The sequence below is a fragment of the Ktedonobacter robiniae genome (assembly GCF_016587375.1).
Classification (GTDB): domain Bacteria; phylum Chloroflexota; class Ktedonobacteria; order Ktedonobacterales; family Ktedonobacteraceae; genus Ktedonobacter; species Ktedonobacter robiniae.
In genome coordinates, this window is the sequence record NZ_BNJG01000001.1 from 4,422,501 (window position 1) to 4,883,873 (window position 461,373).

General features: G+C 53.7%; 412 protein-coding genes, 3 tRNA genes, 3 rRNA genes, 11 pseudogenes and 1 riboswitch (2 of these 430 running past the window's edge). Of the genes and pseudogenes, 219 read left to right on the forward strand and 210 right to left on the reverse strand.

Going from position 1 to position 461,373, the window contains the following annotated elements; genetic code table 11:
- A 23S ribosomal RNA gene (locus JMJ04_RS18380) occupies nt 1-1,465 on the forward strand; it begins 1,502 nt to the left of the window's first position.
- 279 nt (nt 1,466-1,744) lie between these two features.
- Nucleotides 1,745-2,932 carry a M24 family metallopeptidase gene (locus JMJ04_RS18385; protein WP_201371890.1) on the forward strand — a complete coding sequence of 396 codons (1,188 nt, stop codon included), beginning with the start codon at nt 1,745-1,747 and terminating at the stop codon, nt 2,930-2,932.
- Nucleotides 2,933-3,014: 82 nt separating this feature from the next.
- On the opposite strand, the gene JMJ04_RS18390 is transcribed toward JMJ04_RS18385, so the two are convergent.
- The 6 genes from JMJ04_RS18390 to JMJ04_RS18415 all read right to left on the reverse strand — a co-directional run bounded on the left by JMJ04_RS18390 (nt 3,015) and on the right by JMJ04_RS18415 (nt 10,876).
- Nucleotides 3,015-4,586, reverse strand: a complete 1,572-nt coding sequence (locus JMJ04_RS18390; protein WP_201371891.1) for a (Fe-S)-binding protein — start codon at nt 4,584-4,586, stop codon at nt 3,015-3,017.
- A 39-nt stretch (nt 4,587-4,625) separates the two neighbouring features.
- The gene (locus JMJ04_RS18395) at nt 4,626-5,717 is read right to left on the reverse strand and encodes an SAM-dependent methyltransferase (RefSeq protein WP_201371892.1); all 1,092 of its coding nucleotides are present in this window, start codon (nt 5,715-5,717) and stop codon (nt 4,626-4,628) included.
- Nucleotides 5,714-7,048: an FAD-binding oxidoreductase gene (locus tag JMJ04_RS18400; RefSeq protein WP_201371893.1), complete on the reverse strand. Its 1,335-nt coding sequence runs from the start codon at nt 7,046-7,048 to the stop codon at nt 5,714-5,716. The genes JMJ04_RS18395 and JMJ04_RS18400 overlap by 4 nt, the downstream gene beginning before the upstream one ends.
- 99 nt (nt 7,049-7,147) lie before the next feature.
- Nucleotides 7,148-8,617: an FAD-binding oxidoreductase gene (locus tag JMJ04_RS18405; protein WP_201371894.1), complete on the reverse strand. Its 1,470-nt coding sequence runs from the start codon at nt 8,615-8,617 to the stop codon at nt 7,148-7,150.
- Between the two features lie 281 nt (nt 8,618-8,898).
- Nucleotides 8,899-9,723, reverse strand: coding sequence for a hypothetical protein (locus JMJ04_RS18410; RefSeq protein ID WP_201371895.1), 825 nt, complete (start codon nt 9,721-9,723; stop codon nt 8,899-8,901).
- Between the two features lie 439 nt (nt 9,724-10,162).
- On the reverse strand, nt 10,163-10,876 hold the full coding sequence (locus JMJ04_RS18415) for a hypothetical protein (protein WP_201371896.1): 714 nt from the start codon (nt 10,874-10,876) through the stop codon (nt 10,163-10,165).
- A 114-nt stretch (nt 10,877-10,990) separates the two neighbouring features.
- On the opposite strand from JMJ04_RS18415, the pseudogene JMJ04_RS18420 reads away from it, so the two are divergent.
- From JMJ04_RS18420 to JMJ04_RS18430, 3 genes and pseudogenes are all read left to right on the forward strand, one after another.
- Nucleotides 10,991-12,144, forward strand: a pseudogene (locus JMJ04_RS18420) (IS3 family transposase).
- A 318-nt stretch (nt 12,145-12,462) separates the two neighbouring features.
- Nucleotides 12,463-13,059 carry a Uma2 family endonuclease gene (locus JMJ04_RS18425; RefSeq protein WP_201371897.1) on the forward strand — a complete coding sequence of 199 codons (597 nt, stop codon included), beginning with the start codon at nt 12,463-12,465 and terminating at the stop codon, nt 13,057-13,059.
- A gap of 155 nt (nt 13,060-13,214) precedes the next feature.
- Nucleotides 13,215-13,865: a hypothetical protein gene (locus JMJ04_RS18430; protein WP_201371898.1), complete on the forward strand. Its 651-nt coding sequence runs from the start codon at nt 13,215-13,217 to the stop codon at nt 13,863-13,865.
- Here JMJ04_RS18430 and JMJ04_RS18435 read toward each other — a convergent pair.
- The gene (locus JMJ04_RS18435; protein ID WP_236038177.1) at nt 13,835-14,587 is read right to left on the reverse strand and encodes an IS630 family transposase; all 753 of its coding nucleotides are present in this window, start codon (nt 14,585-14,587) and stop codon (nt 13,835-13,837) included. The two genes, JMJ04_RS18430 and JMJ04_RS18435, sit on opposite strands and share 31 nt — an antisense overlap.
- On the reverse strand, nt 14,491-14,958 hold the full coding sequence (locus JMJ04_RS49470) for a helix-turn-helix domain-containing protein (protein ID WP_201371899.1): 468 nt from the start codon (nt 14,956-14,958) through the stop codon (nt 14,491-14,493). Before JMJ04_RS49470 ends, JMJ04_RS18435 begins: the two co-directional genes overlap by 97 nt.
- A gap of 42 nt (nt 14,959-15,000) precedes the next feature.
- Between JMJ04_RS49470 and JMJ04_RS18445 the strand changes: the two genes are divergently transcribed.
- From JMJ04_RS18445 to JMJ04_RS18455, 3 genes are read left to right on the forward strand one after another with little or no spacing between them, the layout of a single operon-like run.
- Complete coding sequence (locus JMJ04_RS18445; RefSeq protein WP_268887341.1) at nt 15,001-15,417, forward strand: SLATT domain-containing protein; 417 nt, start codon at nt 15,001-15,003, stop codon at nt 15,415-15,417.
- An 8-nt stretch (nt 15,418-15,425) separates the two neighbouring features.
- Nucleotides 15,426-17,192, forward strand: a complete 1,767-nt coding sequence (locus JMJ04_RS18450; RefSeq protein ID WP_201371901.1) for an NACHT domain-containing protein — start codon at nt 15,426-15,428, stop codon at nt 17,190-17,192.
- Between the two features lie 15 nt (nt 17,193-17,207).
- A complete protein-coding gene (locus JMJ04_RS18455) occupies nt 17,208-19,040 on the forward strand; it encodes a HEAT repeat domain-containing protein (RefSeq protein ID WP_201371902.1) in 1,833 nt (610 codons plus the stop codon).
- Between the two features lie 87 nt (nt 19,041-19,127).
- Here the strand turns inward: JMJ04_RS18455 and JMJ04_RS18460 are convergent, their stop codons facing one another.
- Entirely contained in the window at nt 19,128-20,075 is a 948-nt protein-coding gene (locus tag JMJ04_RS18460) for an NAD(P)/FAD-dependent oxidoreductase (protein WP_201372391.1), read from the reverse strand.
- Between the two features lie 273 nt (nt 20,076-20,348).
- Complete coding sequence (locus JMJ04_RS18465; RefSeq protein ID WP_201371903.1) at nt 20,349-20,567, reverse strand: helix-turn-helix domain-containing protein; 219 nt, start codon at nt 20,565-20,567, stop codon at nt 20,349-20,351.
- Nucleotides 20,568-20,904: 337 nt separating this feature from the next.
- Here JMJ04_RS18465 and JMJ04_RS18470 point away from each other — a divergent pair, with 337 nt between their 5' ends.
- The 6 genes from JMJ04_RS18470 (at nt 20,905) to JMJ04_RS18495 (ending at nt 25,888) form a co-directional block, all read left to right on the forward strand.
- Nucleotides 20,905-21,399: a hypothetical protein gene (locus tag JMJ04_RS18470; protein ID WP_236038067.1), complete on the forward strand. Its 495-nt coding sequence runs from the start codon at nt 20,905-20,907 to the stop codon at nt 21,397-21,399.
- 65 nt (nt 21,400-21,464) lie between these two features.
- Nucleotides 21,465-21,884: a hypothetical protein gene (locus JMJ04_RS18475; RefSeq protein WP_201371904.1), complete on the forward strand. Its 420-nt coding sequence runs from the start codon at nt 21,465-21,467 to the stop codon at nt 21,882-21,884.
- On the forward strand, nt 21,884-22,621 hold the full coding sequence (locus tag JMJ04_RS18480; RefSeq protein WP_201371905.1) for an FG-GAP repeat domain-containing protein: 738 nt from the start codon (nt 21,884-21,886) through the stop codon (nt 22,619-22,621). The genes JMJ04_RS18475 and JMJ04_RS18480 overlap by 1 nt, the downstream gene beginning before the upstream one ends.
- Nucleotides 22,618-23,046: a hypothetical protein gene (locus JMJ04_RS18485; RefSeq protein ID WP_201371906.1), complete on the forward strand. Its 429-nt coding sequence runs from the start codon at nt 22,618-22,620 to the stop codon at nt 23,044-23,046. The genes JMJ04_RS18480 and JMJ04_RS18485 overlap by 4 nt, the downstream gene beginning before the upstream one ends.
- Nucleotides 23,047-23,108: 62 nt before the next feature.
- Nucleotides 23,109-24,521 (forward strand): baseplate J/gp47 family protein, encoded by a 1,413-nt coding sequence (locus JMJ04_RS18490; protein ID WP_201371907.1) that lies wholly within the window; start codon nt 23,109-23,111, stop codon nt 24,519-24,521.
- Between the two features lie 17 nt (nt 24,522-24,538).
- Nucleotides 24,539-25,888: an RNA-guided endonuclease InsQ/TnpB family protein gene (locus JMJ04_RS18495; RefSeq protein ID WP_201371908.1), complete on the forward strand. Its 1,350-nt coding sequence runs from the start codon at nt 24,539-24,541 to the stop codon at nt 25,886-25,888.
- 265 nt (nt 25,889-26,153) lie between these two features.
- Here JMJ04_RS18495 and JMJ04_RS18500 read toward each other — a convergent pair whose 3' ends face one another.
- The 10 genes from JMJ04_RS18500 to JMJ04_RS18545 all read right to left on the reverse strand — a co-directional run bounded on the left by JMJ04_RS18500 (nt 26,154) and on the right by JMJ04_RS18545 (nt 33,181).
- The gene (locus JMJ04_RS18500; protein ID WP_201371909.1) at nt 26,154-26,336 is read right to left on the reverse strand and encodes a hypothetical protein; all 183 of its coding nucleotides are present in this window, start codon (nt 26,334-26,336) and stop codon (nt 26,154-26,156) included.
- 21 nt (nt 26,337-26,357) lie between these two features.
- Nucleotides 26,358-26,765 carry a ribosome silencing factor gene (rsfS, locus tag JMJ04_RS18505; RefSeq protein WP_007904958.1) on the reverse strand — a complete coding sequence of 136 codons (408 nt, stop codon included), beginning with the start codon at nt 26,763-26,765 and terminating at the stop codon, nt 26,358-26,360.
- Between the two features lie 204 nt (nt 26,766-26,969).
- Nucleotides 26,970-27,533, reverse strand: coding sequence for a 2-amino-4-hydroxy-6-hydroxymethyldihydropteridine diphosphokinase (folK, locus tag JMJ04_RS18510; protein ID WP_201371910.1), 564 nt, complete (start codon nt 27,531-27,533; stop codon nt 26,970-26,972).
- A gap of 58 nt (nt 27,534-27,591) precedes the next feature.
- A complete protein-coding gene (locus JMJ04_RS18515) occupies nt 27,592-28,695 on the reverse strand; it encodes a serine/threonine-protein kinase (protein WP_201371911.1) in 1,104 nt (367 codons plus the stop codon).
- A gap of 71 nt (nt 28,696-28,766) precedes the next feature.
- A complete protein-coding gene (locus tag JMJ04_RS18520) occupies nt 28,767-29,420 on the reverse strand; it encodes a serine/threonine-protein kinase (RefSeq protein ID WP_201371912.1) in 654 nt (217 codons plus the stop codon).
- Between the two features lie 207 nt (nt 29,421-29,627).
- The gene (locus JMJ04_RS18525) at nt 29,628-30,443 is read right to left on the reverse strand and encodes a PIG-L deacetylase family protein (RefSeq protein ID WP_201371913.1); all 816 of its coding nucleotides are present in this window, start codon (nt 30,441-30,443) and stop codon (nt 29,628-29,630) included.
- Between the two features lie 131 nt (nt 30,444-30,574).
- Nucleotides 30,575-31,558 carry an A/G-specific adenine glycosylase gene (locus tag JMJ04_RS18530; RefSeq protein ID WP_201371914.1) on the reverse strand — a complete coding sequence of 328 codons (984 nt, stop codon included), beginning with the start codon at nt 31,556-31,558 and terminating at the stop codon, nt 30,575-30,577.
- Between the two features lie 6 nt (nt 31,559-31,564).
- Nucleotides 31,565-31,837 (reverse strand): hypothetical protein, encoded by a 273-nt coding sequence (locus tag JMJ04_RS18535; protein ID WP_201371915.1) that lies wholly within the window; start codon nt 31,835-31,837, stop codon nt 31,565-31,567.
- A gap of 126 nt (nt 31,838-31,963) precedes the next feature.
- The gene (locus JMJ04_RS18540; protein WP_201371916.1) at nt 31,964-32,725 is read right to left on the reverse strand and encodes a class I SAM-dependent methyltransferase; all 762 of its coding nucleotides are present in this window, start codon (nt 32,723-32,725) and stop codon (nt 31,964-31,966) included.
- A gap of 162 nt (nt 32,726-32,887) precedes the next feature.
- Nucleotides 32,888-33,181 carry a hypothetical protein gene (locus JMJ04_RS18545; RefSeq protein WP_201371917.1) on the reverse strand — a complete coding sequence of 98 codons (294 nt, stop codon included), beginning with the start codon at nt 33,179-33,181 and terminating at the stop codon, nt 32,888-32,890.
- A 140-nt stretch (nt 33,182-33,321) separates the two neighbouring features.
- Between JMJ04_RS18545 and JMJ04_RS18550 the strand changes: the two genes are divergently transcribed.
- The 4 genes from JMJ04_RS18550 to JMJ04_RS18565 all read left to right on the forward strand — a co-directional run bounded on the left by JMJ04_RS18550 (nt 33,322) and on the right by JMJ04_RS18565 (nt 37,169).
- On the forward strand, nt 33,322-33,879 hold the full coding sequence (locus tag JMJ04_RS18550) for a hypothetical protein (RefSeq protein WP_201371918.1): 558 nt from the start codon (nt 33,322-33,324) through the stop codon (nt 33,877-33,879).
- A gap of 136 nt (nt 33,880-34,015) precedes the next feature.
- Nucleotides 34,016-34,924: a galactose-1-phosphate uridylyltransferase gene (gene galT, locus JMJ04_RS18555; protein ID WP_201371919.1), complete on the forward strand. Its 909-nt coding sequence runs from the start codon at nt 34,016-34,018 to the stop codon at nt 34,922-34,924.
- Nucleotides 34,925-34,928: 4 nt separating this feature from the next.
- A complete protein-coding gene (galK, locus tag JMJ04_RS18560) occupies nt 34,929-36,224 on the forward strand; it encodes a galactokinase (RefSeq protein ID WP_201371920.1) in 1,296 nt (431 codons plus the stop codon).
- Nucleotides 36,225-36,341: 117 nt separating this feature from the next.
- A complete protein-coding gene (locus JMJ04_RS18565) occupies nt 36,342-37,169 on the forward strand; it encodes a M55 family metallopeptidase (RefSeq protein WP_201371921.1) in 828 nt (275 codons plus the stop codon).
- A gap of 48 nt (nt 37,170-37,217) precedes the next feature.
- Here the strand turns inward: JMJ04_RS18565 and JMJ04_RS18570 are convergent, their stop codons facing one another.
- Together JMJ04_RS18570 and JMJ04_RS18575 are read right to left on the reverse strand one after the other, a co-directional pair.
- Nucleotides 37,218-38,177 (reverse strand): FHA domain-containing protein, encoded by a 960-nt coding sequence (locus JMJ04_RS18570; protein ID WP_201371922.1) that lies wholly within the window; start codon nt 38,175-38,177, stop codon nt 37,218-37,220.
- 53 nt (nt 38,178-38,230) lie between these two features.
- Nucleotides 38,231-39,232, reverse strand: a complete 1,002-nt coding sequence (locus JMJ04_RS18575) for a protein kinase domain-containing protein (protein ID WP_201371923.1) — start codon at nt 39,230-39,232, stop codon at nt 38,231-38,233.
- Between the two features lie 304 nt (nt 39,233-39,536).
- Here JMJ04_RS18575 and JMJ04_RS18580 point away from each other — a divergent pair, with 304 nt between their 5' ends.
- On the forward strand, nt 39,537-41,204 hold the full coding sequence (locus JMJ04_RS18580; protein ID WP_201371924.1) for a hypothetical protein: 1,668 nt from the start codon (nt 39,537-39,539) through the stop codon (nt 41,202-41,204).
- Nucleotides 41,205-41,290: 86 nt separating this feature from the next.
- On the opposite strand, the gene JMJ04_RS18585 is transcribed toward JMJ04_RS18580, so the two are convergent.
- The 4 genes from JMJ04_RS18585 to JMJ04_RS18600 form a co-directional block, all read right to left on the reverse strand.
- Nucleotides 41,291-43,012 (reverse strand): MptA/MptB family glycosyltransferase, encoded by a 1,722-nt coding sequence (locus JMJ04_RS18585; protein WP_201371925.1) that lies wholly within the window; start codon nt 43,010-43,012, stop codon nt 41,291-41,293.
- A gap of 76 nt (nt 43,013-43,088) precedes the next feature.
- Nucleotides 43,089-44,831, reverse strand: coding sequence for an ArnT family glycosyltransferase (locus JMJ04_RS18590; RefSeq protein WP_201371926.1), 1,743 nt, complete (start codon nt 44,829-44,831; stop codon nt 43,089-43,091).
- 208 nt (nt 44,832-45,039) lie between these two features.
- Nucleotides 45,040-46,134, reverse strand: coding sequence for a sigma-70 family RNA polymerase sigma factor (locus JMJ04_RS18595; RefSeq protein ID WP_201371927.1), 1,095 nt, complete (start codon nt 46,132-46,134; stop codon nt 45,040-45,042).
- Nucleotides 46,135-46,591: 457 nt separating this feature from the next.
- The gene (locus JMJ04_RS18600) at nt 46,592-46,912 is read right to left on the reverse strand and encodes a DUF2171 domain-containing protein (protein ID WP_201371928.1); all 321 of its coding nucleotides are present in this window, start codon (nt 46,910-46,912) and stop codon (nt 46,592-46,594) included.
- Between the two features lie 473 nt (nt 46,913-47,385).
- Between JMJ04_RS18600 and JMJ04_RS18605 the strand changes: the two genes are divergently transcribed.
- From JMJ04_RS18605 to JMJ04_RS18615, 3 genes are all read left to right on the forward strand, one after another.
- Nucleotides 47,386-49,842 carry a valine--tRNA ligase gene (locus JMJ04_RS18605; protein ID WP_201371929.1) on the forward strand — a complete coding sequence of 819 codons (2,457 nt, stop codon included), beginning with the start codon at nt 47,386-47,388 and terminating at the stop codon, nt 49,840-49,842.
- Between the two features lie 594 nt (nt 49,843-50,436).
- A complete protein-coding gene (locus JMJ04_RS18610) occupies nt 50,437-50,946 on the forward strand; it encodes a class I SAM-dependent methyltransferase (protein ID WP_268887342.1) in 510 nt (169 codons plus the stop codon).
- 608 nt (nt 50,947-51,554) lie between these two features.
- Nucleotides 51,555-52,994, forward strand: coding sequence for a dihydrolipoyl dehydrogenase family protein (locus JMJ04_RS18615; protein WP_201371931.1), 1,440 nt, complete (start codon nt 51,555-51,557; stop codon nt 52,992-52,994).
- A gap of 142 nt (nt 52,995-53,136) precedes the next feature.
- Here JMJ04_RS18615 and JMJ04_RS18620 read toward each other — a convergent pair whose 3' ends face one another.
- Together JMJ04_RS18620 and JMJ04_RS18625 are read right to left on the reverse strand one after the other, a co-directional pair.
- A complete protein-coding gene (locus tag JMJ04_RS18620) occupies nt 53,137-53,898 on the reverse strand; it encodes an anti-sigma factor family protein (RefSeq protein ID WP_201371932.1) in 762 nt (253 codons plus the stop codon).
- Nucleotide 53,899: 1 nt separating this feature from the next.
- Nucleotides 53,900-54,427 carry a sigma-70 family RNA polymerase sigma factor gene (locus JMJ04_RS18625; RefSeq protein ID WP_201371933.1) on the reverse strand — a complete coding sequence of 176 codons (528 nt, stop codon included), beginning with the start codon at nt 54,425-54,427 and terminating at the stop codon, nt 53,900-53,902.
- Between the two features lie 586 nt (nt 54,428-55,013).
- Between JMJ04_RS18625 and JMJ04_RS18630 the strand changes: the two genes are divergently transcribed.
- The 5 genes from JMJ04_RS18630 to JMJ04_RS18650 all read left to right on the forward strand — a co-directional run bounded on the left by JMJ04_RS18630 (nt 55,014) and on the right by JMJ04_RS18650 (nt 62,640).
- Complete coding sequence (locus JMJ04_RS18630) at nt 55,014-56,147, forward strand: hypothetical protein (protein ID WP_201371934.1); 1,134 nt, start codon at nt 55,014-55,016, stop codon at nt 56,145-56,147.
- A gap of 52 nt (nt 56,148-56,199) precedes the next feature.
- Nucleotides 56,200-58,182, forward strand: coding sequence for a glycoside hydrolase family 15 protein (locus tag JMJ04_RS18635; RefSeq protein WP_201371935.1), 1,983 nt, complete (start codon nt 56,200-56,202; stop codon nt 58,180-58,182).
- A 277-nt stretch (nt 58,183-58,459) separates the two neighbouring features.
- Nucleotides 58,460-59,764, forward strand: coding sequence for a vanadium-dependent haloperoxidase (locus JMJ04_RS18640; protein WP_201371936.1), 1,305 nt, complete (start codon nt 58,460-58,462; stop codon nt 59,762-59,764).
- 442 nt (nt 59,765-60,206) lie between these two features.
- Nucleotides 60,207-61,835: a radical SAM protein gene (locus JMJ04_RS18645; protein ID WP_201371937.1), complete on the forward strand. Its 1,629-nt coding sequence runs from the start codon at nt 60,207-60,209 to the stop codon at nt 61,833-61,835.
- Nucleotides 61,819-62,640 carry a class I SAM-dependent methyltransferase gene (locus tag JMJ04_RS18650; protein ID WP_201371938.1) on the forward strand — a complete coding sequence of 274 codons (822 nt, stop codon included), beginning with the start codon at nt 61,819-61,821 and terminating at the stop codon, nt 62,638-62,640. Before JMJ04_RS18645 ends, JMJ04_RS18650 begins: the two co-directional genes overlap by 17 nt.
- 173 nt (nt 62,641-62,813) lie before the next feature.
- Here JMJ04_RS18650 and JMJ04_RS18655 read toward each other — a convergent pair whose 3' ends face one another.
- The gene (locus tag JMJ04_RS18655) at nt 62,814-63,677 is read right to left on the reverse strand and encodes a phosphate ABC transporter ATP-binding protein (protein WP_201371939.1); all 864 of its coding nucleotides are present in this window, start codon (nt 63,675-63,677) and stop codon (nt 62,814-62,816) included.
- 174 nt (nt 63,678-63,851) lie between these two features.
- Between JMJ04_RS18655 and JMJ04_RS18660 the strand changes: the two are divergent.
- The 4 genes and pseudogenes from JMJ04_RS18660 to JMJ04_RS18675 all read left to right on the forward strand — a co-directional run bounded on the left by JMJ04_RS18660 (nt 63,852) and on the right by JMJ04_RS18675 (nt 67,613).
- Nucleotides 63,852-64,452 (forward strand): annotated as a pseudogene (locus JMJ04_RS18660) (IS6 family transposase).
- A gap of 234 nt (nt 64,453-64,686) precedes the next feature.
- Nucleotides 64,687-65,274: an IS607 family transposase gene (locus tag JMJ04_RS18665; RefSeq protein ID WP_201369098.1), complete on the forward strand. Its 588-nt coding sequence runs from the start codon at nt 64,687-64,689 to the stop codon at nt 65,272-65,274.
- Nucleotides 65,261-66,559: an RNA-guided endonuclease InsQ/TnpB family protein gene (locus tag JMJ04_RS18670; RefSeq protein WP_201371940.1), complete on the forward strand. Its 1,299-nt coding sequence runs from the start codon at nt 65,261-65,263 to the stop codon at nt 66,557-66,559. The genes JMJ04_RS18665 and JMJ04_RS18670 overlap by 14 nt, the downstream gene beginning before the upstream one ends.
- 157 nt (nt 66,560-66,716) lie before the next feature.
- Entirely contained in the window at nt 66,717-67,613 is an 897-nt protein-coding gene (locus tag JMJ04_RS18675; protein WP_201371941.1) for a class I tRNA ligase family protein, read from the forward strand.
- A gap of 142 nt (nt 67,614-67,755) precedes the next feature.
- Here the strand turns inward: JMJ04_RS18675 and JMJ04_RS18680 are convergent, their stop codons facing one another.
- Nucleotides 67,756-68,460, reverse strand: a complete 705-nt coding sequence (locus tag JMJ04_RS18680; RefSeq protein ID WP_201371942.1) for a zinc ribbon domain-containing protein — start codon at nt 68,458-68,460, stop codon at nt 67,756-67,758.
- 263 nt (nt 68,461-68,723) lie between these two features.
- On the opposite strand from JMJ04_RS18680, the gene JMJ04_RS18685 reads away from it, so the two are divergent.
- Nucleotides 68,724-69,659 (forward strand): LysR family transcriptional regulator, encoded by a 936-nt coding sequence (locus tag JMJ04_RS18685; protein ID WP_201371943.1) that lies wholly within the window; start codon nt 68,724-68,726, stop codon nt 69,657-69,659.
- Between the two features lie 70 nt (nt 69,660-69,729).
- Here the strand turns inward: JMJ04_RS18685 and JMJ04_RS18690 are convergent, their stop codons facing one another.
- Complete coding sequence (locus JMJ04_RS18690; protein ID WP_201371944.1) at nt 69,730-72,012, reverse strand: ATP-dependent helicase; 2,283 nt, start codon at nt 72,010-72,012, stop codon at nt 69,730-69,732.
- A 361-nt stretch (nt 72,013-72,373) separates the two neighbouring features.
- Between JMJ04_RS18690 and JMJ04_RS18695 the strand changes: the two genes are divergently transcribed.
- From JMJ04_RS18695 to JMJ04_RS18710, 4 genes are read left to right on the forward strand one after another with little or no spacing between them, the layout of a single operon-like run.
- Nucleotides 72,374-73,147 carry a YybS family protein gene (locus tag JMJ04_RS18695; RefSeq protein ID WP_201371945.1) on the forward strand — a complete coding sequence of 258 codons (774 nt, stop codon included), beginning with the start codon at nt 72,374-72,376 and terminating at the stop codon, nt 73,145-73,147.
- A complete protein-coding gene (locus JMJ04_RS18700; protein WP_201371946.1) occupies nt 73,144-73,998 on the forward strand; it encodes an energy-coupling factor transporter ATPase in 855 nt (284 codons plus the stop codon). The genes JMJ04_RS18695 and JMJ04_RS18700 overlap by 4 nt, the downstream gene beginning before the upstream one ends.
- On the forward strand, nt 73,991-74,863 hold the full coding sequence (locus tag JMJ04_RS18705; RefSeq protein WP_201371947.1) for an energy-coupling factor transporter ATPase: 873 nt from the start codon (nt 73,991-73,993) through the stop codon (nt 74,861-74,863). Before JMJ04_RS18700 ends, JMJ04_RS18705 begins: the two co-directional genes overlap by 8 nt.
- Nucleotides 74,864-74,900: 37 nt before the next feature.
- On the forward strand, nt 74,901-75,941 hold the full coding sequence (locus JMJ04_RS18710) for an energy-coupling factor transporter transmembrane component T family protein (RefSeq protein WP_201371948.1): 1,041 nt from the start codon (nt 74,901-74,903) through the stop codon (nt 75,939-75,941).
- A gap of 534 nt (nt 75,942-76,475) precedes the next feature.
- Here the strand turns inward: JMJ04_RS18710 and JMJ04_RS18715 are convergent.
- From JMJ04_RS18715 to JMJ04_RS18725, 3 genes are read right to left on the reverse strand one after another with little or no spacing between them, the layout of a single operon-like run.
- Nucleotides 76,476-77,186, reverse strand: a complete 711-nt coding sequence (locus JMJ04_RS18715; RefSeq protein WP_201371949.1) for a response regulator — start codon at nt 77,184-77,186, stop codon at nt 76,476-76,478.
- Nucleotides 77,137-78,267, reverse strand: coding sequence for a HAMP domain-containing sensor histidine kinase (locus tag JMJ04_RS18720; protein ID WP_201371950.1), 1,131 nt, complete (start codon nt 78,265-78,267; stop codon nt 77,137-77,139). Before JMJ04_RS18720 ends, JMJ04_RS18715 begins: the two co-directional genes overlap by 50 nt.
- 56 nt (nt 78,268-78,323) lie before the next feature.
- A complete protein-coding gene (locus JMJ04_RS18725; RefSeq protein WP_201371951.1) occupies nt 78,324-78,791 on the reverse strand; it encodes a FixH family protein in 468 nt (155 codons plus the stop codon).
- A gap of 787 nt (nt 78,792-79,578) precedes the next feature.
- Between JMJ04_RS18725 and JMJ04_RS18730 the strand changes: the two genes are divergently transcribed.
- The gene (locus tag JMJ04_RS18730; protein WP_236038069.1) at nt 79,579-80,871 is read left to right on the forward strand and encodes a glycosyltransferase family 4 protein; all 1,293 of its coding nucleotides are present in this window, start codon (nt 79,579-79,581) and stop codon (nt 80,869-80,871) included.
- Here JMJ04_RS18730 and JMJ04_RS18735 read toward each other — a convergent pair.
- Nucleotides 80,783-81,658 (reverse strand): DUF72 domain-containing protein, encoded by an 876-nt coding sequence (locus tag JMJ04_RS18735; RefSeq protein WP_201371952.1) that lies wholly within the window; start codon nt 81,656-81,658, stop codon nt 80,783-80,785. The two genes, JMJ04_RS18730 and JMJ04_RS18735, sit on opposite strands and share 89 nt — an antisense overlap.
- A 244-nt stretch (nt 81,659-81,902) precedes the next feature.
- Here JMJ04_RS18735 and JMJ04_RS18740 point away from each other — a divergent pair, with 244 nt between their 5' ends.
- Nucleotides 81,903-82,253, forward strand: a complete 351-nt coding sequence (locus tag JMJ04_RS18740) for a hypothetical protein (RefSeq protein ID WP_201371953.1) — start codon at nt 81,903-81,905, stop codon at nt 82,251-82,253.
- Between the two features lie 317 nt (nt 82,254-82,570).
- On the forward strand, nt 82,571-83,497 hold the full coding sequence (locus tag JMJ04_RS18745) for a C39 family peptidase (RefSeq protein WP_201371954.1): 927 nt from the start codon (nt 82,571-82,573) through the stop codon (nt 83,495-83,497).
- A 104-nt stretch (nt 83,498-83,601) separates the two neighbouring features.
- Here JMJ04_RS18745 and JMJ04_RS18750 read toward each other — a convergent pair whose 3' ends face one another.
- The 3 genes from JMJ04_RS18750 to JMJ04_RS18760 all read right to left on the reverse strand — a co-directional run bounded on the left by JMJ04_RS18750 (nt 83,602) and on the right by JMJ04_RS18760 (nt 86,855).
- Nucleotides 83,602-84,714 (reverse strand): L,D-transpeptidase, encoded by a 1,113-nt coding sequence (locus JMJ04_RS18750; protein WP_201371955.1) that lies wholly within the window; start codon nt 84,712-84,714, stop codon nt 83,602-83,604.
- A gap of 147 nt (nt 84,715-84,861) precedes the next feature.
- Nucleotides 84,862-85,662: an inositol monophosphatase family protein gene (locus JMJ04_RS18755; RefSeq protein ID WP_007904804.1), complete on the reverse strand. Its 801-nt coding sequence runs from the start codon at nt 85,660-85,662 to the stop codon at nt 84,862-84,864.
- Nucleotides 85,663-85,778: 116 nt separating this feature from the next.
- Entirely contained in the window at nt 85,779-86,855 is a 1,077-nt protein-coding gene (locus JMJ04_RS18760) for a DNA methyltransferase (RefSeq protein ID WP_201371956.1), read from the reverse strand.
- Between the two features lie 186 nt (nt 86,856-87,041).
- Between JMJ04_RS18760 and JMJ04_RS18765 the strand changes: the two genes are divergently transcribed.
- Both JMJ04_RS18765 and JMJ04_RS18770 read left to right on the forward strand, forming a co-directional pair.
- Nucleotides 87,042-88,367 (forward strand): hypothetical protein, encoded by a 1,326-nt coding sequence (locus JMJ04_RS18765; RefSeq protein ID WP_201371957.1) that lies wholly within the window; start codon nt 87,042-87,044, stop codon nt 88,365-88,367.
- A 39-nt stretch (nt 88,368-88,406) separates the two neighbouring features.
- Nucleotides 88,407-88,805 (forward strand): hypothetical protein, encoded by a 399-nt coding sequence (locus JMJ04_RS18770; protein WP_201371958.1) that lies wholly within the window; start codon nt 88,407-88,409, stop codon nt 88,803-88,805.
- 73 nt (nt 88,806-88,878) lie between these two features.
- Here the strand turns inward: JMJ04_RS18770 and JMJ04_RS18775 are convergent, their stop codons facing one another.
- Together JMJ04_RS18775 and JMJ04_RS18780 are read right to left on the reverse strand one after the other, a co-directional pair.
- On the reverse strand, nt 88,879-89,508 hold the full coding sequence (locus JMJ04_RS18775; protein WP_201372393.1) for a prolyl oligopeptidase family serine peptidase: 630 nt from the start codon (nt 89,506-89,508) through the stop codon (nt 88,879-88,881).
- Nucleotides 89,498-91,300 (reverse strand): DPP IV N-terminal domain-containing protein, encoded by a 1,803-nt coding sequence (locus JMJ04_RS18780; protein WP_201371959.1) that lies wholly within the window; start codon nt 91,298-91,300, stop codon nt 89,498-89,500. Before JMJ04_RS18780 ends, JMJ04_RS18775 begins: the two co-directional genes overlap by 11 nt.
- A 287-nt stretch (nt 91,301-91,587) precedes the next feature.
- Here JMJ04_RS18780 and JMJ04_RS18785 point away from each other — a divergent pair, with 287 nt between their 5' ends.
- The 5 genes from JMJ04_RS18785 (at nt 91,588) to JMJ04_RS18805 (ending at nt 95,905) form a co-directional block, all read left to right on the forward strand.
- Entirely contained in the window at nt 91,588-92,334 is a 747-nt protein-coding gene (locus JMJ04_RS18785; RefSeq protein ID WP_201371960.1) for a CBS domain-containing protein, read from the forward strand.
- Nucleotides 92,324-93,913: an acetoin utilization protein AcuC gene (locus JMJ04_RS18790; protein ID WP_201371961.1), complete on the forward strand. Its 1,590-nt coding sequence runs from the start codon at nt 92,324-92,326 to the stop codon at nt 93,911-93,913. The genes JMJ04_RS18785 and JMJ04_RS18790 overlap by 11 nt, the downstream gene beginning before the upstream one ends.
- Complete coding sequence (locus tag JMJ04_RS18795) at nt 93,903-94,349, forward strand: hypothetical protein (RefSeq protein WP_201371962.1); 447 nt, start codon at nt 93,903-93,905, stop codon at nt 94,347-94,349. Before JMJ04_RS18790 ends, JMJ04_RS18795 begins: the two co-directional genes overlap by 11 nt.
- Before the next feature lie 490 nt (nt 94,350-94,839).
- Nucleotides 94,840-95,475 carry an RNA polymerase sigma factor gene (locus tag JMJ04_RS18800; protein ID WP_201371963.1) on the forward strand — a complete coding sequence of 212 codons (636 nt, stop codon included), beginning with the start codon at nt 94,840-94,842 and terminating at the stop codon, nt 95,473-95,475.
- A gap of 115 nt (nt 95,476-95,590) precedes the next feature.
- Nucleotides 95,591-95,905 carry a hypothetical protein gene (locus tag JMJ04_RS18805; RefSeq protein ID WP_201371964.1) on the forward strand — a complete coding sequence of 105 codons (315 nt, stop codon included), beginning with the start codon at nt 95,591-95,593 and terminating at the stop codon, nt 95,903-95,905.
- A 262-nt stretch (nt 95,906-96,167) separates the two neighbouring features.
- On the opposite strand, the gene JMJ04_RS18810 is transcribed toward JMJ04_RS18805, so the two are convergent.
- The 4 genes from JMJ04_RS18810 to JMJ04_RS18825 form a co-directional block, all read right to left on the reverse strand.
- Entirely contained in the window at nt 96,168-96,356 is a 189-nt protein-coding gene (locus JMJ04_RS18810; RefSeq protein WP_007904785.1) for a hypothetical protein, read from the reverse strand.
- Between the two features lie 28 nt (nt 96,357-96,384).
- Entirely contained in the window at nt 96,385-96,894 is a 510-nt protein-coding gene (locus JMJ04_RS18815; RefSeq protein ID WP_201371965.1) for a response regulator transcription factor, read from the reverse strand.
- A gap of 196 nt (nt 96,895-97,090) precedes the next feature.
- Nucleotides 97,091-97,876 (reverse strand): response regulator, encoded by a 786-nt coding sequence (locus JMJ04_RS18820; RefSeq protein ID WP_201371966.1) that lies wholly within the window; start codon nt 97,874-97,876, stop codon nt 97,091-97,093.
- Nucleotides 97,877-98,173: 297 nt separating this feature from the next.
- Nucleotides 98,174-100,897, reverse strand: a complete 2,724-nt coding sequence (locus tag JMJ04_RS18825; protein ID WP_201371967.1) for a sensor histidine kinase — start codon at nt 100,895-100,897, stop codon at nt 98,174-98,176.
- Between the two features lie 765 nt (nt 100,898-101,662).
- On the opposite strand from JMJ04_RS18825, the gene JMJ04_RS18830 reads away from it, so the two are divergent.
- The 10 genes from JMJ04_RS18830 to JMJ04_RS18875 all read left to right on the forward strand — a co-directional run bounded on the left by JMJ04_RS18830 (nt 101,663) and on the right by JMJ04_RS18875 (nt 117,775).
- Nucleotides 101,663-102,085, forward strand: coding sequence for a hypothetical protein (locus JMJ04_RS18830; RefSeq protein ID WP_201371968.1), 423 nt, complete (start codon nt 101,663-101,665; stop codon nt 102,083-102,085).
- A gap of 150 nt (nt 102,086-102,235) precedes the next feature.
- Entirely contained in the window at nt 102,236-104,377 is a 2,142-nt protein-coding gene (locus tag JMJ04_RS18835; RefSeq protein WP_201371969.1) for a TOMM precursor leader peptide-binding protein, read from the forward strand.
- A 4-nt stretch (nt 104,378-104,381) separates the two neighbouring features.
- Nucleotides 104,382-106,394 carry a TOMM precursor leader peptide-binding protein gene (locus JMJ04_RS18840; RefSeq protein ID WP_201371970.1) on the forward strand — a complete coding sequence of 671 codons (2,013 nt, stop codon included), beginning with the start codon at nt 104,382-104,384 and terminating at the stop codon, nt 106,392-106,394.
- 143 nt (nt 106,395-106,537) lie between these two features.
- A complete protein-coding gene (locus tag JMJ04_RS18845) occupies nt 106,538-108,556 on the forward strand; it encodes a hydantoinase/oxoprolinase family protein (protein WP_201371971.1) in 2,019 nt (672 codons plus the stop codon).
- Nucleotides 108,553-110,214 (forward strand): hydantoinase B/oxoprolinase family protein, encoded by a 1,662-nt coding sequence (locus JMJ04_RS18850; protein ID WP_236038070.1) that lies wholly within the window; start codon nt 108,553-108,555, stop codon nt 110,212-110,214. Before JMJ04_RS18845 ends, JMJ04_RS18850 begins: the two co-directional genes overlap by 4 nt.
- A gap of 118 nt (nt 110,215-110,332) precedes the next feature.
- Complete coding sequence (locus JMJ04_RS18855; protein ID WP_201371972.1) at nt 110,333-111,127, forward strand: sugar phosphate isomerase/epimerase family protein; 795 nt, start codon at nt 110,333-110,335, stop codon at nt 111,125-111,127.
- A gap of 109 nt (nt 111,128-111,236) precedes the next feature.
- On the forward strand, nt 111,237-111,821 hold the full coding sequence (locus JMJ04_RS18860) for a hypothetical protein (RefSeq protein WP_201371973.1): 585 nt from the start codon (nt 111,237-111,239) through the stop codon (nt 111,819-111,821).
- A 420-nt stretch (nt 111,822-112,241) separates the two neighbouring features.
- Entirely contained in the window at nt 112,242-115,013 is a 2,772-nt protein-coding gene (locus JMJ04_RS18865) for a WD40/YVTN/BNR-like repeat-containing protein (protein ID WP_201371974.1), read from the forward strand.
- A gap of 315 nt (nt 115,014-115,328) precedes the next feature.
- Nucleotides 115,329-116,000: a YczE/YyaS/YitT family protein gene (locus tag JMJ04_RS18870; protein ID WP_201371975.1), complete on the forward strand. Its 672-nt coding sequence runs from the start codon at nt 115,329-115,331 to the stop codon at nt 115,998-116,000.
- Nucleotides 116,001-116,152: 152 nt separating this feature from the next.
- The gene (locus JMJ04_RS18875) at nt 116,153-117,775 is read left to right on the forward strand and encodes a hypothetical protein (RefSeq protein WP_201371976.1); all 1,623 of its coding nucleotides are present in this window, start codon (nt 116,153-116,155) and stop codon (nt 117,773-117,775) included.
- Nucleotides 117,776-118,300: 525 nt separating this feature from the next.
- On the opposite strand, the gene JMJ04_RS18880 is transcribed toward JMJ04_RS18875, so the two are convergent.
- Nucleotides 118,301-118,738 carry a hypothetical protein gene (locus JMJ04_RS18880; RefSeq protein WP_201371977.1) on the reverse strand — a complete coding sequence of 146 codons (438 nt, stop codon included), beginning with the start codon at nt 118,736-118,738 and terminating at the stop codon, nt 118,301-118,303.
- A gap of 170 nt (nt 118,739-118,908) precedes the next feature.
- Here JMJ04_RS18880 and JMJ04_RS18885 point away from each other — a divergent pair, with 170 nt between their 5' ends.
- Entirely contained in the window at nt 118,909-119,721 is an 813-nt protein-coding gene (locus JMJ04_RS18885) for an LLM class flavin-dependent oxidoreductase (protein ID WP_201371978.1), read from the forward strand.
- Between the two features lie 118 nt (nt 119,722-119,839).
- Here the strand turns inward: JMJ04_RS18885 and JMJ04_RS18890 are convergent, their stop codons facing one another.
- The 7 genes from JMJ04_RS18890 to JMJ04_RS18920 form a co-directional block, all read right to left on the reverse strand.
- Nucleotides 119,840-121,390 (reverse strand): ammonium transporter, encoded by a 1,551-nt coding sequence (locus JMJ04_RS18890; protein ID WP_201371979.1) that lies wholly within the window; start codon nt 121,388-121,390, stop codon nt 119,840-119,842.
- A gap of 606 nt (nt 121,391-121,996) precedes the next feature.
- Nucleotides 121,997-122,227 (reverse strand): hypothetical protein, encoded by a 231-nt coding sequence (locus tag JMJ04_RS18895; protein ID WP_201371980.1) that lies wholly within the window; start codon nt 122,225-122,227, stop codon nt 121,997-121,999.
- A gap of 64 nt (nt 122,228-122,291) precedes the next feature.
- Nucleotides 122,292-123,119, reverse strand: a complete 828-nt coding sequence (locus JMJ04_RS18900; protein ID WP_201371981.1) for an ACT domain-containing protein — start codon at nt 123,117-123,119, stop codon at nt 122,292-122,294.
- A gap of 113 nt (nt 123,120-123,232) precedes the next feature.
- On the reverse strand, nt 123,233-124,813 hold the full coding sequence (locus tag JMJ04_RS18905) for an APC family permease (RefSeq protein ID WP_201371982.1): 1,581 nt from the start codon (nt 124,811-124,813) through the stop codon (nt 123,233-123,235).
- A 376-nt stretch (nt 124,814-125,189) separates the two neighbouring features.
- Nucleotides 125,190-125,975, reverse strand: a complete 786-nt coding sequence (locus JMJ04_RS18910) for a metallophosphoesterase (RefSeq protein WP_201371983.1) — start codon at nt 125,973-125,975, stop codon at nt 125,190-125,192.
- A 134-nt stretch (nt 125,976-126,109) separates the two neighbouring features.
- Nucleotides 126,110-127,105, reverse strand: a complete 996-nt coding sequence (locus JMJ04_RS18915; protein WP_201371984.1) for a serine/threonine protein kinase — start codon at nt 127,103-127,105, stop codon at nt 126,110-126,112.
- 120 nt (nt 127,106-127,225) lie between these two features.
- Nucleotides 127,226-128,152, reverse strand: coding sequence for a LysR family transcriptional regulator (locus tag JMJ04_RS18920; protein WP_201371985.1), 927 nt, complete (start codon nt 128,150-128,152; stop codon nt 127,226-127,228).
- A 114-nt stretch (nt 128,153-128,266) separates the two neighbouring features.
- On the opposite strand from JMJ04_RS18920, the gene JMJ04_RS18925 reads away from it, so the two are divergent.
- The gene (locus JMJ04_RS18925) at nt 128,267-128,437 is read left to right on the forward strand and encodes a hypothetical protein (protein WP_201371986.1); all 171 of its coding nucleotides are present in this window, start codon (nt 128,267-128,269) and stop codon (nt 128,435-128,437) included.
- A 149-nt stretch (nt 128,438-128,586) separates the two neighbouring features.
- Here JMJ04_RS18925 and JMJ04_RS18930 read toward each other — a convergent pair whose 3' ends face one another.
- Nucleotides 128,587-129,249, reverse strand: a complete 663-nt coding sequence (locus JMJ04_RS18930) for a TMEM175 family protein (RefSeq protein ID WP_201371987.1) — start codon at nt 129,247-129,249, stop codon at nt 128,587-128,589.
- Between the two features lie 229 nt (nt 129,250-129,478).
- On the opposite strand from JMJ04_RS18930, the gene JMJ04_RS18935 reads away from it, so the two are divergent.
- Both JMJ04_RS18935 and JMJ04_RS18940 read left to right on the forward strand, forming a co-directional pair.
- Complete coding sequence (locus JMJ04_RS18935) at nt 129,479-130,321, forward strand: polyphosphate kinase 2 family protein (RefSeq protein ID WP_201371988.1); 843 nt, start codon at nt 129,479-129,481, stop codon at nt 130,319-130,321.
- A 42-nt stretch (nt 130,322-130,363) separates the two neighbouring features.
- Nucleotides 130,364-130,996 carry a DUF1684 domain-containing protein gene (locus tag JMJ04_RS18940; protein ID WP_201371989.1) on the forward strand — a complete coding sequence of 211 codons (633 nt, stop codon included), beginning with the start codon at nt 130,364-130,366 and terminating at the stop codon, nt 130,994-130,996.
- A 21-nt stretch (nt 130,997-131,017) separates the two neighbouring features.
- Here JMJ04_RS18940 and JMJ04_RS18945 read toward each other — a convergent pair whose 3' ends face one another.
- The 3 genes from JMJ04_RS18945 to JMJ04_RS18955 form a co-directional block, all read right to left on the reverse strand.
- Nucleotides 131,018-131,290, reverse strand: coding sequence for a hypothetical protein (locus tag JMJ04_RS18945; RefSeq protein WP_201371990.1), 273 nt, complete (start codon nt 131,288-131,290; stop codon nt 131,018-131,020).
- Between the two features lie 82 nt (nt 131,291-131,372).
- Complete coding sequence (locus JMJ04_RS18950; protein WP_201371991.1) at nt 131,373-132,023, reverse strand: CYTH domain-containing protein; 651 nt, start codon at nt 132,021-132,023, stop codon at nt 131,373-131,375.
- Entirely contained in the window at nt 132,020-132,841 is an 822-nt protein-coding gene (locus JMJ04_RS18955; RefSeq protein ID WP_201371992.1) for a radical SAM protein, read from the reverse strand. The genes JMJ04_RS18950 and JMJ04_RS18955 overlap by 4 nt, the downstream gene beginning before the upstream one ends.
- A 683-nt stretch (nt 132,842-133,524) precedes the next feature.
- Here JMJ04_RS18955 and JMJ04_RS18960 point away from each other — a divergent pair.
- From JMJ04_RS18960 to JMJ04_RS18970, 3 genes are all read left to right on the forward strand, one after another.
- Nucleotides 133,525-134,589: a sugar-binding transcriptional regulator gene (locus JMJ04_RS18960; protein WP_201371993.1), complete on the forward strand. Its 1,065-nt coding sequence runs from the start codon at nt 133,525-133,527 to the stop codon at nt 134,587-134,589.
- Between the two features lie 63 nt (nt 134,590-134,652).
- Nucleotides 134,653-135,630, forward strand: coding sequence for a terpene synthase family protein (locus JMJ04_RS18965; protein ID WP_201371994.1), 978 nt, complete (start codon nt 134,653-134,655; stop codon nt 135,628-135,630).
- Between the two features lie 241 nt (nt 135,631-135,871).
- The gene (locus JMJ04_RS18970; RefSeq protein ID WP_201371995.1) at nt 135,872-136,384 is read left to right on the forward strand and encodes a YggT family protein; all 513 of its coding nucleotides are present in this window, start codon (nt 135,872-135,874) and stop codon (nt 136,382-136,384) included.
- A 118-nt stretch (nt 136,385-136,502) separates the two neighbouring features.
- On the opposite strand, the gene JMJ04_RS18975 is transcribed toward JMJ04_RS18970, so the two are convergent.
- Nucleotides 136,503-138,011, reverse strand: coding sequence for an amidase (locus tag JMJ04_RS18975; protein ID WP_201371996.1), 1,509 nt, complete (start codon nt 138,009-138,011; stop codon nt 136,503-136,505).
- 328 nt (nt 138,012-138,339) lie between these two features.
- Between JMJ04_RS18975 and JMJ04_RS18980 the strand changes: the two genes are divergently transcribed.
- From JMJ04_RS18980 to JMJ04_RS18990, 3 genes are all read left to right on the forward strand, one after another.
- Nucleotides 138,340-140,022: an ATP-binding protein gene (locus tag JMJ04_RS18980; RefSeq protein ID WP_201371997.1), complete on the forward strand. Its 1,683-nt coding sequence runs from the start codon at nt 138,340-138,342 to the stop codon at nt 140,020-140,022.
- Nucleotides 140,023-140,084: 62 nt separating this feature from the next.
- On the forward strand, nt 140,085-140,711 hold the full coding sequence (locus JMJ04_RS18985; RefSeq protein ID WP_201371998.1) for a bifunctional 4-hydroxy-2-oxoglutarate aldolase/2-dehydro-3-deoxy-phosphogluconate aldolase: 627 nt from the start codon (nt 140,085-140,087) through the stop codon (nt 140,709-140,711).
- Nucleotides 140,712-140,747: 36 nt separating this feature from the next.
- Complete coding sequence (locus JMJ04_RS18990; protein WP_201371999.1) at nt 140,748-141,656, forward strand: sugar kinase; 909 nt, start codon at nt 140,748-140,750, stop codon at nt 141,654-141,656.
- Nucleotides 141,657-141,736: 80 nt separating this feature from the next.
- Here the strand turns inward: JMJ04_RS18990 and JMJ04_RS18995 are convergent, their stop codons facing one another.
- The 8 genes and pseudogenes from JMJ04_RS18995 to JMJ04_RS19035 form a co-directional block, all read right to left on the reverse strand.
- Nucleotides 141,737-144,970, reverse strand: a complete 3,234-nt coding sequence (locus JMJ04_RS18995) for an efflux RND transporter permease subunit (RefSeq protein WP_201372000.1) — start codon at nt 144,968-144,970, stop codon at nt 141,737-141,739.
- 175 nt (nt 144,971-145,145) lie between these two features.
- Nucleotides 145,146-145,748, reverse strand: coding sequence for a TetR/AcrR family transcriptional regulator (locus JMJ04_RS19000; protein WP_201372001.1), 603 nt, complete (start codon nt 145,746-145,748; stop codon nt 145,146-145,148).
- 211 nt (nt 145,749-145,959) lie between these two features.
- Entirely contained in the window at nt 145,960-147,561 is a 1,602-nt protein-coding gene (locus JMJ04_RS19005; protein ID WP_201372002.1) for an aldehyde dehydrogenase (NADP(+)), read from the reverse strand.
- An 84-nt stretch (nt 147,562-147,645) separates the two neighbouring features.
- On the reverse strand, nt 147,646-148,563 hold the full coding sequence (locus tag JMJ04_RS19010; RefSeq protein WP_201372003.1) for a dihydrodipicolinate synthase family protein: 918 nt from the start codon (nt 148,561-148,563) through the stop codon (nt 147,646-147,648).
- Nucleotides 148,560-149,840: an FAD/NAD(P)-dependent oxidoreductase gene (locus JMJ04_RS19015; protein ID WP_201372004.1), complete on the reverse strand. Its 1,281-nt coding sequence runs from the start codon at nt 149,838-149,840 to the stop codon at nt 148,560-148,562. The genes JMJ04_RS19010 and JMJ04_RS19015 overlap by 4 nt, the downstream gene beginning before the upstream one ends.
- Complete coding sequence (locus JMJ04_RS19020) at nt 149,837-150,100, reverse strand: (2Fe-2S)-binding protein (RefSeq protein WP_201372005.1); 264 nt, start codon at nt 150,098-150,100, stop codon at nt 149,837-149,839. The genes JMJ04_RS19015 and JMJ04_RS19020 overlap by 4 nt, the downstream gene beginning before the upstream one ends.
- On the reverse strand, nt 150,093-151,217 hold the full coding sequence (locus tag JMJ04_RS19025) for an NAD(P)/FAD-dependent oxidoreductase (protein ID WP_201372006.1): 1,125 nt from the start codon (nt 151,215-151,217) through the stop codon (nt 150,093-150,095). The genes JMJ04_RS19020 and JMJ04_RS19025 overlap by 8 nt, the downstream gene beginning before the upstream one ends.
- A pseudogene (locus tag JMJ04_RS19035) lies at nt 151,201-152,075 on the reverse strand (proline racemase family protein). The gene JMJ04_RS19025 and the pseudogene JMJ04_RS19035 overlap by 17 nt, the downstream one beginning before the upstream one ends.
- Nucleotides 152,076-152,291: 216 nt before the next feature.
- On the opposite strand from JMJ04_RS19035, the gene JMJ04_RS19040 reads away from it, so the two are divergent.
- Both JMJ04_RS19040 and JMJ04_RS19045 read left to right on the forward strand, forming a co-directional pair.
- Complete coding sequence (locus JMJ04_RS19040) at nt 152,292-153,083, forward strand: AraC family transcriptional regulator (RefSeq protein ID WP_201372009.1); 792 nt, start codon at nt 152,292-152,294, stop codon at nt 153,081-153,083.
- Between the two features lie 128 nt (nt 153,084-153,211).
- On the forward strand, nt 153,212-154,795 hold the full coding sequence (locus JMJ04_RS19045; protein ID WP_201372010.1) for a diacylglycerol/lipid kinase family protein: 1,584 nt from the start codon (nt 153,212-153,214) through the stop codon (nt 154,793-154,795).
- Between the two features lie 69 nt (nt 154,796-154,864).
- On the opposite strand, the gene JMJ04_RS19050 is transcribed toward JMJ04_RS19045, so the two are convergent.
- The 23 genes from JMJ04_RS19050 to JMJ04_RS19155 all read right to left on the reverse strand — a co-directional run bounded on the left by JMJ04_RS19050 (nt 154,865) and on the right by JMJ04_RS19155 (nt 173,125).
- A complete protein-coding gene (locus JMJ04_RS19050; protein ID WP_201372011.1) occupies nt 154,865-155,395 on the reverse strand; it encodes a cupin domain-containing protein in 531 nt (176 codons plus the stop codon).
- A gap of 152 nt (nt 155,396-155,547) precedes the next feature.
- Nucleotides 155,548-155,958, reverse strand: a complete 411-nt coding sequence (locus JMJ04_RS19055; RefSeq protein WP_201372012.1) for a DUF2000 family protein — start codon at nt 155,956-155,958, stop codon at nt 155,548-155,550.
- An 87-nt stretch (nt 155,959-156,045) separates the two neighbouring features.
- Entirely contained in the window at nt 156,046-156,489 is a 444-nt protein-coding gene (locus JMJ04_RS19060; RefSeq protein ID WP_201372013.1) for a MarR family winged helix-turn-helix transcriptional regulator, read from the reverse strand.
- Between the two features lie 153 nt (nt 156,490-156,642).
- A complete protein-coding gene (locus JMJ04_RS19065) occupies nt 156,643-157,389 on the reverse strand; it encodes a hypothetical protein (RefSeq protein WP_201372014.1) in 747 nt (248 codons plus the stop codon).
- A gap of 81 nt (nt 157,390-157,470) precedes the next feature.
- The gene (locus JMJ04_RS19070; RefSeq protein WP_201372015.1) at nt 157,471-157,785 is read right to left on the reverse strand and encodes a DUF5808 domain-containing protein; all 315 of its coding nucleotides are present in this window, start codon (nt 157,783-157,785) and stop codon (nt 157,471-157,473) included.
- Nucleotides 157,786-157,989: 204 nt separating this feature from the next.
- Entirely contained in the window at nt 157,990-159,102 is a 1,113-nt protein-coding gene (gene hypE / locus JMJ04_RS19075) for a hydrogenase expression/formation protein HypE (RefSeq protein WP_236038072.1), read from the reverse strand.
- A 15-nt stretch (nt 159,103-159,117) separates the two neighbouring features.
- Nucleotides 159,118-160,272: a hydrogenase formation protein HypD gene (gene hypD, locus JMJ04_RS19080; protein WP_236038075.1), complete on the reverse strand. Its 1,155-nt coding sequence runs from the start codon at nt 160,270-160,272 to the stop codon at nt 159,118-159,120.
- Nucleotides 160,256-160,966 carry a D-sedoheptulose-7-phosphate isomerase gene (locus tag JMJ04_RS19085; RefSeq protein WP_201372017.1) on the reverse strand — a complete coding sequence of 237 codons (711 nt, stop codon included), beginning with the start codon at nt 160,964-160,966 and terminating at the stop codon, nt 160,256-160,258. The genes hypD and JMJ04_RS19085 overlap by 17 nt, the downstream gene beginning before the upstream one ends.
- A gap of 65 nt (nt 160,967-161,031) precedes the next feature.
- The gene (locus tag JMJ04_RS19090; protein WP_201372018.1) at nt 161,032-161,316 is read right to left on the reverse strand and encodes a HypC/HybG/HupF family hydrogenase formation chaperone; all 285 of its coding nucleotides are present in this window, start codon (nt 161,314-161,316) and stop codon (nt 161,032-161,034) included.
- Nucleotides 161,313-161,936 (reverse strand): D-sedoheptulose-7-phosphate isomerase, encoded by a 624-nt coding sequence (locus tag JMJ04_RS19095; protein ID WP_201372019.1) that lies wholly within the window; start codon nt 161,934-161,936, stop codon nt 161,313-161,315. The genes JMJ04_RS19090 and JMJ04_RS19095 overlap by 4 nt, the downstream gene beginning before the upstream one ends.
- Nucleotides 161,937-161,982: 46 nt before the next feature.
- Nucleotides 161,983-162,255, reverse strand: coding sequence for a HypC/HybG/HupF family hydrogenase formation chaperone (locus JMJ04_RS19100; RefSeq protein ID WP_201372020.1), 273 nt, complete (start codon nt 162,253-162,255; stop codon nt 161,983-161,985).
- Nucleotides 162,256-162,273: 18 nt separating this feature from the next.
- Nucleotides 162,274-164,631, reverse strand: coding sequence for a carbamoyltransferase HypF (gene hypF / locus JMJ04_RS19105; RefSeq protein ID WP_201372021.1), 2,358 nt, complete (start codon nt 164,629-164,631; stop codon nt 162,274-162,276).
- A 295-nt stretch (nt 164,632-164,926) separates the two neighbouring features.
- Nucleotides 164,927-165,577 (reverse strand): hydrogenase nickel incorporation protein HypB, encoded by a 651-nt coding sequence (hypB, locus tag JMJ04_RS19110; RefSeq protein ID WP_201372022.1) that lies wholly within the window; start codon nt 165,575-165,577, stop codon nt 164,927-164,929.
- 5 nt (nt 165,578-165,582) lie between these two features.
- Nucleotides 165,583-165,948: a hydrogenase maturation nickel metallochaperone HypA gene (gene hypA, locus JMJ04_RS19115; protein WP_201372023.1), complete on the reverse strand. Its 366-nt coding sequence runs from the start codon at nt 165,946-165,948 to the stop codon at nt 165,583-165,585.
- A gap of 12 nt (nt 165,949-165,960) precedes the next feature.
- Nucleotides 165,961-166,062, reverse strand: coding sequence for a DUF6893 family small protein (locus tag JMJ04_RS48725; protein WP_007904663.1), 102 nt, complete (start codon nt 166,060-166,062; stop codon nt 165,961-165,963).
- Nucleotides 166,063-166,085: 23 nt separating this feature from the next.
- Nucleotides 166,086-166,679, reverse strand: coding sequence for a hydrogenase maturation protease (locus JMJ04_RS19120; protein WP_201372024.1), 594 nt, complete (start codon nt 166,677-166,679; stop codon nt 166,086-166,088).
- Nucleotides 166,676-167,983, reverse strand: a complete 1,308-nt coding sequence (locus JMJ04_RS19125; RefSeq protein ID WP_201372025.1) for a hypothetical protein — start codon at nt 167,981-167,983, stop codon at nt 166,676-166,678. The genes JMJ04_RS19120 and JMJ04_RS19125 overlap by 4 nt, the downstream gene beginning before the upstream one ends.
- The gene (locus tag JMJ04_RS19130; RefSeq protein WP_201372026.1) at nt 167,980-168,630 is read right to left on the reverse strand and encodes a DUF6084 family protein; all 651 of its coding nucleotides are present in this window, start codon (nt 168,628-168,630) and stop codon (nt 167,980-167,982) included. The genes JMJ04_RS19125 and JMJ04_RS19130 overlap by 4 nt, the downstream gene beginning before the upstream one ends.
- The gene (locus tag JMJ04_RS19135) at nt 168,618-169,313 is read right to left on the reverse strand and encodes a DUF5947 family protein (RefSeq protein WP_201372027.1); all 696 of its coding nucleotides are present in this window, start codon (nt 169,311-169,313) and stop codon (nt 168,618-168,620) included. Before JMJ04_RS19135 ends, JMJ04_RS19130 begins: the two co-directional genes overlap by 13 nt.
- Nucleotides 169,310-169,876: a NifU family protein gene (locus JMJ04_RS19140; RefSeq protein ID WP_201372028.1), complete on the reverse strand. Its 567-nt coding sequence runs from the start codon at nt 169,874-169,876 to the stop codon at nt 169,310-169,312. The genes JMJ04_RS19135 and JMJ04_RS19140 overlap by 4 nt, the downstream gene beginning before the upstream one ends.
- A 113-nt stretch (nt 169,877-169,989) precedes the next feature.
- Nucleotides 169,990-170,214 carry a hypothetical protein gene (locus JMJ04_RS19145; RefSeq protein WP_201372029.1) on the reverse strand — a complete coding sequence of 75 codons (225 nt, stop codon included), beginning with the start codon at nt 170,212-170,214 and terminating at the stop codon, nt 169,990-169,992.
- 30 nt (nt 170,215-170,244) lie between these two features.
- Nucleotides 170,245-172,041, reverse strand: coding sequence for a nickel-dependent hydrogenase large subunit (locus JMJ04_RS19150; protein ID WP_201372030.1), 1,797 nt, complete (start codon nt 172,039-172,041; stop codon nt 170,245-170,247).
- 55 nt (nt 172,042-172,096) lie between these two features.
- Nucleotides 172,097-173,125, reverse strand: a complete 1,029-nt coding sequence (locus tag JMJ04_RS19155) for an NADH-quinone oxidoreductase subunit B family protein (protein ID WP_201372031.1) — start codon at nt 173,123-173,125, stop codon at nt 172,097-172,099.
- 851 nt (nt 173,126-173,976) lie between these two features.
- On the opposite strand from JMJ04_RS19155, the gene JMJ04_RS19160 reads away from it, so the two are divergent.
- The 11 genes from JMJ04_RS19160 (at nt 173,977) to JMJ04_RS19210 (ending at nt 186,831) form a co-directional block, all read left to right on the forward strand.
- The gene (locus tag JMJ04_RS19160; protein WP_201372032.1) at nt 173,977-174,645 is read left to right on the forward strand and encodes a LysM peptidoglycan-binding domain-containing protein; all 669 of its coding nucleotides are present in this window, start codon (nt 173,977-173,979) and stop codon (nt 174,643-174,645) included.
- Nucleotides 174,646-175,007: 362 nt separating this feature from the next.
- Entirely contained in the window at nt 175,008-175,622 is a 615-nt protein-coding gene (locus JMJ04_RS19165; RefSeq protein ID WP_201372033.1) for a TetR/AcrR family transcriptional regulator, read from the forward strand.
- 218 nt (nt 175,623-175,840) lie between these two features.
- Entirely contained in the window at nt 175,841-177,478 is a 1,638-nt protein-coding gene (locus JMJ04_RS19170; protein WP_201372034.1) for a DHA2 family efflux MFS transporter permease subunit, read from the forward strand.
- 163 nt (nt 177,479-177,641) lie between these two features.
- Entirely contained in the window at nt 177,642-178,295 is a 654-nt protein-coding gene (locus JMJ04_RS19175; protein ID WP_201372035.1) for an HlyD family secretion protein, read from the forward strand.
- Between the two features lie 43 nt (nt 178,296-178,338).
- A complete protein-coding gene (locus JMJ04_RS19180) occupies nt 178,339-178,806 on the forward strand; it encodes a hypothetical protein (RefSeq protein WP_201372036.1) in 468 nt (155 codons plus the stop codon).
- Between the two features lie 91 nt (nt 178,807-178,897).
- Nucleotides 178,898-180,328 (forward strand): UDP-N-acetylmuramoyl-L-alanine--D-glutamate ligase, encoded by a 1,431-nt coding sequence (gene murD / locus JMJ04_RS19185; protein WP_201372037.1) that lies wholly within the window; start codon nt 178,898-178,900, stop codon nt 180,326-180,328.
- A 281-nt stretch (nt 180,329-180,609) separates the two neighbouring features.
- On the forward strand, nt 180,610-181,215 hold the full coding sequence (locus JMJ04_RS19190) for a hypothetical protein (RefSeq protein ID WP_201372038.1): 606 nt from the start codon (nt 180,610-180,612) through the stop codon (nt 181,213-181,215).
- 415 nt (nt 181,216-181,630) lie between these two features.
- Nucleotides 181,631-183,214 carry a phosphoenolpyruvate carboxykinase (ATP) gene (pckA, locus tag JMJ04_RS19195; protein ID WP_201372039.1) on the forward strand — a complete coding sequence of 528 codons (1,584 nt, stop codon included), beginning with the start codon at nt 181,631-181,633 and terminating at the stop codon, nt 183,212-183,214.
- Nucleotides 183,215-183,431: 217 nt separating this feature from the next.
- Nucleotides 183,432-184,178 carry a TetR/AcrR family transcriptional regulator gene (locus tag JMJ04_RS19200; protein WP_236038077.1) on the forward strand — a complete coding sequence of 249 codons (747 nt, stop codon included), beginning with the start codon at nt 183,432-183,434 and terminating at the stop codon, nt 184,176-184,178.
- A gap of 87 nt (nt 184,179-184,265) precedes the next feature.
- Nucleotides 184,266-185,195: an ABC transporter ATP-binding protein gene (locus JMJ04_RS19205; RefSeq protein ID WP_201372040.1), complete on the forward strand. Its 930-nt coding sequence runs from the start codon at nt 184,266-184,268 to the stop codon at nt 185,193-185,195.
- Nucleotides 185,182-186,831 carry an ABC transporter permease subunit gene (locus tag JMJ04_RS19210; RefSeq protein ID WP_201372041.1) on the forward strand — a complete coding sequence of 550 codons (1,650 nt, stop codon included), beginning with the start codon at nt 185,182-185,184 and terminating at the stop codon, nt 186,829-186,831. Before JMJ04_RS19205 ends, JMJ04_RS19210 begins: the two co-directional genes overlap by 14 nt.
- Nucleotides 186,832-186,914: 83 nt before the next feature.
- On the opposite strand, the gene JMJ04_RS19215 is transcribed toward JMJ04_RS19210, so the two are convergent.
- The 3 genes from JMJ04_RS19215 to JMJ04_RS19225 all read right to left on the reverse strand — a co-directional run bounded on the left by JMJ04_RS19215 (nt 186,915) and on the right by JMJ04_RS19225 (nt 189,749).
- Nucleotides 186,915-187,265, reverse strand: a complete 351-nt coding sequence (locus JMJ04_RS19215) for a hypothetical protein (protein ID WP_201372042.1) — start codon at nt 187,263-187,265, stop codon at nt 186,915-186,917.
- Nucleotides 187,266-187,405: 140 nt separating this feature from the next.
- Nucleotides 187,406-189,001, reverse strand: coding sequence for an alpha-amylase family glycosyl hydrolase (locus JMJ04_RS19220; RefSeq protein ID WP_201372043.1), 1,596 nt, complete (start codon nt 188,999-189,001; stop codon nt 187,406-187,408).
- A 454-nt stretch (nt 189,002-189,455) separates the two neighbouring features.
- Complete coding sequence (locus tag JMJ04_RS19225) at nt 189,456-189,749, reverse strand: antibiotic biosynthesis monooxygenase family protein (protein ID WP_201372044.1); 294 nt, start codon at nt 189,747-189,749, stop codon at nt 189,456-189,458.
- A gap of 314 nt (nt 189,750-190,063) precedes the next feature.
- Here JMJ04_RS19225 and JMJ04_RS19230 point away from each other — a divergent pair, with 314 nt between their 5' ends.
- Complete coding sequence (locus JMJ04_RS19230) at nt 190,064-191,089, forward strand: hypothetical protein (protein WP_201372045.1); 1,026 nt, start codon at nt 190,064-190,066, stop codon at nt 191,087-191,089.
- A gap of 71 nt (nt 191,090-191,160) precedes the next feature.
- On the opposite strand, the gene JMJ04_RS19235 is transcribed toward JMJ04_RS19230, so the two are convergent.
- The 14 genes and pseudogenes from JMJ04_RS19235 to JMJ04_RS19300 all read right to left on the reverse strand — a co-directional run bounded on the left by JMJ04_RS19235 (nt 191,161) and on the right by JMJ04_RS19300 (nt 209,216).
- The gene (locus JMJ04_RS19235; protein WP_201372046.1) at nt 191,161-193,611 is read right to left on the reverse strand and encodes a serine/threonine-protein kinase; all 2,451 of its coding nucleotides are present in this window, start codon (nt 193,609-193,611) and stop codon (nt 191,161-191,163) included.
- On the reverse strand, nt 193,574-196,561 hold the full coding sequence (locus tag JMJ04_RS19240; RefSeq protein WP_201372047.1) for a hypothetical protein: 2,988 nt from the start codon (nt 196,559-196,561) through the stop codon (nt 193,574-193,576). Before JMJ04_RS19240 ends, JMJ04_RS19235 begins: the two co-directional genes overlap by 38 nt.
- Nucleotides 196,562-196,783: 222 nt before the next feature.
- Nucleotides 196,784-197,245: pseudogene (locus tag JMJ04_RS19245) on the reverse strand (RNA-guided endonuclease IscB); the annotation flags it as partial.
- A 76-nt stretch (nt 197,246-197,321) separates the two neighbouring features.
- A complete protein-coding gene (gene ltrA / locus JMJ04_RS19250; protein WP_236038079.1) occupies nt 197,322-199,058 on the reverse strand; it encodes a group II intron reverse transcriptase/maturase in 1,737 nt (578 codons plus the stop codon).
- Between the two features lie 597 nt (nt 199,059-199,655).
- Nucleotides 199,656-200,480, reverse strand: a pseudogene (gene iscB / locus JMJ04_RS19255) (RNA-guided endonuclease IscB); the annotation flags it as partial.
- Nucleotides 200,481-201,061: 581 nt separating this feature from the next.
- Nucleotides 201,062-202,288 (reverse strand): baseplate J/gp47 family protein, encoded by a 1,227-nt coding sequence (locus JMJ04_RS19260; protein WP_201372048.1) that lies wholly within the window; start codon nt 202,286-202,288, stop codon nt 201,062-201,064.
- On the reverse strand, nt 202,285-203,616 hold the full coding sequence (locus JMJ04_RS19265) for a serine/threonine-protein kinase (RefSeq protein WP_201372049.1): 1,332 nt from the start codon (nt 203,614-203,616) through the stop codon (nt 202,285-202,287). The genes JMJ04_RS19260 and JMJ04_RS19265 overlap by 4 nt, the downstream gene beginning before the upstream one ends.
- Before the next feature lie 274 nt (nt 203,617-203,890).
- Entirely contained in the window at nt 203,891-204,436 is a 546-nt protein-coding gene (locus JMJ04_RS19270) for a hypothetical protein (protein WP_201372050.1), read from the reverse strand.
- Nucleotides 204,437-204,808: 372 nt separating this feature from the next.
- The gene (locus JMJ04_RS19275) at nt 204,809-205,063 is read right to left on the reverse strand and encodes a hypothetical protein (protein ID WP_201372051.1); all 255 of its coding nucleotides are present in this window, start codon (nt 205,061-205,063) and stop codon (nt 204,809-204,811) included.
- Between the two features lie 320 nt (nt 205,064-205,383).
- Nucleotides 205,384-205,860, reverse strand: a complete 477-nt coding sequence (locus tag JMJ04_RS19280) for a hypothetical protein (protein WP_201372052.1) — start codon at nt 205,858-205,860, stop codon at nt 205,384-205,386.
- Nucleotides 205,861-206,311: 451 nt separating this feature from the next.
- On the reverse strand, nt 206,312-206,746 hold the full coding sequence (locus JMJ04_RS19285) for a hypothetical protein (protein ID WP_201372053.1): 435 nt from the start codon (nt 206,744-206,746) through the stop codon (nt 206,312-206,314).
- A 335-nt stretch (nt 206,747-207,081) separates the two neighbouring features.
- Complete coding sequence (locus tag JMJ04_RS19290) at nt 207,082-207,618, reverse strand: hypothetical protein (RefSeq protein WP_201372054.1); 537 nt, start codon at nt 207,616-207,618, stop codon at nt 207,082-207,084.
- 205 nt (nt 207,619-207,823) lie between these two features.
- On the reverse strand, nt 207,824-208,612 hold the full coding sequence (map, locus tag JMJ04_RS19295) for a type I methionyl aminopeptidase (RefSeq protein WP_201372055.1): 789 nt from the start codon (nt 208,610-208,612) through the stop codon (nt 207,824-207,826).
- A gap of 241 nt (nt 208,613-208,853) precedes the next feature.
- Entirely contained in the window at nt 208,854-209,216 is a 363-nt protein-coding gene (locus JMJ04_RS19300) for a helix-turn-helix domain-containing protein (protein WP_236038080.1), read from the reverse strand.
- Nucleotides 209,217-209,491: 275 nt separating this feature from the next.
- Here JMJ04_RS19300 and JMJ04_RS19305 point away from each other — a divergent pair, with 275 nt between their 5' ends.
- From JMJ04_RS19305 to JMJ04_RS19315, 3 genes and pseudogenes are all read left to right on the forward strand, one after another.
- Nucleotides 209,492-209,977: a hypothetical protein gene (locus JMJ04_RS19305; RefSeq protein ID WP_201372056.1), complete on the forward strand. Its 486-nt coding sequence runs from the start codon at nt 209,492-209,494 to the stop codon at nt 209,975-209,977.
- A 199-nt stretch (nt 209,978-210,176) separates the two neighbouring features.
- Nucleotides 210,177-210,536, forward strand: coding sequence for a hypothetical protein (locus JMJ04_RS19310; protein ID WP_201372057.1), 360 nt, complete (start codon nt 210,177-210,179; stop codon nt 210,534-210,536).
- A gap of 303 nt (nt 210,537-210,839) precedes the next feature.
- Nucleotides 210,840-211,784, forward strand: a pseudogene (locus tag JMJ04_RS19315) (PLP-dependent cysteine synthase family protein); the annotation flags it as partial.
- On the opposite strand, the gene JMJ04_RS48730 reads toward JMJ04_RS19315, so the two are convergent.
- From JMJ04_RS48730 to JMJ04_RS19365, 10 genes are all read right to left on the reverse strand, one after another.
- Entirely contained in the window at nt 211,753-213,711 is a 1,959-nt protein-coding gene (locus JMJ04_RS48730) for a recombinase family protein (protein ID WP_201372058.1), read from the reverse strand. The pseudogene JMJ04_RS19315 and the gene JMJ04_RS48730 sit on opposite strands and share 32 nt — an antisense overlap.
- A 299-nt stretch (nt 213,712-214,010) precedes the next feature.
- Nucleotides 214,011-214,211, reverse strand: a complete 201-nt coding sequence (locus JMJ04_RS19325) for a hypothetical protein (protein WP_201372059.1) — start codon at nt 214,209-214,211, stop codon at nt 214,011-214,013.
- A gap of 280 nt (nt 214,212-214,491) precedes the next feature.
- Nucleotides 214,492-214,653, reverse strand: coding sequence for a hypothetical protein (locus JMJ04_RS19330; protein ID WP_201372060.1), 162 nt, complete (start codon nt 214,651-214,653; stop codon nt 214,492-214,494).
- Nucleotides 214,654-215,553 carry a PD-(D/E)XK nuclease family protein gene (locus JMJ04_RS19335; protein WP_201372061.1) on the reverse strand — a complete coding sequence of 300 codons (900 nt, stop codon included), beginning with the start codon at nt 215,551-215,553 and terminating at the stop codon, nt 214,654-214,656.
- 153 nt (nt 215,554-215,706) lie between these two features.
- Nucleotides 215,707-216,900 (reverse strand): toprim domain-containing protein, encoded by a 1,194-nt coding sequence (locus JMJ04_RS19340; protein WP_201372062.1) that lies wholly within the window; start codon nt 216,898-216,900, stop codon nt 215,707-215,709.
- Nucleotides 216,901-217,188: 288 nt separating this feature from the next.
- Nucleotides 217,189-217,518 carry a hypothetical protein gene (locus JMJ04_RS19345; protein WP_201372063.1) on the reverse strand — a complete coding sequence of 110 codons (330 nt, stop codon included), beginning with the start codon at nt 217,516-217,518 and terminating at the stop codon, nt 217,189-217,191.
- A complete protein-coding gene (locus JMJ04_RS19350; protein ID WP_201372064.1) occupies nt 217,515-217,652 on the reverse strand; it encodes a helix-turn-helix domain-containing protein in 138 nt (45 codons plus the stop codon). Before JMJ04_RS19350 ends, JMJ04_RS19345 begins: the two co-directional genes overlap by 4 nt.
- 1 nt (nt 217,653) lies before the next feature.
- Nucleotides 217,654-219,903 (reverse strand): DNA polymerase, encoded by a 2,250-nt coding sequence (locus JMJ04_RS19355; RefSeq protein WP_201372065.1) that lies wholly within the window; start codon nt 219,901-219,903, stop codon nt 217,654-217,656.
- 162 nt (nt 219,904-220,065) lie between these two features.
- Nucleotides 220,066-220,893: a metallophosphoesterase family protein gene (locus JMJ04_RS19360; protein WP_201372066.1), complete on the reverse strand. Its 828-nt coding sequence runs from the start codon at nt 220,891-220,893 to the stop codon at nt 220,066-220,068.
- Between the two features lie 238 nt (nt 220,894-221,131).
- Nucleotides 221,132-221,527, reverse strand: coding sequence for a hypothetical protein (locus tag JMJ04_RS19365; protein ID WP_201372067.1), 396 nt, complete (start codon nt 221,525-221,527; stop codon nt 221,132-221,134).
- Nucleotides 221,528-221,676: 149 nt separating this feature from the next.
- On the opposite strand from JMJ04_RS19365, the gene JMJ04_RS19370 reads away from it, so the two are divergent.
- Nucleotides 221,677-221,865 carry a hypothetical protein gene (locus tag JMJ04_RS19370; protein WP_201372068.1) on the forward strand — a complete coding sequence of 63 codons (189 nt, stop codon included), beginning with the start codon at nt 221,677-221,679 and terminating at the stop codon, nt 221,863-221,865.
- Nucleotides 221,866-221,941: 76 nt separating this feature from the next.
- Here JMJ04_RS19370 and JMJ04_RS19375 read toward each other — a convergent pair whose 3' ends face one another.
- From JMJ04_RS19375 to JMJ04_RS19400, 6 genes are all read right to left on the reverse strand, one after another.
- Nucleotides 221,942-222,337 carry a hypothetical protein gene (locus JMJ04_RS19375; RefSeq protein ID WP_201372069.1) on the reverse strand — a complete coding sequence of 132 codons (396 nt, stop codon included), beginning with the start codon at nt 222,335-222,337 and terminating at the stop codon, nt 221,942-221,944.
- Nucleotides 222,264-222,656, reverse strand: coding sequence for a hypothetical protein (locus JMJ04_RS19380; RefSeq protein WP_201372070.1), 393 nt, complete (start codon nt 222,654-222,656; stop codon nt 222,264-222,266). The genes JMJ04_RS19375 and JMJ04_RS19380 overlap by 74 nt, the downstream gene beginning before the upstream one ends.
- Nucleotides 222,649-223,593, reverse strand: a complete 945-nt coding sequence (locus tag JMJ04_RS19385) for a DnaB-like helicase C-terminal domain-containing protein (RefSeq protein ID WP_201372071.1) — start codon at nt 223,591-223,593, stop codon at nt 222,649-222,651. The genes JMJ04_RS19380 and JMJ04_RS19385 overlap by 8 nt, the downstream gene beginning before the upstream one ends.
- Nucleotides 223,593-224,393, reverse strand: coding sequence for a hypothetical protein (locus JMJ04_RS19390; RefSeq protein ID WP_201372072.1), 801 nt, complete (start codon nt 224,391-224,393; stop codon nt 223,593-223,595). The genes JMJ04_RS19385 and JMJ04_RS19390 overlap by 1 nt, the downstream gene beginning before the upstream one ends.
- 48 nt (nt 224,394-224,441) lie before the next feature.
- Complete coding sequence (locus JMJ04_RS19395; protein ID WP_201372073.1) at nt 224,442-225,269, reverse strand: RAD52 family DNA repair protein; 828 nt, start codon at nt 225,267-225,269, stop codon at nt 224,442-224,444.
- A 166-nt stretch (nt 225,270-225,435) separates the two neighbouring features.
- The gene (locus JMJ04_RS19400; RefSeq protein WP_201372074.1) at nt 225,436-225,810 is read right to left on the reverse strand and encodes a hypothetical protein; all 375 of its coding nucleotides are present in this window, start codon (nt 225,808-225,810) and stop codon (nt 225,436-225,438) included.
- An 83-nt stretch (nt 225,811-225,893) separates the two neighbouring features.
- Here JMJ04_RS19400 and JMJ04_RS19405 point away from each other — a divergent pair, with 83 nt between their 5' ends.
- Nucleotides 225,894-226,343 (forward strand): hypothetical protein, encoded by a 450-nt coding sequence (locus tag JMJ04_RS19405; RefSeq protein ID WP_201372075.1) that lies wholly within the window; start codon nt 225,894-225,896, stop codon nt 226,341-226,343.
- Here JMJ04_RS19405 and JMJ04_RS19410 read toward each other — a convergent pair.
- The 12 genes from JMJ04_RS19410 to JMJ04_RS19465 all read right to left on the reverse strand — a co-directional run bounded on the left by JMJ04_RS19410 (nt 226,336) and on the right by JMJ04_RS19465 (nt 231,587).
- Nucleotides 226,336-227,025, reverse strand: a complete 690-nt coding sequence (locus JMJ04_RS19410; RefSeq protein ID WP_201372076.1) for a DUF2786 domain-containing protein — start codon at nt 227,023-227,025, stop codon at nt 226,336-226,338. The two genes, JMJ04_RS19405 and JMJ04_RS19410, sit on opposite strands and share 8 nt — an antisense overlap.
- Nucleotides 227,026-227,446: 421 nt before the next feature.
- Nucleotides 227,447-227,740 carry a hypothetical protein gene (locus JMJ04_RS19415; protein WP_201372077.1) on the reverse strand — a complete coding sequence of 98 codons (294 nt, stop codon included), beginning with the start codon at nt 227,738-227,740 and terminating at the stop codon, nt 227,447-227,449.
- Between the two features lie 21 nt (nt 227,741-227,761).
- Nucleotides 227,762-228,136 carry a hypothetical protein gene (locus JMJ04_RS19420; RefSeq protein ID WP_201372078.1) on the reverse strand — a complete coding sequence of 125 codons (375 nt, stop codon included), beginning with the start codon at nt 228,134-228,136 and terminating at the stop codon, nt 227,762-227,764.
- A 49-nt stretch (nt 228,137-228,185) separates the two neighbouring features.
- The gene (locus JMJ04_RS19425; protein WP_201372079.1) at nt 228,186-228,398 is read right to left on the reverse strand and encodes a hypothetical protein; all 213 of its coding nucleotides are present in this window, start codon (nt 228,396-228,398) and stop codon (nt 228,186-228,188) included.
- Nucleotides 228,399-228,455: 57 nt separating this feature from the next.
- The gene (locus tag JMJ04_RS19430; RefSeq protein ID WP_201372080.1) at nt 228,456-228,758 is read right to left on the reverse strand and encodes a hypothetical protein; all 303 of its coding nucleotides are present in this window, start codon (nt 228,756-228,758) and stop codon (nt 228,456-228,458) included.
- Entirely contained in the window at nt 228,755-228,976 is a 222-nt protein-coding gene (locus tag JMJ04_RS19435) for a hypothetical protein (RefSeq protein ID WP_201372081.1), read from the reverse strand. The genes JMJ04_RS19430 and JMJ04_RS19435 overlap by 4 nt, the downstream gene beginning before the upstream one ends.
- A gap of 2 nt (nt 228,977-228,978) precedes the next feature.
- Complete coding sequence (locus JMJ04_RS19440) at nt 228,979-229,176, reverse strand: hypothetical protein (protein ID WP_201372082.1); 198 nt, start codon at nt 229,174-229,176, stop codon at nt 228,979-228,981.
- Nucleotides 229,177-229,179: 3 nt separating this feature from the next.
- Nucleotides 229,180-229,407 carry a hypothetical protein gene (locus tag JMJ04_RS19445; RefSeq protein ID WP_201372083.1) on the reverse strand — a complete coding sequence of 76 codons (228 nt, stop codon included), beginning with the start codon at nt 229,405-229,407 and terminating at the stop codon, nt 229,180-229,182.
- A 102-nt stretch (nt 229,408-229,509) separates the two neighbouring features.
- Nucleotides 229,510-229,779, reverse strand: coding sequence for a hypothetical protein (locus JMJ04_RS19450; protein WP_201372084.1), 270 nt, complete (start codon nt 229,777-229,779; stop codon nt 229,510-229,512).
- Nucleotides 229,780-229,832: 53 nt separating this feature from the next.
- Nucleotides 229,833-230,348, reverse strand: a complete 516-nt coding sequence (locus JMJ04_RS19455) for a hypothetical protein (protein ID WP_201372085.1) — start codon at nt 230,346-230,348, stop codon at nt 229,833-229,835.
- 128 nt (nt 230,349-230,476) lie between these two features.
- Nucleotides 230,477-230,764, reverse strand: a complete 288-nt coding sequence (locus tag JMJ04_RS19460; RefSeq protein ID WP_201372086.1) for a hypothetical protein — start codon at nt 230,762-230,764, stop codon at nt 230,477-230,479.
- 100 nt (nt 230,765-230,864) lie between these two features.
- Nucleotides 230,865-231,587 carry a hypothetical protein gene (locus JMJ04_RS19465; RefSeq protein ID WP_201372087.1) on the reverse strand — a complete coding sequence of 241 codons (723 nt, stop codon included), beginning with the start codon at nt 231,585-231,587 and terminating at the stop codon, nt 230,865-230,867.
- A gap of 1,841 nt (nt 231,588-233,428) precedes the next feature.
- On the opposite strand from JMJ04_RS19465, the gene JMJ04_RS19470 reads away from it, so the two are divergent.
- From JMJ04_RS19470 to JMJ04_RS19515, 10 genes and pseudogenes are all read left to right on the forward strand, one after another.
- A complete protein-coding gene (locus tag JMJ04_RS19470) occupies nt 233,429-234,343 on the forward strand; it encodes a hypothetical protein (RefSeq protein ID WP_201372088.1) in 915 nt (304 codons plus the stop codon).
- Entirely contained in the window at nt 234,289-234,558 is a 270-nt protein-coding gene (locus JMJ04_RS19475; RefSeq protein WP_201372089.1) for a hypothetical protein, read from the forward strand. Before JMJ04_RS19470 ends, JMJ04_RS19475 begins: the two co-directional genes overlap by 55 nt.
- Nucleotides 234,555-234,767: a hypothetical protein gene (locus JMJ04_RS19480; RefSeq protein ID WP_201372090.1), complete on the forward strand. Its 213-nt coding sequence runs from the start codon at nt 234,555-234,557 to the stop codon at nt 234,765-234,767. The genes JMJ04_RS19475 and JMJ04_RS19480 overlap by 4 nt, the downstream gene beginning before the upstream one ends.
- Before the next feature lie 134 nt (nt 234,768-234,901).
- Nucleotides 234,902-235,144, forward strand: coding sequence for a hypothetical protein (locus JMJ04_RS19485; RefSeq protein WP_201372091.1), 243 nt, complete (start codon nt 234,902-234,904; stop codon nt 235,142-235,144).
- Nucleotides 235,145-235,219: 75 nt separating this feature from the next.
- Nucleotides 235,220-235,288 (forward strand) — tRNA-Val (locus tag JMJ04_RS19490).
- A gap of 82 nt (nt 235,289-235,370) precedes the next feature.
- Nucleotides 235,371-235,442, forward strand: a tRNA-Met gene (locus JMJ04_RS19495).
- 224 nt (nt 235,443-235,666) lie between these two features.
- Nucleotides 235,667-235,740: pseudogene (locus JMJ04_RS19500) on the forward strand.
- A gap of 37 nt (nt 235,741-235,777) precedes the next feature.
- Nucleotides 235,778-235,854 (forward strand) — tRNA-Asn (locus JMJ04_RS19505).
- Between the two features lie 479 nt (nt 235,855-236,333).
- Complete coding sequence (locus JMJ04_RS19510; protein WP_201372092.1) at nt 236,334-236,492, forward strand: hypothetical protein; 159 nt, start codon at nt 236,334-236,336, stop codon at nt 236,490-236,492.
- A 161-nt stretch (nt 236,493-236,653) separates the two neighbouring features.
- Nucleotides 236,654-238,246 (forward strand): DNA methyltransferase, encoded by a 1,593-nt coding sequence (locus tag JMJ04_RS19515; protein ID WP_201372093.1) that lies wholly within the window; start codon nt 236,654-236,656, stop codon nt 238,244-238,246.
- Nucleotides 238,247-238,287: 41 nt separating this feature from the next.
- Here the strand turns inward: JMJ04_RS19515 and JMJ04_RS19520 are convergent, their stop codons facing one another.
- A complete protein-coding gene (locus JMJ04_RS19520) occupies nt 238,288-238,731 on the reverse strand; it encodes a response regulator (protein WP_201372094.1) in 444 nt (147 codons plus the stop codon).
- 53 nt (nt 238,732-238,784) lie between these two features.
- On the opposite strand from JMJ04_RS19520, the gene JMJ04_RS19525 reads away from it, so the two are divergent.
- The 19 genes from JMJ04_RS19525 (at nt 238,785) to JMJ04_RS19615 (ending at nt 256,798) form a co-directional block, all read left to right on the forward strand.
- A complete protein-coding gene (locus tag JMJ04_RS19525; RefSeq protein ID WP_201372095.1) occupies nt 238,785-240,221 on the forward strand; it encodes a terminase large subunit domain-containing protein in 1,437 nt (478 codons plus the stop codon).
- An 11-nt stretch (nt 240,222-240,232) separates the two neighbouring features.
- Nucleotides 240,233-241,738, forward strand: a complete 1,506-nt coding sequence (locus JMJ04_RS19530; protein WP_201372096.1) for a phage portal protein — start codon at nt 240,233-240,235, stop codon at nt 241,736-241,738.
- Entirely contained in the window at nt 241,735-242,460 is a 726-nt protein-coding gene (locus JMJ04_RS19535; protein WP_201372097.1) for a hypothetical protein, read from the forward strand. The genes JMJ04_RS19530 and JMJ04_RS19535 overlap by 4 nt, the downstream gene beginning before the upstream one ends.
- Nucleotides 242,457-242,837 (forward strand): hypothetical protein, encoded by a 381-nt coding sequence (locus JMJ04_RS19540; RefSeq protein WP_201372098.1) that lies wholly within the window; start codon nt 242,457-242,459, stop codon nt 242,835-242,837. The genes JMJ04_RS19535 and JMJ04_RS19540 overlap by 4 nt, the downstream gene beginning before the upstream one ends.
- A gap of 25 nt (nt 242,838-242,862) precedes the next feature.
- Nucleotides 242,863-243,816 (forward strand): phage major capsid protein, encoded by a 954-nt coding sequence (locus JMJ04_RS19545; RefSeq protein WP_201372099.1) that lies wholly within the window; start codon nt 242,863-242,865, stop codon nt 243,814-243,816.
- 11 nt (nt 243,817-243,827) lie between these two features.
- A complete protein-coding gene (locus JMJ04_RS19550; protein ID WP_201372100.1) occupies nt 243,828-244,448 on the forward strand; it encodes a hypothetical protein in 621 nt (206 codons plus the stop codon).
- A complete protein-coding gene (locus JMJ04_RS19555; RefSeq protein ID WP_201372101.1) occupies nt 244,445-244,930 on the forward strand; it encodes a hypothetical protein in 486 nt (161 codons plus the stop codon). The genes JMJ04_RS19550 and JMJ04_RS19555 overlap by 4 nt, the downstream gene beginning before the upstream one ends.
- Nucleotides 244,927-245,373 carry a hypothetical protein gene (locus JMJ04_RS19560; RefSeq protein WP_201372102.1) on the forward strand — a complete coding sequence of 149 codons (447 nt, stop codon included), beginning with the start codon at nt 244,927-244,929 and terminating at the stop codon, nt 245,371-245,373. Before JMJ04_RS19555 ends, JMJ04_RS19560 begins: the two co-directional genes overlap by 4 nt.
- 10 nt (nt 245,374-245,383) lie before the next feature.
- On the forward strand, nt 245,384-246,379 hold the full coding sequence (locus JMJ04_RS19565; protein ID WP_201372103.1) for a phage tail tube protein: 996 nt from the start codon (nt 245,384-245,386) through the stop codon (nt 246,377-246,379).
- Between the two features lie 12 nt (nt 246,380-246,391).
- A complete protein-coding gene (locus JMJ04_RS19570; RefSeq protein ID WP_201372104.1) occupies nt 246,392-246,808 on the forward strand; it encodes a hypothetical protein in 417 nt (138 codons plus the stop codon).
- A gap of 279 nt (nt 246,809-247,087) precedes the next feature.
- The gene (locus JMJ04_RS19575) at nt 247,088-250,096 is read left to right on the forward strand and encodes a phage tail tape measure protein (RefSeq protein ID WP_201372105.1); all 3,009 of its coding nucleotides are present in this window, start codon (nt 247,088-247,090) and stop codon (nt 250,094-250,096) included.
- 4 nt (nt 250,097-250,100) lie between these two features.
- Nucleotides 250,101-252,368: a LamG domain-containing protein gene (locus JMJ04_RS19580; RefSeq protein ID WP_201372106.1), complete on the forward strand. Its 2,268-nt coding sequence runs from the start codon at nt 250,101-250,103 to the stop codon at nt 252,366-252,368.
- Entirely contained in the window at nt 252,361-253,068 is a 708-nt protein-coding gene (locus JMJ04_RS19585; RefSeq protein WP_201372107.1) for a hypothetical protein, read from the forward strand. Before JMJ04_RS19580 ends, JMJ04_RS19585 begins: the two co-directional genes overlap by 8 nt.
- 8 nt (nt 253,069-253,076) lie before the next feature.
- On the forward strand, nt 253,077-254,456 hold the full coding sequence (locus JMJ04_RS19590) for a hypothetical protein (RefSeq protein ID WP_201372108.1): 1,380 nt from the start codon (nt 253,077-253,079) through the stop codon (nt 254,454-254,456).
- Nucleotides 254,457-254,471: 15 nt separating this feature from the next.
- Nucleotides 254,472-254,765 (forward strand): hypothetical protein, encoded by a 294-nt coding sequence (locus JMJ04_RS19595; RefSeq protein WP_201372109.1) that lies wholly within the window; start codon nt 254,472-254,474, stop codon nt 254,763-254,765.
- Between the two features lie 27 nt (nt 254,766-254,792).
- On the forward strand, nt 254,793-254,993 hold the full coding sequence (locus tag JMJ04_RS19600) for a hypothetical protein (RefSeq protein WP_201372110.1): 201 nt from the start codon (nt 254,793-254,795) through the stop codon (nt 254,991-254,993).
- The gene (locus tag JMJ04_RS19605) at nt 254,977-255,252 is read left to right on the forward strand and encodes a YtxH domain-containing protein (RefSeq protein ID WP_201372111.1); all 276 of its coding nucleotides are present in this window, start codon (nt 254,977-254,979) and stop codon (nt 255,250-255,252) included. The genes JMJ04_RS19600 and JMJ04_RS19605 overlap by 17 nt, the downstream gene beginning before the upstream one ends.
- Before the next feature lie 8 nt (nt 255,253-255,260).
- On the forward strand, nt 255,261-256,436 hold the full coding sequence (locus tag JMJ04_RS19610; protein WP_201372112.1) for an N-acetylmuramoyl-L-alanine amidase: 1,176 nt from the start codon (nt 255,261-255,263) through the stop codon (nt 256,434-256,436).
- A gap of 11 nt (nt 256,437-256,447) precedes the next feature.
- Entirely contained in the window at nt 256,448-256,798 is a 351-nt protein-coding gene (locus JMJ04_RS19615) for a phage holin (RefSeq protein ID WP_201372113.1), read from the forward strand.
- Nucleotides 256,799-256,840: 42 nt separating this feature from the next.
- Here JMJ04_RS19615 and JMJ04_RS19620 read toward each other — a convergent pair whose 3' ends face one another.
- Both JMJ04_RS19620 and JMJ04_RS19625 read right to left on the reverse strand, forming a co-directional pair.
- Nucleotides 256,841-257,053: a hypothetical protein gene (locus JMJ04_RS19620; protein ID WP_201372114.1), complete on the reverse strand. Its 213-nt coding sequence runs from the start codon at nt 257,051-257,053 to the stop codon at nt 256,841-256,843.
- A gap of 8 nt (nt 257,054-257,061) precedes the next feature.
- Nucleotides 257,062-257,478: a hypothetical protein gene (locus tag JMJ04_RS19625; RefSeq protein ID WP_201372115.1), complete on the reverse strand. Its 417-nt coding sequence runs from the start codon at nt 257,476-257,478 to the stop codon at nt 257,062-257,064.
- Between the two features lie 134 nt (nt 257,479-257,612).
- Between JMJ04_RS19625 and JMJ04_RS19630 the strand changes: the two genes are divergently transcribed.
- The 6 genes from JMJ04_RS19630 (at nt 257,613) to JMJ04_RS19655 (ending at nt 263,443) form a co-directional block, all read left to right on the forward strand.
- Nucleotides 257,613-258,101 carry a CBS domain-containing protein gene (locus tag JMJ04_RS19630; RefSeq protein WP_236038082.1) on the forward strand — a complete coding sequence of 163 codons (489 nt, stop codon included), beginning with the start codon at nt 257,613-257,615 and terminating at the stop codon, nt 258,099-258,101.
- A 325-nt stretch (nt 258,102-258,426) separates the two neighbouring features.
- Nucleotides 258,427-258,861 carry an archease gene (locus tag JMJ04_RS19635; protein ID WP_201372116.1) on the forward strand — a complete coding sequence of 145 codons (435 nt, stop codon included), beginning with the start codon at nt 258,427-258,429 and terminating at the stop codon, nt 258,859-258,861.
- Between the two features lie 466 nt (nt 258,862-259,327).
- Entirely contained in the window at nt 259,328-259,537 is a 210-nt protein-coding gene (locus JMJ04_RS19640; RefSeq protein WP_007904593.1) for a hypothetical protein, read from the forward strand.
- 141 nt (nt 259,538-259,678) lie between these two features.
- Nucleotides 259,679-260,698 (forward strand): RNA ligase (ATP), encoded by a 1,020-nt coding sequence (locus tag JMJ04_RS19645; RefSeq protein ID WP_201372117.1) that lies wholly within the window; start codon nt 259,679-259,681, stop codon nt 260,696-260,698.
- A 201-nt stretch (nt 260,699-260,899) separates the two neighbouring features.
- A complete protein-coding gene (locus JMJ04_RS19650; protein WP_201372118.1) occupies nt 260,900-262,357 on the forward strand; it encodes an RtcB family protein in 1,458 nt (485 codons plus the stop codon).
- Between the two features lie 180 nt (nt 262,358-262,537).
- Complete coding sequence (locus JMJ04_RS19655) at nt 262,538-263,443, forward strand: ATP-grasp domain-containing protein (protein ID WP_201372119.1); 906 nt, start codon at nt 262,538-262,540, stop codon at nt 263,441-263,443.
- Between the two features lie 96 nt (nt 263,444-263,539).
- On the opposite strand, the gene JMJ04_RS19660 is transcribed toward JMJ04_RS19655, so the two are convergent.
- Nucleotides 263,540-264,346 (reverse strand): AraC family transcriptional regulator, encoded by an 807-nt coding sequence (locus JMJ04_RS19660; RefSeq protein ID WP_201372120.1) that lies wholly within the window; start codon nt 264,344-264,346, stop codon nt 263,540-263,542.
- A gap of 135 nt (nt 264,347-264,481) precedes the next feature.
- On the opposite strand from JMJ04_RS19660, the gene JMJ04_RS19665 reads away from it, so the two are divergent.
- The gene (locus tag JMJ04_RS19665) at nt 264,482-265,498 is read left to right on the forward strand and encodes a phytanoyl-CoA dioxygenase family protein (RefSeq protein ID WP_201372121.1); all 1,017 of its coding nucleotides are present in this window, start codon (nt 264,482-264,484) and stop codon (nt 265,496-265,498) included.
- Between the two features lie 57 nt (nt 265,499-265,555).
- On the opposite strand, the gene JMJ04_RS19670 is transcribed toward JMJ04_RS19665, so the two are convergent.
- Nucleotides 265,556-266,860: an MFS transporter gene (locus tag JMJ04_RS19670; protein WP_201372122.1), complete on the reverse strand. Its 1,305-nt coding sequence runs from the start codon at nt 266,858-266,860 to the stop codon at nt 265,556-265,558.
- A 411-nt stretch (nt 266,861-267,271) separates the two neighbouring features.
- A complete protein-coding gene (locus JMJ04_RS19675) occupies nt 267,272-267,724 on the reverse strand; it encodes an ArsR/SmtB family transcription factor (protein WP_201372123.1) in 453 nt (150 codons plus the stop codon).
- A gap of 277 nt (nt 267,725-268,001) precedes the next feature.
- Between JMJ04_RS19675 and JMJ04_RS19680 the strand changes: the two genes are divergently transcribed.
- From JMJ04_RS19680 to JMJ04_RS19705, 6 genes are all read left to right on the forward strand, one after another.
- Nucleotides 268,002-270,443, forward strand: coding sequence for a heavy metal translocating P-type ATPase (locus JMJ04_RS19680; protein WP_201372124.1), 2,442 nt, complete (start codon nt 268,002-268,004; stop codon nt 270,441-270,443).
- Nucleotides 270,444-270,474: 31 nt separating this feature from the next.
- On the forward strand, nt 270,475-272,856 hold the full coding sequence (locus tag JMJ04_RS19685) for a DUF2298 domain-containing protein (RefSeq protein WP_201372125.1): 2,382 nt from the start codon (nt 270,475-270,477) through the stop codon (nt 272,854-272,856).
- Nucleotides 272,857-272,871: 15 nt separating this feature from the next.
- Nucleotides 272,872-274,080 (forward strand): PQQ-like beta-propeller repeat protein, encoded by a 1,209-nt coding sequence (locus JMJ04_RS19690; RefSeq protein ID WP_201372126.1) that lies wholly within the window; start codon nt 272,872-272,874, stop codon nt 274,078-274,080.
- Nucleotides 274,081-274,286: 206 nt separating this feature from the next.
- On the forward strand, nt 274,287-275,348 hold the full coding sequence (locus JMJ04_RS19695; protein ID WP_201372127.1) for a hypothetical protein: 1,062 nt from the start codon (nt 274,287-274,289) through the stop codon (nt 275,346-275,348).
- Nucleotides 275,349-275,501: 153 nt separating this feature from the next.
- Nucleotides 275,502-276,470 (forward strand): universal stress protein, encoded by a 969-nt coding sequence (locus tag JMJ04_RS19700; RefSeq protein WP_201372128.1) that lies wholly within the window; start codon nt 275,502-275,504, stop codon nt 276,468-276,470.
- A 70-nt stretch (nt 276,471-276,540) separates the two neighbouring features.
- Entirely contained in the window at nt 276,541-277,134 is a 594-nt protein-coding gene (locus JMJ04_RS19705) for an HdeD family acid-resistance protein (RefSeq protein WP_201372129.1), read from the forward strand.
- Here JMJ04_RS19705 and JMJ04_RS19710 read toward each other — a convergent pair.
- Nucleotides 277,131-278,876 (reverse strand): aldehyde dehydrogenase family protein, encoded by a 1,746-nt coding sequence (locus JMJ04_RS19710; protein ID WP_201372130.1) that lies wholly within the window; start codon nt 278,874-278,876, stop codon nt 277,131-277,133. The two genes, JMJ04_RS19705 and JMJ04_RS19710, sit on opposite strands and share 4 nt — an antisense overlap.
- Nucleotides 278,877-279,097: 221 nt before the next feature.
- Here JMJ04_RS19710 and JMJ04_RS19715 point away from each other — a divergent pair, with 221 nt between their 5' ends.
- Nucleotides 279,098-280,123, forward strand: a complete 1,026-nt coding sequence (locus JMJ04_RS19715; protein ID WP_201372131.1) for an NAD-dependent epimerase/dehydratase family protein — start codon at nt 279,098-279,100, stop codon at nt 280,121-280,123.
- Here JMJ04_RS19715 and JMJ04_RS19720 read toward each other — a convergent pair.
- On the reverse strand, nt 280,118-281,515 hold the full coding sequence (locus JMJ04_RS19720; protein ID WP_201372132.1) for a glycosyltransferase 87 family protein: 1,398 nt from the start codon (nt 281,513-281,515) through the stop codon (nt 280,118-280,120). The two genes, JMJ04_RS19715 and JMJ04_RS19720, sit on opposite strands and share 6 nt — an antisense overlap.
- Before the next feature lie 427 nt (nt 281,516-281,942).
- Between JMJ04_RS19720 and JMJ04_RS19725 the strand changes: the two genes are divergently transcribed.
- The 5 genes from JMJ04_RS19725 (at nt 281,943) to JMJ04_RS19745 (ending at nt 285,611) form a co-directional block, all read left to right on the forward strand.
- Complete coding sequence (locus tag JMJ04_RS19725) at nt 281,943-282,428, forward strand: redoxin domain-containing protein (RefSeq protein ID WP_201372133.1); 486 nt, start codon at nt 281,943-281,945, stop codon at nt 282,426-282,428.
- 199 nt (nt 282,429-282,627) lie between these two features.
- A riboswitch (FMN riboswitch) is annotated at nt 282,628-282,793 on the forward strand.
- 279 nt (nt 282,794-283,072) lie between these two features.
- Nucleotides 283,073-283,222 (forward strand): hypothetical protein, encoded by a 150-nt coding sequence (locus JMJ04_RS19730; RefSeq protein ID WP_201372134.1) that lies wholly within the window; start codon nt 283,073-283,075, stop codon nt 283,220-283,222.
- 8 nt (nt 283,223-283,230) lie between these two features.
- Nucleotides 283,231-283,941 carry an ABC transporter permease gene (locus JMJ04_RS19735; RefSeq protein ID WP_201372135.1) on the forward strand — a complete coding sequence of 237 codons (711 nt, stop codon included), beginning with the start codon at nt 283,231-283,233 and terminating at the stop codon, nt 283,939-283,941.
- A 53-nt stretch (nt 283,942-283,994) separates the two neighbouring features.
- Complete coding sequence (locus JMJ04_RS19740; RefSeq protein WP_201372136.1) at nt 283,995-285,014, forward strand: ABC transporter substrate-binding protein; 1,020 nt, start codon at nt 283,995-283,997, stop codon at nt 285,012-285,014.
- Between the two features lie 243 nt (nt 285,015-285,257).
- Nucleotides 285,258-285,611, forward strand: a complete 354-nt coding sequence (locus tag JMJ04_RS19745; RefSeq protein WP_201372137.1) for a hypothetical protein — start codon at nt 285,258-285,260, stop codon at nt 285,609-285,611.
- 105 nt (nt 285,612-285,716) lie between these two features.
- On the opposite strand, the gene JMJ04_RS19750 is transcribed toward JMJ04_RS19745, so the two are convergent.
- A complete protein-coding gene (locus JMJ04_RS19750; protein ID WP_201372138.1) occupies nt 285,717-287,777 on the reverse strand; it encodes a serine/threonine-protein kinase in 2,061 nt (686 codons plus the stop codon).
- A 489-nt stretch (nt 287,778-288,266) separates the two neighbouring features.
- Nucleotides 288,267-290,216 carry a serine/threonine protein kinase gene (locus tag JMJ04_RS19755; protein ID WP_201372139.1) on the reverse strand — a complete coding sequence of 650 codons (1,950 nt, stop codon included), beginning with the start codon at nt 290,214-290,216 and terminating at the stop codon, nt 288,267-288,269.
- Between the two features lie 668 nt (nt 290,217-290,884).
- Here JMJ04_RS19755 and argC point away from each other — a divergent pair.
- From argC to hisF, 8 genes are all read left to right on the forward strand, one after another.
- Nucleotides 290,885-291,952, forward strand: a complete 1,068-nt coding sequence (argC, locus tag JMJ04_RS19760; protein ID WP_201372140.1) for an N-acetyl-gamma-glutamyl-phosphate reductase — start codon at nt 290,885-290,887, stop codon at nt 291,950-291,952.
- 95 nt (nt 291,953-292,047) lie between these two features.
- Complete coding sequence (gene argB, locus JMJ04_RS19765) at nt 292,048-292,917, forward strand: acetylglutamate kinase (RefSeq protein WP_201372141.1); 870 nt, start codon at nt 292,048-292,050, stop codon at nt 292,915-292,917.
- Nucleotides 292,918-293,204: 287 nt separating this feature from the next.
- Nucleotides 293,205-294,737: a histidine--tRNA ligase gene (locus tag JMJ04_RS19770; protein WP_201372142.1), complete on the forward strand. Its 1,533-nt coding sequence runs from the start codon at nt 293,205-293,207 to the stop codon at nt 294,735-294,737.
- Nucleotides 294,734-295,813: an ATP phosphoribosyltransferase gene (gene hisG / locus JMJ04_RS19775; RefSeq protein WP_201372143.1), complete on the forward strand. Its 1,080-nt coding sequence runs from the start codon at nt 294,734-294,736 to the stop codon at nt 295,811-295,813. Before JMJ04_RS19770 ends, hisG begins: the two co-directional genes overlap by 4 nt.
- Nucleotides 295,810-298,158: an HAD family hydrolase gene (locus JMJ04_RS19780; protein WP_201372144.1), complete on the forward strand. Its 2,349-nt coding sequence runs from the start codon at nt 295,810-295,812 to the stop codon at nt 298,156-298,158. Before hisG ends, JMJ04_RS19780 begins: the two co-directional genes overlap by 4 nt.
- Nucleotides 298,159-298,176: 18 nt before the next feature.
- On the forward strand, nt 298,177-298,788 hold the full coding sequence (gene hisH, locus JMJ04_RS19785; protein WP_201372145.1) for an imidazole glycerol phosphate synthase subunit HisH: 612 nt from the start codon (nt 298,177-298,179) through the stop codon (nt 298,786-298,788).
- Nucleotides 298,785-299,507 carry a 1-(5-phosphoribosyl)-5-[(5-phosphoribosylamino)methylideneamino]imidazole-4-carboxamide isomerase gene (gene hisA / locus JMJ04_RS19790; protein ID WP_201372146.1) on the forward strand — a complete coding sequence of 241 codons (723 nt, stop codon included), beginning with the start codon at nt 298,785-298,787 and terminating at the stop codon, nt 299,505-299,507. The genes hisH and hisA overlap by 4 nt, the downstream gene beginning before the upstream one ends.
- 9 nt (nt 299,508-299,516) lie before the next feature.
- On the forward strand, nt 299,517-300,284 hold the full coding sequence (gene hisF, locus JMJ04_RS19795; RefSeq protein WP_201372147.1) for an imidazole glycerol phosphate synthase subunit HisF: 768 nt from the start codon (nt 299,517-299,519) through the stop codon (nt 300,282-300,284).
- A gap of 70 nt (nt 300,285-300,354) precedes the next feature.
- On the opposite strand, the gene JMJ04_RS19800 is transcribed toward hisF, so the two are convergent.
- Nucleotides 300,355-300,762, reverse strand: a complete 408-nt coding sequence (locus tag JMJ04_RS19800; RefSeq protein WP_201372148.1) for an NUDIX hydrolase — start codon at nt 300,760-300,762, stop codon at nt 300,355-300,357.
- 156 nt (nt 300,763-300,918) lie between these two features.
- Nucleotides 300,919-301,869 carry a tetratricopeptide repeat protein gene (locus JMJ04_RS19805; protein WP_201372149.1) on the reverse strand — a complete coding sequence of 317 codons (951 nt, stop codon included), beginning with the start codon at nt 301,867-301,869 and terminating at the stop codon, nt 300,919-300,921.
- Between the two features lie 810 nt (nt 301,870-302,679).
- On the opposite strand from JMJ04_RS19805, the gene JMJ04_RS19810 reads away from it, so the two are divergent.
- The 4 genes from JMJ04_RS19810 to JMJ04_RS19825 all read left to right on the forward strand — a co-directional run bounded on the left by JMJ04_RS19810 (nt 302,680) and on the right by JMJ04_RS19825 (nt 307,734).
- Nucleotides 302,680-304,410 carry a cellulase family glycosylhydrolase gene (locus tag JMJ04_RS19810; protein WP_201372150.1) on the forward strand — a complete coding sequence of 577 codons (1,731 nt, stop codon included), beginning with the start codon at nt 302,680-302,682 and terminating at the stop codon, nt 304,408-304,410.
- Nucleotides 304,411-304,669: 259 nt separating this feature from the next.
- Nucleotides 304,670-305,536, forward strand: coding sequence for a TrmB family transcriptional regulator (locus tag JMJ04_RS19815; RefSeq protein ID WP_236038184.1), 867 nt, complete (start codon nt 304,670-304,672; stop codon nt 305,534-305,536).
- Nucleotides 305,537-305,559: 23 nt separating this feature from the next.
- Nucleotides 305,560-306,834 (forward strand): adenylosuccinate synthase, encoded by a 1,275-nt coding sequence (locus tag JMJ04_RS19820; protein ID WP_201372152.1) that lies wholly within the window; start codon nt 305,560-305,562, stop codon nt 306,832-306,834.
- Nucleotides 306,835-306,999: 165 nt separating this feature from the next.
- Nucleotides 307,000-307,734, forward strand: a complete 735-nt coding sequence (locus JMJ04_RS19825; protein ID WP_201372153.1) for a PIG-L deacetylase family protein — start codon at nt 307,000-307,002, stop codon at nt 307,732-307,734.
- Nucleotides 307,735-307,882: 148 nt separating this feature from the next.
- On the opposite strand, the gene JMJ04_RS19830 is transcribed toward JMJ04_RS19825, so the two are convergent.
- The gene (locus tag JMJ04_RS19830) at nt 307,883-311,080 is read right to left on the reverse strand and encodes a bifunctional cytochrome P450/NADPH--P450 reductase (RefSeq protein WP_201372154.1); all 3,198 of its coding nucleotides are present in this window, start codon (nt 311,078-311,080) and stop codon (nt 307,883-307,885) included.
- A 247-nt stretch (nt 311,081-311,327) separates the two neighbouring features.
- Between JMJ04_RS19830 and JMJ04_RS19835 the strand changes: the two genes are divergently transcribed.
- Nucleotides 311,328-312,563, forward strand: a complete 1,236-nt coding sequence (locus JMJ04_RS19835; RefSeq protein WP_201372155.1) for a cytochrome P450 — start codon at nt 311,328-311,330, stop codon at nt 312,561-312,563.
- Nucleotides 312,564-312,696: 133 nt separating this feature from the next.
- On the opposite strand, the gene JMJ04_RS19840 is transcribed toward JMJ04_RS19835, so the two are convergent.
- Nucleotides 312,697-313,752, reverse strand: a complete 1,056-nt coding sequence (locus JMJ04_RS19840; RefSeq protein WP_201372156.1) for an aldose 1-epimerase — start codon at nt 313,750-313,752, stop codon at nt 312,697-312,699.
- 364 nt (nt 313,753-314,116) lie between these two features.
- Between JMJ04_RS19840 and JMJ04_RS19845 the strand changes: the two genes are divergently transcribed.
- Nucleotides 314,117-316,096, forward strand: a complete 1,980-nt coding sequence (locus JMJ04_RS19845) for an APC family permease (protein ID WP_201372157.1) — start codon at nt 314,117-314,119, stop codon at nt 316,094-316,096.
- A 269-nt stretch (nt 316,097-316,365) separates the two neighbouring features.
- Here the strand turns inward: JMJ04_RS19845 and JMJ04_RS19850 are convergent, their stop codons facing one another.
- Nucleotides 316,366-317,514 (reverse strand): RNA-guided endonuclease InsQ/TnpB family protein, encoded by a 1,149-nt coding sequence (locus JMJ04_RS19850; protein ID WP_201372158.1) that lies wholly within the window; start codon nt 317,512-317,514, stop codon nt 316,366-316,368.
- A gap of 125 nt (nt 317,515-317,639) precedes the next feature.
- On the opposite strand from JMJ04_RS19850, the gene JMJ04_RS19855 reads away from it, so the two are divergent.
- A complete protein-coding gene (locus JMJ04_RS19855; protein WP_201372159.1) occupies nt 317,640-318,590 on the forward strand; it encodes a D-alanyl-D-alanine carboxypeptidase family protein in 951 nt (316 codons plus the stop codon).
- A gap of 75 nt (nt 318,591-318,665) precedes the next feature.
- On the opposite strand, the gene JMJ04_RS19860 is transcribed toward JMJ04_RS19855, so the two are convergent.
- Both JMJ04_RS19860 and JMJ04_RS19865 read right to left on the reverse strand, forming a co-directional pair.
- Nucleotides 318,666-319,097 carry an OsmC family peroxiredoxin gene (locus tag JMJ04_RS19860; RefSeq protein ID WP_201372160.1) on the reverse strand — a complete coding sequence of 144 codons (432 nt, stop codon included), beginning with the start codon at nt 319,095-319,097 and terminating at the stop codon, nt 318,666-318,668.
- Nucleotides 319,098-319,167: 70 nt separating this feature from the next.
- On the reverse strand, nt 319,168-319,743 hold the full coding sequence (locus tag JMJ04_RS19865) for a TetR/AcrR family transcriptional regulator (protein WP_201372161.1): 576 nt from the start codon (nt 319,741-319,743) through the stop codon (nt 319,168-319,170).
- Nucleotides 319,744-319,944: 201 nt separating this feature from the next.
- On the opposite strand from JMJ04_RS19865, the gene fabF reads away from it, so the two are divergent.
- Nucleotides 319,945-321,180: a beta-ketoacyl-ACP synthase II gene (gene fabF / locus JMJ04_RS19870; RefSeq protein WP_201372162.1), complete on the forward strand. Its 1,236-nt coding sequence runs from the start codon at nt 319,945-319,947 to the stop codon at nt 321,178-321,180.
- A gap of 38 nt (nt 321,181-321,218) precedes the next feature.
- Here fabF and JMJ04_RS19875 read toward each other — a convergent pair whose 3' ends face one another.
- Complete coding sequence (locus JMJ04_RS19875) at nt 321,219-322,001, reverse strand: alpha/beta fold hydrolase (protein WP_201372163.1); 783 nt, start codon at nt 321,999-322,001, stop codon at nt 321,219-321,221.
- Nucleotides 322,002-322,278: 277 nt separating this feature from the next.
- Here JMJ04_RS19875 and JMJ04_RS19880 point away from each other — a divergent pair, with 277 nt between their 5' ends.
- Genes JMJ04_RS19880 through JMJ04_RS19890 form a run of 3 tightly spaced genes read left to right on the forward strand, consistent with a single transcriptional unit; the run spans nt 322,279 to nt 324,370 of the window.
- Nucleotides 322,279-322,689 carry an EVE domain-containing protein gene (locus tag JMJ04_RS19880; protein ID WP_201372164.1) on the forward strand — a complete coding sequence of 137 codons (411 nt, stop codon included), beginning with the start codon at nt 322,279-322,281 and terminating at the stop codon, nt 322,687-322,689.
- A gap of 16 nt (nt 322,690-322,705) precedes the next feature.
- Complete coding sequence (locus JMJ04_RS19885) at nt 322,706-323,548, forward strand: aminotransferase class IV (protein ID WP_201372165.1); 843 nt, start codon at nt 322,706-322,708, stop codon at nt 323,546-323,548.
- Nucleotides 323,549-323,587: 39 nt separating this feature from the next.
- The gene (locus JMJ04_RS19890) at nt 323,588-324,370 is read left to right on the forward strand and encodes an HAD family hydrolase (protein WP_201372166.1); all 783 of its coding nucleotides are present in this window, start codon (nt 323,588-323,590) and stop codon (nt 324,368-324,370) included.
- 143 nt (nt 324,371-324,513) lie between these two features.
- On the opposite strand, the gene JMJ04_RS19895 is transcribed toward JMJ04_RS19890, so the two are convergent.
- Nucleotides 324,514-325,131 (reverse strand): helix-hairpin-helix domain-containing protein, encoded by a 618-nt coding sequence (locus tag JMJ04_RS19895; RefSeq protein ID WP_201372167.1) that lies wholly within the window; start codon nt 325,129-325,131, stop codon nt 324,514-324,516.
- 301 nt (nt 325,132-325,432) lie between these two features.
- Complete coding sequence (locus tag JMJ04_RS19900; RefSeq protein ID WP_201372168.1) at nt 325,433-326,695, reverse strand: general stress protein; 1,263 nt, start codon at nt 326,693-326,695, stop codon at nt 325,433-325,435.
- A 310-nt stretch (nt 326,696-327,005) separates the two neighbouring features.
- Here JMJ04_RS19900 and JMJ04_RS19905 point away from each other — a divergent pair, with 310 nt between their 5' ends.
- The 6 genes from JMJ04_RS19905 to JMJ04_RS19930 all read left to right on the forward strand — a co-directional run bounded on the left by JMJ04_RS19905 (nt 327,006) and on the right by JMJ04_RS19930 (nt 335,519).
- Entirely contained in the window at nt 327,006-327,758 is a 753-nt protein-coding gene (locus JMJ04_RS19905; RefSeq protein WP_201372169.1) for a hypothetical protein, read from the forward strand.
- A gap of 275 nt (nt 327,759-328,033) precedes the next feature.
- A complete protein-coding gene (locus JMJ04_RS19910; RefSeq protein ID WP_201372170.1) occupies nt 328,034-329,278 on the forward strand; it encodes an NAD(P)/FAD-dependent oxidoreductase in 1,245 nt (414 codons plus the stop codon).
- A gap of 422 nt (nt 329,279-329,700) precedes the next feature.
- Nucleotides 329,701-329,961, forward strand: a complete 261-nt coding sequence (locus JMJ04_RS19915) for a hypothetical protein (protein WP_201372171.1) — start codon at nt 329,701-329,703, stop codon at nt 329,959-329,961.
- Between the two features lie 83 nt (nt 329,962-330,044).
- A 16S ribosomal RNA gene (locus tag JMJ04_RS19920) occupies nt 330,045-331,523 on the forward strand.
- 292 nt (nt 331,524-331,815) lie between these two features.
- Nucleotides 331,816-334,784: ribosomal RNA gene (locus JMJ04_RS19925) — 23S ribosomal RNA — on the forward strand.
- Together the 16S and 23S rRNA genes form the textbook arrangement of a ribosomal RNA operon.
- 510 nt (nt 334,785-335,294) lie before the next feature.
- Nucleotides 335,295-335,519 carry a mycoredoxin gene (locus JMJ04_RS19930; RefSeq protein ID WP_374226796.1) on the forward strand — a complete coding sequence of 75 codons (225 nt, stop codon included), beginning with the start codon at nt 335,295-335,297 and terminating at the stop codon, nt 335,517-335,519.
- 245 nt (nt 335,520-335,764) lie between these two features.
- Here JMJ04_RS19930 and JMJ04_RS19935 read toward each other — a convergent pair whose 3' ends face one another.
- Nucleotides 335,765-336,388 carry an HdeD family acid-resistance protein gene (locus JMJ04_RS19935; protein WP_201372173.1) on the reverse strand — a complete coding sequence of 208 codons (624 nt, stop codon included), beginning with the start codon at nt 336,386-336,388 and terminating at the stop codon, nt 335,765-335,767.
- On the opposite strand from JMJ04_RS19935, the gene JMJ04_RS19940 reads away from it, so the two are divergent.
- Together JMJ04_RS19940 and JMJ04_RS19945 are read left to right on the forward strand one after the other, a co-directional pair.
- Nucleotides 336,383-336,781, forward strand: a complete 399-nt coding sequence (locus tag JMJ04_RS19940; RefSeq protein ID WP_201372174.1) for an ATP-binding cassette domain-containing protein — start codon at nt 336,383-336,385, stop codon at nt 336,779-336,781. The two genes, JMJ04_RS19935 and JMJ04_RS19940, sit on opposite strands and share 6 nt — an antisense overlap.
- A 1-nt stretch (nt 336,782) precedes the next feature.
- Entirely contained in the window at nt 336,783-337,709 is a 927-nt protein-coding gene (locus JMJ04_RS19945) for an ABC transporter permease subunit (RefSeq protein WP_201372175.1), read from the forward strand.
- Nucleotides 337,710-337,770: 61 nt separating this feature from the next.
- Here the strand turns inward: JMJ04_RS19945 and JMJ04_RS19950 are convergent, their stop codons facing one another.
- Nucleotides 337,771-338,658, reverse strand: a complete 888-nt coding sequence (locus JMJ04_RS19950; RefSeq protein WP_201372176.1) for an alpha/beta fold hydrolase — start codon at nt 338,656-338,658, stop codon at nt 337,771-337,773.
- Nucleotides 338,659-338,730: 72 nt separating this feature from the next.
- Here JMJ04_RS19950 and JMJ04_RS19955 point away from each other — a divergent pair, with 72 nt between their 5' ends.
- The 3 genes from JMJ04_RS19955 (at nt 338,731) to JMJ04_RS19965 (ending at nt 340,355) form a co-directional block, all read left to right on the forward strand.
- On the forward strand, nt 338,731-339,411 hold the full coding sequence (locus JMJ04_RS19955) for a TetR/AcrR family transcriptional regulator C-terminal domain-containing protein (protein ID WP_201372177.1): 681 nt from the start codon (nt 338,731-338,733) through the stop codon (nt 339,409-339,411).
- A 68-nt stretch (nt 339,412-339,479) separates the two neighbouring features.
- Entirely contained in the window at nt 339,480-339,851 is a 372-nt protein-coding gene (locus tag JMJ04_RS19960; protein ID WP_201372178.1) for a toll/interleukin-1 receptor domain-containing protein, read from the forward strand.
- 207 nt (nt 339,852-340,058) lie between these two features.
- Nucleotides 340,059-340,355, forward strand: a complete 297-nt coding sequence (locus JMJ04_RS19965; protein WP_201372179.1) for a transposase — start codon at nt 340,059-340,061, stop codon at nt 340,353-340,355.
- Nucleotides 340,356-340,415: 60 nt separating this feature from the next.
- Here the strand turns inward: JMJ04_RS19965 and JMJ04_RS48735 are convergent.
- Nucleotides 340,416-340,830, reverse strand: a pseudogene (locus tag JMJ04_RS48735) (VOC family protein).
- A 334-nt stretch (nt 340,831-341,164) separates the two neighbouring features.
- Between JMJ04_RS48735 and JMJ04_RS19980 the strand changes: the two are divergent.
- Together JMJ04_RS19980 and JMJ04_RS19985 are read left to right on the forward strand one after the other, a co-directional pair.
- Nucleotides 341,165-341,653, forward strand: coding sequence for a DinB family protein (locus tag JMJ04_RS19980; protein WP_201372182.1), 489 nt, complete (start codon nt 341,165-341,167; stop codon nt 341,651-341,653).
- 653 nt (nt 341,654-342,306) lie between these two features.
- Nucleotides 342,307-342,774, forward strand: coding sequence for a hypothetical protein (locus JMJ04_RS19985; protein ID WP_201372183.1), 468 nt, complete (start codon nt 342,307-342,309; stop codon nt 342,772-342,774).
- 270 nt (nt 342,775-343,044) lie between these two features.
- On the opposite strand, the gene JMJ04_RS19990 is transcribed toward JMJ04_RS19985, so the two are convergent.
- From JMJ04_RS19990 to JMJ04_RS20010, 4 genes and pseudogenes are all read right to left on the reverse strand, one after another.
- Nucleotides 343,045-343,578, reverse strand: coding sequence for a PAS domain-containing protein (locus tag JMJ04_RS19990; protein WP_201372184.1), 534 nt, complete (start codon nt 343,576-343,578; stop codon nt 343,045-343,047).
- The gene (locus JMJ04_RS19995; protein ID WP_201372185.1) at nt 343,571-343,960 is read right to left on the reverse strand and encodes a hypothetical protein; all 390 of its coding nucleotides are present in this window, start codon (nt 343,958-343,960) and stop codon (nt 343,571-343,573) included. The genes JMJ04_RS19990 and JMJ04_RS19995 overlap by 8 nt, the downstream gene beginning before the upstream one ends.
- A 46-nt stretch (nt 343,961-344,006) precedes the next feature.
- Nucleotides 344,007-345,379 (reverse strand): annotated as a pseudogene (locus tag JMJ04_RS20005) (aldehyde dehydrogenase family protein).
- Nucleotides 345,380-345,387: 8 nt separating this feature from the next.
- On the reverse strand, nt 345,388-346,485 hold the full coding sequence (locus tag JMJ04_RS20010) for an AMP-binding protein (protein WP_201372188.1): 1,098 nt from the start codon (nt 346,483-346,485) through the stop codon (nt 345,388-345,390).
- 208 nt (nt 346,486-346,693) lie between these two features.
- Here JMJ04_RS20010 and JMJ04_RS20015 point away from each other — a divergent pair, with 208 nt between their 5' ends.
- Complete coding sequence (locus tag JMJ04_RS20015; RefSeq protein WP_201372189.1) at nt 346,694-347,608, forward strand: LysR family transcriptional regulator; 915 nt, start codon at nt 346,694-346,696, stop codon at nt 347,606-347,608.
- 253 nt (nt 347,609-347,861) lie between these two features.
- Nucleotides 347,862-348,653 (forward strand): DUF899 family protein, encoded by a 792-nt coding sequence (locus tag JMJ04_RS20020; protein ID WP_201372190.1) that lies wholly within the window; start codon nt 347,862-347,864, stop codon nt 348,651-348,653.
- A 281-nt stretch (nt 348,654-348,934) separates the two neighbouring features.
- Here the strand turns inward: JMJ04_RS20020 and JMJ04_RS20025 are convergent, their stop codons facing one another.
- A complete protein-coding gene (locus JMJ04_RS20025; RefSeq protein ID WP_201372191.1) occupies nt 348,935-349,435 on the reverse strand; it encodes a GNAT family N-acetyltransferase in 501 nt (166 codons plus the stop codon).
- Between the two features lie 1,082 nt (nt 349,436-350,517).
- On the opposite strand from JMJ04_RS20025, the gene JMJ04_RS48740 reads away from it, so the two are divergent.
- Together JMJ04_RS48740 and JMJ04_RS20035 are read left to right on the forward strand one after the other, a co-directional pair.
- Nucleotides 350,518-350,679: an ATP-binding protein gene (locus tag JMJ04_RS48740; RefSeq protein ID WP_420799487.1), complete on the forward strand. Its 162-nt coding sequence runs from the start codon at nt 350,518-350,520 to the stop codon at nt 350,677-350,679.
- Entirely contained in the window at nt 350,672-351,031 is a 360-nt protein-coding gene (locus tag JMJ04_RS20035) for a response regulator (RefSeq protein ID WP_201372193.1), read from the forward strand. Before JMJ04_RS48740 ends, JMJ04_RS20035 begins: the two co-directional genes overlap by 8 nt.
- Nucleotides 351,032-351,145: 114 nt before the next feature.
- Here the strand turns inward: JMJ04_RS20035 and JMJ04_RS20040 are convergent, their stop codons facing one another.
- Together JMJ04_RS20040 and JMJ04_RS20045 are read right to left on the reverse strand one after the other, a co-directional pair.
- On the reverse strand, nt 351,146-351,667 hold the full coding sequence (locus JMJ04_RS20040) for a hypothetical protein (RefSeq protein WP_201372194.1): 522 nt from the start codon (nt 351,665-351,667) through the stop codon (nt 351,146-351,148).
- A 51-nt stretch (nt 351,668-351,718) separates the two neighbouring features.
- On the reverse strand, nt 351,719-352,810 hold the full coding sequence (locus JMJ04_RS20045; RefSeq protein WP_201372195.1) for a ParM/StbA family protein: 1,092 nt from the start codon (nt 352,808-352,810) through the stop codon (nt 351,719-351,721).
- Nucleotides 352,811-353,201: 391 nt separating this feature from the next.
- Between JMJ04_RS20045 and JMJ04_RS20050 the strand changes: the two are divergent.
- The 3 genes and pseudogenes from JMJ04_RS20050 (at nt 353,202) to JMJ04_RS20060 (ending at nt 357,420) form a co-directional block, all read left to right on the forward strand.
- A pseudogene (locus tag JMJ04_RS20050) lies at nt 353,202-355,096 on the forward strand (glycoside hydrolase family 15 protein).
- A gap of 573 nt (nt 355,097-355,669) precedes the next feature.
- Nucleotides 355,670-355,966 carry a hypothetical protein gene (locus tag JMJ04_RS20055; protein ID WP_201372196.1) on the forward strand — a complete coding sequence of 99 codons (297 nt, stop codon included), beginning with the start codon at nt 355,670-355,672 and terminating at the stop codon, nt 355,964-355,966.
- A 239-nt stretch (nt 355,967-356,205) separates the two neighbouring features.
- Entirely contained in the window at nt 356,206-357,420 is a 1,215-nt protein-coding gene (locus JMJ04_RS20060) for a WD40/YVTN/BNR-like repeat-containing protein (RefSeq protein ID WP_201372197.1), read from the forward strand.
- 48 nt (nt 357,421-357,468) lie between these two features.
- Here the strand turns inward: JMJ04_RS20060 and JMJ04_RS20065 are convergent, their stop codons facing one another.
- Nucleotides 357,469-357,927, reverse strand: coding sequence for a hypothetical protein (locus JMJ04_RS20065; protein WP_201372198.1), 459 nt, complete (start codon nt 357,925-357,927; stop codon nt 357,469-357,471).
- Nucleotides 357,928-358,252: 325 nt separating this feature from the next.
- Between JMJ04_RS20065 and JMJ04_RS20070 the strand changes: the two genes are divergently transcribed.
- Nucleotides 358,253-358,672 (forward strand): response regulator, encoded by a 420-nt coding sequence (locus JMJ04_RS20070; RefSeq protein WP_201372199.1) that lies wholly within the window; start codon nt 358,253-358,255, stop codon nt 358,670-358,672.
- Between the two features lie 141 nt (nt 358,673-358,813).
- On the opposite strand, the gene ptsP is transcribed toward JMJ04_RS20070, so the two are convergent.
- The 8 genes from ptsP to JMJ04_RS20110 form a co-directional block, all read right to left on the reverse strand.
- Nucleotides 358,814-360,526 (reverse strand): phosphoenolpyruvate--protein phosphotransferase, encoded by a 1,713-nt coding sequence (ptsP, locus tag JMJ04_RS20075; RefSeq protein WP_201372200.1) that lies wholly within the window; start codon nt 360,524-360,526, stop codon nt 358,814-358,816.
- Nucleotides 360,527-360,532: 6 nt separating this feature from the next.
- Nucleotides 360,533-360,814 (reverse strand): HPr family phosphocarrier protein, encoded by a 282-nt coding sequence (locus tag JMJ04_RS20080; RefSeq protein ID WP_201372201.1) that lies wholly within the window; start codon nt 360,812-360,814, stop codon nt 360,533-360,535.
- 97 nt (nt 360,815-360,911) lie between these two features.
- A complete protein-coding gene (locus tag JMJ04_RS20085; RefSeq protein ID WP_201372202.1) occupies nt 360,912-361,316 on the reverse strand; it encodes a PTS sugar transporter subunit IIA in 405 nt (134 codons plus the stop codon).
- Nucleotides 361,317-361,509: 193 nt separating this feature from the next.
- The gene (locus JMJ04_RS20090) at nt 361,510-361,962 is read right to left on the reverse strand and encodes a PTS sugar transporter subunit IIA (protein ID WP_201372203.1); all 453 of its coding nucleotides are present in this window, start codon (nt 361,960-361,962) and stop codon (nt 361,510-361,512) included.
- A gap of 98 nt (nt 361,963-362,060) precedes the next feature.
- A complete protein-coding gene (nagE, locus tag JMJ04_RS20095; protein WP_201372204.1) occupies nt 362,061-363,638 on the reverse strand; it encodes an N-acetylglucosamine-specific PTS transporter subunit IIBC in 1,578 nt (525 codons plus the stop codon).
- A gap of 379 nt (nt 363,639-364,017) precedes the next feature.
- A complete protein-coding gene (locus JMJ04_RS20100; RefSeq protein WP_201372205.1) occupies nt 364,018-364,926 on the reverse strand; it encodes a MerR family transcriptional regulator in 909 nt (302 codons plus the stop codon).
- 365 nt (nt 364,927-365,291) lie between these two features.
- Entirely contained in the window at nt 365,292-365,495 is a 204-nt protein-coding gene (locus tag JMJ04_RS20105; RefSeq protein WP_201372206.1) for a hypothetical protein, read from the reverse strand.
- Nucleotides 365,496-365,572: 77 nt separating this feature from the next.
- Nucleotides 365,573-366,421 carry a hypothetical protein gene (locus tag JMJ04_RS20110; protein WP_201372207.1) on the reverse strand — a complete coding sequence of 283 codons (849 nt, stop codon included), beginning with the start codon at nt 366,419-366,421 and terminating at the stop codon, nt 365,573-365,575.
- Between the two features lie 277 nt (nt 366,422-366,698).
- On the opposite strand from JMJ04_RS20110, the gene JMJ04_RS20115 reads away from it, so the two are divergent.
- From JMJ04_RS20115 to JMJ04_RS20135, 5 genes are all read left to right on the forward strand, one after another.
- On the forward strand, nt 366,699-366,935 hold the full coding sequence (locus JMJ04_RS20115; RefSeq protein WP_007904316.1) for a hypothetical protein: 237 nt from the start codon (nt 366,699-366,701) through the stop codon (nt 366,933-366,935).
- Nucleotides 366,936-367,220: 285 nt separating this feature from the next.
- Nucleotides 367,221-369,977, forward strand: coding sequence for an alpha-L-rhamnosidase (locus tag JMJ04_RS20120; RefSeq protein WP_201372208.1), 2,757 nt, complete (start codon nt 367,221-367,223; stop codon nt 369,975-369,977).
- A 199-nt stretch (nt 369,978-370,176) separates the two neighbouring features.
- On the forward strand, nt 370,177-370,998 hold the full coding sequence (locus JMJ04_RS20125) for a sugar phosphate isomerase/epimerase family protein (RefSeq protein WP_201372209.1): 822 nt from the start codon (nt 370,177-370,179) through the stop codon (nt 370,996-370,998).
- A gap of 76 nt (nt 370,999-371,074) precedes the next feature.
- Nucleotides 371,075-372,148, forward strand: a complete 1,074-nt coding sequence (locus tag JMJ04_RS20130; protein ID WP_201372210.1) for a Gfo/Idh/MocA family protein — start codon at nt 371,075-371,077, stop codon at nt 372,146-372,148.
- Between the two features lie 29 nt (nt 372,149-372,177).
- Nucleotides 372,178-372,897: a glycine/sarcosine/betaine reductase selenoprotein B family protein gene (locus tag JMJ04_RS20135; RefSeq protein WP_201372211.1), complete on the forward strand. Its 720-nt coding sequence runs from the start codon at nt 372,178-372,180 to the stop codon at nt 372,895-372,897.
- 83 nt (nt 372,898-372,980) lie between these two features.
- Here the strand turns inward: JMJ04_RS20135 and JMJ04_RS20140 are convergent, their stop codons facing one another.
- Nucleotides 372,981-374,597: a peptide ABC transporter substrate-binding protein gene (locus JMJ04_RS20140; protein WP_201372212.1), complete on the reverse strand. Its 1,617-nt coding sequence runs from the start codon at nt 374,595-374,597 to the stop codon at nt 372,981-372,983.
- A gap of 611 nt (nt 374,598-375,208) precedes the next feature.
- Between JMJ04_RS20140 and JMJ04_RS20145 the strand changes: the two genes are divergently transcribed.
- Nucleotides 375,209-375,859 carry a CAP domain-containing protein gene (locus JMJ04_RS20145; RefSeq protein WP_201372213.1) on the forward strand — a complete coding sequence of 217 codons (651 nt, stop codon included), beginning with the start codon at nt 375,209-375,211 and terminating at the stop codon, nt 375,857-375,859.
- A 41-nt stretch (nt 375,860-375,900) separates the two neighbouring features.
- The gene (locus JMJ04_RS20150; protein WP_201372214.1) at nt 375,901-376,482 is read left to right on the forward strand and encodes a CGNR zinc finger domain-containing protein; all 582 of its coding nucleotides are present in this window, start codon (nt 375,901-375,903) and stop codon (nt 376,480-376,482) included.
- Between the two features lie 41 nt (nt 376,483-376,523).
- Here JMJ04_RS20150 and JMJ04_RS20155 read toward each other — a convergent pair whose 3' ends face one another.
- Nucleotides 376,524-377,576 carry a hypothetical protein gene (locus JMJ04_RS20155; protein ID WP_201372215.1) on the reverse strand — a complete coding sequence of 351 codons (1,053 nt, stop codon included), beginning with the start codon at nt 377,574-377,576 and terminating at the stop codon, nt 376,524-376,526.
- A 292-nt stretch (nt 377,577-377,868) separates the two neighbouring features.
- Nucleotides 377,869-378,711 (reverse strand): MBL fold metallo-hydrolase, encoded by an 843-nt coding sequence (locus JMJ04_RS20160; protein ID WP_201372216.1) that lies wholly within the window; start codon nt 378,709-378,711, stop codon nt 377,869-377,871.
- Nucleotides 378,712-379,062: 351 nt separating this feature from the next.
- On the opposite strand from JMJ04_RS20160, the gene JMJ04_RS20165 reads away from it, so the two are divergent.
- From JMJ04_RS20165 to JMJ04_RS20175, 3 genes are all read left to right on the forward strand, one after another.
- Nucleotides 379,063-379,737, forward strand: coding sequence for an HAD family hydrolase (locus tag JMJ04_RS20165; protein ID WP_201372217.1), 675 nt, complete (start codon nt 379,063-379,065; stop codon nt 379,735-379,737).
- 448 nt (nt 379,738-380,185) lie between these two features.
- Nucleotides 380,186-381,583 carry an NfeD family protein gene (locus JMJ04_RS20170; protein ID WP_201372218.1) on the forward strand — a complete coding sequence of 466 codons (1,398 nt, stop codon included), beginning with the start codon at nt 380,186-380,188 and terminating at the stop codon, nt 381,581-381,583.
- A 107-nt stretch (nt 381,584-381,690) separates the two neighbouring features.
- Nucleotides 381,691-382,572, forward strand: coding sequence for a slipin family protein (locus JMJ04_RS20175; RefSeq protein WP_201372219.1), 882 nt, complete (start codon nt 381,691-381,693; stop codon nt 382,570-382,572).
- 88 nt (nt 382,573-382,660) lie between these two features.
- On the opposite strand, the gene JMJ04_RS20180 is transcribed toward JMJ04_RS20175, so the two are convergent.
- On the reverse strand, nt 382,661-383,311 hold the full coding sequence (locus tag JMJ04_RS20180; protein ID WP_236038093.1) for an orotate phosphoribosyltransferase: 651 nt from the start codon (nt 383,309-383,311) through the stop codon (nt 382,661-382,663).
- Nucleotides 383,312-383,878: 567 nt separating this feature from the next.
- On the opposite strand from JMJ04_RS20180, the gene JMJ04_RS20185 reads away from it, so the two are divergent.
- Entirely contained in the window at nt 383,879-385,843 is a 1,965-nt protein-coding gene (locus JMJ04_RS20185; protein WP_201372221.1) for an ABC-F family ATP-binding cassette domain-containing protein, read from the forward strand.
- Nucleotides 385,844-385,910: 67 nt separating this feature from the next.
- Here JMJ04_RS20185 and JMJ04_RS20190 read toward each other — a convergent pair whose 3' ends face one another.
- Both JMJ04_RS20190 and JMJ04_RS20195 read right to left on the reverse strand, forming a co-directional pair.
- On the reverse strand, nt 385,911-386,177 hold the full coding sequence (locus tag JMJ04_RS20190) for a hypothetical protein (protein WP_201372222.1): 267 nt from the start codon (nt 386,175-386,177) through the stop codon (nt 385,911-385,913).
- Nucleotides 386,178-386,188: 11 nt separating this feature from the next.
- Nucleotides 386,189-387,649: a tetratricopeptide repeat protein gene (locus JMJ04_RS20195; protein WP_201372223.1), complete on the reverse strand. Its 1,461-nt coding sequence runs from the start codon at nt 387,647-387,649 to the stop codon at nt 386,189-386,191.
- 243 nt (nt 387,650-387,892) lie between these two features.
- On the opposite strand from JMJ04_RS20195, the gene coaE reads away from it, so the two are divergent.
- The 9 genes from coaE (at nt 387,893) to ppsA (ending at nt 400,388) form a co-directional block, all read left to right on the forward strand.
- Nucleotides 387,893-388,498, forward strand: a complete 606-nt coding sequence (gene coaE / locus JMJ04_RS20200; protein ID WP_201372224.1) for a dephospho-CoA kinase — start codon at nt 387,893-387,895, stop codon at nt 388,496-388,498.
- A gap of 480 nt (nt 388,499-388,978) precedes the next feature.
- Nucleotides 388,979-390,298 carry a branched-chain amino acid ABC transporter substrate-binding protein gene (locus JMJ04_RS20205; RefSeq protein WP_201372225.1) on the forward strand — a complete coding sequence of 440 codons (1,320 nt, stop codon included), beginning with the start codon at nt 388,979-388,981 and terminating at the stop codon, nt 390,296-390,298.
- A 223-nt stretch (nt 390,299-390,521) separates the two neighbouring features.
- On the forward strand, nt 390,522-391,535 hold the full coding sequence (locus tag JMJ04_RS20210; RefSeq protein WP_201372226.1) for a branched-chain amino acid ABC transporter permease: 1,014 nt from the start codon (nt 390,522-390,524) through the stop codon (nt 391,533-391,535).
- 53 nt (nt 391,536-391,588) lie between these two features.
- Entirely contained in the window at nt 391,589-393,574 is a 1,986-nt protein-coding gene (locus JMJ04_RS20215; protein ID WP_201372227.1) for a branched-chain amino acid ABC transporter permease, read from the forward strand.
- Nucleotides 393,575-393,595: 21 nt separating this feature from the next.
- Nucleotides 393,596-394,459 (forward strand): ABC transporter ATP-binding protein, encoded by an 864-nt coding sequence (locus tag JMJ04_RS20220; protein ID WP_201372228.1) that lies wholly within the window; start codon nt 393,596-393,598, stop codon nt 394,457-394,459.
- A gap of 1 nt (nt 394,460) precedes the next feature.
- Nucleotides 394,461-395,168, forward strand: a complete 708-nt coding sequence (locus JMJ04_RS20225) for an ABC transporter ATP-binding protein (RefSeq protein WP_201372229.1) — start codon at nt 394,461-394,463, stop codon at nt 395,166-395,168.
- A 277-nt stretch (nt 395,169-395,445) separates the two neighbouring features.
- On the forward strand, nt 395,446-396,033 hold the full coding sequence (locus tag JMJ04_RS20230; protein WP_201370004.1) for an IS607 family transposase: 588 nt from the start codon (nt 395,446-395,448) through the stop codon (nt 396,031-396,033).
- Complete coding sequence (locus JMJ04_RS20235; protein WP_201369097.1) at nt 396,020-397,318, forward strand: RNA-guided endonuclease InsQ/TnpB family protein; 1,299 nt, start codon at nt 396,020-396,022, stop codon at nt 397,316-397,318. The genes JMJ04_RS20230 and JMJ04_RS20235 overlap by 14 nt, the downstream gene beginning before the upstream one ends.
- 454 nt (nt 397,319-397,772) lie before the next feature.
- The gene (ppsA, locus tag JMJ04_RS20240) at nt 397,773-400,388 is read left to right on the forward strand and encodes a phosphoenolpyruvate synthase (RefSeq protein ID WP_201372230.1); all 2,616 of its coding nucleotides are present in this window, start codon (nt 397,773-397,775) and stop codon (nt 400,386-400,388) included.
- A gap of 261 nt (nt 400,389-400,649) precedes the next feature.
- On the opposite strand, the gene JMJ04_RS20245 is transcribed toward ppsA, so the two are convergent.
- Both JMJ04_RS20245 and JMJ04_RS20250 read right to left on the reverse strand, forming a co-directional pair.
- Nucleotides 400,650-400,832 carry a hypothetical protein gene (locus tag JMJ04_RS20245; RefSeq protein WP_201372231.1) on the reverse strand — a complete coding sequence of 61 codons (183 nt, stop codon included), beginning with the start codon at nt 400,830-400,832 and terminating at the stop codon, nt 400,650-400,652.
- Between the two features lie 41 nt (nt 400,833-400,873).
- Nucleotides 400,874-402,217, reverse strand: coding sequence for a PD40 domain-containing protein (locus JMJ04_RS20250; RefSeq protein WP_201372232.1), 1,344 nt, complete (start codon nt 402,215-402,217; stop codon nt 400,874-400,876).
- Between the two features lie 157 nt (nt 402,218-402,374).
- Between JMJ04_RS20250 and JMJ04_RS20255 the strand changes: the two genes are divergently transcribed.
- Nucleotides 402,375-404,066, forward strand: a complete 1,692-nt coding sequence (locus JMJ04_RS20255) for an ATP-binding protein (protein WP_201372233.1) — start codon at nt 402,375-402,377, stop codon at nt 404,064-404,066.
- Entirely contained in the window at nt 404,059-404,763 is a 705-nt protein-coding gene (locus JMJ04_RS20260) for a response regulator transcription factor (protein WP_201372234.1), read from the forward strand. Before JMJ04_RS20255 ends, JMJ04_RS20260 begins: the two co-directional genes overlap by 8 nt.
- A 35-nt stretch (nt 404,764-404,798) precedes the next feature.
- Here the strand turns inward: JMJ04_RS20260 and JMJ04_RS20265 are convergent, their stop codons facing one another.
- Complete coding sequence (locus JMJ04_RS20265; protein WP_201372235.1) at nt 404,799-406,832, reverse strand: APC family permease; 2,034 nt, start codon at nt 406,830-406,832, stop codon at nt 404,799-404,801.
- A gap of 742 nt (nt 406,833-407,574) precedes the next feature.
- On the opposite strand from JMJ04_RS20265, the gene JMJ04_RS20270 reads away from it, so the two are divergent.
- Nucleotides 407,575-407,799 carry a hypothetical protein gene (locus tag JMJ04_RS20270; RefSeq protein ID WP_201372236.1) on the forward strand — a complete coding sequence of 75 codons (225 nt, stop codon included), beginning with the start codon at nt 407,575-407,577 and terminating at the stop codon, nt 407,797-407,799.
- Nucleotides 407,800-407,908: 109 nt separating this feature from the next.
- Here the strand turns inward: JMJ04_RS20270 and JMJ04_RS20275 are convergent, their stop codons facing one another.
- From JMJ04_RS20275 to JMJ04_RS20285, 3 genes are all read right to left on the reverse strand, one after another.
- Nucleotides 407,909-408,442 carry a PadR family transcriptional regulator gene (locus JMJ04_RS20275; RefSeq protein WP_201372237.1) on the reverse strand — a complete coding sequence of 178 codons (534 nt, stop codon included), beginning with the start codon at nt 408,440-408,442 and terminating at the stop codon, nt 407,909-407,911.
- A 241-nt stretch (nt 408,443-408,683) separates the two neighbouring features.
- Entirely contained in the window at nt 408,684-409,940 is a 1,257-nt protein-coding gene (locus JMJ04_RS20280; RefSeq protein WP_201372238.1) for a cytochrome P450, read from the reverse strand.
- Between the two features lie 114 nt (nt 409,941-410,054).
- Nucleotides 410,055-410,297, reverse strand: coding sequence for a ferredoxin (locus JMJ04_RS20285; RefSeq protein ID WP_201372239.1), 243 nt, complete (start codon nt 410,295-410,297; stop codon nt 410,055-410,057).
- 412 nt (nt 410,298-410,709) lie between these two features.
- Here JMJ04_RS20285 and JMJ04_RS20290 point away from each other — a divergent pair, with 412 nt between their 5' ends.
- Together JMJ04_RS20290 and JMJ04_RS20295 are read left to right on the forward strand one after the other, a co-directional pair.
- The gene (locus JMJ04_RS20290) at nt 410,710-411,300 is read left to right on the forward strand and encodes a Clp protease N-terminal domain-containing protein (RefSeq protein WP_201372240.1); all 591 of its coding nucleotides are present in this window, start codon (nt 410,710-410,712) and stop codon (nt 411,298-411,300) included.
- A 36-nt stretch (nt 411,301-411,336) separates the two neighbouring features.
- Entirely contained in the window at nt 411,337-412,131 is a 795-nt protein-coding gene (locus JMJ04_RS20295) for a class I SAM-dependent methyltransferase (RefSeq protein WP_201372241.1), read from the forward strand.
- A 155-nt stretch (nt 412,132-412,286) separates the two neighbouring features.
- On the opposite strand, the gene JMJ04_RS20300 is transcribed toward JMJ04_RS20295, so the two are convergent.
- Both JMJ04_RS20300 and JMJ04_RS20305 read right to left on the reverse strand, forming a co-directional pair.
- Nucleotides 412,287-413,300 carry a hypothetical protein gene (locus tag JMJ04_RS20300; protein WP_420799488.1) on the reverse strand — a complete coding sequence of 338 codons (1,014 nt, stop codon included), beginning with the start codon at nt 413,298-413,300 and terminating at the stop codon, nt 412,287-412,289.
- 166 nt (nt 413,301-413,466) lie between these two features.
- On the reverse strand, nt 413,467-414,102 hold the full coding sequence (locus JMJ04_RS20305; protein ID WP_201372243.1) for a TetR/AcrR family transcriptional regulator: 636 nt from the start codon (nt 414,100-414,102) through the stop codon (nt 413,467-413,469).
- A 596-nt stretch (nt 414,103-414,698) separates the two neighbouring features.
- Between JMJ04_RS20305 and JMJ04_RS20310 the strand changes: the two genes are divergently transcribed.
- From JMJ04_RS20310 to JMJ04_RS20335, 6 genes are all read left to right on the forward strand, one after another.
- A complete protein-coding gene (locus tag JMJ04_RS20310; RefSeq protein ID WP_201372244.1) occupies nt 414,699-415,787 on the forward strand; it encodes an RRXRR domain-containing protein in 1,089 nt (362 codons plus the stop codon).
- Between the two features lie 8 nt (nt 415,788-415,795).
- Complete coding sequence (locus JMJ04_RS20315; RefSeq protein WP_201372245.1) at nt 415,796-416,617, forward strand: alpha/beta fold hydrolase; 822 nt, start codon at nt 415,796-415,798, stop codon at nt 416,615-416,617.
- 572 nt (nt 416,618-417,189) lie between these two features.
- A complete protein-coding gene (locus JMJ04_RS20320; protein ID WP_201372246.1) occupies nt 417,190-417,492 on the forward strand; it encodes a hypothetical protein in 303 nt (100 codons plus the stop codon).
- 108 nt (nt 417,493-417,600) lie between these two features.
- Entirely contained in the window at nt 417,601-418,554 is a 954-nt protein-coding gene (locus JMJ04_RS20325) for a WD40 repeat domain-containing protein (protein ID WP_201372247.1), read from the forward strand.
- 9 nt (nt 418,555-418,563) lie between these two features.
- Nucleotides 418,564-418,845 carry a WD40 repeat domain-containing protein gene (locus JMJ04_RS20330; RefSeq protein WP_201372248.1) on the forward strand — a complete coding sequence of 94 codons (282 nt, stop codon included), beginning with the start codon at nt 418,564-418,566 and terminating at the stop codon, nt 418,843-418,845.
- Between the two features lie 110 nt (nt 418,846-418,955).
- A complete protein-coding gene (locus JMJ04_RS20335) occupies nt 418,956-419,720 on the forward strand; it encodes a class I SAM-dependent methyltransferase (protein WP_201372249.1) in 765 nt (254 codons plus the stop codon).
- A gap of 184 nt (nt 419,721-419,904) precedes the next feature.
- On the opposite strand, the gene JMJ04_RS20340 is transcribed toward JMJ04_RS20335, so the two are convergent.
- Nucleotides 419,905-420,714, reverse strand: coding sequence for a carboxymuconolactone decarboxylase family protein (locus JMJ04_RS20340; RefSeq protein ID WP_201372250.1), 810 nt, complete (start codon nt 420,712-420,714; stop codon nt 419,905-419,907).
- Nucleotides 420,715-420,948: 234 nt separating this feature from the next.
- Here JMJ04_RS20340 and JMJ04_RS20345 point away from each other — a divergent pair, with 234 nt between their 5' ends.
- A complete protein-coding gene (locus JMJ04_RS20345; RefSeq protein WP_201372251.1) occupies nt 420,949-422,166 on the forward strand; it encodes an MDR family MFS transporter in 1,218 nt (405 codons plus the stop codon).
- Between the two features lie 32 nt (nt 422,167-422,198).
- Here JMJ04_RS20345 and JMJ04_RS20350 read toward each other — a convergent pair whose 3' ends face one another.
- Nucleotides 422,199-422,846, reverse strand: a complete 648-nt coding sequence (locus tag JMJ04_RS20350; RefSeq protein ID WP_201372252.1) for a DUF7002 family protein — start codon at nt 422,844-422,846, stop codon at nt 422,199-422,201.
- Between the two features lie 9 nt (nt 422,847-422,855).
- Entirely contained in the window at nt 422,856-423,404 is a 549-nt protein-coding gene (locus tag JMJ04_RS20355; protein ID WP_201372253.1) for a cysteine hydrolase family protein, read from the reverse strand.
- A 541-nt stretch (nt 423,405-423,945) separates the two neighbouring features.
- Between JMJ04_RS20355 and JMJ04_RS20360 the strand changes: the two genes are divergently transcribed.
- The 3 genes from JMJ04_RS20360 to JMJ04_RS20370 all read left to right on the forward strand — a co-directional run bounded on the left by JMJ04_RS20360 (nt 423,946) and on the right by JMJ04_RS20370 (nt 426,307).
- Nucleotides 423,946-424,188, forward strand: a complete 243-nt coding sequence (locus tag JMJ04_RS20360; RefSeq protein ID WP_201372254.1) for a hypothetical protein — start codon at nt 423,946-423,948, stop codon at nt 424,186-424,188.
- Nucleotides 424,189-424,422: 234 nt separating this feature from the next.
- Nucleotides 424,423-425,580 (forward strand): glycoside hydrolase family 76 protein, encoded by a 1,158-nt coding sequence (locus JMJ04_RS20365; RefSeq protein WP_201372255.1) that lies wholly within the window; start codon nt 424,423-424,425, stop codon nt 425,578-425,580.
- Between the two features lie 190 nt (nt 425,581-425,770).
- The gene (locus JMJ04_RS20370; protein ID WP_201372256.1) at nt 425,771-426,307 is read left to right on the forward strand and encodes a GNAT family N-acetyltransferase; all 537 of its coding nucleotides are present in this window, start codon (nt 425,771-425,773) and stop codon (nt 426,305-426,307) included.
- 67 nt (nt 426,308-426,374) lie between these two features.
- Here JMJ04_RS20370 and thyX read toward each other — a convergent pair whose 3' ends face one another.
- The 4 genes from thyX to glnA form a co-directional block, all read right to left on the reverse strand.
- A complete protein-coding gene (thyX, locus tag JMJ04_RS20375) occupies nt 426,375-427,295 on the reverse strand; it encodes an FAD-dependent thymidylate synthase (protein WP_201372257.1) in 921 nt (306 codons plus the stop codon).
- A 151-nt stretch (nt 427,296-427,446) separates the two neighbouring features.
- Nucleotides 427,447-427,653: a helix-turn-helix domain-containing protein gene (locus tag JMJ04_RS20380; RefSeq protein ID WP_007922981.1), complete on the reverse strand. Its 207-nt coding sequence runs from the start codon at nt 427,651-427,653 to the stop codon at nt 427,447-427,449.
- Between the two features lie 202 nt (nt 427,654-427,855).
- Nucleotides 427,856-428,851, reverse strand: coding sequence for a GTP 3',8-cyclase MoaA (gene moaA, locus JMJ04_RS20385; RefSeq protein WP_201372258.1), 996 nt, complete (start codon nt 428,849-428,851; stop codon nt 427,856-427,858).
- A 255-nt stretch (nt 428,852-429,106) separates the two neighbouring features.
- Nucleotides 429,107-430,540, reverse strand: a complete 1,434-nt coding sequence (gene glnA / locus JMJ04_RS20390) for a type I glutamate--ammonia ligase (RefSeq protein ID WP_201372259.1) — start codon at nt 430,538-430,540, stop codon at nt 429,107-429,109.
- Nucleotides 430,541-431,132: 592 nt separating this feature from the next.
- Here glnA and JMJ04_RS20395 point away from each other — a divergent pair.
- Nucleotides 431,133-432,233, forward strand: a complete 1,101-nt coding sequence (locus tag JMJ04_RS20395; RefSeq protein ID WP_201372260.1) for a DUF3626 domain-containing protein — start codon at nt 431,133-431,135, stop codon at nt 432,231-432,233.
- A gap of 155 nt (nt 432,234-432,388) precedes the next feature.
- Here JMJ04_RS20395 and JMJ04_RS20400 read toward each other — a convergent pair whose 3' ends face one another.
- Together JMJ04_RS20400 and JMJ04_RS20405 are read right to left on the reverse strand one after the other, a co-directional pair.
- A complete protein-coding gene (locus tag JMJ04_RS20400) occupies nt 432,389-433,234 on the reverse strand; it encodes a transposase (RefSeq protein ID WP_201372261.1) in 846 nt (281 codons plus the stop codon).
- The gene (locus tag JMJ04_RS20405) at nt 433,182-433,751 is read right to left on the reverse strand and encodes an IS110 family transposase (RefSeq protein WP_201372262.1); all 570 of its coding nucleotides are present in this window, start codon (nt 433,749-433,751) and stop codon (nt 433,182-433,184) included. The genes JMJ04_RS20400 and JMJ04_RS20405 overlap by 53 nt, the downstream gene beginning before the upstream one ends.
- Nucleotides 433,752-434,206: 455 nt before the next feature.
- Here JMJ04_RS20405 and JMJ04_RS20410 point away from each other — a divergent pair, with 455 nt between their 5' ends.
- From JMJ04_RS20410 to JMJ04_RS20420, 3 genes are all read left to right on the forward strand, one after another.
- Entirely contained in the window at nt 434,207-436,018 is a 1,812-nt protein-coding gene (locus JMJ04_RS20410; protein ID WP_201372263.1) for an ABC transporter substrate-binding protein, read from the forward strand.
- Entirely contained in the window at nt 435,993-437,321 is a 1,329-nt protein-coding gene (locus tag JMJ04_RS20415) for an extracellular solute-binding protein (RefSeq protein WP_201372264.1), read from the forward strand. The genes JMJ04_RS20410 and JMJ04_RS20415 overlap by 26 nt, the downstream gene beginning before the upstream one ends.
- Before the next feature lie 226 nt (nt 437,322-437,547).
- Nucleotides 437,548-438,189 (forward strand): hypothetical protein, encoded by a 642-nt coding sequence (locus JMJ04_RS20420; RefSeq protein ID WP_201372265.1) that lies wholly within the window; start codon nt 437,548-437,550, stop codon nt 438,187-438,189.
- 65 nt (nt 438,190-438,254) lie between these two features.
- Here JMJ04_RS20420 and JMJ04_RS20425 read toward each other — a convergent pair whose 3' ends face one another.
- The 5 genes from JMJ04_RS20425 to cofE are packed head-to-tail and all read right to left on the reverse strand — an operon-like array spanning nt 438,255 to nt 441,760.
- A complete protein-coding gene (locus JMJ04_RS20425; protein ID WP_201372266.1) occupies nt 438,255-438,662 on the reverse strand; it encodes a PPOX class F420-dependent oxidoreductase in 408 nt (135 codons plus the stop codon).
- Nucleotides 438,663-438,716: 54 nt separating this feature from the next.
- Nucleotides 438,717-439,331: a 2-phospho-L-lactate guanylyltransferase gene (gene cofC / locus JMJ04_RS20430; RefSeq protein ID WP_201372267.1), complete on the reverse strand. Its 615-nt coding sequence runs from the start codon at nt 439,329-439,331 to the stop codon at nt 438,717-438,719.
- Nucleotides 439,332-439,367: 36 nt separating this feature from the next.
- A complete protein-coding gene (gene cofD, locus JMJ04_RS20435; RefSeq protein WP_201372268.1) occupies nt 439,368-440,300 on the reverse strand; it encodes a 2-phospho-L-lactate transferase in 933 nt (310 codons plus the stop codon).
- Nucleotides 440,301-440,317: 17 nt separating this feature from the next.
- The gene (locus JMJ04_RS20440) at nt 440,318-440,971 is read right to left on the reverse strand and encodes a nitroreductase family protein (RefSeq protein ID WP_201372269.1); all 654 of its coding nucleotides are present in this window, start codon (nt 440,969-440,971) and stop codon (nt 440,318-440,320) included.
- 21 nt (nt 440,972-440,992) lie between these two features.
- Nucleotides 440,993-441,760 carry a coenzyme F420-0:L-glutamate ligase gene (gene cofE, locus JMJ04_RS20445; protein WP_201372270.1) on the reverse strand — a complete coding sequence of 256 codons (768 nt, stop codon included), beginning with the start codon at nt 441,758-441,760 and terminating at the stop codon, nt 440,993-440,995.
- A 264-nt stretch (nt 441,761-442,024) separates the two neighbouring features.
- On the opposite strand from cofE, the gene JMJ04_RS20450 reads away from it, so the two are divergent.
- Nucleotides 442,025-442,396, forward strand: coding sequence for a DoxX family membrane protein (locus JMJ04_RS20450; protein WP_201372271.1), 372 nt, complete (start codon nt 442,025-442,027; stop codon nt 442,394-442,396).
- Nucleotides 442,397-442,609: 213 nt separating this feature from the next.
- A complete protein-coding gene (locus JMJ04_RS20455; protein ID WP_201372272.1) occupies nt 442,610-443,554 on the forward strand; it encodes a class I SAM-dependent methyltransferase in 945 nt (314 codons plus the stop codon).
- 81 nt (nt 443,555-443,635) lie between these two features.
- Here the strand turns inward: JMJ04_RS20455 and JMJ04_RS20460 are convergent, their stop codons facing one another.
- Nucleotides 443,636-444,667, reverse strand: coding sequence for an LLM class flavin-dependent oxidoreductase (locus tag JMJ04_RS20460; protein ID WP_201372273.1), 1,032 nt, complete (start codon nt 444,665-444,667; stop codon nt 443,636-443,638).
- Nucleotides 444,668-444,682: 15 nt separating this feature from the next.
- A pseudogene (locus JMJ04_RS48420) lies at nt 444,683-445,560 on the reverse strand (SDR family oxidoreductase).
- Nucleotides 445,561-445,724: 164 nt separating this feature from the next.
- Between JMJ04_RS48420 and JMJ04_RS20470 the strand changes: the two are divergent.
- The gene (locus JMJ04_RS20470) at nt 445,725-446,135 is read left to right on the forward strand and encodes a MerR family transcriptional regulator (RefSeq protein ID WP_201372274.1); all 411 of its coding nucleotides are present in this window, start codon (nt 445,725-445,727) and stop codon (nt 446,133-446,135) included.
- A 21-nt stretch (nt 446,136-446,156) separates the two neighbouring features.
- Here JMJ04_RS20470 and JMJ04_RS20475 read toward each other — a convergent pair whose 3' ends face one another.
- Nucleotides 446,157-446,954 (reverse strand): SDR family oxidoreductase, encoded by a 798-nt coding sequence (locus tag JMJ04_RS20475; RefSeq protein ID WP_236038095.1) that lies wholly within the window; start codon nt 446,952-446,954, stop codon nt 446,157-446,159.
- A gap of 237 nt (nt 446,955-447,191) precedes the next feature.
- Here JMJ04_RS20475 and JMJ04_RS20480 point away from each other — a divergent pair, with 237 nt between their 5' ends.
- Nucleotides 447,192-447,602, forward strand: a complete 411-nt coding sequence (locus JMJ04_RS20480) for a MerR family transcriptional regulator (protein ID WP_201372275.1) — start codon at nt 447,192-447,194, stop codon at nt 447,600-447,602.
- Between the two features lie 103 nt (nt 447,603-447,705).
- On the opposite strand, the gene JMJ04_RS20485 is transcribed toward JMJ04_RS20480, so the two are convergent.
- From JMJ04_RS20485 to JMJ04_RS20505, 5 genes are all read right to left on the reverse strand, one after another.
- Entirely contained in the window at nt 447,706-449,523 is a 1,818-nt protein-coding gene (locus tag JMJ04_RS20485) for a cellulase family glycosylhydrolase (RefSeq protein WP_201372276.1), read from the reverse strand.
- Between the two features lie 49 nt (nt 449,524-449,572).
- On the reverse strand, nt 449,573-451,465 hold the full coding sequence (locus tag JMJ04_RS20490) for a phospholipid carrier-dependent glycosyltransferase (RefSeq protein ID WP_201372277.1): 1,893 nt from the start codon (nt 451,463-451,465) through the stop codon (nt 449,573-449,575).
- 54 nt (nt 451,466-451,519) lie between these two features.
- Nucleotides 451,520-452,803 carry a glycosyltransferase gene (locus JMJ04_RS20495; protein ID WP_201372278.1) on the reverse strand — a complete coding sequence of 428 codons (1,284 nt, stop codon included), beginning with the start codon at nt 452,801-452,803 and terminating at the stop codon, nt 451,520-451,522.
- 90 nt (nt 452,804-452,893) lie between these two features.
- The gene (locus tag JMJ04_RS20500) at nt 452,894-454,666 is read right to left on the reverse strand and encodes a hypothetical protein (protein WP_201372279.1); all 1,773 of its coding nucleotides are present in this window, start codon (nt 454,664-454,666) and stop codon (nt 452,894-452,896) included.
- Nucleotides 454,667-454,708: 42 nt separating this feature from the next.
- Entirely contained in the window at nt 454,709-456,943 is a 2,235-nt protein-coding gene (locus JMJ04_RS20505; protein WP_201372280.1) for a serine/threonine-protein kinase, read from the reverse strand.
- Between the two features lie 372 nt (nt 456,944-457,315).
- Between JMJ04_RS20505 and hisI the strand changes: the two genes are divergently transcribed.
- The 3 genes from hisI to JMJ04_RS20520 all read left to right on the forward strand — a co-directional run bounded on the left by hisI (nt 457,316) and on the right by JMJ04_RS20520 (nt 459,950).
- Complete coding sequence (hisI, locus tag JMJ04_RS20510) at nt 457,316-458,272, forward strand: phosphoribosyl-AMP cyclohydrolase (RefSeq protein ID WP_201372281.1); 957 nt, start codon at nt 457,316-457,318, stop codon at nt 458,270-458,272.
- Nucleotide 458,273: 1 nt separating this feature from the next.
- Entirely contained in the window at nt 458,274-459,011 is a 738-nt protein-coding gene (locus JMJ04_RS20515) for an HAD family hydrolase (protein WP_201372282.1), read from the forward strand.
- A 105-nt stretch (nt 459,012-459,116) separates the two neighbouring features.
- Entirely contained in the window at nt 459,117-459,950 is an 834-nt protein-coding gene (locus JMJ04_RS20520; protein WP_201372283.1) for an HAD family hydrolase, read from the forward strand.
- Nucleotides 459,951-460,115: 165 nt separating this feature from the next.
- Here JMJ04_RS20520 and JMJ04_RS20525 read toward each other — a convergent pair whose 3' ends face one another.
- Nucleotides 460,116-460,622, reverse strand: a complete 507-nt coding sequence (locus tag JMJ04_RS20525) for a DinB family protein (RefSeq protein ID WP_201372284.1) — start codon at nt 460,620-460,622, stop codon at nt 460,116-460,118.
- 455 nt (nt 460,623-461,077) lie between these two features.
- Nucleotides 461,078-461,373 carry the 3' end of an isoleucine--tRNA ligase gene (ileS, locus tag JMJ04_RS20530; RefSeq protein WP_201372285.1) on the reverse strand. The gene runs 3,001 nt beyond the window's last position, so only the last 296 of its 3,297 coding nucleotides appear in the window; its start codon lies beyond the right edge, outside the window — the gene reads right to left on this strand; its stop codon occupies nt 461,078-461,080.

Consider the following 461,373-nt stretch of genomic DNA (forward strand, 5'->3'; position numbering starts at 1 on the left):
GGGAAGGTGAGCCGATCGAATGGACAGGATCGGTGCCTCTGTTGAAGCGCGTGACCGAGGAAAATCCCGGACACATTATGCGTGACACTGAGGCCGAGCGCCCGCGAGGGTGCGGAAGTCATTGGTCCCCAGGCCGTCAAGAAAAGCCTCTCGCCAGAAATTGTTCCGCCCGTACCGCAAACCGACACTGGTAGGCAGGGGGAAATCTCCCCAGGTGATCGAGCGACCCTCTGTTAAGGAACTCGGCAAATTAACCCCGTACCTTTGGAAGAAGGGGTGCCTGCGTAGCTGTGTGTGCTTGCACACATGGTGAGAAGGTTGCAAGAAATCGGCTCAAGCGACTGTTTACCAAAAACACAGGTCTCTGCGAACGCGAAAGCGGAAGTATAGGGGCTGACTCCTGCCCAGTGCCGGAAGGTTACGAGGAGTGGTGTGCGTAGCCACGAATCTAAGCCCCGGTGAACGGCGGCCGTAACTATAACGGTCCTAAGGTAGCGAAATTCCTTGTCGGGTAAGTTCCGACCCGCACGAAAGGAGTAACGACTTGAGCGCTGTCTCGACAGAGGACTCGGCGAAATTGAAGTACCCGTGAAGATACGGGTTACCCACGACAGGACAAAAAGACCCCGTGGAGCTTTACTACAGTTTGGCCTGGAAACGAAGTATGGTGTGCGTAGCATAGGTGGGAGCCGAAGAACTCATCCTTGTGGGGGTGAGGGAGGCAGCAGTGAAATACCACTCTCACCATGGTTTGTGTCTCACACGTCACCGTGATCCGGGACGTGAACAGGGCCAGATGGGTAGTTTGACTGGGGCGGTCGCCTCCCAAAGAGTAACGGAGGCGCCCAAAGGTTCCCTCAGGGTGGATGGACATCACCCTCTGTAGAGTGTAAAGGCACAAGGGAGCTTGACTGTAAGGCGTACAGGCCGAGCAGGGACGAAAGTCGGGCTTAGTGATCCCACATTCCCGTGTGGAAGGAGTGTGGCTCAACGGATAAAAGCTACCCCGGGGATAACAGGCTTATCTTGCCCAAGAGTTCACATCGACGGCAAGGTTTGGCACCTCGATGTCGGCTCGTCGCATCCTGGGGCTGGAGTAGGTCCCAAGGGTTGGGCTGTTCGCCCATGAAAGCGGCACGCGAGCTGGGTTCAGAACGTCGCGAGACAGTTCGGTCTCTATCCGTCGTGGGCGTCGGAAAAGTGAGGGGAGTCATCTTCAGTACGAGAGGACCGAGATGGCTTGACCGCTAGTGCGCCAGTTGGGGGGCCTCCTCCAGAGCTGGGTAGCTACGTCAAGAAGGGATAAGCGCTGAAAGCATCTAAGCGCGAAGCCGACCCGAAGATAACTTTTCCCACTCTCAAGAAGAGTCAAGATCCCAGGAAGAAGACCTGGTGGATAGGCTGCGCGTGGACGCCTGGTAACAGGTGGAGCGGAGCAGTACTAATGATCGTACGGCTTGTTTCCCATTCTGTTTCTTCGCGTGTGTGGTGAGTCCTTGTGGTGTGAGTGAGAGCGGTCTGAGATCGGATCTGAGCACGAGTGAGAGGACATCGCGGCACGGGGAGCGTGAGCAGGCCAGCGTGGCTCAGCAAAATTGAGGGAATACTTCTTTGGACAGGTATCGACAAGAGCGTGATTTCATCAGCAGACACTTGATGGAGTCACGCTCTTTCTATTTTTTGATCTTGATTTCTCCGTGATATACTGGAGCTACCATCTTACATCCCCAAAGGAGAGCTCTCCATGACTGATGTGGCTTTGCAACGTGAGAAGATAAATCAGGCAATACAAATTCTTGATGAGCTTCAGCTTGATTGCTGGCTGACTTTTGTACGTGAGACAGGTGAGCAGCCTGATCCTGCGCTCAAACTTATTTTTGACCAGGAGCTGACTTGGCATTGCGCTTTTATTTTGACGCGCACTGGTGAAAAGATCGCGATAGTTGCGCGCTATGACGATGATCTGGTTAAGCAGGGAAAACTGTACGATACCGTGATTACCTATACCGATAGCTTTGCCTCTGTCCTGGTTGAAACATTGACGCGGCTCAATCCTTCCTCCATTGCATTGAACTATTCTATCGATGATGTGGCGGCCGATGGCTTGACGCATGGCATGTACCTACAATTAGTGGAAGCATTGAAAGCCACTCCTTTCCCAGAGCGTTTTACCTCCTCTTCTCCCCTTATCTCTCGCCTGCGTAGCCGTAAGACTTCCCAGGAATTGGTGCGTATGCGCCAGGCCATCGAGGAAACGTATGGCCTCTTTGACTTGATTACACGCTCCCTTAAAGCTGGAGTGACTGAGCGGGAGATTAGCGATCTTGTCCATACTGAGATGGCGAGTCGCTCTCTGGGAAGCGCCTGGTCTTATGATAGCTGTCCAGGCGTTAAATTTGGCCCCAATACGCTCTTTGGGCATGGAGCACCTGGAGGAATCGAAATTGAGCCAGGATTCGTGGCTAGTGTCGATTTAGGGGTATCATATGCGGACTACTGCTCTGATCTCCAACGTATGTGGTATCTGCGCAAACCTGGAGAGCAGAATGTGCCTGAGGTTGTCTCCCAAGCCTTTGCCGCTGTTAAGGGGGCTATCGAGGCTGGCAAGGCCATACTTAAACCAGGCGTTCAGGGTTGGCAGGTAGATGCCGCGGCACGCGAGTATCTCGTGCAGGCTGGTTATCCTGAGTACCAGCATGCGTTGGGACACGGTGTTGGTCGCTATGCTCATGATGGTGGACCCATTCTAGGGCCGCCTTGGGCCCGTTATGGCGAAACACCTTATTATACGATTGAAGAGGGACTTATATTTACTCTAGAACTGGGTGTTATGACCGAGTGTGGATATGTGAGCCAGGAAGACGAGGTTATTGTCACAGCACAGGGCTGTGAGTGGTTCTCTCAACCTCAAGATGCAATTTACGTGGTTTAAGCGCTTGTTATAAAAGGGTGCGGCTCTGAGCGGGAAGGCTTAGAGTCGCACCCTTTGGCGTTTGAATAGGTCATGTGGCGGTTTATTTCTTACGCCTCCCTAGCAGGAATAACCCCAGCAGGAAACCTAGCCCAATGCCTATGAGCAACGTCTGTCGCTGTTTCTGGCGCTGCCTCCCTGATGAGCGATGCTCCAAATTCGCTTGCTGGACTTGGTCGTAGAGACCACCTTGTTGATATGCCTCGTCGAGAAGCTGAATAGGATGGACAACTTTCATGGCGAGACCGCGCTGGCGTACTCCCATGTCGATCTGCATCATACATCCCGGGTTGCCTGTGGCGATGATCTCCGCGTCAGTCGCAGCAACATTATTCATCTTTCGCTCGAGCAGTTCATTGCCCATCTCCTGATTGACGATATTGTAGATGCCGGCGCTGCCGCAGCACCAATCGGCCTCTTTGAGTTCTGTCAGTCGTAAGCCGGGAATGGATTTGAGCAGCTGGCGTGGTTGCTGCCTGATTTTTTGTCCGTGTGCCAGGTGGCAGGCATCATGATAGGCGACGGTCCGTGAAATCTCGCCCATTTGTGGATTGAGCGTGAGTCCAGCTAGAAACTCGCTGATGTCTTTTACCTTGTGGCTAAAGGTCTTTGCTCGCTCTGCATAGGCGGGATCATCGCGTAGCATGTGATCGTACTCTTTGAGGGTTGAGCCACAGCCAGCAGAATTGATGATAATGAAATCACAATTATACTGCTCAAAGGTGTCGATGTTGCGCCTGGCCAATTCGCGTCCGCGTGCAGCCTCGCCTCCATGTACATGCAACGCTCCGCAGCAATTCTGTTGAGGTGGCGTAATCACCTCGCAGCCATTGGCGGCCAGTACACGGATGCTTGCTTCATTGATATCGCGAAAAACCTGGTCCATGATACAGCCGCTGACGAAACCAACGCGATAACGCCTTACTCCGATTGCGGATGTTATCTCGGGGAGGAGATCAGGAAATAGGTCTCCAGAGGCCGAGTTCATGAGCTGTTCAGGAAGTTTCAGCTTGCCTTGAAATGGTGTGGGAAGTCCATTGGCCACATCGATGAGGCCTGTGCTGCGCGCAAGCTTCTGTAGCCCACTCCGTTGGTAGATCTTTAGCCCTGAGAAGACAAGCGTCGTTATCGGACGTGAAGGGAGCATGTAGTCAAAGAAGAAGCGATGAAGCAGTTTGCCAGCCACTGATCCCTGTGCATTGGGGCGCTCCTCTTCTTGCTCGGACGCTGGAACAGTCTGGGTACGCGCCTCGGGCTGCTTGTCGGCTAGCTGAATCTGCTCGCGAGCCGCTTCAATCAGCTTGCCAAATTGCACGCCTGATGGACAAGCGGTTTCACAGGCGCGGCATCCCACGCAGCAATTCATATGCTCGATGAAATCATCAGAGATGTCCAGGCGCCCTTCCGCCACTGCCTGCATCTGATAGATGCGCCCACGAGGCGAGTCCATCTCTACGCCCAATACTGCGTAGGTAGGGCAGGTAGGCAGGCAGAAGCCACAATGGATGCATTGACGCATCAGGTCATACGTGTGCGTATCGCGGCGCAACGGCCCCTCTGTGGGGGGAGTGATCTCTGGATATGTCTCATGCCTAATGATCGGCTCTGATGCCATGAGGGGACCTCCATATGATGAAAAAAGGCGTGCATGCCTTTATCTACGCGTAGGAAGCGGTTGCGCCGCCGCAACGGTGATCTCTTGCCTGTTATGAAACAACTGGTGTGCTCGCACTATGTTGAAGTGTTTACGCATCGTTTTCAAGGCTTCGTTCACTGTTTTGAGTGGGTTAATGGTCTCGGTTGCGTGAGGCAACTTAAACACACTGATAATAAAACCCTCTGGTCGTAACTGCGCCGAGGCTCGCACCAGGAGTCTCGCAGCTTCCCGTGCATCCATTTTCATATCATTGACGATCAGGTCAAAGCGGGTGAAGTGCTTCAATTGGGCCTGGGCATCGAGATAGCGTTCGGTATATCCTTGATAATGTTCGAGTCCTCTATAGGCACGTAAGCGTGGATCCAGATTTGCTGGGTCGACAGCGACGACATCCAGTCCTGCGTTGAGCAGCAGACGTGTCCAGCCACCTGGGGCGGCCCCCAGGTCTAGCGCCTTGCCTTGCTCGGGAAGCGTAATATGAAACACCTCCAGCGCTTCAAGCAGCTTAAACTCGGCCCGGCTGATTTGCTCTTCTGTCTGGGCGTAGTGGCGCGCTCCTCCAGGCCAACTACTCAGGTTATCTTCGACGTTTGAGATGCCGACGTAGCACTGGTGGGAAGCGCAGAGCAGAGAGACCACCACTTCGGGTTTTTTTATATCTTCGATGGCGCCCGTCTCTTCCGCGAATGCCATGGCTAATTCACGATTGAGCATGCCACTACTGTAGGGGCGTTTGCCCTGTTGTTTGTCCGTCTGAATAAAGCGTGTTTGTACGGCGAAATGAATCCCACGCTCGATGCGTACAAAGCCTGGTAGCTCTGCTATCGCGGTGGCAATGTTGCCTAGATCCTGTTCACTATTGTGTAGCGCAACTATGTCCTGTACAGGTGCCAGGTGGCGTACAAAGATAAGCTGGGCCTGGCTGGCGCGTCGCATAAGTACTGCGCTATCAGGCACGCTACAGTGCAGGATGCCTGGCACAAGCTCTTCCAGAACTTCGATCTGTTTCTCTAATATGCGCAACTCATCTATGGCAGCCTGGGTAAATTCAGGCTGAGTTGTAATAAGCAAAGTATTCTGACTACTCACAATCCTCCCAAAAACCGTCCTTTAATAAATGTTTCCTGTGGATCAAACTGACTTTTGAGGCGCTGCATCATCGTGAAGGCGGCTCCAGGCTCGCCCCAGACATCAATATGTTGTTTCAACTGAGTTGGACAGTGCTCTATTACTAGACTACCACGTAGGGCTTGAACAGCGCTACGTAGCGCTGTCAGGGTGCCAACCAGGCGCGGTGTAGCATCGACAGGTTGGAGTTCTGTATAAACGATGCCGTTGCCAGCGTGCGCAATGTTGGTGGCCTCAAGATCATATTGGTGACAGGTTGAGGACAGTATACGCAGATAATGGGGTATTTGTGAAGGGAGGAGATTTATTTTGCAGGTAAGCGTTCCCTGTGTTTGTTGACGAATAGTCTGCCAGAAGTGCTCTTGCGCGTGATTAGTAAGATCTTCTCCCAGCAGGGCATGTTGTCTACGCGCCAGGAGACGCGTCTCATTGATCTGCCGTTCTATGGTCGAGAGACTGCCCTCAAAATTTACGGCCAGAGTATAGCCATTCACAGGCAGGTTGATGCCGTGAAAGTCGCTCATGACGCTGGCTGCACCGCTGTCAATTAACTCAAGGGCTGTAGGTGTGATTACTGAGCCGAGTAGCTGGGTAACAGTCTGCATAGCATCTTCTACATTGGTATAGGTCAACAGGAGTGTATGCTCCGCTGGTGGCAGGGGTTGGAGCTTAAAGTTCGCCTCAACAATAATTCCCAGTGTGCTTAGGGAGCCGATGAAGAGTTTATTCAGGTCATAGCCCGCGACATTCTTCACGACCCGTCCGCCGCTCCTGGCGATCTCTCCATTGGCTTGAATGACGCGTAAGCCAATGGAGAGATCACGGGGCGTTCCATAAAGAAGGCGTTTAGGCCCGCTGGCATTGGCCGCGAGAAGCCCTCCAATGGTTGCCTGCTCAGCATGGGGTGGGTCAAGGGGTAATCTCTGCCCCTTACGTGCCAGCAATGCCTGGAGGGTTGCTAGTGGCATGCCAGCCTCAACCCGGCAAGTCAAATCGCCCGCCTCATGCTCAAGGAGATGATTAAGCCTGGTTGTAAGCAAGACGGTATCAAAGGGGCTGGGAATGCCGCCGAGATGTATGTAAGTGCCGTTTCCACGTGCCTGTAAGGTTCCCCCATATTGGTGAATAAGTGCGACCGCCTGGGCTGCCTCTTCAATCGTATCTGGTATGAGGATGAATTTTGGCGCAACGTCATCGACTACATAGGTGTGTCGCTGCTCGACCTCTTGTAATAGCGTTAAGCTGGGTAGATGTGTTTGCAGGCTCTGCGCAAGCAAGATGCTCTCTCCCATCAGTTTTTCAGCTCCTCATCAGATAAATATGTGCAGGGTGTAGTGTCTGGTATGTGAGAATGAGGCATACCAGAGTAGTTGTGGCTGGCGCGAGTGCTGTTAGAGTTGTTTCATGTCAGCGCAACGTCCTGGTAGGGGAAAGAGTTTTCCTGGATTGAAGAGCTGATCGGGATTGCAGGCCTGGCGAACCTGTTGCATGACGCGTAAGTCTGTGTCATTGAAGATAAGCGCCATTTCGGCCTGCTTTTCAATCCCTACCCCATGCTCACCGGTAATGGACCCACCAACGTCAGCGCATACCTGGAGAATCTCGTGTCCGGCCTGGCGCACGCGTTCAACCTCGCCAGGGATATGGGAGTCGAAGAGGATGAGTGGATGCAGGTTTCCATCGCCAGCGTGAAAGACGTTTCCGACTCGTAAGCCATAGTGTTGACAGATCTCATTCACGCGCCGTAGGACATAGGGGAGCTGCGTTCGAGGTACCACGCCATCCTGCACATAAAACTCCGGGCTAATGCGTCCCACCGCGCCGAAGGCATTTTTTCGCCCAGCCCAGAAGCGCTGGCGTTCTATTTCGTCGGCAGCAATGCGTACCTGGCGGGCGCGATGCTTTTCACAGATGGCGACGATCTGTTGCTGCTGCTCCTCAACATTTTCGTATAGTCCTTCTGTTTCTATCAGGAGGACAGCCGCGGCGTCCAGGGGATAGCCTGCGGGAGTATCGGCTTCAACTGCCTGCAAAATCACCTGATCCATCATTTCAATAGCGGCTGGAATCACTCCGTGCGCAATGATCTCTGTGACCGTATTAGATGCATCCTGCATGGAGTCGAAGATCGCAACCATCGTCTTCACAGCCTCGGGCAGGTGAACGATGCGTACAATAATTTTGGTAATGATGCAGAGCGTGCCCTCAGAGCCGATGAGTAGGCCAGTCAGATCATAACCAGGGGCATCATATGTCCAGCCGCCAACCTCGACGATTTCGCCCTCGGCAGTGACCAATTCAACGCCCAGGACATGATTTGTGGTGACGCCGTAGAGGAGGGTGTGTGGCCCACCTGCATTCTCGCCCACGTTCCCACCAATCGTGCAGGAGCGCTGGCTACTCGGATCAGGGACATAGTAGAAGCCATGTGGATTAAGAGCATGGCTCAAATGCAGATTGACCAGCCCGGGTTGCACGACTGCGCACAGGTTTTCGTAATCGACCTCTAGGATCTGATTCATACGCGTGAAAACTATTACGATTCCTCCATAGCGTGGAATAGCCCCACCGCTCAGGCCCGTCCCTGCACCGCGTGGCACAACGGGTATATGATAACGGCGCGCACATTTGACGATAGCAGCTACGTCTTCGGTGCTGGCTGGAAAGACAACAACATCTGGCCGACCTCGTTCGATGGAGGCGTCATACTCATAGAGCGCGAGATCATAGGGGGAGTGGAGAACATGTCGCACACCAAGAAGCTGGGTAAGCTCTCTTACCAGCGCTTCTTTGGTTTTCGGAGTCACCCGTTCATAGACTGAAGCGGTGGTCCCGGCTGTTGGTCGTTCTGCGATACTCATAATCCCCTCCTTGCGGTGATGCTGCATTGCAGGCAATAGAGGCGCTACACATGCACTCTCCTGCCATTTTCTAGCGTTACCCTGCTACTGTTTGTCTTCTTAGACTACATCCCTTGGATAGATGATACCATGCGCTCTCTAGCTTGTGAAGCTGAACAGTTGTAAGACAAGAAAATGGTAGTAGAGATGTGCTATCGCTTATGAAGCGTGAACATGCAATGTTTGTTGTGTGATGCCGATAGCTGCTTCTTTCTTTTTTTGCGTTGGTTAAATCATCATGCTTATGGTTGGTTTTTTTGTTGGGGATCAGATGTAGGTTGCTTCGCTGGACGTAGTAGCCAGCGGCGTGCACCCCAATATATGCCAGCCGCCAGGATAACGGTTAGCCCGCTAAGGAGAAGTTTGCGCGGCGTTGTATCAGGTGTCGTGGATGACAATAACGCAGGTATAGTCGGCAGAGATGAGGAGGCTGGTTGTTGCTGGTCAGATGTGGTAGCTGGCTGCTTGAGCGCCTGCCACGAGGGCTGATTGCCATCGTTTGGTGGTGAAGGATTTCCCGCACTTCCCGTAGTATGAGTTGTGCCAGCAGTATGCTTCTGTTGGGGAGTGGATGAGGGAGTACTACCAGCGCGGTGGGTTGCCGTGGGAGTGACTCCGCTAGTTAGTGTTGCTGTCGTGTTTACTTGAGATGGCAAATTTTGCGTGCCGATAGTTGGTTGATTTGTTATCTCCCAAGTAAAGTCAGTGCCTGAGGTGCCAGGAAAACGCGCATAAGATATATCTTTGTCAAGTGTTGGGAAGTCTTGCGTACTGATAAGGGTATCGTTGACACGTAAACGAAACTGTGTCATTGTCCCAGTGGGAATGTTTTCTTGCTGATTTCCTGCGAAGGGGAAGAAGACAAAGTAGTTATGTGGGAGGATAACGGATTGCGGCGGAAAGGAGAGTGCAGGCGTCCCCAGGCCTTGATCGAGAGTGACTGCTGCATCACTAAGATTGTACGTATTATCAGTAGGATTGAATAACTCTATCCAGATGTTGTCTGTTTTTATGGCACTATTGCAGTTCCACTGGATGGTATCTGGATTGCTGAGTATCTCATTCATGTAGATGATATTCGTCTGTTCTGGTAAAGGAAGAACAGTTGTGCCGCCTGGCGTCAGGGGTGGTACATCCGAGACACAGGCTGGCTGGTTGGCAGCGTAAAGCGATGTAGGGGATAGAAAGAGACAAGTGATACTGAGAATGACAACGCAGGAGAGAAAAAGAGCAAAGTCGGCTCAGTTTGTTTGTGGACGCCCTCTGGACGCTTAAAATCTAGATTTTTTATTTACTGATGCAGGCGAAGGATCTGTAAAGAGCCCTTGCTGACTCTCAAAAGAAGATTCAGGCGTTGCTCAAATCCCTTGCTGTTTATTTCTTAAGTCAGGGGATTTTAAGTCCCTCTTATAGTCACGTTGGCTTCTAGAGCGGCTTTATCAGCTCTGTGTTGTTGCTATTGTAGGGGATAGAAAAAGTGGTTTTTGACGATTGATTTTGTGTTGCTTAGTCTTTTTCTCTGTCAGATTTGTTCTTGGCTTCTACTTTACCTACAGTTTGCCCGAAAAAATAACCTAGTATGACTAGAAAAGCATTATTAATGATCTCAGGAGATGTTACATGATTAAACATTGCAATGATTAAGGCTGCAACGATGATAAGCAGTAGCAGTGCTCCTATAATTGTTGATACAGACTCTCTTTCTATGAAAGAACGCCATAACTTCCATTCTAATTCTCGTACTTCTGCGGTACGTTGACGAAGAGTTAGCCTCCATTCTTCCTCTGCTTGCTTAGATTCTTGTTGCTTTATGGCTTCTTGTGCCTGTGCTCTTTGATTCTGTGTTTGCCTTTGCAAATCATCTAATTGATCTTCTAATTTTAATCTGACCGTTTCATCCTGCACTTTCTTAATTACATCTTTGATATCTTGTATTTTTGCCTCTTCTTCTAACAGACCAATGTGATCAATTAGCTGTCTTTTTATATCCAGAAGCAAAGGAACAGCTCTAAATACCCAATAATGCAGAAGATTTTCATGAGGTTCAGGGCGACCTTCAGTCACATCAAAAGTGACTTTATCGTACAAAGTATCGTATCCTGCTAAAACATAAAAGCTACGTGAAAAAATCCTTTTGTCTATAATTTCGTTAATCTCTTCCAAGTTTGTTTTGGCTGTAGTTAAATCTAAATTTCCAATTTTTTTGATATCAATATTCATATTTAGAAGTTTTTGCTCGATATGTTTTGGACTGCACCCATTTTCCCGGACAGTGATCGAAGTCAACTTCGCGAAAATATCGTACACTGAGAAAGACGCGAAGGAGAAGAAACGATGCACAAGCGACAACACAGCCGAGAATTTAAACTGGATGTCGTCCGTCAGGTGAGTACCGGCCAGAAGCGACCAGCCCAAGTCTGCCGCGAATATGGACTGGCTGCAAGTGTTCTCTCGCGGTGGCGCAAGGAGTATCAGGAGCGCGGAGAGTTGGCCTTTTTGTCCACCGAGTCAGGACCGGCCACTGAAGCCTCACGGGTAGCCGAATTAGAGCGTTTTTGTGGACAATTGGCGTTGGAGAATCAGGTGTTAAAAAAAGCCTTGCAGAGCAGAGGGTTGGGGAGCGTCACGCCATGATCCAACAGGCTCATCAAGACCACCCGGAACTCTCGGTGCTACGGCTGTGTGAATGGTTCTCCGTGAGTCGCAGTTGGTACTATGAAGCCAAGCTCGAACAGGGAGATGAGAGAGAAACGGAGCTGCGCGATCACATTGAGCGAATCATTTTGGAGTTTCCCGGCTATGGCTATCGTCGCGTCACTCGTGCTCTGGCACGAGCAGGTTGGAAGGTCAATCATAAACGCGTCTTGCGGATCATGCGGGAAGAATCCTTGTTGTGTCATCTGAAAAAACGATTTGTGGTTGCGACGACCGACTCGCGGCATAGGTTCCCGGTCTATCCCAATGTGTTAGCCGATCGGGTACTGACGGCACCCGATCAGGCGTGGGTGGCTGATCTCACGTACATCCGCCTGCGGGGAGCTTTTGTGTACCTGGCTTGTATCCTGGATGCGTTCTCACGCCGGTGCGTGGGGTGGTTCCTCTCACGGGAGATGACGACTCAGTTGACCCTGGCCGCCTTGAACCAGGCCATTGCCGAACGCCACCCAGCTCCCGGCTTGATCCATCACAGCGATCGTGGCGTCCAATATGCGAGTCACGACTATGTGGAGCAGTTACAGGCGATTGGCGCGCACATCAGTATGTCGGCCGTGGGGAATCCGTACGACAATGCCAAAGCCGAAAGTTTCTTTAAGACGTTAAAAATGGAGGAAGTGTATCTCAAAGAGTACGAGTCATTTGCCGATGCAGAAGCCAATTTACAGGAATTCATCGAGCAGGTGTACAATACCAAGCGCTTGCATTCGAGCTTGGGGTATCTTCCGCCTGCTGAGTTTGAGGAAGCCTATGCCTCTGTGGCCAGAAGTTGACTTCCTCGTGTGTCCGGCAAAAGGGGTTCACTCCACTTTTTCAATATATCGTAGGCCAAACTTTCTTCAAAAACAGGGTACTTTGCTTTGAGAGCATTCCTATCTTTAGACATTTTAAGCATCCTTTCTATTTTCATATATTGAACGGTTTGTATTTGAATAATTTATCATTGAATTTTGATTAGACTCACTAATAAGAATAGTAGGTCTAAATTGATTTGTTACAAATAACTGCGATTAGCTGATGCAATGCCAGTTTCTCACGTTTATGGTATTCTTTGAGAAGGAAACCATTTGTTATTGAGAGGCAGGGTAACCATGACAACAAGATCGAGATTGTTTGCAGTGACTCCTGCTGATTGGGTGCCAGGTCCAGGCCAGGGACAGTGGACATATGAGGAGTATGCAGCGATACCAGAGGATGGGCATCGTTATGAAGTGGTGAATGGAGTCTTGTATATGACACCTTCTCCTAGCGTGTGGCATCAGAAAGTGGCGAAGAGGCTTGTGAATCTGTTCTGTAACTATGTAGAGGGTTTAGGGCTAGGAGAGGTGTTTATGGCTCCTCTCGATGTCGAACTAGGGTATGGATATGTCGTTCAGCCTGATGTGTTTGTACTTTTCAATGAGCATCTGGATCAGGTCGCTGACTCACGCATTCTCGGTGCTCCTGATCTGGTGATTGAGGTTGCCTCACCGAGTACAGCAGGCCATGATCGACGCGAGAAGCAAGATGCATACGCCGGAGCTGGTGTCCCTGAGTACTGGATTGTAACCCCTGATGCTCATATCGTAGAAGTGCTGTTTCTCGATAGTGGCATCTATCGTTCTCAAGGGCTTTTTATTGCTGATGATGTGCTACCTTCTCAAGTATTGCCCGGTTTGCCTATCACCGTCGAGCAAATATTCATTTAAGGTTTTCTGATAGGAATTAGAGAGACACCCTCACTTATAGTAGTGAGGGTGCTTTTTATGATTTGTTGTGGGATGTCTGTGTTGTGGTGGAAGGTTTTTGACATCTGATCTTGACACCTTAATGTGTTTTGTGTACGTTTTTACTCAGGAAAGTTATGCATAATTACTTTGATTTCTTAATCAACATAGATGCCTATTCTGGCGTAGTGATAGTTCTGGATTTCAGACTACAAAAAGCTATTTCTTATTTATATCGGCTTCGGAGGGATCGTGGTTCCTATGCAGAGTATAGAAGAAGAGAACGAGAAGAGATATTTCGAGTTGCAAATGAGATTGGAAGAAAAAAATATGAATATAGGATGGCATGTCGCCCTCTTATTTGGTTTCGCAATTTCATTGTTATCAACTTTCTGATCTTCATCACAGCAATTATTATATGGGGAATAGCAGGAGAAAACACATATATTTCTGGTTGGTGTCAGGCCGCTATATGGATATCTGGATTATTTATTGTGATACTCGTTTTTCATTTCTTCAACGTACGTTACCATATAATGTCTGGTACTATAGGCTATGATGGAGAAAAGTTTGGTTTCAAAGGAATTGAAAAGATTCAAAAAGTTAACTCATTAAAAGATGAGATGGAAGCTCTAGAAATACAATCTAGAATGCTAAAAGCTTACCAAACAAGTATACTTTCAATCAGCGAGCAACTCGAGCTTTATAAAGAGGAACTTTTGCAAGCTATTCAAAAGTATCAACGCCAAGCTAGTAGTCAGTCCAGTTTGTTATTGATAACAGGATAGAGATCATGAAGCTTGTCACGAGCATCGTTGCAGGTAAAGCGCCAGGAAATGGTACAACGCTGAGCATTTCGCTCGGACTCCAAAGTCGCAATGCGTTGACGTAGCTCAGACAGACTTTGCACCCGACGCGAAAGACAGCCACGGGTAAAAATCCCAATCTCAATTTCAGCCATGTTAAGCCAGCTAGCATGTTTGGGCGTGTAATGGAATTCGATCCGTTGCAAGAGGCGTCTGGCCTCAGCGGGCTCAAACGTCTCATAGAGAGCCGCAGCGGTATGTGTGTTGAGATTATCCTGCACCAGACGAATGTACTCAGCGTGCGGATAGGCCTCATCAACGAGCCAGCGGATGCAATGAGCATAATCCCGTTTGGTCCTCTGTTGGGTCATCTCAACGTGACGCCAGCCTGCAAGCGGCTCCACAAAGAAAAACAGGTTGGCTGTGCCCAAGCGTTCGTATTCATAATCGATGCGTTCCACTTGCCCTGGTTTGGCTGGCACAGAAGGTCGCACATCGGCCTCTGGAGCCACCAACTTCTCATCGAAGCAGACAGTGGGAGAGTGTGGATCGTCCTCGACCTCTATGAGGTCGAGGACATCTTCCATCGTCGCGACAAACTCGGCTCCTACTGTTGGGATGCACCAGTGCTCGTGTTGCCAAGGTTTAAGTTCGTTTTTTTCAGGAGCTGGCGAATGGTTTCTGGCGAGATGGATTCGGCAAATCCCAGCTCGACAACCTTGCCAGCCAACAATCGCAACGTCCAATGGTCATGCCCATCAGGAGTGGGACTGCATGCAATGGCAATCAGATGAGCCGCTTGGCTTCCTGTGAGAGCCTGACGACGGCGCTGCTGCCGCTTGTCCTGCAAGACCGCTTCGAGTCCGCCTTGCAGATACAATTGCCGAACTCGAATGGAGGTATTGCGGCTGATCTGGAAGGTCTCGCAAATCTGCTGATCGGTCCAGCCATCGGCCGCTTTGAGCAAGGCGTGGGCTCGGGTAAACGTTCTGGCATTGGCTTTGCCTGCATGGATGAACGTTTGCAGCGAGGCACGATCTGTCTCAGTCAACGTGACAGGGATGGGATGTTTCATGGCAAGCTCCTGGGTTTTTCATGAGTATCTCACCCTTGTCAATTGCTAAATGGATTTACTTCTAGCCATAACAGAAGGATGTATTTTGCTTTGCAAATGATCATTATTGCTAGTTCTCTCTTTGTAGGTAGCCTTACCAGTGGCCTTACGAGCCAAATTAGTATATTAGGGAATCATTGGATTGCTCCTGCTTTTAGCTTGATAGTTAGCTTCTTAACTGCTATGGTTACATTGTTAAAGCCTCGTGAAAAAGGCTATAACTTGCAACAGACGGCAGATGCGATAGAGTACGAAATATCTTGTGCTAATAAGCGTATCTATAGTTATGAGGGGTTAAGTGATAGACAAGTGTATACAAAATTAGCTCAAGAAGTAGAAAAGCTAAGAAACGAGCAGCGGAAACGACAGCAGCAATTGGAACAATCATCCGAAGATAAACAAACGCCACATGAAAATTAATCTGGCATTTGCTACTGCTTGATGAAGTCTTAAAAGTATTGGGGGATGCAGGCGACATGACAAATTTGTTTCCGATAAGTTTGAAAATATTTTTTGCTGAAAATAGCATTGTGTCCCCGTCTTTTGGTAAATTCGCTTATGTTATAAGCGTGTTTACCAAGACTCCTCCTTCCCCAACTAATGCTATAGATCCCGTAGTAATTGCTGCAATTATTGGATTTCTTGGTGTAGTTATAGGTGCTGTTATTGCAGGGATATTTGCTTTCTTTCATCTTCGATATCAAATTCGACGTAATGCTCAAATTGAAAAACAACGGTTAGAGGATCAATTTATCCATGAAGAAAGAATGAAGCGTTTGGAACAAACGCTTGAAGCAGAGCAAGAGCGTGCTAAACGTGAACAGGAACGCCAAGAATCAGCTTTTGAAGATGCCCATATTGCTATGCAGCGTGCAAAGACACTTGCTGAGCGTCTGGAAGCATATAAAAAAGCTCTTTGTGCTGATCCACATGTTACAAGGTTACAAATACTTGATATGACTAGCCCGCTTGAGATAAGGGATATTTATATTCGTTTGCAATTACACCAAGAAATTAAATTAGATTATGAAGTTGATCCAGTGTTACGAGATGCAGAAAGTCAACATGATCCTAATATATTATTAAAGGCTACTCAAAAGTATTTGGAAGATCGTGTTGATATTGCCCTTGCACCTGAAGAGGCAATTCGTAAATATAAACATTGCGTCATTGTTGGTGATCCTGGAGCAGGTAAATCAACCTTACTTAAGTATTTAGCTTTGCAATCGATTGATCAGCAATTGGTAAATTTACCTAATTTACCAATTCATGTGGAGCTAAATGCTTTTGTGAATTCCGGCTATCGTAATCTTATCGAGTTTGCTGCCACTGTTTGGGAAGATCGTTATGGTTTTCCAAAAATTGAAGCGGTTGAATATATTCATCAGCAGTTACGAGAGGGAAAAGCATTATTGCTATTGGATGCACTTGATGAAACTGTTACTGGAGCGACGAAGGAAGAAGCAGAAGAAGTATACGTCCAAGTATCTAAAGCTATTATTGATATCAGTACCCGTTATCATCAAGCACCAATCGTAGTAACTGTGCGTAAAGCAGGGTATCATCAGCGTGCGCGACTTATTGGTTTTACTGAACTAGAGGTTCTAGATTTTCGCCCGGGAGAGATAAAACGCTTTGTAGAGCATTGGTTTGCTAACCATTCTGATCCTCAGAAAAGAAATAATGCTTCAGAGCTCAATCTAAAACTTGAGCAAAATTCGCGTATGCAAACATTGGCAGCTAATCCACTTTTGCTGTCATTAATTGTGATTGTTTATGAGGATCGTCTTGATCTTCCTGAGCGTCGTTCCCTGCTCTATAAGCAATGTGTTGATACACTGTTAACTAAATGGGATGCTAGTCGAAATATTCGCCGGCTTCGTGCCTTTAAGCCAGAGCATAAAAGGCAACTTTTAGAAGAAGTTGCTTGGCATTTTCACTTACATGGACAGCGTTACTTTCCGGAACGAGATCTACTTGATATCATTACCAATTTTTTACCGGCTATTGGACTAGAACCAGAACAAAATGGGCAAGTATTAGATGAGATACTTTCAGAGAATGGTCTTCTCAAAGAACAAGCTCGGGGATGGTATGGCTTTTTACACTTAACGATTCAGGAATACTTGGCTGCACAGTATGCAGTTGATTATCTGCAGCTTGATGCATTATTGATGCGATGTGCTGATCCTTGATGGGAGGAAGTGATTTTGCTTTATGCAGGGCAAGTGCCAGATGCAAGTAATCTTTTGCAGAGTTTACTTGAATTTAAATTTGCAAATACAAATCAATATGACCTATTTCATACAAATTTATTATTAGCCAGTCGTTGTCTGGCTGCATATCCTACTGTTCGTCAACGTACTCTGCGTAAAGAGATAATTTTACGTTTATTTGATATCTTAGATAAGACGGAATACTCATTAATGGAGCAAAAAATTATAGAAACATTGATAGAAATAGGAGGAAAAGATGTAAATCTGTCTTTAATAGAGATTGTTTCGAATGAAAAGGCAAGAATGTCATTACGTCAGACAATTATTTCTGAATTAGGGCAGGTTAGAGAACGGTCAATAGTACCTCATTTGGTTTCTCTTCTTCTTAAATTTCCAAATAATTATTTAAATATTTCAGAAAAAGATGTGTTTTTGAATTTAGCTCAGGCTTTAGCCGATTTAAAGGATAGATTAGCGGCTCCCCAATTGATGGATCTTCTTTTAGATACATTCTCATATACCTTCTTAAATAATTTTGCACGTGAAGCGATTGTAGAAGCCTTAGGGAAACTAGGAGATAAATCAGTGGCCTTGCAATTGGTTCCGCTCCTTGTAGATCACTCCTTAGACTTAAGTATTCGCGAAAAGATAGTGAATACATTAGGTCAGATAGGAGATGGATCAGTGGCCCTGCAATTGGTTCCGCTCCTCATAGATCACTCCTTAGACTTAAATATTCGTGAAAATATAGTAGGCACATTAGGTCGGATAGGAGATGGAGCGGTGGCCCTGCAATTGGTTCCGCTCCTTGTGGATTCCTCCCTCGACGAAAAAATAACCATTACCATGACCAGTACTGACGATTTCGTAGGTTATGGACTAGATGACTTAAATTTACGCGCAGCTATTGCATATATTTTGGGTCGTATAGGAGATACATCGATAGTTTCTCAATTGGTTCCTCTTTTTCTGAATGAATCTTTAGACTTAAATGTTCGTGGTGGAATTGCTCATACCTTAATTTCTCTTAAAGAGAGATCATTGGCAAAGGACTTTGTTAAGTTTCTTTCAGAGAAAAAAGTTGAAACAGCATTCCTTGGGTTAATAGCATATGATCTCTATTTGTTAGAAGATAAATCAGTAATACCCCAACTTGTCTCTCTTCTCTTGGATGAATCAAATCATCACATGAATAACTATATTATGCATACAATAGAGGAAATAGGAGATAAATCAGTAGTACCTCAGCTTATATCTCTCTTTTCAGCTAAATATTTGAATAGTTTTGATTTTGATTCTCTTGTTTATGCGTTAGATAAGTTAGGAGATAGATCGGTAGCGTCTCAGCTATTTTTCCTCCTAGCAGATAACTCTCTAAGTAAGATGGCACGCAGCTATGTTGCTATTGCATTAGCTGGATTTGGCTACACATCAGTGATTCCTCAATTAGTTTCTTTCCTTCTGGATGAATCTTTAGATGCGGATGAACGTGGCAAAATTGCTTATGCGTTGGGAAGATTAGGAGATAAATCGGTTACTCCTCAGCTGATTTCTTGCATCTCAAATACAAAGTTTTTTCATTATAGTCCTTTTTGTTCTGCCATTTTTAATGTACTTCCATCATTGGCTAATGACGATGAAACGGTCAAATCTCTTATTGAAATGTTATTTAATGCGGATCAGCCAGGCATGAGAAATGTTATTTTCAGATCTGTTTGGGTAATATGTCGGCAGGCGGGTATTAGGGTACTTATAGAAAATGGAAATGAAGGTAAGAAAGCTATATTAACTAGGACGTTAAATTACCCAGATAAAGTAGATGAGTAAAATCTAAGAAATTGCAGTTAAATACATAAAGTGTTTGAATATTTTTACTCATTATTTTTATGAGGTTAAACAGTTCTAAGTCTGATGTTAGCTACTTTTTTCGTTAAACCGCTGCAATGTAAATGGCTTGATAATTTGCGACATGTGATTTTTGACAATTATTTCTGTGGTTATTTTTCCTGTAATGGCGCTGAGGATTATACCCACGCTATTGTGACCCGTGGCTAGGATGACATTCTTCCATTGAGGAGCTGGGCCGAGGATGGGACGTGTATCTGGTGTTTTGGGGCGTAGTCCAGCCCATGAAGATGTGAATGTACTTTGTGCCAGGCTTGGAATGAGTTTGGCTGTGGCGTTTTGCAGCCAGGCGATGCCTTTCTCTGTGACCTGGGTATCGAAGCCTGTATCTGCTTTTGTTGCTCCAACGATAATGCTTTCTCCTTTGGGGGCGAGATATGCTCCTTCCCCAAAGATGATATGCCGGAGCTGGTGAGTGGGTTGGCAGTAGGAAATAATTTCTCCTTTGAGGGGTGTAACAGGGATATTGAGATTGAGCCACTCTCCACACTGAGCTGCCCATGATCCTGCTGTGATGATGAGATATTTGCACGAGATCGACTGGCTGGCTGTGACTACCTCTGTAACCTGGCTGTCGTGATGCTGAAAGCCTATAACTTCTTCATGGGGATAGAAGATAGCTCCGAGTCTTTTTGCAGCCTGATAGTAAGCCTGGACGACTTGGGGCGCTTTGACTTGTGATTCTTCTGGAGTATGAATAGCTGCTTGAATATGAGGGTCAAGCAGTGGCTCTTGTTCCCTGGCTTCGTCGCCGGTAAGCCAGTACATTTTAGTCCTAACGGTTGCCATGTTTCCATACGCTGTTGAAGGTGGCTTACGCGTTTGGGGTTGCGCACGGTTCGTAGTGCGCTGGTTTGTTCGTAGCCGATATGTACGTTGCTGGTCTCTTCTAGTTCTGATTTTGGTGTCTTGACATTCTCTGGGCCAGCTTAAGCGAGAATCCCTTGCTTTTTTAATTCTCTACTCTCTCATTGGCTTGTGAGATCCCACTTACAAGTTCTTTTTCTTCTCATTTTAGATGAATTGCAACTTTGCGTTAATATTATGTTTGATATTTATATTCATGAAGCTTATCCTCTTTATTTATAAGAACTCCTAGCAGGATAAAAGATGGTTCCATTTTAGATAAGTATATGTGGATGCATGCGGCGTTTTAGAGGCATGTAAGTTACCCATAATGGAACCTCTTATAAATTTGAATAAGACCAGTTGGCTTCAGATTCTTAAAGTTTAAGAACTGGCATCAGAAGTGTCATCGTCTGATGCTGGATAAATACCTTTGTACCTATTCAAATCGGATTGACGAAAATAATCACGCTTTAATGCTCCATGTTTGTAGGGGCGTAGGTTATCTTTGACATTCCGATAGAAGGTATCTCTGGAAATACCAAGGTAGCGTGCTGCTTCTGCTGCCGTATAGTATTTCTCCCCGTCAATTTCTAAAGGCAATCTGCTCACCTCCTAAGCAATTATGGGGAAACTATAATACCCTCCTACACTTTCTGTCAATCCTTAACAAATACAGCATATTCAGACACTTTGCGATAATGTTGGACATAAGTATTGACTTTGCGGATGTTTCAGGCTATTATCTACATATTATTACACATTCTGCACTTCAAGACGTTGATTTTTAGGAGGTGATAGCAGACAAGAAAAAAACTGACTCTCGTCTGCCAACGAAAGCCAGTGAGTGAGAACACACAAAAACCTTCCAAAGTCCCGGAGTTCTCTGTGCATAGCATAGCGCATCGAGGCTCCCCGGTCAAGAAAGAGATGATAACATATGTCAAAACAAGCCTCAATGGAATTACGCCCAGGCCATATGATGGATGCACCAGTCACTGTTTCCAATCTTACCTTCTTTCGTGGTATCCAGGCAGGATATCAGGCCTATCAGAACGAACCAGCTCCGCTGAATGAGCATGACCTTTACGAACACTTTGTGCATCGCCTGCTCGCCTTTCCTGATTCTACCTGTGAGAATACCGGCTGGGTTATTGGTTGGGTGAAGGGTTTGCTAGAAGTTTTTTCTCCTCAACAGTCATCCCCTGCTTCACCTGGCAGGCATTGTAAGGAGCCTGCTCCTTACGGGGATAACTTTCTTCCTGTGATCCCCAATGACAACCAACTTCATAGCATAGCTAACCCGTTTTGTTATGCTCCTCCATGCCCCTGTCACGAAGACCAGGAGAACATTGCTGAGGTTGCTCAATATGTAAGCGACGGTCTTCTGACTCCACAAGAAGCAACTTATTATGTAGCCGGGAGGCATATCTAGCTGAGAGCAGACTCCCTCTCGTTGTTTATCAGCAGCAACGAGAGGGAGCCACAGGAGAAAACCGCATGAAGCACAACACAACACATACGATCTCCCGCCTCTCTGGCGAGCAGCAGCAAGAAGCGTCACGTCAGTGCGTCGGCACATGGTGCGGCATTCACCCAGAAGACACCCCCAGTCTCATCTGTGAGACGAAACACACAGGTATTGATACCATCCTGATCTGCGCTAATCCAGTCTTTCATAATGGTGTGCAATCGGGACGAAGTGAATTTCTCGCCCTGGCTTTTGAGAAGCGCGAGATCGTGGCCCAGGATGTTGAGAACGCCTTTCAATGGGCGATGTATGATACGTTCCGCTCGGCACTTTGGCGCTATGGCTATCTCTGCGGCTGGAACGAAGAGTTTTACCAGTACGCGATGCGCAAGCGAGAGGAACAAGCCAATACCTCAAAGCCAGCACGCGATGAGAGAGGGGAACGATAATGCGCCCTTCTCGTTATCGTCCAAACTTGGAAACCGAGCAGCCACCGAAACAGGCAAAGTGCGTTACCAGAGCTCCGCGAGTGGGCATAGACGCGCAAGACCAGATCAATGAAGACGCCTTATATGACATACGCACCCATACCAGTGTGGTCCGTCAAAACCTCTACCAGCCAGCCCAGACGAACGGGCAGGCAACACGCCGCGTCAGTATCCATGTACACAACCAACCCAGGCAGCAGAGGCTGCACCAGCAGCAGCCTCTTTTGTCCGTTGGGACACCCTGGCCGTTTCAAATTCCCCGCTGGCCTCTCTATGGAGGACTCCTGGGCCTCGTGATGGTTGGGGGATGGCTTGGCATTGGCATAGGACAACAGGCGTTGCAGGGGTGGCAAGATGACCTGCATTATGGACGCCCCCGGACGTACCAGGCTGACGCCGTGGTGGGCCACAACCATGATACGAGCACAAACCCATCACACTTCATGGTGCTCAATCTGCATGGTCAGATTCTGGTCATTGAATTGCCAGCAGGAGACCCGAGCAAAACACACATTTACAAAACAGGGTTGAACTTGTTAGGAAGTGGGCAAGACGTGACCCCGGCCCAGGCCGCATTCAAAGACCTGGATGGAGATGGCAAGCCAGACATGATTGTTTCTGTTGGAGGGCAAAGCGTGGCCTTTAAGAACGAGAACGACACGTTTAGTGCTATACCTATGAAAGAGGTCAAAGAGTGATTGTCACACCAGCGTACCCCATCCAGGCTGAGCAACCGCAACGCTCCCAGGAGAACGCCCCTAGGGGAACATACAGAACCATACGCATGCTGACTCAACGGGTACACGACCTGATGGGCGTGACCTTTAGCGGAGAGGATGAATATGTGGTTATCGCATGTTCCGAGAACATCACAGCCACTCTTGCCCTGAACTTTCAGACTACATTCCAGATGGAGCGCCCCATACAAGCGGTTCTTGTCTCGTATGGCAAAGCCAACCCGTCAGGAGATGGCTATATCGTCATCCGTTGGCGTGGAACTGTCCCAGAGAGCTTCTTTGACCAGCTCGACGAGCATACCAAAGAAATCGCCTACTACATGACCTTTATCGCAGGCCCGCTCGATACCTGCCGAGCACCGTGGGATGGTACTACACACGCCTAATGTTTCTGGGAAGAGTCATATCACAGTGTGCTCTTCCCTCTCCTGCCGTTTGGAGGGAACCCATGCAAGACAATATGTACAACGACCTGGAGCATATGCTCCGTGAGCTTGACCAAGAAGGCCACCAGCAGGCGCACACGACAAACGACATCCCCCACATCGAAGCCAACCAGGAGTACGACCGTGAATGCCGTATGTATGATATTGAGATCCACATTTACCCCAAAGAGGAGCCAGAGGCGGAGGAGCCAGCCAATATTGTTGAAAGTGCCCCACCTATCGACCAGGAGCCAGAACCAGGAGAGAGAGGGCCGTTGCAATGGGTAAGAGAGCACACGCACCCTCTAGTGGCTCTCAGCTTCATTATATGCACCTGTGCGCTTGTTGTGGGCTGCCTGCTGTATGTGTTGCCTTTCTGGACGACAACGACAACCGTGACGCTTGTGCCAGTCGCACGCACGATAGAAACCCGTTTGACTGCGACCATTGGAGGAGACACTGACAAGACTCATAGCCAGATCCCAGGAAGGGTGCTTCCCACGGTGACCATGAGTCAGGCACGCGCCGTTGCCACCACCGGGAAGGCGCACCAGGACGCCCAGGCAGCACACGGGTACATCACGTTTTACAATAGCGCGACCTATGCACAGACTATACCAGCAGGAACCCTTGTCACTTCAGCCCATGGGGTACAGGTGATTACCGATCAAGACGTGACCATTGGCGCGGCAAGCTATCCCACCTTTGGACAGGCTAGTGTGAGTGCTCATGCAACCCAGGCAGGACCAGTAGGCAATATGAAGGCAGGCGCGATCTATGGTCCCTGTTGTCGTGTCAATATCTCAGCCGTGAACGGAGCTTTTAGCGGAGGGCAAGAGGCACGTGACTATCAGACCGCGACGCAGCACGACATCGCAACCGCAGGAGCAAGCTTGAAAGCCAGCCTTGACCAGAGCATCACCGCAGCCCTACAAACCCAGGTTCAAAGTACAGAAACGCTTGTGACCCCCTTGCACTGCCAGCCGAAAACGAGCGCTGACCGCCAGCCAGGAGAGGAAGCGGCAAGCGTGAATGTGACCCTCGACGAGACATGTATAGGTATGGTGTACCAGACACAAGTCCTACAAACACTTATCACGCAGGTACTTACCACCCAAGCAAAGCAGCAGCTAGGAGCTGGATACACATCGAGCGGAGACATTCACATCACTACTACCACACAGGGAACGACCACTATACAGGCGACTGGTACAAGCATATGGGTGTATCAGTTCTCCCAGGCCGAGCAAGAGAGCATGAAGAGCAGTATTGCAGGCAAGAGCCAAGCTCAGGCCAAGAACCTGTTATTAGCACGCATAAGCGTACAGTCTGTTTCCTTCTCCAATAATGCGACGCTTCCAGACGTTCAGCATCTTCGCCTGGTCTTCATGAGTGTGCCACCGGAGACCCTTCTCTTTCACGTCAGCAGAGGATGACGAGGGACAGAAACAGCATGCAACAGATTATCACCGCCAAACTCAAGTTAATTCCCACTCCTGAACAGTTTCAGGCATTACGCCAGGCACAACTTGCCTATCGTGATGCCCTCAATGCGGTGAGTTGCTATGCCTTCGAGCATGGCAAAACCAGTAGCGTGAAGACACTACATCGAGGGATGTATGCTGATCTGCGCGCTTCCTATCATCTACCCTCGCAATTGGCATGTAGAGTTGTGCGGCAGGTCGCCGCAACCTACAAAGGACTATGGACCAAGCTGAAAAAGAATGCGGAGCATCGCCGTGCGAAAATCACCAAGAAACGCTTCAAGGGATTGGACAAGCCACCGCACTACAGCTCGCCCACTGTGCAGTACACCTATGAGCGTGATTACACCTTTCAGCGTGACAGTCGGGTGAGCGTTGGGACCCTCAATGGACGGATCAGCATTCCCTATCAGGGCTATGATAAGCACATCGCACTTATCAGACAGGGGGCGAGCATCGGGGATGCCAAGCTCTGTTATGACATGAGGAAGAAAACATTCTATTTCTTGGTTGCTTTGGACATTGACGTTCCTGAGCCGAGCATTGAACACCTAGGTGAAGTCGTTGGCGTCGATGTCGGGATTCGCTATTTAGCGGTTACCTCAACTTCGACGGGCAATGCCACCTTTCATCCTGGAAAACGGGTCCGACACCGAGCCAACCATTATGCACGATTGCGAAAACGCTTGCAACAAAAAGGCACTCGCGGCGCGAAACGTCGGTTGAGGCGCATCGAGCGACGAGAGAGACGGTTCAAGTTGCAAGCCAATCATAGCATCGCCAAACAGATTGTTAAGCAGCACCCACACACGCTTATTGGACTGGAACACTTAACGGATATTCGAGAGGGAACCAAACGCAGAAAGCATAGACGCAAGAAAAACGGCAAGAGCTTTGAGGCTGTTTCTCTCAAGGTGCGCAAAGCCAATCGAGTCTACTCACAATGGTCTTTTGCCGAATTACAAGCCCTCATCAGTTACAAAGCCATACTTTTAGGTTCACTGGCGATCAAAGTGGATGCCGATTACACCTCGAAGGCGTGTCCTGTGTGTGGACACACGACTGGTAAGAATCGCCCGCGCAAAGGGTTGCTCTTTGTGTGCCAGCAGTGTCACTACACGCTGCATGCCGATCTGATTGGCGCAAGAAATGTGACGTTGAGAACGCTCCTGGTCCGGCATGACTGGTCCAGGACGGGGTGTTTGTCAATCATCCCTGATGCTTCGGACAGAGAAGCCAAAGCTGCACGCCTGCAAAGGTATGCAGAGTTGAGGTGGAGTCCAGAGGCAAGCCAAAGGCTTATCGCTAGAGGTCATTGACTAACCATCTTTAGTTTGTGATACATGTATATACTATACTGTTATATGAGAATAACATGAGTAAGTATGGCAAAAATGCGTAAAATATACAAAATTCTATGTGGTGCGTAGGAGTTGAGTAGGAGAAATAGGTGTGGGAAAAGAAAAATCCATTAGTTATGTCTAATGCCATAACTAATGGATTTAAGTTCTGCTTATCGCTGGAGGGTTCCTCGGACCAGGGTAGACGCTTGAGAAACCCCAAAAATTGAGAAAGAGCAGAGAACTATTGGGAGAGGTATTTAAACGGCACCTTGTTTCTGTTGGGGAGGCGCGTATCAATGGCGCGGCGAAGTGCCCCTACGCTGCTTTCACCAAGCGTGAAGGCAATGATAGAGCCGATGATAAGCCCACAAATGCCGCCGAGGGCAATTCCTTCAAGAAACATGCGGTTGCGAAAAAATGTCATCGTCGTCACCTTTTCTAATTTTTATTGGAGATACACAACTGTTTTGGCATCGCTCCAAAGTCGCTCCAATCGGTAATATTCGCGTTCTTTAGGTGCGAAGATGTGTACAACGACGTCGCCAAAGTCCAGGAGAATCCACCCTGTGTCTGCTGTCCCTTCGCGGTGCAGCAACCTGGCTCCTTGTTTTCCCAACTCCTCGTCAATTGTGCTGGCGATTGTCTGGATCAACCTGGGGTTGCTACCGCTACAGATGACAAAGTAGTCGGCAAAGACAGTAACCTCTCGAATATCGAGGAGTAAAATGTCTGATGCTTTTTTATCAGACGCAATATCGACTGCGGCTTTCGCTAACTGTGCTGGATCTAGCAGAACTCCCTCCACAAGTACTCCCTTGCTTACTTCTAAATGACCCGACACGACGTAGGTCACACATAGTTTTCGCCTAATATAATTTCTATACGTATCTACCAGCCCTTGAGTTCACAACCAGGAAAAATAGGCGGTTCCTTTGGGTTATGGTAAAGACCAGTGACACTGTATTCGCGTATGGGTCCTTAAAGACCTACATGCCCTGGTACGAGTATATTCACATTGTATTTTGTATCCGCATTATAGCATGCTGGGCAAGGCTTGTTAAGTAGTGGGAGATCCTGGTGAGATCGAGACTGGTTGGTCGATGCGAAGAATGCCCTGCTGTGAAACCACCTCAAGTAATTCACGCATGTTCTTGCCAAGAGCAGGGTGCTTGAGGTCTGGGGCGATCTCGGCCAGGGGAGCCAGGACGAAGGCTCGCTCAGCGAGTCGCGGATGTGGAAGCGTCAGCCCTTCTTGCTGCCACTGCTCCTGGTCATAGAGGAGAATATCGATGTCAATGAGTCGTGGCCCGTTGCGAAACGTAGCCTGGCGACCTAGTGTCTGCTCTATGCCCTGGGTGGCCTGTAGGAGCTCTGGTGCGCTTAATATAGTCGTTCCGCTACAGGCCATGTTCAGGAATTTCGGCTGGTTGGCGTAGCCTACTGGCTCGGTTTCATAAACTGAGGAGATACGCTCTAGTTGGAGGTATTCGCGCAGGAGGCGCAAGGCATACTCCAGGTTGTGGATGCGCTCGCCCAGATTCGTGCCAAGCGCCAGGTAGACGCGATGCCTGGCAGGGAGAGCTGTACTTGCTGGTTGCTCTGAAAAATGTGAATGGGGCATGCCTGAAGAAACCTCGCGAACTCTTTCTATCTCCAATGTCGCATGTGTGGAGAACATGCTACTTCTCAAATATCCATAGATTGCGGAAGACGGCTTCGCTATCACTCTCCTGGTCGCTGCCGGTCAGGAAGCCAACCATCCCCGAGGTATAGGCGTTATCCACAACATTGGAAAAAATAAGCTGCTTATTGATGTATAACGTAAACCGCGTCCCCTGCATAATTGCGAGCAGGGTATTAAGTTGCCCATACCCGTTTATAATAGCACCTGAATGCGTCCAGTCAATAAGAGGTAGCCAGGTGGCCGGGTCGCTGCCCTGGGCGCGGACAAAGCGGTATGAGCCTGTATTATTGAGTTCGAGCACATAAAATGACTGGCTCTCTGGTTGCAGGCGGAAGATAAGCCCATAGATGGTGCCGCGTGATAGGCGAGCCTGGACCGTAATAGCCATGTTCGTAAAGGAGGGGGCATTCGTATAGCACCAGGCCAGGGCCCGACTGGCAGCATAGACATGATATCCTTGAGGCGTGAAATAGCACTGTTGACCATCATTGAGCCAGCCACCGCCTGGCGAGGTAAGGTCATGCGTATAGAGGATGGGACCAGCCCCAATCTCTGAGGTAATACCGGCTGTCGCCTGGACACGTGCGCGTGCTGCCAGCGTTGCCTGAGCTGGATTGCCGCCTTGCAGGAATCCCTGCGAGGATTGGCTGGCGAGAGAGAACAGGGAGTTTGGTGCTGCCTGCCAGCGGATACTGTACCAGAACATAAGCAGGGGCAAGGCCAGGAGCAGGAGCAAGAGGCTAATGAGTGTGAAGAGGAGGGGGCGGCTAGGGCGGTGTGCCTGGCGTAATTGGTTTGGTGAAGGCCAGCTAGCCATCGGCATCTGCAGGGGGAAGAGTGGTGTTGGGACCTCTGAGAGCACGAAATCTGGGTCCACTGGTGGCTGGAGCTTCGTTGTCTTCTTGATTAGTGGCGAGGCGTCCTCAGCAGGCTCTGTTGGCTCGGAAATAGTGAGCATGAGATCGGTTTGAGTGAGTGCCAGGGCGTTCTCAAGCGAGCAGGTGGGTATCGCTTTTTGCAGGGCTTGCAGATAGGCGTTGGAAAAGGCTCGTGCGCTCTGGTAGCGTTGCTCGGGATCCTTGGCGAGAGCCTGGAGCATGACGCTTTCGACGATGGTGGGGATGGCATCATTGAACTGGCTTGGAGGGGGAGGCGGGACCTGGATATGTTTTAAGGTGATGCCGACTGGTGTCTCTGCGCTAAAGGAACGCGGCCGGTAAGCATTTGATAGAGAATGATACCCAGGGCGTAAATATCGCTGCGATAGTCGCTGATGCCATTAGACTGTTCGGGTGCCATATATTCAGGCGTGCCAACTGTCGCGCTGGAGTGGTTATAGGCGTCCGCCTCAATTTTGGCTTTCGCCAGGCCGAAATCGGCGAGATACGCGTACCCATCGGGACGCAGGAGAATATTGGATGGTTTGACATCACGATGTAGGATATCATGATCATGCGCATATTGCAGCGCGGATGCGATCTGATAGAGATAGCTGCCAGCTTCGTCAAGAGGGAGACGTTCACGATGATAGAGATAGTCGCGTAATGTGCCGCCTTCGATGAAAGGCATCACGAGATAATACCAGGGGCTTTGCTCGCCGAAGTCGTATAGAGGGAGAATATGGTTATGGGAGAGTGCGCCAATTGCCAGGGCTTCGCGTTCGAAGCGACGGACGAATGGTTCATTACTCCCGTAGAGGACCTTGATGGCGACGCGCCGTTTGACGCGACGATCAAAGCCTAAGTAGACCTCAGAGGTTGATCCTTGTGCTACACGCCGATGTAGCTCATATCTGCCGAGGGTTGTTCCTTCTATGCCCTTCATCTATCCACACTCCTGCTGTTCCCTCTTGTTCAAGTTGCGCTGCGCGGTGCCAGATCGAGCATTTGGTATTCGCCGTTGTGAGGAAATTTTGCTGGCGATTGGCGGTGAACACGCCCGACTGGACGTTTTTCCTGTCACTCTTCAGGATACCACGCAAGGCCATGACAGGCGTTAGAAAACGCCTGTCAATAGCACAGATGAGTAAGTTTAGCGGCGGTAGGTCCAGTAGCGCTCCAGGTAAATGGTTTCTACGGGACGAATATTGTGCGTGTAGTGTGTCATAGCCTGGCTCATCTGCTCGGAGCCGCCAAAGTTCTGCTGGGTCTGTGTCGCGTATGCCTCAGCCGCCTCAATGCGCAGCTCAAGCATTTCTGACATCTCAACCAGGGTGGGCTCAAGCGGGAGGTCCAGTTCTTTCAAACGCGCGTCCAGGGCGCCGCTCTGGGTCACATAGGGGAAATCCTCGTAGAAGTAGACCTTTGCCCCGTGCTGTGCCAGGCCATCGGCTACGGATGCCACAATCTGGTGATCGACATGGCGCCCAACGCCAAGTGGCGCGTACCACACTGTATCGGGAAGGCGATTGTGCAGTGTGAGTAGGCCATTGAGCAACTGGCGCTCGATCTCGGCGTCGGCGGGATGTACATCACCACCCATCAATTGCGAATCGCTGTTGTAATAGGTTGGGGTGCCGCGATAGATGGCATCCTGGTAGTCGAGCCAGAGATAGTCGGTTGGGAAGAGATCAAGCGCCTTGGCATCCTCTTTACGGCGTATCTCAATAATGTCCTGGACCGTGGTTGTGCCACCAAAGCCGCGCTGGCGATGCACCTGTTGGGCGAAGGGGCTGAGGGTACCTGTGGTTGGGGCGCCCCCAAAAACAGTGATGACCAGGGGACGCAATCCGCTGCTCAACTGTACACCCAGTGTGCCTCCGCAGGAGTAGACCACGTCATCATAGTGTGGCGAGAGAAAGATGTGGCGATGATGCGTTTGTATATCGTTCAAGCTTGTTAGTCGCAACTGCTCGTTCCTCCAAGTAAAATATAGTGCCTCTCAGAAAACCTGAGCGCGCGAGCGGCGTTAGTTTTCGTATAAGGAGACCGGCTCCAGGTAATGAATAAAACAGGTTTCTTTGGTCACCTACAGGTGGGTTAGGGTAAGCGGACTCCATCCTCTGCATAGTCGACCAGGCCGTCTTTTGCCAGACCGCTCACCAGACGTTGTAGCCAGGGTTGGTCCGCATCGCTATACTCAGGCTTGATTTTTGGTCCGAGAAGAGTGAGCGTGATGCGCTCCCCAGCTGGCAACGAACGAAGCAGATCAACGATCCGCCCACGAAAGTAGCGATTGGTGCTTGTGAAGGGTTGGCTCTGATAGCTGGTTTTCTTTTCTGCCACCTTGCGCATCTGTCGTAGAACCACGCCGGACGGGAAGAGGCTATGCTGGCTCATCTCCTGATAAGCTTTGCAGGGCTCTTGTAGTGGGCATGCCATACAGCGCGGATTGTTACTTGTACAGATCGTTGCCCCCATATCCATCAGGGCCTGATTCCAGTTGTAGGCCTCGCCAGGTGGCAAGACCTGTTCCGCAAGTGCCAGCATAGCCGCGTCGTTCAATGCTGTCTCTGGCTGCTCAACACCAATGAAAATGCGATGGAGCACGCGGCGAATGTTGGTATCAACGGTGGCTACTTGCTTATGATAAGCGAAACAGGCAATGGCACCAGCCGTATAGCGGCCAATCCCTTTGAGAGAGAGCAATCCCTCGACAGTATCAGGAATACGCCCATCATACTGAGCCATAACCTGTTGCGCAATGGCTTGTAGGCGCACCGCACGCATGTTGTATCCCAGGGGAACCCACACGTTGATGACATCGGCGGTAGGAGCCACGGCCAGGTCTGCAAGCGTCGGGAACGCGCTCAGAAATTGTTGATATTTGGGCAACACGCGATCAACCTGGGTCTGTTGGAGCATTATCTCTGACACCAGAATCGCATAGGGATCGCTGGTGCGACGCCAGGGTAGATCACGTTGCTCTGCTGCATACCAACGCAGTAAGTCACTCTGAGCGCGTGTAATATGGTCAGGCGCGAGCTGAGAAGAAATAGATGAGGGCTGTGAATCCATGCTCATGCAGATCTAAACTTTGCTCTTCTGCGCGCTTGCTTCTGGTGACGATGCCTGGTCAGCACTGCGCTTGCGAGGCGTAATGTTGAAGAGCGTTTCGCCGCCCTCTTTCCAGCATTGTGCGTCGGGAGCAGGCAGATTTTCGCACAAAACCCAGTCCCTGGCATCTTTGAGAACATGGCCCTTAACGCACTTGGCATACATAATGTGCTCGTTCAGGTCGGGGTCGCCCGGCTTGATGTTTGCTGAGGCAATTTTAGGAATAAAAAATCTACACCACGGCACGGCTAGGTACCTTCCTTAATTTTGATTGATAAAGACACTTGAAACACCACCGCTCTATTCCTTCATTTGACTATGGTGGCACTGCCAATTATAACGCATTATGTTTGATAGCGTCTAGAGCACTCGTTATTGTGATGGTGTAGGTTTCTGGCTGACGATGACGAGCCGGCTATCGAGTGTCAGGGCGTTACCATCCAGGTCGCCATAATAGCCTGTGACCTGTAACCCTACTTGATTGATCAGGCTGATGAGTTCGGTAAGTGTATAGATGCGTATGGATTGGCGATGTTCGATGCGCTCGCCATTGGGATGAAGCAGGGTGATGCGGACGTTATTGCGGCTCTTGAGCAGATCGATCTCACGCTCTTCCATGACGATTAAGCCATTGTCGTAGCGAATCATACTTTGAGGGGTAAAGGCACGTACGACTCGTGGTTGGTAGACGGTTTCTAGCAGAAAGATGCCTCCGGGCGCGAGTGCTTTGTGAATCTCTTTGAGTACCAGAAGATCATCTTCTTCCTGCTCAAAATAGCCAAAGGAGGTAAAGATATTGATAGCAGCGTCAAAGGTGTCTTCATAGGGGATGGAGCGCATATCTTGCTGTAACCAGTCGATGTTGAGGTGTAGCCTGGCGGTCTCCTGGCGTGCTCGATCAAGGAGGGCCGCGCTAAGGTCTAGCCCGGTAACAGCATATCCGCGTTGCGCTAACGGGAGGGCATGGCGTCCATCTCCACAACACACATCTAAGATCCGCATGCCTGGCGTGAGGTGAAGTAGCGCTTCAATGGCACTGACCTCATGTTGGGTGCGAGATGCAGGTAGGAATGGAGAGTAGATCTGTAGATAGTCTTCGCCAAAAAACGTTTGGTACCAGGGCTGGCTACTCATGCTCAACTCCTTTGACCTGTGCTGGGTATGTCTGTTTGAAGGTGTCTTATACTAAATCTTCTACTAAGAATAAACGATCTTATATCCTCTTTTTGTGGGAACCACGTATCTACCTCTTTACAAGATGTCCTCAGCGTCTGCGATGCTTAGCAGGGGTAGCGCTTACGGCAAAAGTGTCAGGCGGACCCACCAGGTGCAGGCTTTGAAGGCAAGGAGGCCGTAGAGTACTCCCCACACTTCGTGCAGCAAGGCGTAGCTGGTGGCCATCGTGAGGAGGAAGAGTAGGGCCAGGCCAGCGGTTTGTTTCATGTATAGGGCGCGCTGGTAGCGGCGAAAGCCGCTCGGTGGCGAGTCGCGGAAGTGCCAGGTAATAATCCATATTCGGGAAAGTAGTACTATAATCCCAGTCGGCCCTATAATATGCAGGCAGAGCGAGAGCACTGAAAGATAGGACATCTGCGTCTCCTGGTTAGACCATGTGACGACTAATAGTATAGTAGAACGCGCAAACACGGCTGGAATGTATTATAATTGAGACGGCCTGAGAACCGGAAATGGGCCTGATTGATCTCTTATTTCGAAAGGCAGTTGTACGTGTGTTTGCAGAAGAATTAGTGGTGATAGATACTGACTCGGCATTATGGGAGGCGGTCAGGCCTTTGGTAGCCGCTGCGCTACGACTTGATCAACAGCAGGAGCCATCCTGGCATGGGTGGAATAAGGAGCAGATAATCACGTTCTTATGCACGCTCCCAGAGCACTGTACCCTTGTCTGCGGGGTATGGGATACGCTGACTGATGAAGAGGGCAATGAGCGCGAGGTGCTGGTGTTGGGATGCGTATGCGAAGCGCAAAGGGGAGAGGTGCTGACGGTGAGGACGTTTGAGGCGTTGCAGGACGAAAAGCTTCCCCCACTACAGGAGTTGGAGCCGGGTTTTGAGCATGCACGCGAAATTATGCGCACCATAAAAGCCCAGATTGCTCCCGTGGCCTGGGCTTTGTTTACCGATAAGACGACTTGGGATGAATGGTTGCTGGCTGAGGGCAATGAGGGGGGCGTAGCCGATAAAAAGGCGTTACTTTCGCTCTTTGCCCAGCAGGGGCGTTGTGTGCTGATGGGGAGCCAGGCTGCGCATCACTCACATCATCCATAAATAGAGACCTGCTCTTCTGATAAGTGGCATGGTGGGTCATGGCGGCCTGTGGCTGTTACGATCCACCATACTCCCCATTCAGAGATATGTTGCACACAAGATTCATAGAATATAAAGCAAAGAATTTGGGAATAATATGGAACAGAAGACGCCTTTAATTTGGAATCCAATTCTACGGCAATATTTGGTGAATGCACCTCATCGTATGAGCCGCCGCGAAGGAACGACGAAATGCCCGTTTTGTGCTGACATTACCGAAGGGCGTGTAAGTGAGGATACGCAGGTATGGCTCCATCCAAATGATTTCCCTCCCTTGCAACCTCCAGTTGGTGAGGCGGTTGTAGTTATTTATAATCGCGACCACGAGAAGACCTTCACCCAGCTGACCGTAGATGAAGTGTTCGCGGTGACGAAGCTCTGGCGCGAACTATATAATGATTTCTCTTCGCGCTACCCGGCGGTAATGATCTTTGAGAATAGCGGTGAAGCTATCGGCCAGACGCAGCACCACCCTCATGGACAGGCCTATGGCGTCTCTGTCTTACCTCCTGTTCTGGAGCGTAAGTTGGAGACAACGGTACTCGAACACAAGGCTGGCCGCGGGTGCCCTTTCTGCCGCGTGCGCGATGAATTGACGGACACCGATTTTGAGGTGGCCCACAATGAGACCTGGCAGGCGTTTTTGCCCCCCTATGTGCGCTATCCCTATGAGACGCATCTCTATTTGAAGCGGCATGTGCCTAGCTTGGCACAAGCAACCGATGAGGAATTGCGCGACCTCGCTGCCATGCTCCTGAAGGTCATTCGTGGCTATAACAATCTCTTTGATAGCGCGATGGCTCCGATGCCCTACCTGCTAGGTCTGCATCAATTGCAGGATGAGCGGTTCCACTTCCACGTTGAGATTCTTGCCATTGGACGTGCGCCGGGTAAGCTTAAATTCGCCGCCTCCTCAGAGTCTATCTGGGGCATGTGGACCAACGACTCCGCTCCGCAGCAGAAGGCGCTGGAGCTGCGGCAGGCTATTGAGAAAGAGATGGAGTAGTAGCATGGAGAGAAAGCAGTATCCACAACCCGCCCTTGAGGCGGCCCAGAAGTTCGCTACGGTTTTTCAGGACGATGGCGTGTACGCGGGTCCGCTCAGTGCAGCCTGGGCGCCGGGTCGTGTCAATATTATTGGTGAGCATACCGACTATAATGACGGCTTTGTCTTGCCATTGGCGGTCGACCGTGTCTCAGCCTTTGCAGGCCGCACGCGCCAGGACCAGGAGGTGCGCCTCTGGTCAGCGCATTTTGAGGAGTATGCGCAGTTTTCGCTTGAGCAACTGCCTGGCTCATTTGAGCAGCAGTGCCAGGGACTTCCCGGCTGGGCGCGCTACGTCCTGGGTGTGGTGGCCGAACTGGTACGCGCGGGCTTTGCGCTCAAGGGCTTTGATGCGGTTGTGGCTGGCGATGTACCCCTGGGTGGTGGCATGAGTTCTTCAGCGGCCCTTGAGGTGGCGACGGTCTATGCCTGTGCCCAGTTCTCGGGTGGGCAGCTCAAGATTGGCGATGGCGAGGAGAGCCAGCCGCGCCCCCAGCGGGGGTTACAGAAGATGGAGGTCGCGGCGCTCTGCCAGCGTGCTGAACACATTGCCTCTGGCCTGCGCTCGGGTATTCTGGACCAGGCGGCCTCATGCCTGGGGCAGCCCGGACAGGCGGTCTTGCTGGATTGCCGCTCGTTTGCGTACCAGTATTTCCCCTTCTCTGACCCAGAGGTCGCAATTGTAGTCATTGATACCAGTGTGCGTCGTGAACTGGCGAGTACGGCCTATAACGAGCGTCGCCAGCAGTGCGAGGAGGCGGCGAGCCTGTTGCGCGAGGCGGTCTTGCGCGATGAGCCGGAGAACGCCCAGGCGCGCGAGATCAAGGCTCTCCGCGATATCACGCCTGAGCAGTTCGCGCGCTACAAAGATCAGCTTCCTGAACTGCTACGTAAGCGCGCGGGCTATGTTATCGCCGAGGACAAGCGTGTGATGCAGGTTGTAGAGCTGTTAAAGCGCAATGATTTTGAAGCTGTTGGCCAGGTGCTCTGGCAGGGCCACGCGGGTTTGCGTGATGAGTACGAAGTAAGCTGTTCAGAACTGGATGCTCTGGTGGACATCGCACATAGCGTTCCCGGTGTGCTCGGAGCGCGTATGCTGGGCGGTGGCTTTGGTGGCTGCACAATTAATCTGGTGCGCCAGGAGGCGGTCACCGCGCTGACACAGGCCGTCGAAGAGCAGTATCCCGAGCGCACAGGACGCCAGGCCAGCATCGACATCTGTCGCGCGGCAGGCGGTCCCGGCATGGCGGTCCTGGAGTAAGCTACCTGCCTGGCTGTATCCTGTCGAACGACGTCTACAGGTGCTCCGTGTTCCTCATGTTGCACGATGCGTGTAGAGAGGTGGCGCGGAGCACCTGGCTTTAGTAAGGGAGTTGCTATGAAGCTTTTTCTTTCGACCGATTTTGAGGGAACAAGTGGGATCGTGGCCTGGGAGCAGATCATCGAGGGCAATCCTGAGTATGCCCAGGGACGAAAATTGCTGACCAACGAAGTCAACGCTGTAATTGCTGGCGCTCAGGAGGCTGGCGCGCACGAGTTTGTCGTCAATGATGCCCATCATGCGATGCGCAACCTCCATCCCCAGGACTTGCTGGGGCGTGCGACCCTCATCACTGGTCGACATAAGCCATTGTATATGATGCAGGGATTGGATGCCTCCTTTGATGGCGTCTGTTTCGTCAGCTATCACGGTTCGATTGGGGCCGAGCGCGCGATTCTCTCGCATACCTATAATCCTGGGGCGATCTGGGAGGTGCGCATCAATGGCGAGGTCGTGGGCGAGTCTGGTTTGAATGCCCTGGTCGCGGCGCATTATGGTATACCTATTATTCTGGTGAGCGGGGATGCGGCAACCGCCCAGGAGGTGCAAACCTTTGCTCCCCAGGCTGAAACGGTCGTGGTGAAAGACTCCATTGGACGTTTTGCCGCGGTCAACCTGCATCCAGAGGTAGCCTGTGAGATGCTGCATGCAGGGGCAAAACGAGCTGTTGAGCAGCTCGCACAGACACAACCTCCCCATTTCAAACTGCCCGTCACGCTGGAGATAACCTTTCTGGTGGCGGACATGGCGGATATGGCGCTCTGGATTCGTGGGGTGGAGCGCGTCGGCCCCCGCACCGTGAAGGTTGTGAGCGAGCAACTGTTAGACCTCTACTGCACCTTTGTGACGATTGTCACTCTAACGCGCTCGCTAGTGGATCGCTAACGTTGAATTGTAGGGCTCAAGCTAGCTTGGGCCCTACAATTCAACTCTCTAGGCGTGTTCGATTTCGACAAGAGGAGCTGTCTGGGGTGTGGTGACGCCAGCTTGCTGGAAGAGCAGGCTGTATCGGCCAATCTGGATATTATCTCCGTGATGCAGGGGATAGCCAATGCCGCTGGTAAGCTTGCGTCCATTGATAAACACCCCTTTGGCGCTGCGTTGATCGAAGAGCACAAACTGGCCATTGACACATTTGAGTAGCGCGTGGTGGCGCGAGGTAAGGTTATCTTGTTCCAAAAGAATGTCGCTGGAGCCAGCGCGTCCCAGGGTGATGGTTTCGGCTGGCTCTAGCTCGATCTCTATGGGGGTAGCAGTGTAGGGTGAGGTGATGGTAAAGCGTGCTTGCGTTATTGTAACCTCTTCTTGTACATCTAATTCAGTGATAGGCTCTTGCTGGGCCTCGGGTTGAGGCTCATCCACTGGCTGGATGCCGGGTGGTGGCGTGAGCGGTGGCGTAGGAAGCGGCTGTGGGATATCTGGTTCCGGCTGTGGTAGCGTTACTGGTTCCTCGGGAGCAAGTGGCTCTGTGCGTGGCTCCTTTTGTTCAGGTACCTCGGTTGGCTCTGTGGGCAGTGATGGCTGCTGCGGTTGGGGATGCGTTGGCACCGGCTCGATAGGCGTTGGCTGCTCCGGCTGTGGTTGAGGACGAACGGGTTCTATCGGCTTCTCAGGTGCGGGCTGTGTAGGTTGAGGTTCAGCGGGAATAGATGGCTCCTGTGGCTGAGGGCGAGTGGGTTCAGGCTCAACTGGTTTGGGTTCAGTTGGCGGCTCAACTGGTGGCTGGACTGGCTCTGGCGCGGCAGGAGGGATGGGCTGTGCGATATCTGGCTCGATGCGTGGCTGTGGTTCAGGCTGCTGCTGTTGCTCTATTACCGGAGTAGCGCCTGGAGTGTGAGAAGATGCCAGCATCTCCAGGAGCGAAAGCGTATTTGATGTCTCAGCCTGTCTCATTGGTTCCAGTGGGGTGGTATGACTGGTTGGTGTGGTCTCCGATGTAGGTGTAGCTAGGGGGAAGGGATGAGCAGCGAGGCCAGCAATCGCTCAAATTGAGAGGGTTCTGGCGCCGCAGGAACGATCTCTTCAGGTTGCTGTTCCTTGTCTTGCTGAGCGGCCTGTGCCTTAGCCTTCTCTGACGCTGAAGCCGCGAAGATCTCTTTGAGCAGGTCGAGAGAAAGCACGGTTGTCTCAGGCATTTCAGCAGCGCCTTGCTCTGCATTGCCGAATTCGTTTGGTAAGAAAAGGGTGCCTTCTAGAGCCTGGACGAAGGCTAGCACAGTGGAATAGCGTCGCTCGGGGTTAGGATCGAGGGCGCGGTGGAGAATCGTCTCTTGCTGTCTCGTAACGTGGGGATTGAGAGGGCGGAGCGAAGGTGGAATTTCAAACTGTTTCTGGCGCAGGACCTCCTGGGGGCGACCAATAAATGGGAGGCGGCCAGCTAGCCAGAAATAGAGCAGAATAGCTAAGGCATACTGATCGCAAGCGGGGCTATAGTGACGGTGCCACTGTTCTGGTGCCGCGGTTGCGGGTAGTAGAAGAGGCTGTAGACCTCCCACATGCTGCGCGAAGTAGGTAAAGCCTGCATCCGCGACTAGGAGCGATGTGGTTTCCGTAGGGTTGGAGATTTCTTCATTGAGAAGGACATTGGAGAAGGTGAGGGCACCATGGATATACCCATGCGTATGCAGATTATGGAGGGCCTGAGCCAGTGGCACAAGCTGCTTGATCGCGATCTGTGGCAGCATTGGCGCTTGAAAGTATGCTCGCCCGGTATCACCAAGCAGGGAGCCAGCCGCAAAGTAAGTGCGTGTGACATACAGGCGCCCCTCGAAGTCGCCATAGTCGAGGAGGGCTGTGAGTTGTGGGTGAACAATCAAGCTGATATCTTGCATCTCGTGGAAGAATTGATAGCGAGCAGAATTGGGGAGCGCAGGCCATGGGTGCATGACTTTAAGCGTCACTATACATCCGAGATGGGAATCTTCTGCGGCATAGCTCTGGCTGATCAAGCTACCCCCAGGGCGCGCACAATACGATAGCGCGCAAACATCTGACCTTCTGCCAATTCTTGCATACTTTCACCTCACAATGCGTATTCCAGTGCTATGAAGCATGGGGATATCGGTGCTCGGACTTATGCTTCGCGTCGTTATTGTAGCATACCATGCTTCCCAAGAATAGAGAGAGATCTGGAATATCCAGGATAGCCCAATGGTGGGAGTGCCTTGTCTTCAGGAATGGACACTACTATGCTTCCAGTGTGACCCGTCGATGATTGGAACGTCGTAGAAAGAAAAGATAGAGAAATATTCGATGGATACTGATATCTCACAAGAGAACGATGCTCAGCATGACTCTTCAAGCATACAGACTTCTTCTAATGCTCGGCGGGGACGCTTGCTTGCTGATCCATGCGTTATTGCCCTGGGTGTAGCTGTAATCTTTTATGCTGCCTCGCTTACGCATCTTTTGCCGGGCGTGGGTATCTGGCATGCCGTGCTGGATATGGGCCTACTCATCTGTATAGGGACCTTGCTGCTCTATAAAGCCTACCAAGTTGGGCGTGCGTACGTATGGCCTGCCGGGAGGCGCCAACGCATGGTACTGGATGCCTGCCTCTTACTCTTGATGGGTTCTCTTCTCTTCTACGGCGCCTCCTGGCAGATGTTCAAGGCCTATACCGATGCCGCGAAATACAACTGCTATGCTCTAGCTTTCTGGCAGGGTCTGGACGCGGTCAAGACCTTACCTCCAGCGCAATGTGAGTTTATCTTTCGCCCGGTTACTTTTGACCAAGTAGCCGCGCCTCAGACACAGCAGCATGTGCAGCAACCTCCATCTCTGTTAGACCAGGCGGAGCAGTATGGCGTTCCTGCCTCCTGGGTGCATCAACTGCGTGCCTGGCAGCCTACCTCGCTGCCCCTGCATACGCTGCCGAATGAGTATCCATTGCCCGTATTGCTGCCATTCTCGCTGGGCCTTTTAGCACCACAGGGATGGTACCAGGTCAGTTTCGCCATCTGGATGGTGTTGCTAGCGGGCCTGCTGTGTTATCTGCTGGCGCGCTATCGCTCACGGGAGGCGGCCCTCTCATGTGCCTTTTATCTCATTACCGGTTGCTGGGCGACGGCGGTGGGCCGTTTTGACCTGTTGCCAGCGCTGTTTACGTTGCTGGCGGCCGTCTACGCGGCCCGCTCGCGTTGGGGCTGGGCATTTGCCTACCTGGCCCTGGCCACGCTCTGTAAATTTTACCCGGTATTGCTCTTGCTTCCCTTCCTGCTCCAGCAGCAGCGCCTGGTGCAGGGGAACTGGCGTGCCTGGCAACGCTGGCTTCCCCTGGTGGTCTTTGGGCTTGTGTGCGCGGGCATTGTTGTGGTTTCACTGCTCTTCAGTGTGGAGGGAACCTTGAAGCCCCTGACCTACTTTGGTGACCGCCCAATCCAGGTAGAGTCGCTGCCCGCCTCGCTAATGTGGCTCACGAGCCTGGTCACGGGATTGCCCTTGATCTTCAAGTTTACGTATGGTTCCTTGAACATGTTTGGTGCGCCCGCGCAAATCATTGGTAGTCTGAGTACGCCCCTGTTGTTGGTAGGCCTGGCGTACACCTACTGGCTGCAATGGCGAGGCAAGATCGATCTGGCGACCAGCTCACTCTTGACGCTCCTCCTGGTGATTGGTACCAGCAAAGTGTTCAGTCCCCAATACTTGATCTGGGTGGCGCCGCTGGTGGCCTACGTTGGCCAGGCAAACTGGCGCTGGATGGTGTCCTGGGGAATTTTGGGTGTGCTGACAACCTTGATCTATCCCTACATCTATATCTCCGTCTCGTTGCAAGCGGTTCCCCAGCAGCCAATCTTCTTTCCCATTGTCACCATACGCAATTTTATTCTGGCCGGTTTTATTATTGCGCTCCTGATAGCAGGTCAACGCGGGCAGCTCTCTGCGCGTTCGCAGGAGCATTCACAAGCCGCGCTTTCATGATGTGGTGAGGTTGGATAGGTAGCAAGAAGGCCCGCGTCACATGCGACGCGGGCCTTCTTGTCTCTCAGGTGGAGAATAGTGCTTTACTAGGCCTGGTGTGTGTGCTCTTCCTGCGTGAACATTGCTGCCTGGAAGTGGCGGGGCCGCCAGTAGTAGAGAACCAGGAAGGTAGCTATAGGGGGGAGCAGGGTCGTCAAGAAGTCCCAGCCATTCCAGCGCCCAAAAGGCGAGATAGGAAAGAAGAAGAGGTAGAGGAAATGGATGGTCAGCGTAAATTGCAGGGCTGTACCCACCAGGGCGCGCGGCAGGCGACCACGCGCGGGTAGGCAGATGCAGGCCAGACCTATGACCCAGGTAATATACCAGGGGAAGAGCCAGGTGATGACGAGGTAGAGCAGCGATAGGAAGGCGATACAGGCCAGTGCCCATACTTGAATACTGGGTTTACGCCAGAGCGCCACCAGGCCTGCTAGCATCGAGGCGCCTATGACAATCACATTGATGATCCGCCAGACAACAGGGGTTGCCAACACGGTAAAGATTGTGTAATTGACGCCCTCCTGCTGACTCTTGTTCCAGTCGAGCCAGCGGCCAGCGGCTTGCTGAATGGAGTTGTAAGATAGGTAGGAGGATGGTGGGGACGAGAAGCTCTTGATAATATCGGGAATGCTATGTCCCAGGCAGAAAGGCAGGTAGAAACCGATCACCAGCACCGAGCAGAAGGAGCCGCCAATCAGGATATCCCTGCCTGCCTCTAAGAGCTGACCCCGAAGCGCTTTCCCTTGTTGAGCCGCGGCCAGCATAGCACGCCGCCCCATGAGCACGAAGAAGAGCAAGACCAGGGGGGCGCAGGAATACTTGATCAGGATCGCGATAGAGAAGCAGGCCAGCGCGGGCAGGTAGTCGCGTACCCTCAAGCGCTCTGTGAAGGCGCGTAGTTCGTGCTGTAGCCAGCAGTAGGCCCCCAGAAGGAGGAAGGTGACCATAACTGTATCGTTATGGCCGCCCAGGCCATTCTCTTGTAGCATCAAGGGATTCCAGGCATAGAGAAGCATACCCAGGGTGGCTGTGCGCTCGGAGCGTCCCAGTTTGCGGAGAATCAAACCCACCAGGAGAATATTACAGAGATTGGAAGCCAGTGCCAGGAGGCGATAGGTCAGCAGGTAAGACAAGATATTTGTGCCTGCCAGGGTTGAGACCAGTGTACAGATGAGTACCCAGAAGGGTCCATAGGCGCATGTGGCACCCCGCCAATCGTCATACAGATTGAGTTTATCAGGGTAGTTTGTGAGTAGATCAAAGTAGGGACTGGCATGATAGGCTGAGACTAGTCGTCCGTAGCCAGCGTACACAAAGACATCATTGGAGAGCATGGCCGGCGTGAAGACGAAGCAGAGGCCAGCCAGGAGCGCAATTGCCATAATCCAGCTTTGAGTGATACGGTAATTTGCCTGTGCGGGCTGGCGTGCAAGCCACCAGGTGCTTATGCCATAGACAAGAAACGCGAGAAGGGTCGCGCCGATAAAGAACACCAGGCTGGTATTTTTCACTGATCTGGCAGGAGTGCCCACGAGATGGACATCTGTTGGGAGCCAGGCACTCAAACTGAGAAGTGCATTGATGAAGGGCGCGATCCCATTCATATGCTGTACCCCAACCAATCGTGTGAGGGGAGAAAGCATCAATACTGTGCAGAGCAGGAGCGCCAGAGCACAGAGGCCGAGTCCTCTCAGGGAGGGACTCGGCGCCTTTGCTTCTATACTGGTATTCGCTGTGGCCGGGAAACGTTCTGATATGGTTGAATGCATACGGTAAACAAACTCCTGGCTACATGCTCAAACGCAGATCGCTTTCTGAGTCGCTAGAGAGGCGACCTGGGGACGGTTAGCGCGAGAGAATGTAGCAGTAAATGGTATTGCCACCGGTGACGGTATGTACAATATGCGAGCGCCAGGGTTTGGGTATCGTATACCCGCGCTGTTGCAGGTGCATTGGCCAGACAAGGTAGTCGCTTTTGTAGGAACTGTCCATAGGCGTTACCGCCGAGAGACTGACCTGTTGGGGCAGATCCCGATTATAATAGAACCAGCTCTGCTCGTCCTGGGGACCACCTCCCAGGGTACCTGGAAGCGCCACAAGGCCTACGCTGGTGGGTCCCTTTGTGTGATCTGCTAGCCAGAGGATGGCATCGCGATAGCCCGGATAAGCTACTTGCAGCGAGGTGTTCTCGCTAGAGAAAAGTTCACTGGTGTAGCCCTCCGCATCCTGAACAGTGAGCGTGCCTACCAGGTGTGGAACAATGAGAATGAGTGCCATCAAAGCGATTGTGATACCCGCACGTATATTTAAGGGCGTATAAGGGCGTACAAGTGAAATTTTCTGCTGATCGAGCGGTGTCCCATCTGCCGCGACTGCCTGACTGCTTTTCTGGGTCCTGGGCAGACGGCGGCGGTAGCGTAACAGGACTGCCAGGCCAAAGGCTCCACTTAGAGCGATAGGTGGCACCACTGGCAGATAGTAGTGTGTCCCTACAACAATATTTAGCAGACCATACATCGCTACGGCGCTAACGAGCCAGATCGAGAGGAAGACCACGCTAGCTGCCTCCATCGGGGCAACGGTGTTTGGCGCGCGGTGATAGCGAACGAGTTTGGCTACAGCATACACGATAAAGCCGAGCGCCGGCAGCGTCAGAAATACACTGAGCTTGGCTCCCAACATGTAGAAAATGGTCCAGCGTGGCATATGCTCGTAGGCGGCTCCGGCCATAAAGGTGAGATGCCCATTTGAGGAGTGATTCCACTCAAAGAAGAAGCTTTGAAAGAGCTTCACAGGTGGATTGGTCCAGATGGCGGGATCAACGAGCAGGAAGGCGAGTAGCGAGAGCAGCATGGCGCGAAGCCACCATTTCCATGGTGGTTTGCTGGCTTCGCCCAGGCGAGGGCGGATGAAGAAGGTATAGTAGAGTGCATAGAGTACCATACCTGGCACCAGGAGGACGGCAGGATACTTACTAGCAGCCGCCAACCCCAGGAAGACGCCCACCAGCAGGTACATCCAGGGACGCTGGACCGCGTACCACAGCAGCAGGAAGGCAATGGTCGCGAGCGTGGTCATGGTCATATCCAGATAGATCAGGGCGCTAAAATAGGCCAACCAGGGGCTGACCGCCAGGCAAAGCGCCGCCAGCGTTGCCACGGTACGCCCGAAGGGGCGGCGACCAAACCAGTAGATAGCCCCGATCAGGAGCACACCCATGACGATACTGGGAACGCGCCCGGCTTGTAGCTCTGTGAGAGGATGCCCCAAGTGGGAGTTACACGCCAGCGCGAAGCCAATTAAAAGCTTTACCAGCGGAGGATGCTCGTAGTTATAGTGCCAGGCTGGCGAGGTAAATTGTAGATGCGTGAGGAGGGGAAAATAGACTTTTCCACCCCAAATATAGACAATCTCGTCGGTAACCATGTCAAGCTGGTTCGCAAGCTGGATGCGTGGAATAAGCGCCACGATGAGCAGAACGAGGACCACACAAATATCGATAATAGTAGGGCGTGTAAGCCTGAAACGCGAGGTGGTGTCGCTTTGGATCGTGCTCTCTTCCTGGCGTTCGGTGAGTTGTTTGATCATGCTTGGAAAGCCCCTCCGCCAAGATGTTATGTGTCAAACGAAGCGTGTTGATGTGTCAGTGAGCTATAAGAAGCTGTAGCCGTAGTATATATAGCATACTCTGGTAGAGTTGTCGAGCAAATAGCACGAAATGCATACCACTATAGCATGCGCAAGAGGGCGTCTGCATGTGCAGACGCCCTCCTATCCTGTTTTATACTATGCTGGGTTAAACGCAGTCGTGAAGTGCTTGCGCGTTGGTGACACTGCGGAGCTTCATGAGCGCCACAACTTCGAGCTGGCGTACACGTTCTCTGGAGATACCGAGCTCTTTGCCCACCTCCAGCAATGTACGGCTGCGACCATCACCTATGCCATAGCGCAGCATCACGACTGAGCGCTCTCGCGGCGTGAGCACGGCCAGGGCGCGGTGGAGTTCTTCTCCAAGCAGGTGGCGTGAGGCTGTCTCGGCTGGCGCGGGAGTGGTATCGTCTTCGAGTGTATCGCCCAGCGAGTAGCGTGTCTCATCGTCAACGGGCGTATCGAGGGAGACTGGCTGTTCAATAACTCCGAGCAAATTTTTGACCTCGTCGACCTCAAAATGACAGGCCTCCGCGATCTGCTCAGGCATAGGATCAAGCCCGTTTTCCTGGGAGAGCTGAGCGGAGATGCGGCGAACCTTGCGCAGGCGTGTTGAGACGTGTTCAGGGAGATGGATCATGCGCGATTGCTCGCCAGCGGCGCGGCTGACGGCCTGGCGAATCCACCAGGTGGCATACGTGCCGAAATGGCAGCCACGCTGGTAGTCAAACTTCTCAGCGGCGCGCATTAAGCCTAGGTTACCCTCCTGGATAAGATCGATCAGGGGGACACCTGTGCTGGTGTAGCGGCGTGCAATGGAGATGACCAGGCGCAGATTGGATTCGACGAGTTTACGGCGAGCTATGATGTCGCCTGCCGCCGCTCTTTGTGCCAGGTCGATCTCTTCCGCGTGTGTGAGGAGTCCATACCCGCGAATGTCACGCAGGTAGCTCTGGAAGGCATCTTCAGAACCATTGGCCTTGGTACTGGTTACCCCACCGCGATGGGTATGTGCTGATGAAGTGTTATCCTCATCGCCCTCTTCGTCGTCGTCATCATCACTCAGCAGGGCTGCGATCTCGTCTTCCAGCACCCCAAAATGGGGAAGAGATTCGGTTGTACGTTGCTCTGTAAGCGCCTCGTCAATCTCAATGCCCAGGGAAGTGGTGAATTCTGCTAGCACGTCCTCGTGGCTAGTAAGCCTGGATCGGCGCTCATCACTAATAGGATTGGCAATTGCCATGCTTCCACGCTCCCTTCTGGAAATCTACCGACAAATCAGCGTCGGCTCCATGGCCTGGTCTACAAAATAAGCATTCAGCTTATTGTGGCAATCTTTGGCTTCTGTCTGTTTATCTATACGTCCTAAGTGTAGTCAATGCCGCTTGTTATTACATCAGGTAATTACCTTAAATCGAGTAAGGTTCTAACCGTATCTTGTAGGGAGATAACAGTAGGCAGTTTTGTGCCAGGTCCAGGAACCCATGGTTGCCTCCGTCGATGCTACAGCATAGCCGGAAAAACGAGATTTTGAGGTTCTATGCCTTAAGGTGGTTTTCCTGAAAGCAGGTTGCCTGATTATGGTAGAGCGGGTAAAGATATACGCCTCCTTTCGGGAAAGTGCAAAAAAACACCGGTCTGGCTGCTTGCTACACCGGACCGATGCTCTTACTGCATGTAGTATGCGGAATTCAAAGAAATTATGCGCGATGGGTATTTAACGGATTATCGAGGTCAGTGCCGTGATCGTAGAACGTTTGCAGGGTGTCACCTGTATGCTCACTGGGGCGCTGATCCCAGCGCATCTCCCTGGCCTCAGCCTTACTGACCATAAGATGGACGTTTTCCGCATCAATCGTTGAGATCACACTATAGGGAATATAGCGATCCTTGTGGAAGAGGAGCCCTTTCTGCACCAGGAAGGAATCATCATAGACATCTTCGACATGCCCCAGATCCTCATTCTCTGCGGAGTATACTTCCATGCCTTTATGTATATTGTTTGATGTCCACTGTGTCATGTGGCTTTACCTTCCTTTCTACTGTATGTGAATGTCACAATGCAAAAGTTGACCTTATTATCTGGCTATCTTGCCATATTCACGCGTTACGCACCAGAAAAGTTTCATTTCTCTTCGCTCCTGCTACTTGACTCAACCATGTAAGAGCGGTATGATAACCCTTGTAAACAAAATCTATAAAGTGACTGCGAACGAGCGGAGTAAGGGAAACGCGGATTGCCAGAGAAGAGAGGCCACCGGGTGAGAGCCTCTTTCAATTTAGTCCCCTGAACGTGGCTCGGAAGTCGAAGAACTGAGATGCACAAAACGTATAGTAAGTTCTTCCGGGTGTGGCCCGTTATTGCTGCGCATAAGGATAGTCTGACCCTTGTCATGGTTGGGCGGGTCGACTATCGAATCAAGGTGGTACCGCGAGCGCTGCCCTCGTCCTTGTTTGACGGCAGCGGAATGTCTTTACCTGAAGGAGTACCACGATGAGCTTGCCCGACCGCTACAATTTTCGCTCCGCTGAGCCGCGCCTGGCGCAGTTTTGGCATGATGCCCAGACCTACGCTTTTCAGCCTGATGGCTCTGCGCCTGTCTACACTATTGATACCCCACCCCCTACCGTCTCTGGTGAACTCCATATTGGACACTGCTATTCCTATACACAGGCCGATGTTATCGCGCGCTTTCACCGTATGCTTGGTGAACGCGTTCTCTATCCTATGGGCTTCGATGACAATGGTTTGCCTACGGAGCGCTTTGTTGAGAAGACCATCAAGCGCAAGGCTCTGGAGATGGAACTGCCCGAGTTCCTGGAGCAGTGTCATACCCTGATACACCAGGCCGAGGAGCGCTTCGAAACGTTCTGGCGGCGCTTAAGCCTGAGCATCGACTGGTGCTATCGCTATTCCACCATTTCGCCGCAGGCGCAACGTACCTCGCAGTGGTCGTTTATTCAGCTCTACCAGGCGAAGCGTGTCTACGCGCTCCCAGCCCCCACCCTCTGGTGTCCCGAGTGCCAGACCGCAATAGCCCAGGCGGAAGTTGATGATACGACACTGTCAACTCGCTTCTCTACCCTGGCTTTTACGCTGGAGAATGGCACGACACTTCCTATTGCGACCACGCGCCCAGAACTGCTGTCAGCCTGTGCCGCCATCTTTGTTCACCCTTCGGATGCGCGCTATGCTGGCTTGATTGGGACACATGCCTCACTCGCGAGCGCGTCCTTTGCCTCCAGAGAGTGTATTGAAGTTCCTATCCTGGCGGATGAGGCGGTTGATCCGATCAAGGGAAGCGGCGCGGTCATGTGCTGTACCTTTGGCGATTCTACCGATGTTCGCTGGTGGCGCACCCATCAACTGCCGCTGCTAGCAGCTATTGGTCGCGATGGACGCATGACGGAACTGGCGGGACCGCTGGCTGGCCTCTCGGTTCCACAGGCACGAAAGCGTATCCTGGAGATCCTGGCGGAGCAGGGATTGATCTTGCAGCAAGAGACGATTGAGCATAACGTCGGCGTTCATGAACGCTGTGGTACGCCCGTCGAATACCTGCACACGCGCCAGTGGTTTATTCGTGTCCTGGATCAGAAGGAGCGTTTCCTTGAGGCCGGGCGCCAGATTCGCTGGACGCCTGCCTTTATGCAGGCGCGTTATGAGCACTGGGTCGAGAATCTGCAATGGGACTGGTGTATCTCGCGCCAACGCTTCCTGGGTGTTCCCATTCCTGCCTGGACGTGCCGAGCCTGTGGCCAATTGTTGCTGGCCTCGCGGGAGCAGTTGCCAATTGACCCGCGTACGACCGCACCCGAGCAGCCATGCTCCTGTGGCTCGATGGAGTTTGAGCCTGAGCGCGATGTTATGGATACCTGGGCGACCTCGTCGTGCTCGCCTCTGATCATCGCGAACTGGGTCGATGATCCAGAGCGCTTTGCGCGTCACTTCCCGGCCAGCTTGCGTCCTCAGGCGCATGACATCATTCGGACCTGGGCCTTCTATACCATCGTCAAAGGTTTATACCACACTGGCGAGATACCTTGGCGCGAAGTTCTGGTTTCGGGACATGCCCTCTCGGCGGAGCGCTCAAAGATCTCGAAGTCCAAGGGGAATAGCCACGCGGGCGGACCACTTGAACTGGTCGAGCGCGAGTCGGCGGACGCGCTGCGCTACTGGGCAACCTCGATCAAGCCCGGCCTGGATACGCCCTTTCATCCTGAGTTGATCGCCAATGGTCGTCGCCTGGTTACCAAGCTCTGGAACGCATCCCGCTTTGCCGCGCGTCACTTGCAGGAACTCTCGCCCGAGGAGATAGCTTCTACGCAAGAGCCGGCTGGACTCCTGCCAACGGATCGCTGGCTGCTGGCTCGCCTGGCGCATACCATTGAGCACGCCACCAGGGAACTTAGGGAGAGCGACTATGCCGCTGCGCGTGCGGAGGTCGAGCGCTTCTTCTGGTCGGATCTCTGTGATAACTACCTGGAACTGGTCAAGGCGCGGTTGTACAACGGTATGGGTGAGCACACACAGGCGGCCCGGTGGACGCTCTACCAGGCCCTGCTGGCAGTCATCAAGCTGCTGGCCCCATATATGCCCTTTGTCACTGAGGAGATCTACCAGGGTCTCTTTCAAGAGCGAGAAGGTGCCTCTTCGTTACATCTCGCATCCTGGCCCCAGGCACCAGCGTGGTGGCAGAGTGCGAGAGCCGAGGCCGATGGGCAGGCGTTGCTGGACTTGCTAAAACAGGTTCGGCGCTATAAAGCGGAGCAGGGACTCTCGGTCGGGGCAGAGCTGGAGAGGCTGGAACTGAGCATTCGCCCAGACCTCAAGGATATGCTCGAGACCGCCCTGGTCGATCTCAAAAGCGCCACGCGTGCGCGTGAACTGCTCTTCACGCCGCAGGAGATGGAGGCAGGAGTGAGCCTTACCAGGCAAGAGGCGTCGTAGACTGAACGTTTAAAAGTTGTATGCAGTGCGCTACTGACGTCCTCGCCTACGCGTAGGCGAGGACGTCAGTAGCGCATAGTCCTTCTCTACAACACAGAAGCGTCGACCAAGGCTATCAAATTATCACCTTTTAGGCAAAGCATGTGAGTATTACCTCTCGTAAGGAGAGATAGAATAACTATAGACAACAAGCGTACTCCTCTTTTTTAGCCTGATAGCTATGGCAACTGTTCCCGACAGCACGAGAGGACATCAGGGTGTAGGATATCGAGCGCATGCTCCTTAGGCTAGACATCCCAGAAGCTGCATCTTGACCAGGAGGTGGCTTCTGATTCTTCTGTTGAATCCTTTTTTCATGGAGAGCTTCGATATAATGCCATGAGAAGAGTATAGGGAGAGCGAAAATGAGCATGAGAAACGGAATGAGAGTGTTATGAGCACATATTACAAGGGGAAGCAGGCAGCTTCTTACGATCGGGCGTGGAAACGCTTTTCTGAGAGGACACATTTGGTGACGTGTTCTATGTTTGATTTCAAGCTACTCCAGAAACCTGCCGGAGAAACGGGTTACCCACGACGTATTTTAGATGTGGCATGTGGAACAGGACTATTGCTCCACGACCTCTCCGTTCGTCTTCCCATGCCGAACTCTACGGAGTGGATGAGAGTCAAGAGATGCTTGCGCAGGCACGTCGATGTCTCTCCGACCACGCTCATGTTCATTTCACCCAGGCCTCCCTCACTGACGGGAAAGGGGCTGGTCTCCCCTATGAGCTGGGTTCCTTCGATCTGATCACCTGCACCAATGCCCTCCATTATTTTTCAGATCCTGTAGCAACACTGCGCGGCTTGAGTGAATTACTCCTTCCCCAAGGCCAGCTCCTCATCGAGGATTACGCTCGTCGAACATTTCCATTTCCCTGGCCTCTGTTCGAATGGTTGATCAAATGTGTTGATCTGCAACACAGGCACGCTTTTACACTGGAAGAAGCACAAGAGCTCTGCCGGCAAGCGGGACTGGAGGTGAGCACAGCAACCCATTTTTCTATTGATATGTTGTGGAAGGGATGGGCTCTTCTCGCACGGAGCAGAAGCGTCCATTGAAGGAGTCTTGTTCCTGTGGACATTGGCCTGTGAAGGAGTCTTGTTCCTGTGGACATTGGCCTGTCTGTTTTAGTTTCCCGCGTAATATAGGCTAACGGGATCAGCTTCAGAGAAAAAGCAGAGGTATGCTGGCTACCTGGGATATCTATTCGGGAAATTGGCATCTTGCACGCGATAGAAGAAGACGCCTCCTTGCCTAAGCTCGTGAGCTGCGAGTACAATCAACGACGTCCATTCTGCTTGTACTCTCTGGCTAGATGCCTGTATTTTCACGACAGATTGGTTGTGTCAGGGTGAGAGAGCCCTTTGGCGTTTCCTTCCACAGTCGAAGAGAATATGCTCTCTCTGTCTGGTTGATATGTAGGTGCATGGATGGTCTTTGAGCATGAACTTGTTTGTTCTTGCGTTTCCTGATAGAGGCATATTTTCGTTAAAGCAAGATGGGCGATGAGGACCATTGTATTGGCACAGCCCTTCGCTTTTGTAGACAGATGTCCCGGGTAGCTCGCACAGGGAATACAACCACGGAAAAATCAGTCTCTTGTGGTAGAAGAGAAACGATCCTTTTCATTCGTGTGATCCACGAGAAAAAATATCGGGAGGAGCGTATGCTACGAACACACTATGACTTGACTATTATCGGCGGCGGCTCAGCTGGCCTCACCGCCGCCCATCTCGCGCAGTCTCTCGGTGCCAACGTTTTACTGATCGACAAGGAACAGTTGGGGGGAGATTGTTTGCATTACGGTTGTGTGCCGAGCAAGAGTCTGATTCATGTGGCACGTGTCGTGCAACAGGCCAGGCAAGCGGCACATTTTGGATCGAGCGCGACGTACCAGAGTGTTGATATGGCAAAGGTCAGCGCTTCTATTCAGGGGGTGATTCAACGTGTGAGCGATGCGGAAAAGACGTACACTGAAGGCGTGACCGTTGCATTTGGACACGCCTCATTTACATCATCGACAACGCTCCTCCTCAATAATGAGGAGATCACCAGCCGGAGGATACTCATCGCCACTGGATCGCATCCCGCAGTGCCACCGATAGAGGGATTGCAAGCAACGGGCTACTTGACAAATGAAGATGTGTTTGACTTGACAGCCCTGCCAGAATCCCTCGTTATCGCTGGAGGGGGTCCTGTTGGTGTAGAACTGGCACAGGCACTGGGCCGGTTGGGCACAAAGATTACTCTGATTCAGGGGCCAGAACGTCTCCTGCCACGCGAAGATCCTGAAGTTTCGGAGACGATTGCTGGCATCCTCAAGTCAGAAAATATTGATATAGTCACGAATGCACGCGTCGTGAAAGCACACCACCATGAGACCAAGAAAGTGATTGCAGTTCAGCAAGGGATGCAGATGTTGCAGTTCGAGGCTGACGAACTCCTCCTGGCCCTTGGCCGTCAGCCCAATATAGCAGAAGAGCACTTGAACCTGGAAGCGGCTGGAGTTCAATATAATGAGAAAGGGATTCTCGTAGATGAGCATCTGCAAACATCGGCTCCTAACATCTTTGCCCTCGGCGATGTGATCGGAGGCTACCTTTTTACGCATGTCGCCTCATATCATGCCGGGATAGCCGTGCGTAATGCCCTGGTACCACTGGCAAAGAAGAAAGTGGATTACCGTGTCGTGCCATGGTGTACCTTTACCGAGCCAGAAGTGGCCAGAGTCGGACTCCTACCCGTTGAGGCAGAGCGACAACATAAGCATGTGCGCATCCTGAAATTCCCCTGGTCTCAGATCGACCGTGCTCAAACGGCGAATGAAACAGCAGGTTTTATCAAATTGGTTCTGGCTGGGAAAAAAGAGCAGATTGTAGGTGCACATCTGGTCGGAACAGGTGCCGGCGAACTGCTGGGGGAAATAGCCCTGGCCATGCAGCATCACCTTAGCATCAAAGACATCTTCAATACCATTCATCCTTACCCCACCATGAGCACTGGGCTACAGCAGGCCACCTTTGAGGCATTTCTTACCGGTCCAGAAGCTGCCAGCAATCGTAAGTTCATCCATCTATTATGGGGGAAAGCCCATGCGCTACATTAGAAACGCTTTCCTATACGAGCCTGTGGGCTTGCCCCACAGAAAAGAGACATGCACTCATCATATCGCGGACGAGAGATATGATGAGTGCACGAGCCAGAGGTGTTAAAACTGTAACACGCCGAACTGCGTACCATGTATTCTATCAGGGCGAGGCTTGCATCAGTCGGACAAATTGCTGCAACTCATTCAGATTTAGATCTGAGACGGCCCAATAGGTCATCCCTGATTTTGTCCAGTGAATCAGGTGATAGCCCTGGAGAGTGGTCGTATGCGTTTCGCTTCCCATGTTTTGCGTGGATGGCCAGATGAAGAGATTAATAATGTGTTTTTTATGCTTGTATACGACTGCTGCTACTGGTCTGTTATCGAGATAATCTAGGCGTCCACCAAGCAAGGGAAATCCTTGGGGCGCCAGATCGACCACTGAAGGTGAGAAGTCAAGTTTTCCATCAAACCATGGTTTGACGGTGTGTTGGTCAGAAGATGGTACGTCGACCAGATGATTTGCCATTAATGAGCGTATATGACTGGCGAGCACCTCCTGTGGCACAGTATTTCCTTCAGAAGATGTGGGCCAGAAACGAGTGATCGCCCAGAGCGAAAGAAGGATGGCAAAGATCAGCACCGCCGCAACGCTCAGCCCGCGCCAGGACGTCACATGAGAAATAAATGCGGCTTTATTGGCTTTTAGCACCGATGATCTAATACGCTTTTGGAGCTTCTCAGGAGCTTGAAAGTACAGAGAGCTTGTTTTTATGGCTGTTCGGAGCTCCTGATAATTGTTGTAGGTTTGTGAACAAGCTGTACATGTCTGGAGATGCTGCTCGACCTCTAAGGTGTCAGCCATGTCCAATTCAGCATCTAGATATGCGTGGAGAAGACGCTGCGCCTCTGTACAATTCATATTATCCCTCTTCATTCATGTGAGCAGCGAGATAGCGCTGAAGCCATTTACGTCCGCGTGCCAGACGGGACATCACTGTCCCCAGAGGCACATGAGCAATGACACTAATCTCCCTGTATGATAATTCTTCCAGTTCGCGTAGGATGATGACTTCACGAAACTCTATAGGTAACGTTTCCAGGGCCTCTCTGAGCCTCTGCTGATCGACGCGATGCAAATGCAGCGCTTCTGGATTCAAGGCCTCGCATTCCACATCGTGGAGTTCTTCCTGAAAAGGTATGGTCAACTCACCTACGCGTTGCCGTTGCAGCCAAGTGTAACAGGTATTGCGTACAATGGTCAGCAGCCAGGCGCGACTATCTCCACCACGAAAACCATCAAAAAAGCGAAAGGCTCGCAAGCATGCTTCTTGCACCATATCTTGCGCATCCTGATCATTATGCGTTAGCCAGCGAGCCAGGTTGTATGCCGCATCCAGATGTGGCAAGATGAGTTGTTCAAAACGTAAGCGCTTGTCATGCTCTTGCACTGCCTCTCCTTTTTACCCTCCACTAAAAGAGACTGATTTCTTCATGATTCTATTCCTACCCCATGCACGACGAGGCGAAGGCTTCGGCAGCGACGGCATAAGGCCATTGACTCTAACGAATGCGCTCGAAAACGCCGCATTACCTTCATCTGAACGAACAAACAGGTCGCTTCGCGATTTATTTGGAGTCAGTAGTATAGGACCGTCGTCTACACATCGGCCTATCAGCATTGCTCACAAGACGTCGAGACTCCAATGTGTAGACGATGGTAGGAGCGCCCCTTGCGGGCGCTGGTCACCACACATGTGCTCGTTCGCAAATGAACGAGCACTGTTCCATATCCCTCTTATGTATTCATTATGGAAATACTACTATGAAATTTCCAGTTTGGATTCTTCTTTAATAATGTAGAGTTTTATTTTTGCGATTGCAGAGGGAATATTTCTCTCGAAAAACAGTCTGGGTAGGTGAAAGAAAAACATACAGGGAGATGTGCTTAGACAACCGGCCATAAGGTCATCAGGTTACACCTCTCCCGGCAACACAGTGGACACTATCTGTCCAATGAGGAGAAGGAGAATTTCGATGAATAAGGCACTCGCACTTGAGGCGACAGACCATGCATCTGTTGCTTCCCCACCCAATAGCCTTGTAAAGGGGTATAGCCTTGTAAGCGCGTCTGCGTTCACCATTCTCGGCATCGTCATGCTGGTCCTGGCCCTCTTGACTCCGACGAGCATTGTCTTCAAAGGGAGCAATATTGTCGTCAGCCTGAGCACAATCTTCAAGGTGGCCGAGATTGTTTTCAGCCTTGGCATGCTCCACGCCGCTATTATGCTATGGCGTGCGAACTTGGACAAAAAACACATGTCTCGTGGTATAGGGATACTTCCCGGTGACGCCGCTCTTGCAAACGCATTTTTCTACCTTGGTTTCTCCATGACAGCTTTTCACCTGGGCTACTCTCCTCCAGCAATTGCCCTCGCTCAGTTCATCACTGTCCTGGTGGGCTTGTTCTTCGGGGCTGGTGGGCTGGCCTTATCCGGGGTCTCCAAGCCTGCACGCCCACTAGGGCACATCACGTTTCCTCTCATGCTCCGTGACGGTGTCATTCTGATTGTTGGAACCATCCTGATGGCGATTGCGTTTGGGCAACTGTCGGGAGCGGCCCTCAAACCTCCTCAGTGGAATTGGTTCAGCTTTTTAGGGATTACAACTCCCGGCATGTTGCTTCTCATGGGTCGTGAAGGCGTCAAAGCGCGGTTGGAGACCTGGCAGGGCCTTGCCAGATTCCCTCGCCTGCTGCTCACAGACACCCTCCTCGTCCTTGGTTTAGCGATCATGTTGTACGGGAGCTACTCCAACTTGACGCTGGGCGTAAACGGCTATCAGGTAGGGCCAAAGGGGAACACGGCTGGACTTATCCTCTGGATAGCGGCTGTCCTCTTGCTCCTGGTGATCCGGGGAGCCTTCAAGATAGCTGTTTCCCAAAGATACAACCACGTCGGCTATCGGATGGTGAGCAAACTCCTCTACGTGATGGCGATCGTATTCTTCATCTACGGTGAGCGCTCTTTCCTCTCAGGTCACGCTCCGCTTTTCTCTATTGGGGGGGCTGCTCCGGCAGTTGCACTGATTCTGCTCAGTGCATTTCTGGTACTTGTTGTAGGAAGAGCTGCTGCTCAAAAGGTGAGTTCGTCATATTCCAGTGCTAGATGAAAAGGCACGCAGCGGCGGAACTTACCGTTGTCCAGGAAAGAAGTGGTGCATCATGGCGAGCGTGAACGAAATTCACCAAAAATATCCACCGATCAATTCGTATGGCGTCATCGGTGATTGCCATTCGGTGGTCCTGGCATCACCGGAAGGGTCTGTAGACTGGGGGTGCCTCCCGGACTTCGACAGCCCGGCCATCTTTTGTCGCATGCTCGACGTAGAGCGCGGCGGCTACTTCCAGATTGCGCCGACAGATGGCTCGCTTGTCGGATCACAGCGCTACCTGCACAGGAGTAATGTTCTGCAAACCCACTTCGCCAGCATTGCTGGCGAAGTGGTGCTCACCGATTTTATGCCGGTAGAAACATTGAGCGCCTGGCCGTATACAGGAATGGATAATAACATCTGTGCGAAGGAGGATGGCTCCTGCCACAGCCTGGTGCGTATTGTTGAATGTACGCATGGTGAAATGTCGGTCACGATGAAGCTCAAGGTGAGCCCACATTATGCCGCTGCACCCAGCGAGGTATCCCTTGCGCCCAATCATCTGGGGGCGCTCATTTCCGGTGGAGAGCAACATGTGGTCCTGGCTATTGTTGGTGCTCATCTGTTGCCATCATTTGCGATGAAGGTAGTACAGGAGCCAGAAGAGTGGCACCCCACCATTCAGGCACAGTTTCTCTTGCGTGAGGGCGAGCGCTTGTGCTTTGTCATTGGAATAGGGCGTACCGCCCAGGCTGCTCGTCGGCTGCTGGAGAATGAACTGCCCCGACGCAACTTTGATGCGGAGCTAGCACATACCCTGCGCTGCTGGCGCACATGGCTTGCGGGTTGCGCCAAATGCATCTATATGGGGCCCTATGCGCACTGGGTTGAGCGTAGCGCTCTCGCTCTCAAGTTGATGACCTATGCTCCTACGGGAGCAATCGTGGCGGCACCGACGACATCACTGCCTGAGGATGTGGGTGGTGTGCGCAACTGGGACTATCGGTTTACCTGGTTGCGTGATGCTACGTTTACGCTCTATGCGTTCAACATCCTGGGCTTTACAGAAGAGGCTCACGCTTTTATTCACTGGTTGTGTGGTCTCTCATTTGCCGATGGCGAGGAGTTGCAAATTATGTACGGCATCCGTGGCGAGCGTGAGCTGACCGAGCAAGAACTGCCTCATCTGAGCGGCTATGGTGGCTCCACTCCTGTGCGCATTGGCAATGGTGCGGCGAAGCAGAAACAACTGGATGTGTTTGGTGAGGTGCTGGACTGTATTCATCTGTATCGTCGTCAGGATGGCTTTGAACGCTATGGCGAAGCATTGGAAGGTCCACTGTGGGCGATGATGCGCTCGCTTGTTGACTACGTCTGCACCCACTGGCAGCAGCCTGATTATGGCATCTGGGAGGTGCGCGGCGGCCCACGGCATTTTGTCTATTCGAAAGCGATGTGCTGGGTTGCTCTGGATCGTGGGATTCGCACTGCCGAACGACTCAACCTGGAGGCTGATCTGCCCCGGTGGATGGCTGTGCGAGACCAGATTCGGATCGATATCCTGGCACGGGGCTACAATACAAGCATTGGCGCTTTCACTCAGTCATACGACGACATGGCGCTCGATGCCGCGAATCTCTTGCTGCCGCTGGTTGGCTTTATTCCTCCTGACGATCCACGCATGCTCTCAACCGTTGATCGCATTATGGAGAAGTTAACAGACAAGCATGGCTTTGTCTATCGGTATCTTTCCGATGATGGCCTGCCGGGTGATGAGAGCACCTTTACCATCTGCACCTTCTGGTTGGTCGACAACCTGGCGATGCAGGGCCGTGTTGACGAGGCTCGTGCGCTTTTCGAATGTCTGCTCAAGTCTGCCAGTCGCCTGGGCCTCTTCTCAGAGGAGATCGATGCTCAGAGCGGCATGGCTCTGGGCAATTATCCGCAAGCCTTTACGCACATTGCCCTGATCAATAGTGCCAATAATCTGCGGAAAGCTGAGATTCGTCGATCTGAGTACCATATCGATCCGGTTATCGCAGCCTTTTACTGATGCAAGCAGCAATAGACTTCGGTATTCGCATATCCGGGAGATTGTCACGTTCTAGGCAGTCTCATAACCACGCTGAATGGCAGGGTTGCCAAAAAGGGCAATGGGGAGTAAGAACGCATACGCCCAGGATGAGCCGGGCTGTCATAGGGAGCAACAGAGCACTTCTGTCATTCCACTTGATGCTACTCAGTTGGCTACTCAGGGGCGTTTTCGGCAGACCACGCGTAGCCAGAACATGCGTTCGGTTACGAGTTGGACAGTCAAGGAGAACTGAAACATGAAGAAGTTGATCCTGATCTTGGCCCCCTTCATGGGCATTTTCTTGGGGATCGGTTCATCAGGCATCGCCCTGGCCGATTCATCCGCAAGAGTGACCGCTACGGGCGGGGGAGGTACGAGTGAACCTGGTGCTATCGTCATTGCTTGGAACCAGGAGCTGTTACACATCTTACAAAAGCCCGGGGCTCAGCCAGCCACCGTTCACCCGACTCGCAGCTTCGCCATGTTGCATGCAGCGATCTATGACTCCGTCGTCTCCATTACCCGGGACGCCCCTGCAGCTGTCTTCTTGCAGAACGCTCCGCCCAGTGCGCAGCCAGACGCCGCAGCGGCCACAGCTGGCCATGACACCTTGGCGGCGCTCTACCCCAAGATGAAGGCAGCGCTCGATCAACTGCTCGCCGGCGAACTCTCCAAGATCCCAGATGGAGCTGGCAAGCAGGAGGGAATCCAGGTTGGTCACGTCATTACCGAGCGCCTGCTGGCCATCCGCGCTCATGACGGTTCTGCTGCTACACCGCCACCCTTCGTGCCAGGCAACCAGCAGGGAAACTACCGACCCACACCGCCAAACTTCGCAGCACCTGTTTTCACCCACTGGGCGAAAGTGACCCCTTTTGTGCTGCATACGGCAGCACAGTTTCGCCCGGGACCACCTCCGGCACTGACCAGCCGTGCTTACGCGCAAGCTCTGAACGAGGTGAAGAGCTTGGGGCAAAACAGCAGCAAGACACGGACAGTCGACCAGACCGTGGCCGCAAAGTTCTGGGCGGGGCCAATCTGGAACACGTGGAATGAGGTGGCCGAGAAGGCCGCTCTCTTTCACCGGACGAACCTGGAGCGCACTGCACGCCTGTTCGCGGCTCTCAACTTATCCCTCGCCGACAGCACAATCGCCTTCTATGACGCTAAATACCACTATCATCTGTGGAGACCTATCACAGCAATCCGCGAGGCCAACACGGTTGGGAATCCACTAACAATCGGCGACCCGACCTGGACGCCGCTCGCCATCACCGCACCCGATCCCTCTTATTCGGGTGCTCACAGCACGATAAGCGCGGCTGCAGCGACCGTACTGTCTGGTTTCTTCGGGAACCAGGATCACGTCAGAGTAACCTCTGACGTGCTACCAGGCACCGTTCGAACCTTTGCCAGCTACACGGACGTTGCGAAGGAAGCGGGCCTGAGCCGGACCTTCGCAGGACAGCACACTCGGCTCGATCACGAGTCGGGCAGAGTGCTCGGGCACAACATTGCGCAATTTGTGCTCTCCCACTTCTCGGTACGTGTGCCTAAATGATGGAGTTTTCAACAACAATAGCCCTGGTCGGTCTCTCCCTCCGTGGGTCAGTTGGTAATGGATCCTTCGCTAAGGGTAAAACATTGGGGATACGCATTGGGGCTTGAGCTATCCTCTCTATAACTCACCCCTTAGCGATAGGTCCATTACCGTTAAAGTAGCATAAATGCTACCGTTTCGAGTCATGAAGCACTGAAGCGGCTCTTTATTCCCATCCCTCTCGTGCCATTGTCGCCTAAGAGAAGTCCTCATCAACAACTAATTATTTCTCGCCTACTTACAGGGATTCTCTGCGCCATTGACTTGCACTTTTGTTTATGTTATCTATTAAACTATACTATTTAATATAATTTGCAGTTGTGCTTGTATTAATACAAAGATCGCAAAGTATATACTCTTCCTTTCGTGTGCCACAAGAAGTGACAAAGAAAAAGGCGTTCCGATGAATACACAATCGCACTCCATATCGAATCCCAGTGGCGAGGCAAGCCCAGATGCGCAAGTAGCAGGAGGGCTTGCCCAGCATGTTGCGCCGCGCAAGAAAAAAGATGTAGACTACATCTTTTATGAGTTGACACGCAGCATTTGTCCGGAATGTCGCCGAGTTATTGATGCGCATATACTTTTGCGTGACAATAAGGTGTACATGCGCAAGCGCTGCCCTGAACATGGTACATTCGAAGGGCTGGTTTATAGTGATGCCAAAGCGTACATGGCGAACGCTCGCTTCAACAAACCCGGTACTCTCCCGCTTGCGTTTTCTACCGAGATCCAGCATGGCTGTCCACACGACTGTGGTCTCTGCCCCGATCACCAACAACATGCCTGCCTTGGCATCATTGAGGTCAACAGTGCGTGTAATATGGACTGCCCACTCTGTTTCGCCGATGCTGGTGCAGGTTTCAATCTGACCTTAGAAGAGGTCGAGGGCATTCTGGATCACCTTGTGGAAACGGAGGGCAATCCAGAAGTGGTCCAGTTCTCTGGAGGCGAGCCATCCATTCATCCGCAGATCATCGAGATGATGAAAGCTGCAAAGCAGCGTCAGATCAAGTATGTGATGCTCAACACCAATGGGAAACGGATTGCCGATGATGACGCCTTCCTGGAACAGTTGAACGAGGTGCGGCCCTCGATTTATTTTCAATTCGATGGTTTGGCCAGCGAAACGTATCGCATCCTGCGTGGTGAAGCAGGCATATTGCCACAAAAGCTGCGCGCTCTCGACCGCCTTGCACAAATAGGCTTGGGCGTGGTCCTGGTCCCTGCTATTGACCGCTTTGTCAATTTGCATGAAGTGGGCGACATTGTGCAATTCGCGATGAAACACCCGGCAGTACGGGGAATCAATTTCCAACCAGCGTTCCAATCTGGCCGCCATGGTGAGCATGATCCCATGGAGCGCTTAACTATTCCTGATATTCTCAAAGCTCTTGAAGTACAAACAAAAGGCACCTTTGCCGTGTCCGATTTTGTTCCTGTCCCCTGCTGTTTCCCCACCTGCAACTCGGTGACCTATGCGTTGATCGATGGAGAAACTGTGCTGCCACTACCACGCGTGCTCAACGTGGAGGACTACCTGGACTATATAACCAACCGCGTGGTTCCAGACTTGGGGAAAGATATTCAAACAGCGCTCGAAGGATTGTGGTCTTCCTCGGCGGTACCTGGATCAGAGAAAGCTGCACAGCAATTCGCGATCTCATGCACCGCATGTGGTCTCCCTGATGGGCTCGACCTGGGAGCATTTACCCAGAATATCTTCATGATTATGCTTCAGGATTTTATGGATCCATGGACGTTTAATCAAAAAAACCTGATGAAATGCTGTAAAGAGATTCTGCTGCCCGATGGCAAACAAATCCCGTTTTGTGCCTATAACAATGTTGGCTATCGAGAGCAGGCACGTCTCCAGCTTCAGGCACGCGAACGTGAGCGCAACAAGGCCAGGCGTGCAGGCATTCCCTATGCACCAGCCCCCTTGACCTTCACTTTTGAGCAGAAGCAGCAAAACGACGTCATCCAGGTGACGCCACCTGGAAAAGGACTGGCGCATGAACCCAGAGCATGAGACCCATGATACTATCGATAGCGCAGAGCTGAAAACGTGTTGCGCGAATGCCTACCAGAGCGACCTGGCGCGCGTCCTGCTGGGCGACTCGTTTCACCCTGGTGGAGTCAAACTGACGGAACATCTTGGCCGGCTACTCGGCTTGAGTCCCCAGCAGCGTATCCTCGATATCGCATCGGGGCAGGGCATGAGTGCGATCACGCTCGCGCAGCGCTTTGGCTGCCAGGTACTCGGGATCGATTATGGCGAAGAAGCTGTCCAAAAGGCAATGCAGGCAGCGGAAGCAGCAGGAGTTGCTCATCTGGTGTCTTTCCAGCAGGGTGACGCCGAACGTCTTCCGGTCCCGGAGTGTACCTTTGACGCTGTGATATGTGAATGTGCCTTTTGCACGTTCCCAGACAAGCCGACCGCAGCCGCAGAGTTTATGCGTGTGTTAAAATCTGGTGGACGTGTGGGATTAAGTGATCTGACACGTACTGGGAGGGTTCCCGATGATCTGCAAGGACTGCTCGCCTGGATAGCCTGTATTGCAGATGCGCAACCGGTTGAGGAATATACACGTTACCTCACCAATGCAGGGCTGAGCATCGACCTGGTGGAAACACATGACAGCGCCCTCGTTGAAATGGTGCAGCAGATTCAAGGGAAATTGTTGGGTGTAGAATTGCTCGCACGAATCAAGAAAATTGAGCTTCCACCTGCCATTGATTTTGAGCAAGCAAAAGCGCTAGCGAAATCGGCTTCCACAGCAATTCGGGCACGCCAGTTCGGATATGTGGTGATAACGGCAGGCAAGCCAGCCTGAAGGGAGGACATTGGCTTGCCTGGAGTGTGCTATCTACCAGTTTGAACGACGCGGCCAACTGTGCCTGGAGATAGCCAGCAACAATGGGGGCGCTTCAAGCAAGTGTAATGCCTGTTCCCATGCTCTGCGGTGACAAGATCGTACCCCTCTTTCCGTAAGAAGCTGGCAATCTCCTATTGCATCCGCTCTTCACCAATAGCGACCAGAACTGGTACTTGTGTTTTTCCGAACAGTTCTGTCATGGCTGCGCTCTTCCTCTCTGCGCCATATAGGTTGGTGCCAAGAACCATCACCGTCCTTACATCTTGTGACTCAAGAAAGAGGCAGTATGTTGGCGCATACTCCACTAGTTGTCCATCAAAGAGGACACCTGTTGTGTCAGCCATACGGCGTGCCTGGTAGGGATTGGACGTTGTCAGGATAATGGTCATCTCCTGTCCTAGTGTTTGGAGCAATGTCTCGATCTGATAGGTTGCGGCTGGATCAAGGAGGCTACAAGGCTCATCCAGCATGAGGACATCAGGTTCTAGAGCAAGAGCGCGTGCCAGACAAAGTAATTGCTGCTGTCCCGCCGCCAGATGGAGTGCATGCTGTGTGAGCCTCTCTTTGACGTTGTGCCACAAGCCAACACGCTGCAGGGTCTGTTCAACACGCTCATCGAGTTGGCGCTTGCGATACCCATATCGAAGACGGAGGCCATAGGCCACATTTTCATAAATTGAGCGTGGAAACGGGTTCGGGCATTGGCAGACCATACCCACTCGCTGACGCAGAAGCATGATCTCAGTACTATTGCGCCCATAGAGGGAAAGATCTTCACCATCGAGAAGGACATTTCCCTCGATACGTACATCAGAGAACAGGTCGTAGGTGTGATTGAGAACGCGTAACAAGCTGGATTTTCCGCTCCCTGACGAGCCAAGAAAGGCCGTAATCCCATAGCGCTCAATATCCACGCTGACATGAAATACCCGTTGTGTTCGCCCGTAGAAGACGTTGAGATCACGAATTTCAAACTGGGGTGTTGTGCGTGACATCTCCGGGTCCCTTTCCTGCACTTGCGGTACCAACTAGAATGCGCGTCATTGCGCATTCTGGTTTCTGCTTCTCCTATGGCCTCTGATATTATAAACGCCTTTACTTGACGGCTGTGTTGCGAAAAGAAAGCTGATCTGTTAGAGTGGGCAAAAAAGAGCAGAAAAGGACTCGTTATGACAGAGCAGCAGCCGTTCAAATGGCATCATTCTCCTTTGCGTGAGATGGTATCTGCGTTATGCGCTCAGTTATCGTGATCTCGAAGAACTTATGCAGGAACGAGTCCTATTCCTGGCGTGTGGACGAGGCCTATGTAAAGATTAAAGGGGCATGGATGTACCTCTACCGCGCAGTAGACACTCGAGGAAACACCTTAGAATTTTTGCTGAGTGCGACCCGTGATGCACAAGCAGCCAAGCGTTTTTTGCGAAAGCGCTCATGCCCTCCCACACGGTGACTTCCCGCGTCATCACGGTCGATAAAAACGCGGCCTATCCTAAAGCCTTCAAGGAGTTGAAGGCAGCAGGGGGTTTGGCAGCTTCTTGTGAATTACGACAGCGCAAATATCTGAACAATCTGGTCGAACAAGATCACCGCTTCATCAAACGGCTGGTGAAGCCAGGAATGGGATTCTTTCCGTTCAAGACCGTGTGGAATACGTTACAAGGATACGAGAGTATGAATATGCTTCGGAAAGGACAGGTGCATGGAGTGGAAAAGGGGAACATCACTGAGCAGGTCACGTTCATCGCCAGTTTGTTTGGATTGGTCGCCTAAGCTCAACTGACAACGAGACTTCATATCCATCGTACCCCCTCGTAAATCTTTGCAACACAGCCCGAAAAGGCAACAATGCCGTATGTAGAGGTGCAACTATCGTCGCGTTTGCCGCATATCCGCTTAAAAGTTGACGCTCACAAAAAAGAAACCAGGGAGAACAAGTATTGAAACCGATCTTTGAAAGTATAGCGAATTCTTGACAATCATTGAGTAGCATAGTATGATTTGAGCATGAAACTCAGTGATTACGCGAAACAACAAGGGGTCCGCTATGAGACAGCCTGGCGTTGGTTCCGGGACGGGAAAATCCAGGGGCGGCGCGTAGGGGCTCACACGATTCTCATCGACGAGCCAATCAGGGTGTCAGTCCCCTCATCGAAGCCTCAAACCGTGGTCTACACGCGGGTGTCTTCCGCAGAAAACAAGACCAACCTGGACAGTCAAGCTGAGCGGTTGGTTGCCTACTGCGCTGCTCGTGGCTATCAAGTGGGCAAAGTTGTCAAGGAAATTGGCTCTGGCGTCAATGACAATCGGCCGAAGTTTCTGGCTCTCTTGGCCGATCCAAGTGTGGGCCGTATCGTCATTGAACACAAGGACCGGGGTACCCGCTTCGGGTTCCGTTACATCGAGACCCTGCTTCAAACCTATGGGCGTGAGATCGAGGTCGTCAATCAGGCCGACAATGGCACAGAAGACCTGCTCTCAGACCTCACCAGCATCGTGTACTCGTTCTGCGCCCGGCTCTATGGGCAACGGCGTGCCAAACGCAAAACAGAGCGTCTTGTGCAGGAATTGGAGGCCGACCGTGCACCTGGTTGAAAAGCACATCATTCTTCGGAGTGATCCACGCTATGCCACGCTTGACGCGGCCTGTTTTGCTTCCAAAAATCTCTACAATACGGCGCTGTATGAGATCCGTCAGGCCTTCATCTTTGAGGAAAAACACCTCAACTACAATGAAATGGATCGGCGGATGCAGTCGCATGAAGCGTACAAAGCACTGCCTGCGAAAGTGGCCCAACAGGTATTGCTGCTGCTCGAACGCAACTGGAAATCCTTCTTTGAAGCGCTCGATGCCTACAAGCGCGATCCCTCAAAATTTCGCCGACGCCCCCAATTCCCCAAATACAAGCACAAAACGACAGGCCGCAACGTACTCATCTACATGATGCAGGCCGTAAGCCGCAGCAAACGGACCCTTGGACGACACCTCATTCAGCCTTCGGGACTGGGCATTCAGATCAAAACCCAACAAGATCCCAAGGCGATCACTCAGGTCCGTGTGGTTCCCAAACACGGTTTTGTCGTCGTTGAGATCATTTATGAACAGGAGCCGAGCCGCTCCGCCGTCGATCCCGCGCTCATCGCTGGCATCGATCCTGGTCTGGAAAATCTGATCGCACTAACTTCAAATAAACCGGGTTTTGTCCCGGTCGTCGTTAACGGGCGCGGTCTGAAAAGTACGAATCAGTTCTACAACAAGCGGCGAGCAGAACTCCAACAAGCTCTTGGTCGTCCTGGAAACACGCGGCGCATGGAGCGCTTGACTCTCTGGCGCAATCGGCGGATTGAGCATGATCTGCACACCATCTCGCGTTTTGTGATTGATGTGCTGGTGGCTGAGGGGATCGGAACGCTCGTGATTGGTCGCAACGTGGGCTGGAAACAGGAGATCAACCTGGGGAAACGGACAAATCAGAACTTTGTTCAGGTGCCTCATGCCCAGTTCATCCAGATGCTCACCTACAAAGCTGAGCAAAAAGGCATCCAGGTGATCCTCACCGAAGAAAGCTACACCAGCAAGGCCAGTTTCCTGGATCGCGATCCTTTGCCGATCTACCAGCAAAGCCAGGAGCATGCGCCTGTTTTCAGCGGCAAACGGATCACACGGAGGCTCTATCGGGCATCCAATGGCCAACTCATTCACGCCGATTGCAACGGGTCCTATAACATCATCAGAAAAGCAGCTCCTGATGCCTTCGGGTCGGAGGGAGTAGAGGATGGGGAGCGCAGGGTTCATCTGCCGGTAGTCCATCCCGTGAGGCTGTCATTCCCTCACAAACCCGCTCGCGAGAAAATCCTGGCCTCTGTCAGGATTCGCTAGTCACGACGGAACTATTGCTTCCTGGTCTGTGTGAGTTCTACCCCTGGTTACTCTCAGCTCACTCGTAGATACTTGGAAGAAAGGCGGTTTAATCGCTCTTCCAGTGAGCTTATAAACTGCTCGAAGCCACTCAACCGATATTCGTACTTTTCGTAAGATGGGTAAAGGTCTGTACCTCACTGGCGAGATACCCTGGCGCGAAGTTCTCGTTTCGGGACATGCCCTCTCGGCGGAGCGCTCAAAGATCTCGAAGTCTAAGGGGAATAGCCACGCGGGCGGACCACTTGAACTGGTCGAGCGCGAGTCGGCGGACGCGCTACGCTACTGGGCAACCTCGATCAAGCCCGGCCTGGATACGCCCTTTCATCCTGAGTTGATCGCCAATGGTCGTCGCCTGGTCACAAAACTGTGGAACGCGGCCCGCTTTGCCGCGCGTCACTTGCAGGAACTCTCGCCCGAGGAGATGACTTCTACACAAGAGCTGGCTGGGCTCCTGCCAACGGATCGCTGGTTGCTGGCCCGCCTGGCGCATACCATTGAGCACGCCACCCTGGAGCTCAGGGAGAACGACTATGCCGCTGCGCGTGCGGAGGTCGAGCGCTTCTTCTGGTCGGATCTCTGTGATAACTACCTGGAACTGGTCAAGGCGCGGCTGTATAACGGTATGGGTGAGCACACACAGGCGGCCCGGTGGACGCTCTACCAGGCCCTGCTGGCAGTCATCAAGCTGCTGGCCCCATATATGCCCTTTATCACTGAGGAGATCTACCAGGGTCTCTTTCAAGAGCGAGAAGGTGTCACTTCGTTACATCTCGCATCCTGGCCCCAGGCACCAGCGTGGTGGCAGAGTGCGAGAGCCGAGGCCGATGGGCAGGCGTTGCTGGATTTGCTAAAACAGGTTCGGCGCTATAAAGCGGAGCAAGGACTCTCGGTCGGGGCAGAGCTGGAGCGATTGGAGTTGAGTGTTCGTTCAGATCTCAAGGATATGCTTGAGGCCGCCCTGGTCGACCTCAAAAGCGCCACGCGTGCGCGAGAATTGATCTTCACCTGGTAAGAGGTATAGTGGCATACCGTGCGCTACGTACGTACGTGCCTACGCTCTTCGAGATCGCGAAGGAAGGGCAGGCATTTCGTAGGGTAACGTCGACCCGGCATAAGTTGTGTCGGCGCGTACGTACGTAGCGCACGGTTCCTTCCTACAGGACAGAAGCGATCATGGCTAGTATGCCAAAGACCACTAATGTCCCTCCCAGGTAGATATCTTCAACCTGACCAGGGTTTGCTGCTGGCACTACAGTGCTCAAGCCTTCAGCAATAATGAGAACGATAAAACCAATGATCGTGATACCTAGAAAGACCAGTAAACGTACCCACCACTTTAAACGTGGTTTTTTGTGCTTGATCATAATAAAGGCAAGCGTCACTATAGCAACCAGGAAGAAAACTAAAAGAGCAACAATAGATATATCATTGCTAGTGAAGCCGGTTAGAAAGCCAAATACTCCCAGACTAGCCCAACATGAATTGAAGAGATAGAGCATAATACTCAAAATAATTCCACCAGTGGAACGTCCCTGTTCGATTGGAACTTGAGGATATAGCGGGGTTGCATAGTAAGGCGTTTGCATTCCCGCAGATTGTTGTGTGTAGGGGGAAGGTGCATAGGCTTCCCCTGAGCCATAAGGACTGTAGGCGGCTGGAGTTGTATAGACAGGAGTTTCATGGTAATTAGGGGTCGTTGATATCGCATCTTGCGATCGTCTAGTGACCCCATACATCTCTTCTCGCTGATTGACCGTGTAGAGATCGCTATTGGCGGGTTTCTCAATAATTTGCCCACAGGCCTCACAATAAAAGGCGCTGAGATCGTTGGCTTTACCACAATGAGGACAGTTTTTCATATAGTGCGGCATATTTCCACGCGCTAACGTGGAAGGGGAGCCATCCTCCTGTTTACGTGTTTTTATGTATCAAAACATCTTCAGATGATATTTCTTATGTGCCTAGTTGGTGCTAGAAATACTGAGTTATAAAAGCGTTCCCGGCATAATGATACACTGTTTAGTTCTTAATGTACAGCGAGAAACTGGTAATGGTTGCTTTTGAGGTATGATAAACAGGAACCGTTATCTTTGCAGTGAACTAATTTGCATTTATCACAACCATGAATTTACAGAATCTACGTATCTTTTTGAAAGTCGCGGAGCTTGAACATGTGACGCGTGCGGCGGAGGAGCTTCACCTGAGCCAGCCTGCTGTAACCAAGATGATTCATAGTCTAGAGCAGGAGGTGCATCTGAAGCTCATTGAGCGTCAGGGGCGGCGCATTGCCTTGACTAATGCCGGGCGTGTGCTCAAGGAATACGCACAACAACTCTTCTCGCTGGAGCGCGAAATGGAGGATGCCCTAAAGGAGTTGCGCGATGTCGAGGGCGGTGAGGTGCGCCTGGCCTTCAATCGCACGGCAGGTGTCTATCTGTTGCCGCTCGTTGTCTCGCGCTTTCGTGCCCGCTATCCGCAGGTGACGCTGCATATTTCTATCCTAAATTCACCTGAGATTGTGCAGGCCCTGCTCAACTGGCAGCTGGATTTTGGTCTTGCCGAGAGCGATACCTCGATCTGCCCGCCAGAGTTGCAGGTCGAGATGTCGACGAGTGATGAGCTGATCCTGGTAGTAGCACCCACTCATAAATGGAGTAAACTCCAGGTCTTGCCGGTTACGGCGCTAAATCAGGGCGAATTGATCCTACGCGAGGAGGAGAGCGTCATTCGGGGGATGATCGAGCAAGAGCTGGAGCGCCACGGAGTTCAAATTCACTCCCTTTTTACCCTGACCGACAACGAGGCGGTAAAACAGATGGTCATGAGTGGCGTGGGCGCGGCGATTATCTCTGCCTTCTCGGTGCAGCGTGAGCTTATGCGTGGAGAACTGGTGCACGTTCCTATGAGCAACCTTAATCTGCGTCCACTGCTCTGCCTGATGCGGCGTGCGGATCGACGGCTCTCGCCCGCGGCCCAGGCCTTCTGCGCCGTGCTCTCGCCCATTCTGGAGCATGGCCTGGAGGCCATACGCGCCTCAACCTTCGAGGGTGGCAGGTAATATCGTATATGTAGTGTTGATGGGGCAATGCCACAGGCATTGCCCCATCAACACTACATACACTTTTTGCTTAGAATAAAGTTGGCATACTTACGGCAGGTGGAGCTTTGGGTGGTTGCTCGCGTGGATCACCATCGCGTGTCATCAGGTAGGGATTGAGGATGCCGTCTTCGTCGGTGGGCTTGAGTCCAGCCTCATAGATGAAGCGGGAGGCTTGGGCATCGCTACCGCGATAGCGCAAGAGAGAGGTCAGGAAGAGCAACTGTTGTGCGCGTGTGTAGGCAACGTAGGCCAGGCGGCGCTCCTCGGCGATGCCCGAGGTTTCAATCGGGCCATCCTCCGTCATGGTAAAAGAGCGCTTGTGTGGGAAGATGCTCTCCGTCATGCCCACGACAAAGACTACCGGCGCCTCCAGTCCCTTAGATTTATGCACCGTCATCAGGCTGACGCAGTCGCGCTTGTTCTTGCTGCTGTCCTCGGCCTGTTCTTTAAGCTGGGCCATGGCCTGTAAGAAGTGACGAATGGTATGGTGGCGCTGGGCGATCTCGGTGAGCTCTTCCAGCTCGTCGTAGCGCCCCTCAAGCTTGACCTCTTCGCGTGGCTTTGGTGTCTCCTCGTCTTCGTCCGCGTTCTCTTTGTGGCGGCTATCATAGTGCAGCAGATGGGTGTCGTAGGCGTATTCGCGCAGGAGCTTGATAGCCTCAGCTGGTCGATTGCGACACTTATGACTGATCCGCTGAATCAAGCCAACGAAGTCTTTGACGCCCAGCTGGAACTCAGAGGCGATGGTATAGGCCTGCTCTTCACAGAACTGTAACAGTGGCTGTCCCCCGGCAAATGAGGAGAGTGTGCCATAGAAGGTAGGCGTAAAGCGATGCGAGATCTTTCCTGTGCGTGTAAAGTACTCCCGAGAGGGGATATTTGCCACCACGCGGAAGGCCGCGTTCTGCTCGCCGCAGTGTACGGGCGTCAAAACGTCTTCGCGTCTGTGCGGATTGGGTGTCTGACGCGAGGCGAGAAAATCCTGGTAGATGCGCGTGCCATCGACCAGGGTCAGGAAGGCCAGAACGTCACGCGTGGTTTTGCGCTTAAAGAACGAGGAGCCACCTACCGTGCGGTAGGGGACGCGGTGCCGGGCCAGGGCGATCTCCAGGTTGGCCAGGTGATGATTGGTACGCGCCAGCACGAAGATATCGCGGTAGCTGAGTTTATCCTGCTGGGTACGCCAGGTGCGTGCCAGCTCCTCAATGCGTGTCGCGACCCCGTCAGCCTCGCTCTCCTGGTCCGGGTAGGTTGTGACCAGTACCGGTGCACCACTGGGCAGCGTTGGGCGCAAGACCTTTTCGAAGCCGGGAGTAATATCATTTTTGCTGATCAGGGTGTTTGCGGCTTCGAGGATCTGTGGCGTCGAGCGATAGTTGTGCTCGATGCGATAGATCTGCCCCTTGGGATACATGCTTTTAAACGAGAGGATCGAGGCCTCGGGGCTGGCGCCACGGAATTGATAAATGGCCTGGTCCGGGTCACCAACGACGACCACGTTATGCCTGGGCGCGGCCAAGTACTGAATCAGCTTATACTGTGAGGGGCTGGTATCCTGTGTCTCGTCGATCTGGAGATACTGATAGCGATTCTGCCAGGTCTTGCGGAATTTGGGGCTGCTCTCAAGCAGCAACAGCGGAATATAGATCAGGTCTGAGAGGTCGTAGAGCTTCTCCTTCTGCTTGCTCTGCTCATAGCGCTCAAAAAACTCCTGATAGCGGGCCGCCAGTTCGGGCATGAGTCCCAGGTGGCGGCGGAAGAAGTCCTGTGATTGATCGGGCTGGATAAGCTCTTCCTTGGCCCGGTCGACTGCTGCCAGCACGTCGGTAATATTGACTTCCCAGTTCATGCCGCGTGAGCGATCGCTACGCCAGGGGCGTACAATATCTTCGGCCAGCCATTGGCGTGGATCGCCGCTGATGAGGCGCTGGTTGAGCTCCTGTGGTTTAAGCTGGAGCTTCTCGCGTAGCATGACGTGTCCCAGACCGTGAAAGGTCACGACGCGGAGGGCCTTGAGATCTTTGATGAGTAGGCCCCTGGCTTTCAGGCTTTTGAGGGCGCGCTTCTCCATCTCCTCTGCGGCGGCGCGGGTAAAGGTGACACAGAGAATGGCCTCGGGGGCAACCCCGACATCGGCGATCAAGCGCACAAGGCGTTGCACGAGGATCGCGGTTTTGCCTGTGCCTGCCGCCGCGATAAAGGCCGCGGGACCATCTGTATGGGCGATGGCGGCCGCCTGTTGCGGATTGGCGACAAACTCTATCTTTGAAGCTGTTGTTTTCGCTCTGGATTGTGCTCGCTGCGTTGCCATCCTACAAATTTCTCTTCCTATACTTACTATCCAAGTTATCTCTGTCACGGTTTTGTACTATAGCATGCCCCGCCAGTGATGGCAACGACGCATAGTACCGGGGGTCCCAGCAGGAAGCAGGCTCTCCGGGCCGTTTTTCAGACCCTTTTTGTAGCCCTCCGGTACGCTAACAAAAAGAGTATCGCTTGAGAAAGCGTGTTTTTGGCGGGGATGTGAGCTTTATCACTGCCCTCTTCTCTGCCTTTGACATATACTGGCTTCTAATGTCGCGTGTGCGTACTGCGTTGGTCGTACGGCCTTGTGTTCTGGCAAAAAAAGGCTACAATCAGAGAAAAGCAGTTTAATTAGGTATGTAAATTCTATGTTTCGAAATTTAAAAGCTATTGAAATCGCTGAGGGCGCCCTGCTGGCTGATGTCGCGGTTATCGCGCAACTGGCTGTGACTTATCTACCCCTGGTGGGGGAGGTCTTTCGCAGCCTCATCTTTCTGGTCTTCGCCGTTCTGGTCTTGCGCCGTGGACTCTATACGGCCTGTTTTGGCCTGGGGGTCGCACTCTTCCTGATTCTGGTGTTGATGGGACCAGCGGCAATGCCGCTCATCTTCCTGGAATGTGTGGGCGGGCTTTTTTTGGGTTTTACCATGCGCCTGCGTCTCCCACACTGGCTCCTCCTCTTCATTGGCATTACTTGTGGGGCTATGGCGTTTTACGGGTTGGTCCTGCTGGTATTTGTGCTCTCGGGTCGTCCGTTGGGGACGATTACCCAGACCATTGACCAGCTTAACACTAGCATGAGCCAGCTTGTCACGCTCTTCACAAAGCGATTGGGATGGTATGCCTGGTGGCAGCATACCTGGGCTACGCGTGCACAGGCGCTTGGACTCTGGTTAAAGTCGTACTGGTGGCTGACACTCTATCTTGTAATGTGCGCGATCATGCTCCCATTTGTGACGATTGTCTATACCTCTATCAACTTGTTTGTACGCCTGCTTGGCTATGATGTGCGTCCGTTCCCTGGACCACGGATTGAGCGTTTTGTGCGCAGGCTCCTTATGGGGACCTTTAAGCTTGTGCGTGAGATGCTCTTACGTTTGCACAGCTGGAGAAGGCAGGAAAAGAGAGGAGAGGCCGCGTGAGAGAACAGGTACCATTTATTGACTTGCAGGGTATTTGTTATGCTTATCCAGTTTCTGGTGAGGCAGAAACTACAGCCTCCCTCGCGCTCAATGAGGTCTCGTTGCAGATTGACCGTGGCGAATACGTCGTGCTCCTGGGCCATAATGGGAGCGGCAAGTCAACCCTGGCACGCCATTGTAACGCCCTGCTCTTGCCTGATGCCGGGCGTGTACTGGTGAATGGTATTGATACGCGTGATGAGGGGAAGCGGCGCTATGTGCGTGATAGCGTGGGCATGATCTTTCAGCATCCCGATAATCAGATCATCGCCACCATTGTGGAGGATGATGTGGCCTGGTCTCTCTCTGTGCGTGGTTTCTCGCGCCAGGAGATTCGAGAGCGCGTCTCTCAGGCACTTGAGGCCGTTGGCATCGCGCATTTGCGCCATTCACCTCCGCATAAGCTCTCCGGAGGGCAGCGTCAGCGCCTGGCAATCGCTGGAGTGCTGGCGCTTCGCCCACAGTGTATCATTGCCGACGAGGCGACATCCATGCTTGATCCGCTCTCCCGCCGCGAGATTACCCGCCTGTTGCATCAGCTTCAGCAAGCGTATGGTCTCGCTGTGATCCAGGTGACACACCTGCTGGAGGAGGCTGTACTGGCTGAGCGCGTGGTGGTAATGGAACAGGGCCGTATCGTGCATGAGGGGCAGCCCGTTGAGATCTTTCGTGACCTGGAGCATTTGCGGCGTTTGAAGCTGGCTATTCCTGAGCCGCTAGAACTGGCGCAGCGCCTGCGGTTGAGCGGTTTCTCTATCGCGCCCGAGGCCTTGACGCTGGAGACCATTGCGCGGGAGGTGGCACGTGCCTGAGCCGATTATTCGCGTACGTCAGTTGAAGCATATCTATCAAGCTGGCTCCCAGCCAAAGGTGGCGCTTGACGAGGTGAGCCTGGAGATTGCTCGTGGGAGCTGTACCGCCATCATTGGCGTCACGGGCTCTGGGAAGAGCACGCTTATCCAGCACTTTAATGGTCTGCTCTTTCCCTCTGCGGGCGAGGTCATCGTGGATGGCGTGAAGGTGATTGCGCGGGGCGTCGACCTGCGTTTACTGCGACAGCGGGTGGGGATGCTCTTTCAGTTTCCGGAGATGCAGCTTTTTGAGAAAACCCTCTTCGACGATGTAGCCTTTGGCCCAAGGCGGATGAAATTGCCATCCGCTGAGATAGAGGTGCGGGTGAACACGGCGCTTGAGAGCGTCGGACTCGCGCCCCAACGCTACGCGAAACGTTCGCCTTTTGAGCTGAGTGGTGGTCAGCGGCGGCGTGCTGCCCTGGCTGGCGTCCTCGCGATGCAGCCCACAGTCTTGATTCTGGATGAGCCAACAGTAGGCCTGGATGCCGAAGCTCGTACCGAGTTCTATACCTATCTGCGCGAGGCTTCGTTGGAGCGAGGCATAACCATTATTCTGGTTTCACATGATATGACTGAGGTCGCGGCCCTGGCGGATAATCTGTTGGTCCTCCACCAGGGGAGACTGGTCGCCCAGGGAACTCCGCGTACAATCTTTGCCCAGGCGGATCAACTTATAGGTTGGGGGCTGGCACCACCGCCGCTACACGAGCTCTTTGTCTTGCTGCGGCAGCAGGGGGTTCCGCTTCCCGTTGATGTTTATTCGCTCGAAGAGGCTTTTGCCTGGCTCGCTACACATAGCAAGCTCTCCCGCTCATCGTCGTAGTCGCCTCCAGGCGGGAGGCCCATGAGAGAAGAAAGAGATGATGCTACAAAATTTGCCGATTGGCGTCTATTATCCTGGTCAAAGCTTCCTCCATCATTTGCGAGGGCGTACCAAGCTAGTGCTGCTCTTCTGGTGTGCGATCTGGCTGTATATCGCGGAGACGCGTACATGGCATTTTGCGCCTTATATCGTGGGTATCATCCTGCTAGCTGCGACCATTTCCGCTTCAGGCATCGTGCCGCGCGTGCTCTGGTTGCGCATGCGCTTTCTCCTGCTGTTGTCCTTGCTCGGCTCGCTTACGCTGCCCTTTGCCACCGTTGTGCCCAAGGATGATCAAGCGCTCTCCATATTGGGTCCCTGGCCTGTTTCTTATAGTATTGCCCTGAACGGACTACTGGCCATCCTTGGCGTTTCTCTAGTCGTGGTGGCCTCTCAGTTTCTCCGCCTGTCTGCGGTACAGGCCTTCTGGCGGCGTCCATGGGTGAGGCGACTCCGTTTTCTTGCCTGGGTTCTGTTGCTTGGCTCTTTTGTGGGTATCTGGCTGCTTACTGGTAGCGCCGGAACCCAGATGTTGGCGCTTGGGCCTGTGTTTGTGACGCGTCTGGGCGTCTGGTATGTCTTTGAGGTGGAGGGGCTATTGTTGCTCTATGCCTTTTCGCTGCTAATTATGCTCACGACCTCGCCGGTCATACTCGTTGAGAGCGTTACTAGCTTGATGGCCCCCTTGCGCCTGGTACGCTTCCCCGTTGATGATTTTGCCTTGATGCTGCTGATCGCGTTGCGTTTTATCCCGACACTCTTGGAGGAGATTGAGCAACTTAGTAAGGCACAGCAGGCTCGTGGAGCATCACTGGCTGATGGAACCCTGGCCGAGCGCTTTCAGGGCTTTATCATGCTGGTCATTCCCCTGATGCGAGGGATATTTCAGCGCGCCAATGATCTCTCTACAGCGCTTGAGGCACGAGGATATGCCGTCGATGGCAAGCCGACCATGTTACACGAGACTGGACTGCGAGGAATGGATTATGTGACGCTTGTCGTTGTCCTGGCCCTGACCATTAGCTCGCTGCTGTTGTAGGTAGAGCGTGCAGAGTAAGAGGTATGCTCTCTGTTCGTTCAAGACAGCCACTGCCTACAGTTCTCCTGCCGGATTTGTGCATGTCGTTTTCTCAACCTGGAGCATTATATTTCAATGAATCTCAATCGTATCTTAACAAGTCGATAACCCGTTCTTCTACTCTATCGGCTACTATATGCCCTGGGGAACGAAATCGACTACATGCTCTATATATGCGTTATATGTAGTGCTTGTAGAAACGAAAGATTGTCCGAGTTAAGTACCGCTTATCTGTGCATCCTGCGTATAGGACCATCCATAAGCGATTGCTCCTCACTTTCATATGCCGGGATGAAAACGTCAAATAGGGTTGTAATTCTATTTGCGTTTGAGTGAATGGTACTGGTGAGCTGTCTTGGGGGAGAAAGCTCACCAATGACTCGGCATCTGGGTCCCTGTTGGGGGCAATAGGAGAGAGTTGCGAAATGACTCTCTCCTATTGTGTTTTTGGAGAAAAATTTCCTATAGCATTCGCTTGAGAGCCTGCTTCTCTCGCTAGATTTGAGGCGAGATCAGACCATAGTGTAGGGCAAAGCGCACCAGTTGGGTAATATCGTGCAACCCCAGTTTCTCCATCATATTTGAGCGATGGGCCTGCACTGTTTTGATGCTAATGACCAGCTTATCCGCGATCTCTTGATTGGTAGAGCCCTCGGCAACCAGCTTCAAGACCTCCATCTCACGCGCGGTGAGCGTTTGTAAGGCTTTGTCTAGCTTGGCCCTTTGGGGAGGGAGTGAGCCAGGTTGCTCAGGCGGATTCTGTGGCGCGACATAGGCGCGAATCAAGGCTTTGGCCAGGCCAGGGTAGAGGAAGGCCCCACCTTGCGCAATAGTACGTACCGCGTTGCACAGTTCCGTGGGCACCGCTTTCTTGACAATGTAGCCTGCGGCCCCTTTTTTGAGCGATTGGAGAAAATATTCTTCACTCTCGTGCATAGTGAGCATAAGCACCTGCGTGCCAGGGGCCAGGGCGCGAATACGCTCGCAGGCCTCCAGTCCGTCGAGCTGTGCCATACTAATATCCATGACGACGATATCGGGCCGTTGCTCCTGAACGAGTTTGATTGCCTCCAGTCCATTACGGGCCTCGCCCACGACTCGCATATCAGCCTGGGCTTGTAGGAGGAGCGTTAAGCCCTGGCGTAAGATGTCGTGGTCATCGGCCAGGACAATACGCGTGATTCGTGCTGGATTGCTCTGGGTCATAGCTTTTTCCTTTCTCCAGAATCTGTGGGGATGTCGCCTGTGCTGGCAGGGGGAGGCAGACATCGATATGGGTGCCCTGTTCTGGCTGTGAGCGCAGGGTCAGCGTTCCCTGGAGTAACGAGGCCCGTTCACGCATGCCAACGACTCCCGAACCTGCATGTGCTCTGGCGGGATCATAGCCGCAGCCTTGATCGCTAATCTGGAGCAAGAGATGTTGCTCGGTCTGGCGCAGTGTAATCCTGGCCTTCTGTACCTGGGCATGGCGTGCCACATTGGTCAGGCTCTCCTGGGCGATGCGAAAGAGCGTCGTCTCGTAAAGTGGTGGCAGCGCATGAACCTCTTCGCTTATGCCCTCAAGTGTCAACCCAACCTCCAATTGGAGCCGTTGCGTGCTATCTTCAACTAGCCAGCGAAAGGCGGCTGCCAGCCCCAGGTCGTCCAGGACGCTGGGGCGGAGCTGTTGTGCCAGGACGCGTACTCCCTCAAGGGTCTGTTGTGTGAGCTGGTTTAGGTGTTGTAGACCTTGCTCAAGCTGCTGCCGGGTCGCGGAGCGCATCTCCTGTTCGGGTAGGAGCTGAAGCTGCTGGCGCAGTAGCTCATTATGAATAAGGAGCGCGGTAAGATTCTGCCCCGCCTCATCGTGCAGCTCCAGGGCGATGCGCCGGCGCTCATTCTCCTGAGTCTGGAGAATAAGGCGCGTTTGCTCTTGCCGTGTATGTTCCAGGCGATCAAGCATGGTATTAAAAGAGCGCGCTAGCTCGCCAATTTCGGTGTCTACATGCCTATCGAGAGGCGCGCGTAGCTGAGTCTCTCCTGTACTGATCTGGCGTATGGTCGCGAGCAGGCTAAAGAGGGGGCGGAAACTGAGGCGGAGGAGGATGAAGTTGATCACCACAGTTGTCAGGGTCGCCACGACGATAAAAGCAGTGTCTAGCAGGTAATGCGCGGATTCAAGGTTATGGCTGGTAACCCAGAAGCCGACTTGGGCCTCGCCCAGGAGCATGAGGGTGTTGGCGAGAATGACTTTCTCGAAAAGTGAGAGTCGCCAACGTCGAACCTGCCGCACGAGAAAATGAATCACTGTCTGCTCGCTTCACATAGTATACTTTGGTGTTTGATGCTACATTTTGCCATAGTCTAGCATAGATTGATAGACTCGACTATGTTCTGACCTGTTGAGGAGGGGGATAGAGAGCTTATTGATGAGGTCTGCGTGTCTTTTGCGACTTTGACATGCAGTACATAGGTAAGGGGGGCGAACCCATCGGCCTGTGTCTGAAAGGTGATCTCCCAGGTCCCCGCCATCGTCAGGTACATATGTATCGTATACTGGCCCGAACCCAATGGCGCGACGTGTGAACTGACGGGTTCCATCTGCATATCGGGCATCTGGGCGCTGGGTGTTACCTGCGCCTGGTTAATTGGCAGCCCCTGAGTATCTGTGAGATGAAGATGAATAAGTGCCGCATGGTTAGCGACCAGGCTCTCCTCACTAATCTGTACCTGGAGTTTGGCTGGAATAATCGCGGGTCGAAGTAGCGCCACACTCAAGACGCCTACACAGGCGAGAGCCAGGCAAAGCCAGAAGAATGGTCGTACACACATTTGCTAGAGATCCTTATCACTGTAGAGAAAATGAACGTTTGCCGTCTTTACTATCTATAACATAGAGATCTGTCCCTGTCTATTGGAGCAAGTCCCTATTTTTGCCCTGTTCTGCCCTACATTAGGCTGGAAGTGTGGTATGTGTTGGTAGCCGCAGGCTACCAACACATACCACACTTCCAGCCTAAAGAGAGCGCCGCAGGCACGAGGTTGTGAGTTCCCAATGAGCGCAAGACTAGACTATTGCAGCTAATATACAGTGCAATAGTCTAGCCTTTATCCACCTAACGCTCGATTGGTGAAACGGAAATAGAAGAGTGGTAGGGGCAGAAGTCGAGGATGGGCGAGAAAATTGCCCCTTGTGCAGCATCTACATCTTAGAAAAATAGATGAGGTAAGATTTGCCCAATACTGGCTGTTTGTTGAGATCACCCTGCCCAAGGGTGTTCAATCAAGTTTCCGCTTTTATGCATCTATATCTTTCTCTGGCCTTAGGATTAAACTATAAATAGACGATATAACTAAATATTATATCGTTTAGCGGTGTTTTTAATGCAGCAATAAGTTTTTGCTTATTTTTCATTTTTGTTATATAATAAAAATAAATATGCACGCATCCTTTTATAAGTGTGTAACAGTTCTGCGTGACGCACCGTGTTAGAGATGTTAAAGAGAGATCAATGGTTCTCTCCTGTCCTCTTACTACCGGTGCTTGAGGAGGCAAGCATATTGTGTATACCTCGTCTGCCGGTTTCACCCGCTCCTGTTCATGGATGTTCTGAGGTGGTTGGCTCAGCTTTGTAGTGCGTTGAACTGCCTGGAGAAATTATCATATGAACATCGTACATATTGCTCCCGCCTGGATTTCTATTCCACCCAAAAATTACGGGGGACTGAAGTTGTCATTTATAACTTAATCGAGGAGCAGGTCGCTCGGGGACATTCTGTCACCCTTCTTGCTCCTGGTGATGCTAAAACATCGGCACACCTGATCTCATTTTTGCCTAAAGCGCTTGGGGAGGATGGCGTTCCCTGGTACGCCCATCTGAAGGCGTTCTATCATTTGCAAAGGTCCGTTGAGTATATTCGCGAGCATACCTTCGATATTGTGCATATGCATCTCTCTTCTGCCTCTGATATGTACCTCCTGCCGCTCACTGCGAGCCTCTCGGTTCCCAGGGTCATGACGCTCCATAGCTGCTTTCCCTTTGACCGGGCGGGTTCCTATATTGGTGACGCGGACAGCTATTATATGGACTGGCTTGCTGACGTGCCACTGGTCGCCATTAGCGAGCAGGCGCGTAAAGAGGTTCCTTATGATCTCAAGTTTCTGGATGTGATTCATCATGGTCTGCCTATGCAGGTGTTTACGCCGACGACCAGCGAGCCAGAGCCATACCTGGCTTGGTTAGGACGTTTCGTTCCTGAGAAGGGGGCGCACCTGGCAGTCGCTGCGGCGAAGGAGGTGGGGGTGCCACTGGTGCTGGCGGGCATTGTGGATCGTCACCTACCAGAGGCTGTTCGTTACTTTGAGGAAGAGATTGAGCCTGAGCTTGATGGAGAAAGGATTAAATATATTGGTCCTGTCAATATGGAGCAGAAGCTCGACTTCCTCAGTCGCGCGAAGGCGCTGCTCAATCCCATTACCTGGGAGGAGCCTTTTGGTATGGTCATGCTTGAGGCAATGGCGCTAGGTTGTCCTGTCATCTCCTTTAGGCGAGGGGCCGCTCCTGAGGTGGTGCATCACGCCAGGAGTGGTTTCCTGGTCTCCAATCTTGAGGAGATGGTGCAATCTATAGCACATATTGAGGAGCTTGACCGTGTCCAGGTGCGCGCTCATGTGGGGCAGCATTTCTCGGTCAAGGTCATGGCTGAGCGCTATACGCAAGTCTATCGCCGTGCCATCGCGACCCATGTGCGCAACCATTGGACGCGTCCAGCCCTTGTGACACCCCCCATTGTTCACCTGCCTGTCTCTCCTACCTTAATGGCTAAAAGAGACGACCTTGCGTCGGCTGGGTTTCCGTCGCTGACGGCTCAGTTTCCCATGGCAGAGACGGAAGCGGGACGTATGTCTTAATGCGGGTATAGAGCTCACGACAGATCGCCGGTGAATGTTCTTCAAATGGGCAGTGGCAGAAAGCATAGACCGTTGTTCCTTGCTTGAGCCATGCGCCCATTTGTTGTGCCCACTCATCGAGGAAGGGGGTGTTGACCTCCATGCGTGGATGCCCGATATAACGCACAAAGACAAAGTCTGTAGTGTGAGCTAGATGCACTGGTAGATTGGGTTTACGTTCGCGGGCTTGGAGCATCTGCTGTTCGCTGCTCGACCCTATGCGTATCGGGCGTGTATCCATAATCACGCGAGCTACTGCATAGCGCTGGAGCAACTCGTCCAGGGGCTGGGCATGGGGTGCTTTAAAGAAGTCGGGATGGCGCACCTCGACGGCGAGGCGCGCGTCTTGCGGCCAGAAGTCAAGGAAGTGTTCGAGTTGGGTCAGTTGCCCTGGGCCAAAGGAAGGGGGCAGCTGTAAGAAGATGGGTCCCAGGCGCTCGCCCAGTCCGCGTATGCGCTCAAGGAAGTGGAGCGCGGCGCTCTTTTGCGCGTCGAGTGGCGCGCTATGGCTGATATCACGTGAGACTTTTGGGCAGAAGCGGAAGGTGGCCGGGGTTTCCTGGTGCCAGCGCGCTACAGTCTCCTCGGAGGGCAAAGCGTAAAAAGTCGTGTTTCCCTCGACACAGGTCAGTCTTCTACTGTAGAGGTGTAGAAAATCGCTCGCGGGTGTCTTTGCCGGAAAAAAATCTGTTCCCACCCATGCTTTATAGCCCCACATGGGACAGCCCAGGTAGAAGTGTGGTTCCATTGTGTGGTCCTCCTCCCTTGCTTATGCTCAGCGTGTGTATGCTCTGGATGCTTGCGCATGCTTTGTCGGGTCAGTATAGCATATTTGCTTTATATTCTCTCGTTGGGTTGTGTAAAAATGTCGGATTATTGTCGATTTCGCCTTGTACTTTTACATCCTGGCTGGTAATGTTGTATTTTGGTATTATTCGAGTATTTTGCTCTTTAACACACTTGCTTTTGCGAAAGGTCCGGGTGCGCTTCCGATGAAATTGCAGACAATTCTTGATCCCGTTGAGGCCTCTCCTCCTGAGACCCAGACACAACCTCTGCGCCGCTCTGGCGGTTGGACTCCTTTTGCTCTTCCTCGTATTGGCCTCCATCTCCATAGCGACGGCGAACAGTTGCTCCTGGCGAACCGGACTGCCATCTCCTGGGTGATCTACCACAAATTCCACCAGCTTGGCGTTATCGATGCCGATGAGACGCTCTTGTTCTCCCTCCCCAAATATGGCTCCTTGAGTGTACGCCCCATGGGACCAATGATAACGCGGAGTTTCTGGTCCTGCCCTTGCACCATACCATTCAGCAGGTGGTCATTTACAGACACACGATAGGCGCAAATATAGAGATCTATGATATGAAGGGCATGGTAATCTAAGGCGTATTCCTCCACCGACAATACGAAAAGTTGCTACCGTTGCGTTCTCTTCTCAAGAGAAGGACTTGCTGTTTCTCTGAATATGGGAAAGACTCCCATCATATGGCCGTTTTGGGGGATGGGTTAGTTGTGTGGCGAGTACCTGGGCTATACTTATGGATGGCTAATTATGAATGTAAAGATTCAGGGAAAGCGTAACGGCGCATCTTTCCATGCGCAAGCAAGGATTCTTGCGCCCCAGAGATTCTTACAATATTAATGGGGTTTTTGTATATGTCGGCTGCTGCCATCACATCATTTCTGACTGTCGTGATGCTGTCTATTGTTGCTTTTGTTGCCGTGAGTGCCTGGCGTGACCATCAACGTAATAAGCAGATGTTTGCCGCGCAAAATCGTCTCCCGGCTCACCCCCTGGATCGCCACGTGACCGCTATTTTACACCTGCATGATGGGCAGATTGTCTCCGTTGAGAAGCCTACAGGCGCGCTCATGCCTGTTTCGAGGCCGTCGTCCTGGTATCAGCATCGTCGCTCGCTGGTTTCGCTGGGTGTGCTTGTGCTTTTTGTTTTGGCACTCTTCGTGCAGACGGGGATCGCTGGCGGTAGCGTCAAGAGCTTCTCGCAGGGTCTGAGCCTGGGCCTGTTTAATACCTCCGCCAATGGCGATAAAGCGTATGAACCCACGAGCCATGGTATGCCTACTAGTGCTAGCTCGCTCCTGGTGCGAGTCGATTCGGCTGACCCTCATCAGTATGCCAACCTGTATCAACTCCAGGTCTGGAGCTACTCTTCCTGTTCAGGGATTGCCTTAGAGATGGTGATGAATGCCTATGGGCGTCATCTTATCGCCTCTGATGTGTTGACGCAGGAGCTAAAACTGGGGGTGTGGGACGTCAATCTTGGCCTTTTGCGCGAAGAGGGAATCGCGATGACTGCTGATAGCTATGGCTTCAATGCCAGCGCCGGTCGGACGCGCACCCTGCAACAGGTCATTGAAAGCGCAAATAGCGGCGCTCCGGTCATTGTCAGCGTGCGCGATTCCTTCTATTTTCCAGGTGGTCACTTTTTTGTCATTCGCGGTGGCGATAGTCAGAATGTCTATATTGCTGATTCTGCCCCCTCAAACTTCACACATATGCCCCGTGCGATGTTTGTCGGAATGTGGCAGACCTTTAGCGCCGTGCTCACTCCACGCGAGTAGATATGCGCAGTGTATATCCCTTGCAGGGAATGCCTCTTATGAGAGAAGCGCCCTGGCAACCTTCAGGCTGCCAGGGCGCTTCTCTTTACTTGTATATTGGTAGGTTAGTAGATGAAGACGCCGGTATATAACTGGACGAAGTCATAGACCTGGCTGGCGTTCTCCTTGGAGAGGTTGACGCAGCCGTGGGAGCCTTGCGAGGAGAAGGAGTCACCACTATCGTCAGCGTGGGGGAAGTTCGTTCCCGGGCCATAGTTGACACGCCACCAGCTATCGTGGATGAAGTAGCCTTCGCTATGGTACTGCATTGCGTAGTTGATGGGTGTGTCAGGGTAGTAGTCGGGATTTCCTGGTTTTACCCCCGATTTAAAAACGGTCGGCGCTTTTTTGCCCTCTACCCACCAGGTTCCTGGTGGGGTTGGCTTATTGGGACGTCCAGTCGTGACCAGGAAGGCCTTGACCAGCTTCCCATGGTCGTAGAGGCGCATAGCCTCTTCACTCAGTGAGACAACTACGACTTTGCTGTCCATCTTGTTATAATGTTTGAGCATGTCCATGTCGCTCTGGTGGACCTGATTGTAGGGTGTTTTGTCGGCGCTGGCTTTTTTCATTTCCTGAAAATTGTACAGGTACATCTGCTCATTCTCGATGGCCTGCTGGTAGTCAGCAACGTTCTTCGCGGCGTCCAGGTCATCTTGAATCCACCCACCAATACCCTTGGAGCCATATTCAAAGCCCAGTGGGTAGTTTGTGTTGTCGTAGGTGTCATGATAGCTATGCCCGTTGCCCCAGTCACTGACTTGTTTGGCCAGGTTCTGTTGCAGATTCTTACTCTCGGCTTTGAGCGCGTTGAGCTGAATGGAGGCAATCTGGCTGTTAAGGGTATTCAGGGCAGTCTGGTAAGCAGACGCCGATTTGGCACTGTCGAGTGCCTGCTTTGATGCACTAAATTGTTGGTCATATGTGGTGGTATCGCCACCCGATTGCTTCATCAGGGTGATCCATTGTTGAAAGGTTTGCAGCTTGGTATCGCCTTGATTCTTGAGCGAGGTATCAACCGTTGGCGTGGAAACGCTCGTCCCCGTGGTCTGATTCGCGGAGTTGGGCAGGCTGCTACACGCGCTCAAAAAGAGCAGACCAAGAACGATCACACCTGGAAGTAGCCTGGTGAGCCGTCTGTATCTCTTGTCTTGATGATGGCGTTCTCTATTGTGCATGGCCCCCTCTATCTCTCTAGCCAGCCTATCTGGCTCTCACATAGAAACATATGTATATATATGAATATTCGTCAATGGGAGCGTATCTGACACATCTCTATATATACAAGCGTACCTTTATCCTGCGGGGAAGAACAATGAACCACTTCACAATAATTTTGTGAGAATGGCCTCATGTAACTCTTTGGTTCCGGCAACGACCAGTGAATAGCCCTCGGTCAGATTCTGGATTGGACGCAAAGGGTTTCCCTGGTGATCGCTGACAACTCCCCCTGCCTCTAACACGATGCTGGCGGAGGCAAGGAATGATTCCCCCGTGACGACATCTCCCACATCTATATAGGCGTCGTATGTGCCGCTGGCGACATAGACGCAATCAATGGCTGTGCTTCCCGTACGGCGAATCTGACTGGTCGTAGGCGGCTTTGTCAGAAGATTGCGTACCACGCGTTCATCGCGCTTATCCAGGTTTAAACCCACCAGGCTATGTTTAAGACTGGTAGCATGACTGGTCTGGCAGCGCAGGCCATTGCGGAACGCTCCCTTTCCACGCTCAGCCTGGTAGACGCTCCCATTAAAGAGATCTCCCACAAGTGCCCATTGGACGTGCTCGGGCACAACCGGGGCGTCAATAGGGAGGACTGCCATGGCCACGGCTGCGATCATAATGCCGCGCGCCACGTTGGTAGAGCCGTCAATGGGATCAATAATGATCCGATACTGGACGTTGTCGCTGGTGGAAAGGGTTTCGCGTTCTTCCGTGACGATTTCAAAGCCATGCCCACTCTGGATCAGACCTTCGATAATAATATCTTCCGCGTCCCGATCGAATTGCATGGTCGTGTGCTTTGAGGATTGGTGATAGACTCTGGCTCTATCCCGGTCAAAGCGTTCGGTTTGCGAGTAGTGTCGCACCTGGCGAAAAAGTTGCTCTAGCAATTCAAGCATGGCTATTTTTGTTATTCCAATTTCTGACTACGTACATAGAAACTGCCTATGTATGCTCATTATAGCATACGACCAGGATTAGCCTCTCTCTATGTAGTATCAAGCCATTGAAGATTTTAGCCGAAGTTGCTCTCTTTTGCTTGTAGCGTATATAGCCTTTTATAGGGGTAGTGCAGCGTGTGTTGCTGGAGTCGCTGGCTGGTGGTGGTAATGGCCAGCTCACTCTTGTCGCAGGCAATCCATCTCCGTTTCAGGTGCTCTGCCACGATTGGCGTGACCCCACTGCCACAGAAGCAGTCCATGACCAGGTCGTCCTCCTCGGATGAAGCCAGGAGGATGCGTTCCAGGAGCGCGGTGGGCTTCTGCGTGGCGTAGCCTGTACGCTCGGGATCGCGCTGGTGCAGATGGCTGATATCGCTCCAGACATCGCTGGGAGGAATGAGCGTATCTTCGCTATATGTATAGAGCTTTCCCGCTGACTTGATTGTCCAGCTAATCTGTCCATTTGGCCCCACGACCTGGCGCATATGGTTGCGTTTCTGCGCTCCACGTCGTTCACCGATGCGCTCTTTATGGAAGCAATAGTCCCCGGACTTGGTGTAGAACAGGATGGTGTCATGTTTGCGCGTATAGTAGCGCCTGGTCTGTCCCCCGCTCTGGTAGTGCCAGATGATCTCATTTTTAAAGCCTCCCCCATTGCCCTGAACGTTGAAGCCAAAAATTTCATCCAGCATTACTTTAACGTAATGGCTGGTGCGCCAGTCGAGATGAAGGTACATGCTGCCAGTCGGGGCAAGGAGTTGATGGAGGGTCTGGAGAATGGGATAGAGCCATTGCAAGTAGGCATCGATATCATTGTTCCAGGTGTCGCTATAGGCCAGTTGCTCTTTGCGGCCAAAGGTGCGCCCGGTCATAAAGGGTGGGTCAATGTAGATGAGGTTGACCTGGTCATGAAAGAGTGGGAGGAGAGCTGGCAAGATATCCTGGTTATCACCCCAGATGAGCCGGTTAGACCATCCAGGCTCATTATTGACTTCTGATGTTTCGTCCATGGTAATCAACTCAATGGGCGGGCGCGAGGTCGCTAAATTGCTCCCCTCCGTGTCACCAGTTTGCTGCTGTTTCTTTTTCCATACCAGTTCGGCCATCTGCTCTTGCTCCTGCTCGCTATGCTGTTCTTTTTTTGCCTTCAAACTGTACCATATGTCACCTGACTTGAAAAGGATGAGAGAGGGCTGCCTATAGCCTCTTTGGGCTATGCCTCTGCATAGATAGGCTGCAATGTAGTGACATGCTCTGATATAGTTTGTATCGATGTGTTTATTGTTATGAGCTCCAACCGCTGAACTCTCTAAATGTAGATGTTGAGGTTATTTGCTATGCGGCGATCTCTCTCTCTGACGATGCTTATTTTGGCTGTGGGTCTGGTGTTGCTTCTAGCCGCCTGTAGCCCAAAGAGTGGCTCTGTGCCTTCTGGTATCCCTGATACTGGCAATGGCACTCCGGCTGTGCTTGTTTCGCCCACCCCTACGCTACAGGCGGCTTCTGCTGGCTCAAAGGTTGGCTTCTATACCTTTGTGCGTCAGAATCAGCTCTGGATGGCGCTCAATAGCGAAAATGCGACTCAGGTAACTCATTTCGACTTCTCGCAGGCGCCGGAGGTGTTCTGGCAGTCTCCTGCCTGGTCGCCTGACCATAAACACCTTTCTTATCTCTTTAATGCTCTACCCGCGGGTGTTGGTGGTGGTGGCTGCCCCGAGCCAGACTATACCGCTACCAGTAGCCTGTATGTGCTTGATACCAGTACCCAGCAATTGACGTCCATCACCCTGCCCCAGGTTGCGACAGATGCCAGAGCGGAGGGAAAACCTCGTAGCGATTCCTGGCAGTACGCCTTCTGGGAGGATGCGCAACATCTCCTGGCATGGTACAATGGCGTTACAGGAAAAACAAGCAATGCTGCGGGCCTCTACCGCTATGATTTGCAGACGCATAGCCTGATTAAGGTCGTTTCGAGCGAGCAGCTTGGCGCAACCTCGCCTATCAATGCTCAGCAGGGGCAGTCGATGCTGCTCTCATTGCGCTATCGCCAGGGACAGCTCTATTATGAGACGGTAGAACAGCCTGGGCAGCAAGATAGCCGCCTGGCGATTTATCGTCTGTCGGTCAATGACCCAGGTGCGCCGCGCCAGCAGGTCGTGGAATTAGGCAAGGAGACCTGGTGTGCTGGAGGACAAAGCAGTGCGCTAACTCAGCCTGGTTGGGATATCTCGCCCGATGGGACGAAGCTCGTTGTGCAGAAGATTGAGAACGGAACGCCGGGTCAGGAGGCCAGCTCGCTCGATATTGTGCCGGTTGATGGAAGCGCCACGCAAAAGGTATTTTCGCAAGCGCCTGCGACTTTTCTGGCCCAGAATGCGTTGCTGCGTTGGAGTCCTCAAGGGAACGCTGTTGTGGCCTCCGAGCGGCATCATATTACTGGTCAGGGGCCTTACCTGGTATCCCTCAATCACCCACAAGAGACCCAGGCGTATGCGCCTTTCGTCTCAGGAGCTGTCTCCTGGCGCAGCGATGGGCAGGCCTTCGCGCTACAGAGCAGTGAGGCCGCCGAAGGTATGGCGCCCTCTGACGTCTACTTGTTTGCTCCTGGCGAAAAGAACGCGCGTCTCTTAGAGAAAGATGCCCGCGTGTTCTCCTGGGGATAAAAAATTTCTTGGGATAAAAAATTTCGGGGATACGTTCGCATGCAATTAGTAATTCTGTCTTTGCTCAGTATTATTGCATATATTGGTGGTTTAGTACTCATCTTGCGCATCTCTCCCAGGCTATTGGGCGCGGCCTTTGATGAGCCGCGCTTTATGGGGCTGGCCATTCTTGAAATCCTGGGTGCTATTCTGATGTTTGGCGCGGTGGTGATCACCTTTGCGGTCTTTAATGGCGCTTTTCCTATACGCGTCCTGGATTTTGTCTTCCTGGTAGGTATTTTTATTGTCTCGGCCAGGGTGGCTCTGTATAGTTTTCAGCCACCGGCCCATATATTGCGTCGCACGCACCGGGTCTCGCGCATTATTACAGCCGCCTTTGGTATCTTCCTGGCGCTAGCGGCCATCTTCTACGTCGTCCAACTCTTTACCGCCAGTTAATTAGTAGTAGAGAAGCATAAAACGCCCGGCAGCCTCTGGCTGCCGGGCGTTTTATGCTTCTCCTACTTTTACCCTACAAAAAATGCTCGAACCAGGCAATGGTGCGGCGCAGGCGATCTAGTCGTTGCCTGGGTGTACCCACGGCTGGCCAATCCATCAGATGACTGGTGTTGGGATAGCACACCAGTTGCACCATCTGCTTGCGCTTGCGCAACTGCACAAACAGCTGGATCGATTCGCTGGTGGGACAACGCAGGTCGTTCTCGGCATGCAAGAGCAAGAGCGGTGTCGTGATGCGCTCGACATAGGTCAGTGGCGAGCGCTCGTGCTGTAGCTCTGGGCTTGTGAGCGAGAGGTTGAACCAGAGTGTCTGATCCGAGAGCATGCCGGCATGCGTAATATCGCTGATACCGTTGCGGCTGACGGCAGCCTTAAAACGCCCAGTTTGCGTAATGGCCCAGTTTGTCATATAGCCACCATAGCTGATGCCGCCAATGCCCAGGCGTTCACCATCAATAGGTTCGTTCGCAATCATGGCATTGGCACCAGCCATGAGGTCCGCGAAGTCGGCGCCTCCCCAATCGTTGAGGACCGCGCGGCAAAACTCCTCGCCATAGCCAGCACTACCCCGTGGATTGGGGGCCAGGACGGCATAGCCTCGCCCCGCCAGGACCTGAAATTCATGGACATAGCTATCCCCCAGGCCAGGGAGGGACCACCATGTGGTGCCAGGATGAGTGGCGCACGTCTCCCCTGTTCAAGCGTTGGTAGGTAGAGCCAGCCCTCGATCTCCGTCGTGCCATCGCCCCCTTCCAGGTCACCTTTTTCGGACGAAGTAACTGGCGCTGGCGTAGCAGTGCGTCGTTGACGCTGGTGAGCTTGCGTAAATTTTCGCCATTCCCGTCCATGCCCCAGACATCGCCGGGGGTAAACCAGTCCGCACGCACCAGGGCGATGGTCTGCCCGTCGCGTGAGAGTTGGGGCGAGAGGTATCGTCCATTACCGCGCGTGAGCTGTTCAATCGTATTCTTTGCGAGGTTGATGCGGTTGAGGTGAATCTGTCCATGGGTCTGTCCTGGAACCAGGAGCGCTTGCCCATCCGGGAACCACTGAGGTGCTACGAGGTAGTCGGTGCGTAGCTCATCGATAATCCACATCTGGGAGTTGATGTCTTCGGCTCCCGTGACGGCAGGACGTGGCGCCTCTTGCCCGTTGGCCGCGACGATCCAGGGGGAGATATTGCTCGCCTCTGTCTGGTCGGGTGAGCGCAAGTAGGCAATAGACCCGCCATCAGGCGACCAGGAAGGCATCTGGGCTAGCTCTTCCTCTGGCGTCAAACGGCGCAGTTGCCCCGTAGCCAGGGTCAGCACCCAGAGGGCCGCGCTCACGCTCAGGTCGGGATCGGCCCGGCGATTGGCGCTAAAGACGATCTCGCTGCCATCTGGTGACCAGCAGGCCTGGGTGAGATCGACTGGCTCGGAGGTGAGGCGGGTCGCCGTGCCGTCCAGCCCCAGCAGCCAGAGCTGTTCATGTCGACCATGCTTATAGCCTGAACTATCCCAATGACTGGCCAGGCGCATTACGACATAGGAGGTCTCTTCTCCCTGTCCCGATCCTTGCTCGTCAGCAGCCTTCCAGGCGCTGTGGGCGAGAAGTATCGCGCCATCGGGTCGCCAACTATACTCGGAGACACCGAGGGGGAGATTGCTTAGCTGGTGGGCCTCGCCGCCCCGCAAGGGAAGGAGATAGATCTGTGGTGTGCCCTCTCTATCGCTTAAGAAGGAGAGATAGCGTCCATCGGGTGACCAGCGAGGCGCATAATCATGCTGTGTGCCACTACTGACTTGCCAAGGAGACTGGGTCTTGCCACCCCTGCTCTCTACGATCCAGATGGCGCTGCTCGTGCTATTGGTCTCCGTATCGCATTGGAGCACACTAAACGCGATGCGTTTGCCATCGGGCGAGATCTGTGGCTCCCCTACTACACGTAATTGTGTCAGATCCTCAATACTCATAAAGGGAAGGGCTGGCGTCGTGGTGGCTGGCTGCTCTTTGGGGGCAGGTGTAAAGGCTTCAACGGGAACGCTCACCGTTGCCGGGGTCTCTTCGGAAGCGCGCAGTGTGGGTGACACGGTCACCGCGCCCTCGCGATCCTCCTCCGGGGGGATCGTAGGTGAAATGATGCCTGCCCCTGGCTGAGTTTGTTTCTCCTCTCGTTCTAGTGGCAGATCGACATTGGTTGTGGGTTCTGCCGGATTCTCTATCGTGCTTGCTGCTGCTGCCTCATCGTCCCTGGTGGAAGATGCTGCGTTCTCGTTTGCTGGGCGTTCGGGGACGGTGCTATCGCCTATGGGATGGATAGTAGCCTCATCGATGTTTGGCTCGCCTGAAATGGAGTGCTCTTGTTCCACGGTGCGTGTTTGCCCTCCTGGAATTGTTGGATCATCGGGTATTTGTATAGGACGTGGCGTTGTATGTTCAGTATTTTCGGCCATTGGCTATTCCTCATCTCTTTAAAAATTTGCATCTCTATCTTCAGGATAGACGCGTGTAGATGGCTGCGTATGTAGCCTGGCGTGATAAAGTGTGATGTTCTTTCTCTACGCATATTTACGGTGGGTACACGAAGAAGTTGTGAAGAGTGGCTGGTTAATATGCTATGATACAAACTGTTGCCACCAGAGGTCGCTTTTCTCTATTTGGTTGCGTCTCTGTATTGTTGCCTCTCTCCGACTAAGGGGAGACTGCGTCGCCTCCGCTCTGGCGCGTAGGGAGGGAATAAATGATCGTTCGCGATATTATGTCTACCAATCTAACGACAGTCGCCCCAGATGCTACGCTTGCCCACGCTGTCAATTTGTTGCGCCAACATGGCTTCCATCATCTGCCCGTGGCGCGTGTGCGTCATATGGCCGACCCAGAGTCAAAGAGCAAGAAGAAGCATAAGACGCTGCTCTTGCTTGAAGGCATGCTGACCTCTCACGATATCGATATGCAGGCGGCCCTCGCGCGCCAGGAAGCCTCCAGTAGAGCGCTGCAACGCTCCTGGCTTGAGCGCCGCGTCGTGGAGGTCATGCATCGCGCCTTGATTCGCGTGACGCCAACCACGAGCGCCCCCTCTGCCGCGCAGATCCTGGTCGAGCGAAACTTGAACTATCTGCCCGTGGTCTCCTATGAGCAGCTGGATGGTGAGAGTAAGGCGGTCCTGGTAGGCCTGGTAACGCGTAGCGATCTCCTGGTGGCTCTCTCTCGTGCCATGGGAGCCTTTGAGCCGGGAATGCAACTGACTTTGACGCTGCCCTTGGGAGACATTACGCCCCTGGCGCGCTTCCTGGATATTGCCTCGCAGATGCATGTGCATATCCGCAGCGTGCTCGCGGCCCCTGCCGAAGGTGGAGTGCCCTCCCTTGCCGTTGTGCGCCTAGGTACAATTAATCCAGCTCCCCTGCTGATGCGCTTGCAACAGGAGAGTATTCAATATGCATTTGGTGCTTCGCCAGCAGAAGGGGATACGATTCATGCCGAATGAGATCACGCCATCGACCAGCACGCAGGCAGACAACAACTCCACCTTGGCTCGCTTACTCTTCGATACAGAGGAGTTACATTACAATTTTGGCCCTCAGCATCCCTTGCAGCCAGCACGCTTAAGAGCCCTGATGGATCTGCTGGAGTGCTCTGGTCTCTGGGATTCCAAGGACGAGCATACCCGTTTGCCCCTGCGCCAGGCTACTTATGAAGAATTGAGCCTGGTGCATGAGCCTGAGTATATCCAGGCCGTGCAACGCCTGAGCCAGCCGCTGGAGAACGAGAGCAACGCGAGCCAGCGTGAGGAGCGTCAGCGCCTGGAGTTACGCTTTGGCTTTGGCGGCGATGACACACCTGCTTTGCCAGGAATGCACGAGGTTGCTGCGCGCATTGCTGGGGGAACGCTGGTTGCGCTATCGACGGTGATGGGCCTGCCAGAAGGAGAGAGCTTGCCGGAGCAGGAGCGCCCCCTACGCGTCTTTCATCCCTCGGGAGGTCTGCATCACGCCTGGCAGGACCGGGCCTCAGGCTTTTGTGTCTATAATGACGTGGCCATTGCCATCGCACACGTCCTGCAGGCCAGCGAGGCCAAGGTGCTCTACATCGATTTTGACGCCCATCATGGCGATGGTGTACAGCGTGCCTTCTATGATGACCCTCGCGTGATGACGATTTCGCTGCATGAGACGGGGCGCTATCTCTTTCCAGGGACTGGGGATGTCCTGGAGACCGGGAGTGGCAGTGGGCGCGGCTTCGCGGTCAATGTGCCGCTGGAACCCTTCACCGAAGACGACTCCTATATTGAGATGATGGAATCTCTACTCTTGCCGCTGGTGGCGTCGTTTTCGCCTGATGTAATTGTGACGCAACATGGTTGTGATACCCATGCCTGGGACCCGCTGACACACCTGAGCCTGACGATGCGTGGCATTCGCGCCCAGGTCAAGATGGCTCGCCGCCTGGCGGATGTATATAGCCAGGGGCGCTGGGTAGCCGTCGGTGGTGGTGGCTATGCGCTCTATCGCGTGGTTCCACGTGCCTGGAGCATGGTTTGGGCCGAGATGACGGGGCAGGAGCTGCCAGAGATGTTGCCTGAGTCGTGGGTTGAGCATTGGCGTCCTATCTGGCTCGCGGTCAGGGAGGATGATGAGGCGGCGCAGTCGGTGATGGGGAAATCCTCCACGCCACATGATTTTCCACTCACCTTTATGGACAGAGTGGAGCATTTTCCCGCTCAGCCACGACGGATGTCGATCAGCAGCACCAATCGTCACACGGCGGCCCTGGTGCGCCACCTGGTGATTCCCCCCTCGGTGCGCCAGGCCTTCCCTGCTGGACGCCATCGCTCCCCCTGGCGGGCCTCTTCGACCTCCTCCATCTCAAGCGAGATTCCACGACCTCGCCCTCGCGTAGTCGCTCGTTGGAGACCCCCAGAGGCCTTTTACTCTTGCGTGACTTCTGCCCGGTCTCGCTGGTGGAGCGTTTGCGGCCCGACCCCGGCTTGCGCACCTTTGCGCGTCTGCCCGAGCGCGAGCATCAATTACTGCTCGATATTGCGCGTAGCCCTGATTGCGCGCTAACCCTGGCTCATACTCCCCTTGGAGCCATTGTAGGCCAGGTCACCATTGCCCCGCCGATGAATGGTGGGAGGGCATTGAGAATCTCTATGAGGTCGCGATTGAGGTCAGCTCCGATTGGCGCGGTGCGGGTATTGCGCGCAATATGCTGGCTTTTGCCCTGGAACTGGACGCCCTTGAAGATATGATTCTCTTCGCCATTGGCCTCTCCTGGCACTGGGATACGGAGAGCCTGGGCATTTCTGTCTATCGCTATCGCGAGCTGATCTCGCGCCTCTTCGGCTCGCAAGGCTTTATCGAGTATCCCACCACCGAACCCAATGTCAGCATGGAGCCAAGCAACGTCCTGCTAGCTCGCATCGGCAAGCGCGTGGACAAGCGCACCGCGAACCAGTTCCTGAGCCGTTTACTAAGCTCTCCCAACCTCGCACGCATTTAAGTTTTTTCAGAAAACACAGCACAAAGCTTAAGCTCAGCTAGCAAAACTTAAAAATTGCTTGGGCAAAGGCCTCTTCACACCGCTGAAGGGGCCTTTTTCTATCCTTCCTGCTTGCGCGTAAATGCCTCTATGTAACGGTGTAGCTAAATGTTCCAAGATGTGTTATTTGGCTGTCTTAGCACATCCGAAGTCTCGCAATAGTTAACGATCTGTATCTCTTTGGGATTGGCGCTTCGTACTATATGTAGTTATCTTGCAGTTCCAACCTCATCCCGCCCCTGGGGAAGCTTAGAGATCGCTTAAAGAACGATTAGAGGAAGATTAGGAATCGATTAAAATCTCTCTAAGCTTAAGCTTATGTGGTCTTAATGTTGTTAGTTTACGCTTAAAGTCGTTTATAGCAGAGTTTATAAAACCCAAAAATACTTGAATTCCCAACCTGAAGAGGCTACTCTATAGGGGACAAAGAGAAAGCGAGGTTGGAACAAGAATGCAAGTACGTGAACGCTCTAAATCCCAGGCGAAGAATGAAGCCGCTCAAATTACCGATGGTATGCTCGTCCAGCGCACAATGGCTGGCGATCAGACTGGTTTTGAAATGCTGGTCAGCCGCTATAACGTGGCGCTGTTTAACTTTATCTGCCACTGCCTTGGCGACTATGACCTGGCAAGCGATATTCTTCAACAGGTTTTCTTGCAGCTGTATATTTCCATGCCAAAGCTGCGCACCGGCGAGCCTTTGAAGGCATGGTTATTCCAGGTCGCGCGTAATCGCTGTCTCGACGAGCTACGCCGCAAGCGTGCGATTCACTTCTCCGAGTTGGAGTCTTCCAGCGACGATGATGATCTTTCTCCGCTGGATATCATGCCCGACAATAGCCCACTACCTGATGAGACTGCTGAGCATAATGATTTGCAGCGCGCCCTGCGTCAGGCTATCGACAATCTCCCTCCCAAGTTTCGTTCGGTTGTCTTACTGCGTTATGCTGGTCAGTTGAGCTTCTCAGAGATTGGCCGTACCCTGAAAATGCCTGAGGCGACCGCGAAGACCTACTTCCAGCGTGCACGCCCATTGCTGCGCCAGGCACTTGCGCTCCAGTGGCAGACATTGAAGGCTACTATCTAAGCTAATAAAGGAATTTTTAAAAATTAGATAAGAATGCTTGGAAATCTGAAACTCCTTTCTTATGTTGTTCGTGATATGCTTAGAAGCAATACATACGAACAAAGAGGGAGCAGATATGGACAAGCAGTCATTTGATAAAGATTTCTTCAATGCAGATATTGTAAATAATGTCGAGAACGTTGATGATTTCATGGCGGATGATGAGTTTGACAGGCTCTTTAGCCAGCTTGAGCAGATGGAGCCGCCAGCGGGGGTTATTGAGAATATTCTAAATACTGTCTCGCGTTTGCCTCTGCCTCAGTATCTCTCGGATGAGGACATTGAAGAGGCGATGAAGGCGCTACGTTCGTCGGAGCAGGAGCCTGAGGACTCGATCCTGGTTTCGCTCAACGGCCTGGTGGCGCCTACTCCTCACCTGCAGCACTCATAGGTGCTGGCTAAAAGGGGGTGGGGTATGAGAAAAAGACCCAGACTCGTGCTGATTCGTTCAGGACCATGGATGCTGCCACATGCAGAAATTTCTTGCGGCATCCATGGTTTCTTTCTTATGTTTTTGTGGTGTTTTTTTATAAATAACCAAAACAGCCGGTTTCTAAGCCATTTCTAAGCTTTTTGCTCAAAGCTTGTCTATCTGGCTTTCTAGAAACCGGTTGTGTATCTGTTCCAGGCGAAAGCGCTGGTATATTTCCTCATCAAGCGATTTGGTCGCTCAACTTCCCAGTGACGACGAGCCAGCGAATAAACTCCAGACGACGCTTCGTAGCTGCGGCCTGTTGCTTCTCTTTCTCCGCGTGGAAGGCACGCAGTTTACTCAACTCTACTACTTCATTCTCAGCGAAACCACCCTTGCGCAGGATATCTCGATCTTCCTTGCGATCCATATGAACCTCCTTAGTGAGAATCAATGGCTTACGAATTGGGTGCGACCATCAGCATGCGCTGCACCTGTTTGAGGAGTGAGGGCATGGTGTACGGCTTTGCCAGGTGGTCGAGCGTCGCTCGGCTTTCTGCATGGTCTCGTAACTGTTTGCGTACCCCCACAATCGCGCTTGTCGTCAGCAAAACCGGGATGTTGGCGCGGTGTCGCAGGAAGTGTAACACCTGCCAGCCGTCTAAGCTGCCAGCCAGTTCGATGTCGAGTACGACCATATCAGGGAGACTGCTCTGCAAGAAAGCTATGGCATCCTCTCCATTGTGTACGGTGATAACAGTAAAGCCATGAGTTGCCAGGAAATTCGCTTCGAGGCTCGCAAGATCAAGATCGTCCTCAACCACTAAGAGATGCTTGAGAGGCTTTTGCATTGCCAATACTTCTTTTGTCGGTTGGGCCAATACTTGTTGCAGTGCCTGTGCTCCTTTTGACAAGCTCACATGGTCGTCACGACCAGTTTGGTCACTCGCCGCTTGTTTGTTGTGCATATCACTTGCATCCCGCTGAGGTGATGATGTACCGCTAGGCGGTGCGTCGACTGGTGCGACGCGGAGGCGCGAGTTCTTCTGCCTCCGTTTTTATAGTGTACCCGAAAAGGGGTGAGAAAGACGTAAAGATCAGACCCGTTCTGTGAAAATGGTGTGAAAAAATATTGAAATGTATGTGACTGCGCCTGATCTTGGTTTAGGGCTGTGAGGGGGTACCCTGGGCCTCTGCTTCCAGGTTGCTTTCGGCATCGGGAGCAGGCACATAGTAGCCTACCCCCAGTTCATTGTGCAGGAAGCGTGGATTGGCTGGATCTGGCTCCAACTTTCGGCGCAGGTGACGGATGAAGGTACGCAGGTAGGTGTTCTCCCCGCTATAGTCTGGTCCCCACACGCGCTGTAGCAGTTCGCGGTGGGTGAGTACCTTACCAGGATGGCGTGTAAGCTCGCAGAGCAGGTCATACTCAGTTGGGGTGAGATGTACCTCCTGCCCATTGGCAATGACCTGCCTGCGGGCAAAGTTGACCTGGAGTCCATTCTGTCCACCATAGCTATACCCTGGACGCTGCTGCTCTGCCACCGCATTGTTGCGCAGTCGGTCCGTCTCCTCGCTCCGCCTGAGCGCGACGCGTATGCGCGCCAGTAGCTCGTTTAAGCTAAAGGGCTTGGTGAGATAGTCGTCGGCACCCATGTCCAGCGCCTTGATCTTGATTGGCTCCTCATCATGGGCCGAGAGGACGATCACGGGCGCCTTGCTCCATTCGCGCAATCGTCGCAGAAAGGTCAGGCCATCCAGGGAGGGTAGCGACAGATCGAGCAACACGAGCTGGGGCTGGAAGATGGCGGCTACATCGATGGCTTGCGCTCCATCGCGTACGGCTTGCGTTTGAAAACCACGTGCCTTGAGCTGCGCAGTCAGAAAGGTACGCATCTGGGCATCATCTTCAATACAGAGTATACGCGTCTTTTTTTCGCTGGCTGCCATGTTGTGCTTTCCCTTCCCAGACCGGTATAACCTTGGTAGGGACCAGCTTTAGCGCGTCCGAATGCCATGTATGGCAGTGCGGCGCAAGCCATTCTTTGTCTGGGAAACGCGTCCACCCCGATGGCGAAACAGAAGCGTTTTTGGCTAGCGCCGAAGTGCGATTAATCGCCTTCGGACGCGCTAAAGCTGGTCTCTACCGAAAAAAAACACCTATCGCTTGCATTGCAGATCGATTGAATTTACTAGGGTTCTTTCCACATTATTTTGTCAAACTCCATGAGCAGCGCCGGGCCACCTCTAATGTTTCCCTGCTGGCTGTGTCACGTAGAGCGGAAGCGTGAACGCGAAGCTGGCTCCCTGACCCGGGCTGGTGCGGAGTGTCAGCTTGCTGCCATGGGCCTCGATGATGCCCCGGCTGATGTAGAGCCCTAAGCCTGTGCCAGGGCTCCAGCGCGCGGCGCCACGTTTGCGTGTAGGGGTAGGCTGCCCCTGGGAACGATTGCGCATTGCAGCGAAGGTGTTAAAACGCTTGAAAATGGCTCTCTGTAGCTCCTCGCTCATACCCGGACCGTGATCGGTGACGCGTAGGGTGACCCCTGTCGCGCTTCGCCGCTTCCCACCCCTGACAATTTCCGCCTCTAGCTGAATTATATCGCCATCCGGGGCGTAATTAAAGGCATTACTCAACAGGTTTGTGAGCACACTCATAATCAACTCATAATCGCCTTCTACTGCTGGTACCTCTGGGGGGACCGTAATCTGTAACTGGCGGCTGGAACCCAGGATCAGGGCCTCCAGGCGTTCTTGCAGGTCTTCAAAAAGCTCTGGGATGATGATTGGCTCCTGGTCAAGCCGTAGCGCTCCCGCTTCCACCCGCGAGGCATCCAGAAAATGGTTGACCATACCTACCAGGCGCTCTACTTGCTCATCTGCGGTTTGCAGATAGCCTGATTGTTCTTCCTGGGTGAGCTTGAGATCGGGCGTCAGGAGTGCGCTCAGGTGGGCGCGAATATTTGCCAGGGGTGTCTTCAATTCATGGGCCATAGTATTGAAGAGGTCTTCGCGTGCGCGCTCCAGGGCCTTGGTTCGGCTGATATCATGCATTACAACAACCGCGCTGGTGATGGCCCCCTCTGGTGAGAGCATTGGCGCCGCATTGACGAGCATACACGTGATTGAGCCATCTTCATGCGTCATATTCAACTCGGCCTCGCTGGCTCGCCCTTTGTGTAGCGCCAGGTACATAGGCTGTTCTTCATACGGCACCACTTGCCCGGTTGAGTTATACATGGTGACGCTACGTAGCAAGGTGTCGTAGCAGAGCCCAATGGCGTTCTGAGCTGCCTGGTCTGGATCATCAAGAGGCTCTAGGGGCAGGCCCATCTTTTGTAAGAGCTGGATGCCGCGCTGATTGATGAGATTGATGTGCGCGTCCGGGGCATTGACGAGGAGCACGCCTGAGGGCATGCGGGTGAGCAGGAGTTGCAGGCGAGCATTGGTTAGCTCCTGGTGAGCCTTGGTTTGCTGAAGGGCTGTGTTGCGTTGGGCCAGTTCAGCGGTCCGTTTAATGACCTCGGCCTCGATGCGCTCCATGGCTGCAGCCTCTTCGCTGATGTCGTGGTAGACAATGATAAAGGCGAAGATATCGCCCGAGTCATCACGAATAGGCGTATAGGAGCAACGCAGGGTGTAGCTCTCTCCACCAGGACTGATGAGTTTCATCTCATCGATGATGCGGTTGCGCGCGCGCTCCTCCAGGACGGTAATAAAGTCCGGACTGGCCGTGACTTCGTGTGGCAGCAGTGGCACGCTGCGTGCTACCAGTTCCTGGATAGAGAGGCCCTGGATCTCCTCGCCCCAGCCAAAGAGTTGACAGGCCGCAGGATTGGCATCGGCTACACGCCAGCGGGGGTCAAAGATGACGATACCATCGGGAATCGCGCGCATCATATTCTGCTGCTGGTGTGCCTGGCGGTTCGCGGTCCTGGCCCAGTTCTCGATACCACGGAAGAGGCGCGCGTTATGAATGGCCAGCCCGGCCTGTTGCGCGAAGCGCTCCAGGAGCTGGACCTCCTCAGCGGGGAAGCCCCGCGCTCGCTTATGGTAGACCTCAATGGTGCCCAGGATGCTGCGGGTATTTATATTTATATCGGGTGTTGTCGCAGGCTGAGCTGGTGCGACGGTATCTCCTTCGTAGGGAACATGAATGGGCACACACAGGGCGGAGCCAGGGCGGCAGGGTGTGCCATGATCATCGATCAACGGCAGCTCCAGCTCGGGTCGGGTACTGGTATTGGGAATGATTAGGGCGTGACGGCTCGCGGTTACCTGGGCTAGCAGGGTGTGCTGACTCTCCTCGGGCACCCACTCATAGGACATGGAGTGGATGCCCTTGCGGGCGGCGATGCGTATAAAGCGTAAAGGTCGTGCTTGCGCTTCAGGCGTTTGGGCCTGGCTGCGCTCTTCCTCTGTCGTGGCCTGCTCGGTGAGCAGAATCGCGCAGCGCTTGGCGCCGATCATCTCGTTCAAGGCTTGCAGGATGCCATCAAGCACCTGGGGGAGGCCCGTGGGGCCAGCGATGACCGCCGAGATGTTATGAATCGCGTTCAAATGCAGGCGAGAGCGTACCTGCTCCGTCACATCCTCGAGCGTGATCAGGAGCATTGGCCGCGCCTCCTGCCCATCATAGGACACGCGCACATACTCTAAACCCACCTGCCAGTAGGTCCGTCCACGCGTCTCTAGCAGGCCCTCATAAGGGACCTCGGTGTAGCGCAGAGCGTGATGGGTATTGGCGACCTCTTGCAGACGTGGTAGGGCCGCCGCAAAGACTTCTGTGGGGAGAATCTCGCGTATATGTCGTCCACGCACCTCCTGATAGCTGCTCCATGGCTCGCTCATCAGCGTGCGCAGGTAGGAATTGGCATAGCGAATATCCAGGGTATGGGCATCAAGCAGTGCGACCCCACTGGAGAGATGCTCCAGGATCGGCTCTAGTTGCATAGTTGGTACTAGTTCCATCGATTGGTGCTTCCCTGCTGCTTGTTCTCCAGAGGCATACAATTGACTGTTGGTTTTCGGCTCCACACGCACCCTACCTTCCTCATCCACAACATGCTTGCTAAGAAGTTATACGAGCGTTCTACGAAATGTATAGGAAACAACAGTACAAAAGATGTCGCTATTTTCCCTTTCGTTGCCACCTAAAAAATGGTATAAGCTAACCTGGGACTGTCGCATCTTCTATTGTACCATGAATACTCATGCCTTTGCATGGCACACTATGTACCTCTTGCCGCCGGCGAGCCATTCAACTTCTCCTCTCCCAGCATCTGCTGCCTGACTGGATCGCCAGGGAGGCGCGTTACGACAGCAATTTCGCGATTCGAGAGCTGATTTTGAAGTATTAGAACACGTTTGCTGGCGTAACCCCCCTTTGTGAATCCAAAAATAAATGCGAATCAATCGATTTGGTAGGTATAACCATACTTTTCTTGTAAGCGACTTATGGATGCCTAGTCGCGGAAGTTAGCGCAGGGAACCTTTGAGCGAACTAACAGGTACTTACAAACTCCAAGTAGGAAGGAAAACAAACTATGAAACCAACTAATAACGATAGTTAGGCGCGAGAGAGAAAGCTTTCCGCAGGGAACCTTTGAGCGAACTAACGGGCACTTACAAGCTCCAAGCAGGAAGGAAAACAAACTATGAAACCGACTAATAACAACAGTCTGGCGAGAGAGAAAAAGCTTTCCGAACAGCTTGTGGATTTTATAGATCTGACAGATGAAAATCTGGAAGAGGTTGAGGTTCCTGGAATTGGTCGTATTCAGGGTGCCGGCTGTGGTTGCCATGGCTGTGGTTGCCATGGCTGCGGCTGTGGCTGGAGTTGTGGAGGCTGGAGTTGTGGAAGTTGTGGAGGCTGGAGTTGTGGCAGCTGTGGCTGGAGCTGTGGAAGTTGTGGAGGCTGGAGTTGTGGCAGCTGTGGCTGGAGCTGTGGCAGTTGTGGCAGTTGTGGAAGTTGTGGCAGCTGCGGCAGCTGCGGAAGTTGTGGAAGCTGTGGAAGTTGTGGAAGTTGTGGCAGTTGTGGCAGCTGTGGCAGTTGTGGCAGCTGTGGCTGGAGTTGTGGCAGCTGTGGAGGCTGGAGTTGCGGAAGCTGTGGAGGCTGGAGTTGCGGAAGCTGTGGCGGCTGGGGCTAAACTTGCCTGACCACAACAGGGAAAGTTAGCTGGCTCTGTATATATCAGGTAGCAGAGCACTGTTGAGATAACTTTCTCTCTAGAAATGGGATGCTTTTCAGTCCTTGTTCAGGATCGTTAAGATCCTGAACAAGGACACCCACAAAGGGGAATGAAATCTATGTCAATGCGAAATATGCAGCCAACCTGGAAGGCAGATACTTACTGTGTCCCTCTGCCTGATGGCGTCTATTTACGTGGAAACAATAACCGCCTCATTCTGAAAGGAAAAAGCTTATATCTGCTCTTACAACAACTCATTCCCCATCTCAATAGCAACCTGACACTTGAAGAAATAACAGAAGGCCTGGATGCAGATAGAAAACGGATGGTGACGAATCTGATCGAGAAATTGTTAGCCCATCATTTTCTTACTGATAGCAGCCAGGATCAAACACATACGCTTCACCCGCTAGAGCAAGAAAGCTACGCCTCAAACATTGCTTTCATTGAGTCGTTTCAAACGTCGGCCGCCCACCGTTTTGAAGCATTTCGTGATAAGCATTTTCTGCTTGTCGGTGATGGGCCTGCTTGTGTTTCGCTCATCCAGGCAAGCCGCCAATGTGGCATAAAGAACGTTAGCGCAATCGCGACATCAGAAGACGAGCTTTTCCGCCAGGAAGCGCTGGCTTTGTGTGCAAGTGATGCTTCGGCAGAAGATGTGCATGTGATCGATCCTCTCCCATGGGCTAACGAGGCGGAGGTGCGCCATACTATCCAGGCTTATGACGCCATTCTTCACATTGCACAAAGCCCCATGCTAGCACGCGCGCAGCTCTTAAACAGGCTGTGCATTGAGGAGGGGAAAACGCTGCTCCAGGCCATCACGGTTGATGATCATGCCTGGATTGGCCCGCTGGTATGTCCAGAGACTAATGTCTGCTGGGAATGCGCATGGCGACGCCTGCAAGCTAATCTGGCTGATGCAGACCAGCCTGCACACTATGAATTTCGCGATCTGCCACTGCCCTCTAGTAGCCAACTTGCCGTCGCGCAGGGATCTAGCATACTTGCCAATCGACTTCTCTTTGACGTATTTCGGCATTTTACGCAAGCTGGCCCTACGGAAACTGGCGGAAAGATAAGCGCACTTCACACTCAAACGTTTCTGAGTGAGAGCCACACCTTTCTGCCGCACCCTCATTGTCAGGCCTGTCAACATACTACTGCCCAAACCGCATCGCAGTTCCTGGAGCAGATGCATAGCGTGCAGCAGCAGGAGCCAGTTGATCCGGACCGCTTCCTGGAAAAATTTGCTCATTGTGTTGATGCGCGCGTGGGACTCTTTACAGCGGTTGAGAACAGTCACTTTGTGAGGTTGCCTCTCGCGGTGTATAAGGTCAAGATATCTCATTTCCTATCCAGGGAAGATCACCCGGAAACCCTCAGCGTTGTTGCTGCAAGCATTGATACAAGAGGCGCGAGAACGCGTGTAGCACAAAAAGCCTGTGAGCGCTATGCGGCCAATTGTGTAGACCAACGACGATTGCTTTCTTTTGAAGCGGTACAACAAGCGGCTTTGCCTACTATTGCATCCGAGCAATTGTTTGCTCTAAATGCGTCCTCTTCAGAAGGTGAGATGTGGACCTGGGCGCTGGATTTGCAGACGCAACAGCCCGTGCTTGTGCCAGCGATCTCTGTTTTCTCTTCTTCCTGCGAGCATGAGCGAGGAATTGGGTCCGGAATGACCTGGGAGGAAGCGATCTGCCAGGCACTGTTGGATTGGTGTTGCTATCTCACAGTCGCCCGATTGAAGACCGTCCAGCAGCCATATCCCCAGATTGACCTTGAGAGGGCATGCTCAACTCCAGCAGGGGCCTACCTCTATCGCCAGCTCAAAGCAGCGGGTGAGCAGATCACCGCTTACGATATCACTGGCCCGTTAGGTGTTCCAACCTTTGCTGTATGTGCCGGTGAGAAGGCTATTACATACAGCACACATTGCGATAGCGCCCTGGCCTTGAACAGGGGACTGGAACAAGCATTGCAGCAGTATCAGGCCATCCACTTTCAACAGCCTGCATACGCGCTAAGTCCTGTCCCAGATTTTGCTGTCAATCTACGCGGTGATCAGGTGCTTGTGCCAGATTACGCATTGCCAGGTGCATGGCCAGCCAGGAGTGAGTGGTTATTACAGCAATTGCAGAAGAATGATTTGCAAGCGTTTGTTGTGCTGTTGGATCATGATTCGTCCCTGATTCAGGTATTGCCATATATTGTGCGTGTGCTTTTGAGCGGAAGAGCGTCGCAGGAGGAGGGATAATCTCATGAGTGAGAAGCAGAACTACTCGATTGGGCTTATTGGGCAGGGACTCATCCACCAGCAGGTGAAACGTCATCTTGAGAACACATATCAAATCATGCCTTTGGCGACAGAGAGTTCTTCCCAGCAATTGGCAGCGTGTAGCATCATTGTGTACTGCAGCGATACCTGGGCGCCCAGAACGCTCCGGGCGCTCAATCGGCGTTGTCTGCAAGCTGATGTAGCGCTGCTTCCTGTGTATACGCAATTTGATGAAGGTGTGCTTGGACCCTGTGTTGTTCCCCACAAGCAGGGATGCGTAAGCTGTGCCGAGCTACGTAAATTAGGGGCCGCGTCCTTTGAGGGTGATCGTGAGCTTCTGCACCAGTATCTCTCTCATGAGCGAGAACCAGTCGCCTCACAGCCCTGGCTCTCATCCTTCAGTCTGGAGACATTGGCAGCGCTTGCCAGCAGGGAAGTTGCCATGTATTTGCAGCGATCAGGCCAACTTCAGACGGAGAGTGCTCTGTTCACTCTCTCACTGGCAACGCTAGAGTGCTGCAGTCATGCGTTCCTTCCATTTCCTGCCTGTCCTGACTGTGGACAGCTTCCCAGAGATGAAGCTGATCAGGCAGTCATTGAGCTCCAATCGCGGCCTAAGGCGGATGTGTTTTCCTACCGTATCAGTCAGCCAGCAGCCACACCCGAACAGATCCTCTCAACGTACGTTGAACCGCAGACGGGGCTGATCTCTACGCTTGTCGTAGAGAATGCAAATCTTTTGCCGACAGCCTCATCGCATCTCTTCTCGGCTGGGGAGACAATGACTGGCACTGGCTGTACGCTGCGTCCCGAACAAAGTAAGGTGGTTTCTGTGCTGGAGGCCATTGAGCGTTATGCTGGCTCGCGTCCCAGAGGGAAACGCACCACAGTGCAAGCGAGCTACAACCAGCTCGTCCGAGACGGGCAACCGGTGCTTGATCCCACTATCCTGGGACTGCATACTTCGGAACAATACGAGCAGCATAGGCAGACTCACGCCTGTCGTCAATTGATCCCATATCATCATGATCTGTTATGCCGTTGGGTGTGGGGGTATTCCTTCCAGAGGCAAGCCCCTCTCCTCATCCCAGAACACTGCGCTTATTATAGTGTTCCCGCAAGCAAAGACAATCCAGTTTTTGCCTTCGAAATATCTAATGGTTGTGCGCTTGGGAATTGCCAGGAAGAGGCGATCTTCCATGGCATGCTCGAAGTAGCTGAGCGCGATGCTTTCTTACTCACGTGGTATGCTCGGCTCCAGGTGCCGCGCCTGGATCTGCGCTCGCTTGATGATCCTACGATTCGTTTGCTTATTGAACACCTTGAGTATCATTCAGGGTATACGATCCGCGCTTTTAATATCACCCTGGATCACACGGTTCCCTGCGTCTGCTTGTTATGCGTCGATGAACAAAATCGAGACGAGATGCCAAAGGCCTTTGTCGCGGCTGGTTCGCATCCTCATCCTGAGCAAGCCATGTTAAAAGCACTGCGCGAGTTTGCCATGTTCCTGGCTTTTCCGCGCCGGTTGAATCAACATAACAGAGCCGAGGCCCTGAAGCTGCTCGCGGATTCGAATCTGGTGCGTAACATGGATCAGCACCCACTGGTATACTACCTTCCGGAGGCCTTTGAGCGGTTAGACTTTCTCTATCACACGCCACGCCAGCAAACCTTCCAGGAGGGATTTCGTGATTTTTATGCGCAACCGTCAGAGTGCCTGGACTTGCGCGAAGACCTAGAATCACTCACTAGCTACTATCTCAAGCGTGGTATTGATATTATGGTCGTCGACCAGACCTCGCCAGAACACAGTGCTTGTGGCCTACACTGTGTGAAAGTGCTCATGCCTGGGATGCTTCCCATGACCTTTGGGCAGTCTAATCGCCGCATTACCGGGTTTGAGCGTTTGCAGCAACTCCCATATACGCTTGGCTATCAGAGTCACCCGCTAACAGAGGACGAGATAAATCCATATCCCCATCCATTTTTCTAGCGTCTGTTCTACCATGCCAAAGCAAAGAGGGCTGAATATGTATCGGCCCTCTTCGTTTGTGTTTTTGGTGAGTGATGCTTCTTTGTTATATGCTAGATGTAAGATTTGCGGTACTCTAGCTACCTGCTAAGGAGTTTGCATACATGACACACTTGCTGGTCGGGGTTGATACGGGGGGGACATTTACCGACATTGTGCTCTTGCGTGATGGCGGCTTCAAAGTTCATAAAGTGCTTTCGACGCCCGAGGATCCCTCGCGAGCCATTCTTCAGGGATTGCGCGAACTGGGTATTCTAGAGGATATCGAGGTCCTGGTGCATGGGTCGACTGTGGCGACAAATGCCGTTCTAGAGCAGAAGGGTGTACCCACAGGCTTGATCACGACAGCGGGTTTCCGTGATGTCCTGGAGATCGGCCGGCAAACGCGTCCTAAGCTGTATAGCCTGCGCTCGCAAAAGATCCCTCCCCTGATGCCTCGTGAACGACGCATAGAAGTCAAAGAACGCTTAAATGAGCGAGGGGAGGTGCTTATCGCGCTGGATGAAGCCTCGTTGGAGCGCGCGCTTGACGCCTTACAATCTGCTGGCGTGGAGGCTGTGGCGATCTCTCTCCTCTTTAGCTTCGCCAATCCTGAGCATGAGCGGCGTGTGGCGGCGCGGGCGCGTGAGGCAGGATTCTATGTGTCAGCCTCCTCAAGCGTTTTGCCCGAGTTTCGCGAATATGAGCGCACGAGTACCACCGTTTTGAACGCCTATATCGGCCCCTTGATCACGCGCTATCTGGAGCGCCTGGAGCAGGAACTGCCCTCGCATACCACATTGCGCATTATGCAATCTAATGGTGGCTCGATTTCAAGCGCGATGGCGCGGAGCGAAGCAGCCAGAACCCTGCTTTCGGGACCCGCCGCTGGCGTCGTTGGGGCCGCCTTTGTGGCGCAGGCCTCGGGATTCACGCAAACTATTTCCTTCGATATTGGCGGGACCTCGACCGACGTGGCCCTGATCAATGGGATCGCGACCGAGACGACCAATGGCATGATTGGAGGCTATCCGACCCGTCTGCCGATGATCGATATTCACACTGTGGGTGCGGGCGGCGGCAGCATTGGCTGGTTTGATACGGGTGGGGCGTTGCGTGTAGGCCCAATCTCAGCGGGGGCGAATCCCGGGCCTGCCGCCTATGGGCGCGGAGGAAGTGCCGCCACGGTCACTGATGCTCATGTCGTGCTTGGGCGCTTGATACCCGAGGCCTTTCTCGGAGGAACAATGAAATTGGATGCACAGGCTGCTCAGCAGGCAATGCAGGTCACTGCGGAGCGGCTGGGGGGATCAGTTGAAGAGGCTGCTCTGGGTATCATCCGTGTTGTGAACGCCAATATGGAGGCGGCCATACGTGTTATTTCAGTGGAGCGTGGGTGTGATCCACGCGATTTTGTCCTGGTGGCCTTTGGTGGCGCGGGACCACTCCATGCCTGTGAACTGGCGGACGCCCTGCGTATTCCGCGTGTGCTGATTCCTACTGTCCCCGGCGTGCTCTCGGCGCTTGGAACCCTGGTTGCGGATACATTAAAGGACTATGTACGCACAATCATGCTTCCCGCTGAAGAGGCTCAGGAAGTTGCGACCACGGTCCTGGGTGAGTTGGAGCAACAGGGACGCGAGGATTTAGCGCATGAGGGTATCGCCCCTGAAGATATACGAATCGAGCGCTACCTGGACCTGCGTTATGTTGGGCAGGCCTATGAACTGCTCATCCCCTATGGGTATGATGTGGTGCAGGCAGTGCTGGACTTCCATCGCATGCACGAGCAGCGCTTTGGGTATAGCGATAGTCATGAGCGAGTGCAGGTTGTAAACGTACGCCTCAAGGCGCGTGGGGTAGGTGATAAGCCCGCCTATGAGCGCAGAGAGGCTGAGGAGCAGGTGGATGTGCGTCCGTTTGCCCGGCGCAAGGCTCTTTTCACGGGCGCGATGGGCGAGGCGCTCGCGTACGAGGTGCCGGTATACGAGCGCGCTTCACTGCCGGTGGGAGGCGTGTTGCAAGGTCCGGCGATTATTGTGCAATATGATACAACCACCGTGCTACCACCTAACTGGCGCGGCTCTGTTGATGCCGTCAACAACCTGGTGTTTGAGCACGTAGAGGAGGGTGAATCCGCATGATTGAGTCACGCAAGGTAACACCCATCAGCCTGGAGATCTTTCGCAGCGCTCTGACCGCCATCGCGGAGGAGATGGGAACCGTCTTGATGCTTAGCAGTTATTCACCCAATATCAAGGAGCGGCGCGACTTCTCCTGCGCGCTTTTCGATGTGCAGGGGCGTTTGATCGCCCAGGCGGCTCACATTCCCGTGCATCTTGGGGCCATGCCCGACTCGGTTGCGACTGCGCTCACGACCTTCGACCATTTCGCCCCAGGCGACATTATTGCGCTCAACGATCCCTTCCTGGGTGGTTCCCACCTGCCCGATATTACCCTGATCACACCCATTTATGCCGAAATTCAGAACGCGCCATGTTTAATTGGCTTCGCTGCCAACCGGGCGCATCACTCAGATGTAGGCGGCATCTCCGCAGGCTCCATGCCACTTGCTAGCGAGATCTACCAGGAGGGGATCATTATTCCTCCGGTCAAGTTGTGGGAGGCAGGGCAGCCCAATCAGCCTCTGCTCTCGTTGCTCTTGCGCAATGTGCGTACGCCTGCTGAGCGCAGAGGCGACCTGGCGGCTCAGGTGGCGGCCAATCGTACCGCCGTTCGCCGCATGGAGGAAATGGTTGCGCGTTGGAGTCTGCCCACGCTGCAAGCGCATATCGAGGAGCTAATCGCCTATGCCCGGCGCATTACCTGCGCGACCATCGCGAATATGCCCGATGGGACTTATCGCTTCGAGGATTATCTCGATGATGACGGCATCGGCGAGGAGTCAGTGAAAATAGCGGTGAGCGTGACCGTTAGCGGCGAAGCTATGACGGTCGATTTCTCAGAAAGTAGCTCGCAGGTGCGTGGGAATATCAATACCGTGGCGGCGGTGGCGAAGTCGGCGGCCTACTATACCGTGCGCTGCCTGATGCCCGAAGATGCTCCCATGAATCACGGGACATTTGCCCCAGTGACGGTTATCGCGCCCGCTGGAACGGTGGTCAATGCACGTCCTCCGGCTGGGGTGGCCCAGGGAAACGTTGAGACCTCGCAACGTATTACCGATACCATCTTTGGTGCGCTGGCCCAGGCGCTACCGGAGGCTATCCCTGCCGCCGGGCAGGGTACAATGAACAATATTACCGCTGGAGGGATTGATCCACGAACAGGCCAGCCCTTTGCCTACTATGAGACGATGGGCGGAGGTATGGGGGCACATCCTGATCAGGATGGTCTCTCGGGCGCGCATGTGCACATGAGCAACACGCTCAATACGCCGGTCGAGGCCTTTGAATACGCCTATCCCATGCGTATCAGTCGCTATGAGCTGCGCGCAGGCTCGGGTGGCCAGGGTAAGCATCATGGTGGTGATGGCCTTGTGCGTGAGATTACCTTTGAGGTACCCACCGATGTCACGCTACTCACTGAGCGGCGGCGCTTCGCCCCCTATGGCCTGCAAGGTGGAGAGCCGGGTCAGCGTGGCGAGAATCGCCTTGTTCACGAGGGGCAGGAGAAGCTTTTGCCGGGGAAGGTCCATTTCCGTGCGTCCCCAGGAGATCGCCTGGCCATTGCCTCCCCAGGTGGTGGGGGTTGGGGAAAAGCTAGCCCCGGAGGAGAGGAACGCGAGATCCAGGTGGGCGATGCCGTACTCTGGCCTGCGAAGATCGATCACTCCGCCTGAACTGAGGAAGGTTCCCTGGAGGCTATCGTGATCGAAGTTTCTACAGAGGAATAACGTATAATAGGGCAAGACTGGTATATAAGAGCGTATAGTAGGCAGGAAGCGAGGAGACTTCACGATGAGGTTTGGTATCTGTGCATCCATGCGCGAGGTTGCCGCACTCAAAACGATTCCCTTTGATTATCTTGAGGAGAGTGTGCAGCGTTTTCTAGTGCCAGAGGCGCCCAGAGAAGTTTTTCTGGAGCAGCTACAGTTTGCACGCACTTTGCCCGTTCCTGTTGAGACAGCTAATGTTTTCCTGCCCGGAGACCTGGCGTTGATCGCTACTCCCGCGCGACCTGTAGATCGCTCACGCATTGAGCGCTATGTGCAAACAGCCCTCCAACGAGCGGCGGAGGCCGGTATTCGTTTGATTGTCTTTGGCAGTGGCGGGGCGCGTGCCTGTCCAGAAGGTTATGCGCATAATGAGGCCCTGTCACAGCTTGGAGTGTACCTGGAGCGCTGGAATATCTGGGCTAGCAGGTATGGGGTCGAGCTTGTGCTGGAACCTCTGCGCTATGAGGAGAGCAATATCTTCAATACGGTCAGTGAAACGGGGGCCTTTGTCGCAAGTCTGAACGCATCGCATGTGCGCTTGCTGGCAGATACGTATCATATGGCCTGTAATGATGAGGCTCCTGAGACCCTTATCCCGGTTGCGCGGAATCTTGCACACGTGCATGTGGCAGAACATACGGGACGCTCGGCCCCGGGGCGCCATGGCGAGGACCTGCGTCCCTATTTTCGGGTGCTTCACCAGGCTGGCTATGATCATCGTATCTCGATCGAGTGCAACTGGGATGATTTCGCGGTGCAGGTTGCTCCAGCCTTTGAGGCATTGCATGAGCAATGGGAGGGTAGTATACACCGCTAGCGCAGCTTGAGGCCCAAAACGTCATGCGCTGCGTTAGCAGCGCATGACGTTTTGGGCCCTGGAACTTTTCTGGCTCCGCTTCGTTGTATCTGCGAAGGAGGTGCATAGTATGCGTCGTACATTTGTGTTCTTCTCTTTGTGTTTGCTTTGCGTGTTGCCATTAGGTATGGCTGCTTGCGGGAGTGGCACTCAGCCAGGTTTTGGTTCAAGCGCCACTCCAGGGGAGACTCCAACTCCCCCCGAAAAAACTGCTACTCCTGGTGCCCCAACGCCGGTGCCTTCGCAGAAGACGCCTGGCGCTTCCACCTCTGTGGAGGTTATTGTCAGTAAGACATCCTATGCGAGACAGGAGGCGATAACGATAACGATCTCCAATCGTTCTGCGCAAAGCATCTTTGCCGCGATCAATCCCTCCAGTTGCACGATTATCCAACTTGAGCGCCAGACCAGCGCGGGCTGGCAGGTCCAACGTCTCTGTGGTTCTTTCTCCGCAACAAGTATGGTTGCGATCACAGCCCAGTCGAGCAAGTTCATTGTGCTTAAACCCAGATTTCCAGGCATGCAGCCCGCAACAACGCCGGGTATATGGACTGTGGGAACATATCGTGTCGTTCTGGCCTATCATCCAGCTCCAGATCCAGATACGATTGGTGGCGGAACGCAGGTTTATTCACAGAACTTTGCAATCGCTTGAAAACATGTTCTTGCATATATATTGACATTGTTCAAACTTAACGGTATGCTTATAAACATGTAAGCAACAAAAGCATTTCTGCCATTTTTGCTATTATTGATGTGCTTACATGGCATTTCCCTGCTCCCTTCACACTGCATAGGATGCAGTTCATCACACACGGCTCTGGGGAGGGCCTGGTTCCCTTCTACTATACGTACAACTTAACAAAAGCATATACGGACATGCACATGATTTTTGAGACAGCTATGTGCCAGGACCGTGTATGCCTGGAGAGTGCATGGGGTAGTAGGGTATGGCCCGCGATGTATCCAGTTGATAAGACTGTGTTCTTATCGTGCTGAGATACTTGACTGATTTCTGATTAAATAATCTGTGCTATCAGTCGTGTCCTCGCAAAAGCAAGGAGGTTTTTCGCGTATGTCTCGCTCCCACGTATGGCGGCGCTATGTCATCGCGAGCATTTGTGCCGCACTTATGCTTTTTAGCACAACTGCCGCATATGCCAGGCCAGTGCAGCCACATTACAATCACTTCCTCTATAACAATCCCGATGGAGATGCCCTGTATGAGGACGGTCCTGAGGGGCAAGCGGAGGCGGCGGCACAACAGTATGATGATCGTGCCTATCCACGAACGTACATCGATTATACGCGTGTCAACACTGCCTATAATGCCCATCTTGCTGTTACCCAGCAGGCGATGCCAGCCAACATCAAGTCAAACAGTAACGGTGACTGGCAGCTTGTGGGTCCTAGCACTCCCCAGGTTGCACCTCAGGCTACCTACACCGGGCGTGCTACCGTTACATCTGGCCGCATGAATGTTATTTTAGTGGCCAACGACTGTAATGCTACGCTCTGTCGTGTCTGGGTTGGCGCGGCTGGTGGCGGCATCTGGTCGACTGAGAATGGTCTGGCTGCGAAACCCAATTGGACCTATTCTTCGGATGGCCTCTCCTCCAACGCGATTGGATCGATTGTGCTTGATCCCAATGATCACTCGGGACGGACGCTGTATGCTGGCACGGGCGAGCAGAACGGCTCAAGCGACTCCGAGGCAGGCGTTGGTCTCTTCAAGTCAACCGATTATGGCAAGCATTGGAAACTGGTTGAGGGCAGCGTCCCGGCAGCCAAGGATCGCGCAATTAGCTCGGTCGCCGTTGATCCCACGAACGCCAAACATATCTACATTGGTACGGCGGTTGCGCGCCACGGCTCGTCCGCGGTCAATGGTGGACGTTTTACGCCTCCCCACGCGCCAGTCGTTGGCCTGTACGAGTCGCTCGATGGCGGTAAGACCTTTAAACTGGTCTTTAGCAAAGAGAGCGATACCGTCGATCCTTCTTCTCCAAATGGCAATGACTTCTTCCGTGGTGGTGTAAGCAAAGTGCTCTTCTATCACCAGGGTGCAACGACGCAGGTCTACTTCTCCGTCTTTGATTATGGCGTGTATCGTAGTAATAACGGCTCGTTTGAGCAGGTCTTTGCCTCCGCTGGTCAGGGCACAGTTGCCAATAGCTCACTCTCGCGTACCGAGTTCGCGCTGGCCCCCAATGGAAATAAACTGCGCATCTATGTTGGCGATAGCGGCAGCTCTGCTGCACAGCTATACCGCGTCGATGATGCGAATGTGCCAGCCAGCACTTTGACGAATGGTACAGCCAATCCGGGCTGGCTTGATCTCTCAAGTCAGACTCCCGGCACTCCTGGCTACTCGTCGTACAACTATTGTGGTGGACAGTGTACCTATGACATGCCAGTAGAATCTCCTGCCGGACATCCAGATACCGTCTGGATTGGCGGGCAGATGCAGTATGACGAGATCTTTACCACGACCCCGCCTTCCAATGGTCGCGCGGTTCAGCGCTCCACCAACGCTGGTGTTAGCTTTACCGATATGACCAATGATACCCAGAATCCTCCTCTGGGTATGCATCCCGACCAGCACGTCATCGCCTTCGCACCCAGCAATCCCGATATTGCCTTCCTGGGTTCGGATGGTGGTATTGTACGTACAAGTGGGCAGTTCGCGGATACCTCCAGCGATTGCGCGAATCGCGGCATCTCGGGGACTGATCTGACGGATTGTCAGGCATGGCTGAAGGCGATTCCAACGCGCATTTACAGTCTCAACGATGGTCTCTCAACCCTTCAGTTCCAGAGCTTGTCGGTCAACCCGAAGGATCCCAAGCATGACCTGATTGGTGGTACTCAGGATAACGGCACCTTTGCCAGCACGCCATCAAACCTCTCCGTCTGGACACAGACCGTGGGCGGCGATGGTGGCAACTCGGTTATTGACGCTGGCAACCCCACTATTCGTATGCACACCTACTATGGTCCAAATGGCGACGTCAACTTCCGTGGCAACGATCCCAATGGTTGGGACTACTGGGCGGACCCGCTCTTCGCGAGTGGAGAGGCGGCCTCGTTCTATGTGCCTCTGATTGGCGATCCCAAGGTGAGCCAGACGATGTTTGTCGGCCTGGAGCACGTGTGGCGCACGCAGGATAGTGGTGGTCCCCAGGCGTACATGGATCAGCACTGCAACGAGATCACAGGAGACTTCACGGTACAGTGTGGCGACTGGGTCCCCCTGGGTCCCAACCTGGTAGACTCCACCTTTGGCACAGATAAGGGCGGTAGCTATGTGGTAGCCCTTAAGCGTGCGCCGAGTGATACGGGGACGCTCTGGGCGGCGACACGCCGTGGCCGTCTCTTCATCTCGACCAACGCCAATGCTCCCGCCGCTAACGTGACCTATACACGTATCGATACCTCGGCACAGCCCAATCGCTTTATCAGCGGTATCGCGGTTGATCCGAAGGATAAGTATCACGCCTACATCTCCTTCTCGGGGTATGACGCGTATACTCCCAATACGACAGGTCATGTGTTCGATGTCCATTACAATCCCGCGACGGGCAAAGCGTCGTGGAAGGATATCAGCGCTAACCTGGGCGATCAGCCTATCACGAACGTTGCCTATGACAGCGTGACCGGCAACCTTTATGTCGCGACCGACTTTGGTGTCGATGTCCTGCGCAAGGGTAGCTCGCACTGGCGCACCGCCGCTAAGGGTTTGCCGATGGTGGCTGTCTATAGCCTGACCATCTCCGAGTCCGGACGCGTGCTCTATGCGGCCACACATGGGCGCAGCGCCTGGCGGCTCAATCTCTCCAACGACTAAGTGACTGCCCTGTCAGTCCGTACCAGGGACCCTGCGCTCAATTGAGCGCAGGGTCCCCTTTTTTTATGGCCTGGGCTTCCTATTGGTTGGCACTATGTTCTGTATATTGGCTGTTGTACCGCAGCTGGACATACTATACGCTTTCTGTAGGAGCATATGATGGAGTGAGGAAAATGCCTGCGGCATTTTCCTCACTCCATCATATATACTCAAACGAGCCACAAGGTGGCGAGAAGTCCTGAGTAGAATATATAGAAGAATGGATACTACATGCGGCATATCTTCTGGCGCTCTCTCTTTTCATGGAAGTATTTTTTGCGTTTGCTGGTGGTTATCGCTGGCTTATTCCTCTACGCGCTTGGCATCGTACTGACCTATCGCTCTGGTGTGGGACTAGACCCCTGGGATGTCTTTCACCAGGGTATTAGCCGGAATACTCCGCTCTCCTTTGGTATGGCCAATATCGTGGTTGGCGCGGCTTTGATTGTGTTGACGCTGGCGCTCAAGGTCTATCCCGGCGTAGGGACCATCTTGAATATGTTCCTTATCGGAACCTTTGTGGACCTGCTTTTGCGCTTCAATGTTATTCCAGATATAGGACACCTGGCGCTGTTCTGGCGCTTGCTCTGCAATGCACTTGGCGTAGGCGTCATTGGCCTGGGAACGGCCTTCTACATTACACCCCGTCTGGGCACGGGACCTCGCGATGGCTTAATGATGCGCCTGCACACCCTCACCGGGCTGCGCGTGGCGATTGTGCGTACCTCTATCGAGGTGTGTGTGCTGGTGATAGGGTTCCTGCTGGGCGGCACCGTGGGTATTGGCACACTCATCTTTGCCCTGGGCATCGGACCCGCGGTTGAGGGAAGTTTTTACCTGCTAAAGAAGGTTATGGCGTGGATGCATCTGGTTTCCCATACCAGGCCCGTGGCGCAGGCCCATATGGATGCTGTCGGAGAAAACGCGACCCTCTCGGGCGAAAAATAGGGCATTTGACCCATCCCTCTTGTTCTGCCAGGCTGTATGCTAAGAGGCGTAGAGTGGTAAGTATTGATAAGGAGAGGCCATAGGTTAATGCATCTAACTATTAATCTAGATATGGCCGCGTTTGCAATAACCTTTGGACAGGAGGGCTCGTAATGGCTCGAAGCCTCTATCGTTTCTACTTATATGCGGTTGCCACGGCATTATTGATTTTTGCGATTACCGCCTTTGGCTCGCTGCTCTCGACAGGCCTCGCGTTTACGCCCCTGCGTGGCACATATCAGAGTATACCGGCACAGGCGCAATTCGTGCAGGCTGTGAGCTATGCCTGTGTGGCATTTCTCATTGCAGGCCTCTTAGGTGGCCTGCACTACTGGCTCATATGCCGTGATCTCCGGCAAGAACCTCAGGCAGCACACAGCGCTATCCGTTCCTTCTTCTTGAACACAACCGAAGGGATAAGCGTTGCCTTTGGTGTGCCATTGCTGGGCGCGGCACTCTCGTCGTTGGCGTCGACCTACTATAGCGGTGTCATCTTCATCTGGTCGTCAGCTCTCTCCTTCTTGCTTCTAGCCTGCCTGGTACATCTTGAGCGTCGACGCACTGGTGAGCCTACGGGACTCGCGCTTGTCTTTCAACGCATCCACATCTTCGGTGTGCAACTCGTTTTATTGTTCACTGTGACGGCCTTCTTCGTGTTTGTGCCTGCGATCAGAGAGGTGATCGATACGCTTTTCTTTGGTGGTGCTGCCCAGTGTGATATGAATTCCTCCTGCAATCCTGCCAACCCCTTCTGGCTACTGATCTCCTTGCTCTGGGTCGCGGGAAGCTGGATTTTTTACAGTTGGATGGCACGTCAGGATCGATCCATGGCGACACGTTTGATCTTTCATGGCCTGGGCCTGGCCTATGGTGTGGCCTTCCTGCTGCGAGGATGTTTTCTGGCGATTGTTGTGCTGCTTCACCTGGGGTATAGAGATACTGTCCACCTGGCGCAGATTCTGGGATATCAGGGAACATATGATTTCTTCTCGCCCCTGGTGTTGGGGGTGCTTCTCATTGGCATCTATGTCTGGTCATTGAACAGTAGCATACGCCAGGAATTGACGCGTTTGGAAGTATTGCGCCTGACCATGCTGGCAATTGTAGGGGCCGTCCTGGCGGGTGCGTTCTGGTGGGGGCTAGGGAGATTACTCTTTAATGAGCTGGAGATAGTGTTCCCAACCAATGGAGTGCTGGTAGATCACCAGGCGTGGTTTGAGTCCTGGGCATTGGTGCTCTGCGGGGCCTGCTATGTGTTGGTAGACTGGTATGTGCGCAGAGTATATAAACGGGATGGCGAACTGGTAGCGGGACCGCGTCGTGGGTATGTGCTCACCCTTCTGGGAGCAGGCGTCCTGGCGGGTGCGATTGGCCTGGCAGTGGTATTGTATACCGGTGTTACCACACTGCTTGGTTCAGCTGTGTCGAACTGGCAGCTGGCGGCGCAGGGAGGACTTAGTGCCTTCCTGGTTGGCGGCGTCCTGGTGGGTATCTATCTGCCAACCGCGCTTCGTGAGCATCTCTTCAAAGGGAGCGAGGTGCCACATGAGGAGAAGCCCTCTTCTGTAGTAGTTCAGCAACCCACGGGTGTAGTATCGGAAGAAGGTCATGAGGAGCAGCCTGCTTTGTCGCAAGACGCGGCGATTGAAGCGATCCTGGATGCCTTGCTGGCCAACAATCTCTCGCGTGATCAAGCTGCTGCGCGTCTGCACGAGCTTATACACGTGGGCAAGTAGTTACTCTGGAGCGAGACAAAGCCCTGATAGTGCGTCTGGCCTATTAGGGCTTTGTCTTGTTAAGTTATGTTTTGGGTGAGCGGCCCAAGGAGCCTTAGGCGTGCGAATAGCGGAGCGTCTCCACCTCAAGGGGTGTCACTGTATGCGTATGTGGTGTGGTCTGCGTTTTAGGTGAGCAGTGTGGGCAATAGGAGAACAGAACCGAACTATGTGGACGGCGCATTTTGCATGCGTGACGGTTGCAAATGGTATGCCCGCACTTGACGCAGGACTGAGTGTTCCACCAACCTAGTGATGCGTTGCACAGGGTACAAGACTTTTCATTATGCATGAGCTTCATGCCTCTGGCTCCTTTGACTGATTCTCAATCGGGATGATACGCCCGGCCAAACCAAACTCTGATCCATCTCTGGTAAATGATCATATTTCCGACTGCTCTAATAAGATATTAGCACACCCTAACAAAGACGTCAATATAGTGGTAATGATGAGTGGCTACTGGTTCTTCCGGGTCTGCTAGCCGTACTATTTCATATAGGCGAGGAGAGCGAGCCAACCAAGCGCTAGTAGGATAAGAGCCTTAAGACTTTCGACGAGAATAAAAGCTTTGTGGTGATGGGTAGTGGGGAGCGGATTGCCTGCTATCGCCTGCTCGGCGCGGCGATTGAGGACTGGACGCAGGCTCATTGATTGGTAGAGCACAAGGATAATGATGAGAGCAAGAAGGAGCGCCAGGAGAAGGCTGGGAAAGTGCAGAGCATAGCTGCCAATCAGGATGACTACCAGGAGAATTTCTATTCTATTGAGAGCGGTAAAGACCAGGCGTCCGATCCCAAGTCCCAGGGCCTGAGTAATCCCGGGTGCGCGGAATTTAAGTGGTGTCTCCAAAAAAGAGATGCCCAGTAGCAATCCCAGCCAGAGAAAGGGGAGCGCAACCTGTAATGCTTGAGCTATGTAAACCATGAAAATATTTCCTTCGCGACTTTCTAATCGATATCTGTGCTTGTTACTCCTCTATAGATTGTAGAGCAACAGCCAGCGGAACGCAAAGGCAAACAAGACATAGGGTGTCATATAGGGAGCGCTATACTCTCTGGAGGAAAAAGGTCTGATGTGTTTTAGAAAGGAATGTTATGGCGCGTATGAAGTATGGCTTTGTCTTACTGGGAAACGACAAGCAGGTCGTGGAACTGGCGCAGGAGGCAGAGGTGGCAGGCTGGGATGCTATCTTTTTACCTGATGACTATGGGAGTGCCTGGCTTAGACTGGCTGCTATTGCGATGAAGACTGAGCGCATACACCTGGGGACTATGCTTACTCCCTTGCCTCAGCATCATCCCTGGACTGTCGCGGCGCAGGTGGCAACGCTGGATCATCTCTCCAATGGACGTGTAATTCTGGCTGCTGGCTTAGGTGTGCTGGAACTAGATAAGGTTGGCTTGCAGGAAAATCGTAAGAGGGCGCAGATGCTAGATGAAGGTCTGGATTTATTGTCGTTGTGGTGGCAGGGAACCTCTATGCGAGATCTGACCTATGAGGGGCATCATTATCGGCTTACAGAAATGGCGGCGGATGTTCCATGGCCAACCCATAAACCGCTCCAGCAGCCGCGTATCCCTATCTGGGTCATAGGCGGAGAGAAGGCGAGCCAGGTACGAAGGGCAGCACATTGGGACGGTGCGCTTATGCATGGCAGCCCCGAGGAGATTCGCCAGCGTCGGGCTATGATTGAGGCACAGCGCATTGATAGCGTCCCTCTGGAGTATATTGTCGAAGGGGAGACTCCAGGCAATGATCCAGAACAGGCCCGCGCGATAGCCCAGTCCTATGCCGAAGCGGGAGCTACCTGGTGGATCGAGAGTATGTGGGAGGAGAAGGATCGTGGCTATGACATGTTGGGGCGCATCAGAAAGGGACCTCCCGGAGATATACAGGTCAAGTGGTAGGGGTGGTATGGCCCCAACACGTGTTTTTGCAGCATCGGTCGGGAGCATGTGCAAATATTAAAAAAACTTCAGGGGGCTTGCGACCCTCTGAAGTTTAGCTGTGATTATGTATTGGAAGTTAATCTTCACCTACACTGACAGCCTCGGTCAGTTCATATTCCTCTGATGCTGGCATATGGCCGTTAGGACCCACCAGGGAAGGTGTCAGCCCCATCAGAGCATACTCAGGATAGGCGACCGCGCCATGCTCGTGCAGGTCCAGGCCCTCAATCTCACCCGCTTTGGAGACGCGCAGCACGCCCACATATTTCAGCGCAAACATGAGGACAAGGGAGACGACCATGGTTGCCGCCACCACCGCGCCAGAGCCGATGGCCTGGTCGAGCAGCTGCGTGGCCCCGCCACCGTAGAAGAGACCTGTGACAACCGAACTGGTGTCGGCACCTGTGGGTGTCGGCAAACCGTATGCACCCGACGCGAAGAGACCGAGAGAGAGTGTACCCCAGATACCCGCCCCCAGGTGGACAGGAACGGCGCCAATAGGGTCGTCGACGCGCAGGTACTCCAGGACATCAATGCTCCAGATTACGACGAGAGCGGCAATTGCTCCAATGAAGAACGCGCCAATAGGATCAACCCAGTAGCAGGGGCAGGTAATGGCGACCAGTCCTCCTAAGAAGCCGTTGACAGTGAGGCCTAGGTCCCATTTTTTCGTACGAGCGTAGGAGTAGAAGAGAGCCACCAGGCCACCGCTACAGGCTGCAAGCGTAGTGTTGAAGGCGACGCGACCAATGCCAACCGCATCGAGCGCAGAGAGTGTGCTACCAGGATTAAAGCCATACCAGCCAAACCAGAGGATCAAGCCACCGACAGCACCGATGATCAGGTCGTGTGGCGCAGGTGGGCCACCGCCATCGCGCTTGAAGATGCGACCCAGACGAGGACCAAGAGCGATAGCACCCGCTAATGAGATGGCACCGCCAATGCTGTGAACGACCGTCGAGCCAGCGAAATCGTGGAAGTTGAGGCCGACGAGCCAGCCATCAGGACCCCAGGCCCAGTGACCAATGATCGGATAAATGAAACCGGTAACGCCAATGCTATAGAGGATGTCGCCCCAGAAGCCGCAGCGGCCGATCATCGCACCCGAGGTGATGGTCGAAGCTGTATCAGCGAAGGCGAACTGGAAGACCCAGAAGGCGAGCAGGGGCACACCCGTCGAAAGATAGGTGGAGGGGAGACCCATAAGGAAGAAGCCCTGGGTGCCGATAAAGGGCGTACCAGGCTCGAACATAAAGGCGAAGCCCCAGGCCCAGAAGAGAATGCCACAGATGCAGGTGTCAGCGATACCTTCTACCAGGATGTTGACCGATTCGCGAGAGCGTGCGAAGCCCGCCTCAAGCATAACAAAGCCAACCTGCATACCAAAGACCAGGAACGCAGCAACCAGTACCCATACCGTATTCACGGCATTTATTTCTGGTGTCATAGTCGGAGCACCATGGACTGTTGCGTGTACCACTGTTGGCAGGATTACCCACATCGCGGTGAGGACAAGAGCCAGGCCTAGCAACTTTCCAGTCATGAGGAGTGCGACGTTCTTACGAACGATTGGATTGCTTGCGTTTGTGCGCAAGCGCTCCCAGGTAGTGCGGAGAAGTTTCGTCATCTTGCAATAAGTCCTTTCGTGCGAAAGACAACTTGAGTAAGAAATGTGCTCAATGCGAGCAGATGGCGAACGTACTCGGCGCTGAGTAATCGTGGTTAGCGCCTGTGGGGGGCGCTGCCACCAGGGAGGGAGTCTGTAAATATCATCATTGATGTACATCGGTTCTATGGATTAGTATAGAGCCTTTTAATTTATATTCTTAGATACAACTTGTCACAAATCGATCGCCTGTTTTTGTGCAATTTTTACAAAGATAAGCGGTTTGTTGAGGCTTTCTTGAGAGAAAAGATCTTTTATTGAGCTTGCATTTAGTATAAAGGTCTTTTTATTGAGAATTTATTTAGAAAATAGCTGCGGTGATTTGTTTAAAATGCCCATATCTAAAGTGGGGAGGATTCAAGTAGACTTGAGACGTTTCTGTTAGGAAGGCCCCGAGATATGGAGCGAGAGAAAAAGCGTGGCCCTGGTCTCTGTAAGAGGCTACATGAGCCAGGGAAGCGCAATATCTCTTATCTGAGTTGAAGAGGTTTGGATCTCAGATAGAGGCAGCTGCAGACTCAATGCATGATGTTGAGTTGTAAGGTGGGAGGGAGCAGAGGAATGGCCTCAGGAGGAGTGCGTGTTCCCTTTGCGGTTCCACCAGCGGCGAAAGGCGACTATGGCCCAGATGCCTTCCACCACGCCAAATGGCCAGGTGCCAGCCAGCCAGCCGTAGAGCGAAGAGGCCGCACAGGCACAGGCAAAGACTAGAACCCAGTAAGCGGCACGATGTTCGAGGGCATAAGAAAGTAGCATGACTCCCACGGCGCATGCTCCAAAGATCGTCAGCACATCCATAGATTTTCGGTTCTCGTTTCTAGAAGGGTAGTGACGTACGCTTGCCAGGATGCGTAATCCAAAGCTAGCGTTCGATGATATGTCCAGCCTGTTCTAGCACCTGCAAGGCGCGTTCCACATTCTCCTCTTTGACCAGCAGGTAATCAGTCGCATACGTTGCGATGGCCAGGACACTGATGTAGGCTTCTGCCAGGGGAATTGCCAGCGAGGCATTGATGCCTGCAATCGAGAAATCAAAGGCCCCACGCACCTGAACACAGCGCCACCCGCGCTCCGCTTCAATATCGCCAGGAACATTATCCTCCTGGCAGACGATAGAGAGCTCTTCGGGTGTACGTGTCAGGGAGACAAAATCGCCGAGCAGAGCCCAGTAAGGGATATGTTTATCAGGGTGGAACTGACACACAGCATATTTATCTGGTAGTAGTGAGAGATTGAGTTGTTTCATCGTTAACTGCGCTTGCTCCTTTATTGCTTGCATTTTAGTCTTTAACTGCATCAAGTTGCCAATTACAAGCATATTGGTCTTTTTGTTTCTGCCAGAGCGTCCACAGCGATAGCAGGCCGGAACGCAATTCTCAACGGTTGTTCCTCCTCCTTGTGGTAATGGAATAATGTGACTCATGACCTGGAAGGGCCGCTCCTGGCAGTAGGCGCAATGCCAGTTGAAATAGTGCAGGGTCGTAAGCCATTCAAGTAGCGTTAGCGTGGCCTGTGCCTGGAGCGAGCGTGTTTTGCATAATTGTCCCTCAAGGCGATCTATTTCACGGATAATCAAGAGATAGTATTCTTCCGTACCAGCGAGTTGGCGAATAGTCTGTACATGTTTACGCTTGCTCGTCATGACTCGTTCTGCGATGCAGAATAAGGCTCGCTGATGTTTTGGTCCCATTGATGTTTCCTTACATCTCTAGGCGCGTCCTTACCTGTATATTGTGACCCCTACCCCTTCGATCCCTCTATGCACAAGGGGTCGAAGGGGTATACGAACGGCATCGAAAGCTATTAGTCGCCGCTTGTCAGCGCGCTATCACCACCAGTTTCAAGCACAATATCACTGTCGCTAGCAAGGTTCGCCTTGTGGTCCTCTGGATAGAGGATGGGAATACCTTTGACGAGCTTGCGAATGTAGAGATAGGCGAAGCCAACAACTAGCCAGAGGAGTGAGAAGGCTCCTGCGATAATTGTGTCTGTCTGCGTGGTACCACCACCAGCGATGGCGAAGTAAAGCACGCCGATCAGCATAGCGACATTGAGCAAGGCTCCCAGCCCTGGAAAGATGAATGTTGTAAGGAAGTTGCGCCCCATAGCACCAGCAAAGGCGACGATGCAGATGAGGCAAGTCAGGCCATAAAGTAAGAACGTGCCGATATTTGAAATGAGTGTTACCTGCGTGAGATTATCGATGTTGAGCACACCGTAGCTACCAATGATGGCTGAGATCACGGAGAGCACAATCACACCGACGTGTGGTGTGCGGTATTTACCATGCAGGAAGCCGAAGACCAGGGGAAGCTCTGTATCTTTTCCCATTGCATAGGTTACGCGAACACCTGTGTTGAGACAGGAGAGCGCAGTACCGATGAGCGCGATAACAACTGTAGCGGCCAGGATCACTGCGAAAGCCAGGCCATTACCACCAAGCATCTGGTCGCCAATGATTTTCGCCATGTCCCCAATGGGCGCCCCAGAGGCGAACGCGGCGTCAAAACCAGTCTTGCCAGCGGCATGGTAGCCCGTGTTGATAAAGTAGTTTGCGGCGAAGTACTCCAGGAAGTAGAAAACAACCGCCTGAATAACCAGGGAGAGCAGGACGCCACGCGGAATATCGCGTCCAGGATTCTTGGACTCGGCAGCCAGGGCCGTCGCCGATTCAAAGCCGACAACCAGCAAGATGGCGATAGTGGATTGCTGAATAAGACCTGAGAGGTCATGTGGCATAATCACGCTCAGTGCGCTGGTGTGCAGATAATGCATCGCGGGATGCTGAGCACGATAGATAATGGCAAGTACAGAGAAGGTGACAAGGGCGACGATCTGAATCACGTTGATAACGATATTTGCCAGCGTCGAGCCAGTCACGCCAACATAGGCGATGGCGCCGACGATTCCGGCGAAGACCACACATACCAGTACCTCTTGCCAGGGTGCGCCAAAGTCGGGATAGAATGTCTGGATAATGTAGGTGATAAGCAGGCCCATGAAGGCCACCATCACGCCCGGGTAGATCCAGTAATACAGGTGAGAGGCCCAGCCAACCAGGAACTTGCTCAGGCGCGCGAACTTGAAGTGTCGATGCTCTTCCTTATGCAGCACTGAGGCTTCGGCGAAATAATACGAGCTACCAGCACCTGCTTCAGGGTAACGGTTCGCCAGCGCTGAGTAAGCGACGGCTGTGAGCAAGGCAATCGCAGTTGCAATGAAGACCGAGGCCCACATGTTCATTGCGGAGGAGGGATTGGCTTGCAACTGATAGGTGGTCCAGAGGAAGGCTCCAGGCGCGATAAGCGCCATGGCGTTGATCGTGACACCGGTGAGACCAAGGGTCGGTACCATTTTGACTTCGCTTGGGTTTTGAGTTGCCATGTCAGACTCCCTTCTTAAACTGGTTTGAACCGTGCATATGGCGTCATTACCATGGAGAGGGGTCGTCTTTGCTCACCTGGAGAGAGGTTCGCGTCCGGTGCGTACCTGTTCCAAATATCTCTTAGAGCAAAGTATATGAATTTTTTGGCAGAGATACTATGTGTAAAACAGAAAATTTTAAGCGTGATTTTTGTGTAAGATGCACAAAAATCACGCTTTTCTTGAGCGTCCTTTGAGGAGAGCCAGTTCTTCTTTGCGCGGAATTTGAATCTCTCAGCTCAGTGGGATAGTCAATTTGTACAGAGGGGCAATAAGTCAGGAAAAGAGGGGATTGGCCCGCTTCTATGGCTGGCGCAGGCCAAGGTGCTGGCGTCTATTAGAGTTGGTGTACAAAGCCGCGTCCGCCAAAATAGAGGCCGCCATCAACATTGATGCAGCAGCCACTTGCATAGATCCAGGGATGCTCAACCTTTTTAGGGGAGCAGCCAAGCATAAGGTGAATTGGTGTATGGCCATGGAGGAGTTGCTTGCCACCATAGATGCCTAAGAGGCGGCGCGCGAACTCCTCGCCGTGCTGGGCATGGAGAAAGGCGCCACGCCTGGCGAAGTCTTCCAGCATCTCTTCCCAGGCCAGGGCATCGCTGTGGCTTAGCAGCTTGCGAAAGGTGATATTGACCTCGTCGATGGTGCGCCCACATTTAAGATAGAGGGGGGCGTCGGCGTGCAGCAGAAGGGTCTCATCTACGATGGCCATGGCGGGCAGGTGCGCCATCCAGTCGAGGTGGCGCAAGGTTAAGCTGGCGATATCTTTCTGATTGCCCCCATTGCGTTTCCAGCGTGTGAGAAAGGTGCTTCCTAGTCCGGTTGAGCGTCTGCCGAAGCGGTAGGCTGCCAGCAAGAGCATCTCATGATTGCCCAGTAAGGAGGCCACGGCGCCGCCCACGGCAGCGGCCTCGACCTGGAGACGCATCACGAGGTCCAGCACCTCAACGCCCTGGGGGCCTCGGTCCACAAAATCGCCCATAAACCAGAGCGTCGCATTCCCTCCGCACCAGGCGTGATGGTCATCAATGAGTTGTGCCGCCTGTAGCAGTTTAAGCAGCGACTTGAATTGTCCATGAATGTCGCCTATAACATAGACTGGCGGTGATGCAGTATTCATTGCCATAGAATTTATTGAAATAGCCAATCCTTGTGTAAATTATGTGGGGCAGTGGGTATGGTAAGTACTGGCGACCAATAGTCGCCAGCGCTTACCATACCCACTGCCCAGGCGAGCGCCGCAGGCGCGAGCAGTCAATGCTGGGCATTATGTACAAATTGTACAAGGAAACCAAGCGCGATGATCACCACAAAGATGGCGAGAATGATCAGTGTCGCGGTAAGCGCGGTCCGGCTGGACTGATTGAGTTTGGGCGCCTCTGGCTCATAGGGGACCGGTTGAACCTCTTCAAAGTTGCGCAGGTCGTGATAGAAATCGCGTATCGATTTGTAGCGCTTCTCCGGATCACGGCGAATAGCGCGCATGACCACCGTTGCCAGAGCGGGTGAAAGGTTCGGGTTCGCGAGAAGCAGTGAGGGAGGATCCTGCGAGACATGCTGATTGATGATAGCGAAGACATTTTCTCCCTCGAAGGGGGTATGGCCGCAAAGCATTTCGTAGAGCATGATGCCAACCGCGTAAATATCAGAGCTGGCGGTGCCACGCTCGCCTTTGAGTTGTTCGGGTGACATGTAATCGGGTGTGCCTACGGTTCCGGAGAGTCCGCGCCAGGTCACACGGCGCGCCCCCTCGAGTAGGGCAATGCCAAAATCAATAATTTTGATGGCTCCATCGTCTGTGACCATGACATTTTCAGGCTTTATATCCCGGTGAAAGACACCCTGCTCATGGCAGTAGGCAAGCGCATCGCAGAGTTGGAGCGTGATGTGAAGCGCCTGGCTGGTTGGCACTGGTTGGCCCTCTTGATCCTCCAGTAGCAAGCGCAGCGTCTGCCCTTTGATATACTCCACAACGAGATACTCTTGTGAACGTTTCTCATCTGTATTGAGCAGTTCCTGTACCGAGGGATGATGCAGCCGGTTCCCGATCTCTGCCTCGCGTCGATAGCGTTCAAAGACCGCGACATTGCCAATGAGATCTTCGCTAGGAAATTTAAGAACCACGTTGCGCTGATCGGAGAGATCACGCGCGAGATAGACCCGGTTCATCCCACCATGACCCAGCATGCGAATAATTTCATAATGATCAATACGCGTGCCGGGTTTATAGGCTGTGGTCATGCGTGCCATCGGCCTTTCTTCAATACGATCACGATCAATTTGGGACCTGCGACGCTAGTATAGCATATCCCTAATTTAAAGGAGTAGAGTGAGACCAGGGAATATGCCTAAAAATTTCTTGAGCGTATTTTACCTTTTTTCTGACGCGATGGCGAGACCACCATGTGGAGAAACCGGCTCTTGTAGGACTTCTCGCGCAACGTTGAGGAAGGATTGAATGGCAGGCGAGAGCCATTTCTCTTTATGCCAGAGCATTTGTGTTAGCACCTGAAAGTGTTGCTCCCCCCACTGGAGGGCGATGAGCTTCCCCTGGGCGATCTCTGTCTCGACCACAAGCGACGGCAGAAAGGCGATGCCCATGCCTGCTATCGCGCATTGCTTGATGGCCTCGACAGTGGTAAACTCCAGGTCGGTCACGGCGTCGACGCCAGCAGCATGGAGTGCGCGCTCAAAGACATTGCGGTAGGTGCATCCTTTCTCGGTGAGGAGAAATTGTTCGCCTCGGATATCCTCGGTCTCTACATAATGTTTGGCCGCCAGGGGATGATCGGGTGAGACCAGCATTAGCAGGGCTTCCTCTGCGAGTGGCTCGCTTTCAAGCGCGCTGGAGCGAACCTGGTCCTCAAGGACAAAGGCAACATCGATGCTTCCCTCGTGAATGCTCTGGCGTTGGTCCAATGTTGGACGAAAGATCAGGCGCGAACGAGGAAACCTGGCACGAAACTGTTGAAGCACTCCGGGTAAGCGATAGGTGCAGAGCGATTCAGGCGCGCTGATCGTCACGGATCCAACTGGATCTCCATCCTCCATAACCGCGCTTCGCGCCTCATCCACCAACCCCAGAATTTTTTCACTATAGAGGAGCAGCTTCTTCCCTGCCTCAGTAAGCGCCACGCGTTTCCCCAGACGATCAAAGAGCTTGACCCCCAGTTCCTCTTCCAGGGCTTGAATCTGTGTTGTGACACTTGACTGCACATAGTTAAGGGCAATGGCGGTGCGGCTGAAGCTGAGCGTATGCGCCACCATGCGGAATGTGGTGAGTTGGCGTACATCCATGTTGGTTTTCCTATCGTTTTTATCGATGGTAGATATCAAAAACGTTTCCTTGACTTGATACTACCACTATATTACACTTATGGCAAGGGTAAATTCTTATATGCGCATGGAGACATGCAGAAGGATGAGAACATTATGGATGCCGCTTTTGTCTTCTTCTTTTTTTTCCTTTTAGGAATCGTTGCCTATCGCTGGGGCGTAGATAGTCGAGAAGGATTGAATGGCCTGGAGTGGGAGCGACGCGCGCGCTACTGGGCCACGCACCTGAGATGCAGCCATGAATAGCCTGGATACAATGCCGCTTGACGTGTTGCAATGATGGTAATACATCAGGTTGTGCATAAAAGGAGAGACAAAGCATCGGTTTGAGGATGCTTTGTCTCTTTTGCTGTTCAGGATTGGATTGGAAGCAATCAGCTCAGTGCTGCGCAATATCATTGCAAGGGAAGTATCTCCCTGCGTGCAAGTTCGCGTTCATAAGAAACATACATCCAGAGTGCCCAGAGACCTAGGCAGATGCTGATACTGACGTAGGCGTTCCAGAAAGCGATAAAGAGGGCCAGTAAGTAGAGTGGAAATCCGAGCAGGTAAAGGCGGAAGAGCGCCTGGATTTGAGAGGTTTTGACCGTGGGTTTAAGGAGGCGTCGCTGATAGGTCGCTGACCAGAGCAGGAGATTATAGGCCAGGTTGATCATCGAGAAGGTTCCGGCATAAACGGCGCAGGCCGTCGAGGCAGCAGGTGTTGTCAGATATTTGGCCACTAATGCAGTTGGGAAGGGGACAATGGTGACCAGAAGTAGCAGGAAACCATTAGCAAACATGAAAAGTGTGCTCGATTTTTGCACCAGTTTGAAAATACCGTGGTGATTTATCCACATAATGAGGATAGTGGCAAAGCTAATAAAGAAGGATAGATAAGAGGGCCATTGCCAAAGTAGGGCTTTGCCCAGACCGTTCGCGGTGACGCCATTGGCCAGGGCAGGCACTTTGAGATCGAGCACCAGGAGGGTAATAGCAATGGCAAAGACGCCATCGCTAAAAGCCTCGATGCGTCCAGTTTCCTTTTCAACCAGACTTGCATTTCTCTTAGTATTCATAGGTGACTACCTTTGATATACTTGTCTCTGACGCCGCTCCTTCCTCTATCTCTATTGTATAATAAGTTCCCTTATGCTGTACTATTGCGAGAGAAGAATGCTTGGTATTGTGTTCCTATGGCCTGCTACGCAACGTTTCCCTGCGGTCGACCGTGTCAAGGCATAGAGAACGGAAATCATGCTGTCTGGTATGCGCATACCCTCTAGAGCAGAAAGAAGGATAAAAGCTATGAGTAAGGATCTCTTGTGGAAGGTCAAAGAAGGCGATCATATCAAGCTCAAGGACTATGACCCCGACCACATCGCAAGCCACATTGATCGTGATGCAGCCGAGAAGCAGTTGCAGAAACTGAGCCAGGAACTGGGAGAACTGCAGGAGCTGATGGCGGCGGCGCAGAAGCATAGCTTTTTGATGATTCTACAGGGGATGGATACCAGTGGTAAGGACGGCACCATTCGTCATGTGTTGAGCTCCTTGAATCCCCAGGGGTGCCAGGTGCATTCATTTAAAGCTCCTTCCCAGGATGAATTGCAACATGATTTTCTCTGGCGTGTCCATCAACATGTACCACCCAGGGGCATCTTCGGAGTTTTTAATCGCTCACACTACGAGGATGTGTTGGTAGTGCGCGTACATAATCTTGTGCCAGAGGATACCTGGCACAAACGCTATCATATCATTAATGCCTTTGAAGAAATGTTGACTGAGAGCGGTACTATCGTGGTCAAGTTTTTCTTGCATATCAGCAAAGATGAGCAGGCCAGGCGTTTAAAGGCGCGCGAGGACGAGCCAGAGAAGTCCTGGAAGCTTAACGTTGATGATTGGAAGGAGCGGCAGTTCTGGGGCGATTACCAGGAGGCGTATGAGGACGCCTTGAGCAAATGTAGCACGAAGCAGGCACCCTGGTATATTGTGCCCGCCAATCATAAGTGGTATCGTAACCTGGTTATTGCCCAGACGCTGGCAGATACGCTGAAGCCATTTAAGGACGAATGGCAAAAAGATTTGCTTGCGCGTGGTCAGCGTGAGTTGGAAGCTCTGAAGCAAATGCATGTCCAGGCTGAGAAGTAAGGCCTGCCAGGCACGAGAAAATAAAGCAATGAGAGGGTATCCATGTATCTTGATTTGTATGATTATCGTTTGCGCGTCCAGGCTATGTACCGTGAGCGGAACCAGGCTATACTGGCTGGAGAGGATGCAGAGATGGTGTGGCAGCGTTTTCACCAGAGCCGCGACGCACTCTTTGCTCAGCACTCACAGTCGGCGCTTGATGCTGAACAGCGTCGTGTCTTCTCCGGCTTGCGATACTTCCCATACAATCCTGCGCTCCGCTTTGCGGTCACGATTGAGACTGATGTCGAGCCACAGCGACAGATCATTACGATGAGCAGTACTGAGCAAATGACCATGCTCACGGTGGGACGTGTGCGTTTCACCGTTGAGCAGGAGCCGGTAACGCTGCATATCTACTGGCTCGATATCTATGGTGGCGGCCTTTTTCTTCCCTTCCGAGACTTGACCAGCCCTGAAGAGGCGTATGGCGGTGGACGCTACCTCTTTGATACCATCAAAGGGAGCGACTGGCTGCCTGTGCCAGGGAAGACGCACCAGCAACAAATCATGCTCGACTTTAATTATGCATATAATCCATCCTGCGCTTACAATGACGCCTGGATGTGTCCTCTCGCGCCCCGAGAGAATCAATTGCGCGTGCCTCTACGCGCAGGCGAGCTGCGTTTTAAGTAAAAGAGCATCTGCGCGCAGGGCCTAGGCGCTTATACGCGTCAGACCAGCTGGGACCGCAGAAATTTTGTGTAACTCAACACAGGATTGCTGGACAATGATGAGCCTGGCCTGACCATCGATGATAATGGAGAGTTCATAGAGGGCGGGGGACTGAGCAGTCTCGTTGATGGTGTGTAGTATTTGCACATTGGGATAGATTTCGGCCACAGAAAAATAAGTGCTATGGCCGTAGATATCGCTGAAGGTCATGGAACGACGAAATGCAAGTGCATAAGTATCCTTGGTAGATGGCATGAGTTGAGTCCTCCTTTGGCGAAAAATAGACAGTTAAGAAATGTATCTGCCCTAAACATCGGAAGCGCGTAGATATCCTGGTCTAGCTACCTTGTTGGCTCGGTACAGAGTCGCCGGGTAACTGGTAGACACCTTTGCGGTAGGCCCGGGGATTATGTTGTCGTAACCAGAGTTCAACGTAGCCAATGGGGAGCGGTTCGGTAGCGAATTCCGCGATAAATGTGTAGAGTTGGGCGCGTGCCTGACGCGTATCCGTCCCCTCTGAACACTCGATCTCGGCTTCAAGAAAGTCGCCCAGGCCCAAGACATGATCCACACAGAGTTGGACCGAGTCCAGGCTATACTGCCGGCGCGTATTCTCGATTCGTGCCAGTTCCACCAGGTTGTTTTCCATCTGGGCGGCCTCCCAGGTGGGTGTAGGGTTCCAGGTGGGAAGGAAATGGTTAAAGAGTTCGTTCATCGCTGCCGCTTGATCGGGCTGTGCTTGGAGTGCAAAAGCACGCTCAGTACTCTGAATATGGGCTTTCTCCGCCTGTTCATTGAACTTAAACTCAAGCTTTTGCTGGTTGCGTACTCGCAGGAAAACCGCCCTCTGGAGCAGGTCCCAATCAGGCGTATCGTAGTAGACATCGACATTGTGGATGTGCCGCTCGAAGCGGGCCTCGCGTAACCTGGCTTCAAGCAAGGGCCACGCTTGAGGCGCGACAGCACATTTTACTTCAACTTCAATCATGCCACTGCCCTCCTCTGGCTCAGGCCCGCCATGGCATCAGCCGACGAAGTGTACACCGTTCCCTCTTTCTTCTCAATGAAGGTGGCCAGCCGTTGGAGGCGTGCCTCGTCTTCATAACGGGTCCATTCTGGAGCGTGCGCGGACCAGGAGACGGTTGCTCTCCGGCTAGGTACCTGTGTTAGTGCCTCGGGCGGAATGAAACGCGCGAATTGTCCACGGTCATCGACGTAGAGCGGCCCAAGCACAAAGCCATCACAGCCTGCTAGCAGAGCCTCGGCCACCAGGCGCTCGTATTCAAGGTCTGGAATATGGGGAAGGATAGGGCGTACAGCTATAAAGACAGGAATGCCAAGGCGTTTCAAGCTAGCAACGGTCTGCATACGCTCGGCAGGTGAGGGGGTATGAGGCTCGACAAGCGGGGCAGAGTCCCAGCAACTGACAGATACCAGCGCGCTTAAGGTTGTACCATACACTTCCATCTGGCTTTGAATAGTGGCTAATCCTCCTAGTGTGGTGGCGTTCATCGCGCCCTTTGTGCTGAAATTAACATGTTTACCGTAGGTGGCCAGTCGCCCTAGCATGGCTATTCCTCGCTCGGGACGTGCGAAAGGGTCGCCATCATAGCCAAATTGGATCGTATCAAAGGCAGCTTCGTGCGCGAAAGCTTCAAACTGGGTAAGAACTTCCTCTGGATCCACGCGCGAAAGTCCAACCTCGCCACCACGCGTATAGCAGTAGCGACAGCCAAAGGGGCAGGGTTCCCCAACCGGGACAAGAACGCGATTCTTTTCAACTTTGAACATGATGCGCTTCTTCATATAGAACCCCTTTCTTACTCTTCCCTACTCACGATTTTTGGGCACATCATACTATGGACCTGACAAGCGTACTTGTGCTTGTAAATGCACAATAGTCTGAATGCTTCTAACTCTCCCAACAAGAGTATAACACAAAATTGTTGCCTATAATACAATTTATGCGAAATTGTAAAAATTGTAGCATTTGCGCAAATAATAGGATGAATCTGAGGATAGTCTTAAATCAGGTTTTTTAAGACAGTTGTCATAGGTGTTGGGAGCCAGAATTTGTTGTTCAATATATGTTTCCGTGAGGACATATGTAAGCTATTGCCTGACTGGAAAGTACTTGTAATTAAAGCGGTTGGTTTGAGGGTATTGTTTGCACTTGCTTGAAAAAAGGGCGAGCGTTATACTTTGACAAAAAATAGCTGCTATGTTCTTTCCATGAAGAAGAGTAACAATACGTAGCTTTTTGTAGAAAAAAGGTCTCTCATCATACAAAGGTGGTGAAAGAAACATTTTTGAGAATATACAGGTTAAATACTTGCATTGCCTATGAATATAGGGTATGCTCTTTCTATATGTAAAAGCTAGGTAAAAGCTAGATTTTGCGTGCTTCGCTATATCCACTCCCATATGTCTGGCTGTGTTGCCCAGAGATGCAAGAAAACCTGATTCAGATGGAAAGGAATTGAGATGCTATGCCAGTAGATGGGCCACAAGTAGGCGGTTCCGAGACAAGATTGCTCGGCGATGAACGCTTTCTGCGTAAAGTTGCACATCTCTACTATGAAGAGGGGAATTCTCAAGAGATGATCGCTGAGAGGGAGTATTGCTCCAGGCAGACCGTAAGTAAGGCACTCCAGAAGGCTAAAGAGCGAGGCATTGTGCGTATTTCGATTGTGCCTGATCTGCGAGCGGGCTTTTTGCGGAATCTGGCGCGTGATGTTCGTACGGAGTTGGATCTGGATGACCTGGTTCTTGTTCCGGGCCGCAGCTTTAATCATCTGAAAGAGGGCCAGTCTTCCTTTGACGATGTTGTGATTGAAATTACGACCGCGGCGGCTGATTACCTTGATCAGCTTTTGAAAGATGGAGATAAGCTGGCTATCTGTGGTGGTAGCACATTTATGCGCAACATGGAGCGGTATCTCAAACCAACGAAACTGCTTCCCAATCTCGATGTTGTCGCAACGATTGGTTTTGTCCAGGCTCGCACCACCTATGGCGATGCGAACTTGATTGCGCATGATATTGCGACTGCTTATGGAGGAAGGCATACCTGGTTCTGTGCAGGAGCGTTTTTCCCCAATGCCACAGACGATTTTAACTTAGAGGGATTTCAGGCCCTGATTCGAAACTATCCTATGCTAGATGCGGCCTATTCGCTGTATGAGCAAGCCTCGATTTTTATGTTGAGCGTCTGGCCTCCTCACACTAATGATGATGTTATCACGCACGGCATCATCTCTCCAGAGCAAATGCAGGCTATGGATAACCTCAATCCAGTGGCTGATATTAACCACTGGGTGTTTGACGCTAAGGGACGTTGTATCAATGAGCTTTTGGACTCGCCTCCCTATTACCTTACAGGGTTTGAGATACCTCGCTTAAAGACGATATTGCATGGCAGCGGAAAGAAGTCGATTCTCGTCGCTGGCGGTGGTCCAGACTATATTCCAGCCATTCGCGCCGTTCTAAGGGCTGGAGTGGCTAACATTTTAATCACTGATCATGTGACCGCCCAACTTTTGTTGGAAATCTGAGTACGAAATGCCTACCCTGGTCATATAAAGGATGCGGCAAGCTGCTCTATTGAAGAGCATATCTTGCCGCAATATAAGCTTATGGAACATATACATATACCCCCGCTTTATTGTCCCTTTGAGCCGCGTGTCAGCCCACATGTCCAGATTGTCCAGGACCATACACAGGGCTGGGTACAGCATTTCCGTCTGCTGAAGGATGAGGCCACGCGCCATTTCGCAGCAGTACGGATGGGTTGGCTCGTCGCGCGTTGCTATCCCACTGCGACAGTGGGTGAGCTATTGCTGCTTGCTGATTGGCTCACCTGGTTGTTTATTGTGGATGATCTTTTTAGTGAAGGGGCGATGAGCCAGCACCCAAAACAGATGCAGTTTATTATGAATGAATTTATTGTCACTCTCTACGGCATAACCAAGAATTTTAAGAAACCATTAACGGAAGCGCTGCATGATCTCTGGTCGCGAACAACACAGGAGGCGACTACATCCTGGCAAGCGCGTTTTAAACGCCACCTGGTTGCCAATTACTTCGCCGGTACATGTTGGGAGGCGGATAATCGAGCGCAGGGGCACGTGCCGGACGTGGACACATATATTGAAAATCGCCGGAGCTCTAGCGGTATGCTCATGGGGATCGACTTTATTGATTTTGTGGAGCGTATCTCCTTTCCAAGTACTTTGCGCTTGAGTGATGCTTTTCAAACGATCCTGCGCATGACGAACAATATTGTGTGCTGGGCTAATGATATCGTTTCTCTGAGGAAGGAGATAGAGCATCATGATGTAAATAACCTGGTGCTCGTGTTGCAACATACCTATCAATTGCCTTTGCAGGATGCCGTAAATATAACATCTGAAATGATAGAGAGAGAGACGAAGGATTTCCTCCTGGCTGAACAGCGCCTGATTACGCATTTTCCCCTCTTTGAGGAGCAATTGCAGCGCTATACCGCAGCACTGCGCGCATTGATACGAGGAAATCTGGACTGGTCGCTTGAAACTGCACGTTACTTACAAAAAGAGTCTACCGTCGGGAAATGAGGGACAAGGTGGCGAAAAAAGGCCTCCGGTGGTACCCGAGGTTTGGGTATGTGAGCAATAACAGGCTGAAGCGTTATACTGTGTAGACAGGGCTAGATTTGTCTGTCTGGCAGATGTGCTTGAGAGTCTGAACGCAGGTGCGTTTCGTAATAATCTTAAGGAACGGGTTTTCTGTGTTTTGTTCTGTCCGCGATATTTAGAGTGGTAGCAGGCTGATTGAGTTCCAAGGAGGAGACATCGTATGAGTAATCAACCTTATGGGTCGGATCCACGATATCCGCAGCAAGGTTATCAACAGGCTCAAGAACCAACGGAACCCGTTTATAATGAGCGGGTTTACCGAAGAAATGAAGGCGATGGCTATGTCCAGAGCCAGCAGGAGCGCTATGTCGGACCCAATCAGGTGGAGCGGCGCGAGGAGGTCTATGTTAATCCTGATGTGCAGCGGGCCAAGATGCGCTATTGGGTGGCGGCAACCATCTACTTTATCCTCAGTGTGCTAGAAATTATCCTGCTTTTGCGCTTTATCTTTCGCCTGTTGGGTGCCAATGAATCTAACGGCTTCGTCAAGGGGCTGTATGATCTAAGCTATGTCTTTATGGGACCTTTCAAAGGCATCTTTAGTGATCCATCCTTTGGCCAGGCAAGCATGTTCGAGATCTCAACGTTGATTGCAATGCTCATCTATGCTCTGATTGCCTGGGGCCTGGTGGCTCTGAGCCGGGTTGCATTGGGTCCCACGGTACGCGCTTAAAGGACTTCTCGCCACTATGTGGCTTGCAGATGATGAGATAGGGGTGGAAATGCCTGTTGCATTTCCACCCCTATCTCATCACCCTGCTCAGCGTTGCAGACGCCGAGAACATCTCTTTTTACTTGACTTCGATCGTGTCTAGATATTTGGGCGTGCGACGGATGCGTGTGCCTTGCTCAAAGGCGTAGGCGAGGCGGATAAGGGTTGCTTCGCTGTAAGCTCGACCCATAAAGGTCAGCCCTACGGGAAGCTCAAAGATAAAGCCTGCCGGGACGGTGATCGCGGGGTAGCCTGCCAGGGCCGCGGGCTGAGAGCTTCCACCGAGTGGATGGTCTCCATCGATGACATCAATGCACCAGGCGGGGGCACCTGTGGGCATGATCAGGGCGTCCAGGTTATACTGCTCCATAATGGCATCAATCCCCTCCTGGCGCGAGAAGCGGCGATTCTCCTCCAGGGCGTGCAGGTAGGTAGAATCATCCAACCCCACTGTCTCCTGGGCGCGCAGGAGTAGTTCCTGTCCAAAATAGGGTAATTCCTCGGTGGCATGAGCCTTGTTAAAGGCGATGATCTCCTCCAAGCTGCGCACGGGACTACTTTCGAGATCCGCCAGGTAGCTATTAAGGTCGGCCTTAAACTCATGCAGCAAGACGATCATCTCGCTTTGGGACTCGCTCATCTGCCTGGCTGTGGGAATATTGGCGGGATCAATAATCTCAGCTCCCAGGCTCCGCAATTGCTCGATAGCCTCTTCAATAATGGCGTCCGCTCTGGCGCTATAGCCAAAATAGACATCGCGTGCCACCCCAATGCGTGCTCCCTTTAACCCATTGCCATCGAGAAATTTCGTGTAGTCAATTGCCTCTGGATGAGGATTCTCGTGACTTGTCGGATCGAGCTCATCGGGGCCGGTAATGGCGCTTAGAAGGGCGGCGGCATCTGCGACCGTGCGCGCCATTGGACCAACAGTATCCTGGCTATGCGCGATAGGTACCACACCCGCGCGGCTGGTCAGACCGACTGTTGGCTTGATGCCGACGAGACAGGAGACGGCTGAGGGACAGAGGATAGAACCATCGGTCTCAGTTCCCAGTGCTGCGGTAGCCAGGTTTGCGGCGATGGCCGTGCCTGAGCCGGAACTGGAGCCACAGGGTGTACGATTGAGCACATAGGGGTTGCGGGTCTGACCTCCTCGGCCACTCCAACCACTGGAAGAGGCGTCTGAGCGAAAGTTGGCCCATTCGCTGAGGTTGGTTTTCCCCAGGAGAATGGCTCCCGCTTCGCGGAGTTTGCGCGCCACCGTTGCGTCGCGACGTGGGCGTGATCCAAGCAGAGCCAGGGATCCAGCGGTGGTCTCCATCTGGTCGGCGGTAGCGATGTTATCTTTGAGCAGGATGGGGATGCCGTGGAGTGGACCTCGTGGCTCCGTGTTTCGGCGCTCCTCGTCAAGCGCGTCGGCGATCTCAAGGGCCTCGGGATTGATCTCAAGGACAGATCGCAGATGTGGCCCCTGCTGGTCAAACTGCTGGATGCGTTCGATATAGTCTTCGGTTAACTGGCGCGCGGTAAGGCGCCCGGAGTCCATGGCGGCCTGTAGCTCGGCAATGCTTGCCTCTTCCAATTGCATATATACCCTTTCTGCACGGAGGAAGTTTGATCTCTTTGTGTATATATGCTCTGGAAAGCGTGTTCCTCACATTGACTACCATACGAGTACGCTTAGTACTTTGAAGGTGGAAACCAAAATGGCTAAGCAAGGACTTTAATCATTGTCCTATGAATAAAAAATGTCGAGAGAGCTTTATAACATAGTAGTTGACCTTTGCATCAGTAGTGTGTTGCCCTTCTGTTGATTCGAGTGCATAAAAGCCCTTTGCTTGTATGTCTGATCTTTTTGCTGAGAGTACGCTTATATGCTTCAGTGTTAGCTCATTATTCCAGGGAGTGAACCGCCCATGTCTACCCAGATTAAGCAGGAGAGAATGCCAGATTTTCGTCAAGAGATACCACCTGAAACTGATAAATTGTTGGTATGCTCCGCCTCGCCTGCTCCCAAAGAGCGTGTGCCCTGGGCTGTGCGCCTCAAAAATTTTCTCCAGTCTTCTTCATTCTCACCCGAATGGCTTCCTCCCTCCTTACAATCTCCTTTTGTTGGGTATCTTCTGGCGGTGCTGCTCCCTATCTTGATGGTTGGGTGTGTGTACCTGATTACATGTTTTTTGCCTTCGTTTCGCTTTGCGAGCGCTCCCATTATCCTGGCTGTTGTTCTCATCTCATTGGGGTGGGGAACGCTATCTGGCTTGCTTGCTACCCTGGTGGGGACGCTCGCATTGACAATCTTAGTCGTTCCCTCGCTGATGCCGCTGACCTTTGATCATGATGAGTATGTCTATAGTGCGATTATGTTTACAATTATTGGCATCAGCTTGAGCCTGCTTACCAGCCAGACTCAGCATGCCCGTCGGCAGTCTACAAGAGCGCAAGTTTCCGCTGAATCTACCAGGGGCTTTCTCTACCATATTCTCATGCATGCGCCGACTCCTATTGCGGTTGTAAGCGTGCCTGAATACCGTTTTGAGTTGATCAATTCCCATGCCTCTCGTTGCTTTGGCATGTGCGCTTCCACAATTCTTGGGAGGTCGGTAGGTGAGATCATTACACATGATGATATTCGCCAGGTTATCCCGGCTCTCGATTGGGTTCAGAAGACTGGGAATGAATTATCCCTTCAGGAGCGCCCTTTCTTTGTTGATCTACGTTGTGATGGCGGGCGTGTGAAGCAGTACTTTAACATCTACTATCAGCCGATGTTTAGCCTGCAAGGCGTCCTGGATGGCATTATTATCTTTGGCGTGGATATAACTGAACAGGTAGAAGCGCGACAGAAGATCGAACAGCTACTCTCCCAACTCGATAGCTTTATCGGGGTGGTGGCCCATGAATTGCGTACGCCTTTAACTGCTACCAAGACCAGTCTGCAAATCGCGCAGCGCAAATTGAAGCGCACGCTCACAACGCAACCGCTGCCGGGCGTCTCTCTACAGAAAAATGAGGTATTGGGCGCGTTAAGGAAGAATCTCATGCGGGCAGAGCAACAGGTGGACCTGCAAAATCGCCTGGTAGGAGATTTATTGGACGCATCCCGTATGCGTTCTGATCGCCTAGAACTGCATTCCAGGCACTGCGACATCACACGTATCGTTCAGGAGTGTGTCGATGTACAACGAGAGCAACACCCCCAACGTGTGCTGACATTGAAGATGCCCTCAACTCAGAATATCTCGATCATGGCCGATCCTGACCGCGTTGGACAGGTGGTGACGAATTATCTCACCAATGCGCTTAAATATTCCGATGCGGAATACCCCGTCGCGGTTGAGGTCACGCTGAAAGGGGCACATGTGCGTGTCTCTGTGTGTGATCAGGGACCGGGTCTCCAGCCGGAGCAGCAGGAACATCTCTGGGACCGCTTTTACCGCGTGCCGGGTATTCACGTGCGCAGTGGTTCTGGCGTTGGTCTGGGCCTGGGTCTGTATATCTGTCGTTCTATCATGGAGCGCCTGGGAGGAACAACAGGCGTGCAAAGCCGGACAGGTGAGGGTTCGACCTTCTGGTTCACCCTGCCTGTGAGTGCGTAGTAGGCAAGGGGATAAGAAATATGGTACGCTGCTAGCAGACTAGATATTGTGAGGGGGGAAGTATGTCAACTGTTCTTGAACATATCCTACGGAGTCGCCTGGTCGCCATTGTGCGCCTGGATCACTATGAAAATGCCTTAGATATCGCTCGCGCGCTCCTGGCGGGTGGCGTCACCGAGATTGAATTCACGCTGACCGGTAAGGGTGCCAATCAGGCGATTACCGAGGTACGCTCGGCTCTGGGCGAGCAGATGCGTATCGGGGTTGGCTCGGTGCTGGAGGCTCGTGCGGCTGAAGAGGCTATCGCCGCAGGGGCGCAATTCGTGGTGACGCCTGTCGTTGTGCCTGATGTCATTGTCGCCTGTAAAGCGGCTGGGGTTCCTATTTTGTGTGGAGCATTGACCCCAACCGAGGCTCTAAACGCGTATCGTGCGGGAGCCGATCTTATCAAAATTTTTCCTGCGCGCGTAGGTGGGCCACAATATATTAAGGATATCCTGGCGCCTCTGCCGCAGTTGCGTGTCGTTCCAACTGGTGGGGTTAGACCGGAGAACGCGCGCACCTTCCTGGATGCGGGCGCTGTGGCCGTTGCTATGGGTGGCAACCTTGTCTCAACAAAGGCGGTTGCGGCCGGCGATTGGGAATATATCACGGCCCAGGCACGTGCCGCCGTCGAGGCGGTGCGCTAAGGTGGGGCACTGTTGTGATGTTGAAGGGAGCGTTTCATGTATGATGTGGTAACGCTTGGCGAGTGCATGGCCGTGCTCTATCCCACCGAACCAGTCCCAATGGATCGCGTCTCCACGTTAACGCTTGATATCGCGGGGGCTGAATCGAATACGGCCATTGGCTTGAGCCAGTTGGGACACCGTGTGCGTTTTGTGAGCCAGGTGGGCAATGATTCGCTTGGCCAGCGCATTCGAACTACGCTGATGCAGGAGGGCGTGGATACCACGTATCTCTTGACTGATTCGGACGCCCAGACAGGCGTCTTCTTCCGCGAGTGGCTACCAGATGGGGCAAGGCGTGTGCAGTATTATCGACGCGCCTCCGCCGCTAGCAGGCTCAGCCCTGAGCACCTGAAGCCGGAGATGTTCGCGGGCGCGCACATCGTGCATATGACAGGTATTACTCCCGCGCTGAGCGAGACGTGCGCGGCGAGCGTGGCACGTGCCGTAGAACTTGCGCATGAGGCGGGCGCGCTGGTCTCCTTTGATCCAAATTATCGCGCACCACTATGGAGCGTGGAGGCTGCACGAGTGGCTCTCCTTCCGCTCATGGCCCAGGCTGATATCCTGCTACTGGGCCACGAAGACGCGCATGCCATCCTGGGGACGCATGACGAGGAAGAGGTGCTTGCCACTATGCCAGGTTTTCGTGCCCAGGTAGTCGTATTGAAGCAAGCCGAAAAAGGGGCCTGCGCCAGGGCTGGGGAGGCGCGTGTCGCGATTCCCGCGATGCCAGTGCCCGAGGTTATTGACCCGGTAGGCGCAGGCGATGGCTTTAATGCTGGTTTCCTCTCGGGCTGGCTACGTGGTTATGCGCTGGCCGATGCCTTGCGCCTGGGGGCGCAGGTAGGCGCACAGATTGTCTCACTGGCAGGCGACTATGCACACAGCCGCGACAAGGCTTAGTCAGATATTGTTGGGTATTGACAGGTATTTAAAAAGGGCCCTCGAAGCAGACCTGCTTCGAGGGCCCTTTGGTGTTTCATTTAGCGAACGGCTGCTACCTCGGGTGAAGTAGGTGTTTCGTCGATGATCGGGGCTGGGGGAGGCGTGGGGGAGCCGGAGCGACCACGCGCACTCTCCGCGATGACATAGAGCGTCGGAACCACGATCAGGGTCAGGATGGTTGAGGTCGTCAGACCACCGATGACCACAATGGCCAGCGGGCGAGAGATGAAGCCACCTGAGCCTGCACCACCGATACCCAGCACCATTGGCATCAGAGCCAGGATGGTCGCGATAGCCGTCATCAGGATGGGGCGCAGACGATGGCGTCCGCCTTCGACAATCGCTTCGCGGGCCGTCATCCCCTGCTCGCGATACTGGCGTACCAGGTCAAGCAAGACGATGGCGTTAGTGACTACGATACCGACCAGCATCAGGAAGCCGATGAGTGCCGCGGCACCCAGAGGCGTGTTGGTCGCCAGCAGGAGGATAAGTGAACCCGTCGCGGCGAAGGGAATCGAGATCAGCAGGATAACAGGCTGCAAGAGGCTGCGGAAGGTCGCAACCATGATGCAGTAGACCAGAATGATCGCGATGAGTACTGCGAGTCCCAACTGGCTGAAGGTATCGGACTGGTCGGCACTGATGCCACCCAGGGAGACCTTGGCGCCAGAAGGCACGCTCAGCTTGTCCAGGGCCTGCTGTACGTTGGCACTGACTGCACCGACATTGCTATCGGTCACAGTTGCGTTGACTGTGGCTGTACGATTGCCGTCGATATGCGTGATCTGTGTTGGCCCATTGACCTGGGTTACCGTCGCGATATCCCCAATCTTGACGCTGCCAGTTGTCGTGGGAATGCTCAGTGCTTTGATCGCGTCGATATTCGAGGCTGGATTACCCACAAAGAGATCGACATCCTGCTGGCTGCCATTCACGGTGATGTGCGTCACCGTCGAGCCGGAGTAGACCTGGCGGATGTTCTGCGCGACCTGGATGGGGGTCATACCAATTTTGCCCGCCTTGGTCGAATCAACCACAATATTGTATTGCGGAGAGGCCGAGGTCAGACTGCTGGTGATATCAGCCAGGCCCGAGATGTTTGAGATGCTGTCTTGAACCTGCTTGGTAGCTTCATTGAGCGTCTGATCATCATTGGCCTGAATATTGATGGCGATACTGGAATTTGTTGGACCCGAGTTGCCCGCTGAAACTGTCAGCGTACCCAGGCTTTTATCCGTCTCCAGGCGGTCGCGGAGATTTTTCTCAAAGGCGGTCTGATCAATACCATCTTTGGTTACGATGGTGAAGCTAATGGCGTTAGAGCCACTGCCACCAGAGAGCGATGAGAAGCTACCCGCGGAACCAACGGTTACCTGGTAGGTTTTGATGTCGGAGAGGTCGGAGATGGATTGCTCGATCTGCTTGGCGATTTCATCACTCTTATCCAGGCTCGCCGCAGGTGGGAGCGTCAGGCTAACGCTATAGGCTCCCTGGTTGGATGAACCGAAGAGGTTTGTTTGCAGCCCGCCCGCAAAAGCGAACGAAACCACCAGCAGCGCGATGGCTGCAACGACCAGGACGGTGCGCTGCCACCAGGCACCCGTGACCCAGCGTACAATCGCCACATAGCCGCGCTCAAGCCAGGAGCCAGAATGCTTCTTTGTTGCCTGTCTTTTGGCAAGTACCTCGGCTTTCGGCCCTTTAAGGAACCAGTAGGCCAGCACAGGGATAATGGTCAGGGCCACGAAGAGCGAGGCCAGCAGGGCGACGGTCACCGCCACAGAGAAGGAGCGGAAGAGTTCGCCGACCAGGCCGCCCGTAAAGGCGATAGGGAGGAAGACTGCCACGGTGGTCAGGGTAGAGGCTGTAACCGCGCTCGAGACCTCGCGTACACCGTTGAGCACGGCGCTTTTTTTCTCCTCACCCTCTTGCAGGTGGCGATAAATGTTTTCTAGAACGACAATCGAGTCGTCTACGACGCGACCCACGGCGATGGTCAGACCACCAAGAGTCAGGATATTGAGGGTATAGTTGCCAACGTAGAGACCAATCAAAGCGATAACGATGGAAAGCGGAATGGAGACCGCAGTCACCAACGTCGAACGCAATGAGAAGAGGAAGAGCAGGATCACCACGATGGCGAAGAAGGCGCCGATCAGGCCCTCGCGCGTCAGGTCATTGACTGACTGCGTAATCGATGGCGCCTGGTCAGAGATGACCGAGATCTTCGCGCCATGCCCCACTTTGTTCTGGAGGGCGGTGATATCCTGATTGACAGCCTGTGAAATCGAGACTGTATTGCCGCTCGTGGTCTTGACCAGCGAGATGCCCAGGCTGGGCTGCCCATTGGTACGCGTAAGCGAGGTTGAAGGCGAGAGATCCTCCTTCACCGTCGCGACATCTTGCAGCTTGACAGGTTTAGCGGGCGCGAAAGTCTGTGTCGTGTTCGCACCAGAGATGGTAAAGCCCGCGCCCGTGTTCGTACCTGGAATGGTAACTGTTCCGGGGAAGCCGGAACCTGTAGAGGCCGACTGGCTGCCAACGACCAGATTTTTCAGGTCGTCCAGCGAATTAAGGGTGTTGCCCGCGGTGATAGGAATAGTCTTGCCATCACTCGTCGTCGAGCCAGCGGGGAGGGTGACGTTATTAGCCTGCAGGGCACCCTGCAACTGGCTAAAGCTCACACCATGTTCTTTCAATTTCTGGAGATCAACTGTGATCGTTACGATCTGTGTGCGTACGCCAGTGACATTGACGGTACCAACACCATCGATACGCTGCAAATCTGGCACCACATCATGCTTGAGTGCGTCAGCCAGCACCTGCTGATCCTCATCCGCGCTCACTGCGAGCTGGATGATGGGGAAGTCGGTGAAGCTAAAGCTTTGTACCTGTGGCGTCACATTGCTGGGCAGGCTGGTCTGCGCCTTGTTAATGCGCTGTGTGACGGTCTGCGTCGCGCTATCGATGTCGGTCCCATAGTCGAAGGAAACGACGAGGACCGCTGTCCCCTGATTGGAGTAAGACGTGACTTTTTGTACGCCTTTGATGCCCTGAATATTTTGCTCCAGGGGATTGGTGACATCGCGCTCGACGACGGAGGGCGATGCGCCCGGATAGACCGCAACAACCGAGAGCGTCGGGAACGTAATGGAAGGAAAGAGTTCCTGCTTAAGGGATGGAATAATAAAACCGCCGAGCAGGAGGATCGCGATGGTCGCCAGTGCGACGACACTTCTATTAGCGAGGCTGAGCCTCGAGAGGTATGACATACCTCGTGATCTCCTTTCATAATGGCCGCGAGGCACATTATTGAAACAGTGATGGCTGTAGAGATGAAAAAAGTTTGCAGGCTCTGGTAACGGCAAGATGTTTACACATAATGGCCTGTTCAGAGCATGCTCTGGATTAGTATGCGCGTAGAAACGCTAGCTTCTGTCAGATGTCTCAGGACTGGTCCTGCGCGTGAGGATGGTGGTCCGGCACGTAGGTTTGCAGGACTTTGCGAACCTCTGCCTCCATCTGCTCTGGCGGTGTCTTCACCTCAAGGAAGACATAGCCAAAGATGAGGCCCAGGCCCAGGCAATGCAGCAGATCCGCCGTTGCCTGGGAACCCTGGAGTTGCACCTCTTCCTGGCAACGATCTCTGTCGCGCTGGCGTAAAGAGGCAAAAAAATCTCGTAGACGCTCGCCGATGTCGGGTCGATGGATGGAAGAAGAGGCAAAATGGAGTAACAGCAGGTAGAGTGAGCGGTCAGCATCAACTGATTGGCAAAGAGCTTGAAAGAAACGATTCAGAGAGCGCGGTGTTCCCTCTTCCGACTGTGTTTCTTGAAAACGCGTATGCAGACGCTGAATGACATCTTCCAGAACGGCAAATAAGATCTCGTCTTTATCTTTGAAGTGATGTGTCAGGCCGCCAACCGATATATCAGCCTTTTTGCATATATCGGCGATAGTTGTCTCGGCCCATCCTCGCTGCGCCGCGAGTTCTTCAGCGGCTTGAATGATTTGCCTGCGCCGGATGGAGCGGATGTCGATCCTGCTCATAGGCTCTCCTGTGCTCTCCTTCTTGTCCCTATTGCTATCACCTTACAGAATTATCGTTCGATAAACAGAATATACATTCTGTCCAGGTAATCGTCAAGCCTATTAGGAGTAAGGGATGAGGGGAAGGTGAAATGATACGCTCGGCAGCCGCAGGCTGCCAGGGCGTATCATTTCACCTTCCCCTTTTTCTGGCTTATGAGCAGGCGCGATGCTAAGCGTGCTGCGGTGCTGCTATTGCGTCGCGTGTCCAGGCGCCGTCGATGACGCGCCAGGCATGGGTGGGATTCTCATCCTGGAGTTCGCGTGGCAGGCGCGAGGGGCGGACATTGTCATAGCTTTGCAAGACCGTGAAGCGACTGATAGAGGCTGGGATGCCGACGGAGGTAAAGCCCGCGTGCCCCGTGGAGGGGAAGGGTCCGCCATGCTGCATAGCCGGGCTGACCTCGACGCCCGTAGGCATTTTGTCATTGAGCAGGCGTCCCACGCGCTGACGCAGGACCGGTTCCAGGCTCTGGTACAGGGTCTCGTCGACGCTTCCGGTGTGACTGTAGATGGCTCCAGTCAGGTTGCCCTCCAGGTGACGCGCAATCTCCACCATTTGCTGCTCATTCTCGACGACAACAAAGAGGCTGACGGGGCCAAAGGCTTCGGTTTGCAAGGCCTCGCTCTCGCGCAGGAACTGTTCCCCGGAGACGCGAAGCAGGGTATTGTTGAAGCGGAAGCCCTGCCCCTCTACAGGCGTTCCACCTGTGAGCAACTCGGCACTATGCGCGGTAAGCGTCTTGAGACTTTCCTGTAGCCCACTAGAGGTGCGCTCGTTGAGCAGGACGCCTGGAGCTTTCTCCTGAAAGAGTGCGGCCACGCGCTGGACAAACGTCTCGCTCTGGGGGCCACCAGGGAGGACCACGAGTCCGGGATTGGTACAGAATTGGCCCGTACCCATCAGGCATGAGGTGGCGAATTCGTTTGCCAGAGCCTCCAGGCGCTCTTCAAGCGCTCCCGGAAGGATAAAGATTGGATTGACGCTTGAGAGTTCGAGATAAATGGGTTTGCCTGCGCGGTCGGCAGCCGTTTTCAAAGCCAGTCCCGCGGGGCGTGACCCCGTGAAGCCCGTGGCACCAATCAGGGGATGGGAGACAAGCTCCAATGCGAGCTCGTTGGGGAAGTGATAGAGCAATTGAAATGTGCCTGCTGGCAGGCTAACGCTTTGTAGCGCCTGCGAGGCCAGCTCCGCTAGCAGACGTGTCGTTCCTGGATGGCCAGGATTGGCCTTGGCGATGACGGGATTACGCGCCACGAGCGCTGCGGTAAAGTCGCCTCCGGCCACGGCATTGAAGGCGAAGGGGAAGTTATTGGGGCCAAAGACGACGACTGGTGCTCCCAGGGGGGCATGATATGAACGAATGTTACGTTTAGTATCGATGACGGGATTGGTCCAGGACCCTTCGCGAGCGGCCTGTGCCCCCAGGCGGAGCTGGTTAGAGGTGCGGGGCAGCTCGTTTGAGTTCAGGCGTGGCTCTTTCGGTAGACCGGTCTCGCGATGAGCGCTCTCGACCAGGGCCACGCGGTTGACTTCAATCAGCTCCGCGAACTGTTCGAGAAAGGCTGCGATCTGCTCAGGCGAGGTCGATGAGAGCACCTCTGCCGCCTGGTGCGCGGCCATGATTGCCTCATAGACATCCTCTTTGCCAGAGATGGGGTAGCTGCCTTCCAGGGCCTGCCCTGTGCTTGGATCAACTGCCTGAAAGTTTCCTACCGGGTTGCGCGCCCCGCGCCATTGCCCTGCGATAAAGACTGGTTGGGTGCTACTCATCGTCTCGCCTCCTTGTGGCTTCTCGTAATCTATGCGAGTGAGCGATGCCAGTTCTACATCGCTCACTCGCTTTTTTGGCATTGCTTAATTTAGGACTGGCCTGTGCTTCAGAGCCTCCTCGATGATCTGCCTGGCGCTGGCAAGCTCCTCTCCTTCCAGTTCGAGGCGTGGTCCTCGCACCTGGGCGCTGCCCATGCCGACCATCTCCTGGGCCAGTTTAATAAGCTGGACAAACTTGGGAACCGTGTCCAGGCGTAGCAGCGGCAGGAACCAGTTATAGAGCGCTTCGAGCTGCGCTTGGTCTCCCTGTCCCAGGCGGGCCTGCTGTGCAAGCTGGAAGAGCGCGACCGATTCGTGGGGGAAGGCATTGACCAGGCCAGCGATCCAGCCCACGGCGCCTGCTTGCACTGCCTCGACAAGGCAATCATCAACGCCCACAAGCAGCTCTAGACGCTCGCCGATTAGGGCGCGAATGGCCGCGATGCGTCGCACATCGGCGCTGGATTCTTTGACAGCCTGCAGGTTGCTATGTTCACGCGCCAGTTCCGCAATCTGTTCGGGGAGAAAGTCGGTCTTATAGGCCAGTGGATTGTTATAGAGCATAGCTGGCAGCGAGGTCGCGCGTAAAACCGCGTCGACGTGTGCCTTCATCTCGCGCCAGTCTGTCGAGTAGACATAGGGTGGGAGGACCATGAGGCCACTACAACCTATGTGTTCCGCGGCTTGTGCTAGCCGCACCGCCTCCGTAGTCGAGAGCGACGCAATACCAGGAATAACCGGGACACGGTCTCCGATTGCCTCAAGGGCCGTTTTGAGCAGGGCAATCTTCTCTTCAAAGCTTAGAGTTGCCCCTTCCCCAAGCGAGCCGAGTGGTACAATCCCTATACATCCCGCATCGACCAGCCAACGACAATGGTTGGCAAAGAACGTATAGTCAATTGTATCATCTCTATTGAATTTTGTGGTAATAGCCGGAATAACGCCTTGCCAGTTGACTTTCATCGAGAAATCTCCTTTGAGTGTGTGTCTTGCATGGATGCGAGACTTGCTATGCGTGCGGAAGCGAGAGGGGGACGGATGGCATCCTGGGTCCAGCCAAAGAGAAAATCGGTCGCGGCGCCACAGACGCGTCCCTGGCAGGGACCCATTCCACAGCGTGTCTGTAGCTTGGCACCACGCCAGCTTGTATGTTGTTCAAGCTCGCCATAAGTAACGTCTTCGCAGCGGCAGACAATGGTTCTGGCATCGGCCAGGGTGCGCAGCTCCGGGCGGAGCGCGAAATATCTGGTTTGCAGGGTGGCGAAAGCGCGTGCGCGTACGCGTCGAGTGAAGAGCTGGCGCGCTTCCTCGAAGTGTTCAGTCGCAGCCAGGCCCGCAATCTGCCCCTCAAGCAGAGAGAGCTCCAGTCCACCGATACCAGTAACCTCGCCCGCGCAGTAGATGCCAGGCTGGTTCGTTTCCTGCCACTCATTGACGTGGACCGCCCCTTCCTGACGCTCACAGTTAAGCGCGGCTGCCAGCTCCACGTTGGGCGCGAGCCCAAAGCCACAGGCCAGGTAGTCACAATCCAGGGCCAGGCTTCGCTTGCCATACTGGAGAATGACCGCCTCAAGTCGCTGGTCGCCCAGGGCTCGCGTAACCCAACAACTGGTTTTTAATGACACTCCTGCCAGCTCGCGAGCAAAGCCAGCAGCTTGCCAGAGGTACGAGGTGTGGTGTGGCAGGTGGAGCGCGAAGCGCGCCAGGTTGCTCCGTGAGGTCTGCTCTGCGATCAGGCTCACCCGGGCACCCTGGTGCTTGAGGTAGACCGCCACCGCCAGGAGGAGCGGCCCACTCCCAGCGATGACGACTCTTTTTCCTGCGATTGGAAGACCTCCCTTGACTAGGGCCTGGAGACCACCAACTCCCATGATACCAGGCAGCGTCCAGCCAGGGAAAGGGAGAAAGCGCTCGCGCGCCCCTGTCGCCAGAATAAGCTGCTTATAGCACAGCTTCAGCGAGCCATCAGGAGTTTCTACAAGCAGTTTTCCAGGCTCAAAAGCCCCGATGACGCGGGAGCGCATATAGTGAGTGATGCGCTCATTTTTGCTCTTTAAGAGCCAGGAGTGAGCCTGGATCCCTGGCTGCTTTGTATGGTCTGCGCGCCAGATCTGCCCACCGGGTGCGGGATTATCGTCCACGAGGGCTACGCTAGCCCCACCTTGGGAGGCGCTACTGGCTGCGGCCAGCCCTGCTGGACCCGCGCCAATGACCAGGATATCAAAAGCGGTGTTTTTCATGTTGTCGTCACCACCATTCCTTCCTCGCAAAGTGTCTGACAACTCAGGGTGTGCTCTCGCTGGTTGATTGTGACCCGGCACTCGTAGCAGATGCCCATGCCACAAAGAGGAGCGCGAGCTTCTCCCTGGACCGAATGGCGATAGGCCTCTATGGGGAGCCGGGCGATGGCCGCAGCCACCGTACTACCCGCGGGAACGCGAATGGCCTGTCCATTGATTGTAAGCTGGACGTGATGATGCATGAGTTGTGTATCAGTCAAGTGTCGCCTCCTCCAGCTTGCGGGTTGGGAGATAAGGCCCCCAGGGAATGGCTGAGGGTCGGCCAAGCATCTGAGACGCGAGCAGGTGTGCCGTGCTTAGAGAGGTGGTGATGCCCAGCCCCTCATGCCCGGTCGCCAGCCAGATATTTTCGCGCTCTGGATAGGGGCCAATGAGAGGGAGCCCATCGGGTGTGGCTGCACGCAGCCCGGTCCAGGCGCGAATGCAGGCGCAGTTCCCTAAGTCTGGCAGGTACTCAAGCGCTCCGGCGAGCACCTTTGCCAAGATAGACTGCTCTATCTCGCGGGAGGCGACGCCTGGCTGGCGCGAGGAGCCGATGAGGATCTGCCCGGTTGCGCGTGGCTGGACGTTGAAAGAGACAGTGTCGCCACTGGCTGCATGGGCGTTTTTGACGTAGCCTAGCTCTACCAGTTGGTGGCGTAGAAAACCTGGATAGCGATCCGTGATCAGGAGATGGCCTTTCTTCGGCTCGATGGGGAGTCCTGGCACGAGTGTGGCTGCCTGGACTCCATTAGCGAGAACGACCTTTGCACCACTGATCACCTGACCATCCTCCAGACGGACGCCATCATTCAGGACATGGGTTACCTGCCCATAGAGTAGCCTGGCGCCATGTTTCTGTGCTTGCTGGAGCAGCCAGTTTGCGCTACGCGGGGGATAGACAACGCTATCGCCGGGTACCAGGAGCCCTCCCGCCAGACCTGGGCGCAGACGTGGCTCCAGTTCATAGAGCTGTGTCGCGTCGAGAATAGAGCTGGGAATCGTATGTGCCGCATATAGGCTGTGCTTGCGCTCTACCTCCTGCATCTCCTCGACATTGGCGGCTACCCAGATGGTGCCACAGCGCGTGTACTCGTGCTGATTGGGTGCCTCCTGGATCAGCTCGTCCCAGAGTAATTGCGAATGGCGCGTGAGCGTAAGCTGGGCGGGACTGTCATCCATGACAACGATATGGCCCATGCCTGCCGCCGTCGCGCCGCTACCCACCGTATCGCCTTCGAGGATGCCTACGCTGCAACCCGCTTTAGCAAGCTCCAGAGCGCATGCCGTACCCACGATTCCCGCGCCTACGACGAGTACATCAAAGGTCTTGCCCATAGCGAATCCCCTTCCAGAAAGGATCGTGCTCGTCAAGGATCAGTCTCCCTTGTAGGGTGATGAAGGCTTCCCCGGTAATCTGGGGGGAGATCTGCCCATTCTCTACCAGGTAGCTGGCTATAAAACGGCTGCCGATAATGCTCTCCTGTATCCAGGACTCTCCAGGAGCCAGTTTGCCATCGGCTGCCAGGCAAGCCACTTTAGCGCTGGTCCCAGTCCCGCAGGGGAGCGGTCATAGGCTTTGCCCGGGCAGAGCACGAAGTTTTTGCTTTGTGTGCCGGGGGAACCCGGACCAAAGAGTTCAATATGGTCGATGAGTGCGCCCTGTGCTCCGGTGATGCCTGCGCCTTCCAGGGCCTCGCGAATGCGCCAGCAGAAGGCGGTGAGTTGCTCAACACGCTCAAAACTGAGTTCTTGCCCATGCTCCTCTACCAGGAAGAACCAGTTGCCACCCCAGGCGATATCGCCCTTAAGAGGGTCATAGCCCGCTAAGTTAATGGTGACCTGGCTGGCATAGCGATAGCTGGGCACGTTGTGAACGGTAACGCGTCCATCCTCATGCAACTCAGTTGTGACGATTCCAACCGGGGTTTCGATCAAGTGCCGCCCGGGCTGAATACGTCCCAGGTGCGCCAGGGTTGCGACCAGGCCAATGGTTCCATGTCCGCACATGCCCAGGTAAGAAACGTTATTAAAATAAATGACGCCAGCGCTACAGCGCGGATCGACTGGCTGACAGAGGAGGGCTCCCACCAAAACATCTGAGCCGCGTGGCTCATTGATAACGGCGCTGCGGAACCAGTCAAACTGCTCGCGAAAGATACGTAATCTCTCAGAGAGGCTCGTCCCCGTTCCCAGGTCCGGCCCACCCTCAAGCACGACGCGTGTTGGCTCACCCGCAGTGTGTGAGTCAATCACATCGACATAGCGCATGTCTTTACCACCTTCTCTTTGTCTCGTACAAGTCGGAGCTTAAAATTCTTGTATGCCTTTATCTTATGCGCTAGGATGGCATAGTTTCTTGTACAATTAAGGGAAGATATATGCGGATTTTGGCATAAGCGAGGTGCGAGAATGTCTTCGTTCCAAACAGAGGCGCGCTCAAGGCAGTCGGTGGAGTGGGTAATGTCTGCTCGCCAGCAGCTTGCGCACGCACTCATTGACCCCTTTTTCGTCGAGGTGCTTTTTGATCAATTGTCCGATGTCGTTTTCTTTATCAAAGACCTGCATGGTAGATACCTGGTGGTCAATGATACATTGAGGCGGCGCTGTGGGTATAAGCAGAAGAGTGCGCTTTTAGGCTGTTCATCCCTGGAGGTCTTCCCAGCCGAGCTGGGGGCGATCTATCTGGCTCAGGACCTCGAAGTAATCAGGCAGGGACGAGCGATCTCGAATCGCCTTGAGCTTCACCTGTATAACGATGGTGCCCGTGGCTGGTGTCTGACACATAAGATTCCCTTGCTTGACCAGAACTCTCAGGTCGCCGGGCTGGCCGGTATTTCGCGCGATCTGCATATGCCCGATGAATCTCACCCTGTCTATCAACGCCTCTCCGATGTCGTGGCTCATATCCAGCGTTTCTATGCTCAACCGCTCAGGCTCGAGGACCTGGCTGCGATATCACACCTCTCTGTATCGCAACTTGAGCGGCATATGCAGCGTATTTTTGAACTAACCCCCAAGCAATTTATTATTAAAACGCGTCTCGAAGCGGCGACACGCCTGCTGGAAGGCGATGCCTCCATCACGACCATTGCCCACGCCTGTGGTTATACCGATCACAGCGCCTTTTCAAGGCAGTTCAGGCAGGTCGTTGGTCTCGCTCCCGCCAAATATAGGGAGCTTTTTCGCAGCCATAGGGTGTGAAGTATCGCATGGTTGCATCTAGTCTCGGTCTGCTCACGTAAATAGAATAGAGCGAATATAAAGTGGGAAATATGTTGAAGAACGGTTTAAAAAACATCACATACTTGTAAAAAAAGAGGATTGGTATTATGCAACGCGAAAAAGCATTATTAACGATCAATCCCCGGGCCGGGCAGAACGTTACCAAGATTCCGGACGTGATCTCGGTGCTCTCTGCGGCTGGCTGGGAGACCGAGGTGGCCCTGAAGCAGTACGGTGGCCAGTCGATTGAGATGGCACGTGGGGCCAGCGAGGATGGCCACGATCTCGTAATTGGTTACGGTGGCGATGGAACAATCAATCAAGTGGTAAATGGTATCATGCGCGCGAAGAAGCCTGGCAGAAGCGTGGTAGGTGTCATTCCGGGGGGAACGGCGAACTTGTGGGCTGGTGATATTGGGGTGCCAACTGAACCTGTCAAGGCTGCCCTGGCATTGGTAAATAGCGAAGTTCGCCGTGTCGATGTGGGCCGTGTGGAAGTTTCTTCGGTCTCTTTCCCGGAGAACATAGAGTCTCAACGAACGCCACAGAACGGGAAGAAAGCGAAGAAACGCGCGCGGAAACAAATCGGCTCGCGTGTGCGCAACCATTTCTTGCTCATGGCGGGTTTAGGTTTTGATGCCGAGGTCATGCGCCACGCCCCCAAGCCGCTGAAGTACCGACTCGGTCCGCTTGCCGTTGGTCTGACGGTCGCGCAGAAGTTGCCTGATCATCAGACCTTTCCCATCGAGATTCGCGGGGTTGGCGAGAGTGGGGAGAGCGATATGATCTGGCAAGGCGAGGCGCTCCAGGTCATTATCGGTAACACCCGTCGCTATGCCATGGTGCTGGAGACCACACCTGAAGCTTATATTGATGATGGTGTACTTGATGTCTGTATCATCGTAGGTGGCGACCCTGTCTCAACCATGCAGCAGGTAGGTTCGCTGTTACTGCGCCATAAGCCTCACAACACGACGAGTCAATACTTCCATGGCTCGCACCTGGAGATCAAGGTTCCAGCCTCCGTGCCTATGGAGCTGGATGGAAGCGCGGTCAAGCTCAAAGACTATGTAAGCAAGGAAGATTACGAGCTCATTGGCCAGGTGGAAGACTCCAGTCAGGTGATGGTCTCCTATCGTTTCGACGCGCTCCACAAGGCGCTTCCCATGGCCTTCCCCTGTACCTACAATGAGGAATTGTTCCAGCATCCCCGGCGACACAAGAAGCTGGATCTGGAGCAAGAAGAGGAACATAAGGCCAGTAACATTGGTGATAAGAAGAAAGATGATCCCGCACAGACCGAACTGCAAGAGGCAACTGAGCGGGCCATTTCGCAGCCAGAGCATTCTGTAGACGTGGAGAAAGAGAAGCGCCAGGAAGAGATTCGCGCTGAACTGCCGAGTCTTGTTACCTCGCTCTTCGAGAATGGGCGCAAGGTGACCGTGATAGGGAAGGCGCAACACCCGGAGAAACCCGGTACCTATATCGTGGCAGGTACGACGATAAACGCCTTGACCAGCGAGCAGAAGCCCGCCGCGGTCATTATTGGTAACAATACCGAGGTCTTCGACCAGAACGGCCAGCATATCCTCAGCTCTGCCGTCGCGGATATTCAGGAGGGTGGCACGATGGTAGTTGAGGGCAAACGCAGCAAGCTTGGCGTGATCAAGGCTACGCGCGTGGTCCTTTAAGGGTAAGGTAGGAGGTGTGAGATGGCCCCTGGTTGCCTGCGGCAACCAGGGGCCATCTCACACCTCCTATTAATCCAAAAAACTGATGCCATACTGGCGGGCGAGCTTCTTCAGGCCCTCTGGCGTCAGTTCATTCTGACGAATGCGTTGCCCCATGGTGATAAAAAAGTCTTCCAGCCCAGCTGGAGTGACCATGATCAGGACATGCCAATGCCCCGATCCTGTGGTGTGAAAGGTGTGGGGGATGTTGCGTGGCCCGAAGATGGTCATCCCTGGACTGGCGGAGACGAGATTATTGCCAATGCGGAACTCATACTCGCCTTCGAGGATGTACCATGTTTCATCCTCACGAGTGTGGACATGTAGTGGTGGCCCGACATTGGGAACCGAAGAGTAGGCATTGATCAGGAAGAAGGCTCCCCCTGTCTCCTTCCCGGTCAGGGTGATGGCGGTCGGGTCCTCGGGAGAGCCCGCGATACTGATTCCTTCACCAGGCTGCCTAATGAGTGGCTGGAGAGCAGGGAATGTCTGGACTTGTGTAGGTGCCTCCTGGCTCGTGTTGCGCTTCCTTGCCTCATAACCTATTTTGTTATCTGGCATGCAGTCACCCTTTCTGCTTGAAGAACGGGGAACAGGAAGACATTGGCTTCTTGAATGCAACAGAGAGAGGCCAGCTATAACTGGCGCTTCTCTGACCAGTATAGCCTCATTGACAAAGCTTGCTCTGGGCAAGGATAGCAATCTTTGTCAACTTATTGATGGAACTTTAGCTTATCTACGATCTTGTCAATTACTTTTCTCTCTGCTCTGATGGCGAGCCCCACTAGATTCAGGTTCTCTCGTTCGACACCGCGAACAGCATCACGATTGGCGGCATCATGGGTGGTCGAAAACATCTCTTCTGTATAGAGGGCAGGCTGTACTCCTCGAGTGAGGGCGCGATCAAGCGCTCGTGTTAGCGCGGCACGATCCGCTCCATAAATCAATATAGGTTGACCAATGAGTCGCAGATATCCATTTCCGGATGCGTCTTCGTATGGTTCTCCAATACTTTGTGGGTAGGATGCAGCAATCCCGCTTGCCAGGAACGCAGCCACATTCATTTTTTGCCACGAGGCCAAATCATCTCGAATGATCAATGCAATTTTTGTATCAAAGAGCATAAAAATAATCCTCACTTTACAATTTCTGTGTGAGCCTCCGGGAGCGTACTGCTCTTCTAGTGTTCTCGCTTCTCTCAAACCACTCTATCAAGTAGTAGGTGGAGACTCCGGCTGCTCCCATCTAGCGAGGGTTGTGAGCAGATTCCGTAAAACTTTCCTCTCTTCAGAAGAGAATTCGCCGAGAAAATCCCGATTCATTTGATCCATCTCGCGATCAAGCGGAGCCTGGAGATCGCGTCCGCGAGCAGTGAGCGCAACTCTATTCACACGACGGTCGGTCGCATGTGCCTTGCGCTCAATTAGTCCCGCATGTTCTAGGCGATCAAGGAGTCCGGTCATCGTCGCGCTGTCTAGCAAGAGGCGCTCACCTAGTTCTGCTCCACTCTGCTGATCGTGTTCCCAGAGGACCTTGAGCAATGCGTATTGCACTGGCGTAACACCATACGGGGCTAGACGCTGTTTGGCTGACTGAGTGACCCGTTGATATGCCTTGCCGAGATAAAAGCTTAAACAATCCTCAATCTGATCCATGAGCATCTCCTGTTGAGAGAGGAAGGGATACGTTCTTGTATTAATCTGTATGTATGCAAGTATAACGTAGGCATAATACTTTTACAATAGTTACTTGTGTACAAGGTAAATTTTGCGCAAGAATGCAGTTACTAATTCTTGCACAAAACATTTTCAAAACGTAGGTGCAGGTGCGCGGTGTCGAGAGAATTTTCCCAGGCTCGCGTGGACGTAACGGGGGAGGAAGAAGCCCGCTAGAAAGGCGATACCAGCCGCGACAATAGGTAGATAGGGGGTTGCAAACGTGTGGGCTAGCCACACGCTTAGGAGTAGAAAGAGTCCTGTGAGCAGGCCACCTACCAGGCTGACAATTATTCCTTTGAGCAGAGAGCCAAAGATGGTATCGCCAAGCTCGCGACGAAAAACCTGTGCCCCTATCTGCTTGAGCAAAGCGCTTCTCTCTTGTGGCTCAAGCGCCTCGATGGCACTGACCAAACGAGCGCGCTCCTCTTTGGAGAGCTTGCGTGTGAAAAGCGAGCGTAGCATGTGCAGAAAATCGAGCAGGGCAAAGAGCAGGAAGCCAAGGAAGAAGGCTATCAGGGTGGCGAGCGTGGTTAAGAAGGCTGAGCCTGGGGCTTGTAACAGCGCCAGCAGGAAGACACAGGCGACCGCCGCTACGATATAGATGGCTGACCAGAGGATGCCTTTGACATAGTGCTCTATAAGCAGTTTGAGCGCCAGGTGCGGTACCTGGTGTTTGAGAAACTGGATGCCAGCCGCCCCCAGCACCTCACTCTTCTCTTTTGTACCCAGCGGTCGCGTGGCTTTAAAGAGAATCTCAATCTTCTCCCGTGTCGTAAGGAGAGGGAGCCTGCTCTGAATAAGCTGGTGCGAGCTTACACGCTCTGGCGGCTGGTTCATCGTCTTATGTGCCTTCCTCAGAGATAAGAGCCAATGTTCTATATGCTGAATTGAAGCAGAAAAACATTGGCCCTTTCTCTCTTATACGCGGCTAAGCTCACGTTCCGCTTCATTGCGTGATTTGGGGTGCACAAGAGGATAGAAGTTGATGGTCCAGCCTACGCCAAAGATATGAGGCGTGAAAATGCTTGAGGTGTTGGGGTTCCACATTCGCTCACGGATGCGCTCAGGGGTGGGGGCGCGGAAGTCATAGGGCACGCCCAGGATCTGCCCTTCCCAGGTGCGCTCCTCTTGCGGTTTGCGCAGTTGCTCGCGCAGGGCGGCCCCGGTCAGTGCGATTACGGCCACGCCAAGCGCGACGTTCTTGACATCGAACTTTTTCCGTCGTCGACTCATGATTTGTATGTCTCCTTGTTTTTCATCCTGGTAAGGAGTATGGTACACCCTGGCACGCCGGTGCGCGCCAGGGTGTACCATACTCCTTACCAGGGCGAGCGCCATAGGCGCGAGAGGTCAAGAGTAAAACTTACACATGGCATTCTTAATCATTTACGCGTATTTGCGCTCCTGGTTGCAATGGATATGCTCCCTCTGCTATTTCTAACAGATGCGAGGCAGGGGATCACCCACCAGCATGTCCAGGACGCGCAGGCCACCGATATCAGTATGCAAGAAGACCATGCCGGGTGGTTCTGCTTGCACGGTGCCTATCAATGCCGCTTCGCGCCCCAGTGGGTGTGCGTGGAGCACATCAAGGGCGTGCTCAGCCTGCTCTGGCGCGATGACTGCCAGTAGCTTGCCTTCATTGGCGATGGTCAGGGGATCGAGGCCGAGAATCTCGCAGGCGCCACGCACTCCAGCATGAACCGGGATGGCGTGTTCTTCGAGGCCAATTGAGACCTCTGAGCTCATGGCCATCTCATTGAGCGAGGTCGCGACGCCTCCGCGCGTAGGATCCTTCAGACAGTGCACGCCCTCGCCCACGGCCGAGAGCAGCGCCTCAGTCAGGGAGTGTAGCGGCGCTGTATCGCTTTCGACGTCGGTCTCGATATCGAGAGCCTCGCGCGCCATCATGATTGCGATGCCGTGATCCCCTACAGGCCCGTTGAGTAGGATCTTATCCCCCGCTCGCAAGAAGTTCTGTCCCATGTTCCAGGCGGCCTGAATGTGGCCGACACCGGCAGTATTGATAAAGAGGCCATCGGCCTTGCCGCGCTGAACGACCTTGGTATCTCCCGTCACAATAGCGATTCCCGCTTCGCGGGCGGCGTTCGCCATCGAGTCGACGATGCGGCGTAGCTCGCTGATGGGAAACCCCTCCTCCAGGATAAAGCCCGCCGAGAGGTAGAGTGGCCTGGCACCTGCCATGGCCAGGTCATTGACTGTGCCATGGACCGCGAGCTTGCCGATGTCGCCGCCGGGAAAGAAGAGCGGACTCACCACATAGGTATCGGTAGTGAATGCCAGTCTTGGCTGTTCGCCAGTGACGGTGAAGATCGCTGAATCATCCATGATATCTAGCATAGGATTAGAAAAGGCCGGTGCGAAGACGCCCTCAATGAGGTTATGCGTGGCCTTGCCGCCGCTACCATGGCTCAAGGTAATGCGTTCATCTCGCAGGTAGAACTTGTGCTTGCGCGCCTGCCGCGTGCGCTCAATCTTTTGTAAAACGCTCTCAACCATGTCCGGGCTGCCTGGGATATGTGCTTGCATCGCGACCCCTCCTCTTTATGAACGGGTGGGAATAGTAGCGTTCGATTCTATATGCAGGCGGGAGCGCTCAGCCGCCATCGAGAAGCGTCCATAGTTAAAGTAGGCGGCGCAGGCCCCCTCCGGCGAGACCATGCAGGTGCCAATGGGTGTCTCAGGGGTGCAGGCCGTGCCAAAGACCTTACATTCCCAGGGCTTGATCACGCCCTTGAGCACTTCGCCACATTGGCAGGCCTTGGGATCGGCCACGCGGAGCCCCGGCACGTCGAAGCGTAGCTCGGCATCCCACTCCGCGAACTCCGGGCGGAGCTTCAAGGCGCTATGGGTGATAAAGCCCAGCCCGCGCCACTCGAAGAAGGGGCGTAACTCCATCGTGCGTGCCATGGCCTCCAGGGCTTTGATGTTCCCCTCCGGGCGGACGACACGTGTATACTGGTTCTCGACCTCTGAGCGCCCCTCGCTGATCTGCTTGACGATCATATAGACAGATTGAATAATGTCGAGCGGCTCAAAGCCTGCGATTACGACTGGCTTGCGATGCTGCTGCGCGATAAAGTTATAGGGCCGCATGCCGATGACCATGCTCACATGTCCAGGTCCGACAAAGCCGTCCAGGCGCAGATCGGGCGAGTCGAGGATGGCCTTGATGGCGGGAATGATGGTCACGTGGTTACAGAAGACTGCGAAGTTGTGCACACCTTCGGCCTTAGCGCGCAGGAGTGTGACCGCTGTTGAGGGCGCCGTCGTCTCAAAGCCGATGGCGAAGAAGACCACCTGGCGGTCGGGATATTGACGGGCCAGCTTAAAGGCGTCCAGGGGTGAGTAGACGAAGCGCACATCGGCTCCCTCTGCTTTGGCGTCCAGCAAACTCCCCTTAGAACCCGGGACGCGCATCATATCGCCAAAGGTGGTGAAGATGACGTTCTCCATGCGCGCGATTGCCAGGGCATCGTCGATGCGGCCCATGGGCAGCACACAGACGGGGCAGCCTGGGCCATGCACCAGGTCGATATTGTGTGGTAGGACGTCCTCAATCCCATGTTTATAGATGGTGTGGGTATGCCCGCCACAGACCTCCATAAGTTTGAGCGACTGACCCTGGCTCAGGCGATCTACTTCCGTGGAGATGCGCTTCGCCAGTTCGGCGTCGCGGTATTCATCGATGTATTTCATGCCCATTCGCTTGCTCTTTCTGTTGCTGCTCGCTGAGCAGGACGTGTATTATTTCGAGGAGCGCGTGGTAGACGGTAGCCTGTGCCTCCTGAATGCGGGGAATATGGTCGCTTGGCGAGTTGATGCAGTAGTCAAGCGCCTTCGAGCGCAGCATTTTTCCGCCCTCGTAGCCTGTCAGGCCAATGGTCAGCATCTGTTGCTTTTTGGCCTGCTCCAGGGCCAGAAGGACATTCGCGGAGTTGCCACTGGTCGAGACGCCCAGCGCGATATCGCCGGGATGGCCAAAGGCGATGACCTGGCGCAGGAAGACGTTTTCATAGCCTACGTCATTACCTACTGCCGTTACGACGGCGATGTCATTAGTGAGGGAGATGGCTGGCAGAGGCCTCCCACCTGGAAAGGGTGGGTCCAGCAGCTCGGCCACGATATCCTGGGCGTCGGTCGCGCTGCCGCCATTGCCAAAGGCCAGGAGTAGCGCTCCATTGGCGAAGGCGTGCGTCATGGCCTCGCCCGCGGCGATGATCTGTTCTTCAAACCCCGCAAGCGTGGCGCGCCTGAGAGCCACGACCTCGTGGCATTTCTCCAGTGTGGAGTGTCGTACCTCTGCCAGTACCTCTGCTACATCAGCTTTTCCCCCTTCAAAGAGGAAGGGATAGAAGAGCTTGTCGTATTCCGAACCTTGTGCTTCACTCATCGCTTTCCTCCTCCTACTCTCTCCAGAGCAGGATAGCAAGTCTCTCTCTTGCTCCTGCCTTGCCCTTAAATCCGTTCTGTGTACAGAGATATGCCTGTGCCTCCATGTACCAGGATCATGTCGCCCGGTTCCAGTTGATCGAGCAGTGTGACATCGACCTCAGTCTGCTCATTTGCAATCTCTACCAGCGCCATCCCACATGCCTCGTCAACGCTCAGAATGCGTGCGGGTAGCGCCTCGTCCGAGCAGGTGATACAGTGCCCCTCTATACCTGTAGTGCAGTTGCTGTATGTATCCTGCATTCGTTGCAAGAGCGTCTCTTCCTGATTGTGTGCTTCATGTTTCTTCATTGCGAAAGTAAGCCCTCATGCTCGAAGAAGACGTGAACCAGTTCCCAGAGGACGTGGTAGAGCGTCTCATGCGTCTCTTGAATGACCAGTGGATCGTTGGCCTGGACGACGAAGCAGAAGTCGAGATCGCTCCGCGCGATCTCTCCGCCATCACGCCCCAGCAAGGCCAGGGTGAGTAGGTCTCGTTGCCGGGCGAGCGCCAGTCCAGCAAGCACATTGGCGTCCTGCCCATCAACGGAGTAGCCAACGGCGATGTCCTGGGGGCGTGCCAGGGCTTGCAGTTGGCGCGCGAAGGGCATGGTTGGCGCGCCACCAGCCATTAAACCGCTAATGGTGGCGCTATCATTGGTCAGGGCCATGGCCGGAAGGGCGCGTTTCCCCACAATGACCGGGTGGACAAACTCCACCGAGATATGCTGGGCATCGGTGGCCCAGGCCCCATTGCCAAAGGCAATCAGCCGACCTTGCTGGTGAAAGCGGCGCGCCATGGCCCAGCAAGCCTCCGCGATATGCGGGGACTGAGCGGCGAAAAACGTTTCGGGGACCGAGGTGCTCTGGGCGAAACGGGCCTCGACAAGTGCGCGCAGGTCGACATGTTTTTGTGGCATTGCTTGCGTCATGCTGTCCCCCACAATCTGGCGTAATAATAACCATGGCTGGATAGATCTATTCAATTTGGCTTGAGCGCAGCATCTTCAATTCATCGGTGTAGACATCGCCCATCTGGTGGAGGGCGGTCATTGTCTCCTGGGCCTCGTGCTCATCGATCTTGCTCATGGCGAAGCCAACATGAATCAGCACCCAGTCGCCAGGACCAATGCCCTCGGGACGCACCAGTGCTACGTTGACGTTGCGCTTGACGCCCGAGACATCGACTTTGGCAATCGAGTTGGCGTCGTCAACAATATCTACAACCTTGCCAGGGATGCCAAGACACATAGCGTTTCTCCTTTTATATTAGCTAGCTGCTGTACGCAGGCGCGCCGCCGCGGTGGCGAGCTGACCCAGGCAGAGTCCACCATCATTAGGCGGGACCTGCCGATTGACGTAGACGTGAAACCCGGAGGCCTCCAGGCGCCGCTGCACTTCTTCAAGCAGGAAGCGATTCTGGAAGACGCCCCCGCTCAGCGCGACGCGCCGCTGCCCGCTACTTGCCCCCAACTCGCAACAAGCTGTGGCCAGCATCTCCGCAATAGTGCGATGAAAACGGGCGGCGATATTGGCTGAGGGTTCACCTCGCCTCATGTCCTCGACTATAGCTCGTATGGCAGGCGCGACATCCAGGAGCCTGGGATGTTGCTCACCCTGCTCCTGGATGGCGAAGGGATAGCAGTCGTCTTCCATGCCCAGGCCTGCCTTGTGCGCCAGGATTTCAAGCTCAATCGCGGCCTGTCCCTCGTAGAGTACCTCCTGGCGTAGCCCCAGGAGCGCGGCCACGGCGTCAAAGAGTCGCCCCAGACTGGAGGTGGCTGGACTATTAAGCTGGCGCTCGATCATCTGCGAGATGATGTGCCAGGCGCGGCGATCAAGCATATAAGTGAAAGGGATGGGTAGCTTAGGGAAGCTCGCGCCAAAGGCCTGGTCCAGGTAGACCGCCGCCATGCGCCAGGGCTGACGGATAGCCTGCTCGCCCCCTGGAAGGGGGACGTAGGCCAGGTGCGCCAGGCGCGTGAAGTCGCCAAGCGTGGCCTGCATAATCTCGCAGCCCCAGATGGCGCCATCTGTCCCATATCCTGTGCCATCGGCGGCGATGCCGAGCACACTCCCCTCAAGCTGGTGCTCCGCCATGACGCTGGTAATGTGCGCATGGTGGTGCTGTACGCCGATCTTCTGAGGAATGTCCGTCTCAAGGGCGTATTTGGTCGCCAGGTACTCAGGATGCAGGTCATATGCGATGGCCTGGGGCTCGATATCGAAGAGGCACTGAAAGTGCGTGATGCCTTCGCGGAACGAGGTCAAGGTCTCCAGATTCTCCAGGTCGCCAATGTGGTGGCTGAGGAAGGCGCGGCGCTGCTTGCCAACGCAGAAGGCGTTTTTCAGATGTCCACCACATGCCAGCAAGGGGACAGGCAGGTCAAAGCCCAGCGCGATAGGCTCGGGTACATAGCCGCGTGCACGGCGCAGGAACTGTATCTCTCCGCCAACGACGCGGGTGACCGAGTCATCGGTACGCATATGAATCTCGCGGTTATGGCTGAGCATACCCTCCGCGATGGGGGTGAGGCGGGTCCGCGCATCCACGTCACGATAGGCAATGGGTTCCTCGCTCAGGTTCCCGCTCGTCATCACAAGGACTGGCACGCCTTCCACCCCTATGCGCTCACGAAAATGCCGGAGCAGGAGATGGTGAAGCGGGGTATAAGGCAGCATCAGCCCTAGAGTGTCATAGCCTGGCGCGACACCGGAAGCCACCGGGTTCTCGGGGAGCTGATCAAGCAGAACAATTGGGCGTCGATGAGATTGAAGTAGGGTCGCCTCGTTCTCGTGGATATGGCAGAGCTGTTGCGCTGTCTCAGTATCCGGTACCATGAGGGCAAAGGGTTTGGCCTCGCGTCGCTTGCGCTGTCGCAGGCGCTGCACAGCTTCGGCGTTGCAGGCATCACAGGCCAGGTGATAGCCGCCCAGTCCCTTGATGGCGAGGATGGCTCCTTGCGCAAGCTGTTCAGCCGCGAGCGCGATCTGATCTCTCTGCGAGTCGAGATTGGCTTGTGTTTCTTGCCATGCCTGGAACTGCACATGAGGTCCGCACACAGGGCAGGCGTTGGGCTGGGCATGGAAACGCCGATTGGCCGGGTCCTCGTATTCCGCCTGGCAGGCGGGACACATGGTGAAGGCGCGCATAGTGGTCTTCTCCCGGTCATAGGGGACATCCTGGATGATGGTGAAGCGTGGACCACAGTTGGTGCAGTTGATAAAGGGATAGGCGAAACGCCGGTCGCCTGGGGTGAAGAGTTCGCGCTGGCAGTCAGGGCAGGTCGCGCAGTCTGGCGAGATGAGAGCCTGTCGCTCGTCACCTGCCTCGCTGTGAGCAATGCGAAAGTCTCGCTCATGGCACAGAGGAATGGACTCGACTTCGATGGTATCGACGTGTGCCAGGGGAGGTGTGTCATGGCACATAGCGTGCTGAAAGCGCTCAAGCTGTGCAAGGGCGCCCTCGACTTCGATGGTGACGCCGAGGCTGTTGTTGAGCACAAAGCCTGTCAACCCGCACTGGAGGGCCTGGGTGTAGACGAATGGGCGGAAGCCTACGCCCTGGACGATGCCCCGAATGCAGAGGCGTCTACGCTCAATTGTCATGCCACTGACCGTTGCCATAACTGCTCCTTCGCAGGGCTACGCGCGTCACTGCGGCATTATACCTGATCCTTCCTTGACTCTATACAAAAACGCTAGAAAACGTTCTACACCCGGTAGGGACCCGGTTTACCGCGTCCAAAGGCGATTAATCGCCTGTAGGCGTGGCCCAAAGATTCCATTGCACTCTGCTGAGAGTGGTTCGTCTGTTGCCCACAAAGGTTTTTGGCTTGCGCCGCACTGCCATGAATGGCATTCGGACGCGCTAAAGCGGGTCCCTACCAGATGGGAAACGGACACGGTAAACCTGATCCCCCTACCGGGTGGGAAGCGACTTGAGCCAGTCGCACCAGGCTGGTAGGCCGGTACCCGTTCGGCAGCTCACTTCGAAGATCGTCAGGTCGGGCTTGATAGCTCGCGCCTGCCGTTTGACCTTTTCCAGGTCATAGGTGACATGGGGCAGGAGATCCAGTTTGTTGATAACCAGGGCCTGGGCACTGGCGAACATCTCGGGATACTTGGCTGGCTTATCGTCACCCTCGCTGGTGCTGACCATCACTACGCGTATGTCTTCGCCCAGGTCCCAGGCGGAGGGACAGACCAGGTTGCCGATGTTCTCAATGAAGAGCAGGCGCAGGGGAGCCAGGTCCATCTGCGCGAGCGCGTCGCGCACCATATGGGCCTCCAGGTGGCAGGCCCCACGCGTATTGATCTGGACGGAGATGCCACCTGCCGCCTCAATGCGCTCGGCGTCTGCGCTGGTCTCGATATCGCCCTCAATGACGCCGATGCTGATGCGCGTATGCAGGCACGCAATAGTCTGCTCTAGCAGCGTGGTCTTCCCGGCGCCCGGTCCACTCATGAGGTTGATCGTGCGGATGCCACGCGCTCGTAGCTGCTGGCGTATCTCCTGGGCGATATCCTCGTTGACCGCCAGGATCTTTTGCGCGATAGTAACCTTGGGCATGCTCGCTACTCCTCTGCCTGCATGGGGGCATCAATCTCTATGTCGACGATCTGCATCTCGGTGCCAGAAACGACCTCTGTCTCCCAGCCCTGACAGGTTGGGCACTGGCGAATAAAGTTTATGACAGTGAACTCGCTGGCGCAGCGCTGGCAGCGTGCGCGGTATGGGATGAACTCAATTGAGAGCCTCGACCCCTCTAGCAGCGGGTAGAGGCTGGCCACCATCTCAAAGCAGAAGGTGAGCGAGTCATTCACCACGCCCTGGGCCTCTCCAATCTGGAGGTGGATCTCGCGTACATGCGTGGCCTGGTGGCTCTGCGCCTGGGCGTCGACGGCTTCGGCTATACCCTGCGCGATAGCGAGTTCATGCATAGTGGCCCCTTATTACATATGGCGTATGCGCATATAGCGCTGATAGTCGGGATAAAGTTGCCTGAGGATGAGCACTATCAGACCAAGTGCGGCGAGTAAGGTAAATGGTTTCATAATATTAACCAGACCTTTCCTTGCTAAAAGGATGACTCCTTTGTCCTGGATGAAACGGTTGCCTGCTGAGTATCTACGAGGGTCTCTGCTACAAGCGTGTCAATAAGTTGAATGGCCTCACTAATCGCGGCCTCGACTGACTGACTTAACCCTGGATGAATGTCGAAGTCGTCTGCCTGGGTGTCAAGTGGCGAGGGTTCGCAGCCAACCAGCAGGGTGCGCCCGGGCTGAGCGCCGAGTGCGCGGGCGAAGGCCAGCATCTTGACCGGGTCCATACTGTGTGCATCCAGGGCGATGCGACCCGCCTCTGTGCCTTGCTCAGGCGTCGGTTGTGCCTGGTCTATTTCGAGCAGGTAGAGGGTGCCGGGCGCTCCTCCTCGTGCCACCGTGTCGATCAGGATCAGGTTATCGTAGCCATCGAGCAGGGTATAGGCGAGTTCTACGCCTCGGATGCCGAAATCGACTATCTCTACACCCGCGGAATATGGTTTGGTCTCGCGGCGCAGGAGGCGCTGAGCCACCTCGCAGCCGAAGCCATCATCACCCAGAAAGATGTTGCCGATCCCCGCGATCAGAATGGATGATTGGCTTTGTGGCCTGGATGCAGACTGACTCATAGCGTTCCCTCCACCAGTGGTTCAACCTCCTCGGGCGCGAAGAAGAAGCGATGCCCGGGCAGGACGCGCTCATCCCATTGCTCGCGCCCGGGATCATCATCCAGCGTCACGACGAGGAAGAGCCGGTTTTCAAAATCCTGCTGGATGCCTTCGACGCGTGCCACCTTGCCATTGAGCAAGAGATCAAAGGCATCTGCCCGCAGTTTGGGGTGCAGACGCACGCGATCGCCAGCGCTTACCTCGCGGTTAGCGATGCGTATCGCCCGTGGCGGCGGATAGTCCTCACCAGGAAAGGTCTGCTCATAGGTCTTGCTCGCCAGTTGCGGCTTGCTGGTCTGCCACTCGCGAATGGTGCCGTGAAGCGCCATCAATTGTTCTGGTGCCAGAGTCTCGACTCGTTCGAGGAGCTGGCGCGCCTGCTCGCTCCCGTGACGCATGGCCTCTTTCTCCTCATCGCTGAGCGTCAAAATGCGCAGTGTGAGCAATTCGTCGATCTCGGTACCGTCGAAGAAGGTGCCGGGACTCTCGGGTGCGATCTGAGGATAATCATAGAGAATGATGGGTGCTGAGAGCATGGTGTCATGTGCACCCTGTTCTCCAACCAGCACCGGCCATGTGCGGACATTCTGGCAGCCCTGCACCGCCTGGCTCATCTCGTCAGGGTACTCCAACAGCGAGATAAAGCTACCGTGCTCTACCTGTAAGATCGTGTGGGTCGAGACGAAGGCATGCAAGAGAATATCATCATGGCGATTGCTGATCTGCTCCGTGCCGGGTGTCGTATTTTCGATCTCCACCCTGAGCTTGAAGAGCTGTGGCTCAACCCGTGTCGCGCTGATGTATAACCTGCCCTGAAGTGGCTGCTGTACCCGTGTGACAGCTGTTCCGCCAGGCGAGGTGGACGTATCTGTCTGTTGCATGCCCTCGAAGCTAATCTCTACTGTCTGAGGCTGCGCAAGCAGGTCGCCAAGCACTATCTCAGGGGCTAGGACCTCGCGCTCCAGGCCCTCTTGCCAGCTCTCTTGTTCGCTTGCCTTACTTTGTGGCGTGTCTGGAGTGCAGGCAAGCAGGTGGAGGAAGCGGGCCAGGACCGTCAGGTGGGTGGTGGGCGAACCTTGAATCAGGCATTCGGTGCGCATGTGCCAGGGTTCAATATTGCCTTGCGCCTCGCTATAGGGACGAGGATAAACCACGCCGATGGTCCAGCGCAGGCGATTTTTGAGCGCGTCGTGACGATAGGGATAGAGCAGGTAGCCCTCGTAGAGCACCGCGTCGGCGATGGCTTTGATATGCTCTGATATCATGGCTCTACCTCCTTGCTGGCTGTATAGAGCAAGCGTTGCAGGGTATCATCCCAGGTCAGCAATTTATGTCCCATCTTATAGGCATAGAGAAGATCAAAAACGTCTTTATGCATGCGAATCCAGGCGCTATTGGGATAGTAATGATTCATCATGTCACGCCAGAGGCTGACTGGCAGACGATAGAAGGCCTCCTTCGACCAGGGGATCTGTCCGATTTGCAACTGTCCCTGTTCTCCACTGTAGAAGATCGTCCCGCTAAAGAGAAAGCTGAGAGGGATCTCGCCATCCTCGAGGGCGTCAAAGTATTTTGTACCGACGACATCAAAGTCGTAGGTGCAGGGAACGGGTAGATCTACAAGTGTACTGCCGCGAAACTGTGGTACAACGACGCCTACATGCGTCCAGTGCAGGCTGCGCAGGGTCTCGCCCCAGCGCTGGGGCTCGCCAAAGACTTCAAGCAGGCGGGCCTGGGCGCCGGGGCTGTAGTGGCGCTGCGTGACCGCGATCTGGATCTGGCAGCGGAGCGCGATGCTGTGAATGGTCTCTTCTGCGTCTTCATTGCTCACACGTAACTGAAAGAGTAGCATGGGCGTCGCGGCATATGTCGGAACCTCGGCCTGGACAATTTCGAAGTTCATCTCTGGCATGGCTGCTCTCCTCCATCTGTGGGCGAACGTGTCGGCCTGGTATAGATCGTTGCCTGCACCTGCAGGTGCTCGAAGAAGGCCCTGATTTCCTCCCACGCTTCCTGTCCGCCACTGAGACCACGCCAGTGTAGACGAATCTTGCCGACAAGCTGATAGCAGACATCGATAGGCGCCAGGTAATATTCGCGCTGCTCACGCACTCGGTTAATCAGCAAGGCCTCTACATCCTTCTCCATCTCCTCCAATACAGGATTGGCCGCGAGGATACCCTGCCATTGCTCCAGGCCTAGCAGCGATTCCATCGCGCCAGCTGGACTGGGATAGAAGGCGCGTGCCCCTTGAGCCGTGCGAAAGATGTAGACCATGTTGACAGGGAGCATAAGCGCTTCCCACTGGGCCTCGCCGAGCTGAAAGTCTGAGAGGAGCAGGACGCGCCGGGGAATAGCCCGATAGCGTGCCTGCTGGCGCTCACCTGCAAAAAGGAGCGTACAGGCGTCACAGGCACAAAGGCAGGCGCGGCTGGAGAGGTCCAGGAGGTGGCGGTGCTCTGACGCGAGGACCTCGCCACATAGCTCACAGTGTTCCGCAGAGGCCTGTTCGATAGGTTGCGTGCGCGCGAATCTCCTCAGCGCCCGCAGAGGAGGCGGCGCGATATGCCCATTATCTGGATAATTCGCTGTCATAGCGCTTCCCTCGTGCTCTTCTTCTGGCGCTGCCTGGGAACAAAGGTCACAGGCATCGTTGCCTTATGATGGTTGTTCTGCTCGATCAGGATCTCCTCCAACTCAGGAGCCACCTCATGCACAGCCTGCTCGATCTTTGCCGTCAGGGAGGCGTTTGAGGAGGGACAACTGGAGTGTTTCCCATTGAGAACGAGGTAGGCTCTGGCCCCTTCAATCTTGAGCAGGTCGAGCGTGCCTCCGCGCGGTCCAAGGGTGGTTTGCAGTTTGTCCAGAGCCTGACGCACGCGTGTCTCCAGGTCGAGGGGGTGAAGTCCATGTAGCAGCAAGAGCGAGGCCAGAAGCTCATCCTGGGCAAAGCGCCCTACCAGGGCGTCTCCCGTGCTCTGAGCGCGTCGAGCAATATCGAGCAGGCGTGCCAGGCCCTCGCCATAGAGATCGAGCAGCAATTGTACAAGCTCTTCGGTGGTCTCACGAGCCTGCTGGTCGCGAAACTGCGCTACCTCCTGAAGTAGTGTCTCGATGCGCTCTGCTCGTCGCTGGTGCTCCTGTAGGTGCTGCTGCATGGACTCTTCTCCCGTGCTGTAGTGTGTTTGCTCTGGTATGACATAAGGTGTCAAAGGGGATATTCTTCAAGTGGGTAGATGCGCTCCAGAGAGGCACCTACCCATGAAACTGTTTAAGGTGGTGGCAGGTATGGGCTGTTGGGATCAATCGGTTCTTCCCTTTCGGGGTTGATACCCGTAGAGAAGCGACCCGAGGCCTTACCAGCGCGGCGCTGTGCTCCGCTGATGCCAGTATCGTGACGTCCGGCCTCTTGCCCGGTCTTTCGTACTGCCTCTTCGCCCTTGCCTGTCCCACTCTGGTGTACGGGTTCTTCAGAGTGTTTCTTGCCTTTTGGCATCGTCGCACCTCTTTCTATGGTGAAACTGCGCTACAAGGGCTGTCCGAATGTTGGCGAATGTACAACCTGTAATTCTTTCCCCTCGCCCAGGTACATATGCACGCCACAGGGTAAGCAGGGATCAAAGCTGCGTACCGCGCGCATGATGTCAATGCCCTTGAAGTTATCTGGACCATTCTCCTCGAAGATGGGCGTGTTTTGAACGGCATCTTCATAGGGACCAGGTGTGCCATAGATGTCGCGCACGCTGGCGTTCCAGGGCGTGGGTGGATAGGGATGGTAGTTGGCGATCTTCCCGTTCTCAATCACCATATGGTGCGAGAGCACGCCGCGAACCGCTTCATGGAAGCCGCAGCCAATGGCCTCCTTCGGCACCGAGAAGTCGCTCCAGGTCTTGGTGTGTCCAGCACGGATCTCGGCCAGGGCCTTATCTATACAATAGAGGGCTACTGCCGCCGAGTAGGCCTGGAAGTAGGTACGTGCGCGGTCACGTTCGATGGCATTGCTCCACTGGGGAACCTTCCACTCAAACTCGACCTCGGGCTTCATTGCTGTCTTGGGCAGGCGGATCTTCACGCTATGGCCTGTGGCCTCGATACAGCCGTCCAGATTGACCAGGCCCGCCAGGGCCGTGGCCCATAGGCGCGCGATGGGGCCGCCGCCGGTATCCAGGGCCAGGTATTTGCCACTACGCTGATCGTACCAGCGGGGCGACATGACCCAGCTATACTTCTCATTGAAGTCGCGCTTCTGTGGCTTTGGAATCGTTGTCTGGTTCCAGGGATGATGTTTATCGACCGGGTTCCCCAGGGGATCGCGATCAACAAAGGTGCGCTCGTTCTGCCAGTCATCGTAGTACGAACTGCCCAACAGGATGCGGATGCCCAGGTTGATGTCTACGAGGTTCGTGGTGATTAGTTCATTGTCGACAATAATGCCCGGTGTCACAAGCATGGCCTTGCCCCACTCATTCATGCTGCGATAGTCATAATCGCAGACATCCGGGTCCTGGAACGAACCCCAGCAGCCGAGCAGCGTCTGCCGATAGCCCACTTTCTCATAGCCTGGGAGGGCCTGGTAGAAGAAGTCAAAGAGGTCGTCGTGTAGGGGGACAACCTTTTTCATGAACTCGATGTACTTCATCAAGCGAACCAGGTAATCGGTGAAGAGCTGGACGGTTGCCACTGTGCCGACGCCACCGGGATAGAGGGTCGATGGATGGACGTGGCGCCCCTCCATCAGGCAGAACTTCTCGCGTGTCAGCCGACTCATTTGTAGGGCTTCGCGATAGAACTCGCCGCTGAAGGGATTGAGGGCGCGCATGATGTCGGCAATCGTGCTATAGCCATGCTCTTTGGCGTGCGGAGCCTCGGTCTTCTCCGCCAGGTCCAGTACACCAGGGTTGGTCTCGCGCACCATCTGCTCGCAGAAATCGACCGCCGCCAGGTTCTCCTGGTAGAGGTTATGATCGAACATGTACTCCGCGGCCTCGCCCAGGTTCAGAATCCACTCGCCGAGGGCGGGTGGTTTGACGCCATAGGCCATGTTCTGGGTATAGACCGAACAGGTGGCGTGGTTATCGCCACAGATGCCACAGATGCGGCTGGTAATAAAGTGCGCGTCGCGTGGATCCTTGCCCTGCATAAAGAGGCTATAGCCACGGAAGATCGAGGATGTGCTGTAACACTCGGCAACCTTGCGCTGTTGGAAATCGATTTTGGTGTAGATGCCCAGACTCCCCACGATACGGGTAATAGGATCCCATGCCATTTCTACGAGCTGGGTTGGTGGCGCTGGAGCTGCTCCTCTCTTGATTTGAGTCGCCATAAATCTCTCTCTTTCTGTCGAAATGCCTGAATATACTGGCATTCCGTGGTGGCGTTTACCATGTTGGGTGATAGCTCGTCGCCAGTTCCCGGCCCTTGTGCCGCCAGGATGGCTCTTTGTTAAGTGTTGTGTTGGTGAAGCTGCGCAGCTTGCGCATGACCGGGCCATAGAGGTTGATCAGGTTGGTAGAAGCCTTGGCGCCGGGTGGCTCATCCATGAAGGGCATGAACTTGTCGGGGAAGCCGGGCATGGTGCAGCCGATGCAGATGCCGCCCACATTGGGGCAGCCACCCAGGCCCGCCATCCAGCCGCGTTTAGGCACATTGCATTGCACGACCGGTCCCCAGCAGCCCAGTTTGACCAGGCATTTGGGTGAACCATATTCGGTCGCGAAGTCGCTCTCCTCGTAGTAGCTGCCTCGGTCGCACCCCTCGTGGACGGTTTTGCCGAAGAGCCAGGTGGGGCGTAGGGCCTCATCAAGGGGAATCATCGGAGCCATGCCGGCCGCCTGGTAGAGCAGGTAGAGCAGGGTCTCCATGAAGTTATCGGGTTGGACTGGGCAACCTGGCACATTTACGATTGGGATGCCGGCCCAGGAGCGCCAGTTCTTGCCCAGGTAGTCTGCCAGTCCCATAGCGCCAGTAGCATTGCCCTGCATGGCATGGATGCCACCATACGTGGCGCAGGTTCCTGCGGCAACGACGGCCCAGGCCTTGGGGGCCAGGCGATCTATCCACGCGGTCGTGGGAATAGGTTGGTTAGTTACCGGGTCATTGCCCTGGGCGGCCCAGTAGCCCTCTGCTTTGATGTTTTCATTGGGAATGGAGCCCTCAATAACGAGGACAAAGGGGTCGATCTCTCCGCGCTCGGCCTTATACCACCACGACATAAAGCCTTCTCCAACCTCGTAGGCCAGTACCGGATTGTGTAGATACACCTGAGGAAGTCCAGGGATGGCGCCCATTACCACGTCTTCGACGCTTGGTTGGCTGGCTGCGGTAATCGAGATGGTATCTCCATCGCAGCTCAATCCCCCTGTCATCCAGATAATATGAACTTCCTCTACGCGTGCTCGCGTTGCCATACTATCCTTCCTTGAGCATCTCTGCTCCTGGTTGGTAGCTCTGCCCAGGCTGCTCATGTGCTGAGCTGAGGACAGAAGCGGAGGCTGTACAAAACAGATCGCGAAACTCTGGAGAACAGGCCAGATAGCCGCCTGGCGTTTTCTTTTTTTATGCTCTGAAGAGGTTATAGAAGCATACCTTCAGGTTGTGTTTTTCCAGCAAGGAAGAGAAACAGGCAGCGCTCCGAGCAGAAATTAGCCCGCCGCAGCACATACTTGTTGCTATCCATAGGGCATATGCAGCGAAGACGGTGCGACTTCTCCTCTGCCCTATCCTTACAAGCGAGCAAAATGTACCATAAAAAAAGTAGATTAGCAAGCTAAGCTATATATAGAATAATAGCTGTGTTTGTGTGTAAATAGACGATATCACTACACTGTCGCTGTCACATTGCCTAAATTATGGCGCCACTAGGTACTTTGTCCTATGTATCGACGTGTATCATTGCATATCTGACAATTTCAAGATAATATATCCTTGATCTCAAAAACACCGCTTGTTTGTTGAAGCGATGGTAAGAGATGCGCGTAAGGTTAAGGCAAAGGATTGTCTGCGCGTACAAATGGTAGTCGTTATATTGGTTTTTCTCAATGCATGCTTTGAGAGCTGTGATCGCACAAGAAATCACGAAGCCGCAAGCGAGAACGCGAGCAAGGATTATACCCTAGCCCTGGCCGTGCCAGGACGCAGCAGAGTGTCAATGGGATGGGTGGACTGCTCGTATGAGGAACACACAACCTGACGTTATGAAGAAGGGTTGACTGTTTTAGTTCCTGGCCAATGAGTTATGTAGAAAGTCGAGAGGTCCTAATTGAAGGATTTTAAGCAGATCCGTAATGCCTTACGTTTGAACAACATTCAGCGCTTCGGCCTGGTGCGCTTCGCGCTTGTGCTTACCGTGCTCTGTCTGAGCATTCTCTGGGGAGCCAACACGATGGGCGCACATGCCCAGACCCGTTGTAGCGGAAAGTCCTATGACGTGGTGAGTGGTGATACATTGAGTGCTATTGCAGCACAATTTGGCCTGAAATGGCAAGATCTGGCGAAGCAGAACGAACTGACAAATCCCAATCTTATTTTTGTCGGGCAGCAAATTTGTCTTTCGAATGCGGAGAAGAGTAATCCCGCCCCGGCTCCCGCGCCTGTGCAGAAGCAGCCCGTCACGACTGCGCCTGCCGCCCCTGCGCAGACCACAAGCACGAGCATTGATGGGATGATTGACCAGGTATTTGGCGCTTATGCTCCTGGGGCCAAGCGTGTCGCGATGTGTGAATCATCGATGAATCCCAATGCGACTAATCCATATGCCATTGGTGGTAGCCATGCCGCCGGCCTGTTCCAGATTCTCTATCCAAGCACCTGGAATACGACGTCGCAGGCCAGCCAGTCGCCTTACAACGCTCAGGCGAATATCAAGGCTGCCTATGAAATCTTCCAGCGCGACGGCTATAGCTGGCGCGAGTGGGTCTGCCAGCCCTAATACTGGTAAATAGATTTACTAACAGCCCAAAGTATGGACCCGGCTAGCGATATGCTCTAGCCGGGTCCATACTTTGGGCTGGGACTCGAGCCATGTGTCAGTCGTGGTGGACGACGCTGCTAAAGCACGCGTCAGTAGGGTACTCTGCCAATAAGATATTTATGTTACCTCCCTCTTTGGGGAAACATTCCCCGCCGATCTATGCTACAAATAGCCATGCTATCCCCCTATTGACAAAACGATGACGTTCTGTTAAATTTATGACTACAAAGTCAAAGATTTAAATGTTAAGTCAAACTGAGTGAGAAAAAGTCACGCTTTGGCTTTGTAAGTCAAGTATTGGGAGGCATGGAACGGATCGTATGGCTCAATCCCTCTCTCTGAAGGAGCGACAACGCAAGGAGCGCGAGGACCTGATTCTACAGGTTACCCAGGAGATACTGTTTGAACAGGGCTATCACCAGATGTCTATGGACGAAATTGCGTCTCGCGTGGGAATTGCCAAAGGTACGCTCTATCTGCATTTTCAACACAAAGGAGATCTTGTAACTGAACTCTTTGCGCGTCGCCTGCATTCTTTTCAGGAGATGGTTGAGCAAGCTATGGCGACTCCGGGCTCTCCTCGCGAACGCCTGGTCTGCGTGCTTGATTCAATGCTGCTGTACCTTTCCGATAAGTACGCACACTTTATGTATGCGTACCATAATAATCTGGAACTGGCATCTTTGCTCCAGGCGAAGCTTTCACAACCTTTTACCTGTATTCGGCAGGGCATTGCCACGTTGCTAGAAGAGGGGAAGCAGGTTGGTGAGTTTGAAGCCTCTCTGCCTACCTTTGTGATGGTGCAGACGTTTTTTAGCGTACTCTCGCCTCTGGCCTATACCCATGTGCTACGCGAGAATCCGCAGCTCACACCTGAAGAGCTGTCGGGCTACCTGAAGCGCATTTACTTTCAGGGCATCACTGCTCATCGATGAGCTGAACACATCGCCGTTATTTCCTATCGTGCTGTTATAAACTATTGTTAACCTGATGATCAGACGTACATATACCCGTCACCGGTAAGTGGATATAGTGCCTTATTCTTCTATCCGCTACCAATGTATGTATGTTTGCTTAAATCTTTCTCGTTTGCCTTGTGTGTTTTTAAGATTGATGTATTGAAATTTTTGTATGCATACTAGGAGGTGCTTGCGTGCAAGTTTCCGTCCCCGCTGCAAAGCGAGAGGGAGGCCTCCCGTATAAGTGGATTGTGGCTGGCGTGGTGATTTTTGGTATCTTCATGTCTATTCTGGATGGTACCATCGTTAATATCGCTGTCCCCCGGCTAGAGACGGCCTTTGGTTCTGATCTTAATAGCGTACAGTGGGTGCTTACCGCTTATACGCTGGCTCAGGGCGTCGCTACTCCGCTTACGGCTTTCCTTGCCGATCGTATCGGTACTAAACGTTTCTATGTTCTGGCTCTGACAGGCTTTACCCTTGGCTCGGTCTTGTGTGGCCTCTCCTGGAGCTTGCCCATGCTCATCCTCTTCCGTGTTATGCAGGGTGTGGCCGGTGCCTTTCTCTCGCCTCTAGCCATTACCTTGCTCTACAGCGAGTTCCCTCCCCAGGAGCGTGGCACTGTGATGGGTGCGTTGGGTATTCCTATCTTGCTTGGCCCGGCTCTGGGACCCACCATTGGCGGTTACATCGTGACCTACATGGACTGGCGGTTGATCTTCTATATTAATCTGCCAATCGGTATTCTGGGCGTCTTGCTGGCCTTCTTCTTCCTGCGCAAGGGAGAGATCGTTCCGGATAAAAAGTTCGATATTCCTGGTTTCTTATGCTCAAGCATTGGTCTGGCTCTCCTGCTGTATGGCCTCTCTGATGCCAGCACAGATGGTTGGACCTCACCTATTGTTATGGGCTCGTTGATCGTGGGTATTGTTCTGCTGATAGCCTTTATTCTCGTGGAGTTGAGGCTTTCTCGTAGTGGCAAGCAACCATTGCTAGACCTGACGGTGTTCGCGGATCGCTCGTTCTCTACCAGTAGCATTGCCAGTATTCTGGTGACCTTTGCGCTCTATGGTGGTCTATTCTTGATCCCCATCTATCTGCAAAACCTGCGTGGTCTGAGCGCGTATCAGGCTGGCCTGGTGCTGCTGCCGCAGGCACTGGCTTCGATGGTGGCTGTACTTATTGGTGGCCGCCTGGTGGATAGGATTGGTGTGCGAGCCGTGGTTATTCCAGGCTTGATTATTCTGGCGATTGCCATGTGGCTTTATACCTCGCTGAATACCTCAATTCCCATTGGTGATTTCCAGTGGCTCTTGATCTTGCGCAGCTTTGGCATTGGCCTCTGCATGCAGCCATTAAGTGTCTCGGCGCTGGCCAATATCCAGCCTCGCCGCATCTCACAGGCCTCTTCCGTGAGCACGACACTACGCTTTGTTGGTAGCTCTCTGGCTGTGGCGATTCTCGCGACGCTGGTGCAATCGCAGAACAAGGTTCACTACGCTCACCTGGCTGAGCAGGTGACTCCTACGTCTTCGTTTGGTCACCTAGTAATGATGATTCAGGCGGGACTGATGGGGAAAGGCGCTTCCGCGATTGCGGCGTATGCCTACGCGCTGCAGACTATTGGTGGACTTCTGCAACGCCAATCATATATGCTGGCTATTCAAGATGCCTTCCGCGTGAGCCTCTTCCTGGCTATTGTAGCCATCATTGCGACACTTTTTGTGACTGGCAGCAAGAAAAAGGCTGTCGTGGTTGACGAGGCGTCGATGACCGCTGAAGAGCGTGCGGAGGCGGAAAAAGCCCGTGAGGAAGCGTCGATGGCACTCTAATCCAGCATACTCTCGATTCATAATTTATGAGCTTGCGTAAGCACTTTTGATATTCTTCGTTCTTCTCATTTTACTACTTCATATCCGAAAACCCTGAGCGCGAAGCGCTAGTCACGCAAGTGACGTTGGGTTTCGGAATAAGATCCTTAGGAGGAAACGCATCGTGCGTCGTCTCATTCTTGTTCCAGTTCTTGTCTTTGTGGCCCTGCTGGCTATTGCGGGTGCCGGTGCCTACTGGTTTTATAATAGCTATAATTTCTACTCCACCGATGATGCTCAGATTTCCGGGCAGATTCTCAATATCAGCAGTCCCCAGGCGGGTCAGTTAACGCAACTGAATGTCAAACAGGGCGATAAAGTTCAGGCTGGACAGGTCATTGGTAGCGTGGCGGCTGTCGCGCAGACCGGCCAGAAGGTGAACGTCAATCTGACTAGTCCTATTGATGGCACCATCGTGCAGGAGACCGGTGTTGAGGGACAGCTTGTCAGCGCTGGCCTCTCTCTGGCTCAGGTCGTTGACCTCTCGAAGCTCAATGTGACCGCGTATGTTGACGAGGCTCAACTCAACAATATCAAAAATGGTCAGGATGTGGATGTCAGCATCGATGCCTACTCCGGTGATTCCTTCACTGGTCATATCGATCACATCGTGCAGGCGACTGCTGGCCAGTTCTCGCTGCTGCCTTCTTCCGATAACTCAAGCGGCAACTTCACCAAGGTTAGTCAGCGTGTTCCCGTGGTTGTGAGCCTGGATGGTAACGGTGGTCATACCCTGGTCCCTGGCTTGAGTGCTACTGTAAAGATCCACCTGCACTAATTTGTAGGGATTTACCGTACCACTCACTAGAAAGGAATGTCGCATGTTTATCGTCGGAGGTTTGATTGCGGTCGCGATCCTGGCGATTATTGGAGCCTTCCTCCTGGCGCGCGGCGGCGGAGCCACCAGGGACGCGAAAAAAGCGGCGCCCGCCACGCCAGTTCAGGCTCAGGAGGCCACCCAGCAACAGCCAGCTGTGTCTGCCGAGGAGGGCGTGCATACACGCCCACTCGCGTCTGAGTCTACCGTGCAGACGCCTGTCGCTATCGCTGATGCGCCCACAGCTGCTATCCCGGTTCAGGTCTCTCAGCCTCTCGCTGCGATGCCATCTCTGGACCATTTTGAGCAAGAGATTCACATGCTGCAAGATAATGTCTATCAACTGACCGAGCAGCTTCAGATTCTCAATCATCACTCCCGTGAGATCGAGCAGCGCCTGGGACGTATCTATGCCTCCCTCTCCCAACGCGAGCACAGTGCTCCGGCCCCAAAGGAAGAGCGCACTTACTAAAAAGAGAGAAGAGGGAGTGCTGGCCGGGCGGTCGCCCGGCCAGCACTCCCTCTTCTCTCTTTCTTATTTGTCTCTACTTGGGGATTCTGGTATGATGGAAGCACGAAAAAAAGGGAAGCGAGGGTTTGAAGATATGAACCTGCGAGGAAAGCGCGTGCTGGTCATGGGCCTGGGGCTACAGGGCTCGGGCATGGCTTCAGCTCGCTACGCTGCTCAGCAAGGCGCGGTCGTACGTGTGACCGATATGAAATCGCCTGAGGTCCTGGCCCCCAGCGTGCGTGCGCTGGCTGGCCTTCCCATCGAGTTTATCCTGGGCGAGCATCGCGACGAGGATTTCATCTGGGCCGATGTGGTGATCCGCAATCCTGGAGTGCCGCGTACCTCGCGCTACCTCCTGCTGGCACAGGAGCACGGGGCGCAGATTGAGATGGAGATTGGCCTCTTCTTTCTGGCCTGCCCCGGACGCATTATCGGCATCACTGGGACGCGTGGCAAGACGACCACTACCAGCCTGATCTATGAGATACTGCGTGTCCACGGGCAGGCGCCAGTCGTGATCGGTGGCAATGTCGCGGGCGTGGAGACGCTCTCGCTCTTACCACAGATTACCCCTGAGACACTGGTGGTACTGGAGTTGTCGAGCTGGCAGCTTGAAGGGCTGGCCCCGCACAGCATCAGTCCCTCGGTTGCGGTCATGACCAATATTTATCCCGACCACCTCAATACCTACAACGGCATGGAGGACTATGCCGAGGCCAAGGCCAATATCTTCCGCTTCCAGACGGAGCATGGCATTGCCGTCTTCAACTATGACAATTCCTGGACGCGCAGCTTTGGCCTGGAGGCCCCAGGCGAGACCTGGTTTACCAGCTTTGAGCATGGGGGAAGCTTTCCCCGTTCGGCCCTGGTCGACGGCGTACCTACTCTGGTTGAACCCCTCGCTATCGCTGAGACGCCCTTGAAGGGGAGACATAACCTGGAGAATATCTTGCTGGCGACGACGACTGCGCGCCTCCTCGGGGTACCCGAAAGTGTGATCGTTGAGACTGTACGCCGCTTCAAAGGCGTCTCGCATCGCCTCGAAGAGGTCTGCGAGTGGCGTGGCGTACGCATTGTAAACGACAGCACCAGTACCTCACCTATCGCGGGCCAGGTGGCGCTGGAGGCCTTTGAGCAACCCATCGTGCTCGTCGCGGGCGGCAATACCAAACACCTTCCATTAGAGCAATGGCCCGAAACGATCATCAAGCGTTGTCGCGATGTGATCCTGTTGCCTGGCAGCGGTACCGATGAACTCCTGCCCGAGCTACGCCAGGAGATCGAGCGGCAAGGTGTGATCGATCCTATTCGTGGCATCTTTGATGACTTCCATCAGGCTATCGATGCCGCCCTGGCCCTGACGCACCCCGGCGATGTCCTGCTCTTTTCTCCCGGCTTCACCAGCTTTGGCATGTTCCTAAACGAATTTGATCGGGGCGATAAGTTCGTCGCCTACATTCGCGAGAAGGCAAAAGACCAATAATCTGGCAGCGCCTCGACGCATATCCAGCAAATTTATTATCGATCACACCGTCGCTTCTCTAAGAGAGGCAACAGTGTGATCGATTGCTTTTTCTGCCTATGCCGGATCACCCTCTCTTCTACCGCGCTTGTGGTTGGGGAATTTGTCTTTGTGTACGTATGTATGAATATGTGGAATTGTTATGGGACAATTGTGAAGTAGTTGATAGTGCTATTCTGTGTCATCGTTTATGATATCTAGCAGTTAGACGCGGTGAAGAGTGAAAGAGGATAAATAAGGGCATGAATAGATGGATGAGACCTATAAATATATATCTGGGTTTGAGTTGTCTTCTGCTATTGTGCGGTGCTGTAACTGGAGCCTATCTCTCTGAGCCCTCTCAGGAGGAGAGTATTAAGGATGAGATCAGAAATGCGTCGATGCTGGTGGCGCGAGCAGTTCACCCTACATTGCCAGTCATGAGCTTCGCGCAGGGAAAGGGCGTGGATGCTATTTTGACGAGCCAGGGGCGCCCATGTACATGTAGACATACCACTACTTACCACTATCATAGTTCATACCATAGCTCATCTAGCTCATCCGGCTCATCTATGCCCGCCTGGATGATTTGGCCTCTTCTTGGCGTTATCGTCCTGATCGGGATCGTTTCCTGGATTGTGAAGTATAGGCGAGGTGGGGCAGCATATGACGATGACTGTGATGACTACACATGGAGACGCGAGAGCCATGCAAGTGGCAGCATCTTTACTGCGAGCGCTGACACTGGCTGGCCGAGTAGTCGCAATAGTGATAATACTAATGAGGGTGGCGGCTTCTTCGGTGCGGACACTCCCATCAACTGGAGCGATGGCGATATGTCCAACAATAATGGCGGTAGTAGCTTCTAAGTGGCGGATTCACAACTTGCTGGATGAATCAATCAACACATTATAGGGTGAGGGTCAGAGTTCTAAAGAGGCCTGGGGCAGAAGTCTCCAGGCCTCTTTTGTATTTTTGACAAAGGGAGAATTGGGTAGTTGTGAAACCAGGTAGAGGTGCTAGTCGTTTGGAAGATGAATCACACTTATGTGTAAGGTGTATATGTATATACTTTTTTGTTGGGCTATTCTTGACATTTATTGCTAGATCTGGCTATTCAGACTGAAAATGGGTTGCTTTATAGCCATGAATTGTATTAAACTAACGGTGGTTAGGTTGGGGCCGGACGCGTTGAATGGTATTCAGTGGATGAGTGCCAACACCATTGTAGTTGTGAAGCGCGCAAACCAAGAGAGGACCTGGCCCCGAAGGAGATTAAACAGTATGACAATGATGATGAGCAGGAAGGCTCTTGAAGATTACGGTTTAACAAATCTAGGCTCTATTAATTGGAATTTAGATCCTGCTGTGTTGATTGAGCAAGCGCTGTCTCGTAAAGAGGGCGTTCTGGCGTCGAATGGTGCTTTTCGTGCGACGACAGGAAGCCACACTGGCCGCTCCCCCAAGGATAAATTTATCGTTTCAAACGAGGAGATCGCATCGAAGATCTGGTGGGGCGAGAATAATCATCCCATGTCTCCCGAGACATTTGCTCTTATTCGCCAGAGCTTGTCGGACTATCTTCAGGGGCGCGATGTCTATGTCTTAGATGCAGCCGCTGGTGCTGATCCCAATTATCGTATGCCGATCCAGGTCATTACTGAGCTGGCCTGGCATAATCTCTTCGCACGCCAGCTTTTCTTACGCGCGAACGAGAGCGATCAGACGAGCGAGAATCCCGGCTTTACGATTCTCTGCGTTCCTCATTTCCGCATGAATCCACGCGCTCATGGTACACGTTCCGAAACCGCTATTATTATTGATTTTGAAGAGCGCCTGGTCTTGATCGCGGGTACTGAGTACGCGGGCGAGATGAAGAAGTCAATCTTTACTGTGCTTAACTTTATTCTTCCAGCCCAGGGAGTGCTGCCGATGCACTGCTCCGCCAATATTGGCGAAGATGGTGATGTGGCCCTCTTCTTCGGCCTTTCGGGCACGGGTAAGACCAGCCTCTCCGCCGACCCCGAGCGTCGGCTGATCGGAGACGACGAGCACGGCTGGGGTGATAATGGTGTCTTCAACTTTGAGGGTGGCTGTTATGCCAAGTGCATTAACCTCTCCGAGAAGTACGAGCCTCAAATCTGGAACGCGATCCGCTTTGGCTCGGTCTACGAGAATGTTGTTCTCGATGAGAAGAATCGTAATCCTAAATACGAAGATAGCTCGCTGACCGAGAACACACGCGTGGCCTATCCGATCGACTTCATCGACAACGTTGTGGAATCTGGCATGGGCGGCCAGCCCCAGGCGGTGATCTTCCTGACGGCCGATTCCTTCGGCGTCTTGCCTCCCATCTCGAAGTTGACGACTAAGCAGGCTATGTACTACTTCCTCTCGGGCTATACCAGCAAGCTGGCGGGTACCGAGCGGGGCGTGACCTCGCCCCAGGCGACCTTTAGCTCCTGCTTTGGTGCGGCTTTCTTGCCCTTGCGCCCAGGTGAGTATGCGAACCTGCTGCGCGAGCGCATTGAGAAGCACAATGTGCGCTGCTACCTGATCAACACCGGCTGGACGGGTGGCGCCTATGGCATTGGCTCGCGTATCAACATCAACTACACGCGCCAGATGGTCAAGGCCGCGATTAATGGCGACATTGAGCAGGCGGAGATCATGACCGATCCCATCTTTGGTCTGCAAATTCCCACCACGTGTCCAGGCGTCCCGGCTGAGGTCTTGCAGCCGCGCAACACCTGGATCGACCAGGACGGCTATGACCAGCAGGCCACCTACCTGGCTGAGCTGTTCAAAAAGAATTTTGAGCAGTTCACCCTCGTTAGCGAGGATATACGCGCCGCTGGCCCACGCTAAGCTAATAACCGCATCAAGAGAAAAGCCCGGGCCATTCACCGAAGGTGAATGGTCCGGGCTTTTCTCTTGATGCGGTTGTGAGTTGAGACAAGAGGACCTCAAGAAATTTTGAGAAACTCGGTTAATGATGGACATTTTTATTGACAGCGATCCATGTATGAGCTTATACTATGAATAATAAACCGAGAGTATGTTTGTTAATTGGGAGAGGGAGGATATGGCACGAGTCGTTAACGAGGCAGCCCATGCAGCCAGGCGTAACGCTATTCTTGATGCGGCCCAGCGGGCTATTGCGACCAAAGGCTATGAGCAGATGGCAATTGCTGACCTGCTGGGCGAGCTGGGGATTTCATCCGGAGCGTTCTATCACTACTTTGATTCCAAGCCAGCATTGCTTGCGGCACTTGTCGAACGCATGGGGAGTGAGGTTGAAGCCCAAATACTCCCCATCGTTCATGATCGAGAATTGGGCGCGATTGAAAAGTTTCAGCGTTTCTTTGCTACAGCCGACCGCTGGAAGCTGGCGCATAGAGACCTGTTGCTTGCGTACACTCGTATCTGGTATGCCGATGACAACGCCATTGTGCGCCATAAGCTGCATTCCACCAGGATCAAGCGCCTGACTCCCTGGCTGGAGGAGATGATCCTGCAAGGATCTCAGGAAGGCGTCTTCCAGACCGCCTATCCCGACCAGGCAGCGCGCTTGATCATCTCCATGCTTGAGGATTTTGGCTATGCATTTGCCGAGCTGTTTCTCTCAGAGGAATGTTCGCAAGACGACCTGCCACGCCTTGAGAGGATCGCTGTCGCGACCTCTGACGCCATGGAGCGTGTGCTCGGCGCGCCCGCGAACAGTCTGTGGCTTGCTACACGCGACGATCTTGCCCAATGGCTGCCACCTTATTCCAGTTCGGTAGGGACCTCCACGATGAATCGGGAGGCTAGCGTGTCCGAAGGCGATTAATCGTGGAGATCCCCACCGGAAAAAATACCATGTGTTTTATGCTTTTTATGAATTTTTGCCTCTCAATAAGAGGAAAAGGACGCTAACATGACAGCGATTATTGAAGTGGACCACCTGACCAAGCGCTATGGTAGCAAGCGCGGCATTACCGATGTCTCCTTCCAGGTGGAAGAGGGTGAGGTCTTTGGCTTTCTTGGCCCCAATGGCGCGGGCAAAACCACGACAATTCGCCTGCTGATGGCGCTGTTACGCGCCGACGCAGGCACGGCACGCATCGCTGGCCTGGACATCTGGCAGCAGTCCGTAGAAATCAAGCGCCTGGTTGGCTACCTGCCGGGCGAACTCTCGCTTGATCCCAATCTGACCGGGGGCCAGATTCTCCAATACTTTGGCCATCTACGCGGCGGCATTGATCAGAGCTATCTCAAGCAACTGATCGCCCGACTGGATTTCGATCCCACCCGTAAGATCCGCCAATATTCCACTGGCAATAAGCGTAAACTTGGCATCATTCAGGCCTTTATGCATCGCCCACGCCTATTAATTCTGGATGAGCCGACCAGTGGTCTGGACCCGCTGAACCAGCAGGAGTTTGATCGCATGGTTACAGAGGTGCGCGAAGATGGTCGCACTGTCTTCCTCTCTTCGCACATCCTGACCGAGGTTGAGCAGACGTGTAATCGCGTCGCCATTATTCGCGGTGGTCAACTCGTGCGCGTAGGTCTTATTAATGATTTGAAGGATATCAAGCGCCATGAACTGACCATTACTTTTGCCAGCCCGGTTCCGGCTGAGGCCTTTAAAGGGCTTGCGGGCGTGGAGCAGGTGGAATCGCTGACCGATGGACATACCCTTCGCCTGTTTGTACAGGGCCAGGCAGATGCTGTGATCAAAGAGGCGGCTCAGTTCTCGGTCATAGGTTTGACGAGCCACGAGCCTAGCCTGGAAGACATCTTCATGCGCTATTATGAGAGTGACGGTCAGGCCGTTAAGGAGGCCAGCCATGTGGTTCACTAGCGTCTACCTCAAGACCCTGCGCGAGGCCCGCATTGCCATTTTAGGCTGGGGCCTGGGCCTGGGCCTGCTTATGTATGTCGTGCTCTCCGCCGTTCCCTCGCTGGTGAATACGCCACAGGCGCGGGCCGCGCTCGTTAGCCTGTCTAGTTCGTACGCCTGGCTGGCTGAGCCGATCGCCGTAGATACCCCCGGAGGCTATGCAACCTTTAAATATGGTTTTACCATCTTGATTATCGCCATCTGGCCGCTCCTGGTATGTAGCCGCCTGCTGCGTGGCGAGGAGGAGCGTGGCTCCATGGATGTCCTGCTCTCGCTGCCGCGTGGACGCGTGCGTATCGCGCTGGAGAAGTTGGCCGCCATGTGGACCGCCCTGCTGGGCATTGGCCTGCTGATTGGACTCCTGACCTTCGCAGGTGGCCAGTCTGTGAAAGGATCTTTTGGCCTGGGCGATGCCCTGCTCTATGGCTTGAATATATCGCTTATCAGCGGTGTGTTTGGTTCTATCGCGCTGCTGCTCTCCCAGTTCTTTCCCGAGCGCGGCAGGGCGGCTGGCATAACCGGTGGCCTGCTGGTACTCTTTATTATGCTGGATATGGTCCACCGGGTGACCCCCAATACCGAATGGATCAGCCGTTTGTCGCCTGTTTACTACTATAATTTGAGCAAGCCCATCGTGCCGGGCCATAGCGCCGATGTTGTTGGCCTGCTAGTTCTGCTGGGCCTGAGCGTCCTGCTGAGTGTTGCGGCGCTGGTCTTCTTTGTGCGGCGCGATATCGGTAGTGTGGTGCAACTGCCACGCTGGCTACGCCTGCCAGAGCGAACTATGTCCCTGGAGCGAGCGCTCCCGGTAAATTCCTGGTCGCTGAAGTCGGTCTATACACGCAGCCTGGGGATGATTATAGCTCCCGCCTGCTGGTGGACACTGGGTATCGCTGGCTTCGCCGGGTGGGTAGTTGTGATTGTTAAGCAGTCTGAGGCGCAACTCTCCTCCATGTACCAGGACTCGCCCTTGCTCAAAGGGTTTATCACAAAAGTTGGTGGGAGTGATGTCAATACCAATGCCACCCTGCTCAGCGCGCTCTTCTCCTTCCTACCGCTGCTCCTGATGGCCTTCGCCATTACCCAGGCCAGCCGCTGGTCGGCTGATGAAGAGGATGGTTTGCATGAAATGGTGCTGGCAACGCCGCAGTCGCGCCTGACCGTCATTCTGGCACGCTTTGGCGCGCTCACCACGGTCACGGTGCTGATCGGCCTGGTAACTCTGGGTGTCACGGCGCTGGCCTCGGTCGCCAGTGGCCTGAAGCTCGACGGAGGTAACCTGGCTGCCGCGACGCTCTCGCTTATTCCCCTGGGGCTGCTGATGGCCGCCATCGGCTACCTGCTCTCCGGCTGGCTGCGCGCGGCGGTGGATACTGGTCTCCTGAGCTTCTTGTTGGTAATCTGGTTTTTTATCAGCTATGTCGGTCCAGAGCTGAGCTGGCCGGAGACGACGCTGCGCCTCTCTGCCTTTTACTACTATGGAACGCCGCTGATTCATGGCCTGTCGCTGGGCAATATGCTAGGGGTGCTGGCGGTTGCCATCGTGGCCCTGGTGCTGGCCGCGGCGCGCTTTGTCCGAAAAGATATTGGGCGCTAAGGTGTGTATTGGTGTTTAGATACAGAGGGCCTTCGAGACGGTGCTTCGCACCGTCTCGAAGGCCCTCTGTATCTAAACACCAATTAAAATATCAACAGGTGAAAGCCATTTTTGAGTGTGATCGGTTGGTTTTTGTAGAAGGATTTCCAGGCGTACTTGCTCATATGGGCCTGGGTACGAATGTGATCTAGTAGTTCATCGCAAAAGTGTTCCGAGGCAAATAAGATAGCGCGATGAAGTTCTGTGCGTTGGCGAGTGATATCCTTGGCCAGGAGATCTAGCTGGCGTTCATTGTAGGGAAGGTGCTGAATGGCGAGCCGTGCCAGGTAGGCCCACTGCTGGTAGGGGAGACGCAGCGCCGCGTAGTGCTGGCTGATATACGCCGCCAGGGTTGGGAAATCCGGCTTATCGTGGTAATCAATCATGACGTGCATTCATTCCTCCTTCCTGGATACTGGAATGAGAAAAGCATACCACGGGCAGATATGAAAAACAATAGATACAAATAGAGAAGAGGACCATGATATGTAGGCGCGCGCTTTAGCAGCGCGCCTACATATCATGGTCCTCTTCTCTATAACCTGATCAGGCAGCCTTCGTGGGCGCGGAGCTGGAGGTGCGCCAGGTCGACGTCCTCTTCGCGGTCCAGGTGGGTGGAGAGGATGATGTGCCCCTGACCAGCTGGCAAGGGTTTTACTATCTGCTCGCTCTCCGCGAAGTTGAGGACGACCAGGTAGCGCGTGCCCTCGTGTGCGCGCAGAAAGGCGAAGCAGTTGGCATTATCCTGGTCCAGGGTCTGGTAGGCACCCTGGGAGAGTGCTGGAAGTGCGCGGCGCAGCGTCAGGAGGGTGCGCGTCAGAGTCAGGAAGGAGCGTGGGTCCTGCTGTTCCGCGGCGACGTTATTGTTCTGATAGTCTGAGGCGATGGGAAGCCAGGTCTGGATACCTGCCGGGCTGAAGCCCGCGTTTGGCGTGTCGTCCCACTGCATGGGTGTGCGATTTGGATCGCGGCCATTGGCGGGATTATCTTTGCCCTGGGGATCATGCATCATCTCAAGCGGGATCGCTACGTCTTGCATGCCCAGTTCATCGCCATAGTAGCATGTGGGGGTGCCGCGTAGGGTCAGCAGGAGCATCTGTGCGGCACGTGCCTGCCCGCGACCCAGGCGTGAGGCCACGCGTGGGCGGTCGTGATTCCCCAGCACCCAGTTAGGCCAGGCCCCATCGGGCAGGGCCTCCTCGTACTCATGGACCATGCTCTGGATGGTGCGTGCCTCCCAAGTTGGCGTGGTCACAAACTGGAAGTTGAAGGGGAGATGGGCCTCGTCCAGCATCTCACCGTAGTAATGCATCAAGCGGTGGATGGGGAGGTAGATCTCGCCGATGAAGACCCGCTCGCCAAACTCGTCGAGGGTCTTGCGCATCTCGCGTACAATCTCGTGTATGCCGGGCTGGTCCTCGGTATAGCGGCCTTCCTGGCGAGCATAAGGGGGATCGCCGGGCTTCCAATCTGGACGCTGTGGGTTGTCGCGCAATTGTTCATCTTTAAGCAGCATCCAGAGCACATCGACACGGAAGCCATCGATGCCGCGCTCCAGCCAGAAGCGCAAGACATTATACATCGCTTCGCGCATATCGGGATTGCGCCAGTTCAGGTCAGGCTGCTTAACATCAAACATGTGCAGATAGTATTGTCCCGTCTGCTCATCGAACTGCCAGGCCGAGCCACCAAAGAAACTGGTCCAGTTATTGGGAGGGCCACCATCGGGCGCGGGATCATGCCACATATACCAATCGCGGCGTGGATTATCGCGGCTAGAGCGTGACTCCTGGAACCAGGTATGCTCGTCCGAGGTGTGGTTGGGCACGAAGTCGAGGATGATCTTGAGGTCACGCTTATGAGCCTCCACGATGAGCTGCTCCATATCGGAGAGCTTGCCGAAGATCGGATGGACATCGGTATAATCTGCGATATCATAGCCGAAGTCTGCCATAGGTGAGGGATAGATTGGCGAGAGCCAGATCGCATCGACGCCAAGCCAGCGGAGATAATCGAGTTTGCTAATAATGCCAGGGATGTCACCGATGCCATCCCCATTGCTATCCATAAAGCTACGTGGATAGATCTGATATATAGTCCCAGTCTGCCACCAGGAGGGAGTCTGTGCCATAGATTAAAAATTACCTCTCTGTAAAGGATTCTGTTTCGTATAGTAGAGCATGAATATGAAGGATGCAAGAGGTCAGAGCTTGCCGAATATTGTCAAATTTTGATAATAGGCTCCCAATCTCATAAGTGCCGCCCCATATCTCATAGACGCCCGATTTATCGCGCGCAAGGCGATTATGTAGTTTCACAAATTAAAACGGGTTATGGAAATTGCCTGCCACGCTCTGCTAGCTCTCATGATAATCCACATTTATTTGTGAAACTACATAATCGCAGGAATACGGCACCGCAGGTATGTACCCATACGCCTTGGCCTTGCCCCAGGTGAAAAGAAGCTCTATAGGAGGCGTCATCAGCTGATGGGATTCATTGCGACCCTGTACTCGAGCGATAAATCGGGCGCCTATGGTGGTTGGGTCCGGCAGTCACGAGGATTGGATCTGGGTGATACTATCTCACATGCGATGTACGACAAAATAATTATCCTGGTCGGTGTTCTCAATCAGTTCGCCCAGGCGCTCCATATGCATGTGAATCTCTGCGGGCGGTTCGCTTGCTAGTAGATCTTCCACGCTGGCCCAGAAGCTCATGATGATCAGGCGATTGGGATCACTATCGCTATGCTGAATTTGAGCGCCTTTAAAGCCCTTCTGTTCCTGTGCGCTGGGGAGAATAATGTCGCGAAAGAGGGCAATGGCCTCCTCATATGTGCCCGGGACGAGACGGATGATCGAGGTGCGTACGTGCATGATCTTCTCCTCTCCGTGGTCTGCAACGCGGAATATATGCATCTATTCTGCTCATATAATATCACACTGGCATGTGTGCCCATATCCAAAAATAACTCGTGTCAGTTGTGGAGTGGAATGTGGGCTGGTGACTGCAGCCACCAGCCCACATTCCACTCCACAACTATTTTTTCTCACTCTAAAGAGTCAGGGGAGAATCACTCCTTCGTGGGATGTAGCAAGAAGTAGGGGTAGCATATACTGATCGTACGTGTTGTGTAGCGGTTTGCATGGTGTGTGTTAGCCGGTTAATTTGGTTTGGAGGTTTGGCATATATGGAGAACGAATATCAGCGTGACCAGAATCTTGATGGTGAGCTGGGAGGCGGATCTCAGCGTGACCAGAATCTCGAGGGTGAGCTGGGTGGCGGGTCTCAGCGTGACTTAGGTACTGAACAGGGGACAGAAAAGAAGGGGCTGTTTGAGCGCGCGAAGGAAGTGTTTCAGAAACCGAGTGAGCGGCACGACCAGGATGTAACACAGAGTGATGTTCCGCAACGCGATGAGGACCTGGCAGGACGTTCCTGGCAGGGTGATGCGGGTGCCTATGAGCGGGATCAGGGAGTGACGCAGAGGCCGTTGCAGGGCGACGTTACCCAGCAGCAGAACATCAACCAGGAGCCGCTTCAAAGTGGTATCCCTCAGCAGGGCCAGGATGTTTCAGGGGTGGGCCAGCGAGATGTCTATCAACATGACCGGGATGTGGGCCAGACGCCCCTCACAGGCGGGACCCAGCGAGACCAGGATGTGAACCAGTCTCCCCTCTCTGGTGGGATGCAGCGGGATCAAGATGTAATACAGATGCCGCCCGCAGGCGGGATGCAGCGCGACCAGGATGTGACGCAGACACCAGGTGTGCAGCAAGGGCCGGATATCACTTCTGGCTCGGCCCAGCGAGATGTATACGAGCGTGATCAAAATCTCAATCAGGGACAGGGGCCGCTGACAGGCAGGGATAGAGACGTGACCCAGAACCGGGATGTAAGCCAGGCTCCGTGGAGTGGGCAGCAATTTGATAACCAGCCAGAGGAGAATTACTCGACGGGAACGACCCAGCAGACAGAATCAGGCTTCGACCTCATACGCGAGCGTGACGATGAGCCGCGAAGCGCTGGGTCCACGGGTGCAACAGGTGTGACGGGGAACGAGCCCTATACGCAAAGGGGCGCCCAGGGAGATATTACAGAGAATCGCCCCCTGAAGCCGAAAGACATCCCCATGATTGGATTGACCGGACGAAGGACAAACTTGAGGGCTTCTTTGGGAATCCCGATGACCCCAGCCCCGAACGCTGAGAAATGAAGATGTGAAGTAGCCGCGTACGCAAGTAGCGGGCTCCGGCATGCGAGCCCGCTACTTGCGTACGCGGCTACTTATTGGCTGGTGCTGATGATAATGATTTTGATCTGGTCGGTCTCGGAGGGGAAGTGGTCGCTGTTGAAGGGGAGGCGGAGCTCGACGCGTGCCACGCCAGGTTGCTGGTTCAGGTAGGCGAGGGCGGTTGTGCTGGTCGAGCCTTTGAGATTAGTGGGCCAGCTCGCGATCTGGCTCTGACTGAAGTTGTAGATCCACTGGCCGTGTACCTGGATATTGAGATAGAGGGCATTGTTCTGCCCGGCCTTGACACTGGTTGTCCCAACCTGGCTTACTTGGTCGTGAAGGGTATAGTTTGCCCCCAGGGAGTGCTGTGCCTCGGTGGTAAGCAGTTGCGCTGCGATATGCGTGGCTAGGTCTTTGTTATAGGCCAGGGTGTCGCCAGTAATAGTGACATCAATTTTTACCTGGTTGGTGGCGGTTCCAACAGGCTGCTCAGGTGTGATGCCCACGTCATAGTGAGGCTGGGTGCCCAGAACCTCGCCGGAGGAGAGGTTCTTTTGGAATTGTTGCTCAAGCTGCTGGCGCAGGCGCGGGATGAGATCGGTTTTGACGCTATCGACGTCGCTCTGCTGGATGGTGTGGATGGTCTGCCCGTTACTGCCGCCGGTAAAGGGGCTGGGATTGGTGACGCTGACGCCTGTGGCATTATAGTTGCCGTCCAGGACATGCGCACCCAGGTTGCCTGCGTCTCCTGGTGTGGTGACGAGCGCCGGGACAACGGCGGTGGCGGGTTTATTGCTACGCTGTCCTTCGAGCTGTACAGGCTGGGTGGTGCGTATTGTCATGCCGTTGCGGGTCAGGGTTACGACGCCCAGGTTTACGGGTAAGAAGCTGCTATTGCTAAAAATAAGGGTGCCTGTGGCCTGGGTCGGGTTGCTGGTCTTGGTGCCCGTGGCTTTGACGGTGCTATTGCCCTTCACTGTATATTTGAGCTGGCGCGCGGGAAGGCGGTGTGTGGTGGGGTCGGCGGTCTGCACCAAGGGTGAGGCAGTCAGGACATAGGTATTCTGGAGGGTCTTGCTCTCCGCCGTCACATAGACGGTGGCGACCGATGAGCCGCCGAAGAGGTTAAAGCCGAAGACGCGCGGCACGATGAGTAAGAGCAGCGCAAGCGCTGTAAGAAACATAGATATGATGATCAAGGGGAGGGCGACGCGCTTCTGCTTGCGGCGTCGTTTGATCTTTCCCGGACGCATGACCTTGAAATCGGTGGGCTCCTCCGTCACGCGGTGCTGTTGCGTGCGGGCCATCGAGGGGCGAATATCGCCTGTTGTGCGCGCCCGGCGCTCCTGCATGATGATGGGCTGGGGCTGTGCGATCTCGGCATCCAGCGTCATGCCCTGGTGAGGTGCTCCGGCAACCTCGCGCTTAAGCTCCTGGCTGGCGGTGGCTTCGCGTGGGAAGGGACGAGGCGAACGCCCCGTATTGGGCAGCGTGGCCTGGCTGTGGAGGTCTGCGGAGATCTGACGCCTCTCCTCGTCGAGATCGGGGGCGAGGAACTGATCTATATGTTCGCCTGGTTGCTCATCACTATCAGTAAAGATTTCGATGCGCGGGCCAGAGGTGGCCTTGAGAAATGCCTCACGTAGCTCGGCCACGTTCTGGAAGCGCTGGACTGGATCTTTGGCCATGGCTTTACGCACAACCTCGCCTAATTCTATAGGAATGGAGGCGTCGCGGTCGCATGGTGAGGGGATGGGATTATAGAGCTGCATCTCGATAACGTGTACATCATCGGGATCATCATAGGGTAGTTCGCCGGTAAGCACCTGGTAGAGCAGGACGCCGAGCGCGTAAATATCGGTTAAAGTTGTGATGATGCCTCGTGTCTGCTCGGGGGCCATATAGTGTGGCGTTCCCGGCACCTGGTCGAGGGGAATGGGTTTCCCAGCCTGCGTGGGATCACCGGGCCAACTCGCGCCGGAGCGTCGCCTGCCACGGCCCGAAATGCTTTTACTCGGCCGAACGAGGCCAAAATCAGCCAGGTAGAGGTGCGGAACCTTGCCGCGTCGCATCTCCAGCAGAACATTCGAGGATTTAATGTCGCGATGGATCAGGTCCTCGTCGTGCGCATACTCGACGGCATCAAGAATCTGCTGATAAAGCGCGGTGACCTCCGCCAGGTCTGGGAGACTACGCCTGAGATAGCTGGTAAGGGTGCCACCATCGATAAAGGGCATAACCAGGAAGAGGACGCCGCGCTCCTCACCAAACTCAATTAAGGGGAGAATGTTTGGATGGTGCAGACGAGCGACAGTACGCGCCTCGCGCATGAAGCGGCGGCGCATGTCCTGGTCAGTTGCATAGTCGCCCAGGATGACCTTGATGGCGACGCGCCTGCCAAAGGCACTGCGTTGCCGCCCCTCGTAGACGGCCCCCATGCCACCTACACGGATGCGACGTATAACGTCATAATTTCCAAGTTGCTTGCCTTCCAACGACAGCATTGGCAGCAATGTTCCTTTCCAAATAAATTACTTGAGGTGTGGAGTGTGGTCCCTGGCGGCCAGCGGCCGCCAGGGACCACACTCCACACCTCCTACCCTTTCCCCCCTGGGGAGTTGCGCTGGGTGCGGTAACGGTGGGTGTGCCCTGGCCTGGGGGAACGTCGCCCAGGCCCTCGATGTTCTGAATGGTAAAGGTGATCTGGTTGGGATCGCTAGGCAGGGTATTGCCATCGACCTGTATATTATTGACCTTGCCGACGCCCTTGGTACTGCTCAGGATGGTCTGGGCCTCGTTGACGCGTTTCCCCGCGATATGCCGGGCCAGCTCCTGCTCAATGCTGGTCGTGATCTGGTAGACCCAGAGGCCCCGCGCCTCCATGACCCAGGAGATGCCTTTGTCATTCTGGCGCTGCTGAACGGCGCGCGTCTGAATCTTGCCGACCAGCTTGTAGCCGCTACCCAGGTCGGTATTGGCCTTATCCTGAAGCTTGCTCGCGACCAGGCTCTGGAGTTGTTGCCTGTTATAGACCTGGGCCGTACAAGTCACGCTGACACTGACACTGGTCGAAGGTACATTGGTCCCGGTATCGCCGATGGGTTGGCTATACTTCGGTGCCGATGGTTGGCACTGCGGATTGCTTGCCATCTCCTCGCCGTTCTGTATCTGCCCGCGTAGCTTGGTCAGGGCGCTCTGCGTAGTCTGGGTTTGCAGATCATTCGCCACTTTGCCAGCCTCGTCATTCGTGACGAAGGTATAGTTCTGCGGGTCCTGCCCACCACTGAAGGCATTCAGATTCTTAACAAAGACTGAGTTGCTTGCAGAACAGCAGCCTTTGTTAATTTGAAGGGATGCTATATTCCCATTAGCGCCAGGATCAGCGGCGTGGGCAGAAACTGATGTACTGCCAACCAATCCAGTTCCGGTATCTTGTGGTGGAATAATGGCTGGACCATCAATTACTACAGACACGCCGTTTTTTGCTACTATGGTTGTCCCACCTGCAACAGTAAAGGATGTAAATGATCCATTCGTGAACGTGAGTCGACCAGAAGCACGGATGCCTGGTGTTTGCTTGTGACCGCTGCCGTTGACGGTCCGGGTGTTGGATTGCACGGTCGCGGAGATCTGGCGGGCCGAGACCTCCAGCTTGGCCGGGTCGGGATTAGTCGTCACGCCATTGACGATATAGTCGTTCTTGACGAGCTGACTATCAGGTGTGATTGTTACCGTAGCCGGGGATTGGCCCGTGATGGCATGCAGGACCTGGGTGCGCAGGGCGGGCTGGGCGTAGGCCGTCATGCCGCAGGCCGCCAGGAGGACGAGCACTACTACGGCCACGATGACCCAGGGTAGGCCACGGCGCTTCTGACGCTGGTTGGGCTGGAAGCGCCCGCCGCCACTGCCACGACCACCGCCGCCTCCGCCACGTGTGGGCGGCAGACCACCGCCTCCACCATTATTAGGTAGGGTCGCGGCCCCGGTGCCCGCGCCAACGGCGGCGGTCTTGCCAGTGTTGCGAGAACCGCTGGCGAGGGCCTCGCCCGCTGCAAGGCCAGCCGCGCCAGCCGCGACTATCTTACCACTATTGCGCTTAGAGGTGCGGGTTGCCGGATCGTCGTTCACATTCTTCTTGTCAATTTTGCCGCTGGGGCGTCGCTTGCTCGCGAGGGCGGCGGCGGTTGCCGCACCCTCGGGATTGGCGCTCTTGAGATTGACGGTGGTGCGTCTGCGCGGGGCTACTGTCAGGTCGATGGGTTCTGGCTCTGGCGCACCAGACCTGGAGTTCGCCAGGGCCTTCGCGCCCAACGCGCCACCCACAGCGGCCGCGGCGCCCAGTCCTGCCAGGCCCGTGCCTCTTCCCGTGCCTTCCTCGTTTTCATCACGCGGCGAGATGCGTCCCCGGCCAGTCTTGCCAGTGGTCCGGCGCCTGGGGCCGGCTTCTTGCAGCTCACGCGATGGGCGTGGCGCTGGTGGGGTCTCACGCCGCAGGCTGAAGGGGCGCGGGGTCGCTTCATCGTCCTCCAGTGGCATATCGACGGTCTCATAGTCCTCGGCGCGCATCATGCCAGCACGCTGGAGGCCAGGTCCTTTATTGCCGAGCTGCTCATCCATCTGCTCAGGCGTGGGAGGGGCCAGCAGATCCCCCTCATCATCAAAGGCTGGATCGAAGTCGAGTGGCTGTGGCCTTCCCTTCACGGGACCGATAGGCTCGGCATCCTCGTCCAGGTTCGGCGTGTTTGCTACCTCATCAAAGTTGGAATCATCCAGTGGCCCGTTATTGGTAGGTGTGGCCCTGGTAGGGGCAGCCTTGCTTGGGCTAACAGGCTCGGCATCGACGATACGTGGAAGCTGCTGCGCATCCCGCTGTGGAGGACGCGAGGCCATAGCGGCACCTACCGCGGCGGCGGCTCCGCCCAGTACAACTGGATTGACTTCTTGCGATTTACGGCGACCGCTTCCCGATGGTGGCTCGCTGGCGTCCTGGCCCGTGGATGGTGCAGTCTGAGGAGTATTCTTCTTAGCAGGCGTGGCGCTCTTCTTCTCGCCGCGCTTAAAGATGCCACCCAGGAAGCCAGTGGGTTTGGGTTCCGCCTCGGCGGCTGGCGTCTCCTCAAGGGATTGCGTAAAACCCTCAAGCGATGAGAAAACCGTGAAGTTGCGATGGCGAGCGAAATTGGCGGGAGGCGAACCGCTGGGAGCTACAAATACAACCTGGGCATGCAGCTTCTTGCGGAGCGACTTGAGGCCATCAAAATCCGCCGGGCGCTGAAAAGCTTTATTCTGAGCTGGCAAAACAACCGCAATTCTCTCGCGGCCGACCTTTTCCTGGGTAAGGATCGCTGTGAGCACATTTTTATGCTCATCATTGGCCGTTACATAGATCAAGCCTATCTTCTGGCTGCGGGGATCATTAGGCCCCAACACATCCGAGCCATTTCCTTGTCTCATCTTACAAACCTCTGAATCCTTCAAAGTCTGTTTCTTCTCGCTCCGCAGATATTGTACTATATCGGGCTAGTTACGTACATACCCATGTACCCGAAGGTGACGCGCATGGGCGCGCGAAGCGATGTATTTCCGTACATAAAAATTGGCTTATAAGTGCTTCTTTATTAAAAATCATGAGTCCACTAACCATCATAAAATTGCGCAATGCGGGGACCCCTGGTTTTAGACATGAGGAGGAGCATTGCGCACTCCTTTCTGTGTGTACTCATAGCCATCTGCTTGATGGATACATTGCATATATTTGGGATGGATATCGACCTTCCCAAGGCGAAACGACGGACGATGGCGAATAGCTATTCTGCCTTCAAATGTTCCTTTGGAGGTAATGGCTTTCACCATATCACCTGTGCGATATCCTAGAAACGTTTTTCTTCGTTGTTTATGTTTTTCTGGGAAGCCGTACTTATCAGGAACGCACATTTGTCTTCTTCCATGACCATTGGCAGTAATAAGCAAAGGAACCACCCCTTTGTGAGAAATGGTAGAAGGGGTGCTCTTGCCCACGCAGGCGGCATCGAGCCAATGCGTCTTGGCTAGCCCTCTTGTGGTTCGGTTGTACTTGGTCAACCCACCACTGCCACACTCGACAGGCAAGCCAAAGGTTTTCAATCGTTCAAGCAAGGCGCTGCCTAAGCGAAGAAGTCGCCTTCTCCGCTCGGCTTCAAAACCGTGCGTGAGACTTGTCACCTCACACGGCTCCTCAATACTGCGGTCGATTGTCATTGACACACTCCATAACGTGTTTCGCATGCCTCTGGTCATGGCAATGGCGATGAAGTGCAAACTTGTTGCTTAATTCTTCTCCACCGCCTTCACTTCTTGGGGTGATGTGGTCGATCTCTATTTGATCTTCCTCCCTGAAGAAAAGTTCACACCAACGGCATTTTCCTTGCTGTTTCCGTAGCAGTTTTCCCAGTGTCGTTTTTGTTAATGGGTGATCTTTTAAGCGCTTTGCCCAATAAAGAAGGTTTCCGTCAAACGGGCTTGCGTTGCCTTTTACCTTTATGTGGCGTTGGATGGGTGTTGCATGCCACCTCAGTACATGCTGTTCTGGTCCCTCTGGCGTGGCATATGTCCAGGTATTCCCTTCAATTGTCCGCCAATACTTCCCTTTCACCCATCCCGCACCTTTCTTCGGGTGTTTTCGAGTCATCTTCTGCCAAAGCATACTTACCAGGTGATGATCGCATATCGCAAAAGACTTTGCAGATACGACCGTTCGATAGTACAGCGCCCAACCCTGGATAACCGGGTTGAGTTGGTCAATGATTTCCTCTTGCGGGAGCGATTGACTTTTTTGCAATATCTTCCTGAGTTCTTGCAAATGACGTTGGATGCCTTCTTTACTCGGCATGATGATCGTTTTGAAACCGGACGGTTTTCCTTTGCTTGTATGGGTTTTTCCTACGGGGAATTGTCGAATAGTAAATCCCAGAAAGTCGAATCCTACATTTCCCTGATATTCTTTCAGGGTGTGGGAGAGCCGCGTTTTACTCGGTTTCAATTCCAGTCCGATGCCTCGTAACCATTTTGTAATGATTTGTTGCGCCTTAATGACCTCTGTTTCCTGGGCATGAAGCACGACAAAATCGTCTGCATAACGGATGAGTTGTGGCGCCCCTCGTTGTGCGGAGGGGGCCTTGTTCTCTCCAATGTAGGCTTTTAGTAGCGCTTCTTCCATTCCATAGAGGGCAATGTTGGCAAGCAACGGGGACACGACCCCACCCTGCGGCGTTCCCGCCTTGGTTGGGGAAAGTTCCAATGCTTCCATGACTCCAGCCTTGAGCCAGCCTTTAACCAGTCGCCTCATTGCTGGATAAGTGCGCAGTTTCTCTAAGAGCGCTTGATGGTTGATGTTGTCGAAACAGCCCTTAATATCCGCATCCAGAACATATTTGCTCTTGAGTCGAATATTATTGAAGATTGCTCCTACAGCATCATGGGCACCGCGTCCCGGTCGGAAGCCGTAGCTATTGGCCTCAAACAAGGCTTCCCATTGTGGTTCTAGGGCCGCTTTGGCTAGTGCCTGACATGCCCGGTCAAACATTACGGGAATGCCCAATGGCCTTTGCTCAGTTTTTCCTGGCTTGGGTATCCATATGCGTCTGAGTGGTTGTGGCTTCCTCCCAGCAATCCGTTTTGGGTGAATTGCTTCAACCATCGCAAATCGACCTGCTGGTTGGACGGATTTTACTCCATCTATGCCAGCGGTTTTCTTACCCTGGTTGTCTTGAGTCACTCGTCGTACGGCCAGGAGTCGGGCGGACCGAGACTTCATTAACAATTTCTGTAACTGATGAACTGTTTTTAGATCTCCACGTTCAGAGGCTTTGAAGATGCGCTTTTGCAGGCGGTACTGGTGCTGTTCTAGCTTGCGCCAGGGGAGTCCAGCCCATTCCTCACTCAGACTTACGTCTGGTGCCTTGGTTTTTTCCATGCGACTTGCACTCCTTCATTCCACAGTATCGGGCCTGCGTCAGCGTATCCTGGGCATTACCCCAGGCGTTTGCTTCTCAGGCCATCCCACCAGACAGATGCTTGCGGTTGGTACCTGCTCATGCTTTCGACCTCGCATGAGAGCCATCTGCTGGTTACTTCGTTCCGATAGTTCGTTTTGCGCTGCCGTAGGACTCCTGCTGTCCGCCGGGTTTTGTGGGGGTGAATACCGATCACCGCTTCATATGTCGGCCCCTATCCTTGTCCATTTTGGACCAAGCCCCGCGTTGGCTCAGTGATACTTGCGTTGACTCGTTTTGGCTTGTTTGCTATAACGACGGTTAAAGTGCAGGTTCGCTTGCGCTAGCCATAGCAGCTTGCTAGGGGTGTTCATCACCTCGAGTTTGCAATTCTGCCCCATTTCCTCCCGCTTCTCGGATTGATGACCAGTCGCTACCGAGGGGAGAATGCTGTTCCTCTTTTCACCTGGAGGGATGGGAATTGCGCCCATCGTCGAACTATCAGTTGTCAACGGGCATCTATCCCGTTGCTGTTCCTCCCCCACTTACGCGGTTTTGGAACAAACGAATCGCAGAAAGCGCGTAGCATTCACGGCACTGGCATCCTTGAGTGGCTTCTTGACTTGAGCGAGAATCCGCTTGAGCACATCAGGCTTCTTCGCAAGAAACACCGCAATATCCTGCGTCCCTTTGGCACTATTGCATGGCTCGCAGGCCAGGGTAAGATTGCTTATCCGATTGGTACCACCATGAGCACGTGGGTGGATATGTTCGACTTGAAGCGGAACATTTTGTTTGCCACAATAGGCACATCTGCGTTCCCACTTTTCCAGCAAGTATTCTCCGACTTCATAGCCTTGCAAGGTTCCTTGTTGGTATTCCACGCCTGCAATGTCGGGATTCTCCATCAGTTGCAGATCAAACTTGACCAATTCCTGGCTCAGAGCAGTAATGGGAGCAGAGCGACACAAGCGAGCTACCCATGTCAGAATATTGGCAAGACGACTTTCCAGCGATGGTGGCAACCACCCTTTCTTGCGCCTTCTATTCTGAAATCGCGGTTTGCGATACCGTGTTTTGCGGTTGCGTCGTCTGCGACGAACACCACGGCGACTATCCCGGCTATCTTTTATAGCGTGCCCACGATGCTCAAGTTCAGCCGCAAAAACAACGTTCCCGTTGGTATCGTTCACCAGGGCAATACCCGTGGTTTTGCTGCCAGGATCAAGCTTGAGGCGCAAGGGTTGCACCTCTGGCTGATCTACCACCCGTTTGAGCACAATGGTAAATGGGTATCTCCTGTACACGGCGGCGTTGCCCTGTGTGAGCAAGCGCCTTGCACGTGCTGGATGCACCGGATGTAAGGGCTTATAGTCACTATCAATCACGAATACGTTGCTCAAGTTGAGCCTCCTGTCTTCCAGGGTAATGTTTGCCTCGTCAAGGTTAGCGAACGGTTTTACGTACAACATACGTCCTTAACCCTCTAGAGATGTTTCATGCTGTACCGTAGCGGTTGGAGCTGGCAACGCACTCCAACGTACCTATTTCGTTCCTAACGTAGCCCGATAGCCTTGATGATTCTATCCATCAAGTCCGCTCTGGCTGAGACTGGTCAGGTCCAGGCTTACTTACGCAAGCCCCTGCCTTTAGGCCTGACACGTATACACAAATATGTGATCTTGAGGAAGAACACGGAAGCGATGCGCTGCAGGTGCCTCGTTTTCCCCCACACGAGAGGTGACACACTTTTGGTGAAAAAGTCGCGTGTCTCGCCAAGCTGAAAGCACATCATTGTGCATCAAGGGGCGTTTTTTTCAACACCTTTCCCTCGCATCATGCTGAGGATCTTCTGCAAACTTTCATATTTGTGTATACGTGTCAGGCCTAAAGGCATGGGGTTCCTAACTGTTGTTATCACGCACCGCCCAGCTGCCGGGCTTCAAGGTCGGACCCAATTTTCCGATAACCATAGGCGACCCGTTTACGGCGCGCCTATGGGATTCCCGAAAGGGAAATGGGTGCGCTGCGAATAGGGCATAAACATAGGTTGCCCCATAGGATTAAACGTTTGTGGGGCTGGTTTTGGCTGGTTAGTGATGGTAAAGGTGATCTGGTTGGGATCACCGGGCAGGGTTGCGCCGTTGAATTGGACGTTGGCGCGGGCGACGCCATGGGTGTTCTGGAGCAGGGTCTGGGCCTCGGCGGGGCTCTTGCCGGCGATGAGGCGGGCCAGGGCTTGCTGAGCAGTGGCGTCGAACTGGTAGGCCCAGGTACCCTGCGCCTCTATGCTCCAGGTGGCGTTGGCGCCATCGAGTTGCTGCTGGAGCACGCGCAACTGGAGTGGGCTGGCGAGCTTGCTGCCACTACCCAGGTCGCTATCGGCCTGGGGTTGCAGCTTGCTGGTCAGAAGCGTTTGCATTTGCTGCCGAGGATAGGCGAAAGCGTTACAGCTAACGGTCACACTGATGGTGGTGCTGGCAACATTGGCCCTGGTGTCCCCGATGGGGTTAGTGTGATTGATCGTGTTTTTGCACTGTGGATTACCCGCCATCTCCTCTCCGCTCTGGAGCATCCCGCGTAGCTGTTGAAGGGCCTGCGCCTGGGCACTATTCTGAAGCTCCCCGCTCACACCATCCACATCCTGCTGCGTGACAAAGGTATCGTTCTGCGGGTCCTGTCCACCAGTGAAAGGGACCAAGTTTCTTACAAAGATTGTATTGTTGGCAGCGCAGCAGGTTTTATTTATATTCATGGTTGGTATGTTACCCCTGGTACCAGGAGTATCTGCATGAGCAGTTACTTCTGCTTGGCTTACTTTCCCTGTTGCAGAGTTCGCGGCAGGTATGACAAGCGCCGTATCTGTGTTTACTTGAATACCGCTTGCACTTGTGATAGTAGTTCCCGCACCTACTGTAAAGCTATTAAAGGACCCATTGAAAAATGTGAGCATTCCGCTTGCTCTTGTTCCGGCTGTTTGTTTTTTGCCGGTGCCCTGGATGGTCTGGGGTTTGGATTGGGCGTTGGCAGCGAGTGGGTGGGCCTGGACCTGGGATTGGGCGGCGTCGGGATTGGTGGGGACGCCGGTCACCCGGTAGGTATGTTGCTCCAGGTGGCTGGAGGTGGTCAGGACGATGGTAGCACGATTGCCGTTCAGGAGGGTCGCGATGGGGCCTGGCACGCCACGCAGGACGGGAAGGGCAATGATCACACCTGTAATGAGGATGAGGGCCAGGGGCGCTGCCAGTAGCCACGTGCGCCAGGAGTGCCGTGGGGGACGACGCTACTAAAGTACGCGTCTACATATGATGGTACGGCATGTTTCGTGCCATTATATATAGACGCGTGCTTTAGCAGCGTTGATTGGGGCTTTGGATGCAAGCGGGGAGCAGGTGTGACCGGTGAGTTTTCCATGCCGGAACGCGAGCGGCGGGCGGAGGATGGTAGCACGACCGGTTGGGGCTTTGGACGCAATTTGGGAGCAGGTGTGATCGATAGATTTTCGCCGCTGCTCTCTAGATCACTCTCCTCCAGGATATCAATATCGCTCTCCTCGCCCTCCTTTATAAACGAGCGGCTCACAGGTGGGATCGATCCTCTATCCAGGTCCTGTTGCCTTGAGTAGGCGCGTATCATGGGTCCTTTAGGGTAGTAAGTTGCGCTCCTCCCTTGCTCAGCAGCCCTGCTAAAATCATCCCAGAGTGCCTCCGCATCCTGATAACGCTGTGTGGGATCGTGGGCGAGGGCGCGCAGGATGACGGCATCCAGGTCGGGCGAGAGGAGGGGCTGAAGACTGCTGGGTCTGGGCGGAGGCGTGAGCTGTTGCTGGCGCGCCAGGTCGCGCCCAACCTCGAAGAGGGTGCGGCGGAAGGGGAGGCGCCCGGTGCAGAGCTGGTAGAGAATCACGCCCAGGGCGAAGATATCGCTTTGAGGGAGGGCGCCGCCTCGGAACTGCTCAGGAGCCATATAGGGGAGCGTGCCCCCGCTGGGAAAGGTGTGATGGGTCGCGCTGACCTCGACTGCTAGGCCAAAGTCGCTCAGCACGGCCTGCTCTGAACCATTGGGGAGGACGCGAAAGAGAATGTTCAGTGGCTTGAGATCGCGATGAATCACACCATGAGTGTGGGCATAGGCCACGGCGCTACAGAGCTGGGGCGCGAGGGCCAGAATTTTATTGAGCGGGTAGGGCTGGCCTGGACGAAGGCGTTTATGCAGGTCGCCCCCGGCGGCATACTCCATTACTATATAAGGAATCATTGAGCCGCGAGTGGGATCAACCAGCTCAAGTTTGAGGTCGCTATAGATATGTAGGATGTTGGGATGGTTCCACTGCGCGACCTTGGCGGCCTCTTTCACAAAGCGATCCAGTGTGCGCTGATCAAGCTCGTCGGGCTTGATGACCTTGATGGCGACCTCGCGCTGGTCGTGCTCATCCCAGGCCAGGCAGACATCGGCCATGCCGCCACTACCCAGAGAGCCCAGGAGTTGATAGCGCTGTCCAAGTGCCTCAAATGCGCGGTTATAGCGCCACAATTTCACAATAGATGCCTCCGCTACTGGCGTACGCGGCTACTGGGGCTGCGCCCTGGCGTACGCGGCTGCTGGTAGACTTTTATGTTGAGGGAGTATACCCGATTAAAAGCATTATTGCATGTGAATAGACAAAAAGGCAACATATTTGCAGGGACAGTGGAAAAGAGCTGCATAACGTCACAAAATTGGACGTGAATCGTCGGGGGATGGGAGGCGAAGACGCGCCTACACATTGAGTGTAGGCGCGTCCCGTGAATGTATATGGATGTGAATGTGAGTGTTATTGATTAGGAGTGACGCTGGTGATTGCAGGAGCGTTCATCTCCGGGCTGTAGGTGGTGCTGGGCTCGTTAGACGCGGTGTTGGGCGCGCTGGGAACCGTAGGAGCACTGGCCTCGGTGGCCTGGCTGGCGTCAGACATCGAGCTGCTCTGCTCGTTCATGTTGGAGGGATCGCTCTTCATCCAGCCATCACGCTTCATCATACCGTGATGATGGTGGTGGTGATAGCCTTTACCACTGATCTTGATGATGCAGTTGGCATCCTTCTCAAGCTCAAGCTCGAAGTCACGATTGACATTGACGGTCATGTTGGTACTATTCTTGCCATCGACGGCGAGAATGATAAAGGTGGAGCAGATTGAGAGGGCGCGTGGTGACCCTTTAGAACCCATAGGATAGTCCTGGTGGTTCTGAGGCAGATTGGCCCGTCCAGGTGTGAGGCTGGAGGCGTGAGCGGATGCCGTATGTCCAAAGGCCATGTAGAGGAGGAAGAGGCTGGTGATAGCGAATATGCATGTGCTTTTCTGGATGCACGAACGCGACATTCTCTGTTCCTTTCCACTGTGTCATCTCTGATGGTGAGGATGACAATTTACTTTTCTTATAGTGATGGGTGCAGATGCGCTGATGCGCGCTACAAGGTTCACTCTACAAAACCATCCCAGGAGCCATAGCTGTTATCCGTAGATGAGTCTTCGCTATGTCTGCTCTCTATTGTTATAGAGGGTCAACCAAGCTCAAGCGTTATGTATACAGAGAAAGCCGGAGCTACCACGATGACGAATGCCGTCATCGTGGTAGCTCCGGCTTTCTCTGTATGACAAATTTTATGACAAAAATTTAAAGGGGCATAAAAATTGGGAGGGAGCGTTTTGTACGCTTGCCTCCCTCGTTGTGCTTATAGGTCTGGCAGGTGCTTACCAGTAGTGACAGCCGTACCAGCAAGTGCGATAGAAACTGTGGTTGATATTATAGCTGTAGCTAACGCTATAGCTGCTGCCAATACTACTGCCAATGCCGCCACCCCATTGTGCGGTGGCATGAGTTTGTGCTTTCGTGGGGGTCCGGCTGGCCGCGGAAGCGGTATGAATGCTTCCAAACAATAGCGCTACTGCTACAACACCGCTAAGCATAACGAGACAGACAGCCTTGCGGAGAGTTGAAAGTGCCATTGTTTACTCCTTTTCCTTTGCTTGGGAATGTCCTTATGGGATGCCGAATCCAGTCACGCCTTGGGAAAACGGCTGGAGCCGGACTGCTGGAAGCGGTGCGCTTATACCATTTCCTTCTTATGCGGAAACCAACGTCGCTCTCGCGACTAGCGCTTCCCCATTGGGGGACCACCTAACCCCCATTCGGGGGCACAGCGGCCGCGCGCTCAGGTTCCCGAATAGTGCTTTGCTTACCATCTGGCGTGGCCTCTAGGGTCACGCCAGCATTGGTTTTGCATGTGTAATTGTCTGTTCTGGTCTTAAGATCTGACCTCTTCTAGCTAGCGGAATCGGCCGCCGAAGCCACCACCACGGAAGCCACCAAAGCCACGACCGAAGCCAAAGCCGCGACCATAGAAGCCACGACCGAAGCCAAAGCCACGACCATAGAAGCCACGACCGAAGCCAAAGCCGCGACCATAGAAGCCGCGACCATAGAAGCCGCCCCCGTAGAAGCCACGACCGAAGCCAAAGCCGCGACCGTAGAAGCCACGACCGAAGCCGAAGCCGCGACCATAGAAGCCGCCCCCGTAGAAACCACGTCCGAAGCCAAAGCCGCGTCCGAAGCCGAAGCCGCGTCCGTAGCCAAAGCCGCCACCCCAGGGGCCGCCCTTTATAGCGGTTACATGAGATTGCGCGTGTGTGGGGTTAAGGCTTGCTGCAGAGGCGTTAGCTGTCGTTCCCATGACTAAGGCAACGGCGACGATCGCGCTGAGCATGACCAGACATAGGGTTTTCCGTATGGCGGAAAGTTGCATGTCTTTTTTCTCCTTAGTGCCTGAGCCTAGATTGCTCCTGTCATGTATATCGTTTTGAGGATGCTACTACAAGTGATGCCTTCCAGGGGATGCACTACAGGTTTCGGCTTTTTCTGGTTTTAGTATACAGGCATGTATAAACTCATGTATGTATGCTACTGGCGTACGCAGCTACTGTAGCTGTGCTCTGACCTACGTGATGACTGGTTTTAGTAAGTACACTTTGAAGATACGTTGTAGGTTACAGAGGGGCTTGAGGAGCGGCGTTATGGGAATAGGTGTGGATCACCCCACACCTATGCATGCCTGACAGGTAGGTGTGCCATTGAGAAGCACTGCTCAATTTGTATCTTCCCAATCTGGCATAGAGAGAGCAGGACCAACATAGGCCCTGCTCTCAGAAGGTTTGGATGCTGTAGTGGTTAGAGGCTAGGCGTTATTTGCAGCCGCACTAGAAGCCGAAGCCACGACCGAAACCACCAAAGCCAAGGCCACGACCGAAGCCGAAGCCACCAAAGCCAAGGCCACGACCGAAGCCGAGGCCACGACCGAAACCACCAAAGCCGAAGCCACGACCGAAGCCGAGGCCAAAGCCTTTGAAGCCTTTACCGCCACCGAAGCCACCACCATAGCCACCACCTTTGAAGCCTTTACCGCCACCGTAGCCACCACCGTAGCCATAGTCACCGAAGCCACCATAGCCACCATCGTAGCCAAGACCATAGCCATAATTGCCGAAGCCACCACCATAACCAGCGCCATAGCCGAGGCCATTACCACAGCCGCAGGAGCTGGCTGAGGCATGGCTGGTAGGGCCTACCACCAGCATCAGGGCGAAGATGGCGGTAAATATAACCGTACAAACGGTCTTCTTAGCAAGTGACATGTTTGTTCCTTTCCTTGCTTAGGTTTATGCCAATTACTCCCTTTTCCTGTGCAGGAGCGGGTTTTTTCGGGCATAAACCAGTAACATTCTGGAAACTGTTTGTCTTCTCTTATGGCTCGAGAAGGCGATGTAGCGCGCTCTGTATGTTGCAGAGTTTGGCTACCAGTGCCATTATACGTAGGCTTATAAACTTATACATGTGTATATATGGAAAAATAAGCTGTATGGGTCGATGCTACAAAAGTAGCGTGTCTACATATAATAGTACAGGCAATCTCGTACATTATATGTAGACACGCTACTTTGTAGTATCGGACAGGCGGAGAAACTACGATTTAGCGTAGACGGCCATAGCCGAAACTGCGACCATAAGGGACAGCAATAGAGCGATTGTAGAAGCCAAAGGATTGGCTGGTGCGAACGGTGACGCGGTTATAGAAGCCAATGGGACGGTTGTAGAAGCCGAAGGGGCGGTTGTAGAAGCCAAACGAGCGACCATAACCAACAGTGGCGCGGTTATAGAAGCCAATGGGACGATTGTAGAAACCAAACGAACGACCATAGCCAACGGTGGCGCGATTGTAAAAGCCGAAGGGACGTGTGTAGAAACCGAAGGGCCGGGTCGTACTGACAGTGACGCGATTGTAGAAGCTGAAAGATCGCGTAGCGAAACCAAAGGGACGGGTAGTACCTACTACGACACGGCTAATGCTGGTTCTCTGAAAACCCAAGCCACAGGCCGGTGGACAAAGCTGACGGGCTTTAGGTTGCAGGGAGTGGGCCGATGCGGGTGTGTTAGTTCCTAGCATCAGAGAGAGAGCGATAAGGCTGACTAAGGTGAAAAGACAAGCGGACCTTCTGACAAGCGGCATGAGGTTTCCTTTCTTTGAATGTGCGACATGGACATCATACGTTGATCTGTGGTAGACAAATATTATTATACGGTCATGGGTAAGTACATCTATATATGTGGATGTGATTTGAGAAGGGGAAGAGGATGAGGTTGGCGGATAGTGGAGGCCCGATGTGTGCTTTTGCACACATCGGGCCACACGTTATTCAATGCTATGTATTGTTCTAGAGGATGGTCAAAAGTTCGGGGGCGCCATCGGTCACGGCCAGCGTATGCTCGAACTGCGCGGAACGCTTGCCATCGGCGGTGCAGACGGTCCACTGGTCCGCGAGCACGCGGGTCCTGGCGGTTCCTACGTTGATCATAGGCTCGACGGTGAAGACCATGCCCTGGCGGATACGCAGGCCAGTGCCATGCTTGCCAAAGTGCGAGACGTGGGGATCTTCGTGCAGGGAGCGTCCAACGCCATGACCTCCCAATTCACGCACAGTGGAGAAGCCATTGGACTCAGCGTATTCCTGGATGGCCGCGCCCACATCGCCGAGACGTTTATTGTGGCGAGCTTCGGCGATACCCAGTTCAGTGCAGCGTTTGGCGACCTCCATGAGCTTTTGCGCCTCCTCATCGATCTCGCCAACGGCATAGGTCACGCAGGAGTCGCCGACCCAGCCATTGAGCAGGACGCCGATATCTACGCCGACGATATCGCCCTCCTTCAACTTGACCTCTGCGCTGGGAATGCCGTGGCAGACCACCTCATTGATAGAGATACAGATGGTGCCCGGGAAGGCAGGAACGGCGGGATGCCCGTTATAGGCGGGGCGAGCACCATAGCCTTTATAGATGGGGAGCGCACCCTTGCCGCGAATATAGTCCTCGGCGATCTGGTCCAACTCAAGGGTCGTCACGCCCGGTTTAACATATGGGCGCATAACCTCAAAGGTCTGGGCCACCAGTCGCCCAGCCTCGCGTAGTTTGGCGATCTCCTGGCGAGATTTCATCATCACTGCCATCGTATGTAATCCTCGTTTCTTCTAGAACAGAAAGGTAGCTATTTAGCTTCTCTTGATGAGGCTTCTCAGCGTCTGTGGCGCTTCGCCAGGGTTAAGGGATGTGGTAAAAAAATGCCTGCAGGCATTTTTTTACCACATCCCTTAACCCTTTGCGAGCCACGGAGTGGCGAGAAGTCTTGAGTAAATACATGTAAAGTAAATGCCCATGTATGTAAGGCTTGGGAAGGCATGGAAAGCCTTGTCAGGTGGCGCGTCCTCGGCTCGCATCGAGGGTGAGAGGGACCTCATCCTGAAGGGCGTGTTCCCAGGTGAGGAGATCATTGACCGTCACACCGAAATAGCGATTAAAGTAGTTGAGTAGCTGATCGATGGTGGTATAGTCAACGCGCCGGCTCTGGCCACGATGAAGCGCGGCCAGGACGCTCAACGAGACGCCGCTTTCCTGAGCCAGGCGGCGCAGGCTCAAGGGGGGCAGGCCCTCTTTTGCTCGCTCTACATTTGCCCTTGCCAAAAGCAAGCGTAGTCTGCACGAGATGGTCAATGTATTCTCGCCTCCCATAAAGCTTATGGAAACGTGTGCCGTTTGGGTCGCACACGTCTCCATGACCCGCGACATATATCCTGATTTCAAGAATGTTTGTGTTTCTAAGATAGCAGAAGTGTAGTGGAATGTCAATACAATTGTGAGTAATTTCAGGTACAAAGGAGCGATGGTCAGGTATGGTATCAGTAAATATCGATTTTATGATACAATCGCATCGGTATGAACCCTGGCGCTAGAAATGGCGGGTGGTGGCGATTGAGGAGAGGAATAGCGTTGAATATGCAGGTAGATGCGCATGAGTAAGCAGATAAAAATGTGCAAAGGAAGCGAGAGCAATGGTCAAATTCTGGGGCATAATTGTGCTTGGCATTCTTGTGTATGCTATAGCTTTATTTGGAGCCGTCTTATTTAGCAGGCTGGACCCGCTGAACAAGTATCGCTGGCAGCGTGAGAAGTTGTTCAGGTTCAAACTGGCACGCTTCATGCTCGACTATGGGCAGGGCCTCTTGATCGGCCTCTTCTTTGTGCTCGCGACGGTGGCGACCGGCGCGCTCAGTTTGTATACCACAAATACGACGAAAGCGCTCCCTAAGGATTGGTACGCCCTGGTCAGCGAGAACCTGGCCTGGCTGAGCAATGGTTTCCTGGTGATCGCGGGCTTGACGGCAGTTATCTGGATTCTGGCGGCACTGGGAACGACCATTATAGGGAACAAAGGCGCGCGTGGACGTGGCCTGGGGCTGATGACCAGCCTGGTGGCGATTGTATTCGAGTTCCTCTATGGAGCGCAATGGTATCACATGTTTGTACACGTGAAATAGAAAAATGCCAGATTCCCCAGTTCGGCTAAGCCAAACTGGGAAATCTGGCATTTTTGTGTATTTTAAAAGAAGAGTCAGGGCGCGTTCTTTAAGAGAGGGCTGTACTTCTTATACGAAAACCAACGCCGCTCTCGCGGCTAGCGCTCCGCGCTCAGGTTTTCGAAAGGTAGTTATTGTTTCTGCTGAGAGGAAGAGAAGCATGTTGAACGAACTATTGAAAACATTCTTTGATAATATCTGGGTAATTATGATCTTCTTGTTTATTTTCGGTGGCTCAATTACGGGCATTGTGCGCTCAATGTTTGATCACCGATTAAAGATGCAAGAGAAGAAGAACGAGGAACTGCGCCTGAGGCTCGAACTGGAGCATATGCGGAAGATACCTGGTGCAGGGATGCCCCAGCCGAAGGAGTCGGCCTGGGACGAGCAGCCACTGGCGGGCTACGATGGTGGGTACCAGGGGCAGGGCCTGGATCGGAGCGCAAAAGAGCGCGAACAGCAGCCAGTAGAGCCATATGCATCAGAAGGACAGGAACTGCCGCCGCAGGTCCAGGGGTAGAGGGGCGTAGTGTAGTCGCGGGAAGGTTTGTGTTATACTGTGGAAACGTGACATACACTGTAATGTCTTATCAGTTCTGACGACATTACATCTGTATGCTTGTTTTGACGCTGACACAGGGAGATTGTAAGGGCCAGGGTTGGCTAAGCTGCGGGGCCTCGAAGTGGAATCGCCGTTGATCTCACGCGCTTTATCCCGCCATGTCCTCGTGTCGTCCGCGTTTCGCTGTGTCGTCATTTGTACATCGACGAGGTCGAAATGATAGAAACCAATAAGGATGAGGCTCCCTTGAGGGAGGGGAATATGCGTTATTACGATTCGCTATTAGAGGGGATCGGGAATACGCCGCTGGTGCAGTTGAAGCGCATCGCAAGCGATGTGCCGCCGATGGTACTGGCGAAGGTGGAGTTTTTTAATCCGGGTGGGAGCGTGAAGGATCGCATTGGCCCGGCGATGATCGAGTACTGCGAGCAGCAGGGCCTGCTGCGTCCAGGTGGGACGATTGTCGAGCCAACGAGCGGTAATACCGGGCATGGCCTGGCAATCGCGGCGGCGATCAAAGGCTATCACTGCATCTTCGTCATGACCGACAAGGCCAGCGAGGAGAAGCGAAGCCTGTTGCGCGCGTATGGCGCGGAGGTTGTGATCTGCCCGAGCAGCGTTACCCATGACTCGCCAGAGTACTACAAAAATGTCGCCTATCGCCTGGCGAAGGAGATTCCGGGCGCGTGCTGTCCCGACCAGTATTCGAACCCTGCCAATCCAGCGGCGCACTATAGCTCTACGGGCCCAGAGATTTGGCGCGATACGGCGGGCAAGATCACGGCTTTCGTCGCGGGCATCGGCACAGGTGGAACTATTTCTGGGACCAGCCGCTATCTCAAAGAGCAGAATCCACAGATCAAAATCATTGGCGCGGACCCTCCAGGCTCGGTCTACTCGGGCGATACCCCCAGGCCCTACAAGGTCGAAGGTATCGGCATGGATATGTTCCCGCGTAACTATGATACCGCTGTTGTCGACGATGTGATTCGTGTTGATGACCGTACCTCGTTCTACTGGGCCAGGCGCCTGGCACGCGAGGAGGGTATCCTGGTTGGTGGCTCGGGGGGCACGGCCCTGGCGGCGGCTATGACCTATGCTAAGCGTCTTACCCCCCAGGATGTGCTGGTCGTGTTGCTCCCTGACACGGGTCGTGGCTACCTGACCAAGCAGTTTAACGACACCTGGATGCGCGATCAGGGTTACAACATAGAAGTGAGTCGAACCGCTCTCGTACAACAATATCTTCCCAACATCCTCCAGCCAGGGAATGGGGTACGGCGTCCTTACGAATGGCCGGAAGTGGAAGATCAAGATCCCACACCTTCCCCCGAATAGCCACGAATGAGCGCTTGGGGAGTGCCTGCATGATCTCTTCAGCCGTGAGTGTGGATGGGAGATTGTGCAGGATCTCCAGCTCTTCTTTAGTCCAGTATGGGTTCGCTATCTTCCCTGATCGTTCACCACCCACAACTATCTCTCCCCAGGTAGGTGCAGCCCACCGAATCGTGAGCTTGAAAATATTGGGCGAGAGAAGGTCGAGTACCACCTCTTTGGTGACCAGCTTGACGAAGTTGACGCGGTGTTCGTGTTCGATGGAAGTCCAGTTCTTCTTAAGGTTATGAAGCATCTCTGCTACTTCCATCGCCTTCTCTACGGCGGCTGCTCCAGGCGTCGGCTGCTTGAGGCGCTTCTCTTCCTCCTGTGCGTGGGTGTATGCCTCCTCAATCGTCCCAATCAGGTCCAGGTTCGTCAGTCGCGCCAGCTTCTCCTTCAGTCCGGTGATGTGCCTCCTGGTGGCCTCTAGCTGCTCGATGCGACTCTTCTCTGCCTGCTCATACATGGTTTGAAGGTTCTTGGCGTATTCATGGTACTCTTCAACTCTTGGCGTGAGGGAGGCTACCTCTAAGAGCACATCTGTAAAGACATCGTCTGCATCCTTCACTGATATGTGGGCTTTGTAGGAGGAAACGTCGTGCTGTGGTGCGCGGATCGTGTAGTACTCACGGTGGCGAATGGGCGTGGTGTACACCTCCTTGCCTTCCTCTGAGGTTGTGATAATCTCCTTGAGGAGGGCAGTGGTGCCGCCTTCACGCTTCGTGTACCGCGCATGTTTCCTCAGTACAACCTCTGTGTTGGCGCTACCATCCATCTTGTGTGGGGAGAGACGCTCGAAGGCATAGAAGAACAGGCTGGACTCTACGATGGCGTCGTGGTGGTCCTCATGCGTGATCCCGTCAAACGAAAGATAGCCTGCATAGACCTCGCGACAGAGCAAGCGGCGAAGCCCGGTATAGGAGATGCTATAACCGCCCTCCACTTTGCGTAGTGCGCAGCGCTTCACCAGATCCTCCGGCACGCTCTCATCAAAGTCAGGGAACACCACCGACTTCACCTGGACCTCCTGCCAGAGTTGTGCAAGGTTGCCGCCTAGCTCGTAGAACCGCTCGAACAGCCCCTTGACAATCTCTGCATGTGGCGGGTAGGGCACAAACTTGCGGTAGTCCTTACTCCTCTTGTCCTGGTCAATGAGATAGCCAACAGGAATGGAATTACCCAGGTACACACCACGCTGCCACAGATACCTCTTACCACCATTCAGTCGCCGCTCAATCTGATATTTGAGGTAGGCCGCAGCACTCTTACAACGCTCACGGAACATATCGACGTGCCAATCGATAGAAAAGTCGTACACCATGTCGGGTGTGATAACAAGCACATTGTACTTGTCGCAAATCTCCATGAACTTGCTATACTCAGTACCCCACTTGTCACGGAAGAGGCGATCAACATCTACCACAAAGATAGCCTTGATACGCTCGGTGATAATGTCGTTGAGCATACGAGTGAAGCCCTTGCGCTCATCCATACGCTTCTTGCCAGACACCACCGCATCCTCGTCGTAGAGAACAAGGTTCTCCTCCTTCCACCCGTACCGTGTGGTGAGTCCAACGATGTCGTGCTGGATCTGTGTGCTTGTGTTACCCAACTGCTTACCAGTGGACTGGCGCGGGTAGACACCAATCATCGCGCTCTGTGGCACTTTAGGTGCACTGTAGTTATTCGTCTCCTCCTTCCGCTCGACCTTCTCGTATCGGTTCGTTCTTCTGGTCTTCTTCTGCTGCTCTTCCATGCATAATACTCCGTAAATCAGCTTCAAAAATGCACAGCATGGTGCAAAACTTCTCGAACATGTCTGATGGTAGTTCGTATGTTGTGGCTGTGTTCGAGATAATCCAGTATCGAGCCATGTCAATACTCCTGTCTATTTTACCTGATCTATTCCCAATAAGCAAGGGGTATAACCATCTGTGCGGGTGAACACTACCTACTTGCCTGGGTTAGATCCCAAGCAAGAGGCGTGCTATAATACGGTGTTGGGCACACGGGATTCGGAAGTTGAGTTGTGTCTTCTCCTGTTCACCGTCTGCCCTAATCTTTACTCACGAGCACGAGAAACGCTGCAAACTCTGCCATCAGGAGCAGCACTCCTATTGTCTGTAGCCACAGGTTGTTGGTGTGGATCAGAGCCAATGCAGCGAGCGACACAGCGCCAAACAGCAGCACAATACCGATCACTACCCCGATAAACGCCAGGATGTCAGCACCCTTGGCCTGAAACCAAATCTTCATAGTTGCCTCCAATCAGTAGTAAAGTATTCAAATCCAGCGAATATGGTGACGAAGAGTACAAGTGCCAAACCAAGCCAGTAGTATGGCGTGTCTGCTGCCAGGACGTATCCCGACAGCAAACCAAGCGGATAACCAACGAAGCGAGCGAGACACCCGCACATGAGCGCCTCCTAGTGGGTGAGTAAGTAGCGAATAACATAGTACAAAAGCACGAGCACCACCGCAGCATCAAAGCATACGAAGATAAGCCACAAGACCAGGACACAGCCGCCAGCAAGTTTCATACCTTTACCTCCTTGAGCACTCCAACCGCCAGGACCAGCAGACCCAGGTAGCCAGCCGCCTGTAAGGGTGGGTTGCCTGTTTGGACTAATATGAGGGCCACCCAGATGTATAACCAGGAAAAGCTCAGGGCAATGAGTACATTGACAAAGTTAAGCATCTATCTTCCTTCCTTCTGGAGAGCTACGCATTCAATCTGAAAAGGGCAGTAGGGGCAGAGCCTCGCTTTATCACCCTCATAAGCAGGAGCCAGATTCTCTCTCGCGTCAATCGCGTCCTCGATCAATGTTCTGATGAAGTCCTCCATGAAGTCCATACTCTTCAACTGCATCTGGGCCAGGGCGAGATCGGCGTAGCGGCCAGCAGAGCGGGGAGTGAGCATCTTGCCACGGTCGATGAGGTCGCACTTGCTTGTGAAGCGTCTGACCTTGCCCATGTCGAAGTACACGATCTCTAACTCATCGACTATCACCTCGATATCAGGGCGACCGAGGTACTCAGGGAGGCACCGAGCCAGGAGGTACTGGTACATGTTTACCTGCTTCTGGTGATCTTCCTTCGCCTCGATAAAGTCGTGGCCTACCTCCTTGGTGCTCTTCCAGTCGGTGAGCTTGACCACAATCTTTGTTTCATCGACAAAGAGAACCTCCACCAAATCAGGCTTACCAACGAACTTCTGTGGACCATAGGCCGTCTCAACCATCGTCTCAAGGCGTTCCTCCGTAATCTCAAACTCAACACCTGGGGCCAGTGGCGCAGTCTCGAAGAAACCGTGAGCCATCGTGCCGCGCAGGGCATTCCATTTCTTGTAGGGGTCAAGGTATTGGGGATACTGATTCTTATCCAGGTACTTCGATCTTGGGCATCCCATCAGCCGGGTAGGTGAGAAGGTCTGTCGTCCTGGCTCGCGATCTCCATCGCCCCACATCATTCGCAGCATCTTGCCATTGAACGGACAAGGATGAGCGGGATCTTGCACACATACATCGCATTCCTGGCGAGTCATCGATACACGCTTGAGCTTCCTTGCTGCGTCACAAATTATGCCTTTATATGCCATTAGTCGATCCTTACAAAGCGAGGGAGGATGGTGGTTTCAACGCAGATCTCGTTGATGACGTGGACGGTTTGCCATGCCTTGGCGATGTGGTCCACATTGCGCACAAAGCGATGGTTGCAACCGCAACTGCACTCAAGCTCAACGCGATAGTTGTCATGACGCGAGTGGTAGATATTCGCGTAAGCAAAGGGTTCCTGGCTCTTCTGGTCCACGTGGTGGAGGAAGGTGTTCACCATTACCTCCATCGCCGCTCCCGTTGGTGGTATCTTCGTTGCTGGCATGAGTATCGTGTCCTGCTGATCCAGTGGGATCGCCTGGAGGCGTACTTTCTTCATCGAACCCGTATTGCTCGTAGATGTCATTGAATGTATAACCTTTCTGCATGACTTCGGATATGTCTTTACCAAGCTCGGCAGGCCACTGGAGCCATACCACTTCTTCGTATTCTTGCTTCGCTCGCTCGAATAACTTTCTTGCTGCGTCTATTCCTGGTTCGTCTCTATCACCACAAATGACAATCCTTTTAAGTGAGGGGCGGCGTCGCGGATTGATTGAAATCCCATCGAAGAACCGTTTGAGAAGATCCAGTACAAGTCCCTGCTTTTTGGCTCCGTTCGTGGCCGTGACAGCAGGTACTCCGTGTTGCCAGAGAAGAAGCGCATCCAGCTCTCCTTCGACAAGAACGACATAATCTCGTCTGTCGCGCTCGAACTTCCAGGCCGGGTAGAGGGTTGACTCATTGCACCCTGTCCAGCCTCGATACTTCGGGATCTTCCGTGACTTAACAAGCTCACCCTCCTCGTCATACTCGTCCTCATACTTTCCGCATATCTCTTCATCATTTCGGTAGCGCAGCGTCACAGGCTCAAGCTTCCCATCGAAGACCGGGATCACGAAGGCTGCACCGTTGTGTCCCAGGCGAGCAGTCCTGATCGTCTCATCGGAGAGGCCACGCGAGTGAAACCAGACCTTGCGGTCGGAGCACACGTCGGCCAGGATGCTCTCGTAGATCTGGATGTCTCGAAGGGTTGGTGCCCGTCTCGGCCTCTGCTTCTGTTGTGCTGCCTGTCGCTCTGTCTCTGTCAGGAACACATACTTGGGAGCAACCGCCAGGGCATCCTTCCAGGTGTTCAGTCCCAGGAGCCACGCGAGGGCATCCATGCGCTTCTGGATACGGAAGGAACAACCCATGCAGTGGATATGGTCTGGATAGATGCACAGGCTCTCCGAGTCGTCCTGGTGCTTTGGGCACTTAATCAGTAGGGGGTTCGTCGCGTAGGGAGGGATTGCCCCCTCCGGCAACGCTGCCCTCCTGATGTCGCAGGTCGTGATGTCGAAACGAGCCATGATGCACCTCCTATACTTGTCGCCAGCCTATCCTGTTCGCTTTCTCCCTGATGTGGTAAATGGCGTGCTCCCTCGGCTTCTCCGTCTTCAGACACATGTAACAAGCAGACACTCTCACGCCATCCATCACAAGACAATACCGTGGTTCCCAGGAGTAGTACAGATCCTTGTCTGCCATATTGCTGTGGCAAACGGAGCACCAACACTTGACGCCTTTAGGGATGTCGTAGGTCGCCTCCAGCTTCACGTGGTCTGGATTCACTTCTGTGACGCCTAGTAGTGATAAGCTCATTCGCTTACCTCCACCGCGTTACGGTCCTCAAACTCCATCATCTCAACAATGTTCCGGCGATACTGGTCTGCCCGGTAGTTTGCCTGCTGCTCAAGGTGCTGTCGTACTACCTCGCGTGTAGTGTCCATGTTGGTGTGGCAGTCCTCACAGATGAAGGCGTAGGCTATCAGGGAGGGCACGATGTAGAACTTATTGCGTACCCAATTGAACTTCATTGTCCATCCGGCATCAGCCTTCCTACAGATGTCGCAGCGACCGAGCACTGGCTCGTGTTCTTTCTGCTCACGATCAACCTGCACATCCTCAAGTGCTATATCGATCCTCATTTGCTCTGCCCTCCCAGGATGATGTCCATAATCTGCTCGTAACTCACGCCGTATAACTCTGCAATAACGTGTATGCACTCACCTGCTACATAGAGCTTGCGAACGCCCTGTTGCTGTTCTTTCGTAAGTGTCATCTTAGTGCTCCCAATGGCTGCTGATCGCTACTTCAAAGTCTGGGATGTATACCCGCTTCAGGTACTTCAAGCAGCTCTCCTTCATGGCCTGCGCCAGGATGGCTGCACACTGGTTCTTCATGCGCTCAGGACACTCGACCACGATCTCGTCATGCACCACAGCCACGATATCCGCATCTTCTGGCAGGCGCTCATAGGCGAGGGCCAGAGCCAGCTTGGTGATGTCGGCACTGCTTCCCTGAATTGGGCTATTGCAGGCTCGACGCTCGATCATCGAACGGATCTTGTTATAGTCTGGTGAGTGCCGATCTGGCAGTGGGCCAAAGAACCGCTTGCGACCAGCCACCGTTGTCGAGAAGAGCTGACTGGTGCCAAGTGCTCTCTGTCGCCTCAACCAAGTCACGACGCCTGGGTAGAGCTGGAAGTACTTATCCATCAGCTCTTGCGCCTTCTCCTTGGTGATCTTCAAGGTGCGACCCAGCTTGGCGGCGCTCATACCGTAGACCAGACCGAAGTTGATGGTTTTCGCAACCTGCCGATAACTCACGCCCGTACCCGGCACGCAGGCTTCCTTCACATCCACCGAGTCCGGCAGCCCAAACATCATGCGAGCGGTGGCCGAGTGCAGGTCCACACCATCGGCGAAGAACTTGAGCATCGTCTTGTCGCCGGAGAGGTCTGCCAGGATTCTTAGTTCAATGTTCGGATAGTCCGACGTGAGCAGGACATTACCAGGCATCGCTGTCACGCAGGCCCGCAGGCGCTTCCCGTCTATCGTCTTACTTGGGATCTGCTGCCAGGGTGGATCAAAGAAGCTGCTGCGCCCGGTGTCGGCTCCGATCTGGTGAGCGCTTGGATAAATGCGTTTCGTGAGTGGGTGGATCTTGGCGAGCAGATTGTCTCCGAACTTCACCGGGAACATCTGTGCCGCTCGCCATCCCTTGAGCAGGTCTACCTCTGGATACATCCCTTCAGGCAGGTCTGCCAGGGCATCGGCACTGGTGCTCTGGAGCGGTATCTTCAGCTCCTTGAATGCATCGAGCATCTGTGGCACACTGCCCAGGTTGATTGGCTCGTAGCAGAGATTGCGGTTCTTGTGCAGGTCGTTGAGGTAGTCATCCTCATCTGGCTTCGGGTGTGTCGCGTCCCAGGTGTCCATCATGACCGCTGTGTACTCATCCAGGCTGATCTCACGCTCTTCTGCCTGATACTGCTCTACCACGCTCTTATAGCGCTTCGCTCGCTCGGTCAACCATTCAGCATAGGGCGAATGACTGGGCAACTTTGGTGTACCAGGGTTGGGATACAGCTCGCGGAACTCCTTCATACCCTGCTTCTTAAACTCACCCCAGCCTTTCTCCTGACCAGTCGCCTCGAACGCTGCCTTGACTTTCTCTTTTTCTAACTCCAGGGCTTGCTTCCAGGCTTTGTACTTTCTCTGCTGAGAGCGGTATCTGTCAGCGCGAGCCTTGACGATGGCCTCACCAAAGACCTCAATCGCCTGTCCCTCAAGCTCACTGGCAAGCTGGACTTTCTCGTCGATGACCTCGCGCCAGCCAGCTTCGTTGACGTGGATGCCGTTGTACTCGATGCTCGCTATAGCAGGGAGAGCGCGATGTTCCAGGTTTAAGACATGACCGAGCTTTAAATCTCGAAGCTTCAAGCTTTGCTTGTCGACGATCTTTTCCAACACTTCGACATCTTGGGCCGCGTAATTGAGCGTCTCGTGTGTGAAGGGAGCACTCCACAGCTCTGGGTTCTTGTGCATCCCGATGAAGATGTTGCGCTCTTCCTTCGAGACTGGTAGACCGTAGCGACCAGCGATGGCCTTGAGGTTGAACTCAACACCCTTCGCACGTCCACCCGTCTTACCTAGACCGTGGATCACCTGCTCGGCCAGCATCACGTCGTAGCACTTCGCAATCTTGACACCGAGCGAACGCCGTACAAACTTCCAGTCAAAGGAGAGATTCATCCCGACGATCTGGAGGTTGTCGAAAAGCTCCTGGAGGGACTGACCAGCGTAGCGGAACGTATCGCGGTTCCACGACCTGACATCGACGATCACTGGCATGTAGCCGCCAAACTGCATGAACTGGAGCAGGATGAGGCGGTCATCCATGAAGGAGAGGCCAGTGGTTTCGGTATCGAACGCGACCGGAAGCTGTGGGCGAGAGACGTAGCGCTCAATCATCTGGATAAGGTCTTCCACATCATCAATCAGTGTGTAGTTCTCTAATTGAGTCTGCAATGTTCTATCCCTTTCCTCATTAACTGGCTGCACGCATACTCCGCCACTTTCAGGTCGAGGTCGGGGGGCCGAAGCCCCATCACGACCTGTATTCTGAGCTGCTCTAGGAGTGTCTCTGCTGCTTCTCGTGTGAGCGCATCGACCAGTAGTGCCCTCTCCTCATCACTCATTGTCACCACCTTTGGAGGTGTCGCCGAAGTTGGTGAAGCCGAGAGGCATCTCATCGAGTCCTGGGATCACCCAGAAGCCTGACACCATGCGCCTCATCGTGCTGGGGTTGCGCTGGACGTACTCAAAGCTCTTATCCAGGAACAGGCCACCAGTCTCCACCGACCAGAACTTATTCGACGGGTCGCGAGTGATGCCGAAGTGGTGTGCATGTCCTGACGCCACATTCATCTGCTCCATCAGGGCCATCTGCGAGGGTGTTCCAAACGGCTGCTTGAACTGCGCCGGGTGTGTGAACAACCATGTCATTTTGCCATTCGCGTCGGGCACACCTTCAAGCGTTGGGTTGTCGGAGACGATGATCTCACCTTTGCTGAGGAGGACGCCCAACTCAGGGGAGATGCTGGACACCAGACCCATCATGCCTTCGTGGTCGCCGAGCTTCTTAATCCACCGATAATCGTGGTTTCCTCTGCTGATGACTTGGTAGCCATCATTCTCTCGCAGGTCAGCGGCAATACGCCCGATGATGTTGGTGGCAATCTCCTTCTCCTTGTTCCAGGTCAGGCTGTAGTCGGTCTGCCCGTAGCTTGAGAACTTATGCATATCGAAGAGATCCCCTAACCACACAACACAGCGGATGTTGTAGCGATGGATGGCTCTGCGCATCTGTGCTAATAGACCGCGATCCACGTAAGGGAGATGAGCGTCACTCGCGATGAGGATGCGAGTCTCGCGGATCTTGTGGCGAATAGTGAAGTCTTCTGCTTCCCAACCACCGAATGCTGCGTCGATCTCTGAAAGATATTGATCTTTGCCCATGATTATCTGATCCCTTCTTCGATAAGATAGTGTAATTTTTGAGTGAGAGCTGGCAGAGACACACCGTAGGCCGTGGCAAGCTCTTTGAGCGTGCGCCGGAGGTGGCGTGGTAGTGCTTTCTGCTGCTGGCACTCGTATAAAAGATTAGCCCAACATTTTCTACACATACGACGGTTCGCTATACCGCGCCCGTCTTGTCCCTCTCGCCATACAGGCTGATTACAATTACTACAGTCTCTCATAGGGCACGCACCTGCCGTATAAGCTCCGCGAGAGGTTTTGATGCGTCCAGAGTCACGTCAACCAGATGGTCGGGCAGGGGTGTCTCGATGTCGTGAGTCTTGCTCTCCTCAGTCGCAGTCGTCCTGGTTGCCAGGAGCACTGCCGGGGCATCTAACCTCACGATCTTGAACCCTAGTGCCTTGAGCGTCATAGCCTGCGAGATAGACCGCACGTTATCAAACGTACAATCGGGCTGGCCGCGCTCGTACCATGTTTGAAGTGCTTCATGGATAAACTTGGGATCATCCTTAAACCCGATCAGAGAACCGAACGCTTGGATAAAAGGTCGGTAGACTTCCTTGTTTAGATGGATTTCGCGCACTGTTGTCGGACGATACGGGTAGAGAGCCATGCATGCCTTCTCCTTCAAGAGGTCTGTGAAGTTTACCCAAAGGTGTGTGTCCTGCATCTCTCTCGCCAGGGTTGATTTGCCACTGGCTATAGGTCCGTGTAAGGCTATCCAACTCATCACGCTTTTCCCCCATTCAAGAACGTCGATACTTGGCGACAGATGCGCTGGTAACGCCTCTCGGTGTGGGAGGGTTTGCCAGAGCGGCGACCCGCTTCTCGGAGCGAACACCCCTGGACGACAAAGCTGAGAAAGTGTTTATCCTCTTGACTGAGGATCTTGACAGCATGCCCCAGGTCGACGCGCTCCTCAAGAGAGCTGCCTTCGAGGTTCTTGAGTAGGAGAGCGACCAACTCCAACGTGTACAATCGCGTTTCCTTTCCCAATAGTACCCGAAGGTATTCAACTACGGAAGATCTAGTTTCTCAACATGTTTCGATATGTTTCAGCATCGCTCACAAGTGCGAGATACTCGGCATAATCCATCAGAACTGCACGACGATGGAGACGCTTCCCGCGAATGATGACACATCCGTTTCGCCAGCCGATTCGCTTGGCCTCGTCGAGAACTTTCCACAACCAGTTGAGATCGACTTTGAAGTACCTGGCCCCGTCTATATCCAGGGTTTGGTACACTTTAGCCTCCACGAGGAGTGCTAATTCCTCCACCATGACATCCCCTGGCATATCCTGAAGTGCTCCAGAAAGTGGGACACGTTTGGCACTGCTGAAGCCCTGGCTACGCAAATCGGCTGCGAGATCGACCTCGTTTTGCTTTCCTCGGTTCTTGGCTCGCCTTTGCTGGTCGCCCATAGCTGTCTCCCTTTAGGTAACTGTCTGCTTTGATCTCATCTTGAAAAATGTGGCGGTAACTCAAGACCAGCAAGTCTGCTGCCAACCTCACACGCTCTTGCAAGGGGAAGGGCAGAGCAGCCATAAATACGTCGGTCTGCGCGTCTGTCCTTGGTCGACTCCCCGGCAGGTGATCCTCTGCATCCTCAAACGGCTCCTGGATCTCTCGGCCAAGCCCTATCTCATCAAGCTCCTTCCAGGCTCCCTTCTTCCAGAGAAGGTAGACCGCTCGAATGGCGACTGCCCTCTCCAGACAGCGCACATCGTAGTATTTACTCATCTAACTCTCCTTCTACTGGCAGATCACCCCAGAGAGCTACTCGTGGGCTAAATGCCATTGGTAATTTGCGGCCAGCGCGGCCACTGCGGTTCTTGCCGACGATGCAGAAGGACAGCTCGTCCTGCTCCTCGTCCACATCACCTCTCTCCTCGAACATCTCAGGCCGATGGAGGAGGAGCACCTTATCAGCGTCCTGTACCAGCTTGTCAGACTGGTAGATATCGGTGAGCGTCGGTGTCGGATCTTTGCGTTTCAGGCTCTCGCGGTTCAACTGGCTCAGAACCAGACCAGGAGCATACTGGCGTGCGATTTCGTGCAACTGGCGCGAGATCTGGCCGAGAGCGAAGGTGTGGTTGCCTGTCCTGTCGGCGACACCTGATGGCACAATGCCAACATGGTCCAGAATCCAGAACCCACACGACTGGTTGCTCTTCCCGTCCTTCCGCCGGATGAAGTCCTCGATCATCCCGATGTCGTTGCCCCCTTGCACGTAGGCAATTGGCAGCTTTGCGAGCTTGCGGTGTGCAGCCTCAATGCGCCTTAGCTCATCGGGAGTCATTCGCCCTGTGTTCAGCGACCGAAGTGGCACATCTGCAAGCTGGCCGAGCAGGCGTTGGAGCATCTGGTCTGCGTCCATCTCAAGGGTGATGATCCTGACTTGGAGGCCGGGATACTGCTCCTTGAACTGCTCCGCGACACTGATCCCGACCGACACCCCAAAGGATGACTTACCAGCATTACTCCTCGCCGCCAGAATGGTCAGTTCGTTTGCCCCGTTCCCATCCTTGTGCTGAATGCCTCCTGTCTCTTTGTCCAGAAGGTCGAAACCCCAGGAATATCCCCAGATGTCCGTTGGGTTCATGTACCGCTCACGGATGCGGGCTATCGTCTTATCGGCGACTTCCTCCTGGCGCAAGACTTGAATGTCGCTTACCATCACTCACCCTCCTCTAGTTGCCACTTTGGTCGCTTTCTCGGCAGTTTGAGCAGATGTGCATACTTCACTCGATCAGCCTCGATGTGCTGTAGCTGGATCTTGCGCAGCTCATCGTCCGAGAGGCCATCCTCGTTGCCATTGAAGGGCTTCTTGAAGGGCGGGCGAGGCTGCTGCTGCTGCTGCTGTTGTGGTGGCTTCGGCGCTGCCTCGGTGCCCTCAGTCGTGACCATCTTGTTGATGTAGGCGAACATATTAGGCCGAAACTTCTCGACGTTGCCGACCGAGTAACGCCGGATCATGGTCAGAAGTAGCATTGCTGGCCCCATCTCCGCTGCCGTGTTCTTCTCTGCTGCCGCAGCCAGTGCTCTGCGCTGCTCCTCTTTGAAGGGCTTCTCTTCTGGGAGGACTGTGTTCATCACCCGCTCAATGAAACCCATCAACTTGATTCGGCGTCTACCAGCAGGGCTGTAGGGCTGGTGTGCGGTGCCAGTGGCGTCCATCGCGTCGATATCAGCAGCCAGTTTGTCCAGAGGATCAATCTCGATTGGCTCCTCTTCCTGCTCTATCGCTGGCTCCTGGGACACAGGCTCAGTCAGGCGATAGACGTAACCAGAAGGGCTGCGCTCAGCAGTGATGTACCCAAGCTCGACAAGCTCTTTGCGAGCACTCCAGACCGATGTGCGAGACGTGATTCCGAGTAGAGCGCAGGCTTCACCATCTGCCAGAGATGCTGTACCGTTAAGATACAGATGCAAGACCAGTGCCAGCGCGGCTCTCGACTTGACCCTCGAAATCTCCATCGCATCTCCTCTCAAGGGCCAGGGGCCGAAGCCCCCGACTGAACGAGCCTACCATCGAGCGCGGCCACCGGAAGCAGCAGCTACCGGAGCAGGAGCACCACTGAGATAGTTCGCACGAATGTCATCAGCAGTGGCACCTGCGAAGGCATCGTTCACTGCGTTGCGAGCGTCTTGCGTGTTCATCGCCAGGATGTCCTCATCGGTGATGCCTACGGTATACAGCTTTTTAGCCTGTGGGATGGAGATCTTGCCAGCATGTTGTGCGGGATTCTGATCGCCGTTGCCACTTGCGCGTACCTGCGCCTGTGGGATCTGCACTGGCTGCTGGCGGGGAGCCTGCTCACGTGGAGCCTGTGCCCCTGCCTGCTGGTACTGTGGCCGAGCGGGAGCAGCCTCTTTGATCTCGAAGCCCTCTGGAAGCTCCAACTGCCATGCGGCGTAGCACTGAGCCAGGAGCACACTCTTGTCAACGACGAGGTTGTAACCCTGGTAGGCGTTCGCAAGGGTAGGAGCGGAGTAGAGATACCTGCCCAGGCCATGCACCGCAGCCGCACGTTTGACTGCCTGCGCGTAGGCACCTGTGGGCGACTTCAGATCACTGATGCCATGAACGGTCTTGCCAGCGATTGTCAGCGGGACCAGGAGGGACACCAGATTGACAGGCTCGCCATCCTTGTTCGTGAACTCAGTCGCCTGTATCACCTTTGGCTCACCAAGCTCCCACTCTCCAGGCGCGTCCTGGTCGAGGCGGGTGAAGTACTCCCAAAGCTCAACGTACACCAGGGCAACACCACGGCCACCAGCACGAAAGTCAAGCTTTTCAATCTCAAAGGGCTGTGCGAGGCGGCTCTGAATCTGTACGTACTCGTTGCTCATTGTGTCTTCTCCTGTGTTCGAATTTTCATTGTCAACTTGATTTGTCGAAGTTTCAGCATTTCATCGGTTTTAGTAGGGGTGGCTCATCACCACCCGACTTACTAAGTATACCATAAGATTTGAGGATTAGGCAACCCTGTTTGTGGTCAATTTGTCGATGTTTCAGCTAAACCCGTAGACTCGCTTTTGCCCGTTCTATTGCCACCTCAAGTGCATCCAGATAGATCTGCTTCTCCACGCCATCGAGCTTCTCGGCCATCTCCTGGGCCTCTGCCAGCAGCAGTCCCTCGCGGGTCGTGGCAGCACTGGCACCAACCACACCGATTTGAGCAGCCAGTGTATTGAACGGGATGTGCATGGCGTGCGCGTAGCCAGCCAGGAGCGCCATGTCGATGCTGGTGGCGTTTCCATTAATGAGATAGCCGAGCTTGCCACGAGTCAGCTCTGGGGCACCTCTCTTTGCAAACTCTTCCTGGGTCAACTTGTTCTCTCGCATGTAGTTGATGACGAGATGCTGCAATGCACGAATGTCTTTTCGCATTTTCACTCCTCCAAGTGGGGCAAAATCCCACAAATCTGCTATACTGTAAATAGTAGACCATTCAACACAAAGGATACCACATTATGTCTCGACCTTCAAACCCCCCTATGAACGTCACCCCCATGTCTGAGGCCAGCGAAACCAAGAAACGTGGCCGAGGCCGACCAGCCAATCTCGAAATGCCACCAGTACCGCAGGCGATCCTGGACGGGATGACCGAGCTGGAGCAGGCCCACTTCGAGCACTTCCGCGACGCCTACACCGAAGCCTGCAAGAAGCGCTACGGGAAGATCACACCCACTGCCGAAATCGGCATCGTCCAGGCTGCGCTCGATTATATCCACCTCTGGCGCATGCAGATTGAGCAGATCCAGACAGGCAAGCTCGTGTCACAGGCTCGCCAGCACCCTGGCACCAGCCTGCGAGCGTGGCTCCAATCTGCTGGCCTTCAGGAGAAGGACATGATGGAGCCAGCCAAGCAGGAGGATGAGAAGTCAGCCAACCGGGCTACCCTTCTCAGCCTGTCTAGCTAATCTGGCGACGTGCCTGGCTCCCACTCAGGCCAGGATTGATCGCGATGTTTTTACCAGATGCATATCCCTGCCTCACTGCGCTCTGGCCCATGCCGATGTTGATGGCTCTGCCTCGTGTGGTGCTCCCAAAGCGCTGCTTGACTTCAGTGTCAAGTGCCTGGGCATTCACCACCACCAGGGCCATCGTCTCGCCATCCTGGGACTGCTCAGACGCCTTCAGACGCTCGATGATCGCCTTCACAGCACCAAGACGAAAGCCGCCTTTGAACGTGCGTACCGTCTGCCGTGTGTAGGGATACGCGACTTGGTGCGCCTCCCATCCCTGATCGGCCAGACGGTCAATGGCGCGTGTCAGGTAGGCGTAGAGGTACTCAACCACCTCAATATTGTGCTTGCGACCGACCAGATAGACCACGCGCTTCTGGCTATTCCAGATCACCTGACAGAGGTTAGTGCGTGCCAGGATCGTGTACAGGCCCAATTTCCAGTTCGTGTTCGGGAAGTCTGGGCGGTCATACCACGTGTACTCAGACTTCTTGGCTGTGACCTGCTCCAGGCTCAGATTGTACTTCATGAGCAGCTCTGTCGCCTTCTCAGCAGCCAGTGCAGCCTCGTTTGGGTTGCTGGAGGTTGAGAGGGCCAGCAGGTTGCGGATCTTGTTGATAATTTTCTCGGTTTCCATGTTGTGTCTTCTCCTGTTCCCCACCCCCGCGAATGAGGGTGTTCATCCTGCTGAACGTCGATGTTCAGTACAGTGAACGTGCATGTTCAATCAACTGAACGTTGATGTTCATTTCACTGAACGTGCTATGTTCATTCTGCTGAACATGTTCAGTACACTGAACGTTGATGTTCATTTCACTGAACGTAGTTGTCCGTACAGCAGCTCGACTTATTTAGACAATAAATAGATAGATAGATAAAGGGCTTCGCCCTCTGGCCTATCGGCCATTCACCTGCGATTGACACTAGTTACTCAGTCAGTCATATCAATTCAATCGCTGTGTAGAAGCTTTGAGACGCTGCTGAGAGGCCACTATGTCGATTAGTCGATAAATCTGCACATCTCAGCCATTGCAGACGGTCTGAGCCTCGCCTGAGCCTCAAAACGGCCCATTTATGGTGGCTGCTGCCTCACACCAGATGTCACAGTACATGGCACCAGCCTCGGAGAGTGGAGCGCCACAGGACAGGCAGGCGTTTGCCTCATATTCCTCCAGCTCTGGCTCGGCAGTCAGGTCGACCAGGGGTTGGTCGCACTTGGCACAGGTGAGCGTCTCAACACCCTCGTCAGGCTCGAAAATAGGGCTTGCGGTGCCAGTTGGAGCGCACGACGTGTGGTAGATTTTGCGGCGCACGCGCACACCAATGATGCTGAAAAGTTTTGTTCCAATCATGTCAGTCTCCTTTTGCACAGATTAGTAGTCATAGTACGAACGGTTGCGACGTGTGGTCAGAGGTTGACCAAACAGATTGTAAAGCCGCCCGCAGTCGCATTCATTCGTGGAGCAGGCCAGATCGACCTCCCGGCCACAGTCAATACAGCGTCCGGTGGCTGGCACCGTGTAGGCGTGGTGGTAGGTCTGCATGCCCATGTACTTGACTGCGTATGTTCCATCCTGGCACTTGGTCAGGTTCTCGATAGCCTCTTCCCCCATCTCGTGCAGGAGATAGTTCCCGTGTTTGTCACAGGGAAAGCTGAAGCCAGCCTCGGTGCCATCGTCAGGGAGCCAGTTATACACCTGCGCATAGGTTTCGTATTTCACGCGCTCAGACTTGCGAAGAATCTGCATTGCAACCCGCCTTTGGTGTGCCAGGGATTGCTCCCCGGCACCGCTCGCTCTATCGGTTAAAGGTGACGACTAGGCAGTAGGTGGACTTGTGACCAGTGTAGGTGGCCTCACATAGCTCTAGACCAGCCTGCGCCAGGGCTTCTCGGTCAGCCTGGATGCGCTTGGCGACCTTTGGACGGTCAGGACGGTGGTACTGGCGCACGAGGCGGTCTGGCGTCTCTTGTAGCGTCGTCATCGGTCCCAGGTGGTGAAAGTTGAACATGTCGTGCTCCTCCTGCTTTGTCTATGTTTGTGCAATTTGACTACTAAGTATGACGTACTAGGCCAGGTATAGCTCAGTGGTCCAGGCTTGTAGGCGCTCCTGGCGCTCGAAGAACGCTGCCCACGCCTCTGGGCTATTCGGTATAAACCGGACAGGCGGCAGGAACAGCTCATTCGCGAAACAGTGACCAGCAGCGCAGTCAGCACAGCGCAGTGAAACCACCTCCAGTTCCACGCGACAGAGGGCACACCACAGGTGGGTGGGCATGTCGTCACCGTTGTAGATAGGCTCGGCGTCTGCCTCACGTGGAGCGCAGTCTGGGCACCAGTGCTGGCCCATCCATTTGTATGCGACAATCACAGTTGCACCTCCAGTTCTTTCCAGTCAGACAACGTAGGCTCAAAGCGGCCATCGGGCCAGAAAATGAGATTGTGCTCAAATTTGTAGATCATGCCGCCATCTTTGGCACCGCTTATGCGAATGTCTAGCAAGCTGTGACCGCGCACAAACAGGGCTTTGTCGTCCTCTAGTGCCTCAATCGCTTTGCAGGCCAGTGCAAACATCTGCTCATTGCTCATGCTTAGTTCTCCTTTGTGCGCTCTAGATAGACTGATGACAGGAAGGCGAGACACTGTGGCAGGGATGGCTTCTCGACTGTGTAGCCAAGGCCATTTTTGAAATATCTGTACTGCCCGTCTGGCGTGCGCTCAGCAGGCACGAACAGGCCAGGGAAGGCGAAGAAGCCAAGGCTCTCGTGCCAGTGGTTGAATGGTCCCATGATTTAGCCCTCCAGAATGTTGATCAGTACAGATACAGTGGCGTGCTTTTCGATGTCGCTTTCAGTAAAGGCGCGGGATTGCCGCACCTCCAGCCAGAAAATGATCTCGTGGGGGTTCAGACCCCATTCCAGGTTGTGCAGCTCAGTGGCGGCAGACAGGCGCAGGTCGACTGGCTGGTGTCCATCGCGAATGATCTCGACCAGCTTGGACTCGAATTGGCGATAGTTCATTGTGTCTTCTCCTTGTTCGTGCGTCGATTAACTCAATCGACATTGCTATGTTAACACTTCGACAAACATGTGTCAACTATCTAGTTGGATAGGTAGACAAACTTAGTTATTTAGCAGTTGGCAGTCGTATGGGCTGTGGTATTCTTCGCAGCCTAGCCAGATCTGATAGGACTCACCAGCGATCTCGGCATCTCGGCTATACTGGACGCCATCCGCGCAGTGGCGACCATCCTGGGTGACAAGGCAGACCGGGCCAGCGTAGCGGCTAATCTCGCGCCAGTGTTCCAGGCTGTAGTCTGGGCGAGGCCAGACCAGATAGGCGACCAGGGCCAGGATGGCGACAAGAGCGGCGACTGATGTGTACAGTTTCATGTTTCTATCCTCCAGGGAGGGCCAGCCAGGGCCAGCCCTCGCGACTAGTCAAACTACTTTCCGTGATTGATGGCTGCGCAGGCTGTGAGCTTTGGGCGTCCGTCAGTCGCCAGAATTGGAGTCCAGACACCGTCAGTGTCAAAGCCGTGTGCCTCGGCGCAGACCGGGCAGACATCGACGCCGCACGTTGTGTAGCCGATGACCTCAGCAGGCTCCTCAGCAGGCTCCTGGGCTGGCTGCTCCCACTCTGTCGTGGTCAGCAGCTTGATATTTGCCAGGAAGTCAGTGTAGATGGCGATGCGAGTCTGGCAGCGGCGGACTTTAAATAGTGCGATGTGGCGCTCATGCTCGTCCTTTGTCGTGCGCAGTGTCTCCCACTCAGTTTTGAGTGACTTTTTGGCCCACCCAATCACACGCTTGGCGGCTTTTTCGGCGCTCAGGATGAACGGCGTACCGTGAAAGTTTTCCAGGAAAGTGGCGCAGGCTCGATAGGCTTCCTGCTCGACAGTATCCTCAGTGTGATACTCAGCCAGATCAGTGTAGAGGGTGTGAAGTTCGTTGATGTTCATTGTGTCTTCTCCTGTTCGTTGTGTGGGCGGTGGAGGCTCGTTACCTCCACCCGCCAAGTCAACATTAACATTTCGACAAACCGTTGTCAAGTGTTTTTGTCGACATTTCGATAATTGGTACTATGGTACTATTTGCTGGCGTATTCGATGGTGGCGACTAGGTGCTTGCATTGCGCAATGCGTTTGACCGTGTGACAGTAGGAAAGGTAGTGCTCACGAGACGAGGTGGCACCGCCATTCGCATAGGCCAGTTCTTTGTCCTGATAGGCTTTCAATTGAGCGTTAAGGCCACGCAGGGCGACCGAGACGGGATGGCCGTTCAGTACAGAGAGAACAGCGCCAAAGGCTTGGATATCGACGGTGTCGCCAGACTGGCTCAGATCGCGGTATAGCTCATTTAGGACTAGAACTTTCATTGTGTTTTCTCCTCAGTTCAGAAATATTTTTGACTTATGCCAGTTGGCAAAAGGGGGGTAGGGAGTCGAACCCTACAGGCTACCACTAGCCCCCTGGGGATTAGTACCAGCGGCAGCTAATCTCTTTGTGGCTGGTGTAGGCTTGGCCGTCAGACTCACCACCAGCGATACGGGCATTTTCCCAGAGCATTGCAGCAGTGACCACTGGAGGGTACTCAGGATAAAGGGCAGTGCATTCTGCCAGCATGCGCTTCTCAGTCGCCAGATAGCAGGCAACCTGTGCTTTGGTTTTGCCAGCCAGTTTTTCCTGATCAATTCCCAGGCGTTTGCAGTGCCAGGTATCGATGGTCAGTAGTTTGGTGTAGAAAGGGTTGTAGATGAACAGTGCCCAGGATACCAGCTTGCAAGCCATGCCAGGGATAAGGTTGACCATTTTTTCGCGCCATGCTTGCTGCTCAGCCAGTGTGTCGCCAGCGTCAAAGTTCAGTGCGCCAGCTTTGTGCAGTTTCTCCAGTGCGTACAGGCAGTCGATGTGGGATTGCATCAGGCCGGAGGGGAAGCGGTTCCCAGGCTTGCGCCCAAGCGCGTCTTTCAGCTCTTCTTGATTCTCAGGCAGTCCATTGAAGAGGTATTTTTCAGCAAGGATGCGAACATAGCCACCGTTGATGGTCAGTTTTACACGCTTGCTCAGTGCGCTTGCCCAGAAGGCGAGAAGCACGCTAGGCTCTTTGTCGCCGTGTAGAATCTCGCTCATAGCCGCGAAGGTTTCCTGGATGGTAACCTGTGTTTTCTCCGTGTTGCTGTTGACTTTCTGTTTTTTCATTTTGTGTCTTCTCCATTTCGTTTTTTTCGTTTCGGCGATTTCGCCGCTCGCCTTGCGGTGATTGAAGTATGCCATACATCAACAAAGGCTGTCAAGTGGGCAATATCGAAGTTTCGACAAATTGGTTGCGGCGACGTGGTCTGGAGCGGCTCTGGGAGCGGGCTGAACGAATTTTAAAACTCGTGGGAAATTGGTAAAAAGTCGTTTGATTTTGCTTTGTTCGCTGCTATGGGACGCGGCAAGGCTGCATCTATTGCCCGTATACTCGCTAAAACCCAAGGCTGTTTGGCCGTTTGGGGCTGGTGGGCTGGTGGGGATGGCTGGTGGGCTGGTGGGCTGGTGGCATTGTTTAGGGTGAAAAGATCCGCGATTGAATTGAAGGGGAAGGGGGAATAAATCTTTTAAGTGGTAAGGGTGATATCTTTACCCTGTTGTAAGGATGGAAAGTCTTTTAAGTGGTAAGGCTGTTTAGAGCTTGCCCGCTACTGATGAGGGGATGTCTCTTTATAGCATCTCTGTGAGGCTGTAAATGTATACGTCTTTATAGCTTGCATGCTGGGTTGCCATCTCTCTATAGCATGCATCTCTGGTAGCATCGTCATGTGGTCTGTCTGGTAGCATGCTGTAGTGAGTTACCAAGTGAGTATGTAGTAAGCAATGGGTAGTGAGTAGGTAGGGATAGGGTATAGCATCCTCTGTCAATCGCGTGTTTTTTGTGGGGGTGTATTTATCGTTATCTTAAGAGAGGATAAGATTGTATCTTTTGTCTGTCTGTCTGGTGTGTCTGTCTGGTGTGTCTTTTCTGTCTGTCTGTCTGGTGTGTCTGTCTGTCTTTTCTGTCTGTCTATTGCCCCGTTGAATAGAGAGAAGAATAGAGCGATAGAGGGCAAAAGAGAGGATGAATAGACCGTCTGTTCTAGGGCTGTCTGTCCCTGTCTGGCTGTTCTAACTCTGTTCTAGTGGGCTGAGATGGCTCCCCAGGCGGGCCGAGCCTAGATCAAGAGGGTCACATTGCGCCGGTCCGAGCTTGGCCCGAATCGAGGCAGAGGAAGTGCTCTCTCAAATCAACCCGCAACTTCGAAAGTTTTTCGGCCTGATAAACAATAATAAACTACTATTATTTCCCCCAATACCCATCAATTCTCTCGCACCGAAGCGAAGCGTAGGTTGGGGTGAATGGCGAAGCCAGAGGGGCAAAGCCCCTTCATAACTCTTTATTTATTCTTTATTTATTTATTGTCTAAATATGTCGAGCTGCTGTACGTACAACCACGTTCAATCAACTGAACATTGACGTTCAATCAACTGAACATGTTCAATCTATTGAACGTTAGACGTTCATTTAAATGAACATAGACGTTCAATCAACTGAACATGTTCAATCTATTGAACGTTAGACGTTCATTTAAATGAACATAGACGTTCAATCAACTGAACATGTTCAATCTATTGAACGTTAGACGTTCATTTAAATGAACATAGACGTTCAATCAACTGAACGTTAGACGTTCAATCAACTGAACATGTTCAATAGATTGAACATAGACAAACCAATCTGACGAGTTTTTCTCGAAGTACAAAAATTGGCTGAAAAAGTGGGGCAAACATCGACAGATGTGGTATAATATAGATGTACTTAAAGATTAAGAGAGCGCCTGTTCTCGACGCCTGGGTGGACTGATCCTCCGGCCACACGCTGCTCGGAAGGACCAGACCCCACGGACCAGACCGAGTTCCAGGCATGCAGAAGGGGAACAGAAGCAATCCGACTCGTTCCTGTTCCCCTTTGTCGACGTAATCGACACTTCCAGATTACCAGGGAGTGTCAAGGGGGAAAATTAATGTTCAACTTCAAAGCAGCATGGGATGCACTGAGAAGTCAACCTCAGACACCAGCAGTCAACACGGGCCAGACCACCCCGCCCCAACCAGACCAGCATGACGCAGTCAAATCCACGTTTGTCAACTGGACTGCAACACTGGTGCCATTCGCACTCGGTATCCTGCTCGCGATATCGAATGGGTATTTCTTTGCGGGCTTCCACGACTTCAGCCTCACGGATGTGAGCACCTTCATTGCCTGGGGATCGGGCTTCGCGATTGAAGCAGCTACCCTGGCAGCGATCTTTAACGCCAGCCTGCGACTGAAAGCAGGAGACAAGAAGGGCTTTCGAGCCTCACTTGCCGTTGGCCTGGCGCTTGCCTTCATCTCGTTCACAGCGCAGTACGTCTTTCTCCAGATGTCTCTCGCCAATGGGAGCCTGGTGGTGAACGACAGCGCAGTAGACAAGATGCCGCTCTTCTCGATGCTTGTCGGAGTGAACGGATTTCAGGGACACGACATTCTGTTCCTTATAAGGAGTAGCGCCTATCATGTTGCGGAGTTCTCCTGCACCTTCCTGATCGCCTCCAAGGGCATGACTCACGAGAAGAAACTGGAGCATCAGCGCCGAAACTTCGAGTACAGCATGGCAGAGGCCCAACAGCAGATGGTGCTCGACTTCATGAAGAACATCAACGAGAATCTGACACAGATGATGTCTTCGCAGCAGCGCCTCATGAACCAGCAGTTCGTCCAGGTGACAGAGCACATCGAACGTCCGGTCCCTCGCATCGAGCCAGTAACGCAGATCACCGCCGAGATCGACGCCAGACAGATCGCAGCAGCGCTCGACGAGCAATCAAAAAAAGCGAAAGCTCTTTGGACGCCGCAGCCCCAACCGGAGAGCCAGAACCAGGGGCCAGCAAACGAGTAAAACGCACCCCCGAAGAGGTGAAAGTGTTGCTCCTGGCCTACCTGGACGATGGCGAACAGTGGCCGGAGGGCATGGATAAAGAGCTTATCAAATACTACAGACGCACCTATATCAATCCCAAAGGCGGGAAACACGCTCTCTATCTTGCATGGCGGCAGGAATGGGAGCAGTCACATGGAATCACCTACCTACCGAATAGGAGAGCAGGGACATGAGAGTGTTTAGAAGTGCAGCGCTAAAATCCTGGAAGCTAGCGGAAGATGGTTCAGAGGCTCTGGACGAGCAGATTATCGAGGTCTTGCGAGACATCGGCAAGGTGTACGGGAAAGCGCCAACCCTCGTGGACTTCCATGTATCAAAAGTAACCACGAACTGGCTACCACCGCATTACGATGAGTATTTAACGGTGTTGGCAGACATTTAGCAGACGCGACCTGAGCATGTCGAACTAAACTGCTCCCTCTTTACGGTTCGACCCCACTCCTAGCAGCCGCACCGCTCCCTTGTTTATGGTATACTCATCTATAGTTGTGTATCTATATTAAAGGAGTTTTAATCATGTTTGGCGGTTTAGTACGTGGTCTTATACGCGGCAGCGCACGATCCTATGCAAGGCAGCAAGAGCTACGAGCACAACAGATAGCTCAGTTGCAGAGAGACACCATAATCCGGCAGCAGCGTGTCCAAATACTGCAACAAGAGGGGGAACGCCTTGAGAGGCAATATCGTGAGAGTCTGGCAGAAATGGAAAGATTGAAGAAGCAGCGCGAAGAATTGTTAAAGAATCAGAATAACGAGTAATGCTCCCAGGTTTCGCCGTACTGAATCCGCTGAAAACGGCGCGTCGAATAGGGGAGACGTTAAACTGCCCCGTAAGGGACCATAGCTCAGTTGGGAGAGCAGCCGGGACGCTGGCGGTCGGAGGTTCAAGTCCTCCTGGTCCCACTAGGTTTGTAGGTCTTCTGAGTGAAACCTTCCGTGTTTCAGGGATAAGTGTGGATAAACACGTTAAAGAACCGCCACGAGAGGTGGGTTAGTGCAACGGCTAGCACAGTGGCCCCATAAGCCACAGATCAGGGTTCGACCCCCTGACCCGCGATAAACACATGTCAGAGTGGTCAAATGAGCGACCGGGCACCTGCGTAACAGCGCAGGCAGCAGTCGTGCTTCGGCTGCGTGGGTTCGATCCCCACTGTGTGAGGCATAGCTTCAGAAATGATGGATGCCGAAGCGGTCCATGCTCCCAAAACCGACTCACAATCGGGTTTCCGCTCTAAAAAGTGGGGGCTTCTCCTGGTCATGAGAGAGTAAAACTGACCGAATGACGGTATAGTACTCCCGGTGGAAACACTCACAACGGCTGTGAGAGATGGTTGGTTCGACTCCAACTGCTGCCACTGGACCTGGGCATGTCGGTAAACTGCCTTTCCCCCTTCTCGCGTAGCTCAAATGGTGAGAGCGGTGGATTGTTAATCCATAGGTTAGTGGTTCGAGTCCATTCGCGGGAGCCAGTTGGTGCCTGGAAATTCCTGAGCGTCCAGGTTAAATGACGGGCAGTGGTACAGCCAACACCATGCCGGAGGTAGTTCAGCGGAAGAACAGCGCGTAGCACCACACTAGAAGGCATCCAAAGCGAAAGTACAACGCAGAGGATGTACGGTGGCCTGAGCAGCGTGAGGGATGCTAGCGTACCCTAATGTCGCAGGTTCGAATCCTGCCCTCTGGGATTTCTCACTTTCTCCCATAATTTGTCTCTACATCCACTACGCTGCTCGCAGTAAGGGTAGAGTACCCATGTTCTCTCATACTCACGTGCTGTGAGAGCCAGTATATCAGCGCAAACGGCCACACCACAGTTTGTCATCGTTCGGCAAATGACACAGGGAAGTTCTTTATCAAACCCAAGTTCGATGTAGCAGTTATCATAGCAGTCATCCATATCTTTTACCCCCCTCTCTTTTAGCATACGACCCAAAGAAAAGGCGACTGAATGGAGAATTTAAAGCTATATCTGGGCGCTCTGATGATGCGTGCCCTTGAGGAGGCGAACATTGACCTCCAGAAAAAGTGGCCGAACGTTGAGATCGTGCTGTTGGAGAAAGTGCCCCTGCTGGAGCCAATCGATGCAGATACCGTCCTGACGGAGTAACCTCTACGGCCACTACCCTTCCTCTATCGCTACCCCTCATTCATGCCCAGAATAAAGGGCACTATATACCCAAAATATGCTATAATCAAGCCGATCCCTAAATTAATTCAATCCGTCAATGCCATCAGCAATGAAGCAAAGTCCGTAAGAGGAAGAGACGCATGAAAAATCAGCTTTATTATGGCGATAACCTAGAGGTCTTGCGAAGATACATCAAGGATGAAACCGTCGATCTTTGCTATATTGACCCACCATTCAACAGTAAGCGCAACTACAATCAGATTTACAACAACATCGGTAGCGAAGATCGGGCACAGGCTCAGGCGTTCATAGATACGTGGGTATGGGATGAACGTGCAAATGAGGGATTTGCAGAAATTCTCGCTAACGATACAGGCCGCTTTACAGCGCAGGTGGTTGATCTCATTAGAGGGTTGCAACCAGTTTTGAAAAAGGGCAGTTTGCTTGCTTACCTCGTTAGTATGACTCTTCGCATTACAGAAATCCATCGAGTTTTGAAGGAAACCGGAAGTTTCTACCTGCATTGTGACCCAACCGCAAGCCATTATTTGAAATTGCTATTGGATGCTATTTTTTGTTCACAAGGCGGAAATTTTGTTAATGAAATAGCTTGGTGTTACGAAATTGGCGGAAGAGTTTCAAAACATGCTTTTGGCAGACGACACGATAGTCTGTTGTTTTATGTTAAAAGTAAAGACTATGCGTTTAACTGGGATGACATTTTAGATGAGTTCTCTGAATCGGGAAAAGCTAAATTCCGATATGAAGATGAGAATGGTAAATATCGATTAATGGGGAGATTTATTAAAGGAAGTCCCATTAAAGGGCACCGGGATGTTTCTCCTGAGTGGGAAAACACACATCCAGAGTTAGTTTATCGGCATTATTTGAAAGAAGGAAAAATGCCAGTTGACTTTTGGAATATCCCACCCATTAATCAAGCGTCAAAAGAACGATTGGGTTATCCCACACAAAAACCTGAAGCCCTTCTTGAGAAAATTATTTCTGTTAGTTCCAATGATGGCGACGTGATTTTGGATGCCTATTGTGGCTGTGGAACAACCATCGCTGTTGCTGAACGTTTGAGACGCAACTGGATAGGGATAGACATCACCTATCAAAGTATCTCCCTTGTTCTCCGCCGATTAGAAGGACAATACGGCAAAGAAACTATCAACAACATCAATCTTAACGGTATTCCGAGAGACATGTCTTCAGTGAAAGCTCTGGTGCATAAGAAGGACGATAGGGTACGCAAAGAGTTTGAGAAATGGGCTGTTCTGACCTACTCGAACAATCGCGCCATCATTAACGAGAAGAAAGGCGGCGACCAGGGTATTGATGGTACTGCTTTTTTCCTTACAGGCAAGGACGAGAATGCGAAAATCGTGTTTCAGGTCAAGTCCGGCAATGTTGGGCGTGACGATACATCGAAATTAAATAATGATAGGATGCGCGAGGGAGCTGAATTAGCTGTCATTCTTACACTTAATCCACCAACAAAGGGTATGAAAGACGAAGCGAATGCCGCTGGTATGTACACACACGCACTTATGGGCCGCAATTACCCACGTATCCAGATTATCACCATCGAAGATCTTGTAGAGCATCATAAGCGGCTCGACATACCAATGAGCCTAGAAGTGTTGAAAAAAGCGCAAGCCGCTACATCGAAGGATTTACAGCCCTCACTATTCACGAATCCAGAAGATCCATTTCAAACGGCTTCGTGATAGAACGCTGATCTACATGCCAACCAAATAACCCTTTCCAATCACGCACCCCGTCTCCTCTTCCCTCTCGGCGGGGTGTCCTGGTTTCTCGTCCTCCTCATCCGTAGATACGGTGTTAAGCGAGCCAACGTCTCGTAGTCATATGGGCCACGATACACCGCTATATGCCTGGGTAGACGAACGCTGGCATCATTGTGACAGAGCAGAATTTTGCGGGTGTGATCCCGTAGATCAACCATATGCTGCTCACGCTCCAGGGCGCAGATGTCACGAAAGCATTCCGAACCAGTCCCATCGGGTAGATCATTGTCCACGATGAGTACCTCTGGTACACCTTCCTCTATTAATATCCTCAAGGCGTCCTTGCAGTTTGACACAACCAGGGGCCAGAACACCGTCTTCTCGATGAATATCTCCCTCAAGGTTGCCCTAAGCTTCTCGTCTGGCTCGACAATGATGGCGATGTAACGCTGGCATTGTGTCATATTTCACCTCGCTTACTAGAACACACGATCCACCCCCTAAAAGAAAGTGTATCATGCCCCACAAAAAAGTCTCTATCTCAGTCGAAGAGGTGACGACTGACCCGGTTGCCTTCGCTCGCGCCTTCCTAAAGAAGCCCAACGGCGAGCCACTGGAGCCACACCCAGGCCAGATTGAGATGCTTCGTGCCATCAAGTCCATGACCATCTGCTGTTGTGGGCGTCAGTGGGGCAAATCGGTGGCGATGGCGATCTATGCAACATGGTTCGCGGTCACTCACTCCAATCGGCAAGTATTCATCGTTGCTCCCTCTCTCGACCAAGCAAGGATTATCTTTAATGAAGTCGCATTCCACTTCCGCACAGGACCACTTGCCAGCCTTCTCGAAGGCAAAATTAATGAGTACCCCTTTCCTCGAATCAAGCTCGCCAACGGGACAGAAATACATGGGCGTGGGGCGAACAGTCCACAGTTCCTTCGCGGTAAAAAGTGTCACCTTGCTGTTGTTGATGAAGCTGCATTTTGCAAGGACACAACATTAACCGACGTAATCGAGCCGTTTATGACCGTCACAGGCCAGGAGAAGGACTCCGGCATCATCATGATCTCCACCCCATTTGGGCTTGGCGCTTTTAAAGACTACTATGATGCAGCTCCTCTCGACGATACTGGCACGATGACCCGGTTCCACTTCCCCTCGACCAGCAATCCCCATGCAGATCCCCGATTCCTAGAGCGAGTGAAAAAGCGCGTTGGAGAAGACTCCATGACATGGCGCACAGAGTACCTCGCAGAGTTTGTCGATGACGATTTGGCTGTGTTCCCCTCCAGCGCCATTCGCTGGGCCTACGAACACTATCCCTACCTTGATAAAGAGACGGGTGTCTACGAATTCCCCTATAAACCACAAGAGAATCACACGTATGTGCAGGGTGTTGACCTTGCCAACGTCCGTGACTGGTTCGTGAGTACTACCCTCGATACTACCGATCCCCTGAATGTTCCCCTGGTGAGTATGGTTCGCCAACAGAAGCGAGGCTACACAGTCTACAAGCAGATTGTCCGTGAGCAACATACTACCTACAACAATGCGGAAACACTCATCGATGCTACCTCGCTTGGTGAGTCGGTAGTTGAAGACCTGAATGACATCCAGGCTGAAGGTTACAAGTTCAGTAACCAGAGTAAGTATGAAGTCATCCAAGAGCTGTCCCGCATGATGGCAGAGCATAGGCTCCTGATCCCCTACGACCGGGACATCATTAGTGAGCTGCAAAACTTCACCTATGAGTTTACGGCCAACAAGAACATTCGCATGGAGGCCAAGAAAGGGCACGACGACATTGTGATGTCTCTCGCCCTGGCGGCTCACCTTGCACTCATCCCCCGGCGATTGGGCCTTATGATGGGCGTCAATTTCTCTCGAATTGCGCCAAAACCCCAACCTGTGACAGGTGATCCCTTCGCCGAGCTATTCTCCTTTGACGACTGAAAGGCACCCCTATGACCTTAATTGGTAAAGCCTTCAAGAGTCTGTCTACCACCATCAAGAAGGCAAGTCGTGGGAGCCTGACCGATTATGTGATCAATGCTCCTCCTGAGTATGGTCAGCCTCTCATCGTCGGTGCTGACGCCTCTGGACTCATCTCACCGCCACGCATGCGCGAGATCGTCCGTAAGACCCCAACAGTGGCCGCTTGTATCAATGCCATCTTGGACTACTGCTCCAATGTGGAGATCCTCGTTCGCAACTCCGACCCGGCCAAGCCTGCTGATGAGACGCGAGCACAGATCATTGAAGACTTGCTGCACAACCCCAACGACCTGGACACTGGCCGACACTTCCTGAGCAAGCTGATCTTTGATCTGGCTGTGCTCGGTTGGGCAGGTGTCGAGATCGAAGAGAACAGGTACGGCAACCCAGCAAAGCTGCACGTGGTAGACGGTGCTCGACTCTACATTGACTTTGACGAACACGGCGATGTGAATGGCTATGACATGCTTGACATCCAGGGCCTTCCGATCCGTGGCAACGATGGTATCCATGCCTGGGAACCTGACCAGCTCATCTACTTCCGACGCGATGCTGTCTCCAACTCAGTCTATCCCCTGAAACGCCTTGAACAACTCTTCTCCTGCGCCATCATCGAAGACATGATGCTCGCCTTCATCGGCGGGAAATTCATGGAATCCAACGTCCCGTATGGCGTGTACGACCTGGGTGATGTGAGCGAGTCAGAACTCAAGATGGCTGTGGACTACTGGAATGACCAGGCCACCAGCAATCACCGCATCATCATGACTGGTAGCCGTGGTGGCTCGACCTTCACACAGTTCGGCTACGCCTTGAAAGACCTGGAGGCCACGGCACTCCTGGCCGAAGTGCGCGGCAAAATCATGGCGATCTTGGGTGTCACCCTCAACGAGCTTGGCGACTCTGGTGATGTCAACAAGTCCAATGGCTACAACCTCTCGTACACCTTCAAACGAAGAGCGATTGAACCTCTCCTGAAGGAGATTACGGAGAGCCTGACCTATCGCCTCGTCAAGAAGCGGATGAACTTCAACGACATCGAACTGTATTACGAAGAGATTGACAGCCGTGACGAGCTGCTCCAGGCCCAGATCGACGATCTGAACTGGAAGATGGGCGTCTTCACTCCGAACCACATCCGCAACAGAAAAGGACTCCCAAGCCAGGACGGTGGCGACGATGCAACGATTGTAGTCGGCACGACAGTGATGCCGCTCGACCTCGTTCGCAAGTTTGCCCAGGCACAGCTTGAAGCGATTGAAGCAGAAGTCGAATCCTTTAAGCAGCAGGCGGCACAGGCCCAAATCTCTCCCCCGCCAATTCGTGGACCACAACCACCAGGAGGCGCGAGCTACCCTGACGGTGTTGGTTCCTCACGAGTACGCATCAGCTACCCCAAGCCACAATCCAACTCCCCACAAGCTGCGCGAGGGCCAGTTCAGGCCAATCGCAACGCAGGAATGAGAACCCCATGAACGACGTAACGATCCTTCAAAAAGTCATCGCCATGCTGACTGAGATGCTGGTCCATGAAGCCCACGAGGGCGAGGGAACCCCTGAGCAGCTCGGCATCACTGGCAATGGCGTGAAGAAGTCGATGGAAGAACTGCTCGATGAGTGGTTCGGCCCTGAAGAGGTCCACAAGTCCTATAACCCGATTGAGAAAGAGTTCGTCATCACAAAGGCGTGGGAGTCGGACGCTGGACTCAATATTGAAGGTTGGGTATCGACCGATGACCAGGATCTTGAGAAGGACATCACCGAGCCAGAAGCCTTCCAAAAGTCAATCGATGACTACTTCCGCAGATCTGCTCCTGTCTCCTTTAACCATAAGACCGCTGAAGTCCCTGTCGGCCACTTGCAGAAAGGTGCGCTTGTCCGGGATGGAAAGATCTTCCACGAAGTCTCGCATCCACGAGACGCAGCAGAGTTTGAACACTTCCCAGGCACCGGAAATGGTTTCTATGCCAGAGGTGTGCTCACCGAACCTGTCGCTGCTGGCGCTGTCCGTAAGGGCAACATCGGTGGCTTCTCCTTCATCGGCAACGCGACTCGCTACCAGAAAATCCCCGGTGGTGGTAGGCGCTTCACCGAAATATATCCACTTATCGAAACTACTGTCGCCCCCTATCCAGTTAATCAAAAGGCCGCAATCATCGCTGCTAAAGCGTATGGCCTAGAAGAGGAATCCGAATGACCCCCGAAGACTTCGCTGCGATGATCGCTAAAGCTGTTACCGATGCTCGCACCCCCGTTGCTGCCTCTCAGCCTGCCCCTGAGCCTGTCCAGAAGGCTGCTCCTTCCGTCTCCCTTGAAGATGTGCAGAACCTCCTGATCTCCTCCTTTGGCGAGTTCAGCAAGGCGATTGACGCCAAGATTGAGAAAGCGACGACCTTCTCTCGCGAGGGTGTTGGCCGCACTGGCACCGTTGCCCCTGAAGACTCCCGCGATGCTGATCCAGTCAAGCACCTCCTGAAGAAAGCCAGTGACCCCGCAGCCCTGGATGACACCGACAAGGCTCTGATTAGTGCATTGACCAATCGTGCGCTGACCGAAGGTATGCTCTACGAATAATCTCCCCTGAAAGGCTTCTCCCCACATGACTCTCTCCACTGATGAACTGATCCTCAAAGCGACTGGTTCAACCTCCAGCGCACAGTTACAGGCCCTGATCCCCCAAATCTGGGCGTCTGTCATCGAGCGCAACCTGCGCCTGCGTGCCGTGTTTCAGCAAAGCGTCGTTGAGAATACGGACCTCCTGGCCCCTGAAGCTGGCGATCAGGTCTATATCCCGATTCTGCCTGACCTGGCCGCGCTTGGCACCTTGACTGAGGGCACCGATATCACGCTGACTCAGCTCAACAATGCCAGCTCCATTATCCTGAAACCAACCGAAGTCGGTATGGCTGTTGAAGTCACTCGCAAAGCCCTTGACCGCCTGAAATATGACGGAATTGCAGAGGTTATGGATCGCCTGAGCTACTCCATGAGCTTGAACATCGAAGGCCGTTTTGCCGCTCTGTTCAACGCGACCGTACCTGGCACCGCGACCAAGCTCAGCGCACTCTATGCCAACAACAAAGCGACTGCCACCATCACCACGACCGACACCTTTAGCGACCAGTTGATCCTGAACGCCGTTGCGGCTCTTGAGCAGGCAAACAACGTCCCGTTTGATGATGGCTACTACCGTCTCTACATCTCACCGACACAGTACGCTGCCCTCATGATGGACCAGAACACACGTCAGGACTTGCGGTATGCCGCGCCTGATCGGTTGCTGACTGGCGAAAAGGGCGCTCTGCATGGGTGTCGCGTTGTCGTCACCAACTATATCCAGAACACGGCTGAAGGTTCTGCTGGTGCGGTTCCTGTCCAGAACGCGATGTTGCTCGCTCCTCGTTGGGCCGCAATCGCGTGGAAGCGTCGTCCACAGCCAATCATCGATCCAACGCTGTATGACATGGGTCGCCGTCGCCGCTTCGGTATCCTGGCCGACTATGACGCGGAGCTGATCCACGCCGAGCGTGCCCTGGTCCTGAAGAGCGCGTAATAAGGAGAGCTATGGCGTATACGAACAATCCGTATTGCCAACTCTCTGACGTGAAGCTGGTATTAGGTTCGCAGTCCACAGCGAATGACGCATGGATTGCAAGCCTGATACCAGAGGCGCAGACCTGGATTGATGACGAAGTTGGCTACCAATTCCAGACGGAGGTAGGCACCACTCGCACCTTCTCCGGCCATGACACGCAGTACTTGATGCTCGGTGAATGGGTGCAGTCAATCAGTAAGGTCATCCAGGTGTCCTACGCACAGAGTGTGGGCTACGATGGGTACTTTAACACAGTACTCACCTCGCAGCAGGATATCACGAATGACATTGTGATTGGCCCTGAGAACCGCAATCCTGGCTGGAAGTTGGAGCGCATGTCCCAGGCTCCCTTCTACACCGGAATGCGGAACTACATCGTCACTGGCACCTGGGGCTATGGCTCCATCCCGCTTGACATCAATCGCGCCACTGCTCGCCTCGTAGCGTTCTACGTCAAGATGCGCGATACGAACTACTCCGACACCCTTATCGAGCAAGGTGCAGCTCGGCAGAAATACACTAAGACTATCCCCGACGACATTAACGACATCCTCAAGCATTACAAGAAAAGGTTCTTCTACACCCGATGATGCAGGTTGAAATTCTCGATCTCTCCAACATCTTTGGGCTTGATTGGGGAATGACGGTCAGAACTGGAATCAAGAGCCAGGCAGAGCTATATGCGAAAGAGGAAGCCCAGCGCATCATTGATCGCACTCCAGATGCCACTGGCTCCCTTCGAGCGGATGAGACGTGGTCAGCGAACATTGACCCTCAGCAGGATGAGATTGCCCACTTCTGGACTGGCACTGCCAATCAGCTTGCCAATGGTGGTCGCGCCTACGCAATCTACGTGGAAGGCCCACCTATGCCCGATGGCACCGATCCCCTGAACGTGGGCGGCATCAACGGCATGTGGGCCACAGCAGAATGGGCACAGGGGTACGCCGGAGCCAACATGTATGGAGATGCAGCGAGTGAAGAAGACCTGGCTCTCCTCGAAAAGTACGGTGATGCTGGTATGCAAGCAGCCGTTGATGCCATTACATCAGGAGGTGGCGTGCGCATATGACCGTCTACCAACCACAAGACCCCGTTATCTCCCCCGTTGTTGCAGCCATTGCCAACATTGTCCAGACGCAGATTGCAGGCGTTACCGTTGTCTATCAGCAGCCACCCGATGGTCCTCCAGAGGATGGAAGTGTGGTGATCCCCCTCTCCACCTATAAGATCCTGGGCGACTCGAATGGCAAGATGTACACCAAGCTCACCTTTGGTATCAGGCACTTCATTCGCCGTGGGAACTTCCAAGAGAATGTCCTGGCCGCATACTCCTACTGGTATCCCTACATGCAAGCCTTTAGTGCCTGGGGCAACCAGGATTTAGGTGGCCTCGCACAGAACATCACTGTCTCCAATGGTGGTGTCACCCAATTTGTCCAGGCTGCGCAAGTCTTCACTGCACTCATTGTCAACCTCGACGTGATCCTCGAATTCAATATCCCCACAAGCTAGGAGCCTCTACATGGCAGGTTACTCTCTTTCAAAACGATCTTGGCTTGGTGTCGGTGTGGAATCAACCCCTGGCACTGCCCTGGTCGCTCCCACCGTCTACCACCCGGCCAAATCAATCATGAAAGGCACCAAAAAGCGCGAGCAGCTTAAAGAAGAGCGCGGCAATCGCGATGGTGTCTACGGAATTGTCGATACGATTCGGGAAGGCGCGATTGACCCCAAAGGTCCGTTTTACGCTGACACGAGTCCCTACTTTATGCTTGGTGCCTGGGGTGCTGTGACCAGCACGCAGCCTGATGCCACCAACCTCCCCAACGTCCACAAGCACACCTTCGCCCTGGCCGACCAGCCCAAGACGTTGACCCTCTTCAAGAACTACGACGCAGCGGTCTATGTCGGTGCCTATGCGGTCGTGGAAAAGTGGACCCTCAAGTTCGCGGCAGATGGCAAGGTGCTGGAGAATGATGTCGCCCTCAAGCATCTGTACCCGGTGAAGTACGCCGGAGCGCAGCTCACCCCAACCTTTAGCCCGGTTCAGCCGTTCGCTGGTTATGCTCCGCAGATCACGCTCGGTGGCGTCTCGACGCTCGACATTGATGATGTGATGATTGAGTTCGATCAGAAATGTACCTTGTGGTATCCCGCTGGTGGCTCTGCCGACTTCGCTGCTGTCTACTTCGGCGAAAGAACGGTCAAGGTCGATTTTACTGCTCGCTTTGATACAGACGCGCTCTACAACCACTTCTTCAACGGGAGTCGCACTGACGACAGCTTCACGATTGATGTCAAAGGTCCGTCCCTTGGCGTAGATGGTGCGAACACCTACTACCAGGAACTCAACATCAGCGTGCCGATCATCTCCTACGACAGCATGGACCACGACCTGTCGAAAGACAACGTCTTAATCAAGGCGAAAGCGACCGCCATCTCCACAGCCAACCAGACTGGTGGCTCTCCCATGATCTCGGCCTTCGTGCAGAATCTCGTCGCTAGCTACACCGTATAAGGAAACCCCACTATGAGTGAGAACGAACAATTTCTTTTTGAAGACTTCTTTGTTGCCCAGGATGCCACTGACGAAGGTGATCGCATCGAGGTCGAGATCAATGACCGTCTGGTTCCCCTTCGTCTCAAGCGTGGCCTCTCCTTCGAGGATAAGGCTGCGGCCAAGGCTGTTGGTGTGAAGCAGAAAGTGAAGCCCAATGGTGAGGTCGAGATCGTCGAGATGGACGAAGCTGCCTTCGCTGTGGAGCTACTCTATCGCTGTATTGTCTCCTGGCCTTTCGTCTACAGTTCCGGTCGCAAGGTGCCTGTCTCGCGTGAGAACATCCGAATCATGCTCTCTGAGGGTGCCGAGGCTGTGGCCCAGGTAGTCCTCCAGCGCATCAATAAGAGGCGCGAGATCAAGCAGCCTTTTACGACGCCTTCCGAGTAGAGCTTCGCCGATCACTCCTAAAGGAAGGCTCTCCCAACCCAACCATCCCGCCTGAATCCTTCGGGTTTCGACTCCAATGTTATGAGCAATTCGGCTGGACCCCTGCGGTAGTTCTCAAGCTACCAGAGGGCGAGGCCGAGTTACTCAGCATTTACTTTGAGGAAACGTCGGCGCATCAGTATCGGCAAAATCAAGACATGAAGCGCAGATCGTCAAACGATTCGTCAGGTCGAGCGAGTGAGGTGACTGATCTTGTGATTGAAGACGAAGAGGACGACTATGGCGAATAACGCAAGCGTTGGCCTGCGTGTCTTTCTCCAGGATGACGCAACCAGTGGGCTTGCAAAATTTGCAACGGGCCTGATCGACACCAGAGCTGTTATGACCAATCTCGTGAGTGCATCTATGGACTTCAGTGAAGCACTCCTTGAACTAGGTTCCGTTGTCATTGGCACCAACGACATCCTGTCGAAGTTCCGAACAACCGTCGCTGGTATCCGTACCAACATGAACAACACGGGCCAGTCGTTCCAGGACTTTGGTGAGATCGCAATCGGAACTGGCGACATCATGACGGACATGGGCAAGAAGGCGCTCACTGCGATGGACGACATGAAAGAGCTTGATGCGTCCATGCTCGCTACAGTGGCTGTCGCCAAAGACCTGACCACAGCGGAGACTGCGACAGGGGATGCTACTGAGGGTGCCGGAAATAAAACGAAGTCTACTGGCGCTAGTTTATTCATGCTTGCGATGGCCTTCCAGCAGACATCACAGACGTTGATGCAGCTCAATACCACCCTTGATAACGCAGTCATAAGTTCTGGTAACCTGGAGGATGCGTTCATTCGCGCTCAGATTGCGACTAAGGCCACAGGCACCGACGTGCAGACCCTGAATGATGCCATCGTCAGACTGTCCGACCAGGGCATGTTCTCGACGCAGCAGGTGTCAGACGGCTTCCAGCAATTGGGCGAGCGAGGATATAACACGGCTCAGATTGTCAATGATAATCTGGGAGTTGCAATAATGAACCTCGCAGAAATCACCAAGACCGATATGGTGACCTCAGCCGACCTCATGACCACAGCCCTGCATGACTTCGGTGCCACTGCACAAGACTCAACGAGGTACGCAAGTGCGCTCTCCTACGCATTCTTCAACGGTATCCCTGATGTCAACGGCTTGATGTCAGCCCTCCAGCGCCTTGGACCATCAGCCTCGTCACTCCATATCCCGTTCGAGGATGTTATGTCATCCCTGATCTACCTGTCTCAGCATGGTATGCCCGATGTGAGTCAGGCAGGCACAGCCCTCAACTATATGATGGCCGCGCTCTCTGCACCATCAAGTACGGCTGCAAGTACCCTGAAGGCTCTTGGCGTGAGCATGTACGACATGAAGGGACACCTCAAAGACCTGCCAACAATGGTGAGTGACCTGTTCGCTGCCCTCGCTAAACAACCGGACTCACAGGCAGCCGTGGACTTGCGCAGCATCCTTAATATTCGATCCGGTCAGGCTGGTAAGGTCATGGGAGCCAACCCAAACATCAAGGCCGACCTCCAGCAGGGTGCGAAAAATGTAAAGAACGCAGAGGATACCAACTACCTGGGACAGTCGGTTGACAAAATCCGTGGAGACTTCAACCAGTCATTCGCTCGCTTGCAATCAACCTGGAACTCCACGTGGTCTTTGCTGTTGCTTCCAGTGGTGCAGTGGTTGACACCAATCCTTAATAGCCTCAATACCTTCGTCAGCACGCTCGGCAAAGCCAACCCGTCAACCAAGGAGTTTGTTGCCATCATGGCTCTCATTCTGATTGTCGCGGTCCCAATTATCGGCGTGGTTCTTGGTATTGCGGCAGGGTTCATAATGCTTATCGCCGTGATAGGGTGGATACCCCTGGTGATCGCGGGTATCGTCGTCCTGGTAGGAATAGCAGCAGCGGCAGTCATTGCCTGGTGGGGGCCGATCTCAGGCTTCTTCGTGGGCTTGTGGAATGGCATCAAATCGGTAACTGCATCAGTGATTGCTTGGTTCCACAACGCATGGGCAGTCGTGGTTCAGTGGTTCATTGGCGTCTGGGGCGGGACCGTCCACGCGGTGCAATCCGTAGCCAACGGAGTGAAATCCGCCTGGTCGAGTACCGTGAGCTGGCTGTCTGGAATTTGGCATGGTATCCAGGGAGCCTGGAATACATCGATTCATGCGATAGGCAATGCACTCAAGGCCGTTTGGGGCGGGATTGTCACCGCTCTTGGCATGTATGTCCATATGATGGTTGCCTACTTCATGCTTCCAGTTACCGCGATGCAATGGTTGTATAACCACAACTATTACGTACAGCGTTTTGTGGACATGGTGGTCGGAGGCTTCAAATGGCTGGGGCAGCAGACAGTCATCATCTGGAACAACTTTCTCGGCTGGCTGAGTGGCACCGCTTTTCCAGCCCTCAAGTCAGCGTTCGCCGCAGTAGTCGGCTTCCTCTACATCGTGTTTGTGAAGCCCTTCGTCGATTCCTTTAACTTCGTCTGGCATTGGGTTCAGGTTGGATGGAATGCGGCAGTCGGCTGGATCAACGGCACCGGGATTCCGCTCCTCAAAGCCGCGTGGGGCATCGTCGTTTCCGGTATCAATGCGCTCTTTGTCAACCCGGCCAGGGACGCTATGGGAAAAATTACAGGCGCTATTATGTGGGCGTGGAACGGGGCTGTGGGTGCCTTCAACTGGTTAAAGAATTGGTTCGCGTCGTGGGCACCAGGGTTTATCAATAGCGTAGGGCAGTACCTAGGTGGCTTTGGTCATAGAATATACCAGAGTCTCGTTCAGCCTTTCGTAGATGTTGGACACATGCTGTACACCTCTGGATTAAACTTCATCAATATGCTAGCAAAAGGTATTACCGATAACATACCCAGGCTGATAGGTGCGGTGTCAGGTGCGGCGAAAGCGGTTTGGTCCTTCCTCGGCTTCCACTCCCCCACGAAGGAGGGGCCACTGAGTGATTCTGATCAGTATATGCCGAACATGATGAAGATGATGGCAACGGGCATCACGAAGAATACACATCTGGTCACTGGAGCAGTCAGCCACGTTGCGAATGGTATTGCGACTGGTATCAACACGCCGACTGTCGCTCGCCTCAACTCGGTTGGGGGCCAGGGCCAGCAAGGTCAGGTGACCAACATCGCCCTCAATGTGGATGGGAAGACGGTTGGCACTGCTGTGTTCAATCATCTGACTGGACAAATGCAACTCAACGGACTCAACCGACAAGGAAGATAACCTCATGCCCATTGTCACTACTCCCTTTAGCCCTAGAGGCGTCACGCAAGGTGGGATAAAGGTCGTACTCGCAGGGCAGGACATCACACCGTACATCGACGAAAGTTCGATTGACATCAAGGACACCTTGGGTCAGGGCGCTGGCTCTGGCTCAGGGGCCAGTCCTCGTGCGTCGACCTTCACGCTGAAGTCCTCACTTGGTCCTGCTGCCACTGCCGTTGGTTCCGGTACGCGACCGACACAACCGATGTTGGTGAGAAACGGCGAGATCGTCATCTATGATGCGAACAACAACCGCATCTTTGGCGGATATCTCACCAAGATCACTGACCAGACAGAAACGACGCAGGTGTACACCCAACTCGAAGGGGTGGACTACTATCAGACGTTCGCTCGCACGATTGTCAATGACATCTATTCCGGTTCCGACGTACAGATCCTGACGCAACTGCTTCAGAAGTATGCGCCCCAGATCAACATCAAGACGATCCCGACGCTTGGTTCCATGACGTTCTCCCTGAAGAACTACCGGAACAAGACGCTGCTTGACTGTCTCACTGACATCATCGACAGCACCGGGTATCAGGCATGGGTTGATCCCTATAAGAACTTCCATTACGTGTCTCCTGGTTCTGCCTCAACCGCTCCGTTCAAGCTGTCGAACAATCCCGACTTTGTGACCAGCTTCCAGGTTGGTGTGGACTCCTATGAGATCGATGATAATGCCATCATAAACAGGGTGTATTTTTATGGTGGTCGTAAACCCTCCAACGACTTCGTGCAAGACCTCTCTCCCCAGGTCAACGGCAATAACACCACCTTCCTTCTGGCCTACTACCCAAGAACAGCGAGTGACGGTAAGGTCCATGCCTACGTCAACGGCGTCGAGAAAACCATTGGCTATCAAGCAGGCACCACACTCAAAGACAAGCTCAGGAGCCAGGGTGGCACCGCCGATGTGTTGCTCAATGCTGACGCCCACACCTTGACCTTCGACATCGCTCCACCAGCAGGCTCGACGGTGACCTGCAAATACCGCTATGAACTTCCTCTGATGGTGGTCCTCCCTGATCCCGTTTCTGTGCGCTACTTCGGTGGCTACTTTGATGGCACCGTCAGCGACCAGACGGTAGTGGATACCCAGGTCGCTATCCAGCGAGCGAAGGTACTTCTCCTGGAGCAAGCGTATGGACTCAGGACGCTGAAGCTGCGATGCTGGCGTTCGGGCTTGCAGTCAGGTATGGTCCTGCGTGTGGATCACTCCATTCGCGGTATCCATGATTCCTTCATCGTACAGGAAGTCGATATTAAGCCGATGGGCAATGGCTTCTTTGAATACGATGTGACCTGCGGCGCATGGAACTGGTCGATGGTGGACATCCTCAACCACCTCTTTGCTGCTGCCCAACCGAACGACACTTCCTCACAGGAATCCACGACCCAGATTGACGACCAGGAGCAGAACGAGAACCTCTCCCTCAGCTTCTCTGTCAGTACAACTACGACCAAGTTTGGCACCTACCTCGCGCATACCTTTGCCTTGGGTGACGGTCGTGATGCCTACGCTGGCTTCTGTAGCATTGGTGGTCCCAACTATGTGAACTCCGTTCTCGCTGATGCCCCTATACGCTACTACTCTATGGATGAGTCGAGCGGTACGGTGGTGAACGACCTGGGAAGTCAGCAACAGAATGGAGCACTCACTGGTGGTGTGTTGCTCGGCCATCCTGGACCGATCCTGAACTGGCCTACGAATGCAGACGCCTTCGATGGAAGTACAGGCTACATCAACCTCCCGATGACTGGCCTCCCACGTGGCACTGATGCAACCTATGAGATATGGGTCAACACCTCCTCGTTTGCCAACCAGGGAACGGCAGCTATCTCGCCACGCTACATGTCCATCAACGTGGACGGGACGAATGCGATCCACATAGCTGCGGTGGCAACAGGCGGTTTTACCTTCCAGGTCAACTACTCTGGTGGCATTGCCAACCTTGCCACGACAGCAAGCCTGAATAGGTGGTATCACATCGTCGGTGTTTGGCAGGCGGCTACCCACACAATTGCCCTCTACCTGAACGGCGCTCCAGCTCCATATATCAGTGTAGGCAATTACGGCTTTGGTACAGCAGGTGCCAACATCGGTCGCAGAGTTGATGGAAGTGGCTATGCGGCTGGAAACATGGCCCATGCTGCCATCTACAACTACGCTCTCTCGCCCGCTCGCATCCTCGCGCATACAAACATGGGACTACTTGGACATGAATAACCTCAAGCTCGCCTGCACGTGGACAGTGCTCGAACGCGAGTGGCTTCCTATCTCTCGCCGGGAGATCTGGATACCACGCCTCGAACGCAAGAATCTGTTCACGAACTATGGCTTAACGGCTCTGGCCTCCGCTCCCTCTGGCAACTATGTTGCTCCCATCTACCTCGCAGTCGAGTCGTTCTACTCCCCTTTGAACGCACAAGCCAATCCCGGTGATATGTCCTTCTCACTGAACACTCGCGTCGATCAGTCGGGAGACACCCAGGTAGTTGTAGATATCGGGAGTATTAACCAGGAGGTAGTAACCTTTAGCTCGGTGAGTGGCACGTCTGCTCCCTACACCTATACGCTCTCTACTCCCCTGCAAAACTCCCACCCGGCCAATGCCCCGGTAGTACGACAGGTGAGTGCGAATGACACTATCTCCAACCTGACAACTGAGGTGCAGTACGATCCAGTCAACTTCCCAGGACTGCGACTGGCCTCTGGTGCGGGCTACTCCAGCGGGAATGGGCAGTACACTATCCAGTTCTACTTTACGGCGACGATGGCGGTAGCATACTTCGCTACCTGTGGCCTCACCGACTCCCAGACTATCAGCCAGGGCAATCTGCATAATCACTTCACGTTGGGCTACGATCACTCGCTTGGGCAGAACGACGTGCAGATTAATGGCAACCTCACCATAGTGAATAGTTAGGAATACGCATGGCACTCATAGTTCGACAAAACGGTACAGGTGCAGCCAACCTCGTCCAGGCTCAGTGGTTTAACGACTACTACAATCTGCTGACTGGAGCGATGGCCGACCAGCCAGTGACTATCAATAACACGCTGATGCTCAAGCAGATCGCATACACGCCACCTGCGGCACCTACCCTCGCCCTGGTTGCGGGCACTGGCATGGGTACAGGTGCGTACACGTATGCCATCACCTACGGCATGGGCGTCGGTCAGACACTCCCAGGCACCACAGCCACCGTCACCACCACGAGCACCAGTGCCCAGGTCGCCCTCTCGAATATCCCAGTTGGTCCTGCTGGTACGACCTACCGCAACATCTACCGCTCGAAGGTAGGCACAAGCTCGCCACTGTATCTGGTCACAACGATAGGGAACAACACCACCACGACCTATACCGACACGGCGGCTGATACCGCGCTCACGTCTGTCGCGGGCGCGCACGATAAGTTTGGTGGCTACCTACGGATGCAGGACCAGAATGGCATCAATGTTATTGAGCTATTCCCTGATGGTGCGGTCAAGTTTGATACTGGCAAAATCATCACCGATGGCAATGGGAACCTCACGATCAGCAATGGCACGTTCACCATCAACGGTACGTCCTACCTGGGAACGACGAACGTCTACGGCCCACTTGCAATGCAGCCCGGTCAGCTTCTCTCCAGCCTTGGCAACGTGAATATTCAGGCGATAAGTGGTCCTCCCCCAAGCGGAGCGCAGACCGTTGTACAGGCAGGTGGTAGCTTGAGCGTGGGTGCCTATCAGTATGCCTATACCTACACTACAGCAGATGGTGGTGAAACGGCTTTAAGTCCTGCAACATCGGCCACAACCACAACTGGAAATACAGCAGTCACCTACCAAAGTTTGGGTGTCGGACCCACAGGCACAACCGGGAGGAAAGTCTACAGGACGAAGGTGGGCGGGTCTACCTTCTACTTCCTTCGGTCGATTGATAATGCCGTCTCATACGTCTACGATACCGCAGCGGATACGACCCTTACTGTGGTCGCACCTACGCACCCGACCTTCGGCGGCACCCTAAATGTCAAGGACCAGAACGGTGTTGTGCAGGCACAGATCACGTCTGATGGCCGTTTGGATATCAATAGTATCGCCCTTACATCAGGTTCTATCAGCCGCTTTCAGTTGTTTAATGGATCTGGTGCCCAAACGATCACGCACAATTGGGGCATAGCTCCTGATCTCGTCCTCGTCCAATACACGGGTTCCTTCGGTTCGCCTCCAAGTTCAATCCCCGTTGTAACAGGGTTCAGCACCACAACATTTGGAGTCTCTGCCCAGAGCGCCTATTCCTGGTTAGCAGTCGCCATTAAGTTTTAGTAAGGAAAGAACATAATGACTTCCACATCCTGTATTAAGCGAACATTCTGGTACGCCGTAGACTGGTCTGTTCCCGGTGGTCTGGAGCCTGACATCGCATCCATCGCGGCGCTCTCCCTGACTGGACTCGTGTACAACGGCACTGGTGCTAACCCTCGCGATGCACAACTCAACCAACTAAATACTCTGCTTATAGCAGATGTGTTCCTCGACCCCGCGAACGATCAGGCAGTACTCGATATCCTCGCGAAGACCCCGAACGTGCTGACCTATTCAACCACCATCACCCTCACCAACCTCTACGCCTAGCTTGCCTTTCCCCCAGGAGTCCTCCCCTTGAAACAGTACCTCACTCTCCCTACCCTCAAGCAAGTGCAAGAGCTGACTCTCCTCGCCAAGCACTACGAAGCCATGCTCCAGACGATCCGCGCCTCCCTGGCGAAGGTCATCGAGGACGAGATAGAAATCGACATCTCGAATGGTGACTGGCATCTCGATACCGACACAGGAGCGATTGAGCATGTCACCGCAGATTAACCCAGACTACCAAGAAATCAGGCAAATTGTGGTGGACGCAATCGAACCCCTCAAGGAGCAACTCGACAGGATTTACGAGTCCCTGAAAGACGACTATGCACGCAAGGACGTGGTCGAACCCCAAATAGAGCACCTGCGAGAGGAGGTGAAGAATCTTAAAGAGCAGGTTGTCTCTACCCCGCAAAAGCTCCTCATGTATGTAGGCTCTATCGCCGCTCTCATCTGGACTCTCTACAACATCCTCCAGACTTTCAAGTAAGGAGTCACATGAACATCATCCAAATGCCCACCAGTAACTTCTTCCCCAATCGCGCTGGCTACAAGCCCAAGTGGTTGATCCTGCATGGGACTGCTGGTGGCTCTAGCGCACAAGGTGTCGCTCAGGGCTTCATCAACTCACAGGGCGGGAACAATCCCGTCAGCACGCACTACGTCATCGGCCAGGACGGTACGGTCGTGCAGTGTGTACAGGAGAAAGATGGAGCCTGGGGCAACGGTGGACCCCAGACTGGCTGTGATCCCTGGTGGTCTACAGCTCTCAACCCCAACTACGTGACCATCTCGATTGAGCACGTGAAGCCACATACTGATAATTCAGATGCTCTCACGGCTGCACAGCAGGCTGCATCCTTTGCCCTCATTCGCGAGATCTGTGATCGTTGGGGCATCCCGAAGCGAAAGGCCGACAAGTACGGTGGTATCACAGGCCACTTCTCCATCTCCCCGATTGATCGCGCTCGTTGTCCTGGCACCTATCCCTGGCAAGACCTCTTTAACTACTTAGGAGATGATATGCTTCAAATCTCTGATCCCTTCGCGAGCACCTACTTTAAGCAGGTATCAACCAACCCCCTCCGCTGGCAGTGCAACAACGGCTTCGCAGTCCTGGGTGGCCTCCTCGACTTCTATCGCAAGATTGGTGGTGCGCTCCGGCTCCCAAAGGGGAATGAGCAGTACAACATCCCTGGCGTTGTGTGGCAGTTGTTTGAGGGAGGCATCGCGGTCTACGACCCTAACGGGAAGGTCGACTCGTTCCACAATCCCTACGCTCCCTGCTACCTGCTGAAGCTGGATGCCGACCTCGCCAAGGCCATCCTGGGGATCACCGCTCTCCAGAACCAGATCGCCAAGCTCGGCAACTCCACGCAGCTCCAGACTCAGCTCGATGCTGCAAACAAGGCTCTCTCTGATGCGGTAGCCGCGAAGAAAGCGAGCGACGATCAACTGGCTGCGTTCCAGGCTCAGGCTCAGTCGGAGAAGGCTGCGCTCCAGGCCCAGGTGGACAAGGAACAGGCCCAGGTTGATCAGGCGGCGAAGGATGCGGCTGCGGCTCAGGCCCAGGTGGCTACCCTGCAAAACCAGATTGCAAACGCCCCTGACAAGACTGAAATCCTCAACGATTTGATTACTGCCCTTCAGGCTGCTGCTAGTAAAATTGCTTAGGAGAAAAGCACATGAACCTTACTGACATCCAGATTGCACTTATCACTCAGTTTGGCTTCCCTCTTGTGGTTGCCATCGTTGCCTACGTCTATAAGCTTCTGGTGGCTAAGCTCCCAGAGGCACAGCGAACGAAGGTGGAAGCTATCGTCAATCAGGCGGTTGTTGCTGTGGAGCAGGCCCAGGCGCTTGTTCCCGGCCAAGTCAAGAAGGACTATGCGACGAATCTCATCAACAGCCTGCTCAAGTCTGCTGGTGTGAAAGCGACACCTGCACAGATCGACACCCTGATTGAGGCTGCGGTCTACCAGATGAACCAGGGCAAGCCCTCAACGGCTACTGCGGTTCTACCTGCTGTCAAATAAAAGAAGACCCCCTACCGATCTGGTAAGGGGTCAATCTTATTTCTAATTCATCCAGTCCTCCCACTGGTTATCTATCTCATCGGTGATGTAGACCAATTGATAGATGTCCTCTCCGAGGTCTTTGAAGCCGAGAGCAATCGGCCCATCCTTCCAGCGATAGGCAAGATCGTACTCACCAGGAGCCTCAACCAGATTGTCTTGCGTCTTGATGAAACCCTCTATCGCTGACTTCTGAAACGTGTCGTCTCCGTTCATAGTTCCTCCTAGATGGTTGTTAAGATGGCTTCAATCACTTTACGTGCCTGATCCTGTTTGTGTGCCGGAAGTGTCGCGACCAGAGCTGTCAGTGGATCGCTCGACTCTTGTGCGAGGCCACGTCTGGCGTTGGGGTACTTGTCCGGCCAAAATTGCATCTCGCGCTCAACCTCTTCAGTGAGTCCGAGCAGCTTGCACACTTGGTAAAGATCTATGTCAAGGATGAGCATGACCTTCAGGAAATAGCCATATGGCATTCCAGCAGGTGCGGTCCTGGAGAGAACACTCACCTTATCTGGCATAATATTTGCTTTCTCTGCCGCTTCCTTGCGTGTCCAATCGAATGCCCTCAATCGGTCGTTTACCAGTTGCGCAAGAGCTTCCTGCTGCTCTGCGTTGAACACGATATCCTTCTCGTAAGCCATAGTGGTGATCCCTCCCATGAATACTTCAGTCACAGTCATGAATGTCGATACTTAGACATTCTACACTGGCACTGGTGTTTTGTCAAGAGGTTTGGAACTGAAATTCTTCTGCCACAGAAAAAGTGCTTCGATGAGTGTTTGAGGGAGTTCCCAGGAAGCAGCAGGTGTGTGCTCGTATCTGGATGCGCGAGAACAACCTGCTGGTTCAGGCTGAGAGCGAGCAGCCAGTCATGCAGGATGTGCTGGCGTATCGCCGCTCGCACTCACAGAGCATGCCCCTGGTGGTCAGCATTACCCCCAACGACTCGGTCGCCGATGCCGTTGAGTTGCTGCGGCGCTATGGTATCAGCCAGACGCCCGTCATGGAGGGCGGCAAGATGGTGGGCAGCCTGACCGAAGACCTGCTGCTACGTCGCCTGGCGAGCGGAGAGCCCCTGGAATCGACCACAGTCGGCCAGTTGCAGGGACCAGCCTTCCCCGTACTGGACGCGGTCTCCGAGGCCCGCGAGGCCTATACGCTCTTCAACATGGGGCACTCGGCAGTCGCTGTCGTTCACAATGGCCTGCTTGAGGGCATCGTCACCAAAAGCGATCTGCTCGAATTCTGGGCGCACGCTAGATAAAAAAGAACGAAAAGCAAATGGGCCGACTACCCGCGGGTGGTTGGCCCATTTGCTTTTCATCCTTGCTTGATTTTCATTGAAGTTCTTCAATTTGGGGGCAAAATGTATTGACAAATCACAATGTCGTGGGTACTATTAAAGCATCTACTACGATCTTATGCCGAAACCCAACATCACTTACGTGACTAGCGCTTCGCGCTCAGGGTTTTCGGAGAAGAATTACTAATACTTCATAGGAAAAGGAGGGCAGTCATATGTATCGCAGTAATAACTTTACCTCTACATATAACCCCTGTCTGAGACTGTCCTGGAAAGGCTGGCGCTCGTGAAGAACTTTGCGCGCCCCTATGAAGTGTTTGAGCATACTGCGGATGTCGGGCTACATGTCTATGGTCGGGATCTACCAGAACTCTTTTCTCATGCCGCGCAGGGTATGGAGAGTCTGATGGTCGCGCCGGAGCAGATAAAGCCAGCGACAACGCGGGAAGTCACAGTCGAGGCCCATGATCACCTCTCATTATTGATCGGCTGGCTCGATGAACTGATCTTCCTGTTTGATACGCAGTTTCTCCTCGTACGCGATGTCGAGATCCTGGATCTGACCGAGACGCGTTTAAAAGCCCGCGTGACGGGTGAGGCATATGATGCCCAACGTCATGAACTGGCAAGCGCGATCAAGGCTGTCACCTGGCACGAGGCCGCCATCACCTGTGATGAGATCAGTGGCTCTTACCAGGCAAGGATCATTTTCGACATTTAGGGATTCGCGGAGTCGCTCGCCCATCTTCCAGTTCATCTCCCATTTTGCGCAAATGTTTAGGGCTGTATGCCTTTGCCTGTCACGCTCAAGAACTCTCTTGCATCATAGGCACCCGATTTATCGCGTGCAAGGCGATTTATCGCAGTGATATGGGCGTGACGATTTGGCGCCTTCTCTTGATGCTTTTGTCTCGTTGAAGGTAGGAACGCATTTAGCAATATTCATGGGATAAATCACCTTGTGTGCAATAAATCGGGCACCTATGTTTTTCTGCCTGTTGTAAGGTTGTATTGTTTGCCTTTTTATAGATGAGCTTATAAAGAGGGCAAGTGATATGGATTTAGTAAGCAAGCGAGTGTGAGAAATCTCATAGACGCTTGCTTCTAGATAAAGCAGAATTGGCTCTGTAAGCGAGTCGATGATGCAAGGCTTAATGTGTTGTTACAGTTCCGGAGGAACGGCAAAGATGATGCAGAATGTAAAGACGAGAACCAGGACTACCGGGTCGTATGTGACCAGGCGGTGGGACATTGGTAATGAGCAGCCCCAGCTCCGCCGCGCCGTGACCGTTTCCGCCCCGGTGACTGGCGAGACAATACGCCTTACGAGGCGCCCAACGTATGTCTACACGCGTATTGGACGCTCGATGTTGAAGCGGGGTGGACGCGCGGAGTAAGCGCCTCAAATCATGGAATCGTAGGGTCCATGCTGGCTTGGACTTGAGCGTACAGGTTGCATTGTGCTTGGGCGGAAGTAAGCCCAAGCCAGCATGGACCCTACAGGATGCCAGATGGATTGATTAGGAAGGAGCCAGCCAATGAGTAGTTTGATTGTGCCGGTGGCGACCATTGATAAGATTGGGCCACATAGCAATGCTGACGCGCTGGAACTGGCGCAGGTGCTTGGGTGGCAGATTGTGGTTCCCAAGGGGCAGTACACGGTAGGCGACAAAATTGTGTACTTCCCACCGGATACTGTGCTGCCACTGGAGTTATCGGAGCGCTTTGGTGTGACGAAATACCTTAGCAAGCAGCGTATCCGATGCGCGAAGCTGCGTGGTGAGCCATCCTTTGGCCTGATCGTGAAGCCCGAGGATGCAGCCTGGGAGCCAGGGCAGAACGTTGCTGATTTTTACGGCGTGAAGAAGTATGAGCCACCTTTACGTTCCAGCGCCGGAGATGCTGAGGTAGACCACCCACTCTTCTGGGAGTATACCGAGATTGAGAACATGCGGAATTTTCCAGACATCTTTACTGAGGGAGAAACGGTCCTGGTCAGCGAGAAGATTCATGGCACCTCTTCGCGCGTGGGCATGGTTGAGGGCGAGCTGATGGCTGGCTCCAAGGCCCTGCGGCGCAAGCGGCCAGATGACGATAGGTTCGCTGTGAGCACCTACTGGTTTCCCCTGACGCTAGAGTCAGTGCGGAGGCTGGTTGAAGACCTGGGCCAGGAGCACTGGCAGGTCATCCTCTTTGGCGAGGTCTATGGGAGCCGCATCCAATCCTTTGCCTATGGCTTGAGCAATGGGCGCATCGGCTTTCGCGCCTTTGATTTGCTCGTGGATGGTGCTTACCTGGATTGGCCGGAGTTCCTGACGTATGGTGAGCGCTATGGCATTGAGACCGTGCCCGTCATGGCCAGCATCCCGTTTAGCCTGGACGAGATCAAGCGTTTGAGCGAGGGGTCAACTCTGCTGGCTGAGAACGCGCATATCCGAGAAGGTGTCGTCGTGCGCCCGATACAAGAGCGTACCTCGCCCAAGACCGGGCGCGTCATCCTGAAGTACGTCAGCGACTCATACCTCTTCGGCTCAAAGACTGATTACACTGATAAGTAACGCAGCGCGATGGAGGGGCAGGAGGGTCTCCTTCCTGCCGAGGTGTGGGGCTTCCTTTCCGCTCACTTGAGCCGTTAGGCTAGGTGCGAAAGTGCCGCTGCGCCCCCGAATGGGGTGAGTGAGCGGAATAAAAACCAGCTCCCACAAAATCCTTTCCTCCTAATGCGCTGATATAACAGATAAATTGAGGGGAACAGAGACATGGGCAATGCGAATATCCCATTGGAACGGATCGATCCTAACCGCTGGCAGATACCAAAGCGGTATAATGACGCGATGAACGTGCCGGGCATTGTATATGCCGACGATGAGCTAATTCAGCAGATATTGTCCGACAACGCCCTGACACAGGTGGCCAACGTGGCCACGCTTCCGGGTATCGTCGGGTATTCGCTGGGTATGCCTGACATTCACTGGGGCTATGGCTTCCCCGTGGGCGGGGTTGCCGCGACCGATGCCGAGCATGGTGTCGTCTCTCCAGGAGGGATTGGCTTTGACATCAACTGTGGCGTGCGCCTGCTCGCGACTGACCTTGTGCGCGACCAGATCAAGGGCAAGGCCGATAGGCTCGCAGACGCCCTCTTCAATACCCTGCCCTCGGGCGTGGGTGGCTATGGCATGCGGCGCCTGACTGAGCGCGAGATGCGCGAGGTCATGAAGCGTGGCTCGGCCTGGGCCGTTGAAGAGGGATATGGTGTTGAGGAGGACCTGGAGGTTACCGAAGAGAATGGCTGCCTGAAGGGGGCCAGGCCTGAGGCCGTGAGCCATAAGGCCCTGGAGCGCGGCATTGGCCAGCTTGGGAGCCTGGGTTCGGGGAACCACTTCGCCGAGGTGCAGTACGTAGACCATATCTATGACCAGGAGGCCGCTGAGGCTCTGGGCATCGGGCAACTGGGCCAGGTTGTCACCACCATCCACTGCGGGAGCCGGGGCTTTGGGCACCAGATTGCGGAGGATTATATCAAAATCGCCGAGGCGAAGCAGAAGGCGTACGGCTATCACCTGGCGGACCGACAACTGGCGTGTATGCCTATCCATTCCCAGGAGGGGCAGGACTATCTCGGCGCCATGGCTTGCGCAGCGAACTTTGCCTGGGCCAATCGGCAGTTGCTGATGCATGGTGTGCGCGAGGCCTTCTCCAGCGTCTTTGGACGCAAGGCGCGGGCGAAGGACCTGCCGATGGTCTACGACGTGTGCCATAACATCGCCAAAATGGAGGAGTACGAGATCGACGGCGAGAAGAAGCGCGTTTGCGTCCACCGCAAGGGGGCGACGCGGGCCTTCCCTCCAGGGCACCCCACCATGCCGGAGAAGTATCGTGCCGTGGGGCAGCCAGTGCTCATCCCTGGCGACATGGGGCGTTACTCATTCGTCCTGGTTGGCGCGCAAGGCTCGATGGAAGAGAGCTTCGGCTCATGCTGCCATGGTGCGGGTCGCCGCCAGAGCCGTACCGCGGCCAAAAAGTCCATCACCGGCAAGGATCTCTTGTCGCAGCTTGAAGCCAAGGGCATCACTGTCCGCGTTCACAGCAAGAACTTGCTGGCTGAAGAGGCTCCCACTGCTTATAAGGACGCACAGCAAGTCGTCAACGTCGTCCACAACGCCGGTTTGGCGAAGCTGGTCGTGCGCTTGAAGCCCATTATTGTTGTGAAGGGGTAACAGTAAAAAGCAAGAGAGACTGAGAGGGCAGTACACTGCCCTCTCATGCTACTTTTATTACGGCAGCAGAGGTATGGCTAAGATCTTATTCCGAAACCCAACGTCGCTCGCGTGCCTAGCGCTTCGCGCTCAGGTTTTCGGAGAAGTAGTAATAGGAGCAAAAAGGAAAAGGGGGTATGGATGCGCATCATTTTCTGTTCTGATTATTGGAATCCACTTTCTCCCGACAGCGCCTATGAGGCTGAGTCGGGCGTTGTAGAGAGTTTACACCTTAACTATTCGCTAATTAACTTTGAAGCCTTGGTCGAGCAAGAGAACGCCGCACGCGCAGTACATAAGGTAGAACCTGCGCCGACAGGTGAACTGGCTATTTATCGCGGGTGGATGCTCAAACCTCATGTATATGAGCGTCTGTATACAGCTCTTGCAGCAAAAGGCCTTTTGCTGGTCAATACTCCTGCTGCCTATACCCATTGCCATTATTTGCCGGGATCTTATCATCTGATTGAAGGGTTCACGCCTAGATCGACCTGGCTCAAGACAGGACCTGATATCTCCATAGATGCAGTGATGGCGGCGCTGCATCAGTTTGCTGGGAGGCCTGTAATCGTCAAGGATTTTGTCAAGTCGAGAAAACATGAGTGGGGTGAAGCATGCTACATTCCTTCAGCCTCTGACAGGCAAAGCGTTGAACGAGTGATCATACGCTTCTTACAACTACAAGGCGCAGATTTGAATGAAGGCCTGGTCTTCCGTGAGTTTGTCGAGTTTGAACCATTAACAACACATTCTAAGAGTGGGATGCCTCTCATTAAGGAGTTCCGTCTGTTCATTCTTGATGGGCAAATCATCTCTTCAACCCCGTATTGGGAGGAGGGGCGCTATGGCAATGACAAGTACGAGTTCCCCCCGCTTGATCTGTTTGATCATGTTGTGCAGAAGATTCAAAGTCGATTTTTTACTATGGATGTTGCAAAAAAGAGAGATGGAGCATGGAATATCGTTGAACTTGGTGATGGTCAGGTCGCGGGACTGCCTGCAAGAGCTGATACGAAAGCTTTTTACCAAGCTCTAATCGGCCTTTGATCTTCTATCATATTCTCGGAGAGGAGAATTGCTGAACGTATGGGGGATCTCATTTTGTCTCCCTATGTTGCAATTTTTAGCTAGACTCTCTGTTTTTTATGAGCGCAGCCAGGAGCGGTGGCGGACCTCCTGGGGGCCGTAGCCGAGTTCCTGGCGCACGCGGCGCGAGAAGTGATGGCGGGTCTGGAAGCCGCATTGGTCGGCGATGGTCTGGACGGAGAGGCCGGTCTGCTGGAGAAGTGAGATGCCGTGTGTCACGCGGAGCTGCCAGAGATAGGCCATAGGTGTCGTCTGAAGTTGGGCCTGGAAGAGGCGGATAAGGTATGAGGGGCTAATCGAGACCGCCTGGGCGACCTGTTCCAATGTCAGTGGTTCATGCAGGTGCTCATAGATGTAGAGACGGGCCTGCTCGATGGTGGCGTGAGTGGGAGCCAGGTTGTGTTGCACGTGGAGTTCTCCCTCGCCGATGTAGAGCCAGAGCATCTGTGTGCCCATGGATTGCAGGAGTTCGCTTGTTGTGGAGAGGCGTGCAGGCTGAAGCGTGAGCGCGGTATGAATAAGCTGTTGCATCAGGGGCGTTAACGGCAGAGGGCGTGGGAGGGCCAGGAGGCGGGTGTGTAGCTCAGGGGAGAGTTCGGGAACATCCAGGTGTAGCCAGGAGTGATGCGTCTCCTCACTTTCGGCAAAGGCAAAGCGCTCCTGGTGTCCGGGGAAGAGCAGGAAAACGGTATTGGCCTCCGCCTGGTGCGCGACATTGTCGATCCAGACTGTCATACAGCCGGTATGGAGAAAAACGAGTTGTAGACACGGCTGATAGCGGGGTCCGAAGTGGCTACCAGGTGGGTAGTGAATGGTGCCCACATTAGCGTCAGTGGGCCAGAGGAGCGGGTGTTCCATAGTCATAGATATCCTGGATGATGCGCATTACAGACACCTTCTGGTCAATTCTAGCTCTCTCTATTTTGCGTGGAGGTGGGTAAACTGTCAAGAGTGATGAATGTCAATCTTGTGAAGAAAGAATTGTCAAAGGAGCATGCAATGGCAATGACGGCTGCGGCAGGGAAGCAGTATGAGACATATCGGGTCAGCGTGCAGGAGTATGTCACGTTTCGCGAGCAGGGCTTTCTGGTGGTGAAGGGGCTGGTGCCTCAGGATGATGTGCAGGAGATGTTGGAGCACCTGGATAATTTGCTGGCGGGTCGCGAACAGATCCCGGGCATTGAACGCCCCTCGTTCCGGCTTAACGCTGATGAGCAAGTGCAGTACTGGCAGCGTGTGCATATGTTGCACCGGTTGCTGCCATTGCACGAGCGCTTCCTCTTGCATCCCCGCGTCTTGGATGTGTTGGAGGCCCTGATTGGGCCGGATGTACTGGCCTTGCAGAGTATGACATTCTTTAAACTGCCAGGTCAGCCGGGGCAGGGGTATCACCAGGATTCCTATTATATTCCCACCTTCCCCGATTCGCTCTGTGGCGCGTGGGTCGCGCTGGACCGGGCCGACGAGGAGAACGGCTGCCTCTGGATGACGGCTGGCTCGCAGAACGAGCCGGTCTATCCTGATCCCGATGGGCATAATTACGGGCAGCGCGAGCTTGGAGATATCGGGTCTATTCTCAATGCCAGTCATATCGATGAGAATAAAAATGGCCTGACGAAGATCGCGCGTAAGTATACTGGGCACGAGGTCAAGGCTGAGGTCAACCCGGGGGATGCCGTCTTCTTTGGTGGGCATATTCTGCATCGCTCGCATAGCAATCATTCACAGGACCGCAAGCGGAGGGCTTTTGTCGGCCATTACTGTAACGCGCGCTCCTGGGTGCCCTGGAATCATGGCGAGCCATATGAGGGCGAGGCCGCCAACGACAAGCATATCCTGGTGCGCGGAACGACGCACCTGCCCTATGCGCAGCCAAAGTTTGGCACGCCCTGTGCGGCCAACACTCCTGACCTTGCCCAGCGCCATCGCGTCGCAGGCAAGGCCATGTCCATGATGGGAAATATGGACGGGACGATGGGCATGAGCGAGCATGGCGAAGAGGTGCATGAGGATTAATTGTAACAAAAAGGAGCACGGTCCTGGACAGGACCGTGCTCCTTTTTGTTACGTTTATTACGCGAAGGCCGGAATGGCTGGCAGCTCACGTGTGGCCACCTCATGCATGGGCGTCGAGACGGGTTCCACCTGCACGTTGCCGCGACGATGGACCACTACCTGGCGCTCACTGCGATTAGCCAGGCTAAAAGGAACCGCCACACAGAGGCAGAGCAGAGCTGGGATAATCATTCCGCCACGTGTACCCAGGAAGGGGATCAGCATCCCGATTGAGAGCGGAATCGTCATACCCGCCAGGCCCGCGCTCATCAGAACCATGCTCGAAACGAGCGTTGGCGAGTGCGAGAAACGGCGCGTCGCCATCGACTGCAAGCTCGGGAAGATGGGCCCGATACAGATGCCTTCAAGCAGACTGCCAATAAAGCAGATGTAGGGCTGGTTCAGCAAAGCCGTGACCAGGATGCCACTCAGGCCACCACCGAGAATGCAGGCATAGAGCAGGTGTACATCAGAGATCAGCCCACGCTTAATCAGCTGTGCGACGATAACACGACCAAGGGCCATACCGATCCAGAAGAAGGTCGCGGCAGGAGTCGCCACCGTCACAGCTACATTCGCGCTCTGACTAATTGAGGTCACCAGCCAGTTGCTAAAGCCAGCTTCCGCGCCCACGTAGAGACAGATTTGCAGCGCCATAAACCAGAGCAACGTATGCTTAAAGATGCGAGACATGCTGGCTTTATCCGAAACCTGGACGTTGCTGCCAGCGCTTGTAGTTGCAGGAGCCTCCTTCGATACGAAGCGCAGCATATTGAACGCAAGCAGACAGGTAAGGCTGACCAGGGCCACAATAACAAAGGAGACCAGCAGACTACCTGTGAGTGACATCGTAAACGAGAGCAGGAGCGGGGCCAGCAGAGAGCCAACACCTGCGAAGCTATAGAGCATGTTGAGCTTTTCGCCCAGGTTCTGGCGAAAGTTCAGCGTCATCGTAATTGAGAGACCAATGCTAATAAAGCTACCACTCATGCCCTGGAGAACCTGAGCAGCCAGCCAGAATGTGAAGATAGGCGTCGTAGGAATAATCAGGCTGGCGATGGTCAGACCCGCCAGGCCAAGCATAATCACGGGTTTGGCGCCAATTTTTTTGATAAAGAGACTACTGAGCAGAACCGCGATAATGGAGCCAAAGGCGCTACCGGTAAAGGCCAGCCCGGCGGTACCAAGCGCGACATGTGTATGTTGGGCTAGCAGAGTCAGTCCTGCACTGGGGAGCACGCCCAGCAGACCACTGGCGATATAGGCCAGACAACAAATGGCAAAAAGAACGGTTGGATTGTGGCGTATGGTTCCAAGTGACATGTGCGTAACAAAATCCTTTAGTTACAATATCAATCACAATTTCAATTGGGACGAAAGTTTTCTTCTTCTAACGACGTGTTTTTGAACAAATTGTGGTCGTAGTATTTATGTATTCTGCGAAGACGTTAATGCTCAGGGCTACGACTTGTTGAATTCTATCTGTCTCTGACTGATGGCATTATCGATTCTGGAACCACCAAGAGGAGGCTATCTACCGTAGATAAGCGCGAAGATAAAAAGTTGGTTCTGCCTCAGATAGAATGTTTGATGTGGAATCAGGAACGTGTCTTTGTGTTGTTACCTCGTTGTTGTTTACCATCGACGAGAGAGTAACATACTTGAATAGCGGTTGCTAGACTGCACGCTGGGCGGTGAGAAAATTCAGTACTTTTTTGGGGGAATAGATTGATACTAGAGTTTTGTCGGGGTATCTTGCTCGACCGTGAAAAGTTCGAGCATTCTGCCCAATTCCTCGTGATGTTGATCCGCGTCATGCACATGGCTTAAGCAGACGACCAGGAGGGTGCGGATATGGGCGTCGTCGAGACTATAGAAGACCTGTTTGCCCCGGCGCTGGTTTTTGACCAGGCGGAGCTGGCGCAGAATGCGTAGATGCTGAGAGACGGAGGACTCTGAGCTACCGATAATGGCGGCGAGATCACAGGTGCATAGCTCCTGTTTGAGCAGGCTATAGACAATCTTAATGCGGCTGGAGTCGCCAAGCGCGCGAAAGATCTCAGCCACCTCAATAGCGGTATCATCGGAGAAGAGGTTGGCGCGCCCACTTTCTACCCGCTCACGGTTAGCACCTGGAATCTGGCAGCGCTCGTCGCCTGATTTCTGCTTTGCCAAATGGGACTGCATGACTTTCCTCCCCGGATAAAGAACCTGATGTATGCACAATTGGTATTTTAACTGGAGTTCCTCTACGCATTATAGCGTTACTTTTTGGCTCCCACAAGTGGAGGATAGAGCTGATAGGTGCTTGCGAAGAAGCATTTTTTTGAGTACAATTTAGTAAATGCTAAATTGTTTAATTGACAGGGAGTCGCGTGCAGGGGAGTGTGTGAGATAAGAGGGCTGCGACCTTGTTGAGCGCATAAAGCATGTTTCGTAATCCGTAAGAAAAAGGGGAAGACGTATGGCGTTGCACACCACAACCTTAAAACTCGCTCCCAATAATGGGAATGCGTGTGGGTCCTGTTTACAGCAGGAGTTGCTCAAGGCCGAGGGCATCAAGGCGGTGGATGAGGGGAAGGGTAACTTGCTTGTAGTGACCTATGAGGATCTACCTGATCCAGCCTTCGATGTCGAGCGCCTGATCGCGCAGACGCAAACGTCGTTGGAGCAGAGGTTGCGCCATGAAACGCTCATCCTGAGAGGACTCGATTGCGCCGATTGCGCGGCCACCCTGGAGAAGGGGCTGCGTAGGATGCAGGGGCTGGTACACGTCAGCGTCAACTTCGCGACTTCAAGGATGGCAGTTGGCTATGAAGCGAGAGGTGTGAGTCACGCCAGGCTGGTGAAGCGTGTGCGGGAACTGGGCTATAGCGTCGTCTCTCCTTTGCAAGTATCAGTGCTGAATGAACAGGTTGCCGAAAAGCAGGAGGCTGGCGCAAGCTGTGGCTGTGGCTCGTGTGGTGACGAACACGCGGATGAGTATGCGCATGCAGAAGAGGTCCCTGTTGCCAGGCAGAATGCGCTCCAGCAGTACTGGCAGAGAGCTCGGGCCTGGCTGCCGACCCTGGTGGCAGCGCTCCTATGGGGCATAGCCTTTCTGTTGAGCCATATTCCTGGTGTGGGCTGGTTGTCGACCCTGTTTTATGCGCTCGCCATCTGTGTTGGTGGGTATCGCGTGGCCTTGAGTGGTTTTTTTGCCCTGGTGCGTGGGCGCACACTAGGTATTAACCTCCTGATGACGATTGCCGTTGTGGGCGCAGTCGCGCTGGGTCAATGGTCGGAGGGGGCCGCGGTGGTTGTCCTCTTCGCTCTGGGCGAGTTCCTGGAAGGCTTTACCATGGAACGGGTGCGCGACTCCCTGCGCAGTCTGGTGGATCTCTCACCCAAGAGCGCGCGCATCAAGGTCGAAGGTGAAGAGCGCCAGGTTCTCGTAGACGCGCTACGCGCCGGAGATATTGTCCTGGTGCGCCCCGGCGAGCGTATCGCGGCCGATGGCAAGATCTTGAGCGGCACCACAACTGTCAACCAGGCACCTATCACTGGTGAGAGCATTCCAGTTGAGAAGCAGGTTGGCGACGAGGTCTTCGCTGGAACGCTGAATGAGCATGGCTTTATCGAAGTGCAGGCCAGCAAGCGTGCCCAGGACTCTATGCTGGCAAAGATCATTGCCCTGGTGCAAGAGGCGCAGGGATCACGCGCGCCTGTACAGCGTTTCGTCGACCGCTTCGCCCAGATCTATACGCCCATGATCATGGTCTTAGCCTTGCTGGTCGCCATCGTCCCTCCGCTGGCGTTCCACGGAGTGTGGACGACGTGGATCTACAAGGCGCTGGTGCTGCTCGTCATTGCCTGCCCATGTGCGCTGGTGATCTCAACACCGGTCTCGATTGTAGCCGCGATTGGGCGTGCCTCGCGGAGTGGTGTCTTAATCAAGGGCGGAGCGTACCTGGAGGCGCTGGCGCGCGTCAAGGTGCTGGCCTTTGACAAGACGGGAACCCTCACCCAGGGACGGCCTGTTGTCACTGATGTCTTGCCGCTAGGAACGCTCACGGAAGATGAATTATTGAGCCTGGCGGCAGCAGTGGAAAGTCGTTCGGAGCATCCCCTGGCGCGAGCTATTCTCCGGGAGGCCGAGCGGCGTCAGCTAGCGGGGAACACGCCAGAGAACTTTCTGGCTTTGCCGGGCCGGGGCGCGCAGGCCACAATAGGCGCGGATACCGTGCTCGTGGGGAGCGCGAAGCTCTTTCCCGCGTGTGACGCACACACCCTCAAGAGCATTGAGACCCTTCAGCGAGCAGGGAAAACGATTTTAATTGTGGGACGCAATGAGGAGCCACTAGGCCTTATCGCCGTCGCGGACCAGGTACGCCCCGAGGCAGCGCAGGCTATCGCTCAGCTTAAGCAAGCAGGAGTTGAGCAGATAGTCATGCTGACCGGGGATAATGAGCAGACGGCAAGGGCCGTGGCGCAGCATACAGGTGTTGACCAGGTGTATGCTGGCTTGCTTCCTGACCAAAAAGTAAGAGAGATCAAAAAACTCTTGACGGCGCATACGTCAGTGGCTATGCTTGGAGATGGAATAAATGATGCTCCAGCTATCGCGCTTTCGAGTGTGGGTATCGCCATGGGTGCCGCAGGCAGCGATACCGCGATCGAGACGGCGGACGTTGCGCTGATGAAAGATGACCTGGCGCAGCTCCCGTTTGTGATCAGGCTCAGTCGCGCGGCGTTACGAACCATCCAGACCAATATTGCATTCTCTCTCTTCATCAAGGCGCTTTTCCTGCTTTTAACCCTGTTAGGGGTAACCAATCTCTGGCTCGCCATCTTTGCCGACACCGGGGCCGCGCTGCTCGTCATTGCATACAGCATGCGCTTATTGCGCTTTGAGAAGAGCAAGTAATAGCTAGAAGTAAGCACGCGAAAGAGAAAATATGATAGACCTGCTTGCAATGATCGTGCTGGCGGAGGTGCTGGGCCTGTTCTGCCTACCCCTCACGTTCAGCGTATTTCGCCATCTCCCAGATCGTGGCTGGGCCTTTAGCAAGGGCCTGGCCATCGCCCTCCTGACGTTCTGTGCCTGGTTCCCCCTCATGGTCGTGCGCGCTCTCCCCTATACTCAGATGTTTCTTATAGTCGAAGTATTGGTGCTGGCGATATGTAGTATCCCGGGACTGCTTAAGATGCGGGGCGAGATTGGTCGGTTTGTGAAGACGCAGTGGCCGTATGTCGTGGCGAGCGAGGTTGTTTTTATCGGCATGGTCCTGGGGCTGGGGTGGATTCGCGGCTATGGGCCAGATATTCGTTCATATGAGATGTTTATGGATGGGGGCTTCCTGGCATCTATTATGCGCAGCGAGCACCTGCCGCCGAGCGATATGTGGTACTCGGGTTCTAGCATCAACTACTACTACTATGGACATTTTACGGTTGCCACGTTGGCTAAATTACTAGGACAGGTGCCAGCGGTCGCCTTTAATACGGGGTTCTGCCTCTTATTTGGCGTCTGTGCTGCGAACCTTTTTGGCGTTGCCAGCAATATCGTCGCCTGGTCAAAGGGATTGCGCGCCAGGAGAGATGCGGCCCTGGTCGCTGACGGCGGAGAGCAGAGCGAGCAAGCCTATCCCTTAAGCCAGGCTATCCTCTATGGTGGAGCAAGCGTTGCGTCGGGCCTGGTCCTGGGCAACCTGGCGGCCTTTGTGCAGTGGTGGTTTGACTCGCATGCTGGGCGCGTCTATGATTGGTTCTCGCCCTCACGCGTCATTGGCAAGACCATCAACGAGTTTCCGGCCTTTAGCTATCTACTTGATGACTTCCATGCCCATGTCCTCACGTACTCCTTTACCTTTATGGCCATTGGCCTGGCTTTCTCGCTCTTGCTCGCGCCAGCGGGGAAGGGCCTGGATCTCTTTGGGCAGGGGATCGCGCGTATCGCGACCATTGGCGTGACTGCGCTGGTAGTAGGCAGCCTGTTTGTCATGAATGGCTGGGATTATCCAACCTATATGGGCCTGGTCATTGTCTGTATCGCCTGGCAGCAGTGGCGGGTCTATGAGCATCGCTGGCGGTGGCTGTTGCTCCTGGACATCTTCGCCGCTGCGGGCACGCTGGTCGCGCTCTCCTTCTTGCTCTTCCTGCCTTTTTACATGGGCTTTATCTCGCCCTCGCAGGGGATTGGCATCGTGTCACCTGGACAACGCTCGCCACTATGGGACGAAGTGCTTATCTTTGGCTTGCAGGCTTTTGTCTTCCTCTCATTACTTATCTGCGGCTACTACCGGCTCATTGGCGCTCGCCTGCGTGCGGCGCGTGAGGCCCGAGCAGAAGGCGTCGTGGCAGCGGATTGGAATCCCGCCTGGATTGTGCTGGGTGCGGTCGTTGTACTGGGGATCATTGTCGCGATCATCACGCCGGAGTGGCGGACGTTTTTGATCTCCCTGGCGCTGACGGCGCTTGCGATCTACCTGGCCTTTAAAGTGAGTGATGACCTGGGGCATATGTTTGCGCTCTGGCTGGGGGCGCTGGCCCTGTTGCTGATCGCCGGATGTGAAGTGGTCTTCTTACGTGATGTATTTGCGGACTCCTATCCACGTATGAACAGTGTCTTCAAGTTCTACTTTCAGTCCTGGGGCTTGCTGGCGCTGGCTTCGGGCACAGGCCTCTTTTATATCCGCGAGACGCTGGCGTACTGGTCTAAGCATGTGCGGCAGCCAGCCTGGCTCAAGAGTAGCGCGCAGGGAGTCTGGTATCTTGGCCTAGTGGTGCTGGTGGTCATGGCCATGGCCTATCCGCTTGTGGCTCCATACGCGCGCTATGTCCAGAGCAAACCTCTTACGGGCGCACTGTACCTGCAACATACTCTCAACCTGGATGGTATGGAGTATCTGAAAACCTCCTCACCAGGCGATAAAGGGGATTATGAAGCTATTCACTGGCTTAACGCGCATGTGAGCGGCACGCCAGTCATCGTCGAGGCGCTGGGCGATGACTACTCTAAGTTCGCTCGCGTCTCCGCATTGACGGGTCTGCCCACCCTGATGGGTTGGGTTGGACACGAGTACCAGTGGCGTGTCAACTGGCTGCGTAATCCGGTGAACGCGGAGGACTTCCAGCAGCGGCAGACAGATATTAAGACTATCTACACCAGCAGCGATAATGCCCAGGTGCAGTCCCTGCTCAAGCACTACCAGGTCACCTATCTCTATGTGGGTGAGATGGAGCGCGAGGCCTATGCTCCTAGCGACCTCCAGCGCTTTAGCAGCTTCATGGATATCGCCTACCAGGCCGATGGCGTCACCATCTATAAGGTCAGGTAGGGAGTAGTTATAGTCATGCCCAGGTTCAGATCGGAGCGTGCGCGGACGCTCTTTGCATTGCTTGCCACCAGCTTAATTGTAGGTACGCTTATATTGAGCGTGCTCGCACTGGTGGTTCTGCTCAGGGTACAGCAAGATCCCGAGGCCTTTTTTCAAGCCTCGCATGCCAGTCCAGCCACACTCAATCAGCCGACGCCACCCGGAATCTACCTGGAGAATGGTGGACTAGTCATGCGCATAGATCCCACCACGGGCCGGGTGCGCTGGCTTTATCAGCTTGACCTGATGAAGCAACCTGACACACAACTCACGCAGGCCGATAGCATTGTCAGCGTCAGCCGTAACACAGTCTTTGTCGAGACACGTACGGGAGGCGTCTATGCCCTGGAAGCGAGCACAGGTGCGCTACGGTGGCAGAGTGATGTCGCTGGGCAACTGGATATCACACGTACTAGCAGAGCGGAGACTCGAGGCGACGAACTGTATGTAGCGGGAGAGAACGCCATCTATGCGTTACGCCTCAGCGATGGGAGCCTGGCGCGGACTATCATAACCCGAGGTATCCGCGAGTTCACCCTTGATGGAGATATGCTATACGTCGCTGGTAGCGGGACGCTCGCGGCCTATAGCCTGCCCGCGGGTGCCCTACGCTGGCAGGCACAGGTGCAGGGCGTGCAGCCTTTGACTCAACCTCATCGAGTAGGGGATATGCTCTTCAGTGTGTCTCCGAGCAAAGAGACGAGCACGCTCTACGCATTTGATGTCAGTACGGGAAGGGTTAAGTGGCAGATAGGGCAGGTAGGCGAGGTGCGCGATGCCAGCGTAGCCGGTGGTGTTGTCTATGCTGGCGCGACGAGCAAAGGGATCACGGCCTACGTCGCAAGTGATGGGAAACTGCTCTGGCAGAGCGGAGATATAGGTTTCACAGGGAAGGCACCTCAGGTAGAGGGCGCGCAGGTGTATGTCACCGGTAATCTTGCGTCTGACGAAACAGGAACACCACGAGCGCATAGCGTGTTCTCCCTCGCTATAGAGACTGGACACATCAACTGGGTGTACACACCCCAGACCAGGGTCGCGATAGACTCAGTAAGCGTACAGCACGGCAAGATATATGTTGATCGCGAGAACGGCATTGATGTGCTTGATACGCAGGGGAAGCTCCTCCTGAGTGCGCGTTCGCGTGGAGGCGCGCAGTATACCGCCATTGTCGTGGTGGCGTGAGTTTGAGACAGAGCTTACCCGGTAGATGCGGGAGCGACGTCCAGGTCATAGAGGACTAATTATTCTGGGTCGTGTGAGAGCACCTTGCTCTTGACGAGAGTTTTTTCAAAACAACATGGCCTTGAATAACGTATTGTAACAACTTATCACTCGATAAGGTAAATGTTTTTACTTGCTATTTATCGATTGATAAGGAGGAGGGTGATATGGCGGTTTTGAAGGGGGCGCACGAGGAGGTAACGCGTACGCCAGCGGCGCGCAGAGACGTTCAGGCGTTATGGATTGGTATTCTCATCAGTCTGTTATGTACGGCGCTTATCTGGTGGACCGGGGAGTGGCTACAGTCGGTGCCGCATCTACCAAAGGCCGGTCATGATGCCTCCTGGTACTACTGGAAGCTGCCCGCGGCCACGCTTATGGGGCGGCTCTCGTCCTGGGGACTCTACGCTGTACAGCAAATCGCGAACTGGGGCCTGATCTGGTATGCGCAGACGCATGTCAAGAAGTACACCACGGGTCTGCACAAGATCAATATCATTACTCTTGTCGTCAATGTTGTATTCGTGATTCTGCATGTTGTGCAGACGCAGCTCTGGTATGATGGTCTGGCCCAGGATGTCTCCATCTTTAGCTCGCAGGGCTCTGTGATCGTTTTGCTCATCTGGGTCATGCTAATGGAGAATAATAGGCGTGGCGTCTTCTTTGGTAAGCGCCTGCCTATCTCGCAGCGTATCATGCATTTTGCTCGCAAGTATCACGCCTACTACTTTTCGTGGGCAGCGGTCTACACCTTCTGGTATCATCCAACGGAGAACACCCCCGGGCATCTGATTGGCTTCTTCTACATGTTTATGATCCTGCTCCAGGGGAACCTCTTCTTCACACGCGTCCACACCAATAAATATTGGACCTTCTTCCTGGAGGTCCTGGTCCTGGCGCATGGTACACTGGTCGCGGTGCAAAATGCCAATAGTTTATGGCCGATGTTCTTCTTTGGCTTTGGCGCGGTCTTCGTTATTACGCAGATGTATGGCCTGGGACTTAAGGCCTGGGAGCGCTGGAGTGTGCTTGCAGTCTATATCGCGGGTGTGATCTATGTCTATAGTGGGCGCGGCTTTACTCGCCTATGGGAGGTCATTGCCATCCCGCTGATTGACTATCCTTCTGTCATTGTCCTGGCGCTGCTCATTGGATTGGGCTTACAGGTCTATACCTGGCTACGACCAGCCACCAGGCAGCAGTCGGTGAACCAGCGTTCAGCGAACTAATCCCATGCGCAAGTTATCCCGGGTAGAGGGTGTGGTGCGTGCTGGCGGCTTGCAGCCACCAGCACGCACCACACCCTCTACCCATCTCCTTTACCCCATAAGAGTATGCTGATTAGGTAGCATAACTATGAATATGAGGAGGGAGTGTAGTGCATGTTTCAGCAGATTCTTGTGCCACTGGATGGCTCGGCGTGTTCTGAACAGGCGCTGGTACTGGCGGCCAGGCTCGCCCGGGCTGTGGATGGAACACTCTACCTTTTGCGTATAGCCAACCAGGAATATACATACGCGTCGACTTCTGTCGCGGGCGTTTTCGTACCCGCCGACCTGGCAGAAATGACGGATCTGGAGATGGAGGGGGATCATGCCTATCTGGACAAAATCGCGAGCTCTCCTCTCCTGGCAGGCCTCAATGTGGTGAAAGAGGTGCGGGCCGAACTGGCGATTCCAGACGCCATCCTGAATTTTATCACCAGTCACCATATGGAAATTGTCGTGATCGGGAGCCATGGGCGAGGCGGCCTGGCGCGCCTGGTCCTGGGGAGCGTGGCGCAGAAGATTGCCTGGAATTCTCCGATACCTGTCCTGGTTCACCGTATGCAGAAGCCGGAACAGGACGAACAGGTCTCAGAATTGGCGACACCGATCCATGCCCTGGTGCCGTTAGACGGTTCACCGCAGGCCGAGGAGGCTATTGTCCCCGCGGGCTTGCTTGTAGCAGCGCTCAGCGGTGCGGGCGTCGGTTCACTCCACCTGGTCCAAATCATAAAGCCATCAGCCCACCATACAGACGAGCAGCGTGGGCAAGCACGCGAGGAGGCGGAGTGGTATCTGCAAGACATGGCTGGACGTTTGCGAGGGGGCCTGGCATCAACCTTCCAGCTTGAGATCAAATCCTCAGTATACAGTGATGAGCAGGTCGCACCGACCCTGGTCCATATCGCCGCGTCAGGCGACGGAGCCGCGGCCCCACATAACCTGATCGCGATGACGACTTCGGGGCGCGGAGGAAAGCGGCATTTTATTATGGGCAGCGTCGCGGAACATGTCCTGCAAAAGACGCCTCTCCCCGTCTTGCTGATCAAACCTGATGAAACATCAGAGCAGCGCAAGGATAGTTGATGATGAATGAAAGCAAGAGGCCGGAGTTTTTGCGTAATAAACGGAGGTAAGCATGTTAAGGCGAAGTATTATGCGTCCAGGAAGGGCACACGCTGAACCCATGACCTGGCAGAGGCGTTTATGGCTGGTGTTCCGTGCGATAATGATTGTCGTCTTTGGCATTGTGCTTGCGCTTTTGCCACGAATATCCTTCTTCCTCTTTCTTGTCGCCTTTGCCACGCTGGGCATCATCGATGGGATCGCCGCACTGGTAATTGGCTTTAGTAAGAGAAGGCAGAATCCTCGCTGGTGGCTGATCGCCTTGAGTGGTGTCGCGGGCCTGGTTATTGCGGGTCTGATCATCTTTGCGCCTGGACTCACCAAGATAACGCTCATCTACGCCTTTGCCATCTGGGCTATTATCGTCGGTGTCACGCAAATGCTCGCCTTCTTCCGTACGCGTAGTCTCCGTACTGACTGGCTTTCGCTGCTCCCGGCGGTGTTTTCCTTGATCATAGGCGGCTATCTGCTGCTGAAGAGTTCGCCAAATGTGGTTACAGATGTGCGCTTCATTGGTCTCTACGCGATTGTGTATGGCATCTTGACGTTTTTCCAGGCCTTGCAGCCAGCGAGGACACGCGAGGCGGTGCCTCAGGAGGCACCGCCTCGCCATGGCTATGACTAGCGGCCAAGCGCTGCGAGCACGATGGAGGGAACCTTCCAGGGCGAGGGCTGGGCCTCAAAATCCGCGAGTAGTGGAAAGGTTTTGGTAAGGACCTGGCCCCTGGTCGCGAACCAGGGAGGCGTGGGCGTGCTCTTGAAAGGAGCGCGTACCACGCTTTTCTGTGGGTGCGAGAACATGTACGTGTTATGTACAACGCCAACGCCAGACTGGATATTATCGATGGTGTGACCGGGATAGGCGCCCCAGGTTGTGCTGCCCAGCGTAAAACTGGTGCCAGCCCAGTAGTTCAGGCTGACCGTTCCATAGCGCAGATCGGCAATGGCCTGCTCTACAGCCGTGGAGACGGCGGGATCTTTGAGCGATTTGGGATGGGCAAGCAGCGTGACGTTGAGCGTCCCCCAGAGATCCTCATTGGCGAAATTGACGGCCTTCTGAATGTAGTCAACCATACCGTCAGCCTCCAGAGCTGTCTCCGCGAAGAGGCTACAGAAAGCCTCCGTCGTAAAGCAGATATCATCTTCAGCCTTAGGATCGACATCGGTAATCAACGTCCAGGGGAGATTGCCGTTGTCCGTCGTCCCAAAGCGCTCGGCCTGGGGATGGGCCTCGACAAAGCTCTGCATACGCTGCTGCGCGCCTGGGTAGTAGGCCTGGCGTGCAGGTTGGGCCGCCATAAGGTCGCGCAGCTTGTTTAAGAGAGCCTCGCGTTGGTCCCAGCCCTTGTGCGTAATAATCACACGCGTTGCATTGCAGTTAAAGCCAGCATTGGTGGTGAGCATCGAGAAGATGTGTTCGGCCTGGTAGCGCAGATCAGCCTCGCTCCAGGGACCAGGGACAACGATGACGGGACTGACATTGCCCAGCTCGCCTGTGACACGTTTGGTGCGCAAGGGTTGCTTATCCGCCTTGCGCCGCGCTCCCTCGCTGCCAGAGCCAAAGACGATGGCATCAAAGGTCTTATCAGAGCCAGTGACGTGAATTTCTTCAATGCCGGGATGATCGCAGAGATATGAACCCTCCTCGGCTCCGCCATAGGTTACGCGCAGGAAACCCTGCTCGACGAGGGGCTGAAAGCCCTCTTCAATCAAAGGCCCCAGATATGCGTTGACCGGGTTCATCTTCAGCAGGACCACCTGATTCTCCACAAAAAGCTTATAGAGCACATCGGTAGGCGCGATAGAGGAGACATTGCCCGCGCCCAGCACAAGGGCCACCATGCCTGGCTGCTGGGCCTGGCCTTCCTGATAAATCAGAGCCTGTGTCTGCGGGAGGGTTTCGGCGCTCACGCCCGGCTCCATCCAGATCTCGGCGGTCATGTTTGTAAAGAAGATGCGATCATAATTATTTGTGGGGAAGACCTGGGCCACCACCTGCCCGTTATTGCGAGTTGTGACGGGACCGGGGATGCGTGGGCGGCCAAAGGCCTCGATATCCAGCAGGGATTGGCGGAGCAGGCGAAGGTTACGCAGAATAGGCCAGGGACCCATACTCCACTCCTCACCGGTCAACTGAGGGGAGAGATGCTTGGCCTGGCTACAGGTCTCAACCCAGCGTGGTGCGAGAGAAGCCATGTTCTGAAGCAATTCTGTGAGGAGGGAGACACGTTGCTGGAGCGTAGTCGCCACCCAGGTGTCCTTGTGCTCCTGTAGCGCGTGAATGGCCTGATCCATCTCCTCATGGGTTGAGACCTTGTCGGCGATGGTGGGAAATTGTGGCGAACCCGCTGGTGTGAGTGTGGACATGAGTGTCCCCTCCTTCTCTTCTGTGCGAAGCACATACGACTGCGTATATCTACGTGCGATTGCCTGGCGTGCGAATAGCGACGCTCTATTATATGCTACGTCATAGCCTGGAGCAAATCATCCACATGTAGATGATGTATAGAGCAGGCAAAGGGTGATAAAAAAGTGCGAGTTATGCGTTAGAGATGTAGAGTGACATATATGGGTGGAAAGGGAAGATAATGGTCAAGGTATTAGTGACGGGTGGTTCTGGTTTTCTGGGAGGGCACCTGGTGGAGATGCTGCTGGAGCGTGGAAATGAGGTGCGCGCCCTGGTACGGCCCACAGAAGATAGCGCGCACCTGCGTTCCCTCAAGCAGGTAGAGATATGTTCTGGCGATATCTGTGATCCCCTCTCATTGAGACGCGCCGTACATGGCGTGCGCTATGTCTATCACACCGCAGCTCGGACGGGACCCTGGGGCATTGAGAAAGAGTATCATGATGTCAATGTACAGGGGACGATCAACCTGGTGAAAGCGGCACTGGAGGCTGGGGTCAGGCGGATTATCCATACGAGCTCGATTACGGTCTATGGGCATCACCTGTTTGGGAAGATCAGCGAGGAGCATCCCTTGCACGCGGAGAATAACCCTTATAGTCGCAGTAAGGTCGCCGCAGAGTTGGCCTTGCTGCGCTTGGCAAGGGAGAGAAAGGCGCCGATTGTGATTGTGCGTCCTGGCTGGATCTATGGTCCACGCGATTGGGCCAGCTTTGGTCGCCTGGCGGGGTTGATCCAGGCGGGACGGGGCGTCATCTTCGGGTCGGGGCAGAACATTCTGCCCGCGATATATGTACGTGACGTGGCCCAGGGCATGATCCAGGCTGCCGAAGCAGGAAAGCAGGTGCTTGGGGAGGCCTATACCCTGGTCGATGATCGGCGCGTCACGCAGGCGGAGGTTTTTCAGTTGATCGCCAGCTACCTGGGAGCAAGGCCTATTCGCTGGCATCTTCCCTACTGGCCAACGTATGGCGCGGCGTGGGCGGCGGAAAAGCTCTGGGGCCTACCTGGACCGGGTCGTGTGGGGCCGCCGCCCCTGACGACCTATGGCGTCACGCTCTTTGGTCGTGACCAGTATTTTGCTTTAGAAAGGGCACGTGCGCAACTGGATTTTGTACCCGCGTATGACATTACCCGCGGGATCGAGGAGAGTGTAAGCTGGTACTTGCGGGAGCAGAAGTTACGCCAGGGCATGAGTGAGCTATGAGCGCAAGACCTGGGTCTCCGTTATGTGCTGTGTCTCGCGTATCCTGAACCAGTTGGCAAGGTAGGCCAGGGTTAACAGGACGAAGAGCAGATTGCGTAGCGCGACCCACTCAAAAAAGCCTGGCACCTGCATAATATCAGGCGAGCGAGAATAGAGGTAGGCATAAATGAAGGTCGTCAGAGCTGAAATGGTACCCCAGCAGAAGAGCCAGAGTCCCTCCGCAGAGTAGACATAGGCCAGCAGTGGCAGGAGCCAGATCAAGTACTGGGGGCTGAATACCTTTCCAGTCGTGATAAAGACCAGGTGTAACGCGATCAGCGTTTGCCCTAGGCTGAGTCTGCCGCGCCACTGTAGGTAGAGCGTATATGCGTAGCCAAGAACCAGGCCTAACGTGCTCAACTTGGAGACGATATCCCCCAGCGCGCTATCCATATTAAGCGAACCAAAGTCATAGACAACTCTGAACGAAACGCCAAAGCGGCTGGCAAGCCAGAGGAGAGAACTGCCGCTTGCCTCTACCTGGAGGGGGCGCTTGAAGAAGTAGCTTAGCTGGCTGAGAACGGCCCCATCAAAGTTTAACAGCGCAAAGCCACTGGTGAGAACGACCAGGCAAGCCAGGAAGAGCAGACAGTTGCGCCACGACCAGCGGCGAAATTCGCGTAGGGTCAGCCAGAGCTGGCGCGGGATATCACGCGGTTTGAGACCAGTTGGAGGTCGGTGGAAGCGTCCCAGGGCGCGTTGTTCAGCGATAAAGAAGGCTGGAAGTAAGAGTAGAGGATAGAGTTTCAGGAGTGTTCCGATGGCCAGGGCGAAATAGGCCATGGTCCAATGTCTGCGCTCAGCGGCGATCAAGGCCACCAGGGTAAGCGCCGCGGGCAGGATGTCGAAGCGTACCTGAGTCGTCGCGATAGCTCCAATGAGCAGATAGAAAGCGCAGGTAAGCGCGGAATTGCGAGGCCCGTAGCGTAGCAGGAGCCAGTAAATAAGGAAGGCCACGAGTGACATCAAGAAGGCAAAGACAAATTGATAGTAGGAGAGGGGAGCCAGGAGCGCCAGCGAGAAGGGGATGAGGGTAAGCGGTGGGTACTCAAGGGGCAGCATGTGAAAAGGCGCTTGCAGGATGCTCCCTTGTAGAAAGGCGCACTGCTTAACTGGCAGGCGTTTGAGCGCATCACCACCGAACCAGAATGACAGGGCATAGCACTGGTAGCGCGCGGGATCGCTTTTGGGGAGAAAGAGCTGCCAGGATGTGCCCACAAACATGGCGATGGTAACAAAGATAATCGGGGTATAGGAAACAAGATCGCGCGGATTATGCATATACGCAAGCAAAGATGAGAAAATGCCGCGCTGTTTGTGGGTATAGTCGAGATGTAGCTCTTTCTGTGACACGATAACCAGCCCCTCTCCGTCAATGGTGCAATGTGTATTGGTAAGTAGAAACATGCATAGTCAGTCTATAGGTTAGTATAAAGGCCTGCTTTAACCATGTTTGTTGATGTATGCGAACTTACTTGTTGTACTCCGGTGTATCTGATGTATAGGACTGCATAAAAGGTGTTTTGAGCTCTGGCAAGCAGCCAATTATGAGTCACGAGCAGGATAGGCCCTGACGCTACACCAGCACACAGATCTTGATTGGTGGTATACTTCAACATGGTTTCGCGCACCATACAAGACGAGCCATGTGCATGTCAGGTAACCAGAACGCGGACACGATCTCGCTATTCGTTGCCTGGGAGAGTATAGTGGGTAGTATCAGTCTGAAGATATCGTCCACTCTATTTGTGTTAGAAGAGGGAAGGTTAACACAAAGCCAATGGATACTAGAAATCGCACCGAGACAAAGACTTTAAAGGTGGGCGACGTCGCCCCCGATTTTACATTGAAGACTGAAGGGAAAGAAGATTGGCGCCTCAGCGATTTTCGCGGTAAAAAGAACGTCGTTCTCGCTTTTGTGCCTTTCGCGTTCAGCAGCGTCTGCTCCGCCCAGTTGCCCTCATACGAGGCCGACCTGGAGCGTTTCAAGGATTATGACACTGAGGTAGTTAGTATCAGCATGGATAGCCACTTTGCCCTTGAGGCCTGGCAGAAGTCCATGCAGACATCTTTCCACCATCTCTCAGACTTCTATCCCCAGGGGAAGGTTGTAGACCTGTATGGGATACGGCATCCCGCGGGTATGTCCGAGCGCGCCCTCTTTGTCGTCGACAAAGAAGGCATCATCCGTTATATTGAGATCCAGCATGCGCCGGGTGAGATGCCCGACAACGAAGACCTCTTTGAGGCGTTGCGCAAACTCTAAGATCTTCTTCCGAAATCCAATGTCACTCTCATGACTAGCGCTTTGCCCCCCATTCGGGGTTAAACGCTCAGGGTTTTCGGATCAGAAGTAAGCAGCAAAAAAGCGGCCTGGGCGAACGTACATTCGCCCAGGCCGCTTTTTTGCTGCTTAGAAAATTCCCCTTGCGTATTGGTGGTGTCTGTGGCATACTAAGGAAAAGTAAGACCTTCGGGGCAGGGTGTAATTCCCGACCGGCGGTATTGCCAATGTGGTTCGTAAGGAACTAGTGGCAGAGCCCGCGAGTCCTCAGGCATGGAAATGTCTGGCGTGATTGATTCGGTGCGAATCCGAAGCCGACGGTATAGTCCGGATGGGAGAAGGTTTCTATAAGGACCAGTTTCTACTTATCCAACCAATATCTGCTGATCTGAAAGCCTGAGCGCGGAGCGCTAGTCACGTGAGTGATGTTGGATTTCGGAAGAAGAACTATTAAAGGTTGGTGAGTGGCGTAGTTATCACGCATATCTGTGATGCATGCGGGCTATGTTCTATATGGTCGTTACTGCTCTCCCCCAATGCCTCCCCGAATCAGTTGAATTGACGGATCTCTATGCCTTGTTCTGGCTGAGGCCTGTCAGTAGAGCTATCGAGGGATGTTCATGAGCATGACAACTTCTACGCACCAGCACGCTGTGCTGCCTGAGCACGAGGCAGCGGCTGTGCGGAGTGAGGCGCAAGCGCGACGAAGTGCTAGCCGCGCCTTCCAGGTGCCCAGGCGCAATTTTACCTGGATGCTATCGGTTATTCCCCCCTGATCCTGGCTGTGGCCCTGCTAATTGGCTGGTTTGTGAGCAGCGCCTATGGGCATGTCAACACTCTGTTCTTGCCTGCGCCAGCCGATGTCTTGGATAGCTTGAGCAGCGGCTTTAGCTCGGGAATATATCTCAGCAATCTTTGGGTTACAGTGCAGGAGAGCGTGGTAGGCTTTCTTCTGGCGCTGGCGCTTGCTTTGCCGCTAGGATATGCCCTGACTAAGTCGCGTGTGCTTGCCGCGGCCATTCATCCTTACCTGGCGGCGGGCCAGGCCATTCCAGTGGTCGTGATCGCGCCGTTGCTGGTCTTATGGTTGGGCTATGGCTGGGTCCCCAACATGTATGTCTGCGCGCTCGTGGTTATCTTTCCCATGGTGGTAAATACCATGCTGGGGGTGCAGACGATAGATCGCGCGCTGACAGATGCGGCGCGTGTGGAGGGAGCTGCTGGTTGGGCCATGTTTGCGCATATCGAGTTTCCCCTGGCGCTGCCCTCGATTATTGCGGGCGTGCGTACGGGATTGACGCTCTCCGTCATGGGGGCGCTCGTGGGTGAATTTGTCCAGGGAGGAGACCAGGGTTTGGGATCGTTGCTCCTGGTGGCAAAGAATCAATATAATACACCGCTCATGTTCGCCACGCTTGTGGTACTGGCGGCTCTGGCGGTCTTGTTCTATAGTAGCACCTGGTTGCTTGGTAAGCTGGCTCAAGTGGTTTACTAAGCCAGTTGTAATCAGACTTTAAAAGATTTTTAGGGAGAATGGAGTAATCCACGATGTCTGCACGTCATCGTTCTTCAACTGTGGCAACGTTCGGCATTCTTTCGCTGCTATTTATGCTGTTGATAACGGCATGCGGGGGAACGTCCACTACAAATACAAGTTCTAATTCATCCTTGCAGGGAAAACAGGCGATCTCGATTGGCCTGGGTTATGTCCCTGATATTCAGTTCGCGCCGTTTTACGTGGCAAAGTCAAAGGGCTATTATAGCCAGGCAGGGCTGGATGTCACCTTCCACCACGGGATTGTGCCTGACTTGATTGGCTCAATGGTCGCCGGGAAAAATACATTTGTCTTCGCTGGTGGCGATGAGCTTTTGACCGCGCGTAATAGCAACAAGCAGATCAAAGCGCTAGATGTCGCCACGATCTTCCAGAAATATCCGGTCAGCTTGATCGTACCCGCAGACTCCTCGATTAAGAGCCTGAGCGATCTGAAGGGGCATACCATCGGCGTTCCTGGAGCCTATGGCTCGACCTATACGGCGCTGCTGGCCTTCCTCTACAAAGCGCATCTCTCAACCTCGGATGTCAAGATCCAATCGATTGGCTTTACCCAGGTGCCCGCGCTGTTGGCGCATCGTGTGGATGCCGTGATGGGCTACTCGAACAACGAGCCGCTGCAACTGGAGCAGCATGGTCTCAAGGTGCGTACCTTCCCGATCTCCGATTATCAGCCCATTGTCTCAAACGGCATTATCGCGCCCGAGGAGATCTATCAGCAGCAGCCAGCCATGGTGCGCAGCTTTGTGCAGGCCACACTCAAGGGGCTACGTGACGTAATTGCCAACCCTGACGAGGCCTTGCAGGTGAGTCAGAGCTATATCCCCGGCATGAATACCACGCAGGCGCGTGCAGTGTTAAAGGCTACGATTCCTATCTACCAGGGGGATGGCAAACTGGGCAATAATGATGATGCCACCTGGCAGTCTATGGAACAATTCCTGGTCGCGGAGAAATTGATTACGCCCGTTGATAATCTCACATCTGTATACACCAATAAAACGGTCGCCTAAGCTAGTTGTAGTTAGCAAGCCGTTGTATGACGCAAACATGCTCCCTCTCATCGTTAATGAGAGGGAGCATGTTTATATGAAAAACCTACGTTTCGGGCTAGGAGCTAGTGAGATAAAAGGACCGTTAACACATATGCACATTGCATACTAGGTGCTTTGTGGTGTATAAAGGCGGTAGGATAGTCTTTGTTCTGACTATTTTGTCAATCAAGCGATGATTTTCAAGCGATTGCGAGGGAATCCATGACTCATAATTCTGATCGCTGTAGCCAGCTCCGTACGCTTCACGATCACCTGACCAATGAAGTAAAAAATATGCGTGAGAGTCTTCAGAGGGCGCAGCAGGAGGGCATTAGCACCTCAGCAGAGTCGCTCAATACGCTCCGAAGCCTTCAGGCTGCTTTAAATAACATTTCGCGCGAACTACAAAAATGCCCTCCCGAAAAGAGCGAGGAGAGCGCGACCGAGGGGGAGAAGTCAATCTTACTGCGCCAGGTGAAAGCGGTCTTACCGGAACAGCGAGTGCGTAACTGGTTCCCTGACTCCGTGCAGCGCGACGATGAAGAGAGTATCGTGGACGCCATGGAGCCGCGATAGGCCTGGAGTCATAGAAGGGAGCGCTACTGACGTACGTGCCTACACGTTCGGGGCAGGTATTCGCACCCCAGTGTAGGCGCGTACGTCAGTAGCGCTCCCTTCTTATTAGGCGGCGAAGACCTGCAAGTTTTTCAGGGTAACGTGCGAGCCGGGAGTGACAAGAATGCCAATTGCGGCATTCGTACTCGTTCCGTTGTTGGCATTCCCCCAATACGTTCCATCCACGGTATAGGTATAGCTTGTCCCCAGCACCTGAACATCCACGGTGTGTGCCTTGGTAGTATCGCCCTGTGTTGGACCCGAGGCGAGTTGTCCCTGGCTTTGCCAGGAGGAGGGATCATAGTTGTCGCTATGCCAGTTGCCTGTCGAGAGAATAAAGACATTTGACGTCTTGCTATCGGGCAGGTTGCGGTAGAGAATGCCGTAGTCACCGCTGGCGCTCTCGATCTGAACCTGGATAATATAATTGCTCGGGAAGGTCTGACCTGATGGCAGACCTGTCAGGAGGAGGACGCCTGTGCCACCATTGCTGCTGAGTTCAACGTTAGTGTCATGACAGGTCACGGTGAGATTGATTTCGTTCCAGGTGCCTCCATGTTTATCGCATGACTTTCCAGGTAGATCGGTCCCATAGACACGGTTTCCAGCGGAGACCTTTGCTCCTGGTAACGAAAGTGGTCTGGGGGTCGCGGTCGCGGTAGGCGTCGACTTGTTTGTCAACGTCACGTCATGCGTGGGCTGGGCTGTTGGTGCATTGGAGGCTGTTTGGCCGCCAGCAAAATGCTGATAGGAGGCAACCGAGCCGATGATGATCAAAAGCACCAGGAGCGCTCCTCCAAGTGCGACTGCCAGTGGCTGGCGACGCGCACGAGGACCCTGGGGTCCAGGCTGAGGTGAGGGCTGGGGCATGGGCGAGAATGGTGGCGGACTCAGCGGTGCGTTGGTACGCGGCTCTCTCATCTGGGGAGAGGCCGGTACCTGTTCAATGACGGGCTGGGGCCTGGGTGCCACCTCCACTTTGGCTGGCATAGGAGGCGCTGGTTCGTCGTGTTTGCTTTCAACCTGGGCAACAACGCGTGGTGCGGCCTCTGTCGAGGCGTTGTAAATTGTCGTTGGCGTATTTTCTAGCTGAGTAACCGCATCATGCTCAATGACGGGCTGAGGGTGTTTGCCCTCAAGGTGCTCTTCGGTGTTGGGTGTGCCCTGATCGGGTAACGTGACAAAGACAGTCTGTGCCTCAGTGATGAGTGGTGTACGCTGTGACAGCATTCCTGCTTGCGAAGGAGTAGTAAGCGTGGCCTTGAGAATCCGGGCTAACTCGCTCGCGCTATTGTAGCGTTCGGCAGGATTTTTTGCTAGCGCCTTCATGACGATACCCTCGATCTCAGGGGTGACCTGGGGATTGAGGGCGGAGAGAGAGGGAGGAGTCTCAAGCGTGTGTTTGATGGCAATCGCGACTGGGGAAGTGCCAGTGAAGGGGACCTGTCCTCCCAGCATCTGGTAGATCATCACGCCAAGGGAGTAGATGTCGGTACGGTGATCGACATCTTTGCCGGTGCCCTGTTCGGGCGAGAGATATTCAGGGGTGCCAACGATTGTGCCGGCGCTGGTCAAGCCCTCCTGACTGGAGCGCCCCTTTACGCCACTTTCGTGTAGGTCGCGTACAACTTTGGCCAGGCCAAAATCGGCCAGGAGTACCCGGCCATCGGCATGGAAGAGAATATTGGCTGGTTTGAGGTCACGATGGATAATACCTTGTTTATGAGCGGCCTCAAGTGCGTCGGCAGCCTGCTCGATAATGCGCGCGACCTCATCAAAGGGGAGGATGCCTCGTTCTTCGAGCAGGTCGCGCAGGGTCCCTCCTGTGACGTGAGGCATAACCAGGTAGGCCATATCCTCCTGCTCGCCATATTCGTAGAGCGGTAAAATATTAATATGGTCGAGGGCCGCGATAGAATCGGCCTCTCGCCGGAAGCGTGCGAGGAATTCTTCTCGGGGTCGCTTGTCCATAAGCGTATTGGGCAGGAGTACCTTCACGGCGACAGTGCGTCGTGGACGGCTCTGTTGTGCTAGATAGACTGCGCCCATGCCACCTCGTCCAATAAGGCGTCGGATTGTGCATGTTCCGAGCGTTTTGCCTATCAGATCATTTGTATCTAAGATCACGCTCGTAATGTCCTCTCAGAAAATAAGCTTGCTGCTGCTGATATGTAAATGCATTTAAATGTATTTTATGTCTGGGTAAGGCAAATGTGTTTTTAAATCATGTACTTTGTACTATTGTTTGCTGTTGACCCCACTACCACTGAGTCTACTCGTACTTATGCTCATCATCCAACCTGGCTAGCCTGTGCGCACACATGTACCCTACTACTATAACCACTTCTGCTGAGAAAAGCCAGGAAAGTAGCGAAGAAGTACGGAAATACGTAAGAAAAGCTGATACCTGTGACGTATCCGGCACTCATTATAGTATATGTCCAGCAATAAGGAAAGTTTTCCAGGCCTTTTTCTGTAAATAGGTAGGTGGAGACCTCCTCTATCGTGCATGTATAGGTGAATACTAGCCTTGTAGAGTGATGCATGAAGATTGGCCAATACGGGCTATCTACCCGGCTCAGATATGTTTCTTGTTATCGAAATGCGTAAGGATGATTAGACCTGGTAGAGCGTAAAGCTCTGTACGGTGATGCTTGCACCTTTATCGACTGCGATGCCAGCGGTTCCCTGAGCATAGGTGGTATCTGTTATCTCTCCCAATTTGTGCCCGTTGGCATAGAAAGCGAATGACTGACCATTGGCGATAACCGCGAGGAGGATGGCGGCATGGGCATTGCCAAGATTGCCACCCGCTAGCTTCGTCGGTGCGCCTGTGTTGTTGTCGTACACATAGGTGTTCCAGGTGCCATCAGGGTGGACAAGAAGCGTGTAGACACCTGATTGCTGTCCAGGTTGATTGCGGAAGTAGAGGCCGAAGTCGCTGCTGGAGGTGTTAGCTTGTTGTAATTGGGCCTCGACAACGTAGTTGGATGTATAGGCCTGCCCCTGTATCTTGCTGAGAAAGGTGCCTTGAAGCTGTGCCGTTGAGGCTGTGTTGCGAATCACCGTCTGGTTGCCGGAACAGGTGATGCCGACGCCATTGTAATCACTCCAGGTCCCCCCATTATGATCACAGCTCTGACCCACACCCATTGCTTGATAGAGGTGTGCTCCATGCGGAACCTGAGATGTATCTGGTGTCTTTGTGGCAGGCGCGGAGGTGCTTGTCGTGGAAGGTGTATATTGTGCTCCCCTGGAGGTTGTTGCCGTCGTATGTCCAGAAACGGATGTCGCTGTCGGCGAGGACGCAGGGCTGTTTCTGGTGAGGAGTTGCTGTGCAAAGACAACGCTACCCCCAAGGAGAAGAAGAATGATTATCATAGTGAGCCCGATGGTCCAGGGGGAGCGTCTCCGCGTTGCCTGTGGTGCATAATATGCAGGTGTATAAGGATGCGGTTGTGGTTGTGTCTGACGGCTCCCTACCGCGTAGGGAGCATAGGTGGCGGGCGTATCCTGCCTGTTGTTAGGCCGGTGAGAAGCTGATTCTGGCTGGGGTTGCCACCGCGGCTGCACTGGTGGTTGCTGGACTTCGGGCGCGGCAAAGGGTGGAGGTACTGGTTGCGCTGAGGCGTTAGAGAATGCAGGTGCCTCAGTACTGTGTGCAGAAATCTCAGTAGGAGGTTCTACCAGCTTGAATGTGCCTGGGGAGATCGCGGCCTGGTGCAGGTCACGCATGAGAGCTTGTGCCGATTGATAGCGCTCCTCGCGCTGCTTAGCACATGCCTTTTGCAGAATTTCATCGTAAACCTGGGGGAACTCGGGACGCAACTGGTGTAGTGAGGGGAGTGGTTGCTGAACATGACTCATCGCCAGGGCATAGAGCGTTGTGCCAGGGTAAGGGAGACGCCCACTCAAGAGCTGAAAGAGCACGATCCCAAATTCGTAGATATCGGCCAGGTGATTTATCTCTTCTCCCAGCATCATTTCGGGCGCCATATATTCAGGCGTCCCTGGCAGCATACCTGTGGTTGTCAGCGTGGGCATTGTGCCCGGTTGATCCTGGAGGATGCGAGCAATGCCAAAGTCAGCCAGTACCAGGCGACCATCGGCGTGCAGCAAGAGATTGGATGGCTTGAGATCGCGATGCAGAATACCTTGAGAATGAGCGTAGTCAAGGGCTGAGGCTGCCTGGTTGCCATAGGTGAGTACGGTATTGAGCGGCAGGCGCCCCTCACGTGCCAGGAGATCGCGCAGACTTCCGCCGCTGAAGTAGGGCATGACGAGATAGGCAAAATGCTCTTGCTCACCGTATTCATAGATAGGGGTGATATTAACGTGCTCCAGGCGCGCAACAATGTTAGCCTCGCGGCGAAAGCGCTGGAGAAATTGTATGTAGTGTTCGGAATCTGTTGAGCCAGGTGGCTGAAGAATCTTGACCGCGACTTTGCGAGCGGGGAGTTGTTGTTGCGCGAGGTAGACCGCTCCCATGCCTCCCCTGCCCAGGAGACGCTCCAGAGTGTAATTTCCAAGTTTTGTACCGATGAAATGATCTGTCTTCTCAGCCATAATCTTCCCTGCCATATTGGTTTTTAGTTTTTTTATGCGAAGTATGTGGAGTGCTATGTTTGCTGAAATAGGACTTTTGCAATGTTCTGCCAAGAGAAGAGTGGAATACCAATAAAACTGTTTTTATTGTATGCTATGCTAATCATAAGAGCAAGAAGAGAGCCCTTTGGATAGCATAAACACTACCGAGAGCACATATGTGTGTATTTCGGCCACTTTTTCGGCTTTTGGCGCACCAGAGTTCCTGGTGGGGGAAAAGTTGGTTGACATTGCCACCCCTGGCTGTTATTCTTGGTCATAATAGAACATAAACTGAAGATCCTCGTATTCTCTCAGTAGTATAGTGTTTTTTGCCCGTGATGACCGGAAGAAGTATGAGGTGCCGAGCCAGACAGCGATCCGACGTCCAGTGCAAGGTCGGAATGGAGTAGCCCTCAGAACGCGTCCGCGAGCGGCTGGCGGAAGAAAATCGTCTCGAGACGATAAGTATGCCGGGTGTGCGGCTCACACGTAAGTTTTTGAGTCGAAATGAGTGGTCTTTACTCTCAATTGAGGAAAGGCAAACTGGGTGGCACCGCGGGAGCCAGGCTGTAGCTCTCGTCCCTGTATCAAATGATAGGGATGAGGGTTTTTTTTGTTCCAATATCTTAACTCTTGGGGGCCAGATAATGATTTCTACCGCTATTATTAACGTTACTAGTTATACCGGCCTGGAACTCTTGCGCCTGCTTGCGCAGCATCCTCAATTAAAGGTTACCTCTGTCACCGCACGCAGCCTGGCGGGCAAGACGCTGGCAGATGTCTTCCCACAACTGCAAGCGCTTGCAGCCACGACCGCGATTGACCCAACGATGGTGATCGCGGAGGAGCCAGCACAGACAGACCTGGCGTTTGTCTGCTTGCCTCATGCCGCCGCCGCAGAGGCGGTCGTACGTCTGCTTGAGCGCGGTACAAAGGTCATCGATCTCTCAGCGGACTTCCGCCTGCATGATGTAGCGGTGTATGAAGAATGGTATAAGCATACCCATCCTGCTCCAGCCTTGCTCGAAAGCGCGGTCTTTGGTCTCTGTGAGCGCTATCGTGAGCGGATCGCAGGGGCTAGCCTCGTCGCCAGTCCCGGTTGCCACTCAACCACCGCCATTCTTGCCCTGCTACCCGCTTTTGCCCGGGGCATTGTAGAGCCAGACGTCATCGTGGACTCAAAAACGGGCATTAGTGGCGCGGGCCGTGGCTTGACGCTGGGGACACATTTTGCCGAGGCGAACGAAGATATGAGTCCCTATAGTGTAGGCGGTCATCGGCATATGCCCGAGATCAAGCAAGAGTTGCTCGCTGCTGCCAGGGATGGCGGACATGCACTCTCCGATATCCGCATGACATTCCTGCCGCACCTGGTACCCATGACGCGGGGCATCCTGGCGACTTGCTATGCCACGCTTGCGCCAGGTGCTGTAGAGAGCCTCTCGTCAAAGGCTATCGTAGAGTTGTATCGCGAGTATTATGCAGGCGAGCCTTTTGTGCATGTAGTGGATCAGCCACCTCATACCAAGTGGGCCTATGGCAGCAATCATTGTTTTATCTATCCAACGCTTGATGCCCGAACGGGACGCCTGATTGTAATGTCCTGCACCGATAACCTGGTTAAAGGCGCGGTGGGTCAGGCTATTCAGAACGCGAACTGTATGCTTGGTTGGCCCGAGAGTCTGGGTCTGGCAGGGGCTGGTGTCAATCCCTAGTCTGAAAAAATGTATGCAATGTGATCCCTCTACTGTTGTGTGTAACCCGCGAGCCTCGGAGCATATGATGTAGAGTGAGGAGGAACATAGGAACGATGACAATAGCGTTTGAACGCACACCAGATGGTGAAATTATCAATGATCAACATCTTATAGCCAGAGTGTTAAGCGAAGCAATTAATTATATTAACTACCTTAAAGGCAAAATCCTGGTGTTTAAGCTTGGTGGCAGTATGCTGGAGCATCAGCAAGAGGTATTGCAGGATATCGTCTGGCTGCATCAACTGGGCGCGCTTCCTGTACTGGTGCATGGTGGTGGACCCTATATTAATGACTGGTTGACGAAGCTCAGTATTCCGACGCGTTTCCTGGATGGTATGCGCGTCACCGACGCGGAGACCTTAGAGGTGGTACGCATGGTGTTGCGCGGGCAGGTCAATCAGCGCCTGGTACTGATGCTCTCGCAGTTGGGAGCTAATGCGGTTGGCCTGTGCGGGACAGATGGCAATATGGTACAGGCACGTATGTTAGATGAGCGCCTGGGCTTTGTGGGTGAGGTGGAGTCGATTGATTCCTCATCTGTGCATACCTTGCTGGAGCAGGGCTTTATTCCGGTGATCGCGCCACTAGGTCAGGGACCAGATGGCACCTGCCTCAATATTAACGCGGACCTGGTCGCCGCGCACCTGGCGGGCGCGTTAAACGCGGAGAAGCTGATCTTTTTGAGTAACGTGGTCGGCATCTGTCGCGCCGATGGAACCTTGATTTCCGAATTGAGCGATGCCGAGGCTCGCCGCTTGATCGACGAGGGCGTGATCAGCGGTGGCATGATCCCCAAGGTTTCGGCCTGCCTGGATGCGCTGGCGGCAGTGCCGCGTGTGCATATCGTGGATGGTCGCGAGCCGCATGTGCTCCTACGCGAACTCTGCACAGACCAGGGCGCGGGTACGATGATTATCCGCTAAAAATTGGGGGATAGTGAGTGTGGTACGTGCTTGTGGCCGCAGGCCACAAGCACGTACCACACTCACTATCAGGCGAGCGCCGTAGGCGTGAGAAGTACTTTAGACGCATGGCTTCACCGCAAGTCAGCAAATATGTTTTATACTACATAGCAGAGAACAAGAGAGTTGTCCCCGTCAGCGTTGACATCTGGAAAGGGCAGAGTCTTTCCAAACGCTAACGGGGACATGCGTTTATTGCCGCCTGCATTACGCAGGAAATGTGACTGTAACAGTGGAGAGGACGTTCCATGAAGAAGCGCGTTGAGCGATTGCGAGGTATGTACGACCTTTTACCAGAGGTCTATCAGCAACAGCAGTGGGTAAGCGAGAAGGTGAGCAAGCTGTTAGAGCACGCGGGCTATGCCCATGTCGATTCCCCCGTGCTAGAGCATAGCGACCTCTTTCATGCCAGCTTTGGTCAGGAGCTATGGCAGAACCTCTACGCCTTTCGTATCCATCAACGCGACCTCTGCCTGCGCCCAGAATATACCGCCTCCATCTGCCGTTTGTACCTGGACCATTATCAGCAGCAGGGGCTGCCGCAGCGTTTTCAGTACGCTGGCCCCATTTTTCGCTATGAGGCTCCGGGACGCAGCCGTTATCGGCAGCATACGCAGCTTGGCATTGAAATCTTTGGTGGTCAACCAGCGGCCGCGGATGCTGAGATGATCCAGCTGGCATGCGAGGTTCTCCACGATCTAGGGATCTCACGTTATCGCCTGGAACTGGGGCATGTGGGCGTCGCGAGCGGCTTCATCAACCGCCTGCACCTCGATGATCACGCGGCCCGCCTCTTGCTTGGCCTGATGGAACAGATCAGTCGGTCGGAGGAGGGGGAGCGCCTGGCGCAAGAGCGGCTGGAGCGCCTCTATCCCGCGGACCAAGCCTTGAACAAGATGGCGTCAGAAGTTTCGCCGCCAGCCACGGTCTTGAGTGGAGTAGATGCACGCTATATCTCGTCGCTCTTGAGCGGTATCAGCATCTCCTTTGGCGATGACGACGTACGGCGCGAGGTCGTGGAGCGCTTCTTGTGGAAAATGGGGCGCAATGAGCAGCGGCGACAGATCCTGAACGCACTGGAGTTTTTGCGTGAGCTGCATGCCGTCTCGGGTCCTCCTCCAGCCGTCTTTGAGGCAGTGGCAGAACTGCTAGAACGCTATGGCCTCGACACCGCCCCCCTCAACGAGTTGCGCCAACTGGTGGCCGTTGTTGAGCAGTGTGGTGTGCCGAGTGAGCAGATCCTGCTGAACCTCTCACTAGGACGTGGTGTGAGCTATTATACGGGCCTGGTCTTCGAGATTCACGCGCAGGAGGCTGATGGCTTCGATGCTCAGCTCTGTGGTGGAGGGCGCTATGATCGCCTCATGCGAGCCGTAGGCAGCTCGCGCGATATCGCGGCCTGTGGCTTCGCCATTGGCCTTGAGCGCTTACTCGCGCACATTCCCCAGGCCACGCTACCAGTGTTAAATCAGACACAGGCCCTGGTGATTCCAGTCAGCGCGAATGAATTTCCCTATGCCCTTCGCGTGGCGCGAGCCGCACGCGAGGCGGGTCAGCCCGTAGAGGTGGATATCAGCGGGCATGGTGTCGGCGCGGGATTGAAGCAAGCTGTTAAGAAGCAGATCCCCCTGGCGCTGATTGTGGGCGAGGATGAAGCCAGGCAGAACGAGGTAACGGTACGCAATCTAGAGACAAGCGTCGAGTGGCGTCTTCCATTTGGCGAGCTTGCCAATGGCCTGGTAGCAGATTTTGGTGAAGAGCAGAAGGAGCAGTTGGTATGAGTGCCCAGGAACGAGTGCGTTTAGCCTTGCCAGGGAAGGGAGCCCTGGAGGGCGCGACTATGTCATTTCTTGCCGAGTGCGGCCTGAAGGTCAGCCGTAGTAATCCGCGTCAATACCTGGCGCGCATCAAAAGTATGCCTGACCTGGAGGTTGTCTTCCAGCGGGCCGCCGATATACCGGCCCTGGTCCAGAGTGGCGACGCGACCCTGGGTGTCTCGGGCTATGATATCCTGGCGGAACATCGAGGCTACGGTGATGACCTGGCCGAAGAGGACCACCTGGATGAAGACCTGCTGGTGCTCATGCGCGACCTGGGGTATGGGAGCTGCCGCCTCGTCCTGGCTGTGCCGGAGACCTGGATTGATGTCAGCTCCTGCGCGGATCTCTGGCACTTATCGGGGTATTATCGCACACATCGAGGGCGGGGACTGCGTATCGCCACCAAGTATCCCGTGCTGACCTCGCAGTTTCTGCGGCGACATAATATTACGCACTGCAAGATATTTTCGCCGCATGGCGCGCTAGAGGCCGCTCCGCTGACCGACACTGCCGACCTGATCGCGGACCTGACCGAGACGGGCACGACCCTACGCGAGAACCATCTCAAGCTGCTGGACGATGGCGTGATCCTGCGCTCTCAGGCCTGCTTGATGGGCAATGCGCGTCTCCTCAAGCAGCATCCACTCGCGCTTAAGCTGACAGAGACGGTCCTGGAGCTGATCGATGCGCGCAACCAGGCGCGCAACCGCTCACTGCTAACCGCCTATATGCGCGCAGAGAGCTTTGAGGGGATGCGCGATGCCTGTGGACGGCTCAACCAGCGCCTGAAGGCCATGGGGGCCGGAATCGAGTTCCGTATGGTCAATTCAGAGCTGGATGGTGAGTCGGCCCCTGACCAGTACACGCTCTCGGGTGTGGCCAAAGTCGGTGAGGCAGCGCCTCAATTGCTGGAGACGGTGGCGGTACTGCGCCAGGCCGGAGCCACGCATATCAACGTGACGCCGCTGACCTATCGCTTCGCGCAGGAATCCGTGAATGCGCGTGCACTCAGGGAAAGGCTGAAGAGGTTATCTTGAAAAAAACAGTGATTTTTGATCTGGATGGTGTGATTACCAGCGAGGAGATGTACTGGACGACGGCGGGCCTGGTCTTGCATGAACTGCTCTATAGCCCGCGCTACTGGAATGTGAATGGACGTTCGGAGTACACGCCACCCCGGACAGTCGAGGAGTGCCGCGCCTGGAGCGAGGCGGTCTTTCCTGAGGCCTTGATTCAGGGCTTAAAGGCGCGAGCCGTCAACTCAAACTGGGATACCTGCTATGCCGCTTTCTGCCTCTACTTGATCGATGTGCTTGCCCAGGTGAGCGACCACGCCGCCCTCTGGCCACCGCGTGTCGAAGATGCCGCCTGGAATGCGCGCTTACGCGGGCAACTGGCCCAGGCCCGTCCCCAGGTAGACCCTGAGCGCCTACGACCGCTCACCAATCCCACGCTCGCTGGTTATACAGGCTTTGATCTGCTGGCACGCCTGGATATCCTGGCTCGCCAGGCTTTGCATGTCGAGAGCGAGGGAGGACTTGGGCATTATAGCCCCTCCTGGAAGTTCTGCCGTGACCTCTTCCAGGAATGGTACCTGGGCGATGCGCTCTTCACGCAGGATTATGGGCGAGCGCCCTGGCAGACAGGCAAGATTGGTTGCATCAACTTTGAGCAGCCTCTTCTACCAGTTGAGCAGTTGCGCGCAACGCTTGAGGATTTGCATACCCAGGGATATACCCTGGGCATCTGCACCGGGCGTGGCGGCTTCGAGGCTCTCACTCCCCTGCGTAACTATGGGCTGCTCACTTTCTTTAGTGCTGAGCATATTGTGACGCATACCGAAGTAGCGGAGGCAGAGCGGCGCCTGCGGGAAGAGGGACGACCCCTGACCCTGGCCAAGCCGCATCCCTTCCCCTTCTTGCGCGCCGCCTTCCCAGAGTATATGCCGGGTGATCCCCTGCCGCCGCGTGGCAGCTTTCTCGTGGTTGGAGATACGACCAGTGATGTGCGAGGGGCGCACGCGGGAGATGCCTTCTGTCTCGCGGTCCAAACCGGAGCCAGAACTGAGGAAGCACGTATTCTGCTCGAACAGAGCGCTCCCGACTTTCTGTTAGAGGATGTGACGCATGTCCCTGCCCTGGTGCGCCAGATCGATGACCTGGGCACGATCCAGCGGCTCCAATTTCACGAGCGTGAAAAAGCAGAGCAACTCCTACAACGCTGGTTCGCGCTTCAGATGGATCTGCGTATCGACAGCATTCAGCTTACGCCCAAAGCCGTCTCGCTCAATTCATTTAATGGTTTCTATCGGGTTGGTGGCGAGGAGTACTTCTTTAAGACACATGTAGAGGACCAGGGGGTTCTGGCGGAGTACTATAACGCCACGCTTCTGCACGAGGCGGGCTATAACGTGGTCTTGCCCGTGCGCACATTGCGCAGGAGCGGCCAGCAGATGGTCATCTACCCGGTTATTCGCTGGCCGGTAATGTTCGACATGATGCGTGCTCTGGAGACCGAGCAGCCAGTCCAGGCCTCCTTCGAGCAACTGGTCGCCGCTGAGCAACTGGAGTGCGAGCGCCTCTTGCATATTTACCAGGAGACAGAGGCCCCGGTGAGTGCCGAGGAGCACGAGGCGGCCCCCATTCACCAGCTGTTCTGGTATCGCCTGACCGGGGGACGCCTGACCAGCTTCTACGAGGGGAAGAGCCTTCCGCTTCCTACGCAGCCCGAGCGTGAAATTACCTTTGCGCAGCTCTGCACCTATCGCTGGTGTATTAATGGGCAGATGCAGCGCCTGACGCTGGGTGATTTGATTGAGCGCGCCAAAAGCGTGCTCCAGCCAGCCCAGGCCGGGCTGACCGTGGTAGGGCATGGCGATGCCCACTTTGGCAACGTCTTTCTGGAGGAGGGGCGCGAATACCTTTACTTCGATCCCGCTTTCGCTGGTCGACACTCGCCCTTGCTGGACGTTATTAAGCCGCTCTTTCATAATATCTTCGCGAGCTGGATGTACTTCCCGCGGGAGATCGCGCCGGACTGCTCTTTGCAGGTGAAGGTCGATGAGCAGGAAGGCTGTATCGAGATCGCATATGATTTCACGCTCCCACCCGTACGCGAGGCCATCCTCCAGACCAAGCGCGAGCATTTGTTGAGACCATTGCTCGCCTGGCTCTCTTCACAGGGGGCCTTGCCGGAGAATTGGGAAGAGATCATGCACTCTGCGCTGCTCTGCTGCCCCTTGCTGACAATCAACCTCTTTGATGGGCAGCGCCTACCGCCGCTCATTGGCTGGCTGGGATTGACCTACGCTGTGTCGCTGGGGCAGGAGACGGAGATACTCTCGCCGCGTCTGTTGGTGGAGACGGTTGAGCAGGAATGCTAGAAGGGAGAGGTGTTATTCATGATTGCCATTGTTGACTATGGAGCGGGCAATATTCACAGTATCGCCAAGGCCTTAGAGCACGTTGGGGGCGAGGTACGTGTCACCGACGAGGCGGCGGTGGTCTCGCGTGCGCGTGCCGTCGTCCTGCCTGGTGTTGGATCGGGAGGCTCGGCCATGAAGCGTATGCGCGAGCGCGGTCTGGATGACGCCATTCGCGAAGCCACGCAGGCGGGCAAGCCATTTTTAGGCATTTGCCTGGGCATGCAACTTCTCTCTGAGCACCATGACGAAGGGGAGACGGCGGGCTTAGGCCTCTTCCCAGGCGAGGTGCGGCGTATTCCTTATGGTCCGAAGATTCCGCATATGGGCTGGAACCAGGTGCAGCCACTGCGTGAGGACCTGTCCATCTTCGCGGGCATCCCCAACGAGGCATATTTCTATTTCGCGCATTCGTATTATGTGGAGCCACGTGACCAGGCGGGTGTCGCAGGCGTGACCGAATATGGCTCGCCCTATTGTACCGTCATCGTCACTGAGCAGGTTTGGGGCACGCAGTTTCACCCAGAGAAGAGTGGCGTGGTTGGCCTGCGTATGTTGAAAAACTTTGTGGATTGGACGAGGCGAGCATGATTATTCTTCCCGCGATTGATATCAAAGATGGCCTGTGTGTACGCCTCTACCAGGGCGACTACGCGCAGGTGACGACCTATGACCGTGATCCAGTGCAGGTCGCCCAGCGCTGGCAGGAGGCGGGTGCGAGCTGGTTGCATGTCGTTGATCTGGATGGCGCGGCCCAGGGTCGCCCCGTTAATACTGATCTCATCCAGCGGATGCGGCGAGAGACAACGCTGCAGATCGAGGTTGGGGGGGGCATGCGCAGCCTGGAGCAGATTGAGCAGGTGCTGGCCCTGGGCGTGGAGCGTGTTATTCTGGGCACGGTCGCGCTGCGTGATCGTGCGCTGCTGGAGGCGGCGCTTGCGCGCTGGGGAGAGCGAATCGTGGTTGGCCTGGATGCGCGTGATGGCTTTGTCGCCGTCTCGGGCTGGTACGAGACCTCGCAGGTGCGCGCTACAGCGTTAGCCGGCGAACTGTCCAGGTTGGGCGTGCGGCGCTTTGTGTACACCGATATCGCGCGCGATGGCGCGCTGAGCGGCCCCAATCTGCCCGCCTTGCGCGAGATGCAACAGGCGTCCGAGAGCGCGCTGATCGCCTCGGGCGGAGTCAGCTCACTTGAGGACCTGCGCGAACTGGCACAGTCAGGCGTAGAGGGCGCGATTGTTGGCAAGGCTATTTATACCGGCGCGGTCGACCTGGCGCAGGCGGCGCGCGAGTTAGAGAAGGGAGTGTGATCAAAGGCTATGTTGACCAAGCGTATTATTCCCTGCCTCGACGTCGCCAATGGTCGTGTCGTCAAAGGCGTGAACTTTATCAACCTGCGTGACGCGGGCGATCCCGTAGCCCTGGCGACCTTCTATAACGACGAGGGGGCCGACGAGGTGGTCTTCCTCGATATCACCGCCTCCTATGAGCAACGCGCGACCATGCTCGATGTGGTGCGGCGTACCGCCGAGCAGGTTTTTATTCCGGTCACCGTGGGTGGAGGTATCCGCACGGTGGAAGATATCCGCGCCACGCTGGGAGCCGGCGCCGACAAGACCTCGCTGAACACCGCCGCGGTCCAGCAGCCTGAGCTTTTGCGCGCGGGAGCGGAGCAGTTTGGCGCGCAGTGTATTGTGCTGGCGATTGATGCGCGTGCCAATTCCGCTATGCCCAGCGGCTACGAGGTCTTTGTACATGGTGGGCGCACGCCAACCGGGAAGGATGCCCTGGAGTGGGCGCAGTATGGCGTCGAGCTTGGCGCGGGCGAGATCTTGCTGACAAGTATGGATCGCGATGGTACCAAGCAGGGGTATGATTTGGCATTGACACGTAAGATCGCGAGCGCGGTGAGCGTTCCGGTAATCGCCTCGGGCGGCGTAGGTACGCTAGAGCACCTCTATGCTGGTTTAACGGAAGGGGAGGCCGATGCCGTCCTGGCTGCCTCTATCTTCCACTTTGGCGAGTATCGCGTACGCGACGCGAAGGCATATCTGCATGCGCGTAATGTGATTGTGCGCCCAGCATAAAATTTATAAATCTAAAGAATATGGAGCATACTGCCAGTATGCTCCATATTCTTTAGATTGGCGTTGGGTGTTAGGCGAGCAGGTCTTTGGCGTGGAGGTCGTCGAGGACGAGTTGGAGCACGGTAGAGCAGCGTGCGCGGTCGGTGTATGCCACAAAGGCAATTTCCTCGATCTCGCTACTGGCCTGGGGTTCTCCCTGGATCTTCGCGCTATAGCAGGTTGTGCGCACGAGGGTCCCGGCGGCTTTCCCGTGTGCCTGCGCCTCAAAGGTGCCGAAGTAGTGTTCTGTCCCAGGCTCAAGCGAGACATTCAGTTCCTCTAGTACCTCGCGGCTGAGTGCGGCATAATCGCTCTCCCCTGCCTCGCGCTTGCCGCCAGGCAGATAGTACATATCTTTCCCCTGTGAGCGTGTCACCAGGAGCTTTCCATCCTGTAGATAGATAAGGGCTAATTTATCGATGAAATGTGTGTCTTGCATAGTGATATGATGCCTCCCAAATTCCTGCACAAGGAACCAGGCTGTATCATAGCAGAGGTATATGCGGGCTGTCCAATAACCCATGACCCGCTACAGGCGTACGCGGCTATTGGGGGCCTGGAGGAGTAGCCGCGTACGCCTGTAGCGGGCCACCCATTAACGCGTGGGCGCGGCATGGGTGATGAACTTGCGCACTCCTGGATCGCGGGGGAAGGCCTCGATGAGCACATGTTGGTATTCGAGGAGGCGGTTCATCAGCATTTTGGAGGAGAGCGTATGTACCTCTGAGGCTGCTTCCTGGGCTATCACCAGGCTGGCCTCTTTCTCGCGCTTTTTGGCATAGGCCTCCGCCAGAGGAATAAGGGTCAGGGCGCGTCGTGAGCGCCAGTGTTCCGGAAACTGAGCGAGAGATTGTTCGAAATGGGTAATGGCCTCGTTGTAGCGTCCATTCATCAATGTGCAGTTGCCCGCTATTTGATGCCAGGTCGCGGTGTCAAATTCATCATTAGGCGTCAGGGCTTTGAGCATTTGTCCCGAAATCTCAAGCTTCTCCTGGACGATGGCATAGTCCTGGAGGGTAGCCGCGTTGTATGCCCAGTTCGCCAGTAAGTGTGCTTTGGAACAGAGAAACTCTTCACCCTCCTGCTCTTCAATCAGGCGATAGGCCTCCTCGATATACTGGATAGCGCGACTGTAGCGACCCGCAAAGTTGGCGGCAATCGCCTGCCAGTTCCGGCTCTGAGCCTGGTGCCAGGGGTCTTGCGCCTCGGAGGCCGCGGCATAGGCTCGGGCATACATTTGTTCCTCAGCCTCGCTGGCATCCAGGTGATGGAGGGCTGAGCCAATCAGGTTGTAGATTGAGGCCGAGAAGATGGCGTGGACGCGTGGAGAGAGCAAGGTATGGATATAGTCCAGGAGCATACGCAGAGCATGACCAACGGCAAGAACCTGTTCAGGCCGGCTGGCGTGAGAGAATTGCCAGGCCTGGTTGACGCTATGTGTAAAGGATTCCTGCAATTGGAAACATTCGCTGGCAGACATATGCTCCTTGAGATGTAGAGAACCGATACCATAGTGTTGTAGCGCCAGGCGCACGGATGTGGGCATACCGCGTAGGCTTTGGGAGACGATGTGTAGTGATTCAAAGAGCGTTTCGGGCGTCCATTGCTGTTCGAAGGCTGAGGAGAGCTGACTCGCGCCAAGAATGAGCCAGAGCCCTGTCTGTTCCTGGAAGGGTGTCGTCGCGATGGGCGTGGCTGTTGTGTGAGTGGCGTGCCCCTCGTGCCGGGGGAGGTGTTAGTAGGGTCTAGCTCATGCAAGTGTGCAGGAGCTAGTGCAGGCGACGATGAAGTGGCTCGGGTCGTCAGTAATTTTTTTTGCCCGCGCTCAGGGGTTATGGCCAATCCCAATTCTTGCGAGGTCAAGCCAAAATAAGTGCATAAACGCCGACGTGACTCCGCGTTGATGGAATAATTATGTTCCGCGCGCCAGATTGTGGCTGTACTCATATTCGTCTCCTGGGCCAGTTGTTCAATCGTCAGATTGTAGCGAGTACGTGCGGTACGCAGGGGATGGGTAGCTGCTTTCTTCATTTTCGACCTCTATGTCGTTAGCGATGCAAAGCACTGAAGATACGCTTATCTTTTACAGTATGTTATTTGTTCATAGCTGTCAAGTAAGCCACCCTACCTTCTTTAGTCTGTTCTTGGACTTTTTTACATTGTATAGGCGTATCTCTCCTCTTCTAATGGGCTGTGATGTAGAGTAAAGATATATTTCCTGCTGATTTCTATTCAGTTTTTTATCAATCACGTCGCCGAAATTGACTCTTTCCCAAATAAAAAGGTATATCAAGAAGAGAGTTAACTATTTTGCATCTCCAAAGCAGGGAAGCAAGCTATGAAAGCGAGGAGGTCTATGCCTGCGCAAATGCTCCAACGTCGCAGTTGGTGGCAACAGGGACGTTTCACTCTCCCAGTAGTTGTGTTATTAGTGCTCATATCGTGTCTCACTATGGAATTTACGACTCACACCACAGCCCAGGCTGCCGGCACGGGCTACTGGCATACCAACGGATCACAGATCTTAGATGCAAATAATCAGCCGGTGCGTATCGCGGGCATTAACTGGTTTGGCATGGAAACGGCCAACTATGCGCCCCACGGACTCTGGACGCGTAGCTACAAGGATATGCTGGATCAGGTCAAGGGCTTGGGGTATAATACCCTGCGCCTGCCCTATTCAAACCAGCTCTTTGACGCGGGGAGCACCCCCAACGGGATCGATTACAATAAAAATCCCGACTTACAGGGTTTAAGTGGTATCCAGATCATGGACAAGGTGATTGCCTATGCCAGCCAGATTGGCTTACGGACCATTCTGGACCAGCATCGCCCAGATTCTGGCGCGCAATCGGCCCTCTGGTATACCTCCGCGTATCCTGAATCACGCTGGATCTCCGACTGGCAGATGCTGGCCCAGCGTTACAAGGGGAATCCCATGGTCATAGGTGCAGATCTGCACAACGAGCCGCATTCGCCTGCCTGTTGGGGCTGTGGCGACCAGACCGTGGATTGGCGTCTCGCAGCCGAGCGGGCAGGTAACGCGATCCTCTCGGTCAACTCCAACTGGTTGATCTTTGTAGAGGGTGTTGACTGCTTTGGACCGGGTGGTCAAGCCAGTGGCGACTGCTACTGGTGGGGAGGCAATCTCGAGGGAGCGGCGCAGTATCCTGTGACCTTGAATGTTGCTAATCGCCTCGTCTACTCCGCGCATGACTATCCAGCAAGTGTCTACAATCAGGCCTGGTTTAGCGCTCCAAACTATCCCAACAATCTGCCTGGTGTCTGGGATACGCATTGGGGCTATCTCATCAAGCAAAACATTGCCCCCGTCTGGCTGGGCGAGTTTGGTACGAGGCTAGCGACTACCTCGGATCAGCAGTGGCTCACAGCATTGACCAACTACCTGGGCAAAGGTGCGAGCGGCATTAACTGGACGTTCTGGTGCTTGAATCCAAATTCCGGCGATACAGGCGGCATCTTAAATGATGACTGGACGACCGTCAACCAGACGAAGCAGGCCTATCTTACGCCGATTGAGTTCCCGCTTGATGCGAGCTCTGGTGGGGGCGGTACACCGACGCCCACACCAACGACAACTACTACGCCCACACCCACACCGCCTCCTGGCTCGGCCTCTGTAAAGGTGTACTACAAAAATAATGACTCTAATCCCACCGACAACCAGATCAGGCCGGGACTGGAGGTCGCCAACACAGGGAGCAACACCATTAATCTGAGCGATATCACCGTTCGCTACTGGTATACCAGCGATAGCAATGTCTCCCAGGCGTACTCGTGTGACTATGCCCAGATTAGTTGCTCCAATATCAGCGCTAGATTCGTAGCCGTCTCTCCGGTGCGTACAAACGCCGATTATTACCTGGAAATTAGCTTTACCTCGGGCGCGGGAACGCTTGCCCCTGGCGCTAACACTGGTGATATTCAGAACCGCTTCAACAAGACCGATTGGAGCAATTACAACGAGAACAATGATTACTCATACGGCCAGGCGACAAGTTATACAGCCTGGACGAAGGTGACGGCCTACTATAAAGGCCAGCTCATCTGGGGAACGGAGCCATAGACGAAGGGCCTTTTCCCCTACCCTTCTAGCGCCCCTGCCCTGTCTCAAGACAGGGCAGGGGCTTTTCTGTGTGGTCGAGGTTAACTATCAACATGGATAAAGTTTATCGTGTGCCGGGTCGATAGAAGAGAACGGTAGATCGTGCTAGCTTTGTTCGCGGTGTGCCCCCTTGACAAATCGACGGGGAACCGATTATAGTAGTAGTTGTTGCTACTACTACTACTAAAGATGAAAGGGAGAGCGAACTGCGGTGGGTGCGATGATTGAAGAGCTAAAGTATCTGGGCTTTACCGGAGCGGAGGCGCAGGTCTACATCTATCTTTTGCAATATCCCAATGCAACGGGCTATGAAGTAAGTAAGGGGACCGGACTGCCGCGCGCCAATACCTACCAGGCGTTGGAGACACTGGTTACTAAAGAGGGCGTGATTGCTGTTACACCTGACCCGGTGCGTTACGCTTCAGTGCCGCCTGCGCAGTTGCTCAAGCGCATTCAGCAGGAGACGGCGCAGCGTTGTCACGACCTGGAGCAGCAGCTCTCAGCACTGGAGCAGCCTGATACCATTGGACACTTCTGGGAGTTGCGGGAGCGCCAGCGTATAGAGACGCGCCTCACCGAATTGATCGCGGGCGCGCAGCATCGAATCGCGGCCAGCCTCTGGGCTGAGGATGTCGAGCGTCTCTCGGGCGTCTTGCGTGCGGCGCGTGATCGTGGCTGTGTCATTATTTTGAATCTCTTTGGTGAAGTGGACGCGGATTTTGCGACCATCTACCGGCACGAGGTTCCTGAAAAGGTCGTAGGCGGCCATGTAGTCGCGCTGGCAATCGATTTTCAAGAGGCCCTGGTGGCCTCCTTGGATGCCCCGGCAAGCGGAGTGGTAACACAGAACCGCACCATGGTACGCGTGGTGGAGAAGTTGATCCGAGATGAAGCCTATCTGGCCGCGATCTATGAGCAGTTCTCACAAGAGCTGGAGACGGCCTTTGGCACGCACCTGGTTCATTTACGTCGCCGCCTCCTGCCGCAGGCGGACGCCGAGCGGCTGGTTGCTGTCACCAGATTGGACGCGCAAACCCTGCATCTCTCATCCGAACTCGGGCGAGAAGTCAACACGGAAATGCTTTAATTGATAAGGAGCACGAATAGATTATGACTGCATCGGTAACTGTTGTAGTTGGTACACAATGGGGGGATGAGGGGAAGGGAAAGATTGTTGATCTCCTGAGCACAGAAGCGAACATGTGCGTTCGCTTCCAGGGCGGCGGCAATGCTGGCCATACCGTGATCAACGAGTACGGAACATTCAAGCTGCACCTGGTGCCCTCGGGTGTCTTTAATCCCCAGTGTCTCTCCATTCTGGGTACCGGCACCGTCATCGATCCGCCCGCGATGCTTGAGGAGTTGCAGGAGATCGCCTCTCAGGGTGTGAATATCGATAATGTGAAGATCTCCGATCGAGCACACGTCGTCATGCCTTATCATAAAGTGCTGGACAAAGTCGAGGACCAGGCGCGTGGAGCGTATCGTGTAGATACAACCGGGCGTGGTATTGGCCCTGCGTACACCGATAAAGTAGGTCGCATCGGTATCCGCATCAGCGATTTGCAGCATGAGCAGGTGTTGCGCGACAAGCTGGCGATTATCCTGCGCCGGCATAATGCAGTGTTGACAAATGTCTATGGTGAACAGCCGTTTGACCTGGAGCAACTGGTGGCTGAGGCCCTGACCTGGGGCGAGCAGCTCAAAGCGCGCATCGTAGACACGGTCCCTTTGATGCGAGCCGCCTTGCACGATGGGAAGCGTATCATGCTCGAAGGCCAGTTGAGTGTCATGAAAGACATCGACTGGGGCTCCTATCCCTTTGTCACCAGTTCATCGCCCTCGGCTGGCGGAGCCGCGGTGGGCGCGGGCATCCCTCCATGCTATATTAATCGTGTGATTGGTGTTGCCAAGGCCTATAGCTCTCAGGTTGGTACGGGTCCCATGCCAACGGAGCTCCTGGACGAGCTGGGCGCGCACCTGCGTGAACTGGGCGGAGAGTTTGGCGCGACCACGGGCCGCTCCCGACGTATTGGCTGGTTTGATTCGGTCGTCACACGCTATGTTACCGAGCTTAATGGGTGCACAGGCCTGGCTATTACCAAGCTAGATGTACTGGATACCTTTGCCGAAATTCCCGTCTGCACTGGCTATCGTTATCGTGGTGAGCTGATTACCGACCTTCCTGATCCATTAATTCATGAGGCATGTGAGCCTGTCTACGAGGTACTTCCTGGCTGGCAGCAGCAGACCAGCAGCATTCAGTCTTTGACGGGCCTCCCCTACAATGCGCGTGCCTACCTGGATCGCCTGGCCGAATTGACTGGTGTCCCCCTGCATAGCGTGGGCGTCGGTCCGCATCGCAACCAGACGTTACTGGCGTAAGGCTAGAGCTGATGAAGAGGGGCGTTGCCTGGAGCCTGTGGGCTACATGCAGCGTCCCTTCTGCTATCAAGAGCGTCTTCGCGCCTGCGAGCCGCGAAGAATATATTATAATATCTCTGGAATTTAAGCATAGAGATAGTTAGATTCAAAGGAATTTGTAACATAATGAGTGAGCAAATACTCAATAAAGTGGCGCTATGTGTTGTGGCGCATGCCGACGATACCGAATTTGGCATTGCAGGAACGGTCGCGAATTGGGCGCGCGACGGCTGGGATGTCTATTATGTTATTTGCACCGATTGTAGTGGTGGTGGTCCCGATGACGCTGAGGACCTCAGCCCTGCTGCCCGCCAGCGTACGGTGGAGACACGCAAACTGGAACAGCGTGCGGCGGCCCAGATTCTAGGTGTGAAGGATGTTATCTTCCTGGATTATCCTGATGGCCTGTTGCAGCCAACACTGGAGCTACGTCGCGAGATTGTGCGCCTGATCAGGCAGTATCGCCCCTCGCGCCTCGTCTGCCAGTCGCCAGAGCGCTCCTGGGCGCCTACCATGATTATCCCGCGCTACCATCCAGACCACCTTGCGGCGGGTGAGGCCGCTCTGGCGGCGGCCTATCCTGCTGCGCAGAATCCCTGGGACTTCCCCGAATTATTTGAGGAGGGGCTAAAGCCACATAAGGTCTCAGAGATCTATATTACCGCCGCGCCGATCTTAAATCACTATGTCGATATTACTGAGACCATGGATACGAAACTGGATGCCTTGCGCGCACATGAGAGCCAGGTAGGCCATAACCTGGAGTTCCTGGAGCGAATGTTGCGTGATGGCGCGAGCGCCCTGGGCGAGCCACACGGCTATATCTACGCCGAAGCCTTCCACCTGACTCGTAACGGCTAAATCTCTCGTAGAGAGCCTCTAGATATAAAGTAAGTAGAAGAGGAGCGCTGGGGGCGCTGCTATAGCATCGCCCCCAGCGCTCCTCTTCTACTTGCGACCTTACCTTAACTGGTGCCCCAGATGTCGACCAGGTAGCGGTTCTGGGCACTCATGTCTTGTAGCCACTGATCGGCCTCCTGGCCGCTTTTGCCGGTTTTTGCCTGGTAGAGCTGTTTATAGCTCTCGGCAATGGCGGGAACCATACGGGCAGTATCGCCACACACATAGGTGACGGCCCCTGTTGTAGCAGAATCCAGATGGCATCCTGCTGTTCCAGCACCTTATCCTGGACGTAGGCCCTGGGTTGTGACGCTACACGTGAGTAGACCGCGAATACCTTGACAATACCATTGTCTTCGCCGCGTTTGATCTCCTCTGGATAAAGCAGGTGCAGCGGATCGCGGCAGCCAAAGAAGAGCAGGGCTGGTCCAACCTCTTTCCCGGCTTGCTTTTGCCGTCCTCGCTCCTGCAAGAAGCCACGGAAGGGCGATACCCCGGTGCCTGCTGCGATCATAATAATGGGCGTGCGTGGGTCCTCTGGGAGGTGGAAGGGACCATTAGTGTTCTGCACAAAAGCATAGACGATATCACCAGCGTGCTGATTGCGCAGGTAGCTGGTGCAGACGCCCTCGAAAGTGCCATGTCCCGACCAGGCTGGCCCCTGGACAATTCCCACGGAGAGGCTGCATTCGTCTGGCTTGAGGAGAGGCGACGAGGAGATGGAGTAATACCTGGGGCGTAAAGGTGTCAGGCAGTCCAGGAAGACATTGAACGGCATCGTACACGAAGGATATTCTTCGAGCAGGTCAATGAGCGATTTGCGTTGCTCAAGCACCTCTTTTTTGTAGGTCGCCTCACTTTCTGGACCTGAGCCAACCAGCATTTCCAGGCGCGCTCGCTCACTATCATCACTGGTATATTCAAGCATACGCTCGATATGAGTGCGTGTGGCGACGTCCTGGAGTTCGATATAATTGGCAAGCAGATCATAGACAGAAATGGGCTCCTCAACTGGGGCGGCGGGCTTGCGTTCATCATTGGCGTGCAGCTGGATGATCGTCTGGCGATCAAACTGGAAATGGTCCGCGATGCGTGTTACCTGCTCTTCAGGATTGCTGGCCAGCACGCCCAGGTGGTCGCCTGTGCGATAGGGCATGTTTGGAGGCAGCGAGATCTGGAGATGGCGTGTAGAGTCGCCATTGAGTGCATCCGGTTGATGTTGAACCAACTCCCTGTTTTCCAGGATCGTCATTGGTTGCGCCCCAAAGGAGTTGATGAAGGGATAGGGATGTGGGCGGCGAATGATCTCGATATCATAGCGCGGCCTATACTCGCGTTTGACCTCTTCCTGTGGTGTGAGCGAGAGGGCCTGGGCGACCGAGTTCCATAGCCCATTGTACCAGGAGCGGAATTGCCCGTCGAAATCACCTGCGGCATCGCCCTCGCCCCGCTGATAGACACGCCTGGCCCCTGCCTGTTCAAGCGCGCTATCCAGCAACTTGGGAATGGCCTGGAAGGTGCTCGTCCACTCATGGTTGCCGCATCCAAAGATGGTATAATTCACTCCTTTAAGGGCATCTGGCGCGAGACCGCTCTGTAGCCAATGGCAAAATGCACTGGCATTATCGGGAGGCATACCATTGTAGGACGAGGTAACAAGCACAACGAGACCCTCTTTAGGCAGCTTATCGACATAGTTGTCTAGCTCGCCCACAGTGGCCTCAAAGCCACGGGCGCTGCCAGCCTCCGCGATACGATGCGCAATCTCCTCGGCTGTGCCAGTGTTTGAGCCATAGAGCGCGAGTAGGGTCGTCCTCTGGGCTATTTTTTGCGGTATCTCTGGCTCGGGGTGCGTGGCCTCGACCATGACTGGCTCTGCATCACTGACGGTATCCTCGTCTAGAGGCGTAATAATGATGTGGTCGATATCGGTACGCGGCCTGACGCGCATATAGAAATCGGCGGGCTTAATGGTTAGCGCCTCGCGAATCTTCAGCTGATAGATGCCGGTGGTGTAAGGATAGAAGCGCTGGAGCATCATACCCAGAACGAGAGTCGCCTCCTGGAGGGCGAACTCGCGTCCGATGCAGGCGCGTTGCCCGGTGCCAAAGGGCTTGTAGGCATTGGCTGGACGCTGCTTTTCTGCCTCTGGATTGAAATGGTGGTCGGGATTAAAGATCTCTGCGTCGTCGCCCCAGATGCTGCGATCACGGTGGAGCATAGGCGTCAGCGCGGTAATAGTGTCGCTGGGTTGAAGCTGATATTTGCCTGCCAGAAGGCGCTCCTCATAGGGGTAGCGATTAAACATTGGCGCGGTTGGGCAGAGGCGAAGCGTCTCTTTGAGGATCTGCTTGATATAGACAAGCTGGTGAATCTGTTCGTATGTGGGGGTCTTCCTGGTGTCTCGGCCCAGGACACGGTCGACCTCTTCATAGGCGCGATTGAGTACATCTGGATGGTGTAAGAGGAAGTAGGTCGCGAACGAGAGGAGCCCACTGGTCGTTTCATGCCCCGCGATCAGGAAGGTAATGATCTGATTGCGGATATTGACATCGTCGAGCTTCTCGCCTGTTTGTTTGTCTACTCCGTTCAACATGGCGTTGAGCAAGTCATTGTACTTCTGGCCCTCTGTCCCCATCATCTTGCGCTCTCTCACGAGCTGGTCGGCGGTCGATAAGAGGAGATCAAGGTCGGCCTGAAGCTGTCTGCGCTGGCGGAAGCGCAGCTTTTCTTCGATAGGTGGACGTGTCGCTCTTGCTGCGGTCGTGCTAAGGATATGCACCATCGCCTCGACGAATGGATGCATTTGCTCGCGAGTGATGGCGTGAAAATGGTAGCTGAAGCCACAGAGGCCAATTGTCTCCAGAGTGACCCTGGTCATATCATCGGGAACATTAATGAGATCCTCAGGATTAAGGTGCTCCCATTTGGCCATCAGTTGTTCTGCGGCATCGACCATCATAGGTACGTAGTTGCGCATGGCCTGAAGGCTGAAACTGGGCATAAGGATAGTGTGAGCCTTGCGCCAATTGGAGTCACTGGTATCCGCGGAAAAGAGGCCGCTACCAATAGCGCTACGCAGGCTGCGAACATTGACAGAGACGCGTTTATCAAAAAACTGATCGTTGCAGACCTCGTCAACGAGGGCAAAGCTAGAGAGAACGATACGCCTTGTGCCATCGGGCAGGGGGAGTTGGAAGATGGGACCATGCCGCTGGGCTTGCTTGATAAGATCGCGCACAGCCGACTCAGGATGCACATCTTTCATATCGCCCATGGGGATGGTGTCTAGCTGGGATCGTAACATGACAAAAAGGCTCCTTTACGAGAGCGCTTCCCTGCATTAACGACGCCGCAAAGATGAGAGACTGCTTCAAAAGATCGCTGTATGTGCATGGTTTGTTCTCTCTATTTATGATACCTGGACCACCATGACGTATGTTTTTTTACGAGATTTGGGGCAATTTGCTACGCTACAGATAGATGCTGTGATGTTGTGGACTGGGGTGGCAGACTCTGATTATGTTTTCTGTTCGCAGAAAGGAAAGAGCGCTTTGGAGCATACAGACAGAGGGCGCCAGGCAACTTCTCTAGATCCGCGCTCCCTACAGGATCAACTTCTCTATCCGCATGCGTGTTTTACGGCCTTGCGCGAGAAGCATGGCCCGTTAATGTATAATAATGCGGCACGTTTCTGGGAAGCCTTTGACTATGAACTTGTGCATTTGATTGCGAACCAGCATGAATTATTCTCATCTGATAGCGTGAAATATGCCGCAGAACGTAGTGTTGATGAGTTCCAGAGCATGCTCAATACCGACCCACCGCGTCATCGCCAGTTGCGCTCGCTTGTCTCTCAGGCCTTCACACCGCGTACGCTTGCTCAGCTTGCTCCACGTATTGCCGAGATTACCCAGAGTTTGCTTGATGATGTGATCGAACGTGGCAGAATGGATGTGATCGCTGACCTCTCCTTCCCCTTGCCAGTGATCGTCATCGCGGAGCTACTAGGGGTTCCATCTGAGGATCGTGTGCAATTTAAGCAGTGGTCGGATGAACTAGTGATGGGCGAGTATGGCGAGTTTGCCAGCGAAGAGCGCGAGGAGTATGAGCGTCGTGCGCGTGAGCGCTTCCGTAAGACGCTGGATACCATTTATGATTACTTTCGCGTGGTCATCGCCCAACGGAGGCGTGAGCCGCGTCATGACCTTATTAGCGAGCTGATCGCCGCTCAGATCGAAGGTGAGTATCTAACAGAACAGGAGCTGCTTAGCTTCTGTGCGCTCCTGCTGGTCGCGGGCAATATTACGACGACCAACTTGATAGGCAATGCCATCCTCTGTTTTGATGAGCATCCCGAAGTTATGGATCGGTTACGGCGGGAGCCTGACTTCATACCCGCAGCAATTGAGGAAGTCCTACGCTATCGCTCGCCAGTGACAGGGATTGGACGCTTCGCGACCCAGGATATTATCCTGCGTGATCGACATATTCGCCCGGGCGATTTCGTTATTGGCTGGGTCGCGTGCGCCAATCACGATCCTGAACAGTTCCCTGAGCCTGGAACATTTGACATTACGCGTACACCCAATCGCCATGTCTCCTTTGGCCACGGCATTCACTTCTGTCTTGGGGCGCCGCTGGCACGCCTGGAAACAAAGATTGCCCTGAACATTATGCTTGAGCGTATGCATGCTCTGCAGCGTAATCACGATCTGCCGCTCCCGCCGGTGCATAGCTCCTTCATCTATGGCGCAAAGTCGCTGCCCATTCTCTTTGAGGAACGCTAAACAGAGCATCAATAGGGGATATCGAAAAAGGGAGGTGTAGAGGCGTGAGGTGCCAGGCGACCGCCCGGCACCTCACGCCTCCTCTGAGCGTCGCAGGCGCAAAATTCTGGATGGAGGCTCAATCGCCCAGTGTTTAGCTAAAGGTGGGTGTATAGTGAAGTGTCCCACTATAGCTCTGTCCAGGAGCAACCTCAAGCAGATGCGCCATCTGACGCTCGCGCTCGCCCTGGTTGTGCAGGTTAATGGCATCAGTTGAGCAGGTCTGATGCTCGACACAGAGGTAAGAGGCGCCTGGAGGCGCGTAGATGACGATATGCGTAAAATCGTCACTGGCGGTAATCCGTAGTTGCAAGCCACGCTTCTTATAGTCTATAATTGCTGCTTCGCCTGAATGGATCTGGGTGTAGACATGGTCCAGGTTCAGACACGAGACTGGACGACCCTGGCGCAGATCGTACATGGCGTACATGAGTTTCCCCACCTCGAAGATGCGGCCTGTTGGCAGCAGAGCATCATCTGCCTCCATCACTGCGTCCGTTGGTAGCGTAACGTAGGTCTCTTGTGCGCCGTCAAGGATCGGGAAGTAAGGGTGGAGCGCAAAGCCAAAGGGGAGATCGTGCGTGTCTTTGTTCTCTACTTTATAGGTAATGTCGATGCCCTGGTGGGTGAGAGTATAGGTCAGTGAGAGACGGCTGCGGAAGGGATAGGCCGCAAAGTGGGGACTCTCAGGCGTCTGCTCAATGTAGGTGGTGACGCTAACGCTATCGGCTTTAATGATGGGCTGCTCATATTGCCAGATCTGATCAAGGACCAGGCCATGCACCAGGGCTTTATCTGTCTCGACTCGTTTTACATCCTGTAGCGAGTAGTTTTTTCCCTGATAACTATAGTGCTTGTCGCGTACACGATTGGGGAGAGGCCAGAGCACAAAGTTGCCAATAAACTGTTTTTGTTTGAGGAGCTCACTCTCATAGTAGATAAGATCGAGTGCTCCAACGCGAAAGCGAAACAAATTGCTACCCAGTTCAGGCGTAATGCCTACCTCCATGCTGTGGGTAGCGTCGTCTTTATCTGTGTAGGTAAGTGAAATAACGGTTGTGTTAATTTCGGGATCAATGCCTATTCGTGCCCCAAAGGGACTCTTCACTTCTTGCTTCATGGTATCACTTGCTCGCTGCTGGTCTGTCATAAGGACCCTTTCTAAACATGTTTCATGTATTCCTAACATGGAAAGCTCTGCCGTTAGCATACCAATCGTGAAAAAGCGCGTGTGCTCCTGTTGTTTCAGCCTCAGCTCGCTGCGCGAATCTTCGGGGTAAGGGGTGTGTGCCATAACATGCGTTTGCAAGTAGTATATGCTATGTTCTCTCTCCTGTTCAAATCGCTGTTTGCTAGGTGGGGAAGCCTGTTATCAGGAGAGTGTCACGCCAGGCTCAACTGTTTCGTGCCAATAGCAGCCACTGTGACGCATCGCAAGCGCGCCACGTATCGTTGTACAAGTAAAAGATATCCCTATGTTTCCCCGTGAGAAGAGAGAGCAAGAGGACGCAGGTATGGAACAGCAGAAGCAGACACAACAGCTCGGGCCGCTCCTGTGTTGGGCGGTCGTCTTTGCCGATATTGGCACCTCTATCTACTATGTGCCAGGTATTCTCTATACAACTGTTGGGAAACTGGCGGGCTTTTTTGTCTTCTTAACGATGTCGGTCTTTCTCCTGTTGACCTTTAAATATGTAGAGGTGACCTATCGCTTCCCCCAGGGTGGTGGTGTAGTAACGGTGGCGAGCCAGGCGCTTAATCGCTGGTTTGGAGCTCTGGGTGGCATGTTTATCCTGGTTGACTACTTTCTTACTGCAGCTATCAGTAGTCTCTCGGGTATCTTGTATCTCAGCGTCGTCTTTCCTATGTTGGGTACAGGCACGAGCGTATTTGGTTTTAGCCTTACCGTCTGGCTGACGCTGCTTGTGCTAGTGTTACTGGGCATTCTGAACTGGGTGGGCATCAGCGAGAGCGCACGGGTGAGTATGGTGGGTGCCTGCATTGCCTTCGTAAGTGACCTGGCAATCCTGGTAACTGTCTTTACTCATCTCTCATTTCAGCAATTCTTGAGCCTCTTCCCCGAGATGTTTAGCGGACGAGCAATTACGCCAACCTCCATCTTGATTGGGTACGCGGGGTCGTTCCTGGCCTTTTCGGGACTGGAGAGCATCTCGCAGCTTGCTCCCAACATGAAGTTACCACGTCGTATGGTTGGTAAAATGGCTCTCTTCCTCGTTGTGCTTACAGTAGGCCTGACCAGTCCCTTGCTGACAATGCTTTCGACCTTACTCTTACCCAATGATGCCGCCAATGCTGAGCGCTCGGCGCAGATCATCTCGCTCCTGGCTGGCCACTGGGGCGGGCCTATTCTGCAGACTGAGGTCGCTATCAGCGCGGGCGCGCTCCTCATTTTCGCCAGTAATACGGCGATCATTGGCTCATATCATGTCTTTCTGGCGCTCTCACGCATGGAGTTTTTTCCCGAGGCGCTTTTGCAGCGCAACAAACTGCGTGACACGCCCCACTATGCCATTACCCTGGCGACGGGAATTCCAATGGTGGTACTTCTCCTGGTACACGGCGATATCAATATTCTTGGCGATATGTATGCCTTTGGCTTGCTGGGGGCGTTTACGCTGACCTGCCTGGGGATGGATATTGTGCGCTACCGGCAGAACAAGGCTTATCGCTTGAAGAAGCTGCTGGAGAAGCAGAGCACGATTGTTGGGGGCGATGGGCAGAGCCAGGCTAAGCTGGAGGTGCACCAGGGAGATCAGCTAGAGGTCTCGGTGGATGGGCTGGTCGAGAGCCGACATGCGGTCGAGGAGCAGGCTGGTCCCGCCGAAGTTCCCGAGTCACCTAGCCATTGGGCAAGCTCTCCCGTCAATTTCTGGCTTGGTATTCTTACGACGCTTCTTGTGATGATTGCTTGGTGTACAAATCTGATCGCCAAGCCGCTGGCAACGGCCTTTGGTGGCTCGGTCGCGGTTGTAGGCATGCTTATTGCCTTCGCCAGCTATCTCTACCATCGGCGCCGCGGTCGTGTCTCGGTAGTCACAACTGGCGTTACAAAGCATGTGCCGGGTACGGTCCTCGCGATTTTGAGTTCGAACGATCCGAATAACGAGAAAGTCATACAAGCAGCGATCAACAATAAGGAACACAGGCCAGTTGTCTTTCTCTACCTGGGGCAAGGCGAAACTGAGCGCCGGGAGATTTTTCGCATGACGGAACCTCATATTAACGATGTGCAGGCCAAGGATATCCTTGGACGCGCGAATCACCTGGCCCTGGAGAAGCACATAGAGTGCTATTTCCTCTATCGTCAATATGCCCCCGACACGGTGCAGAGCGTATGGCGAACACTTCATCCAGGTGAGATCATTCTTGAGCAGAGGCAGCGCAATCTGTTGGGAAATCTATCGCTTGTGCCCGAGAGCGAAGAGGATGATGTACTCCGCCTGCGCAAGGCGCATCACGTAACCGCACTCTAAGAGGAGGTTGCTTCGTGTCAGATGTGGTCTGGTAATGTCACAGGCATTACCAGACCACATCTTTTTACTCCTACGAGCCGCGTAACGGTGAGAAAGTCTGTCACAAAAAGCAAGCTGCAACGATTATTGTATATGGCTTTTAATCTATGGGTCGTTTGACACATGCTTTTCTATCATCAGTGCCCTATACTACACTGACTCCTGGTGTAGCATATTTCTGGAAAGCTAAATATGTCAGATACCCCATGCATACATGCAGGGGCTTGTCCCTACGCCGAAGCATGAGACGAGAGGCCGTCTGACACCGACCCACCAGCCAAAGGTGTACCGAGGCTGGCAAGAGATACAACATACTTGTTGCGAATGTTACGAGAGGCGTTGAGGTCAGCATTGAGGCTGAATCCACACATACGGCAAAGGAAGAGGCTTTGAGAACGACGGTTATTGCGCGCCTGATGTCCACAACACGAGCAGGTTTGCGAGGTATGGCGTGGGTCAACCTTCACGACAGCCACGCCTTTCTCCTGCGCTTTATAGCTCAAGAAGGAATGGAACTGGGCGAAGCTCCACGAATGCAGGCGGCGTTGTCCTTCGCCTTTGCGTATGCGCGCACGAGAGCGAATATGCGTCAGGTTCTCAAGCACAATGGTGCTACCGGGTGGAGCATGCTGAACGATGCGTTTGGAGAGGACGTGGTCATGGTCTTTTCTCTGCCGAAACCGTTTGCCCGAAAGCTTTTTCAGGTGCCTTTTAGCAGATTTGGTGTTCTTGGTTTGCAACTGACGTTTGAGACGGAAAATGCGGCGCTCTTGTTCTTTCCATCGACGCTCACCCAAGAACAGATGCTTGGAAGTTACAGCGGGGTGGGTCAAACCAAGGTCAACGCCTATCATCTCATCAGAAGAGGGGCGAGCCGGATCAGGAAGACGGACCACCACATGCAAGGTGTACTTCCCTTTGCGATAGCATAAGTCAGCACTACAGATCTTGCCGCCAAGGTACTTTTCTGCATATTTGGGAACGGTAAAGGAAAGTTGTACACGTCCTTGCACCGTGGCAAGGCTGGTCGTCAGGGTCTCCCACTTGACCCAGTAGGAACGCTGATCGTAGCGGATAGGACAGACACGAGAGCGTGGAGCACGTGCCTTGCGACCCTTCTTCACCCGGTCAAGCGCACTCTTGACGGCTTCGGTGGCTTTGACATGAGCGGCACACACCAGTTGCGCAGGCATGTTGGGATCCTGCAGACGCAAGTCATAGTAGGTGCGCTTATGCAGTTCCACCCCATTGCTGCACTTGGTAGTAAAGCCTTCATCAGCCACGGCATTAAAGCAAGCAGTGTGCTCTTGCAATGTCTGTTGCAACAGGGTTGCTTGTTCGTGCGTTGGTGTCAGTTGCAAAACAAGTGTCCTATCCATGCAAAAAGCATCTCATATATATGAAGAATTGCCAAGTGGGTAGAATGCATCACTACCCTATCCACCCCAAAGAAAGGAGGGCCTCTTTCCTCCCCATGTCTAAAGACAGGGGCTTCCAGAGGCCGATGTCGATGAATTCGCGAAAAATACTTTTGAGTGTACTTCTGATTGCGATGGTTCTCTTTCTTGTCGCTATGGGAACGTTTGTGTATTTCTCGTTGAACGCTGCACCTACGATTGCTGCTGCTCAGGCGACGCCAACGCCGGAGCCAACACCCTCCCCGACGCCATCTCCAACCCCTTCACCGACGCCATCTCCAACCCCAACCCCTATCATGAATGGGAGCAGCGCATACATAATAGATAACGCTAACAATCATGTTCTCTTCGACAGCGATAGTCAGAGAAGCGTTCCGATTGCCAGTACCACAAAGATTATGACCGCGGTCGTGACGATCGAGAATAGCAGCAACCTGGATCAGATTATCACGGTGCAGCAGGCGGACCTGGACCAGTTGCCGCCCGAGGCGAGCGTGGCCCAGCTGCATGTTGGTGATTATTTACGCATTCGCCACTTGCTCTATGGGCTACTCCTCCCTTCAGGTAGCGACGCTGCTTTAACCCTGGCGCGTGTGGTGGGTGGCTCGACCGATGGCTTTGTTGCCATGATGAACGCCAAGGCCCAGGCGCTCGGCCTGGCACATACCCATTTCTCCAGTCCACATGGTGTCATTCCTGATGGGAACTATTCAAGTGCACAGGACCTGGTGAAGCTCGCACGCTATGCCATGCGATACCAGATCTTTGCCGAGATTGTGCGGCAGACCGAGTATCATATTCCTCCCACACAATATAATCGGCGCTACGACTGGTACAACACCAATCAACTGCTCACAAGCTATTCAGGTGTGATTGGAATCAAGACCGGCTCGGGGAGCGGCGCTGGCTACTGCGTCGTTTTTGCTGCTGTACGTAATAACCGCCTACTCTATGGCGCCGAACTGGGCGCACCTGGTAGTTTTGATGTTCTCAACAGTGACGTCACGCGCCTGCTTGATAAAGCCTTTGCAAGTTAAATATCGTAAAAAGCCGTCATGAGTAAGGGGTCAAGCAAACTTGGCTCCTTACTCATGACGGCTACACTCTTGTCACTAGGCTTCGAGGAGGGTGGCCTCCAGGTGAATCTCAGTGCCAGCTAGCGCCTTGGAGACGGGGCAGGAGCGCTCGGCCCTTGTCGCGATCTCCTGGAAGGTGGCGGCGTCGATGCCAGGAACGACGGCCTCTGTTTTGAGGTCAATACGTGGGATGATAAACTCGCCACCTCGCTGGGAGAGGCGCACCTGGGCTGTGGTATGAATGCGCGTAGGCTCATGACCCGCTGCTCCCAGCGCCATGGAGAACGCCATGGTGAAGCAGCCCGCGTGAGCCGAAGCCAGCAGTTCTTCAGGGTTGGTCTCAGCTCCGGCATCCATACGGGTGCGCAACGAATAATCGCCCTCAAACGCGCCACTCGCGAGCTTAATATGCCCATGTCCACTCTGGACGCTGCCCTGCCATTCAACATCTGCACTGCGAAATGCCATGATTAAATCCTCCTGTGAACTTACCTATCTACTAGAAGGTAGATATATGTCAAAAAAATTTGTGCCTTGTCTACTTTTGCAAATCTGAAGACACCTGGAGCGCGATGGCGCGGAAACGCTCGGGATCCTGGTAGGTTCGAGCGGCGATCATCGCCCCCTGCATAGCGGCCACGACGCTCTGAGCCTCGATCTGGGGGTCACCTCCAAAAGTAAAGATACCCTTCGTTCGCCCGCTTGTCAGTAGCTCAGAAAACCAGGTTGCTTGGTCGCGGAAGTAACCCTGAACCTCGTCTCGTACATTCTCAGGTAAGGTCGGAAGCTCAGCGGCAAAGAGCGTACAGAGACAGAAGAAGTTATCCTCCTTCAGTTGCTTGTGTACTTGCTCAATGTACATAGCAAGTTGGCGCCTGGGATTGTCGCTTGTCTGCTCAATCTGGTTGAGACTCTGTTGCACCAGCGCACGATAATAAACCACGACTGCGCGCCCAAGGTCGCTTTTATTGGGAAAGTGATAGTGGATACTAGCCTTCCGGATCTCTAGCCGCTCAGTGATGTCGGCGTAGCTGAAGGCGTTGTATCCGCGCTCGATCATGAGCGTCAGCGAAATCTCGATAATTTGTTGTGCGGTATTTACCTGTGTCTTCATTAGCTTGAGTCTACCATCTAGTAGGTAGAATGTCAATAGGGAGAGGTTTGACAGAACAAATGCGTCCAGTTATGATGCTTTCGAGGCCGTTAATTGATAGTGCCTAAAGAATGAATATCTGAGCCATACAATGTGTTATTGCAATAGTAACTAGCCAGTGGAGAAGTATTTTATGAGAACTAGCCAGTGGAGGAATATATTATGAAGCGTGTTGTAGTGACAGGTATGGGGATGGTGACATCCCTGGGGCATACGCTTGAAGAGACCTGGGAGGCGCTCTGTCAGGGTCGCTCGGGTATTGGCCCTATTAGCAGCTTTGATGCCAGTGAGTACCTGGTACGCTTTGCAGGTGAGGTGAGGGACTTTGATGCCAGCCAGTATATGGAGCGTAAGGAGATCCGCCGTAATGATCCCTTCACGCACCTGGCGGTCGCGGCATCCCGTCAGGCGCTTGCCCAGGCCGGTTTAACAATTACTGATCAGCTCGCGCCTGATGCGGGCGTCTGTATTGGTAGTGGTGTGGGCGGCTTTATCAGCCTTCATGAACAGTTCGCGGTCCTGCACGAGAAGGGACCCTCTCGTGTCAGTCCATTTCTGATCCCCATGATGATGCTCAACGCGGCCCCCGCCATGGTCTCGCTGCTGACCGGGGCGCGTGGACCCGTATGGGCCGCGGTCTCCGCCTGCGCGACCAGTGGTAACGCGCTTGGAGAGGCCTGGGAGATCATCCGTCGCGGAACGGCGAAAGTCATGTTGGCGGGCGGCTCCGAAAAAGCTGTCACTCCTCTCGGGATGGCCTCCTTCGCCAATATGCATGCCTTGTCGCGCCGCAACGACGATCCTCAGCGGGCCAGTCGCCCGTTCGACGCCGAACGAGATGGCTTTGTCATGGGTGAGGGTGCTGGCATGCTGGTGCTGGAGGACCTGGACTTCGCCCTGGAGCGTGGTGCGCCCATCATCGCGGAACTGGTCGGCTATGGCTCAACGGCAGATGCCTATCATATTACTGAACCTGCCCCGGGAGGAGAGGGATTAATACGCGCTATGCAGCGTGCTTTGCAAAGCGCGGATCTGCGTCCTGAACAGGTCGATTATATCAATGCGCATGGCACCTCGACGCGTTTCAATGACTCTACTGAGACGCAGGCCATCAAAACCTGTTTCGGTGAGCATGCCTACAAGTTGGCAGTAAGCTCGACAAAATCCATGCTGGGGCACACCTTTGGCGCGGCTGGCGCCATTGAAGCCGTCATCTCTGCCCTCAGTATCGTGCATGGCATTATGCCGCCAACCATCAATCTGGAGCATCCCGATCCCGAGTGTGACCTGGATTATATCCCCAACGAGGCCCGGCACGGAGAGGTCAACGTCGCGCTCTCTAATTCCATGGGCTTTGGTGGGCATAATACATCCTTGATTTTTCAGCGTTATCAATAGGTTGTGATGGTAGACTGAAGCCCTGGTAGTTGTATCGGCTATGCTCGTATCTGCAACACAACCTGGCGAATAGCCTCTACAACGAGATCGGGCACATCGCGATTGAGCATGTGCCCACTCTTCTCCGCTCGCATATGCTGACTCTTTGAGGAGAGGCGAGCAAGCTCTCTCTGCATTTGCAGCCATGTCAGTTCGATCTCTTCCACGACTCCAGGTGGAAACTTGGCCGGGTCGCGGTCGGAGCGCCCACGACTGATGACCATGAGTGGGAGGTCATCGAGGGAGTGGCAGTGGCGCATAAGTGCGCTATTGGCGCGGTGGTCGAATTTCTCCTCGTTTTTGTTTGGATCATTCCAACGTGTGCTGAGTATATGACGTAGATGTGCCAGGTGGCTCAATTCATCCTCTTGCTCAGGTGGCAGTATCGCCAGCAAGCGCTCGCGTTGTTCCTCGTGTGAGGCATCGAGGAGGACCATACCCGCGACCTCTTCTGGATAGTGTTCCCGGTAAAAGCGTACCGTCAAGCCTCCCATAGAATGCCCTACCAGCACATATGGTCCTGGGATAGATGCATGAAGTAGCAATGCATGCAGGTCTCGTGCGATATCTTGTATCGTTCGTGGAACAGGGGCGGGATCACTGAAGCCAAGACCAGCTCGATCGTACCAGACAACGTGGGTAAAGCTCGAGATACGCTCGGCAACCTCATTAAAGAGGCTACCCCTGGCCCCTAGTCCCATTTCTAGCACCACTGTTGGTCGTCCCCGCCCTTTATTGCTGACTGCTAGTCGGCGCTCACCAATATTGATCAGCCTTGGCATAGAACTGCCCCCATAATTGCTTCTGCGAAAGTCTTTCTATGCTTAGTATAGAAGACTACTGTGTTCCTGGCTTCAGGTATTGTTGTAGGACTCGCGTTTAGGTATTGATCCGTTTGGCTAACTTTGGTTAGTTTGTTCACATGTGCTCTGTTTCTTCGTCTTAATGATTGAGTAGGCAAGGATATCCGTTGCGTCCGCACTGCGGGCGGATGCTTAGCATGTGGAGTTGTATGGTGTATGCCTACGGTGTATTTTTGATGGGAGAGGCTATCTTATTATGGCGTATTTTCTAGCGAAGACCGATCCAGAGACCTATGCTATTGAGCAGTTGGAGCAGGAGCAGCGTACAACCTGGGATGGTGTGCGTAATGCCCAGGCGCTCCAAGCTATTCGCATGATGAAGCCCGGCGATACCATGCTAATTTACCATAGTATGGGGACGGCGGCGCTTGTCGGAGAGGCGCGTGTGATCTCAGAGCCGAGACCTGATGAGCATGATAGCAAGAGCTGGGTAGTTGACGTTGAATTTGTACGGCGTTTCGCTACGCCTGTAACCCTGCGCGAGATTAAAGAGACTCACCTGTTTGACGATTGGAGTCTGATTCGGCAGAGCCGCCTTTCGACCATGAGTGTTCCCGAAAATTTTGTGGAATGGCTGCGGGCAAAACACATTCTAGAAGTACGCTGATAAGGAGTTCCGAACGATGGATACCGAAGCCCTCTGGTATGTCGATGGACGCTGGGTGCATCCGCACGAGGCCACGCTTTCAATCAATGATGTCGCAGTCCTACGGAGCTACTGCGTTTTTGAAAGCCTGCGTACCTACAATCGTCGCCCCTTTCATCTCGACGAGCATCTGCGCCGGCTCTATCGCTCGGCAGAGCTTATCGAGCTAGACATTCCCTATACCTCTGAGGAAATTGCCAACGTGGTGCGGGAAGCCATTGAGCGCAACCGCTACATACACGCCTCGCTGCGCCTGCTGGTGACCGGCGGCACAAGTGAGGATGGTGTCTTTCCCAGTGGCAAACCAGTCCTGGCAGTGCTGGTCACACCCTTGCCCGAGCGAGATATGCAGCGCTTCGAGCGTGGTATCAAGGTCATTACCACGCGCATGGAGCGTGAGATGCCCGAAGCTAAAACCTCAAGCTACCTGGCGGCGATGCGCGCCCTGAAAGAGGCCCAGCGACGTGGAGCAAGCGATGCTCTGTATGTAAATGCCGCGGGCCACGTGTTGGAGGGGACGCGGAGCAATTTCTTTGTTTTCCGTGGAGATACGCTGATTACGCCACGCTCTGAGATCCTGATGGGAATTACGCGCCAGGTCATTGTAGAGCTGGCGCAAGGACGTTTTCCTATTGAAGAGCGCCCCATCCTTCTCAGTGAGCTTGCAGAGGCAGACGAGGCTTTTATTTCATCTTCCTCGCGTGAGATCACGCCCGTGACCCATATTGACGATGTCCCGATTGGGGAGGGCAAGGTGGGAGCGCGAACCTATGAATTAGAGCAACGCTTTATCGCTATGATCGAGCGCGGCAATTTTTGATGTCGAAACAAACTTGCTTAACATATTATTGGGAGCTATATGTCAGTTCAAGCTATTATCTTTGATTTAGATGAAACCCTCATTGAGGATCGTCAGGCCACGCAGTGCGCACTGCGTAAGGCCTGTCTCTATGCACAAGCGCGCGTTCAGCTTGATAGCGCTCGGTTACGCATAGATGCTTACAGACACGCAAAACTACTCTGGGCAGAGGCCCCCACCTACGCCTATTGCCATGCCATCGGTATTAGCGCCTCAGAGGGGATGTGGGGCCGCTTCGAGGGCGAGACTCCAGACATCCAGGCACTCTTCCAATGGGCGCCTGTCTTCCAGCAACTCCTATGGAAACGCGCTCTGGCGGAGCAGGATATCATCAATGATGAGCTGGCCGAAGAGTTGGCTGCCTGTTTCCGTGAAGAGCGCCGGAGCTGTTATCGCGTTTTCTCCGATGTAGAAGCGGTGCTGAGCACGCTAAAGCAGCGGTATGCGCTGGCCCTTTTGACGAATGGCGCCCCCGATCTGCAGCGAGAGAAGATCCGTGCTTCTGGCCTGGAGCAGTATTTTGATACGATTGCCGTATCAGGAGAGGTTGGTATTGGTAAGCCTGAGCCAGAGATATTTGTTCATGTTTTGCAGGAGTTAGGCGTTGCGCCTGAGCAGGCGGTCATGGTCGGTGATAGCCTGCCCAGGGATATCGCTGGTTCCTATCACTCTGGTATGCGTGGTATGTGGATCAATCGCTATGATGATGTCTGTCAAGAGGAGTACCGTCCAATGATTGCTTCACAGATCTCTGTGCTGGACGAATTAGAGGCTGTACTCTAGTAGGCACACAAGCAGGCGCACACGTCTGCTGCTGAGCATACATCTCTGAATGTAAAAAGAACAGGCAGATGGCTTGCAGATATCATTGCAAGCCATCTGCCTGTTCTCATTCATGCGCACAGCAGGGGCGAGGTATAGCTAGCTCAGGCAGCGCCGCCGAGCGGTTGATGAGAAGTCTTCTTGCCTAGTAGATGCAGGGCGGCCTCCTTCAGGCGCTCCTCGCTGCGCGCACCAAAGCCTGCTAGCTGGCGAATGCGTTGCTGCTGCGCGGCGCGGAAGAGCTTCTCGGGCGAGTCGATGCTCAATTCCTCATAGAGACGGATCGCCGTGTAAGGACCGACATGCTCGATATTCATTAAGGCCCGTACTCCTGCGGGTAGTGCTGGCATGCAGAGGCCATTCTGGAAGGTCATGGTTCCGCTTTGGGCCAGCTCGCGGATGCGTGTACGCAGCCGTTCTCCCACACCGGGAATCGTTGGCTCTTCGTTGCGTGCCAGAATATCGGCCACGGGCTCGGACAACTCAAGAACGCCTCGCGCGGCATTGCGGTAGGCTTGGACGCGATAAGGGTTGCCATTTTGCGCTTCGATCAGGTCCGCAATACCTGAAAGAACTTCCGCAATCTGGCGATTAGAAATCTTTGGCTTTACTTCGATCTCCGGCTCCAGCCCGGGCAGCATAGGCTGTGAAGCACGCCTGCTTGAACGGTTAGGGAGCGACGGCATGATCTGGATGGTTTGTGTTAATTGAAAAATGCTCATGTGTACACTAACCTCCGGCCCTGCAGGGGCACATTTATGATAGAGAAAAAGAATAAGCAAACGTGGTGGTAAATAAGTGAGTAATGACCCGTTAGTGTACGATGCACATTGAAATCTTGTTCTAATTATAGCATGAAACGAGCTCAAAGTCAAATGTAACGCCGCTCGAAAGGTGGTTAAAGTGGAGGCACGGATTAGTCTGTAAGTGCTTGTATATGTGTAAAAAAAGAGAGAGGCGCATACACTATGCGCCTCTCTCCTGCTCTGTTTTTGGGGCATGCGCCCGCATTTACTATGAATATTAGTATTGGTTGTCAGCTGGTGGCGGTGTGTTCTCCTTGCGTATCTCCTCGGGGCGGCGTTCACGACGTCGCTGAGGATTGTTGGGCTGATTACTGCCAGGAGTGCCGGCGGTATCAGAGCGCTCCTCGTAAGGATAGTTCTCGCGTGGCGCCATGTTTGGATCTGCGTTGGGATTATTATATGTATCTGTCGTGTTCGTCACGCGATAGGGATCATTACCTGGAGCCGCATTGGTGCCGTATTCTGCCTGATCTTGGGTATACGGTGACTGCGTCTCTGATTGTTCCATCCCCTGATTGTAGCGCTGCTGAGCCGACCGATCGTAGGCGGGATCATTCTGGCTGTAGGGCTGTGTCTGCATATTGCGCTGGTTATAGGGCGTCTGGGCAGTGGTATTGTCATACCCAGGTCTGTTCAGATTACCCTGTTGTATTGAAGACGCGTGTGTGGTGTAATCATCGAGCTGACGATGCTGCGAGGCATCATCTTCCTGCATAGGAGGCATGTCTTTCCGATACATACCGGCGTTATTGCCCTGGAAATCTTCGCCCTCTTGCGGATTGTTTGTGCGATAGTTTTCCGCGCCAGCGCCAGTATATGATGTGCCAATGGCGTCGGCAGGCTGTTTTACATTTGTGACAGGATAGTTTTCACGGTTGTAGATGCGCTGTTCGTTTGTGGTATAGCGTGGGTCTGTGTTTTGTGTATCATAGGCGCCAGCGATAGGCTGCTGAGAACCAGGCTGCGTATGTACATCATAAGCGCCCTGCCCACGCAGGATGGTTACTGCCTCATCATAGCGGTCGCCCGCGTTGACCGTGACCAGGGTACGACCCGCTTCAAGCTCCTGCTGGTAGTAACGCGCCTCATCTTCGGGAATACCCATATTCGTAAGCGCGCCAATCAGGCCGCCTGCTACTGCTCCAATGGCGGCGCCTCCTAGCGTCGTAATCAGAATGCCGCCCGCGATGGCTGGGCCAATACCAGGAATGACCAGGGCCGCCGCCGCGCCGAGCAATCCACCAAGAATGCCGCCTCCCACTGCTCCTGTCGCTGCTGCCCCTGTCTTATCATCGGCAGTCGCGGGCATCTCAGTCGCATCTGTAGCGGCGCGACCAGTATCAGCATTACGCAGGTCACGCTGGATAAAACCGATCATATCATCGGTAAAGCCAGCATTATGCAAAGCCTCCAGGGCACGATCCGCCTGAGCACGCTCTGTAAAAACACCTATTGCAGTTGTATGTTGATGCGTAGTCATAAGCGTTTCCTCCTAACATGCAAGCCAGGCGGCATAAGTATGCTTACCTGACAATGCGGCATTCTTCGTAGGATACCGCTCTACTGCTTATGTCAATTTTGTCACTGATAGAGTACCTATAGGTAAATACACGTATGCCAATGTATAAAAGTTGCACCTGGTGAGTTGTTGAATAGTTGAGTTGTGCTGTTAGCTGTGCAGTATTAATGTAAAAGCTGAACAAGGATATGCTTCTGTCCACAGGCAGAGGCTTGATTGTGTGTTTGTGCGCGTCTAGCCTATAATAGTGATGTGACTGGAGAACTTCTACATGCATCATCTTGGGCTATCTCAAATGATTTCCGACAATGAACCTATCGTTGCGTTTACCTTGATTCGTTACCAGCAGCCGAGTCTACGCACGCTGGCATACCTTGGGCTGGACCGCTGGACGATGGCGCGTACGCCAGGATTGCGCTTCTGGCGCTTGTTAGGTGTGAGCCAGGGCAAGGCTTTTGATTCACATGCCGATTTGCGGCGTTCCGCCATTTTCTCCGTATGGCACTCTTATGCCGCTTTGCACCAATTTGAAGTTCAGTCTGCATTGATGAAACGTGCGCAGCGCCAGGCTGAGGAGGTCTGGACGGTGTATATGCAGCCTGTGCGCTGGCATGGCGTCTGGGAAGGCCAGGACCCTTTTCGCGAGATGATGCCAGCCTCACCACCCCAGCCAGGCCCCTGGGTTATCTTAACGCGTGCTACCATTCGCCCCAGTCGAGTTAGAGCCTTTCTGGGCGCGGTGCCAGCCGTGGCTGAGCAATTGTTGGAGCAGCCAGCGTTACTCAATTCGGTGGGGATTGGCGAGGCCCCTCTGTTCTATCAGGCCACACTCAGTCTCTGGCAAAGCCTGCCAGATGTAACCGCGTTTGCCTATGGTCAGCAGGCTCATCGCGAAGTCATACGGCGCACCAGGCAAGAGGGTTGGTATAGCGAGGAATTATTTGCGCGTTTCCGACCTCTGGCGGCAAGTGGAACGTGGGATGGTACTAATCCCCTGGCTCAACTAATGGCCCCCGCATCCTAGTCGGAGGCCTTTATCCAGATTGCATAGTATAGACAGTAATAGATCCGTGGTCTATACTATGCCTCAAATAGAGCCAGGAAAAGTGATCTGGTTTTCGCTGAACCTATACCAGAAAATGGCTCATACTGTTCCTATTTCAAATCACCCCTTTCTTATACGAAAACTGATCTCCCACTCGGGGGCAAGCGGTGGCACAGCAGTGTCACAACCGTGGCTAGCGCTCCCGTGCTCAGGTTTTCGCATAGGTAGTCTCCGAAGTTTGTAGAAGGAATCTCATGCCAGACGAGTATCAAGTGCTTATTGTAGGCGGCGGCCCCGCTGGTCTGGCCGCGGCTGAGGCTGCGGCTGCCAAAGGGATGCGTACCCTGGTTCTGGAGCGACAGAACGAAATTGGTTATCCCATCCATACCAGCGGCGGAAGCTGGATCAGCGATATGAAGGCATTGAAAGTGCCTCATCACCTCTATCACCCGGTCACGAAGATTGTCTTTGTCTCCCCCAAACGCGAGTTCGAAGTAAACTATAATCCCGCGGTTGCCTGTGTGATTGATATTCGTGGCTTATACCAGCACCTGGCGGGCCGCGCGGTGAGCGCCGGAGCCGAGGTACGCGTACGTCACACGGTTGACAAGGTGTTGACTGATGGTGAGCGTGTAGCAGGTGTGACCTATAAAAATCACGTGAGTGAGCGTAGCGAAGTACGCGCGGACGTGACGATTGATGCCAGCGGCTTCTCGCGCCATATTGGGGTGCGCACAGATATGGGTGAGGCCTTTCACCGCTATGGTTTTGGCGCTGAGTATGACCTTTATGCCCCCCATTATCCCCAGGATACTGTCTATCTCATTATGGGAAGCGAGTATGCCCCACAGGGCTATGCCTGGGTCTTCCCACGTGGAAATGGGCGCGTGCGCCTCGGAACAGGTGTGATTCATCCCGATTGCGATAACGACGCGCGTGTTTATTTGGATCGTATCCTGCACATGCCGCAGCTAAAAGAGAAACTGCGCGGTGCAAGCCCGGTTGAATATCATACTGGTCTCTTCCCAGCTGTGAGGCCGGTGGAGCGTTTCTGCCGTGATGGACTGGTACTGGCAGGCGATGCTGGTGCTCAGGGGTCGACCCTGGTAGGTGAGGGCATTCGTTTTGCGATGTACTCAGGCCAGATGGCGGGCGAGGTCGCCGCCGAGGCCGTTCAGCAGCGTGATGTATCGGGGGCCTTTTTGAGCCGCTTCGATAAGAAATGGCGGGCACGCTTTGGTCGCGATATGGAGCTTTCCTATCTGATTAATAAGCATATCGCTGCGTATACAGATCAACAGTGGGATGATGCCTTTGATCTGTTAAAACGTCTGACTCCCGCCCAAATGGCCCAGGCCTTGCATTGTGACTATAGTGCCAGTCTCTTTATGGGAATTATGGCGCGTAATCCCATGCTTGTTGCTACGGGCGGCAAGAAGTTTTTAAATGTACTTCTTGAACGTATCAATAAACCATCTGTAGCCGTCGCAGAAGGCTAGAAGCCGCACGAAGCTTATCGAGGGGACGGGAGAAAGATTTTCTTTTCCCCGGTCCCCTCTTTTGGGTAGGGCTATAATGAGATTAAAGCCAGGGTAAAGCCTTGACATGGAGATAAGGTCTATGGCATAATGCCTTCACTCCAAACACACGGTAAAACAGCGACAATCACCGGCCTGATCGGTGCTCCTGTCCGATTTACCCGGCATCTCACTCACTGGGAACGGTGAGGACCGCAGATGCCCAGGTGCCACGCTAAGGTGGCTCGCCACGGGTACTTCCCCCGCTGCATGACACGTTCTCTCCAAGAAGAGTGGACGTGACTTTATGCTGTCTCTGACAGGATGCAGAGAGGGTCTCTGACCAGGTTTTGCGCGACTGAAAACGAGTTTTCAACGATCGCAAAAAGACGTCAGAAAAGTACTTGACAAAGCGCAAAGTGTATGCGATACTGACACAGTCAACGGCGAGCACGGACACCGCGAGCGCCGGAGCGAGACAACGAATGAGGCAAGCCCACGAGGCCTGCCGGGTTGCGGTTCAACAGCAAAAGAAGAACGAACCAGAGCACCCTGAACAACTGAAGAGTGGAATGCAGAAGTACAACGGAACTTCGTTGGTTGAGCGCCGCTCAATCGCGGAGAACACCGTTCCTGTCAATTCTGCGAACAAAGCAATGAAGTAACGACAACGTGCTTCTAGCCTGGACGCAAACTACATGATCATTACAGATGCCTGGTGGTGTCTGTGAGAGATACATTCATCACTTGAATGGCGAGTTTGATCCTGGCTCAGGATAAACGCTGGCGGCGTGCCTAACACATGCAAGTCGAACGCCCTCTCGCAAGAGAGGGAGTGGCGGACGGGTGAGTAACACATGGGTACCTGCCCCGAGGTGAGGAATACCGGCGAGAAATCGCCGACAATACCGCATATGTTTCTTCGGGAACAAAGCTCGCAAGGGCGCCTTGGGATGGGCCTGTGGCCGATTAGCTTGTTGGTGAGGTAAGAGCTCACCAAGGCCACGATCGGTAGCTGGTCTGAGAGGATGGTCAGCCACACTGGGATTGAGAACGGCCCAGACTCCTACGGGGGGCAGCAGTGAGGAATTTTCGTCAATGGGGGCAACCCTGAACGAGCAACGCCGCGTGCAGGAGGACGCTTTTCGGAGTGTAAACTGCTTTTCTTGGGGACGAGTAAGGACGGTACCCAAGGAACAAGCCCCGGCTAACTACGTGCCAGCAGCCGCGGTAATACGTAGGGGGCGAGCGTTGTCCGGAGTTACTGGGCGTAAAGCGCACGCAGGCGGTTTCGTACGTCTGGAGTGACAGTTCCCGGCTCAACTGGGAAAGGTCTTTGGAAACGGCGAGACTTGAGGGCTTCAGAGGGACACGGAATTCCGGGTGGAGTGGTGAAATGCGTAGAGATCCGGAGGAACACCAATGGCGAAGGCAGTGTCCTGGGAAGCATCTGACGCTCAGGTGCGAAAGCTAGGGGAGCGAACAGGATTAGATACCCTGGTAGTCCTAGCCGTAAACGATGACCACTAGGTGTGGGAGGTATCGACCCCTTCCGTGCCGTCGCAAACGCAATAAGTGGTCCGCCTGGGGAGTACGGTCGCAAGATTAAAACTCAAAGGAATTGACGGGGACCCGCACAAGCAGCGGAGCGTGTGGTTTAATTCGATGCAACGCGAAGAACCTTACCAAGTCTTGACATGCAGATGCACCAGCGGTAATGCGCTGTTCCTTCGGGACGTTTGCACAGGTGCTGCATGGCTGTCGTCAGCTCGTGTCGTGAGATGTTGGGTTAAGTCCCGCAACGAGCGCAACCCCTACTGCCTATTACAACTTCTAGGCGGAACTGCCCTCACGGGAGGAAGGCGGGGATGACGTCAAGTCAGCACGGCCCTTACGACTTGGGCGACACACACGCTACAATGGCCAGTAACAAAGGGATGCCAACCCGCGAGGGGGAGCCAAGCTCAAAAACCTGGTCTCAGTTCAGATTGCAGGCTGAAACTCGCCTGCATGAAGGTGGAGTTGCTAGTAACCGTAGGTCAGCACACTACGGTGAATACGTTCCCGGGTCTTGTACACACCGCCCGTCACACCACGAAAGTCGGCAACACCTGAAGCCGCCAGGCTAACTCCTTGTGAGAGGCAGGCGTCGAGGGTGGGGTCGGTGATTGGGGTGAAGTCGTAACAAGGTAGCTGTACCGGAAGGTGCGGCTGGATCACCTCCTTTCTAGGGAGTCATCACTATCGATTTCGGTAGTGCACTCTCAGGTCGAACAGGAACGACCTGTCCGGATGTACCCTGCTTCCACTCTTGAGCGGTTCGGCCGCTGGTTCAACCCAGATCCGAAGCCCGCATTGTACCTGAACAACCAAAGAAGTATCCTTCAATTTTGCTGAGCGAGCACGTTGGCATGCAAATGCTCAACCGTGACGTGAGTCATTCGAAGCTCGTGACAGTGAAGAACGAAGACCGAGATCCCATACAACAAGGGTTAACACAAGAAGAAGCAGACAAGGCAGAACAAGCGAAACAGAGTACGAGGTGGATGCCTTGGCGCTGAAGACCGATGAAGGACGCGGAGACCGGCGAAACATTCAGGGGGAGCTGCATCCAAGCGATGAGCCCTGAGAGTCCGAATGGGGCAACCCCTCCAGAGTCATGTCTGGAGACCTATCGCTGAACACATAGGCGATATGGAGGATCGTGGGTGAACTGAAACATCTCAGTAGCCTGCGGAAGAGAAATCAACCGAGATTCCCGTAGTAGTGGCGAGCGAACCGGGACGAGCCCAAACCATCTATTCTTCGTGAATAGGCGGGGTTGTAGGACCAACAGTAGCGATCATGTGCTTACTCGAAGGCATTGGAAGGTGCCACCAGAGGGGGTGAGAGTCCCGTAGAGGACGAGGACATGAGCGTGGTTGGCATCCTGAGTACCACGAGACACGTGCAATCTTGTGGGAAGCTGGGGGGACCACCCTCCAAGGCTAAAGAACTTCAGCGACCGATAGCGAACAAGTACCGTGAGGGAAAGGTGAAAAGTACCCCGAGAGGGGGATGAAAGAGTCCCTGAAACCACGTACTCACAAGCAGTCAGAGGCCACTGTGCCACGAGGCACCAAGGGCTGATGGCGTGCCTTTTGTAGAATGATCCGGCGAGTGCATCGCACGTTGCAGGTTAACCAGCGCTAAAGCTGGGGAGCCAGAGGGCAACCGAGTCTCAAACAGGCGGGTATGTAGCGGCGATGCGACCCGAAACCGTGTGAGCTACCCATGAGCAGAGTGAAGCGAATGTAACAGTCCGTCGAGGCTCGAACCCACCAGTGTTGCAAAACTGGGGGATGACTTGTGGGTAGGGGTGAAATGCTAATCGAACACGGAGATAGCTGGTTCTCCCCGAAATGTATTGAGGTACAGCCACCTGATACGACTATCCTGGAGGTAGAGCACTAGATAGGCTAGGGGCCCTGTGCGGGTTACCAACCCTACTTAAACTCCGAATGCCAGGACAGGATCCAGGTGAGTGAGACGGCGGGGGCTAAGCTTCGTCGTCAAAAGGGAAACAGCCCAGACCATCGGCTAAGGTCTCCAAATCGATGCTCAGTGTCAAAGGGGGTCAATGCGCCCAAACAGCCAGGATGTTGGCTTAGAAGCAGCCACCATTTAAAGAGTGCGTAATAGCTCACTGGTCGAGTGCAATGGCACCGACAACGTATCGAGGCTAAAGCATCGTACCGAAGCCGTGGAATATAGGACTACCTATATTGGTAGGGGAGCGTTCTCGACGCCTGAGAAGCCAGACCGCAAGGACTGGTGGAGGTAAGAGAAGTGAGAATGCCGGAATGAGTAGCGCAATGTCTGCGAGAACCAGACACACCGAATGCCTGAGGGTTCCTGGGCAACGTCAATCGTCCCAGGGTGAGTCGGGCCCTAAGCCGAGGGCGTCATGCCGTAGGCGATGGAAAGCAGGTCAGAGAATCCTGCACCGGAACGTTTCGTTATGAGCAATGGGGGGACGCGGTAGGGAAGGTGAGCCGATCGAATGGACAGGATCGGTGCCTCTGTTGAAGCGCGTGACCGAGGAAAATCCCGGACACATTATGCGTGACACTGAGGCCGAGCGCCCGCGAGGGTGCGGAAGTCATTGGTCCCCAGGCCGTCAAGAAAAGCCTCTCGCCAGAAACTGTTCCGCCCGTACCGCAAACCGACACTGGTAGGCAGGGGGAAATCTCCCCAGGTGATCGAGCGACCCTCTGTTAAGGAACTCGGCAAATTAACCCCGTACCTTTGGAAGAAGGGGTGCCTGCGTAGCTGTGTGTGCTTGCACACATGGTGAGAAGGTTGCAAGAAATCGGCTCAAGCGACTGTTTACCAAAAACACAGGTCTCTGCGAACGCGAAAGCGGAAGTATAGGGGCTGACTCCTGCCCAGTGCCGGAAGGTTACGAGGAGTGGTGTGCGTAGCCACGAATCTAAGCCCCGGTGAACGGCGGCCGTAACTATAACGGTCCTAAGGTAGCGAAATTCCTTGTCGGGTAAGTTCCGACCCGCACGAAAGGAGTAACGACTTGAGCGCTGTCTCGACAGAGGACTCGGCGAAATTGAAGTACCCGTGAAGATACGGGTTACCCACGACAGGACAAAAAGACCCCGTGGAGCTTTACTACAGTTTGGCCTGGAAACGAAGTATGGTGTGCGTAGCATAGGTGGGAGCCGAAGAACTCATCCTTGTGGGGGTGAGGGAGGCAGCAGTGAAATACCACTCTCACCATGGTTTGTGTCTCACACGTCACCGTGATCCGGGACGTGAACAGGGCCAGATGGGTAGTTTGACTGGGGCGGTCGCCTCCCAAAGAGTAACGGAGGCGCCCAAAGGTTCCCTCAGGGTGGATGGACATCACCCTCTGTAGAGTGTAAAGGCACAAGGGAGCTTGACTGTAAGGCGTACAGGCCGAGCAGGGACGAAAGTCGGGCTTAGTGATCCCACATTCCCGTGTGGAAGGAGTGTGGCTCAACGGATAAAAGCTACCCCGGGGATAACAGGCTTATCTTGCCCAAGAGTTCACATCGACGGCAAGGTTTGGCACCTCGATGTCGGCTCGTCGCATCCTGGGGCTGGAGTAGGTCCCAAGGGTTGGGCTGTTCGCCCATGAAAGCGGCACGCGAGCTGGGTTCAGAACGTCGCGAGACAGTTCGGTCTCTATCCGTCGTGGGCGTCGGAAAAGTGAGGGGAGTCATCTTCAGTACGAGAGGACCGAGATGGCTTGACCGCTAGTGCGCCAGTTGGGGGGCCTCCTCCAGAGCTGGGTAGCTACGTCAAGAAGGGATAAGCGCTGAAAGCATCTAAGCGCGAAGCCGACCCGAAGATAACTTTTCCCACTCTCAAGAAGAGTCAAGATCCCAGGAAGAAGACCTGGTGGATAGGCTGCGCGTGGACGCCTGGTAACAGGTGGAGCGGAGCAGTACTAATGATCGTACGGCTTGTTTCCCATTCTGTTTCTTCGCGTATGTGGTGAGTCCTTGTGGTGTGAGTGAGAGCGGTCTGAGATCGGATCTGAGCACGAGCGAGAGGACATCGCGGCACGGGGAGCGTGAGCAGGCCAGCGTGGCTCAGCAAAATTGAGGGAATACTTCTTTGGACAGGTATCGACAAGAGCGTTGACAACAAGAGACTTTGTGTTGCCAACGCTCTTTCTATTTTTTGGTCTCAATTGAGACAACACCTCTTCAGAGTAAAGAGATGAGCATGAAAACCCGGGCATTGCCCGGGTTTTCATGCTCATCTCTTTACTCTGTGAGCGCCGCAGGCGAGAAGAGTCCTGGTTGCGCCAGGAGAAGATTTCCATTATGCTAATAGTTGAGTTCGAGGCGCTATAATGGGAATAGATCAGCGCCAAGGCTTGTTTTTAGAAGCGAGACCCAAAACCTCGCCGATAAATTACTTTCTCACTAAGGAGCTATCAGTGTCGGATACAACAACCTCTAATACAACCATTAAGATGTACAGCACTACCTGGTGTGGTGATTGTCGTATGGCGAAACGCTGGTTTGATTCGCATAGTATCGCTTATGAAGACATAAATATTGAAGAGGATGAGCAGGCCGCGGAATTTGTGGTCAAGGTCAACGGTGGTAAGCGTACCGTCCCAACCATTATCTTCCCCGATGGCTCGATCCTGGTTGAGCCTAGTGCTCGCGAGCTAGCGGCGAAGTTCGCTCAGTAGTAAGTATCCTGGCTCACATACGACCCTCATACACATGTGTATGAGGGTTTTCTCTTTTTGCTCAGCATGTCTAATCATGGATTGTGATGCGCCTCTCCCTCCATATAGTAGAGTCTATATTGGTCGCAAGAAGTCATCTCTTTGGCATCGAGAGTATGGTCCTCTTCCTGAGAAACATCTTATACCAAACAGTTGCACATCGGGTTTGGGTCAGTTCAGGGTCATCATTTTCAAATGTACATGCCTTACACAGGCTGCGTCCCGGGCGGTTGTAGTGGTGTCTGTCGCGGACGCGAAGCAAAGGCTCGAATAGCTGCAAGACCTCCGCCAATCACCGCAATAATACCCAGAAGAATCGGCAGAAGAAGAACGCCAATGAGTGGGTTCAACAGCAAAATGATGGCAAAGATAACATTCATGATGCCCAGGATAGCGAGGCTGGAACCACCACCTCTGAACGCATGAATGTTCTGTGTCATCCCCATAACAAACGCATCTATTGCCAGAAAGATCACCAGCAATTTTGGCACGAAGATCGCGCTCAATAATGGATTCCGTAAGACGAGCAGACCTGCAACAACGCCTAAAACACCAGAGATAAGCTTCCACCCCCACAGCGTCCTATCAATGCAGAGGTTGGCAAAAGCAAGAACACCAGTTACCAACCAATAGACTCCTAAGAGTTGTACGAGCACAAGAAGCGTCGTTCCTGGCGAGATAAGAAGCAACACTCCCACAACAATCGCTGCAATTCCTGCAATCATGACAAACCACCAGACACTAGTGCTTGATGCTGTTGTGTGGTACTCGATGAGCCTGCCAACGGTCTGGACCCGGCTGGTATTGTCGAGATGCGCGATCTGATGCATCGACTCTCAGCTGCTGGCAAAACGGTTTTGATCTCCAGTCACCTGCTCACTGAGGTGCAACAGATCTGTACCCATGTGGGAATCATCCGCCTGGGAGAATTGGTGATGGAGACGACAGTTGATGCTCTGATAAAGGGCCAGGGACATTTCCGGGTGCAACTGGATCAATCTCAGGAGGCTCTCGATCTGATTAAAAGCCAGCAGTGGGGCCAGGGTGCGCATCTGGACGAGCACAGTGATCTTATTACTGCGGCACCATTAGGACGCGGGCGCGAGTTGAATCTCTTTCTGGTACATGCAGGTTTTGCGCCCGATGTTATCGTACCTGCTACCCAGGATCTTGAGCAGATTTTCTTACAGTTAACAGGCAATAATTCAGGAGATGTGTGGTAAGATGAGTATGACAACCACCAGCGCTCAGGCGCAATCTATATCTTCTACACCGTCAGTACATTCGCTCAAACCGAGCTTTTTTGGCATACTCAGGGGGGAGCTTCTCAAAGTATCGCGACTGTTAATTACCCGGGTTATGGTCGTCTGTCTGATTGGCGGAACTGTCCTGTTGCAGTTCTTCCTGCTCACTTCAAACAGTATGAGAGAGTTATTGGCTCGTGAACCGTTGAGTTTCCTCTATCGTGAGCTAGATGCCAATTTGATGATTATGCGTGTATTCGGTGGCATGTTCCTGCTTGTTCTCACCTCATATGCTATCGGTTTGGATTATCAGTATGGCACTATTCGTATCTTGTTAGCGCGTGGTGTCGGTCGGGTGCAGTTGTTGCTTGCTAAAATCACTGCCATGCTCTGTGTTGCGCTCATCCTTTTTGCCTGCTGGTCCCTACTGAGTATAATCCTGTCAGGTATTACTATACTCTCGCTCACGGGTAGCTTCAATACTTTTGGAGCAATAAATAGCAAGTTCTGGGCTGATGCTGGCCTCTATGCGCTGACAGTTTTGATCAGCATGACAGCCAGTATCATGGCTGCTACCATGTTTACTGCATTGAGCCGTTCATTAGCGCTCGGTCTGGGGGGCGCTATCGCTCTCTTCCCTCTAGATAATATGAGCGTGCTGGTCTTTATGATCCTGGCTCAGGTTACACAGAGCGAAATCTGGCTGAATATTACAGCCTATCTGCTTGGGCCAAATCTGAATGCGATGCCCGTGCTGCTCCTGCCCAACGCTGGTTTTACGGTAATGGGATTCGGGCCGCTGATCAAGGGGACCGGGGTACATTCGTTATGGGTGACACTGGCCTATACTGTGGTCTTCACGGTGGTCTCAATTGTTGTGACGTGGAAACGTGACGTGAAGGAGTGATCGTTTCACAGAAATTGGCCCATGTAATGCCATAGAGAAGCGGTATGGTATTACATGGAACCTATTCAAAGACCCTCTTGGCGAAGTTTTCAATCACGTCGGCAAGCTTTTGAGGATCTCTAACGTGGCAGGCGTGGCCCTGCCTGCTTAGTGTAATGCGCTCGCCCCTGGGAAGGACATCAGCCACCGCAGAGACCATTTCCAGGTTACCGTCAGGGCTCCGCTCTCCGCACACCATCGCGACGGGCAGTTTCAGTTTGGAGTAGGCATCAAGGCGTATCCCGAGTCGTTCCATGGCCTCCAGGTCGTCGATCTGGCACGGAATGAGCTGACGGTAGGCAGGAACTAGCGCAGTGAGTGCGCCGGCAGAGTTCGCCAAAAAGTCCTGCCATCCAGCGATCACCTGTGTGAATATCCCAATGGCTCTGCCTGGCTGACCTTTCGCGAGCGCTTGCCTCGCACGCCTGAGTCCCTCGCCCACCTCGCTGTTACGCTCGATCCAGTCCCCCGCCAGGTGAAGACCATCTGCGCTCCCCAGAACGAGAGCTGGCTCGTAGATCATCCCGCCAACGAAGGATGATGGTGAGGCAACGAGTGCCTCAAGCGCGACGGTCCCGCCCGATGAGTGGCCGAAGAGAAAGACGGGCTCTCCAACAGCCTTGACTATGGCGAGAACATGCTCGACCTCCTCCGCAACGGTGCATGGTGAGCCACGGAGGGGATCTGTTTTGAGATCAAGGCGGTATTGGCGACGATGAAGTCGGATGACCCGGTATTGCCTGCCCAGTCTGGCCGCGACCTTTTCGTAGCTCTTGGCGGTATTCATTCCGGGATGGAGGATGAGAATGACCCGTCCCTCTCCCTCAGCCTCTGCACGCACGCTTGTCCCGTCCGAAGCCTGGGCGAGAAGCCTGGCGATTTCACCCGCATTCCCTTTGCGATTCTCCATCGGAACCATCTCCTTATCACTGATAAATTGAAGTGTATGATATACTACCTTATCAGTGATAAGGAGTCAAGTATGAGCCAAAAAGCCAGGAGTGAAGAACATCGACCATCCCTGGATCGAGCGACGGTGGTCCAGACAGCCTTGGAGCTGCTCAAAAAGGTCGGACTCGACGGGTTGTCCACCCGGCGTCTCGCAGACGAATTGGGAGTCAAATCACCTGCCCTCTATTGGCACTTCCATAACAAGCAGGAACTCCTGGACGCGATGGCCGACGCCCTCATTCGGGGAGCAGGCATGGGCCCTCCGCGTTTCGGGGAGACCTGGCAACAGTGGCTGGTGCGTCGTGTGTGCGCCTATCGAACATCCCTGCTAGTCTATCCTGATAGCGCTCGGATCGTCACCGAAGCACGGCAACTCAGCCCTGCCGCCATTCGAGCCTTTAATGAGGAGCTTGGGGCGATGGTGGCCCTTGGCTTCGATCCCGTTGGGGCACTGCGCACCATCACTGCGCTTACCAACTATGTCAACGGCTTCATCCTTCAGGAGCAAAGCGCGCGGCAACCCACGACACCTGAGCCTGTTGCCCATGATGCTCTCGTGGAGATTTTGAGTGAAGGGCAGACAACTCCACTCCTCGTCGCGTTGGCCGAAGGTGGGAGTCCCTACAACGAAGCGTCTTTTGAGTATGGGCTTCAAGCCCTGATTGAGGGATGTGCCTCCGCAATAAATCGCCGAGCCTTGAAAAGGACGTGAGTGGGCCGCTCGTCGGCCCCGGCGAGTGAAAGGTCAGTTTCCGAATCACAGTTGGGAAGATCAGTCTCGTGGGAAACGATGCAAAAACTGTTCGGCTATGGATCTCGCTTCCCTTCTTGCCAGTTTTGCTTCCTTCTTACCCTCCTAGTGGCTTAGCACGAACCAACGATAAGGACGATCGCAAGATTGAGCCAGGGACCGACTGGACACAAGTCATTGATCAGGAATTGAATAAAGCTTCTATCATCCTGCTCCTCGTCAGTGCAGATTTCCTGGCTTCAAACTATCGTTACAATGTTGAGATGCAGCAGGCGATGGAAGTGCGTGCAATCTCTAGAGCAATTTGCCATTGTAAGAGCACAAAAATAGATGTTGAAATTACTGCATACTACGACAGGGTACTAGCTCGTTGTGCATCCCGTGGGAAGACCCACGTTTGAGGTAAAACTGACGAAATCAGCACGAAGAGTTGAAATTGGCCATCCAGTGGAGATAGGTCATCTTCCCTTTTAGGAAACGGCGTAATGTACTTACTGACGTCGGCGTAAGCAAGTAAACAGCGATAGAATAAGAGGTATGGGAACTCCGAAGAAGGCAGATTGGCGAGAAGAACGACGCAAACAAGCATGGAAATTGAAACAGCAAGGATGGAAGCAAAACAGATCATTTGGGATGGCTCTCCCATTCATAGAGTTGAGGAAATGAAAGCCTTTCTCCGCACCAAGATGGGCAAACGGGTCCATTTAGAGCAACTGCCAGGCGACGCTCCTGATCTCAACCCAGACGAGAGTGTGTGGCACTATCTCAAGCAGGTCCAAATGGGCAATCTCTGTTGTCGCGATCTCGACCTGCTTTCTCAGGAACTGATTCGAGCCAGAGAGCAGCTTCACCACAAGCGTCACATCCTTGAAGCCTGTTCTCGTCAATGTGGTTACTTGGTGTAGTTGTTTCCGGCCCAGATGGGTATGGTGAGATCAATCACAGGTCTGTGATCGAGGTACGACTTATCCTTTCTTGACCGCTTCGAGAATCTGCAGGTAGTGGGGGTTAGACATGATGCCCAGGATGTTGCCAAACGGGTCGACCACAGAAGCCGTGACGAACCCCTCGCCACGGTCTGTGGGGGGTTGGTGCTCTTTGGCTCCCAGGGACAACAGCTTTTCCAGCATGGCTCTCACATTGTCAACGTGCCAGTACACAATAGCACCAGCCGGACCGGAAGCCGAAGCGGCGGGCGTAGCGGCTATCGATCACTCCTAACTCGTGTTGGTAGTCACCGAGGCGAAACTCAATATAGCCTGGAACTTGGAAGTAGGGATCGATGCCCAACAGTTCAGTATACCACTTCTTGGCCGCTGCGAGATCAGCCGCGTAAAAACTCACAGTGGAGAGCCCTCGCAAGGTTTGTGTGTCACTCATAGCAGTTTTTCCTTTCGCGTATGTCGAATGCTCATCTGATGAATTACTTTCAGTATCCCTTGGAAGCAGGGCACAATCGATCCTCCTTTGAGCGCATTTCTGACCGAGAACAACCTGAGTCCTTGCGTTTATTTGAGAAGCCAACTTGTCTCTCGTCCAGGTGCGTTTAGCTCCTTATCACGCGGTCAGTAGGTATCACCTCAGGAAGAGAATTTGCAGAACTCTCCCGTCCCCCAAGCCTCAAAAGAGATGCGTCGTTGACTATCTCAGTCCTGGCTTTTGATGAGAACTCATTCTGTGGTAAAATCTCTTCAAAAAAAGGAGACGCTCTCCCATGTCTCATGCAGAATTGCCTGTCGAGAAGATCCTCTCTCTGTTGGGCGAAGGGCCAACACGGATTGCAGCCCTCACCTCCGACCTATCGCCTGCGCAGTTGCGCACACCACCGCATGGGGAAGCGTGGTCCGCTATTGACGTGTTGGTTCATCTGCGTTCATGTGCGGATGTCTGGGGGCAGTGTATGCGTGCAATCTTGGTTGAGGAACAGCCGATTCTTCGTGCCGTCCACCCGTCGGCTTGGGTCAAAGGGATGGACTATCCCACCTTGGAATTTGAGCCCTCCTTGCAGGCGTACACTGCTCAGCGCGCCGAACTCCTGACCCTGCTGGAATCCTTATCTGCCGCCGCATGGTCTCGTACTGCTACGATCACGGGTGCCGGGAAGCCGCTCGTTCGCACAGTAAAATTTTACGCCGAATGGCTTGCAACCCATGAGCGCTCGCACTACAAGCAATTCAAGCAGTTACACCGAGCCTTTTCCTAAGGGCCTCCGAGAGCTTTTGGTGAGAACCGCAGAGGAACATGAGCCATGGGATCGTGATGAACAGAATGAAGAGGAAAGAAACCAGATGAGGAGCAGTTTCTCCAGGGGCAGTATGGTCAATTTCGACTCTTCGCGCTGATTTTGTCAGTTTCACCTCAAACGGGGGTCTTGGTCACTTTCGGTAGAAAACTTCAACAGATCACAGGAGACAAAGAAGAAAAGCTTAAAAGAAGCCTACTCATCCTATATCCTTGCTTTTAAGCACTACCGTTCCACCGAAAGTGACCAAGACCCCTTTTTGGCGCGAGAGGTGGGATTTTGGCGCCAATGTTGAGAAGCACAGCCATTGAGAGCGTGTCAACCCGCTCCAGAAGTCAATCATTGTGCAACGTTTTTGTAAATTTGCCGGGTGATAAAACTAAAAGTTCGAGACGTCGTAATGTAAATCGCGGAACGAGATGGCTCATCAGCACATTCCGTGGTCGAAAAAGTGGTATGATGAGGAAGATAAGCAGGCTCAATCACTTTGTCCGGTCATCTTCGTTTTTTTGACCTTGACTGAGGACATCTGAATATGCACCTGCTGAAAGCAGCATAAGGCGAAGAAATTATGTCTTTTGCGGCTCAACTGTATTTCAATGGAGGGAGAAACGATGTCTCAGGATCCTCAGGAAGATAAGCTCTTCGAGTTCCTGTCCAGTATCCCCAGAGCGAAGGTAATGAAGTCAGGTGGAGGGCGGATCTTTTTGCGCGGGTTCCAGAAAAGCACAGATTGTAACTATTCTCTTAGCCTCAGGGTAGATGAAGACCATAGCCTGGCCTTCTCGGAGGAATACAATTATCTCCCGCGCGAGGACGACGATGGAATGGTCTATGTCTATGCGCTCGTCATACCTAGCGAGCAGCAAGAAGCCTTTCTCAAACTGCTCGTACAGAAATGCGGGCACGCGGAGGTGCCGCAGGAAAGCGCTCGACCCGAACTGATCCTGAACCTGCTCAGCGAGCTGGTGAAGCAGAAGCAACTCACCATCCCGGAATCAGGTCAGCGGAACGTCAACCTGATCTCAACCTGGTTAAAAGCGGCCAGCATTCCTCATCCCGAGCCATACGTGGCATTCTGAGTATTCTGAGCAAGCCTGATTCCCCAGATTCGCGGTATTCTCTCAATTCAGAGACGCTAAGATTAACATGATTCAGTGGAGGGGTTTCTTCAATGGTAAAGGGGGGTGCTGATCACTTTCCGCGCCGATTGATCACTCTTCACCCTATAATGAAGTAAGTGCTGCGAAACTACGAGCTATTCTTGTCTATGGGATGTTTGTGTAAGTTATTGCTGGGCTTGTAAGGCTTCCCGAAAGATACTGTGGTAGATATTCAGACAGGCAGATCCCTTACAGGACCCTGGCTGGATTTCGACCAGGCAGTAATGGAGTTTTGGATCGAGGATGGCCTTGGGGAGGCCGAGGGCACGGTAGGAGTACTGCCCCAATGAGGTTGGCCTCCATCAGCCGACGAAACCGCAGTTCGCTCTCCCGCAGTTCCTCTTCCGCTCGCTTGCGGTCGGTGATCTCCACCACGATCCCGATCTGGCGAACTAGCCGGCCTTGCTTGTCACGGATCGCTTGTCCTCCCCCGCTCAGCCAGTGCAGGCTCCCATCTAGCCAGATGACGCGGTGCTCGAGCCCTTCCTGAAGGTCGAGGCGATCCCTTTCAAAGCGATCTTTTTCATGGAGCCGAGCGACGCGCTCACGGTCATCAGAGTGAACGATTGCCAGGAGGTCCCGGATGCTGAGCGGAACATCTGGCGGGAAGCCCCAGAGCACACGAGCCCGAGGGGTGCACATCAGCCGGTCTGTGCGCGGATCTCGCTCCCACGCGCCTACGCGCGTCGCTTCCAGCGCAAGCTGGATCTGCGCTTCATTCATTTCCTTCTGCTGCCTTTGTAGTGATAGGGTTCCTCATACCTTTTTCTTTCACTGTCGTTCCCTGGTTCTTGGCATTCTCACCTGTTGATCCGTCTCTTTCCCCTGCTAGTGAAGGGAACCCCATCTTCTGCAGGAACTGGCTCGCCGTGAGCGAGGAAGCACACAGGTCCGTGTTCCCTCGCTTCACCTGCTCATCCAGGTCTGCGCGCGAGGAGGAAGTAAACACGCGCACGCACTCAGGCGGAAGCACGAGGTAGAGCCAAAGCACCCGCACCACCGCGAACGGCGCGGGCTGAGCACCGTTGATTTCCCCTATCAGGTGGGCGGCCTCGCCACTCGGACGGCCACACGATACTCCATGGGTCTTTTCCTCCTTTCCCATCCGTCTTGCTCCTGAGCGCGGGTACGGCTTCCCGCGCAGTCGCGTCTCAGTCGCGGATGACGGCTTTGGTCCGCATCAGGAACTCGCCAAGGTAGCCATCGTGTGGGATACCTGGCTTCAGCCAATACGTCGGATGGTTGCCGATGTAGAGATTCTTAATGGTGGGCTCCGTGAGCAGCTCGTCCAGCAGATGCTCGTCCTTTGTCACCGCGGTAAGCACCAGGGTCTGCTTCAACGGAGCGATCCCGGCCGCCCGCGTCCAGGGCGCGACCCACACGCACGGAAAAGCTAGTTCAATGTTCGCCTGGGGCGCGTCGGGGCGGTCCAGTTGGTGGACGGCAGGCCGCAGCACCGCGCTGCCATCCCCCAGGTCATCGACGACGCCCTCGCCCCCAGGAGCGCCCTGGTCCCTACCGCTTTGGCCAACAGGTAGCGCTCGATCTTCTGCGCCGCCTCGAGGGGATAGGCTGTCAGCACTGCCTGTTCATCCTCCGGCGGCAGGCTCTTAATCGCCGCGAGCCGCTCGGCAATGGCTTCAGCGACCGGCGTCGGGTCGCCCTCCACGAACACCGCCGTGGTGTTGATGCAGGCCCTCCCGCCCTCGTGGCTGATCGAGGCGACGATCATGTCGAGATATTCACGCCAATCGGCATCAGCAGTGAGTAGGATCTTCGATTGACCTGGTCCTTGCGGCAGCACCGTGGGATTGGTGGCGTATGTGTCCACCACCTCCTGGCCTCCGTAGACCATGGAGAGATCGGCCTGACGCAGGATCTCGGAGGCTTCATCGTAATCGGTGGGCAACAAGACGACCTGGTCGTCGCCAAACCCGCAGGCCCGCAGCGCAGCGATCAGCCGAGACGGCGTGAGCGGTTCGCGCCGCGAGGGCCGAACGGCCACCCGGTAACCCAGGGCCAGCGCCTCCAACCAGATGCTATGCACGCCAGGGTAGTTGCCCGGCGCATGCACCGCGAAAACATTCCCGCGCCGGACCCAGACCGCTGTCCCTTCGCGCGCTTTGGGCTCGCGCCAGTCGTTCACCGCACCAATGGGCCGGGCCTGCTGTGCGCTGTCGTACACCTCAGCGGTCTGGCGTGAAATGGCCTCAACCGCTTCGCGCACGATGGAGATCGGCGTGCCGGACATCCGGCTCACGAGATGCTGATACTCAGGAGCAGACATTCCGTTGACCTCTCCATAGGCGAAAAGTTCGCCGGCTCGTGTCAGGGCATCCAGGCGCTCCTCCAATGGCAAGGTACCTGCCTTGCGCAGCGCGGCCATGGCTCGCGTGACGAAGAGCCTGGGCACCAGGCTCAGCTCGGCCAGCGGGTGCCCCGCCACATCCGAGATGGTCAGCCGGTTGTGCGCCCGGTAGGTTCCGTGAGGTCCCAGGGCGTCCACCGCAATCAGATCATGCATTACACGCATTAGTACACCCCCTCAATGACGGCTTCATTGTCAAACTGTGCAACAGGAGTCACATCGGCCACGGAGTCTCCCAGCTGGCCTTCCGGCGGCTCGATCCGTGTGGCCAGGTCACGCTCCAGATTATTGGGCAGCAGCATGTTTTTGCTGAGATGGTGCATCACCACCTGGCCCCGCTCGCCATAGCCGACCCTGCGTCCGGTGGAGGGGTCGATCACGCTGAAGGTGATAAACGGCGAGGGCGGATCGAAGATGCAGGGATCCTCGTCGGTAAGATCCAGGCGCTCGGTGCTGCCTCCCAGGATCATGGTGCTTCCATAGAGCCCCACCAGCTTCACGCCGGGGAAGACCTCGGTCCGATAGAGGTGGCGGGTATCGGCGTCCATGTGCGCGCCGCCCCAGAGGATCGCTTGCACCTTCTGGTTGATCAGTTCCACCAGGTCATCGTGGCGAGCGATCCGTTCCAGCATCGGCGGGGTGGCCGCAAGGAACCCGATGTCCTGGGTGCGCAAAAGATGCGCGACCTGCTCGACAAGGTGTTCGCTGTACGCCTCGGCCTCCGCGATCTTGCTGGCAGCAATCAGCTGCTTGACCCAGCGCGGGTCCATATCGATCGGAAAGGCCAGGCCTCCCCGCTGCGTGGCCTGCCGCTTGAGGGACTCGCCGGCCATATGGGGTCCACTTGGGAAGACGACAAGCCAGTTCACGTTGCGCGGCACGCCGTGCGCATCGAGCCGAGCGCTCATGTGCGCCTGTGAGCGGTCGAACCAGTCACGCAGGAAGACGACGCGCTTGGGAGCCCCGGTGGTGCCCCCGCTCTCATAGACGCCGACAACCTCAGGATGGGGCCCATATCCACGGGGGATCAGGTCCTCGACGCGCACATCGCGTAGTTCATTGACAAGATTGGGAAACAGCGCCAGATCCTCCACGCGCTTGATGTCCTTGCGTGGATCAAAATGCAGAGACCTGGCCCGTTCCAGCCAGTACGCTGAACCAGTTTCGGGGTTGAAGTGCCACTCCATAACGGCACGAACGAATTCCTCTTGATCAACGCTGGCTCCCAGGGGAAGATCGAGGGGAGAATGCAATGCAATCATGGGAAATCACCTTTCTTTCCTGGCCGAATACACTCGACCAACTGAGCACAGGATAGAGATTAATAGTCGTATAGACGCGCTTATACAATCTATTGCTAACACTATTTATATTACGGATAGGTATCCATAAACTCCAATACCAAACCACCTATTGTTTTATAGAGAGGAACCTATCAATGCACGTCAGCAGATGAGGAGGCAGAGTCCGATGAATCTCTTGCAACTGAAGTATTTTCAAACAGTGGCTAGGCTGGAGCATATGACCCAGGCGGCGAGAACGCTCTCGATTGCCCAGCCCTCGCTCAGCCAGACCATTGCGCATCTGGAAGACGAACTGGGAGTGCCGCTCTTTGAGCGACAAGGGAAGCATATCCGGCTCAACGCCTTCGGCAGAGTGCTCCTGCGGCATGTGGAACATCTGTTTGGGGAACTGGACGAGGCCAGGCAGGAGCTTGCTGACCTGGCGGGCACGGAGCATGGCCAGATTGCACTCTCCGTGATTGTGCCCCAGATCTTGCCTGAGCTGCTGGGTGCCTTCCAGGAGCTCCATCCTCACGTCAGCTTCCGCCTCTTCCATCAGCGCACGCTGCAGGCGGCGCAGCAGCAATTGGAACGAGGAGAAATCGACCTATGCATTATCTCTCCTCCGCTTGAGCAGGAGAACACCGACTGGCAGGAGGGTCTTGGCTGGATTCCCTTGCTGAGTGAAGAGATCTATCTGGTGGTGCCGCTCGGACATCCTCTGGCCGGGCGGAAAAGCATTCACTTGTCCGAAGTGGCCCACGAGCCCTTTATCAGTTTAAAGGCTGGGGATAGTTTGCGTGAGCTGACCGACCGCTTCTGTCGCCAGGTGGGTTTTACGCCCAGGATCGTGTTTGAGGGCGACGAGACCGAGACGATTCGCGGCCTGGTCGGGGCTGGCCTGGGGGTGACGTTTATCCCCCGCCTCATGGTGCGCAGTGCCCCTCAACTCGCAGCACGAGTCCTTCCCATCGCCGAACCGCACTGTCAGCGTCAGCTCGGGCTGGCCTGGCGCACCACGCATTACCTCTCGCAGGCGGCACAGCAGTTTCGAGCGTTTGTCATCCAGTATTTCCACCAACTTGAGCAAGAGAGCCCGTGAATCTCTGTGCAGACTCCTGGACTTTGGCCTTGGCTTCGTTATAAAAACGGTACTACAAGCAATATATTATAAATCTACTTTATAGTATTCTTCTTCTTTAGAGAAGCAAAAACGAAAGGAGAATTTGAGCAAGATGGAAGAAGTTTTTTACTTTCTTTGCCAGTAGAATAGATCTAAATGCAAATTGCAAGCAAATATATTCTTCCCATGAGCCATCCCGAGTGCAAGAAGGAGAGGAAAGCAGGAAACACCTATGAACACACGTGATCAGCACAATTTCATCACTGACAGCGACACCTCTGCGCTGCCTGCGGTGGTCGACCGGGCCACCTGGCAGGCGGAACTAGACAAGCTGCTGGTTCGGGAAAAGGCGCACACCCGCGAAGGAGATGCAATCGCGGCGGCTCGCCGACGGCTGCCGATGGTGGAGGTGGACCCTACCATCACCCTGATCGGCCCGCACGGACCGGTCACGCTGCTTGAGGTCTTCGAGGGCCGAAGGCTTCTGATCACCTACTTCCACATGTGGCACACCGGTCAACCCGCTGGCGGCCAGTGCGAGGGCTGCACTTTCTTCAACGGCCAGGTTCGCGAGCTGTCCTACCTGCATTCTCGCGACGTCACCTACGCCACGTTCTGCGAAGGCCCGTATGAGGAGAGCGTATGTTACCGCGACTTCATGGAGTGGGATGTCCCGTGGTACTCGGTGCAAGACTCCGCCGATGCTCTGTTCGCCGGGCGCGGGTTCGGCATGCTGGTGTGTTACCTGCGGCAGGGCAACCGCGTGTTCGAGACCTACTGGACCACCGGCCGCGGTGTGGAGGTGATGGCGCCCAGTTATGGGCTGTTGGACATGACCGTGTACGGCCGGCAGGAGACCTGGGAAGACTCGCCCGCTGGCTGGCCGCAACGGTGGGAAAACAGCGGCGAGCAGTTCCGCACGAACGGACGTCCCTCCGCTCAATGGTCCCGGCTGGGGGCCGAAAGTTCCGACGACCTCGGCAACGGAGCCACCACCTCACACGACTATCAAAACCAGCCGTGACCTGGACAGCATCGACGAGGTCGGGTTTGGGCCAAAGTGTCTGTAGCTACAGACACTTTGGGTTCCTATGGTCGAGTGCAAGGTCCTTCAAGGAGTGCTTGATCTTCGGTAGTGGTAAATAACCCGAAACCTTGCCCGATTTTGCCCTCAAATGTGAGCATTTGCTCTTAATCATGAGCACTGATAAAAATACACCTAGGCAAGCCGCTTCACACCTGGCTTCTCCCATTGATACAATGTAAATTCGTACCGTTGTCATTGGCGTTGAAATACGTCTACTTCTACAAGGCTTGATAATACCGCATGATTGGTAAAGGAACATATCCGGCCTTTTCATAGGTTCTTCTAGCGGGTGCATGACCTGAATCTCCACCGGTCCCCACAATCGCGAGCTTTATGCCACTTTCTTTCATCTTTTCAAGCGCAAAATGGTTCAATGCCGTCCCTATTCCCTGGTTTTGATACTCAGGATGTACAGCAAGCAATTCTACTTCCCCTGTGCTATTCTGACCATTTTCCTGACTATTTAAAGTATAGGCGATAAATCCAGTAATCGTTCCATGTGACTCTGCAACCCAAACAAGCGTTTTCTCGTGCTCTCTACAAATCTTTTCAACGACGGCGCTCTGGGCCTGCTCCCAATCTGGATACAGAAGGGAATAGATTTTGCTTCCCAGCACTTGCTTGAATGAGTGAAAAACGGGAGCCCACGCTAACAATGATAATTGAACCACGTCTTCCAGATCATCAGGAGAGAAAGGTCGAATATACCGATTCATCATAATCCCCTTTGGCATATAAATGATCTCTCGAAACCATTATCAGATCAAAAATTTGGCCACGAAAGAAGTTGGCGAACTGAAGAACAGGGCCGAAGTGCGTTGGTGAACAGATGGGATTTCTAATGCTTCCTATTAGAGCACGCGTCTTCGCAGACTTTCACTTGCTCTTCAAGAAGAAGATAGAGGTTTTTCTCAAAAAACAAGCTCAGCATGTTTTCAGGTCATCGGGCCTGTTGCAGAGAAGTTTATTCTACCATTCTCAATTCAAGTATGCCAGATAGCAAGCCGTTTCCCCAAGCATATTTCTACCAGTGCTCATGATTGAGGGCAAATGCTCACATTCCGGATCTGTCTCGCTTTTGGTGATAAGATCTTCAATAGGCCGTTAAACGTCGAAAACCTGAGCACAAACAATGGAAGGGAACGATAATATAACCTCATCATTCACCAAATGTGAGACAGAGCCCACTGCACATTGTTGATATTTATTCATTCCGCTCTGCAAGCGCCATCATATGTTGCAATGTGACAGCTTATTTGACAGATTACAGGGCGGAATTCTTGGATAGAATGGACGTATTTGGATAGAATGAATGGGGGTTTTGAGCGTAGCGAGGGACCTGAGCGACGTTGGTAACAAGGAGTATCCTTGTAGGAGAGCAGCAAAGGGAGATGCCTGCTTGATTATCTACTCATGATAGAGCCTTGTTGGTTCTACCAGAAGCATGTTCCGATTCTTGCTAAGTGACGCAACACCCCGCAAAAAGCCTGGTGAACCGTAGCATCTCTTTACCTGGGAGCGCCAGGCAAAAACTGAGATCGAGAAGGTGATCCAAGAGCTACAACGGAATCAAGAGTACCTGAATCTCATGCAATATGCGGCACATATAGGTATATTTGAGTGGGGTATCTTAACGAATGCCATTGCGCCTGGACGAAAGATGGGTTCATGGGCATTGTGAGCCATGAGTTACGAACACCAGTGACCAACCTGAAGGTATTTGGTCAGGTGGTGCAAAACAGATTTCAAAAAGCCGGTGACCAGAAATCTATATATCTCTTGAAGAAGTACGATTCCTGGTATCGGGCTGAGGTTGTATATCTTCGCTGAAATCATTAAGCGCTATGGGGGACATATGTGGCTGGAGAGCGAGCCTGAGCAGGGATCAACATTCTATTTCAGCTTAAGAGAGCAGGAGCAAGCGAGCAAATTTTCTACGGAGAAGGAGCCTCAGCATGATTGAGCCGAAACGAATCGTCATTGCAGATGATGATCGGTTTATTCTTGAAGCGATGACTATGATCCTGGAAGACGAGGGGTATATCGTGGAGACGGTGCGCAATGGCGCGGAGGTTGAGAAGCACCTGGATGCAGGGGTGGGCGTTCTGCTACTAGACGTTAGAATGTCGGGTATGGATGGAAGTGAGTTGTGTAAACATTTCAAGAGCCAACCAGCAACCAGGCATATTCCGGTTATCCTCTTTTCGGCCAATAGAGAAACGCAACATATCGCCCAGGAGGCGGGGGCGGATGATTTTCTCGTCAAGCCATTTGAGTTGAGCTTATTGCTGGAAAAGTTGCAGCAATATATGTAGATGATGCAATGAGTGGTTTTTGTGCTTGACTCCTCGTGCTTGTGGTGTTTGCCCTGGTGAGGAGTGCACATTAACAGGCTGCGGCTGTCAATGTGCACCACGCCACCTATGAGCTTAGAGAGTGCTCCAGTAATCGGCGGCGTCATCAGCATTTTGTTCTACGTTAGGCGAAGCCGCGATGATGTTTTCGCCTCCCTGTTGCAGGGCACGCATTCTACCAGTGACCTGGTTTTGTGAGGCGAAGGAGCCGTTGGTGGGCATCTGCTGTGGATAGCGTGGCGCTGTCCCAGCTCCAGGCATGGATGTAGGATTCGATGCTGGTGTGAATATCGCGGGCGATGCTGGCGCTGGCGCCGTGGCACGCGGTGCTGTGGGTGTGGCCTGGGGCGCCACTTCCCGGGCAGGGCTATTCTCAACCTCCGCGGGAAGCGCGATAGCTGGAACACGAACCACTGGTTGAACGATGCCTTTGTTCATCATCTCGTAATATTCAGTCAGACGCAAGGCGATCAATTGACCTGGCTGGTCAATCATATGATGTTTTAAGGCATCCTGCCTCAGTGCCTCCAATGCAGTCGAATCCTTGAGCAGGCTCACTGTGAAGTGAATAAACTTGTCTGACGAATTCTGTGTCATAGCTAAAACCCTCTCTCCCTAAGTGCGTTTGTGAGCTATTCTTACTTTCCTCTAGACCGCGCTGCTGCTTGGGCTGGCTTGCGTTTTGCGCATCAGCAGGCGACCAGCAAGATTGCAGTAGCCGAGTGGGTTCGCGTGGACAGGATCCTCAGGGCGCGAGAGGTGTGGAATGCGCTGCTTCAAGAAGCTATAGAAGTAGTACACGCCTCCACCGATATTGAGTACTGGTTTGAAGCTGGCGGCGACGGCATCGCGGTCGCTCTGGCCCCAGGCGGCGGCGACGAAGGAAGCGATTTCGCTCCCAACCTGCGACACCCCTTCTTTGACCAGGCGCTCAAGCTCAAACTTGCTGATAGCAGTGCCATACGAGGAGACCTCTGGATAGGGTTTCTCGCCCTGTGCGGCGTAGGCATGCATGAGTTCACGCGCTTCAAGCAGCGAGAGCGGGCGATCATATTTGTTTTCAAAGGCATCCATGACCATCTGCGTGGCGCGCTCGACTCCCAAGGGTTTACCTTTACAGTACTCGGTGACAGGCACCTGGCCACGAGCGACATAGAGATCGGTTGTGCGACCGCCGATGTCGATAACGGCGCTCTCTGTACGATTGCTTCCTTTGTCGCCATAGGCAATAAGGGCGCCAGCGCCCTCCATAACCACGGTTGCGACTTCGACGGTGACTCGGCGCATTGTCTGGCTGCCATTGAGGGTAAAAATGTAGGTGCCGTCAAGGGCGGCTTTAATGGCGCTACGCAGAGCCGAGTTTTTGATATAGGTTTCGGCGGGCAGGCCCGTGACAACGTAGATACCGAATTCGGTATCTGGAATCAGCGTTGCCGCGATGGTCAGCAGGCCACGCAGGCTATATTTTCCGGAGTAGCGCTGGATATCGCCGCGTCCATGATAGACATCAATCGATTGTTCGAGCGCGAGGTCGCCCAGTGCGTAGGCACTTTCCTCTTCATAGAATTGAATGATATGGACGTTGGATTGATCGAGTTTAATACCAAGGTTGCGCATCGCGGTTGTATCAACCTTGGAGAATGCGGTAGGAAGGCTAAGTGATTGGATTTTTCCGTTGATAACGGTCACTCCACCTATCTCTGCGTTGCCGAAATCATGACCATAGGGATACCATTTCATCGAAATAGAGTCCTTCTTTACTTGGTTAATATCAGTATGTGCAAATTATTGAGTCCAGTCCTCAATACTTAAACGGTTTAGCCTCAAGTTAGTATCGTCACCTGAGGTAATCGGCCGAAAGAGGCTTCTCTTTAATGGGGCAATTGAAGCAGGACGAGAACGCTTCTTATCGCCGTCTCCTCTCCTCATTGTACTGGTCTAATCTGTTGACGCGCAATCGTTTACTATAAACTCAAGTGAGGGTAATTTTTACGTCGAATGTGAGTGTGGGGCGTCCATGATGTAAGCATGGCTGCCCGTTACAGCCTATTCGCTTGCCTGAGTACTATGATAGAAGAAGATTAGAGCGATAAATTGAAACGCGTTTAGTATGACCCATTTGGGGGATGTGATGGCTAAGGATCATTTGCAAGAGACGTGTCTGACCTCAAAGAGCTATCTGCCTATCGAAGATTATGGCATGATTGGGGATCTGCATACTGTGGCTCTTATTGGCAAAAATGGCTCAATCGATTGGTGTTGCCTGCCTCGCTTCGATTCGCCAAGTGTCTTTGGGCGGTTGCTTGATGTCAATAAGGGCGGCTTCTTTCGTATAGCACCGCCCGAATCCATTATTGCGGGCCATCGGCAGCTCTATTGGCCAGAGACAAATATCCTGATTACGCGTTTCCTCACAAACGATGGCGTCGGCCAAATTATGGATTTTATGCCAGTGTATCCCGCTCAACGCCTTGGATATCAGCACCAGATCATCCGTATAGTAAAGGTTGTGCGCGGTTCGCTGGCCTTTTGCATGGAGTGCCGACCAGCCTTCAATTACGCGCGTGAGGCTCACGAGTTGCAGCTCTCTGAAAGTGGAGCGTTGTTTCAGAGTAGTGAACTGGCCCTGGCACTTGACGCGAGTGTGCCCCTTGAGGCGGATGATTATGGTGGCGTTCATGCCTCGTTTACGCTCCAGGAAGGCGAATCGGCCTACTTCTCCATGGAGTGTGTGACCGAGGGGGAGCTGGTTATTCACTACTACCCCCAGTATTACGAAGATGCGTTTTTGAAGACACGCGCGTACTGGCAGAACTGGTTGTCACAGTGCCAATACCTGGGGCGCTGGCGCGAGGTGGTACGGCGCTCAGCGCTTGTGCTCAAACTCCTGACCTATGCGCCAACGGGGGCCATCGTCGCCGCACCCACCACCAGCCTGCCCGAGACGATTGGTGGCGCGCGCAATTGGGATTATCGCTTTACCTGGCTGCGTGATGCGGCATTTACACTCTATAGTCTGCTCTTACTTGGTTTCTCCCAGGAGGCTGAGGCCTTTATGGGATGGTTGAACGCTCGTTGTCATGAGATTGAGGAGGATGGTGGTCTACAACCCATATACGGCATTGATGGCAGTCATGACCTCTCTGAACATACCCTGGACCACCTGGAAGGGTACCTGGGGAGCCGCCCCGTGCGTATTGGCAATGGTGCGTATAATCAAAAACAGCTCGACATCTATGGTGAGCTGATGGACGCCATTTACATTTATAATCGCTACGAGGACATTTCCTATGATCTATGGCAGAACTTGCGTCGCCTGCTTGGCTGGTTGACTCTGCACTGGCATGAGCCTGATGAGGGGATTTGGGAGGTGCGAGGGGGTCCCAAACCCTTCGTCCATTCGCGCCTGATGAGCTGGGTGGCCTTTGACCGTGCCATTCGCCTGACACGTCATCGTGGCTGGTATGCCCCCTTGAGGAATGGCTGCGCACAAGCGGCATCATTTATGAAGAGATTATGCGCAAAGGCTGGAGCGACAAAAAAGGGAGCTTTGTGCAGTACTATGGGAGTGAGGCTGTCGATGCCAGTGCGCTACTGATCTCAATCACCAAATTTCTGGGGGCGACCGATCCGCGCATGTTAAGCACGGTGGAGTGCATCAAACATGAGCTAAGTCGTGACTCGCTCGTATATCGCTACCACCCCGAACAGGCCGCCGATGACGGTTTGCGTAGCCAGGAGGGAGTGTTTAGCCCCTGTAGTTTCTGGCTGGCCGAGGCGCTGGCAAATGCGGGCCAGTTGGAAGAGGCGCGCCTGATTCTGGAGAATGTGTTTACCTATGCCAACCACCTGGGATTGTATGCGGAAGAGATTGGACCAACGGGCGAGGCGCTGGGAAATTATCCGCAAGCCTTTACCCACCTCTCACTGATTACCGCCTGCCATACGGTTGACCAGGCGCTCAATAATCCGATGATGCGTTATCGCAGTCGCGAATTTAACCTGTTCGCGCCGGGTAGAGTCTAAAAAGCTCTTGCAGTAGCGTTGAGTTGTGCGTAGCCCGACGCTGCTAAAGCACGCGTCTACATAGCATGTACTTATATGTAGACGCGTGCTTTAGCAGCGTCGGGCGCTCTGTATACCGCTATACCTCTGTCGCAAGCCTACTTGCCCGCCGGAAGCTGTGCTCTTGCGTCGAAAATCATCTTTGATGCGTGTGGAACTGAGAGAGATTTATAGTGGAGGTCCTATAATCGTTACCTTTGTAGGTGTAAAGGTGTGAAGATTGTATAATAGAGCAGAAGGGTTCCTCTCCTGGCAGGAAGAGATAATCGCTGACCGAGTGTGCTTTTAGCTGTATCTGCGAAAGGAATCATTGTTTGTTTGCTCCCTGCCCTTCTTGTCTTCTACGAAAAGAGTAGAGGGCACTTCATGCGCTTTCGCTTTTTCATAGTTTTTAGTGTCAGATAAGAGCGGCTTCATTTTTAGACCTCATGAGGAGGAAAATCGATGTATTGTCCCAAGTGTCGTGTTGACAGCATGACTGAGGATACATTTTGTCGTCAGTGTGGGAATGAGCTGGTAGAAACATCCAGAAGTATGGTCACAACACATCAGGCGAGTCTGCCCGCGGTATTATATAATCCGCAGGTCTCTAAAGGTGTTGCTGCTGGTGTGGGGGCTATCGCGCTTGGTGTAGGTATTGAGTTGTTGCGCCGTAATCTTCTGGCACGTCTGGCACCTTCGCCCCGCATGGTTGCGAGTTCTTTACCCTCAGTAAAGAACATTAAAGATGTGTTGATGCCTCAGAACGAGAAAACTACGAAGCTCCCCAAGGGCTATGAAGTCCAGGAGACCGTCGTATACATGCAACGGGTCATTCGGCGGGCGCGCTAGCCTGGAATCCTATATGGCCTTCTCGGCTGGTATACTCACCAGGAGTAGGGCGTGTTGGTGTGCGGTGCAAGCGAATGCCCAGAACCCCACACCAACACGCCCTACTCCTGAGCGCCGCAGGCGCGAAGGACCCATATTTTCGAGAATTAAATAGCCCTGGCGAAAGGGGCAAGAAGCTTGCCTTTCTTCCCTGAGCACTGTATGTTATAGTTGCATCATGTTTTGAGGGAGAAAAATTCGTGCAGGCACAACGATCACGTTCTGAGCGTGTTTTTTTATTTTGGCGCCGGTTAGCTACTTGTGTGATGGGGAGCGTCGTCTTGCTCTCCCTGCTTGCGGCCTGTGGCTCTGGCGCGGGCGCTCTGGGGGGAGGCGACTGGCAGCAGAGCAGCCTGCGCCAGCCTGAGATACGGGCACTGGTGGCGCAACCAGACGACCCTAATACCCTGTATGCTGGCAATAGCCAGGGGCAGATATTTTATAGTACCGATGGTGGTAATAAGTGGGGCAGCACCAGCCCGGAAGTGCTCCAGGGAAGCGCAATTCAGGCGCTTACCTTTGACAGTGCGGGGAAGAAATTGTACGCGGCAACAGAGCACGGCCTCTTTGTTAGCTCGGCACCTACGCAGCAGTGGCAGACGCTTGTGAATGCATCAACGCATCTGCCCTCGACCAGTTATACCACCATCGCTGTCGACGAGGTGCGCTCTAACCATCTCTATGCTGGCACAGTTGACCAGGGAGTCTTCATAAGTAGCGATAATGGCATTACCTGGAAGCAGGCGAACTCGGGCCTGCCAGGTCACGTGGCGATCAAGCAACTGGTGTATGATCCTGCGACGCATCGACTCTGGGCCGTGAGTGCTGGGGGCCTCTATCGCTCAGATGACCGGGGCGAGAACTGGCAGGCGGTGTCAACGAGCCTACCAGCGACGACCGAGCTAAATGTAGTCATGCCCGCCTCCGTTGGCGGGGGACGCCAGGGATTGATCTACCTGGGAACCTCGAAGGGAACCCTTCTCTCACAAGATAATGGCCTGCATTGGATAAGTGGAAAATCGCCTCTGCCAGGGCTACAGATTTACAGTATCCTGGTTGATTTTCGCCAGCAAACGAATACGGTCCCGGTCTATGTTGGTAGCAGTATCGGGCCGCTACGCAGCGATGACGAGGGACAAAGCTGGCGTAGCATTGCCAGCGGCTGGCCCCGGAAGGTCCCTGCCTATACTATGATCTTGGGAGCTAGCGACTATGCTCGTTTATATGTCGCTGGTCGCGATGCCCTTTATCAGTATCCTGGTACGAGCACAGGCTTCTCGGCTGATCGGTTGCTCCCGTTTGTAATCGTAGTTGCGTTCTTTGGCCTGCTCTACTGGCTCCTTCAACGTGGACGAAGGCGTGGTTTGCGGAGCAGGGAATCGGAGCGCGAGAGCGGGGCGACACAGAAGGATTAAGTATATCATCCAGCAAAGAAGATGAGATGTGAGAGGGCGTAACGCCCTCTACGGATGATGTGTGCCCAGGAAGGCAACGGCGAGATAGAGGAGATAGAGGAGGACGCAGATCAGGACAATCGTGCCATAGCAGGTGAGTGACCAGGCACGCTTGGTATTGAGGGCCTGGCGCAACTGCTCACCCATGTCAGGTGGATCTAGCTCCAGGTCGGGATGTAGCTCTTGCAGGTGAGGGAGGAAGGCGCGAAAATCTTTGGCATTACTCATGCCCTCCGCTAAAATAATGGTCTCCCCATCCGTCAGGTCGGCCATAAGAACCAGCTTGGAGGGGGTTGGATCACCGGGAGTGAGAATCAGGCGTTTGAGCTCCTCCAGGGGTAGGCGTATTTCATGGCCTTCCTCTAGCGAGGTAACGACCAGTTCATCCTTATAGAGCTGTATCTCTTTGCCCATGCCATAACGTACGGCACTGATGGGGTACTTTTTGACTACTTCATTATCGCTCATGCGTACTTCTTCTCTCTGAGATAAGAGTGGTCTATCGACTAAGATTGTACAGCATATTGATGTGAGCGTCGAGAGTGGAGGACTTGCTACTGATAGGGGAGCCTGATAAGGCTTTGCGAGGGGAAGCGGGTTTTCTTGACAGAAAGCGCATTTGAATTTACAATCAAGAGAGAATATCAGAGCAAGCAGCCAGGCGCTTTTGCCCCTTGGGGTAAGAGGCGTGTGAGCTGTATAGACGACAGCGTCTCACCTCTAGGCGCGTTCCTGCCATCCCGTGAACGGAGATGGGCCTCCAGAACGGAGTTTCGGTGAAAGTTGCGGTGTTATGGTCCAAGTAGGTTTGCTGGAAGATAATGTACGCATAGCACGCCTGTGTGCAACCATGCTGCAATATGCAGGTCATCAGGTGACGATCTATGACCATGCTCTCGAATGCCTGCAAGCGTTACTCCCCCCAACAGAGATCTCTTCCCAAGCCACTTCCTTGCAGCCTCCCCTTTTGCCGGTCGATGTACTGATCCTTGATCTGCATCTGCCAGATGTTGATGGTTTAGATGTGCTACGCCGCTTACAGGCGCATCCCCTCACACAACGCCTCCCGCTGATCTTTTGCACCGCGGCTGCGCTCTCCGAAGTTGAACTGGCTCTAACGATTGCTCCTCACGCCAGCGTGATTGAGAAGCCTTTCACCTTTAAGGACCTAACTTCGGCAGTCATTAATGTCTTGCCCTCGGCGACCAAGTAGGGGCATAAAAGCGTCTTCACGCCTACGGCGCTCATAGATAAAGGGTGTGTGCATACATAATGGACAAAAGCCCATTATGTATGCACACACCCTTTATCCAACGTCTTCCGCCCCGTTTGTTAGTGAGCTGGCAGCATAAATCTACGCAAGAGATTCCAGGTAGGCATGCACCGCCTGGGCATTAGGCAGACCGAGGGTGTGAAGCGCGATGGCGCGAGCCTGCTCGGTACCTAACTGGCGTAGACGTTGTTTGACGAGCGGGACAAAGCTGGCTGTCATGCTAAACTCGTCCAGTCCCAGGCCAAGGAGAACCACTGCCGCCAGGGGATTTCCAGCCAGTTCGCCACAGAGGCCAACCCATTTCCCATGCGTATGGGCGGCGTCGATAACCATGCGGATGAAGCGCAAGACCGCTGGATGGAGGGCATCAGCGAGGTGAGCCACGGCGGAGTTGGTGCGGTCGGCTGCCATCACATATTGAGTGAGATCGTTGGTGCCAATGCTAAAGAAATCGACATGTGGTGCAATGACATCAGCCATCACGGCGGCCGCAGGTACTTCAACCATGATGCCGATTTCAACCTGTTGCGCGTACCGGGTGTTTTGCGCACTGAGAGTGGCCTGAGCCTGCTGGACCTGTGTTCGCAGGGCCTCGACCTCTTCCAGGCTGCTTACCATGGGGAACATGATTTTGAGATTGTGGCCCTCACCAGCTCTGAGCAGCGCGCGGAGTTGCGCTTGCAGGAGGTCGTTATGTTCCAGGGCCAGGCGTGCACCACGGATACCTAGAAATGGGTTCATCTCGTTGCTCATGTGCAGGTATGAGGCGGGTTTGTCGCCGCCGATATCAAATGTACGCACGACAACGGGGCGCTGGTTCATCGCCTGGAGAATGGAGCGGTAGATGGCGTATTGCTCGTCCTCGTCTGGGGCGGCCTCACGCTCCATGAAGAGAAATTCTGTGCGCAGAAGACCAACACCATCGGCTCCCTGGCGCAGGGCTTCGGCAACCTGTTCTGGTGTGCCAATGTTCGCGACGACCTCTATCGTGTGCCCATCGCGTGTCGTTGCGGGCTGGCGCGCATCCTGGAATGCATCCTGGCGCGCCTGGGTCAGGGCCTGGATTTCTTGCTGGTAGGTTGCAAGGGTGGCTTTATCTGGATCCAGGATAATTTCTCCACTCGCCCCATTCACGATGGCCCGTTGCCCATCATGGAGGTTTTCAATGGCCTTCCCAAGCCCGGTGATAGCTGGAATGCCAAGCGCTTTCGCCAGAATGGCCACATGGGAGGTTGGACCACCTTCGGCGATACAGAAGGCGCGTATCTTCTCGTTTTCAAATTGAATAGTCTGGGAGGGCGTGAGATCCTGAGCGACAATGATCGCGGGCTCGGAGAGCGCCAGTTTCTGCTCCTCGACACCTTGTAAGATCCGCAAGACACGTTGGGCAACATCTTGCAGGTCCGTAGCGCGGGCGGCGAGATATTCATCATCAATGGCCCGTAATTCGGCGACGGCCTGTTGCGTGCTCTCTTGCCAGGCGTAGGCAGCGCTTACCTGTTGTTGCTGTAGCATACTGTTTACCCGGTCAAGTAGTTCTGGATCGTCGAGAAACATTTCGTGGGCTTCAAAAATAGCGGCCTCGCCTGCGCCAACGTTGTGCTGCGCCTGCGTTGCGAGCGCCTGAATTTCTTGCCTGGCCTGAGCAAAGGCCTCCTCCAGGCGCGCCTTTTCTCTCGCGGGATCGGTGCTTGTGCTGTGGGCGACATTCAGGGCCGCCTCCGCATAGTGATGAAGGTGTCCGATGGCGATACCAGGAGAGGCTCCGACGCCTCGCAAGGTGGTGGTGGGCATGCCTATCTACTCCGTCTCCTGAAAGTTTTGCTTGATCAGTTCGCAAAGCGCTTTGACGGCGGCCTGTTCATCATCGCCCTCAGCGGTAATACGCAACTGGTCATTCATCTGAATGCTGGCCGAAAGAAGGCGGAGCATGCTCTTCGCATTGACCGGCTGACTCCCCTTGGTTATATTCTCAATAGAGATGGCCGAGGCGTATTGCGCGGCCCTTTTGGCAAAGAGGGCCGCTGGGCGTGCATGCAGCCCAACTTCATGTTGAATGATAACTTCCTGTGATGTAGCCAAAGGTATCTCCCTTTCCAGTATGCTCTACTCTCAAAGATGGGGGTAACGTTTTGGGTTGCTCCTGTTACCTTTCTGAAGAACGGTTACAAAGGTGGGCTTATTCGTCTTCGTCAGCAGGCTGACCACTGAGGCGAATGACCCCTTCACGTGCGGTTTGAACCGCGAGGCTGGCTAACTCTTGCAGCGTCGAATTCTCGCGCTGGGTAAGCATCTCCAGGAGCATAGGTAGATTGGTGCCACAAATGACCTCTGTGTCGCTCTTGGCCAGGTGCAGCCCGATATTGGCCGGACTCCCGCCGAGAATATCTACAAGGATGAGTGCTCCTCCCTGGTCTCCAACTTGCAGGAGCGCGGCCTCTATTTCATGACGCAACGTGGCAAGATCCGCCTGAGGAGGCATGCCAATCGCGATCAGCCGCTCCTGAGGACCAATAATCATCTCCGCTGCATTTTTGAGACCTTCCGCCAGTATGCCATGCGACACAAGGACAATCCCAATCAAGTGTTTCCCTCTCTTTGATGCAAGCAAGGAGACACCAGGTGTGGTCGTGCAGGTGTCTCAAGGTAATGCCTCTTCGGAAACCTGGGCGCGTGAACGCTAGCCACGAGAGTGGCGCCGTGCCCCCGGATGGAGGTTGGTTTCCGTCTAAGAAGGTAGTGAACGTTGAACGAATAGCCAGGAATAGAATACTAATCTAGACTTCCAGGACAAAAAGCACATCTCGCCCAGCTTTAACAGGCCCCTGGGCATGCTGTGTGACTGTTCCCGCACCCGAAGAGACGACGGGGCTGATGACGGATTTGCCCAAGCGCTCGATGGTAGCCCGATTGAAGCGTACAATCGGCGTTCCAGCCTCAACGTGCTGCCCCTCAGTGGCGATATTCTCAAAGCCCTCACCGCCCAATTCAATTGTGTCCAGGCCAATGTGGACGATCAGTTCCACGCCTTCGGGAGTGGCGATACCAAAGGCGTGACCGCCAGGGAAGAGCTTGATGAGGTCGCCGCTCACGGGTGCGACCGCGACCGCACCTTCTGGCGCGATAGCGACGCCGTCTCCAGCCATCTTCTGCGCGAAGACTTCATCGGGAACGGTTTCCAGGGCGACGGCCGTGCCATCAATGGGTGCTAAAATGGGAATACGTGCCATTATGTTCCTTCCATCCAGGTAAAATGTAAAAACCAGGTATGCTAGCCGTATGAGTAGCCAGCCTATACAATGACTGGCTACTCATACGGCATCGGGCGTTAAGCGTTTTCTTCGACAGTGGTCTTCTCTTTAATAATGCGGCCCATACGAGCAGCTATGCGATCCGACTGGGTTCCCATCACTACCTGTACAACTTTACCGCGTTTGACAACCCCAGAGGCGCCAAGGCTCTTCAAGCGAGGCTCGTCAATTGAATCAGGCTCGTTGATGAAGAGGCGCAGGCGCGTGATGCAGCCCTCAACGCTCTGGATGTTCTCTTTGCCACCCAGGGCATCAACGACGTTGCGCGCCAGGACTGTATCTTTGTCTTCTTCAGCCGTGGTCGTCGTTGCGGCGGCAACAGTGCCTGGTTTGGGGCCGCGCTGGCTCTCGGGGAGAATCCAGTCCGCGCTCAGGCCGGTGGATTCTTCGCCGCGTCCAGGTGTCCCCAGGTTGAAGCGCTTGATGCAGAAGCTGAAGATAAAGTAGTAGACGACGCCGTAGATGAGACCGATGAGCAAGAGTAACAGCGGGTTGGTCGTATTCGACTTGTTAAAGTTCAGGGCATAGTCGATAAAGCCAGCCGAGAAACCGAAGCCGATTTTAATATTGAGCAGGGTACAGATGGCTAGCGCGGTTCCTGTGAGCAAGGCATGGATGACGAAGAGAACTGGCGCGACAAACAGGAACGCGAACTCGATAGGCTCTGTGATACCGGTCAGGAACGAGGCGAAAGCGGCGGAGAGCAGGATACCAGCCGCGACCTTCGGGTATTTCGCCTGGCGAATCATGGCCAGACAGGCACCTGGTAGACCGAACATCATCATGGGGAAGAAGCCAGCCATGAAGTTGCCGGCGGTGGGATCGCCCGCGAAGTAGCGGTTCAGATCTCCATGAACTACGCCAGTCGCACCATTGTATGTGCCGAGCTGGAACCAGACATACGAGTTCAGCACGTGATGCAGACCAACGGGGATCAGCAAACGGTTCAAAAAGCCATAAATACCAGTGCCGATGGGGCCAAGGGAGACGATGCCCAGGCCTACACTATTGATGCCCTGCTGGATAGGGGGCCAGATATAGCCCAGGACAATACCCAGAATAAGCATTATAAAGGCGGTAATGATAGGGACAAAGCGGCGTCCGCCAAAGAAGGCCAGGTAATCAGGCAGGCGGATATCATGGAAACGTTTATACAGCCCGGCTGTGATGAGTCCAACCATGATGCCAGAGAGGACGCCCATACTAATGCTGGGATCGGGCTTCCCATCGACCTGGGGGATAACGGTATTGAAGACGGCAGTAAAGACCAGGAAACCGACCAGGCCTGCGAGGGCGGCTGCGCCCTCACCACCAGCAAGACCGATGGCGATGCCAATGGCAAAAATCATTGGCAGGTTGCTGAAGACCGCATTGCCTGCTGCCGCCAGCCAGGGACCAAAGACATGGCTCCCGATAGCCACCATCCAGGGTAATTGTACGAAGTCGTCCTGTCCAAAGCGCAGCAGCAGGGCGGCGGCTGGCAGAACGGCGATAGGTAGCATAAGCGAGCGGCCAATACTTTGCGCGCCGCCTAAAATACGGTCCCATCCGCTCGATTGAGAGGATGTGGAGACGGCTGGATTGCCAATACTCATGTGTTGTGCTCCTCTTTCCTTGCGAGTCTGGCGTAATGAAAAGTCGCTTGTATGAAGGGGACCTTTCTCTACGCATTCCATTGCGCGTGAATCTCTGATCCGACCACCCTTGTCCCCGAATGGGGGAAGCGCTAGACACGTACGTGGCGTTGGGTTTCGGAATAAGATCGCAGTCGAAAAATGAGAAAACGAGTGCTGTATTGATACCAACATTGTATCGAAAGGACGAACGGTGTCTTTGTGGATTCACCTCCTTTTACGTCTATGGTGCTCCATTGACATAGACTTTTCTTATTGGCCACATGCGCGTGAAAAACGAACAAAATGTGCTATCAGAATCTCTTGCTCGGGTTGAGTGACAGGGAAAGAGCAAGCGGACTCAACCCTTGGGTGTACTAGCTCCATGGCCCTGGCGTGTCTGTTGGCCGAAAAAGAAGGACGATTTGCTGGTATTGCTACTATCGCGCTTCTCAACGGGAAATTGAATCTCAGTGATATAAGAGTCAAAATCCCCTTCGCGTTGCAGACAGACCTTGCGGCAATGGCCGGTAATGGTGTAGTCATTGACCTGGAGCCACATGCCCAATGCCTGGTAGGCCTCCATCATGGTATCGGGACTGCCGTGATGGAGGAGTGTTGCCATGGTATTGACTCCCGGAAGCTCGCGTACCGTGATTTTTCCACCGCTCTGCTCCACAATGTTGCCAACGGAGGAGCTATGTACGGGAACTGCGATCTCAATGCCACTGGTATCATCTTCGTGATAGCCACCATCTTGTTCGATATAGAGAAGATGATCGACCTGCTTTACGCCCTGGCGTTGAAGAAAGTCAAGCATCTCGTTCGCAAGTTGATGTCGTTGTGTGCTATTTGCCACAACCTTTCGGCTTGAAGCGACGATTTGAGGTTTAATCTTTTTGATGGCCACTTCGTGAGTAGGTTTCGCATCATCCATCTCAATCTGTTTGAGACGAGATTCGACACGTGCCAGCCGTTCTTGTTCTGCCTGGACACGTTGCTGGAGTTCGATTTGTTTGAGTCGGAGCATGCCACGTATTTGCGCAGGAGGAACCTCTTCGTCCAGGAGCTGGACGATTTGCGAGAGCTCAAATCCCAGGTCTTTAAAGGCCAAAATACGGTTCAGACGGGGTAACTGGTCAATCGAGTAGTAGCGATACCCCGTTGTGGGATCGACCTGTACTGGTTTGAGCAGCCCAATTTCATCATAGTAGCGAAGTGTGCGCATGGACACCTGACTCAACTTTGAGAAATCGCTAATTTTGAACAAGGCTTGCGTTCCTCTTTCTCTTGCAGAATCTCCAGGGATAGGTAGAACTCGTCATCGCGTTCTTGCTGAAGTTATTACTAAGCATAAACTTTACCGTGACGTGAAAGTCAAGTCTTCTTCAGACGAAATTTTCTCTTGAGAGAAATGTAGCAGAAAAATAGCAAGCAAACTATCGTGTAGTAGGTAGTGTGGCATGCTCTCGTAGCCTCAGGCTACGAGAGCATGCCACACTACCTACTACACAACGAGCGCCGCAGGCGCGAGGAGTCAAGTCAAAAAAAGAGCCAGGAGAGAGAAAGCATATCCTCTCTCCTGGCTCTGTCTCGCGTCTAGAGTCTTGCTTGAAGCAGCTCTAGGAGCGAGATTTAGCGCTCACGCGTGTTGGTGTTGCGTGGGGACTGTTTCTGGGAACCTGATGTCAACTGCTGGCAGGTGTCCATCAGGTTTTGTGCGGCCTGCTCGGGAGTGATGCCGGCCGCTTGAGCGGCAGTGACAATATCGCTTTGGGTGATATTGCGGCTATCACCATGATTGTCATTCACTTTGCCGCAACCACAGCTAACGCACATAGTAGATGCTCCTTATGCTGACTGACAACGGTAAGAAAAAAGTCTCTCTCAGTGAACCCGTTACGGGCCAGTGCTGGCTAAACGCGAGAGTAGGCCTCTTGCACCACACGATCAATCGTGTAATGAAGTTTTTGCGCGTAGAGAGCCGTCTTCTCACCAGTGAACCAGGCGGCTTCGCGAGCAGCCTGAAGTTGGCGGCTATCGTTGGGAAGACCACGCGCAATCGGGGTGCGTGGAGTCAGGCGATCATAGTTTTCGCGCAGGCTGAAGCGCTGCTGTACGGGTGATGTACCCAGATCGACATAGCCACCATCGACGCCGAGCTGGCGGAATTGCCAGTAGTGTCCATCATTGGCGTTGAACCAGGTGATATAGCCACCGGGGAGCACCTGGCGGGGCTCAGTAATGGCGCCGGTGTAGCTATAGCGCTCGCCGTTGGCGCGCACAGGCTCATAGTAGTGAGGTGTGCAGAAGTCGGAGACGAGGATGTCATTGACGGTGTAGGCCAGTTCCGCGCCCTGACAGGGATCGCAGATGCCAAGGAGATACTGAACGCGACCATGCTCTCTCTTCAAAGAGGGGCCGGCAACCAGGCGATTCCCATAAGGATCGGCCAGCATCTCCAGGCACTCATGGCTGGCGCTGAGTGACCAGCTATTGGAGTACTGGACGAGTGCGTAGGGCTGACCCTGCTCATCGAGGTGGAAGCCGAGCGCGTGATCAGGAACATTGGCGCGAACGATGATGGGCCAGTAACCCAGGGGCACATCCTCCAGGCGGCTGAAGGCATCAACGGTTCCAAAGATATTCCAGATGGGGGCAAAATCGCGGGTTACCTGCTTTTGGAGTGCCGCGGCAACGCGAGTCAGTTCTGGCATGCTAATGGCATCGATCTCCGACACCAGGGCGATGTGTGAAAACATCATAGTATCTTTTTCTCCTGAATACTGCATCTGGCAGGAAATATGTTCCGTAAAAAGGAAGCGAGTGGCCGGTTGGCCCGCGCTCTCTTTTTGTTTCTACACCCAACGTACCCCTGCCGAAGCAAACACGCATTTGCAAAAGAGAACTTAAGAATGAGAGCGATAGAATGGCATATAGAAAGAAGTCTTTCTTTCTGGCTTACCTAATCTTTAGCTTTTTCTGCTCGCTATAATGGCAATGGGAAAGAGCACCATGCAAGGAAAAAGGAGTGAGATAGCTATGTCGCAATGTGAACAATGTGGCAATGAGTATGACAAGGCCTTTGAGGTCAACATGTCCGGAAAGCGGCATGTGTTTGATAGCTTTGAGTGCGCCATCGCGGCTCTAGCGCCTACCTGTCAGCACTGTGGCTGCCGGATTGTGGGGCATGGAGTAGAGACGCATGGCTCGATGTATTGCTGCGCCCACTGCGCGCGCAAAGCGGGCGCGCAGGACATGCGTGACCGCGACGCTTAAGCAAACACAGATACTATTTTGATATTGCTTATAGCCGAGTAGAGAGGGAAGCTGAATCCTATACGCTTTAGCTGTTAGGGGGCTTCCCTTTACGCTTTAGCTGTATAGGGGGCTTCCCTCTTTTATTACAAGAAAAAGGAGAACAGCAGGGTCCCAATCCATTCTTTTTCAACTTTAAATTGACAAATATTTTTCTCGCAGTTACACTTTCGTTAATTACGAAATTAATGTATTGGCCATAATGTATTGGCAGAAAAAACTCAATGCTTGAAAGAGGGGTTACGGATGACCAGGATTGTTGCGCTGCGCTGTGAATATGCCCAGAATCCACTCGGTATCGATTGTGAGTATCCCCGGTTCTACTGGCGCCTGGAGTCCTCCCAACGTGGGACTCGCCAGAGCGCCTATCAAATTCTTGTTGCGTCTAGCCCCGAGGCATTAGCGGAGCGAACCTCGTTGCTCTGGGATAGCGGCAAGGTACATTCGGAGCATTCAACCCATATTGCATATGCAGGTCCCTCTCTCCAATCACGACAACGGGTCTGGTGGCAGGTGCGTATCTGGGATGAGCAGGGCCAGATAAGCGATTATAGCGAGCCTGCCTGGTGGGAGATGGGCCTATTGCAGCGTGATGATTGGCGTGGGCAATGGATGGTTGTACCAGAGCCAGAGCAAGCTGCAGCCCATTTTTCTCCACATCTTGCACAGCAGTCAGGGGTGCTGGCGGAAGAGATTGAGCGCTGGCAATACATCCAGGCTGAATTTGACGAGAAGGCTCGCCCCTGCCCGATGGTGCGCAAGGAGTTTCGGGTTGGCGCCGGACTCAAACAGGCGCGTGTCTATGCGACTGCGCGCGGCCTCTATCTCCTCTCGCTCAATGGGCAGCGTGTTGGTGATGACTATTTCCGCCCTGGTTGGACCGACTATCATCAGCGCTTACAGTACCAGACCTATGATGTGACCTCGCTCCTTGTGCCGGGCGAGAACGCCCTAGGCGTTATTCTGGGGGATGGCTGGTATCGCGGGGTCATGAGCTGGCTAGGCCAACGCAATTTTTATGGCCAGGCGGTGCAAGCCCTGGTGCAGCTTGAACTGGAGTATAGTGATGGCTCGCGCGAAGTCGTTGTCTCAGACGAATCCTGGAAAACGGCGACCGGGGCCTTGCAGTACTCAGATATGTTGATGGGCGAGGCCTATGATGCACGCCTGGAGCAGCCTGGATGGAACCAGGCTGGCTTTGATGAGGCGCACTGGCAAGCAGTCACTATTCAGCCTCTGGATGCGACCTTACTCGTGGCACAGTATGGACCAGGTGTCCAGAAGGTAGCTGAGTTAACGCCGCAGCAGATTCGCGAACTACAGCCCGGCACCTATCTTGTTGATCTGGGGCAGAACATGGTTGGCTGGATGCGGCTACGCGTGACGGGGCCAGCCGGGACAACGGTGCAACTGCGTTTCGGCGAGATGCTGCAATCTGATGGGACGCTCTATACCGAGAACCTGCGCACGGCGCGAGCGACGGATCTCTACACACTCAAAGGTGGGGGTGAAGAGGTGTATGAGCCACATTTTACCTTCCACGGCTTCCGCTATGTCGAGGTCACGGGCTATCCCGGCCAACTCACCAATGAGCATATTACTGGTATTGTTGTACAGACCCCGACGCCGCCAACAGGTTCCCTCCTGAGTTCAAACGCTATGCTTAACCAGCTTGTGCATAATATCGAGTGGGGGCAGCGCGGCAACTTTTTAGAGGTCCCAACGGATTGTCCCCAGCGCGACGAGCGCCTGGGCTGGATGGGCGATGCCCAGATCTTTGCACGGACCGCGACCTATAATGCAGATGTGGCCGCATTCTTTACCAGGTGGCTGAGTGATGTGGCGGATGCCCAATCTCCCGAGGGCTGGCTGCCGAATATCGTCCCCAGCATCATTGATCCCAAGGCTGGCGCTCCGGCCTGGGCAGATGCCGGCATTATCGTTCCCTGGACGCTGTACCTGGCCTATGGTGATACCCGCCTGCTTGCACGCCAGTACACGTCGATGACGCGCTGGCTGGAGTTTCTGGTCGAGGCCAATCCCGATGGGCGCTGGCGCAAACGGCGCAATGGCGGGGGTGAGGGGCAATGGGACTTTGGTGATTGGCTTTCTATCGAGGCTGAGACGCCAAAGGACGTCGTTGCTGATGCCTTTTTTGCGCACAGTGCTGCTCTCCTGGCAAAGATCGCACGTGTCCTGGGGCGCGAAGACGACGCAATGCGTTACGATAAACTCTTTGCGCGCATCCAGACTGCGTTCCAGACCTCGCATATCACGTCAGACGGGCGGGTCGCGGGCGAAACGCAGACTGGCTATGTTCTGGCTCTGCGCTTCGGCCTTATGCCCGAGGCTCTGCGCCCTATCGCCGCACAACACCTGGTTGAGGATATCCAGCGTCGAGGCGGTCATCTCTCGACTGGCTTTGTAGGCGTTGCGCATCTCCTGCCAGCGTTGACCGAGAATGGGCGCGTTGATGTTGCCTACCAACTCCTGCTTAAGGACACTTTTCCCTCCTGGGGCTACTCTATTCGGCATGGCGCGACCACCATCTGGGAGCGTTGGGATGGCTGGACGGCTGAAAAGGGTTTTCAGACTCCGCTGATGAATTCGTTCAACCACTACTCCTTTGGTTCGGTGGGAGAGTGGCTCTATCGCTATGCGGCGGGTATTGAAACCCAGGAGATGCCTGAGGCCGCCTTCAAGCAGAGCATATTGCGCCCCTTCCCGGACCCCTCTCTGCAACGCCTGCGCGCCGTCTATGATTCGATTCATGGCCGCATCGTAAGCGCCTGGGCCTATGAGGAGTCAACCTTTACCTGGCAGATTGAGCTACCGCCCAATACCACAGCAGCGGTCTATGTTCCAGCCGCTCCAGGAGCGCTCATCAATGGCCAGGAGGCCCAGGTGCTTCGGGAAGAGGGTATTACCTTTGTACGACGCGAGGAGAATGCCGCTGTCTACACAGTGCAAGCAGGTCATTACCAGTTCATGGTTAGTATGTAGATAGAAAGCGACATTGTGGCAGCAATACTCTGGCAGGGGAGAGAATGAGGCGCTCAGCGTGACGCTCTTATAGGCAGCACAGCAGGCCTTGCACTGGCACAAGCGAGCGCATTGGCCTGAATTTCTTTTCCTGAAGAGGCGTATTGTGGCATACTACAACGTATAGCACAGTGGTTTAAAGCGAAGGAGATGAGATGTTATGGAAGACCCACAGAAGCGTATATCGTTTATGGGAGCCAATTATGTCGCTCAGCAGGTTGGCTATCATATGACGCAGGGTTGGGGCGAGGGCGATAGCTCCACCAATGCCTATTTTCGGCCCATTAAGACCTTCGCGCAGCGTTTCGAAGCCTTACTACTCGCTATTCGAGGGATGGGCTTTTCGCTGATGGATCTCTGGATGGCCCAGTTAAACTGGTCGTGGGCTACCCCTGAGCATGTCACCATCGCGCGCGATCTGCTCCAGCGTTATGATGTTCGCATCGTCAGCCTGGCGGGATACTTTGGCACGACCAGGAGCGAGTTTGAGGCTGCTTGCAGCCTGGCGCGGAACCTGGATGTCTCAATTCTTGGCGGCTCGACTGGTCTGCTGGCCGATGACCGTGCCTCGATGGTTGCCATTCTCAAGCAGTATGGCGTCCGTTTAGGGATCGAGAATCATCCGGCGGAGAAGACCGCTCAGGATATGCTCGACCTCATTGGTGATGGCGGAGATGGCTTTATCGGAACCGCGATTGATACCGGCTGGTACGCCACTAATGGCTATGATGCCGTGCGCGCCATTGAGGAGCTCTATCCTCATCTTATCTATGTGCATCTCAAAGATGTGCTAGCGCCTGGTGCTCACGACACCTGCCGCTATGGTCAGGGCTGCGTTGATATCCCCAAGTGCGTAGAGACGCTGGAGCGCCTGGGCTACCAGGGGATCTACAGTATCGAACATGAGCCAGAGCATTTTGACCCGACCGAAGATTGCATCGCCATGCGTGAAATGCTATTGAAGTGGCTCACACAAGCGTAGTTGGCTATGGACTGAACTGGGTAGGCAAAGGGAAGTGTGCCTACCTTTCCTCTCGACTTAAAAAGGAATAAACACTATGGAGAAAAAACCATTTCGTATTGCCGTCGTTGGTTGTGGAAATATTGCTGGCGCCTATGCCAAAACCCTGGAGCCTTATTCTCATATTCAATTATTGGGTGCGACTGATGTGGATCTCACGCGTGCGGAAGCCTATGTCTCGACCTATGGCGGCCAGGTCTACGCCTCGTTAGATGAACTGCTGGCGGATGAAGATGTGGACCTGGTAGTCAATTTGACCATTCATCACGCCCATGTCGAAGTGATCCGCAAGTGCCTGCTTGCCGGAAAGCACGTCTATAGCGAGAAGCCCCTGGCGCTGGATGGGCAGGATGCCTGGGAACTGGTCAAGCTGGCTGAGCAGCAGGGCAAACGTCTAAGCTGTGCGCCGATGACGATTCTCGGAGAGGCGCAGCAGACCGCCTGGAAGCTTATTCGTGAAGGAGCTCTGGGAACGGTACGCCTGGCGTATGCCGAGGTTAATTGGGGGCGTATTGAGTCCTGGCACCCGGCGCCGGGTCCCTTCTACGAGGTGGGTGCGCTCTTCGACGTAGGCGTGTATCCACTCACGATCCTGACTTCGATCTTTGGTCCGGCGCGGCAAGTGACCGCTTTTGGCAAGGTACTCTATCCAGATCGGGTGACGAAGGAGAATGTGCCTTTCCATATTAGTACGCCTGACTTTGCGGTGGCGGCCATCGAATTTGCCTCGGGCGCAGTTGCTCGCCTGACGACCAATTTTTATGTTGGCCATCATAGTCCTCAGAAAGGCATCGAGTTCCACGGCGATAAGGGTTCCTGCTTCCTGAATGACTGGCAAAATTTCTCAGGGAAGGTCGAGTTCACCGAGTTTGGGGGTAGCTACCAGCCGGTACCTTATGTGAAAGAGTCATTCCAGGGAACCGAGTGGGCGCGTGGTGTTGTTGAACTGGCCGAGGCTATCGAGGAGGACCGGCCTGCGCGCATCACCGGGGCCCAGGCCGCCCATGTCGTCGATATCCTCTGCGCCATTCAAACCTCCTTTGGTGAAGGTCACCCAGTTGCCATCGCTTCGGAGTTTGCGCCGCCTGCTCCCATGGACTGGGCGCGTTAGTTTACATACATAAGAAGGAGACCTGGCGGATGCCAATATCCAAACGGTGTATTCCCTACACCCCGCGCTCGCGCGAGCTAGCGGATAGCGTTATTGCGCTGGTGAGTACTGCGGGTGTGCACCTGCGCGAGCAAGAACCCTACAATGTGGATGGGGACAACACCTGGCGCCTTCTTCCCGGCGATGTCAGCGCGAACCAGCTCATGGTGACTCATAGTCATTATAATCATCAGGATGCGAACCAGGATATTAATTGTGTGTTCCCTATTGATCGTTTACGCGAACTGGCTGCTGAGGGGATCATTGGGGGCGTCAACGATAAACATCTTGGCTTTATGGGCTATACTCAGAACTTTCGTGACCTGTATGAGCGCGTGGCGCCAGAGATGGCGAAGCTTATTTCTCGCTCAAAGGCCGACGCTGTTGTGCTCACTGCTGGCTGCCCACTCTGTCATCGCGTGGCGGCGGCGTTAGCGCGTGAGATAGAGATGACGGGCCTACCCACCGTCTTTATCAGCGTCGCGCCAGATCAGACGAAGCAGGCTGGTCCTCCGCGTGTCCTGGCCCCACAGCATTTTAAGCTTGGCAATAGCCTGGGAGGGCCTGGTCAGCTGGACCTGCAACGCCAGGTTTTGTTGGATGCCCTACGCCGTCTGGAAGCGCGCGAGGAGCCAGGTCGCTTCTGGGAGCTCGAGTATCCCGCGTATGATAGCAGTCAGTGGCAGCCTATCAACCTTCAAGAAGGATAAAAAAGCGTAGTACATAGGCATAAAAAATTTCCAGGGGGGGCAGGCCTGCCCCCCCTGGAAATTTTTTATGCCTATGTACTACCTTATGAGAGATAGACGTTGGACCAGTCACCGAAGTAGAGTCCGCCACCGTTCAAAACGACACCATGGAGGTTGGCGGGGATGATGCCCGCCAGTGTCTGATGCGAGAGCGGGAGCCAGCCCACATCATCGATAGCGACTCGCTCGGCCTGGGCATAGAGATCCAGGCGCTCCTGGCCTGATTTCTGTTCGGCCTGTGCGACCAGACTATCGAATTTCGGATTGCTCCAATCGCCATTGTTATTGGCCGAGGTGGAGAGCAGGCTCAGGTCCAGCCATTCATAGGGATCGGGGAAGTAGACGCCCCACTGGGTAAAGCCAAACTGGACCGTGTGTTTCGAGGTCTCGCTATTATACGAGGTTAGTTCCATCGGATTGAGCTTGACCTGCACACCAAGGGCGGACTGCCACATTGCCTGCAAGGCCGTTGCCGCATCCTGGGGAAACTGTGAACCAGGATACGAAAACGTCACGGGCGGCATCTTACTGACATCTGGGTAGACCGACTGGAGGAGCTGTTTGGCCCTGGTCATGTTATATGAAATGCCGGAATAATCTGGTTGGGCGCCGGGCTGGCCCGGCGGGATGATTGTGCTAGCAGGTGTAACAGAATCTTTAAAGATGTTTGTCGCCAGAAGGTTTTTATTTATAGCCGCGGCAAAGGCCTGGCGAACGGCCGACTTGTTGAAAGGCGCGGTCTTATTGTCAAAGAAGAGTAGATTGCTTTGCAGGATAGGCTTGCGAATGAAACCAGGCAGGTTTTTCGCCGTCTCCTGGTCGTGTGGGGTAATGCCCCAGGTAAAGTCGTATTGTTTGGCCTGATACGCTTTATAGGCGGTCTCTGGTTCTTTGACGAAGAACATTTCGACCTTCTTTAACTTTGGTTTTGCCCCATAGTAGTTGGGATTGGGTACCAGGTCCATTTTGACCCCATGTTGCCAGGACTGGACGATGAAGGGACCTGTCCCCGCGCCCTGCCCTGCCACGTGCTGTGCCCAGTCGACCTGCCCATACTTGTCAATCAGCTTCTGATTGAGCGGATAAAAGAGGTTGACGGTCAGTAGTTGGAGGAAATAGGCGGTGGGACGTTCCAGCGTGACCTGGAGCGTCTGGTCATCGAGCGCCTTTACTCCCTCTAGCGTCGTGGTCTTGCCACTATTGACATCTTTGGCGCCGACAATGGCCTCCTCCAGGACTGGCGCGATAGGAGACTTCACCTCGGGGAGCAAGGCTCGTGTCCAGGTATAGACATAGGTCTGCGCGGTAACAGGAGTGCCATCAGAGAAGGTGATACCCTTCTTAAGATGGAAGGTGTAGACCTTGTTATCCTTCGAGATATCCCAGGTGGCCTGGTCTGGTTGAGCGCTCAGGTTCTGATCCGCCTTTACCAGGCCTGTGAAAAGCATGTTGATGGCCAGGTTAGAGTTAGAGTCGGAACCGCTGGCGGGATCAAGCTTGCCAATGTCATTGGTTCCAACGTTGGGGAAGCGCAGGACCTGGTTGTTTGTGGATTGATTGTTCTGCTGTGTGCCTCCGCAGGCGGCTAGGAGGAGGATTGCCAGGCTACTCAAGAGTAAAAAGGGCAACAGGTGTGTGCGCTGTTTCTGTGTATCGTGCATACACAGTCTCACTTTCTATGGTTCAGATGTAGAGGGATGAGTGACGCCGGACCGGGCTATTCTCTCTGCACAAAATACAGTTATCAACTTCGATATTATTTTCATGAACTTGTCAGAAAAGCGTTCCGGGTCGTGTACGACTTTTGGGTAGATGAGGCTATCTCCTCTTTAAGAAGATAGTTCTCTATAATAATACTCTATGGCTTGCTAAAATGGATATATTGGTGGGCTTCTCATTTATGTATCGGTTTGCTACCAGGCTTTCTCCATATCAAACAACTATATGGTAAAAAGTCAGGTCGAATTGTGGAGGCATGTTTTTCTTTAGCTCCGACTAAGATCTTATTCCGAAACCCAACGTCACTGGCGTGCCTAGCGCTTCCCTCATTCGGGGACACGCGCGCTCAGGGTTTTCGGAGAAGAAGTATGCAGGAAGTACCAGAAATTCGCGAATGCTTACTGTATCGGCAATTGTCTATGTTATGGTAGATAGAAGAATGGATTTGTACGAATGGAGGCGCTTTGCTGTGAAAAAATGCTTGTGTATTTTATCAGTGCTAGCTGTGTGTATATTTCTGGTTGCCTGTGGCGCATCTTCAGGTTCTGCGGCTATGCCCGGTAAGAACGGCGCGTCGGCGACATCAACCTCTACGCAGAAGCAAATGGGGACAGAGGTGGCGGAGCGTCCTCTCGCGACGCCAACGCCGAAAAAATCAGTTCAACCAACGCCAACACCACAATCTACGCAGGTCCCTACCCAGGGAGGAGCAAATGGTGGAAATACTGGTGGAAGCAGTGGTGGAGGCAATGGAGGTGGTACCCCTCCCGTTTCGAGCACGGATCAGCAGTTAGCGCAGCAGCTCTTTGCGCTGGTGAACCAGGATAGAGCCGCTCAAGGTCTGCCAGCGCTTACCTGGACGCCCACGCTTGTGGTGAGTGCGTCTCAACATACCCAGGTCATGGCAGGAGGGTGTGGGCTCTCGCACCAGTGTCCAGGCGAGAGTAGTCTGGGGACGCGCGAAACGAATGCGGGAGTCAACTGGAATGCCTGTGGCGAAAATATTGGTACAGGTGGTCCTGCCCCTTCCTACAATGCGCAGTGGAGCATGGCTTCAGGCCTTCATCGGAGTATGATGAATGAGACCCCTCCTAATGATGGGCATCGTCGTAATTTGTTAAGCAGCACTTTTCATCGTATTGGGATTAGCATCTTTGTCGATGCACACAATACGCTCTGGTTAACCGAGGATTTCTCGAATTAGTTGTATGAGGATTTTGTTCTCGTTCCTGGAGGAGATGTGTGATGGAAGTGTTGGCTCTCGATTTTTTAAATAGTGATTATCGTGATTATCGTGGAAGTGGTCGTGCAGAGGATCGCTTTCTGCAACTTGCCTGGCGCCAGCAATTTCTGGCGCGCTGGCACTTAGACGTGGATGCAGCAGCTCTAGATGAGAGTATGATGCGTTCTCTGATCACACTCCGATCACACTTATGGGACTATGCGGCTCGCCTGGCGCGGGGGGAGCCGCTCGCTGTAGCTGATATGACGCAACTACAGCCGTATCTCCAGGTCTCTGCTGCGCGGCGAACCCTCTGTCAGGACCAGGATGGTCATTGGCGAATTGTGTTGGAGCCGTTGCAGAAGGATTGGCTCTGGGTACAGAGTGAGATCGTGACCTCTTTTGTGGAGTTGATCACAACGCAAGAGACTGCACGCATAAAGATCTGTGAGAACGATGCCTGTGGCTGGATCTTTTTTGACGCAAGCAAGAACCGTAGTCGGCGCTGGTGTGCGGGGTACGCTTGTGGCAATATGATGACGGTACGGCGTTACAGAGCACGCCAGGCGCGTGATAGCCAAGCGATAGTAAGCGAGGATCACTAAAGTTCCTCACTTACTATCGCTTGTGTTTTGCCTCTGCTGGGTCACGACGTTTTCTTCAGTTTGATATATGCATGCTGTTTGGGATCATAGCGGTAGATGGGATTGCCATCTTCATATTGAAGATCACCGCCTTTGCTTGATAGCCACATCAGAACCTGCGTATTCGGTGGGAGGTTTGTGTTCCATTGCCAGTGCCCCAGGGCCTGTGAACCCGTGACGGCATAGAGCCATATCCCGCCGTCATCATCAATAGTGTTAGGTGAGAGTTTACGGCAAGGGACCATGTCATCGTCTTGCTGCCCCTCAAGGGTAAAATCGCAGGCTCGTAGCATCATCTTCTCTACCGTTGTGTGTGGTTCGAGATAGGGGTAATTATCCAGGCCCGGCACCTTTTGTGGTTGCATCATTGCCAGCGCCCAGACCCATGAACCAACCTGGACATGCATATCAGTTGCGACAAAGAGGCTCACCGTATCGTTGTTGGTAATCTGGATCTGTAAATTGCAGCCACCGCTGCAATCAACGTATCTATTTGCCTCCGCCTGTTGTTTGATGGTTTGTGGCAAGTGAATCAGAGGCGTAGGTGTTGGCTTCACAAACGAAGGTTCACTAATTTTACGCACAATGCCACCGATAGCGACCAGGGGCGACTGAGGTTGGAGTGGGATAACGGCCCCGACTGTTAAATTCTGGCAATTCTGACCAAAGACACGGTTCAACGCTTGTATAGAATTTTTTTGCGCGTCGTTAAAAATTTTCGTTGATTGCCCCATGTTCATTTGATTGGCCAGGATTTCATTACAGGAATCGCCATCTTGAATGGTGTAGGGAATAACTCCCATCTGTGGTGAGACGGCGGGAAACGGAAATGATGTATGAGGCGGTGGAAGGTCCGCATGTGCGCCGGTAATAGTTGAAAAAATTTGTGAAAGACTTAAAAGGCCGCTATTTGCAATAAATAGAGAGCAAGCGAGAAAAGGTAAGAAGCCAACAAAGCATATAACAATTCCAATTATCGTTTTCCACGGTAGCGAACGAGCAATAATATCCACGTTCTCTGCCGATGAAGACCTGGGAAGAAATCGGCGGGACATGATATACTCCAATCTTAGCCTTCTATTGCTTATAACTTACATATTCTTATTATAAGAAGTACCGTAAAAGTTATAATGAAAGCTATTTAAATATGTAGTTTGTTTTATGATAGGTATTTCATATAGAGATTGGTTTTGTGTGCTGGTCTTTCTTAGCAAGGGCGCCTTCTATATCTAATCCCGTGGGTAAGTGCTTTCGGGTAGTATGTGTGATGCATGCCAGCCATTGGCTGGCATGCATCACACATACTACCCAGGCGAGCGCCGCAGGCGCGAGAGCCATGAAGCTTTGCTATTTCGTATAGACGAAGCGTTTGCCATGTGTTGGCAGGTGGCAGGAGATGTGTGGATGAAAGGTGCGAATGTAGTCAACAAAGAAGCCTACGCGCCCGGTATTGGCGGCAAACATCTCATAGTGGGTCGGAATGACGCAATCTATGCCAGCGGCGGCAGCCAGGTCTGCGGCCTCGCGTTCATCCAGATTGCCTACGAGTTGCTGTTGCTCGCGGAAGTAGTTGCGTCCGTTGATGGGGAGCAGGGCCAGGTCAATTGCATGGGAACGTAAGTGTGCGGCCATGCTATCATAAACAAGCGTATCCCCGGGATGATACAGGCACACGCCATCGAGGTCCAGGACATAACCCAGGTAGCGATACTGCCCCTCGCTCTCCTCAAAGCCAAAGTTGTAGATTGCAGGTGGGCATTGAATTGCGTGTACAGCGGGAACAGGCCTGAGCCGGCAGGTTCCTAGCATATGCTCTTCGCCAGGCTGGACACCAAGAATGCGCTCGCTCTCTATCCCCGTTTCAGTGAGTTGCCCGATGATAGGACGAGGAACGACCAAGCGGAGCTGTGGCTGGCGCTGAGCCAGCGCTTGCAGGGCGGGGAGATCCAGGTGGTCCAGGTGCTCGTGTGTGCAGAGCACAAAGTCAATCTCTGGCGCGGTCGTGGCGCTAAAAGGAGGAACGACCAGCCGTCCCTCATGCTCTGAGAGGAAGGGGTCAATAAGCATGGTCAAAGAAGCACTTTTGATGGCAAAGCCTGCCTGTCCCAGCCACCATAGGGCGATACTTCGGGTTGGTAGTTTTTCTGTAGCGCTTATCTCCTGAGCGCAAGTATGTGGATAGGTTTCCATAAAAAAAACTCCTCCTGGGATGCTTCCAACTTTATGGCTGGTAGATAGGTACAGTCCAGGTCTCTAGCATCTGGTGCTGTGTCTCTTGAGGAGAGATACCAGCCATACTAATTATTTTACTTCGAAAAATTTCTAATTGGATATGCATAGTGTAGATGATAAAAGCGGATCTGATCCGTACCGAAATTATTCCCGTAACGCATGGTCTACAGAAGCTTTGTGCCAGGATCTATGATGCTGCGCATATTCGTCGCCACATACCCTTTCTTGAATGCTAATATTTGCATTTATGAATAAAGAGCGTTACACTTGAGCCATGATAGCTGACCTTTTTTAGAAAAGAGAGACACAATGCAGCAATGGTTGTTTGTAGATGCGGATGATACGCTCTGGGAGAATAACATCTATTTTGAAGAGGCCATCCATCGTTTTATTGAGTTCCTTGCCCATAGTAGCATGCAGGTGCATGAAGTTCGCGCCGTACTCAACGAGGTCGAGCATACTGCTGGATATGGCTCTAAAAACTTTGCGCGTAGTCTGGTAGAGACCTATCATCGCCTTGTTGAGCGGGAAGTGAGGGACGAGGACCTGGACTATGTCAGGCGCCTGGGCGAGGAGATTGCGCACCATCCCCTGCAAATTCTAGAGGGTGTTGAAGAGACTCTCAAAGAACTCGCGCAGAAGCATCACCTTGTCCTTCTGACCAAGGGGGAGCGCGAGGAGCAGCAACTGAAGGTTGAGCGCTCTGGCCTGGAGTCTTACTTCCAGCGTATTGTGGTCGTAGAAGAGAAAAACACCCGCACCTATGAACTCCTGACACAGGAGTTTCAATGTCCTCTCGCGGATACCTGGATGATTGGGAACTCTCCTAAATCTGATATTAATCCCGCGTTAGAGGCGGGCCTGAATGCCGTCTTCATTCCTCATGAGCATACCTGGGTTCTTGAGCACCAGGAGTTGCGCGAGTCGGGACCAGGCCAGTTGCTGATCCTGGACACCTTTGCCGATCTGCGCGCACACTTCTAAGCAGTTCCAGGCAGAGCCTAACTACAAAGGAGCCACCAGAGGGAACAGGCTGTATGTATCAGCTAAGCCTCTAGTGGCTCCTTTGCTGTCTGTTCTTTAGAGGCATGCTAATTCTATATCCACCTTTTGAACGCTTTATCATGGAAAATGCTTGACAAGAAAAATAGCAATAAGCTATAATGTATATAGCTAAAAGTTATTATTAGCAAGAGATGAGAGTGCATCATACGGCAAGGCCGCAATTGCGGCAAGTGTTGGCGTCCATTGAGACGCAAAAGAAGGTCGTCAGGATTGGCTCAGTTCATGAAATGCGACGTTTCTTACACAAGCATGGCTCGTAACTGGCGAGCGAACATGCTATTATATGGGTGTTTGCTGTCTCTTTAAATATGTTCTTTGATATTTATGGTTGTGGCGCGTCTTCACTAGTATGATGGAGGATATGCGTATGTACTCGCGCCAGAAGAGAGTTCATTGGTCTTATTGGCTTGGGGCGGGCCTGTTGCTTGCCTGTGCCCTGGTGTTCCAATTTGGCACAGGTTCATCGGTTGTCCTGGCAGAGACCAGGGCCACTGCCCATGTTGACCGGGTGGTTCTCAATAGCGATATTAATGCATCTTCGTTGCGCCTCCTTTCGCGGGCCATAGAGAGTGCCTCAAGTGATGGAGCGCGTGCGCTCGTGGTCGAGGTGGATTCTCCGGGGGGCGACCTGGATTCCATGAAGGCGATGACACAGAAGATCCTTGCCAGCACGGTCCCGGTGGTGGCCTATGTGGCGCCCGCGGGTGGACGAGCGGCTTCAGCGGCGGCGTTTGTCACCCTGTCGGCGCAAATCGCGGCTATGTCTCCTACGACGCGTATCGGCGCAGCCAGCCCGGTGACGAGCACTGGTGGCGATATTGAGAGCACCTTGAAGGCCAAGATCACCAACGATCTTGTCGCCTCGATGACCAGTATTCAGCAGCGTTATGGGCGTAATGTCTCCCTGGCCGTGCGGATGGTGACCAATGCCAGTTCCTACGATGATGCGACCGCGATTCGCTCCCACATCGTGGACCTGGGCGCCCCCAACCTGAACAGCTTACTGACGAGCATTGATGGGCGGCAGGTGCGTCTAAATAATGGGCAGCAGGTGCGCTTGCAGACGGCGAATGTCGGCATCCAGGATGTGAGTGAGACGCCCGCCGATGTGTTCTACAATTTTCTCCTTGATCCAACGGTCATTTTCTTCCTGTTCCTGGTCGCTATGCTGGGAGTGTACCTGGAGGTATCCCATCCGGGCGCGATCGTGCCTGGTGTGACTGGCGCCATTGCCTTACTGCTTTTCCTGTTTGGAGCAGGCTCACTTGCGCCAAACTGGGCTGGCTTGGCGTTGATGCTTCTGGCCTTTGTGTTGCTTGTGCTGGATGTGCGTCTCCCAACGCATGGCGCGCTGACCATTGGAGCTGTGGTCTCGCTGATTGTGGGCTCGCTGATTTTCTTCAACAGTGGCGGCTCATATAATGCAGCCTACCTCAACCCGTGGATCATTTACGGCGCGGGCGTGGTGGTTGGTTTGATGGGCCTGAGCATCGTCGCGTACGCTGTGCGAGTGCGTCGAGCACCGGTACGAAGTGGCCAGGAGGCGATGTATGGCGCGAAGGCTGTGGCCTTAACACCGCTACAGCCTGAGGGACGTGTTAGCTATCAGGGCGAGAATTGGGCTGCGTTCCTGGATGTCCCGGATCTGGCGGTAGATAGTGGTACGGAGCTTGAGATTGTTGCAGTGGAAGGGCTACGTTTGCGCGTTCGCCCCCTGGTAGCTCCTGGTGTGGATACTGGTAAGATTGCTCCACCTCTTGAGTAAAGAGGTAACTTCATACATCTATTCGTTGTTTTTACATATGCATGAATGTCTACAAAGTAGACCGTTGGAATGAGCAGGCTCGTTTCAGCGCGTGCAGGAGGTTTTTTATGGATGCCTTACTTGGCTTTGGCACATTCCTCATTATCTTCGTTATCATCGTGGTGGTGATCTTAGTGCTCTCTGGCCTGCGTGTGGTGCAGGAGTATGAGCGTGGTGTCGTCTTTGTCCTGGGTAAGTCGACAGGGGCGAAGGGCCCAGGCGTCTTCTGGGTGCCTCCATTCATCTCGCGTATGATAAAGGTGGATCTGCGTATTGTGACCTTGAACGTACCCGCTCAAGAGGTGATTACGCGTGATAACATCACGATTAAAGTCACAGCGGTTGTCTATTTTTATGTGGTAAATCCTGAGGCTGCGGTCATTCGCGTCTTGAACTTTATCCAGGCAACCACCCAGATTGGGCAAACAACCTTACGTAACGTACTAGGTCAGTCTGAATTGGATGAGTTGCTTGCCCAGCGCAACAAGATCAACCAGGAGTTACAGAGCATTATCGACGAGCATACCGAAAGTTGGGGTGTGAAAGTCACGGCGGTCGAGATTAAGGATATCGAGTTGCCAGCGACGATGCAGCGCGCGATGGCCAAACAGGCCGAGGCCGAGCGCGAAAAGCGCGCGAAGATCATTCACGCTGGCGGTGAGCTGCAAGCCTCTGCACAACTGGCTCAGGCAGCTGGTGTCATCGGTTCGCAGCCCGGCGCCTTGCAGTTGCGCTACCTACAAACCTTGACGGAGATTGCGGTTGAGAAAAACTCGACCATTATCTTCCCGCTTCCCATGGACCTGATCGAGCCACTGTTGCAAACAGCACGTCGCGATAGCGCCAATGGGCAGGCGAATGTCGAGGTTCCTCGCTATACACCGCCCACTCCCGCCCGTCCGCAGACGCCACCGGCACCAACTCAGCAGCCCCGCCATCCTCAAGAGTAGGTGGCATAGAAAAACGCGAGCAGGGACACACATATACATGCGTGTGTCTCTGCTCGTGCGTACGTAAATGCGGCTCACACTAGATGGCCTAGAGGTGAGGAGAGGAGTTATTCTCTCCCTGTTTCGCGCGGAGGTACTCAGCGCAGGCGCGATAGGTTTCCTCTGAGATGAGCCCCCTCGACATATAGTGATTAAGCATCACATCTAGCTTTAAAATACTCATCAGGTTGTAGCCATGACGACGTAGGCGCTCAGCGGCGCCATGCTCGCGGTCTACGAGGACAATAACGTCTTTGACCGCCAGGCCATTTTCTTGCAGTAGGGATGCCGTCTCTACAATGCTACTGCCCTGGGTGACGAGATCGTCGATGATGAGGGCGGTATCACCCTTAGTAAAACGGCCCTCGATGCCCCGGTTCCCGGTTCCTTCCGGGCGAATACGAGCATAGATAAGCGGTGTGTTGTTTTCAAGGGAGTATGCGGTTGCCAGGAGAAGGCCGCCAACCGGCACACCTGCCACAACATTAAAGGGATGGACCCGCGAACGGCGTAGTGATTGTGCCAGTTGAATCTCTTGCTGCATCAGTTTGCTGGCAACGCGAAGGGCGGTTGGATGACTGATTAAAACCTTGGGATTGACGAAGACCGGCGAACTGACCGCGGACTCGCTCACGGTAAAGTTGCCAAATTGAACGCCCCCCAGGTCGAAGAGAATCTGTGCCAACCAGAGATTATCCAAAGACTGCTCTTTTGCCACCTTAGCACTGCGGCGCAGTAGCTCTCTTTCAGAAGAGAGATGCACCGCCTCCTTTCTTTGCTCTAAACTCTCTGATGCATATGAAAACAAGCGAACATATGAGAAATGGAACCCTTCTTTTACGCGAAACCTGCATGCTCGCTTGCATCAGATAAGAAGGATGCGCTATTTCAGTATATCATAGTTCCTGAGTTGATAGCTAGGCAGGGGAGAAGGGCTTCTCAAACGTTCACCTTCTGGCCCTTTGGGTTCTATGCAAGGTTGTCGATTATGGTTAGGAGAGAAGGGTAAGTGTGCGCCAGGTGCTGCAACCCCCTTTCAGTCTGCTCCTGTACCATATTTATGCAGGGCGAGGGCGAGGGATGGCGAGGAAAAAACCGCGAAACAATGCTATAATATGCGCATAACATGACGCGATCGCTCTCTGTATACACCTCAGGATGCCATCTGTGTCGAGCATTTAGAAGAGAGACCTTCGTAGCGTGCGTGGAAGCGTAGAAGGTCTCGTTGTTCTCCATATTCAAAGAAATATAATTTAGGTGAGACTACATGCCTATTGTAAGTGTTATTCAATTGGGAAAATCCTTTGGTGCCGAGCGTATCTTCTCTCAGCTCAATTTTCAGATTGATCCCCTGGATCGTATTGGCCTGGTTGGCCCCAATGGTGCGGGAAAATCTACCTTGATGAATATCCTGGCCGGTCTTGAGGAGCCAGATGAAGGGACTGTGGCGGTCGGACGTACTATCCGTATGGGCTATCTCACGCAGATCTCTGCTTTTGACCCAGATAATACACTGCATGCCGAGATGCTGACAGTATTTGCGCAAATTCAGGAGTGGGAGCGCGAACTCAGCGACCTGGCTACCCAGATGGCGGCCCCCGATGCTCAGCAGGATCACGCGCTCTATGAAGGTATGCTCGCTCGCTATGCTGAGCTGCAAACGCGTTTTGAGCATGCTGGCGGGTATACCTACGAGAATCGCGTAGCGCAGGTACTTGATGGCCTGGGCTTTACACGCGAGCAGCAGCACGCACCATTTAAGCATTTGAGTGGTGGCCAGCAGACGCGAGCCTCGCTAGGTAAGCTTCTGTTGCAGGAGCCAGATGTCTTGCTGCTGGACGAGCCAACCAACCACCTGGATCTGGATGCCCTGGAGTGGTTAGAGACCTACCTCTCCACCTGGAAGGGCGCGATTGTCATCGTGGCCCATGATCGCTACTTCCTGGATAAGATTGTCACGCGTACAATTGAGTTGGCGTTCGGGCGTATTGAGGAATATCCAGGCAACTACACCAAGTACCTGGAGCTGCGCGAGGAGCGTATGGAGCGCCGTCTGCGTGAATACGAAGCGCAGCAAGCCTACATTGCGCATACAGAAGAGTTCATTCGGCGTTATAAAGCGGGCCAGCGCAGTAAAGAGGCGCGTGGTCGCCAGACCTTGCTGAATCGTATGGAGCGCGTTGAGCGACCGCAAGATTTCCAGACGATGAACTTTAAGTTCTCACCTGTGGTAGACAGTGGCACAATTGTGTTTTCTACGCGTAAGCTCTTGATCGGCTATGGAGTGCGTGCGCGCCAGGATGTTCCCGCAGCGCAGGAACCGAAGGTGCTTGTGCAGGTGGCCGATGTTGAGTTTATGCGCGGCGACCGTGTTGGCTTGCTTGGTCCCAATGGTTCAGGGAAGACGACCCTCTTGCGCACCTTAACTGGCGAGCTCTCTCCGGTTGGTGGCCAGCTCCAGCTCGGACACAATGTGCGGGTGGGCTATTATTCCCAGACACACGAAGGGCTAAATATGGAGCGGACTATCCTGGACGAAATCCGCCAGGTGAGCGCCTTGAGCGAGGAGGGTGCGCGCACCTTCCTGGGACGTTTCCTCTTTTCAAATGATGATGTCTTCAAGCAGATCGGTTCCTTGAGCGGCGGTGAGCGCAGCCGCGTTGCCCTGGCCAAATTAACCCTCCAAGGTTCCAACTTCTTGATCCTTGACGAACCAACCAACCACCTGGATCTGCAATCGCGACAATTTCTCGAAGAGGTGCTCAGCGACTACGATGGAACTCTACTGTTTGTCTCGCACGATCGCTACTTTGTAGATCGTCTGGCGACAAAAGTCTGGTCCATTGAACAAGGGGTCCTGATTCCCTACATGGGCAACTACACGGAATACCGCACCTTCAAGCGGCCCCTGGTCCTTGATGTGCCCCAGCCACTACTGGCGCCAGCCGCAAAGAAGCAAGTGACAGAGCCAGAGCCAAAAAGCGCGAGCCCGGCTCGGCCTGCTGGCAAGAAGGGGAAAGGGAAGGTCAAGACGCGCACCATCGAGGATGTCGAGAAAGACATCGAGAAGGCAGAGACGCGGGTAAAGACTCTGGAAGAAGAGCTGTCTGAAGCAGCATTACAGGCAGATGCGGCGCGACTTACCACGTTAAATGAAGCCTACGAACAGGCGAAAACGCAGGTGGAGGAGCTCTTAGCCGAATGGGAGCAGCTGGCCGATGTTGCCAGTTAAGAATAGTTTGCCTGTAATAAAAAGCGCGATGCTGAGCATCGCGCTTTTTATTACAGGCAAACTATTCTTAGCCGCGTTTGCGTAGGCGATTGATCAGTCCCGCAATATAGCCGATGATGGCCAGGAAGAGGGCTAGCGTGCTCAGGATGGGCAAAGCAATCGCGAAGAAAATGGTTGGCTCAAGCAGCGAGGGATGCGTTTTAAAGAAACTGATAAGGCGTGTCTCGCCGAATTTATAGGCTCCTCCCACAATGACGAAGCCTACGAGGCTGAAGAGCAGCGTCGTGAACACGCTCTTAAGGCCATGGCGGAAGGCGCCAAGGAAGGCATGCACACATAAGAGTCCTAGACCAATACTGGCGATAAGCAGGCCAAGAGGCGCCGGTAGCTTTGGAACGAGAAGGAGAGCCAGCCCACCAATGGCGAGAAGTGTGCCCAGGAATTGCAGAGCGAGACTCCCCAGGAATCTTCCGGGGGAGAGGTGGTCGCGGCCTCTTTGCTCAGAGGCGTCATGGGACTTTTGCCGTTAGAGCTCTGGGCTGAGGCCAGGCTGGCCATGATATTGGTTTTGATCCCATAGGTCTCAGGATTATTGGGGTTGAGTTCCAGGGAGCGTTCTATGGCGACCAGGGCTGCCTGGTACTGACCACTGTTATTGAGCAGGACGGCACGCATGCTCCAACCAAGCGCGTTATTGGCATCAACCTGGATTAACTGGTCGACGGCCGTGAAGGCTTCGCGGGTGCGACCCAGCGAGCCGAGCAGTTGGCATTTGAGCGTCAGGGCTTCAACATTTGTTGGCTGCACCTGCAAGGCTTGTTCAAGTAGTTGCAGCGCGTAGGGTTGATTATTTTGTTGCAGTTGTTGTTGGGCCTGCGCTACTAACTGCGCGCTCTGTTGCTCTTTTTGCGCATTGGCATTGAGCTGCTGAGGAGGACCAGGAGGGGGAGCAACCTGGGTCGCAGTCGCAGTGCCAAAGTTGCCGGTAGTGGTATGCAGGGGTTGGTGTGCAGGTGATGAGCCTGCGGCGGCACGAACAGGCTCTATGGCTTGAGGGGTTGATTCTCCTGACAGCAGGAAGGGGGCCTGGAGTTGGCCAATCGCGATGATTTTATGCTGCTCATCCAGGTTTTGGGCCAGGACGCTCTGGAGCTGTTGGAAGGTAATATTCCCGCTCTGTGGGTCTCTGGCGGGGCCACAGAGGCCCGCGATCATGCGGTGAGCGAAAATGCCCAGGCCTTGTTCTCCGCGCTCCTCACCAAACTCATTGCCGCGACAGGAGAAGGTAAGCAGGTGTTTAGTTGGTTGCAGGCTGCCTGAGAGGGTGCGCCCAAGCAGGGGCGTAAAATCGAAGGGTGAGGTCCGGCGCATACTCCAGAGCTGCCCAGTCTGATAGCAGTCGAAGACGAACACAAGCTGTGAGGCGCGACATTGGGGTAAAATCTGGCGTATCAGGGTCCCCAGGTGGAGTGCAGTCTGTGTATTCTGCATCTGTGTGTTTGCCAGGGCTAGGTAGCCATCACCGGTTCGCTCATCCACGAAGGCCTGCCCGGCAAAATAGAGCAGGACCTGGTCGCCGGGTGCCGCAAGCTGTGTACACATTTGTGACACGAGTGATTTAAATAATTCATGCGTAACATGCTGACCCTGGATCAACTGCACATCACCGGGTGACCACTTTCCACCCTGATTATTCACAAGCCACTGCGCAAGCGCGCGTGCGTCGTTCTCCGCGTAGCGCAATGGTCGAAAAGCGGGGTCTTGAAACGTATTTATGCCAGCAATGAGGCCCAACCGCCTACTCATCTATACTCCTTGATTATCCTGTGTATTTGGTCTGGCTATTGGGTTATTGTACGATATGAATTATGGAGAGTGTAAGAAACAAGCAATAACAAGTACTTTTGGGAGAGCGTCTGCGTCGGAGCGCTACTGAAGGCGCGGCGTTCATCGGTGAGGGTGTATGCGTGTCTGCCATCGACGGGCGCTGCTCTCGCGTGCTTTGCTCTTGTCTTATGTCTATCTTAGCATGCCGAAAGGGAGATGCCAATGCCATATATATTGGGCCTGACGGGAAACATTGCCTGTGGCAAAACTTCCGTGGGTCAGATGCTGCTCGCTTCAGGTGCGCAGCGCTATATTGATGCTGATGCTGTCGTACATCGACTCTATGAAAAAGACCAGCCCATTGCGCGCCAGGTCGCCGCCGACTTTGGTAACAGTGTGCTGAGTCCTAACGGCGATGTGGACCGTAAGGCCCTGGGAGCTATTGTGTTTTCTGATATAGAGGCCATGAAGCGCCTGGAGGCAATTGTGCATCCAGCGGTGAGTCGCGCGCTACAGGCTGAATTACAGCAGGTGGGTGAGAAGGATATCGTGGTGCTCGACGCGGTAAAGCTACTTGAAGGTGGCTCGGGCGCACTGTGCCAGGCAAAATGGCTGGTTGTCTGTACGCAAGAGCAGCAGCTACGCCGCTTGATCCAGCGGAACGCGCTGAGTGAGGAGGATGCCTGGGCACGTTTGCGTGCGCAAGCGCCAGTTGAGCCGAGGAAGAAGCTGGTGGATGTTGTGATTGATAACAGTGGAACGCTTGAGGAGACGCGCAAACAGGTAGAGGCAGCTTTCACACATTTTTGTGAGCAATTTGTATATTAAGGGACCCTGATAGGTGGTGTGGTGCGCCTGGGCAACCGAAGGTTGCCCAGGCGCACCACACCACCTATCAGGGCGAGCTTGCGAGCCGAGACGCAAGAGCATAGAAGCCGTTTGAGCAGTCCCAGGAGACAAAAGAAGGTATATTGACAGAAAACATTCTACTACGTATAATCGTCGCAACCTTAGCTTAGTTTCGTTTGGAGGACATTTCTCCAGGTAAGCGAGTGTTAATCGCTTACATGGTTTTCATAAGGGGAAATGGTTTTTCGGAGGGAAAAGATTGGGGGACCTGAAAGTTCTGGTGAGATTTACGGTTTGAAGAACGTAATTCTTATCAAAGAGGTCACTGGAGCCGATCTATGACCAGTCGTTTTTTATCATCTGCCTGGCGTAGAATGCTTGCTTCCATTGTGTCCTACTTCCATAGTTCTCGATGTGGCATGAAGGATAAGTGCTATTTCTAAGGAGGCTAACGTGCGTATGCAAAAGCGTTGGACACGGATGTGTGCCCTGGCGTTGGGCGTTCCGCTGTTGCTGGCAATCCTGGCGGCTTGCGGCCCCGGCACTGCTACCACAGGCTCAAACGGTGGTGGTTCTGGCTCAACCATCATCAAAGTGGCAACCGACTTTCCCGCCTCTGGTCAGGATACCGCCAATGGTAAACCTGCTCAGAACGGCGCAGAATTGGCAGTTAATGAGTCCAAGAATTTAATCCCCGGTTACACACTGCAATTTGTGCCCAAGGACGACGTGGGCGCGCAGGGTGTTAATGATCCAGATACCGGTAAAAAGAATGTGACCGAACTGATCGGTGATGCGCTGGTTGCTGGCATTGTTGGCCCCTTCAATAGCGCGGTCGCCCAGGCTGAGATGCCGGTCGCGAACGAGGCCCCCATTGTCCTTATCAGTCCCTCCAATACCAACCAGTGCTTGACCCAGGAAGGTGCCGCCGTTGGTTGTACCGGTGCGCAGGACAAGGTTCCCACACTGCGTCCCACTAATAAAGTGACTTACTTCCGCCTGGCCACTACCGATGACCACCAGGGTAGTGTGATCGCTGACTTCCTCTTCCAGAAGAAGGGTTTGAAGAAGGCCTATGTGGTCGATGATACAACTGTCTATGGTGTCGGTATCGCCAATGTCTTCGTCCAGGAATGGCAGAAGCTGGGTGGCACCATCGTAGGCAATCGCGAGAGCAAGCAGAAGAGCAATGACTACGGCGGTACCGTCGCCAATGTCAAAGCCGCCAATCCCGATGTCGTCTTCTATGGTGGTACCGATAGCCAGGGTGGCACACAGTTGCGCCAGCAGTTGCTGAACGACTCCGGTACCGCGAACCTGGCCTTTGCTGGTGGTGATGGTATCGTGACCACCGCCTTCGCCCAGGCCATCGGCACCAAGGGTGGCGCAACCTATGGCACCGTCGCGAAGGTTAACGAGACTGTGCTCCCCGCTGCCAAGAGCTTTATCGACAACTATGACAAAGCCTATGGCGCGGACCAGTACGGTGCCTATAGCGCGGGTGGCTATGACTGCATGAAGGTGCTGCTCAATGCCATTAAGAGCGCCATTGATAGCGGGGCCAAGACACCAAAGGACTCCAACGATTCCGCCGGTGCCAAGACCTTCCGCCAGGCCGTCATCGACGCGATGATGAAGACCGACTACAATGGTATCACTGGCCACCATACCTTTGATAAGAATGGTGATACTACCAACAAGGTCATCTCCATCTACCAGGTCGCCGACGTCAACAGCAAACCTGACTTCAAGTTTATTGATCAGATTGCTGCGAAATAAGAGCAGGCGCATATGTCAGGAGGAGTAGAGGATGCTCTGCTCCTTCACTCTTGCAACGAAGCTTGGACAAGGCGCAATCGGCTACCCAAGGATGTAGGTAGCTATGAACGACGCTGGGGGAGTCAGCGACAGGTGTTGATCTGTGGCTACTCCTCCTTTGCTATTGAGGGTTACTCCCTGAAGGCGTGTGCCTCTCTTTGACAAAGACGGAGAAAAGACGTACATGATACACTTTTTTCAAGTCCTGACGATTGGCCTGGTGGCGGGCGCGATTTATGCCCTGATCGCGCTAGGATACACCATGGTCTATGGTATTATTGAGCTGATCAACTTCGCGCATGGCGATATCTTCATGATCGGCTCGATGCTTGCTATTGCGGCGTTGACTTTGATGGGCGTGACTGGAAGCTCTCACCCCACTGGACTCGCGTTGGCAGGCTTATTGATTGTATCGTGCCTCTTTGCTATGCTTGGCTGCGCGGTGTTGGGCGTATTAATCGAGCGTATTGCCTACCGGCCCCTACGCAATGCTCCCCGCTTAGCCCCGCTGATCTCGGCTATTGGTGTTTCCTTGATCCTTGAGGATATTGGCAAGCTCTGGAATGGCATTAACTTTGTTCGCTTTCCACAAATCTTCCCTCGCTATGACTACTGCCTCTGGCCTATCTCGCTCGATTCTGTCTTTCCTCCTCATGTGACCTGTCTTGCCAGGCCTGCGGATACCGTTATTATCACAAGCAATAACCTGCTCGACATCATTATGGCGGTTGTGCTGATGATTGCGTTGCAGTGGCTGGTGTCTCGCACGAAACTAGGGCGCGCCATGCGTGCAGTTGCTCAGGATCGCGAGGCCGCAGCTTTAATGGGCGTGAATGTCGACCGCGTCATTTCAATGACCTTCTTTATTGGCGCGGCGTTGGCTGGTGCAGCAGGCTTTATCTATGGCTTGCAGTATGGCAACACCATTTATTCTATTGGCTTCGATTATGGCCTGGTTGCCTTTATTGCCGCGGTCCTGGGTGGTATCGGCAATATTCGAGGCGCCATGCTTGGCGGCCTTTTTATCGGCGTTATCGAGGCGATGACGTCCTTTATCCCTGACTCCAATGTCTATGGCTTTGGCCTTCCCCATGGTGGTGGAGCCTGGACGCGTGCCGTTATCTTCGCCATCTTGATCCTGATCCTGGTGTTTCGTCCCTCGGGCTTGTTGGGTCAGCAAACACCTGAAAAGGTCTAGATAGAGACTAGAAATGCTCTTGCTGTCTTCCTATTCTCTTATGAGGTGAGGTTATGTTGTCTGCTCGTATGCTTCTTCCTCCACCCGAGACACGAAAGTTGTTGCTCAAGTGGGTTATCGCGCTTCTCATCCCGCTTGCGGTGTTTACCTTTGTCTGGAGTGGCGAAGGCATTATCAACAACGTCTTTTTGAGCTATGTCTCTCCGGGGGAGGCTATACTTCCGTTCGCAGATTGGCCCTCGCTGATCGAGGCCACTGTCTTTATCGGGCTCTTATACCTGACGATTATCGCGCTGGTAGGCTATCTGGTCGCTGCTGATAGTGGACGCCGTGGCATGAGTGAGCTCTGGATCGATATGCTCTTCCAGGTGGTGGCTCCCCTGCTGCTGGTCCAGGCCCTGGGCCTGATTATGGGAATGGCTGCCAGCATCATCGTCTGGGGCCTCTATGCCTTTGGACGCACTAGGATTCGCCAGGCGCTCAAATATGTGCCTCCAGCCCCTCAGGCCAGTCTGGATATCCTGACCGAGGAGGGGCGTGCGCAGCGCGTGCAGCAGGCTACTACGGCGGGCCTCTGGTTTGCCCTCGCTTTTGCTCTTGTCTCTCTGGTGCTCGATATTGTCTACTACATCGCTGGCTCTATTCCCAATACATTGTTGATATGGATTGTTGCGCGCACGCTCTTGCTGCCAGTGGCAGGCTATTTCCTGGGTCGTCTTGGTGGTAGGCTCGCGATGCGCCGGGCGCTTCAGGCCAGCGGGAATGGCACGAATGGGAATGGTGCGGCCAAACGCACTGAGCGCCAGATTGCCGCCCTCTCTCTCTCGCGGGCGAAGGAGAAAATTCGCGAGATTGTGCCCACTGACCTGCCACTGCTGAGCCAGGGGGCGCAACGCTTCTATATCCTGTTGATTATAGCGTTCGCGCTCTTCTATCCCGTGTTGGACCCGCTCCTGTTTGGCTACGGTACGGATGGACGCCTGGCAGCATACGGCGATGCTGGGTACTATGTGATCCTGGCGCTGGGCTTGAATATCGTGGTTGGTTTCGCGGGTCTGCTGGACCTGGGCTATGTCGCATTCTTCGCCATTGGTTCCTATGTTTGGGGCTTCTTTGGCTCTACTCAGTTTCAGATCGTGACGGGCATTACGATTGCGCCAACCACCTGGGCCTGGCTCTTCTGGCCCATGGTCATTGTGGCGGCCCTGATCGCGGCCCTGTGGGGTGTGATTCTGGGTGCGCCTACCCTGCGCCTGCGCGGTGACTACCTGGCGATTGTGACACTGGGCTTTGGTGAGATTGTTCCGGTGATCTTTAAAGAACTGGATAAGTACACCAATGGCATCAATGGTATCGTCGGTGTCTACTCGCCAGCTTTCCCAGGGGTGAACTGGACCTCGATTACCGCGGGTCCCTATTACTACCTGATCCTGGCTCTGATTGCCCTGTGCGTCTTCGCCAATTTGCGCCTGCGTGACTCACGCCTGGGACGCGCCTGGATCGCCATTCGCGAAGATGAGATTGCCGCCTCTTCCTCTGGTATTAACCTGGTAAACACCAAACTGCTCGCCTTTGGCGCGGGCGCCTTCTTCTCTGGTATCGCGGGCGCCTATCACGCTGCCAAACTGGGAACGGTCTCGCCTGATAACTTCAATTTCAGCGACTCGATCATCTACCTGGCCATGGTGGTCATTGGTGGTCTGGGGAGCATTCCAGGTGTGGTCGTTGGCGCTATCGCCGTCTACGCGATCAATCTGCAAATCCTGGGGCAGCTCGATACGCTAGCGGCCGATCCCAACAATTTTCTGCATGTGTTCAAAACGCTTCCCAACTTTGCTTTTAGTAATATTCGCGGCTTGATCTTTGGCGTCATTCTGGTCCTGATCGTGATATATCGGCCAGAGGGATTGATTCCAAGTGCGCGTCGTAGGCGCGAGTTGCACCATGAGGAGGAGAAAATCCCAGAGGCAGATGCCGGAGATGCCCTGGAGGTTCCTCCGGGCACAACCGATTTTGAAGAAGGCGTGCGTGTTGAATAAGTCAGTAGCAGGAGCATGAGGATGAGTGAAATGCAAGCAGAACGTGTTGAAGGCACGCCCTCTGAGCCTGTGACAGGCGAAGCCTTGCTGGCGTTGAAGAACGTCACCAAGGCCTTTGGTGGCCTGACTGCCGTAGGCGACCTTGACCTGTTTGTGCGGCCTGGGGAAATTGTAAGTGTGATTGGCCCCAATGGTGCTGGCAAAACGACCGTGTTTAACCTGATTACCGGGATCTATCGGCCAACAAAGGGCGAGATTACCCTGGATGGGACGTCTATTGTGGGTCTGAACCCAGACCAGGTGCTGGTGCGTGGTATCGCTCGTACCTTCCAGAACATTCGCCTCTTCAATAACATGACAGTGCTGGAGAATGTCCTGGTGGGGCAGCATACGCAACTGAAGGCCAGTGTCCTGGGTTCGCTTTTTCGCACGCCGCGTGTGCGCCAGGAAGAAGAGGCGGCACGCGAACGGGCTATAGATCTGCTGAGCTTCTTTGGCTCCTCCCTGGTGGATCGGCAAGATGAGTATGTTATTAACCTCTCCTATGCGGAGCGCAGGCGTGTTGAGATCGCGCGCGCTCTGGCGGCGAAGCCTAAGCTCTTACTGTTGGACGAGCCGACGGCTGGCATGAACGAGGCCGAGACATTGGAGGCGGTGGGCTATGTCCGGCGCCTGCGCGAAGAATTGGGCCTGGCGATTCTCTTGATCGAGCATAAACTGGCGGTCACGATGGGCATCTCAGATCGTATTGTCGTGCTCGATTATGGACGCAAGATCGCCGAGGGCCTCCCCGAAGAGGTGCGCCGCAATAAGAAGGTTATTGCCGCGTACCTGGGGCAGTCCGCTGAGGAGCCAGAACAGACAGAAGAGCACGAGGTCAAGTAGGATGTTACAACTCAGCAATGTCAATACATTTTATGGTCCCAGCCAGGTGCTCCACGAGGTGTCCCTGGAGGTGCAGAAAGGCGAGATCGTCTGTCTGCTAGGCGCGAACGCGGCGGGCAAGACCACGACCATGAAAACCATTTTTGGCCTGGTGCGTCCACGCGGTGGCTCTATCCTCTTCGATGGCAAGCCTATCGAGCGCCGTTTGACGGGCAATATTGTCGCCTCTGGCCTGGCGTTAGTTCCTGAGGCCAGGCGCATCTTCCCGCGCATGTCGGTACTGGAGAACCTGGAGATGGGAGCATACACGCGCAAGAGTCGCGCGGAGCTTAGCCAGGATTTGGAGCATGTGTGCGATATCTTTCCTCGTCTGAGGGAGCGCCTGAAGCAGGCGGCAGGCACGATGTCGGGTGGCGAGCAGCAGATGCTGGCCATGGCACGCGCCCTGATGTCGCATCCACGTATGATTTGTATGGACGAGCCCTCGATGGGACTCTCGCCCATTATGGTGGAGACTGTCTTTGAGACGGTCCAGCGCATCCGTAACGAAGGTGTGACCGTCTTCCTGGTTGAGCAGAATGCCTCCATGGCCTTGAAACTGGCGGACCGTGGGTATGTCTTGCAGACAGGCAAGATTGTGCTTAGCGATACGGCCGCCAACCTTTTGACCAACGACCTGGTGCGCCAGGCCTACCTGGGCGGTGCCTAGTCGCCACTGACCAGAGGGGGACAACGCTACAAAAGGACGCGTCTACATATCATGGTACGGGGCATCTCGTACTATGATATGTAGACGCGTCCTTTTGTAGCGCCGCTATGCCTTGGCGTCGCGGTAAATTAACTGAAAGGTGGATCGTTTTTGCGCTGAAGGGTGGAACTTGACGCTTCGGTGCCTGGAAAAACCGCTTCCCATCAGGTATTGAAACCGATCTTTGAAAGTATAGCGAATTCTTGACAATCATTGAGTAGCATAGTATGATTTGAGCATGAAACTCAGTGATTACGCGAAACAACAAGGGGTCCGCTATGAGACAGCCTGGCGTTGGTTCCGGGACGGGAAAATCCAGGGGCGGCGCGTAGGGGCTCACACGATTCTCATCGACGAGCCAACCAGGGTGTCAGTCCCCTCATCGAAGCCTCAAACCGTGGTCTACACGCGGGTGTCTTCCGCAGAAAACAAGACCAACCTGGACAGTCAAGCTGAGCGGTTGGTTGCCTACTGCGCTGCCCGTGGCTATCAAGTGGGCAAAGTTGTCAAGGAAATTGGCTCTGGCGTCAATGACAATCGGCCGAAGTTTCTGGCTCTCTTGGCCGATCCAAGTGTGGGCCGTATCGTCATTGAACACAAGGACCGGGGGACCCGCTTCGGGTTCCGTTACATCGAGACCCTGCTTCAAACCTATGGGCGTGAGATCGAGGTCGTCAATCAGGCCGACAATGGCACAGAAGACCTGCTCTCAGACCTCACCAGCATCGTGTACTCGTTCTGCGCCCGGCTCTATGGGCAACGGCGTGCCAAACGCAAAACAGAGCGTCTTGTGCAGGAATTGGAGGCCGACCGTGCACCTGGTTGAAAAGCACATCATTCTTCGGAGTGATCCACGCTATGCCACGCTTGACGCGGCCTGTTTTGCTTCCAAAAATCTCTACAATACGGCGCTGTATGAGATCCGTCAGGCCTTCATCTTTGAGGGAAAACACCTCAACTACAATGAAATGGATCGGCGGATGCAGTCGCATGAAGCGTACAAAGCACTGCCTGCGAAAGTGGCCCAACAGGTATTGCTGCTGCTCGAACGCAACTGGAAATCCTTCTTTGAAGCGCTCGATGCCTACAAGCGCGATCCCTCAAAATTTCGCCGACGCCCCCAATTCCCCAAATACAAGCACAAAACGACAGGCCGCAACGTACTCATCTACACGATGCAGGCCGTAAGCCGCAGCAAACGGACCCTTGGACGACACCTCATTCAGCCTTCGGGACTGGGCATCCAGATCAAAACCCAACAAGATCCCAAGGCGATCACTCAGGTCCGTGTGGTTCCCAAACACGGTTTTGTCGTCGTTGAGATCATTTATGAACAGGAGCCGAGCCGCTCCGCCGTCGATCCCGCGCTCATCGCTGGCATCGATCCTGGTCTGGAAAATCTGATCGCACTAACTTCAAATAAACCGGGTTTTGTCCCGGTCGTCGTTAACGGGCGCGGTCTGAAAAGTACGAATCAGTTCTACAACAAGCGGCGAGCAGAACTCCAACAAGCTCTTGGTCGTCCTGGAAACACCCGGCGCATGGAGCGCTTGACTCTCTGGCGCAATCGGCGGATTGAGCATGATCTGCACACCATCTCGCGTTTTGTGATTGATGTGCTGGTGGCTGAGGGGATCGGAACGCTCGTGATTGGTCGCAACGTGGGCTGGAAACAGGAGATCAACCTGGGGAAACGGACAAATCAGAACTTTGTTCAGGTGCCTCATGCCCAGTTCATCCAGATGCTCACCTACAAAGCTGAGCAAAAAGGCATCCAGGTGATCCTCACCGAAGAAAGCTACACCAGCAAGGCCAGTTTCCTGGATCGCGATCCTTTGCCGATCTACCAGCAAAGCCAGGAGCATGCGCCTGTTTTCAGCGGCAAACGGATCACACGGAGGCTCTATCGGGCATCCAATGGCCAACTCATTCACGCCGATTGCAACGGGTCCTATAACATCATCAGAAAAGCAGCTCCTGATGCCTTCGGGTCGGAGGGAGTAGAGGATGGGGAGCGCAGGGTTCATCTGCCGGTAGTCCATCCCGTGAGGCTGTCATTCCCTCACAAACCCGCTCGCGAGAAAATCCTGGCCTCTGTCAGGATTCGCTAGTCACGACGGAACTATACATTCCACTGAATAGGTAATTTGCGCTCCTCATCAAGGGCTGACAATCCGAAGGAACGGCATGGTTTCCGAAGCTCAAAAATGGGCCAGTTCTTTTCCACTTTTATTGTATCACCTCCTGTCTACTCGCACACTGCCTTTTTGGACGATTTTTTTTGGCGTTCCTTCCCGTATACTCAGGCGGAAGCGACGCCACCTCTGGCACACCCGCAGTGAAAGCTCTCCTTTGAGCAAAGATACCTCTTGTGTGTGTGCTGAAATCAGCACATGCCTCATCAGGCGTGTGCCAAACCCTCGTCGTGTGCGAGAAAGGGGGCCTTACGTGCCGTCACCGCTTAATGGGGCTGTACCGGGCTAGTACCATACTCCGGTAAAACGTTTTAGCCCGAAGGATGTCATCAAAATTATCAAAGAAGGATTTGCCAGAGGAGGTAAACATATGAGTTCCTATGTGCTTGGTTTTCAGGACATTGACCAAACAAAACTCATGGTTGTTGGGGGGAAAGGCGCGAACCTGGGGGAACTATCCAAGATTGAAGGAATACGCGTACCATATGGCTTTTGTATTTCTACTGAAGCCTTTAAAAGCATCATTGGGGAAACGCCGTCGATTCACGAATTACTTGATCAGTTATCGCTTCTAAAGGTGGAAGACCAGGATAAAATCAGTGAACTTAGCGGTGAGATTCGCAGGGTCATCGAAGGGATCGCCATCCCTCAAGACTTTCATGAAGAGATCACCCGCCTCCTCACCAGGCTTGGAGAAAAAAAAGCCTATGCAGTACGATCCAGCGCAACTGCAGAGGATTTACCGACTGCCTCCTTTGCAGGCCAGCAGGATACGTATTTGAACATTATCGGAAAGGAAGCAATCCTCAAGCATATCAGCAAGTGCTGGGCATCTCTATTTACCGAGAGGGCAATAACCTACCGCCTGCAAAACGGCTTCGACCACCGTAAAGTCCATCTGTCTGTGGTTGTTCAGAAGATGGTCTTCCCGCAGGCGGCGGGGATTTTGTTTACTGCCGATCCCGTCACTTCTCATAGGAAGGTATTATCCATTGATGCCAGCTTCGGACTTGGTGAGGCCCTGGTCTCCGGGCTGGTAAATGCGGATAGCTATAAAGTACGTAACGGCAAGATTATCGATAAGAAGATATCCACCAAGAAGCTGGCTATGTATGCCTTAAAAGATGGCGGTACGAAAGAACAGGAGATTGAGACTGAGAGGCAGAATAGGCAAGCGCTGACGGATGAGCAGATTTTGCAGCTTGAGCGCATAGGCAGAAAGATCGAAGAACATTTCGGTTGCCCCCAGGACATAGAATGGTGTTTGGTTGATGAGACATTTTCTATTGTCCAGAGTCGGCCAATCACTACTTTATACCCCATCCCTGAAGCGAATGATCAAGAAAATCACGTTTATCTATCTGTCGGTCATCAACAAATGATGACCGACCCCATGAAACCATTGGGATTGTCTTTATGGCAGTTAACAGCTGCCCGACCCATGTATAAAGCTGGTGGAAGGTTGTTTGTTGATGTCACACAACAACTGGCTTCACCTGCCAGCAGACAAAACTTATTACATGGCATGGGACAACACGATCCGCTCCTAAAAGACGCACTCATGACCATCATAGAGCGAGGAGATTTTATAAAATCGTTACCAAATGATGAAAAAGGACTGAACCACAGTAAAAGCAATAAAGTTATATCGTCTGCGGGTTTTCAACCGCAAATCGAAAACGATCCGACCATCGTTTCTGATTTGATCAAGAGGAGTCAAACATCGATAGAAGAGGTAAAACAGACTATCCAAACGAAATCAGGGTCAGATTTATGTGATTTTATCCTGGAGGATATCCAGCGATTAAAGAAGATCTTATTTGATCCACAAAGTTCGGCTGTGTTTATGCCTGCTATGAATGCTTCATTATGGATCAATGAAAAAATGGAGGAGTGGTTAGGTGAAAAAAACGCAGCGGATACGCTTTCTCAATCTGTACCAAACAATATTACTTCGGAAATGGGCCTGGCGCTATTGGATGTCGCAGATGTAATTCGTCCTTATCCAGAAGTGATTGCGTATTTACAACAGGTAAAGGATGAGAACTTTTTGGATGAACTGGTGAAGTTTGATGGTGGGCAGGAAACCCGAGACGCTCTCTCTACTTTTCTTCACAAATACGGAATGCGATGTGCCGGGGAAATCGATATTACGAGACCTCGTTGGAGCGAGAAACCAACTGCACTGGTTCCCCTGATACTTAGTAACATCAAAAACTTTGAACCAGGTGAAAGCAAGCGGAGATTTGAGCAGGGGCGGCAGGAAGCTTTGAGAAAAGAACAGGAGTTATTATATCGATTGAAGCAATTACCGGATGGTGAACAAAAAGCCAAAGAGACAAAACGAATGATCAGCCTCATGCGAAATTTTATCGGTTATCGTGAATATCCAAAATACGGCATGATTAATCGCTACTTCGTTTATAAGCAGGTTTTACTGAAAGAAGCCGAACAACTTGTACAAGCCAACGTTATTCATGAAAAAGAAGATATATACTATCTCACTTTTCAAGAACTTCGCGAAGTCGTACGCACAAATAAACTAGATTACCAGATCATCAGCAAACGAAAAGACGAGTACAAATTCTATGAAAAACTCACTCCCCCACGTGTTATCACGTCTGATGGTGAAATCATTGCAGGTGAGTACAAACGAGAAAATCTCCCAGCCGAAGCTATTGTAGGTCTACCTGTTTCTTCCGGAGTTATAGAGGGACGAGCACGTGTCATCTTAAATATGGAAGATGCTGATCTGGAAGAAGGAGATATATTAGTCACCTCCTTTACTGACCCTAGCTGGACACCCCTGTTTGTATCCATAAAAGGCCTGGTCACCGAAGTTGGTGGACTGATGACCCATGGAGCAGTTATCGCACGTGAATATGGCTTACCAGCAGTTGTCGGAGTGGAAAGTGCTACCAAACTGATAAAAGATGGGGAACGAATTCGCGTGAATGGAACAGAAGGCTATGTAGAAATCTTCTAATGCAAAGTGGTTCGGCGCTGCCGTCAGCTGAGCGCGCAGTCGTGGCCCGTGATATTCCTACAGCTATGAAGAGTGAATCGAGGGAGGTGATGTTCCACCACCTCCCTCGATCGTGCCATCGGAACTGATACTGTGAACGTGGGTAGCCGTTTGAGAATGCCTGACTGCCCGGAGCGTTCGGGTTATTTACAATATTCTCTGCTGATACCCTAGATGGGGAGCGGCTTTTCCAGGCATCGAAGCGTAAATTCCACCTTTTAGTTAATTTACCATGTCGAGCTTCTGGTGCAGTTCTTTGATCTGTTGGATGACATCGTCTAGTGTACGCACATTGAGCTCCTCCATGTCCTCGCGCAGCGTCTCCAGCCGCTCAAGAAGCTCCATGTCGTCGTATTCTTCCTCATCAAAATCTTCTTCAAAGCTCTCATCCTGGTGTTTATTCATCTATGCTATCTCCTTCCTTCGTATTGTTTTCCTTGTCCTGTTTAAAACAAGAAGGAGGTATTTGGGTCCTGGTAGGTCCAGCCGGGCTGGCTAATCGCGCCCGTTGCGACCAGGGTAGGCACCCCTTGTAGACCTCCATCAGGTGTCAGGGATACAGTATAAAGACCCTCTCCCTGGGCTAGGCGTTTCCCCTGCCAGGAGAGACGCTGCTGCGTCAGGAAGAGGAAATGCTGGCTATCGGCTGCCCAGGGACTATTGGGCAAGGGCTGGAGCAGCGCTTTGCTATCGGCCGCGTTTCCTAACTGGCCCTTCTCTGTATCAGCGGTGCTGCTCAGGAGGGTCTGGGTACGTTGATGGGCGACATCTATCAGTATCAGGCTGTGTGGACTATTGAGCAAGAGAAAGCGGCCATCAGGCGACCAGGAGGGCGTGCTCTCTTGATCGGCATGGAAGCTGAATGCATGTCGCTGGTTGAGAGGTAAAATAGTAAACGAGGTACCGGTTGTATAGAGAATCGCGTTGCCATCGGGACTCCAGGCAAACTGGGTGCAGGCACAGGTTGCCAGCACGCGTTGCTCTCCCTTTAGAGAGTGCAATATCAATTGTACCTGTGCCGGGTGTCCAGAAGATGCGGGCTGAGAGTCCATGCTTTGCGCATATAGCAGACTCGTATCCTGGTGTTGTGGTTGCCAGAGCACGCGTTCGAGTCCAGCAGGAAGGGGATGCCCAGTGAGTTCCTGGTTGGTGAGCACGCGTTGTTGTGTGCCAGCCAGGGTTGTGGTGAAGAGTCCTTTATCAGCAATTCCCGCGACAAGATCATTCGTATAGCCGAAAGAAGGGAACGCATAGCTGGTGGGGAAGATTTTGGCGGCGATCCCACCGGGCTGATCGTTTTGGGTGAGCCACCAGGTGGCATTGCCAGCCTGAAAAGTATCGCCTACACTCGTTTGGCGGAGCAGGAGGCGATTCCCAGATGGATTCCAGGTGGCATTGCTATAGCGTGCGTTGGTGTTTGAGAAGGCGACAACTATGGGCGTGCCACCATCGATTCCAACGGTACTGACGGCGCCAGGGGCATCCTGTATTATGCCACCTAGCCTCTGCTCTGCCAGGACACTTCTGGCTGCCGGGGTAAGTGCGAAGTCCGTATCGAGCGTGCGAAAGGCCACAATCTGATGATTGGGCGACCAGCTATACCCGATGACTGGCACATCTTGTTTGGCGATGGCGAAGCTATTGGCGCCATTGGCGTCAACCGTCCAGAGTTGTCCATCTTTGAGATAGCCAATGATCTTTGTTCCATCATGCCCAGGTTGGCAGGCGATGAGGAGCAGGCTAGCCAGCAGTAGCAGGAGGGCGAGAAGCGCCAGATCTTGTCGTTTCATGCTTGCAGTATATGCGCCACGGGCCGCGTGGTCAAGAGCGTTTTAACCAGGGCTTACAGTTACTTCTGAGATGTGCTATGCTTCTTTTTGGTAGTCAATTGTGAGGTTGCGCTGTGGCTCTAGATGGGGGTTGTGTGTAGTATATAGGTTTATCACTATGAAAAGAATAATCGAACAACTTTTGTTCCTCAAAGCGGATAAGGGGCAGAAGGGACAGCTTTATATCATCGACTCATGCCTGGGAATTCTGAGTTCTCTGGCAGTGACGCTTTGTCTCTACCTTCTTAGACTGTATCCAACGATCCCAAACGTCTCGCTCATCTATTTACTTATTGTGCTGGTGCTGGCAAGTACGCGGGGACTCTATGCCGCGACGGTGGCCTCTGTCGTTGCTTTCCTTTCTTTTGATTATTTTCTTGTCCCACCATTCTATACTTTTTCCATTGCTAAGTCTGAGGAATGGTTAGCGCTCTTCATTTTTCTGGTCACGGCTATTTTTACTGGTCAGCTGGCGGCTGCCCTGCGGCAGCGCGCCCAGCAGGCAACAATGCGTGAAAGTGAGACGCGTGCGTTGTATGAACTGGTGAGCGCTACCACGAATGAGGCGAGTATGGAGCGCCAGCTCCAGGTGGTGGCCCAGGCGGTTGTGCGCGAGTTTGCCTCGTCAGGTGTACGCGATTGTGCTATTCTTCTCCCCAATGAGAAGAATCAGTTTGTTTTACATGCCGACGTAAAACAGACACCAGGTACAGTCATGGAATTAGTACCTGACGAGCAGGTGACGGCCATGACGGCCATGCGCGAAGGAAAGGTGATTGACCTCCATAGCGATGCGTTGGTCTCGGCGCGTGACCCTATCCGGTACTGGTATCGTCGCAGGATGGATGCCGACGCCTCAAAGCGGGGATACATTCGTATGTTGCCCTTGATGTTGGGACAGCGCAGCGTTGGTGTCGTGCGCCTGTTGATGAATGAGGATCCACAGCAATTTATGCTGGGGACGCGTGCGCGTGGAAGAGGTGAGCAACTCTCACAGAGAGCCGCGTTTTTCTGGACCTTTATGGACCAGGCGGCGGCGGTTATTGACCGGGCGCGCCTCCGACGTGAAAGCATGCAGGTTGAACTATTACGACGCACCGACGCCTTGCGCTCGGCACTACTATCTTCGGTTTCCCATGATTTGCGCACGCCTCTGGCCTCTATCAAAGCTGCGGCCAGCAGTCTACTCCAAGAAGATGTCTCATGGGGTGAAGAGGAGCGAGCGGGTTTTATTCAGGCAATAGAGCGGCAGGCTGATCGCTTGAATCGCCTGGTAGGCAATTTACTCGATATGTCGCGCATCGAGGGCGGGGCGCTCCATCCGGAGAAGGAGTGGTACCCTATTGATGAGCTTATTCACGATGTGCTGGGGCATATGCAGACAACGTTAGATGGGCGCGAGATCCGGACCTCGCTTCCAGAGGATTTACCCCCTGTTCAGATTGACTACCTACAGTTGGACCAGGTGGTCACGAATTTGCTGGAGAATGCGGCACGTTATACCGCTGTTGGCTCACCCATTGAAATCTCGGTCGAAGTCATGGATGAGAATATGCTTGTAAGCATTGGTGATTATGGACCGGGCATTCCTCCAGGCGACCTGGAGCGTATCTTTGACAAATTCTACCGTGTATCAGGAACCAGGCGCTCCAGTAGTAGTACAATGGGAACGGGATTAGGCCTGGCAGTCTGTCGTGGTTTAATCGAGGCGCATGGAGGTCGCATCTGGGCCGAGAACAGGCTTGAGGGGGGCGCGATTTTCCGCTTTACCTTGCCACTGACAAAGGGAGAAGAACTGGACTATGCATAAAAGTGGTGCTCGTATACTTGTAGTCGATGATGAAATTGAGATTGTGCGTGCCTTACAAAGAAGCCTGACGGCTTATGGCTATGAAGTCTTTTCTGCCTCCAGTGGCGAAGAGGCGCTGGAAGAGGTGGCGCGCCATCGCCCGGATCTTATCTTGCTTGATCTGGGACTGCCTGGAATCAGTGGGCTTGAGGTGTGCCGAAAAGTGCGGGAGCAATCGAACCTGCCCATCATAGTGCTTTCTGTAAAGGATACAGAGCGTGACAAGGTACAGGCGTTGGACCTGGGGGCAGACGACTACGTCTCCAAACCCTTTGGCTTAAATGAGGTCCTTGCGCGTGTACGTGTGGCCTTACGGCATTCAGCCCAGGTCAAGGTGGGAACGGAACCCGTCTTTCAGGCTGGCCCTTTGCGCGTGGATTTCTCCCAGCGCCTGGTGCAGGTTGAGGGAAAAGAAGTGAAGCTGACGCCGACCGAGTATGATCTCTTGAAGGCGTTGATCCGTAACTCGGGCAAGATCATGACGCGTCAGATGTTGCTGTCGCAGGTATGGGGAACGGGGTATGGCACAGAGGCACATTATTTACATGTGTATATTGGGCAGTTGCGGCGCAAAATCGAGCCAGACCCGGCCCATCCTCGTTTTATTCTGACCATCTCGGGTGTTGGCTATCGCTTTAACAGCGAGGAGCCCGAATAGAGCGAGAACGAGCCATTGACTGGCAACATGCTGGCCTACCAGCGCTTGAGCAGGTGGGCCACTCTGCCTTCGGGTGTAACTTCGTAGCGAATACGATCTGGATTGATATTTTTGATCTTTTCGTTTTCCTCGACATCAGCTGCCGAAACGAGCGTATCCTTTGGATGGAGCATCTGCCAGATTTGTGTGGCAAGCTCTGGCTGCCCTTGCAGATACACATACTTGCGGACAGGCAACTTGGCATTGAGTGCCATGCTCTCGGCTTTGCCAAAGGCTTCTTTAGCCTGCTCATCATCCAGATACGGATCAACAATCTCCATCATACGAGGCGTATGAGGCCGCGCTTTCGCATCACTCAGATACAGGAAGACGACCGGACGATGTTGCTCATTATTATTGACTGCGGCACGGATAACCGCCTCATTACGTGGATCGCCTGGCTTAAGAATGGCCAGAATCGAGTTGGGCATCCGCTCTTCGATGCGTGTGACCACCACTGGTACAGTGACGCGGCCAGTGACTCTCCTGGAGCGCGCATGATAGAGGTAGGCAATAATCATACCTACAATGGTGATACTGCCACCGAAGATCGTGGCATCGCGCTTAAAGATCAGGTTAGTTACCCAGGCAATCGCAACTAGCAGAGTGGTCAGAATACCCAGGACATAATCGATCTTAAACCACAAGCCATGCGTCTCTTTTTGCACTTCTTGTAGCGGAAGGCTGGAGCCATTCCTGAGGGGCGTATCAGTATTGCTGAGCGCTTCAACCTGCGAGAGCTGCAAATCGTGCGTCGAAGTAATGCTGCCAACGCTAGCGTGGCCATTACCTTGTGTGCTCAATGCTAGACGCTGCTGACGCGCGGCCCGAGCCTTCTTCCAATCACGTGTGCGAACCACGTCCAGGCCCAGGCAGGTGAGCGTAAAGGCACCCAGGAGGCCGAAGGCATACATATCGCCCAGCAGGTTGATGTTACCGTTGACGGCGATAAGGATCGCGACCGGGATAAAGGTTGCCAGGGCGATAGAGAAGTGAGGCGTATCGCGTATTTTATTGCGCTTCAAGACGACTTCAGGCAGGAAGCCCATACGCGAGAGGGCCATAAACACATGATAGGCGCCGATGATCGCCGTATTACTAGCGAAGACCAGGAGTGCGCTGGCGCTGATAGCGACCTCTGTTTGGAGCACAACGCTGCCCCAGTTGCCTGCCAGCAGTGAGATGACCTGCCCAGAGGTATCCGGATTGGTCAGGATATTGGAGGGAAGTAGTTGTGTCGAGAAGAGCGTCAGGAGTGGGCTGGTAAGGCCAATTGTGATGACCACCAGAAAAAGGGCTTGTCCCGCAACCTTCTTATGTGGGCGCTTCATAACAGGGGAGAGCTGTGAGATGCTCTCCAGACCCGAGAAGGCCAGAAAGGCGTTCGCAAAGCCAATCAGCAGGGCTAACCCGGTCAGATGCTGGTTGGCAAACATTTTTGGGAAGAGCTGTAAAAACTCGCCAAATGAAATGTGGGAAAAGACGGTGACGAGGATGGCGATATCGCTAATAAAGGCAATAATTGCGCCAAAGAGGCTCACCTTCGCGCTTTCACTGATACCCACCCAGTTGAGGACGCCAAGGAGTATGACGACGGCAACTGTGACCCAAAGGATATAGGGTGCCAGCGTAGGAAGAACCACGCTCAGGTACTGGATGCCGGAAAGACTACTAATGGCTGCGGTCAGAAAGTAGTCAACCAGGATAAACATACCCCCCAGCGCACCAAACCAGGGGTTAAGAGCTTGCGCACCCACCGTCACGACGCCGCCACCTTGTGGATAGCGATGTGTTACCTCTGCATATTTTAATGTAAGCAACACAAAAACGGTCATCGTCAAGAATACAAAGAAACCCGCGAGCCCGTGAACGGTTTGATAGAGAATTCCAGGTGTGTAGTAGACCGAGGTCCCAATATCTGCAAAGACTACTGCCCAGCAGAGTAAAGGGCCAAGCATATTTTTTGTATTATGCTCGCTCCCCTCATGTCCTACCTCTGATGTTGTTGAAGCCACAGATTCCTGTGCCATGTCGAACTGTCATCCTTTTGGTCGAGAATGATGCGAGGAGGCTTGCCCTCCTCTAGGAAACTTGCATGCTTGCTAGATGTAGCATGCAAGGCTCTCACGCATGCTACATAGTGTAGCATACAAGCCATTTTAAGCCCAGCTCGACACTTTGCCAAACTGGTCTATTTCCCTCATTGAGGCTGCAAATTGTCTATATATGTTAAACCGTATCTACTTTTGACCAAGCACATTGCTGTCAATTTGACAGTCAGTTTCAAGCAGGCTACAGCTGCCTTTCTCCTCGTTTCGCCCATGAAATGGAGCGTTAATTAAAGACTTCTTACCCCATCCGCAAGAGATGCAAAATAAACGCCATTGGTGTTTGGTCAGATACGGAATACACATGTTAGAAGTGTACCTCAATTGAGCTAACGTTGGCAACAATCCTCGATCAAATAAGATCGCGCTTTTAAGCGCTTTCAGCGTATGAATTCCTACCGAGTAAATCGCTGGTGGAAGATGAGCTTGATGATGGAGAAAACGAGAAAGGGGATGCTTGCTTTCGGAAAACGGTTGGTGCGCCAGTCACGTTCCTGGCATGAACCATGACTGCTTCTTTGTGGTCTCGCGCTCCGCCCGCTTGGCATTGAGAAAGCTCCTGGGCTGAGATGATGAGTGTGGCCTCGACCTTGAAATGGTTGCCAGGCGACCCCGTCCACTGCGTGGGCACGCGCAAGGCCTTCTCCACCTGAGTGGTGCAAGCATGCGTGCCGGGCAGCTCTATGTTGGAGATGAGCTGGTAGACCCAGAACGGATCTACCGTGTCGCAGGTTCAGACTGGGAACTGGACTCCTATGGAGGGTATACCGATCCCGCGTGGGAGCTCAAGCCTACGTATGATATGCCTACTATCCTGCCTGAAGCTCTGGAGGCATATGTCACACTACAGAAGCGTATCAGCCTGCCGGTGATGGGTCGCCTGGGGTAAAACATGCAGGAGCCATGATCTTGTAGAATCTTTTCCAGGTTGGCTGGATACGAGGATGGTTCCGCGAACCACAGAAAAGGGAGGTTCTGCCTGGAGCCTGTTATAAACCTTAAGGGAACTGCACCTGTTCGATCATTCGCGCCAGCCACTCAAGTTCCGCACGTATTCGTTGATCATTGAAAGCATTCAATTTTTCAACATAGGGCTGTACTTTGCCCACAATGGGGGAATCAAGATATTTCTGGTATCGTCCCTTTTCCAGGATAAGGGACTGGAGTGCCTGTATACGCGTTTGCAGGATCTTCACGCGATCCTCAGGCTCCAGGAAGCCGAAGAGGGCGAAACGCACATAGAAGTCCATATCGTTGCGAGCGATTGCGTGTGGGAAGTCGCGTAGCATCTCGCGCAGTTCGGACAGACCGTGGTCCGTCAAATGATAGATGTGGCGATCGGGCTTTCCTTGTTGCTCGATTGCTTCGCGCCGCACCACACCCATCTCCTCAAAACGCCGTAGCGCCGGATAGAGCTGATTATGGTGCAGCGTTACCAATCCGCCCAATGTCTGATCGTAAGCCTTCTTTATCTCATATCCATGCATTGGGCGAGAAAGAAGCGCGGCAAGTATAAGCATATCCGCAAGCATAGACGTCCATCCCCGATATATTCCACAAAAGAGTAAGAAAGACTGCGCTAGCCTTTCTGGAGTGTTGAGATCGTTTTGCCCGCTTCTATGGGCAAAATCTGTAGGGCTGCACGTGAGCCCATAGCAAGCTTGCGCAGTCTTTCGATGCGATCTCCGAAGGTTATACCATAACCTCAGCCTCTCTACCACACTTTCTTTCAAGAGCAGAAAGGAAAATCAGAGATGGACAAGCGAGCAACTACTACCAGACCACCGGGAGATGAGCCGGACCGGTGGTCGCTGTATCGCCTGACCGCCAGGGCACCTCAGACGGAGCGACCGCCAGGCGCACATTCGGCAGGCGTTTGAGTAGCGTCGTCCAGAGCACCTGCATCTCCATACGCGCCAGTTGCTGACCCAGGCAGGCATGGATACCACGGCCAAAGCTGAGGATGGGATTTGGCGTGCGATCAAAATCCACCACGTCTGGATTAGAGAAGACCGATGGATCTTTATTGCCGGCATTAAAGGGCAGCACCAACACTTCGCCCGGCGGGACATGGACGCCGCTGAACTCGACCTCTTCGCGGGTGATGCGCGGCCTACCTCCCGCACCCAGCAGGGTAACGCGCAGAATCTCCTCGATCGCGGAAGCCATCGCTTCTGTATCATCGACGCGTGCTTTCAACTGTTCCAGCAGATCTGGGCGTTGAAACAGCACAAAAGCGGAATTGGTAAAGCTCGTGCTGGTCGTCTCAAAACCGGCGGCGATCAATCCAAGCGCGAACGAGAGCATCTCCTGCTCTGTAAGCACGCCATCGCCCTGTTCGTGGTTCTTTACCAGCAGACCCAGGACGGTATTGCTCGGATTGGCCCGCTCCTTCTCGATCAGGGGCATAATATACTGCACCATTTTCTGCCAGCGCTCCTGCTGTTCTTCTGAGGTGGCAGTGCGCGAGAGCAGATCGCGCCCCCATTCGCGGAAGAGCTTCTCATCTTCATAGGGAATGCCCAACAGGTCACAAATGACGGCCATCGGCGTTTTGATGGCGTAGTCCTCGTAGAGATCTGCTGGCGGTCCCTTGCGCTCCATCTCATCGATCAGCCGATTGGTCAGCGTGACCACCCCCGGACGCATCTCGTTAGCATGCTTGACGGTGAAGGCCTGCGTAACCAGGCGGCGAATCTGGTTGTGGCGCTCAGGTGTCACCGTAAAGAGCGAACCCTCGCGTGTACGGGGCGAGACCTCCATGCGCGGCACATCGCCGTCTGAGCGGAGAATCGTGCCACAGCGCTGCGCATCGTTTGCAGCCTTCGTGATATCTGCATGGCGGGTCAACAGAAGCGCATCACCGCCGTAGGGCATCTTCACACGCGCTACCGGGCACGTTGCTTGCAACTCCGTATACTCTTTGGGTAGCTCCAGACGATGATCAGCCAGCGGAAACGGGAAATGGAGCGGTGCTGCTTCCTGCTGCGCCTCCGGCACCTGAACGTTGACATCCTGTTCGTTACTCATAGGGCTATTTGCTCCAATCTAGAATTTGCCTGTTTCTATCACTATCTTGCTGAAATGAGGGAATCTTCACAAGCGAGTTCCGTGGGCGATGGTGAATACCGTGCCCTTCGTTTATCAGACCGCCTGGTCATTTTCTACAACAATGAGCTCTGAATCGTTTGCTTCGCCCTCAATGCTGAAGACCTGACCCGGACAGAGATCCACAGCCTGTCGCACTTTTTTCAGCAGTTCCAGAGAAGGTCGCTCGTTGAGAACATGAACAGTGCCATCGCTGTCTCGCTGCTCAAAAACGTCGGAGCAGGCGAGCACACAGTTCCCGCCCGCAATACACTTCTGGGTATACGCGATCACGCGCATGTCATCACCTCCTTTCTGATATGTTACGTTGACATAGGTAATAATAATATATCAGAGAGGCAATGGGCAAGGTGATGAGAGGGAACGTTAGGGGTGGAAATGGAGAGGGAGGAACACCCGATCGTGTAGGGGCAGCGCCTAATGGTCGATTCTGAGCATTTTTCCGGTTTCTTTAGCCACGGCAAGAAGAGCTGTTATGTCAACTATCTAGGCCTATCCGCAAAAAAGTGAGCTTGCTTGCTTTGTATGCTGTGAGTATCTACCCAGAGGAATGCGAGGAAATGGACTGGCTTCGGATAAAAACTCACCCCCTTGACGTGGTGGTATTTACCATGGTACCATCAAGAGTGGAAATACCACCGTAAATACCATCATATTCACCAAAAAGGCGAACAGAAACAGGAGCCGTTATATGCCATCCAGTAAGGATCGTCAGCGTATCGAAATTCCAGTCCATTTCTATGAGCAACTGGCGCAGATCGCCGAGACGGAGGATCGCACGATCACCAGCGTCCTCAACCAACTGCTGTTTCAAGCTTTACAGTGCTATCAGCCGACATGGATACCCAGTAAACATCTCAGTCGCTTCAATGAGCATGCCCAGCATGTCCTCTCCCTCGCCCGCGAGGAGGCGCTGTCCTTTAATCATCAGTTTATCGGGACCGAGCACCTCTTATTGGGCTTGTTACGTGAACAAGAGGGCCTCGCAGCCCTGGCGCTGGAAAAATTGGGTGTTGCACTTGATCCTGTCCGTGCTTCTGTTGAAAAGAAAATTGGGCGTGGAAACCAACCTGTCAAGGAGGAAATTGACTACGTGCCCCGAGTTCGCAAGGTGCTCTCACTTGCGCTGGACGAAGCAGAGCGTCAGGGAAGTGCCTACGTTCGCACCGAGCATATTCTGCTGGGAATAGTGCGCGATGGTGGCGGTGTCGGCGCGGATATTCTCGATACTCTTGGGATTTTGGGAAAGGTACGTGCCCAGGTTTTCGAGCTTCTCGGCTAGCTCTTCCCCTGCTTAAAAACGGAAGGAGATAACAGCATGACAGAAACGAGTGATGTTTGGACTGGCAAAGCCAGCAGCTACGATCGGGCGCGTCCAACACCACCATCAGCTTTGCTCGATCTGCTGACGCAGTTGATTCACCTGCCGCATCACGCTCTGGTGGTGGATTTGGGCAGCGGGACCGGACTGTCAACCGCGATTTGGGGGGAGCGGGCCGAGCGGGTGATTGGGATCGAACCCAATGCCGACATGCGTCAAGAGGCTGTGCGCAAAGTCGAGGGCCATCCCTATGCGGCACATATCGAGTATCGAGAGGGGCTTGCTCATCAGACGGGTCTGCCTGATGGGTGTGCGGATATCGTCACTGCAGCCCAATCGTTCCACTGGATGGAGCCAATGTCGACCCTGGCCGAGATTGCTCGGATTCTGCGACCCGGAGGACTCTTTGCGGCGTATGACTATGATGCGCTACCAGCAATCCATTGGGAGCTTGATTCGCTCGCCCAGGAGGGCAGTTTGCGCTTAATGGAGCTTGTCCGAGAGCGCGGGCTGGCTCAGAGCTTCAAGATCTGGCCGAAGAACAAATCTCTCGACCCCCTGCGCGAGAGCGCTCACTTCCGCTTCACTCGTGAGGTATTGCTTCATCATATCGAGCAGGGAGACGCTGCACGGTTTCTTGAGATGATGCAGAGCAGTGCGCTCAGCCACCAGCTCCAGTTCACCGAACAGGAGATCGGGTTTGATCGCCTCAGGCAGGCCGTGCTCCAACATATCGGGTCCGAACCCATTCCCTGGTATTTCAGTTACCGAGTTCGCATCGGAATCAAGTGACTGCTCTGATGTGAAAAAGCAAGCCCGTCATACGTCGTCCGCATGACGGGCTTTTCTTTCTCCTTTCCTTGAGTGCATCTCGTTACGCAACCTGTGGGCACTATTCAGATCACATCAGAAACGCGCCTGGTATCGCTGGTCCAGCCCTGAGGTGATCAGCCGTGGTAGTAGTCGGCGAGTGCGGTGAAGGCGGCCTTGGGTTCCCAGGGCATGTCGGGGTAGGTGTCACCAAGGCGGTTCTCCAGGATCTTGACCACGCCCCAGCTGGCCATGTCGAGGTCCTCGCGGGGGTCGCTGCGGTGCGGCCAGCCGTAGCAGACGAAGGTGCACGCGAAGGCGGCGTCGACGCCCTCGACGGTGAAAATGTCCAGCAACTCGCGCAGGTAAGTAGCCTGCTCCTGCTCGTCGCGGATGTAGTCGCCGTTGAGCCGGACCGGGGTGGTCCCGTCGAACTCGATCATCTCTCCGCCGCCGCGGGCGCCGTGGTCGGCCGCGCCGCGGTGGGTGGTGCAGCCGAACTCGGTGATCGCGACTGGCTTGCCCTGCGCGACCAGCGTGCGGACGCCCTGCTGGAAGACGTGAGCGATCTCCTTCGAGCGGTGGAGGTCGACCGAGACGATGTCGAATGGTGTCCAGTCGACGCCCTCGAACGGGATGGAGGCGTACGTGACCTTGCCACCGAACCGCTCGCGGACCACGGTGACGGCCCTGGCGAGGAAGTCGTTGATGCGGGTGGGTAGCCCGGCCAGCAGCTCATGCATCCCCGGCTCGCGCCGGAGCAGACGGCCGGTCCGCTCCTCGAGGCTGTTGCCCGGCAGGAACCCGCTGTTGAACAGGCTTAGCTCGGCACCAGTGACGAACACGACCTCGGCTCCCCGGCGGCGGATCCGCTCGGCGCGCTCCGCGCCGTTGGCGAGCAGGTTGAGCATCTCCTCGGGGCCGAACTGATAGGTGAACGGCGAGAACCAGACTTCCAGGCCCAGGTCGGCAGCGTGGCTCGCAGCGAATTCGAGCCGGTCCAGGTCATCGCCGAACAGGCGCACTGCGGTGCAGTGTAGGTCGTCGTGGATGATCTGCAGCTCGCGCCGGACGACCTCGTGGTCGAACGGCCGGCGGGTGACGCCGTCGACACTGAATCCGGTGTCGTAACCGATGCCTTTGACTCGCAGGGATCGTTTGGGTTGTACGACTGATTCGGCGTTATTGAGCTTCATACACGTTTTCCTTTCGAACACTTTTTTGCTTCATACACGAAAACAAAAGAAAAGGACAGGAGAACATCAGGACATAGTATCCACTAAAGCGATACTCCCTTCAGCCTCCAAGCAAGCTGCTCTACGATTGTTCTGAGGCTTTCTTCTCGTCTGTTAAGGGCTGAAAAAGTCGCAGAACGATTTGAGCATCAGGAACATAGGTGCGAAATTTTTCTGGATCTCGTAGAGCCCAACGGGTGAGGCCATCAAGACAGGCGCTCATCACCGCTACCAGTTGATCCGGGTCGCCCAGCACAACCTCGCCGGTGGCTTGGCCCTCGACAATCAGTTGTCTCATCGTCGCCAACAGCATTTGATAGCGTTTGCCGAGCGATTCGCGTATCTCTTCGGGCATAGCCTCAGCATCGAGAGCATGTTGAAGCAGTTGATGGGCCTCAAGTGGTTCGCGCTGCCCGCGTGCTCCCACGATACTCGAAATCAGCGTAGCAAGACGTTCCCCTGGTGTTCCAGGCATCTCCACCAGTTCCTGGAACCCGGCAGAATCGTCTGGTACTGTTTGCTTGACCAGCTCAGAGAAGATCGCCTCCTTGTCAGCAAAGTAGCGGTAAGCCAGTCCAAGACTAATCTGAGCTTCAGCGGCAATATCCGTGATCGTCGTTTCCATCCCCTTGCGCGCAAATACGCTCCTGGCACTTTCCAGGATCTTTGCGCGCTGCGCTTCACGGATGCGTTGATTCGCTTCTGGCGTTCGAGGCATTCCACTATCCTTTTCAATGAATGAAAATTTCTTTCATTGATAAATATATCTCTTCAGCCCATCTTTGTCAAACGTTTTCGGGGAGTATACCATCTGATCAGAAAAAAACTCCTAGTGTTGACACATCACCCTGCACATGCGCTCACCACGTTCTTTCTCCCCAATACAGTTTCGTTGCTGGATTGATCCTCTCCGCCGAATTCTTGACAATCTGGATGTGAGCTCCTATAATTGTGACTGACTAAGTCAGTCACAATTATAGGAGGAGGGACAGCGATGCCTCGAACAGCAGAGGCGAAGCAACACATTGTTTGTAGAATCTATTGAGACAGAGAAACGAAGTGAGGAAGTGAAGTCATGAACCCCATGCCGAAAGGCAGGGGCTTGTCGAAGGGCTGAGACAATGCAAGTCATGTCTAGTGGGCTACTTCGGTAGCAGTCGCGGGATGGGCTAGTTTTCAAGAACGTTCGAGTCCCCCCCTCGCTTGAACCGCTTCTAGCCGCGCCCAAGCTGGCACCCTGCGGGGTTAAGTCTGTCCTGCTCTCACGAAGGGGAATATTACCCTGGCCTCGACCAGGAGCAAAGGAAATCCTTTATGCGAATACCTGTTGTAGATAGTCGTGGGGTGGCGTTAATGCCATGTACATCTGCCAAAGCACGACACTTATTTAAGAGTGGCAAGGCACGCCCAAAGCGCAATCGGCTTGGCCTCTTCTTTGTCCAGTTGTGCTACGAGCAAGAACCACAGAATCAACCTCTTGTGGTAGGGATTGATCCTGGTAGCAAATTTGAGGGATTCAGTGTGGTTGGCAGCAAAGACACCGTAATCAATCTGATGGTGGAAGCTCCTACGCACGTGGAAGATGCTATGGAAACGCGCAGAACCATGCGTCGGGCACGTCGGCATCGGGAGTGGCGTCGTCCAAAGCGATTCAACAATCGCCTCAATCGGAAAAAGCGCATACCACCCTCCACGCTAAGCCGATGGGAAGCCAAAGCACGTATTGTGGCACATCTCAAAGGCATTCTGCCTTTGACTGATGCTGTGGTAGAGGATGTGCAAGCGGCAACGAGAAATGGGAAAGGAGGGAAATGGAATCTTTCATTTAGTCCGATCCAGGTTGGAAAAGACCATTTGTATCGGTTACTTACTCGTATGGGGCTACAGGTGCATTCGAAACAGGGATGGGAAACCAAACAATTACGCGAGCAGTATAGCCTCAAGAAAACCAAACAAAAGGAGAAGCAACACTTTGAGAGCCATGCGGTAGATAGTTGGGTGTTGGCAGCTTCAGTCAGTGGAGCAACAACGCCAACCTGTCAACGACTCTGGTATGTTATCGGAGCGGTATTACACCGTCGCCAATTGCATCGCCTACAAGCCTCAAAGGGAGGCGTGCGTAAGCCATATGGAGGCACCCGCTCACTTGGATTAAAGCGTGGAACATTGGTAAGCCATCCCAAATATGGCCTGTGTACCGTAGGTGGCTTTGATCGAAAAAAGCAAACGGTAAGCTTACATGCCTATCGAACGAACAAACGTCTCACACAGGGAGCCAAGCCTGCAACATGTGCTATCAAGACATGGGTGGCATGGCGCAGTTGGCTCGTTCCCCAAAAGGAGAGAAAGGAGCGGCTTTGTGCGCCTCCCCATAGCTCAAGCCAGGGGTTTCCACAAAGCTGATTTGTTAGATGAGTTCAACGAAAAGCGGCACCTTGCGCGTGCCTGGTGCACATCTCGCCTACGAGGTACGCGGCTCTGGCCCCGTCCTACTTCTGATCCACGGCGGAGGTGGCGATGCCCGTGCCTTCAACGGCGTCGCCAAGCACCTCGCCAGCCAGTACACCGTTGTGACCTACGACCGGCGGGGCCTCTCCCGCAGCACGCTCGATAATCCAGAGGAAGAACAGCAGGTGGAGATGCATAGTGACGATGCCCACCACCTGTTGGCTGCGGTCACGTCCGAACCGGCGTATGTGTTTGGGAGCAGCGGCGGTGCGGTCGTCGGGCTCGACCTGGTCGCACGCTATCCCGAACAAGTGCGCACACTGATCGCGCACGAGCCTCCGTCTCATCTGTTGTCTGGGCTAGAAGAGCGCCATGATACCATCCGAGAAATTGCTCACCGTGAGGGTGCGACTTCGGCGGTCCAGCAATTCATGGCACAGATCGGTGTGAGCTACAACGACCGGGAGCCGGATGCCGATCTGCCGGAACAAGGGGAGCGACCCATCCAGAACACCATGTTCTTACTGAAGCGGGAATTTGCCATGTACGACCGCTACCGGTTTGATTTCACCGCACTCAGATCCGCCTTGGTTCAGACTCGGCTCGTGATTGCTGCTGGAGAGAGCGGACGAGCGTATGTCGGATACCAGAATGCGGTCGCAATGGCGGACAAGCTAGAGACGACCGTTGTGGAGTTTCCCGGGCACCATGTGGGCTACATCAGTCATCCAAGGGCCTTCGCCGCGAAGTTGCAAGAGGTGCTTGCCGAGATACCTCTCACGTAGGGTGCAAGGGTGACCGCGTGCCGAGATATCGCGCAGACACGTGGTCACCCACGCCATCGCCCGCTTCTCCTACTGCTCCCAAACTCATTCCCATTGTTACAACTGCGACGAGCATCGATCCGCGCAATTTGGCTCAGATCTACACTCAACGTTGACCATTGCAAGAATAGGAGGGATTACTGTGATATGCTAAATAGCAACAGCGACCGTGAACAAGGAGGAGCCAGATATGTAAGAGGTAAATTGGGCGTGCTGTCCAAAGGTCGCGGAAATTCCGCTCACACGGGCCTTCATTGAGCAACTTGTCAAAGAGCGAAAAGCCTCAAGCATCATTGAGAATTACAGAAGAGATCTCAACGATTTCTTATCTGCCTTTCCTGAAATTTCCTTTTCTGAATTGCTCGAAGCCGGTGAAAGCCGGATAGCTGATTATATCGATTGATTATGAAATCGAGAGGTAAAACGAGAAAAATGGAGGATCTACAGATAGGAACAAAATCCTCATTGTGATGAGGTTTAACACTATCTCTAAAACGTCCAACGAGGCTCACGCGTGAGCTAAGGAGAACTATATGTCAAAAAAGACCGTGACCTATTCCTGGCAGGATAAGGTGAGCTATTCCTGGCAAGGTAGCAAATTGCTCTTGCTGACGCCCCTGGGTTCGCTACTCGTGCTGTATGGATTTACTGCCTCATGGTTCGCTTACCCGAATGCATCTGGTTGGGAGATAGCGCTCGATTTCGCCAGCAAGGATCTGATCCTTTTGTCGGGCGTGGCGCCGGGCGCACTCGCGCTGCTCTGGCTGGTCCCCTGTACGGCGCTCTTGCTGCTCGGATGTGGGATTATGCGCCTATTTTGGGTGCATCTTCGTTGAGTGCGTGTCTGGTCATTGTTCCTTGTTGGTGTATCTCTCGTGCTCATGAGTAGTTTCTGCTTTCCGCTGTTTCCCCCTGAGACCCTGCAATATCTCCGCGGAGGGGACTTGCAAGCGGGTTTCTGGTTGACCGGTAGCGCCCTACTGCTCTCGGCGCTTGGTTTGCTTATTCCAGATCCAACGCAATGGATCATGAAGGCTGACCAGCGGCCAGTGCCAGACACGCGCATATCCCGGCGACACGCGCTGACCAGCGTGGTGAATCTAAGCGGATTACTGGTGGTTGGCAGTGCAGTGGGCCTGGATCTGGGCTGGCTTACCCACCCACATGTGACGCGCCGCCAGGTGCTCTCTATCGTAGGGTCACATTATTCATCTCTGGATGGGATGAGAAAGCTGGTGTGGTCGTCTGACAATACTTCACTCGTGGAATGTTTGAGCGGCATCTTGCACTCCTGGAAGATCGCGACCGGCCAGGTGATGCGGACTTACATATCTCCTCCCTCTCCCAATGATGATATTTTTGGGAAAACCAACAAATCTTTCAATAACATTGCGCTCTCTCCCGATGGTCGTTGGATCGCGGCTGCCGTGAATGCTGATGGAGTGAGTATCTGGGAAGCAGCGAGCGGACATTTCGTGCAGCGTTTTGCCCCTGTCGAGCAACACCAGAGCCTTGGCGAGTTCTATGGTGGCGTTGCGTGGTCGCCTGATGGCACCGCTCTCGCAACAAGTAAGTTCATCTCGGAGAATCAGGCGATGTTGTTTGTGTTGCGGGCGAGCGATCTAAAACCTCTGGCCACATATCCACTCTCAGACACTGCCCGGACGACGGCCTGGTCAGGCGATGGCCAGATGCTTGCGGTGATCACGGATCAGGTGGACGTGTGGGATATCTCCCGTGGCAAGAAGATCTGGACGTACCAACCGCCACGCTACTCTGTGATCTCCGAGACCGAAAAGTTCAGAATGAATGTATCAGATGTGGCCTGGGCCTCCGACAGTCGGCGCCTGGCAATTTCGTTGAGTGCTGGCATCCCAGGCGATGGTTTTGCTGGCTAATCTTCTCCCGTGCTGATTTGGGATATCGCCGCGAATCGGCAGATGTGTTCCTGCCAGGGACACTGGGGAAGCTCCAACGGGCTGGCGTGGTCGCCTGATGACTCCAGGATCGCGGCTGCCGGGTCGGACTGGACGGTCCAGGTATGGAATGCGCAGACAGGGGCACAACTCTTAACGTACCAGGGACATCGCGACACTGTCTGGTCGGTAGCCTGGTCGCCTGATGGCAACTTCCTTGCTTCTGGTTCTGCTGATCACACAATCCAAATCTGGGAAGCGCCTCAGCTCTAAGCACAAGCGATTATGATGGTGTTCTGGTTTTTTTCATGAAGTTTCTCACGAGCACAAACACAACGTTTGTGTATCTATCTAACCTGTAGAGCATAATGAAAGAGGACTCAATGCTTGATCATGATAACCTGGAAGAGTTCCGCGACCCGCAGACCTTTGATCTAGAGGATGAGGGCTACTATGCTGATTGGCCATTGACCGAGCAATGGGCGTGTTCGCTTGATGGACCGCTGCTTGACCTGGCGTGTGGAACAGGGCGTATTGCCCTGCGCATGGCTGCGGAAGGTTACCAGGTCACAGGCGTGGACATAGTGCCAGAGATGATTGAACGGGCCCGCCAGAAAGCTATTCAGCAGGGCGTCTCGATTGACTGGGTGGTGGCTGATGCGCGCACATTCCACCTCCAGAAGCGCTTCCCATTCATCTACATGCTGGAAAATGTCTTCCAATTCTTTCTGACGCGAGAGGATCAAGAAGCGATGTTGGCGCGTGTCCGGGAACACCTGGAGCCGGAGGGATGTTTTCTCTTTGAGACACGCAATCCTACCCCACGCAATCTCCTGGAAGTCCGCCATCCTGATCCACTGAAGTACACGCTGCCTGATGGGGGACAACTTCTAACCACCGAAGAGCAATATTATGATCCCATGACCCAGATCCAGCACTATACTCGTCAACTCACGTTCCTCCATCCAGATGGTCAGCGCCAGGAGAAGACCCTTCACACGGACCTGCGCTACGTCTTCCCACAAGAGATGGAAGCCTTGCTCTTCTACAATGGATTTCAGATTCATGCCTGCTATGGTAACTGGCAACAAGATCCTCTGACCGCTACGTCACCCGCGATGATCTATGTCTGCCAGAGGCGTAGCTAAATCTATGCATCAAATCGCTCAAGCTATGACAGGCTGCCTGTTGTGGATGTACCACAGAGAGCAACTGGTTCTAGCTCACAAACGTAAGTAGCAGGCCAGTCTGACGCGCATTTTAAGGGAGACGCTGCTAATATATATTACGCGTGTATGTAGATGCGTGCTTTAACAGTGTCTCCCCACTTTCCTATCTCTCCTTAAAGACATTCCTGGCGACGCTGATGCTATTGAGGGCCGCCGGAAAACCTGCGTAGACTGCCATCTGTATGATGACTTCTACGATTTCCTCTTTCGTCGCACCAACATTGAGGGCGGCACTAATATGGACCGCGAGTTGGGGCTGAGCTGTGCCAAGGGCGGTACACATAGCGACGGTCGCGAGTTCCGTGATCTTGTCGTCGAGTCCGGGACGACCGATGACATCACCGTAGGAGAACTCGATAATAAAGCGTCCCAGATCGGGGGCAATATCCTTGAGGCTTTCGACCACAGCCGCGCCAGAGCCACGGCTTACGCGCTGGAGCGTTTGCATGCCATGCTCGTAGCGGTCACCTGTCATTGTGCCGCTATCAACCGCTGGTTTGTCTCCGCGTTGCCCAAAGACCTCACGGGCTGCTGTGATACCGTTGAGGGCTGCAGGAAAGCCAGCATAGACGCTCGCCAGGATCAGGATCTCGACAATCTCCTCAGGTTTCCAGTCAACATTCCTCGCCCCATGGATATGGTAGCGGAGCTGGGGCGCCGCGGTACCCAGAGCCGCCAGGGCAGCCACAGTACAGATCTGCCGAGTCTTCAAATCAAGATTGGAGCGCGCTAAAACATCGCCATATCCAAATTCTACAGTGAAACGACCCAGCGCAGGCGCGATGTCGTCGAGGGCGCGAATGGGGGCGTCATAATTCTCCCCGCCGACCTTCTGGAGAATAGCTATTCCACGCGTATAGCGGTCATCATCCTGTGTTACTTTATCAAATGTATCTACTTTTTGTTCATTCATACGATAAGATTCTTCTTTCTATCCTTGGTTAGACCTTTCTAGAATATCACATCCACATATGTTGGTCATGTCCGAAAACCGCTAGACACGCTTCTCTTCAAGGCGTATAATAGCGTTTGCTCGCTTCGCTGGTGGAAATGATGCCATGGCTATTTCAGCGCATCTTTGGACACGCGGAACATCTCCTTTGTCAGGGGCAAGATAGAAATAGAAAAATTAGGAAATCCATTAAAAATGCAGAAAGCACTCAACTTTCCTCGCTCACTCTGGGTTCTATGTATAGGCACCTTTTTTAATCGTATTGGTGGTTTTGTCAGTGCCTTCCTCATCCTCTACATGACAACTAAAGGTTATACCGCTACCCAGGCGGGTATGGCTGCCAGCGCCTATGGTATTGGCAGCATCAGTGCTGCTGCTCTTGGCGGCTATTTGGCGGATCGAATGGGGCGGCGAAATACAATTATGCTCTCTATGTTTGCTTCAGCCGCCACCATGCTTGTGCTATCGCAGGCAACAGTGTTGTGGCTGATTATTGTGCTTGTTACCCTGGCGGGCTTGGCGACGGAGCTGTATCGTCCAGCTTCCAGTGCGCTTATCGCGGACCTCGTTCCATCCGAGCAGCGGGTGGGTGCGTTTGCCCTGTATAGATTAGCGATTAACCTGGGGGTAACCGCGGGATCAGTAGTCGCGGGCATCCTTGCCAGCCACTCGTTTATATTGCTCTTTATTGGTGATGCCTTGACCTCGGTCATCTTTGGCCTGCTCATCCTCTTTGCCCTTCCCGCTGATGCCCGCAAACAGGCAGAGCCGTCATCCAGGCAAAGCAATTTCTTCCAGGCTGTATTGCCAGATCGCGGCTTTCTCCTCCTCCTGGTAGCAGGGATCGCCGTTGCCTTTGTCTATCTGCAACACCTCTCTACTATGGCTCTCCAGGTTCAGGCGCTCGGATTATCGAACACTGTCTATGGACTATTGCTTTCAGTCAATGCCCTCGCTGTTGTGTTCCTCGAACTGCCAATTAGTGCCATAACTCGCCGTTTCCCCAGGCCTGCTGTGATCGCGTTTGGCTTTCTGCTCATAGGGCTGGGCTTTGGCTTGTTCGCGTTCGCGCCCACTATTCCCTTACTGGCACTGGCTGTGGTTGTCTGGACACTTGGCGAAATAGTCCAGGGACCGGTCACGACCGCCTATGTAGCAGATCTCTCGCCAGCGCATCTGCGAGGGAGCTATCAGGGGGCCTGGGGTATGACCTGGAGCATCGGCCTGATCCTGGCCCCTCTGCTTGGTACACTTGTTTTTACCTGGAGCACGACTGGTTTATGGCTCCTTTGCGCTCTACTAGGAACGCTGGCAGCGGCGAGCGTGCTGCTCATCACACGTCCCAAAGATCGGCCAGAGCAAGCCATCAGCAGTTCAGAGACCATCCTGGCCGATGTCGGCGTGCAGGAATAAGAGGCGAATAGCAACAGCATAAAGCAGGATTGTTAGTGTGGAACGAAGCGCTCCAGGGGCGGCACGTGCTGGATATGGGTAATAAAATCCAGCACATCAGGGACGGCAGGTGTGATCGTTAGCTCTACGGGCTGATGGCTGCGTGGGCGAGGACGCGTGTCCAGAGCCTGGGACTCGCTGAGCCAGCCCGATTGGAGCCAGGTTGTGTAAGGCACAAAGGTTGCGGCCCCTCGACGCGCGGGTTGGCGGCGTGCGTTCCCTGTGTTGATAGGTGTCAGTGTAGCGTGCTCCGCGTAGCGGGCCAGCAGGCGCTCGGTATCGATGCTCAGCACGACCTGTGGACGCTCCTTCATCGCCCCGCGCATCCGGTTCAATCGCTCGGGATCGAGCCAGAAAAAGACGCGAGCATTGAGCAAAGAGTACCATTGTGCTGGTGTCATCTCGTGCAGGCAGCGCTCCAGGGCCGTGGGAGGCATCGGCTTCTGATCCCGGATCCGGATGCCTCTGGGCAGTGTGAGCGATTCGGTACGCTGCTGCTCAAGCAAGCTCCTCTTCTGCACGGGCAAACCCGCCTGCTCAAGAAGGGCCTGAGCGCTGATGAGGCCGTATTGCTGGATAAAGGGCCAGTTGCCCTCCTCTGCTATGTGGTAGATTATGGATGGTAGGCGCTGTTGTGACATATGTATGTTTTACGCGAAGGCAACTTCGCTGGTTGGTTTGACTGTGATGGTGTGCTCGGGAGAGCCAAAACCATTGAGGGTCGCGTTATGATGGGCGACGATCTGCTCCGCGTTGAGCACGACACGGTCAATGGTCGAATGGGCATCGCCGACCAGCGTCACATCATAGCCATGACTGATCGCGGCCCGGCAGGTGGTATCGACGCAGAAGTCGGTGCGGCAACCCGTAATAACGAGATGAGTAATCTGGCGCGCCTGAAGTTCCTCGTCCAGCGTCGTGGCGAGAAAGGCATCGGGTGAGCGCTTGGGGATAATCGTCTCGCCTTCCAGAGGTGTGATGGATGGGTGAATGCGCCAGCCACGGGTGCCAGGAACCAGGGAACTGGGCGCCTCCTCCTGGTGCTGGATATAGATCACAGGTGTTCCACTGGCGCGTGCCTGCTCCAGGAGATGCGCGATATTGGCTAGCAACTCCTCCTCACGATAGGTCGGCCGCCCCGGAACCTTAAAGAGGGCCACCTGCACATCTACAATGATCAATGCTGTCTGCTTGCTCAAGATAAACTTCTCCTTTGCTCCCCCGGCCGCTTCTTCCAGCCTGGAGCATGTTGTCGCCCCCATTATACCTCATCTTCCAGCTCTTCATAGATGGCGCATTGATTTATGGTATTGGGACAACAATTAATCTCCAATCCGGCAATTTTCCAAAGAATCACACTTTAACTACTTGATGTAGCAGGCAGAGATGCGTTGTTAGATGTAGCAGGCTATTTTGTGTGATTTCATGAAGAGCAAGGAAGTGCTGTTTATGCTTCAGAGAACGGTATCTTATAAGACGCTTCTACGTATTGTTGGCGCATGCTTTCTCCTCTACGGACTCTATATAATTGTGGTTGTCCTCACCTCTAGAATGAGTGCGAGAGGCGCCATAGTATATGATGGCCCATGGGTTTTTGAAGATCCAGGTGCTGTTATGAACTATATCTTTTGTGGTGGCTGGTTTTTTGGAAACCCGATCTTACCTGCTAACTTATACATATTCGGCCCTTTTACGCCTGGCCCTCTCTTTTGTGTGGGTGTAGGAATGATCTGCTTGAGTGTGACGAGCAGGCATGTACAGGCAGTGTATGTGTGCTTGCAGATCGCGCTCTGGTTCATCAGCCTATCTGTCTGGTTCCCCATTGCTATTCTGAGTGGTATTACAAGTTATGATCCAGGGGTCTTTATACCCTTTGCGCTGGTTACGTTTGCGCTCTCATTGGTTCTCCTGGCTTGCTATAAGCCTGTGAGCCGCTTCTTAAGCAGGCATTTGGAGTCAAATAATGCGACATCGATTGTCTAAATGTGGGCGCTATAGTTGTATTGGGAAACGTGGATAGCCTCGTTTGCGTTGACAAACAGAAATATGCAAGTTATTATGTAATTGTCCGCGATGACATCGTTGTCATTTTTGATTGGAGTGGGGAAATAGATACACGTTTTAATGGCACACCTGTTGTGCAGGCAACAGGTAGGGATGTTGTGCTGTAATCATGCTACTAATCGTAATTTGGTGAAAACAAGGAGGTTTTTTCGTATGAAACGACGTACCGCTATTGGAGTGCTGGGTGGGGCTATTTTGAGCCTGGTTGGTTCACCTCTTATCACTGCCTATGCAAGTGAGAGCAACCAATCACGTGCCATAGCCTCATATGCTGCCTTGCAGAAGTATTTTTATGTTAATGATGGCTCCTATCTCTATCATGAGCAGTACCCGGTCGCAGCCACAGATAACGCTTACTCCTATGAGTGGCCTTTTTCGCAGGCGCACGGCGCAACGCTGGACCTCTCAAACCTTCCTGGAGAGGCTGGACGTGCGCATCGGGATGCTGTCAATGAACGCTGGTTGGGCCAGGAGCGCTACTGGAACACGACCGGGGCGACGGGTCTGCCGGGGTATGACTCCTATGCGCGCACGCCCTATGGCAATGGTGGCGACAAGTTCTATGATGATAACGAATGGGTCGGCCTGGCCTCCATTCAGCGCTACAAGATGTGGGGGGAGGATGCTGTTCTGGAGCGTGCTAAGCAGATCTTCGCGCTCGTGGTCTCCGGTTGGGATAATGATGCCACACATCCCGCCCCGGGAGGTGTCTTCTGGACGCAGGCCCCCTGGAGCCATGATCGCAATACGGTCTCCAACATGCCTGGCGCCGAACTGGGCCTGCGCCTCTACCAGTTGACTGGGGAGCAGCACTACTTCGACTGGGCGAAGAAGATGTATGACTGGACCAATACCTATCTGCTCGCCCCCAATGGCCTGTACTGGGATCATATCGACTTGCAGGGCAATATCGAGAAGACTCAATGGAGCTATAACCAGGGCGTGCCAGTAGGCGTCAATGTCCTGTTCTACCAGGCGACTGGCGATGCAACCTACCTGTATCGCGCCGAGCAGATCGCCCAGGCCGCGCTCGCTTTCTATGGGACCGAGAATCTCGATAAGCAGCCAGCCTTCTTCAACTCCATCTTCTTCAAGAATTTGCTCCTGCTGCAATCCGTCAATCATAACCAGGACTACGTAAAGGCCATGCAGGCCTATGCGGATCGTGCATGGGAGAACAATCGCGATACCGCGACGGGTCTCTTCCACTTTAATGGCTCTCAGTCAACGCAAATGATAGAGCAGGCGGCGATGACCCAGATCTACGCCGTTCTCTCTTGGAGCCCCTCCCAATATCACATCCTGTATTAGCGACGCATCCAGGTAGATTGTAGAGCAAGAAGGGCGCAGTGTGATCGATCACACTGCGCCCTTTCGCTTTTTTGTTAAATATATGCTACAGAGAGCAATCTTGACAGGTAGCCTTGCCCTGGCGTATGCTCCTGCTCACAATGAGTATTTTTCGCCATATGGTTGAGATAGTAGGAAGAAGTGTGATCGAATGCGCATACGACCTTTTCGCTATGAAGATATTCCCGAGGTGCTGACGGTACAGCGCGAGGCGGCGCGCGTGGACGGGACGGAGGTAGTCAGCGAGGATAGCTTCGATGCTTGGCTACGCGACGAGGTGCTTGACGCCGAGGAGAATGCCTTTGTCATTACAGATGATGACGATGAGCTGAGCACCTGGAGCCAGGCGGGAACACTGGAAGGGGTCGAGGGCGAGATCGCAGGCTATACCCTGGTGTGCCTGGAGCGCACCGCAGACGCCTACCATTTCATATGTCAGGGCGCGGTCATGCCTCAGCAGCGCAGGCGCCGTGGCGGGCGTCTCCTGCTGGTGGGCGCGCTCAACCGGGCGCGCGTCATGGCCTATGAGTTTGATTTCGAGGCTGAGCAAGCGGGCATCCCCATCTATTTTGAGGTACTATTGCCCACAAGCGACGAGGGCGCGCCCCACCTCGCCACCCTCTGCGAACTAGAGCCAACCGATGAACCCGCCCCTGAAGGCTTCCGCCTCTACCGTCGCGAGCTATAACGGGTTCACAAATCGAAAAGAGAGAGGCGCACGGCGTGCGCCTCTCTCTTTTCGATTTTTCTAATCATCACACTTTTCGATAGCCAGTTTTGACGGCGTGGGTGCCATCGGCGAGCTGTTCAATTTCGTAGTCGCCGAAGAGAATGGGGTCGGCCAGGTGCAGGCAGAGGAAGATGCGAACCGCCAGTTCGCGAATCTCGGTCTCCGCATGGGCGTCGGCGCGCATCTCGATTACATGGCGCCAGGAGCGCACATTACCTGTGACCACGATGGGGGCCTCGGTCTCATTCGGGAGCACTGAGCGGGCCGCCTGCTGGACCTTCTTGCGCAGGTCGGTGCGGGCCTCGGCACTTAGAATGGTCGAGCCTTCTTTTTGCATTTCCAGCAGGCGCTTGGTGAGCTGGGCATACTCTTCGGCGGCGCGGTCGACGCGTTGCTCAAACTGGGTGTGTAGCTGTGCGTCATCGCGATACTCTGGGCGCTCCACAAAGCGCAGCATGCGGCCTGAGACGTACCTCTGACTCAGCTGGGAAAAACCCATTCCAGCTCTGTGTCGGATCAGCTCGTGGGTCAGGCTGCGGGAGACACCGTAGAGGAGTAGGCTAAAGTTGGCGTGCTCGAAGACCGAGCCATGGCCGGAGGATTTGAGATTCTCGAAATAGCGGCTGGCATTCTCGTTCATCGTGCGTTTGGGGCCAAAACTCATATAGCATGTCTGCCCGGCGATCTTGCAGAGCTGTGAGCTTTCTGGAAGAGTGGTGGGATCATCGAGATAGTGGCTAAAACCAAGTGAGGTATCAAAACCATCAAGGAAGCCTGCCAGGCCGGTGGGGTTGGTCTGAGGGCGCGCCAGCGTCACGACTCCAGGAACCTGTAAGTAGGGTGTGCCGCCCGGAGTGTGATGGACTGGCGCGTGAATCGTGGCGAAGCCTGCGTTCTCACTTCCGTTATATTCCTGGAAGAGAGTTTGTGGGTCGAGAGCAGACAATGAGAACCTCCTTGTTGACTGGCGTAATCGGTAGAAATCGACCCCTAGTCTAACAGGTTCTCGGCTATTTGGCTACCTTCTTATACGAAGACCAACGCCGCTCTCGCGGCTAGCGCTAGCACGCTCAGGTTTTCGAAAAGGTACTACCCGTCTATTGACTCACGGACTCAGGCGGTGGGGCGAGCAGCTTTTCCAGGGTTGAGCGGCGAATACGGTAGGCCTGGCGTGCGCCTCGATGGGGAAGAGTGATTGCTTCAAGCACTCCATTTTTGATCCAACGGCGCACAGTGGTATCATCCACACGTAATTGTCTTGCAACTTCACGAACTGTCAGCAGTTCCGCATCGTCGTATTCCACAGAGCCCTCTTTTCTGGTCATAAGGCGTATAAGAATGTACGCCTGACCACAATAGCAGAAGAACGTTGAAGAAATTAAAGTATACCTTGGGTTCGCGCGATGAGTGATTTGATTATATAAACGGTTAAGGCACTTATTAGTAACAAAATCCCTAATAGCAGAGATACACTGTAATTACGTGTCACACACTGGAATTGTTGTATCAACCACCAATCATAGACATGCTGCGGTTCGCACGCTTAAAGCGTTTATCCCCGATGTAATGCTTCAACTCTTTATGCCACACTGCTTGTCGAATTACGCGGGCAAGTTCCACGTCATCTGCATCGGAGCGAACCACGGAGCGCAGATCAGTCTCCTCAGTGGCGAAGAGGCAGGTGCGCAGTTGGCCATCGGCGGTAATACGGATACGATCACATTGGGCGCAGAAGGGTTCGCTTACGGGATTGATAAAGCCTACTTCGCCAATGTTATCGCTAAAGGTATAGCGGCGCGCGGTCTCGGAGGGATCACCGGAGGTAATAGGGACCAGGGGGCCATAGGCGGCCTCAATGATGGCTTTAATCTCGCCACCGGTTAAGATATCTTCTTTGCGCCAGATCTGATCGGCATCGAGGGGCATAAACTCGATCCAGCGCATGGCATAGGCTTTATCGCGTGCGAAGCGTACAAAGTCCAGGACCTCGGCCTCGCTAAAGTTGCGCATAGCCACCGCATTGATCTTTATGGGATGAATGCTGGGATAGGCGGCCAGCGCGTCCAGTCCTTCGAGAACGCGATCAAGCTGGTCACGGCGTGTGACCTGGGTGAATTTCTCATGTAGGAGCGTATCCAGGCTGACATTGATGCGCGTCAGTCCCGCCTCGGCCAGGGCTTTGGCCTGTTGTGGAAGCAGGATGCCGTTGGTGGTCAGGCTCAGGCTGCGTAGCCCTTCCAGTTCATGAAGCTGGTGTACCAGCTCGGGAAGGTCGCGACGCACCAAGGGTTCGCCTCCCGTCAGACGAATCTGCTCAATGCCCATGCTGACTGCCACGCGACTGATGCGCATGAGTTCCTCATAGCTCAAGATCTCAGCCTTTTTTAGCCAGGGGAGCCCTTCGGCGGGCATACAGTAGGTACAGCGAAAGTTGCATTTATCAGTTACCGAAATACGCATGCTTTTGATGCGTCTTCCGTAGCTATCGACTAAAGGTTCCATTGGTTGGCCTCCCCCAAAAGACTGTCTTGAACATGTTTTGCTCTATTTCACTATATCATATTTACGTGCCAATGTCACAGATCTGTCACGGGAAATAAGTACTTTGTGTTACAATGTCAAATAAAAGCAGTTAAATGCATATTGTGTATGTGCTGTTCTATAAAAAAGGTCCGCCCCTTGTGTGTTAAGGGGCGGACCACTTGTGTGTGTATTGCCACGGACAGGCAATGATATGTGTTACGGGCGCTGTGTTTTTTAAGCGTCGTAGTACAGTGAGAACTCGATGGGCGTTGGGCGTAGGCGAACGATGTCATTCTCCTCGCGCTTCAGCTCGATGTACTTCTCCAGGATGTCGCTGGTGAAGACGCCGCCCTCAAGCAGAAAGGCGTGATCGTTCTCCAGGGCCTTGAGTGACTCTTCGAGCGAGCCAGGAACCGAGCTGATCTCATTCAGTTCTTCCGCCGACATATGATAGAGGTCCTTGTCGACCGGGCCAAAGCCGTAGTCGCTGGGCTCGATACCGCGCTTGACGCCGTCCAGACCAGCCATCAGCAGGGCCGCGAAGAGCAGGTAGGGGTTGGCCGTTGGGTCGGGCGGGCGGAACTCGATGCGCTTGGATTTGGGGCTCTCGGTCAGCGGGATACGAACGGCTGCACTACGGTTGCCCTTTGAGAAGACCAGGTTGACGGGTGCTTCGAAGCCGGGAACCAGGCGTTTGTAGCTATTGGTCGTTGGAGCCGCGAGGGCCATGAGGGCCGGAGCGTGCAGCAGAACACCACCAAGATAATGGCGTGCCATCTGTGAGATGCCAGCATAACCGTCGGCATCGTAGAAGAGGGGCTTCTCGTCCTTCCAGAGGCTCTGGTGTGTGTGCATACCAGAACCGTTATCACCATAGATTGGCTTGGGCATAAAGGTCACGGTCTTGCCATACTTGCGAGCGATGTTCTTAATAACGTACTTGTAGAGCAGAATGTTGTCAGCGGTCTTGAGCAGGGTGCCGAAGCGGATATCGATCTCGGCCTGACCGGCGGCGCCAACCTCGTGGTGCTGGGCCTCGACAGGGATACCCAGGGCCTCAAGCTGAAGGGCCATCTCGGAGCGTAGATCCTGCATGGTATCATTTGGCGCGACGGGGAAGTAACCGCCCTTGACGCGCATTGAATGACCCAGGTTGCGGGAACCGTCATGGCGAGTTGCCTTGTTGGTGTTCCAGGCCGCCTCGTCTGAATCGACCTCGACGCTCTGAATATTATCGCTAGAGGTGTACTGAACGTGATCGAAAACGTAGAACTCTGCTTCGGGACCGAAATAAGCGGTGTCAGCAAGGCCACTGGACTTGACGTATTCTTCAGCCTTGCGCGCGATGTAGCGGGGGTCGCGGCTATAGGGCTTACGGGTGCCGGGATGGGCGATATCGCAGATCAGGCTGAGCGTGGGGACAGCAGTGAAGGGGTCCATGAAAGCGCTGGTGGCGTCGGGAATGACTACCATATCGCTCTCATTGATTGCCTGGAAGCCTCGAACGCTGGAGCCGTCGAAGAAGAGGCCCTCTTCAAAAATAGATTCTGCAAGCGCACTGAAAGGAATGCTGAAATGCTGCCAGGTTCCTGGAAGATCGGTGAATTTCAGATCGACCATTTTGGCGCCATTTTCTTTTGCAAACCGTAAGACTTCCTCTGGGGTCATCAAAGTTTTCTCCTCTCGCGTTCAATCCCCGCGTCATTGCTGGTATTTAGTGGCTTGCCTTGCGCACTTTGTTGATGTGTTTAGATACCTTTGGGTCATTCTGCATAATATAGTGGTCGCTTCCCAGCATCGTGCCAGGACTCAACTTCTGTACATATGATATGCTCTCAGCCCATGAGATACTACAGTTACTTTACCCGAAAGTTTTAGCCATGCTTTTGTATATATTGCACAAAATTTTGTGAAGATAACTAGGTAAAAAGACAGCTATTACCTCTTCTCTGAGATGCTCCGGCTCCTGCTTGCTAGCAATCGCGATAGTAATCATCTCCTTGTGCAAATCACCTTGTGTCTCGGGCATATTGCATTGTATTATCGGCAGATGAGCGGCAGTACTTGAGTCTTGTCTCTGGCGAAAGTTCTCTTGAAAGGGAACAGCGGGGAGCGCAGAGGGGCGTCAGCCCCTCTGCGGGCCTTTCCCATCCCGCCGCAGGTGGGATAATCCCTTTCAGACCAAATTGAACAGAGTATCAGGGCAAGTTCAACCAGCCACAAAAAAGAGAAGCAAACTGAACAGGAAGAAAATATTTGCATGATGGATTTCAAGCTGACTAATGCCCAACAGAAGGCTCTTGATTACGTGTATCAGAAGGCGATACAGAATAAGAATATTGATAGAGAAAGAATACAAAAGATACTAAATGTATGCGAGATTGAATGTGACGTCGTTGACCTTATCAAAGCCATCCGTGATCTATCACACCTTACGATCAACTTTCACCCCGACCGGCTGCTTGCCGATGGCCGTTCAGTGATTGCCGCGCTGTATGAAGAAGGCATATACCGCAGCCAGTTTGAGACTAGGATTTCTAATGGTGGGCTCACGGCCTTTGCTGGCGGAGACCGCGATATGTGGGAAGCAGCCATGCTTGGTGGAGCATATCAGGCTCAGGGAGTAACCGAGGCAGAACGTCCTAAGTATGCCGGGTTAAATCTTATGAACTACAGTGACGGGGCCTGCCCACGCTTTGGCTCCTGTCATTTACGCTTAAAGGCGCACGTAATACAACGCGCGACGCTTGTCTTTGGTGATAGTGTATCAGATCCTCAGGATATAGGGGTCATAAATGCCTTTGAACCGGTTCTCGCTGGATTACTGGAAGAAGTTAAAGCTCATGGAAATGCGCTTGGGCGCAGAGAGGTAGACGTTACAACGTTTGTTCGTGCCTTGCTTCATCCTGGTAATACAAAAGCGTCGCTCTTCCATAGGTCATGGGGGCGCGCGCTTGATGATTACATTGAGGCGCAAATACACGGTGAACTGTGTATGGCAGATGATGTAGATGCGCTTGTCGCAGACCCTTCATTCCAGAACACGGCAACTGGTGAGGTATTGGAGGCAACCGCGAAGAAGTATGGCTTCCCCCTTGAATGGCACGAAGGCTTTGAGCTTTCCTTGGAAGAAGTGCCAAGCGACTTCCGTGGACCAGAAATGCCACCTCTTGCCCAGCGTGTATTGGAAAACCACGCGTTAAAGGATGGCTGTCTTAATGCCGCAACGATTGGGTTAGCGGCAGTCTCAGTTGTTGCTGATACTGAACAGTGGCAAGACTGGGGATCACCCAAAGACACGCTTCAACACATCAAGTATTTGTGGCATATTCTTGTAGTCTACGGAAAGCCCAGGATGTAGGTACAGGCCAGGTATGAGGGTATTTGGTGGTGCTGGAAAAGTTGAATAGGGTGGGGATCTGGCCCACTGGTGCTGAGCTTTGTCGCCTTTAGATGTGATTGATGAGCATACCTCTCTTCTGAAAAAGTCCTCCGGCCCCCGCCTGTGAGCGGAAATCAACTGGCCTGAGCCATGGGTTGCAGTTCGACCTGATACCCCATGCGTTCAAGTCGCTTGACTAGGCGTTTCTGAACAGCTTGTCGGTCTCGCTCATCGAAATAATTGCCGCCTAAATCCTGATAGCTGCTCTGATCGCGCAGGATATGGTAGATGATCACGAGAATACTATGGGCGACGGCCAAAGCAGCTTTCTTTGCCCCACGTCGGCTCGCGATGCGATGATATTGAGCAGCCAGATAGGTATTCTTGCTGCGGCCAGCAGCATGGGCAGCCTGGACGAGAAGCCGACGTAACCAGGGATTGCCTTTGCGAGTTTTGCCACTCAAGCGTTTGCCTGCACTTTCGTGATTTCCTGGACAAACGCCCGCCCAAGATGCTATGTGTTGGGCGGAGGGAAATTGGCCCATCTCGATCCCAATTTCGGCCAGGATGCCTTGCGCTGCCTCTTCGCTGATTCCGATAATCTCATCAATGAGTTGAGCAGCTTTCTGCCAACTCATCTCCTTCGAGGAGGGTAATCGACTCGCTTCTTCCTGTGCAGATCCCTGTGACTTCACCGATGCTGGTTGATCAGTTGCTCCTTCTTCTGCAGGATCATCAGGGGGAGTAAAACGACGAGCAATTTCCTGGCTCACCCGCCCAAGAGCGGCGTTGAGCGTCTCAATCTGCTTCAGATGCTCACCGAGCATGAAACGATGATGGGTCGTTACCTTCCCAGTCAAGGCGCTTTCCAACTCCTGCTGGCTGGCGCGAACCCGTCCCACTGCAAATGACGCCAGCCGCTGTGGATCAGCCTCCCCCTCTACGATTGCCTGGAGGATGAATTGCGATGCTTTCCCCATAACATCGGAGACGACATCTCCTAATTTCAGGTTCGTATCCTCCAGCGTTTGGTGGAAGACGGTTCACCTCTCGTGCTCGCTCTTCCACCAAACGCGTGCGGTAACGTGTCAGCTCCCGCAACTCCCGCTGTGGAACGGAAGGAATAAAGCTGGCTTTGAGCAATCCATGCTGCAAGAGATCGGCGATCCACTCGGAGTCCTTCACATCCGTTTTGCGCCCTGGGACGGTTTTGAGATGGTGCGCATTGACCACCAGGATCTCAAAATCCCCTTCTAGCAAGTTATAGATGGGCTTCCAATAGACACCGGTCGACTCCATGGCCAGATGCGTGCATCCCTGCTCTTTCAGCCAATCTCGCATTTCCAGCAAGTCTGCCGTCTTCGTGGCATAGGTTCGAATCTCTTTGTCGGGGCGTCCTGGTTTCCCCGGCAGGATCAAGCACACCTTCACATTCTTCTTATGGACATCCAGTCCTGCACAGCGTTCGTAGAGCAATTCCATCGGTTCTTCCCTCATATGAGATCTTGCACCAGAAACAGGCTTCTTTCGGATGATGCTCCAACAGAGGTGTGGATAACCAAAGATTCTCTTCTGCGTGCTCCTCTCCGAAAAGAACCTTCTCGCGAGGGCAACAATACGTGGTTCCTGCGCACACCTCGGTCAGTCTTGGAACTGGCTCGCAGCACAAAGAGGGGCCGACCTTGGTGTCAGAGCATCACCTCATTCTACGCTTTTTCATCATACGTGGTGTAGACCCTACATGAAAGTCTTGGAGAAATATCCTGAGTAATTAGAAAAGCTGCAAAGAAGAAGTGGTATACTATCAAATTACAGGCAACGCTATAGAATTTTTTGACCATAGTTCGCGTTCTATTTGTTAACAGGTATGTTTTTACGTCCTTCTTAAAGAAGAAATTTGGAGGGCTTGTGGCTAGGATGGCTACGGCTTGCAGCGCAAAGAGGCGAAGTGCATGAAGAATCAATCTGATGACCCTATTTTGCCGCTAACGAAGGTTATAAGGTTTATAATAACTTTCACGCTTTTTGTAACACTTGTGTATTTGCTTAGTTTTTTGCATATACTTCCAGATTCATGGGGAAATTTCCTTCCAAACCTGGCGACGATTCTGGCCGTACCCGTAGGCATAATTGCTATCTTAGCTGCTCTCAAAAACTTTGAAAAGGCAGTAGTGCAGGTAATGCCTCGGCCTACCGCCTGGGGACCTCCAAAAATTCCAAAGATAAATAGGAAATTGTGGATGTTTGTGGGCCTGGTGGTGGCCATGGTTTTGATTGTTGTGGGGGGATACCATTATATATGGCCTGCACCTCAATCTACTGTGCCTCCGTTACTCTTCTCATATTCAACTCCTGATGGCCCTATTGGAATTAGTGATGGAAGCTATGTCTTCGATGTAAAGACGCGAAATAATCAAGGGCATCATAATGAGGCCCTTAAACAGCAGGCCGCGGATGCATTTAGGAACCAGAATTTCGATCAGGCCAGGCAGCTTTGGGGTCAAGCTATCTCTGGTGACGATTCAGACGATGCTGAAGTCTTGATCTACCAGGAAAACCAGCGGATTATAAACTCCGGCAGCCCATATATCACCTTTATTGCCGTCACCCAACTCACTGGAAGCCACGAAGAATATGAGATTGGACGAGAGGACCTGCAAGGCTACTATGTGGCACAAAAAGAGTTTAATAGCCAGGCCAACCCATTTCGTGTCCGTTTGCTTATCGTGAATATAGGTGACCAGGAAACGTATGCGCAACAGGTCATGGATCGTATTCTCTCTTCGTATCAGCAAGATCCAACCATTAAAGGGGTCATGGGATGGCCCGAGCGGACGCAGCGTATCAATTCTATGCTCCTGACTATGTGTAATAAGCATATTCCCATCGTGACTGTGTCTGCAAATGATAGTCGTAATTCAGATAGTTGTAACTACAATTTTAGTGTTGCTCCTACGATTGACTCACAGGCAGCTACGGCAGTCCAGTATATCAAATCTGTTCTCAAGAAGAAACGTGTGTCTATTGTGTACGATCCTGCTAACGAATATAGCCAAAGTCTTTATAGAAGCTTCATTGATGATTTTCGTCGTAATCAGCCTTCGGATGCGGCTATTGTTGATCGCGAAACGTACAGCATATATAGTAGCAATACGTTGCCAGGGTTATTGCGCGCCACGTTGCGGGGCAAACCAGATCTTATTTATTTCGTGGGATACCCGGCCGATCTTAATACTGTAATACAGTCGTTACCTGTTTCCGGGGATGTAGACGTGATGACTGCAAATATTATCTACCAGGCTCCTCACTTTCCCAAAGCACAACCTGTAGAGCATGTACGCGTTTACTTCACTGCTTTTGCGTACCCAGATCAGTGGGCAATCCTTCATCTGGCTCAGCCAGATTTCACCCAGGAATATATAAATGCCTATGATCCTCAGCAATTTCATCGAGGAGCCTATGGTTATGAGCGCGCTAATGATAGTGTGATGATTGCATACGACGCTTTAAAGTCTTTGATGGTGGCCAGTAAGGGCTTTCAAAACAACAGATTTCCTATGGATCAGCTGCAAAGGGCTTTATTCAACAGTAAATATAAAGGCATTACTGGTGATATCCGCTATAACCAGGGCAGTGTCGATACTAAACCAGTCGTCGTCATCCAGTTCACTCATGGTTACAACGTCTTTAAAGGTGTGGATGGTTGCTATGATGACAATGCGCAAGGAGGGTGCTTTGATGTCCAAAACAATGGACGCCCTTAATGATGCTATCATGCATATGCGGGCTGGGCGAATAAAGCGGCGGACTTTTCTAGAACGCGTTATTGCCCTGGGCTTAAGTGCAGGGGCAGCTTCTTCGCTGCTTGAAGCTTGCGGGACTATCTCTACGCATTGTACGCCAAATGGCTGGGTTAGTCAGCCAAATACGATTGTCTGGAGTAGCGAGCATGACGACCAGGAAGAATTTATTAATATTGTCAAGAATTTTAACACCCAGAATACCAATGCACATGTTATCTATAATAATGCTCCATTTGAGGATAATTCACAATATAAAGATACGGTAAGCGCTCTCCAAGTATGCGCCAGCGAGATGGACGTCATTTCAATAGATGTCGTCTGGTTAACAGAATTTGCGCGTAACCAATGGATACTTCCACTAACGGAGACGATTAAATCGAGCGTATTGCAAAGCTATAAAGGGTTTCAGAGCATTGTAGACAGTTGTTCTTATAAGGGGCAACTGTATAGCGCCCCCATTCGTTTTGATCTAGGCGTGCTATATTACAATACCGGCTTTGTGTCTTCTGCTCCCCAAACGTACGACGAGTTAAGGGAGCAAGCGTCTCAGTTACTTGCCAACTCACAAGGGAAAGAGCTAGACGGTTATGTATGGCAAGGCGCTCAATATGAAGGGCTGGTGTGCAATTTCATTGAGGTTCTCGCTGGTTTTGGAGGATCTTTTTTCGCGGAAGATGATCCTACTAAAGTAACTATTAATAGCTCGGAAGCCCATGACGCTCTATTTGAGATGGTAAATTGGTTATGGCTGGCCACTATCTCTCCTAATGATCCCAATGGTATAACCACCTATGAAGAGAATGACGCACGTGTAAGATGGCAGAATGGCTTTGCAGTATTTATGCGTAACTGGTTTAATGTGCAACAACTTGTAACAGATCCAGGTATCTCAGCCGTTCACGATGAAGTAGCGTATGCCGCTATCCCCCATAGCAAATCACAGCCTACCGGTCACTCCTGCATTGGTGGATGGCAAGTGGGGGTAAATGCCTCTTCGACAAATCAGGATCTCAGCTGGCAGTTTATTGATTTTTTACTAAAGCACACGAAAGACTATCGCCCTACCGACGTTGTAGGTGATGCTTCTCTGAAGAGCATGTATACGAACGCGGTAGCGCGTCCCCAATTGCCCAATTACAACCTGATTTCAGAAAGTATCCAAAGACACGTTTTTAGTGCCCTCACAAAACGTGAGACACCTTCAGAAGCACTGGCGAAAATGGAAGATGAGCTGAAGCAGATTATCTCCAAACAGCAGGCATAGTATTCTTGTTCATCCTCACACCCCTTTTGCATGGAAAGTGTTATATGTGGTGCTGTAGGGCAAGCTGAGCAACACTCTGTACCCGTTAGGTGAGGTTGATGAGTATAAAAGGTAAGAAGTGAAGAGGTTGTGAGGCGCGTTGAAGTCTTGCTTGCAGTTGCTGAGGTAATGCGTGTACTATTATACAGGCATACGTGATAGATAAAATGCGCGAAGGAGATAGATTATGAGTTCGGGTCATGAGGATCTTACAGAGCCTGTTGCCAGGCCTGGCGCGACACCCGCGCCACCAGCCCGGCGCGAGCGTCGCTCGGTAGGGGCTGGATGTTTCATAGGCGCGATTATACTGGCCTTGCTATTGGGCGTTGTGGGGGGTGTGCTTGGCTCGATTCTGTACGCAGCCAGCATTACGTCAAAGGCGCCAATCTCCACACCAAAACCCGATAACAAGCAGGCGCTGATGGTGCAGTTGAGCAATGACCTGATTACTGTTATCGCGGCCAAGCGTGTCAAGGATGTCAGCGTTCCCGGTACGTTGCAGAATATAAAGGTTTCGACGCCCCAGGTGGGCCAGTTGCAGATAGCGGGGGAGGACCAGTTCTCCATCTTCGGGCTGACCGTGACCCGGCCCTTCCGCGTTGTGATGCAACCATACATCGATACGTGTAAACCAAAGATGCGCGTCCTGAGCGTGGATACAGGAGGGATTCCCGTTGGAGGTTTGGGCGATAGCCTGGAAAACGTGATGAACTCGCAGCTCAGCGTCAACCTCTCTAGCTTGCTGAGTGGTTTTTCGTATTGCGCGACCGGGGTTACGACCAATAATAGTGGCCTTGTCGTGAGTTACTCAGTGACGCCTACGTCCTAAAATACAGGACGATAGAGGGGTGCTGCTGGCGCCTGGGCGGACCAGCAGCACCCCTCTGCTTTTTTCTACCAGAGGCTTTCGATCACGTGCTCGATGGAGATATGGATGGTGACGCGCTGTTCTTTTGCAAATGTCTCCTCCATGCTCTGGGCCGCTTTCTCATCGCCGTTGTAGCGCACGGCCAGGCGGTGGATATCGCGCTGGGCCGTCTCCTGATCATCGATGAGGGTGACTTTGCCCGTGATTGTTAGATATCCTCCATCCTCGAAGCAGATGGAGACGCGGGGATCACGGCGCAAATTGCGCTCTTTGACGCGTCCCGCCTTTGTGTTCATGAGAATATGCTCACCTTCCAGTTGGTACCACATGGCCGAGAGTTGGGGTGTGCCATCGGCGTTGATTGTGCCCAGAACGGCGAAACGCCGCTCTTCTAGGAAAGCGCGTACTTTTTCAGAGAGGATCGCGGTGCTCATAAAAATATATTCCTTTGCAAGTGTGATAGATAGCGTTTGTGCTGAATAAATAGCTTACCTATTGACCAGCGTTGCACATTGATCATAGTGCCTGAAGAGTTGAAGATCTTCAATGGTATCTATATCCAGCTCGGTCCCTAACTGGCGGTAGAAGGTATGGTCAAGTTTGAGAGCGCGGGCCTGGGCCACGTAGTGTTGCAGGCTGTTGACGCCAAAGACATAGGGGACAACAAGCGGCGGGCGTGCCAGGAAGGCATTGGTACCGGTGCTATCACGTGAGGGTGCGAGCACGACCTGGTGTGAGGCCGAGAGCTCGATCATTGCACGCACGTCCTGCCCCTTTAGCAGCGGGAGGTCCGCCGAGAGGGTGAGCAGGGTAGTGGCACCGTGATGGATAGCGTGATGAGCCGCCGCGGTCAGGGCCTGGTTGTGCCCTGGTTGCTCTTCTACCAGGCCATGTGCACCCCAGCGGCGCGCGCGCTCCAGAACCTCGGGATCGGCGCTCACCACCGAGATGCATTCCAGGACCTCGCTGGCGTGCAGGGCATCGATCACGCGATGGAGCATATCGAGCACGAGTGTTGAGCGCTGTTCTGGCGTCAAATGCTCTGAGAGGCGTGTTTTGACGGCCGATAGTTGTTTGACGGGTATTAATGCTCGATGCCCCATGCGTGCCTGACTTTCTAGCTTCTAGTGTGATTGTTGCTAATAACGGAGGCCTGCGGCCTCAAGAACGGTGCGTGCCAGCGCGGTCTTGGCCTGTTGATCGCGCATGATGGTATCGGTGACCACACAGGGGATGCCCAGGTCCTCGACCTGTTCGGCCAGGTGCGCGTCCTGCTGGTCAATGACCATCACATCCAGGAAATCACGATAGCAGCGCGTGACACCAACCGCTGTGGCCTCCATGTGCAGGGCGCGCATCAGCCTGTCCGCTGGCCCCTTGATGGGAGCGCCGCCCACAAGTGGACTGACTGCGACGACCATACCACTGGCCTCGTGCAGGGCATCATGAATGCCGGGAATCGCCAGGATGGTGCCGATGCTCACAATGGGGTTGCTGGGCGCGATTAAAATGGCCTCGGCCTGCTTAATGGCATCGATCACACCTGGGGCGGGCCGTGCCGTTTTAGCGCCGACAAATTCGACGCCCTGGACCTCGACGTTGAAGCGATGCTTCACAAAATATTCCTCAAAGTGGATGAGGCCCGCTGGCGTCTGGATATGTGTCTCTACGGAATCATCGCTCATGGGGAGGATGCGTGGGCCGATGCCCATACGCTGGCGCAGACCCTCGGTGATGGCACTGAGAGTCTCCCCCTGGTGCAGAAGCTGGGTGCGATGGATATGCGTCGCCAGATCCTGGTCGCCCAACTGGAACCAGTTCTCATGGCCCAGCGCACTGAGGCGTTGCATGGTGTGATAGGTATCGTTCCGCACGCCCCAGCCCTGTTTCTCATCGACGAGGCCCGCTAGCGTGTACATGACGATATCAATATCAGGCGAGACATGCAGGCCATAGAACTGGCTATCATCACCAGTGTTGGCGATCACAACAATCTCTTCTTGTGGGACGACCTGCGTCACTCCCTGTAAGAAGCGGGCGGCGCCAACACCGCCCGCGAGTACCACGATCATAAGCTACTTTTCCACCCTTACTCAAAATGGACAATCAGTTCTTCCAATGGAAGACGCTCACGGCGCTTGGGATCAGCCGCAGCATAGCCAACGGTAATGAGCGCCTGTGGGATCAGCGTTTCGCTGAGCCCCAGCGCGACGCGGGCGATATCGGGGCAGAAGAGTGGCGCGCACATCCAGCCCGTATCCAGGCCCAGGTCGTAGGCCATAAGCAGCATATTCTGAATGGCCGCGCCGATGCTCTGGACTGCCATGGTGCTCTCGTTGGCCTGGCGCTGCTGGTCTGGGTAGGTATCCAGGTCCTCCAGGTAGAGACAGGGGATGATAATGGCGGGTGCCTTGAGAATGCGCTGGCGAGATTTCTCCAGGCGCAGTTGTACGATCTCGCCGGGTTGCCCATCCATCTCCAAGTTGCGCTGCCAGTCCTCTCCCATCGTCGCGGCAAGCCGTTTTTTTGGCTCAGGCTGGGTGAGTACGGCGAAGCGCCAGGGCTGACGCCCGTGCGGTGAGGGCGCCCAGCGTGCCGCCTCCAGCATCTGGAGCAATGCCTCGCGTGGCACCTCGCGCTCCTGATATTGCCGGACGCTACGGCGCCCACGCAGCAGCCCGGCCAGGTCGTCGCTCCGCTGGAGGCCGCTGGAGGCACGCGAATGTGAGGTTGGTGTGGTCACAATATTCCCTTATATGTCTTCTTAGCGGAACATATCCGTGGCGCTCTCACGAATGAGGTCGCGACCACTCCCCTGCCCCGTTTTATAAGTATACCCGCGGATAAGCGCAACGGGAATACGATCGACTTTACCCATGACTAATTCAGCCGCCGCCGCCAGTTCGTCTGCGACGCCGATCATGCTGGCGCGCAACTCATAGCCATAGGGATCATTCTGTCCACGATAATCGGTGACAGGCTCCATGCCAGCGACACCAATGGCCATATTGACCTGTCCATTGCGCCAGGGGCGTCCCCATGTATCAGAAATAATTACCGCGAAGTCAAGATGCTCGCCCTCGCCAGTCAGTTCTTGCATGCGCTGGCGAACCTGGCGCGCGGAGCGGTCGGAATCCTCTGGGAGCAGGGCGAGAACGCGCTCGCCACCAATATTGGACTCGTCGACGCCAGCGTTGGCGCAGATAAAGCCATGATGGCTCTCACAGATCATTACTCCGTGATCCATACGCACGATGCGCTTGCTTTCGCGCAGAACGACCTCAACATGCTGGGCATCCTTCTGATAGCGCTGTGCATATTGGAGCGCGAAGGGAGAGGGCTCGATATCGTCGAGATGGACAAGACGACCCTCGGCCTTAGAGACAATCTTTTGCGTAATAATGAGCACATCGCCCTGTTGCAGGGTCAGTTGCTGCTGCTTCAGGGCGTCATAAATGAGACGGCCCAGGTCATCTCCTGGGCGGATATCACCAATACCTGTAACAGGTAAAATTTGTATCTGTGTATGCATAGTTTTCCCTCGTACGGTATTATATCGTCTGTTCGCTCATACTGTAAAGAATAAAGTGTTGGACCGGATGAGTCAGCAGGCCCCCTAGTGAAACGGAAATAGCTGCTGCTACGAGAATAAAAGAGAGAAGATGAACGCATGATGATGGCCCGACGCTGCTGAAGCACGCGTCTACATATGATACGCCATATGTAACGCGTGCTTCAGCAGCGTCGCCCACGCACGGTTCTCTGATACTCTATCGCAAAAAGGGGGATATACGCAATGCTGAAAACCCTGGGTCGTATGCTTCTGGCCTCGATTTTTATCTCAGGAGGCGCCAATACCTTTATGCAGCCCGATGGTCGGGCGGAGAAGGTGGCCGCGGCGGGAATACCTCAGCCACGGCAAGCAGCCATTTTGAATGGCGCGGTGATGGTCGTGGGAGGCGCCGCCCTCGCGGCAGGCATTGCGCCCAAACTCGCGGCGACCGCGCTGCTGGGGGCCTTGATCCCCACCACCATCGTGGGCCATCCATTCTGGAAAGAGGAGACGCCAGCCGGGAACGCCAATCAGCAGGTCCAATTCTTGAAGAACCTCGCGGCGGTGGGTGGCCTACTTCTTGTTCTAGCCGACAATTCTCACGAGGAGGTATAGGCCAGGAGCGCCTTGGCACCAGCCTGGCGGAGTTATAAGGGGTATAGAAATGGACCAGCGGTCCATTTCTATACCCCTTACCCCGAAGGCTCGCCTAGCGAGTCTGGGATGTATGGAAACGCCTACATACCCTAGCCAAAGTAACCTGCTTTCAGATATTATTAAAGACATGATACCAAGCAGACATCAAGAAATTTTGCATGGAGGCATAGAGTGTCTTTCTTTGATCTCTTTACGCGCTTATTTCGTGCGTCCAATTATAGAAATGCGGGAAGCGATATTCTGGCTAGTAGTGTGATTGATCATACGCGAGCGGAAGAGTGGACCGTTGCCTATGTGGACGGGGCTGGCCGCAGGCGGCGCACGGATGTCCCCTATTTATTGCCAAAAGACGACCAGGAGATTCAGCGCCTGGATTACCAGCACTATATCTTACGCCAGGTGCTTCAGGGAAATATCTCCGCGCCCTTTCAGCTAGAGGCCCAGCAAGGCTATGTCCTGGATGTGGGCTGCGGTAGCGGTCGTTGGGCGAGCGAGGTCGCCACGAGCTATCCACATTTGCAGGTGATTGGACTCGACCTGGAGGAGGCTAACATTAAGGCCTCCTCGCGCCCGCTCAACTATCAATTTACGCAGGGAAATGTGCTGGAGAAGTTGCCATTCCCTGACGAGAGCATGACCTATGTGCATCAACGCTTATTAGTAGCGGCTATTCCCGCCGCAAAGTGGCCATGGGTTGTGCAAGAACTGGCGCGTGTGACCAGGCGTGGAGGCTGGGTTGAGCTAGTGGAGATGGGTAGTGGATTTGTGCGCGAGGGGGCGGCAACACAACAGTTTATGACCTGGTTCAGGCAATTGAGCCAGATGCGCGGGATTGACCTTGAGGTGATGGGGCGCCTGGATGTCTTGCTCCAGCAGGCAGGGTTACATCACGTCCAGAAAAAGACCTTGAACCTGCCAGTTGGCACCTGGGGCGGACGCATGGGCGAACTCCTGGCGCGCGACATGCTCTCCGGCTGGCCCAGTCTGCAACCCCTCTGCCAGCAGTATTTAAACATCCCCAAAGAGACCTTTGACGCGGTCATTGCCTCCCTGGAAGCCGAGTGGAATAGCCATCAAACTGAATACGAAGTATATGTTGTCTATGGGCAAAAGTAAGTAGCCGCGTATGCAAATAGCGGATCCGTCGCCCGCTACTTGCGTACGCGGCTACTTAGGGCTTATCCGAAAACCAGCACCTTAGCAAATGAGAGAGCCAACCAGATGAAGCAACTGCTCTCGTTCGCTGGCCTCGGAAGCCACGGGAACGAGTTGCAGTATCAACTCATCAAGACCTTCCTCAGCAAGCTCCTGGATGCGCTGGCGCACAGTGCTTTCATCGCCGCTGATGACCAGTGCCCGCGCCAATGCATCTAACGTTTTCTCATCGCCTTCCACTGCCCTGGCAAAGCCAGCCCGTACAAACGCGCGCGCATACCCACTCACCCTGGCGTACACTTGCACTCTCTGACGTACCGCAGCCAGGGTTGCTGCCTCATCCGTACTCATCGCCACCATCAGATGCGCGATCAGCGGAGGCGCGGGACGCGAACGTCTCTCGGCTCCGGCTTGCAGCGCGGGCTTGGCTTGGTTGAGCAGGTAGGGAATCGGGCACATCCAGGAAATCGCCCCATCGGCGATTTCTCCGGCCTGCTGGAACGCCTTCGAGCCTAACGCTGCGATAAGCAGAGGAATCTGAGCATTCTGCGAGGCGGTAATGACCGCGTTGAAATTGCCCATCTGAACAGCGTTACTTGTCTGGAAAAACGTGCCGCGAAAGTCTGCGTTGCTTTCCCACAAAGAGCCCCGCAAGATCTGCATGTATTCTTTCTGATACGACAGAGGCGCAGTCATTGGTAAACCATACCAGCCCGCAAGGCTCTCACGAGCGCCAGGCCCGATCCCTAACCGCAGGCGTCCCGGAGCAAGGGCATGTATCATGAGCGCCTGCTGCGCCATCAGCAGCGGGTGGCGCAGATAGGTCATAGTAATAGCGGTCCCTAACCGAATGCGCTCGGTTTGTGCAACTGCGGCAGCAAAGAGCGTCAGTGTATCGGGAGACCCAGAACCAGCGCCTCCTGCCGTCATCCAGGCCTGTTGGACCCCCGCCAACTCCGCTGCACGGATCTTGTTGAGACTGTCCACGGGATCCGTGCCTTCGATGCAAATTCCGACGCGATCACGCAAAGAGCGCTGTGCGAGAGCATTCGGGTGATCTTGTTGTGATATCATCTGTTTTCTCCTTCCTTATTTTGCCAGGGCAACGTGCGAACGCTCGCTCTGATCAATCAACGCCTCGGAGACTTCCCAGAGGCGACGGCGGATGGCGACATCGTAGGAGGGTTTGGAAGAGGGCGCCTCCTTGCCCTGTTTGCTTTGGGAGAAGTACTTCCCGCTCACTCTCACGAGCTCTGGGGAAGTTGCCACATAGAGGGTCGTCTGCGCCCCTTTCTCGACATCTATACCACCAAAGAAGTAACATAACTCTCCAATAAGATGCACAATGCCCCTGGTGCCACTGTTAAAGCTCGAAACCACCATACCGGGATGGAGGGCGTTGACCGTGACCCCTGTGCCCCTGAGCCGGTCGGCCAGTTCGTAGGTAAAGTAGATCTGTGCCAGTTTGGATTGACCATAGGCTTTCACGACGCTATATCTTCTTGTCCCTTGCAGGTCAGCAAAATCTATCTTCCCCTGGGTATGAGCATAAGAGCTGACATTCACAATGCGCGCTGGCGCGCTAGTCTTCAGCACATCTACCAGCAGTTCGGTGAGCAGGAAGGGGCCCAGGTAATTCGTCGCGAAGTTGAACTCTAGCCCCTCCGAGGTAACTTTGTGCTCGCTATTCGCTCCCCAGCGTTGTTGATCAGCACATGAAGCTGTGTGTATTTCTGTTTGAACTCACTGGCCACGCGACGTACCTGCGAAAGCTCTGAGAGGTCTGCGACGAGCAGATCTACCTGGTCGTTCGAGCTTTTCTCTTTGATCTCTGCCTGTGCTGCTTCTCCCTTTGCGCGATTGCGGCAGACCATCACCACGGTCGCGCCCATTTTGGCCAGTTCTCTGGCTGTTACTTTGCCAATCCCTGAACTGCTGCCCGTCACCAGGCAGACTTTTCCCTGCATGCTATTATTATTTGTTGTCACGATCCGTATCTCCTATCTGAAAATGCTTTGGAGCTTCTCGGGCTGGCCCTGCTTCCTCTTCAAAGGCTCTTGTCTCTTTCCTGTCCAGAGCATAAACTGTAGAGTAGAGTCTATAGTCAAGGCTTTTTGGAGGAGAGTTTTCAATGCTCATCAAAGAATTGGAAAAAAAGACCGGTTTGACGCGTCACACCATTCGTTTTTATGAGAAACAAGGCTTCCTTGAGAGCCGCTCTTTCCGGCGCGAGGAAAATAACTATCGGAATTATTCCGAGGAGACGGTTGAGTATCTCAAGATGCTCAAAGCAGGTCAAGCGGCAGGGTTTACGCTAGCAGAGCTGAAAGAACTCATCAACGCAGATGAGGCGAATGAACTCCCTCTCCAAAAGAAAGTTGAGCTTATTCGCCAAAAGATAAGGGATATCGATAGGAAAAAAGCAGAATTAGACCAGATTCAAACCTATCTCACCCAGATGTTGGTACAGAAGTTGGCGTTGATCAAGGCCGAAGAAAATGGGACTGCTTATGGCAATACCTGCATCATTCCTGGACGTTAAAGATGCGTCGTTCGCTTCCTTTTAGCGATTTTCTGCCAGAAGGTGGGAAAGCTCATTCTGCTGGATTAACTCCTCGGAGACCTGCCAGAGGCGCTGGCGAATCGCCAGGTCATACGAGAGTTTGGAAGAAGGCGTCTCTTTGCTTTGGGAGAAGTACTTCCCGCTCACGCCCTCAACCTCCAGCGAGGTTGCCACATAGAGGGTCGTCTGCGCCCCTTTCTCGACTGTTATGCCACGGAAGAAGTAGACGACTTCCCCAATGAAATGTGCTAACCCTTTCGTACCTTTGTTGAAGTCAGAAGAAACCAGGCCAGGATGAAGAGCGTTGACCGTAACTCCAGAGCCCTTGAGTTGAGCAGCTAGTTCGTAGGTAAAGTAGATCTGCGCTAGCTTGGACTGGGTATAGGCTTTCATAAAACTATATCTGTGTACTCCTTGCAGATCCTCAAAATCGATGTTCCCTGTGGTATGTCCGCTTGAACTGACATTCACGATGCGAGCAGGCGCGCTGGCTTTCAACACATCCAACAGCAGTTCTGTGAGCAGAAATGGAGCCAGGTAATTGGTCGCGAAGGTATCCTCCAACCCATCAGGCGTCACCTTCCGCTCGCCGTTAATGGTCCCGGCGTTATGAATCAGCACATGGAGTTGCGTGTATTTCTGTTTGAACGAGCTTGCCGCACGGCGTACCTCTGAAAGCAGAGAGAGATCGGCAATGATCAGGTCTACCTGGTCGTTCGAGCTTTCCGCCTTGATCTCCGCCTGTGCCGCCTGACCCTTCGCACGATTGCGGCAGACCATCACGACAATCGCACCCATTCTCGCCAGCTCCCTGGCCGTTTCCTTGCCAATTCCCCGCTAGCACCCGTTACCAGGCAAACTTTTCCCTGTATGTTGGTTGCCATAACCTGTATCTCCTGTCTGAAAACTTTTACGAAATCGTTCTTTTCATCGAAAAAGCCATGTGTCATTTTCCTCTTGACAAGGTGTCAATTGATGTTTAGAGTATAAAGTGTAAAGTACACTTTAAGGTCAAGGCATTTTTGGGGAGAATCTATGAAAATCAGTGAACTGGCAGAAAAGACAGGGTTAACCGCCCCCACCATTCGCTTTTATGAGAAAGCAGGGCTACTCGATGCACGCCATGTGAGGCGCGACGAGGGCAATAACTATCGCGACTATTACGAGGAAGCCGTCGAGCATCTCCTGACCATCAAAGAGGTCCAGACCGCAGGTTTTACCCTGGCTGAGTTCAAAGAGCTGGATGAAGTCTGCAACACGGGTGAACTGGTGGTCCAGAAAGCAACCGTGTATATTCGGCGAAAAATTGATGCAGTGAGTGAGAAAATAGCTGAATTAGAACGAGTTCGAGCCTACCTCATAAGCAAATTAGCAGAAGTTCAGGAAGACCACCAGGTGACTGATCAGAGACGACTTGCAAGCGGTGGAGCAGAGCCTTCGTCATAATCTTCCGCAAGCATCTGATGCTCGCCCTCTAGGATTCTCGGATATTTTAATTTTCGCGAGTCCCTAAGATATTGGTTTTCGGATAAGCTCTTAGTGGGGGATGTCAGGCTGGCTCGCTACCCCAGACGAGGTGGCCCTGGATATAGACAGTGATATAGGGAGCGAGCTGATAGCTTGTGCTATGGGCGTTGAAGGAGTAATCGTTGCTCTCATTATAGTTACTCCAATCAGTCTTATTGAAGCGAAACTTAATCTCGCCGGTATTATCCCCGGGTTGCAGGTTCCCGGTGCCAGGAGCGAAGCTGAGTTCCAGGTAACTGTCGGCGCTGGCGCGTGGTGGCGAGAGTAAGACAATGTGCTGGTTGATGTGCTCACAGCCAGGGGTGGCGTAGTCGCACCAGGTCTGCTGTGCCTGGGCGGAGTCGGGCGTGTACCAGTAACGAATCGTCACCGTCGAGAGGTCAAGCGGGGCCGCGCCTGTATTGACGAGTTTTAGCTGAGGCTGGATCTGATTTACGATAGGGCCGCTACCATTGCCGCTTTGGTAATAAAGCTCGATATGTTGTCCACTGATGGGAGAGGGTGCCGGGTGCGGCGTGGGCGCAGGTGGGGCTTGACTTAGACTGGCCTGGTCAAAGGGATAGAGAATAGGCTGCAAGTAATTTTGCTTCTCCTGGTTGATATAGGTCCAATCGTCTTGTAGGAGCCCACCGGTATCCACAGAATCGGGGTTCCAACTCCAGAAGGTCCAGTTAATGCCATTGACCCCGCGCCCCAGGTAAGAGACCAGGCTTGTCAGCCATTGTTTATCCTGCGCGTTTTGCAGGCGCGTCCCAAACTCGCCAACCCAGACGGGCGCGATTCCCTGCTTTTGGATATAGCCCCAGTAGCTATCCCAGATAGCGGAGAGATTATGAGGAAAGCTGGGATCTTTAAACCAGAGCTGAGGATAGACGCTCACGGGATAGTCATGGACGGAGTAGACCAGGCGATGCGCGACCTGTAGCTGAACTGGATGGGTCGCGACCCCCTTGAGATTGCTGCCCCACCAGGAGCAGTTTCCTGGTACCTGTTTATCGGCATTAGGATCGGGATAACACTCCACACCCTCGACAAAGATGAGCCAGTTGGGATTGACCGCGAGAATGGCATTGCCAGCACGTTGCGCAGCCTGTTGCCAGTCAAGTTTTGGATCGCCGCAGCCCCAGCAGGCAGGTGCTCTTGGCTCATTATGCAGATCGGCCCCGATGACCATGGAATTGTCTTTATAATGTTGTGCTAGCATCTGCCAGTCCGCGATCCAGCGCGACTCGGGATACTGCGTGGTATACCATAGCGGCTCCTGTTGCGTGGCGCCGGGGCGGTGCCGGTCCAGAATGATATGTAGACCAATCTGGCTAGCATACTCCACAATTTTATCCAGTAGTTGCAATCCCCGTAGCCCACTTAGTTCTTGATTCTTCGTATAGTCAATACCAGTAGGGGCGTTGTTAGCATCGAAGAGATGATTGGTATAAGGAAGACGGAGCGTATTATAGTGCTGGGCCTTGATCTGATCGAGCATATCCTTGTAGTTGCGCGTGGCGAGGCCATGCACGACCAGCGTCTCAGTCTCAAAGCCGGACCAGTTGACGCCCGCGATGCGCACGGGCCGGTTCTGGGCATCGTAAATCTGGCTACCATCGGTATGCCAGACCCCGGTTCCGACCGAGCTAGCTGTCGTAGAGGGAAAGAGTGTGTTCTTGAGCAGGCCGAGGCTTAACAGCAAGAGTGAGCCAACGAGCAGAATAGCCAGACCGACAAGCACGGCCCGGGAGACACCACGGGCTTGCCTGGGTGGTGCGGTTGGCTGATGAGGAAGAAATGGCTCGGTGGGACTCGCGTGATCGAACGACTCCGAGCCATCTGCATTGTGCGTCATTGTGGCTCACTCCCTTTCTGTGATTTCTCTATATGATTGATGAATAGGCTTAGTTACAACTAGTGGCGTCGTGAAGGACCTGGTAGACCTGGATACGCGATTGCGCATCGCCACTGGCAGCATCAAACTGCGCACGCAGTACCGAGCGATGGAGCGCGCGGTCCAGGAGCAGCATTGGCCCACCACGCGTCTGAATATCGCTCTGCATCTGAGCATCAACCACGAGATAGTCGATGCGATTCCAGCAGTCATGCAGCAGGGTATTATGGATCTCGGGATCAAAGGCCGCGTTCCAGTAGATTTGCGCCTGGGTGTAAGGTAAGCCCCTGCCAACGCCCATCCCTCCGGTCTCATGGAGATCGGTATACAGGTAGCTATTGATGATAATAATGGAACTGATGGGGGCATTGCGATTGATCCAGAGCAGCGCCTGGCGTTGCGGCTCTGCGGTATTCTGGCTGAATTGAGGATTTGCGCGCTGAATATTTAAGGGAATGAGTGCGCCAAGGAGTAGAAAGAGGAGCGAGGCCCGTGCCAGATCGAAGCCAGCGCGTTTGCTGAGCGCTTTGAGCGGTATATCCAGCGCCAGCGCGATATTCATCCCCAGGAGTGGCAGGAGCGGGAGTATCGAATAAGGGAAGATGTTCTGAATGCTTAACAGGAGCACCCAGTAACTGATAAAAAAGAGCGCCATGAGCCATTGCAGGCGATTCCACCAGCCACCAGCAATATTGATTACCAGGGCAATGCCCCCGGCGATAAACAGGGGCTGGTCCAGGCGAATCCAGGTATTCCAGCTTGTCGCAAAATCTCCCATATTGGGAACATATTGTACCTGTTGGAGCAGTGTGCCAAGCAAACTCGGGTGAGCATGAGTATCACCGGGGAGCAGGCCTGTTGGCAACAGCTCTCCCTTCAGGATCGCTAGCAGTGCATAAGCGGAACTGAGCGAGAGCACAATGTAGCAAAAGGCCACCAGGGCAAACTTGCGTTGGAAGCGTGTGGCAAAGAGCCAGACTCCGTAGAGCATCACAGGTATAAAGACCAGAAAGATCTCTTTGCTTAGGATGGCAATACCCAGCGCAAGGGCCGAAAAGACGATGTTGCGTAGGCGGCTATTGCCACGTACTACAAAGAAGACAGAAAGGAGCAGCCAGAAGGTTCCGATATTATCGAGAAGAATCTCACGCTGATAGGTCACGCTAAGCGGAGAGAGGGTATAGATGGTCATCGCCAGCAGCCCGGCGCTGCGGCTGCCACTGAGGCGGCGTGTGATGAGATAGACAAGTAGACCACTGGCGATGCCTAGCAAAAGCATCAGCACCCGTCCGCTATTGATCGCGGTTTCAAAGCTAAAGAAGCCGCCAGTGAGCAGCGTCCAGATCGCCAGTTGTATCCAGCCCAGGGGTGGGTGGTCATAGGTGTAGGGATAGGGTTGCAGATGACTATGTATGATGGCCCAGGCGTTCGCCATGTAGGCGCCTTCATCCGGACCATACTGCGGATAGTTAAACATATTGAAGGCATGGACACCCAATCCCAGACTTAGCAAAACCAGGACGACTAGCCCCTCAAGCCAGAGCGGTATGGGGACGGCGTTTTTTTGTGCTGGATTGAACAACTCAATACGCGGCAGCAGGCGTGTCTTGATCTTGGAGACACGTAGCTGCTCGGCGGATATCCAGCGTATCTGCTCCAGTAGCGAGGTATTGCCGCCGGCCTGCTGAATATTACGGCGATGGCTATCAGGAACGACCGCATGTACAAAGAAGCGGTTATTGCGGTACAAGGTCACGTTCCCTGGATCGAGCTTCTCCTCTGCCCCTGGCCTTGGTGTCTCGGCTGGACGCGTCGGAACAGGTGGGGTTATGGGTAGTGTTGGTGCAGGCGTCTGCTCGCTCTTCTCAGGAGCTGACCTCTGTTGTTGCTCAGGTCCTTGCATACTCTATCTCTCTTCTATTGGATTTGTTGAATTTAGGAAGAATGGTGTTGTCTCTCAGCCTTTGGCGACGTTGCCGCGATGTTGTCCGATGTGAGCGGTTTTCTCCCAGTTGGAGGCGCCTTTGAGAAAGCGATAGACGGCACGGATAGCGCCAATACCCAGTAAGATCTGGTAAGGCATAAAGGCAATCAAGAGCATGCCAGCCTCGCGCCAACTCCACTGGCGATTATGCACCTTCACAAACTCATGCAGGCCAGCCAGGTCGATAAACATGGCCAGGATAAAGCAGTAGAAGGGCATGAAGGTAAACATGGCCATCCATACCGGTAGCTTAACGAAGAAAAACATCACAATAGAGACGGGAATCATCAATGTAAAGAAGGCCTGGACCTCGGGTAGGATCAGCACATAGAGCGCGAGCAGGCGCTGTGAGAGGTTTGGGAGTTTGAGCCAGCGCCCGCGGAAGAGAATCTGGATAAAGCCCTGGTTCCAACGGGTGCGCTGCTTGATAAATTGCTCAATCGTGTGAGGCGTCTCCTCTTTTGTGACAAACTCATCGTCATAGATGATACGCACGCGTGCCCCCGAGAGGCAGAGGCGGATGCCCAGGTCCGCATCCTCGGTCAGGCAGTTCTCGTCCCAGCCGCCGAGGCGTTGCATCAGGTCGCGGCGTACGAAGACCGTATTGCCTCCTAGAGGGGTCATGCCAACGCTGGCGAAGAAGTGCAGTGAGGATTTAAACCAGAAGAAGTATTCCAGGACATTTAGGAAACAGAACCACTTGGTATTGTGATTCATAAGCTGTACGCCACTCTGTACCACGTCAACCTGCTCATTTAAGTAGGTTGTATTAATGACCTGGAGGATATCGGGATGAGGTTCGTCCTCGGCATCAAAGATGGTCACGATATCGCCTTTGGAGACCTGCAAGGCCAGGTTCAGGCCATGCGGTTTATTGATGGGCTTGTCGTTAAAGATGACCAACTGGACATTGGGATCGCGCAGCTCATTAATTTTTGTGCGGGCCTCGGCGATGGTCCCGGTATCGTCCTCGCGGCAGATGGCCATGATCTGCACCAGTTTGCGGGGATAATTGAGATCATAGACCTTCTGAATAGTATCGCGATAGACCTCCTCCTCATGGCGCGCTGGCAGGAGAATGGTAAATGAGAGCTGAGGTTGTCGATAGACCGTGGGCGCGCTATTGAGCAGGGCTTGCTCTGGCTCCTCCCAGATGAAGAGGCGCAGGCGAATATTAAAGATAGCCTGGAGCGTCATCAGCGCGATAATAAGCATATAAAGCGCCTCCAGGCATGTGATAAAAATGGTCCAGAGCATATACTACCTTCTATTTCTCCGCATGTATTTGGTGATTCGCCACATCATATTGGGAAATGACCAGATACATCGTATTCGAGAATTTCGTATTTAGCAGGTGATAGTAAGTACCTCAGATTGCTGTCCACAAATGGTGTGGCGGATGCCCGGTGTGGGATCGCCGAGTGTTGCCTGCGCGGGCGAGAATGTATAGGCCTCATTCGTACCATTGCGATGTAGGGTGAGGAGCACCAGGCTATGTCCCTTTAGCGTCACATCCTGGGCATGCCAGGCACTGAGTGGGAGGAGACCGCTATTGGGCCGCACATGGACAATTTCTGTATTCATTTCCTTGTTAATTAAGAGCATGCTTACCATATTGTGGGCGTCATCCTGAGTCGCATATAGGCTCACACTGTCGTTCTCGCTGGAGGTGGCGATATAGTCTGCTTGCAGGTGCGCGAAAAGCTGCATGATACGTAGCATGACGGTCTGCTGTCCATCTCTAGCAGTAAAGAGAGGATAGGGGGCATCAACGCCCTGGGTAGAGAAGAAGGCCGCATATTCAACCTGTTGATTCATGAGCTTCCCCAGTGTATCGGCCCACCAGAGCGCGGCATAGTCAGGTGGAGGAACATCGCCCTTCGGATTGGTATTCACCTCCGTCACGGCGACGGGGAGATCATGTCCAAAGTCCTGGCGTATGCTCTGGCGCAGGGAAGAGATGAGATCATTCCACTCACCGGTGCTGTTTAAGAGCAGATTGGTGGCTTGGCTAGCGTTATCAAGTGGATAACGGTGAAACGAGACGCCATCGAGCAGGTGATATTTCGTGTTAGGATGGGACTGCTCATAGCGACTGACGATCTGAAGGAAGGTCTCCATCCAGAGGTTATGCGCACTATCGTAGGGGCCAAGTCCAGCACCATAGAACTGACTGATCTCAGGACCGAAGACCTTGATTGTGGGGTCGTTCTGGTGCATCGCGATAGAATACTGAATAAAGGCCTGAGCGTACTCGGTAGCCGTAAAGGTTGCACCTGTATCTGGATTCTTCAGGCGATCCGGCTCATTGCCCACCGTCCAGTATTTAACAGGGTGATAGGGAGTGGTGGCACTGGCACGTTGAATACTTTTTGGGTTATTCATATAGTCAACAAGCAAGCCGGCTCTACTGGCACGTGTGGCAAGCGTGTCCTGTTGAGAAGGATTAGAAAGTTGGGACTGCATCAGACCATCGGCACCAGTTACCTGGAGGAGCTGGCTAAAATCATCGAGTTGAGAGGAAGAGAGTGTATGTTCCTCACCCCACTCTCCTCCTGGAAAGCGTAAGAGCCGTATCCGGGCAGAGCGTAACCCCGCCACAATACCCGCATCGTAACGCATAAAGCCGCTTCCTTGCTGGTCCTGTGAGTCACTACCCGCCTTAGGAAAGACATTGCTGCCAAAGAGATATGGACTAATTGGCAGGCTTTGATTCAGGTCCAGGTCGGACTCTTGCACATCGCCAATGCGCACAAGCAGGTGCATATTGGCACGCGTAATCGCCGAAGCCACCTGTACCAACCCTAAGGTCAATACTACCAGCAGGAAGAGGGGGAGCAGATACCTTCGTTTCCCCACCCGTCGTAAGGTGCCCCTGGGAGCCTGAGGAGGCTGATTCCCTGGACTGGATGATAAACTCTTTCCCTGCGAGGAAGAGAGTGCAGCAGGTAACGGCGTCTCCGGCCCAGATAAGCGCGCGGACTCCCCCGTCGTCTGCTCATTGTGAGTAGACATCGCGCGTCCAGGAACATACCCTGGAATATGCCTTTGAATATGTATATATGACACACCCTCAAGCAAAGAGGGGCGATAGTTGAATACATTCTCGAGAGAAGACATGGGATACCTCTTGAATAAGCTCTCAAACACGTTCAAAGCTCGCTAGCGCTTCGGTTTCCAGACCTGAACGGTATTATCTGCGCCGGAGGAGGCAATACGCCTCCCATCGGGCGACCAGGCAACGGAGTAGACACCACGCGAGTGCCCACGATAGGTGTAGAGTACCTGCTTACTGGAGGCATTCCAAACCTGAACGGTCCCATCTTCACTACAGGAGGCGATCAGTTTGCCATCAGGTGACCAGGAGATCCCATGCACGGCATCATTATGCCCAGAGTATTTGACTTTCGTGACACCATCGACCCCCCGCCCAATCAGTACAGTTCGATCACCACCACCAGAGGCGATAAGCTGACCATCAGGGGACCAGGCAACGGCATAAATCTCCGCAGTATGGCCTCCATACTTGAAGATAGTCTGCCCTATCGCAAAGGCGTCGCTGGGAACGGTCGCCCAATCTTGCAGCGTGTCATCCCAGGAGCCTGAAGCGATGCTATGCCCATCGGGCGACCACGCGACAGAGAGCACGCCCGCGCTATGCTGTTGATAATTGAGGAACAGCCCACCACTAGCACTGTTCCAGACTTGAACCGATTTATCCTCGCTCGCAGAAGCAATAAGCTGACCATCGGATGACCAGGAGAGCGCATTCACGATTCCAGAATGCCCCTGATAGGTAGAGAGATTCTCTCCATTGCCAGTGTCCCAGACCTGAACAGTATGGTCCTCGCTCGCTGAGGCTAAGCGTGTGCCATCGGGCGACCAGACAACATTCGTCACCGCCCCTGTATGTCCTGTGTATGTTCGCTTGACTGCTCCAGTTCCTGCATCAAAGACTTGGATAAGCTGGTCATCGCTTGCCGAAGCGATCAGCTTCCCATCAGGGGACCAGGCAGTAGAGTTCACACGAGCGGGATGGGCGCGATAGATCAACGTTCCATCACTTGTGATCTGAGGCTGTGTCGCGCGAGATGTCGTGTTCGTCGTGTTTATGCTATGGGAGACGTTTCCACTCTTACGTGTAATGAGATACCAGGTACCGATAGCTCCGCCAGCCGCTGCCAGGCCAAGCAGACCCGTCATAAGCGCGCGCCGTGTAAGCGGCTCAGGCTTATCACGCCTGGCTGGCGAATACTCTACTGGAGGATCAATGGGAGCCAACTCCGTCGGTGTGAGAGGAAGCGCTCCATGAATGCTGTGAGTCTGGCTTGCCGCCGGTGGTGGTGTGGCAGGCAATGGCGGCACAGGTGAGAGCTGGGCAACGGAAGATACTGCTGATGAAGTAGTAGCACTAGTATGCGTTTGTGGCGAAGAAGATGTCGAGACTGGCTCAACAAGCGTCAGCGTGGGTGTCTCTGCGATCTGCTGCAGAGGCACCGGCCTGGCTTTAGCTTCTGAGGAAGAAATCTTCTTAGCTGTGACCTGGCTCTGGGTATATGCCTCTTCCAGAGCCTTTACAAAGGCTTGAAGTGAGGAATGGCGACGGGCAGGCTCCTTTGCCAGAGCACGCATAATGACTTTCTCAGCCTGGCTGGCAATACCCGGCACTTTTAAGCGCAGCGCGGGTGGTTGAGTATGCACATGCTGATTGGCAATCTCCACATATGATCCCTGAAATGGCGAGTTGCCAGCGAGCCACTCATAGATGATCACTGCCAGGGAGTATTGATCACTCGCTGCACAGGGTTTCCCCTGAATTTGCTCTGGCGCGGTATAGGGAATGGCATCAAGCGCTTGCTGGGCATTCTGTTGCCCGACACGTTTACGATTCTTGATCAGGGCATCGAGGGCAAAATCATAGACCAGCACCTGATTATTGCGGTTGAGAAGAAGATTCTCTGGCCGGAGCTGCCTATGCAGATAACCCTTCTCATGAGCATATTGCAAAGCCTCACCTATCTGTTTCAAGTACGTAAGGAACTTCGCGAGAGGCTGAACTTTCTCTTTGGGATAGACCTGGCGCAGGGTGATATGTGGCACGTACTCGACAACCAGGAAGGGCATACGATTCTCTAACCCGGCATCGCGTATCTGGAGGATATGCGGATGTGTCAACTTCTCCAGGTGACGAGCCTGCTGAAGAAAGGCTTCTTTCAGCTCATCGGCCAGGGGCTGAGTATGCATATCAAGCACATACTGCTTTTTGTGATGAATATGTTGTCCTAAAAAGGTACCAGCAAAGCGCCCCTGATCGAGCTGGCCAACCACCTGGTACTGCCCGATCTGCTGCCCTTTCTGATAGCCTGAATTTTCTGCTTGCTCTTCTCTTTCCACCATGCAAAACTCCCACATCTATTTACGCTATTATTTTTGGCATAAGGATTATCACGCTTTGACGATTGATAAGTGTATAAAAGTGAGTAACGCTCTTGTAAAGAATATGTAGCTTGTGCTACACTACCAATCTCTCTTCGGGCAATTCATCATTTTAACGAATGATAATGGATTTTTTAGCATATGGCAATGTTTGTGTTCACTGAATACTAGTGGGATATTTCACTAAAGAATGATACATTGGCGATAATAAATGTATCGATTGTAAGTCATGCTTGTTTGTTTGGTAAAGAAGAGCACTGTCTGTGCTACTATATAAAGCGGATGGCAATACTACTGGCATAGATAGCAAGGCAATCGGGAGGAGAGGCTGTAATGAGCGAACTACCACTGAAATTTGATCGGCAGGGATTGATTCCCGTGGTCATTCAGGACGATGCCACCAACGAGGTCCTGATGGTCGCGTTTATGAACGACAAAGCATTGGAGCGGACACGAGAGAGTGGCTACACACACTTCTATAGTCGCTCACGTAACACCATATGGCGCAAGGGCGAGCAATCGGGGCACACGCAACAGGTGCGAGGCATATTCGTCAATTGCGAAGAGAACAGCATTGTGATACGGGTAATCCAGCAAGGAGAGGCCGCGTGCCACGAGGGATATCGTAGCTGTTACTACCGACGTCTTGAAGATGATAATAGCTATGTAACCATCGCCAAAAGGATTTTTGATCCCCAACAGGTCTATACACATGCAGCAGGCGTCAAGCAAGAACAGGCAAAAGACAAGGAGCATATTTCCGTGGAGACAGAGCAGAAGCTACAGGACACATTACGCCAATTATATGGAGTGTATATCTACCTGCGCGACCATGACCTGAGCGAGGAATCTAACACCTCGCGGCTCTTGCAGGAGCGCAGCCAGAGCTATCTCGCCTCACGGTTGGGAGATGAGTTGGAGGAACTGGCGGAGGTACAGAGTGGTGAGCATGTGCATAGTGGGCGCCAGTCGGACACCGTCCTGGAGGGCAGCCAGGTTGGGTACTGGCTCTTTCTGCTGGCGGCAGGTTGCAGCATCCCCTACCCAGACTTTGAGCCACACCAGGCCCTACTAGAGGGCTATCACGGGCGTTATAGCGACAGCCGAGTTATAGAACTGCGCGAAGAGTGTGCGCGTATGGTAGCCTCAGATCAGCCAGAGACCATTTCCAGGGGACTGACCATTGGTTTTATGTTGATTGGCTGGGCCTGCGCGGCCGCGGGCGTAGATCCCCTGGCTCCAGCGGAGTTCGACCTGGGGCAGATGCGCAGAAAAGGGCTGGTGCAGTAGTATGGTAGGGCAAGCAAGGACGAATCTGCCATACGATGCCATTATCTTCGACCTCTTTGGCACACTGGTTGATGATCTACTCACAGAACCTTTTACCCAAACGTTGGAGGAAATGGCGAGTTTCGTCGGCGCGCCACGCGATATCTTCCTCCAGATGTGGATGCATGATACCTGGCCACTGCGTGCAGCGGGCCATCTCCCCGACGTGGAAGCGAATATTCTCTATATTTGTACAGAGCTTGGAATTACGCCAAAACCAGAGCAAATTCAGCGCGCAATCCACCGACGCCTGGAACTGACGCGACAATCGTTGAAACCACGGCATGACGCGCTGGAAACGCTAGAGGCACTACGCACAGCAGGCTATAAACTAGGGCTCATCAGCGATTGCAGTAGCGAAGTGCCCCTGCTCTGGAGAACCACACCTCTGGCAGCATACATTGATGCCCCCATTTTCTCCTGCTCAGTAAAGTTAAAGAAACCAGATCCACGTATCTATCACCTGGCATGCGAACGCCTGGAGATTGCCCCTGAACGGGGCCTCTTTATCGCGAATGGCGAGAGCAACGAGCTGGCTGGCGCCCAGGCCATTGGCATGGAGGCAATGCTTATTCGTGTGCCCTATGCTGAAGAGCATAATCCGCGCTGCCATGAGGCGCGCACATGGCGTGGAGCACGCATCGAGAGTATTAAGGGCCTACTGGCACACCTGGACGGTGTCAGGGTGGAAGAGCTTTGATTGCTGGACAAAGCGAGGTGGAGAGGATATAATGCCAGTCCTCCCCTTAAGAGGCGTATACAAAGAAGAAAATGAGAAATGTGAGATTAAAACGGGTGGTTACACATGCCTGAGCATAGCGAAGACGCGGTGGCCAGTCCACAAGAGCAATTGCACAACGGAGAGAGCCAAGAAGAGAATCTGCCCACACGACAGGGAGTCATCCAGGCCATCGTCTTCGACCTGGGCGGAACACTAATTGATTGGCCCGACTGGGATGAAGATATCGAGCGACGCTGGGGGCTCTCCTACGAGCACCTGGTTGCACGCTCCAACGAGCGGGAGTGGCCGACGAAAGAGGCGTACGTGCGCGCTATGCGCGAGGCTGAGAAGGCCCACTGGCAACGAGTTAACGAGCAGCATATCAGTAATACCCCCGATGTCGTGTTGCTTGATGGCTTCCAACGCCTCAATTGTGAAGTGAGCAAAGAAGCTTTAATGACGGCCCTGGATGGCTATGCTAACGCCATCATCGGGTGGGCCACAATTTTCCCGGAAACGGTCGAGACGTTGCTGGAGTTGCGCAAGCGTGGCTATCGCCTGGGTTTGCTCTCGAACACCTGGTGGGCGGGGGCCTGGCATGACGCCGACCTGGCGGCCCATGGCCTAACTTCGCTACTGGATGTCATCATGTATACGTCCGACTTACCCTACTCCAAACCCCATCCCTATGTCTTCCAGGAGGCCGCGCGCCGGCTCGGTGTCGCAGTCAACGCATGTGTGATGGTTGGAGATCGCATGGTCGACGATGTGCGAGGCGCCCAGCGAGTTGGTATGCGTGGCGTGTGGCGCTATAACGAGTATCCCTGGCCTAAACCCGAAGACGTAAAGCCTTCAGCCACTATCAAGACCCTCACAGAACTGCTGGAGCACCTGGAGGTTTGGGAGCAGACGAACTAGTTGTAAGGTCCCTGCTGGCATGGACTATTCTCATTGCGGCTGGCACACTGCTTTCATCTGTTTTTTAGTCCATGTCAGCAGGGACCCTACAAGATAGGGCAAGAGAAAGAAGAGCGCGGGAGGACAAGTACCCTCCCGCGCTCTTCTTGCCTTAGCTAAAGTATATTATCCGATGTGGCTACTTTTGCCTTGCGCAGCATACATAGCATCGTTATAGGACCAGCCATCAAGGTCGGGTGCCTCGATCCCCTGTTGACTCAACAGCGTAGCTATCTGCGAGCGATGATCGACAGTGTGATTGATAGCCTGAATCAATACAATCATGATAGGAGCCTCGTAGGTTCCCTCGTCAAGAGACAGGAGTCTATTTAGTTCTCCCTGTTCAGCAAATGTGATTAAGGCTTTACCTGACAACTGCGCACGTCGCCGTAGCTCGTCGAAGCCTGGGAAAGCGGTAAGTTCCTTTAGGCGAGGAGTAGGGGCTGTTCCCGTGACGTGATGTGCATAGCCTTCTTCAGAGCCAAGCATATGGAAGAGGGTCTCGCGCACGCTGCCATATGTCCCTATCATAGTGGCATCCAGTTGGACATCGGAGAGTTGGGCACACGCATCGAGCAAACGCAGGTTGGCCCAGAGGTTATATTTGAAAAAGTCGGGGAGTCCCGTCGTCATGATTATAGTTCTCTTTCTATGATCTACCTTCTAACAACATCAGGCTTTTCCCCCATCTTGCTGCTTGCTTCCTCATATGACATCTCTCTCTGGCAAAACCAGAGAGTGTGTTGCGCAAGAATCACACCACGTGTCATCCAGGCATAGAAAAATTCAGCGCTCATTCACGATAAGATGGCGCATGAACGATAGGGCAAGAATGGTGGGATCTGTTTCACTGACTGAACAGGAAACAGGATGAAGTTAGCGGCACACTGGCATAGAAGTAGAACCTCCGAAAAAATATGTAAATGTATCCGCATTATACACGTGTATCGATGAGCCCGTCAAGCCTTTCAAAAAGCTCAACTGTGTGTTAGTGATGTGCTCCGCAATGGTTCAGGAAGCAACTTCGTTCCTGCGCTTTCAGCGTAAGGGGACGTCTCACTGGAGACGCCCCTTACGCTGAAAGCGCACTACATCTTACCGATCACAACCTCGATGGTGTATTTGTCCAGCTTCTTGGCTGAAGTTGGCGAGATGGACTCGCGGTAGAGTTCCACGAACGCGGGTTTATCCTTCTCCTCGCTAATGGAGATAAGCAGGTTATCGGCCAGCGTATTGGCGCGGATGGCCTGGCCAAAGTCAAGAATGACATCTGCCAGTTCGCTATCAGTGTAGAGCGCCAGCCCGATATGATCCTCGATGTTGAGGCCGGCCTTTTTGCGCATATCCTGTACATAGTGGACGAGGTCGCGCATCCAGCCCTTCT

Bases quoted from the DNA above. Each gene is read 5' to 3' on its own strand.
- JMJ04_RS20175 (WP_201372219.1), top strand. From the start codon at position 381,691: ATGGATGCCTTACTTGGCTTTGGCACATTCCTCATTATCTTCGTTATC.
- JMJ04_RS19125 (WP_201372025.1), bottom strand. From the start codon at position 167,983: ATGATATCAGAGCATATCAAAGCCATCGCCGACGCGGTGCTCTACGAG.
- JMJ04_RS20230 (WP_201370004.1), top strand. From the start codon at position 395,446: ATGAAACTCAGTGATTACGCGAAACAACAAGGGGTCCGCTATGAGACA.
- JMJ04_RS19100 (WP_201372020.1), bottom strand. From the start codon at position 162,255: ATGTGTCTTGGCATCCCTGGCAAGGTTGTAGATATTGTTGACGACGCC.
- JMJ04_RS19180 (WP_201372036.1), top strand. From the start codon at position 178,339: ATGTTTATCGTCGGAGGTTTGATTGCGGTCGCGATCCTGGCGATTATT.
- argC (WP_201372140.1), top strand. From the start codon at position 290,885: ATGATTTCTACCGCTATTATTAACGTTACTAGTTATACCGGCCTGGAA.
- JMJ04_RS19150 (WP_201372030.1), bottom strand. From the start codon at position 172,041: ATGGCGACTCAAATCAAGAGAGGAGCAGCTCCAGCGCCACCAACCCAG.
- JMJ04_RS19365 (WP_201372067.1), bottom strand. From the start codon at position 221,527: ATGGCTCTCTACCCGTATCGTCCGACAACAGTGCGCGAAATCCATCTA.
- JMJ04_RS19705 (WP_201372129.1), top strand. From the start codon at position 276,541: ATGCGTCCAGGAAGGGCACACGCTGAACCCATGACCTGGCAGAGGCGT.
- fabF (WP_201372162.1), top strand. From the start codon at position 319,945: ATGAAGCGTGTTGTAGTGACAGGTATGGGGATGGTGACATCCCTGGGG.
- JMJ04_RS19700 (WP_201372128.1), top strand. From the start codon at position 275,502: ATGTTTCAGCAGATTCTTGTGCCACTGGATGGCTCGGCGTGTTCTGAA.
- JMJ04_RS19055 (WP_201372012.1), bottom strand. From the start codon at position 155,958: ATGCTCTTTGATACAAAAATTGCATTGATCATTCGAGATGATTTGGCC.
- JMJ04_RS19290 (WP_201372054.1), bottom strand. From the start codon at position 207,618: ATGCCGCTTGTCAGAAGGTCCGCTTGTCTTTTCACCTTAGTCAGCCTT.
- JMJ04_RS19225 (WP_201372044.1), bottom strand. From the start codon at position 189,749: ATGCACGTACGCACCTCGATCATCCGTCTCGTCCCGGGCACATATGAG.
- JMJ04_RS18980 (WP_201371997.1), top strand. From the start codon at position 138,340: ATGTCTACCCAGATTAAGCAGGAGAGAATGCCAGATTTTCGTCAAGAG.
- JMJ04_RS19360 (WP_201372066.1), bottom strand. From the start codon at position 220,893: ATGGGCAAAGATCAATATCTTTCAGAGATCGACGCAGCATTCGGTGGT.
- JMJ04_RS18690 (WP_201371944.1), bottom strand. From the start codon at position 72,012: ATGGCAACGCAGCGAGCACAATCCAGAGCGAAAACAACAGCTTCAAAG.
- JMJ04_RS18685 (WP_201371943.1), top strand. From the start codon at position 68,724: ATGAATTTACAGAATCTACGTATCTTTTTGAAAGTCGCGGAGCTTGAA.
- JMJ04_RS20195 (WP_201372223.1), bottom strand. From the start codon at position 387,649: ATGAGTAGGCGGTTGGGCCTCATTGCTGGCATAAATACGTTTCAAGAC.
- JMJ04_RS20065 (WP_201372198.1), bottom strand. From the start codon at position 357,927: ATGAGCGATAATGAAGTAGTCAAAAAGTACCCCATCAGTGCCGTACGT.
- JMJ04_RS19855 (WP_201372159.1), top strand. From the start codon at position 317,640: ATGTCGATGAATTCGCGAAAAATACTTTTGAGTGTACTTCTGATTGCG.
- JMJ04_RS20015 (WP_201372189.1), top strand. From the start codon at position 346,694: ATGAATCTCTTGCAACTGAAGTATTTTCAAACAGTGGCTAGGCTGGAG.
- JMJ04_RS18615 (WP_201371931.1), top strand. From the start codon at position 51,555: ATGCTACGAACACACTATGACTTGACTATTATCGGCGGCGGCTCAGCT.
- JMJ04_RS19650 (WP_201372118.1), top strand. From the start codon at position 260,900: ATGGGCAATGCGAATATCCCATTGGAACGGATCGATCCTAACCGCTGG.
- JMJ04_RS20350 (WP_201372252.1), bottom strand. From the start codon at position 422,846: ATGTCACAACAGCGCCTACCATCCATAATCTACCACATAGCAGAGGAG.
- JMJ04_RS18950 (WP_201371991.1), bottom strand. From the start codon at position 132,023: ATGATTGAAGTTGAAGTAAAATGTGCTGTCGCGCCTCAAGCGTGGCCC.
- JMJ04_RS20250 (WP_201372232.1), bottom strand. From the start codon at position 402,217: ATGAAACGACAAGATCTGGCGCTTCTCGCCCTCCTGCTACTGCTGGCT.
- JMJ04_RS20485 (WP_201372276.1), bottom strand. From the start codon at position 449,523: ATGACGCACAATGCAGATGGCTCGGAGTCGTTCGATCACGCGAGTCCC.
- JMJ04_RS19155 (WP_201372031.1), bottom strand. From the start codon at position 173,125: ATGGCAACGCGAGCACGCGTAGAGGAAGTTCATATTATCTGGATGACA.
- JMJ04_RS20525 (WP_201372284.1), bottom strand. From the start codon at position 460,622: ATGACGACGGGACTCCCCGACTTTTTCAAATATAACCTCTGGGCCAAC.
- JMJ04_RS20310 (WP_201372244.1), top strand. From the start codon at position 414,699: ATGCGAATACCTGTTGTAGATAGTCGTGGGGTGGCGTTAATGCCATGT.
- JMJ04_RS20490 (WP_201372277.1), bottom strand. From the start codon at position 451,465: ATGCAAGGACCTGAGCAACAACAGAGGTCAGCTCCTGAGAAGAGCGAG.
- JMJ04_RS18990 (WP_201371999.1), top strand. From the start codon at position 140,748: ATGTATGATGTGGTAACGCTTGGCGAGTGCATGGCCGTGCTCTATCCC.
- argB (WP_201372141.1), top strand. From the start codon at position 292,048: ATGACAATAGCGTTTGAACGCACACCAGATGGTGAAATTATCAATGAT.
- JMJ04_RS19060 (WP_201372013.1), bottom strand. From the start codon at position 156,489: ATGGATCAGATTGAGGATTGTTTAAGCTTTTATCTCGGCAAGGCATAT.
- JMJ04_RS20220 (WP_201372228.1), top strand. From the start codon at position 393,596: ATGAGTGAAATGCAAGCAGAACGTGTTGAAGGCACGCCCTCTGAGCCT.
- folK (WP_201371910.1), bottom strand. From the start codon at position 27,533: ATGCCCCATTCACATTTTTCAGAGCAACCAGCAAGTACAGCTCTCCCT.
- JMJ04_RS18845 (WP_201371971.1), top strand. From the start codon at position 106,538: ATGACACACTTGCTGGTCGGGGTTGATACGGGGGGGACATTTACCGAC.
- JMJ04_RS19900 (WP_201372168.1), bottom strand. From the start codon at position 326,695: ATGACTACGCATCAACATACAACTGCAATAGGTGTTTTTACAGAGCGT.
- JMJ04_RS19685 (WP_201372125.1), top strand. From the start codon at position 270,475: ATGATAGACCTGCTTGCAATGATCGTGCTGGCGGAGGTGCTGGGCCTG.
- JMJ04_RS19940 (WP_201372174.1), top strand. From the start codon at position 336,383: ATGCATCGACTCTCAGCTGCTGGCAAAACGGTTTTGATCTCCAGTCAC.
- JMJ04_RS18920 (WP_201371985.1), bottom strand. From the start codon at position 128,152: ATGGATGTACGCCAACTCACCACATTCCGCATGGTGGCGCATACGCTC.
- hypA (WP_201372023.1), bottom strand. From the start codon at position 165,948: ATGCATGAACTCGCTATCGCGCAGGGTATAGCCGAAGCCGTCGACGCC.
- JMJ04_RS19645 (WP_201372117.1), top strand. From the start codon at position 259,679: ATGAGTAGTTTGATTGTGCCGGTGGCGACCATTGATAAGATTGGGCCA.
- hisF (WP_201372147.1), top strand. From the start codon at position 299,517: ATGTTGACCAAGCGTATTATTCCCTGCCTCGACGTCGCCAATGGTCGT.
- JMJ04_RS20040 (WP_201372194.1), bottom strand. From the start codon at position 351,667: ATGACACAGAATTCGTCAGACAAGTTTATTCACTTCACAGTGAGCCTG.
- JMJ04_RS18840 (WP_201371970.1), top strand. From the start codon at position 104,382: ATGAGTGAGAAGCAGAACTACTCGATTGGGCTTATTGGGCAGGGACTC.
- JMJ04_RS19860 (WP_201372160.1), bottom strand. From the start codon at position 319,097: ATGGCATTTCGCAGTGCAGATGTTGAATGGCAGGGCAGCGTCCAGAGT.
- JMJ04_RS19880 (WP_201372164.1), top strand. From the start codon at position 322,279: ATGGCGTATTTTCTAGCGAAGACCGATCCAGAGACCTATGCTATTGAG.
- JMJ04_RS19590 (WP_201372108.1), top strand. From the start codon at position 253,077: ATGGCACTCATAGTTCGACAAAACGGTACAGGTGCAGCCAACCTCGTC.
- JMJ04_RS19540 (WP_201372098.1), top strand. From the start codon at position 242,457: ATGACCCCCGAAGACTTCGCTGCGATGATCGCTAAAGCTGTTACCGAT.
- JMJ04_RS19770 (WP_201372142.1), top strand. From the start codon at position 293,205: ATGAAGAAGCGCGTTGAGCGATTGCGAGGTATGTACGACCTTTTACCA.
- JMJ04_RS18470 (WP_236038067.1), top strand. From the start codon at position 20,905: ATGTCAAAACAAGCCTCAATGGAATTACGCCCAGGCCATATGATGGAT.
- JMJ04_RS20010 (WP_201372188.1), bottom strand. From the start codon at position 346,485: ATGATTGCATTGCATTCTCCCCTCGATCTTCCCCTGGGAGCCAGCGTT.
- JMJ04_RS18855 (WP_201371972.1), top strand. From the start codon at position 110,333: ATGAGGTTTGGTATCTGTGCATCCATGCGCGAGGTTGCCGCACTCAAA.
- JMJ04_RS19955 (WP_201372177.1), top strand. From the start codon at position 338,731: ATGAGCCAAAAAGCCAGGAGTGAAGAACATCGACCATCCCTGGATCGA.
- JMJ04_RS18650 (WP_201371938.1), top strand. From the start codon at position 61,819: ATGAACCCAGAGCATGAGACCCATGATACTATCGATAGCGCAGAGCTG.
- JMJ04_RS19005 (WP_201372002.1), bottom strand. From the start codon at position 147,561: ATGAGTAGCACCCAACCAGTCTTTATCGCAGGGCAATGGCGCGGGGCG.
- JMJ04_RS18850 (WP_236038070.1), top strand. From the start codon at position 108,553: ATGATTGAGTCACGCAAGGTAACACCCATCAGCCTGGAGATCTTTCGC.
- JMJ04_RS19215 (WP_201372042.1), bottom strand. From the start codon at position 187,265: ATGCACGTCATGATTGATTACCACGATAAGCCGGATTTCCCAACCCTG.
- JMJ04_RS19935 (WP_201372173.1), bottom strand. From the start codon at position 336,388: ATGCATCAGATCGCGCATCTCGACAATACCAGCCGGGTCCAGACCGTT.
- JMJ04_RS18545 (WP_201371917.1), bottom strand. From the start codon at position 33,181: ATGTCCTATCTTTCAGTGCTCTCGCTCTGCCTGCATATTATAGGGCCG.
- JMJ04_RS19910 (WP_201372170.1), top strand. From the start codon at position 328,034: ATGCCAGACGAGTATCAAGTGCTTATTGTAGGCGGCGGCCCCGCTGGT.
- JMJ04_RS18925 (WP_201371986.1), top strand. From the start codon at position 128,267: ATGCAGAAGGATGAGAACATTATGGATGCCGCTTTTGTCTTCTTCTTT.
- JMJ04_RS19070 (WP_201372015.1), bottom strand. From the start codon at position 157,785: ATGAGTCGACGACGGAAAAAGTTCGATGTCAAGAACGTCGCGCTTGGC.
- hisH (WP_201372145.1), top strand. From the start codon at position 298,177: ATGATTGCCATTGTTGACTATGGAGCGGGCAATATTCACAGTATCGCC.
- JMJ04_RS19820 (WP_201372152.1), top strand. From the start codon at position 305,560: ATGACTGCATCGGTAACTGTTGTAGTTGGTACACAATGGGGGGATGAG.
- JMJ04_RS18890 (WP_201371979.1), bottom strand. From the start codon at position 121,390: ATGACGAAACTTCTCCGCACTACCTGGGAGCGCTTGCGCACAAACGCA.
- JMJ04_RS20410 (WP_201372263.1), top strand. From the start codon at position 434,207: ATGAAGAATCAATCTGATGACCCTATTTTGCCGCTAACGAAGGTTATA.
- JMJ04_RS20280 (WP_201372238.1), bottom strand. From the start codon at position 409,940: ATGAGTAACGAACAGGATGTCAACGTTCAGGTGCCGGAGGCGCAGCAG.
- JMJ04_RS19045 (WP_201372010.1), top strand. From the start codon at position 153,212: ATGCAACGCGAAAAAGCATTATTAACGATCAATCCCCGGGCCGGGCAG.
- JMJ04_RS19270 (WP_201372050.1), bottom strand. From the start codon at position 204,436: ATGTCGCGTTCGTGCATCCAGAAAAGCACATGCATATTCGCTATCACC.
- JMJ04_RS18595 (WP_201371927.1), bottom strand. From the start codon at position 46,134: ATGGCAATTGCCAATCCTATTAGTGATGAGCGCCGATCCAGGCTTACT.
- JMJ04_RS20205 (WP_201372225.1), top strand. From the start codon at position 388,979: ATGCAAAAGCGTTGGACACGGATGTGTGCCCTGGCGTTGGGCGTTCCG.
- JMJ04_RS18680 (WP_201371942.1), bottom strand. From the start codon at position 68,460: ATGAAAAACTGTCCTCATTGTGGTAAAGCCAACGATCTCAGCGCCTTT.
- JMJ04_RS19120 (WP_201372024.1), bottom strand. From the start codon at position 166,679: ATGAGTCAGTCTGCATCCAGGCCACAAAGCCAATCATCCATTCTGATC.
- JMJ04_RS19140 (WP_201372028.1), bottom strand. From the start codon at position 169,876: ATGCAGCAGCACCTACAGGAGCACCAGCGACGAGCAGAGCGCATCGAG.
- JMJ04_RS20185 (WP_201372221.1), top strand. From the start codon at position 383,879: ATGCCTATTGTAAGTGTTATTCAATTGGGAAAATCCTTTGGTGCCGAG.
- JMJ04_RS19625 (WP_201372115.1), bottom strand. From the start codon at position 257,478: ATGGCTTACGAGAAGGATATCGTGTTCAACGCAGAGCAGCAGGAAGCT.
- JMJ04_RS20370 (WP_201372256.1), top strand. From the start codon at position 425,771: ATGCGCATACGACCTTTTCGCTATGAAGATATTCCCGAGGTGCTGACG.
- JMJ04_RS19200 (WP_236038077.1), top strand. From the start codon at position 183,432: ATGGCACGAGTCGTTAACGAGGCAGCCCATGCAGCCAGGCGTAACGCT.
- JMJ04_RS19885 (WP_201372165.1), top strand. From the start codon at position 322,706: ATGGATACCGAAGCCCTCTGGTATGTCGATGGACGCTGGGTGCATCCG.
- JMJ04_RS19410 (WP_201372076.1), bottom strand. From the start codon at position 227,025: ATGGAAACCGAGAAAATTATCAACAAGATCCGCAACCTGCTGGCCCTC.
- JMJ04_RS18895 (WP_201371980.1), bottom strand. From the start codon at position 122,227: ATGGATGTGCTGACGATCTTTGGAGCATGCGCCGTGGGAGTCATGCTA.
- JMJ04_RS18835 (WP_201371969.1), top strand. From the start codon at position 102,236: ATGTCAATGCGAAATATGCAGCCAACCTGGAAGGCAGATACTTACTGT.
- JMJ04_RS19510 (WP_201372092.1), top strand. From the start codon at position 236,334: ATGGAGAATTTAAAGCTATATCTGGGCGCTCTGATGATGCGTGCCCTT.
- JMJ04_RS19450 (WP_201372084.1), bottom strand. From the start codon at position 229,779: ATGAAACTGTACACATCAGTCGCCGCTCTTGTCGCCATCCTGGCCCTG.
- JMJ04_RS19350 (WP_201372064.1), bottom strand. From the start codon at position 217,652: ATGACACTTACGAAAGAACAGCAACAGGGCGTTCGCAAGCTCTATGTA.
- JMJ04_RS19560 (WP_201372102.1), top strand. From the start codon at position 244,927: ATGACCGTCTACCAACCACAAGACCCCGTTATCTCCCCCGTTGTTGCA.
- nagE (WP_201372204.1), bottom strand. From the start codon at position 363,638: ATGAGTATTGGCAATCCAGCCGTCTCCACATCCTCTCAATCGAGCGGA.
- JMJ04_RS19715 (WP_201372131.1), top strand. From the start codon at position 279,098: ATGGTCAAGGTATTAGTGACGGGTGGTTCTGGTTTTCTGGGAGGGCAC.
- JMJ04_RS20345 (WP_201372251.1), top strand. From the start codon at position 420,949: ATGCAGAAAGCACTCAACTTTCCTCGCTCACTCTGGGTTCTATGTATA.
- JMJ04_RS19905 (WP_201372169.1), top strand. From the start codon at position 327,006: ATGCATCATCTTGGGCTATCTCAAATGATTTCCGACAATGAACCTATC.
- ptsP (WP_201372200.1), bottom strand. From the start codon at position 360,526: ATGCCCACCACCACCTTGCGAGGCGTCGGAGCCTCTCCTGGTATCGCC.
- JMJ04_RS19585 (WP_201372107.1), top strand. From the start codon at position 252,361: ATGAATAACCTCAAGCTCGCCTGCACGTGGACAGTGCTCGAACGCGAG.
- JMJ04_RS20115 (WP_007904316.1), top strand. From the start codon at position 366,699: ATGTCGCAATGTGAACAATGTGGCAATGAGTATGACAAGGCCTTTGAG.
- hisA (WP_201372146.1), top strand. From the start codon at position 298,785: ATGATTATTCTTCCCGCGATTGATATCAAAGATGGCCTGTGTGTACGC.
- JMJ04_RS19390 (WP_201372072.1), bottom strand. From the start codon at position 224,393: ATGGAGATTTCGAGGGTCAAGTCGAGAGCCGCGCTGGCACTGGTCTTG.
- JMJ04_RS20055 (WP_201372196.1), top strand. From the start codon at position 355,670: ATGGTCACAACACATCAGGCGAGTCTGCCCGCGGTATTATATAATCCG.
- hypD (WP_236038075.1), bottom strand. From the start codon at position 160,272: ATGAAATACATCGATGAATACCGCGACGCCGAACTGGCGAAGCGCATC.
- JMJ04_RS20305 (WP_201372243.1), bottom strand. From the start codon at position 414,102: ATGCCTCGAACGCCAGAAGCGAATCAACGCATCCGTGAAGCGCAGCGC.
- JMJ04_RS20020 (WP_201372190.1), top strand. From the start codon at position 347,862: ATGAACACACGTGATCAGCACAATTTCATCACTGACAGCGACACCTCT.
- JMJ04_RS19345 (WP_201372063.1), bottom strand. From the start codon at position 217,518: ATGAGGATCGATATAGCACTTGAGGATGTGCAGGTTGATCGTGAGCAG.
- coaE (WP_201372224.1), top strand. From the start codon at position 387,893: ATGCCATATATATTGGGCCTGACGGGAAACATTGCCTGTGGCAAAACT.
- JMJ04_RS20320 (WP_201372246.1), top strand. From the start codon at position 417,190: ATGTCAAAAAAGACCGTGACCTATTCCTGGCAGGATAAGGTGAGCTAT.
- JMJ04_RS19095 (WP_201372019.1), bottom strand. From the start codon at position 161,936: ATGACGCAAGCAATGCCACAAAAACATGTCGACCTGCGCGCACTTGTC.
- JMJ04_RS19205 (WP_201372040.1), top strand. From the start codon at position 184,266: ATGACAGCGATTATTGAAGTGGACCACCTGACCAAGCGCTATGGTAGC.
- JMJ04_RS19470 (WP_201372088.1), top strand. From the start codon at position 233,429: ATGTTCAACTTCAAAGCAGCATGGGATGCACTGAGAAGTCAACCTCAG.
- JMJ04_RS18655 (WP_201371939.1), bottom strand. From the start codon at position 63,677: ATGTCACGCACAACACCCCAGTTTGAAATTCGTGATCTCAACGTCTTC.
- moaA (WP_201372258.1), bottom strand. From the start codon at position 428,851: ATGGAACCTTTAGTCGATAGCTACGGAAGACGCATCAAAAGCATGCGT.
- JMJ04_RS20515 (WP_201372282.1), top strand. From the start codon at position 458,274: ATGGTAGGGCAAGCAAGGACGAATCTGCCATACGATGCCATTATCTTC.
- JMJ04_RS19325 (WP_201372059.1), bottom strand. From the start codon at position 214,211: ATGAAGATTTGGTTTCAGGCCAAGGGTGCTGACATCCTGGCGTTTATC.
- JMJ04_RS18740 (WP_201371953.1), top strand. From the start codon at position 81,903: ATGAAATTGCAGACAATTCTTGATCCCGTTGAGGCCTCTCCTCCTGAG.
- JMJ04_RS19875 (WP_201372163.1), bottom strand. From the start codon at position 322,001: ATGCCAAGGCTGATCAATATTGGTGAGCGCCGACTAGCAGTCAGCAAT.
- hypB (WP_201372022.1), bottom strand. From the start codon at position 165,577: ATGCCCAAGGTTACTATCGCGCAAAAGATCCTGGCGGTCAACGAGGAT.
- JMJ04_RS20365 (WP_201372255.1), top strand. From the start codon at position 424,423: ATGAAACGACGTACCGCTATTGGAGTGCTGGGTGGGGCTATTTTGAGC.
- JMJ04_RS19580 (WP_201372106.1), top strand. From the start codon at position 250,101: ATGCCCATTGTCACTACTCCCTTTAGCCCTAGAGGCGTCACGCAAGGT.
- JMJ04_RS19090 (WP_201372018.1), bottom strand. From the start codon at position 161,316: ATGAAGAAACATGAAGCACACAATCAGGAAGAGACGCTCTTGCAACGA.
- JMJ04_RS18820 (WP_201371966.1), bottom strand. From the start codon at position 97,876: ATGGCAGCCAGCGAAAAAAAGACGCGTATACTCTGTATTGAAGATGAT.
- JMJ04_RS18405 (WP_201371894.1), bottom strand. From the start codon at position 8,617: ATGAGTATCGCAGAACGACCAACAGCCGGGACCACCGCTTCAGTCTAT.
- JMJ04_RS20045 (WP_201372195.1), bottom strand. From the start codon at position 352,810: ATGAAATGGTATCCCTATGGTCATGATTTCGGCAACGCAGAGATAGGT.
- map (WP_201372055.1), bottom strand. From the start codon at position 208,612: ATGGCAGTGATGATGAAATCTCGCCAGGAGATCGCCAAACTACGCGAG.
- JMJ04_RS19485 (WP_201372091.1), top strand. From the start codon at position 234,902: ATGTTTGGCGGTTTAGTACGTGGTCTTATACGCGGCAGCGCACGATCC.
- JMJ04_RS18480 (WP_201371905.1), top strand. From the start codon at position 21,884: ATGCGCCCTTCTCGTTATCGTCCAAACTTGGAAACCGAGCAGCCACCG.
- JMJ04_RS18900 (WP_201371981.1), bottom strand. From the start codon at position 123,119: ATGGGACCAAAACATCAGCGAGCCTTATTCTGCATCGCAGAACGAGTC.
- JMJ04_RS20135 (WP_201372211.1), top strand. From the start codon at position 372,178: ATGCCAATATCCAAACGGTGTATTCCCTACACCCCGCGCTCGCGCGAG.
- JMJ04_RS19825 (WP_201372153.1), top strand. From the start codon at position 307,000: ATGAGTGAGCAAATACTCAATAAAGTGGCGCTATGTGTTGTGGCGCAT.
- JMJ04_RS18635 (WP_201371935.1), top strand. From the start codon at position 56,200: ATGGCGAGCGTGAACGAAATTCACCAAAAATATCCACCGATCAATTCG.
- JMJ04_RS19985 (WP_201372183.1), top strand. From the start codon at position 342,307: ATGTCTCAGGATCCTCAGGAAGATAAGCTCTTCGAGTTCCTGTCCAGT.
- JMJ04_RS18590 (WP_201371926.1), bottom strand. From the start codon at position 44,831: ATGATCAAACAACTCACCGAACGCCAGGAAGAGAGCACGATCCAAAGC.
- JMJ04_RS19275 (WP_201372051.1), bottom strand. From the start codon at position 205,063: ATGGCACTTTCAACTCTCCGCAAGGCTGTCTGTCTCGTTATGCTTAGC.
- JMJ04_RS18385 (WP_201371890.1), top strand. From the start codon at position 1,745: ATGACTGATGTGGCTTTGCAACGTGAGAAGATAAATCAGGCAATACAA.
- JMJ04_RS20290 (WP_201372240.1), top strand. From the start codon at position 410,710: ATGCCATCCAGTAAGGATCGTCAGCGTATCGAAATTCCAGTCCATTTC.
- JMJ04_RS19330 (WP_201372060.1), bottom strand. From the start codon at position 214,653: ATGCTTAACTTTGTCAATGTACTCATTGCCCTGAGCTTTTCCTGGTTA.
- JMJ04_RS20520 (WP_201372283.1), top strand. From the start codon at position 459,117: ATGCCTGAGCATAGCGAAGACGCGGTGGCCAGTCCACAAGAGCAATTG.
- JMJ04_RS18725 (WP_201371951.1), bottom strand. From the start codon at position 78,791: ATGTGTGTACGACCATTCTTCTGGCTTTGCCTGGCTCTCGCCTGTGTA.
- JMJ04_RS19840 (WP_201372156.1), bottom strand. From the start codon at position 313,752: ATGACAGACCAGCAGCGAGCAAGTGATACCATGAAGCAAGAAGTGAAG.
- JMJ04_RS19165 (WP_201372033.1), top strand. From the start codon at position 175,008: ATGGCTCAATCCCTCTCTCTGAAGGAGCGACAACGCAAGGAGCGCGAG.
- JMJ04_RS18880 (WP_201371977.1), bottom strand. From the start codon at position 118,738: ATGGTTTACATAGCTCAAGCATTACAGGTTGCGCTCCCCTTTCTCTGG.
- JMJ04_RS19305 (WP_201372056.1), top strand. From the start codon at position 209,492: ATGGTCAAATTCTGGGGCATAATTGTGCTTGGCATTCTTGTGTATGCT.
- JMJ04_RS20140 (WP_201372212.1), bottom strand. From the start codon at position 374,597: ATGCACGATACACAGAAACAGCGCACACACCTGTTGCCCTTTTTACTC.
- JMJ04_RS20150 (WP_201372214.1), top strand. From the start codon at position 375,901: ATGGAAGTGTTGGCTCTCGATTTTTTAAATAGTGATTATCGTGATTAT.
- JMJ04_RS19670 (WP_201372122.1), bottom strand. From the start codon at position 266,860: ATGTCACTTGGAACCATACGCCACAATCCAACCGTTCTTTTTGCCATT.
- JMJ04_RS20420 (WP_201372265.1), top strand. From the start codon at position 437,548: ATGAGTTCGGGTCATGAGGATCTTACAGAGCCTGTTGCCAGGCCTGGC.
- hisG (WP_201372143.1), top strand. From the start codon at position 294,734: ATGAGTGCCCAGGAACGAGTGCGTTTAGCCTTGCCAGGGAAGGGAGCC.
- JMJ04_RS18695 (WP_201371945.1), top strand. From the start codon at position 72,374: ATGTTTCGAAATTTAAAAGCTATTGAAATCGCTGAGGGCGCCCTGCTG.
- JMJ04_RS19695 (WP_201372127.1), top strand. From the start codon at position 274,287: ATGGCGGTTTTGAAGGGGGCGCACGAGGAGGTAACGCGTACGCCAGCG.
- JMJ04_RS18930 (WP_201371987.1), bottom strand. From the start codon at position 129,249: ATGAATACTAAGAGAAATGCAAGTCTGGTTGAAAAGGAAACTGGACGC.
- JMJ04_RS20105 (WP_201372206.1), bottom strand. From the start codon at position 365,495: ATGTGCGTTAGCTGTGGTTGCGGCAAAGTGAATGACAATCATGGTGAT.
- JMJ04_RS20210 (WP_201372226.1), top strand. From the start codon at position 390,522: ATGATACACTTTTTTCAAGTCCTGACGATTGGCCTGGTGGCGGGCGCG.
- JMJ04_RS19530 (WP_201372096.1), top strand. From the start codon at position 240,233: ATGACCTTAATTGGTAAAGCCTTCAAGAGTCTGTCTACCACCATCAAG.
- JMJ04_RS19380 (WP_201372070.1), bottom strand. From the start codon at position 222,656: ATGAGTAAATACTACGATGTGCGCTGTCTGGAGAGGGCAGTCGCCATT.
- JMJ04_RS19340 (WP_201372062.1), bottom strand. From the start codon at position 216,900: ATGGCTCGTTTCGACATCACGACCTGCGACATCAGGAGGGCAGCGTTG.
- JMJ04_RS19230 (WP_201372045.1), top strand. From the start codon at position 190,064: ATGGAGAACGAATATCAGCGTGACCAGAATCTTGATGGTGAGCTGGGA.
- JMJ04_RS19725 (WP_201372133.1), top strand. From the start codon at position 281,943: ATGGATACTAGAAATCGCACCGAGACAAAGACTTTAAAGGTGGGCGAC.
- JMJ04_RS18735 (WP_201371952.1), bottom strand. From the start codon at position 81,658: ATGGAACCACACTTCTACCTGGGCTGTCCCATGTGGGGCTATAAAGCA.
- JMJ04_RS18610 (WP_268887342.1), top strand. From the start codon at position 50,437: ATGTGGAACAGGACTATTGCTCCACGACCTCTCCGTTCGTCTTCCCAT.
- JMJ04_RS18885 (WP_201371978.1), top strand. From the start codon at position 118,909: ATGGCGCGTATGAAGTATGGCTTTGTCTTACTGGGAAACGACAAGCAG.
- JMJ04_RS20415 (WP_201372264.1), top strand. From the start codon at position 435,993: ATGTCCAAAACAATGGACGCCCTTAATGATGCTATCATGCATATGCGG.
- JMJ04_RS19980 (WP_201372182.1), top strand. From the start codon at position 341,165: ATGTCTCATGCAGAATTGCCTGTCGAGAAGATCCTCTCTCTGTTGGGC.
- JMJ04_RS19480 (WP_201372090.1), top strand. From the start codon at position 234,555: ATGAGAGTGTTTAGAAGTGCAGCGCTAAAATCCTGGAAGCTAGCGGAA.
- JMJ04_RS18520 (WP_201371912.1), bottom strand. From the start codon at position 29,420: ATGAAGGGCATAGAAGGAACAACCCTCGGCAGATATGAGCTACATCGG.
- pckA (WP_201372039.1), top strand. From the start codon at position 181,631: ATGACAATGATGATGAGCAGGAAGGCTCTTGAAGATTACGGTTTAACA.
- JMJ04_RS20285 (WP_201372239.1), bottom strand. From the start codon at position 410,297: ATGCGCGTGATCGCGTATACCCAGAAGTGTATTGCGGGCGGGAACTGT.
- JMJ04_RS48730 (WP_201372058.1), bottom strand. From the start codon at position 213,711: ATGGAAGAGCAGCAGAAGAAGACCAGAAGAACGAACCGATACGAGAAG.
- JMJ04_RS20295 (WP_201372241.1), top strand. From the start codon at position 411,337: ATGACAGAAACGAGTGATGTTTGGACTGGCAAAGCCAGCAGCTACGAT.
- JMJ04_RS19680 (WP_201372124.1), top strand. From the start codon at position 268,002: ATGGCGTTGCACACCACAACCTTAAAACTCGCTCCCAATAATGGGAAT.
- JMJ04_RS19525 (WP_201372095.1), top strand. From the start codon at position 238,785: ATGCCCCACAAAAAAGTCTCTATCTCAGTCGAAGAGGTGACGACTGAC.
- JMJ04_RS19040 (WP_201372009.1), top strand. From the start codon at position 152,292: ATGTCTTCGTTCCAAACAGAGGCGCGCTCAAGGCAGTCGGTGGAGTGG.
- cofD (WP_201372268.1), bottom strand. From the start codon at position 440,300: ATGATCGTGGTACTCGCGGGCGGTGTTGGCGCCGCCCGCTTCTTACAG.
- JMJ04_RS19895 (WP_201372167.1), bottom strand. From the start codon at position 325,131: ATGAGCATTTTTCAATTAACACAAACCATCCAGATCATGCCGTCGCTC.
- JMJ04_RS20120 (WP_201372208.1), top strand. From the start codon at position 367,221: ATGACCAGGATTGTTGCGCTGCGCTGTGAATATGCCCAGAATCCACTC.
- JMJ04_RS20500 (WP_201372279.1), bottom strand. From the start codon at position 454,666: ATGTCTTCTCTCGAGAATGTATTCAACTATCGCCCCTCTTTGCTTGAG.
- JMJ04_RS18780 (WP_201371959.1), bottom strand. From the start codon at position 91,300: ATGGCCGAAAATACTGAACATACAACGCCACGTCCTATACAAATACCC.
- JMJ04_RS20265 (WP_201372235.1), bottom strand. From the start codon at position 406,832: ATGGCACAGGAATCTGTGGCTTCAACAACATCAGAGGTAGGACATGAG.
- JMJ04_RS19145 (WP_201372029.1), bottom strand. From the start codon at position 170,214: ATGCCAAAAGGCAAGAAACACTCTGAAGAACCCGTACACCAGAGTGGG.
- JMJ04_RS19220 (WP_201372043.1), bottom strand. From the start codon at position 189,001: ATGGCACAGACTCCCTCCTGGTGGCAGACTGGGACTATATATCAGATC.
- JMJ04_RS19690 (WP_201372126.1), top strand. From the start codon at position 272,872: ATGCCCAGGTTCAGATCGGAGCGTGCGCGGACGCTCTTTGCATTGCTT.
- JMJ04_RS20340 (WP_201372250.1), bottom strand. From the start codon at position 420,714: ATGAATGAACAAAAAGTAGATACATTTGATAAAGTAACACAGGATGAT.
- JMJ04_RS19850 (WP_201372158.1), bottom strand. From the start codon at position 317,514: ATGGATAGGACACTTGTTTTGCAACTGACACCAACGCACGAACAAGCA.
- JMJ04_RS18645 (WP_201371937.1), top strand. From the start codon at position 60,207: ATGAATACACAATCGCACTCCATATCGAATCCCAGTGGCGAGGCAAGC.
- JMJ04_RS19455 (WP_201372085.1), bottom strand. From the start codon at position 230,348: ATGAACATCAACGAACTTCACACCCTCTACACTGATCTGGCTGAGTAT.
- JMJ04_RS48725 (WP_007904663.1), bottom strand. From the start codon at position 166,062: ATGAAACCATTTACCTTACTCGCCGCACTTGGTCTGATAGTGCTCATC.
- JMJ04_RS20145 (WP_201372213.1), top strand. From the start codon at position 375,209: ATGCCCGGTAAGAACGGCGCGTCGGCGACATCAACCTCTACGCAGAAG.
- JMJ04_RS18630 (WP_201371934.1), top strand. From the start codon at position 55,014: ATGAATAAGGCACTCGCACTTGAGGCGACAGACCATGCATCTGTTGCT.
- hypF (WP_201372021.1), bottom strand. From the start codon at position 164,631: ATGGCAACGGTCAGTGGCATGACAATTGAGCGTAGACGCCTCTGCATT.
- JMJ04_RS18995 (WP_201372000.1), bottom strand. From the start codon at position 144,970: ATGTCATACCTCTCGAGGCTCAGCCTCGCTAATAGAAGTGTCGTCGCA.
- JMJ04_RS19240 (WP_201372047.1), bottom strand. From the start codon at position 196,561: ATGAGACAAGGAAATGGCTCGGATGTGTTGGGGCCTAATGATCCCCGC.
- JMJ04_RS18960 (WP_201371993.1), top strand. From the start codon at position 133,525: ATGCCAGTAGATGGGCCACAAGTAGGCGGTTCCGAGACAAGATTGCTC.
- ppsA (WP_201372230.1), top strand. From the start codon at position 397,773: ATGAGTTCCTATGTGCTTGGTTTTCAGGACATTGACCAAACAAAACTC.
- JMJ04_RS19595 (WP_201372109.1), top strand. From the start codon at position 254,472: ATGACTTCCACATCCTGTATTAAGCGAACATTCTGGTACGCCGTAGAC.
- JMJ04_RS19730 (WP_201372134.1), top strand. From the start codon at position 283,073: ATGACAACTTCTACGCACCAGCACGCTGTGCTGCCTGAGCACGAGGCA.
- ltrA (WP_236038079.1), bottom strand. From the start codon at position 199,058: ATGGAAAAAACCAAGGCACCAGACGTAAGTCTGAGTGAGGAATGGGCT.
- JMJ04_RS19085 (WP_201372017.1), bottom strand. From the start codon at position 160,966: ATGAGTGAAGCACAAGGTTCGGAATACGACAAGCTCTTCTATCCCTTC.
- JMJ04_RS18570 (WP_201371922.1), bottom strand. From the start codon at position 38,177: ATGAGACAGGCTGAGACATCAAATACGCTTTCGCTCCTGGAGATGCTG.
- glnA (WP_201372259.1), bottom strand. From the start codon at position 430,540: ATGACCCCAGAGGAAGTCTTACGGTTTGCAAAAGAAAATGGCGCCAAA.
- JMJ04_RS18475 (WP_201371904.1), top strand. From the start codon at position 21,465: ATGAAGCACAACACAACACATACGATCTCCCGCCTCTCTGGCGAGCAG.
- JMJ04_RS19520 (WP_201372094.1), bottom strand. From the start codon at position 238,731: ATGACACAATGCCAGCGTTACATCGCCATCATTGTCGAGCCAGACGAG.
- JMJ04_RS19745 (WP_201372137.1), top strand. From the start codon at position 285,258: ATGACTCATAATTCTGATCGCTGTAGCCAGCTCCGTACGCTTCACGAT.
- JMJ04_RS19010 (WP_201372003.1), bottom strand. From the start codon at position 148,563: ATGAAAGTCAACTGGCAAGGCGTTATTCCGGCTATTACCACAAAATTC.
- JMJ04_RS19435 (WP_201372081.1), bottom strand. From the start codon at position 228,976: ATGAGCAATGAGCAGATGTTTGCACTGGCCTGCAAAGCGATTGAGGCA.
- JMJ04_RS19890 (WP_201372166.1), top strand. From the start codon at position 323,588: ATGTCAGTTCAAGCTATTATCTTTGATTTAGATGAAACCCTCATTGAG.
- JMJ04_RS18825 (WP_201371967.1), bottom strand. From the start codon at position 100,897: ATGGAACTAGTACCAACTATGCAACTAGAGCCGATCCTGGAGCATCTC.
- JMJ04_RS19865 (WP_201372161.1), bottom strand. From the start codon at position 319,743: ATGAAGACACAGGTAAATACCGCACAACAAATTATCGAGATTTCGCTG.
- JMJ04_RS18400 (WP_201371893.1), bottom strand. From the start codon at position 7,048: ATGGGAGAGAGCATCTTGCTTGCGCAGAGCCTGCAAACACATCTACCC.
- JMJ04_RS20110 (WP_201372207.1), bottom strand. From the start codon at position 366,421: ATGATGTTTTCACACATCGCCCTGGTGTCGGAGATCGATGCCATTAGC.
- JMJ04_RS19620 (WP_201372114.1), bottom strand. From the start codon at position 257,053: ATGAACGGAGACGACACGTTTCAGAAGTCAGCGATAGAGGGTTTCATC.
- JMJ04_RS19740 (WP_201372136.1), top strand. From the start codon at position 283,995: ATGTCTGCACGTCATCGTTCTTCAACTGTGGCAACGTTCGGCATTCTT.
- JMJ04_RS20255 (WP_201372233.1), top strand. From the start codon at position 402,375: ATGAAAAGAATAATCGAACAACTTTTGTTCCTCAAAGCGGATAAGGGG.
- JMJ04_RS19755 (WP_201372139.1), bottom strand. From the start codon at position 290,216: ATGGCTGAGAAGACAGATCATTTCATCGGTACAAAACTTGGAAATTAC.
- JMJ04_RS20450 (WP_201372271.1), top strand. From the start codon at position 442,025: ATGCTGAAAACCCTGGGTCGTATGCTTCTGGCCTCGATTTTTATCTCA.
- cofC (WP_201372267.1), bottom strand. From the start codon at position 439,331: ATGGGGCATCGAGCATTAATACCCGTCAAACAACTATCGGCCGTCAAA.
- JMJ04_RS19570 (WP_201372104.1), top strand. From the start codon at position 246,392: ATGAGTGAGAACGAACAATTTCTTTTTGAAGACTTCTTTGTTGCCCAG.
- JMJ04_RS18765 (WP_201371957.1), top strand. From the start codon at position 87,042: ATGCGGCGATCTCTCTCTCTGACGATGCTTATTTTGGCTGTGGGTCTG.
- JMJ04_RS20395 (WP_201372260.1), top strand. From the start codon at position 431,133: ATGATGGATTTCAAGCTGACTAATGCCCAACAGAAGGCTCTTGATTAC.
- JMJ04_RS19335 (WP_201372061.1), bottom strand. From the start codon at position 215,553: ATGGCATATAAAGGCATAATTTGTGACGCAGCAAGGAAGCTCAAGCGT.
- JMJ04_RS18865 (WP_201371974.1), top strand. From the start codon at position 112,242: ATGTCTCGCTCCCACGTATGGCGGCGCTATGTCATCGCGAGCATTTGT.
- JMJ04_RS18745 (WP_201371954.1), top strand. From the start codon at position 82,571: ATGTCGGCTGCTGCCATCACATCATTTCTGACTGTCGTGATGCTGTCT.
- JMJ04_RS20470 (WP_201372274.1), top strand. From the start codon at position 445,725: ATGCTCATCAAAGAATTGGAAAAAAAGACCGGTTTGACGCGTCACACC.
- JMJ04_RS19445 (WP_201372083.1), bottom strand. From the start codon at position 229,407: ATGAACTATCGCCAATTCGAGTCCAAGCTGGTCGAGATCATTCGCGAT.
- JMJ04_RS19655 (WP_201372119.1), top strand. From the start codon at position 262,538: ATGCGCATCATTTTCTGTTCTGATTATTGGAATCCACTTTCTCCCGAC.
- JMJ04_RS20035 (WP_201372193.1), top strand. From the start codon at position 350,672: ATGATTGAGCCGAAACGAATCGTCATTGCAGATGATGATCGGTTTATT.
- JMJ04_RS18495 (WP_201371908.1), top strand. From the start codon at position 24,539: ATGCAACAGATTATCACCGCCAAACTCAAGTTAATTCCCACTCCTGAA.
- JMJ04_RS19995 (WP_201372185.1), bottom strand. From the start codon at position 343,960: ATGGGAAAGGAGGAAAAGACCCATGGAGTATCGTGTGGCCGTCCGAGT.
- JMJ04_RS18565 (WP_201371921.1), top strand. From the start codon at position 36,342: ATGAAGCTTTTTCTTTCGACCGATTTTGAGGGAACAAGTGGGATCGTG.
- JMJ04_RS18805 (WP_201371964.1), top strand. From the start codon at position 95,591: ATGGACAAGCAGTCATTTGATAAAGATTTCTTCAATGCAGATATTGTA.
- galK (WP_201371920.1), top strand. From the start codon at position 34,929: ATGGAGAGAAAGCAGTATCCACAACCCGCCCTTGAGGCGGCCCAGAAG.
- JMJ04_RS19025 (WP_201372006.1), bottom strand. From the start codon at position 151,217: ATGGGCAAGACCTTTGATGTACTCGTCGTAGGCGCGGGAATCGTGGGT.
- JMJ04_RS19535 (WP_201372097.1), top strand. From the start codon at position 241,735: ATGAACGACGTAACGATCCTTCAAAAAGTCATCGCCATGCTGACTGAG.
- JMJ04_RS19210 (WP_201372041.1), top strand. From the start codon at position 185,182: ATGTGGTTCACTAGCGTCTACCTCAAGACCCTGCGCGAGGCCCGCATT.
- JMJ04_RS19300 (WP_236038080.1), bottom strand. From the start codon at position 209,216: ATGGAGACGTGTGCGACCCAAACGGCACACGTTTCCATAAGCTTTATG.
- JMJ04_RS20090 (WP_201372203.1), bottom strand. From the start codon at position 361,962: ATGGCACGTATTCCCATTTTAGCACCCATTGATGGCACGGCCGTCGCC.
- JMJ04_RS19665 (WP_201372121.1), top strand. From the start codon at position 264,482: ATGGCAATGACGGCTGCGGCAGGGAAGCAGTATGAGACATATCGGGTC.
- JMJ04_RS18585 (WP_201371925.1), bottom strand. From the start codon at position 43,012: ATGCATTCAACCATATCAGAACGTTTCCCGGCCACAGCGAATACCAGT.
- JMJ04_RS20160 (WP_201372216.1), bottom strand. From the start codon at position 378,711: ATGGAAACCTATCCACATACTTGCGCTCAGGAGATAAGCGCTACAGAA.
- JMJ04_RS20275 (WP_201372237.1), bottom strand. From the start codon at position 408,442: ATGCTTGCGGATATGCTTATACTTGCCGCGCTTCTTTCTCGCCCAATG.
- JMJ04_RS19465 (WP_201372087.1), bottom strand. From the start codon at position 231,587: ATGAAAAAACAGAAAGTCAACAGCAACACGGAGAAAACACAGGTTACC.
- JMJ04_RS18415 (WP_201371896.1), bottom strand. From the start codon at position 10,876: ATGAATATTGATATCAAAAAAATTGGAAATTTAGATTTAACTACAGCC.
- JMJ04_RS20225 (WP_201372229.1), top strand. From the start codon at position 394,461: ATGTTACAACTCAGCAATGTCAATACATTTTATGGTCCCAGCCAGGTG.
- JMJ04_RS19930 (WP_374226796.1), top strand. From the start codon at position 335,295: ATGTACAGCACTACCTGGTGTGGTGATTGTCGTATGGCGAAACGCTGG.
- JMJ04_RS19555 (WP_201372101.1), top strand. From the start codon at position 244,445: ATGATGCAGGTTGAAATTCTCGATCTCTCCAACATCTTTGGGCTTGAT.
- murD (WP_201372037.1), top strand. From the start codon at position 178,898: ATGATGGAAGCACGAAAAAAAGGGAAGCGAGGGTTTGAAGATATGAAC.
- JMJ04_RS18640 (WP_201371936.1), top strand. From the start codon at position 58,460: ATGAAGAAGTTGATCCTGATCTTGGCCCCCTTCATGGGCATTTTCTTG.
- JMJ04_RS20505 (WP_201372280.1), bottom strand. From the start codon at position 456,943: ATGGTGGAAAGAGAAGAGCAAGCAGAAAATTCAGGCTATCAGAAAGGG.
- JMJ04_RS19310 (WP_201372057.1), top strand. From the start codon at position 210,177: ATGTTGAACGAACTATTGAAAACATTCTTTGATAATATCTGGGTAATT.
- JMJ04_RS19660 (WP_201372120.1), bottom strand. From the start codon at position 264,346: ATGACTATGGAACACCCGCTCCTCTGGCCCACTGACGCTAATGTGGGC.
- JMJ04_RS20170 (WP_201372218.1), top strand. From the start codon at position 380,186: ATGTACTCGCGCCAGAAGAGAGTTCATTGGTCTTATTGGCTTGGGGCG.
- JMJ04_RS18955 (WP_201371992.1), bottom strand. From the start codon at position 132,841: ATGAAGAAGCGCATCATGTTCAAAGTTGAAAAGAATCGCGTTCTTGTC.
- JMJ04_RS18390 (WP_201371891.1), bottom strand. From the start codon at position 4,586: ATGGCATCAGAGCCGATCATTAGGCATGAGACATATCCAGAGATCACT.
- JMJ04_RS19990 (WP_201372184.1), bottom strand. From the start codon at position 343,578: ATGAATGAAGCGCAGATCCAGCTTGCGCTGGAAGCGACGCGCGTAGGC.
- JMJ04_RS19405 (WP_201372075.1), top strand. From the start codon at position 225,894: ATGTCTCGACCTTCAAACCCCCCTATGAACGTCACCCCCATGTCTGAG.
- JMJ04_RS18500 (WP_201371909.1), bottom strand. From the start codon at position 26,336: ATGACATTTTTTCGCAACCGCATGTTTCTTGAAGGAATTGCCCTCGGC.
- JMJ04_RS18540 (WP_201371916.1), bottom strand. From the start codon at position 32,725: ATGAGTAGCCAGCCCTGGTACCAAACGTTTTTTGGCGAAGACTATCTA.
- JMJ04_RS20315 (WP_201372245.1), top strand. From the start codon at position 415,796: ATGAGTTCAACGAAAAGCGGCACCTTGCGCGTGCCTGGTGCACATCTC.
- hisI (WP_201372281.1), top strand. From the start codon at position 457,316: ATGAGCGAACTACCACTGAAATTTGATCGGCAGGGATTGATTCCCGTG.
- JMJ04_RS19235 (WP_201372046.1), bottom strand. From the start codon at position 193,611: ATGCTGTCGTTGGAAGGCAAGCAACTTGGAAATTATGACGTTATACGT.
- JMJ04_RS19965 (WP_201372179.1), top strand. From the start codon at position 340,059: ATGGAAGCAAAACAGATCATTTGGGATGGCTCTCCCATTCATAGAGTT.
- JMJ04_RS20270 (WP_201372236.1), top strand. From the start codon at position 407,575: ATGCGTGCCGGGCAGCTCTATGTTGGAGATGAGCTGGTAGACCCAGAA.
- JMJ04_RS19190 (WP_201372038.1), top strand. From the start codon at position 180,610: ATGAATAGATGGATGAGACCTATAAATATATATCTGGGTTTGAGTTGT.
- JMJ04_RS19050 (WP_201372011.1), bottom strand. From the start codon at position 155,395: ATGCCAGATAACAAAATAGGTTATGAGGCAAGGAAGCGCAACACGAGC.
- JMJ04_RS19605 (WP_201372111.1), top strand. From the start codon at position 254,977: ATGTCACCGCAGATTAACCCAGACTACCAAGAAATCAGGCAAATTGTG.
- JMJ04_RS19065 (WP_201372014.1), bottom strand. From the start codon at position 157,389: ATGAACCAGCCGCCAGAGCGTGTAAGCTCGCACCAGCTTATTCAGAGC.
- JMJ04_RS19810 (WP_201372150.1), top strand. From the start codon at position 302,680: ATGCCTGCGCAAATGCTCCAACGTCGCAGTTGGTGGCAACAGGGACGT.
- JMJ04_RS18665 (WP_201369098.1), top strand. From the start codon at position 64,687: ATGAAACTCAGTGATTACGCGAAACAACAAGGGGTCCGCTATGAGACA.
- JMJ04_RS19280 (WP_201372052.1), bottom strand. From the start codon at position 205,860: ATGCAACTTTCCGCCATACGGAAAACCCTATGTCTGGTCATGCTCAGC.
- JMJ04_RS18620 (WP_201371932.1), bottom strand. From the start codon at position 53,898: ATGAATTGTACAGAGGCGCAGCGTCTTCTCCACGCATATCTAGATGCT.
- JMJ04_RS20460 (WP_201372273.1), bottom strand. From the start codon at position 444,667: ATGATATCACAACAAGATCACCCGAATGCTCTCGCACAGCGCTCTTTG.
- JMJ04_RS20125 (WP_201372209.1), top strand. From the start codon at position 370,177: ATGGAAGACCCACAGAAGCGTATATCGTTTATGGGAGCCAATTATGTC.
- cofE (WP_201372270.1), bottom strand. From the start codon at position 441,760: ATGCATACACAGATACAAATTTTACCTGTTACAGGTATTGGTGATATC.
- JMJ04_RS19610 (WP_201372112.1), top strand. From the start codon at position 255,261: ATGAACATCATCCAAATGCCCACCAGTAACTTCTTCCCCAATCGCGCT.
- JMJ04_RS18675 (WP_201371941.1), top strand. From the start codon at position 66,717: ATGGGTAAAGGTCTGTACCTCACTGGCGAGATACCCTGGCGCGAAGTT.
- JMJ04_RS20425 (WP_201372266.1), bottom strand. From the start codon at position 438,662: ATGAGCACCGCGATCCTCTCTGAAAAAGTACGCGCTTTCCTAGAAGAG.
- JMJ04_RS19640 (WP_007904593.1), top strand. From the start codon at position 259,328: ATGATGCAGAATGTAAAGACGAGAACCAGGACTACCGGGTCGTATGTG.
- JMJ04_RS20070 (WP_201372199.1), top strand. From the start codon at position 358,253: ATGGTCCAAGTAGGTTTGCTGGAAGATAATGTACGCATAGCACGCCTG.
- JMJ04_RS20405 (WP_201372262.1), bottom strand. From the start codon at position 433,751: ATGAGGGAAGAACCGATGGAATTGCTCTACGAACGCTGTGCAGGACTG.
- JMJ04_RS18875 (WP_201371976.1), top strand. From the start codon at position 116,153: ATGGCTCGAAGCCTCTATCGTTTCTACTTATATGCGGTTGCCACGGCA.
- JMJ04_RS18910 (WP_201371983.1), bottom strand. From the start codon at position 125,975: ATGAATACTGCATCACCGCCAGTCTATGTTATAGGCGACATTCATGGA.
- JMJ04_RS18945 (WP_201371990.1), bottom strand. From the start codon at position 131,290: ATGCCATCTACCAAGGATACTTATGCACTTGCATTTCGTCGTTCCATG.
- JMJ04_RS19460 (WP_201372086.1), bottom strand. From the start codon at position 230,764: ATGAAAGTTCTAGTCCTAAATGAGCTATACCGCGATCTGAGCCAGTCT.
- JMJ04_RS18530 (WP_201371914.1), bottom strand. From the start codon at position 31,558: ATGAGCATGGATTCACAGCCCTCATCTATTTCTTCTCAGCTCGCGCCT.
- JMJ04_RS19420 (WP_201372078.1), bottom strand. From the start codon at position 228,136: ATGCAGATTCTTCGCAAGTCTGAGCGCGTGAAATACGAAACCTATGCG.
- JMJ04_RS18915 (WP_201371984.1), bottom strand. From the start codon at position 127,105: ATGGCACGCATGACCACAGCCTATAAACCCGGCACGCGTATTGATCAT.
- JMJ04_RS18715 (WP_201371949.1), bottom strand. From the start codon at position 77,186: ATGACCCAGAGCAATCCAGCACGAATCACGCGTATTGTCCTGGCCGAT.
- JMJ04_RS18790 (WP_201371961.1), top strand. From the start codon at position 92,324: ATGCCGAATGAGATCACGCCATCGACCAGCACGCAGGCAGACAACAAC.
- JMJ04_RS18940 (WP_201371989.1), top strand. From the start codon at position 130,364: ATGTATCTTGATTTGTATGATTATCGTTTGCGCGTCCAGGCTATGTAC.
- JMJ04_RS20165 (WP_201372217.1), top strand. From the start codon at position 379,063: ATGCAGCAATGGTTGTTTGTAGATGCGGATGATACGCTCTGGGAGAAT.
- JMJ04_RS20025 (WP_201372191.1), bottom strand. From the start codon at position 349,435: ATGATGAATCGGTATATTCGACCTTTCTCTCCTGATGATCTGGAAGAC.
- JMJ04_RS18490 (WP_201371907.1), top strand. From the start codon at position 23,109: ATGCAAGACAATATGTACAACGACCTGGAGCATATGCTCCGTGAGCTT.
- JMJ04_RS18830 (WP_201371968.1), top strand. From the start codon at position 101,663: ATGAAAATCTGGAAGAGGTTGAGGTTCCTGGAATTGGTCGTATTCAGG.
- JMJ04_RS19440 (WP_201372082.1), bottom strand. From the start codon at position 229,176: ATGGGACCATTCAACCACTGGCACGAGAGCCTTGGCTTCTTCGCCTTC.
- JMJ04_RS20335 (WP_201372249.1), top strand. From the start codon at position 418,956: ATGCTTGATCATGATAACCTGGAAGAGTTCCGCGACCCGCAGACCTTT.
- galT (WP_201371919.1), top strand. From the start codon at position 34,016: ATGGAACAGAAGACGCCTTTAATTTGGAATCCAATTCTACGGCAATAT.
- JMJ04_RS19545 (WP_201372099.1), top strand. From the start codon at position 242,863: ATGACTCTCTCCACTGATGAACTGATCCTCAAAGCGACTGGTTCAACC.
- JMJ04_RS20400 (WP_201372261.1), bottom strand. From the start codon at position 433,234: ATGGGGAAAGCATCGCAATTCATCCTCCAGGCAATCGTAGAGGGGGAG.
- JMJ04_RS18975 (WP_201371996.1), bottom strand. From the start codon at position 138,011: ATGCAATTGGAAGAGGCAAGCATTGCCGAGCTACAGGCCGCCATGGAC.
- JMJ04_RS18515 (WP_201371911.1), bottom strand. From the start codon at position 28,695: ATGCTCCAGGCTCTCGCCAAGGATCCCGAGCAACGCTACCAGAGCGCA.
- JMJ04_RS20480 (WP_201372275.1), top strand. From the start codon at position 447,192: ATGAAAATCAGTGAACTGGCAGAAAAGACAGGGTTAACCGCCCCCACC.
- JMJ04_RS19385 (WP_201372071.1), bottom strand. From the start codon at position 223,593: ATGGTAAGCGACATTCAAGTCTTGCGCCAGGAGGAAGTCGCCGATAAG.
- JMJ04_RS20215 (WP_201372227.1), top strand. From the start codon at position 391,589: ATGTTGTCTGCTCGTATGCTTCTTCCTCCACCCGAGACACGAAAGTTG.
- JMJ04_RS19130 (WP_201372026.1), bottom strand. From the start codon at position 168,630: ATGCCAGAGATGAACTTCGAAATTGTCCAGGCCGAGGTTCCGACATAT.
- JMJ04_RS18580 (WP_201371924.1), top strand. From the start codon at position 39,537: ATGGATACTGATATCTCACAAGAGAACGATGCTCAGCATGACTCTTCA.
- JMJ04_RS19615 (WP_201372113.1), top strand. From the start codon at position 256,448: ATGAACCTTACTGACATCCAGATTGCACTTATCACTCAGTTTGGCTTC.
- JMJ04_RS18770 (WP_201371958.1), top strand. From the start codon at position 88,407: ATGCAATTAGTAATTCTGTCTTTGCTCAGTATTATTGCATATATTGGT.
- JMJ04_RS18600 (WP_201371928.1), bottom strand. From the start codon at position 46,912: ATGACACAGTGGACATCAAACAATATACATAAAGGCATGGAAGTATAC.
- JMJ04_RS19400 (WP_201372074.1), bottom strand. From the start codon at position 225,810: ATGCGAAAAGACATTCGTGCATTGCAGCATCTCGTCATCAACTACATG.
- JMJ04_RS19375 (WP_201372069.1), bottom strand. From the start codon at position 222,337: ATGGGCGACCAGCAAAGGCGAGCCAAGAACCGAGGAAAGCAAAACGAG.
- JMJ04_RS19710 (WP_201372130.1), bottom strand. From the start codon at position 278,876: ATGTCCACACTCACACCAGCGGGTTCGCCACAATTTCCCACCATCGCC.
- JMJ04_RS19565 (WP_201372103.1), top strand. From the start codon at position 245,384: ATGGCAGGTTACTCTCTTTCAAAACGATCTTGGCTTGGTGTCGGTGTG.
- JMJ04_RS19830 (WP_201372154.1), bottom strand. From the start codon at position 311,080: ATGTTACGATCCCAGCTAGACACCATCCCCATGGGCGATATGAAAGAT.
- JMJ04_RS18810 (WP_007904785.1), bottom strand. From the start codon at position 96,356: ATGGATCGCAAGGAAGATCGAGATATCCTGCGCAAGGGTGGTTTCGCT.
- JMJ04_RS19285 (WP_201372053.1), bottom strand. From the start codon at position 206,746: ATGTCACTTGCTAAGAAGACCGTTTGTACGGTTATATTTACCGCCATC.
- JMJ04_RS18800 (WP_201371963.1), top strand. From the start codon at position 94,840: ATGCAAGTACGTGAACGCTCTAAATCCCAGGCGAAGAATGAAGCCGCT.
- JMJ04_RS19950 (WP_201372176.1), bottom strand. From the start codon at position 338,658: ATGGAGAATCGCAAAGGGAATGCGGGTGAAATCGCCAGGCTTCTCGCC.
- JMJ04_RS18750 (WP_201371955.1), bottom strand. From the start codon at position 84,714: ATGCACAATAGAGAACGCCATCATCAAGACAAGAGATACAGACGGCTC.
- JMJ04_RS18815 (WP_201371965.1), bottom strand. From the start codon at position 96,894: ATGCACAACAAACAAGCGGCGAGTGACCAAACTGGTCGTGACGACCAT.
- JMJ04_RS20495 (WP_201372278.1), bottom strand. From the start codon at position 452,803: ATGCTCTGGACCATTTTTATCACATGCCTGGAGGCGCTTTATATGCTT.
- JMJ04_RS19550 (WP_201372100.1), top strand. From the start codon at position 243,828: ATGGCGTATACGAACAATCCGTATTGCCAACTCTCTGACGTGAAGCTG.
- JMJ04_RS18605 (WP_201371929.1), top strand. From the start codon at position 47,386: ATGAGCTTGCCCGACCGCTACAATTTTCGCTCCGCTGAGCCGCGCCTG.
- JMJ04_RS20130 (WP_201372210.1), top strand. From the start codon at position 371,075: ATGGAGAAAAAACCATTTCGTATTGCCGTCGTTGGTTGTGGAAATATT.
- JMJ04_RS19675 (WP_201372123.1), bottom strand. From the start codon at position 267,724: ATGCAGTCCCATTTGGCAAAGCAGAAATCAGGCGACGAGCGCTGCCAG.
- JMJ04_RS18970 (WP_201371995.1), top strand. From the start codon at position 135,872: ATGAGTAATCAACCTTATGGGTCGGATCCACGATATCCGCAGCAAGGT.
- JMJ04_RS19805 (WP_201372149.1), bottom strand. From the start codon at position 301,869: ATGCCCACATCCGTGCGCCTGGCGCTACAACACTATGGTATCGGTTCT.
- JMJ04_RS18860 (WP_201371973.1), top strand. From the start codon at position 111,237: ATGCGTCGTACATTTGTGTTCTTCTCTTTGTGTTTGCTTTGCGTGTTG.
- JMJ04_RS19000 (WP_201372001.1), bottom strand. From the start codon at position 145,748: ATGAGCAGGATCGACATCCGCTCCATCCGGCGCAGGCAAATCATTCAA.
- JMJ04_RS19015 (WP_201372004.1), bottom strand. From the start codon at position 149,840: ATGAAAAACACCGCTTTTGATATCCTGGTCATTGGCGCGGGTCCAGCA.
- hypE (WP_236038072.1), bottom strand. From the start codon at position 159,102: ATGCAAGCACATATCCCAGGCAGCCCGGACATGGTTGAGAGCGTTTTA.
- JMJ04_RS19845 (WP_201372157.1), top strand. From the start codon at position 314,117: ATGGAACAGCAGAAGCAGACACAACAGCTCGGGCCGCTCCTGTGTTGG.
- JMJ04_RS18905 (WP_201371982.1), bottom strand. From the start codon at position 124,813: ATGGCAACTCAAAACCCAAGCGAAGTCAAAATGGTACCGACCCTTGGT.
- JMJ04_RS19945 (WP_201372175.1), top strand. From the start codon at position 336,783: ATGAGTATGACAACCACCAGCGCTCAGGCGCAATCTATATCTTCTACA.
- JMJ04_RS20245 (WP_201372231.1), bottom strand. From the start codon at position 400,832: ATGAATAAACACCAGGATGAGAGCTTTGAAGAAGATTTTGATGAGGAA.
- JMJ04_RS19425 (WP_201372079.1), bottom strand. From the start codon at position 228,398: ATGTTCAACTTTCACCACCTGGGACCGATGACGACGCTACAAGAGACG.
- JMJ04_RS19575 (WP_201372105.1), top strand. From the start codon at position 247,088: ATGGCGAATAACGCAAGCGTTGGCCTGCGTGTCTTTCTCCAGGATGAC.
- JMJ04_RS19395 (WP_201372073.1), bottom strand. From the start codon at position 225,269: ATGAGCAACGAGTACGTACAGATTCAGAGCCGCCTCGCACAGCCCTTT.
- JMJ04_RS19135 (WP_201372027.1), bottom strand. From the start codon at position 169,313: ATGACAGCGAATTATCCAGATAATGGGCATATCGCGCCGCCTCCTCTG.
- JMJ04_RS18985 (WP_201371998.1), top strand. From the start codon at position 140,085: ATGTCAACTGTTCTTGAACATATCCTACGGAGTCGCCTGGTCGCCATT.
- JMJ04_RS19515 (WP_201372093.1), top strand. From the start codon at position 236,654: ATGAAAAATCAGCTTTATTATGGCGATAACCTAGAGGTCTTGCGAAGA.
- JMJ04_RS19815 (WP_236038184.1), top strand. From the start codon at position 304,670: ATGATTGAAGAGCTAAAGTATCTGGGCTTTACCGGAGCGGAGGCGCAG.
- JMJ04_RS20260 (WP_201372234.1), top strand. From the start codon at position 404,059: ATGCATAAAAGTGGTGCTCGTATACTTGTAGTCGATGATGAAATTGAG.
- JMJ04_RS19800 (WP_201372148.1), bottom strand. From the start codon at position 300,762: ATGCAAGACACACATTTCATCGATAAATTAGCCCTTATCTATCTACAG.
- JMJ04_RS18755 (WP_007904804.1), bottom strand. From the start codon at position 85,662: ATGCTTGAATTGCTAGAGCAACTTTTTCGCCAGGTGCGACACTACTCG.
- JMJ04_RS20155 (WP_201372215.1), bottom strand. From the start codon at position 377,576: ATGTCCCGCCGATTTCTTCCCAGGTCTTCATCGGCAGAGAACGTGGAT.
- JMJ04_RS18425 (WP_201371897.1), top strand. From the start codon at position 12,463: ATGACAACAAGATCGAGATTGTTTGCAGTGACTCCTGCTGATTGGGTG.
- JMJ04_RS18785 (WP_201371960.1), top strand. From the start codon at position 91,588: ATGATCGTTCGCGATATTATGTCTACCAATCTAACGACAGTCGCCCCA.
- JMJ04_RS20475 (WP_236038095.1), bottom strand. From the start codon at position 446,954: ATGGGTGCGATTGTCGTGATGGTCTGCCGCAATCGTGCGAAGGGTCAG.
- JMJ04_RS19415 (WP_201372077.1), bottom strand. From the start codon at position 227,740: ATGATTGGAACAAAACTTTTCAGCATCATTGGTGTGCGCGTGCGCCGC.
- JMJ04_RS49470 (WP_201371899.1), bottom strand. From the start codon at position 14,958: ATGAAACATCCCATCCCTGTCACGTTGACTGAGACAGATCGTGCCTCG.
- JMJ04_RS18410 (WP_201371895.1), bottom strand. From the start codon at position 9,723: ATGAATGAGATACTCAGCAATCCAGATACCATCCAGTGGAACTGCAAT.
- JMJ04_RS18430 (WP_201371898.1), top strand. From the start codon at position 13,215: ATGCATAATTACTTTGATTTCTTAATCAACATAGATGCCTATTCTGGC.
- JMJ04_RS18710 (WP_201371948.1), top strand. From the start codon at position 74,901: ATGATGCTACAAAATTTGCCGATTGGCGTCTATTATCCTGGTCAAAGC.
- JMJ04_RS18935 (WP_201371988.1), top strand. From the start codon at position 129,479: ATGAGTAAGGATCTCTTGTGGAAGGTCAAAGAAGGCGATCATATCAAG.